Origin of the sequence: Tateyamaria sp. Alg231-49, assembly GCF_900143535.1 — a bacterium.
GTDB lineage: Bacteria > Pseudomonadota > Alphaproteobacteria > Rhodobacterales > Rhodobacteraceae > Tateyamaria.
The window spans coordinates 1-455,826 of sequence record NZ_FRFA01000002.1 but is presented as its reverse complement, the minus strand read 5'-3'; the positions used below and the strand labels follow the sequence as shown (position 1 = coordinate 455,826).

At 57.5% G+C, this 455,826-nt stretch carries 436 protein-coding genes, 4 tRNA genes, 1 other RNA gene and 11 pseudogenes (1 of these 452 only partly in view); 197 read left to right on the top strand and 255 right to left on the bottom strand.

The genetic code is table 11. The features are described from left to right. From DHN60_RS05860 to DHN60_RS05845, 4 genes are all read right to left on the bottom strand, one after another. Window positions 1-408: the 5' portion of an AAA family ATPase gene (locus tag DHN60_RS05860; RefSeq protein ID WP_108836324.1), read on the bottom strand. It extends 2,202 nt beyond the left edge of the window; 408 of the gene's 2,610 nt are visible here — the first part of the coding sequence; its start codon is at window positions 406-408; its stop codon lies off the left edge, out of view. A 3-nt stretch (window positions 409-411) separates the two neighbouring features. Next, entirely contained in the window at window positions 412-1,539 is a 1,128-nt protein-coding gene (locus DHN60_RS05855; RefSeq protein ID WP_108836323.1) for a metallophosphoesterase, read from the bottom strand. Between the two features lie 225 nt (window positions 1,540-1,764). Next, window positions 1,765-2,136, bottom strand: a complete 372-nt coding sequence (locus DHN60_RS05850) for a cupin domain-containing protein (RefSeq protein ID WP_108836322.1) — start codon at window positions 2,134-2,136, stop codon at window positions 1,765-1,767. Between the two features lie 70 nt (window positions 2,137-2,206). Further along, entirely contained in the window at window positions 2,207-5,494 is a 3,288-nt protein-coding gene (locus tag DHN60_RS05845; RefSeq protein WP_108836321.1) for a hypothetical protein, read from the bottom strand. A gap of 390 nt (window positions 5,495-5,884) precedes the next feature. Here DHN60_RS05845 and DHN60_RS05840 point away from each other — a divergent pair. Next, a pseudogene (locus tag DHN60_RS05840) lies at window positions 5,885-6,157 on the top strand (integrase core domain-containing protein); the annotation flags it as partial. Window positions 6,158-6,248: 91 nt separating this feature from the next. Here DHN60_RS05840 and DHN60_RS05835 read toward each other — a convergent pair. Next, window positions 6,249-7,577 carry a hypothetical protein gene (locus tag DHN60_RS05835; RefSeq protein ID WP_159089128.1) on the bottom strand — a complete coding sequence of 443 codons (1,329 nt, stop codon included), beginning with the start codon at window positions 7,575-7,577 and terminating at the stop codon, window positions 6,249-6,251. Window positions 7,578-7,897: 320 nt separating this feature from the next. On the opposite strand from DHN60_RS05835, the pseudogene DHN60_RS05830 reads away from it, so the two are divergent. After that, a pseudogene (locus DHN60_RS05830) lies at window positions 7,898-8,290 on the top strand (transposase); the annotation flags it as partial. On the opposite strand, the pseudogene DHN60_RS05825 reads toward DHN60_RS05830, so the two are convergent. Next, a pseudogene (locus DHN60_RS05825) lies at window positions 8,255-8,554 on the bottom strand (transposase); the annotation flags it as partial. The pseudogenes DHN60_RS05830 and DHN60_RS05825 overlap by 36 nt on opposite strands. 332 nt (window positions 8,555-8,886) lie before the next feature. Between DHN60_RS05825 and DHN60_RS22590 the strand changes: the two are divergent. From DHN60_RS22590 to DHN60_RS05810, 3 genes are all read left to right on the top strand, one after another. Beyond that, window positions 8,887-9,270, top strand: coding sequence for a thermonuclease family protein (locus DHN60_RS22590; protein ID WP_234423535.1), 384 nt, complete (start codon window positions 8,887-8,889; stop codon window positions 9,268-9,270). A 356-nt stretch (window positions 9,271-9,626) separates the two neighbouring features. Then, window positions 9,627-10,379 (top strand): SHOCT domain-containing protein, encoded by a 753-nt coding sequence (locus tag DHN60_RS05815; protein WP_108836318.1) that lies wholly within the window; start codon window positions 9,627-9,629, stop codon window positions 10,377-10,379. Between the two features lie 384 nt (window positions 10,380-10,763). Then, window positions 10,764-10,961 carry a hypothetical protein gene (locus tag DHN60_RS05810; RefSeq protein WP_234423534.1) on the top strand — a complete coding sequence of 66 codons (198 nt, stop codon included), beginning with the start codon at window positions 10,764-10,766 and terminating at the stop codon, window positions 10,959-10,961. Between the two features lie 73 nt (window positions 10,962-11,034). Here the strand turns inward: DHN60_RS05810 and DHN60_RS05805 are convergent. Then, window positions 11,035-11,517 (bottom strand): annotated as a pseudogene (locus tag DHN60_RS05805) (IS630 family transposase); the annotation flags it as partial. A 78-nt stretch (window positions 11,518-11,595) separates the two neighbouring features. Here DHN60_RS05805 and DHN60_RS05800 point away from each other — a divergent pair. Continuing rightward, entirely contained in the window at window positions 11,596-11,991 is a 396-nt protein-coding gene (locus tag DHN60_RS05800; protein WP_108836317.1) for a hypothetical protein, read from the top strand. Between the two features lie 449 nt (window positions 11,992-12,440). Here DHN60_RS05800 and DHN60_RS05795 read toward each other — a convergent pair whose 3' ends face one another. Further along, the gene (locus DHN60_RS05795; protein WP_108836316.1) at window positions 12,441-12,740 is read right to left on the bottom strand and encodes a hypothetical protein; all 300 of its coding nucleotides are present in this window, start codon (window positions 12,738-12,740) and stop codon (window positions 12,441-12,443) included. 10 nt (window positions 12,741-12,750) lie between these two features. Further along, window positions 12,751-13,431, bottom strand: a complete 681-nt coding sequence (locus tag DHN60_RS05790; RefSeq protein WP_159089127.1) for a ParA family protein — start codon at window positions 13,429-13,431, stop codon at window positions 12,751-12,753. 736 nt (window positions 13,432-14,167) lie between these two features. Here DHN60_RS05790 and DHN60_RS05785 point away from each other — a divergent pair. From DHN60_RS05785 to DHN60_RS05750, 7 genes and pseudogenes are all read left to right on the top strand, one after another. Continuing rightward, window positions 14,168-17,719, top strand: coding sequence for a caspase family protein (locus DHN60_RS05785; RefSeq protein ID WP_159089126.1), 3,552 nt, complete (start codon window positions 14,168-14,170; stop codon window positions 17,717-17,719). A 387-nt stretch (window positions 17,720-18,106) separates the two neighbouring features. Then, the gene (locus tag DHN60_RS05775) at window positions 18,107-18,658 is read left to right on the top strand and encodes a hypothetical protein (RefSeq protein WP_108836312.1); all 552 of its coding nucleotides are present in this window, start codon (window positions 18,107-18,109) and stop codon (window positions 18,656-18,658) included. A gap of 105 nt (window positions 18,659-18,763) precedes the next feature. Next, window positions 18,764-19,230 (top strand): annotated as a pseudogene (locus DHN60_RS05770) (IS5 family transposase); the annotation flags it as partial. A 203-nt stretch (window positions 19,231-19,433) separates the two neighbouring features. Beyond that, the gene (locus tag DHN60_RS05765) at window positions 19,434-19,844 is read left to right on the top strand and encodes a hypothetical protein (RefSeq protein ID WP_108836311.1); all 411 of its coding nucleotides are present in this window, start codon (window positions 19,434-19,436) and stop codon (window positions 19,842-19,844) included. After that, on the top strand, window positions 19,841-20,494 hold the full coding sequence (locus DHN60_RS05760; protein WP_108836310.1) for a hypothetical protein: 654 nt from the start codon (window positions 19,841-19,843) through the stop codon (window positions 20,492-20,494). Before DHN60_RS05765 ends, DHN60_RS05760 begins: the two co-directional genes overlap by 4 nt. 78 nt (window positions 20,495-20,572) lie before the next feature. After that, on the top strand, window positions 20,573-21,523 hold the full coding sequence (locus tag DHN60_RS05755; protein ID WP_234423533.1) for an HIT domain-containing protein: 951 nt from the start codon (window positions 20,573-20,575) through the stop codon (window positions 21,521-21,523). Window positions 21,524-21,707: 184 nt separating this feature from the next. Further along, complete coding sequence (locus DHN60_RS05750) at window positions 21,708-22,235, top strand: lipocalin family protein (RefSeq protein ID WP_108836309.1); 528 nt, start codon at window positions 21,708-21,710, stop codon at window positions 22,233-22,235. 224 nt (window positions 22,236-22,459) lie between these two features. Here the strand turns inward: DHN60_RS05750 and DHN60_RS05745 are convergent, their stop codons facing one another. After that, window positions 22,460-24,556 (bottom strand): AAA family ATPase, encoded by a 2,097-nt coding sequence (locus DHN60_RS05745; RefSeq protein ID WP_108836308.1) that lies wholly within the window; start codon window positions 24,554-24,556, stop codon window positions 22,460-22,462. Window positions 24,557-25,013: 457 nt separating this feature from the next. Here DHN60_RS05745 and DHN60_RS05740 point away from each other — a divergent pair, with 457 nt between their 5' ends. The 4 genes from DHN60_RS05740 (at window position 25,014) to DHN60_RS05725 (ending at window position 27,202) form a co-directional block, all read left to right on the top strand. Beyond that, a complete protein-coding gene (locus DHN60_RS05740; RefSeq protein WP_199913634.1) occupies window positions 25,014-25,211 on the top strand; it encodes a hypothetical protein in 198 nt (65 codons plus the stop codon). 236 nt (window positions 25,212-25,447) lie between these two features. Further along, a complete protein-coding gene (locus DHN60_RS05735) occupies window positions 25,448-25,789 on the top strand; it encodes a hypothetical protein (protein WP_108836306.1) in 342 nt (113 codons plus the stop codon). Between the two features lie 145 nt (window positions 25,790-25,934). Next, complete coding sequence (locus DHN60_RS05730; RefSeq protein WP_108836305.1) at window positions 25,935-26,714, top strand: hypothetical protein; 780 nt, start codon at window positions 25,935-25,937, stop codon at window positions 26,712-26,714. Window positions 26,715-26,782: 68 nt separating this feature from the next. After that, window positions 26,783-27,202 carry an AAA family ATPase gene (locus DHN60_RS05725; RefSeq protein ID WP_108836304.1) on the top strand — a complete coding sequence of 140 codons (420 nt, stop codon included), beginning with the start codon at window positions 26,783-26,785 and terminating at the stop codon, window positions 27,200-27,202. Between the two features lie 538 nt (window positions 27,203-27,740). On the opposite strand, the pseudogene DHN60_RS05720 reads toward DHN60_RS05725, so the two are convergent. From DHN60_RS05720 to DHN60_RS05690, 7 genes and pseudogenes are all read right to left on the bottom strand, one after another. Then, window positions 27,741-28,058 (bottom strand): annotated as a pseudogene (locus tag DHN60_RS05720) (ATP-binding protein); the annotation flags it as partial. Between the two features lie 223 nt (window positions 28,059-28,281). After that, window positions 28,282-28,356: transfer RNA gene (locus DHN60_RS05715), tRNA-Phe, on the bottom strand. 107 nt (window positions 28,357-28,463) lie between these two features. After that, window positions 28,464-28,634: a DNA gyrase inhibitor YacG gene (locus DHN60_RS05710; RefSeq protein ID WP_108836302.1), complete on the bottom strand. Its 171-nt coding sequence runs from the start codon at window positions 28,632-28,634 to the stop codon at window positions 28,464-28,466. Next, a complete protein-coding gene (locus tag DHN60_RS05705; protein ID WP_108836301.1) occupies window positions 28,631-29,653 on the bottom strand; it encodes a ribonuclease E/G in 1,023 nt (340 codons plus the stop codon). Before DHN60_RS05705 ends, DHN60_RS05710 begins: the two co-directional genes overlap by 4 nt. Further along, on the bottom strand, window positions 29,650-30,219 hold the full coding sequence (locus DHN60_RS05700) for a nucleoside triphosphate pyrophosphatase (RefSeq protein ID WP_108836300.1): 570 nt from the start codon (window positions 30,217-30,219) through the stop codon (window positions 29,650-29,652). Before DHN60_RS05700 ends, DHN60_RS05705 begins: the two co-directional genes overlap by 4 nt. 9 nt (window positions 30,220-30,228) lie before the next feature. After that, on the bottom strand, window positions 30,229-30,447 hold the full coding sequence (gene infA / locus DHN60_RS05695) for a translation initiation factor IF-1 (RefSeq protein WP_005978431.1): 219 nt from the start codon (window positions 30,445-30,447) through the stop codon (window positions 30,229-30,231). 83 nt (window positions 30,448-30,530) lie between these two features. After that, window positions 30,531-31,421 (bottom strand): carbon-nitrogen hydrolase family protein, encoded by an 891-nt coding sequence (locus DHN60_RS05690; RefSeq protein WP_108836299.1) that lies wholly within the window; start codon window positions 31,419-31,421, stop codon window positions 30,531-30,533. A gap of 145 nt (window positions 31,422-31,566) precedes the next feature. Here DHN60_RS05690 and DHN60_RS05685 point away from each other — a divergent pair, with 145 nt between their 5' ends. Both DHN60_RS05685 and DHN60_RS05680 read left to right on the top strand, forming a co-directional pair. Beyond that, window positions 31,567-32,529 (top strand): LysR family transcriptional regulator, encoded by a 963-nt coding sequence (locus DHN60_RS05685; protein ID WP_108836298.1) that lies wholly within the window; start codon window positions 31,567-31,569, stop codon window positions 32,527-32,529. 42 nt (window positions 32,530-32,571) lie between these two features. Next, window positions 32,572-33,270: an NAD-dependent deacylase gene (locus DHN60_RS05680; RefSeq protein ID WP_108836297.1), complete on the top strand. Its 699-nt coding sequence runs from the start codon at window positions 32,572-32,574 to the stop codon at window positions 33,268-33,270. A gap of 37 nt (window positions 33,271-33,307) precedes the next feature. Here DHN60_RS05680 and DHN60_RS05675 read toward each other — a convergent pair whose 3' ends face one another. From DHN60_RS05675 to meaB, 4 genes are all read right to left on the bottom strand, one after another. Beyond that, window positions 33,308-33,790 (bottom strand): copper chaperone PCu(A)C, encoded by a 483-nt coding sequence (locus tag DHN60_RS05675; RefSeq protein WP_108836296.1) that lies wholly within the window; start codon window positions 33,788-33,790, stop codon window positions 33,308-33,310. Window positions 33,791-33,836: 46 nt separating this feature from the next. Continuing rightward, on the bottom strand, window positions 33,837-34,178 hold the full coding sequence (locus DHN60_RS05670) for a hypothetical protein (protein ID WP_108836295.1): 342 nt from the start codon (window positions 34,176-34,178) through the stop codon (window positions 33,837-33,839). Between the two features lie 118 nt (window positions 34,179-34,296). Continuing rightward, window positions 34,297-34,587 (bottom strand): 50S ribosomal protein L28, encoded by a 291-nt coding sequence (rpmB, locus tag DHN60_RS05665; protein ID WP_108836294.1) that lies wholly within the window; start codon window positions 34,585-34,587, stop codon window positions 34,297-34,299. A 152-nt stretch (window positions 34,588-34,739) separates the two neighbouring features. Next, window positions 34,740-35,714 carry a methylmalonyl Co-A mutase-associated GTPase MeaB gene (gene meaB, locus DHN60_RS05660; protein ID WP_108836293.1) on the bottom strand — a complete coding sequence of 325 codons (975 nt, stop codon included), beginning with the start codon at window positions 35,712-35,714 and terminating at the stop codon, window positions 34,740-34,742. Between the two features lie 89 nt (window positions 35,715-35,803). Here meaB and hrpB point away from each other — a divergent pair, with 89 nt between their 5' ends. Further along, a complete protein-coding gene (gene hrpB, locus DHN60_RS05655; RefSeq protein WP_108836292.1) occupies window positions 35,804-38,212 on the top strand; it encodes an ATP-dependent helicase HrpB in 2,409 nt (802 codons plus the stop codon). 217 nt (window positions 38,213-38,429) lie between these two features. Here hrpB and gndA read toward each other — a convergent pair whose 3' ends face one another. The 4 genes from gndA to DHN60_RS05635 form a co-directional block, all read right to left on the bottom strand. Next, window positions 38,430-39,827, bottom strand: coding sequence for an NADP-dependent phosphogluconate dehydrogenase (gndA, locus tag DHN60_RS05650; RefSeq protein WP_108836291.1), 1,398 nt, complete (start codon window positions 39,825-39,827; stop codon window positions 38,430-38,432). Window positions 39,828-39,884: 57 nt separating this feature from the next. Continuing rightward, the gene (locus tag DHN60_RS05645) at window positions 39,885-40,868 is read right to left on the bottom strand and encodes a 2-dehydropantoate 2-reductase (RefSeq protein WP_108836365.1); all 984 of its coding nucleotides are present in this window, start codon (window positions 40,866-40,868) and stop codon (window positions 39,885-39,887) included. Further along, window positions 40,865-41,770 carry an ornithine carbamoyltransferase gene (argF, locus tag DHN60_RS05640; protein WP_108836290.1) on the bottom strand — a complete coding sequence of 302 codons (906 nt, stop codon included), beginning with the start codon at window positions 41,768-41,770 and terminating at the stop codon, window positions 40,865-40,867. The genes DHN60_RS05645 and argF overlap by 4 nt, the downstream gene beginning before the upstream one ends. A 79-nt stretch (window positions 41,771-41,849) precedes the next feature. After that, window positions 41,850-43,022 carry an aspartate aminotransferase family protein gene (locus DHN60_RS05635; RefSeq protein WP_108836364.1) on the bottom strand — a complete coding sequence of 391 codons (1,173 nt, stop codon included), beginning with the start codon at window positions 43,020-43,022 and terminating at the stop codon, window positions 41,850-41,852. A 254-nt stretch (window positions 43,023-43,276) separates the two neighbouring features. On the opposite strand from DHN60_RS05635, the gene DHN60_RS05630 reads away from it, so the two are divergent. Beyond that, window positions 43,277-44,182 carry a DMT family transporter gene (locus DHN60_RS05630; RefSeq protein WP_108836289.1) on the top strand — a complete coding sequence of 302 codons (906 nt, stop codon included), beginning with the start codon at window positions 43,277-43,279 and terminating at the stop codon, window positions 44,180-44,182. A gap of 92 nt (window positions 44,183-44,274) precedes the next feature. Beyond that, window positions 44,275-44,850 carry a GcrA family cell cycle regulator gene (locus tag DHN60_RS05625; RefSeq protein ID WP_108836288.1) on the top strand — a complete coding sequence of 192 codons (576 nt, stop codon included), beginning with the start codon at window positions 44,275-44,277 and terminating at the stop codon, window positions 44,848-44,850. Between the two features lie 75 nt (window positions 44,851-44,925). Here DHN60_RS05625 and cueR read toward each other — a convergent pair whose 3' ends face one another. Then, on the bottom strand, window positions 44,926-45,321 hold the full coding sequence (gene cueR, locus DHN60_RS05620) for a Cu(I)-responsive transcriptional regulator (RefSeq protein ID WP_108836287.1): 396 nt from the start codon (window positions 45,319-45,321) through the stop codon (window positions 44,926-44,928). Continuing rightward, window positions 45,318-47,699 (bottom strand): heavy metal translocating P-type ATPase, encoded by a 2,382-nt coding sequence (locus DHN60_RS05615; protein WP_108836286.1) that lies wholly within the window; start codon window positions 47,697-47,699, stop codon window positions 45,318-45,320. The genes cueR and DHN60_RS05615 overlap by 4 nt, the downstream gene beginning before the upstream one ends. A gap of 149 nt (window positions 47,700-47,848) precedes the next feature. Between DHN60_RS05615 and DHN60_RS05610 the strand changes: the two genes are divergently transcribed. From DHN60_RS05610 to mdoH, 6 genes are all read left to right on the top strand, one after another. After that, window positions 47,849-49,498 carry a thiamine pyrophosphate-binding protein gene (locus DHN60_RS05610; protein WP_108836285.1) on the top strand — a complete coding sequence of 550 codons (1,650 nt, stop codon included), beginning with the start codon at window positions 47,849-47,851 and terminating at the stop codon, window positions 49,496-49,498. After that, window positions 49,485-50,687, top strand: coding sequence for a CaiB/BaiF CoA-transferase family protein (locus DHN60_RS05605; protein WP_108836284.1), 1,203 nt, complete (start codon window positions 49,485-49,487; stop codon window positions 50,685-50,687). Before DHN60_RS05610 ends, DHN60_RS05605 begins: the two co-directional genes overlap by 14 nt. 178 nt (window positions 50,688-50,865) lie before the next feature. Continuing rightward, a complete protein-coding gene (locus DHN60_RS05600; protein WP_108836283.1) occupies window positions 50,866-52,212 on the top strand; it encodes a tetratricopeptide repeat protein in 1,347 nt (448 codons plus the stop codon). Between the two features lie 46 nt (window positions 52,213-52,258). Beyond that, the gene (locus DHN60_RS05595; protein WP_108836282.1) at window positions 52,259-53,515 is read left to right on the top strand and encodes an OpgC family protein; all 1,257 of its coding nucleotides are present in this window, start codon (window positions 52,259-52,261) and stop codon (window positions 53,513-53,515) included. Further along, window positions 53,491-55,047: a glucan biosynthesis protein gene (locus DHN60_RS05590; protein WP_234423532.1), complete on the top strand. Its 1,557-nt coding sequence runs from the start codon at window positions 53,491-53,493 to the stop codon at window positions 55,045-55,047. Before DHN60_RS05595 ends, DHN60_RS05590 begins: the two co-directional genes overlap by 25 nt. Beyond that, window positions 55,044-56,882, top strand: coding sequence for a glucans biosynthesis glucosyltransferase MdoH (gene mdoH / locus DHN60_RS05585; RefSeq protein WP_234423531.1), 1,839 nt, complete (start codon window positions 55,044-55,046; stop codon window positions 56,880-56,882). The genes DHN60_RS05590 and mdoH overlap by 4 nt, the downstream gene beginning before the upstream one ends. Window positions 56,883-57,019: 137 nt before the next feature. Here mdoH and DHN60_RS05580 read toward each other — a convergent pair whose 3' ends face one another. The 4 genes from DHN60_RS05580 to DHN60_RS05565 all read right to left on the bottom strand — a co-directional run bounded on the left by DHN60_RS05580 (window position 57,020) and on the right by DHN60_RS05565 (window position 59,562). Further along, window positions 57,020-57,505: a rhodanese-like domain-containing protein gene (locus tag DHN60_RS05580; protein ID WP_108836280.1), complete on the bottom strand. Its 486-nt coding sequence runs from the start codon at window positions 57,503-57,505 to the stop codon at window positions 57,020-57,022. A gap of 10 nt (window positions 57,506-57,515) precedes the next feature. Further along, window positions 57,516-58,040 (bottom strand): YHS domain-containing (seleno)protein, encoded by a 525-nt coding sequence (locus tag DHN60_RS05575; RefSeq protein WP_108836362.1) that lies wholly within the window; start codon window positions 58,038-58,040, stop codon window positions 57,516-57,518. A gap of 155 nt (window positions 58,041-58,195) precedes the next feature. Further along, window positions 58,196-58,984: an SseB family protein gene (locus tag DHN60_RS05570; protein WP_108836279.1), complete on the bottom strand. Its 789-nt coding sequence runs from the start codon at window positions 58,982-58,984 to the stop codon at window positions 58,196-58,198. Beyond that, window positions 58,981-59,562 (bottom strand): uracil-DNA glycosylase family protein, encoded by a 582-nt coding sequence (locus tag DHN60_RS05565; RefSeq protein WP_108836278.1) that lies wholly within the window; start codon window positions 59,560-59,562, stop codon window positions 58,981-58,983. The genes DHN60_RS05570 and DHN60_RS05565 overlap by 4 nt, the downstream gene beginning before the upstream one ends. A 96-nt stretch (window positions 59,563-59,658) precedes the next feature. Here DHN60_RS05565 and DHN60_RS05560 point away from each other — a divergent pair, with 96 nt between their 5' ends. The 6 genes from DHN60_RS05560 to DHN60_RS05535 all read left to right on the top strand — a co-directional run bounded on the left by DHN60_RS05560 (window position 59,659) and on the right by DHN60_RS05535 (window position 65,936). Continuing rightward, window positions 59,659-60,003 (top strand): helix-turn-helix transcriptional regulator, encoded by a 345-nt coding sequence (locus DHN60_RS05560; RefSeq protein ID WP_108836277.1) that lies wholly within the window; start codon window positions 59,659-59,661, stop codon window positions 60,001-60,003. After that, window positions 59,996-61,027 carry a permease gene (locus DHN60_RS05555; RefSeq protein WP_108836276.1) on the top strand — a complete coding sequence of 344 codons (1,032 nt, stop codon included), beginning with the start codon at window positions 59,996-59,998 and terminating at the stop codon, window positions 61,025-61,027. The genes DHN60_RS05560 and DHN60_RS05555 overlap by 8 nt, the downstream gene beginning before the upstream one ends. Window positions 61,028-61,247: 220 nt before the next feature. Next, window positions 61,248-61,907 (top strand): ABC transporter ATP-binding protein, encoded by a 660-nt coding sequence (locus DHN60_RS05550; RefSeq protein ID WP_108836275.1) that lies wholly within the window; start codon window positions 61,248-61,250, stop codon window positions 61,905-61,907. Further along, entirely contained in the window at window positions 61,885-63,576 is a 1,692-nt protein-coding gene (locus DHN60_RS05545; protein ID WP_108836274.1) for a capsule biosynthesis protein, read from the top strand. The genes DHN60_RS05550 and DHN60_RS05545 overlap by 23 nt, the downstream gene beginning before the upstream one ends. Window position 63,577: 1 nt before the next feature. Beyond that, the gene (kdsA, locus tag DHN60_RS05540) at window positions 63,578-64,411 is read left to right on the top strand and encodes a 3-deoxy-8-phosphooctulonate synthase (protein ID WP_108836273.1); all 834 of its coding nucleotides are present in this window, start codon (window positions 63,578-63,580) and stop codon (window positions 64,409-64,411) included. Between the two features lie 28 nt (window positions 64,412-64,439). After that, window positions 64,440-65,936, top strand: a complete 1,497-nt coding sequence (locus DHN60_RS05535; protein ID WP_108836272.1) for a phosphomannomutase/phosphoglucomutase — start codon at window positions 64,440-64,442, stop codon at window positions 65,934-65,936. Window positions 65,937-65,976: 40 nt separating this feature from the next. Here DHN60_RS05535 and DHN60_RS05530 read toward each other — a convergent pair whose 3' ends face one another. Together DHN60_RS05530 and DHN60_RS05525 are read right to left on the bottom strand one after the other, a co-directional pair. Continuing rightward, a complete protein-coding gene (locus tag DHN60_RS05530; protein ID WP_108836271.1) occupies window positions 65,977-66,363 on the bottom strand; it encodes a nuclear transport factor 2 family protein in 387 nt (128 codons plus the stop codon). A gap of 32 nt (window positions 66,364-66,395) precedes the next feature. Beyond that, entirely contained in the window at window positions 66,396-68,336 is a 1,941-nt protein-coding gene (locus DHN60_RS05525) for an AsmA family protein (RefSeq protein WP_108836270.1), read from the bottom strand. A 103-nt stretch (window positions 68,337-68,439) separates the two neighbouring features. Between DHN60_RS05525 and rimO the strand changes: the two genes are divergently transcribed. The 5 genes from rimO to DHN60_RS05500 all read left to right on the top strand — a co-directional run bounded on the left by rimO (window position 68,440) and on the right by DHN60_RS05500 (window position 71,719). Continuing rightward, the gene (rimO, locus tag DHN60_RS05520; protein WP_108836269.1) at window positions 68,440-69,837 is read left to right on the top strand and encodes a 30S ribosomal protein S12 methylthiotransferase RimO; all 1,398 of its coding nucleotides are present in this window, start codon (window positions 68,440-68,442) and stop codon (window positions 69,835-69,837) included. An 86-nt stretch (window positions 69,838-69,923) separates the two neighbouring features. Then, window positions 69,924-70,163 (top strand): CDGSH iron-sulfur domain-containing protein, encoded by a 240-nt coding sequence (locus DHN60_RS05515; protein ID WP_108836268.1) that lies wholly within the window; start codon window positions 69,924-69,926, stop codon window positions 70,161-70,163. Between the two features lie 88 nt (window positions 70,164-70,251). After that, window positions 70,252-70,599 (top strand): hypothetical protein, encoded by a 348-nt coding sequence (locus tag DHN60_RS05510; protein WP_234423530.1) that lies wholly within the window; start codon window positions 70,252-70,254, stop codon window positions 70,597-70,599. A 59-nt stretch (window positions 70,600-70,658) separates the two neighbouring features. Next, entirely contained in the window at window positions 70,659-71,039 is a 381-nt protein-coding gene (locus tag DHN60_RS05505; RefSeq protein WP_108836267.1) for a thiol-disulfide oxidoreductase DCC family protein, read from the top strand. A gap of 47 nt (window positions 71,040-71,086) precedes the next feature. Next, on the top strand, window positions 71,087-71,719 hold the full coding sequence (locus DHN60_RS05500) for a hemolysin III family protein (protein WP_108836266.1): 633 nt from the start codon (window positions 71,087-71,089) through the stop codon (window positions 71,717-71,719). Here the strand turns inward: DHN60_RS05500 and DHN60_RS05495 are convergent. The 3 genes from DHN60_RS05495 to DHN60_RS05485 form a co-directional block, all read right to left on the bottom strand. After that, a complete protein-coding gene (locus tag DHN60_RS05495) occupies window positions 71,711-71,971 on the bottom strand; it encodes a DUF6455 family protein (RefSeq protein ID WP_108836360.1) in 261 nt (86 codons plus the stop codon). The genes DHN60_RS05500 and DHN60_RS05495 overlap by 9 nt on opposite strands. A gap of 75 nt (window positions 71,972-72,046) precedes the next feature. After that, entirely contained in the window at window positions 72,047-72,397 is a 351-nt protein-coding gene (locus DHN60_RS05490; RefSeq protein ID WP_108836265.1) for a YigZ family protein, read from the bottom strand. A 78-nt stretch (window positions 72,398-72,475) separates the two neighbouring features. Further along, window positions 72,476-73,198 (bottom strand): M48 family metallopeptidase, encoded by a 723-nt coding sequence (locus DHN60_RS05485; protein ID WP_108836264.1) that lies wholly within the window; start codon window positions 73,196-73,198, stop codon window positions 72,476-72,478. Between the two features lie 154 nt (window positions 73,199-73,352). Between DHN60_RS05485 and DHN60_RS05480 the strand changes: the two genes are divergently transcribed. The 14 genes from DHN60_RS05480 (at window position 73,353) to DHN60_RS05415 (ending at window position 84,404) form a co-directional block, all read left to right on the top strand. Further along, window positions 73,353-73,589: a hypothetical protein gene (locus tag DHN60_RS05480; RefSeq protein WP_108836263.1), complete on the top strand. Its 237-nt coding sequence runs from the start codon at window positions 73,353-73,355 to the stop codon at window positions 73,587-73,589. A gap of 61 nt (window positions 73,590-73,650) precedes the next feature. Then, window positions 73,651-74,511, top strand: a complete 861-nt coding sequence (locus DHN60_RS05475; RefSeq protein WP_108836262.1) for a branched-chain amino acid aminotransferase — start codon at window positions 73,651-73,653, stop codon at window positions 74,509-74,511. 76 nt (window positions 74,512-74,587) lie between these two features. Further along, window positions 74,588-75,043, top strand: a complete 456-nt coding sequence (locus DHN60_RS05470; protein WP_108836261.1) for a universal stress protein — start codon at window positions 74,588-74,590, stop codon at window positions 75,041-75,043. A 120-nt stretch (window positions 75,044-75,163) separates the two neighbouring features. Next, the gene (locus DHN60_RS05465; protein ID WP_108836260.1) at window positions 75,164-75,727 is read left to right on the top strand and encodes a NifU family protein; all 564 of its coding nucleotides are present in this window, start codon (window positions 75,164-75,166) and stop codon (window positions 75,725-75,727) included. Beyond that, a complete protein-coding gene (locus DHN60_RS05460; RefSeq protein WP_108836259.1) occupies window positions 75,717-76,148 on the top strand; it encodes a GFA family protein in 432 nt (143 codons plus the stop codon). Before DHN60_RS05465 ends, DHN60_RS05460 begins: the two co-directional genes overlap by 11 nt. Then, window positions 76,145-76,717: a tRNA (adenosine(37)-N6)-threonylcarbamoyltransferase complex dimerization subunit type 1 TsaB gene (gene tsaB / locus DHN60_RS05455; protein ID WP_108836258.1), complete on the top strand. Its 573-nt coding sequence runs from the start codon at window positions 76,145-76,147 to the stop codon at window positions 76,715-76,717. Before DHN60_RS05460 ends, tsaB begins: the two co-directional genes overlap by 4 nt. Further along, on the top strand, window positions 76,714-77,151 hold the full coding sequence (locus DHN60_RS05450; RefSeq protein ID WP_108836257.1) for a GNAT family N-acetyltransferase: 438 nt from the start codon (window positions 76,714-76,716) through the stop codon (window positions 77,149-77,151). Before tsaB ends, DHN60_RS05450 begins: the two co-directional genes overlap by 4 nt. Window positions 77,152-77,354: 203 nt before the next feature. After that, window positions 77,355-78,359, top strand: coding sequence for a BMP family protein (locus DHN60_RS05445; RefSeq protein WP_108836256.1), 1,005 nt, complete (start codon window positions 77,355-77,357; stop codon window positions 78,357-78,359). Window positions 78,360-78,432: 73 nt separating this feature from the next. Continuing rightward, a complete protein-coding gene (locus DHN60_RS05440) occupies window positions 78,433-79,977 on the top strand; it encodes an ABC transporter ATP-binding protein (RefSeq protein WP_199913633.1) in 1,545 nt (514 codons plus the stop codon). Continuing rightward, on the top strand, window positions 79,974-80,528 hold the full coding sequence (locus DHN60_RS05435) for a hypothetical protein (RefSeq protein WP_108836254.1): 555 nt from the start codon (window positions 79,974-79,976) through the stop codon (window positions 80,526-80,528). The genes DHN60_RS05440 and DHN60_RS05435 overlap by 4 nt, the downstream gene beginning before the upstream one ends. A gap of 1 nt (window position 80,529) precedes the next feature. Further along, complete coding sequence (locus tag DHN60_RS05430; protein ID WP_108836253.1) at window positions 80,530-81,645, top strand: ABC transporter permease; 1,116 nt, start codon at window positions 80,530-80,532, stop codon at window positions 81,643-81,645. A gap of 5 nt (window positions 81,646-81,650) precedes the next feature. After that, complete coding sequence (locus tag DHN60_RS05425) at window positions 81,651-82,625, top strand: ABC transporter permease (protein ID WP_108836252.1); 975 nt, start codon at window positions 81,651-81,653, stop codon at window positions 82,623-82,625. Window positions 82,626-82,737: 112 nt separating this feature from the next. Beyond that, complete coding sequence (locus DHN60_RS05420; protein ID WP_108836251.1) at window positions 82,738-83,652, top strand: sulfite exporter TauE/SafE family protein; 915 nt, start codon at window positions 82,738-82,740, stop codon at window positions 83,650-83,652. Then, the gene (locus DHN60_RS05415) at window positions 83,652-84,404 is read left to right on the top strand and encodes a TIGR02186 family protein (RefSeq protein WP_108836250.1); all 753 of its coding nucleotides are present in this window, start codon (window positions 83,652-83,654) and stop codon (window positions 84,402-84,404) included. Before DHN60_RS05420 ends, DHN60_RS05415 begins: the two co-directional genes overlap by 1 nt. A 71-nt stretch (window positions 84,405-84,475) precedes the next feature. On the opposite strand, the gene DHN60_RS05410 is transcribed toward DHN60_RS05415, so the two are convergent. From DHN60_RS05410 to DHN60_RS05390, 6 genes and pseudogenes are all read right to left on the bottom strand, one after another. After that, a complete protein-coding gene (locus DHN60_RS05410) occupies window positions 84,476-86,008 on the bottom strand; it encodes an ATP-dependent RecD-like DNA helicase (RefSeq protein ID WP_108836249.1) in 1,533 nt (510 codons plus the stop codon). 41 nt (window positions 86,009-86,049) lie between these two features. Next, a pseudogene (locus tag DHN60_RS05405) lies at window positions 86,050-86,686 on the bottom strand (acyl-homoserine-lactone synthase). A gap of 113 nt (window positions 86,687-86,799) precedes the next feature. Then, window positions 86,800-87,531: an autoinducer binding domain-containing protein gene (locus DHN60_RS05400; RefSeq protein ID WP_108836359.1), complete on the bottom strand. Its 732-nt coding sequence runs from the start codon at window positions 87,529-87,531 to the stop codon at window positions 86,800-86,802. Next, window positions 87,467-87,673 (bottom strand): hypothetical protein, encoded by a 207-nt coding sequence (locus DHN60_RS22230; RefSeq protein WP_159089124.1) that lies wholly within the window; start codon window positions 87,671-87,673, stop codon window positions 87,467-87,469. Before DHN60_RS22230 ends, DHN60_RS05400 begins: the two co-directional genes overlap by 65 nt. A gap of 214 nt (window positions 87,674-87,887) precedes the next feature. Then, on the bottom strand, window positions 87,888-89,180 hold the full coding sequence (ccrA, locus tag DHN60_RS05395; RefSeq protein ID WP_108836248.1) for a crotonyl-CoA carboxylase/reductase: 1,293 nt from the start codon (window positions 89,178-89,180) through the stop codon (window positions 87,888-87,890). Between the two features lie 110 nt (window positions 89,181-89,290). Beyond that, complete coding sequence (locus tag DHN60_RS05390) at window positions 89,291-90,679, bottom strand: 1-acyl-sn-glycerol-3-phosphate acyltransferase (RefSeq protein ID WP_108836247.1); 1,389 nt, start codon at window positions 90,677-90,679, stop codon at window positions 89,291-89,293. A gap of 76 nt (window positions 90,680-90,755) precedes the next feature. Here DHN60_RS05390 and DHN60_RS05385 point away from each other — a divergent pair, with 76 nt between their 5' ends. The 4 genes from DHN60_RS05385 (at window position 90,756) to deoD (ending at window position 94,496) form a co-directional block, all read left to right on the top strand. Beyond that, a complete protein-coding gene (locus DHN60_RS05385; RefSeq protein WP_108836246.1) occupies window positions 90,756-91,151 on the top strand; it encodes a hypothetical protein in 396 nt (131 codons plus the stop codon). A 65-nt stretch (window positions 91,152-91,216) separates the two neighbouring features. After that, the gene (locus tag DHN60_RS05380) at window positions 91,217-93,184 is read left to right on the top strand and encodes a protein meaA (RefSeq protein WP_108836358.1); all 1,968 of its coding nucleotides are present in this window, start codon (window positions 91,217-91,219) and stop codon (window positions 93,182-93,184) included. 194 nt (window positions 93,185-93,378) lie between these two features. Further along, complete coding sequence (locus DHN60_RS05375) at window positions 93,379-93,702, top strand: H-NS family nucleoid-associated regulatory protein (protein ID WP_108836245.1); 324 nt, start codon at window positions 93,379-93,381, stop codon at window positions 93,700-93,702. A gap of 89 nt (window positions 93,703-93,791) precedes the next feature. Then, the gene (gene deoD / locus DHN60_RS05370; protein ID WP_108836244.1) at window positions 93,792-94,496 is read left to right on the top strand and encodes a purine-nucleoside phosphorylase; all 705 of its coding nucleotides are present in this window, start codon (window positions 93,792-93,794) and stop codon (window positions 94,494-94,496) included. A gap of 238 nt (window positions 94,497-94,734) precedes the next feature. Here the strand turns inward: deoD and DHN60_RS05365 are convergent, their stop codons facing one another. The 15 genes from DHN60_RS05365 to DHN60_RS05295 form a co-directional block, all read right to left on the bottom strand. After that, window positions 94,735-95,577, bottom strand: a complete 843-nt coding sequence (locus tag DHN60_RS05365) for a DUF1989 domain-containing protein (RefSeq protein WP_108836243.1) — start codon at window positions 95,575-95,577, stop codon at window positions 94,735-94,737. A gap of 118 nt (window positions 95,578-95,695) precedes the next feature. Then, complete coding sequence (gene aqpZ / locus DHN60_RS05360) at window positions 95,696-96,409, bottom strand: aquaporin Z (RefSeq protein WP_199913632.1); 714 nt, start codon at window positions 96,407-96,409, stop codon at window positions 95,696-95,698. Between the two features lie 128 nt (window positions 96,410-96,537). Further along, entirely contained in the window at window positions 96,538-97,317 is a 780-nt protein-coding gene (locus tag DHN60_RS05355) for a succinate dehydrogenase iron-sulfur subunit (protein WP_108836241.1), read from the bottom strand. Between the two features lie 85 nt (window positions 97,318-97,402). Then, window positions 97,403-97,972, bottom strand: coding sequence for a hypothetical protein (locus DHN60_RS05350; protein WP_108836240.1), 570 nt, complete (start codon window positions 97,970-97,972; stop codon window positions 97,403-97,405). A gap of 77 nt (window positions 97,973-98,049) precedes the next feature. Then, complete coding sequence (locus tag DHN60_RS05345; RefSeq protein ID WP_108836239.1) at window positions 98,050-98,382, bottom strand: hypothetical protein; 333 nt, start codon at window positions 98,380-98,382, stop codon at window positions 98,050-98,052. Then, a complete protein-coding gene (locus tag DHN60_RS05340; protein WP_108836238.1) occupies window positions 98,379-99,212 on the bottom strand; it encodes a hypothetical protein in 834 nt (277 codons plus the stop codon). Before DHN60_RS05340 ends, DHN60_RS05345 begins: the two co-directional genes overlap by 4 nt. 6 nt (window positions 99,213-99,218) lie before the next feature. Continuing rightward, on the bottom strand, window positions 99,219-101,024 hold the full coding sequence (gene sdhA, locus DHN60_RS05335) for a succinate dehydrogenase flavoprotein subunit (RefSeq protein WP_108836237.1): 1,806 nt from the start codon (window positions 101,022-101,024) through the stop codon (window positions 99,219-99,221). A gap of 105 nt (window positions 101,025-101,129) precedes the next feature. Further along, on the bottom strand, window positions 101,130-101,501 hold the full coding sequence (gene sdhD / locus DHN60_RS05330; RefSeq protein WP_108836236.1) for a succinate dehydrogenase, hydrophobic membrane anchor protein: 372 nt from the start codon (window positions 101,499-101,501) through the stop codon (window positions 101,130-101,132). A 12-nt stretch (window positions 101,502-101,513) separates the two neighbouring features. Next, entirely contained in the window at window positions 101,514-101,897 is a 384-nt protein-coding gene (gene sdhC, locus DHN60_RS05325) for a succinate dehydrogenase, cytochrome b556 subunit (RefSeq protein WP_108836235.1), read from the bottom strand. 153 nt (window positions 101,898-102,050) lie between these two features. Continuing rightward, window positions 102,051-102,728: a DUF1194 domain-containing protein gene (locus tag DHN60_RS05320; protein ID WP_108836234.1), complete on the bottom strand. Its 678-nt coding sequence runs from the start codon at window positions 102,726-102,728 to the stop codon at window positions 102,051-102,053. A 57-nt stretch (window positions 102,729-102,785) separates the two neighbouring features. Beyond that, window positions 102,786-104,021, bottom strand: coding sequence for a Zn-dependent hydrolase (locus DHN60_RS05315; RefSeq protein WP_108836233.1), 1,236 nt, complete (start codon window positions 104,019-104,021; stop codon window positions 102,786-102,788). 102 nt (window positions 104,022-104,123) lie between these two features. Continuing rightward, a complete protein-coding gene (locus DHN60_RS05310) occupies window positions 104,124-105,155 on the bottom strand; it encodes a MaoC family dehydratase (RefSeq protein WP_108836232.1) in 1,032 nt (343 codons plus the stop codon). 2 nt (window positions 105,156-105,157) lie between these two features. Then, window positions 105,158-105,361, bottom strand: coding sequence for a DUF1737 domain-containing protein (locus DHN60_RS05305; protein WP_108836231.1), 204 nt, complete (start codon window positions 105,359-105,361; stop codon window positions 105,158-105,160). Between the two features lie 4 nt (window positions 105,362-105,365). After that, window positions 105,366-105,920, bottom strand: a complete 555-nt coding sequence (locus tag DHN60_RS05300) for an NnrU family protein (RefSeq protein ID WP_108836230.1) — start codon at window positions 105,918-105,920, stop codon at window positions 105,366-105,368. Between the two features lie 3 nt (window positions 105,921-105,923). Further along, window positions 105,924-106,778, bottom strand: coding sequence for a CoA ester lyase (locus DHN60_RS05295; RefSeq protein WP_108836229.1), 855 nt, complete (start codon window positions 106,776-106,778; stop codon window positions 105,924-105,926). 344 nt (window positions 106,779-107,122) lie between these two features. Here DHN60_RS05295 and DHN60_RS05290 point away from each other — a divergent pair, with 344 nt between their 5' ends. After that, window positions 107,123-107,455 (top strand): hypothetical protein, encoded by a 333-nt coding sequence (locus DHN60_RS05290; RefSeq protein ID WP_108836228.1) that lies wholly within the window; start codon window positions 107,123-107,125, stop codon window positions 107,453-107,455. A 116-nt stretch (window positions 107,456-107,571) separates the two neighbouring features. On the opposite strand, the gene DHN60_RS05285 is transcribed toward DHN60_RS05290, so the two are convergent. Further along, a complete protein-coding gene (locus DHN60_RS05285; protein WP_108836357.1) occupies window positions 107,572-108,327 on the bottom strand; it encodes a sulfite exporter TauE/SafE family protein in 756 nt (251 codons plus the stop codon). Between the two features lie 167 nt (window positions 108,328-108,494). Here DHN60_RS05285 and mdh point away from each other — a divergent pair, with 167 nt between their 5' ends. Beyond that, window positions 108,495-109,457 (top strand): malate dehydrogenase, encoded by a 963-nt coding sequence (gene mdh / locus DHN60_RS05280; protein WP_108836227.1) that lies wholly within the window; start codon window positions 108,495-108,497, stop codon window positions 109,455-109,457. A 70-nt stretch (window positions 109,458-109,527) separates the two neighbouring features. Here the strand turns inward: mdh and DHN60_RS05275 are convergent, their stop codons facing one another. From DHN60_RS05275 to DHN60_RS05265, 3 genes are all read right to left on the bottom strand, one after another. After that, window positions 109,528-110,295, bottom strand: coding sequence for a VPLPA-CTERM sorting domain-containing protein (locus DHN60_RS05275; RefSeq protein ID WP_108836226.1), 768 nt, complete (start codon window positions 110,293-110,295; stop codon window positions 109,528-109,530). Between the two features lie 471 nt (window positions 110,296-110,766). Further along, window positions 110,767-110,997, bottom strand: coding sequence for a hypothetical protein (locus tag DHN60_RS05270; protein WP_108836225.1), 231 nt, complete (start codon window positions 110,995-110,997; stop codon window positions 110,767-110,769). Then, window positions 110,998-111,666 (bottom strand): glycosyltransferase family 2 protein, encoded by a 669-nt coding sequence (locus DHN60_RS05265; RefSeq protein ID WP_108836224.1) that lies wholly within the window; start codon window positions 111,664-111,666, stop codon window positions 110,998-111,000. It lies immediately after the preceding gene. Window positions 111,667-111,985: 319 nt separating this feature from the next. Here DHN60_RS05265 and sucC point away from each other — a divergent pair, with 319 nt between their 5' ends. From sucC to DHN60_RS05220, 9 genes are all read left to right on the top strand, one after another. Continuing rightward, entirely contained in the window at window positions 111,986-113,179 is a 1,194-nt protein-coding gene (sucC, locus tag DHN60_RS05260) for an ADP-forming succinate--CoA ligase subunit beta (protein WP_108836223.1), read from the top strand. Window positions 113,180-113,353: 174 nt separating this feature from the next. Further along, on the top strand, window positions 113,354-113,884 hold the full coding sequence (locus DHN60_RS05255) for a succinyl-CoA synthetase subunit beta (protein ID WP_234423527.1): 531 nt from the start codon (window positions 113,354-113,356) through the stop codon (window positions 113,882-113,884). Window positions 113,885-113,893: 9 nt separating this feature from the next. Next, entirely contained in the window at window positions 113,894-114,778 is an 885-nt protein-coding gene (sucD, locus tag DHN60_RS05250; RefSeq protein ID WP_108836222.1) for a succinate--CoA ligase subunit alpha, read from the top strand. Between the two features lie 119 nt (window positions 114,779-114,897). Next, window positions 114,898-115,428: a DUF805 domain-containing protein gene (locus tag DHN60_RS05245; protein WP_108836221.1), complete on the top strand. Its 531-nt coding sequence runs from the start codon at window positions 114,898-114,900 to the stop codon at window positions 115,426-115,428. After that, window positions 115,425-118,388 (top strand): 2-oxoglutarate dehydrogenase E1 component, encoded by a 2,964-nt coding sequence (locus tag DHN60_RS05240; RefSeq protein WP_108836220.1) that lies wholly within the window; start codon window positions 115,425-115,427, stop codon window positions 118,386-118,388. Before DHN60_RS05245 ends, DHN60_RS05240 begins: the two co-directional genes overlap by 4 nt. Before the next feature lie 4 nt (window positions 118,389-118,392). Further along, complete coding sequence (gene odhB / locus DHN60_RS05235; RefSeq protein ID WP_108836219.1) at window positions 118,393-119,883, top strand: 2-oxoglutarate dehydrogenase complex dihydrolipoyllysine-residue succinyltransferase; 1,491 nt, start codon at window positions 118,393-118,395, stop codon at window positions 119,881-119,883. 206 nt (window positions 119,884-120,089) lie between these two features. Beyond that, entirely contained in the window at window positions 120,090-120,476 is a 387-nt protein-coding gene (locus DHN60_RS05230) for an MAPEG family protein (RefSeq protein WP_108836218.1), read from the top strand. A gap of 127 nt (window positions 120,477-120,603) precedes the next feature. Next, on the top strand, window positions 120,604-121,992 hold the full coding sequence (gene lpdA / locus DHN60_RS05225) for a dihydrolipoyl dehydrogenase (protein ID WP_108836217.1): 1,389 nt from the start codon (window positions 120,604-120,606) through the stop codon (window positions 121,990-121,992). Window positions 121,993-122,333: 341 nt separating this feature from the next. Continuing rightward, window positions 122,334-122,834 carry a fasciclin domain-containing protein gene (locus DHN60_RS05220; RefSeq protein WP_108836216.1) on the top strand — a complete coding sequence of 167 codons (501 nt, stop codon included), beginning with the start codon at window positions 122,334-122,336 and terminating at the stop codon, window positions 122,832-122,834. A gap of 65 nt (window positions 122,835-122,899) precedes the next feature. Here the strand turns inward: DHN60_RS05220 and DHN60_RS05215 are convergent, their stop codons facing one another. Genes DHN60_RS05215 through DHN60_RS05200 form a run of 4 tightly spaced genes read right to left on the bottom strand, consistent with a single transcriptional unit; the run spans window position 122,900 to window position 125,796 of the window. Continuing rightward, window positions 122,900-123,502 carry a pyridoxamine 5'-phosphate oxidase family protein gene (locus DHN60_RS05215; protein ID WP_108836215.1) on the bottom strand — a complete coding sequence of 201 codons (603 nt, stop codon included), beginning with the start codon at window positions 123,500-123,502 and terminating at the stop codon, window positions 122,900-122,902. Then, on the bottom strand, window positions 123,489-124,220 hold the full coding sequence (locus DHN60_RS05210) for a 1-acyl-sn-glycerol-3-phosphate acyltransferase (RefSeq protein ID WP_108836214.1): 732 nt from the start codon (window positions 124,218-124,220) through the stop codon (window positions 123,489-123,491). The genes DHN60_RS05215 and DHN60_RS05210 overlap by 14 nt, the downstream gene beginning before the upstream one ends. Then, window positions 124,217-125,122, bottom strand: coding sequence for an ABC transporter permease (locus DHN60_RS05205; RefSeq protein WP_159089123.1), 906 nt, complete (start codon window positions 125,120-125,122; stop codon window positions 124,217-124,219). The genes DHN60_RS05210 and DHN60_RS05205 overlap by 4 nt, the downstream gene beginning before the upstream one ends. Continuing rightward, window positions 125,119-125,796 carry a cell division ATP-binding protein FtsE gene (locus tag DHN60_RS05200; RefSeq protein WP_108836354.1) on the bottom strand — a complete coding sequence of 226 codons (678 nt, stop codon included), beginning with the start codon at window positions 125,794-125,796 and terminating at the stop codon, window positions 125,119-125,121. The genes DHN60_RS05205 and DHN60_RS05200 overlap by 4 nt, the downstream gene beginning before the upstream one ends. 145 nt (window positions 125,797-125,941) lie before the next feature. Between DHN60_RS05200 and DHN60_RS05195 the strand changes: the two genes are divergently transcribed. After that, complete coding sequence (locus DHN60_RS05195) at window positions 125,942-126,757, top strand: zinc-ribbon domain-containing protein (RefSeq protein WP_108836213.1); 816 nt, start codon at window positions 125,942-125,944, stop codon at window positions 126,755-126,757. Between the two features lie 64 nt (window positions 126,758-126,821). Here DHN60_RS05195 and DHN60_RS05190 read toward each other — a convergent pair whose 3' ends face one another. From DHN60_RS05190 to argH, 7 genes are all read right to left on the bottom strand, one after another. Continuing rightward, window positions 126,822-129,428: a TIGR02302 family protein gene (locus DHN60_RS05190; RefSeq protein ID WP_108836212.1), complete on the bottom strand. Its 2,607-nt coding sequence runs from the start codon at window positions 129,426-129,428 to the stop codon at window positions 126,822-126,824. A 94-nt stretch (window positions 129,429-129,522) separates the two neighbouring features. Next, a complete protein-coding gene (lysA, locus tag DHN60_RS05185; RefSeq protein WP_108836211.1) occupies window positions 129,523-130,788 on the bottom strand; it encodes a diaminopimelate decarboxylase in 1,266 nt (421 codons plus the stop codon). Window positions 130,789-130,824: 36 nt separating this feature from the next. Next, a complete protein-coding gene (locus DHN60_RS05180) occupies window positions 130,825-131,976 on the bottom strand; it encodes a sugar-transfer associated ATP-grasp domain-containing protein (protein WP_234423526.1) in 1,152 nt (383 codons plus the stop codon). Window positions 131,977-132,011: 35 nt separating this feature from the next. Then, window positions 132,012-133,193, bottom strand: a complete 1,182-nt coding sequence (locus tag DHN60_RS05175) for a sugar-transfer associated ATP-grasp domain-containing protein (RefSeq protein WP_108836210.1) — start codon at window positions 133,191-133,193, stop codon at window positions 132,012-132,014. A gap of 101 nt (window positions 133,194-133,294) precedes the next feature. Beyond that, window positions 133,295-133,612, bottom strand: coding sequence for a DUF2834 domain-containing protein (locus DHN60_RS05170; protein WP_108836209.1), 318 nt, complete (start codon window positions 133,610-133,612; stop codon window positions 133,295-133,297). Window positions 133,613-133,616: 4 nt separating this feature from the next. After that, a complete protein-coding gene (locus DHN60_RS22475; RefSeq protein ID WP_199913631.1) occupies window positions 133,617-133,793 on the bottom strand; it encodes a hypothetical protein in 177 nt (58 codons plus the stop codon). After that, the gene (gene argH, locus DHN60_RS05165) at window positions 133,790-135,181 is read right to left on the bottom strand and encodes an argininosuccinate lyase (RefSeq protein WP_108836208.1); all 1,392 of its coding nucleotides are present in this window, start codon (window positions 135,179-135,181) and stop codon (window positions 133,790-133,792) included. The genes DHN60_RS22475 and argH overlap by 4 nt, the downstream gene beginning before the upstream one ends. A 25-nt stretch (window positions 135,182-135,206) precedes the next feature. Here argH and DHN60_RS05160 point away from each other — a divergent pair, with 25 nt between their 5' ends. Further along, on the top strand, window positions 135,207-135,770 hold the full coding sequence (locus DHN60_RS05160; RefSeq protein WP_108836207.1) for a TlpA disulfide reductase family protein: 564 nt from the start codon (window positions 135,207-135,209) through the stop codon (window positions 135,768-135,770). A gap of 216 nt (window positions 135,771-135,986) precedes the next feature. Here the strand turns inward: DHN60_RS05160 and DHN60_RS05155 are convergent, their stop codons facing one another. Further along, complete coding sequence (locus DHN60_RS05155) at window positions 135,987-136,691, bottom strand: helix-turn-helix domain-containing protein (RefSeq protein WP_108836352.1); 705 nt, start codon at window positions 136,689-136,691, stop codon at window positions 135,987-135,989. 155 nt (window positions 136,692-136,846) lie between these two features. On the opposite strand from DHN60_RS05155, the gene DHN60_RS22225 reads away from it, so the two are divergent. Continuing rightward, entirely contained in the window at window positions 136,847-137,083 is a 237-nt protein-coding gene (locus DHN60_RS22225) for a hypothetical protein (protein ID WP_159089122.1), read from the top strand. Between the two features lie 149 nt (window positions 137,084-137,232). On the opposite strand, the gene DHN60_RS05150 is transcribed toward DHN60_RS22225, so the two are convergent. From DHN60_RS05150 to DHN60_RS05140, 3 genes are all read right to left on the bottom strand, one after another. Continuing rightward, window positions 137,233-138,294 carry a Hint domain-containing protein gene (locus DHN60_RS05150; RefSeq protein WP_108836206.1) on the bottom strand — a complete coding sequence of 354 codons (1,062 nt, stop codon included), beginning with the start codon at window positions 138,292-138,294 and terminating at the stop codon, window positions 137,233-137,235. Window positions 138,295-138,448: 154 nt separating this feature from the next. After that, complete coding sequence (locus DHN60_RS05145) at window positions 138,449-139,366, bottom strand: lipid A-modifier LpxR family protein (protein ID WP_108836205.1); 918 nt, start codon at window positions 139,364-139,366, stop codon at window positions 138,449-138,451. A gap of 156 nt (window positions 139,367-139,522) precedes the next feature. Further along, window positions 139,523-141,811 (bottom strand): adenosylcobalamin-dependent ribonucleoside-diphosphate reductase, encoded by a 2,289-nt coding sequence (locus DHN60_RS05140; protein ID WP_108836204.1) that lies wholly within the window; start codon window positions 141,809-141,811, stop codon window positions 139,523-139,525. A gap of 193 nt (window positions 141,812-142,004) precedes the next feature. Between DHN60_RS05140 and DHN60_RS05135 the strand changes: the two genes are divergently transcribed. Beyond that, a complete protein-coding gene (locus DHN60_RS05135) occupies window positions 142,005-142,436 on the top strand; it encodes a DUF1489 family protein (RefSeq protein ID WP_108836203.1) in 432 nt (143 codons plus the stop codon). Between the two features lie 134 nt (window positions 142,437-142,570). Here the strand turns inward: DHN60_RS05135 and DHN60_RS05130 are convergent, their stop codons facing one another. Next, a complete protein-coding gene (locus DHN60_RS05130) occupies window positions 142,571-143,284 on the bottom strand; it encodes a VPLPA-CTERM sorting domain-containing protein (RefSeq protein WP_159089121.1) in 714 nt (237 codons plus the stop codon). Window positions 143,285-143,760: 476 nt separating this feature from the next. On the opposite strand from DHN60_RS05130, the gene DHN60_RS05125 reads away from it, so the two are divergent. Next, window positions 143,761-144,762 (top strand): DUF4105 domain-containing protein, encoded by a 1,002-nt coding sequence (locus DHN60_RS05125; protein WP_108836201.1) that lies wholly within the window; start codon window positions 143,761-143,763, stop codon window positions 144,760-144,762. Between the two features lie 169 nt (window positions 144,763-144,931). Beyond that, complete coding sequence (locus DHN60_RS05120; RefSeq protein ID WP_108836200.1) at window positions 144,932-145,492, top strand: cysteine dioxygenase family protein; 561 nt, start codon at window positions 144,932-144,934, stop codon at window positions 145,490-145,492. Window positions 145,493-145,517: 25 nt separating this feature from the next. Here DHN60_RS05120 and hisG read toward each other — a convergent pair whose 3' ends face one another. From hisG to hisS, 3 genes are read right to left on the bottom strand one after another with little or no spacing between them, the layout of a single operon-like run. Beyond that, complete coding sequence (gene hisG / locus DHN60_RS05115; RefSeq protein WP_108836199.1) at window positions 145,518-146,204, bottom strand: ATP phosphoribosyltransferase; 687 nt, start codon at window positions 146,202-146,204, stop codon at window positions 145,518-145,520. Beyond that, window positions 146,201-147,271, bottom strand: a complete 1,071-nt coding sequence (locus DHN60_RS05110; RefSeq protein WP_108836198.1) for an ATP phosphoribosyltransferase regulatory subunit — start codon at window positions 147,269-147,271, stop codon at window positions 146,201-146,203. Before DHN60_RS05110 ends, hisG begins: the two co-directional genes overlap by 4 nt. Beyond that, complete coding sequence (gene hisS, locus DHN60_RS05105) at window positions 147,268-148,743, bottom strand: histidine--tRNA ligase (protein ID WP_108836197.1); 1,476 nt, start codon at window positions 148,741-148,743, stop codon at window positions 147,268-147,270. Before hisS ends, DHN60_RS05110 begins: the two co-directional genes overlap by 4 nt. A gap of 117 nt (window positions 148,744-148,860) precedes the next feature. Here hisS and DHN60_RS05100 point away from each other — a divergent pair, with 117 nt between their 5' ends. Then, window positions 148,861-149,055, top strand: coding sequence for a SlyX family protein (locus DHN60_RS05100; RefSeq protein ID WP_108836351.1), 195 nt, complete (start codon window positions 148,861-148,863; stop codon window positions 149,053-149,055). Between the two features lie 244 nt (window positions 149,056-149,299). Here the strand turns inward: DHN60_RS05100 and DHN60_RS05095 are convergent, their stop codons facing one another. Both DHN60_RS05095 and dnaE read right to left on the bottom strand, forming a co-directional pair. Further along, entirely contained in the window at window positions 149,300-150,226 is a 927-nt protein-coding gene (locus tag DHN60_RS05095) for a hypothetical protein (protein WP_108836196.1), read from the bottom strand. A 109-nt stretch (window positions 150,227-150,335) separates the two neighbouring features. Further along, the gene (dnaE, locus tag DHN60_RS05090; protein WP_108836195.1) at window positions 150,336-153,836 is read right to left on the bottom strand and encodes a DNA polymerase III subunit alpha; all 3,501 of its coding nucleotides are present in this window, start codon (window positions 153,834-153,836) and stop codon (window positions 150,336-150,338) included. Between the two features lie 212 nt (window positions 153,837-154,048). Here dnaE and xdhA point away from each other — a divergent pair, with 212 nt between their 5' ends. From xdhA to DHN60_RS05050, 8 genes are all read left to right on the top strand, one after another. Beyond that, window positions 154,049-155,425 (top strand): xanthine dehydrogenase small subunit, encoded by a 1,377-nt coding sequence (gene xdhA, locus DHN60_RS05085; protein WP_108836350.1) that lies wholly within the window; start codon window positions 154,049-154,051, stop codon window positions 155,423-155,425. Further along, a complete protein-coding gene (gene xdhB / locus DHN60_RS05080) occupies window positions 155,422-157,707 on the top strand; it encodes a xanthine dehydrogenase molybdopterin binding subunit (protein WP_108836194.1) in 2,286 nt (761 codons plus the stop codon). Before xdhA ends, xdhB begins: the two co-directional genes overlap by 4 nt. After that, window positions 157,700-158,623 (top strand): xanthine dehydrogenase accessory protein XdhC, encoded by a 924-nt coding sequence (gene xdhC / locus DHN60_RS05075; RefSeq protein ID WP_108836193.1) that lies wholly within the window; start codon window positions 157,700-157,702, stop codon window positions 158,621-158,623. The genes xdhB and xdhC overlap by 8 nt, the downstream gene beginning before the upstream one ends. Then, window positions 158,620-160,137, top strand: coding sequence for an ABC transporter ATP-binding protein (locus DHN60_RS05070; protein ID WP_108836192.1), 1,518 nt, complete (start codon window positions 158,620-158,622; stop codon window positions 160,135-160,137). The genes xdhC and DHN60_RS05070 overlap by 4 nt, the downstream gene beginning before the upstream one ends. A 57-nt stretch (window positions 160,138-160,194) precedes the next feature. After that, entirely contained in the window at window positions 160,195-161,277 is a 1,083-nt protein-coding gene (locus DHN60_RS05065; RefSeq protein WP_108836191.1) for an ABC transporter permease, read from the top strand. Further along, on the top strand, window positions 161,277-162,197 hold the full coding sequence (locus DHN60_RS05060; protein WP_108836190.1) for an ABC transporter permease: 921 nt from the start codon (window positions 161,277-161,279) through the stop codon (window positions 162,195-162,197). Before DHN60_RS05065 ends, DHN60_RS05060 begins: the two co-directional genes overlap by 1 nt. A 30-nt stretch (window positions 162,198-162,227) precedes the next feature. Then, on the top strand, window positions 162,228-163,310 hold the full coding sequence (locus DHN60_RS05055) for a BMP family ABC transporter substrate-binding protein (protein ID WP_108836189.1): 1,083 nt from the start codon (window positions 162,228-162,230) through the stop codon (window positions 163,308-163,310). 151 nt (window positions 163,311-163,461) lie between these two features. After that, window positions 163,462-164,532 carry a fatty acid desaturase gene (locus DHN60_RS05050; protein WP_108836188.1) on the top strand — a complete coding sequence of 357 codons (1,071 nt, stop codon included), beginning with the start codon at window positions 163,462-163,464 and terminating at the stop codon, window positions 164,530-164,532. Window positions 164,533-164,627: 95 nt separating this feature from the next. On the opposite strand, the gene DHN60_RS05045 is transcribed toward DHN60_RS05050, so the two are convergent. The 13 genes from DHN60_RS05045 to DHN60_RS04985 form a co-directional block, all read right to left on the bottom strand. Beyond that, on the bottom strand, window positions 164,628-165,752 hold the full coding sequence (locus DHN60_RS05045) for a Gfo/Idh/MocA family protein (RefSeq protein WP_108836187.1): 1,125 nt from the start codon (window positions 165,750-165,752) through the stop codon (window positions 164,628-164,630). A 1-nt stretch (window position 165,753) separates the two neighbouring features. Further along, complete coding sequence (locus DHN60_RS05040; protein WP_108836186.1) at window positions 165,754-166,809, bottom strand: sugar phosphate isomerase/epimerase; 1,056 nt, start codon at window positions 166,807-166,809, stop codon at window positions 165,754-165,756. A 28-nt stretch (window positions 166,810-166,837) separates the two neighbouring features. Further along, window positions 166,838-167,890, bottom strand: coding sequence for a LacI family DNA-binding transcriptional regulator (locus DHN60_RS05035; RefSeq protein ID WP_108836185.1), 1,053 nt, complete (start codon window positions 167,888-167,890; stop codon window positions 166,838-166,840). 21 nt (window positions 167,891-167,911) lie between these two features. Further along, window positions 167,912-169,537 carry a dihydroxyacetone kinase subunit DhaK gene (locus tag DHN60_RS05030; protein ID WP_108836184.1) on the bottom strand — a complete coding sequence of 542 codons (1,626 nt, stop codon included), beginning with the start codon at window positions 169,535-169,537 and terminating at the stop codon, window positions 167,912-167,914. A 14-nt stretch (window positions 169,538-169,551) separates the two neighbouring features. After that, entirely contained in the window at window positions 169,552-170,547 is a 996-nt protein-coding gene (locus tag DHN60_RS05025; protein ID WP_108836183.1) for an ABC transporter ATP-binding protein, read from the bottom strand. After that, window positions 170,540-171,637, bottom strand: a complete 1,098-nt coding sequence (locus DHN60_RS05020; RefSeq protein ID WP_108836182.1) for an ABC transporter ATP-binding protein — start codon at window positions 171,635-171,637, stop codon at window positions 170,540-170,542. The genes DHN60_RS05025 and DHN60_RS05020 overlap by 8 nt, the downstream gene beginning before the upstream one ends. Window positions 171,638-171,642: 5 nt before the next feature. Beyond that, the gene (locus DHN60_RS05015) at window positions 171,643-171,831 is read right to left on the bottom strand and encodes a hypothetical protein (protein WP_093973891.1); all 189 of its coding nucleotides are present in this window, start codon (window positions 171,829-171,831) and stop codon (window positions 171,643-171,645) included. Continuing rightward, window positions 171,828-172,766 carry a carbohydrate ABC transporter permease gene (locus tag DHN60_RS05010; RefSeq protein WP_108836181.1) on the bottom strand — a complete coding sequence of 313 codons (939 nt, stop codon included), beginning with the start codon at window positions 172,764-172,766 and terminating at the stop codon, window positions 171,828-171,830. The genes DHN60_RS05015 and DHN60_RS05010 overlap by 4 nt, the downstream gene beginning before the upstream one ends. Next, on the bottom strand, window positions 172,763-173,710 hold the full coding sequence (locus DHN60_RS05005) for a carbohydrate ABC transporter permease (RefSeq protein WP_108836180.1): 948 nt from the start codon (window positions 173,708-173,710) through the stop codon (window positions 172,763-172,765). The genes DHN60_RS05010 and DHN60_RS05005 overlap by 4 nt, the downstream gene beginning before the upstream one ends. A gap of 106 nt (window positions 173,711-173,816) precedes the next feature. Beyond that, entirely contained in the window at window positions 173,817-175,136 is a 1,320-nt protein-coding gene (locus tag DHN60_RS05000; protein WP_108836179.1) for an ABC transporter substrate-binding protein, read from the bottom strand. Window positions 175,137-175,558: 422 nt separating this feature from the next. Then, the gene (locus DHN60_RS04995) at window positions 175,559-176,290 is read right to left on the bottom strand and encodes a hypothetical protein (protein ID WP_234423525.1); all 732 of its coding nucleotides are present in this window, start codon (window positions 176,288-176,290) and stop codon (window positions 175,559-175,561) included. Between the two features lie 183 nt (window positions 176,291-176,473). Beyond that, entirely contained in the window at window positions 176,474-176,854 is a 381-nt protein-coding gene (locus tag DHN60_RS04990; protein WP_108836178.1) for a VOC family protein, read from the bottom strand. Between the two features lie 33 nt (window positions 176,855-176,887). After that, window positions 176,888-177,571, bottom strand: coding sequence for a TIGR02453 family protein (locus tag DHN60_RS04985; RefSeq protein ID WP_108836177.1), 684 nt, complete (start codon window positions 177,569-177,571; stop codon window positions 176,888-176,890). A gap of 224 nt (window positions 177,572-177,795) precedes the next feature. Between DHN60_RS04985 and DHN60_RS04980 the strand changes: the two genes are divergently transcribed. The 3 genes from DHN60_RS04980 to DHN60_RS04970 are packed head-to-tail and all read left to right on the top strand — an operon-like array spanning window position 177,796 to window position 180,550. Further along, on the top strand, window positions 177,796-178,722 hold the full coding sequence (locus tag DHN60_RS04980) for an aldo/keto reductase (RefSeq protein ID WP_108836176.1): 927 nt from the start codon (window positions 177,796-177,798) through the stop codon (window positions 178,720-178,722). Further along, on the top strand, window positions 178,719-179,783 hold the full coding sequence (locus DHN60_RS04975; protein WP_108836175.1) for an FAD-binding oxidoreductase: 1,065 nt from the start codon (window positions 178,719-178,721) through the stop codon (window positions 179,781-179,783). Before DHN60_RS04980 ends, DHN60_RS04975 begins: the two co-directional genes overlap by 4 nt. A gap of 2 nt (window positions 179,784-179,785) precedes the next feature. Continuing rightward, window positions 179,786-180,550 carry a GH25 family lysozyme gene (locus DHN60_RS04970; RefSeq protein ID WP_108836174.1) on the top strand — a complete coding sequence of 255 codons (765 nt, stop codon included), beginning with the start codon at window positions 179,786-179,788 and terminating at the stop codon, window positions 180,548-180,550. 67 nt (window positions 180,551-180,617) lie between these two features. Here the strand turns inward: DHN60_RS04970 and DHN60_RS04965 are convergent, their stop codons facing one another. The 4 genes from DHN60_RS04965 to DHN60_RS04950 all read right to left on the bottom strand — a co-directional run bounded on the left by DHN60_RS04965 (window position 180,618) and on the right by DHN60_RS04950 (window position 187,587). Continuing rightward, window positions 180,618-183,119 (bottom strand): FAD-dependent oxidoreductase, encoded by a 2,502-nt coding sequence (locus DHN60_RS04965; RefSeq protein ID WP_108836173.1) that lies wholly within the window; start codon window positions 183,117-183,119, stop codon window positions 180,618-180,620. Between the two features lie 197 nt (window positions 183,120-183,316). Further along, window positions 183,317-184,720 (bottom strand): FAD-binding oxidoreductase, encoded by a 1,404-nt coding sequence (locus DHN60_RS04960; RefSeq protein WP_108836172.1) that lies wholly within the window; start codon window positions 184,718-184,720, stop codon window positions 183,317-183,319. Window positions 184,721-184,747: 27 nt separating this feature from the next. Continuing rightward, on the bottom strand, window positions 184,748-186,529 hold the full coding sequence (ggt, locus tag DHN60_RS04955; protein ID WP_108836171.1) for a gamma-glutamyltransferase: 1,782 nt from the start codon (window positions 186,527-186,529) through the stop codon (window positions 184,748-184,750). 71 nt (window positions 186,530-186,600) lie between these two features. Further along, a complete protein-coding gene (locus tag DHN60_RS04950; protein ID WP_108836170.1) occupies window positions 186,601-187,587 on the bottom strand; it encodes a D-glycerate dehydrogenase in 987 nt (328 codons plus the stop codon). Window positions 187,588-187,724: 137 nt separating this feature from the next. Between DHN60_RS04950 and DHN60_RS04945 the strand changes: the two genes are divergently transcribed. After that, window positions 187,725-188,195 carry an SH3 domain-containing protein gene (locus tag DHN60_RS04945; protein WP_234423540.1) on the top strand — a complete coding sequence of 157 codons (471 nt, stop codon included), beginning with the start codon at window positions 187,725-187,727 and terminating at the stop codon, window positions 188,193-188,195. Here DHN60_RS04945 and DHN60_RS04940 read toward each other — a convergent pair. After that, complete coding sequence (locus DHN60_RS04940; protein WP_108836348.1) at window positions 188,192-188,581, bottom strand: Rid family hydrolase; 390 nt, start codon at window positions 188,579-188,581, stop codon at window positions 188,192-188,194. The two genes, DHN60_RS04945 and DHN60_RS04940, sit on opposite strands and share 4 nt — an antisense overlap. A 97-nt stretch (window positions 188,582-188,678) precedes the next feature. Here DHN60_RS04940 and DHN60_RS04935 point away from each other — a divergent pair, with 97 nt between their 5' ends. The 3 genes from DHN60_RS04935 (at window position 188,679) to DHN60_RS04925 (ending at window position 191,128) form a co-directional block, all read left to right on the top strand. Next, a complete protein-coding gene (locus tag DHN60_RS04935; protein WP_108836168.1) occupies window positions 188,679-189,671 on the top strand; it encodes an NADPH:quinone reductase in 993 nt (330 codons plus the stop codon). After that, window positions 189,668-190,990, top strand: coding sequence for a mechanosensitive ion channel family protein (locus tag DHN60_RS04930; RefSeq protein ID WP_108836167.1), 1,323 nt, complete (start codon window positions 189,668-189,670; stop codon window positions 190,988-190,990). The genes DHN60_RS04935 and DHN60_RS04930 overlap by 4 nt, the downstream gene beginning before the upstream one ends. Window positions 190,991-191,053: 63 nt before the next feature. Further along, window positions 191,054-191,128 (top strand) — tRNA-Gln (locus tag DHN60_RS04925). Window positions 191,129-191,672: 544 nt separating this feature from the next. Here the strand turns inward: DHN60_RS04925 and DHN60_RS22585 are convergent. The 3 genes from DHN60_RS22585 to DHN60_RS04910 are packed head-to-tail and all read right to left on the bottom strand — an operon-like array spanning window position 191,673 to window position 193,788. Further along, window positions 191,673-191,945, bottom strand: coding sequence for a DUF6525 family protein (locus tag DHN60_RS22585; protein WP_108836166.1), 273 nt, complete (start codon window positions 191,943-191,945; stop codon window positions 191,673-191,675). Further along, window positions 191,942-192,577, bottom strand: coding sequence for a DUF1826 domain-containing protein (locus tag DHN60_RS04915; protein ID WP_108836165.1), 636 nt, complete (start codon window positions 192,575-192,577; stop codon window positions 191,942-191,944). Before DHN60_RS04915 ends, DHN60_RS22585 begins: the two co-directional genes overlap by 4 nt. Beyond that, window positions 192,574-193,788: a GTP-binding protein gene (locus tag DHN60_RS04910; protein WP_108836164.1), complete on the bottom strand. Its 1,215-nt coding sequence runs from the start codon at window positions 193,786-193,788 to the stop codon at window positions 192,574-192,576. The genes DHN60_RS04915 and DHN60_RS04910 overlap by 4 nt, the downstream gene beginning before the upstream one ends. Window positions 193,789-193,893: 105 nt before the next feature. On the opposite strand from DHN60_RS04910, the gene DHN60_RS04905 reads away from it, so the two are divergent. After that, window positions 193,894-194,319: an Rrf2 family transcriptional regulator gene (locus DHN60_RS04905; protein WP_108836163.1), complete on the top strand. Its 426-nt coding sequence runs from the start codon at window positions 193,894-193,896 to the stop codon at window positions 194,317-194,319. 288 nt (window positions 194,320-194,607) lie between these two features. Here DHN60_RS04905 and DHN60_RS04900 read toward each other — a convergent pair whose 3' ends face one another. Continuing rightward, window positions 194,608-195,318, bottom strand: a complete 711-nt coding sequence (locus DHN60_RS04900; RefSeq protein WP_234423524.1) for an McrC family protein — start codon at window positions 195,316-195,318, stop codon at window positions 194,608-194,610. Between the two features lie 42 nt (window positions 195,319-195,360). Between DHN60_RS04900 and DHN60_RS04895 the strand changes: the two are divergent. From DHN60_RS04895 to DHN60_RS04870, 7 genes and pseudogenes are all read left to right on the top strand, one after another. Then, window positions 195,361-195,830 (top strand): annotated as a pseudogene (locus DHN60_RS04895) (IS30 family transposase); the annotation flags it as partial. A 192-nt stretch (window positions 195,831-196,022) separates the two neighbouring features. Further along, entirely contained in the window at window positions 196,023-197,126 is a 1,104-nt protein-coding gene (locus DHN60_RS04890; RefSeq protein WP_108836162.1) for a linear amide C-N hydrolase, read from the top strand. 476 nt (window positions 197,127-197,602) lie between these two features. After that, complete coding sequence (locus tag DHN60_RS04885) at window positions 197,603-197,923, top strand: hypothetical protein (protein ID WP_234423523.1); 321 nt, start codon at window positions 197,603-197,605, stop codon at window positions 197,921-197,923. Window positions 197,924-198,023: 100 nt separating this feature from the next. Next, window positions 198,024-198,590 (top strand): hypothetical protein, encoded by a 567-nt coding sequence (locus DHN60_RS04880; RefSeq protein WP_234423522.1) that lies wholly within the window; start codon window positions 198,024-198,026, stop codon window positions 198,588-198,590. Window positions 198,591-198,821: 231 nt separating this feature from the next. After that, on the top strand, window positions 198,822-198,989 hold the full coding sequence (locus tag DHN60_RS22220) for a hypothetical protein (protein ID WP_159089118.1): 168 nt from the start codon (window positions 198,822-198,824) through the stop codon (window positions 198,987-198,989). After that, window positions 198,986-199,276, top strand: coding sequence for a hypothetical protein (locus DHN60_RS04875; RefSeq protein ID WP_108836161.1), 291 nt, complete (start codon window positions 198,986-198,988; stop codon window positions 199,274-199,276). The genes DHN60_RS22220 and DHN60_RS04875 overlap by 4 nt, the downstream gene beginning before the upstream one ends. 93 nt (window positions 199,277-199,369) lie before the next feature. Then, a complete protein-coding gene (locus DHN60_RS04870; protein ID WP_108836160.1) occupies window positions 199,370-199,927 on the top strand; it encodes a hypothetical protein in 558 nt (185 codons plus the stop codon). Between the two features lie 721 nt (window positions 199,928-200,648). Here DHN60_RS04870 and DHN60_RS04865 read toward each other — a convergent pair. The 19 genes from DHN60_RS04865 to DHN60_RS04775 all read right to left on the bottom strand — a co-directional run bounded on the left by DHN60_RS04865 (window position 200,649) and on the right by DHN60_RS04775 (window position 223,011). Further along, complete coding sequence (locus DHN60_RS04865; RefSeq protein ID WP_108836159.1) at window positions 200,649-203,639, bottom strand: calcium-binding protein; 2,991 nt, start codon at window positions 203,637-203,639, stop codon at window positions 200,649-200,651. A gap of 131 nt (window positions 203,640-203,770) precedes the next feature. Beyond that, window positions 203,771-204,667 (bottom strand): sugar nucleotidyltransferase, encoded by an 897-nt coding sequence (locus DHN60_RS04860; protein ID WP_108836158.1) that lies wholly within the window; start codon window positions 204,665-204,667, stop codon window positions 203,771-203,773. Window positions 204,668-204,715: 48 nt separating this feature from the next. Next, entirely contained in the window at window positions 204,716-205,360 is a 645-nt protein-coding gene (locus DHN60_RS04855; RefSeq protein ID WP_108836157.1) for an exopolysaccharide biosynthesis polyprenyl glycosylphosphotransferase, read from the bottom strand. 26 nt (window positions 205,361-205,386) lie between these two features. Beyond that, a complete protein-coding gene (locus tag DHN60_RS04850) occupies window positions 205,387-207,444 on the bottom strand; it encodes a hypothetical protein (protein WP_108836156.1) in 2,058 nt (685 codons plus the stop codon). Window position 207,445: 1 nt separating this feature from the next. Then, a complete protein-coding gene (locus tag DHN60_RS04845) occupies window positions 207,446-208,288 on the bottom strand; it encodes a glycosyltransferase (RefSeq protein ID WP_108836155.1) in 843 nt (280 codons plus the stop codon). Beyond that, on the bottom strand, window positions 208,285-208,827 hold the full coding sequence (locus tag DHN60_RS04840; protein ID WP_108836154.1) for a glycosyltransferase: 543 nt from the start codon (window positions 208,825-208,827) through the stop codon (window positions 208,285-208,287). The genes DHN60_RS04845 and DHN60_RS04840 overlap by 4 nt, the downstream gene beginning before the upstream one ends. A 28-nt stretch (window positions 208,828-208,855) precedes the next feature. Next, window positions 208,856-209,323, bottom strand: coding sequence for a hypothetical protein (locus DHN60_RS04835; protein ID WP_108836153.1), 468 nt, complete (start codon window positions 209,321-209,323; stop codon window positions 208,856-208,858). An 85-nt stretch (window positions 209,324-209,408) separates the two neighbouring features. Continuing rightward, complete coding sequence (locus DHN60_RS04830) at window positions 209,409-210,665, bottom strand: glycosyltransferase family 4 protein (protein ID WP_234423520.1); 1,257 nt, start codon at window positions 210,663-210,665, stop codon at window positions 209,409-209,411. Then, window positions 210,662-211,603 (bottom strand): glycosyltransferase family 2 protein, encoded by a 942-nt coding sequence (locus DHN60_RS04825; RefSeq protein WP_234423519.1) that lies wholly within the window; start codon window positions 211,601-211,603, stop codon window positions 210,662-210,664. Before DHN60_RS04825 ends, DHN60_RS04830 begins: the two co-directional genes overlap by 4 nt. A gap of 23 nt (window positions 211,604-211,626) precedes the next feature. After that, window positions 211,627-212,937 carry a hypothetical protein gene (locus DHN60_RS04820; RefSeq protein WP_108836150.1) on the bottom strand — a complete coding sequence of 437 codons (1,311 nt, stop codon included), beginning with the start codon at window positions 212,935-212,937 and terminating at the stop codon, window positions 211,627-211,629. Between the two features lie 3 nt (window positions 212,938-212,940). Further along, window positions 212,941-213,918 carry an acyltransferase gene (locus DHN60_RS04815; RefSeq protein WP_108836149.1) on the bottom strand — a complete coding sequence of 326 codons (978 nt, stop codon included), beginning with the start codon at window positions 213,916-213,918 and terminating at the stop codon, window positions 212,941-212,943. Further along, window positions 213,915-215,174 (bottom strand): Coenzyme F420 hydrogenase/dehydrogenase, beta subunit C-terminal domain, encoded by a 1,260-nt coding sequence (locus DHN60_RS04810; protein ID WP_108836148.1) that lies wholly within the window; start codon window positions 215,172-215,174, stop codon window positions 213,915-213,917. The genes DHN60_RS04815 and DHN60_RS04810 overlap by 4 nt, the downstream gene beginning before the upstream one ends. Beyond that, window positions 215,171-216,409, bottom strand: coding sequence for an oligosaccharide flippase family protein (locus DHN60_RS04805; protein ID WP_159089117.1), 1,239 nt, complete (start codon window positions 216,407-216,409; stop codon window positions 215,171-215,173). Before DHN60_RS04805 ends, DHN60_RS04810 begins: the two co-directional genes overlap by 4 nt. Before the next feature lie 4 nt (window positions 216,410-216,413). Further along, complete coding sequence (locus DHN60_RS04800; protein ID WP_159089116.1) at window positions 216,414-217,661, bottom strand: polysaccharide pyruvyl transferase family protein; 1,248 nt, start codon at window positions 217,659-217,661, stop codon at window positions 216,414-216,416. A gap of 182 nt (window positions 217,662-217,843) precedes the next feature. Then, window positions 217,844-218,446 carry a response regulator transcription factor gene (locus tag DHN60_RS04795; protein ID WP_108836145.1) on the bottom strand — a complete coding sequence of 201 codons (603 nt, stop codon included), beginning with the start codon at window positions 218,444-218,446 and terminating at the stop codon, window positions 217,844-217,846. 296 nt (window positions 218,447-218,742) lie between these two features. Further along, on the bottom strand, window positions 218,743-219,156 hold the full coding sequence (locus tag DHN60_RS04790; RefSeq protein ID WP_108836144.1) for a c-type cytochrome: 414 nt from the start codon (window positions 219,154-219,156) through the stop codon (window positions 218,743-218,745). Between the two features lie 389 nt (window positions 219,157-219,545). Then, entirely contained in the window at window positions 219,546-220,307 is a 762-nt protein-coding gene (locus DHN60_RS04785; RefSeq protein WP_108836143.1) for a cyclic nucleotide-binding domain-containing protein, read from the bottom strand. A 200-nt stretch (window positions 220,308-220,507) separates the two neighbouring features. Further along, window positions 220,508-221,389 (bottom strand): GTP-binding protein, encoded by an 882-nt coding sequence (locus tag DHN60_RS04780; RefSeq protein ID WP_108836142.1) that lies wholly within the window; start codon window positions 221,387-221,389, stop codon window positions 220,508-220,510. Then, complete coding sequence (locus DHN60_RS04775) at window positions 221,386-223,011, bottom strand: amidohydrolase (RefSeq protein ID WP_108836141.1); 1,626 nt, start codon at window positions 223,009-223,011, stop codon at window positions 221,386-221,388. Before DHN60_RS04775 ends, DHN60_RS04780 begins: the two co-directional genes overlap by 4 nt. Window positions 223,012-223,167: 156 nt before the next feature. Here DHN60_RS04775 and DHN60_RS04770 point away from each other — a divergent pair, with 156 nt between their 5' ends. From DHN60_RS04770 to DHN60_RS04755, 4 genes are all read left to right on the top strand, one after another. Then, window positions 223,168-224,166 carry a TRAP transporter substrate-binding protein gene (locus DHN60_RS04770; protein WP_108836140.1) on the top strand — a complete coding sequence of 333 codons (999 nt, stop codon included), beginning with the start codon at window positions 223,168-223,170 and terminating at the stop codon, window positions 224,164-224,166. 72 nt (window positions 224,167-224,238) lie between these two features. Next, window positions 224,239-224,778: a TRAP transporter small permease gene (locus DHN60_RS04765; protein WP_108836139.1), complete on the top strand. Its 540-nt coding sequence runs from the start codon at window positions 224,239-224,241 to the stop codon at window positions 224,776-224,778. Further along, window positions 224,775-226,064 (top strand): TRAP transporter large permease, encoded by a 1,290-nt coding sequence (locus tag DHN60_RS04760; RefSeq protein WP_108836138.1) that lies wholly within the window; start codon window positions 224,775-224,777, stop codon window positions 226,062-226,064. The genes DHN60_RS04765 and DHN60_RS04760 overlap by 4 nt, the downstream gene beginning before the upstream one ends. Window positions 226,065-226,076: 12 nt before the next feature. After that, window positions 226,077-227,684 carry an amidohydrolase family protein gene (locus DHN60_RS04755; RefSeq protein ID WP_108836137.1) on the top strand — a complete coding sequence of 536 codons (1,608 nt, stop codon included), beginning with the start codon at window positions 226,077-226,079 and terminating at the stop codon, window positions 227,682-227,684. A 308-nt stretch (window positions 227,685-227,992) separates the two neighbouring features. Here the strand turns inward: DHN60_RS04755 and DHN60_RS04750 are convergent, their stop codons facing one another. Further along, complete coding sequence (locus tag DHN60_RS04750; protein ID WP_108836136.1) at window positions 227,993-228,703, bottom strand: GntR family transcriptional regulator; 711 nt, start codon at window positions 228,701-228,703, stop codon at window positions 227,993-227,995. 235 nt (window positions 228,704-228,938) lie between these two features. Between DHN60_RS04750 and DHN60_RS04745 the strand changes: the two genes are divergently transcribed. The 5 genes from DHN60_RS04745 to DHN60_RS04725 are packed head-to-tail and all read left to right on the top strand — an operon-like array spanning window position 228,939 to window position 233,650. Further along, window positions 228,939-229,919, top strand: a complete 981-nt coding sequence (locus DHN60_RS04745) for an ABC transporter ATP-binding protein (protein WP_108836135.1) — start codon at window positions 228,939-228,941, stop codon at window positions 229,917-229,919. Between the two features lie 51 nt (window positions 229,920-229,970). Beyond that, window positions 229,971-231,257 carry a PotD/PotF family extracellular solute-binding protein gene (locus DHN60_RS04740; RefSeq protein WP_108836134.1) on the top strand — a complete coding sequence of 429 codons (1,287 nt, stop codon included), beginning with the start codon at window positions 229,971-229,973 and terminating at the stop codon, window positions 231,255-231,257. 59 nt (window positions 231,258-231,316) lie between these two features. Beyond that, window positions 231,317-232,180, top strand: coding sequence for an ABC transporter permease (locus DHN60_RS04735; protein ID WP_108836133.1), 864 nt, complete (start codon window positions 231,317-231,319; stop codon window positions 232,178-232,180). Between the two features lies 1 nt (window position 232,181). Next, window positions 232,182-233,021, top strand: a complete 840-nt coding sequence (locus tag DHN60_RS04730; protein ID WP_108836132.1) for an ABC transporter permease — start codon at window positions 232,182-232,184, stop codon at window positions 233,019-233,021. Beyond that, the gene (locus DHN60_RS04725) at window positions 233,018-233,650 is read left to right on the top strand and encodes an aspartate/glutamate racemase family protein (RefSeq protein ID WP_108836131.1); all 633 of its coding nucleotides are present in this window, start codon (window positions 233,018-233,020) and stop codon (window positions 233,648-233,650) included. The genes DHN60_RS04730 and DHN60_RS04725 overlap by 4 nt, the downstream gene beginning before the upstream one ends. Before the next feature lie 116 nt (window positions 233,651-233,766). Here DHN60_RS04725 and DHN60_RS04720 read toward each other — a convergent pair whose 3' ends face one another. The 5 genes from DHN60_RS04720 to DHN60_RS04700 form a co-directional block, all read right to left on the bottom strand. Next, entirely contained in the window at window positions 233,767-234,645 is an 879-nt protein-coding gene (locus DHN60_RS04720; protein ID WP_108836130.1) for an NAD(P)-dependent oxidoreductase, read from the bottom strand. Continuing rightward, window positions 234,642-235,094, bottom strand: coding sequence for a heme-binding protein (locus tag DHN60_RS04715; RefSeq protein ID WP_108836129.1), 453 nt, complete (start codon window positions 235,092-235,094; stop codon window positions 234,642-234,644). Before DHN60_RS04715 ends, DHN60_RS04720 begins: the two co-directional genes overlap by 4 nt. Window positions 235,095-235,135: 41 nt before the next feature. Next, window positions 235,136-236,446 carry a TRAP transporter large permease gene (locus tag DHN60_RS04710; protein ID WP_108836128.1) on the bottom strand — a complete coding sequence of 437 codons (1,311 nt, stop codon included), beginning with the start codon at window positions 236,444-236,446 and terminating at the stop codon, window positions 235,136-235,138. Then, the gene (locus tag DHN60_RS04705) at window positions 236,443-236,937 is read right to left on the bottom strand and encodes a TRAP transporter small permease (protein ID WP_108836127.1); all 495 of its coding nucleotides are present in this window, start codon (window positions 236,935-236,937) and stop codon (window positions 236,443-236,445) included. Before DHN60_RS04705 ends, DHN60_RS04710 begins: the two co-directional genes overlap by 4 nt. A gap of 74 nt (window positions 236,938-237,011) precedes the next feature. Further along, the gene (locus tag DHN60_RS04700) at window positions 237,012-238,007 is read right to left on the bottom strand and encodes a TRAP transporter substrate-binding protein (protein WP_108836126.1); all 996 of its coding nucleotides are present in this window, start codon (window positions 238,005-238,007) and stop codon (window positions 237,012-237,014) included. 362 nt (window positions 238,008-238,369) lie between these two features. Here DHN60_RS04700 and DHN60_RS04695 point away from each other — a divergent pair, with 362 nt between their 5' ends. Next, on the top strand, window positions 238,370-239,077 hold the full coding sequence (locus tag DHN60_RS04695) for a DUF1868 domain-containing protein (protein WP_108836125.1): 708 nt from the start codon (window positions 238,370-238,372) through the stop codon (window positions 239,075-239,077). A gap of 412 nt (window positions 239,078-239,489) precedes the next feature. On the opposite strand, the gene DHN60_RS04690 is transcribed toward DHN60_RS04695, so the two are convergent. The 10 genes from DHN60_RS04690 to DHN60_RS04650 all read right to left on the bottom strand — a co-directional run bounded on the left by DHN60_RS04690 (window position 239,490) and on the right by DHN60_RS04650 (window position 249,239). Next, window positions 239,490-240,839 carry a sigma-54 dependent transcriptional regulator gene (locus DHN60_RS04690; RefSeq protein WP_108836124.1) on the bottom strand — a complete coding sequence of 450 codons (1,350 nt, stop codon included), beginning with the start codon at window positions 240,837-240,839 and terminating at the stop codon, window positions 239,490-239,492. Window positions 240,840-240,842: 3 nt separating this feature from the next. After that, the gene (locus DHN60_RS22820; protein WP_255415557.1) at window positions 240,843-240,968 is read right to left on the bottom strand and encodes a hypothetical protein; all 126 of its coding nucleotides are present in this window, start codon (window positions 240,966-240,968) and stop codon (window positions 240,843-240,845) included. Window positions 240,969-240,971: 3 nt separating this feature from the next. After that, on the bottom strand, window positions 240,972-242,246 hold the full coding sequence (locus DHN60_RS04685; RefSeq protein WP_108836123.1) for a c-type cytochrome: 1,275 nt from the start codon (window positions 242,244-242,246) through the stop codon (window positions 240,972-240,974). Further along, on the bottom strand, window positions 242,227-243,423 hold the full coding sequence (locus DHN60_RS04680; RefSeq protein WP_108836122.1) for a formate dehydrogenase subunit gamma: 1,197 nt from the start codon (window positions 243,421-243,423) through the stop codon (window positions 242,227-242,229). Before DHN60_RS04680 ends, DHN60_RS04685 begins: the two co-directional genes overlap by 20 nt. A 147-nt stretch (window positions 243,424-243,570) precedes the next feature. After that, window positions 243,571-244,179, bottom strand: a complete 609-nt coding sequence (fdh3B, locus tag DHN60_RS04675) for a formate dehydrogenase FDH3 subunit beta (RefSeq protein ID WP_108836121.1) — start codon at window positions 244,177-244,179, stop codon at window positions 243,571-243,573. Between the two features lie 12 nt (window positions 244,180-244,191). Continuing rightward, entirely contained in the window at window positions 244,192-247,089 is a 2,898-nt protein-coding gene (locus tag DHN60_RS04670) for a formate dehydrogenase subunit alpha (RefSeq protein WP_108836120.1), read from the bottom strand. Between the two features lie 144 nt (window positions 247,090-247,233). After that, window positions 247,234-247,422, bottom strand: a complete 189-nt coding sequence (locus DHN60_RS04665) for a twin-arginine translocation pathway signal protein (protein ID WP_108836344.1) — start codon at window positions 247,420-247,422, stop codon at window positions 247,234-247,236. Between the two features lie 55 nt (window positions 247,423-247,477). Continuing rightward, window positions 247,478-248,086, bottom strand: a complete 609-nt coding sequence (locus DHN60_RS04660) for a molecular chaperone (RefSeq protein ID WP_108836343.1) — start codon at window positions 248,084-248,086, stop codon at window positions 247,478-247,480. A 17-nt stretch (window positions 248,087-248,103) separates the two neighbouring features. Beyond that, the gene (locus DHN60_RS04655) at window positions 248,104-248,703 is read right to left on the bottom strand and encodes a DUF3306 domain-containing protein (protein WP_108836119.1); all 600 of its coding nucleotides are present in this window, start codon (window positions 248,701-248,703) and stop codon (window positions 248,104-248,106) included. Next, the gene (locus tag DHN60_RS04650; protein WP_108836118.1) at window positions 248,700-249,239 is read right to left on the bottom strand and encodes a DUF3305 domain-containing protein; all 540 of its coding nucleotides are present in this window, start codon (window positions 249,237-249,239) and stop codon (window positions 248,700-248,702) included. The genes DHN60_RS04655 and DHN60_RS04650 overlap by 4 nt, the downstream gene beginning before the upstream one ends. Before the next feature lie 361 nt (window positions 249,240-249,600). Here DHN60_RS04650 and DHN60_RS04640 point away from each other — a divergent pair, with 361 nt between their 5' ends. After that, window positions 249,601-251,547, top strand: coding sequence for a 4Fe-4S binding protein (locus tag DHN60_RS04640; protein WP_108836342.1), 1,947 nt, complete (start codon window positions 249,601-249,603; stop codon window positions 251,545-251,547). Here DHN60_RS04640 and DHN60_RS04635 read toward each other — a convergent pair. Further along, on the bottom strand, window positions 251,541-252,275 hold the full coding sequence (locus DHN60_RS04635) for a hypothetical protein (RefSeq protein ID WP_108836116.1): 735 nt from the start codon (window positions 252,273-252,275) through the stop codon (window positions 251,541-251,543). The two genes, DHN60_RS04640 and DHN60_RS04635, sit on opposite strands and share 7 nt — an antisense overlap. Before the next feature lie 56 nt (window positions 252,276-252,331). On the opposite strand from DHN60_RS04635, the gene DHN60_RS04630 reads away from it, so the two are divergent. From DHN60_RS04630 to DHN60_RS04615, 4 genes are read left to right on the top strand one after another with little or no spacing between them, the layout of a single operon-like run. Then, window positions 252,332-252,523: a DUF6494 family protein gene (locus tag DHN60_RS04630; protein ID WP_108836115.1), complete on the top strand. Its 192-nt coding sequence runs from the start codon at window positions 252,332-252,334 to the stop codon at window positions 252,521-252,523. 3 nt (window positions 252,524-252,526) lie between these two features. Further along, window positions 252,527-253,588, top strand: a complete 1,062-nt coding sequence (locus DHN60_RS04625; RefSeq protein ID WP_108836114.1) for an Mrp/NBP35 family ATP-binding protein — start codon at window positions 252,527-252,529, stop codon at window positions 253,586-253,588. Beyond that, window positions 253,585-254,292, top strand: a complete 708-nt coding sequence (locus DHN60_RS04620) for a biotin/lipoate--protein ligase family protein (protein ID WP_108836113.1) — start codon at window positions 253,585-253,587, stop codon at window positions 254,290-254,292. The genes DHN60_RS04625 and DHN60_RS04620 overlap by 4 nt, the downstream gene beginning before the upstream one ends. Then, on the top strand, window positions 254,292-254,771 hold the full coding sequence (locus DHN60_RS04615) for a DUF6505 family protein (protein ID WP_108836112.1): 480 nt from the start codon (window positions 254,292-254,294) through the stop codon (window positions 254,769-254,771). Before DHN60_RS04620 ends, DHN60_RS04615 begins: the two co-directional genes overlap by 1 nt. Before the next feature lie 14 nt (window positions 254,772-254,785). On the opposite strand, the gene DHN60_RS04610 is transcribed toward DHN60_RS04615, so the two are convergent. From DHN60_RS04610 to DHN60_RS04600, 3 genes are read right to left on the bottom strand one after another with little or no spacing between them, the layout of a single operon-like run. Then, entirely contained in the window at window positions 254,786-255,586 is an 801-nt protein-coding gene (locus tag DHN60_RS04610) for a substrate-binding domain-containing protein (protein WP_108836111.1), read from the bottom strand. Beyond that, window positions 255,583-256,299: an ATP-binding cassette domain-containing protein gene (locus DHN60_RS04605; protein ID WP_108836110.1), complete on the bottom strand. Its 717-nt coding sequence runs from the start codon at window positions 256,297-256,299 to the stop codon at window positions 255,583-255,585. Before DHN60_RS04605 ends, DHN60_RS04610 begins: the two co-directional genes overlap by 4 nt. After that, window positions 256,293-256,997 (bottom strand): ABC transporter permease, encoded by a 705-nt coding sequence (locus DHN60_RS04600; RefSeq protein WP_108836341.1) that lies wholly within the window; start codon window positions 256,995-256,997, stop codon window positions 256,293-256,295. The genes DHN60_RS04605 and DHN60_RS04600 overlap by 7 nt, the downstream gene beginning before the upstream one ends. Before the next feature lie 321 nt (window positions 256,998-257,318). On the opposite strand from DHN60_RS04600, the gene DHN60_RS04595 reads away from it, so the two are divergent. From DHN60_RS04595 to DHN60_RS04570, 6 genes and pseudogenes are all read left to right on the top strand, one after another. Then, entirely contained in the window at window positions 257,319-259,295 is a 1,977-nt protein-coding gene (locus DHN60_RS04595; RefSeq protein ID WP_108836109.1) for a HAMP domain-containing sensor histidine kinase, read from the top strand. Window positions 259,296-259,826: 531 nt separating this feature from the next. Next, on the top strand, window positions 259,827-261,560 hold the full coding sequence (locus tag DHN60_RS04590) for a type I secretion system permease/ATPase (RefSeq protein ID WP_234423518.1): 1,734 nt from the start codon (window positions 259,827-259,829) through the stop codon (window positions 261,558-261,560). After that, the gene (locus DHN60_RS04585; RefSeq protein WP_108836108.1) at window positions 261,557-262,870 is read left to right on the top strand and encodes an HlyD family type I secretion periplasmic adaptor subunit; all 1,314 of its coding nucleotides are present in this window, start codon (window positions 261,557-261,559) and stop codon (window positions 262,868-262,870) included. Before DHN60_RS04590 ends, DHN60_RS04585 begins: the two co-directional genes overlap by 4 nt. Before the next feature lie 526 nt (window positions 262,871-263,396). Then, window positions 263,397-264,959, top strand: a complete 1,563-nt coding sequence (locus tag DHN60_RS04580; protein WP_108836107.1) for an acetolactate synthase large subunit — start codon at window positions 263,397-263,399, stop codon at window positions 264,957-264,959. 36 nt (window positions 264,960-264,995) lie between these two features. Further along, the gene (locus DHN60_RS04575; protein WP_108836106.1) at window positions 264,996-265,637 is read left to right on the top strand and encodes an alpha/beta family hydrolase; all 642 of its coding nucleotides are present in this window, start codon (window positions 264,996-264,998) and stop codon (window positions 265,635-265,637) included. 319 nt (window positions 265,638-265,956) lie between these two features. After that, window positions 265,957-267,756, top strand: a pseudogene (locus DHN60_RS04570) (NAD(P)-binding domain-containing protein). Between the two features lie 328 nt (window positions 267,757-268,084). Here the strand turns inward: DHN60_RS04570 and DHN60_RS04565 are convergent. From DHN60_RS04565 to DHN60_RS04550, 4 genes are all read right to left on the bottom strand, one after another. Next, the gene (locus DHN60_RS04565; protein ID WP_108836105.1) at window positions 268,085-268,513 is read right to left on the bottom strand and encodes a universal stress protein; all 429 of its coding nucleotides are present in this window, start codon (window positions 268,511-268,513) and stop codon (window positions 268,085-268,087) included. A gap of 10 nt (window positions 268,514-268,523) precedes the next feature. Further along, window positions 268,524-271,145 carry a TRAP transporter permease gene (locus tag DHN60_RS04560; RefSeq protein WP_108836104.1) on the bottom strand — a complete coding sequence of 874 codons (2,622 nt, stop codon included), beginning with the start codon at window positions 271,143-271,145 and terminating at the stop codon, window positions 268,524-268,526. Between the two features lie 93 nt (window positions 271,146-271,238). Beyond that, window positions 271,239-272,207, bottom strand: a complete 969-nt coding sequence (locus DHN60_RS04555; RefSeq protein ID WP_108836103.1) for a TAXI family TRAP transporter solute-binding subunit — start codon at window positions 272,205-272,207, stop codon at window positions 271,239-271,241. Window positions 272,208-272,228: 21 nt separating this feature from the next. After that, window positions 272,229-273,107, bottom strand: coding sequence for a MurR/RpiR family transcriptional regulator (locus tag DHN60_RS04550; protein WP_108836102.1), 879 nt, complete (start codon window positions 273,105-273,107; stop codon window positions 272,229-272,231). A gap of 100 nt (window positions 273,108-273,207) precedes the next feature. On the opposite strand from DHN60_RS04550, the gene DHN60_RS04545 reads away from it, so the two are divergent. Together DHN60_RS04545 and DHN60_RS04540 are read left to right on the top strand one after the other, a co-directional pair. Beyond that, the gene (locus DHN60_RS04545; protein ID WP_108836101.1) at window positions 273,208-273,996 is read left to right on the top strand and encodes a 3-keto-5-aminohexanoate cleavage protein; all 789 of its coding nucleotides are present in this window, start codon (window positions 273,208-273,210) and stop codon (window positions 273,994-273,996) included. Beyond that, the gene (locus DHN60_RS04540) at window positions 273,993-275,315 is read left to right on the top strand and encodes an aspartate aminotransferase family protein (protein ID WP_108836100.1); all 1,323 of its coding nucleotides are present in this window, start codon (window positions 273,993-273,995) and stop codon (window positions 275,313-275,315) included. Before DHN60_RS04545 ends, DHN60_RS04540 begins: the two co-directional genes overlap by 4 nt. Before the next feature lie 304 nt (window positions 275,316-275,619). Here the strand turns inward: DHN60_RS04540 and DHN60_RS04535 are convergent, their stop codons facing one another. The 3 genes from DHN60_RS04535 to DHN60_RS04525 all read right to left on the bottom strand — a co-directional run bounded on the left by DHN60_RS04535 (window position 275,620) and on the right by DHN60_RS04525 (window position 278,010). Further along, window positions 275,620-276,042 (bottom strand): DUF126 domain-containing protein, encoded by a 423-nt coding sequence (locus tag DHN60_RS04535; protein WP_108836339.1) that lies wholly within the window; start codon window positions 276,040-276,042, stop codon window positions 275,620-275,622. Further along, on the bottom strand, window positions 276,042-277,274 hold the full coding sequence (locus tag DHN60_RS04530) for an aconitase X catalytic domain-containing protein (RefSeq protein ID WP_108836099.1): 1,233 nt from the start codon (window positions 277,272-277,274) through the stop codon (window positions 276,042-276,044). Before DHN60_RS04530 ends, DHN60_RS04535 begins: the two co-directional genes overlap by 1 nt. A 307-nt stretch (window positions 277,275-277,581) precedes the next feature. Next, window positions 277,582-278,010: a hypothetical protein gene (locus DHN60_RS04525; protein ID WP_159089115.1), complete on the bottom strand. Its 429-nt coding sequence runs from the start codon at window positions 278,008-278,010 to the stop codon at window positions 277,582-277,584. 427 nt (window positions 278,011-278,437) lie between these two features. Between DHN60_RS04525 and DHN60_RS04520 the strand changes: the two genes are divergently transcribed. Together DHN60_RS04520 and DHN60_RS04515 are read left to right on the top strand one after the other, a co-directional pair. Next, a complete protein-coding gene (locus DHN60_RS04520) occupies window positions 278,438-280,747 on the top strand; it encodes a cache domain-containing protein (protein ID WP_108836097.1) in 2,310 nt (769 codons plus the stop codon). After that, window positions 280,711-281,373 carry a response regulator transcription factor gene (locus tag DHN60_RS04515; protein ID WP_234423517.1) on the top strand — a complete coding sequence of 221 codons (663 nt, stop codon included), beginning with the start codon at window positions 280,711-280,713 and terminating at the stop codon, window positions 281,371-281,373. The genes DHN60_RS04520 and DHN60_RS04515 overlap by 37 nt, the downstream gene beginning before the upstream one ends. Before the next feature lie 371 nt (window positions 281,374-281,744). Here DHN60_RS04515 and DHN60_RS22215 read toward each other — a convergent pair whose 3' ends face one another. Beyond that, window positions 281,745-281,912, bottom strand: a complete 168-nt coding sequence (locus DHN60_RS22215) for a hypothetical protein (protein ID WP_159089114.1) — start codon at window positions 281,910-281,912, stop codon at window positions 281,745-281,747. A gap of 75 nt (window positions 281,913-281,987) precedes the next feature. On the opposite strand from DHN60_RS22215, the gene DHN60_RS22470 reads away from it, so the two are divergent. The 6 genes from DHN60_RS22470 to rpmE all read left to right on the top strand — a co-directional run bounded on the left by DHN60_RS22470 (window position 281,988) and on the right by rpmE (window position 284,856). After that, window positions 281,988-282,125: a hypothetical protein gene (locus DHN60_RS22470; protein ID WP_199913629.1), complete on the top strand. Its 138-nt coding sequence runs from the start codon at window positions 281,988-281,990 to the stop codon at window positions 282,123-282,125. Next, window positions 282,118-282,624, top strand: coding sequence for a ribosome maturation factor RimM (gene rimM, locus DHN60_RS04510; RefSeq protein ID WP_108836096.1), 507 nt, complete (start codon window positions 282,118-282,120; stop codon window positions 282,622-282,624). Before DHN60_RS22470 ends, rimM begins: the two co-directional genes overlap by 8 nt. Window positions 282,625-282,744: 120 nt before the next feature. Further along, window positions 282,745-283,536: a tRNA (guanosine(37)-N1)-methyltransferase TrmD gene (gene trmD / locus DHN60_RS04505; RefSeq protein ID WP_108836095.1), complete on the top strand. Its 792-nt coding sequence runs from the start codon at window positions 282,745-282,747 to the stop codon at window positions 283,534-283,536. A gap of 103 nt (window positions 283,537-283,639) precedes the next feature. Then, window positions 283,640-283,969 (top strand): hypothetical protein, encoded by a 330-nt coding sequence (locus DHN60_RS04500; RefSeq protein ID WP_108836094.1) that lies wholly within the window; start codon window positions 283,640-283,642, stop codon window positions 283,967-283,969. Between the two features lie 282 nt (window positions 283,970-284,251). Then, window positions 284,252-284,638 (top strand): 50S ribosomal protein L19, encoded by a 387-nt coding sequence (rplS, locus tag DHN60_RS04495; protein WP_108836093.1) that lies wholly within the window; start codon window positions 284,252-284,254, stop codon window positions 284,636-284,638. Next, window positions 284,635-284,856 (top strand): 50S ribosomal protein L31, encoded by a 222-nt coding sequence (rpmE, locus tag DHN60_RS04490; protein ID WP_108836092.1) that lies wholly within the window; start codon window positions 284,635-284,637, stop codon window positions 284,854-284,856. Before rplS ends, rpmE begins: the two co-directional genes overlap by 4 nt. Window positions 284,857-284,965: 109 nt before the next feature. Here the strand turns inward: rpmE and DHN60_RS04485 are convergent, their stop codons facing one another. The 4 genes from DHN60_RS04485 to edd all read right to left on the bottom strand — a co-directional run bounded on the left by DHN60_RS04485 (window position 284,966) and on the right by edd (window position 290,739). After that, the gene (locus tag DHN60_RS04485) at window positions 284,966-286,225 is read right to left on the bottom strand and encodes a TAXI family TRAP transporter solute-binding subunit (RefSeq protein ID WP_108836091.1); all 1,260 of its coding nucleotides are present in this window, start codon (window positions 286,223-286,225) and stop codon (window positions 284,966-284,968) included. Window positions 286,226-286,444: 219 nt separating this feature from the next. After that, window positions 286,445-287,578 (bottom strand): DUF2652 domain-containing protein, encoded by a 1,134-nt coding sequence (locus DHN60_RS04480; RefSeq protein WP_159089113.1) that lies wholly within the window; start codon window positions 287,576-287,578, stop codon window positions 286,445-286,447. A gap of 702 nt (window positions 287,579-288,280) precedes the next feature. Next, on the bottom strand, window positions 288,281-288,925 hold the full coding sequence (gene eda / locus DHN60_RS04470; protein ID WP_108836088.1) for a bifunctional 4-hydroxy-2-oxoglutarate aldolase/2-dehydro-3-deoxy-phosphogluconate aldolase: 645 nt from the start codon (window positions 288,923-288,925) through the stop codon (window positions 288,281-288,283). Between the two features lie 2 nt (window positions 288,926-288,927). Continuing rightward, window positions 288,928-290,739: a phosphogluconate dehydratase gene (gene edd / locus DHN60_RS04465; RefSeq protein WP_108836087.1), complete on the bottom strand. Its 1,812-nt coding sequence runs from the start codon at window positions 290,737-290,739 to the stop codon at window positions 288,928-288,930. Window positions 290,740-290,931: 192 nt separating this feature from the next. Here edd and DHN60_RS04460 point away from each other — a divergent pair, with 192 nt between their 5' ends. After that, window positions 290,932-291,741 (top strand): division plane positioning ATPase MipZ, encoded by an 810-nt coding sequence (locus DHN60_RS04460; RefSeq protein ID WP_108836086.1) that lies wholly within the window; start codon window positions 290,932-290,934, stop codon window positions 291,739-291,741. A 3-nt stretch (window positions 291,742-291,744) separates the two neighbouring features. Here DHN60_RS04460 and DHN60_RS04455 read toward each other — a convergent pair whose 3' ends face one another. Continuing rightward, window positions 291,745-292,578 (bottom strand): PHB depolymerase family esterase, encoded by an 834-nt coding sequence (locus tag DHN60_RS04455; protein ID WP_108836085.1) that lies wholly within the window; start codon window positions 292,576-292,578, stop codon window positions 291,745-291,747. A 66-nt stretch (window positions 292,579-292,644) separates the two neighbouring features. Continuing rightward, a complete protein-coding gene (locus DHN60_RS04450; protein ID WP_108836084.1) occupies window positions 292,645-293,085 on the bottom strand; it encodes a MarR family winged helix-turn-helix transcriptional regulator in 441 nt (146 codons plus the stop codon). Window positions 293,086-293,152: 67 nt separating this feature from the next. Here DHN60_RS04450 and hmgA point away from each other — a divergent pair, with 67 nt between their 5' ends. From hmgA to DHN60_RS22815, 3 genes are all read left to right on the top strand, one after another. Then, window positions 293,153-294,508 carry a homogentisate 1,2-dioxygenase gene (gene hmgA, locus DHN60_RS04445; protein WP_108836083.1) on the top strand — a complete coding sequence of 452 codons (1,356 nt, stop codon included), beginning with the start codon at window positions 293,153-293,155 and terminating at the stop codon, window positions 294,506-294,508. Window positions 294,509-294,681: 173 nt separating this feature from the next. Next, window positions 294,682-295,929 (top strand): fumarylacetoacetase, encoded by a 1,248-nt coding sequence (gene fahA, locus DHN60_RS04440; RefSeq protein WP_108836082.1) that lies wholly within the window; start codon window positions 294,682-294,684, stop codon window positions 295,927-295,929. A 93-nt stretch (window positions 295,930-296,022) separates the two neighbouring features. Then, window positions 296,023-296,148: a hypothetical protein gene (locus DHN60_RS22815; RefSeq protein WP_255415555.1), complete on the top strand. Its 126-nt coding sequence runs from the start codon at window positions 296,023-296,025 to the stop codon at window positions 296,146-296,148. 80 nt (window positions 296,149-296,228) lie between these two features. Here the strand turns inward: DHN60_RS22815 and DHN60_RS04435 are convergent, their stop codons facing one another. Further along, the gene (locus DHN60_RS04435; protein WP_108836081.1) at window positions 296,229-296,618 is read right to left on the bottom strand and encodes a RidA family protein; all 390 of its coding nucleotides are present in this window, start codon (window positions 296,616-296,618) and stop codon (window positions 296,229-296,231) included. A gap of 112 nt (window positions 296,619-296,730) precedes the next feature. Here DHN60_RS04435 and DHN60_RS04430 point away from each other — a divergent pair, with 112 nt between their 5' ends. The 8 genes from DHN60_RS04430 (at window position 296,731) to DHN60_RS04395 (ending at window position 304,873) form a co-directional block, all read left to right on the top strand. Beyond that, on the top strand, window positions 296,731-297,435 hold the full coding sequence (locus tag DHN60_RS04430) for a glutamine amidotransferase (RefSeq protein ID WP_108836080.1): 705 nt from the start codon (window positions 296,731-296,733) through the stop codon (window positions 297,433-297,435). After that, window positions 297,432-298,196 carry a creatininase family protein gene (locus tag DHN60_RS04425; protein WP_108836079.1) on the top strand — a complete coding sequence of 255 codons (765 nt, stop codon included), beginning with the start codon at window positions 297,432-297,434 and terminating at the stop codon, window positions 298,194-298,196. The genes DHN60_RS04430 and DHN60_RS04425 overlap by 4 nt, the downstream gene beginning before the upstream one ends. After that, a complete protein-coding gene (locus DHN60_RS04420) occupies window positions 298,193-299,371 on the top strand; it encodes an amidohydrolase family protein (RefSeq protein ID WP_108836078.1) in 1,179 nt (392 codons plus the stop codon). Before DHN60_RS04425 ends, DHN60_RS04420 begins: the two co-directional genes overlap by 4 nt. Next, entirely contained in the window at window positions 299,368-300,783 is a 1,416-nt protein-coding gene (locus tag DHN60_RS04415) for an FAD-binding oxidoreductase (protein ID WP_108836077.1), read from the top strand. Before DHN60_RS04420 ends, DHN60_RS04415 begins: the two co-directional genes overlap by 4 nt. Beyond that, on the top strand, window positions 300,783-301,655 hold the full coding sequence (locus tag DHN60_RS04410; RefSeq protein ID WP_108836076.1) for a TauD/TfdA family dioxygenase: 873 nt from the start codon (window positions 300,783-300,785) through the stop codon (window positions 301,653-301,655). Before DHN60_RS04415 ends, DHN60_RS04410 begins: the two co-directional genes overlap by 1 nt. Before the next feature lie 130 nt (window positions 301,656-301,785). Continuing rightward, on the top strand, window positions 301,786-303,441 hold the full coding sequence (locus tag DHN60_RS04405; RefSeq protein ID WP_108836075.1) for an ABC transporter substrate-binding protein: 1,656 nt from the start codon (window positions 301,786-301,788) through the stop codon (window positions 303,439-303,441). 86 nt (window positions 303,442-303,527) lie between these two features. Continuing rightward, window positions 303,528-304,016, top strand: a complete 489-nt coding sequence (locus DHN60_RS04400) for a DUF2165 domain-containing protein (RefSeq protein WP_159089112.1) — start codon at window positions 303,528-303,530, stop codon at window positions 304,014-304,016. Window positions 304,017-304,162: 146 nt separating this feature from the next. Then, window positions 304,163-304,873 (top strand): VPLPA-CTERM sorting domain-containing protein, encoded by a 711-nt coding sequence (locus tag DHN60_RS04395; RefSeq protein ID WP_159089111.1) that lies wholly within the window; start codon window positions 304,163-304,165, stop codon window positions 304,871-304,873. Between the two features lie 152 nt (window positions 304,874-305,025). On the opposite strand, the gene DHN60_RS04390 is transcribed toward DHN60_RS04395, so the two are convergent. The 16 genes from DHN60_RS04390 to DHN60_RS04315 all read right to left on the bottom strand — a co-directional run bounded on the left by DHN60_RS04390 (window position 305,026) and on the right by DHN60_RS04315 (window position 322,769). Further along, window positions 305,026-305,493 carry a 3-hydroxyacyl-CoA dehydrogenase family protein gene (locus DHN60_RS04390; RefSeq protein WP_108836072.1) on the bottom strand — a complete coding sequence of 156 codons (468 nt, stop codon included), beginning with the start codon at window positions 305,491-305,493 and terminating at the stop codon, window positions 305,026-305,028. Beyond that, window positions 305,490-306,383 (bottom strand): helix-turn-helix transcriptional regulator, encoded by an 894-nt coding sequence (locus tag DHN60_RS04385; RefSeq protein ID WP_108836071.1) that lies wholly within the window; start codon window positions 306,381-306,383, stop codon window positions 305,490-305,492. Before DHN60_RS04385 ends, DHN60_RS04390 begins: the two co-directional genes overlap by 4 nt. Window positions 306,384-306,442: 59 nt before the next feature. Beyond that, entirely contained in the window at window positions 306,443-306,841 is a 399-nt protein-coding gene (locus DHN60_RS04380) for a thioesterase family protein (protein ID WP_234423516.1), read from the bottom strand. A gap of 40 nt (window positions 306,842-306,881) precedes the next feature. Further along, entirely contained in the window at window positions 306,882-307,343 is a 462-nt protein-coding gene (locus DHN60_RS04375; RefSeq protein ID WP_108836069.1) for a flavodoxin domain-containing protein, read from the bottom strand. A 203-nt stretch (window positions 307,344-307,546) separates the two neighbouring features. After that, window positions 307,547-308,995 carry a benzoyl-CoA 2,3-epoxidase subunit BoxB gene (gene boxB, locus DHN60_RS04370; RefSeq protein ID WP_108836068.1) on the bottom strand — a complete coding sequence of 483 codons (1,449 nt, stop codon included), beginning with the start codon at window positions 308,993-308,995 and terminating at the stop codon, window positions 307,547-307,549. Between the two features lie 75 nt (window positions 308,996-309,070). Further along, entirely contained in the window at window positions 309,071-310,729 is a 1,659-nt protein-coding gene (gene boxC, locus DHN60_RS04365; protein WP_108836067.1) for a 2,3-epoxybenzoyl-CoA dihydrolase, read from the bottom strand. A 110-nt stretch (window positions 310,730-310,839) separates the two neighbouring features. Next, window positions 310,840-311,661, bottom strand: a complete 822-nt coding sequence (locus tag DHN60_RS04360; protein WP_108836066.1) for an alpha/beta fold hydrolase — start codon at window positions 311,659-311,661, stop codon at window positions 310,840-310,842. Further along, window positions 311,658-313,184 carry a benzoate-CoA ligase family protein gene (locus DHN60_RS04355; protein WP_108836065.1) on the bottom strand — a complete coding sequence of 509 codons (1,527 nt, stop codon included), beginning with the start codon at window positions 313,182-313,184 and terminating at the stop codon, window positions 311,658-311,660. Before DHN60_RS04355 ends, DHN60_RS04360 begins: the two co-directional genes overlap by 4 nt. A gap of 86 nt (window positions 313,185-313,270) precedes the next feature. Next, window positions 313,271-314,143, bottom strand: coding sequence for an amidohydrolase family protein (locus DHN60_RS04350; protein WP_108836064.1), 873 nt, complete (start codon window positions 314,141-314,143; stop codon window positions 313,271-313,273). Further along, window positions 314,140-315,915, bottom strand: coding sequence for a feruloyl-CoA synthase (locus tag DHN60_RS04345; protein WP_108836063.1), 1,776 nt, complete (start codon window positions 315,913-315,915; stop codon window positions 314,140-314,142). The genes DHN60_RS04350 and DHN60_RS04345 overlap by 4 nt, the downstream gene beginning before the upstream one ends. Further along, a complete protein-coding gene (locus DHN60_RS04340) occupies window positions 315,912-316,373 on the bottom strand; it encodes a MarR family winged helix-turn-helix transcriptional regulator (RefSeq protein WP_108836062.1) in 462 nt (153 codons plus the stop codon). Before DHN60_RS04340 ends, DHN60_RS04345 begins: the two co-directional genes overlap by 4 nt. Beyond that, on the bottom strand, window positions 316,373-317,137 hold the full coding sequence (locus DHN60_RS04335; RefSeq protein ID WP_108836061.1) for a crotonase/enoyl-CoA hydratase family protein: 765 nt from the start codon (window positions 317,135-317,137) through the stop codon (window positions 316,373-316,375). Before DHN60_RS04335 ends, DHN60_RS04340 begins: the two co-directional genes overlap by 1 nt. A gap of 72 nt (window positions 317,138-317,209) precedes the next feature. Further along, window positions 317,210-318,529: a TRAP transporter large permease gene (locus DHN60_RS04330; protein WP_108836337.1), complete on the bottom strand. Its 1,320-nt coding sequence runs from the start codon at window positions 318,527-318,529 to the stop codon at window positions 317,210-317,212. Between the two features lie 40 nt (window positions 318,530-318,569). Then, window positions 318,570-319,136 carry a TRAP transporter small permease gene (locus DHN60_RS04325; protein WP_108836060.1) on the bottom strand — a complete coding sequence of 189 codons (567 nt, stop codon included), beginning with the start codon at window positions 319,134-319,136 and terminating at the stop codon, window positions 318,570-318,572. 62 nt (window positions 319,137-319,198) lie between these two features. Further along, a complete protein-coding gene (locus DHN60_RS04320; protein ID WP_108836059.1) occupies window positions 319,199-320,236 on the bottom strand; it encodes a TRAP transporter substrate-binding protein in 1,038 nt (345 codons plus the stop codon). Window positions 320,237-320,354: 118 nt separating this feature from the next. Next, complete coding sequence (locus DHN60_RS04315) at window positions 320,355-322,769, bottom strand: FAD-dependent oxidoreductase (RefSeq protein WP_108836058.1); 2,415 nt, start codon at window positions 322,767-322,769, stop codon at window positions 320,355-320,357. Window positions 322,770-322,933: 164 nt separating this feature from the next. On the opposite strand from DHN60_RS04315, the gene DHN60_RS04310 reads away from it, so the two are divergent. Continuing rightward, the gene (locus DHN60_RS04310) at window positions 322,934-324,457 is read left to right on the top strand and encodes a trimethylamine methyltransferase family protein (RefSeq protein WP_108836057.1); all 1,524 of its coding nucleotides are present in this window, start codon (window positions 322,934-322,936) and stop codon (window positions 324,455-324,457) included. A gap of 47 nt (window positions 324,458-324,504) precedes the next feature. Here DHN60_RS04310 and DHN60_RS04305 read toward each other — a convergent pair whose 3' ends face one another. Next, entirely contained in the window at window positions 324,505-325,578 is a 1,074-nt protein-coding gene (locus DHN60_RS04305; protein WP_108836056.1) for an AI-2E family transporter, read from the bottom strand. A gap of 186 nt (window positions 325,579-325,764) precedes the next feature. On the opposite strand from DHN60_RS04305, the gene DHN60_RS04300 reads away from it, so the two are divergent. Continuing rightward, window positions 325,765-326,175, top strand: coding sequence for an ACT domain-containing protein (locus tag DHN60_RS04300; protein ID WP_108836055.1), 411 nt, complete (start codon window positions 325,765-325,767; stop codon window positions 326,173-326,175). 450 nt (window positions 326,176-326,625) lie between these two features. Here the strand turns inward: DHN60_RS04300 and DHN60_RS04295 are convergent. Both DHN60_RS04295 and hemE read right to left on the bottom strand, forming a co-directional pair. Further along, window positions 326,626-326,702: transfer RNA gene (locus tag DHN60_RS04295), tRNA-Met, on the bottom strand. 56 nt (window positions 326,703-326,758) lie between these two features. Then, the gene (hemE, locus tag DHN60_RS04290) at window positions 326,759-327,802 is read right to left on the bottom strand and encodes a uroporphyrinogen decarboxylase (RefSeq protein WP_108836054.1); all 1,044 of its coding nucleotides are present in this window, start codon (window positions 327,800-327,802) and stop codon (window positions 326,759-326,761) included. A 67-nt stretch (window positions 327,803-327,869) separates the two neighbouring features. On the opposite strand from hemE, the gene hemC reads away from it, so the two are divergent. Further along, the gene (gene hemC / locus DHN60_RS04285; RefSeq protein WP_108836053.1) at window positions 327,870-328,826 is read left to right on the top strand and encodes a hydroxymethylbilane synthase; all 957 of its coding nucleotides are present in this window, start codon (window positions 327,870-327,872) and stop codon (window positions 328,824-328,826) included. A gap of 80 nt (window positions 328,827-328,906) precedes the next feature. Continuing rightward, the gene (locus DHN60_RS04280) at window positions 328,907-330,538 is read left to right on the top strand and encodes a hypothetical protein (RefSeq protein WP_108836052.1); all 1,632 of its coding nucleotides are present in this window, start codon (window positions 328,907-328,909) and stop codon (window positions 330,536-330,538) included. A 7-nt stretch (window positions 330,539-330,545) separates the two neighbouring features. Here the strand turns inward: DHN60_RS04280 and hemF are convergent, their stop codons facing one another. From hemF to clpS, 4 genes are all read right to left on the bottom strand, one after another. Beyond that, window positions 330,546-331,439, bottom strand: coding sequence for an oxygen-dependent coproporphyrinogen oxidase (gene hemF, locus DHN60_RS04275; RefSeq protein ID WP_108836051.1), 894 nt, complete (start codon window positions 331,437-331,439; stop codon window positions 330,546-330,548). Window positions 331,440-331,508: 69 nt separating this feature from the next. Further along, window positions 331,509-332,312: an SDR family NAD(P)-dependent oxidoreductase gene (locus tag DHN60_RS04270; RefSeq protein WP_108836050.1), complete on the bottom strand. Its 804-nt coding sequence runs from the start codon at window positions 332,310-332,312 to the stop codon at window positions 331,509-331,511. Window positions 332,313-332,314: 2 nt separating this feature from the next. Next, on the bottom strand, window positions 332,315-333,298 hold the full coding sequence (locus DHN60_RS04265) for a class I SAM-dependent methyltransferase (RefSeq protein WP_108836049.1): 984 nt from the start codon (window positions 333,296-333,298) through the stop codon (window positions 332,315-332,317). Beyond that, the gene (gene clpS / locus DHN60_RS04260; RefSeq protein WP_108836048.1) at window positions 333,299-333,640 is read right to left on the bottom strand and encodes an ATP-dependent Clp protease adapter ClpS; all 342 of its coding nucleotides are present in this window, start codon (window positions 333,638-333,640) and stop codon (window positions 333,299-333,301) included. It abuts the gene before it with no gap. Between the two features lie 90 nt (window positions 333,641-333,730). Here clpS and DHN60_RS04255 point away from each other — a divergent pair, with 90 nt between their 5' ends. After that, on the top strand, window positions 333,731-334,459 hold the full coding sequence (locus DHN60_RS04255; RefSeq protein WP_234423515.1) for an HAD family hydrolase: 729 nt from the start codon (window positions 333,731-333,733) through the stop codon (window positions 334,457-334,459). Window positions 334,460-334,720: 261 nt separating this feature from the next. After that, window positions 334,721-336,088 (top strand): D-alanyl-D-alanine carboxypeptidase family protein, encoded by a 1,368-nt coding sequence (locus tag DHN60_RS04250; protein WP_306415974.1) that lies wholly within the window; start codon window positions 334,721-334,723, stop codon window positions 336,086-336,088. Window positions 336,089-336,101: 13 nt separating this feature from the next. Here the strand turns inward: DHN60_RS04250 and DHN60_RS04245 are convergent, their stop codons facing one another. Together DHN60_RS04245 and DHN60_RS04240 are read right to left on the bottom strand one after the other, a co-directional pair. Beyond that, entirely contained in the window at window positions 336,102-336,542 is a 441-nt protein-coding gene (locus DHN60_RS04245; protein ID WP_108836047.1) for a hypothetical protein, read from the bottom strand. 116 nt (window positions 336,543-336,658) lie between these two features. Further along, window positions 336,659-337,534, bottom strand: coding sequence for a LysR family transcriptional regulator (locus DHN60_RS04240; RefSeq protein ID WP_108836046.1), 876 nt, complete (start codon window positions 337,532-337,534; stop codon window positions 336,659-336,661). Window positions 337,535-337,602: 68 nt separating this feature from the next. Here DHN60_RS04240 and DHN60_RS22920 point away from each other — a divergent pair, with 68 nt between their 5' ends. Continuing rightward, complete coding sequence (locus tag DHN60_RS22920; protein WP_306415973.1) at window positions 337,603-338,004, top strand: DUF6552 family protein; 402 nt, start codon at window positions 337,603-337,605, stop codon at window positions 338,002-338,004. 41 nt (window positions 338,005-338,045) lie between these two features. Here the strand turns inward: DHN60_RS22920 and DHN60_RS04230 are convergent, their stop codons facing one another. From DHN60_RS04230 to DHN60_RS04210, 5 genes are all read right to left on the bottom strand, one after another. Then, the gene (locus DHN60_RS04230) at window positions 338,046-339,626 is read right to left on the bottom strand and encodes an ABC transporter ATP-binding protein (RefSeq protein ID WP_108836045.1); all 1,581 of its coding nucleotides are present in this window, start codon (window positions 339,624-339,626) and stop codon (window positions 338,046-338,048) included. Continuing rightward, window positions 339,623-340,732, bottom strand: coding sequence for an ABC transporter permease (locus DHN60_RS04225; RefSeq protein WP_234423538.1), 1,110 nt, complete (start codon window positions 340,730-340,732; stop codon window positions 339,623-339,625). The genes DHN60_RS04230 and DHN60_RS04225 overlap by 4 nt, the downstream gene beginning before the upstream one ends. A 59-nt stretch (window positions 340,733-340,791) precedes the next feature. Further along, window positions 340,792-341,883 carry a microcin C ABC transporter permease YejB gene (locus tag DHN60_RS04220; RefSeq protein ID WP_108836043.1) on the bottom strand — a complete coding sequence of 364 codons (1,092 nt, stop codon included), beginning with the start codon at window positions 341,881-341,883 and terminating at the stop codon, window positions 340,792-340,794. A gap of 4 nt (window positions 341,884-341,887) precedes the next feature. After that, the gene (locus tag DHN60_RS04215; protein ID WP_108836042.1) at window positions 341,888-343,834 is read right to left on the bottom strand and encodes an extracellular solute-binding protein; all 1,947 of its coding nucleotides are present in this window, start codon (window positions 343,832-343,834) and stop codon (window positions 341,888-341,890) included. 191 nt (window positions 343,835-344,025) lie between these two features. Then, window positions 344,026-344,532 carry a cytochrome c family protein gene (locus DHN60_RS04210; RefSeq protein ID WP_108836041.1) on the bottom strand — a complete coding sequence of 169 codons (507 nt, stop codon included), beginning with the start codon at window positions 344,530-344,532 and terminating at the stop codon, window positions 344,026-344,028. Between the two features lie 144 nt (window positions 344,533-344,676). Between DHN60_RS04210 and DHN60_RS04205 the strand changes: the two genes are divergently transcribed. Further along, window positions 344,677-345,507 (top strand): prephenate dehydratase, encoded by an 831-nt coding sequence (locus DHN60_RS04205; RefSeq protein ID WP_108836040.1) that lies wholly within the window; start codon window positions 344,677-344,679, stop codon window positions 345,505-345,507. A 68-nt stretch (window positions 345,508-345,575) separates the two neighbouring features. On the opposite strand, the gene DHN60_RS04200 is transcribed toward DHN60_RS04205, so the two are convergent. Continuing rightward, window positions 345,576-346,043 (bottom strand): SRPBCC family protein, encoded by a 468-nt coding sequence (locus DHN60_RS04200; protein WP_108836039.1) that lies wholly within the window; start codon window positions 346,041-346,043, stop codon window positions 345,576-345,578. Between the two features lie 38 nt (window positions 346,044-346,081). Continuing rightward, window positions 346,082-347,050, bottom strand: a complete 969-nt coding sequence (gene nudC / locus DHN60_RS04195; RefSeq protein WP_108836038.1) for an NAD(+) diphosphatase — start codon at window positions 347,048-347,050, stop codon at window positions 346,082-346,084. A gap of 160 nt (window positions 347,051-347,210) precedes the next feature. Here nudC and DHN60_RS04190 point away from each other — a divergent pair, with 160 nt between their 5' ends. Together DHN60_RS04190 and ffs are read left to right on the top strand one after the other, a co-directional pair. Next, complete coding sequence (locus tag DHN60_RS04190; RefSeq protein ID WP_108836037.1) at window positions 347,211-349,010, top strand: 5'-nucleotidase C-terminal domain-containing protein; 1,800 nt, start codon at window positions 347,211-347,213, stop codon at window positions 349,008-349,010. A 43-nt stretch (window positions 349,011-349,053) separates the two neighbouring features. Next, window positions 349,054-349,151, top strand: an RNA gene (ffs, locus tag DHN60_RS04185) — signal recognition particle sRNA small type. A gap of 127 nt (window positions 349,152-349,278) precedes the next feature. Here ffs and DHN60_RS04180 read toward each other — a convergent pair. Then, the gene (locus DHN60_RS04180; protein WP_108836036.1) at window positions 349,279-350,148 is read right to left on the bottom strand and encodes an alpha/beta fold hydrolase; all 870 of its coding nucleotides are present in this window, start codon (window positions 350,146-350,148) and stop codon (window positions 349,279-349,281) included. Between the two features lie 89 nt (window positions 350,149-350,237). Here DHN60_RS04180 and DHN60_RS04175 point away from each other — a divergent pair, with 89 nt between their 5' ends. The 4 genes from DHN60_RS04175 (at window position 350,238) to DHN60_RS04160 (ending at window position 353,336) form a co-directional block, all read left to right on the top strand. After that, window positions 350,238-350,786 (top strand): TetR/AcrR family transcriptional regulator, encoded by a 549-nt coding sequence (locus DHN60_RS04175; RefSeq protein ID WP_108836035.1) that lies wholly within the window; start codon window positions 350,238-350,240, stop codon window positions 350,784-350,786. Between the two features lie 75 nt (window positions 350,787-350,861). Further along, window positions 350,862-352,604 (top strand): DNA polymerase III subunit gamma/tau, encoded by a 1,743-nt coding sequence (locus DHN60_RS04170; protein ID WP_108836034.1) that lies wholly within the window; start codon window positions 350,862-350,864, stop codon window positions 352,602-352,604. 107 nt (window positions 352,605-352,711) lie between these two features. Beyond that, entirely contained in the window at window positions 352,712-352,972 is a 261-nt protein-coding gene (locus DHN60_RS04165) for a hypothetical protein (protein ID WP_234423514.1), read from the top strand. Window positions 352,973-352,991: 19 nt separating this feature from the next. Beyond that, window positions 352,992-353,336, top strand: a complete 345-nt coding sequence (locus tag DHN60_RS04160; protein ID WP_108836032.1) for a YbaB/EbfC family nucleoid-associated protein — start codon at window positions 352,992-352,994, stop codon at window positions 353,334-353,336. Here the strand turns inward: DHN60_RS04160 and DHN60_RS04155 are convergent. Then, a complete protein-coding gene (locus DHN60_RS04155; RefSeq protein WP_159089110.1) occupies window positions 353,333-353,947 on the bottom strand; it encodes a hypothetical protein in 615 nt (204 codons plus the stop codon). The two genes, DHN60_RS04160 and DHN60_RS04155, sit on opposite strands and share 4 nt — an antisense overlap. Window positions 353,948-354,097: 150 nt before the next feature. Here DHN60_RS04155 and recR point away from each other — a divergent pair, with 150 nt between their 5' ends. Next, window positions 354,098-354,691, top strand: coding sequence for a recombination mediator RecR (recR, locus tag DHN60_RS04150; protein ID WP_108836030.1), 594 nt, complete (start codon window positions 354,098-354,100; stop codon window positions 354,689-354,691). Between the two features lie 75 nt (window positions 354,692-354,766). Here recR and ltaE read toward each other — a convergent pair whose 3' ends face one another. Next, window positions 354,767-355,807: a low-specificity L-threonine aldolase gene (gene ltaE, locus DHN60_RS04145; protein WP_108836029.1), complete on the bottom strand. Its 1,041-nt coding sequence runs from the start codon at window positions 355,805-355,807 to the stop codon at window positions 354,767-354,769. An 81-nt stretch (window positions 355,808-355,888) separates the two neighbouring features. Further along, entirely contained in the window at window positions 355,889-356,650 is a 762-nt protein-coding gene (locus DHN60_RS04140) for a DUF1013 domain-containing protein (RefSeq protein ID WP_108836333.1), read from the bottom strand. A gap of 127 nt (window positions 356,651-356,777) precedes the next feature. On the opposite strand from DHN60_RS04140, the gene DHN60_RS04135 reads away from it, so the two are divergent. After that, window positions 356,778-357,407 carry a ribonuclease T2 gene (locus DHN60_RS04135; protein ID WP_108836332.1) on the top strand — a complete coding sequence of 210 codons (630 nt, stop codon included), beginning with the start codon at window positions 356,778-356,780 and terminating at the stop codon, window positions 357,405-357,407. A 258-nt stretch (window positions 357,408-357,665) separates the two neighbouring features. Here DHN60_RS04135 and DHN60_RS04130 read toward each other — a convergent pair whose 3' ends face one another. Then, on the bottom strand, window positions 357,666-358,655 hold the full coding sequence (locus DHN60_RS04130) for an NAD(P)H-quinone oxidoreductase (protein ID WP_108836028.1): 990 nt from the start codon (window positions 358,653-358,655) through the stop codon (window positions 357,666-357,668). 56 nt (window positions 358,656-358,711) lie between these two features. Here DHN60_RS04130 and DHN60_RS22810 point away from each other — a divergent pair, with 56 nt between their 5' ends. Next, window positions 358,712-358,834 (top strand): hypothetical protein, encoded by a 123-nt coding sequence (locus DHN60_RS22810; protein WP_255415554.1) that lies wholly within the window; start codon window positions 358,712-358,714, stop codon window positions 358,832-358,834. An 82-nt stretch (window positions 358,835-358,916) separates the two neighbouring features. After that, a complete protein-coding gene (locus DHN60_RS22210; RefSeq protein ID WP_159089109.1) occupies window positions 358,917-359,075 on the top strand; it encodes a hypothetical protein in 159 nt (52 codons plus the stop codon). Here the strand turns inward: DHN60_RS22210 and DHN60_RS04125 are convergent. Further along, complete coding sequence (locus DHN60_RS04125; protein ID WP_108836027.1) at window positions 359,061-359,756, bottom strand: COQ9 family protein; 696 nt, start codon at window positions 359,754-359,756, stop codon at window positions 359,061-359,063. The genes DHN60_RS22210 and DHN60_RS04125 overlap by 15 nt on opposite strands. A 106-nt stretch (window positions 359,757-359,862) precedes the next feature. Here DHN60_RS04125 and rpsU point away from each other — a divergent pair, with 106 nt between their 5' ends. The 4 genes from rpsU (at window position 359,863) to DHN60_RS04105 (ending at window position 363,607) form a co-directional block, all read left to right on the top strand. After that, complete coding sequence (rpsU, locus tag DHN60_RS04120; protein WP_007118112.1) at window positions 359,863-360,069, top strand: 30S ribosomal protein S21; 207 nt, start codon at window positions 359,863-359,865, stop codon at window positions 360,067-360,069. A 291-nt stretch (window positions 360,070-360,360) separates the two neighbouring features. Further along, entirely contained in the window at window positions 360,361-361,317 is a 957-nt protein-coding gene (locus tag DHN60_RS04115; protein WP_159089108.1) for a peptidoglycan-binding protein, read from the top strand. A gap of 54 nt (window positions 361,318-361,371) precedes the next feature. Then, window positions 361,372-362,244 (top strand): DUF3365 domain-containing protein, encoded by an 873-nt coding sequence (locus DHN60_RS04110; RefSeq protein ID WP_108836025.1) that lies wholly within the window; start codon window positions 361,372-361,374, stop codon window positions 362,242-362,244. Continuing rightward, the gene (locus tag DHN60_RS04105) at window positions 362,237-363,607 is read left to right on the top strand and encodes a serine/threonine-protein kinase (protein ID WP_108836024.1); all 1,371 of its coding nucleotides are present in this window, start codon (window positions 362,237-362,239) and stop codon (window positions 363,605-363,607) included. The genes DHN60_RS04110 and DHN60_RS04105 overlap by 8 nt, the downstream gene beginning before the upstream one ends. A 25-nt stretch (window positions 363,608-363,632) precedes the next feature. On the opposite strand, the gene mscL is transcribed toward DHN60_RS04105, so the two are convergent. After that, window positions 363,633-364,067 (bottom strand): large conductance mechanosensitive channel protein MscL, encoded by a 435-nt coding sequence (gene mscL, locus DHN60_RS04100; RefSeq protein ID WP_108836331.1) that lies wholly within the window; start codon window positions 364,065-364,067, stop codon window positions 363,633-363,635. A gap of 147 nt (window positions 364,068-364,214) precedes the next feature. Between mscL and DHN60_RS04095 the strand changes: the two genes are divergently transcribed. Continuing rightward, window positions 364,215-364,913 (top strand): glutathione S-transferase family protein, encoded by a 699-nt coding sequence (locus DHN60_RS04095; protein ID WP_108836023.1) that lies wholly within the window; start codon window positions 364,215-364,217, stop codon window positions 364,911-364,913. A 23-nt stretch (window positions 364,914-364,936) separates the two neighbouring features. Here DHN60_RS04095 and DHN60_RS04090 read toward each other — a convergent pair whose 3' ends face one another. Together DHN60_RS04090 and DHN60_RS04085 are read right to left on the bottom strand one after the other, a co-directional pair. Further along, window positions 364,937-366,544, bottom strand: coding sequence for a GMC family oxidoreductase (locus DHN60_RS04090; RefSeq protein ID WP_108836022.1), 1,608 nt, complete (start codon window positions 366,542-366,544; stop codon window positions 364,937-364,939). Window positions 366,545-366,597: 53 nt separating this feature from the next. Beyond that, a complete protein-coding gene (locus DHN60_RS04085; RefSeq protein ID WP_108836021.1) occupies window positions 366,598-367,044 on the bottom strand; it encodes a YtoQ family protein in 447 nt (148 codons plus the stop codon). A gap of 201 nt (window positions 367,045-367,245) precedes the next feature. Here DHN60_RS04085 and DHN60_RS04080 point away from each other — a divergent pair, with 201 nt between their 5' ends. Further along, complete coding sequence (locus DHN60_RS04080) at window positions 367,246-367,779, top strand: hypothetical protein (RefSeq protein ID WP_108836020.1); 534 nt, start codon at window positions 367,246-367,248, stop codon at window positions 367,777-367,779. Window positions 367,780-367,830: 51 nt separating this feature from the next. Here the strand turns inward: DHN60_RS04080 and DHN60_RS04075 are convergent, their stop codons facing one another. After that, window positions 367,831-368,460, bottom strand: a complete 630-nt coding sequence (locus tag DHN60_RS04075) for a class I SAM-dependent methyltransferase (protein ID WP_108836019.1) — start codon at window positions 368,458-368,460, stop codon at window positions 367,831-367,833. 85 nt (window positions 368,461-368,545) lie between these two features. Here DHN60_RS04075 and DHN60_RS04070 point away from each other — a divergent pair, with 85 nt between their 5' ends. Next, a complete protein-coding gene (locus tag DHN60_RS04070) occupies window positions 368,546-369,427 on the top strand; it encodes a LysR family transcriptional regulator (protein WP_108836018.1) in 882 nt (293 codons plus the stop codon). A 1-nt stretch (window position 369,428) separates the two neighbouring features. Here the strand turns inward: DHN60_RS04070 and pheT are convergent, their stop codons facing one another. The 4 genes from pheT to pheS form a co-directional block, all read right to left on the bottom strand. After that, entirely contained in the window at window positions 369,429-371,828 is a 2,400-nt protein-coding gene (gene pheT, locus DHN60_RS04065; RefSeq protein ID WP_108836330.1) for a phenylalanine--tRNA ligase subunit beta, read from the bottom strand. A 119-nt stretch (window positions 371,829-371,947) separates the two neighbouring features. Further along, window positions 371,948-372,763, bottom strand: a complete 816-nt coding sequence (locus DHN60_RS04060; protein WP_108836329.1) for a PHB depolymerase family esterase — start codon at window positions 372,761-372,763, stop codon at window positions 371,948-371,950. A gap of 58 nt (window positions 372,764-372,821) precedes the next feature. After that, window positions 372,822-373,106 (bottom strand): YrhK family protein, encoded by a 285-nt coding sequence (locus tag DHN60_RS04055; RefSeq protein WP_306415971.1) that lies wholly within the window; start codon window positions 373,104-373,106, stop codon window positions 372,822-372,824. A 401-nt stretch (window positions 373,107-373,507) separates the two neighbouring features. Then, a complete protein-coding gene (gene pheS / locus DHN60_RS04050; RefSeq protein WP_108836016.1) occupies window positions 373,508-374,581 on the bottom strand; it encodes a phenylalanine--tRNA ligase subunit alpha in 1,074 nt (357 codons plus the stop codon). 297 nt (window positions 374,582-374,878) lie between these two features. On the opposite strand from pheS, the gene DHN60_RS04045 reads away from it, so the two are divergent. Then, window positions 374,879-375,700: an OmpA family protein gene (locus DHN60_RS04045; protein ID WP_159089107.1), complete on the top strand. Its 822-nt coding sequence runs from the start codon at window positions 374,879-374,881 to the stop codon at window positions 375,698-375,700. A 77-nt stretch (window positions 375,701-375,777) separates the two neighbouring features. On the opposite strand, the gene rplT is transcribed toward DHN60_RS04045, so the two are convergent. The 4 genes from rplT to pyk form a co-directional block, all read right to left on the bottom strand. Further along, window positions 375,778-376,140: a 50S ribosomal protein L20 gene (gene rplT / locus DHN60_RS04040; RefSeq protein ID WP_108836014.1), complete on the bottom strand. Its 363-nt coding sequence runs from the start codon at window positions 376,138-376,140 to the stop codon at window positions 375,778-375,780. Window positions 376,141-376,155: 15 nt separating this feature from the next. After that, window positions 376,156-376,356, bottom strand: a complete 201-nt coding sequence (gene rpmI, locus DHN60_RS04035) for a 50S ribosomal protein L35 (RefSeq protein ID WP_027257795.1) — start codon at window positions 376,354-376,356, stop codon at window positions 376,156-376,158. 169 nt (window positions 376,357-376,525) lie between these two features. After that, the gene (locus tag DHN60_RS04030; protein WP_108836013.1) at window positions 376,526-376,750 is read right to left on the bottom strand and encodes a hypothetical protein; all 225 of its coding nucleotides are present in this window, start codon (window positions 376,748-376,750) and stop codon (window positions 376,526-376,528) included. Window positions 376,751-376,805: 55 nt separating this feature from the next. Continuing rightward, the gene (gene pyk / locus DHN60_RS04025; protein ID WP_108836012.1) at window positions 376,806-378,254 is read right to left on the bottom strand and encodes a pyruvate kinase; all 1,449 of its coding nucleotides are present in this window, start codon (window positions 378,252-378,254) and stop codon (window positions 376,806-376,808) included. Window positions 378,255-378,356: 102 nt separating this feature from the next. Between pyk and DHN60_RS04020 the strand changes: the two genes are divergently transcribed. Next, complete coding sequence (locus DHN60_RS04020) at window positions 378,357-379,094, top strand: N-formylglutamate amidohydrolase (protein WP_108836011.1); 738 nt, start codon at window positions 378,357-378,359, stop codon at window positions 379,092-379,094. A 79-nt stretch (window positions 379,095-379,173) separates the two neighbouring features. Beyond that, complete coding sequence (locus DHN60_RS04015; protein ID WP_108836010.1) at window positions 379,174-379,488, top strand: DUF1244 domain-containing protein; 315 nt, start codon at window positions 379,174-379,176, stop codon at window positions 379,486-379,488. Window positions 379,489-379,501: 13 nt separating this feature from the next. On the opposite strand, the gene DHN60_RS04010 is transcribed toward DHN60_RS04015, so the two are convergent. The 5 genes from DHN60_RS04010 to dgcN all read right to left on the bottom strand — a co-directional run bounded on the left by DHN60_RS04010 (window position 379,502) and on the right by dgcN (window position 383,689). After that, window positions 379,502-379,783 (bottom strand): NfeD family protein, encoded by a 282-nt coding sequence (locus DHN60_RS04010; protein WP_108836009.1) that lies wholly within the window; start codon window positions 379,781-379,783, stop codon window positions 379,502-379,504. Beyond that, window positions 379,780-380,676, bottom strand: coding sequence for an SPFH domain-containing protein (locus tag DHN60_RS04005; RefSeq protein WP_108836008.1), 897 nt, complete (start codon window positions 380,674-380,676; stop codon window positions 379,780-379,782). The genes DHN60_RS04010 and DHN60_RS04005 overlap by 4 nt, the downstream gene beginning before the upstream one ends. Before the next feature lie 126 nt (window positions 380,677-380,802). Then, window positions 380,803-381,660 carry a D-amino-acid transaminase gene (locus DHN60_RS04000; protein WP_108836328.1) on the bottom strand — a complete coding sequence of 286 codons (858 nt, stop codon included), beginning with the start codon at window positions 381,658-381,660 and terminating at the stop codon, window positions 380,803-380,805. Window positions 381,661-381,662: 2 nt separating this feature from the next. Further along, window positions 381,663-382,628 (bottom strand): N-acetyl-D-Glu racemase DgcA, encoded by a 966-nt coding sequence (dgcA, locus tag DHN60_RS03995; RefSeq protein WP_108836007.1) that lies wholly within the window; start codon window positions 382,626-382,628, stop codon window positions 381,663-381,665. Window positions 382,629-382,687: 59 nt separating this feature from the next. After that, a complete protein-coding gene (gene dgcN / locus DHN60_RS03990) occupies window positions 382,688-383,689 on the bottom strand; it encodes an N-acetyltransferase DgcN (RefSeq protein WP_108836006.1) in 1,002 nt (333 codons plus the stop codon). Window positions 383,690-383,735: 46 nt separating this feature from the next. Between dgcN and DHN60_RS22205 the strand changes: the two genes are divergently transcribed. Both DHN60_RS22205 and DHN60_RS03985 read left to right on the top strand, forming a co-directional pair. Next, complete coding sequence (locus DHN60_RS22205; protein WP_159089106.1) at window positions 383,736-383,888, top strand: hypothetical protein; 153 nt, start codon at window positions 383,736-383,738, stop codon at window positions 383,886-383,888. Window positions 383,889-383,942: 54 nt separating this feature from the next. Then, window positions 383,943-384,902: an L-malyl-CoA/beta-methylmalyl-CoA lyase gene (locus tag DHN60_RS03985; protein WP_108836005.1), complete on the top strand. Its 960-nt coding sequence runs from the start codon at window positions 383,943-383,945 to the stop codon at window positions 384,900-384,902. A 40-nt stretch (window positions 384,903-384,942) separates the two neighbouring features. Here the strand turns inward: DHN60_RS03985 and DHN60_RS03980 are convergent, their stop codons facing one another. Then, window positions 384,943-385,410, bottom strand: a complete 468-nt coding sequence (locus DHN60_RS03980) for a lytic transglycosylase domain-containing protein (RefSeq protein WP_108836004.1) — start codon at window positions 385,408-385,410, stop codon at window positions 384,943-384,945. Window positions 385,411-385,583: 173 nt separating this feature from the next. Here DHN60_RS03980 and DHN60_RS03975 point away from each other — a divergent pair, with 173 nt between their 5' ends. Beyond that, window positions 385,584-386,051 (top strand): DUF302 domain-containing protein, encoded by a 468-nt coding sequence (locus DHN60_RS03975; RefSeq protein ID WP_108836003.1) that lies wholly within the window; start codon window positions 385,584-385,586, stop codon window positions 386,049-386,051. Window positions 386,052-386,120: 69 nt separating this feature from the next. On the opposite strand, the gene DHN60_RS03970 is transcribed toward DHN60_RS03975, so the two are convergent. Further along, window positions 386,121-386,573 (bottom strand): Lrp/AsnC family transcriptional regulator, encoded by a 453-nt coding sequence (locus tag DHN60_RS03970; RefSeq protein WP_108836002.1) that lies wholly within the window; start codon window positions 386,571-386,573, stop codon window positions 386,121-386,123. A 72-nt stretch (window positions 386,574-386,645) separates the two neighbouring features. Between DHN60_RS03970 and DHN60_RS03965 the strand changes: the two genes are divergently transcribed. Next, window positions 386,646-387,239 (top strand): LysE family translocator, encoded by a 594-nt coding sequence (locus DHN60_RS03965; protein ID WP_108836001.1) that lies wholly within the window; start codon window positions 386,646-386,648, stop codon window positions 387,237-387,239. 63 nt (window positions 387,240-387,302) lie between these two features. After that, window positions 387,303-388,265, top strand: a complete 963-nt coding sequence (locus DHN60_RS03960; protein ID WP_108836000.1) for an acetyl-CoA carboxylase carboxyltransferase subunit alpha — start codon at window positions 387,303-387,305, stop codon at window positions 388,263-388,265. 59 nt (window positions 388,266-388,324) lie between these two features. Here the strand turns inward: DHN60_RS03960 and DHN60_RS03955 are convergent, their stop codons facing one another. Together DHN60_RS03955 and DHN60_RS03950 are read right to left on the bottom strand one after the other, a co-directional pair. Then, entirely contained in the window at window positions 388,325-388,975 is a 651-nt protein-coding gene (locus tag DHN60_RS03955; protein ID WP_108835999.1) for a GntR family transcriptional regulator, read from the bottom strand. Window positions 388,976-389,006: 31 nt separating this feature from the next. Then, complete coding sequence (locus DHN60_RS03950; protein WP_108835998.1) at window positions 389,007-389,699, bottom strand: M48 family metallopeptidase; 693 nt, start codon at window positions 389,697-389,699, stop codon at window positions 389,007-389,009. 130 nt (window positions 389,700-389,829) lie between these two features. Between DHN60_RS03950 and DHN60_RS03945 the strand changes: the two genes are divergently transcribed. Both DHN60_RS03945 and DHN60_RS03940 read left to right on the top strand, forming a co-directional pair. Further along, window positions 389,830-390,162, top strand: coding sequence for a TIGR02300 family protein (locus DHN60_RS03945; RefSeq protein WP_108835997.1), 333 nt, complete (start codon window positions 389,830-389,832; stop codon window positions 390,160-390,162). 93 nt (window positions 390,163-390,255) lie between these two features. Continuing rightward, a tRNA-Ala gene (locus tag DHN60_RS03940) sits at window positions 390,256-390,331 on the top strand. 361 nt (window positions 390,332-390,692) lie between these two features. On the opposite strand, the gene DHN60_RS03935 is transcribed toward DHN60_RS03940, so the two are convergent. From DHN60_RS03935 to DHN60_RS03915, 5 genes are all read right to left on the bottom strand, one after another. Then, window positions 390,693-391,712 carry a hypothetical protein gene (locus DHN60_RS03935; RefSeq protein WP_159089105.1) on the bottom strand — a complete coding sequence of 340 codons (1,020 nt, stop codon included), beginning with the start codon at window positions 391,710-391,712 and terminating at the stop codon, window positions 390,693-390,695. A gap of 234 nt (window positions 391,713-391,946) precedes the next feature. Continuing rightward, a complete protein-coding gene (locus DHN60_RS03930) occupies window positions 391,947-395,903 on the bottom strand; it encodes a GAF domain-containing protein (protein WP_159089104.1) in 3,957 nt (1,318 codons plus the stop codon). A 223-nt stretch (window positions 395,904-396,126) separates the two neighbouring features. Continuing rightward, the gene (locus tag DHN60_RS03925; protein WP_108835994.1) at window positions 396,127-397,437 is read right to left on the bottom strand and encodes an ABC transporter permease; all 1,311 of its coding nucleotides are present in this window, start codon (window positions 397,435-397,437) and stop codon (window positions 396,127-396,129) included. Then, the gene (locus DHN60_RS03920; RefSeq protein WP_108835993.1) at window positions 397,434-398,240 is read right to left on the bottom strand and encodes a taurine ABC transporter ATP-binding protein; all 807 of its coding nucleotides are present in this window, start codon (window positions 398,238-398,240) and stop codon (window positions 397,434-397,436) included. The genes DHN60_RS03925 and DHN60_RS03920 overlap by 4 nt, the downstream gene beginning before the upstream one ends. A 99-nt stretch (window positions 398,241-398,339) precedes the next feature. Continuing rightward, entirely contained in the window at window positions 398,340-399,323 is a 984-nt protein-coding gene (locus DHN60_RS03915; RefSeq protein ID WP_108835992.1) for an ABC transporter substrate-binding protein, read from the bottom strand. Window positions 399,324-399,720: 397 nt separating this feature from the next. Between DHN60_RS03915 and DHN60_RS03910 the strand changes: the two genes are divergently transcribed. Both DHN60_RS03910 and DHN60_RS03905 read left to right on the top strand, forming a co-directional pair. Next, on the top strand, window positions 399,721-401,115 hold the full coding sequence (locus DHN60_RS03910) for an aspartate aminotransferase family protein (protein WP_108835991.1): 1,395 nt from the start codon (window positions 399,721-399,723) through the stop codon (window positions 401,113-401,115). Between the two features lie 154 nt (window positions 401,116-401,269). Beyond that, window positions 401,270-402,226: a hypothetical protein gene (locus DHN60_RS03905; RefSeq protein ID WP_108835990.1), complete on the top strand. Its 957-nt coding sequence runs from the start codon at window positions 401,270-401,272 to the stop codon at window positions 402,224-402,226. Between the two features lie 312 nt (window positions 402,227-402,538). Here DHN60_RS03905 and DHN60_RS22805 read toward each other — a convergent pair whose 3' ends face one another. After that, the gene (locus DHN60_RS22805; RefSeq protein ID WP_255415553.1) at window positions 402,539-402,670 is read right to left on the bottom strand and encodes a hypothetical protein; all 132 of its coding nucleotides are present in this window, start codon (window positions 402,668-402,670) and stop codon (window positions 402,539-402,541) included. A gap of 278 nt (window positions 402,671-402,948) precedes the next feature. Between DHN60_RS22805 and DHN60_RS03900 the strand changes: the two genes are divergently transcribed. From DHN60_RS03900 to DHN60_RS03870, 6 genes are all read left to right on the top strand, one after another. Beyond that, the gene (locus DHN60_RS03900) at window positions 402,949-404,406 is read left to right on the top strand and encodes a PLP-dependent aminotransferase family protein (protein WP_108835989.1); all 1,458 of its coding nucleotides are present in this window, start codon (window positions 402,949-402,951) and stop codon (window positions 404,404-404,406) included. Between the two features lie 117 nt (window positions 404,407-404,523). Next, complete coding sequence (gene xsc / locus DHN60_RS03895; RefSeq protein WP_108835988.1) at window positions 404,524-406,302, top strand: sulfoacetaldehyde acetyltransferase; 1,779 nt, start codon at window positions 404,524-404,526, stop codon at window positions 406,300-406,302. Window positions 406,303-406,339: 37 nt separating this feature from the next. Next, window positions 406,340-407,353, top strand: coding sequence for a phosphate acetyltransferase (gene pta / locus DHN60_RS03890; protein ID WP_108835987.1), 1,014 nt, complete (start codon window positions 406,340-406,342; stop codon window positions 407,351-407,353). Next, window positions 407,350-410,166 (top strand): molybdopterin oxidoreductase family protein, encoded by a 2,817-nt coding sequence (locus DHN60_RS03885; RefSeq protein WP_108835986.1) that lies wholly within the window; start codon window positions 407,350-407,352, stop codon window positions 410,164-410,166. The genes pta and DHN60_RS03885 overlap by 4 nt, the downstream gene beginning before the upstream one ends. 220 nt (window positions 410,167-410,386) lie before the next feature. Beyond that, window positions 410,387-411,145 (top strand): 4Fe-4S dicluster domain-containing protein, encoded by a 759-nt coding sequence (locus DHN60_RS03875; RefSeq protein ID WP_108835984.1) that lies wholly within the window; start codon window positions 410,387-410,389, stop codon window positions 411,143-411,145. Next, window positions 411,145-412,017: a DmsC/YnfH family molybdoenzyme membrane anchor subunit gene (locus tag DHN60_RS03870; protein WP_108835983.1), complete on the top strand. Its 873-nt coding sequence runs from the start codon at window positions 411,145-411,147 to the stop codon at window positions 412,015-412,017. The genes DHN60_RS03875 and DHN60_RS03870 overlap by 1 nt, the downstream gene beginning before the upstream one ends. 30 nt (window positions 412,018-412,047) lie before the next feature. Here DHN60_RS03870 and dapA read toward each other — a convergent pair whose 3' ends face one another. Then, entirely contained in the window at window positions 412,048-412,920 is an 873-nt protein-coding gene (dapA, locus tag DHN60_RS03865; RefSeq protein WP_108835982.1) for a 4-hydroxy-tetrahydrodipicolinate synthase, read from the bottom strand. Window positions 412,921-413,035: 115 nt separating this feature from the next. On the opposite strand from dapA, the gene DHN60_RS03860 reads away from it, so the two are divergent. After that, on the top strand, window positions 413,036-415,030 hold the full coding sequence (locus tag DHN60_RS03860) for a lytic transglycosylase domain-containing protein (RefSeq protein WP_234423513.1): 1,995 nt from the start codon (window positions 413,036-413,038) through the stop codon (window positions 415,028-415,030). Here DHN60_RS03860 and DHN60_RS03855 read toward each other — a convergent pair. After that, window positions 414,995-415,864 (bottom strand): DMT family transporter, encoded by an 870-nt coding sequence (locus DHN60_RS03855; protein WP_108835980.1) that lies wholly within the window; start codon window positions 415,862-415,864, stop codon window positions 414,995-414,997. The two genes, DHN60_RS03860 and DHN60_RS03855, sit on opposite strands and share 36 nt — an antisense overlap. Beyond that, window positions 415,861-416,529: a tRNA (5-methylaminomethyl-2-thiouridine)(34)-methyltransferase MnmD gene (mnmD, locus tag DHN60_RS03850; protein WP_108835979.1), complete on the bottom strand. Its 669-nt coding sequence runs from the start codon at window positions 416,527-416,529 to the stop codon at window positions 415,861-415,863. Before mnmD ends, DHN60_RS03855 begins: the two co-directional genes overlap by 4 nt. Before the next feature lie 59 nt (window positions 416,530-416,588). Here mnmD and DHN60_RS03845 point away from each other — a divergent pair, with 59 nt between their 5' ends. Next, window positions 416,589-417,626 carry an FAD-binding oxidoreductase gene (locus DHN60_RS03845; protein WP_108835978.1) on the top strand — a complete coding sequence of 346 codons (1,038 nt, stop codon included), beginning with the start codon at window positions 416,589-416,591 and terminating at the stop codon, window positions 417,624-417,626. On the opposite strand, the gene DHN60_RS03840 is transcribed toward DHN60_RS03845, so the two are convergent. The 4 genes from DHN60_RS03840 to DHN60_RS03825 form a co-directional block, all read right to left on the bottom strand. Next, entirely contained in the window at window positions 417,623-418,414 is a 792-nt protein-coding gene (locus tag DHN60_RS03840; protein WP_108835977.1) for an acyl dehydratase, read from the bottom strand. The two genes, DHN60_RS03845 and DHN60_RS03840, sit on opposite strands and share 4 nt — an antisense overlap. Before the next feature lie 67 nt (window positions 418,415-418,481). Continuing rightward, window positions 418,482-419,024, bottom strand: coding sequence for an NADPH-dependent FMN reductase (locus DHN60_RS03835; RefSeq protein ID WP_108835976.1), 543 nt, complete (start codon window positions 419,022-419,024; stop codon window positions 418,482-418,484). A gap of 104 nt (window positions 419,025-419,128) precedes the next feature. Continuing rightward, complete coding sequence (locus tag DHN60_RS03830) at window positions 419,129-419,788, bottom strand: OmpA family protein (protein ID WP_108835975.1); 660 nt, start codon at window positions 419,786-419,788, stop codon at window positions 419,129-419,131. A gap of 159 nt (window positions 419,789-419,947) precedes the next feature. Further along, window positions 419,948-420,808 (bottom strand): bifunctional helix-turn-helix domain-containing protein/methylated-DNA--[protein]-cysteine S-methyltransferase, encoded by an 861-nt coding sequence (locus DHN60_RS03825; RefSeq protein WP_108835974.1) that lies wholly within the window; start codon window positions 420,806-420,808, stop codon window positions 419,948-419,950. Window positions 420,809-421,258: 450 nt separating this feature from the next. Here DHN60_RS03825 and DHN60_RS03820 point away from each other — a divergent pair, with 450 nt between their 5' ends. From DHN60_RS03820 to DHN60_RS03805, 4 genes are all read left to right on the top strand, one after another. Next, window positions 421,259-422,686, top strand: a complete 1,428-nt coding sequence (locus DHN60_RS03820) for a DUF1214 domain-containing protein (protein WP_108835973.1) — start codon at window positions 421,259-421,261, stop codon at window positions 422,684-422,686. 170 nt (window positions 422,687-422,856) lie between these two features. Further along, window positions 422,857-423,501: an endonuclease III gene (nth, locus tag DHN60_RS03815; RefSeq protein WP_108835972.1), complete on the top strand. Its 645-nt coding sequence runs from the start codon at window positions 422,857-422,859 to the stop codon at window positions 423,499-423,501. Beyond that, on the top strand, window positions 423,498-424,487 hold the full coding sequence (locus tag DHN60_RS03810; protein WP_108835971.1) for an adenosine kinase: 990 nt from the start codon (window positions 423,498-423,500) through the stop codon (window positions 424,485-424,487). Before nth ends, DHN60_RS03810 begins: the two co-directional genes overlap by 4 nt. Continuing rightward, entirely contained in the window at window positions 424,488-425,096 is a 609-nt protein-coding gene (locus DHN60_RS03805) for a GNAT family N-acetyltransferase (RefSeq protein WP_108835970.1), read from the top strand. On the opposite strand, the gene DHN60_RS03800 is transcribed toward DHN60_RS03805, so the two are convergent. From DHN60_RS03800 to DHN60_RS03790, 3 genes are all read right to left on the bottom strand, one after another. Next, on the bottom strand, window positions 425,093-425,575 hold the full coding sequence (locus DHN60_RS03800) for a hypothetical protein (RefSeq protein ID WP_159089103.1): 483 nt from the start codon (window positions 425,573-425,575) through the stop codon (window positions 425,093-425,095). The genes DHN60_RS03805 and DHN60_RS03800 overlap by 4 nt on opposite strands. A gap of 102 nt (window positions 425,576-425,677) precedes the next feature. Beyond that, on the bottom strand, window positions 425,678-426,160 hold the full coding sequence (locus DHN60_RS03795; RefSeq protein ID WP_108835968.1) for an RNA pyrophosphohydrolase: 483 nt from the start codon (window positions 426,158-426,160) through the stop codon (window positions 425,678-425,680). Next, a complete protein-coding gene (locus tag DHN60_RS03790; RefSeq protein WP_108835967.1) occupies window positions 426,157-426,621 on the bottom strand; it encodes a GNAT family N-acetyltransferase in 465 nt (154 codons plus the stop codon). The genes DHN60_RS03795 and DHN60_RS03790 overlap by 4 nt, the downstream gene beginning before the upstream one ends. Window positions 426,622-426,706: 85 nt before the next feature. Between DHN60_RS03790 and DHN60_RS03785 the strand changes: the two genes are divergently transcribed. Continuing rightward, window positions 426,707-428,734 (top strand): NADPH-dependent 2,4-dienoyl-CoA reductase, encoded by a 2,028-nt coding sequence (locus DHN60_RS03785; protein ID WP_108835966.1) that lies wholly within the window; start codon window positions 426,707-426,709, stop codon window positions 428,732-428,734. 62 nt (window positions 428,735-428,796) lie between these two features. Here DHN60_RS03785 and DHN60_RS03780 read toward each other — a convergent pair whose 3' ends face one another. Continuing rightward, window positions 428,797-429,237, bottom strand: a complete 441-nt coding sequence (locus DHN60_RS03780; protein WP_108835965.1) for a DUF4399 domain-containing protein — start codon at window positions 429,235-429,237, stop codon at window positions 428,797-428,799. Window positions 429,238-429,320: 83 nt separating this feature from the next. Here DHN60_RS03780 and DHN60_RS03775 point away from each other — a divergent pair, with 83 nt between their 5' ends. From DHN60_RS03775 to DHN60_RS03765, 3 genes are all read left to right on the top strand, one after another. After that, window positions 429,321-429,812, top strand: coding sequence for an RNA polymerase sigma factor (locus DHN60_RS03775; RefSeq protein WP_234423512.1), 492 nt, complete (start codon window positions 429,321-429,323; stop codon window positions 429,810-429,812). Next, the gene (locus DHN60_RS03770) at window positions 429,809-430,591 is read left to right on the top strand and encodes an anti-sigma factor (protein ID WP_108835963.1); all 783 of its coding nucleotides are present in this window, start codon (window positions 429,809-429,811) and stop codon (window positions 430,589-430,591) included. Before DHN60_RS03775 ends, DHN60_RS03770 begins: the two co-directional genes overlap by 4 nt. Window positions 430,592-430,721: 130 nt before the next feature. Next, window positions 430,722-431,627, top strand: coding sequence for a LysR family transcriptional regulator (locus tag DHN60_RS03765; RefSeq protein WP_108835962.1), 906 nt, complete (start codon window positions 430,722-430,724; stop codon window positions 431,625-431,627). 251 nt (window positions 431,628-431,878) lie between these two features. Here DHN60_RS03765 and DHN60_RS03760 read toward each other — a convergent pair whose 3' ends face one another. From DHN60_RS03760 to DHN60_RS22580, 17 genes and pseudogenes are all read right to left on the bottom strand, one after another. Further along, window positions 431,879-432,100: a hypothetical protein gene (locus DHN60_RS03760; protein WP_108835961.1), complete on the bottom strand. Its 222-nt coding sequence runs from the start codon at window positions 432,098-432,100 to the stop codon at window positions 431,879-431,881. Window positions 432,101-432,195: 95 nt separating this feature from the next. After that, window positions 432,196-432,459 carry a hypothetical protein gene (locus DHN60_RS03755; protein ID WP_108835960.1) on the bottom strand — a complete coding sequence of 88 codons (264 nt, stop codon included), beginning with the start codon at window positions 432,457-432,459 and terminating at the stop codon, window positions 432,196-432,198. A 13-nt stretch (window positions 432,460-432,472) separates the two neighbouring features. Continuing rightward, window positions 432,473-433,756: a hypothetical protein gene (locus tag DHN60_RS03750; RefSeq protein ID WP_108835959.1), complete on the bottom strand. Its 1,284-nt coding sequence runs from the start codon at window positions 433,754-433,756 to the stop codon at window positions 432,473-432,475. A gap of 271 nt (window positions 433,757-434,027) precedes the next feature. Beyond that, on the bottom strand, window positions 434,028-434,330 hold the full coding sequence (locus DHN60_RS03745; RefSeq protein ID WP_108835958.1) for a DUF4387 family protein: 303 nt from the start codon (window positions 434,328-434,330) through the stop codon (window positions 434,028-434,030). Continuing rightward, the gene (locus DHN60_RS03740; RefSeq protein ID WP_108835957.1) at window positions 434,323-435,675 is read right to left on the bottom strand and encodes an acyclic terpene utilization AtuA family protein; all 1,353 of its coding nucleotides are present in this window, start codon (window positions 435,673-435,675) and stop codon (window positions 434,323-434,325) included. Before DHN60_RS03740 ends, DHN60_RS03745 begins: the two co-directional genes overlap by 8 nt. A 3-nt stretch (window positions 435,676-435,678) precedes the next feature. Then, window positions 435,679-437,184: a tripartite tricarboxylate transporter permease gene (locus DHN60_RS03735; protein ID WP_108835956.1), complete on the bottom strand. Its 1,506-nt coding sequence runs from the start codon at window positions 437,182-437,184 to the stop codon at window positions 435,679-435,681. Window positions 437,185-437,187: 3 nt separating this feature from the next. After that, window positions 437,188-437,634 carry a tripartite tricarboxylate transporter TctB family protein gene (locus DHN60_RS03730; RefSeq protein ID WP_108835955.1) on the bottom strand — a complete coding sequence of 149 codons (447 nt, stop codon included), beginning with the start codon at window positions 437,632-437,634 and terminating at the stop codon, window positions 437,188-437,190. Window positions 437,635-437,645: 11 nt separating this feature from the next. Beyond that, window positions 437,646-438,599: a tripartite tricarboxylate transporter substrate binding protein gene (locus DHN60_RS03725; protein WP_234423511.1), complete on the bottom strand. Its 954-nt coding sequence runs from the start codon at window positions 438,597-438,599 to the stop codon at window positions 437,646-437,648. Window positions 438,600-438,692: 93 nt separating this feature from the next. Further along, a complete protein-coding gene (locus DHN60_RS03720) occupies window positions 438,693-439,466 on the bottom strand; it encodes a citryl-CoA lyase (RefSeq protein WP_108835953.1) in 774 nt (257 codons plus the stop codon). Next, window positions 439,463-440,647, bottom strand: coding sequence for a CaiB/BaiF CoA-transferase family protein (locus tag DHN60_RS03715; protein ID WP_108835952.1), 1,185 nt, complete (start codon window positions 440,645-440,647; stop codon window positions 439,463-439,465). Before DHN60_RS03715 ends, DHN60_RS03720 begins: the two co-directional genes overlap by 4 nt. 146 nt (window positions 440,648-440,793) lie before the next feature. Beyond that, on the bottom strand, window positions 440,794-441,210 hold the full coding sequence (locus tag DHN60_RS03710; RefSeq protein ID WP_108835951.1) for a VOC family protein: 417 nt from the start codon (window positions 441,208-441,210) through the stop codon (window positions 440,794-440,796). 139 nt (window positions 441,211-441,349) lie between these two features. After that, window positions 441,350-441,829: a hypothetical protein gene (locus DHN60_RS03705; protein WP_108835950.1), complete on the bottom strand. Its 480-nt coding sequence runs from the start codon at window positions 441,827-441,829 to the stop codon at window positions 441,350-441,352. Window positions 441,830-441,922: 93 nt separating this feature from the next. Continuing rightward, window positions 441,923-443,809: an acyl-CoA synthetase gene (locus tag DHN60_RS03700; RefSeq protein WP_108836327.1), complete on the bottom strand. Its 1,887-nt coding sequence runs from the start codon at window positions 443,807-443,809 to the stop codon at window positions 441,923-441,925. A 153-nt stretch (window positions 443,810-443,962) separates the two neighbouring features. Then, the gene (locus DHN60_RS03695; RefSeq protein ID WP_108835949.1) at window positions 443,963-445,774 is read right to left on the bottom strand and encodes an ABC transporter transmembrane domain-containing protein; all 1,812 of its coding nucleotides are present in this window, start codon (window positions 445,772-445,774) and stop codon (window positions 443,963-443,965) included. 421 nt (window positions 445,775-446,195) lie between these two features. After that, on the bottom strand, window positions 446,196-446,909 hold the full coding sequence (locus DHN60_RS03690) for a sulfite exporter TauE/SafE family protein (protein WP_108835948.1): 714 nt from the start codon (window positions 446,907-446,909) through the stop codon (window positions 446,196-446,198). Between the two features lie 512 nt (window positions 446,910-447,421). Next, window positions 447,422-447,949 (bottom strand): HdeD family acid-resistance protein, encoded by a 528-nt coding sequence (locus DHN60_RS03685; protein ID WP_108835947.1) that lies wholly within the window; start codon window positions 447,947-447,949, stop codon window positions 447,422-447,424. Window positions 447,950-448,089: 140 nt separating this feature from the next. Continuing rightward, window positions 448,090-448,287 (bottom strand): annotated as a pseudogene (locus tag DHN60_RS22580) (integrase); the annotation flags it as partial. 353 nt (window positions 448,288-448,640) lie between these two features. Here DHN60_RS22580 and DHN60_RS03675 point away from each other — a divergent pair. Next, window positions 448,641-450,233 (top strand): trypsin-like peptidase domain-containing protein, encoded by a 1,593-nt coding sequence (locus DHN60_RS03675; RefSeq protein ID WP_108835946.1) that lies wholly within the window; start codon window positions 448,641-448,643, stop codon window positions 450,231-450,233. 8 nt (window positions 450,234-450,241) lie between these two features. On the opposite strand, the gene DHN60_RS03670 is transcribed toward DHN60_RS03675, so the two are convergent. From DHN60_RS03670 to DHN60_RS03655, 4 genes are all read right to left on the bottom strand, one after another. Then, the gene (locus DHN60_RS03670) at window positions 450,242-451,876 is read right to left on the bottom strand and encodes a hypothetical protein (protein WP_108835945.1); all 1,635 of its coding nucleotides are present in this window, start codon (window positions 451,874-451,876) and stop codon (window positions 450,242-450,244) included. Window positions 451,877-452,269: 393 nt separating this feature from the next. Next, window positions 452,270-452,569 (bottom strand): chaperone modulator CbpM, encoded by a 300-nt coding sequence (locus DHN60_RS03665; protein ID WP_108835944.1) that lies wholly within the window; start codon window positions 452,567-452,569, stop codon window positions 452,270-452,272. A gap of 4 nt (window positions 452,570-452,573) precedes the next feature. Further along, on the bottom strand, window positions 452,574-453,485 hold the full coding sequence (locus DHN60_RS03660) for a DnaJ C-terminal domain-containing protein (protein ID WP_108835943.1): 912 nt from the start codon (window positions 453,483-453,485) through the stop codon (window positions 452,574-452,576). Between the two features lie 73 nt (window positions 453,486-453,558). After that, window positions 453,559-453,990: an Hsp20/alpha crystallin family protein gene (locus DHN60_RS03655; RefSeq protein WP_108835942.1), complete on the bottom strand. Its 432-nt coding sequence runs from the start codon at window positions 453,988-453,990 to the stop codon at window positions 453,559-453,561. A 212-nt stretch (window positions 453,991-454,202) separates the two neighbouring features. Between DHN60_RS03655 and DHN60_RS03650 the strand changes: the two genes are divergently transcribed. Both DHN60_RS03650 and DHN60_RS03645 read left to right on the top strand, forming a co-directional pair. Beyond that, window positions 454,203-454,994, top strand: a complete 792-nt coding sequence (locus DHN60_RS03650; protein ID WP_108836326.1) for a formate/nitrite transporter family protein — start codon at window positions 454,203-454,205, stop codon at window positions 454,992-454,994. 445 nt (window positions 454,995-455,439) lie between these two features. Continuing rightward, window positions 455,440-455,826: pseudogene (locus DHN60_RS03645) on the top strand (transposase); the annotation flags it as partial.

Here is a 455,826-nt window from a genome sequence, read left to right as displayed (position 1 = left end):
AACCCAAAGCAAGGCAGCCGGGCCTCCCTCTTTTGGCGCAGCGACCATATTGGCCAGAGTATCTTCCGCCTGCTCGCCTTGCGCGATCAAGACCCCGTCTTTCTTAAGGCTCGCTTGCTTGCGCTTGCCAGAAGAACTCCACCGTTTGAACAGTTCCCAAGAGGCACCATCGAGATCGAAACGGATCGTCACCTCCGGATCTCCACCGACTCTGGGGGTGAGCCCCTTTATCCGCTGGTTTTGCGACCGATGGCTTTCAAAAAAACCGGCTTGTAACGCATCGAAGAACGTCGATTTTCCGCTTTCATTGGGAGCCGAAAGCACGTTTAGCCCGGGGCCGATTTTGTCGATGGTCACCGGTTCCACGAACCGGCGCACATTGCGTAAAGATATGGACGTAATCATCATAACTCAGCCCTCCCGAACCAGAGACCACAGTCGGTTCAGCGCCGCCTGCGCGAGGCGGGCATCTTGCTCCGACACTCCATGACCTTCTGCTTCAACTTGTAATTCCTCAGCGGCAACCCGGAGCGCGCCCCCAGTTGCGATAAGGTCCAGATCATCGGCCTGGTACTCGGTGGCAAGTTTACTATCGAGAAATACAAATCTCCCGAAATCTGGTGCTACCTTAGAAGCCGCATCCTCAAGCGCTGCACGCTCTTCCATATGCAGGTAGCCTTCGGCTTCGATCCGCAATAATTGGTCTCGGCGCTGTTCCGTTTCAGGATCAAGCAATTCTTGGAAAGCACTCACTACGTCCATGTTGGGTGACAGATTCAATTGTTTGGCGCTCCAATAGAACCGTCCAGTTTCCTGTCGTTTGATTGATGGCACAGCCCCTGGGCCTGCAATCGTCACTAAGTGGCATGAGCCGCGCCCGTCATGTCGGTACGAGTCTCTTTCCGGTGTTCCGGAAAACTGAGTTCGTGGGTTCACATCGACCATACCGTGCCAGTCACCCAACGCCAGGTAATCCAGCTGTGCACTCTCAGCTCGGTTCGGTGGGATCAAAGTAGATGCGTCGTAGTTATCGCCAAAATCAGTTATTCCGCCATGTGCGAGTCCAATGCGCAATGCATTCTCGGGCGTCGCGGCGTCGGTCATCCAGGCAGTCAGATCAAAGCCAGGAAACTGCCGGGGCCATGGGGAAGGCAGCAACCAGACGCCCTCTGCGATTTCGACTGGTTCGGACTCACGAAGGACATGAACATTCGGCCCCGTCTCTTCCTCAAATAGCCGCCATAGCTCTTCCGCGGCTAGAGAGTCGTGGTTGCCAGGAATGATCCACCAATGCACATCACTATCCGCCGACATCTTTGTCGCCGCCTGGCGGCGCACACCGGCGCTCGGCCCAGTTGTGTCGAATGTATCGCCAGCGACCAGAATATGTTGCGCGCCATGGTCTCGAGCCGATTGTACCAAGCGCGACAATACTTCATGGCGGGCCTCAATCAACCGACCTCGCAATTCCTCTGGCATCGTTCCAAAGCCACTTCCCAAATGCAAATCTGACGTATGAACAAATTTAAAATCGACCATCACATTAACCTCTTCGCATCGAATAGACGTCGCCCGATCCTAAGAACCGCACTTACTTGACACCTAGGTAGCATAGGTGACCCGATCTGCTTTCCAGGATCGGCCAAAAACGTTTGAAAACGGGCCATCGTAAATTAGGCTGATCCGCCGATGAGCCGCATTCCTTGGGGCCGGCAGAGTGCTCATTGGAGTGCCGGCGAACGCGATCATACTAGGCTGCGGCCCTCAGAACCCATCAGACTTGTGCCCGAAGAAAACCTTCGTCACCTCTTCACCGATGTCCCAAACAACACGGCTGCCATCGCGCACAAAGAGACTATCTCCAGGAGCCAACTCCTGAGTATGGCCGTTGGCCTTGTTGGTCAGCCGACACCGTCCAGACAGGACGGTCATCAACTCATCGCCCTGCTCGGTACATTCAAAAATGCCCTTGGTGCAACGCCAGATGCCCGTGCGCGTGGTATGGCCTGGCCCGCCGGCATCCATGCGCCCCGATGCCTGCGGAGATCCTTCTCTGATCTGATAATCGCTTGCGGGATTGTCAAAGGGCCAGTGCTCGAGAGGTCCGACATCACCCCCCGGGGCATATTTGAACATTCAATTTTCTCCCGAAGGCTGACCGTCTGAGGTGGTTCTTCTGGGCAACGATGGCGGTTTCTTGCGGTTCCTACAAGCTGAGAACACGGAACTCCGAGATATTCACAAACTGCTCCAACTTCTCTCGCACCTGATAAACTGGCGCAAAGACCAAAGCCTGTTTCTTGCGGGACCGTCGTCCTTTTTCGACCGCCGGCCAAAACTCAACCAATAGAGGGGGGCTCTTACCGTCAAGTTCCCCATATAGAATATCTCTATATGGCTCTTTTGACAGTAGCTTCGCGCGTTTTAGGTCGTTCTGGGCGGCTTGTTTCGAACGCCAGATCTCCGGCAAATGCTTGGCGCAATCGGTTGGCGACAGGAATAACAGCCCGTGTTTTGCAATGGCCTTGTCAACATTGCTGCCTCCCTTCTTGAAGTCCCGCCATTCAACGATCCTATCAACCGTTACATTTGCGACCACGGGTGACATCAAGAAGACCTCTTTGCGTTCCGAATTGTGGATTAGTCTGACACGATCCATCGCCTGTTCGATCTCAGCTTCACGTATCTGTTGCAGAACGCGGTCGCCCCAAGGATCACGATGAGCGAACACATCCATTTCGTGGCTGCCGTTTCTCATCCTAATACCGCGGCGTTGTTTAACATAGTCGCCGGACTGGAACTCTTCTCTCGCTGCTGAGGCATAGGCTCTGGCGATCCGTTCTACATCCAAATACCCAGGCTGCTCCCGCCCGATGACGATGGCCTGGTCAAACTGCTCCCATCGGTTCTGCCCTCTCAGTTTACCAAAATGGCCCGCCCGTCCAAGTCGGTCAAAATCCAAGGAAGCAATCACATCCTTGGTGCCAAAGACCGCCGCTTCCGGGTGGCGCGCAATCACCCCGTTGACGTATCCACGTAAGGTATCGTTCTCGTCTCTAATCTTTGCCGTCAGGGTCTGCTTTTCCTGTGCGGCCAAGCTCAACCGGCGTTTTGAAAAATTACATCCAACGACCTGCGTGACCTTTGCGTTTCGCGCGACCGGGTAGTGACGGGTTTCCAGATCCGAGCCCAATAGGAGACGTGACATATCTGCATTTGCTGTCCCATCCAAATAAAGAAAGGGACGGTGGGCGACATTCTTCAGGTCGCGCAAGCGGACAGCAGAAAAACCAGCCTGATGCTGCGCAGGACGCGATTGGTCCAGATGCACGAACACAGCGCTGGAGGTGGCTAAATTGTTCTCCATATCAACCAACAGGCATTCGCAGAGCGTCTGAAGGCGTCTGGCATGACTGGCTTTACAGCTTTTGAGACGACTGCCGATGATGCCAAGCTGGGTCTCATTGATGACGTCATCTTTACATGAGAACAACGGCTTCAGAGCCCGGTTTGTATTGCCGGTTTTCAGCTCTTCGAGATGCTTGATGGCGGCTCTCAAAAGCTCAGACGTGACGCCCATTTCTCTCAGCCGATCCATTTGAATTCCCGGAGCATCTCCAGCCATGGCCAGCAAGGCTGACTTCACGGGAAAGATCGCCTGATCTTGCAACAAAAGCGCATCCCCAATCTCGACGACTCGTTGCTTCCAATTTTTTGCAGGCGACATAAGAGTTGCGGTCAGCTCAACGAGCGATACATGGACTTCCTCCACCCCAAAATCGCGGGGGCGCTCATCAAACACGGTGAGATCCGGTAAGGCTTCCGCTGGCAAAGGAAGATGACCGTATTCATGCGGGGCAAAGATCACTAACCCCGTTTTGGCCTTCAGATGCAATTTGATCTCAGCTTCCTGACGCAGATAGCCGCAATCCGTTCGAAACGGGCACTTCTTGCACAATGTGGATCGGATCGAGAAACCAAGATCAGATAACTTCCTCGCCGTTGGATAGACCCTACACATCTTGACGGTGTCGTTGTCGGCCTCTGGATCGCGTCGATTACGCCCCTTTAAGGCAATTGTCGGCGGAGCCGATGCGGTTGCATTTTTCTGATAGTCGTCGAAGGCCTCAATTACCTTTTCGTGATCCGGCAAAAGCATCAATGACACCAAGCCTTCGGTGCGATGTAGAAAGCCAGGCTGCCCATTGCGTCCAACCAAGGCGGAGGTTTTGCCGATCCCTTGGGCTCCAGAAAGCAAAACACGCGGTGGGCCATCATTTTCTTGCCAAGACATGCCTTGGCTTTGCTTGCAAAGAAATGCCAAAGCTTCGTTTCCCCAGCTTTCGATTGTTTCGGCATGCATTGAGATGGCTTGGTCCCGAGGGATCGAACTATGCGGGTAAAAAGGACCTGGTCCCTCAGCACCTGAAGCCTCAACTATTGGGCGCGCAAGGCCATCCCGAAACCCGTTTCTTAAGGCTTCCTGGTATCTGTCGTGTCCAGTTTGGCTGGCCGCCTTCAGAAGCCTTTCGTGAGCTTCCCATTCATTGATTTCGCCAGCACTGACAAAGCCACCGATGAGAAGCGCTTCATTGTAGATCGTGGTATTCCCGTGTCCTCCCCTGCCAAGCTTTGCACAGGATTTCGAAAGCTGAACTTCCCCACGCTTCGAAGTGATGGTCTTCGCCGAAGAAGGATAGGCTTTCAAAGGCAAGGGTTTGGAAGGATTTCCTTGCTTTGTCTTCCTTTTGCGTCCCTTGGCTTCTTCAGGGAAAGCAATCGAACTCGTGTTCAGGCTTTCTTTGTCTTTCCTTATGATCCCTATCCTGGGAAGGCCTTCCAAAGGATCGAGAACCCCGTCGAAAACTGGGGTTGCAATATAGTTGGGTTGGGCGATCCGAGCGAGGCTTGTGTCGCTGCCGGCCAGTTTGAACAGGTGTTGCCTTTCATGAGCGAATAGCGGGCGATCAGCGAGGCAATAGAAATGAAACTTAGCAAAGAGCTCTTTGCCCGCTGTTCCCGCGCTGGAGGAGGCCTGCCAAACGACTGAGACATTCTTCAAAGGTGGCAACCGTCGACATGCCTCGTCCCATGTCCATTCGGCCAGGGCCTGCGGATCTCGCCAGCTCAAATGATCTGGTCGCTCAACTTCATCGATATCGAAGTTTAGCCAGCCACAGCCAAGATCTTCGAGAGTTGGAGCCTCACCATGCCTTGGATTTGCAAGGCGCCGGATTTTGTTTTTCAGACGAAACTCGTCTTTAACGGTTCCGGCCACCACCACCTTGCAGGCTGAATTGGATAGCTTAATGATTAAGGAATGCAGGTCTTCAAAACAGGAAACCTGGCGTTCTTGATGAACAAAAGTCTTCGCGCGGCTTGAGCTATCTACGCCTTCTTTGTGAAATCTTTTGGTTTGAATGAGACCTGTGCCTGCTTCTAATATTGTGAACTTGGCGGTCCGGTTTTCCTCGAAATGTGTATTCTTTTTCAATTTGACTGCTCTTCGCCTTAAGGGGCGGAAAACGATCAAAATGAAGGTGCGTTAGAGCATCTTGTTCTCTTGTCACTGCACGTACTCCGGCCCCTAAGGCTCTTGTTGTTGGCCGGCAGAATTACCGGCAAATGCAAGTTAGAAGAGGATGGTTTCGTGGAGATTTAGGTGAGCCAAGCTGCACAGCTCTGGAGAGATAAAATGACCAAAATCAGCCGTTCCCAGCGTGTTTCTTCGCTGACAGAGATGCGGGAAAAACCGCTCGATGCTGGTACAGTGACATCGCCCCCTTTCGCGCCGAACCGATCACTAGATGAGCGCGGTCGTGGGGCATAACTTCTTCAAAGCGGTCGACGTTCGCTTATGCAGCAAGCTGAGCACCTCAGCTATCATCCGCAAACCCAAGGTAAGATCGAGCGTTGGCATCAAACATTGAAGAACCGGATCTTTCTGGAAAACTACTTCCTGCCCGGCGACCTCGAAGCCCAGATCGAAGCCTTCGTCGATCACTACAATCATCAGCGCTATCACGAGAGCATTAACAACGTCACACCCGCCGACGTCTACTTCGGGCGTGACAAAGCCATTCTAAAACAGAGGGAAAGGATCAAACGAAAGACGCTCGAAGCGCGCCGCTTGCAACACAGAAAACGCGCCGCATAATCAAACCAACCAGATGAGCCAAACTCTCTCTTAGTTTAGGTCGCCATTGGTTCCAAAAACTCTGACGACGGACAGTGTTTGGGTCCAATGCTTACACTATTAGTTCTGTAATTCCTGCAATGAGGCCCGCTTGCATACTGCGTTTTACGGCGGTCTTGCGCGCCTCTTCACTCATGGCATCGCCGTTCAGAAGCACTCGCACATTTCTGGCCAGCGACACAATTCCCGCAAAGGCAACTGTGTCCAGAATTTCCGGTTCTGCGCCYGAAGTCAGYTTTTCAGTCGCGCTGTCGAAATCGTGAGATAGCTGTTCGTTGGAAATTTCAGTCGACGCAAAACCATGYTTCTCGGCGACCTCTGATGTGACCATCGCGGGCGTATCTTCGTACTTCTCAAAATGTGCTTCGACATAGGCCCCATACGACGTGGCCTTAAGTTGGAATTCTCTAATTTCGCCTGTTTCTGTATTGATGATTTGAACGTCTGCTCCGGGATGGTTGGTCGCTTCAAACAATTCCACGCGGAACTCGTCGCCATCGCTGTTTTCCGCTCTTGCGAATTGTAATTCGTGCGCGATGCCTTTTACGTTGTTTTTGAAGCCCTGTAGCTGAGCGGGTGAGAACGCCTGAACGTGTTCGGCAATCTCTTCGTTGGTCATTTCAGACAGTTCATTGGATGAACGCCGAATGGCGTCTAGCATGTCTTGTTCCGCCAGAGTGAACTCGTGCGGACCGTCGGACAACAGATTGAAAATTAGTGCCGAGCCAACACCAACTATCAGCGGTTCAGTTGACGTTGATGTATGTTTGGCGAAGCCACGCACAAAGCTCAGTTCGGTGAAAGCATTTCTAWACCAACGGCGCTGCATGATTGGCCATTCTTGTGAGACCAGCAGCACTTCGGACGCTTTCTCAACAAGCGGSGCAAGCGCGTCTTCGTTCAGGGCCGCAGCCTCTTTTGCGCTGAGTGCCAGCTCTCCCCTTTCTGCCTGCCGCAACCCTAAAGCCAACGCACTACACGCATCGACAAGTTGCTTTTCTGACTGAGACAATTCGTCGATGTGGCGCGTTTGGCCCAAAAGGTACTTGTTGGCGAGTGGTTTGACTGCAAACGGCGCAGCGACTGCTCCTGCAACGGCAGCGCCACCCACAACCAATGTTCCCATTGCCACCGTGCCACCAATCCACGCCAAAGCGCTTGAGACGAACGCTGCCCCACTCAGGCTGCCAATTGCTGTCCCGGTTGAAGCTGTTCCAACAAGTGCAGCAACCGAGAAAAGCGAGGCGGGCACGGCAGCGCCAGCAAGCTTACCAGCGGCAACGGAAACGCCCTTTTTCGTCCAGCCACTCTCGTTGACGACACAATCTGACAGGTGTTCACAGGCATCAGCCGCGCGTCCAAACCAATTGGTGTCATCCAAGGGCTTCTGGGAATCCAAGTATTCCTCGAATTGCACTTTCGACCAGTAAGGAGCCTTTAGAGCTTTGTCGGCAAGCCATTGAAAACGATTGTTCAACGCCACTTATGGATCTTTCTCTGGGGTGTAGTCTTATAGTTGGGAGGGCGCCTGTCTGATTGCAAGCCAATGAATAGAATTCTACGATTCTGGTATGAGCGCTGACACTCGATAATGTGCTCACTACTTTCACCCCACATTTCCCAAGTAATTGAGTGATTTGGCTTCGCGGGCTTGGCTTTTCGTGATATATTTCAGTGCGTTATCTGGGTTTGGAGGCTGCAATGTTAGATCACCCTTTGGGTGCGGGTTCTGAGGGCGGTTTTCGGCTGGGTTTTGACGCTCGCGTGCGGTTGGAATTTCACGGTTCCAAGATCAGTTCCGATGGCGGTTTGCTCTTGTTTCGTGAGTTGGACGAGACCTTGGGCCTGCATGATATGGCAGGGTGTTTGTTGCAGGATACGCGGACTGGCAAGAACGGGGTTCATAACTTTGTCGGTCTGCTGCGCCAGTCCACCTTTGGGCGGCTTGCCGGATACCCGGATGTCAACGACGCTGACAGGCTATCGCGTGATCCAGTGATGCGCCAGATCGTCGGGGGCCGTGCTGTTGATGGCCAAGCTGCCTCGACCAGCCAAATGGCGCATGACGGGATCAAGGGCGAGACAGTCAGCATCGTTAACGTCTTCGTAGCCCGCCAGCCGTCCATAGACCGATTGTCGAAAAAGCCCGTCAATCCTGTGAACGGTGTTCTTGCCACGGCGGTTGTCATTGAGCGCACCCGACGCAAGATCAGACAGCCCGAGCACATCATCCAACTCGCGCATCACCAGAAGACCGCCGTCAGAACTGATCTTGGTACCATGAAATTCCAGCCGCACCCGGGAGTCAAAACCAAGCCGCCCATCACCCGTTTCGCCTGCACCCTCTGGGTGATCCATAATCCGCCACCTTCAGCCCGATTAACACGCTGAAATATAACACGTTACTGGCAATCAGAGGTGCGAAAACGTCAAGTTACTTGGGAAATGCGGGCTAAGATGGCTCTTTTTGAAAGTATGTAATGTTTAGGTTCCTATCCCGTGTTCTGTTCCGGTCCTCAAAGAAAAGTCGTCCAGCGCCCCCGAGCGAGATTGAAAATCCGCACAGGGTTCATTCGCGCCAAACAAAAATCCAACCAACGGTCGCGGTTAAATCCCAACAACCGAAACGGTTTGACGCAGCGAGTGCGAAACCACAGGTGCAGCATCGCGTTCTGCATGGAGCCGCCTATGTGACCGATGGCGACACAATCGTGATCAAGAAAACGCAAATAAGGTTGTTTGGCGTCGATGCACCGGAACTAGATCACCCGTACGGACAAAAGGCCAAGTGGGCTATGGTGAAACTCTGCAAAGGCCAAACTATCCGCGCGGAGGTCACCGAACAAGATGATCACGGGCGTACGGTCGCGCGCTGCTATCTCCCGGATGGCCGAGACCTATCCGCTGAGATGGTGAAGTTAGGGTTGGCAATTGACTGGCCCAAATTCTCGGGCGGAATCTATCGCGACTTCGAAACGCCCGACGCGAGAAAGAAGCTTTGGCTCGCGGCAGCAAGACAGAAGGGCCACATGCACGTATGGGAAAGATTTCAAGCTACCCAAGCTAAACGGTGATTTCGGCTGATTGCGGACCATGGTGCCTTGCGCGGCGAATGCCCGTTGAGAAGTCCATTTCTGTGTTCTTTGGGCTATAGCCGCTGCCATGCTTAAACATAGAAATGGAGAAGTTGACACCGGTTGCTTGCTCTGTGAAATGGCAGATCAGGTTAATCCGTCTTAATAGCTGCCGCGGCGGACTTTGATAGGAAGGTCACAGCACACATGTTCAGTGAGGCGATCCGCGTCTTTGGGTAACGTCCGTTCTCGGTTGTTCGCGGCCATCAATACGCTACACAGTAGTCGCTAGAGATTTCAAATGTGATGACGAGGAAATTAGTTTTGGGCCGAGGCTTGGCTCCGAGGAGGGTAATTTGGAAGTAATAATTTTCGTTGTAATCGCCGTAGTCGTAATTGTGATTGTGATTATTTTTGTCATTTCTCAGGAGCAGAAGATCAATTCTTTGCGCACGGAATTGGAGAATGAGTTTCCGGAAGCGAAGATTCATGTCAGTCACAATGACAGCTCATTCCTTGTGGTCGATTTCAGGAAAGAGAAAATGGTTGTGGGCCTTCAAAAGGCTCGCGGCACGATCTTAGCCCAAGAACAACCTTACCGCTCGGAAATTCCTTTCTCAGGAATTGTCAAAGCTGAAGTTTTGAAAGACGACACACAGGTGGCTTCAACCAATAGGGGAAGCCAAGCATTAGGCGCTGCTGTTGGCGCTGTAGCCTTTGGCGGCGTTGGTGCGATTATCGGGGGCCTCTCTGGCTCTTCAACGTCCTCAAGTGCTACCAAAAGGCTATCCATTCAAATCACGGTAGACGACCCACAAGAGCCACTCCACGAAGTCACGTTCTACGAAACTGAACGCAAGGAGGGGGGAAAACGCGGTGAGATGTTTTTTGACCAAGGCGCTCAGCAGGTTGCAGAATTCGCCGCCCATATTGAGGCTGCCGTCCGGAAGGCGGACGGCGCGAAGCCGAATTCGGCATTCCCACCGACGGCCTCAAAAGGTAATACATCAGTCACAGAACAGATTGGCGAACTGTGGAGCTTGAAGGAAGCAGGAGCGCTTACGCAGGAAGAGTTTGAAACCCAGAAAGCAAAGCTGATCAATGGATGAGACTTTGACGAAATCGGCGCTAAGATATTCAGGCGAATTTAAGCTTGCTTTAGACCCGAAGCGGTCATCTGACGGTTTCGCTCGGTTGACCGGAGCCAGCCCGAAGCGAACGTTGCGTTGACATTAAAATAAACTCATGCAAGGCCTTTGTTCGTCTACTTTATCAAGTTCGCTGTCCGGCAGTCTTTTAAATTTCTATTGAGCAAGTCGTGGAGAACTGGACTAGCGATCCATCCATAACTCAAACAAATCGCTACTGCGTTGCAATAACTACAGCCAGTGCCTGCTCGTTTTGAGAACGGCATTTCATTGAAAACTTGACGTAAAGCTGGGTCGGCTGTCTATTTGCAACATGACTTTCAATTCCAAGTTGTGGATACATAAATGACTGAAAAATTGCCCGAATATCTGGCTCAAGGTGAAGCTGCCCGTTTGTTCCCGGTTCTCTCAACCACGTCAAAGGAAGGTCGTACAACGTCCATTGAGCTGGCTTGCATGGTTCAGATTGAAGAGCTGGGAAGCGCGTTGCTGCAATCAATTGGCCAGAAGCGCGGAAAAAGGGCGGAAAAAGGGCGGAAATAAAATGTTCAGTGGATTAACTGATTTTTGTTGCTGGGAAATGGCTGAAGTGGTGCAAGAAACTAGTCACCTGAATCTAAAGTTCGCCGCATAAGGTTTGCTGAGTTCGTTGGCAGAACCGTTTGACGGATGCGAGGATTTCGTCTGCGGATTTGACCCACTTGTACGGCGTTGGGTTCTCGTTGTGGGCCTCGATGAATGCCACAATGTCGGCCTCCAACTCTAGGGTTGATCGGTGCACGCCACGCTGTAGCTGCTTGCGGGTCAATTCGGCGAACCAGCGTTCCACCTGGTTGATCCATGACGCTGACGTCGGCGTGAAGTGGACATGCCAATGCGGGCGGCGCGCCAGCCAAGCCTTGACCCTCGGCGTCTTGTGGGTGGCATAATTGTCCATGACGATATGTACGTCGGGGCCTGCGGGCACGTGCCGGTCGATCTTTTTGAGAAAGTCCAGAAACTCGGTCGCGCGGTGGCGTTTGTAGCACTTGCCGATGACGGCACCGGTGGCGATATCCAGCGCGGCGAAAAGCGATGTGGTACCGTGGCGGATGTACGTTCACCCTTCGGCATCCCTATTTAGATCAGCTTGCCCCTTGCATCTGCTTTCACACTTTCCTGTGCAAGGGAGACCGACATGCCAGCGAGACATGGTTTCAGACTATACAAAGACATCGTTCTAAGTGAGCACAACCAGCCTGTTTGGAGCGCCATTGGAAAGATCGATAGAGACCGATTTCTTCTTCTTGGACAAATCGAAATATACTCGGAGGTTGAAGGCGCTCTGTGGCTAGAAATCAGTCGAATGGGCAGGGAGATCGGCAAAAGCAACCGCGGAAAACTGGATGTCCTCAAGCACAGAAAGAGGGACACTGATCCCCATTTGTTTGGCTATCTGAAAATTCTTGAGGAAACCTATGCCGCTGCGGCTTGGATGTGCCGAGATGACGAGAATGCCAGGTATCTGCATCTGACCCTCCTGGAAAAAAAGCCGCCCGTTCTAGAGGCGGCGCTTTCAAAAACTTCAATGTGAGCCACAACACTGGCTCTAATTGCCGGCGTTCAGAACTGGGCCCTTTTACCTATCTGATGAAGCAAAAAATGCATGATGTCCTCCCGATCACGCGTGAGGGATCACGTGATAGACTTCGCCAATCACGAGAGTTACGTGGATGATGACCGCCACGATGTGCAGCTGACGATAGGCTTCTTTGATGAAATGGAACATGTGGTCGCCTCCGTTTTTTAGTGGAATATTTCTAACTCACCATCCAAACCATGTCAATATATAAGTCATTGTTATAAATAATAAATTTAAAATTCTTGCCGAGGTATGGGCGCTCAAAATCACCTTCAAATTCTCTTCAAAAAATAAGAGGCAGCTCCCAAAAAGAAGAGGGCGTCGCGGAAAAATAAGAGAACAAGAAATCGGCCCGGCTCCCCACATTATGAGGCAGGGAGCCTTCTTATTTTTGAATGGCGTTACAGTTTGAATGTTTGTCCGTGCTGTTCCAAATATGCGATTAGAGACAGCTCGACGGCTCTCACAACCGCTTGCTCTTTGTCTTCGCGGATCGCATTCCATGTTGAGTAAAGGTCCGGGTTCACACTGACAGAGAGTTTTTGGGTGCGCGCGGCAGCCCTGCGTTTGCTTGGGCTCATCTCTGGTTGGGCCACCAAGCTTGATTTACTGGTTGAACCGCGGGGAAAGCCCAAGTCACCTTGCTCGACTTTGTTAGCATCGCCGACCCCGGGCATGAGATTTTGCTTTTTGTTTTCCATTTTTCTGTACTTAAGCTGCTTTGAGAATTTCAGAGAGCGCGGCCGAGATTTCCTGCGCAAGGGCGGCAACGTTCGCATGCGCTGATTGCGGGGAGGATCCTTGGAACTGTTTTGGTAAATCCAGATAGTCGCCGCCGAAGCTCACCATCGCTTGAAAGATCGGTCTGTTTGCAAGTTGAGTTGCAAAAACGGGCGCGTTTGCTTGCCGCAGGATCGACTTGATTTCTCCGGTGATCCTGTATTCGACCGCCCCAGGTTCTGTATGCGTCAATAAAACACGAGCTGCGATATCGCGTTTCAGCACCAAGCTCTTTTGGCGCACCTGTTTGAGAACTTGCACGGCTGCCAGTGCATCCAGACGGGATACTTTTGTTGGGACAATCACGAGATCGCTAACGAGAACTGCGTCAATCAAGGACGCATCATCAGATCCCTCAACATCGACCAGAACGTAGTCGAACTTTGCCGCGGCGGCGAGAGCAGCCTCCGTCAAGCTTCGCTGTTCTACCTGATGGACGGCAAGATTGTCAGGCAGCTTTTTGGCGCTGGCCCATTGCGATAGCCAGAGCTTAGGATCAGTGTCCAAAATGCAGGCTGACATCCCACACCTGGCGGCTTCGAGAGCTGTCAAAATGCAACTGGTGGACTTCCCACACCCGCCTTTTGGTGAACAAAATGAAAGAGTTGGCAATCGTATTCTCCTCTTGGAATTGCTTCCAAAAGGTTACCAATTCTAGATTTCGGAAAGATTTAAGACGAATTGTTTTGGATTTCTTGGGATTGGAACTCCAGAGTCTGTGGCCTTCTTGCAATCCCGAGGAATGATTGACTGACAACGAGTTACTTCGTGTTTTCAGTTTCAGCCTATGATTGTAGGCTTCTCAAGAAGACCAAGAAGACCAAGAAGACCAGAGAGCCCCTCCCAATTGATCCTAGGATATCCCCATTTTTCGTGGCTTAGCGCTGTCGCGCTATGCTTTTTCGCACTGAATGCGCATGCACAGACGACCAGTTGGAGCCTAAGCGGAAATGAGGCTTCGGTGTGCTCTGCTTCCAATGCACGTAGTTGCATTAGCTTGTCTTGTGCATCGGGAAATAACCTCATCTTATCTGCCGAAGGCATCGGCATCCGCCGTGGAATGGGACAAATCTCGGTAGACGGAAACCTTGTCGGCAGTGGCGAATTTGTCGAAGATGGCCCTAAGGCATCAATCCTTGTAGACCGAAGGTCGGCCGTGCTTGGAGATATACGACGCGGGTCTGGTCTTAAGGTAAAGCTCGGCGCAAGAGCTCTTTCAGTATCTCTAAAAGGTTCATCCGCTGCGATAAAAAGACTGCTTGCATACTGCGAGAGCCAAGCTGCTCAAGATGCAGGATGGGCCGCGTTGCATGATCGAAGAAAGGATGAGAGTTCGTTTGAAATCGAAATGGATTTTCTTGATCGCGAGGAATTCAAACGCTTTCGCGCCGATATCCCGGGACACGATCTTGTGCCGCCCTATGACAGTTCACTCCTTCGCGATTTGACGCACAAACAGTGTGAGAAGCTCTGTGTCTGGACACCAGGATGCAAGGGGTACACTTGGAACGAAAAGGCTGGAAAAGCTTGCTTTTTGAAGTCAAAAGCGGGGCGCATGGTCTCACACGGGCATACGGTGTCCGCGCACTTTTTTGGTGACACCAAGATGCTCCCTTTACCAGCAACAAGGGGACCACTTCCAAGCATTCAAAACGGAGCCGGATGGCAGCCAGAAGATACGAGTGTCACTTACGTCAGGCGCATTCGGGATTTGTCCAAGGACTTTGCCAGATCATGCGATTTGGAACGGGAGGATCTTCGAAAACTAACCGAGGCATTGAGCGCGCGTATAGCGCCAAATGCGCTAACTGCGGGATCTCCGATCCCCATTTTATGGCAAGGCAACACCCTTAAGGAGCGAATTGCAGTATGGGTCGTAGTCAGTTCTGATGAGCCGTTCCGGACGCAAGGGCCAGGGGCCATGGTTCTGGGGCCAGCGGCAATAGGTCCTTTCGGTATGGAGTATGAAGCCAGTAAGACACGGGCTTTTGTGCCGCTTTGGTCGAGGGGTACTGGCGAAAACGGAGAGATAAGGCTGATCCCTCTTCAGGCAGGAAAACTAGATGTGAAGCTTTCGCTGGTTGCCTACCTTAGGGCCTGCGAAGAAGAAGCCGTTTTAGGATACAGTGATCATGTCCTAGAAATCGGGCCGAAACCCGCGGAGCTTGTCATTGGGAATCCTAACAGCAGGGCAGATCTGACACATTTCGAAGATGTGCAGGACCTTGATCGCAAGGTTATAGCGGGCCCAACACGGGTTCGTGTTGAAGCGCTTTCAAATGTAAGTGAGATAATCGAGCGCGCCGGAGAGAACGCGCGTCTTTCTCCAACACGTAGGTTCATGTCTGTTGAGCACGACGGGTTCATAGAAATCATAGATTTGGTCGACGGAGCAACAGTGGAGAAGCTCGACATTCATGAGACTACACTGCGCTGGGGCCACGGTGACAGTGTTGTATTTGGCTCAAGCGCCCCGTGGGGCAAAATCGACTTAGTCTATCCGTTCGCCAGCCGCAAAGCGTTTAGCCGCGAACTGACGGGGCCAGCTTGTTGTTTTGCAAATGAGGACTCCACACACATCTCTTTCGATGCACAAAATGGCCTCGCCTCGATCCGGGGGCGTTTTGGCCATGCCATTGGCATTGCGCATGCTGTCACGCTCTCCAACGGCGGCGCAGAAACGGGGCATTTGTCGTTAGATTACTGGACGCCCCCCATGCACGCAACGTTCCTGCGAAGCGTTGGATTGGTTGCGCCTACTTCGGTGAACCTGGGTTACAACATTGTGGATGCAAACGGGGAAGACCTTCAAGCCATTGTTGAAGCAGGTCAGCCGGTGCCACGCGTCTTCAGCGCAGACTCCTTAGAAACACTTGTCTCAACCCCCAAGCCCAGTCTTTCAGAATTGAGCGCGAGTTTTGAGCGACTTGGAATTACGTTCGCACCTTCTTCCTCGGGAACACATCTTGTAGAACCGGAAACTATTCTTCTCGGTTCCGAAGCACTGGGAGAACAGAGTCCTGAACAGCGCACTCGTCTAGTTCAAACCCTGAAATCTATTTCTGAGCGAACTAATCTTCGCTTTGAACTTCTTGAAGAACCTCGTTCGAATTGGCTGGCCTCAAACTGCTTTGATTATCTTGGGGGCAGAGCGCGGGATGGGCGGACCGGACCCTTTGAAAGTGATATCACAAATCAAGTTCAGTTTGCTCCAAGTGGACATCTGGCAGTTCCAGAAAGGCCGCATCAACTTGACACCGTCGAGTTTGGAGAGACTTCTCTGCTTGTTGGTAGAGTTCATTGCGCTTCCGGAGCTACTGGGGGTAGTAGGCGGGGACAAGCCTACCTGTTTATGCTTAATTTGAAGTCTGGAAGTCAGCCTCAGTATTTGGATGACGCTGCGGTGATTGGGATCGGCTTTATGGGGGCTGCCTACAGCTCAAGTTTTGTAGAACACATTTTTGAGTTACACCTGTCAAAGAAACTTCTCCTAGTCTTTGCGCCCGGTAATGGAAGCGTACTTGTTATTGAGCCAAAGACAGGAGAGCTTGTTCGAGAATTCTCTGCGATGCCGTCAGGAGATCTAATGGTTGACGTGCAACTGACTGAGGATGAGCAGCATATTGTTCAGATAAACGGCGACGGGAGTTTTGCGATATTCAATATCGGTTCGGGAAACGAAGTGCTTGCGGGACGAATTGTGGAAGATGAAATAGCCGTTTGGGACAAAAACTACTTTTTTGACGCAACCGCAGAGGCCGCGAGTCTTATCGACTTACGGTTTCCTGGCCTTGACGAACAGTTTGGTTTGGATCGGTTTGCAGCGCTTTTGCATAGGGCAGGCTTGGCTGAAACTCGTTTGAGCGGGCAAGGCGGTGCATCAATCGAAATCAATATTCCCCCCAAGCTTGAAGCGGCTATTGAAAGCGACGGCGCTTCGATCCGCGCAACGCTAAGAATTGACAAATCCAGATCAACCTCAAGCGTCGAAATGTATCAGGACGGCGTTCTGACAGATCAGTTTGAAGTGTCGAATGAGACCAGGCAATTGCAGATCGAAACCACCCGCTTGCCAGGAGCGCAATATGTTTCATTTGTCGCAGTCGCCGAGGATGGGCTTGCGAGTAAACCTGTGGTCAAGGACCTAGGCTTTCCGGTTCGCTACGGTGAGCGCAGAGCTTTGGCCGTTGCAGTGGACAGATATATGGATCCTGAACTGACCGATCTAAACTACGCGAAGGCGGATGCTGATCGGATTCTACAAAGCCTCGAAGGTATAAATGCTCAGGCGTTGCGGTTTGAGCGGACTGATTTCGTTGGCGGGCGACGTGCGACGCCATCAAGCGTTCTGGACGCGATCAGCGCTACCTTGGACGGCGTTGGGCCCGATGGGCACGTCACATTTTTCTTTGCTGGACATGGTTTGCAGGGGCACGATGGAGAGTATTACTTGGCTTTGAGCCAGACCGATGTGGAAAACCTTGCGGATACGGCGGTCAATTTCAGAGATATCGCAAATTTGTTAAGCGAAACACCTGCGCGCGTCACCGTACTGATCGATGCCTGCCATTCAGGGGACGCGGGTTCCGGGATGTTTGCCACAAACGACGGCGCTCTTGCTGGTCTCGGAGAACTGCCAGCTAACGTGACAATTCTAGCGGCGGCTAAGGGTCGTCAGTTTTCGCTTGAGTCTATGGAAGTAAACGGCGGACATTTCTCGGTCGCTGTTGAAAGGGTCTTGGGCTCGGATCGCGAACAATACGACTTAAACGCAAACGGGCGGATCGAAGCTTCTGAGCTGGCAAATGGCGTTAAGTCAATTGTGGAGCTACAAACCGGGGGCCAACAGGTTCCATGGATGACCAAAGGAAGAGTTGTGGGGGACTATGCGCTTTTTTGAACTATCACTCGCGTCCGCTTTGATATCTGTACTTCCAACATTAGTTTCCGCTTCTTGCTACGTCTGTGACGAACTTATAGAGGTCGACTCTCTGATGGCCGATTGTGTCGTCAAGCGATACGAGGACATTGCTAACGAGATCGCGTCTAAGCCTAACGGCAGAGCCGCAGTTAACTTTGATCAGTGCTCTGATGTTTCCACCGAGGGTTCTTCAAAAAGGGGCGCAATTGCTGAGTTTCCTTCGCTGTCCGATTATACGGATCACAGCCTTTCCAAACGGGTTTATCTGATAGATGCAGAAGGTCTCGACTGCCTTAAACACCTTATTGAGACGCATGATAGCCCCTACGATCCAACGGTCACATTTGACCTTTACGAGTCCTGCTAATGTCTCAACTTGAAAAAGGTCCGAAAATCTTTGGAATGTCGATCACATTTCTCGAAGGTTTAGCCGCGATCTTGACTATTGCAGGGTCGATGGGCGTGTTTCTCGCGGTTTGGCAGTACATGCAGGATGCGCGATCCCTCAGGGTTGAAAGAACTTTGGATTACATCGAAAGATGGGAAGAAGGCTCTGCCCGAGTTTCGTTTGAAAAGCTGTCAGATGCCCTTGCTCAGGAATTTTCTCTTATACCAGCTGAAGAAAAAGCAAAGGCAGAAGAAGATGACGAGTTTCGCGCAAGGCTTCTCGCCAAGGCGACAAACCGCATTTTGAGGGAGCAGCAAAATGAAGAAGCCTTTCATCAGGTGGTCTATTTTTTTAACAGTCTTGGATTGTGCCTTGAGGGTAAGATCTGTGACGCAAACACATCCAAAATATTCTTTAAAGGAACTGTAAATCAGTTCATGGAATACTTTGATGATCCGCTCGAAGAAATACTAGCGTCAGAAGTGGGATATGGATCGGGGCTAAAGTTGCTGGCCACGAAACTCGAGTGACCAAATGTTTGCTGCAAATAGACGACCAATGCACAGCCTTAGGGTCAGGACCCATTGATTTTCGCATGGCGGCATGATTCACGGTTCAAAAAACAAGCGGTGAACATGTCTGATCTAATTTGGCTGACGGATGCGCAGATGGCGCGTCTTGAGCCCTTCTTTCCAAAGTCCCACGGCAAGCCACGCGTTGATGATAGACGTGTATTGAGCGGGATTATCTTCATCAATCGCAATGGCTTACGGTGGCGTGATGCGCCCAAGGAATACGGTCCGCACAAGACGCTTTATAACCGTTGGAAGCGCTGGAGCGATAAGGGCATCTTCGCAAAGATGATGATGGGACTGGCAGCCGATCACCGTGAGCAGAAGACTGTGATGATTGATGCGACCTATCTTAAAGCACATCGTACGGCGTCCAGTTTGGGCGTCAAAAAGGGGGGCGTGGTCGTCTGATTGGTCGCACCAAGGGCGGCATGAATACGAAGCTGCACGCCATCTGCGACAGCCTCGGCCGACCGCTGAATCTGTTCGTCACCGCCGGACAAGTCAGTGACTACATTGGCGCCCGGGCGAACCTAGTCGAACTCCGCACATCGTATAGCAGACAGCAAATGACCTTGGCCATTTTCCGACATGGTTGATGGTCAGAATTTGGGTAAGAAACCTGAACACTTGAGTTCGGAGCTCCAATCCGCTTGCTCCTTGCAACCCTCCGCACACCTCTATCTTGCGCACGCTAAAGCAAGTCGTGCTGCTATCAGTTTGGAGGGTGAAAATGGCCAAGAACAAAACCAAAAAACAGACCAAAATGGTGGGGATGCGCGTATCCGATGATTTCTTTGCATTGCTGAACAAAGGGGCGAACTCGGAAGGCATCTCGCCAACGTCGTATGCGCGCTTAACCTTAGCGAGGGCCCTAGGTTTTGAAGGTGCGATGCCTGAAACCAAACCGCGTAAGTCACAACGAAAGAAACCGATTTCTAAAGACATCCAGTCAGCAATCGAGGTTTTGGGCCTGTTGATCGATGTCCGGATGAGCCTGTCATACGTGTCGCGCAAACTAGCCGAGACCCACACATTTAATCCGCTTCGTGCTGACCAGGTTGTCAAACACGGCGAACGGATCGACGCGATCCGACGAGACGTTGATGCTATCCGCGCGCAGATTTTGGGGGAGCGATCATGATCATCAAATCAACGCGCATTCCAACTGCGCATAGCTCCAGGATCGCCGCTTATCTTGCAAACTCTGCGGACAACGAATGTGCAACATGGATCCGTGGGTGCCCCGAAGATCTTAAGCTATTGGGTGAAATCTCCCGAATTTCTGGCAAACAATACTCCGTTCGGCATTTTGTGATTTCGCCAAACGAACAGATGACACAGCAGGATTTCGCATTGGTGTTTGTTGAAATTTGTTTTGAATACAAGGTCTCAATCACATCTGGCAACCGAGCTTCAATCGTAGAGCACGTGAGGCCCCGAAGGTCTGGAATCGGAAACGAAACGCATTGGCATGTCACGTTCCCTGAGCTCGACCTAGAGACTGGCAAAATCCTGAGCAGCCGATTTTTCAAAATTCGGAACGAGAAGCTTGCTCGCTTGTGTGAGCTGACGCTTGGCCATCCGGTTGTACCAGGGCAGTTCAGCAAGCAGGTTCACAGGGCTCTGACAAAGGAGAGGCCAAGCTTGGATCTGGCTCCATTTGAAACGGCATTGAGGGAAGCCGCGTTCGCGGCCGGACAAGATGAGAACAGGTGGCTGGACTATCGTCCGCGTCTTCTAAGCCAGTCAAAACCACCGATGAACTGGACGCTCAACAACCAGGTCGTCTAACCTGCCGAAATGTCAGGTTTTCCAACTCCATCAAAAGCATATATGCGGCTCAAGGAGTTTCTTGAGCACCATATGCGGATGTCACATATCTACCAGCCGGTGATGATCCGCAGGATTCTCAAAGGTGGAGGATCAGCCTCGCTTGAAGAGATCGCCGCAGCGCTCATGGTTTATGACCGCTCGCAGCTTGAATATTACATGATCCGCACCAAAAACATGGTGGGGCGCGTTCTCACAAAAAACGGCATCGTGCAGCCAATAAAGTCCAGCAGGGAAATCCAAGCTTACCAACTTGCAGAGAATGCGGGCCTCCATGATGTGGAGATCCAAGAACTCATCAGGATCTGCGATCAGAAAATCGATGCCTTCATAGGCAAGCGCGGTAACAAGATATGGTCTCATAGATCCAAGTCATCAGGCTACATACCCGGCACCCTTCGATACGAAGTTCTGAAGCGCGCCCATTTTCGTTGCGAACTCTGCGGGATATCGGCTGACCAAAAGGCACTGGAAGTCGACCATATCCTGCCCCGCAACAAAGGTGGCAGTGATGAGGCCCTAAATCTTCAGGCGCTTTGCTATTCCTGCAATGCGATGAAACGGGACCGAGATGACACTGATTTTCGAGGCATGGCCAAGAGCTACACCCACAGATGCGATGGATGCGCCTTTTGCGAGATCCCGGGCGAACGAGTTGTTGCCCAAAATGAGCTAGCTTACGCTATTCGCGATGGCTTTCCAGTAACTGAGCATCATACTTTGATAATTACAAAGCGGCATGTGCCAGACTATTTCGATCTCCATCAGCCCGAGTTGAACGCGGTGCAGCAACTCCTCCAAACAGAACGCCAAACAGTCCGAGGGCTGGATCGGTCCGTCGAAGGTTTTAATGTGGGCATCAATGCGGGCGAAGTGTCTGGACAGACCATTTTCCATTGCCACATACACCTGATCCCTCGCAGGGCCGGCGATATAGAGACCCCCCGCGGCGGGGTCAGGGGTGTCATTCCAGAGAAGCGAATTTACTGATAAGGCGTTGGCTAATATCCCGTCTGAGCGACACGTTGCGTCTCGCAAGTCCTATTGGGTAGCTAGGCAAGCAGGCGCCCAAGCATTTTTGATCCTTTCAAGCCTTCCTGATAGATGGCCAGAGATTCAATCGACCCGTTCTGACGGACATGTATAGTGTCCGGCCCTGTAATCGGAGACCCTCGTGAAAAACCTCGCCGCTCTCCTTTTGTGTTCAACCCTCGCCGCTTGTTCAGGCTCATACCGCGATACCACGGTCCCGATAGATGTGGTGAGCAAACTTGACGTGCAGAACTACAGCGGAGTTTGGTTTGAGTACGCGCGCTTCCCGGTTTTCTTCCAGCGCGGGTGCACAGACACAACGGCTGAGTATCAGATTATCGCCGAGGGTACGGTATCAGTTTATAACCGCTGTCTTGTCGAAAATGGCACGAGGGTTAAGGACATCACCGGCCAGGCCACAATAGAAGGCGTCGGTAAGCTTAAGGTCAGCTTCCCGCAGGTTCCCTTTGTCAAATCGCCATATTGGGTTTTGTGGGTGGATGATAAGTACGAGGTTGCCGTTGTTGGGACACCCAATGGAAGTGCAGGCTGGATCCTGTCTCGCAGCACGGAACCCAGCCAAAAGCATATCGATACAGCGCGATCTGTCTTGTCCAAAGCCGGATATGATGTTTCACGGCTAGAGGTCACGCCGCACGCTTCGAAGTGACGTGGGCACCAAGCAAAGGCCCATCAGTTCCGGGGCGGGACCTTTAGTAAACCTTGGTCCTGAAACGCCCCGGCCAAGCCTACCGCGTTCCAGCAGCACCCCGTCCGCCCAGCAGCCACCGCAAAAAACAAACACGCGAAACCTCTGTCAAAACAGCCATATAGGATCATCTATATGGGAAATTTGACGGTAAGAGCCGGATGCACTCGGGACCAACCTTAGGATCAGTGAAGCCAGCGCATATTTTGGACAGCATTCTCCGAAATCGAATGGCGCTCTTTGCCTTTTGCGGATTTCAAATCACGCGACAGCTGCTCAAGCTCGGATCGGTTCAATTGCCGCCTTTCGACAAGCGCCTGGGCCACGCCCTCAACTAAGTACTTACTTTCGCCGATGATCTTTTCTGCCAGCCGGTTTGCGGTATGCAGCCTCTTCTGAACACGAGCCGCCAGATCGCGGTCTTGAAGCCAGTCTTGCAGATTATCCATGTTTACTGGGCGCCAGATCAAATCGTCGTTGGACAACCCGAATTGTGTTTCGGCTTGGATTGCCAACAGAGTGGCTTGAGCAAGATCGCTTTGCTCGCCAGCACCGGCGCCCGAAGAAACGCTACCAAGGCATGAACATTCCGCCACGCGCCCAGCCATCAAAACAGCAAGTCGATTGTCCAAGCTTCGCGTTTCATGACCGAATTGATCGAGCTCAAGGTTAACGTGCCCGCCCTGTGACGACACCTGAGCAAATGTGGGCAATCCCACGTGAAGGGCCTGTGCTACTACAATGTGACCAGCTTCATGGATTGCCATCCTGTACAGGTTCTTGGCAGGCAGTGGCTTGGCAAATTGATCAAGAGCAGACTTGAGATGCTGGATTGCAAACAAGCGCCCATCTTGGCGCGCAATAGAGCGTGCTTGCCGCACCAGGGCAGCCGCATCCGCGCCGGAATGCCCAAGCATTTCAATTGCGATTTCGCGAAGGTCAACCTTACTGATCTTGAAGCCTGCATGCGCAGACAAGATCTCCACCAGAGCTTCTCGATCCGGAAGGAGCAGGTAAATTTTCTGGTCGAAACGTCCGGAGCGCAGCAGCGCAGCGTCCAGCTTTTCACGATAGTTGGTCGTGCCGATGACCATGACCCCGTCTGTCTTTTCAGCACCTGCAAGTTGCTCGAGCAGCCCGTTCAAAGCGGCGCGGTTGTAGTTTTCGTTGTTGCCCGAGTTGGTTGCACGATCCGCAAAGCTGTCGATTTCATCAATCAGCAAAACCGACGGCGCATTGCGCTTCGCTTCTTCGAAATCATCCCGCATAGCTGCAAGAAAGTTGCCCAGATGCCCTTCAGCCTGCCAACTGGCATAGCTGGCACAAACAAAATGTGCGCCGGTTGCCTCCGCAAATTTCTGCGCGGCAAAGGTCTTTCCGACACCCGGGGGGCCATCGAGCAGAATGTTGTTTGGGATCTCCGCCCAACTTAGTTGACCCTCTGAGTATGCTTGGATGTCAGCTACAAGGCGCATCAATTGCGCCTGTGCTGACCCCAGACCTTTGACGTCGTTGAGAGCTTTGGGATTGGCTTTCGTATGCACAGTCAGCGTATTCAGCTGACGGACAAATGCTGGAAGCTTGGGCGTGCGAAGTACCAACATCATTTCGCTCAGGGTGATCGACGCCAAAGCAGCGTCGGATGGCATCTCATAAAGCGCCCGCGTCAACAGAGTCGGGTTTTGGCGACCCTTCATCATAGCAAACAGCATCAACACCATGTTGCGCGACCACGGGGTCAGCGAAACGGTGTTGGTAGATTTCTGATGCATAGCGCCTGGCAACACCTCGACACTTGGTACAACAATAACCATTGGCGCCGCTTCCTTTGCGGCCAGAGCCAGAGCCTCGTTGAAATCTGATGCTCTCTTCGCCGGCGTCGTCTTGCGCCAGCGGGATTTATAGCAAACCACATTTGGACGCAGTTCGTCTGGGTTTGTTTTGCTAATCGCAGGGATCAAACCGTCGACAAATGCGTTCTCCACTGCCTCCACCCAGTCACCGTCACCGGTTTCAACAACCGTAAATGAAAATGGGCGGCGCAACTGATCGGCGATCTGATCGCGGCTGCCTTGCCAGGTCGCACAAACACGGATCAGTGCGGCCACGGCGCAATAGTCCTTGGCGTACTGCTTTGGCGGTGGCTCGTCAGCCGTTGCGTCCTCGTCGAATGCGCCCCACTCGGATTTACGGTTGGCTGTCTTGATCAGGCTCTCAAAGCCTGGTGTGAACCAGCCATTCAAACGTGGGTACACATATGATGTATAGGCTTGGGGCTGCATCGAAGTGCCCTTTCAATTCTCGAATTCTGGAAACTGCGCAGCCGAAAGGCCGCGCATACGCGATGGAAGTCAGCTGCGTATGAGTTTCTCTTGCAGCGGCACGAAGCGCTGAGATTTCGAGTTGTTTGAAAGCACCGTATTTTCCTCTGGGCATTCATCAATATGAATAGTGCCCCAAAATAGCAACCCGCAAGTAAGCAGCGAGGCAATTTGGATAGCGCTACAGCTGGCTCAAATTCCTAAGGAAGAAGGATATTGCCAGGCTTCTTCTTGCAGAGTGCGAGACGCTGCATGCACGCCGCCCCTTCGCTTTCTTTTATTTAGATCTCCATAGTGGCATCCCCGAACACAGCGGGTCTCTGTGCCGTCGCCAAGACCTCATTGTCGCTTGCTCGTTATGTCTTCGATAAAAATCCAAGATAACGAATATAGGGGGGACGATTTGAGGATGGTGGTTGTGGACGCGATTGCGAAGATCCCGCGCGCGTGTTTTGTCCAAAAGAAGCCGATCAAGCAGATATGTCGTGAACCGCATCGTTCGATTCCGATTGATCCGCGCTTCGAAAGCATGCATGCCGAAGCCCATCTGGGCATCCTCCAGGTTCGGAATGCGTTGCATAAAGGCAACTATATCGTTCAATGTGTAGCTGGCTAAGAATTTCTTCACTGAATTTTGAAGGATAGGCTGCTCTCGATCACCCCTGGGGACACCAAGGATAGGATGAGGCTGTTCTTGTTGAGCAAGAATAAGCTCGCCCTCTATCCTTATTTCACAAGGATTGTCCCGCCCTCTATCCTTGTAAAATACCATTATTTATCAGATAATTACATACGTTGACACTCTCCCCGACTTGCCTACCTGATGACTTCATCGGCAACAAAGGAGGGTACATGACCGACGACAAGCTATGCCAGGTATTGGAGCATCTGCTTTCGGGCACTCAAGTAAGCGTGGCTGAAAACGTAGTCGACGCAGCCAAAGAGCATTTGCAGCGAAAACATCGCATTTCGCATCCGGAAGGTGATTTTGACAGCGGTGGCCGTTTTTACCTCGCGGTTGAAGAGCGCAGAGGGTGCTGTGAATGGATTCGAGAACCGTCACGCGCACACCCTTACTCTGAAATGTTGCATGGTCGCAGCCTGCGTCATGTAGCCGAGCTCTTCGAAGCCGACGAGCTTGAAGTGCGCCGGTTGGCAAAACGAATCGAGAGCGAATTCAAGGCCACGTCTTAACAACGGGGCGCAGCCGCCACGATCCATCAGCGAAATTAGAGACCTGAACAGGTGATGAGCACACGTTCATCGCAGGCCCTCGCTTTGCCCGTTGAAATCATGGCTGCGCCACTTCGCAACCCATCACCTAAGGGAAAAGGATATCATGACCAACAAACCTGAGAACATGGAAGTTTTCGCCATAGGCGCATTGCAAGAGTTCTTGGCACTCTCGCCAAAGAAACCTGACCTTTTGTACCCTCTTAAACACATCGCCACCTCGAACTTTGGAGAGTTTTGGCGCAACCGCGACACAATTCCAGCGCATGACGTCATCTCTCGCGGCTTGGAGCGCTTAATGCACTGTATCTGCGCTGATTTTCCTATGCTAACGCACGACTTTTGGTTGCGCGTGTTGGACGCAACAAGTCAAAGGACAGAGCTACTTCTGGAAGAAGTCCTGTTTGTCTGGCCCGACTCCCAAGAGTGCTGTTCGTTGGACGACGAGAATAGCCCCACTGATCTGACTCCTATCCAACAGATTGCCATTGCAATGGTTGCTGAACACTTTTGGAGCATGCCACTGAACGACCGAAGCTTGCGCAATTCAGTAGCAACAGTATCCAGACGACCTGAGTTCGCATCATTCTCCGACGATCCGGAACCATACGAATTTTGGTCGGTTTCGGATTTCAAATGGCAACGTATTGGAGATATTGCCTCGATGAGGCTCACCCATAAACTATATGCCGATATGGATTTTGAAGCCGTACTTACCATTGCGCGTGCGAAAAAAGGCTTTTCCGCAAGAGGGTTAAACGCCCTGAAAGAATATTGTGGTCCCGCGGTGACAGCATATCAAAGAAGAGCAACCGACGACGCAATTCGTGCAGGCGCTATAGTCTTTTTTGCCAACCTCGAAGAACAGACTTCGACGGATGAATAGGCAGGTGCGGCGGCGGGTAACCGCTGCCGCACTGTCCAAAAACGAAAATCTTGAAAGGGGAGAAATGAATGCTTTACCTCCTGCGCGGCCCGTCTGGGTCTGGGAAAACCACTTTGGCCAATACCCTGTTATTGGCAGGAGTTGTCGACCACGTCTTCGAAGCCGATCAGTTCATGATTGATGAAGACGGAACCTACAAATACGACCGCAGCCGACTGCAATATTGCCACGACCAATGTGAGCGCGCGACACGAGAAGCGCTCGCACAAGGCAAAAACGTTGCGGTCGCCAACACGATGACAAAATGTTGGGAAGTAGCAAAGTACTACGAAATGTCTGACGACGTGACCATCATCACGCTGGAAGGACAATTCCCAAATGTTCATGATGTTCCAAGCGATATTGTTGAGATGCAACGGAAACGGTTGGAGAGGTGGAGCATCAAAGATCGCGCCCAAAACAAAGGAAAGAAGATGGTCAAGGTGTAAGACTTCAGGCTTGATCTGGAGATTCTACACATGTCGGGCGAGAGTAGCGATTTGGAAGCGGCTGGTATAGCAGAAGCTTTTGATCTTTTCTTACCGCGGCATGGCTTTGCCGTGCGCCGGTCGGGCAGTGAACGAACTGGGCTTTTTGCCTCCTAGAAAGACCGGTGCCGAACCGCTTTTCCAAATGCTCTTTCCGTGATTTGAACGCGGTTCCAGCCGGAACACCGGTAACCTCCCGTTCGGCGAGTGGACGCAAACATTAGGCGCAGAGCGCCTGACCGGAGCTCTGCTCGAGAAATAGCCGAAAGTTGGTGACGGCCCAGAGGGGCGGCATATCATGGCGGTGTTCAGAACGCCGTCAATTCTTGGAGAGAAAGGGATAAGCGCAGTTAGTTCAAGCGTTTTTACTCACTGGGGTCGAATTCAGGATGTAACAGTGTATGGCTTCGGCAAAACTCATGAAATAGTTACCGTCAGCTGTGCCAACCGCCGAGAATTTGATCAGAGTTGTCAAGAAGCAAGAACCATTCGCCAGAGTTCAAGGCCAAAGTGCTGCTTGAGACGCTGAAGCGCGAGTACACCAATACGGCGATCCACCTAGACAATCGTGTACTCGCCCGACGATGATCCATTGTTGGAACCGGTGGCTGTCATCGCCTGTTTCTAGGATGTGATGTCGGTGTGTGGGCCGGTCGATCAAAGCCGTTGTCATCTTTGCGTTGTCGTAGACCTGGGCCCATTTTGAGAAGCAGAGGTTTGTGGTTATGAATGCGCTGGCGCGCTCATGAAGATTGCTGAGCAGATGAAATTGAGGCGTACCTAAGCAGGCACCGAACGGCAGATAGCTGAGCTCATTCTGCGAACGATGGCTCGTGTCCGAAGGCGCGTTTATTAGTCGAGCGTGATTTGCCACATCCCACTCGAATTGGGAGAGGTATCCCAGGTAGCCTCGAAATTAAGGCGTCTGAAATATGTGTTAAAGTGGTACTAAATGGTACAGACGTGGTACGGCCACGCCAACGCACATAAAGCTGCCAGCGCAACTTCGTTATAAAGTCTATTTATTTCATTATGTTAAGTGGTGCCCGGGGGCGGAATCGAACCACCGACACGAGGATTTTCAATCCACTGCTCTACCCCTGAGCTACCCGGGCACGGGATGAAGGCGCTGACCTTCTGGGTGGAGGCGTGATAGGACGTCGGCCAAACACTGTCCATAGAAAAACCGACAAAAAATGCACCTCCTTAGAACATTGGGAGGTCAGTGTGTTGTATGGCCCTCATCGGTCTCGACATCCTGATCTTCTTCTCGCTCAGACGGGATGGCATAACCACCACTCATCCAGCGTGCCAGATCTATGTCCGAGCAGCGGCGCGAGCAAAAAGGGCGAAAGGCGGCAACGGTCTCGCGTTGGCAGATTGGGCAACTCATGCCAGCACTTCACTCAGTGGCAATCGCGCGCGTTTGCGCTGCAATTCGTAGTGGCCGAGCGGTGTCCACCCGGCCAGAACCGTATCCACGTCATCCGTGCGAAAGGCCGCCCGTAGCGCACCCTCAAAACTCCGCCGTTCTTTCTTGGGCATCGGCGCCAGATCAAGCACAACCTGACCGCCAAGACCGCGCACACGCAAGGCTGCTGGCAGAGCGCGCGCGCACGCCATGTTCGCCTTCAGTCCGGCCGCAAAGGAGCCGTCAGCGCCCGTATTCACATCTACAGCAACCAGCGCGCGGGTCGGTTCGATGAACATCGACGCCTGTGCCCCCAACGTCACCTGATCGCCGCGTGCAGAATCTATGGCGTCCAGAACGCCGTGATCTTCAAAACAGTCCGCATCCGTCACCACATCTGCCGGATCCACCCAATCGCGCCATGCCAGAACGTGCGGGCCATCACCCTGCGCCAAAACTTCCGGCCCGGCGCTTGCATCCTCCAAAACGGACTCGGCCACCCCGCGCATTGCGGCAATGTCCTCGGCCACCTCATCCGCTTCGGCCCCTGCCGCGGCAGAGCGCAGGATCAGACCCATCTCGCTGCCTTCCATGCCTTCATGCGCCAGAACGAGCAGTTCATCACGGACATCGTCGTCCCGGATGCTGCGCGATAGGTTCAGCCCCGGCGCATCCGGTGTCACAATTGCATAGCGGCTTTTGAACAATAGCTTGTGGGAGACCGGAATGGCCTTGCCCGGTTCGGCGTAGCCTGTGACCTGCACTTGTAAAACTTCACCCGCGCCGATTCCCTTGACCCCGCGCAGATACGCCTGCCCGTCCGGTGTCTTGAGGAACAGCCCGCCCTGCCCAGCCACAGGCCGGTCCGTCACAGCGGAATAGACCGTACCGGGGCGTGGGCGATCCCCCTCGATGAGCAGATCGATCAATCGGCCATCTTCCATCAAAGCAGAGGCCTCGCGCCCCCCAACGTGATCCAGAAAAATCTGACGACCCTTCATGTCCAAACCCTCAATCCAGCGGCCTGGAGTACCCCGGCCGTTTCGGCCAGAGGCAGACCGACAATGCCTGTAAACGAACCCGATATCCACGGGATCAACGCGCCCGCAGGCCCTTGAATGCCATAGCCCCCTGCTTTGCCGCGCCAATCCTCGCTGGCGATGTAGGCGGCCATCTCAGAAGCGGACAGAGCCTTCATCCGCACCGTGCTGACCACGTCCTTTTCCCAGATGCGCGCTCCTTTGCGCACAGCGATGGCGGTGATCACCCGGTGGCGGCGGCCCGACAACGCGGTCAAGAACTCACGTGCCTCATCCGCATCGGCGGGTTTGCCCAAGATACGCCGCCCCAGTGCAACCGTGGTATCGGCGCACAACACAACGTCCTCATCATCAGCCTCAACAGCGGCGACCTTCTCGCGGGCCATGCGCGCACAGTAAGGGCGAGGCAACTCGCCCTTGATCGGGTCTTCGTCGATGTCGGGGGCGCGGATGGCGTCAGGCACAAGGCCCAATTGCCCGAGAAGCTCAAGCCGTCTCGGGCTGCCAGATCCCAGCACAAATGCCATGGATCGAGCTTACTTGAACCGGTAGTTGATGCGACCTTTGGTCAGGTCATAGGGGGTCATTTCGACCTGCACTTTGTCGCCTGCCAGAACGCGGATACGGTTCTTGCGCATTTTTCCTGCCGTGTGTGCGATGATCTCATGGCCATTTTCAAGCTCGACCCGAAACGTCGCATTTGGCAGGAGTTCCTTAACGACACCGGGAAATTCGAGCGTATCTTCCTTGGCCATGGTCTCTCCTTTGTTACCTCAGGCCCGCGCGCAGGCGGACGCGCCACTAAATGCGCCCGCTGGTGCCATAATTCAAGGGGTAATCAAGCCAGCCGCGTGACTGTGACCGGATCGGCACGGCCCTGTTGCAACGTCCAGTGGCGGCGGTTGAGTACGACACCGTCAGCGCGCACCGCTGCAATCACGTCCAGATCAACTTCACCATAGACCCAACCGGGTACGTTGAGTTCCCCAAGCGCGATAACACCTGTTTCGGGAAAGCCGCGATCTGGCGGGCCAAATATACCGCCCGCGCCTGTGCTGATGTCCACAGCCGGTGACCACGCCGCCGCGCCCACTACGGATGACATCACGGTAACGCATTGATTTTCAAGGGCACGGGCCTGTGCGCCAATGCGTACTCGGGAATAACCGCTCATCGCCTCGGTGACAGACGGGACCAGAAGAATATCTGCCTCAGCCAAGGCCCGCCCCAAAAGGGGAAACTCACTGTCGTAACAAATCAGAATGCCGATTTTGCCGAGGCTCGTCTCAAACAACTGCAACGGCCCACCGGGGACAACATCCCACTCCTCAGCCTCAAAACGGGTCATGATCTGCTTGTCCTGCACGCCCACGGCCCCACTGGGCGCAAACAGGCGCGCTCGGTTGACTGGACGTGTAACCCCTTCGGGCAGCGCATCAGTGGCCGGACCCGACCCGGCAAGGATATGCACGCCATAGGCGCTGGCCAAATGCGCATGCAACGCATCCGCGTCCGCCAAACGATCAGACACAGCAAACAGCGAGGCCTCCAGATCGCCCGCGACGTCCAGCCCTGCCAGCGTCGCAAGCTCCATCGCAGCGTATTCGGGAAAGACCAGCAGGTCAGCACCGGCATCGACGGCCTCACTGACCCACGCTGTCAACTTGTCCTCGTAGGCCGCCCAGTCGGGCAGGACATCCAGCGGATAAGAGGCGGTGGCAATCTTCATGGCCCCATGATGCCCAGCGCGACCCGTGCTGGCAAGTGCATGCTATCATCGCAAAATTGAAATATGTGGTAGCAGTCACTGTATTTTTCATTGACCGAAAGCCCCGTAGTTTCAATAAACGCGAAACTGCGGTAAGGATCGGGATATGTTGAGCAAAGGTGTGACACTGCGCGGCCTCGAAGTTTTTGAGGCACTGGCCGCTACCGGTTCTGTGGCTCAGGCGGCTAATGCCACCGGCCTCAGCCAACCTGCCGTCAGTCAGCAGTTACGCAATCTCGAAACCGCACTGGCCACCGACCTTATTGATCACGCCAAGCGACCCATGCGGCTGACCCCGGCAGGCCACAGCTTTCTTGCCCGCGCCGAAGCTGCGCTGTCCCAACTGCGTCTGGCGCAATCAGAACTGACGGTGATGGACCTCGCCCACCTCTCGGCGCTGTCCATCGGAGTGATCGACGATTTTGAGAATGATCTGACGCCCCGGCTGGTCACCATCCTTGCCGACAGCCTGACTCGGTGCAAATTCACGCTGGCCACTGCGCCCAGCCACGAAATCCTGCAAGCGATCACCGATAAACGCCTGCATATGGCGATTTCGGCCAGTGACGGCGTGATGCGGGACGGAGTGATCGAATACCCGTTAGCACGTGATCCGTTTATCCTCGTTGCACCCAAAGGGGCCGCACAACACGGCGACCTGCTGGGCAGCCTGACTTCCCTGCCTTTTCTGCGTTACGAGCGTGATCAGTTGATCTCCCGGCAGATCGAAGCACATCTGGCGCGCCAAAAGCTGGATTTGCAGGACCGGTTCGAGATTGGCAGTCATCTGGCCCTGATGGCCATGGTGGCGCGCGGCATTGGCTGGGCGGTGACAACGCCACTGGGTTTCATGCGGGCCGGGCGGTTTCATGACAACGTCGAAGCCTTCGCCCTGCCTATTGCGCCTTTCTCACGCACGATTTCTCTGTTTGCCAGCGCAGATTGGGCCGGCGACGTGCCAACAGATGTGGCAAACACGATGCGCCGCCTGATCCAGACACATATGATCGACCCAGCTCTGTCGCACCTCCCATGGCTCGCCGGAGAGCTGCGGCTGATTGAGGCATGAGGCAGTTTCGTACTGCGCAGCACTAACAAAAGTGAGGCCACAATGACCCACCCCTCAATCGTGATTCTGACTGGCGCAGGCATCTCCGCCGAAAGCGGCCTCGGCACCTTTCGCGACGAAGGCGGGTTATGGGCCCAACACCGAATCGAAGATGTTGCAACTCCCGAAGGATTCGCACGCAACCCGACACTGGTCGTCGACTTTTACAACGCCCGCCGCGCGCAGGCACACGAGGCCGTCCCCAATGCCGGTCACGCAGCGCTCGCGCGCCTTCAGGCCGAACACAAGGGCGAGGTGCTGCTGGTCACCCAAAACGTGGATTCTTTGCATGAAAAGGCAGGCGGCAGCGACGTTGTACACATGCATGGTGAACTGGCTTCCGCCCTATGCAGCAATTGCGGGCACCGCTGGACGGCCCCGCTGCATATGGAAGTTGGCGAGGCCTGCCCAACCTGCGCCCAACCCACAGCGCGCCCCGACATCGTCTGGTTCGGCGAAATCCCCTATCATATGGAGCGGATCGAGGCCGCGCTGGCACAGGCAGACATCTTTGCGGCGATCGGCACCTCCGGCAACGTCTATCCCGCGGCCGGATTTGTGCAGATGGCAAGGTATGTGGGCGCGCGCACAGTCGAGATGAACCTCGACCCATCCCAAACCGTGGACTTGTTTGAAGACACGCGGCCCGGCAAGGCCTCTGAAACGGTGCCGCAATGGGTAGACGACGTCCTGAACGGCTAGGGCTAAGGCGGAGGTGTCCTCCGCCCGCCCTCGCTGATCAGTTCGACTTGTTATCGTGCCCGCCATGTGCTCCAGCACCCGGCGCGCGTTCATTGTCGACAGGTATGCTCACCTCAACCTCGCCCGCAGTCTCGAAAACCAGCGTCACACTGATGTCGGCACCTTGTTCCAGTGGGCCCGTCAGGCCCATGAGCATGACGTGTTCGCCGCCGCGCTTAAGCTGGATCATCTCGCCCGCTGCCACGGGAAACCCGTCTTCGACCTCCATCATTTGCATGATGCCGTCGCCCGTCTCTTTGTGGGTATGAAGCTCAACCCGCTTGGCCGCATCCGTGCGCACTGCGATCAGACGGTCATCCTGCTGGGACATGTTGTGCAGTGTCATAAAAGCAGCGCCTGACTTGGCTGCCGGGCTGGCCGCGCGGGCATAGGGATCCATCACCATGATGCTGTCGGCAAAGGCAGGAAGGGCAAACAGGGTCGCCGTGGCAAAGGCCAAAGCGCGTGTACGATAGGACATGTGTGTCCCCTTTTTTGATCTGAGTTGTCGTTTTGAAGGGCTTGGCTCAGATCAGAATCGGAGGCGCCCGCGCCATACCATGAAATGATGCACTGACGATCCGTGCAGGTTCCTGCGCGGGGACGGCATGATGGGCGTAAACAGGGGCGGACCCAACCAAGGACCCACCCGGCTCCAACACGTCGAGCGCATGCAAGGCACAATCCGGACAATGATGGGGCACGGACACAGGCGCACCGTCGGCCCCGATATAGACCACAACCGATTGCGCGCCGACGCACAGCACCATGTGATCGACGGCCCTGTCAGATCCACGCGCCGCGCCTGTTGTGTGACTTGTCATCACAAACACCGCGCACAGCAACAGAGATAAAAGGGATCGCATCATGGAGCCGGTGTATCGGACCGGGGGGACGCACTCAACTGCGCGAAACCGCCCACTAGCGCGACAAAAAACCCCGCCTGCGGTAGCAGACGGGGCAATGTCTTCAGGACAAGTCCGGCGCTTATGCGTCGGCGGCTCGGGCCTTCATGATCTCTTTTTTTACTTTCAGCATGCCAGGGGACAGCTCGGCGTCTTTGGCTTTGGCCATGAAACCGTCCAGACCACCGCGGTGGTCTACTGTGCGCAGGGCAGCTGCTGAAATGCGCATCTTGATGCCGCGGCCCAGTGTTTCGGACTGCAGGGTCACATCGTTCAGGTTCGGCAAGAACCGACGACGCGTTTTGTTGTTGGCGTGGCTGACATTGTTGCCAGTCATCGGGCCTTTTCCGGTCAATTCGCATACACGCGACATGGGCGTACCTCGTGATTTGTTGCGAGGGTCAGGCGCTCGCACATATAAAAAGGGTGCCGCTGGCAGCACCCGGGAATCTGGTGTTGGGTGATTAGGCGCGGTTGGCGTCCGCGTCAACCCCTCCGGCGGGGTCGAAACAGGCAATCGCAACGTTATCGGCGCAAATGCGTCTGAACCAGTTCAAGAGCAGCGGCAACGGGGGTCAAATCACCCTGCGCCACATGTGCGGCCAAATCGTCCATACCGGCGCGCACCCTTGGGTCGTCCAGCTGTGAAAGTAGCGCCTGACGGACCTCTTCCTCAAACCAATAGCGGGCTTGAGCTGCACGTGTTGCGTCGAAAAAGCCCTCGCGCCGCCGCCAGTCGACAAGGGTCTGCATATCCGCCCAGGCCGCTTCCAACCCTTCTTCCGCAAGTGCCGAGACCATCATCGCGCGGGGGTACCCCTCAGGATCCTGCGGCCGCTTGCGCAGCAGACGCAATGCCCCGGCGTAGTCCGCACAAGTGCGCGTGGCGGCCGGTTTCAAATCCCCGTCCGCTTTGTTGATCAGGATCATGTCAGCCATCTCCATGATGCCGCGCTTGACCCCCTGCAACTCGTCTCCGCCCGCAGGGGCCAGCAGCAACAGGAACAGGTCCGCCATCTGCGCCACAACCGTTTCTGACTGACCAACCCCAACGGTTTCGATCAGCACCACGTCAAACCCCGCCCCTTCGCACAAGGCCACCGCCTCGCGAGTGCGGCGCGCCACGCCACCCAGATGGGTGCGACTGGGAGAAGGACGAATAAACGCACCCGGCTCACGGCTCAAACGATCCATGCGGGTTTTGTCCCCAAGGATCGACCCACCTGAGCGAGCCGAGCTGGGATCAACGGCCAGCACAGCAACGCGCAAACCCTGCCCAATCAGCATCATGCCAAAGGCCTCGATAAAGGTGGACTTGCCCACCCCCGGCGTGCCCGATAACCCAATGCGCAGGGCCTGCCGGTCGCGGGGCAAGGCGGCGATGACCTCGGCCCCCTGCGCCTGATGATCGACGCGCGCACTTTCCACCAGAGTGATGCCACGGGCCAGCGCCCGACGCTCGCCGCGCGCAATTCTGTCTGCCAGATCCGTGGTGTCCATCGCCCGTCCCCTTTCCGCTTCGTTGTGGGAAAGGCACAGGCAAATGTCCAGTGTTGGCGCGAGGGTGCGCTTCAGCCATAAGGCGGCCCATGACCGCCACACTCCCCATCGACGCAATACTGCCCGATCTGATCAACACTCTGCGTGATGCGGGGCGCGCCGTGCTGCAAGCCCCTCCCGGGGCTGGCAAGACCACACGCGTCCCACTTGCGATGCTTGAAGCAGGACTGACAGACGGCAAAATCCTGATGCTGGAACCCCGCCGCCTCGCAGCGCGGGCTGCCGCTGACAGGATGGCCATGACATTGGGGCAAAAAACTGGCCAGACCGTCGGCTACCGCATCCGGGGCGACAGCACCGTTGGCCCGAACACGCGGATCGAAGTCGTCACCGAAGGCATCCTGACCCGCATGTTGCAAGACGCCCCAGACCTGCCGGGGATCGGCGCCGTCATCTTTGATGAATTCCACGAACGCTCGCTTAACGCCGATCTCGGTCTCGCGCTCTGCCTTGAGGTGGCTGACGCCCTGCGCGACGACCTGATCCTACTGGCAATGTCCGCCACACTGGACGCCGCCCCCGTGGCCGAGGTGATGCAGGCCCCCATCCTCACCAGCGAAGGCAAAAGTTTCGAAGTCGCGCCCCACTGGCTGCCCAAACCGATCCCCAAAGACAAAAGGTTCGAAGCTGCGATGGCCGACCTGATCCTGCACGCTCTTTCAGAGGCCGAGGGGTCTCTGCTTGCCTTCCTTCCGGGCGAGGGCGAAATCCGGCGCGCCCTGTCTCTGATCGAACCGCACCTGCCAACAGGCACGACGGCCCACCCTCTGTTCGGAGCAATGGATTTCAAAGCCCAACGCGCCGCCATCACGCCATCGAAACAGCGCAAGGTCGTCCTCGCCACCTCCATCGCCGAAACCTCACTGACAATCCCGGGCATCCGCATCGTGGTCGACGGGGGGCGGTCCCGGCGTGCCCAATTCGATGCCGCCTCCGGTATGTCACGACTGGTGACCGAACGGGTCACGCGCGCCGAAGCGACACAGCGGATGGGGCGCGCAGGCCGGGTCGCACCTGGCACGGCCTACAAATTGTGGACCAAAGGCGAAGACGGGGCTTTGGCCGCCTTCCCGCCCCCAGAAATCGCCAGCGGAGATCTCGCAGGCTTTACCCTCGAACTTAGCCTCTGGGGCAGTGGAGAGAGCTTGCGCTTTGTTACCCCGCCGCACGAAGGGCGCTTGAAAGAAGCGCAAAGCCTGCTTCAGATGCTCGGCGCTCTGGACGAAAATCTGAGGATTACAGATCACGGTCGCGCCCTTGCGCGCCAGCCACTACATCCGCGTCTCGCGCACATGCTGGTCACGGCTGGCAAACAGGCCGCCCCCCTTGCCGCTCTGCTGGCCGAACGCGACCCCCTGCGCAACCGGGGCACAGACCTCGCCCTGCGCATGCGGGCCCTCAATGATCCAAACGCATTTGCGGACGCGCATCGCGGCTCGCTGGCGCGCATCCGGGACGAGGCCAAGCGGTTAAGACGCAGCGCGCCAGACAGGCTTCCACTGGATCTGGGCGACATGGCCGCCCTCGCCTACCCCGACCGCATCGGGCTGCGCCGCACAGGCGACGCCCCGCGCTTTGTTTTGTCAGGTGGCAAGGGCGCGATCCTGCCACCGGGTGACGCACTGTCCGGGCATCGCCTTATCGTGGCCACGGACCTTGACGGCGATCCCCGCGAGGCGCGGATCAGACAGGCGGTGGCGTTCAGCGACAGCGCCCTCGAGGCCCTCTTTGGCGATCAGATCAAATGGCAGAACATCTGCCAGTGGTCCAAACGCAGCCGCAGCGTTCAGTCACGCCAGCAACGTGTTTTTGGTGCGCTTGTGCTTGAGGACAAGCACTGGCCGGACGCCTCGGATCAAGACGTGGCGCGGGCCATGCTGGACGGGATTGCTGACTTGGGATTGAACCCCTCCCGCGCCGCCCGACGACTAATAGCGCGCGCCGCTCTCATGGGGCAGGACTTCCCCGACCTGAGCGAGACCCACCTCATGACCACGCTCGAAGACTGGCTCCTGCCCCACCTGACCGGTGTACGCTCTCAGGCAGACTGGAAGGCCTTCGATATCCTGCCAGCCCTGCAATCGCTGCTGGGCTGGGACAATATGCAAACCCTCGACCGCACCGTTCCGGGCCACTTTGAAACGCCGCTGGGGCGCAAAATTGCAATTGATTATGACGAGGCCACACCCGGCATCTCCGTGCGGCTACAAGAGATGTTCGGCGTGACCCGGCACCCGATGGTCGGCCAAACCCCGCTGCAAGTCACCCTGCTCTCGCCCGCCCAGCGTCCCGTGCAAGTCACCTCCGACCTGCCCCGCTTCTGGGCGACAAGCTACGAAGATGTACGCAAAGACATGCGCGGGCAGTACCCCAAACACCCATGGCCAGAAGACCCAACCCAGGCCGACCCGACCTTACGTGCTAAGCCGCGCAAATAAGGCAGAAGACACTTCTGACTTACGTGGCGGCCTCTGCCCTTCTCTGATTTTCAAAAATCCCAGGGGAGTCCGAAGGACGGGGGCAGAGCCCCCTGAAGCATGGCGTCGCGCAGCGCGCGTCCGCCGCATCACTGCAAGGTGGGTTAACGTCCCCAAATCCGTGCATCATCGGTGCACAGCCGTTTTCGCCCAGCAAACTTTAAAAACAAAGGGTGAGTCACCCCCATGACCCGTGATGGTCGCCATCTCTGTCCACTCTCTTAAATCCATGATTACCAAAGTAGTCGCGCAATCCCTGAATCATATCCGCCGTCCCGCGCGCACGAGACATGCTGTCATGCCATGACAAGGCCGCAGACAAGGCGGGTACAGGCTGACCGGCAAGGGTCGCTGAGGCAACGACCCGGCGCAGGCCAGGCACCGTGCTTTCCAAACGTGCAGCCATGGCTGAAGCAAGGATCATCTGACCAAATGGAAGTTCGCCTCGGAACGCATCTGCAAACTCGTCCAGCAGTGCAGAGCGAATGATGCAGCCCGCCCGCCAGATCTCGGCAATCCGGGCCATTCCCAACGACCACTCAAATGCTTCCGAAGCTGTTGATAGAACCGCGAAACCCTGTGCATGGGCCAGAATGCGGCCGGCCAGCATAGCACTGGCCAGATCATCCTCACTCGGCGTTGCCGGTGCACTGGCCCCCGACTCCAGCACATCCTGCGCGGCCACCCGCACCTCTTTTTGCGAGGACCAACCACGCGCCCCGACCGCAGCTTCAATAGCCGACGCGGATTGCCCCAGTTTGAGCGCTTCAATCACGGTCCAACGACCCGTTCCCTTTTGCCCGGCGGAATCAAGGATCACATCGATCACCGGCTTGCCTGTCTCGGCATCAACAGCTTGCAGAACCGAGTGCGAAATCTCGACAAGGTATGAGGCCAGCGGGCCATCCGCCCAGCGCCCGAACATAGCACCAATATCTGCAGGGGCCATACCAGCCATATCACGCTGAATGCCGTAAACCTCTGCAATCATTTGCATATCAGCGTATTCAATTCCGTTGTGCACGGTCTTTACGAAGTGACCAGCCCCGTCAGGACCAACATGCGCCACGCAAGGATCACCCTCGAACCGGGCCGCAATAGCTTCGGCCATGGGGCGAAACTGAGCCCATGCATGATCCGACCCACCCACCATCATCGAGGGGCCATGACGCGCGCCTTCCGCACCGCCCGACACGCCCATGCCGACGAAATGCACACCCGTGCCTTCCAGCCGTTTCGTGCGCGCGCGGGTGTCGTTGAAATCCGCGTTGCCTCCGTCAATAATCGTGTCGCCATCGCTCAGCAGCGGGGTCACTTCCTTGATCATGGCATCCATCGGCGCACCAGATGGGATCATAAAAAGGATCGTGCGCGGCGCTTTGATAGCATTGATAAAATCCATCAGGTCTTCGTAGCCACGCACTGCGCCTGTCAGCCCTTCGGCTTCGTTGAGAAAGGGGCCGATCCAATCGGCCTCACGGTTGGAGACGGCAACCTCAAAGCCTTTCTCGGCAAGATTAAGCGCCAATGCGCTCCCCATAGTGCCCAGTCCGTAAACGCCTATGTCTGCTGCCATAATGGGCCCCCATATTCCTTTTCGACGACCATAGAGAGCAGGGTCTGACGCGCAAGCCTAGGCACGAATATCGCTGGCAGTGAGCCCCGGCGGGCCTGCATCGGCGTCTTCTGCCGCGCGAACCAAGGCGCGCATCCTCGCATTCAAGGGGGCCTGCCGCCCATGGCGCTCGGCAAGATCCAGTATCGCCCCCTGAAGCGCATCAATCTCGGTCTTTCGCCCCTGTTTGAGGTCATCCCACATTGACGAACGCGCATGTGCGTCAATCGTCAGCATGCTTGCAGCAACCACACGAAACAACGGTGTAGGGAGGCGCAGTACATGCGGAATGATATGTGGTGGTGCGGCAGTGGTTTTGGCGGGCGTGATCCCGGCAACCCTCAGTATGCGCAGGGCCTCCGTCATCTGATCGGCCAGCACACGCCGCCACGCGCGATCCTGCAACTGCTCAAGCAACGGCATATCAGCCAGCGCATTGACCGCATTACCGAGGTTAATCAGCAATTTGCCCCACTGGATGGACTCAATGTTATCAACCGCTTGCCAGATCAGGTGGGCGCAGGACAGGTCAGGCATCGGACCCGCCTCAACCAGAATATCGCCCGATGTCGCGCGGTGGTACTGGCCCAGGCCGCGCGACACCACGTTGAACGGCACCATCGCAGCGCGCACATCGGCACGCGGCAAAACTGCGCGCAACCGCGCGGCATTGTCGACACCATTTTGAAGGCTGATCACCTGAGCATCAGGCGCATGGGTCGCAATCAGGCGCCCCATCGCTTCGGTGTCCCCGGACTTGACACAGACCAGCAACAAATCGGCGCCCGCCAGAGCAGTTTCAGGATCGTCAGACCCAGTAATACCGCCCACCTCTAGGCTGAGCCCGTCAAAGTCCGTGAGCCTAAGCCCATCTTGGGTGACCGCGTTGATCACCCCCGCGCGCCCTAGAAATCGGACGTCAAATCCTGCATCACGCAACAGCCCCCCGACAAAGCAGCCGATACTGCCTGCCCCGGCGACCGCTATGCGGGGTATGTTCAAACGCCCAGACACCAACGCATGATTGCCTTTTGCGCATGCAGGCGGTTTTCGGCCTCGTCAAAGATGACTGAATGCGGACCATCCATGACTTCGGACGTAGCCTCGTCGTCGCGATGGGCGGGCAGGCAGTGCATGAACAGACTGTCGGGCTTGGATTTGGCCATGAGGTCGGCATTAACCTGATAGCCGCGCAACTGGTTGTGTCGCCTTTCACGCGCGGATTGCGGATCGTGCATCGACACCCATGTGTCCGTCACAACAAGGTCCGCATTTGCGACCGCCTCATCCGGATTTCTCACGGTGGTATACAGGCCATCTAGACTGCGTTCTGGGTCAAGTGGCTCAGGTCCGGTGAACACAAGATCGAATTCGAACTGTTTCGCCGCATGGGCAAAGCTCGCAAACACGTTGTTCCCGTCGCCAGACCAAACGACTTTTTTTCCTTTGATGGGTCCGCGGTGTTCCTCGAACGTCATCACGTCCGCCATGATCTGGCAGGGGTGAGTGCGGTTGGTCAGCCCATTGATGACTGGAACCGTCGCGTGCTCTGCCATCTCAAGTAGCGTAGCCTCTTCGAACGTGCGGATCATGATCAGGTCGACATAGCGGGACAGGACACGCGCCGTGTCAGCGATCGTCTCACCGTGGCCAAGCTGCATATCACTGCCGGACAACACCATTGTCTGCCCACCCATCTGGCGTACGCCGACATCAAAGGACACGCGGGTTCGCGTCGATGGCTTTTCAAAGATCAGAGCGACCATGTGCCCGGCAAGGGGCTGGTCGTCATCGAGTTGCCCCTTTGGGCGACCTGCGCGTGCCTTTTTCATGGATTGCGCGTCGTCAATGATGGTCCGCAAGTCTGTGGGTGCGGTGGTGTGAATGTCTAAAAAATGGGTCATAGCATTGGTCTCTTGAATGGAGAGCACCGAGGGCAATCTGCCCCCGGGCCTCCGAGGATGGTTGGATACGAAAGAGCGACTACGCCGCGAGGGAGGCAGCCGCCTTGTCGAGGCGATCAACGGCCTCGCCAATCTCTTCGTCCGTGATGTTCAGCGGTGGGAGAAGACGGATTGTGTTGTCCGCTGCCGGCACAGTCAGGACTTGCTGGTCATAACCGGCCTGCACAATGTCCGTATTTGTGGCCTTGCATTTGATGCCGATCATTAGGCCCTGCCCACGTACGCTTTCGAACATGTCAGGATGGGCTGCGACCAAGCCTTCGAGCTTTTGGCGCAATGCGCCCGCCTTGCGATTCACATCGTCCAGAAATTCGGGCGTGTTGACAGCATCCATCACCGCGTTGCCAACAGCACAGCCCAACGGGTTGCCACCATATGTGGACCCATGGGTTCCTGCGGTCATGCCGCTCGCCGCATTTTCCGTGGACAGCACAGCACCCAGAGGGAAGCCCCCACCGATGCCCTTGGCCACCATCATGATGTCAGGTTCAATGCCCGCCCATTCGTGTGCAAACAATTTACCGGTCCGGCCCACACCGCACTGCACCTCGTCAAGGATCAAAAGGATCCCATGTTCGTCACACAGATCGCGCAAACCCTTCAGGCATTGATCTGGCACAGGTATGATACCACCCTCACCCTGCACAGGTTCGATCATGATCGCAGCCGTGTGATGCGTGATTGCCGGGGCGATGGCTTCGTGATCTGCAAACGGCAGATGAACAAAACCAGGCAAGAGCGGGCCGAAGCCCTTGGTCATTTTCTCAGAACCCGCTGCAGCGATCCCAGCAGATGAGCGGCCATGGAAACTGCCCGAGAATGTGATGATCTCGGTGCGTTCCGGATGTCCTTTTTCGTACCAGTATTTGCGCGCCATTTTTACAGCCAACTCACAGGATTCAGTGCCCGAGTTCGTAAAGAACACGGTGTCGGCAAAGGTCGCGTCGACCAGTTTATCCGCCAACGCTTTTTGCTGTGGAATCTCATAGAGGTTCGAAGTGTGCCAGACGGACCCCGCCTGCGCGGTCAGCGCCTCTGTCAATGCAGGGTTAGCATGACCAAGCACGTTCACAGCGATCCCCGCCCCCAGATCAAGAAAACGTCGCCCGTCCGCCTCGATCAGCCAGGAGCCTTCGCCTTTTACAAAGCTAAAGGGGGCACGATTATAGGTTGGCAAAACGGAAGCGATCATGGGGATCATCCTATCTGGGTGGCCTTGTGGCATGACTGCGTTGGTGCATGAGCCACGGGGCAGGGTCAACAAAATTGAGAGTGAAGTGGTGTTGCAAGTAAGTGCAACGGGATCAAGCGCAGGGTTAACTGCGTTATGCGTTTCGTCGGAGGAAGGCGCGTTTTTTGATCATGCACGTGAACTAGCGCAAGCTTTGGTTTTGCGCCAGCCCTTTTCGCTTGCATCAGGTGAAGGATCGGGCGCAAGGGCCCTGCATGTATACCGCAAAACCCCATAACCCTGCTCTGGCAGCGATACTGATTGCGGTGGCCTGTGCCTTCATTGCGGCCACAACTCTGATCGCCAAGACACTGGCAAGCACGCAGTTTGGAACACCTCTGCATCCGTTTCAGGTCGTGTTCGGGCGGTTTCTTTTTGCGTTTTTGAGCTTTGCCACGGTTGCAGCCATCCTGCGCCCCACCCTGCAACGCCCGCATCTGGGGCTGCATGTGACCCGCACTTTGGGCGGTTGGGCTGGCTTGACGCTCATGTTTGCAAGCGTGGCCCACATTCCACTGGCGGATGCGACTGCGATTTCATTTCTCAATCCCGTCTTTGGTATGATCTTTGCCATTCCCTTGTTGGGCGAACGGGTTGGGAAATGGCGGTGGAGTGCCGCCCTGATTGCATTGGTTGGCGCGGTGATCCTATTGCGCCCCACCCCAGACAGTTTCCAACCCGGCGCTTTGTATGCGCTGGCGGCAGCCGTCATTCTGGGGTTTGAGTTAAACATCATCAAAAAACTCACCGGGCGCGAAAACCCGTTTTCTATTCTGGTGGTGAACAATGCCATAGGTGTTGGGATCGCGAGCCTTGCGGTTGTTTGGGTCTGGATTTGGCCCACGCCTATGCAATGGGCGCTGATGGCGGGCCTTGGATGTGCGATGGCTGTGGCGCAGACCTGCTTTGTAAATGCGATGGCACGCGCGGACGCGAGCTTTGTCGCGCCTCTGACATACGGCACGCTGATTTTTGCCGCCGCATATGATGTTCTGTTTTACGATGTGATCCCGGATGGGGTCACGATACTGGGGGCCAGCATCATTGTTGCGGGTGCACTGTTGCTGGCATGGCGCGAAGCAGTGCGAACACAGCCCAAACATGGCCAAGCTCCCTTGTAACTTTGGCGCACAGCATTAGAATAGAGCGCTGATACGAAATTTTGGGGCGGCCCCTGTAGAGGGGGTCGCTTTTTAGCTAAGAAAGCCTGCCGATGTCCTGGACTGATGAACGCGTTGAAGTTCTCAAGAAGATGTGGGGCGAGGGCCAGTCGGCCAGCCAGATCGCCAAGGAGTTGGGCGGCGTGACCCGCAACGCCGTGATCGGCAAGGTCCACCGGCTGGGCCTGTCCAACCGTGCTGGAAGTGGTGCGACACCTGCCAAAACCGAAGCCAAGGCCAAGCCCGCCGCGCCCAAGGCCGAGGCCAAGCCAAAGCAACCCCAACCCAAGACCGAGCCCGCGATCAAACCTGTCCCCGCCGGCGAAGCGCGGCCAAACCTGCCGGCCCGCAAACAGATCATTCCCGCAGGCCAGCCCCTGCCGCCGCAACCTTCTGCCAATGAGATCAGCCCCGAGGCCCTGGCCAAGGTCAATGAAGTCGAAAAGAAATCCAAGAAGATCAGCTTGATGGAGTTGACCGAGCGGACCTGCAAATGGCCCGTCGGTGACCCGGCCACAGACAACTTCTGGTTCTGCGGTCTACCTGTCCAACAAGGCAAACCCTATTGCGAGGCACACGTGGGCGTGGCGTTCCAGCCCATGTCTTCACGCCGGGACCGCCGCCGCTGATCCAAAGGCGGCTGAGCCACGCCATGCGTTTTGGGGTTTCGCCCAAAGCGCAGGCGCGACTACCCCACAATAATTTCAGCTAAATGAAGTTGCCGACAGGCTGTTCAGGATTGGGCAGTCTGGTCGGCCGTCTCCGTCACAGGTTCTGACCAGTTCGCCGAGCGTGTCGCGCATCTCTGTCAGATCAGAGATCTTTTTCTCGATTTCATTGAGATGTTTGAGCGCAATGCGTCGCACATCTGCGCTCGCCCGATCCCGGTCTTCCCAAAGCGCGAGCAGTGAGCGGCAGTGATCTATCGAAAACCCCAGCGCACGGGCACGCGCCAGAAAGTTCAACTGGTGCAGGCTGGTGTCAGTAAAAGTCCGGTACCCGTTGGTACTGCGCATCGGCTGGATCAACCCGATCTCTTCATAATAACGGATAGTTTTGGCAGGAAGACCGGTGGCTTTTGAGGCTTGCGAGATGTTCATGTCTGACCTTTCTTGCGCAGCCGCAACGCATTGGTGACCACAAAAACCGATGAAAGCGCCATGGCAAGTGCCGCCAGTGCGGGTGACAGTTGCGGCCCCCCAAACGGGACCAATACCCCTGCGGCCACTGGGATCAGCAGCGCATTGTACCCAAAGGCCCAACCAAGGTTCTGGCGGATGTTGCGCAGCGTTGCTGCGCTGATACTGAGCGCCCGAAGAACGGCGGCGGGCTCTGGCGACATCATCACAACGTCCGCCGCTTCGATTGCGGCCTCATTTGCGCCGTTCACCGCCAGACCAACATCTGCTGCCGCCAATGCAGGCGCGTCGTTGATGCCATCACCGACAAAGGCCACGGCACCATGGGTTGAACGCAACGCCTCAAGGGCTGCGACTTTTCCATCCGGGCGGACGCCGGCCACCACATGATCAATCCCGATGCTGCGTGCGACGTGATCAGCGGTTGCTTTGGCATCGCCCGAGATCATGGCGACAGCGCGCCCCGTGTCTTTGATCCGCGCAATCGTGTCAGCGGCCCCGGGGCGCACCTGATCGCTGACAGCGATAGCACCGACATGATTGCCATCAATTGCCACGTGGATTGCAGTCGCGCCCGTTGCGGACCAAGTTTTAGCCTTGGCCAGCCATGCATCACTGGTCGCGATCCCAGCATTTTCCAGCATGGCTGCGTTACCAATCACGACTTGTTTGCCGTCCACACGTGCCTGCGCCCCGTTACCCAATGTGGCTTCGAACCCGCTTACATCCCCTGCGACGTCTGGCACTGCGGCCACGATTGCCCGACCAATCGGGTGTTCAGAGTGTTGTTCAACCGCCGCCGCGGCGCGCAGCATTGTATCAGGGTTTTCCGACGCCATGTCCGTCACAGCAGGTTGTCCAAGCGTCAGCGTGCCGGTTTTGTCAAAGGCGATCACTTGTGCATCCTGCAAGCGTTGCAGCGCCGCACCCTTGTGAAAGAGGACACCCAATTCTGCTGCCCGCCCGGTGCCCACCATGATCGACATCGGAGTGGCCAATCCCATCGCGCAGGGACAGGCGATAATGAGCACCGACACCCCTGCCACCACCGCCGGGCCAAGTCCGACAAGCGCCCACCAGATGCAGAATGCGAGCAGTGCGATAACCATGACAATCGGCACGAACCATGCCGTGACGCGGTTGACCAAAGCTTCGACCGGCAGTCGCGCGGCTTGGGCCGCCTCGGTCAGCGCGGTGATGCGGGCCAGAACCGTGTCGCGCCCCACATGAGTGGCGCGGTAGGTCAGCGTGCCGTTGGTCGCAATCGTGCCCGCGCTGACGGGATCGCCGATGCGTTTGAGCACGGGGATCGGCTCTCCGGTCAGCATCGCCTCATCGATATGCGTCTCGCCCGAAACCACACTGCCGTCGACAGCGATCCGCCCGCCCGGACGTGCGCGCAACACGTCGCCTATCTGCACATCATCCACGGGAATATCCTTAAAGGACCCATCCCGCTCAACCTCGGCTGTATCCGGGCGCAAGCCCAAAAGGCGGCGCACGGCGTCGCCTGTGTGTCCCTTAGCGCGCGCCTCAAGCCAACGGCCCATCAGGATCAGGGTTACGATCACCGCTGCTGCCTCAAAGTATATGCCCGCAGGGGGCAAAACGCCGGGGGCAAGCACGGCGAGGGCAGAAAACAGGAACGCTGAACCGGCCCCAAGCGCGACAAGCGCATCCATATCCGGGCGCGCCTTGAGTAAACCGGGTACACCCCGTTTAAAAAAGCCAGCACCCGGCCCCAACAGCACAAGCCCCGTCAGCGCAAGTTGCACCAAGTGGCTTGTGGTGGTTCCGATGTTGGCCGCAATCCAGTGGTGCACCGCCGGGATCGCATGCCCCCCCATTTCCATGACAAAGACGGGCAGAGTCAGTGCCGCCGCCACAAGAAACCGCCGCAACAGAGCGGCTGCGGGATCGTCAGGGGCGGTATCGGGCGCCCTCTCCTTGGCCGGATAGCCAGCGGCAGCCAGTGCCGCGCGCAGTTCATGCCCATCCCCCAAAACCTCAGCGTGGAGTTCATGGGTCGGCAGTCGCGCCTCTGCCCGCAGGACTCCGGGCTGGGCAAGTGCCGCGGTCTCAATCCGCGCCACGCAAGAGGCGCACGACATGTTTTCGATCTCAAGCCGCATCTGCGTTACTTCGGCTGGATAGCCTGCGTCATCCAGCGCCCGCATCGCCGCATCGGGGCTCACCCCGCTGATCCGTGCAGAGTGATCTGCCAGATTGACCCGCACCGCTTGGGCACCCGGCACGGCTTGCAATGCGGCTTCTGCCCGCCCGACGCAGGACGCGCAATTGAGGCCAGATATGCCAAAGGAGAGAGTGGAGTGTGTCATATAAGGTCATATAAGGGTTCCCGTGACTGGAAGGTCAAGAGGCATACCCCTTAAGCACTGAAACATCTGACAACGCAGGTGTGAGTTGAACGTGTCGAACGCCCGTGACAGTTAGGCGCGAGCCCGCGATCAGACGTGAAAGAGCGAAGATGACCGATATACCCCCTTCTCCACCCCGCGCCGCTGACGTCCTGGCGGCGCGCCTTTATGATGCGGGGTGTCGCCATGCCTTTGGGATGCCGGGGGGTGAAGTTCTGACGCTGGTGGATGCGCTGGAGCGTGCCGGGATTTCGTTCATTCTGTGCAAACATGAAAACGCTGCTGCCTTTATGGCAGAGGGCGCGTGGCACCGCACAGGGGCACCGGGCATACTGGTCGCGACGGTAGGACCGGGCGCACTGAACGGTGTGAATGCGGTCGCCAACGCCCATCAGGACCGCGTGCCCCTTATCGTGTTGGCAGGTTGCGTGGATGAGGATGAGGCACAAACCTACACCCATCAGGTGCTTGACCAGACGCAGGTATTCCGCCCCATCACCAAAGCGACGTTCACGCTCAACACCGGAGCTGCGCATGTGATCGCGGACAAGGCTGTGGCCATTGCAACCGAAGGACGGCCTGGCCCAGTGCACATCGATGTGCCCATTACTGTCGCCGTCACGCCTGTCACCCCGGAGATCCCTGCGCATCGCGCTGTGGCCTCGCCCGTGGTACCTGCTCCCGCTCAACTCGAGGAGATGCGCGCGCATCTGGCCCGCGCAGAACGCCCCATTCTGATCGTAGGCGTAGATGCGCTGACCCAAGGGTTCGATACCCGGCGCGCAGACATCTCAGAGGCATTGCGCAGCTTTGTTGAGACCTTCAACGTACCCGTCATCACCACGTACAAAGCAAAAGGGTTACTTCCCGAAGATCACCCGCTTGCTCTAGGTGGTGCAGGACTGTCTCCAAAGGCGGACGCCGTTCTGCTGCCTCTTGTGCAACGCGCGGATCTGATTATCGGCCTTGGCTATGACCCGATCGAGATGCGCACAGGATGGCGAGATTTCTACTTTCCCGGCATCCAGACCATGATCGACATCACGGCAGAGCCGAACCACCATTACATGCATCAAGCGAGCCTGAATGTCGTGGCGGACTGTGGCGCGACGCTGGCCGCGATGCGCGACGGCGTGACGCCAAACGCCACATGGGCAGGCGGAGAAGTGGACAAAGCGCGTGTCGATTTGGCCACCGCATTCCCATGTGACGACGCATGGGGGCCCGCCGCTGTGATCGATACCTGCCGCACCGCCCTGCCCCGCGACACGCTGGCCACTGCCGACAGCGGCGCGCACCGTATTTTGTTGAGCCAGATGTGGCAGTGTTTCGAACCACGCGGCATCATGCAGTCGTCCGCGCTTTGCACGATGGGCTGCGCCATACCCTTGGCGATGGGCGCCCAAGTGGTTGAACCTGATCGTTGTGTGGTCAGTTTTTCCGGGGATGCCGGGTTCCTGATGGTTGCGGGAGAGTTGTCAACGGCCGCAGAGTTGGGCCTGAACACAATCTTTGTGGTTTTTGTTGATGCTTCACTGGCTCTTATCGAGTTGAAACAACGCCAGAGGCAGTTGAGCAATAAAGGTGTTGAATTTGCAAAACACGACTTTGCCGCCATGGGCCGCGCCTTTGGCGGAGCTGGCCTCACCGTGAGTTCACGCGCCGAGTTACAGAACGCATTGCAAACCGCCCAATCCAGCGACACCTTTAGTGTGATCGCCTGCGTGATCGACCGGGGGGCTTACGATGGACGCATCTAAACCCGGCGCATTGGATGGCGTATTCGTCCTTGATCTGTCCCGCATCCTTGCAGGCCCGACTGCCACCCAACTGCTGGGAGATTTGGGCGCGACAGTGATCAAGGTCGAAAACCCAAAAACCGGCGGAGACGACACCCGTGGGTGGGGGCCGAATTATGCCAAGGGCACCGATGGCAAGCCTACAGACCTGTCGGCCTACTTCATGGCGGCCAACCGGAACAAACAGTCCATTGCCGTCGATATCTCTACCCCCGAAGGGCAGGACATCATACGCCAACTGGCCGCACGCGCGGACATTGTGATCGAGAATTACAAACCGGACGGACTGGTCAAATACGGGCTGGATCACGCTACCTTGCGCGCGGCGCATCCGGGGCTTGTCTACTGCTCGATCTCGGGCTTTGGACAGCACGGGCCAAACCGGGACCAGCCGGGATACGATTTGATGGCGCAAGGCTATGGCGGGATCATGTCACTGACCGGCGAACCGGAGGGAGCGCCCATGAAAGTCGGCGTCGGCATAGCGGATGTGATGTGCGGGATGTACGCGACAATCGGCATTCTCGCGGCCCTGCGCCACCGCGATCACACAGGCGAAGGCCAGCACATCGACCTGTCCCTTGTCGATGCGCAAATGGCCTGGTTGATTAATGAAGGATGCAACTACCTCACGTCCGGCCAAGTGCCCGAACGCCGCGGCAATGCGCACCCCAACATTGTGCCTTACGATGCGTTTGAGGCCAGTGATGGACACGTCCTGATCGCTGTCGGCAACGATGCGCAATTTGCTCGGTTTTGCGATGCACTCGGCGTGCCGGAACTGGCACAGGATGCGCGTTTTGTGACCAATCTTGGCCGTATTGAGAACCGCGAAAGCCTGATCCCAACTTTGCGCCCGATCCTTTCGAAGATGGCGAAGGCCGATATCCTGCAGATGTTACAAGCGGTCAAAGTCCCCTGCGGCCCGATCCATGATGTGGCCGAGGCGTTAGCATCGGAGCAGGCGCAAGCACGCGGAACGGTTGTCGAAGTCGAACGCGACGATGTCGCTGACGGCCACGTCCGTCTTTTGGCGAATCCACTAAAGTTTTCTGCGACGCCTGTGCGTTATGACCGGGCCCCGCCCCGGTTTGGTCAAGACACCCAAGCCGTTCTCGCCACTCTGAAATCTGCGAAAAAGCAAGATTGAGGCACTGCCCCCAAGCGCTTTGGCTGAAAACCGCCGTTTCTGACCTTACACGCTGAAATTTTGCTCACGGAATCCCTGCTCGACCTTCACGTGTGCGTGTGAGCAGCGCGCAATGGGTCCCAAAAAGAGCCAGATGGTTTAGAGCGTTAGACAGCACGAGATAAAGGGTTTTCCTTCTATGATGTACGACATTTGCCAATCCCCCGTCAGTTTGGACGATCCTGCATTGCTTGAGGAATGGAACGCTCTGATCCGCGCGTTCATGGCACATGGTACAGCAACCCCAACACATCTGGGCGCTGTGCTCAGCGGGGCTCCGAACTTTGCGATGGGACACGCGGCCAAGGGGCTGTTCTCTCTGATGATGGGTCGGCGCGAGTTGAACGCAGTGGCGCGCGAGGCTGGGCAGGCGGCCGTGGCGGCATTGGCCGCATCCGGCGGCAGCACCCGCGAACGCCTGTGGGTCCGCGCCCTTGGAGAATGGTTGGACGGACGACCGTCCGGTGCAATTGCTGCAATGGAGCGGATACTGGTTGATCACCCCACTGACACCCTATCCGCCAAAGTCAGTCATGCCATCCGCTTTATCCTTGGCGATGGCGTGGGTATGCGGACATCCATCGAGAACGTGCTGGATGCGCATAAAGGTCACGATCTGGAAGGATACGTGCTTGGCTGCCACGCTTTCACTCTTGAAGAAACGGGCGAGTATGACGCCGCCGAAGGCGCTGGCCTCAAGGGGCTGGGGCTGGCCGGTGACGACGCGTGGGGTCTGCACGCCGTGGCCCACGTCTATGACATGACAGCGCGCCCCGACCACGGCATTGCGCTGATCGAAAACAACTGTTCGGCCTGGGATCACTGTAACAACTTCCGCTACCACGTATGGTGGCACAAAGCGCTGCTGCATTTGGACCGGGGTGAGACAGACATCGTGCTGGCGATCTACGACGATCAGGTGCGAAGCGAAAAGACGGATGACTACCGCGACATGGCCAACGCCACATCGTTACTGATGCGTCTGGAATTGGAAGGTGTCCATGTCGGCGCTCGCTGGGACGAGTTGGCCGATCTGGCCCAAAACCGCACAGACGATGGCTGTCTCGTTTTCGCCGATCTGCATTACATGCTGGCCCTAGGTGCCGCCGGGCGCAGTACCGCCCAAGCCTCTATGACCAACCGGTTTGCCCGCGACGCGGTGCGCAGTGGTGAGATGCCCGCGCGAGTTGCCAACCCGGGTCAGGCTGCTCTTGCAGGTTTAAATGCCTTTTCCGAAGGGCGGTACGAACAAGCCTTCCAAAGCCTCGCTGCGGCGCGTCCCGGCATGCAAACCATCGGGGGCAGCCACGCCCAGCGCGATGTGTTTGAACGGATGACGATCGACGCAGGTCTGCGTGCAGGACTGGTTGATGCCACTGAAACACTTATCGAAGACCGCATCGCACGCCGCGCAGGCGCGATGGACAGGTTCTCCAGCACTCGCCTTGCCAGCATCCACAATGCACGGCGTATCCCGGCTCAATAATCCGGTGGGTCAAGACAACCTGAGTAAAGAAGACTAAAGAACGGCCATGACGTTTGCCGACCCAACACATACCCAAGCAGCGCCCGCCGCTGCCGCCCCCGCCAATGCGGTTCGGGTGCGTGATATCCGTCTGGATTTTTTCCGCGGGATCGCGATGTTCATCATCCTGTTTGCCCACACGCCGGGCAACTTCATCACGTCGTGGATCCCGGCACGGTTCGGCTTTTCTGACGCCACCGAGATCTTTGTGTTCTGTTCGGGCATGGCTTCGGCGATTGCCTTCGGGGCCACGTTTGATCGGGCCGGATGGGTCTTGGGAACGGCGCGCGTCCTCTATCGCATCTGGCAGGTCTACTGGGCGCATATCGGCCTGTTCTTCGCTACCGCCGCGATGCTCGCTTTTCTCACCGACCTTGAGATCACGACGCGCAACTATTGGGGCCAGTTGAACCTGTGGATGCTGTTTGTCGAAGGTGAGCACTGGGACAATCCGAACATCTTGTTCAGCTTTATGACCCTGCAATGGGTGCCTAATCTGTTCGACATCCTGCCGATGTACATGGTGATCCTCGCCATGATGCCGATCGTCATTGTGCTTGGACGCACCCATTTTGCGCTGCTGGCCATTGCCAGTCTCACCCTGTGGTTTTTTGGCCAACGCGCTTTCATGGAAAGCCTTGGCCTGCCCTACCTCAACTTCACGGCTGAGCCTTGGGTGGGGGATGATGACTGGCAACGGCGCTGGTTCCTCAATCCATTTGGCTGGCAACTGGTATTCTTCACCGGCTTTGCGTTCATGCGTGGGTGGATACCCAAGCCACCTGTAACGCCTGTACTGATCGCGATTGCCGCATTCGTTGTGTTGGCGAACATTCCCTTGTCCAACATTGGCGTTCGCGAGTTCGGCTTTGACTGGGCCCGTGAGTGGCGGATCGACAACCGTCAATGGATTTCCAAGACGGATTTTGGCCTGCTGCGCTATGTCCAGTTCCTTGCGCTGGCTTACGTTTGCTGGGTGATTGCAGGGGACAAAGGCAACCGCATTCGGGCCGGCGCAGGGGCGTTTGGGCGGGCATGGAACGTGGTGCTTCAGATCATTCTCAAGGTCGGGCAGCAGTCTTTGGCCGTCTTTGTCGTGTCGATTTTTGTCGCCCGGTTCAACGGCTTTGCGATGGACATTCTGGGACGTGAGACAGCAACAGTTTTGGCTGTGAATGCCTTCGGCTGCGGCTGCCTGATCCTGACCGCCTACCTGGCTGGTTGGTTCAAAACGACACCATGGAAACCGAAAGAGGTCCGCTGATGCTACGCCGTGAATTTTTGGCAAGCCTTGCGGCACTCGCCGCAGCACCGCGCGCGTCTTGGGCCGAGGATACAATTGAACCCGGTCTACAGCTTGGGGACACGAAACCATTCGCACCAAGTGATGTGGCCGAGATGGCACGCGAGATGGCTTCGCGAGACTATCAGCCTCGCCCGTTGATCCCGGCGGAGTGGCGCAACCTGACCTATGATCAGTATCGCAAGATCTGGTTCGACAGTCGCAACGCGCTGTGGGAAGGGTCCGACGCGCCCCAACGGGTCGATGTCTTCCCGCCCGGTCTCTACTTTCCTCAAGCTATCCGCACCTACGTGGTTCAGGGGGATCAGGCCCGCCCAATGGTCTTTGACATGGGCGTTTTCGACACAACTGACAAATTCCCGGATGTGCCGATCGACGAAACGTTGGGCTATTCCGGCCTGCGGCTGCGGGCCGAATTACGCCAACCGGGCATCTACGAGGAATACGCAGTCTTTCAGGGCGCAAGCTATTTCCGGGGCATCGGTACGGGCGACATCTATGGTCTCTCGGCCCGCGGTCTTGCCCTGAAGACCGGCGACCCGATGGGCGAGGAATTCCCCGACTTCACTCATTTCTGGCTCGAAGAACCCGCTTCCGGCTCGGCCAAGATCGTGCTTCATGCCCTGCTCGACAGCCCGTCGTGCACAGGGGCCTATCGGTTTGAAATCATGCCTGGCCAGCCCCTGACCATGATGGTAGAGGCCGAAATTTTCGCGCGCAATACGCTGACCCATGTCGGCATCGCGCCCCTGACGTCTATGTTCCTCTTTGACGACATGGACCGTCAGCGCTTTGACGACTTTCGCCCCGCAGTTCACGACAATGACGGATTGATGATCCACAACGGCGGAGGCGAGGTGATCTGGCGTCCGCTCGCCAATCCCACGACCCTGCAGATCAGTGCCTTTGGGGACAACAATCCGCGCGGTTTTGGCCTGATGCAGCGCGCGCGTGACTTCGAAGATTTCAATGACCTCGAAGCCCTTTACCACCGCCGCCCCGGCCTCTGGGTCACTCCGGGCGAAGGCTGGGGGCGCGGCAATGTCCAGTTGGTCGAAATACCAGCGGACCGCGAAATCTACGACAACATTGTCGCCTACTGGCGCCCCTCGGCGGATATCGAACCGGGCACGTCGCACAAGATCACCTATCGCCTCGATTGGGGCAGCGACCCGGCGCCCAAGGCGGCCATGCCTTTGCGCGTACTCAACACAGCCGCCGGTGGGCGACCTGAGGGTGGACGCATCTTTGCCATCGACTTTGAAGCGGGCGATCACGTGCCAGACGATCTGGGTCAGATTGAACGGCTGGTGCGCAGTTCCGCGGGCGAAGTGACCGAAGGGATCATTCAGCGCAACCCCGCCACAGGCGGCCCGCGCCTTGCCTTCACATTTACGCCGGGCGAGGCGACGTGGGCCGAATTCCGCGCCCAACTGCGCCTTGATGGCCAGGCCCTGAGCGAAGTGTGGCTTTATCGTTGGACACAGTCGTGAGCCAACACGTGCATATGCCGGCGCGCGCGCCGCTGGCTATGCCGGCGCAGAGTTTTTCTGCGGCCCCTGACATGGCCGTCACGGCTCCCGTACAACAGGCGCCGTTCTGGCGCATCGCCGTGTTCGCTCCGGCGCTGATTACGACCGCACTGATGGTCTGGGGCCTTTACGGCGTGTTTGAAAACAGCGGAATGAGCTGGTTGGAATATGTCCTTCTCACCCTGATCGGGTTGACCTTTGTCTGGGTGACTCTGGCGGTGTCTACGGTCACGGTTGGTCTGGTCGGCAGGCTTGATCCAGAGCGGCAAGCCGCACATGCAACCGGCATGGACGTTGCTCTTTTGGTGCCTGTGTACAACGAACGCCCCTCTGATGTCTTTGGCAACGCTGCTGCTATGTTGACGGATCTGGCGCGACAAAATGGCGGGCACCGCTACAGCCTGTTCGTACTTTCAGACACAAGGGATGACGCATTGGCGGCGCAAGAGTTGCATGCCTTTGAAACACTGGCGGATAGCGCGCCCTTTCCTGTCCATTATCGCCGCCGCCCCCAAAACACTGACCGCAAAGTCGGCAACTTGCTGGATTGGATCACAGGTTGGGGAGCTGCCTATGAAGCGATGGTAGTGCTGGATGCCGACAGTCTGATGACCGGGCGGGCGATTGACCGGCTGGCTTGCGAAATGGCCGCTGACCCACAAACCGGTCTGATCCAAAGTTGCCCGCAACTGATTGGCGCCGATACTCTGTTTGCTCGAATGCAGCAGTTTTCAAACGTCGCCTACGGCTGGCTGCTGGCCGAAGGGCTGGCGCATTGGGCGCGGACCGAGGGCAACTATTGGGGCCATAACGCGATCATCCGCACCCGCGCCTTTGCTGCGGCTGCGGGCCTGCCGCATCTGCGCAGCGTGACAGGGCGCACGGATCTGATCCTGTCCCACGATTTTGTAGAAGCGTCGCTGTTGCGGCGTGCCGGGTGGCGTGTGCGGTTTCTGCCGCGCATCTCAGGCAGCTACGAAGAGACGCCCGGTACCTTGATCGACTATGTGGTCCGCGACAACCGATGGTGCCGGGGCAACCTGCAACACCTGCGCCTGCTGGCGACACGGGGCCTTCACCCGATCAGCCGGTTTCACTTGTTTCAGGGCGCGGCCGCCTACCTCATGTCGCCAGCTTGGTTCGTTTTGCTGGTCTTCTGGGCGCTATTGGGTCGGGATTCCAACACCAACCTGATCACCTATTTCAACGAGACCAATCCGCTGTTCCCGAACTGGCCTCCCGCCATGACGCATATCGACAGTGCCGTCTTTCTGGTGGTGATGTACGCAATGCTTTTGGCGCCCAAAGTGGCCTGCGCGACATTGATCCTGACACACAACAAAGCGGTCAAGTTGTTTGGCGGCAGGGGCGTATTCCTGCGCGCTGTCGGGATCGAACTGGCCTTGTCCGTGGCGTATGCTCCCATCATGATGGTGCAGCAAACGCGCGCAGTTTTGCGCAGCGTGTTTGGTCGCGGCAACGGATGGCAGCCGCAAAAGCGGGACGCTGGCGCCTATCCCTTGGGCAAGATGATCCAGTTTCACTGGATTGAAAGCGTGATGGGCGCATTGTTATTGACAGGACTGTTGTCTGGGTTGGTTTCTTTGTGGTTGCTGCCGATTATGATCAGCCTGCTGCTCGCCGTGCCCCTGTCGGCCCTCAGCGCGACCACGGCGCCGGCGCTGCGTTTGGACAACCCGCTGACGCTACGCGAACCAACAATTGTGGCCCGGGCGCGCGTGGCACGTGCCGGATTACGTGCACGTATCGAAGCACCTGACATCGCCGCAGAATAATTTGGGTATGTGCTGTGGCGCTGTTGCCGACCGCCCGTTTTGAATTGGGCGGAAATTCCGATCATTGATTGGATCCATCAGATGCGGAGCAAATCAAGATTGGCGTGCGCGCGTGGGCGCGCTCCGTTTGGCAAGTGCTAGGTCGGGGACCACGCGACCACGGGCAAACCACGCTTTAGCCAACCGGGTCCTGCGCCAGAGCCAAGCATGCCTTCGGGCACATCGATGATGTTTGTGAACCCCGCAGAGGTCAGCCGTGCCGTTAGTCCACGGGACCGCACGCCTCGCGCACAGATCAACGCCACGGGCACATCCTGCCGACCCGCGGTATGCGCAAGGAGCGCGTCAGTAAAGTCTTCACGGCGCATGTCCAGCGCAACGGCGCCTTCTCCCACTCCGGTGCGCTGCCATTCGTCAGGGCGACGGATGTCGACCAGCAAAACAGTGCCGGACAACGCGGCCTTGTGTGCATCCTCAACGCGCAAATTGCCGTCGGCTTCGGCATCGGCCGAAATGTTAAACCAGCGCGATACAAAGACCGCGCCGCCCAAAACAAGGGCCCCTGCTCCAAAGCCAAAGGCCCGACGCGTTATATGCGCCGGGCCTTTGATATCTGATTTCATCTTACTCACGTTAGCCCTGCGGTGCAGCGCTCGAGAATTTCGGGATCGTGTTTTCGGAGGCGGGATTTGCGTCCAGCGATACCCAGTTGTCTTCGGACAGATCAAGGTTGCGCGGAATGTCTTCTTCCCAGAAACCAACAACAGCTGTGTTGATGTTCAGGAACAGTTTGCCGTCCACGATGCGCCAAAGGTTCGGGTTGCCGGGCACTTTGCCGCCTTTGGCCACGCCGTAGGCGCAGTGGCCGTCATACTGAGGAGCGTACTTGGCTGGATTGGCCACAAACGCATCCCGGTTTGCCTCAGTAGAAAACGCAAATGTCGCGCCATTGTAGTCTGCCGTGATGGACGATTTGCCCGGCACGCCAGCAGGCTGGGACTGACCAACCGGCGATTGTTCCAGACCAAAATAGGCCACAACGTCATATCCCGACACCGCATAGCCGGTCTCGTCCAGATACTGGGGACCCGCAAAAGCGCTTGTGGCAAAGGTCAGTGCGCTGGCGGCACCAACAACGGCAAGGGTGAAACGGTTCATCATTTTTCAAGTATCCTTTTTGCACAATGGCATCTGGTCATGTTCGGGGCAACAGGTCGCGTTATCTGCCCTGCTGGTGCTACAACTATAAAGGATCGGCGTTGCCCTTATCAGACCGTCTCGCGCGGATGTGACTGTCTGAAACCCGGGCGTGATCAGCGTAACTTGGGCGGATGGTCCGGATCGGATCCGGGTGCGATGGCTTCGGGGCTCCGCACCGGCGCAGGTTGGGGCAGATCAAAGCGCAATCCGACCCGTGCAAGCCGCTCAGTGATCGGCTCATTGGCGTCAAAAAAAGCAACATCCATCGCGCCTGCCTCGATCCCCGAAAAAGTCAGCGCCTCAGACGCGGCCCGTGCCAAAGCAGGCTCCGCACCCGGTGCGGCCCCGACAAAGGCCAGCAGATGGCCACGCGCGCCAGATGTATCGGTGCTGCTCACAAGATAGGCGAGTTGCGCCAATCCCGTGGCAGTTGCCAGCTTGGTATCAAGTGCAGAGATCAGCACATCCGGCAGACCAGTCGGAGGGGCAACTTCAGCCAACTGCGCCTCAACTTCGTCCGGGCTATGGCCCAGAGTTTGCGCCAGCCACTTCACCCCGTCCGCATCGAGCAGAAAGGACGAGGGCGCCACCCCCATGTTCAGCCCCAGCCCAAGGTTCTGTTCGGCAAGCAGCCCCGCGATGACCCGCCCCGACAGTGCCACATAGGGCACCTCAACCCCGACAAATGCACTCATCCTTTCTGGTCGGTCAAAAACCAAAACGATAGAGCCGGAGCCCGGATCAAAGACTTGAGGGGTGACCGCATCGCCCTCTGCCTCGTTCTCCAGCAGCAAAAACAATTCTGCATCGCCGAGGCGTTCGAAAAAGCGCAGGCGCAATGCGTCATCGTTTGGGGCGGCGGACATTGCCTTATGCGCGATATCAAGAGGGGTCTCAGTCATGCCAGAACGTCTTTCACTCGGGCGCGCAGTGCGGGTAGCACTTCAGCCTCAAACCACGGGTTCTTCTTCAGCCACCCGGTATTGCGCCAGGACGGGTGAGGCAAGGGGAAGCTTTGCGGGGCGTATTTGCGCCAGTCAGCAACCGTCTGTGTCACTCCTGCTTTCGCGCCCAAATGCCAGCTTTGGGCATACCCCCCGATGAGCAGAACAAGCGGAACCTCACCAACATGGGCCATCACCTGATGCCGCCATGTTTGAGCGCAAACTTTGGGCGGCGGCAGGTCTGACCCCTTGGCGTTGTAGCCGGGAAAGCAGAAGGCCATCGGTACAATCGCCAGCTTGTCGCGGTCATAGAATGTCTCTGAATCCATCCCCAGCCAATCGCGCAACCGATCGCCGGAGGGGTCGGTAAAGGGACGCCCGCTTTCGTGAACCCGTGCTCCGGGGGCCTGACCGGCCACGAGGATGCGCACGCCGGGGCGAAACCACACAACTGGGCGGGGCCGGTGTTGTGTTTGCGTTGCGGCAAAGCGATCCGCACAGATCGTACAAGCGCCAAGATCAGCTTCGATACTCATACTAAACATCTAAACACTCCAGAGGCTTAGGCAAACATTTCGATATTTGTCGAAATAATACTTGCAGACCTCCTTCATTTCGACAATTCTAGAAATATGAAAATGGAATCGCCCCACCCGCTCGATCTCACCCGCGCCGCCAGTGCATTTGCAGCACTTGGGTCCGAACAACGCTTGTCCGTTCTGCGTACGCTTGTACGCGCAGGCCCCGAAGGTCTGAGCATCGGCGACCTTGGAGAGCGGACCGGTGTAACGGGTTCGACCCTTACACATCATATGAAAATTTTGTCGACCGCGGGCCTTGTAAAGCAATCGCGTCAGGGCCGTTCGATCATCTGCGCAGCCGTCGCATTTGACGAAGTGCAAAGCCTCTCGGCTTTTCTGCTGACTGAGTGCTGCGCCGACAGCGTGGATTTCCAAAAGGACGCAAACAATGGCTGATACAACCACCCCAATTCCGCGCACCAACTGGCTGGCACGCATTGACCGCGTCTGGCTGGCCATTGGCGTCATCGTCCTGCTCGTCGCACTTCTTGACACTGCACAAGTTGACGATGTCCTGATTTTCGCGGCCAAGGCACTGGCGGGCACGATGCCTTTCATCGCCTTTGCCGTACTGGCCATCGCCTATCTCAAAGCGACAGGGGCCGAAAACCTGCTGGCCAAAGCCTTTGAAGGCAACCCCGCGCGCATGATTGTAATGGCCGCTCTGCTGGGCGGCCTTTCTCCGTTCTGTTCATGCGAGGTCATTCCGTTCATCGCAGCCCTTCTTGCCGTGGGTGCGCCGCTGGGGGCTGTTATGGCGTTCTGGCTGGCCTCCCCTTTGATGGACCCGGCCATGTTTGCGATTACTACAGGTGCAATCAGTATGGAATTTGCGCTGGCCAAAACCGTGGCAGCCATCGCGTTGGGCATGTTCGGCGGCTTTGGCACATTGCTTCTGTCCGGCACGCCTGTGTTCACCAACCCATTGCGGGAAAAACCTGCGGTGGGTGGATGCTGCGGAGTAAAAGCCCCGTTTTCAGCCAAGCCAGTATGGAAGTTCTGGCGAGACAGCGACCGGGTCGCCATCTTCCGCAGTGCTGGACTTGAGAACGCCACCTTCCTGCTGAAATGGCTGACACTGGCCTATGTGATCGAAGGATTGATGGTCTTTTACATGCCTGCCGATCTTATTGCCAACGTGCTTGGCGGGACTGGCATCGGCACCATCATGCTGGGCGCTTTGGTGGGAATGCCAGCCTACCTCAATGGGTATGCGGCGGCCCCCCTGATTGGCGATCTGCTGGATCAAGGCATGGCAAATGGTGCGGCGATGTCGTTCATGATTGCAGGTGGCGTCAGTTCGATTCCGGCGGCAATTGCGGTCTGGGCGCTGGTGAAACCGCGCGTGTTTGCGGCCTATCTTGGCTTTGCCCTTACGGGGTCAATTCTCGCCGGTATGGCCTGGCAGGTGATGGCCTGATCAAAGGTCCCCTACCCACGGCGAAACTCCGCCAAGACTGCTAAAAATCGATTGTTCCACGCGGCGCAACAGTGCAGCGTGGAACCTGTACATTTAACGTGAACTTAGACATAATGCGGTCAACGTTGAGGATTAGGCCGTAAACACACCTCTGTTAAGGAGGGACCGCGCCGACCACGTCAACCTTGACGGCACCACCAGCACACCGCGGAGCAACGGGATGCTTGAGTTTGAAAATGTTTCCAAGTCCTTTTGGACTGGCACACAGCACAAGGTGATCCTTGACCGTGTGTCTTTTCGCGTTGAACTGGGGCATTCGCTTGGCGTGCTGGCCCCAAACGGCACGGGCAAAACGACTTTGATCAACATGATGGCGGGGCTGGAAAAACCGGATGAGGGCGAAATTCGGCGCGGCTGCAACATCTCGTTCCCTCTCGGCTTCATGGGCGGGGTGATCTCCAAGATTTCGGCCCACGAAAACTGTCGCTATATTGCGCGTCTTTACGGGCTTGACCCCGACTATGTCGAAAGCTTTTGCCGCTGGCTGTGCAATCTTGGTGAATATTTCGACCAACCCATCGGCACCTATTCCTCGGGCATGCGCGCGCGGTTTTCGTTTTCCCTTATGCTGGCACTGGATTTCGATATTTATCTGATCGACGAAGGAATGCCGTCAAGCACCGACGTCGAATTCAACCGAAAAGCAGGCGAGGTGCTGCAGGAACGGCTGCGCACCACAACAATAATAATCGTGTCACATCAGGCGCAAACCCTTGAAAAGTTCGCGCGATCGGCTGCCGTCCTTCTAGACGGCCAGCTGCACATGTTTGACACGCTGGAAGAGGCGAAACGGCTTTATGACTACGAAACCCAAAGCTAGAAAGTTCCGTATCAAACGTGCCGCTCCATCGGCGGAGCAGGCTGATGCTGGCAGCATTCAACCACAACCCGTCAAGGCGGTGCAGCGGGATGCTCCTGTACCCAAAAGTAGTGCAAAGCCCGCAGCCCCCCAATCCACAGCCGCAAGCGGGGCATCTTCACCCGAACAGGTGGACAGCGGAAATACCATTGATGCCATCCGTCAGGAAGGTCTGACGGGCCGCCAGTTGCGCATGGCGCGCCGCGTCGCGCAAAAGCACAAGCTGCCAGCCACCTCCGATTTCGACGCAGTGCGCCTACTGCGTGCCAAGGGCATCGATCCGTTTCAGCGCTCAAACATGCTGGAACTGGTCGTGCCGCAGGCCGGTGCCGAACCACATGAGGGTGGCGCCCCGGATGCGTTTGCCAGCCAGCCCGCATCCGAAGGGGGCGCGGGTGCTGCCAAAGGCCGTGTGCAACTGCCTCAGACAGTGCCAGTCAAAAAACAGCAACTGCCTTCAACCGAGGTCAGCCCCGCAGACCGTCGTGCGCAGGAAATGTTCAACATCCAGCGCGACATCGCCCGCAGACGGCGTCGCAAGACTGGCCTTTTGCTGGTTCGGCTGGCCTTTTTCGTGATGCTGCCTACCTTTTTGGCAGGATACTATTTTTACGCCATCGCCACGCCGATGTACGCCACCAAATCCGAGTTTCTGATCATCCAGAATGAAGGTTCGGGCGGCGGTGGTCCGTTGGGCGGTCTGTTACCCACTCAGTTTGCGACCAATTCCGACAGCATCGCGGTACAAGGCTTTTTGCAGTCCAAAGACGCGATGCTGCGCCTTGATCAGGATGTTGGGTTCAAGTCCCACTTCACCCAAGATTGGATTGATCCAATCCAGCGCCTCAGCGCAGACCCAACAAACGAAGAGGCCTATAAGGTCTACAAGAAAAATGTAAAAATCGGCTACGACCCGACCGAAGGCATGATCCGCATGGAAGTGGCCGCGGCAGATCCGCAAGTATCCGCGGATTTTTCCCGCCAGTTGATCGAGTACTCGGAACAACGGGTCAACAACCTGTCTCAGCAAAAGCGTGAAGATCAAATGCGCGATGCCCGCGAGGGGTTTGACCGCGCCGAGATCGATCGTCGCGCCGCCCAAGAGGCTCTTGTGCGCCTGCAGATTGAGGGTTCAACACTGGACCCGGAAGGCGTGATCGCCTCGCTTCGCGCCCAGATTTCGCAACTCGAAACGCAAGTCATCGAGAAAGAGATCGAACTGGCGAGCTTGCTCAACAATTCACGTCCAAACCAAAGCCGGGTGGATGGAGCCCGAGGAACTCTGGAGATCCTCAAAACACAGCTGAACCTGCTGAACAGCAAAATGACAGATGTGTCGCGGGGTGAGAATTCTCTTGCTGAACTGGCCGCGCGCATCCAGATCGCCCAAGCCGATCTCGCCGCGCGCGACATGATGATGCAATCGGCGCTGCAAACGATGGAACAGGCCCGGGTCGAGGCATCGCGTCAGGTACGCTACCTGACGGTTGCGGTTGAACCAATCGCGAGCGAAGAACCGTCCTATCCACGCGCATTTGAGAACACGATCTTGGCTTTTCTGGTCTTTGCAGGCATCTATCTGATGATCTCGCTCACCGCGTCGATCCTCAGAGAACAAGTGACCAGCTAACATGAAACACGTCCAAGTCGCCGACCTGACCATCGGCAATGACCGCCCCCTGACGATAATCGCGGGCCCTTGCCAGATCGAAAGCCTCGATCAGGGCCACGAGATTGCGGGAAAGATGCAAGAGGCCTGTAAAGCCGCCGGTGCGCAATATGTGTTCAAGGCAAGCTACGACAAAGCCAACCGCACGTCCTTGTCCGGGCAACGCGGCATGGGGGTTGATGCCGGTTTGGCGGCCTTGCAATCGATCAAAGACACGTTCGGTGTGCCGGTCCTGACGGATGTACACAACGAAGCGCAATGCGCGGTCGCCGCCGAGGTGGCAGACATCATACAGATCCCCGCCTTTCTATGCCGCCAGACTGACATGCTATTGGCTGCAGGCAATACCGGGGCTGCCGTCAATATCAAGAAGGGCCAATTTCTGGCCCCTTGGGAAATGCCCAACATCATCACCAAGGTTGAAAGCACCGGCAACGACCGCATTCTGCTGACCGAACGCGGCACCTCGTTTGGGTACAACACGCTGGTGGCCGACATGCGCAGCCTGCCGCAAATGGCGCAAACGGGATACCCGGTGGTGATGGACGCCACCCATTCGGTACAGCAACCCGGTGGGCAAGGTGGTTCAAGTGGTGGACAGCGGGAATTTGCCCCCGTCATGGCCCGCGCCGCGGTCGCTCTTGGCGTGGCTTGTGTGTTCATAGAAACCCATCCTGATCCCGACAACGCACCCTCGGATGGGCCGAACATGGTATATCTGGATCAGATGCCCCGCCTTGTCGAAAGCCTGATGCAGTTCGACGCGTTGGCCAAGGCCGATCCTCTTTCGATTTAATCCCGTTTCCAACGCAGAGTATGTTTCGATGAACAAACCCGCACCGATTGTCACGCCTAACACGTGGGAATTCCTACGCGACCCGATGATCGCGCCAACGGGTTTTCGCGAGTATGATGCGCGCTGGAAATACCCGGACGAGATCAACCTGCCCGGCATCACGGCCCTTGGATTGGGGCTTGGCACACAGATGCACCGTCGCGGGATAAAGCCTGAAATCGCGGTGGCCAACGATTATCGTGACTATTCGCTGTCGATCAAAAACGCGCTGATGCTGGGGCTGATGCAGGCTGGGATTCAGGTCAAGGACATCGGTCCAGCTGTGTCCCCGATGGCCTATTTCAGCCAATTTCACCTAAATGTACCCGCCGTCGCAATGGTGACAGCCAGCCACAATCCCAACGGCTGGACGGGTGTCAAGATGGGCTTTGAACGCCCCCTTACTCACGGCCCGAACGAGATGAGCGAGTTGCGGGAGATCGTTCTGAACGGTCGGGGCGAACCGCGTCCACGCGGAGGCTACGAATTCGTCGACGGGGTACGGGAAGCCTATCTGCAAGACCTGGTGGGTGATTTCAAAATGACCCGAGCGCTCAAGGTCGTTTGCGCGACCGGCAATGGCACAGCGGCCGCTTTTGCCCCTGAGTTGTTCCGCCGGCTTGGAGTCGAAGTGGTAGAGAGCCACAACACCCTCGACTACACTTTCCCTCACTACAATCCCAATCCTGAGGCCATGGAGATGCTGCATGACATGGCCGCCAGCGTGAAAGCATCAGGTGCGGATTTCGCGCTTGGCTTTGATGGAGACGGTGACCGCTGCGGCGTTGTGGATGACGAAGGCGAAGAAATCTTTGCCGACAAGGTTGGCGTCATCATGGCCCGCGATCTGGCCAAGATTTATCCCAATGCGACCTTCGTTGCAGATGTAAAATCCACCGGCCTGTTCGCCTCGGATCCAGAACTGATCAAACATGGTGTGACGGCGGACTACTGGAAAACCGGGCACAGCCATATGAAACGTAGGGTCAAGGAGCTGGGCGCGCTGGCGGGGTTTGAAAAGTCAGGCCACTATTTTCTCGCTGAGCCCATCGGGCGTGGTTATGACTGCGGAATGCGGGTGGCTGTCGAAATCTGTAAGTTGATGGACAGGAACCCGGATATGAAAATGTCCGACCTGCGCCGTGCCCTGCCCAAGACCTATGCCACCCCGACGATGTCGCCCTATGCAGCGGATACTGAGAAATACGACATCCTTGAACGGATCGTTGCGAAGCTGGTTGATCGGCACGAGAACGGTGGATCCATCGGCGGTCGCCTGATCAAAGAGGTCGTGACGGTGAACGGCGCCCGTGTGATCCTGGACAATGGCGGTTGGGGATTGGTCCGTGCCTCGTCCAACACACCGAACCTTGTCGTGGTATGTGAAAGCCCAGAGTCCGAGGCGGAACTGCGCGCAATATTTAAAGACATCGATGACGTGATCCGCACAGAACCGGGCGTCGGCGATTACGACCAGACATTTTAAGCACAGCGGGCGCAGGATGCGGGCGCACTAGCCTGATCTTTCAGAACAGTCCGTTGTCGTTCTTGGACTCTCCCGCGATCACTTGCAGCACATCCCAGTGTTCAACCACCTTGCCGTTCTGATCAAAGCGAAAGATATCCATACCCGCGTAGTCATCACTGCCTGGCCAGGTTTGGTGGCAGTGCAAAACGACCAGGTCGCCTTCAGCGATAGAGCGGATAAACCGCACCTCTTTGCCCGGATAGCCCGCCGCCATTTCCTCGAAATAGGAAATGAAGGCCTCCTTGCCGTCCCCGACATGCGGATTGTGTTGGATATAGACATCGCCCACATAGGCCTCGATCGCGGCCCGTGGTTCGCACTGGTTGAACATCAGGTCGTAAAACGCAATCGCGTTTGCCTTGTTGGCTTCAGGTGTGGATGGCATCTGGATCTCCGAAAAATTGCGTGTTGGGCGGCTTAATCAAACAGCTTGAGTATCCCTTTCTTCAATTCATCTTCCAGCTTATCTTTGGCCGCCTCTTCAAGGTCCTGACCTTCATCCGTCACATTGAGTTCCTCAGCGACCTTGCTACGCACCGCATCCTCGGCCTGCTGCTCAAGCCGTTCCTTTTCGGCGGTGAGGTTTAGGTCAAGGGCGGCCTCCAGATCCGGGCGAATGCTGATATCGGACCAAGGTCCAACCATGCGGACGGGGATCGCGATTCCGTTCCCGTCGTTGGCCCGGAGCGCCACTGGCGTGAATGTATAATCAATCGTTTGCGCCCCCAGTCCGACCTGTCCTGCACCCCGCGCCTCGTAGTTGCTGAGACGCAAGAGAAGATCATCGTTGCGCATCACGCCTCCGTCGATGGTCCATGTCGCCGCAAGACTGTCAAACACCGTGGTCCCAGCCCCAGTCGCGCCCGATCGCATCAAACGGTCCAGATCAATGCCAATAATCGTGCCCTGCCCAAACTGGATAGACCCATTGCCCGACAACGACTTCATAATGGCGTCCACAGTTTGGCCAGACCCCAGAAAGGACATCTCTGCATCCGCCGCGCCGGTCAGCCGCTCAATTTGGGCCGCGTCCCGCAATACAGCCTGCATGTCGATCCCACTGGCCAACAGCTTGCCCCCAACAGACAGGCCCGACCGGTTGTTCATCACAAACTCGCCCGTAAGCTTGCCCGCGTAGGCGGCCACTTCGCGCAACTCAAACACCATGCGGCTGTTGTCATTGCGCGCAAGCGCTCGGGTTTGGCCCAGTTTGAACTGGCCAAGGTCAATCGAGTCAGCGCTCAACGCAATTTGTCCGTTAAAACTCGCCAATCCACTGGCATCCAAAACGTCAGTGGGCCAGCCAGAGCCCGCGGGGGCTGCAGATCCGCCACTTGATGCGCCGCCTGCCTCTGTGGCCACACTCAGATCAAGCGCCCCTGTGCTCAGTTGCGCGTTAACCTCCGGGGTTCCGTTCAGCAAGATATCAGCCGCCCCTGCAACTGCGTTGGCCCCCAAGTCCGCAATAACATCGCGCAAAGATAAACGCCGGTCCGATGTCAGGGTCAGGTCCGCGCGCAGGTCAACGGACTGTCCCAAACCTGCGGGTAGTCCGGGTGCCGGCAGGCCAAGAGCAGTTAAGAAGTCATCCGTGTTTGGCATGTCCAGCGTCAGATGCCCGGCGACGTCACCCGCTGTGCTGCCCCGCCCAACGAGCGCGAGTGATCCGCCCCCGGCCGCAACAGTGGCAGAAATAGATTGAACCTGCCCAGTGATGAAGCCCGCAAACCCGCCAATTGTCGCCCGCACGTCCACATCTGCCCCTGCCGGGCTGAGCGTGGCCGCAAGTTCGGCCGCACCCAGCCGTTCGGGCCAAGTCAGCGTAAGATCAACGTTTGCGAAGGACACAAGGTCAGACCCTTCGGCGTCATAAATCAACGTCGCATCGCTGACGGACAGGTTCTCGATCCACACCGCTTGCGGGGTGCGCGTGTCCGGTGCGACTTCGGTTTCGATCTGTGCGGCCCCACTTGCGTCTGTAAAAACCCAGCTCGCTCGGCCATCTGCGCGGCTTTCCAGTCTTATGGTTGGGCGCGTGGCTTCGATATTGGTGATCCGGATTTCACGATTTAGCAGGGCCATCACATCCACACCGATGGCTGCGTTTTCTGCCGTCAGCATCGGTCCCTGTTCGGACCAATCGGCATTGTCGACCTCAAGCCCACCGACGCTGACCCCCAGAACTGGCCACAAGGTCATAGACACATCGCCCGTGATGCGAACATCCCGCCCCGTGGCGTTGCGCATCTGATCCGCCGCCAGCCGCGCGATGCGATCGGCGGGTAAGAAAAGCAGGGAAACCCCAGCCACAAGGACAAGCACAACGAAGAACCCGATGAGCCGCGCGATCCATTTCATAGGCCTGCTCCGTTCTTGTGACGTGGTTGAATTCAGCCTAACGCAGGGCCGCTACTCACCCCAACCCTTTTCGCCGCAGATGTGATCGCATAAGAGGCAGGGTATGAGCACAAATCCGCCAGACCTCCGCCCTGATCTCGCACCAAAGGTGCGGCTTGATGATACTTCGCCAAAGGCGCGGATGGACCCTAACCGCCGCCCTGGCCAGCCGACCATTGGCATGGTGTCGCTTGGCTGTCCCAAGGCGCTGGTGGACAGCGAACGGATTTTGACCCGGCTGCGTGCTGAAGGATACGGCATTTCGCCCGACTATTCAGGAGCGGACGCGGTGATCGTCAACACGTGCGGGTTCCTTGACAGTGCAAAGGCCGAAAGCCTTGAAGCCATCGGTGAGGCGCTGAATGAAAACGGGCGCGTGATCGTGACCGGGTGCCTTGGTGCAGAACCCGAATACATCACAGGCACGCATCCCAAAGTGCTGGCTGTGACCGGACCGCACCAATACGAACAGGTTTTGGATGCAGTGCACTCTGCCGTGCCGCCAGACCCGGACCCGTTCATTGATCTTCTGCCCGCACGCGGCGTTAGCTTGACCCCACGGCATTTCAGCTATCTCAAGATTTCCGAAGGCTGCAATCACAAGTGCAAATTCTGCATCATCCCAGACATGCGGGGCCGCCTTGCCTCGCGCCCAGCCCATGCAGTGCTGCGCGAGGCCGAAAAGCTGGTTGAGGCAGGCGTGCGCGAGCTTTTGGTGATCTCTCAGGACACGTCAGCCTATGGCGTCGATATCAAACACGCCGAAGCCAAAGGGCATCGTGCCCACATCACCGATCTGGCCCGCGATCTGGGCAGTTTGGGCGCGTGGGTGCGTCTGCATTACGTATATCCCTACCCGCATGTGCGCCAATTGATCCCGCTGATGGCGGATGGGTTGGTGCTTCCTTATCTCGATATTCCGTTTCAACACGCCCACCCTGATGTTCTGCGCCGCATGGCCCGTCCTGCCGCCGCTGCAAAAACGCTGGACGAGATTGCAGCCTGGCGTGACGCCTGTCCCGATCTCACGCTGCGCTCGACATTTATCGTCGGCTATCCCGGCGAGACAGAGGCCGAATTTCAGACTCTGCTCGATTGGATGGACGAAGCTCAATTGGACCGCGTGGGCTGTTTTCAATACGAAAACGTGGAGGGCGCGCGATCCAACGCACTGCCCGATCATGTACCGGCAGAGGTCAAACAAGAGCGCTGGGACCGATTCATGGAGAAGGCGCAGGCCATTTCAGAAGCGAAGCTGGCGGCCAAGGTCGGTCAAACGATTCAGGTCATTGTGGATGAAATCGACGATGAGGCCGCGACCTGCCGCACCAAGGCGGATGCGCCCGAGATTGATGGCAATCTGTTCATCGATGAAGGCTTTGAGGCACTGAAGCCCGGTGACATCGTCTCGGTCGAAGTAGACGAAGCGGGCGAATACGATCTTTGGGGGCGATTGGTCTGACCTTTTGACCTTGCATAACGATTGAAGTCGAAATGTTCAGGCTGCCTCCTATGTGAGCGGTATTGCTCAACGAAAGGTCTGATCCAATGACGACACCCAAAATCGCCCAAAAAGCGCCGTACCCCGTCGAAGTAGAGGCCGGAAAGTCCTATTTCTGGTGCGCGTGTGGCCAGTCCGCCAATCAGCCGTTTTGCGACGGATCGCATAAAGATACTGGGATCAGTCCGCAGAAATACACCGCCGAAGAAAGCAAGAAGGTGTTCTTTTGCGGCTGCAAGGCGAGCGAAAACAAACCACTATGCGACGGATCGCATTCCAAACTGTGACCGCGTCTGAGGGCTGAATTGGGCACATCCTTGCAATTTTTTATAAATGTTCTATATTTGTTCTCATTCCTGAGAGCGGAGAACATCCATGTCTTATCACGCACGCCAACCCAGCCTGTTTGACCCCGCTCAGGGGGCTCTGCCGATAGAGGCACCGATGCCCGCGAGTGAAAAACAGATCGCATATGCGCGCACGCTTGCGGCGCGGACCGGGCAAGCAATTCCGTCCTCCCTGTTACGCAACAAGACCGGTTTGTCGGCGTGGATTGATCGCGCCAAGCGCGCGCCTGCGTCCCGGTTTTCTGCATATCCAAGCGCCAAGCAAGTCCAGTTTGCCGAACGCATTGCGCGGTTGAAGCGACGCGACATCCCCCCGGAATGCTTCCGGGACAAGCTGATGATGTCGCGCTGGATTGACGGGAACAAACCGCGTTGAGTCTTGCCCTGCGGCGCATTGCCCCTGTCGGACGAGAATAGCAGCCCTACTTTTCGTCTATGACAGACAACACGCGCGTTCTTTACAATGCCGACTGCCCGGTGTGCAGTTTTGAGATCAACCATTATTCCGCCTATTCTGAACGGACTGGCCTGCCTATCCGGTTTGAGGATCTCAACCGGGATGCGCTGGACGAATGGGGCCTGTCACCTGATGAAGCAGCGCGTCGGCTGTATGTCATGAAGGACGCCCAAATGTATTCCGGCATTCCGGCGTTCATTGTGCTGTGGCAAGACATGCCCCGTTATAACTGGTTGGCACGCCTGATTTCTCTGCCCGGCCTGAACAAGCTGGCATGCGTGACATATGACCTTGTTTTGGCCCCCGTGATATATCGCTGGCATCTAAGGCGCGTTGGCGCAACGTCAACACAATCGTGACGCTTCGCACTGTGGACTGAGGGCGCAACAGCGGTCAGTTTAGCGGTATGTCTTATCCATATTCCTTGCGCGAAACCCTTGCCGACGCTTCTGTCCACGCCCTAAGCCTGATCGCGACCTTAATCGCGGGCATCGTCCTCGTGGTATATGTCGCCCAAACACAGACCACGACGCAGATTGCTGCCACCAGCATGTATGCGGGGTTTTTGCTGTTTTCGTTCGTCGCCTCTGCGCTCTATCACCTTCTGCCCTGGGAACGAACGCGACCCATGTTCAGGCGGATTGACCACGCAGCGATCTATTTCAAAATCGCGGGCACTTATACACCCTTGGTCGTCCTGATCGGGTCGGCCTTTGCCTACGTGGTTCTGGCTGGGGTTTGGCTCGTCGCGCTGGCGGGCGCTGTGGCCAAGCTTAGCTTTTGGGCAGCGGACGGTCGTGGATCATTGCCGGTCTATCTGGGCATGGGCTGGGCAAGTGTCCTGCTGATCTGGCCGATGGCTCAGACCTTGCCCACTGCAACCGTTGCACTGATCGTCGGGGGTGGGTTGCTGTATTCGCTCGGAACTCTGGTCTACCGCTATCCGCAAATGCGCTATCAGAACGCCGTGTGGCACGGGTTCGTACTGGCTGCCTCCACCTGTTTCTTTGCGGCGGTGTCTGTGGGTGTTTCAGCCTGAGTTACGGGCCAGATCATCAAAGCGGTGACCGTTGCGGCAATAGTGGGGCGCGGCGGACACAGCACCGACTTGCTCGGACAACCATTTTTCACAAGCTGCAGTTTGCGTGCACCCAGTACAACTCAGCACAAGATTGGAAATATCCGAGGGGCTGAGATCACCGCGCAAAGCAATTTCCTGCAGATCAAGCCCACGTGCAGTGGCCATGTCGTCTACCAGTTGGGCGTGACGTTTCAGATGGGTCGGAGACATCGGGAGGGGTCCTTCCTGCTGGCTATCGTTGCTTGAAACGATGCCTCGCAAGGCCTTCATCGTCCTTGATTCAGATCAACGCGCATCCAGATAGGCGCGTACGCAGGTCTGCACATGGCGAAACCTGTCCCCTCCAAGATGTTTTCCGCCATACCAGCGCGTCACCACAACGAGGTGGTCCCGCAGCCCCTCGCGTTCCAGCATTCGCAGAATCACCATCCCCGCACCCGCTTCGCCATCATCGCCCTTGATGGGGCCGCCGTCGCTTAAATCAGCGCCCCACGTGTTGTGGGTCGCCTTGGCATAGCTGCGATCGCGCTTCAGCGATTTCAGGGCAGCGTCGATCATTGATCGGTCGGTCACGGGACATCCCGAAACCGCATATTTGGAGCCTTTATCGGTCAGGATATGTCCGAGTTGTTTCATGATCAAAAGAGATACCGGGTGGCGCGAAAAGGAAACCGCGTCTGTTTGCAAATGTTTTCCAGTTGGGAAAACAATCCCTTACAAGCCAGCTGCTGTTCTCCTGACAATCTGGATTCTTTGGGCATTGGGCGGGTGGGTGCCAAGAAACCTGTCACCGGGATCAGGAATTCGAGTAAAAAAGCCCGCCCCCCGAACCGGATCGTAACCTGCGCGGGCCGTGATGACGGTGCCAAGCTGATCGGCCTCCAACTCAAAATCCTTTGAATATGATCGTGCGCCGACCTGCGCCCCAAGCTGCTGGGCGGCCTCAACAGACCCGAGATCACCCCCTATAACGGACGCAATTCCACCCAAGAGGATAGCGCCTGCTGCTGCGTTTTGTTGCTGGCGTGCAATATGCCCCCGAATGTGGTGCGCCGCTTCGTGCCCCATTACAAACGCGATCTCGTCTGCATTCCGCGCGTCATTGAGCAGTGCAATTGTGAAAATCAACAGAGGCCGCTTGTTTTCATCCAGTGTCTGAAATGCATTGGCAGGCTGGTTAGGGCGATCATCAATCAAAATACGAAAATCGCAATTCACCCCGGTGGTGCGCGACCGGCATTCTCGTTCTGCAATCGGTTCAACGCGATTCACAACGCTTGCGAATGCACGTCCGGTTTGTGAACTGGTGCGCAATTCGTCGGGCACATCCTGCGCCGATTGCGCAGGGCCAGTTGAGGACGGCCCAGAAACAACCACTGGCTCGCCACAGGCGGATGCAAATGCCAGCAGTGCAAGGGCTGCGATCAAACGGATCATTGCGCACGTTCCTTTCCTTGGACACGGGACATCCGTATTGGCCCGTTGGATCATCGTCGTACCATGGAAATATGCGGGTTACAGCCCCGGTCAAGCGTTCCAAATGTTACATGCGACTCTTTGCAAATCAGAAGGCATGTTTTAGCCTCGTGCCATGTTTACCATCGAACACGAATTTGACGCGACGGTCATCACACTGGTGGATGAGGGCGCGCGCCCCCTGCAAGAGGATGTGATCGTCAACAATTTTGCTGAATGTATCACGGTTGAACAGTTTGATGCCCGTACAGACAGCGTGGTGCGCATCACACTGTCCCCTGAACAAGTGCGCGATCTGGCTGCGGCCCTTGATCTGCCAGAAGGTGTATATCAACTGCGCCCGGCAGACTGAAAGGTCTGGAACTGTGACCTGTTTCTGCTAGCCTCGCGCGCAGCACTGGAAAGGTTTACTCATGACTATCGGCACACATATCCGCACCTACTTCAACGGCGAATGGCACGACGAGGATGTCGCGATCATGCGCGCCGCTGATCATGGAAGCTGGGTCGGCACCACTGTGTTTGACGGGGCGCGATACTTTAACGGGCGGTCCCCGGATCTGGCGGCGCACTGCGCCCGCGTGAACCGCTCTGCCGAAGCGTTAATGATCACACCGACGATGGAATCGGCCGACATCGTGGCTGCCGTGCAAGAGGGATTGCAGGCCTATGGCCCTGACGAAGCTGTCTATATCCGTCCGATGTACTGGGCGCTGGATGGTGACGTGTCCGGCATCGTGCCCAAGGAAAACTCGACCGGCTTTGCCATCTGCCTTGAGGCTGTACCTATGGCAGATCAAAACGCGTCAACCACGCTTGGGCGGACCAAGTTCCGCCGCCCTGTATTGGAAGACAACGTGGTGAACGCAAAGGCTGGCTGCCTTTATCCAAACAATGCGCGCATGCTGGCGGATGTGCGCAGGCGCGGTTTTGGCAACGCACTGGTTGGCGATGCCATGGGCAACGTCGCTGAAAGTGCGACCGCCAATGTGTTCATGGTCAAGGACGGCGCAGTCTTTACCCCTATCCCGAACGGCACATTTCTGGCTGGGATTACCCGGGCGCGCCACATGGACAACATGCGCAAAGACGGGATGGAAGTGCACGAGACCGTTCTTGGATTTGCCGATTTTGAAGACGCTGACGAGGTTTTTCTGTCCGGCAACATGATGAAAGTGACCCCAGTCACCGCCTTTGAGGACAGCCAATATCAGGTCGGGCCCGTGACACGCCGGGTGCGCGAAATGTATTGGGATTGGGCGGCCTCTACCTGAGGGGGTACGAAGTTTCCATTGCCTCTGATCGACTCTGGCGGCATGCTTGCGTTCGCAATGGAACAGGGATCCCGTCATGCGCAAATTTCTCGTGGTGCTGGATGATAGCCAAGAGTGCCTGAATGCCATGCGCTTTGCCGCCATGCGTGCGGCCAACACAGGCGGCGGTGTTGCCATCCTGTCTGTTATCCCCCCGGATGAGTTCAATCACTGGATCGGTGTCGGTGCAGTGATGCGCGAGGAAGCGCGCGAACGCATCCAAGCGCATTTCGAAGTTTTCGCCAAATGGATGCGCGACAAACAGGACATAGATCCAGAACTTGTGATCCGCGAAGGACAACCTGTTGACGAGATCATGGCCCAGGTGCGCGAAGACCCCGAAATCGGCGTTCTGGTTCTGGGTGCAGGCACAGACAAGAAGGGTCCCGGCCCGCTCGTGACGCAGTTGACCCGCAATGCAGGCAACCTGCCTATTCCGATCACAATCGTGCCCGGCGACCTGAGCAAGGAAAAGCTCGAACTCATCACGTGACCTTGCTAGCCGGGTCAACCGGCCTGTTGGCACGCAAGTGCAGCAGTTTAGAATTGTTCCAAACCTTGACTTGACCCGCGCGCAAGCGCATATCCGACAATATCCATCAGGAGATGCGCCATGTTCATTCAAACCGAATCCACGCCCAACCCAGCCACGCTGAAATTCCTGCCAGGCCAGACCGTACTCGAAGTTGGTACAGCCGACTTTCCAAGCGCGGATGCCTCAGAAAAATCACCGCTTGCGCGGCGTGTTTTTTCGGTCGATGGGGTTACTGGCGTTTTCTTTGGCACCGATTTTGTCACCGTGACCAAGGCGGACAGTGTGGACTGGGACCACATCAAACCCGCCCTTTTGGGTGCGATCATGGAACACTTTCAGTCCGGACAACCTGTCATGGACGACGGCCACGCCCCAGCCTCCGGTCATGCCGAACATGATGGCGAAGACGGCGTAGTTGTGGGCCAGATCAAAGAACTGCTCGACAGCCGCGTACGACCCGCTGTGGCTCAAGATGGCGGCGACATTACGTTCCACGGCTTTGACCGGGGCGTTGTTTACCTGCACATGCAAGGCGCCTGCGCGGGCTGCCCGTCCTCGACCCTGACGTTGAAAATGGGCATCGAAAACCTGCTGCGCCATTACATTCCCGAAGTCACAGAAGTGCGCCCCGTTGCCGTCTGAGACTTTGCCGGAATACACAGCTCGCTGTTATTGCGGCGCATCCGAACTTACGATCCAAGGGCCACCGGAAACGGTGGCCTATTGTCATTGCAGCGATTGCAGACGTTGGACAGGCGCGCCGGTTGCCGCATTCGCAGCCTTTTCGGAAGGTGATCTGATTGCGCAGATGCCCCGCGCCTATTCGCCCAAAGGCAACGTGCGACGCTGGGCTTGCGAAACCTGTGGATCGCCTCTCGGCGCGGCCTTCGACTATCTGCCAGACCAAATCTACGTTCCACTAGGGATCATCGACCAAGCGGACACGCTGGCACCCGTTCTTCACAGCCATCATGCGGAACGCCTGTCATGGCTGCATATTGCAGACGACTTGCCACGGTCGGATGGCACCGCACGCGCCGACCTGAAAGCGTCCAGCACATGAGCAGCCAACTCATCTTGGGCCTGGACACGTCAGGGCCGCATTGCGCCGCCGCTCTGATCGACGGCGATACAATTCTGCGCGCGCATGGAGAGGACATGGCGCGCGGGCAGGCAGAACGCCTTATGGACCTGTTAGAAGAAGTTCTGGCAGCCGAAGGCAAGAGTTGGTCAGATTTGAGTGCGCTGGCTGTCGGCACTGGCCCCGGCAATTTCACCGGCATTCGCATTGGCGTTTCTGCGGCACGCGGTCTGGCGTTGGGATTAAAAATCCCAGCCTATGGCGTGACCGGATTTGAGGCCCGCGCGCACGTTTCCCCGACGAGCGCACGGATTGCGATCCCTGCCCCGCGCGACATGGTCTACGTAAGCGACGATCAGGGAACGCGCATCATTCCTGCGGCAGACGTCACCGATGCCGCGCCGAATCCAACACCCGCTGATCTCGCGACAGGCGCTGCTTTGCATGCTGCGCATTTGTGGCCGGCAACGCCCGAGCCACCCGCCCCGTTCTACGTCCGCGCCCCGGACGCGGCCCCGGCAAGGGATGCACCGCCCCGCATTCTCACATGACCCCCGAAGCGCTGGCAAAGCTACATGACGCCGCATTTTCCATAGACCGAGCGTGGTCGGCAGATGAGTTTCGCGCACTGCTCGACAGCCCATACTGCCACCTGAGCACCGCGCAAAACGGATTTGCACTTTGGCGCGCCATTGCGGGCGAAGCCGAGTTGCTGACCATCGCCACTCACCCGGATCATCAGCGGCAAGGGATCGGGGCAGAGCTTATGCAACATTGGATGCGCACAGCCCAAGACAGAACAGGAACCGCCTTTCTCGAAGTCGCTGCAGATAACGCGCCCGCCACCCGGCTATATGCACAGTTCGGCTTTGAGGTCGTGGCGCGCAGGGCTGGATATTACAAACGGGACGATCACAAGGTGGATGCGCTGATCATGCGCGCACCCCTGCCCTTCACTGTTTCCCAAAAATCCCCGGGGGACTGACCCGTGTGGGTCCGTGGGGGCAGACAGCCCCCCGCCCAAGCGTTCAGCATAGCGCAAGGTCACGTTCAAATGCGCAAGGCCAAGGGTTAAAAAGCGGTTGACCCCATCCCGCCCCTGCGGCCTAATCCCGTATGATCACTGCGATCCCGGGCGGGCCTCACCTTTGGCACCGCCCCAAACATAAACTCGGGAGACCTGACACCATGACCCTCATGCAGAAATTCCTCGGCGCAAGTGCTGCTCTTGCCCTGTCGGCCGGTGCTGCACTGGCCGAGCCTGCCTTGATCTTTGATCTTGGCGGCAAATTCGACAAATCATTCAACGAAGCTGCTTTTAACGGCGCCAAACGCTGGGCGGACGAAACTGGCGGTAAGTTCCTTGAGATCGAACTGCAGTCCGAAGCACAGCGCGAACAGGCCCTGCGCCGTTTCGCAGAATCCGGCGCAAACCCGGTGATCACCACAGGTTTCGCATTTGCCGATCCAGTCAGCGTTGTGGCCCCGGATTATCCGGACACCAAATTCGTCAACATCGACGGCTGGATGCCTGAAGTGCCTGCAAACGTACAGTTGATCGGCTTTCAAGAACACCAGGGTTCTTACCTTGTGGGCATGATGGCTGCGATGGCTTCTGAGTCCGGCACAGTTGGCTTTATTGGCGGCATGGACATCCCCCTGATCCGCCACTTTGGCTGCGGCTTTGCCCAAGGCGTAAAAGCCATCAACCCAGATGCAACAGTCATCGCCAATATGACCGGCACGACACCAGCGGCTTGGAATGATCCCGTGAAAGGCTCCGAGTTGACCAAAGCGCAAATCAGTCAGGGTGCTGACGTGATCTATGCTGCGGCTGGCGGTACCGGCGTGGGCGTTTTGCAAACGGCGGCCGACGAAGACATCCTGTCGATCGGCGTGGACAGCAACCAGAACTACCTGCACTCTGGCAAGGTTCTGACCTCGATGCTGAAGCGCGTTGACGTCGCTGTCTATGACTCGATGAAAGCGGGCGAAGGCATGGAAACTGGTGGGTTCACAACCCTCGGTCTCGCCGAAGAAGGTGTGGGCGTTGCTCTGGACGAGCATAATGACGCACTGGTGACAGATGAGATGGAAGCCGCGGTCGCAGAAGCCCGTGAAAAGATCATCTCGGGCGATCTAGAAGTTGTTGCGTATTACACCAACGACAGCTGCCCAGTTCTGGACTTCTGATCCGAACCCAAGACCCTATGGGCCGCGCCGCACAAGCTTTGTGGCGCGGCCTTTTTGACCAGCCGGGAAATGCATGACTATGACCGCCCCCGCCAACGCTCCGGCCATTGAACTCAAAGGCATTTCCAAGGCCTTTGGCCCGGTGCAAGCCAACAAAGACATCTCGATCCGCGTGATGCCCGGCACGATTCACGGGATCATCGGAGAAAACGGGGCTGGCAAGTCGACACTTATGTCGATCCTTTACGGGTTTTACAAAGCAGACGCTGGCGAGATTTTAATCTCTGGGCAAAAGACCGAAATTCCGGACAGTCAGGCCGCCATCGCCGCTGGGATCGGCATGGTGTTTCAGCATTTCAAACTGGTCGAGAACTTTACCGTTCTGGAAAATATCATTCTGGGGGCCGAAGATGGGGGGCTTCTGAAACCCTCGTTGTCCAAGGCCCGCAAGACACTGCTTCAGCTAGAACAGGAATATGACCTCAAGGTGGACCCGGATGCCGTGATCGAAGAGATCGGTGTGGGCATGCAGCAGCGCGTTGAAATCCTCAAGGCGTTGTATCGGCAGGCAAACATCCTGATTCTGGACGAGCCAACCGGCGTGTTGACCCCCTCAGAGGCCGACCAGTTGTTCCGCATCCTTGGTCGCCTCAAGGATGAAGGCAAGACGATCATCCTGATCACCCACAAACTGCGCGAGATCATGGACATCACCGACACGGTCAGCGTGATGCGGCGTGGAGAGATGACGGCGACGGTGAAGACGTCTGAAACTTCACCAGAGCAACTGGCCGAGTTGATGGTGGGGCGCAAGGTGCTGTTGCGGGTCGACAAGGTCCCCGCAACGCCGGGCGATGTCGTGTTGGATGTCAAAGACTTGCGCGTTGTGGACGACCAAAAGGTCGAACGCTTGCGCGGCATCGATCTGCAAGTGCGGGCGGGTGAAATCCTTGGCATTGCCGGGGTCGCAGGGAACGGTCAATCCGAACTGCTTGAAGTGCTTGGCGGTTATGCCGACGGCACCGGCACCATCACATTGAACGGCCAGCCCATCGAACTGACCGGGGCTCAATCTGACGGGCGATCACGCCGTGCACGCGGTATCGCGCATGTGCCCGAAGACCGTCAGCGCGAAGGCCTGATCATGGATTTCACAGCGTGGGAAAACACGGCCTTTGGGTATCACCGCGATGCGGCCTATCAATCCGGAATGCTGAGCAACAACGCAGCGATCAAGGCTGAGACGCAAGCCAAAATGGATCGTTTTGACGTGCGCCCACCCCATCCGCATCTGGCAGCCAAAAACTTTTCCGGTGGGAACCAGCAAAAAATCGTTCTGGCGCGCGAGATCGAACGCAACCCCGATCTACTCTTGATCGGCCAGCCCACGCGCGGCGTCGATATCGGGGCAATCGAGTTCATTCACCAGCAAATCGTTGCCTTGCGCGATCAGGGCAAGGCGATCCTGCTGGTCTCGGTCGAACTGGAAGAAATTCTGAGCCTGGCCGACCGCGTGGCCGTAATGTTTGACGGACGCATCATGGGAGAACGGATGCCCGGCCAAACGGACGAAAAAGAACTGGGCCTATTGATGGCTGGCGTAAGTGGGGACGCATGATGAAGCGATCCTTTTTCAAACTCGCTTCGGCTTTTGTGTGTGCGGCAACCGCACTGAGCGCGCAGACCGAAATTGACCGCTTTGATATCGCGGTCCGGGCGGAAGATGAGGCCACGCAAACCACTCTGGTCACGCTGGCCACAACATTTGCGCTGCTCGCGCCCCGCACATCAGGAGCACGCAAGGCGTCTCGGCTAGAGTTCCATTCGGGCACGGGTCTGGTGGAAGGAGCAGCGGCCACCGACAAGCTGCGCGCAGCAATGCCCGCAGCACTGGCGCAGTCGGTTGCGCAGTTGGACTCAATCGGCACCCCCTGTGATGTGTCACGCCACCGCTTTGATGACACTGATGTGTTGGTCGTTGTGCATGACAGTGCGGGCGGTCAGCCTCAGGATGCCCACCGATGTTTCGTCGCTGGCCTATGGACCTATCACGCGGGCAGCGGCGAAAGCCTGACTGTGGGCGATTGGCGCCCGCCTTATGCGCGCATTCTGAGTTCTGTTGCCGGAGGCCGACCGGCCTTTTCCGGCTTTGTAGTTGAGGAAAACTGACATGGATGTGATGCCCAAATGGGCCGAGGTGATCCTTGTCCCGCTAATCTCGCTCTTGCTGGCGGCGATCCTGTCAGCCCTTGTGATCCTCGCCATCGGAGAAGACCCGGTCGCCGCCGTCAAGCTGATGGTTTCAGGCGCGCTGGGGTCTACCTATGGCTGGGGCTACACGCTCTATTACGCAACAAACTTTATGTTCACCGGCTTGGCCGTTGCTGTGGCCTTTCACGCGGGGCTGTTCAACATCGGGGGCGAGGGGCAGGCAATGCTCGGCGGCCTTGGCGTTGCCCTTGTCTGCCTGTTTATCCCGTGGCCCCACTGGACCATCGCAGTGCTTGCGGCGATCATCGGATCGGCCCTGTTCGGCGCACTTTGGGCGGCAATTCCGGCCTATCTGCAGGCCAAGCGGGGCAGTCATATCGTCATCACGACGATCATGTTCAATTTTATCGCAGCTGCTGTGCTCAACTATATGCTGGTTAATATCCTGCGCCCGGCGGGAAGTATGGACCCGGCCACTGCCCGCTTCCCCGAGGCCGTACACCTGCCGTCGCTACATGATCTGCTGGCGCCTTTTGGCATCGCCTTTTCCAAGGCGGCCCCTGCAAATGTATCCCTTGTTGTGGCGATGATTGCCTGTGTGCTCGTGTGGCTTTTGATCTGGCGCACGCCGCTTGGCCTGGAAATCCGATCCTACGGCAAATCCCAACGCGCCGCGCGTTATGCTGGCATCGGCTCTGTGCGGATCACCATGATCGCTATGCTGATCTCGGGCGCACTGGCGGGGATGATGGCGATCAACAACGTGATGGGCGAGGCAGAGCGTCTGGTCCTGAACGCGGTTGAAGGGGCCGGGTTTATCGGCATCGCCGTCGCGCTGATGGGGCGCAGCCACCCCGTGGGCGTCTTCCTTGCCGCGATCTTGTTCGGGTTTCTTTATCAGGGCGGTGCGGAGCTTGCCCTGTGGACGTCGATCCCGCGCGAGTTGATCGTGGTCATTCAGGCCCTTGTGATCCTGTTCACCGGTGCGCTCGACAATATGGTGCGGATGCCGCTTGAACGGATATTTCTGGCACTGCGGCGCACGTCCAAATCCAAATCGACACCGGCGGAGTAGACCACATGAACTTCTTTGCTCTCTTTGATTTGTCGGTTCTGGACACCACGGTACGACTGGCCACACCACTTCTGTTGGCATGTCTGGCGGGGCTGTTTTCTGAGCGCGGCGGCATTTTTGACATCGGGCTCGAGGGCAAGATGCTGGCTGCCGCCTTCTTTTCCGCCGCATTGGCGGCAATCACCGGGTCAGTCTGGATCGGGCTGCTGGCCGGCATTGGGGCGTCTCTGGTGCTTTCAGCAGTACACGGCCTTGCTTCGATCACCTTTCGAGGCAACCAGCTAATCTCAGGTGTCGCGATCAATTTCCTCGCCGCTGGCCTAACCGTTCTCATTGCGCAAAGCTGGTTTCAGCAAGGCGGGCGCACTCCGTCCCTGATCGGCGGAGGACGGTTCGAACCAATCACCCTGCCCTTTGCCGATGCCCTCAGCACGGTGCCCGTTTTCGGGCCGATCTATGCGGAATTGATCTCGGGCCACTCGATCCTTGTCTATGTGGCGCTGCTCTGTGTGCCGGGCACGTGGTACATCCTGTTTCGCACCCGCTTTGGCTTGCGCCTGCGGGCGGTGGGAGAAAACCCGGCAGCGGTCGATACGGCGGGTGTCTCCGTGGTTGGCTTGCGTTTTGCCGCCGTGGGCATCTGCGGGATCCTGTGCGGCCTTGCAGGAGCGTACCTTGCCACAGGTCTGCAAGCTGGATTTGTGAAGGACATGACTGCAGGTCGCGGGTTCATCGCACTGGCGGCTCTGATCTTTGCCAAGTGGCGCCCGTGGCACGCGCTGTGGGCCACATTACTGTTTGGATACCTGCAGGCCATCGCCTTGCGCCCAGACATTATCGAAGGCGCGCTTGGGTTCAAAGTACAGGTCCAGTTGCTGGACGCGCTCCCCTACATCCTGACGGTGGTCATTCTGGCTGGATTCGTTGGCAAGGCAATCCCACCACGAGCCGGCGGCGAACCCTACGTAAAGGAACGTTGACGGTTCCGGACCTCTGTGAGTTTAAGTCCAGATTGCTTGTTCTTGCCTAGCCAGTTTGCTGCAGAGCGGCATGATGCCTTGATTTACCTCTGAGAGTGGGCCTAAGAAAGGTATGCAAATCTACCTGCCTATCGCCGAGGTGTCGGTCAATGCCTACCTGCTGCTGGGTTTGGGCGGTCTGGTAGGCATTCTTTCAGGTATGTTTGGCGTGGGCGGTGGGTTTTTGATGACGCCGCTGTTGTTCTTTATCGGCATCCCGCCTGCTGTGGCTGTGGCCACCGAGGCCAATCAGATTGTCGCTTCGTCCTTCTCTGGCGTTCTGGCCCACCTAAAAAGAAAGACGGTGGACCTCAGGATGGGCTGCGTCCTCCTGGTGGGGGGGCTCATCGGGGCCGCCCTGGGCGTTGTTGTGTTCAACTACCTCAAGGCGCTGGGGCAGGTCGATCTGCTGGTCAAGCTTTGCTACGTGCTGTTTTTGGGCGTGATCGGTGGGCTGATGTTCATCGAGTCCCTCAATGCGATCCGCAATACCAAGAAGGGCAAAGTCCCCACCCGAAAGAAACATAACTGGATCCACAAGCTTCCCTTTAAAATGCGGTTCCGCGTTTCGGGCCTTTATATCTCTGTCATTCCGCCAGTGCTGGTTGGTCTGTGCGTTGGCGTTCTCGCCGCCATTATGGGGGTCGGAGGCGGGTTCATCATGGTACCTGCCATGATCTATCTGCTGGGCATGCCCACCAAAGTTGTGGTTGGCACCTCCCTGTTCCAGATCATCTTTGTGACCGCCTTTACCACTATGTTGCACGCAACGACGAACTTTACCGTCGATGTGGTTCTGGCCGTTCTGCTGTTGGTCGGGGGCGTGATTGGCGCCCAGATCGGCACCCGCATCGGGGTAAAGATGAAGGCCGAACAATTGCGCATCCTGCTGGCCATTATGGTCCTGGCCGTCTGCGGCAAACTGGCTTTTGATCTGCTTGTAATGCCGTCCGAGCTTTTCTCGGTCGGTGCGGTAGGAGGGCATTAATGCGCTGGCTTGCCCTGTTCCTTTTTGTGGCCCTGCCCGCTTGGGGTGAGAGCGTTGTGCTTGGCCTCAGCCAGAATGAAATTGCAATCACAACCAGTTTCGACGGCTCTGAGATTCTTGTCTTTGGAGCCGTGAAACGCGAAGTCCCGGTGCCAGATGGGCCAGAGTTGGAAGTGATCATCACTGTTGCGGGTCCGTCGGTCCCGGTGATGGTGCGTCGCAAGGACAAGCGGGTGGGCATCTGGGTGAACACAGATGCCGTCGAAGTTGACAGAGCGCCAAGCTTTTATGCTGTCGCCACCAGTGGTCTGTTGCGCGATGTGCTGCGCGACACCGAAGATTTGCGCTACCAAATCTCGGTGCCCCGCGCGATCCGGTCCGTGGGCGCGCCCATGTCGATCACGGATGCTCCTGCCTTCACAGAGGCCCTGATCCGCATCAGGTCAGAGGCAAGCCTGTATCAGCTGCGGGAAAACCAAGTCGCAGTGGATGAGCAGACGCTGTTTCGCGCCCGCATCGAACTGCCTGCCGCTTTGACCGAAGGGGCCTACGCCACCCGCATCTTCCTGACCCGGGATGGGCAAGTGGTGTCAAGTTACGAGACCAGCATTGATGTGCGTAAAGTCGGACTTGAACGCTGGCTGTTTAGCCTCAGCCGCCAACAGCCAATCATATACGGGCTGATGTCACTGGCGATTGCCATCTTTGCAGGATGGGGCGCGTCGGCGGCCTTTTCTCTGCTGCGCAACTGATTTCGCTTTTTCTGCGTGCGTGAAGGTCCCCCTTCTCCGCACCCCACCGTGTTGACCAAGAGCAGGCAGAGTTACAGGTCCGGCTCGGGCGCATCCAACGTGAGCGGAGCGACCGGGGCGCTGCGCAAATCATCCACCGTGAGCGGGCCCGTGGGTTTGGAAAGGCGGTTGCGCACCACCCATATCAATCTTTCTTGGGCACGCGTGATGGCCACGTAGGCAAGGCGTTTCCACAAGGGTTGACCAGCCTCTGAACGCCCCATCCGCGCCGCGCCGTATAGGTCAGGGGCAAAGACCTGTACCGTGTCCCACTGGCTGCCTTGCGCTTTGTGTATGGTCACCGCCGCCCCGTGCAGGAATGTCGCGCCCATACGTGCGGCAAACGGGATAAACGGTTCTTCTTCATCCGGTTTCTCGATCTTCACGATCGAAGCAGCAGAGACTTGCGGGTCTTCAGCCCCCATCACGTGCAAGCGGGAAAAGCCCGGTTTGCGGCCCTCCCCCAGAAAGATCACCTGCGCACCTTTGATCAGGCCCCGCGCCTCAAGATCAAGCCGCTTCTTACGGTGTTTCAGTGGCAGTTCCAGCCCGTCGCAGATCAGTGGCTCACCTTCCAGCAATGCATCATCTGGTGCGCCGTGCACCGTGCGAAAGGCATTGATCAGACGGATGCGCGTGGCGTTACGCCAAACCAACACCGGGCTGCGGGCCATCAAATCCACCTCAACCCGCTCACCCCATATAACGCGATCATCTTTGGCTGCGGCCTGTTCGACCATCTTTTCGAACGCATAGAAGTCAACTTGCGGGTCCGCGAGCGCATGGGCGAGATCTAGGATCGGGTTGCCCTCTGCCTGCCGGTGAATGCGGTTGAGGTGCAAGACACGAGGCGCGGGCAGTTTTTCGAACACCATCGTGCCCGATTGGTTGACCGGGGCCAGCTGAGCGGGGTCGCCAAACAACAAAAGGTTAGGAAAGATTTCTTTAAGGTCCTCGAACTGCTTGTCATCCAGCATCGAGGATTCATCAACAAAGCCAATATCGAGGGGCTCTTCGCGCCGTTTCCAACCTGTGATGAAGTCAGACCCGCGCAGGCCGGCAGCAGCCAGTGCACCAGGGATGGATTTGTTGGTCTGGTAAAAACCAAAGGCGCGGTCGAGGGCGAGTTCCGTGAGACCTTCAACCTCGGGCCGTTCGCCGTTGCCTGCCAGCCATTCGGCGATCCGTTCGTATTCGGGATCATAGACAGGAGTGTAAAGAATGCGGTGGATCGTGGTTGCAGGTACGCCACGAAAACGCAGAACGCTGGCCGCCTTGTTCGTCGGCGCCAGAATGGCGAGGGTCCGTTTGTCGCGCTTCTTGCGAGATTCATAATCGCCCGAAACGATTTCGACACCGGCCGCTTCGAGCGCCTTGTAGAGTTCCGCCAGCAATAGCGTTTTGCCCGAACCTGCCTTGCCGGTGATCGCCATCACAGAGGTGGCGTTCGATTTGGGTGGCATCAACAGCGCATCATCCAGATCGATTCCGGCACTGCGCAGCATGTCGGTCACAGCGTCAAAGGCGCCAGCCTGGTCATCTGAAAGGGCAAGAGAAACGTTCATGGCGCGACCCTACAGAGAGGCCGCACCATGAGCCAGCGCGATCAGGCGCTGCGCGCGAACTTGATAGCAGTCTGCGTCCCAAAGGCGCGATCAAACCACTGGCGCGACCGCTCGAGTGGGACCCCTGCCCGCTCGGCCACCTTGTTAGCCGCGCCAGGATCAAAATGCCAAAGTCCCACACTGATCTGTTCGCGCCCCTCGCCCGCGCTGCCCAGCACCTCGGGCGACGACCCGATCATGCGATAGCATGCGCACCATACGGGCGTCAAAGACACCAACGAAATGCTCCACACCAAAATTCTGCATGATTTCCCCGCCACCCAGCATCAAGGCCGCCGCCACATGTCCTCCGGCCCCGCTTGTCAGGCAAAACCGCGTGCATTCCCAGATGAGCGGGCTTTTGATCGGGCCAGAAATGAGATCGCTAAAGTGTTCATTCACCATTGTACGTCCCGTGGTGGGCAAGAACCGCATGGAACCGCCATGGCTACCATCAGGTTCTTCCCAAATCACATAGAGCGGGTTCAAATCATCATACTCGTCCCGCTCATACCCTTCTGGGTCAACACTCACATCCCATCCAAGTCGGGTTTTGAACTGGTCCGCTCGGTCGCGAAACATGGTGCGGGCAAGTTTGGGAAAATCATTCAAATCGGAGGCATAGACGTAACGCAGCATTTGGGTACTCCTTGTCAGACCGGGGAAGGCATGACCGAAGCATTACCCAAGCGTGCGTTAACGTTTGCTCATCTGGGCGCGCGACAAGAGGCGGTGCCGCGCAACGGGGATATTCAAACCACAATCAACCCGAGACTCATCGCACGGGCGACGGCGTGAGTGGTGTTTAATGCACCCAGTTTGAACCGGGCTCTTTCTATGTAGACGCGCAGCGTGTGTTCCGAGATCGACAGGGTGTCTGCGACTTGTGCACGGCTGTAACCCATTGCCAACAGCGTCATCGCATCAATTTCGCGCGGGCTGAGGTCGCGTGATTGTTCTGGGGTGCGGTCGGGTTCGAATTCCAGTGCTTTTTGGTTGAAGTAGTGAGCAATCAGGATCAAATCGCGCCGTTGTGCATCTGTCCAATTTGCCCACGCATCGTCATCGCATGAATGGTTGACGGTAAAGAGCGCAAACTGACCATTGGGGCCGCGGATGGGTACGGAAAACCCTTGATTGCCGACGCCATGCGATATGGCATCAGCCTGAAACGCGCGCGCTGCTTTGCTGGACCAATCAAGGCGTTTCCAATCAACAGGGTGAAACCGCTGAAAACACCCAATGATGACCGGATCAATCCGCAAGTAGTTAAGTTCAAGGTAGCGATGGCGCCATGTGTCTGAATAGGTGCCGCATCCATATTGTTCGCCGGCCGAGTCGACCCAATGATAGATGACGTGATCAATTTTATAGTGTTCACATAGTGCTTCGGTGGCCGTTTGAAGGCCTTCAAGGCCATCAGCTTTTTCGAGCTCCTCCAAAATGAGTTCCACCGGCTTCGTCGCCGTCCTGGCGCTGAGCATTTTTAACATCCTTCATCGCGGCGATCTCGGCCATCGCAACAATTGCGGAGTCGTCCAACTGTTCAGCCAGTATCGGCATGTTGTTGGCCCAGGCAAAAGTCTTCAGGTCCGTCAGAACGTCCAGTATCCAGTCACTTCTCATCTACAGACTCGCTTTTTAGTGGTTAATGAAAGATTACCACAACCATAGCATGTGTTAATTCCATTAAAAATTCGCGCATTTTCACTCCCCAGAAATAGTGAGGGGTGAAAATATAACCCTTTGAAGTGCATGGCCGCTCCTGAAAACGGAAGACGCCCGCGAAACCCAGGGGTGATTCGCGGGCGTTCTATTTCGCCTTAAACGTGCGTGCAATCTATGGACGAACCTCAAGAACATCGTCGAGGGTGCGCAAACCCGTTTTCGGGGCCTGCACCAGAACGCTCATGTTTCCGGGTTTATGCTCGTTGCGCAGCATCTTCATGTGCGCCTCAGGCAGTTCTTCCCAGCTGAAGACTTCGGACATGCAAGGATCTAGGCGACGCTCAACCATCAGGTTGTTGGCCGCGCTGGCCTGTTGCAGGTGGGCAAAGTGGCTGCCTTGCAGGCGCTTTTGATGCATCCACATATAACGCACGTCGAATGTGCAGTTGAACCCGGTGGTGCCCGCGCAGATCACGACCATACCGCCCTGTTTGCACACGAATGTTGAGACAGGGAATGTGGCCTCGCCGGGATGTTCGAACACCATGTCGACGTTCTTGCCTTTTCCGGTGATGTCCCAGATGGCTTTCCCAAATTTACGCGCCTCTTTGAACCACTCGGCATACTCAGGTGTATTCACCGTGGGCAGTTGACCCCAGCAGTTAAAGTCTTTGCGGTTCAGGACTCCTTTGGCCCCAAGGTCCATCACAAAGTCCCGCTTGGATTCGTCACTGATCACGCCGATCGCGTTTGCGCCCGCGGTATTGATCAGTTGGATCGCGTAAGAGCCAAGGCCGCCCGACGCCCCCCAGACCAGTACGTTTTGGCCTGGCTTGAGGTCGTGGGGTTCATGACCAAAGAGCATCCGATATGCTGTCGCCAATGTAAGGGTATAGCAGGCGCTTTCTTCCCATGTCAGATGTTTGGGGCGCGGCATGAGTTGTTGGCTTTGCACGCGGGCAAACTGGCCAAACGACCCGTCCGGCGTCTCGTACCCCCAGATCCGTTGTGTTGGCGAATACATCGGGTCGCCCCCGTTGCAGTGCTCGTCATCACCGTCGTCTTGATTGCAGTGCACGACGACTTCATCGCCGACTTTCCAACGTTTGACACGGTCACCTACGGCCCAGACGATGCCTGACGCGTCTGATCCCGCAATGTGGTAAGGTTGCCCATGGCCGTCAAAAGGGCTGATGGGCTGACCCAAGGCGGCCCAGACTCCATTGTAGTTCACGCCCGCTGCCATCACCAAAACCAGCACGTCATTGCTATCGAGGGTGGGAACATCCACGACCTCTTGCAGCATCGCGGTGTCTGGTTCGCCATGACGTTCACGGCGGATCGCCCAAGCGTACATTTGTTTAGGGACGTATCCCATGGGTGGGATTTCTCCCATCTCATACAGGTCTTTTTCAGGTGCGTCGTAGGGCGCGCTGCTAGTTTCAGTCACAAGGTCCAGTGCCATGTCAGCCTCCAATAAACCAATTGATGCCGCAGTGCAGAATCGCAGCGTCTGATGGTTGAATATGACCTAGCACGCAACAATGCAACAACTTGAACTACTTTTTTGTAACTTTATGACTTTGCGCCCGCAGCATCGATTGATGGATTGGTATCTGGATATAGGTCTTCGATGGAATTGGCATAAAAGCGGAACAGATCATGTTCCGCTGGCACGATTGCCCAAACATTTCCTTGCTTATCCAGCATCCCGCGCCGCTCCATATCGTCCAGCGCGCCTTTAACCCGGTCACAGAATGCGCCCGCTTCAATGGGCGGACGGGTGCCAAGATCCTTGGGCATGCCATGCTTAGCCCGGTGGATCAGGTCCGCCTCAGTGATTGGTGTGCCCTCTTGCAGAAAAATCCGGGCCAGCAGGGGAACAAATGGAACAGGCATCACGTCTCGAATACGATCACCCAAAGTAGTGGCCAGATCGTTCAGATCGCGCTCTGCCCCAAGTGCTGCCAGTGACACCGGTGGCCCAAAGACGACCGCGGCAGTTCCGAATTTACGGTACCGCCTCGTGATCCACTGCCAAAGCAGCCGCAAAATCTCGAGCATTACGACCCTCATGCTGACCCCAAAGCGCCTGTCCCCGCGTTTGTCGGCGGCAATCAGCACCCTGTCTTCCAATACACGGTCATAGTTGATGGCGACGGGCACAAAGACGACATCGCGTTTATCCGGGTCAAATCCGTCAACCACATAGGATAAAAGACCCATCTTGAGTGGCATCAGTTTGCCATTCACGCTTAGCCCGCCTTCGGGAAAGATCGCTTGGGTCACGCCGCCTTCGGTTGCCATCTGCACGTATCGAGCCAAAACCTTGCGATAGAGTTGGCCGCGCGATTTACGCCGGATGAAGTATGCCCCCATGGATTTGATCAAACGGCTAAGCGGCCAGACCCGCGCCCATTCCCCTACCGCATAGCTAAGTGCTGAGGCGCGTGCGGCCAGATACGTCACCAGCACGTAATCCATGTTGCTGCGGTGATTCATCACAAAGACGACCGTTGCGTTTGGGTCCGCGCTTTGAATCTGTTGATCGTTATTGAGACCCGTGCGCACATCGTACAGCGCTGTCGCCAGCCAACGAGACACCCGCGCCCCAAAGCTGAAATAAGTAAAAGCGGAAAAGCTGGGCACAATCTCGCGGGCGTAGCGCCGGGCCTGTTCAAAGGCTACGTTCTCGGGCACCCGGTTCTCATGTGCGTGGGTGACGATCGCTTGGGTCACTTCGGGGTCGTAAATAATGCGCTGAATCATGTCGTAGCGACGCGCCAGCTTGAACGGTTCTATTGGCCGCGTTAGCCTTTTATTCAACCGCTTGACTGCGCGTTCGAGACGCCGGCGAAAAAACCAACGGACAGACGGAAACAGGAAATGCGAGGCGAACGTCACCATGGCAAACAGCACCATCAGCACAAAGAGCCACAGCGGAAGTTCAATTGTTGTCGTCATTGCGCGGCACATTCGCAAACGCGTGGGCCGGGGTAAATGAGAAACTTGGCGCATCCGCCCATCAAGGGCCTCTCAGATGTATGAAGGTGACTCATTTCTCACCCTGACGGTTTGGGGACAGGTGGGACTGGTCTTTGTGTCGATCGCCTTTGCCCTCGCCTCTTTGGGGATCACACGCGTCATGACGGTGTTGCGTCCACTTCTGCTGCGCCCACCAATCTGGTTCGTGTTATTCATCTGCTTTGTCTGGGCCTCGCCTCAGGGGTATTATGCCTACTACCGTCTTGTCTTTGATGGCTTGCCTGCTCAATCCGTAATCGGCGCCCCCCCACGCCCCGAGGAACTTATCGCGTTGCTGACCTTTCGCGGTCCTGCAACCCTGTCTGCCCATAGTGTTGGTGTGCTCGGCTGGGCCATGCTGGTTGTCGCCCTTTTGCCGCGACGCAAAAAATGCCGCGACGCAGCGAATTGACAACGCCAGAATATTTCCCTTAAACCCCAAAAAACGTAATTTTATTGCTGACCCGATTCACGGAGATCGCCATGACCCAAAAAGATCGCCCCTGGCTCATCCGGACCTATGCAGGCCATTCAACCGCTGCGGCGTCAAACGCGCTTTATCGGTCAAATCTGGCCAAGGGTCAGACAGGGCTCTCTGTCGCCTTCGATCTGCCGACGCAAACTGGCTATGACAGCGATCACGTGCTGGCGCGCGGAGAAGTGGGCAAAGTTGGCGTCCCGGTGTCCCATCTCGGCGATATGCGTACACTGTTCTCGGATATCCCTTTGGAAAAGATGAACACGTCGATGACGATCAACGCCACAGCCCCGTGGTTGCTGGCGTTGTACATCGCTGTTGCCGAAGAACAGGGCGCGGATGTGTCGGCCCTGCAAGGCACCGTTCAGAACGACTTGATCAAGGAATACCTTAGCCGTGGCACCTACATCTGCCCACCTGCGCCAAGCCTCAAGATGATCGCCGACGTGGCCGAGTATTGTTATACCAATGTGCCTAAGTGGAACCCGATGAACGTGTGTTCTTACCACCTGCAAGAGGCTGGCGCGACACCCGAACAAGAGCTTGCATTTGCGCTGGCGACAGCAACCGCAGTGCTTGACGCATTGAAACCCCGCATTACGCCTGAAGACTTTCCCGCCGTCGTGGGCCGCATTTCATTCTTTGTGAATGCTGGGATCCGGTTCGTCACTGAAATGTGCAAAATGCGGGCTTTTGTGGATTTGTGGGACGAGATTTGCGAGACGCGCTATGGCGTGACTGATCCGAAATACCGCCGTTTCCGCTATGGGGTACAGGTCAATTCGCTGGGATTGACCGAACAGCAGCCCGAAAACAACGTCTACCGTATTCTCATTGAAATGCTGGCCGTGACGTTGTCGAAAAAGGCGCGCGCGCGAGCTGTGCAATTGCCCGCATGGAACGAAGCGCTTGGCCTGCCTCGCCCGTGGGATCAGCAATGGTCTATGCGCATGCAGCAGATCATGGCTTTTGAAACGGACCTTCTGGAATTTGACGATTTATTTGACGGCAATCCTGCGGTGGATTCAAAGGTCGAAGCCCTTAAAGAAGGTGCGCGCCAGGAATTGGCACAACTGGATGCCATGGGTGGCGCGATTGCAGCCATTGATTACATGAAGGCGCAATTGGTCGGATCGAACGCGGAACGATTGGGTCGAATTGAGCGCGGGGAAACCGTTGTTGTTGGCGTGAACAAGTATCAGGCTGGCGAACCATCTCCGCTTATGACCGGCGATGGCGGGATCATGGTTGTGGACCCTGCTGTTGAGCAGGAACAGATTGACCGGCTTGAGGCATGGCGGCAGGAACGAGACAGCGTTGCCGTCACGCAAGCGCTTGCCGATTTGCGCCAAGCGGCGGCGAACGGCGAGAACGCCATGCCCGCCTCAATCGCCTGTGCGCGCGTTGGTGTGACCACTGGCGAATGGGCCGCACAGATGCGCGCTGTTCATGGTGAGTATCGTGGCCCTACGGGCGTGTCTGCATCGCCGTCTAACATGACAGAAGGACTCGATGAATTGCGCGCTGACGTCGATATGGTCAGCGATCGGTTGGGGCGAAGGCTAAAGTTTCTCGTTGGAAAACCTGGCCTTGACGGGCACTCGAACGGCGCAGAACAGATCGCCGTGCGGGCCCGGGATTGCGGTATGGACATCGCATATGAAGGAATCCGCCTGACCCCAGAGGAAATTGTGGCGGCCGCCCGCACAGACGAAGCGCATGTGGTCGGTTTGTCGATCTTGTCGGGCAGTCACATCCCGCTGGTTGAGGATTTGATGCAGCGCATGCGGGCAGAAGGGCTCGACCATGTACCTGTAATCGTCGGAGGCATAATTCCAGATGACGACGCCGCACGGTTGCGCGCTTTGGGCGTGGCACGCGTCTATACGCCCAAGGACTTTGAGCTGAATACTATCATGGCCGATATCGTGACTCTGGCGGACCCGCGTTCGGTGGCTGCTGAATAGCCGTTTTGTCCCAATTCAACACGTGACGCTGCATATTTTTGCAATCAACGCAAAGCTTTTCCACCGGTGGTCGAACAAATCACGGCAAACGAGCAATCGCCCGCCGCTGACACAAATTGGATCATCCGGCCCATTGAATTTCCGAAAAAAATCGCAAATACGAAGTGATATTGAAAATTTTTCGGAGAAGAAGCATGGCCGTAAAACTCGAAAAAATGAACCGTAGCGAGTTGGAAGCACTGCGCAACGATGTCGACAAAGCCATTGTTGATTTGCGCAAGAAAGAGAAACAGGACGCGCTTTCTGCTGCCCAGAAAGCGGCCGCTGAATTCGGCTTCTCCCTTGAAGAATTGACAGGCAAACGCGCCGGAAAAGGTGCAGGCAAAGGCTCAAAGGCCGAAGCCAAATATCTCAATCCAGAAAACCCGACGCAAACCTGGACTGGCAAAGGGCGCCAGCCCAATTGGTTCAAAGCTGCCGTGTCTGGCGGCAAAAGCGCTGACGATCTGCTGATCTGAACAGATGTTTGGCGATGCGAGGTCCCCCTCGTATCGCCGATATGTTTTGCGCTAGTCTTTGGGCGAGTCATCTTTGGATTGGAAAACCCATGACAGTGCATATCGGCGCGAAGCCAGACCAGATTGCCCCAACCGTTTTGATGCCGGGCGACCCATATCGCGCCCGATGGGCAGCGGAGACGTTTCTGGACGGTGCAGAGTTGGTCAATGAAGTCCGGGGCATGCTGGGCTTTACCGGGACGTGGAAGGGCAATCGCGTCACCATTCAGGGTTCGGGTATGGGCATGCCATCCCTGTCGATCTACGCCAACGAATTGATCACCGACTACAACGCGCAGACTCTGATACGGATCGGGTCTTGTGGGGGCATGCAATCCCATGTCGGCATCCGCGATGTGATTATCGCAATGACAGCCAGCACAATTACGTCCCCGTCCTCCGGCATTTTTCGCGAACTGAATTATGCCCCCTGTGCCGACTACGGATTGCTGAGTGCAGCCGTTAAGGCAGCAGAAACCAAAGGGTCCACAACCCATGTCGGTGGGATCTATTCCTCTGATGTGTTTTACGCAGAACGCCCCGATCTTGACGAACAAATGGTGCGCCATGGCATTCTGGGGGTCGAGATGGAGGCGGCGGAACTCTACACTCTCGCTGCGCGTCATGGCCGGCGCGCCTTGGCTGTGCTGACTGTGAGCGACCATCTGCAGACCGGTGAGGCATTGCCTAGCGAGGATCGTGAAAAGAGCTTTGGTGACATGGTGGAGATTGCGCTGGAAGCGGCGTTTTCCTGACCTGGTACTCCTGAAAAATACGCCAATTCACCCAGCTAAGCCTAATTTTGGCTTGCCACACCCCGTACTTAGGGCGTGCAGCTATGGCCACACGGCCCGGTAGGGTTCTACTAATTTTGACCGCCACATGCCGTCAGGATGTGCGCGAAACGCAATAAGGCCCTGTTAATGCAGCGGTTGCGCGCCGAGCCGGTTTCCGGGGCCTTTGGCAGAGTGTTTCAGATAGACCTCTGCTTCCTCAACGCCCGTGGCTTCGGTCATAGCCATTTGGCAACGGACCAGACCAGCCATCAAGCGCACCCGGGGCCGGGGCAAACACTTCAATCTTGAGCGGATGGCACGGCGCGACGTCTGACGTGTGCTCGGATCCGCAATCGCCCCCGGGGCAGGCGCTAAGAGCACCCAACACATCAATCTCTGCGAAAAAGTCTATGTGATCGCCGGGGCGCACCGGGCTGGCCTTCATGAAATACTGGCCTGTGTCGCGTGTGAAACCCGTGCACATAAAGACATTCATGACGTCGTGCACATGCGGTTCTGCTTCGGCCAGCGTCATCCCAGTGTGGTCAGCTAGCGCACGCGTCAGGTTTGAGTGGCAGCAATGGTGGTAGTGCCCGCCTTGCAGCAGATTGCCAGTGTAGGGGTCGCAACGCGTGCCGATCACGTCGTGCACCGAACCGCCGTATTGATCGATCCCGTACCAGCCAAGCGTGTCATGAATGATCGTGGCCATGGGACGCAGAGCGGGGAACGTGGACCACATCCGCTCACCTGTTGTGATGTGGGTGCCATGCAAGGCACGGGTTTTGCCGGAATAAAACCGCTCGGAAAGATCATTTGCGTTCCACAGATTCAGATCACCTACCTGAGGTCCCTCGACCGAGGAGATGCGAAAGATGTGACCCGCCGGCACTTCAAAGCAGGCAGCCTCGCGTGGTTGCGCGATGACCTCATCCACTTTGGTCATGGTTTCGCGCGCCTTACCGTAGAGCGCCATGTCCGGCGCAGGCAGCGTGTCGGGCGGATAGCAGATCACGGGCGCAATTGCGCGGCGGGCGTCGGCGTCTGTCGGTTGGGTCATGAACTCTCTTTCGCTACCTGGCGCTGATCATACGGAACCGGGCGGCGAATGCCATTGATGTCGCAACGAAAAAGGCCGCCCATGACGGGCGGCCTTTTCCAGTTAGTTGTTCCGCAGATCAGGCGTCGTCGGGATCGAGCAAGCCTGATTTGAAAAGAATACCCGCGGCAACGCCGCCAATGATGGGCGCCACAATGAACAGCCACAGCTGCGCGATCGCAGTGCCGCCGACAAACAGGGCAGGCCCAATGGAGCGTGCCGGGTTCACCGAAACGCCGGTGACGCTGATGCCCACAAGGTGGATCACAACAAGCGCGAGACCAATTACGAGGCCAGCCATTGCAGCAGGTGCGTTAGAGCCTGTGGCCCCAAGGATCACGACCACAAAGAGAAAGGTTGCTACCACCTCAAAGATGAATGCGGCCGCCATGGAGTATTCGTTGAAGACCCCTGGCCCCCATCCGTTTTGCCCCAGCCCATTGGTTGCAACCGAGTAATCTGCCTGCCCGCTTGCGATGATCATAAGGACCAAAGCACCGGCAATACCACCTGCGACCTGCGCGATGATGTAGGGGATCGCGTCGCCTACGCTCATCCGACCGGATGCGACAACGCCCAATGTAACAGCAGGGTTGATATGGCAACCCGAGACCGGACCGATGCCGTACGCCATGCCGATCAGCGCAAGGCCAAAGGCAAAGCTGATGCCCGCGAACCCGATTGCGTCCCCCGCGATGACGGCTGCACCGCAGCCAAGCAAGACAAGTGTGAATGTGCCGATAAACTCGGCGAGTGGTTTTTTCATTGTATTTTCCTTCCGCAATTGTCGCATCCGCAACTTCGCAAGAAGATGCATAGCCTTCAATAAGGCGTCATGGGGAAAAAAATTGCGCAAGTCTCAAAAGAAAAACGCCCCACGCGGTAGCGCAGGGCGTTTTCGGGATTGGTAATTGGGTGCGATCAGACTGTGCGTTCGACCATCATTTTCTTGATATTCGCGATGGCCTCAGCAGGGTTCAGACCCTTCGGGCATGTCTTGGCGCAGTTCATGATCGTGTGGCAGCGGTAGAGTTTGAACGGGTCTTCGAGGTCATCCAGACGCTCGCCCGTTGCTTCATCCCGGCTGTCGATGATCCAGCGGTATGCGTGCAACAGTGCGGCTGGCCCAAGGTAGCGGTCGCCGTTCCACCAGTAGCTGGGGCAAGACGTTGAGCAGGATGCGCACATCACGCATTCATACAAACCATCCAGCTTTTTGCGGTCCTCGATGGACTGCCTCCACTCTTTTGCCGGGCGGTTCGTCTTGGTCTCCAGCCACGGCATGATGGATGCGTGCTGGGCGTAGAAGTGCGTCAGGTCCGGAATCAAATCCTTGACCACGGGCATGTGCGGCAGAGGGTAGATTTTGACGTCGCCCTTGATCTCGTCCATGCCATAGATGCACGCCAACGTGTTGATCCCGTCGATGTTCATCGCGCAGGACCCACAAATCCCTTCGCGGCAGGAGCGGCGGAAGGTCAGCGTTGGGTCAATCTCGTTCTTGATCTTGATCAGCGCGTCCAAAATCATCGGCCCGCAGGTGTCCATGTCGACAAAGTAGTTGTCTACTTGCGGGTTTTTGCCGTCATCCGGGTTCCAGCGGTAGATGCTGAATTTGCGAACGTTTGTCGCGCCTTCGGGTTTGGGCCAGGTTTTCCCTGTCTGCATGCGGGAATTTTTCGGCAGCGTCAGCTGAACCATTTATTGATCCTTTCGATAGGCAAGATCGGCGCACTAGAGTTGTTGTATGCAACTGTATCCAACCGGGGATACGGAGTGCAATTGGTCAAGGTGCCACACACAGCCGTGTGCCACCGCTCATCACTCCGTTCCGGCGGCTACATCCCGTGTAGATCGCAGCGTTCGGGTTCACTGGAGGAGCGGCCGCGTTCACGCACTTAGCATATTCCTGGTTGGAATATTTGACCCCCTGGCTCAGACCAATCAAACCGCCAATGGTCGCTGCTGTGTAGGGTTCACCAATCGCCGCGATAATGCCTGCAGTCAGAACAGTCCCGACAACGACTTGCCCGTTGCGCGTTTGTCTACACTTTTGTGCTGCGTCCACCCCTCCGGTTTCTGCCAAAGCTCCCTGAGAAACTTCGCCCAGTCTGGCACCGTATTGGACGGCGTAGGCATCCTTGAGGCAGTCGTTGATACGTGCGGCCCCATCGACCGTTCCGTCCGGGCTTGGCAGAACATGCGGCAGACCCGGCGCATCCGACAGGTAATAGTTGCCCGGAGCGCGTGTTTGCTCAGCGCATTTTTGTGCAGCGGACCGCGGAATATCGGCCGCAGCAAACGTGGTTGAAAGTGCCAGCGCGGCCAATACGGCCAAAAGTGTTTTCAAACGCATGAGGGAAAGGTGTCCTTTAATCAGTGGTCTTGGGCAGCGCCCTGATCAGAATCGTCCCATTCATAATGTCGTTCCTTTTACGCTGTGCCAAGGACATTTGCCCCTGCCTGCACAACACAAGTCTGAGTTTCGGGCCGTTCCAGCACCGTGCGCACAAGAGTCGCCGTTTCCTCGGTCACCCCAATCACCGCATCCCGAGCGAACGCGCCTATTTCGTTTGCCGAGGCGTTATCGATCACACAGTCGGTAAATGGCGTGATCAGTTCCTTGGGCACGGCAGGGAAGCGGGTCACGACGGCTTCGGACACCGCCAGTTTGGCGCTGCGCCGAGCTGCGTCATCGACGGCGCGCGTCGCCTCTTCGCATGCGGTGAGTGTGATCAGGGCGGTCAGGGCCAATGCGCGCATCATGATGGCAAGGTTACCTCAGCTTTTGCAGTGTCGAGCAAACCAGAAAGCCGTTTTGCGTCCCGAGGGAAAATGTTGGCAAGACGCTCCATGAACACAAGGTCGCGCGCGGCTGTCCATAGAACAAGTTGGTATTCGAGATCACTGGCCATTTGCGCGGCCCTTTGCCCGGTATCGAGGTCAGCGGCCTCTGTCTTTTTGCCCTGAAAGGACGACCCGCCCCCATAGCGTTGCACCGCCCCAAGGTCGAGGTCGCGCCCCGGCAGTTCCAGCCGATCAAGTGCGGCGCGCCGGTAGTCTTCGTCACCCATCCAGTCGTCATAGCAGACGGAGACAACATCCGCGTCCTGCGTCCGGCCCAGCATTTCGTCATATGTCCGCATGGCCTGCATCATTACCCGCATTCGTTCCAGCGGGCCGTAGCCCGCATTGCCCTGTATTTTACGCAGCAGCGATGCCGCCCAGTGCAGAAAGCTGCGATATATGATGACGCTGGTTTCCGGTGCATTAAAGAGTGGAATGCTTGCCGGCGAAGGCATGCGATCTTCATAGCTGACCAAGGTGAACGGAGCCTCACCGGCTGCGCGCACCTTGTCTTTTGCCCGGTCACACTGAATCTCGACACCGTCTTTATACACTGCGACACCACTGGCCGTTTTGAGGGGATCGCGGTTCGGCTTGCAATTATTCAGGAACAGCCCCGCCGCTTCGGGCGCGTTGCGCATCATCCAGTCGATGATTGCGTGGTTGCCTGACCGCCGCATCCCGTAGACGCGCAACACACGGCCGGGGGCCAATGTGTGCGGGTCCGGGGAGGTCTGGCCTTGGGTCATAAAGGCTTAATAGACCCGCGCCTTTGGCGCGATTTTCTTCAGATCGATGCCGCCGTCATTGTGGCTGGTGAGCGGGTTTAGGTGCACCCCACGGAAGCCAAGAGACGCCTCGTTGCCCTTGAACCAGACAAGCGAGTGCTTGCGCCAGTTCTCGTCATCGCGGTCTGGATAGTCTTCGTGCGCGTGCGCACCCCGGCTTTCCTTGCGCGCCGCAGCAGCTGTGATCGTTGCCACCGCGTTTGGCATAAGGTTCGTCAGTTCCAGCGTCTCCATCAGATCCGAGTTCCAGACCAGCGAGGTGTCTGTGACCTTGAGGTCAGCCTGCTTGCCTGCGACGTCCTTCATCTTGGCCTCGCCTGCGGCAAGTGTCTCATCCGTGCGGAAAACAGCAGCGTCGTCCTGCATGGTTTTCTGCATCTCAAGGCGCAGTTCAGCCGTTGGCACATGGCCTTTGGCATAGCGCAAACCGTCAAAGCGCGAGAACGCAGCCTCGACCGAGCGCTGGTTTGGTGTTGGGACAGGCGCGTCTGCATCCACAACCTCTTTGGCGCGGATCGCGGCCGCGCGGCCAAACACCACAAGGTCGATCAGCGAGTTCGAACCCAGACGGTTCGCGCCGTGAACGGACGCACAGCCCGCCTCACCTACAGCCATCAGACCGGGCGAAATGTTGTCAGGCTTGTCCTTGGTTGGTGCCAGCACTTCGCCCCAGTAGTTCGTCGGAATGCCGCCCATGTTGTAGTGCACGGTGGGCAGAACCGGGATCGGTTCTTTGGTGAGGTCTACACCTGCGAAGATGCGGGCGGATTCCGAGATACCCGGCAGGCGCAGGTCCAGCGTTTCTTTGGGCAGATGGTTGAGGTGCAGGTGGATGTGATCCCCCTGATCTCCCACGCCGCGCCCTTCGCGGATTTCCATCGTCATGCATCGGCTCACCACATCGCGGCTGGCCAGATCTTTGTAGGTCGGCGCATAGCGCTCCATGAACCGCTCGCCTTCGGAGTTGGTAAGGTAGCCGCCCTCGCCCCGTGCCCCTTCGGTGATGAGGCACCCGGCACCGTAGATGCCGGTCGGGTGGAACTGCACGAATTCCATGTCTTGCAGGGGCAAACCGGCGCGTGCCGTCATGCCACCGCCGTCGCCCGTGCAGGTGTGGGCAGAAGTAGCTGAGAAGTAAGCGCGGCCATAGCCACCGGTGGCCAATACGACCATTTTGGCGGCGAACAGGTGCATGGTGCCGTCGTCCAGCTTCCAGCACAGCACACCCTGACACACGCCGTCTTCGGACATGATCAGGTCGATGGCGAAGTATTCGATGTAGAATTCGGCATTGTTCTTGAGGCTTTGTCCATAAAGCGTGTGCAGGATCGCGTGGCCAGTCCGGTCAGCGGCAGCACAGGTGCGTTGTACCGGGGGGCCTTCACCAAATTCAGTGGTGTGGCCGCCAAAGGGGCGCTGATAGATTTTGCCCTCTTCGGTCCGCGAAAACGGCACGCCGTAATGCTCCAGCTCGTAAACCGCCTTGGGGGCTTCGCGCGCCAGATATTCCATCGCGTCCGTGTCGCCGAGCCAGTCAGATCCTTTGACCGTGTCGTACATGTGCCACTGCCAGTTGTCTGGGCCCATGTTGGACAGCGACGCAGCGATCCCACCTTGGGCCGCGACAGTGTGCGAGCGGGTCGGGAACACTTTGGTCACGCAGGCGGTACGCAGTCCCTGTTCGGCCATGCCCAGCGTTGCGCGAAGTCCGGCACCACCGGCACCCACGACCACGACGTCATATTCATGCGTCTCGTAATCATATGCAGCCATTTGTCAGGCCTCCTGTTTCATGCTTGGCGCCGGGCGCCATTGTCATCTTTGCGCGGGGAACCGCGCCGGTGTTTAAATTCATCGCGCGAAACGCGCGTTGGCAACTCAAAGTGCGATGCGCGCGATTGCGAACAACCCGGCAGCAATGATCGTGTAGGAAAACGCCGTCGTAGCGATCAGCGTCAGCTTTCCTGCAGTGCCATGCACGTAGTCTTCGATTGCGGCATGCGTCTCGCGCATCAGGTGCACAACGATCACGATCAGTGACAGGCCCATCAGAATCGCCGGTATTGGGCGGCTGAAATAGGCAAGCACTTCTTCGTGGGTGCCTCCAAGTGCTCCCCCGAAAAGCATCACGAGGATGGGGACCAGCGGAACCAGAAGGATCGAGCTAACCATCATCTGCCAGTGGTGATGCGTTCCTTCACGACCGGATCCCAGCCCTGACGCACGTTTGCGATCTGTCAAATAGCGCATATCAACCCCTCCTCAGGTGACGACCAGAACAAAGATTGTGAGAAGGGTTGCGAGGATAAACATCCCCTTGGCCATGTCCTCAGACACTTCCACGCGGACCAAGTATCCAAAGTCCCACAGCACGTGACGCAGCCGTCCAAGCATGTGGTAAAAGATGCCCCATGTCGCCGCCGTCAGGATCAGAGTGCCCAGCACACTGCGCAAAAAGCCATCGACCACTGCAAAGGCCGCCTCGGATGAGGCTGCGGCCAAAAGCCAGGCCACCACCAGCACAGACGCGAGCAGACAACCGATGCCCGTAATCCGCACCATGATTGAGGAAATAGACGTCCACTGTGGACGGTAAATCTGAAGATGCGGCGAGAGCGGGCGATTGCCCCGATTGACGTCGGCCATAATGCGTCCTTTTTGTTCCCTGCCCTATTGATACTCTATTCTACGCCGGTGTCACGTACCCCACGCGGGTCCATGGCGCGGTTAATTGGCGCACAATTGCGGTTTTCTCTAATTCGTGATCACAGGGCAAAAGGCTGTGATCACGAAAACGCCCTATTGCGCGACATCCGTCACCTGCCGCGTCGTTTCGCGCTGCAATTTGCGTTTGATTTGTTCCGGGTAGTCCGCGAATCCGTTTGCTGTCACGACGAAGGCCCCGGGGCCAGTGATCAAATTTTCAAAGAAGTAGGCGGTCAGATCTGCATCGTCGGTTTCAATAGCGATCGCGTTCACGGTGACATCATCGGCGCTCAGCAAGGCGCGCTGGGTCGCAGGTTCGATCCCCTCGTTCGATTCCCCGTCACCCGAAACGTCGATCACGCGGCGCGTGCAATGCGCCACCGGCGCAAGCGCTGCTCGCGACACTTCCAGTGCTTCGCCAATGGCCGTTGAAAAGTTGCGCCAGATGCGCGGGTCGGCTTCGATCTGATCGGCGAGGGCCAGTACGTCCGCATAGGTGCGCATCGCAGTCCATGGGATTGTCTGGCGCTGGCGCGAAGACCCTGTCCACTGGATCAGCGCGATCTGCGCTTGCTGATCCACGAGCGCGTCAGCGACGATCCCATCGCGTAAAGCGGCGGCCAAACCGTCCATCTGGATCCGGTATTCCTGTTTGTCCACCGACCCCGACACATCCACTGCCAATAGCAGCGCAAGGTCGCAGGCGCGCGACTGCGTCGTCGCGGCGAACGTCACTAAAATTGCCAGAGCGGGGGCGCACAACCGGTTCATGGGGCGACCCTAGCAGAGCGGCCCAGACTCGCATCTGAATTGTTGGTGTTCGATCCGTCAGTACGCCAGGTCGTAGAGCGCAGCGGCCAGCACTTTGATCCCGGCCACGCAATCGCTGAGCTCTGAAAATTCTTCGGGCGTATGACTGCGCCCCTCAAAGCTGCGCACAAACAGCATGGCAACAGGACAAATCTGTGCCATTTGCTGCGCATCGTGGCCCGCCCCGCTGGCCATATGCATCACTGGGACCTCCGTTTTTGCGGCCGCCCTGTCGAGCGCCGCCAGAAGTGCCGGGTCGCTTTGGCAAGCCGGGTGATCCAGCAAAATGGTGCTGTCAAATGTCAATCCGCGCCGCGCAGCCACCTCTTGGATCATTTCCAGATGGGCGTCGTACATTGCCTGCGCGGCCTTTGGGTCGGGATGGCGTGCATCGATGGAAAAGGTGACCGAGCGTGGAATGATGGCGCGGCCACCGGGATTGGGCACGCAATGTCCTATGGTGGTGACAGCCGGACGGCCCAGAGCCTCTGCATGGCCGATCACGCCGCTTGCGATTTCCGCAAAGCCAGCCATCGGATCGTTGCGAATGTCCATCGGAAATGCACCAGCGTGGTTCGAGGTGCCATAAAGCGTGACCTCGGTTTGCCGAATGTGGGTGATGGCATCCACGATAGCCACGGGCAGGTCCGCGTCCTCAAGGATAGGTCCCTGTTCGATGTGTAATTCAATGAACGCCGTTATATCTTCGCGCACCGTCTCGCGGATGCGTGTGGGATCAAATCCGGCCTCGGTCATGGCCGCGCCGATGCTTACTCCGTTGGCGTCACACACTGCATCGCAATCCTCGGGCGCTGCTTGCCCGACCAGAGCCCGGGACCCCCAGAACCCTGCGGTGGGGAACCGGCTGCCTTCTTCTTCGCATAGCGAGACAACCTCTAGCGTACGACGAGGCGGGCCGAATTGTTCATACAGCGCACTGACCGCGACCATACCTGCGATGATCCCAAGTGCGCCATCGTACCGCCCGCCGGGACACTGGCTGTCAATGTGGGACCCCGTCACGATCGAGGGGCCAGCTTCGCGCCCTTGGGCCACTGCCCACAGGTTTCCGCCAGTGTCGTAGTTTACGTTTAGGCCCGCATCCCTCCCCCACTGAGCCACCAAAGAGTTGGCAGCCACCCAGTCTGGTGAAAACGCGGTGCGCCATACGCCGGTATCGGAATGCCGCCCGATCTCTCCTAGTTGCAGGATCATATCCTCGACCCGTTGTGCGTCGATCTGGGGATGTGTCATGTGCGGCCTCCGTTCATGCGGTTGCCGCTGAGATGATACCGATTACCAGGCGCGCGCAATCGCTTCTGCGCAATCAATGCTGTGGTCGGGCGCGAAACGTGCTTAGGTTGGCATCAGCGCCCAATAATCAAGATTAAGAAGGACATCGGGCAAGTATTTGCCGTCCTCTCCGCGCAAGGCAAACGGCGCACCGCCCTTGGTCGCAACCAGCCGCAACCGGATTGCGCCCACGCCGGGGGCAGAGGTTTCGGCGGTGTCCAACACCTCGCTCCAGGCCCAGATGGTGTCGCCAGCCAGGCAGGGGTTTGCGTGCGCGCCAGCATTTAGTCCGACCACCATCTGCGCGTTCGCCAGACCGTTAAAAGACAAGGCGCGCGCCATTGAGATAACGTGCCCGCCATAGATCAGACGCGTGCCATCAGGCCGTGCTGACGTGTCAAAATGCACTTTGGCGGTGTTTTGCCAGAGGCGGGTGGCCATCATATGCTCGGCCTCTTCCACCGTGACACCGTCAACATGATCAATCTGTTCGCCGACCTTGTAGTCACTCAAGCGATGTGGCTCTCCTGACAATGCAGTGTCGTAGCCATCAAAGGTCAGGCCCGAAGGTACAACAAGCGTCTGAGGCGCGACCACTTTGGCAAGGTCAGGCACTACCGTTTCTGGGGCCGGGGCGTCGATATCGCGTTTGCGCACCATGACCCAGCGCACATAGTCCAGAACGGGTGCCCCATGCTGATTGCGCCCCGTTGTCCGGACCCACACAACCCCGGTTTTGCCGTTTGAGTTCTGCTTGACCCCGATCACTTCTGAGGCCGAAGTCAGCGTGTCGCCTGGCCAGACCGGAGCCAGCCACCGCCCCTCGGCGTAACCAAGATTGGCCACGGCGTTCAGCGACACGTCCGGCACAGTTTTGCCGAACACAGTGTGAAAGGCGATCATGTCGTCCAGCGGCGATGCCGTCAGACCGCAGCTTTGGGCGAAGGTGTCAGACGAATAGAGCGCGTGCCGCGCCGGATAGAGCGCATGATAGAGCGCACGTTCGCCCGCCCCCACGGTCCGGGGCACCGCATGGGTCAACACATCGCCGACACTATAGTCCTCAAAAAACCGCCCCTGATTGGTCTTGCCCATAGTTACTGCTCTCCGAGTTTTACGTTGGGGGTGTATGTTCCCTCAACCTCTTTGGTCACAGCCTGTCCGCAGCGCATCACTCCGGCTGCGTGATCCCATGTCTGAGTTGGGCTGCCGTGCAGCGCCCAGCCCTTATTCAGCGCTTCAGTCACCTTGTGGCAAAAGGCCGATGTGTCCTCTTCGGACAAAAAACGATATAGTTTCATGTGTTTAACTCGGAAACGGCCAGACACCCAGCCAGTTGTGGATCATCCCGATCACGCCCAGCAGGATCACCGACCCGGCAAGGAACATACCGTCCTTCGCGTAGGTGCCTGCGGGGCCGGGCTGCCAATCAGGTTCTTCGGAATTGATGATACGCGCTGTCAGAATGGCCCAAATCAGCAGGCCGCCGAACAGTAGGATCGACGCCAGATCACCATTCACCAAGAGGTGTGCGATGGCCCAGATCGAAAAGCCTGTCAGCATCGGATGGCGCATGCCAGAGATTAGCTTGCCTCGTTTGGGGGCCGGGCTGAGCATATAGATCGCAATGATCATCAGCGTATTGTTGATGTGAACCATGAAGCCGGGCGGGAACCAGACCGCGATAAAATCGGTGCCGCGGTAGCCGATCACCATCAGCACGATGCCCACCGCGATGGTCGCCGCAACGACGCCTTTTCCCGGATCGCCTAACGCCGCGCGCCGTTCTGGCGCGACACGTTTGAACAGGTGCGCGGCCCACCACAGACCCACACCCAAAACCAGAATGATCCAGTACATCGCTTATCCTTTCATCATCGCCGCTATCGCGTCCGCTTTGGCCAGCGTTTCACGTGCGGTTACGATGTGCAGATTTTCGACGATACGTCCATCGACGACGGCGACTCCTTGCCCAGAGGCCTCTGCCGCCTCGAACGCCTCGATCTGGCGACGGGCGAGATCGATGTCTGCCTCGGAGGGGGAAAAGGCCGCATTTGCGATGTCGATTTGTGCCGGATGGATCAGTGTTTTGCCGTCAAAGCCCATGTCGCGGCCCTGCTGACATTCCGCGTCCAGCCCTGCCTCATCCTTGAATGCATTATAAACGCCGTCGATGATTGCGAGGCCGTGCGCTTTGGCTGCCAGCAGGCACAGCCCAAGCCCCGATTGCAGCCCGAGACGATCGGCACGGGGGCGGGATTGCAGTTCTTTGGCCAGATCATTGGTGCCCATGACCATGCCTTGCAGATGCGGATGGGTGGCGATTTGGCCCGCGTTGAGCATCCCAAGTGCGGTTTCCATCATCGCCCAAAGCGGTGTGTCACCTGTGATAGCTGCCAGCGCGTCGAGATCGGTCGGGGCCGACACTTTGGGCATCAGGATTGCGTCGGCGTCCATGTTCAGCGCTGCTTTGGCGTCATCGGCGCCCCAAGGGGTATCAAGGCCGTTGATGCGGACGATTTTCATGCGCGCGCCGTAACCGCCTGTGGCGAGTGCCTCAGCGAGAGTTTCCCGCGCAGCTTCTTTTTCCTCAATGGAAACAGCATCTTCCAGGTCAAATATGATCGCATCCACGGGCAAACCCCGCGCCTTGTCCAGAGCGCGCGGCTTGGATCCGGGGATATAAAGAACAGAACGTAGCGGGCGTGCGATGGCCATGGGCGCCTCCGGATGAGTCATAATATTGCGCGGACAGGTGCATTTTATTTCCGGATAGTTCAAGACCCCCGCACGCAAATGCGTGAAATTCCGTAACGAACCGGGCTCAATTCAAATTGAGCAGACCGACGCACGGCGCGTTAACCATTAATTCAGAGCCTGAGCGCACCTTGTTTCGTATTCCGACTTCTCCGGGAGCGCCGTTTCAGCTGGGCCGCTGAACACTTTTGCGGAAATAGAGAGTGCGGGATGCGAAATGAACCGGGGCCGCCCGGTCATCACCGGACGATCCGGTTGGGCCAGATGACCAGAGGTGACGCCTTCCATTGCGAAAGGCTGAACAAATGAAACGGAACAAAACTCTGATAACGCTGGGCGCGCTTGTCATGGCTGCCACGTTCAATCTGGTAACAACCGGAATGGCTGCCGCTCAGCAAAACCGCAATTGCGGCCCGCGCGAGTTGGTGGTGAACCGATTGGCCGAAGGGTTTGGCGAAACCCGTCAATCCATGGGGTTGGGCGCTAATGATGCGGTGGTCGAGGTTTTTGCCTCCGAAGAATCCGGCACGTGGACGATTACGGTCACGTCGCCAAATGGCGTAACCTGTCTGGTTGCCAGCGGTCAGGCATTTGAAGAACTGGCCGAGGCCCTGCCTGCCAAAGGCAACGACGCCTGAACAGATAAAACGGTCAGCAAAAATTGCGAGGCGCGCCAATTGGTGCGCCTTTTTCGTGTCTTGATCAGGTTGTTTCGAGCTCAGTTCATCCGTTGGCAGCGGTCAAAATCCTTTTGTCAGGTCAGCCCATCCCAGATCAGCTTGGTCCCTGTCATGATCAGCAACACATATGTCAGCATAAAGAACGCCCGCTCAGGCATCAGGTGATGCGCCTTGACCCCAAGCCAGGTTCCCAACAGCGCAAACGGCGCAAGCGCCAGATTGGCCGTGAAAGTTTGCACCGTGAACATGCCCAGAAAGGCGTATGGCACAAATTTAAAAACATTGATGGCTGTGAAAATCAGTACTGTATTGGCTTGGTAGGCTGTTTTGCCAAGCTTGAGAGACAACAAATACACAGCCGCTGGAGGCCCGCCTGCGTGGCTGACAAAGCTGGTGAACCCGGCCACAGCCCCCGTCGCACCGCCAATCCAGTTCGGCAGTGCGCGCTCGGCCAGTTTGATCCAGCCTTGGGCGCGGCCAACCTGCCAAATCACAAATGCGATCGAGATCACCCCGATAAGAACCCGGAATACATCCCCGTCCGCACGGGCAAACAGCCACGCACCGATGGCCACACCGGGCAGCGCCCCAAGGATCATGCGGCGCGATATGGCCCAGTCCCACTTGCCCCAATAGGGGCGCAGGGCAGCCACATCCATCAGCATCAAAAGCGGCAAGGTCACGCCCAGCGCCAGCCCCGGCTCTAGGATCAGCGCCAGAATCGATGTCGCGGCAAAGGCCGCTCCCGATCCAAACCCACCCTTGGAAATACCCGCAAAGACGACTGCAGGCGCGGCGATCGCAAAAAACCAGATGTCTAGCTGCAACATGTCCTGACCGATCGAAAAAATCCGCGTTAACACTCCTTTAGCGCAAGCCTTCATATGCTGCCAGCGATCACGAATGTTCGCGCTGCAATGCAGCGCACTTGCGCGGCGCGCCCATGCGCGCTAGCACACGCCGCAAATAAACCCCAACGATCCGGAGAATTTCAACCATGGCCAGACCCAAAATTGCGCTGATCGGCGCAGGGCAAATCGGCGGCACCCTCGCTCACCTCGCAGCCATCAAAGAACTGGGCGACGTCGTTTTGTTCGACATCGCCGAAGGCACGCCTGAAGGCAAAGCGCTTGATATCGCCGAGTCCGGCCCATCCGAAGGGTTTGACGCTCAGATGAGTGGAACGCAGTCCTATGCTGACATGGCAGGCGCAGACGTCTGCATCGTCACTGCCGGCGTCCCACGCAAGCCAGGCATGAGCCGCGATGACCTGTTGGGCATTAACCTCAAAGTCATGAAGTCCGTCGGCGAAGGCATCCGCGATCACGCCCCCAACGCTTTTGTCATCTGCATCACCAACCCTCTGGATGCGATGGTCTGGGCCCTGCGCGAATTCTCGGGCCTGCCCCATGAAAAAGTATGCGGTATGGCTGGCGTGCTCGACAGCGCCCGTTTCCGCCACTTCCTCGCCGAAGAGTTCGGTGTGTCCATGCGTGACGTCACCGCGTTCGTTCTGGGCGGACATGGCGACACGATGGTGCCGCTGACGCGCTATTCGACAGTTGCAGGTATCCCGCTGCCCGATCTGGTCAAGATGGGCTGGACCACGCAGGAGAAATTGGACGCCATCGTCCAGCGCACCCGTGATGGCGGCGCTGAAATCGTTGGCCTGCTGAAAACCGGTTCTGCCTTTTACGCCCCCGCCACCTCAGCGATCGAGATGGCCGAAGCCTATCTGAAAGACCAGAAACGCGTGTTGCCCTGTGCCGCCTATGTGGACGGCGCTCTTGGCCTCAAAGGCATGTATGTGGGCGTGCCCACCGTGATTGGTGCCGCCGGCGTTGAAAAGGTGATCGACATCCAGATGACCAAGGACGAACAGGCAATGTTCGACAGCTCTGTCGCGGCCGTCAAAGGCCTGGTAGATGCGTGCAAAGGCATTGACGACAGTCTAAGCTGAGATTGACTGCAGAACAGAAAAAAGGCCCCAGAGCGATCTGGGGCCTTTTGCATTCGATATGTTCTTTGGCTCAGGCGGCCTTGCGCTTGCGCCGGGCCATAAATCCAAGGCCACCAACCCCAACAAGCATTAAGGGCAGTGCCGCCGGGACCGGGACCGGGTTCGTCCGTGTCGTCGGGTCTTCTTCTACCGTCATCGTGCTCAGATAAATCTCAGGATTTGCATTATCCGTGGATGTGAACCAGAACATTGAAGAAGATGCCAACCCATCCAGGTTCACGATTCCAGAACTCATCGAATACTCATCGGCTGCATCGAAGGTGCTGCCTGTAGTGCTGATGAAGAGAGAACCGTTCCCCAAGCCATGACCGCCGTTACGCACAAACAAATCTGTAATGCTAACGTTTTTGCCAAAAGTCAGCTTCAGGATTTCTGGAGCAACGAGGTTGTCGTCACCAGGCCTATACGTACCACTCCCGACTTCATCGTAACCGGACGAACACTGGCTTTGCCCAATAAAACCACTTTCTGTTGCGCTTGCATCAAATCCCGTTGAGCAAACACCCAAACCCGCATTGCCACCATCTAGAAACGGAGTAATTAGAATCGAGGTGTCCGTAATACTCGTATTGGTGGCGCTTGCACTCAGAGTGATTCCATCACGGGTACTGGAGCCAAGCCCTGCGACGCTGTATACTTGATCAAAAGTACCCTCGAAAGACTTTGCACTTTTGAACGCATCCGCGTCAGTTTGAAAATTCCAAGTTGCGGCAGATGCGGAGTTGGCCGCGCCAATGACTGTCAAAGCGGCGGCGGCGGAGAGAAAAAATTTTCTCATGTCTTTTTCCTTTTACTAAATACGAGTCCAACGCGAAGTTCGTTTAACCCTTTACAACGCCAAGGAACGACCCTTCGCGAATTCATCGGCTAAGATGATTCCAATTCTGACACATTTAAAAGCTATTTGAGCCATATTCCCCTATCGGTCGAATGGAATCACGTAAGAGTAGAATCAAATTCTACCTCAAGCCGAACCGAAGGCACCTGCATACTTAAATGAGCAATTCTCCATGCCTTTATGCAAAACGATCTGAATTGATTCGCGCCCAAAAACGGGCGTTTCGTTTTAAGACTGTCCCCCTAAAATCCTGCTTAAGGCTGGATGGCTTGATCGTCAGTCCGGCATTTGTGGGCTCCCCTTCATGGTTACCCATTACGTCATGGTTACCCACTACATTGCGGCCATCCCAACAATCTTCCTGCTGTACCGTAAATGGGGCAAACTGTGCACCTTTGAAGCCGAACAGGCTTAAAGTTCGCCCAAAACGTCCCGGATCCACGGGTTGCGAATTAACAGATCCGAATTGAACGCTGCAGCCGTCAGATCTGGTGCATCAGCGGACAGAACTGAAAACAGATCAAAGGGCACATGGCGCAACAGTTCAAAAGCTTCAAGCTGCGCCCGCCGGTCTGGTGTGAGTGCGAAAAGTGTCTCGTGCGCAGCCTCCGCCTGCTCGAGAGACGCACTGCGCGCGCTCATTCAATCCATCTGCGCCGCCCGGTGAGCTTGAAGGATCACCTTCTGGACGTCCTTAGGGTTGCGGCGATAACGCCAAACTTTGATCAGCCAGTGAAGCGGCGTCAGCCCATCAAAGTGCAACAGTTGCGCGGACGTTGACACATGTCGCGCCGGACCCCGCCATTTGTCGCCGCGCCACTCGGATGCATTGTGGACACCCAATCGCAACGGGTCTGACGTGCGCACACCGCCCTTGCCAGCGCCATGCGAGTACTGCCAACGTTTAATCATGGCGGCGAAAGGCCCGTAAACTGATTTCCGATCTTCTTCTGACAAATCGGCTGTGGCGCGAAATGCCCCTTCGAACAGGGTGCCTTGTTTGCCATCTTCCGGGAAATGCCGCTCAAGAACAGTCAGGTTTACTTCGGTATTGGCATCCTCCACCTGCACCGGCTCGTCAGACAGCGAGCTGCCCTGCCAGATGAATTCATCCGCGTCGATGTGAAACAGCCAGTCGCTGTCTGCTGCGTCCTTGGCCACATTCGCATTGTTGGTTTGGCGGCGCATTTGCGAAGCAGGCCGCCCGCGCTTGCCGCGTCTTTCTGCCCAATAGGCATCGGCGCAGACCAAAACCCGGCTTCCAAGACTGGCGCGCAGTGCATCGGCCCCTGTGTCCTGTGGATCATCCAGTTAAACCTGAACCGCCTGTGCCCCTGTGGCGATGCGCCAGTGCATGTTGCACATAACGAGCGTAGCAGGCTCGTTTGCAGCCATCACCACAGCCCGGCTTGGTCCGTTCCGAAGGTGTATCGGGTGGCCAACCACTGATGCCTATTGATTCCCTTTCGCGCTGCGTCCAGTCATTTGTGATCACACTTTTTTCGGCAGTGATCACAAAATTCGATTTTCTGCACAAAAACGGCGCACCGGGTCCATTTACAGTTTACGCGGCATTTAGTCCTGTTGGTATAGGGCCAACGCAGATGCATCAATACGGGACCTCAAGCTCATGAACATCCACGAATATCAGGCCAAAGCCCTTTTGCGCAGCTATGGCGCCCCCGTTTCGGACGGGCGCGTCGTATTGCGTGCGGAAGACGCCAAGACAGCGGCTGGTGAAATGGACGGCCCTCTTTGGGTGGTCAAAGCCCAAATCCACGCAGGCGGACGCGGCAAAGGCACATTCAAAGAAGCGGATGCCGGCGAGAAAGGCGGCGTGCGCCTGACCAAGTCGGCCACCGAGGCTGCCGAAGAAGCCAAGAAGATGCTGGGCCGCACACTGGTCACACACCAGACCGGGCCTGTCGGCAAACAAGTGAACCGTATCTACATCGAAGACGGATCGGGGATTGAGACTGAACTTTACCTTGCCCTGCTGGTCGACCGCCAGACGTCCCGCGTTTCCTTTGTCTGCTCGACCGAGGGCGGCATGGACATCGAGGAAGTCGCCGCAAGCACCCCCGAAAAGATCCTGAGCTTTAGCGTTGATCCGGCCACTGGCTATCAAGCTTTCCACGGCCGCCGCATCGCCTTTGCCCTTGGGCTGGAAGGCAAACAGGTCAAACAATGCGTCGGCCTGATGAGCCTGCTTTACAAAGCCTTCATGGAAAAAGACATGGAGATGCTTGAGATCAACCCTCTGATCGTCACCGATGGCGGCGATCTCAAAGTGCTGGACGCCAAGATCAGCTTTGACGGCAACGCGATCTACCGCCACGCCGACATCAACGAGTTGCGCGACGAGACGGAAGAAGACCCCAAAGAACTCGCCGCCTCGAAATACGACCTCAACTACATCGCGCTCGACGGTGAAATCGGTTGTATGGTGAACGGCGCGGGCCTTGCCATGGCCACGATGGACATCATCAAGCTTTACGGCGCCGAGCCTGCCAACTTCCTCGACGTGGGCGGTGGTGCGACCAAGGAAAAGGTCACCGAGGCGTTCAAAATCATCACCTCCGACCCGCAGGTCAAAGGCATTCTGGTCAACATCTTTGGCGGCATCATGCGCTGCGATGTGATCGCCGAAGGCGTGGTTGCCGCCGTGAAAGAGGTTGGTTTGAAAGTGCCGCTGGTCGTACGCCTTGAAGGCACCAACGTGCAGCAGGGCAAAGACATCATCAACAACTCAGACGTTGACGTGATTGCCGCTGACGACCTCAAAGACGGCGCGCAGAAGATCGTGAAAGCCGTCAAGGGGTAAGGCGATGCGCAATGCGTGCCTCGTATCTGGGCTTTTCGTCCCGTCGGCGTGCCAGAGGACAACGAGTGCGAACCCTGTTGTCCAAAGCCTGTCGTCGGGATCGCTCCAGATGGGGCGCGTCTCAAATGCCAACGAGGCAGGCGGCGCGCGTTTCCAGGCGGTGAGATTGTGACCATGCGACAGGCATCTTCCCGGCGCAGTATCAAACTTGGTCTCGCAGCCATGGCACTGGGTGCGCCCGCACTTGCGCAGGAAAACGCGATCCTTGCTGCGCAGGCTTTCACACAGAACTGTTTTTCACCCTATCTGACCGCCACCAAGGCGCGGGATGTTCTAAGTGTCGCTGGTGCACGCCATGACTTTTATGACCTTGAACCGTTTTCCAATGCAGCACCCTCGCCCGCCTTTGGCTTGCGCCCAGCCACGCGCGGCACCGACCGGCGCTGTGAAGTCAGCTTTGATGGGGATCACGCTGAACTCGCCATCGAAATGGCACAGAACGGGTTGCAAGCGGAAGGCATCCTTAAGGACGCCCCCACCCCCGAAACGCACACGCCGATCGCAGGCACCGAAATGCTTGCGGCCCGCTACCTTAATCCCAAACGCATCGCCGTGGTCCATGTAGGAACCCGCCAAGGACCCAACGGCATAGAAACATTCATGAATGTGGAGCGGCTTACCCCCGCTGCAAGCCAACTCAACTAAGGAAATCCAATGGCCGTACTTATTGACGAAAACACCAAAGTGATCTGCCAAGGCCTGACCGGCTCGCAAGGCACCTTTCACACAGAACAGGCCATCGCCTATGGCACCAAGATGGTTGGCGGCGTGACACCGGGCAAAGGTGGGATGACCCACCTCGACCTGCCCGTGTTCAATTCGGTCCACGAAGCGATGGATGTGACAGAGGCGAATGCATCAGTGATCTACGTGCCGCCGCCCTTCGCGGCAGACTCGATCCTTGAAGCCATCGATGCCGAGATGCCGCTGATCGTGTGCATCACCGAAGGCATCCCCGTGCTCGACATGATGCGTGTTCAGCGCGCGCTTGAAGGGTCAAAGTCGCGCCTGATCGGGCCAAACTGCCCCGGCGTGATCACGCCAGACGCCTGCAAAATCGGCATTATGCCCGGCCACATCCACAAGCGTGGGTCCTGTGGTGTTGTGTCCCGCTCGGGCACGTTGACCTATGAGGCGGTCAAGCAGACCACGGATCTGGGGCTGGGTCAGTCATCGGCCGTGGGCATTGGCGGTGACCCGATCAAAGGGACCGAGCATATCGACGTGCTTGAAATGTTCCTCGCTGATCCAGAGACGGAAAGCATCATCATGATCGGTGAGATTGGCGGCTCTGCCGAAGAAGACGCCGCCCAGTTCCTTGCAGATGAGAAAAAGGCAGGACGCTGGAAGCCGACAGCCGGTTTCATCGCTGGCCGCACAGCGCCTCCGGGCCGTCGTATGGGTCATGCGGGCGCGATCGTTGCCGGCGGCAAAGGCGGTGCCGAGGACAAGATCGAAGCCATGCGCGCCGCAGGGATCGTGGTGGCGGACAGCCCTGCGACGCTGGGTGAGGCGGTACAGGAAGCGATCAACGGCTAAATGCTGCACGGGCGATCATATGCGCCAACGGCATCCGCCGGTTGCGATTGGGGGAGTATCCCCTGCGTCGCGTCGAACGCGCGATTGGGCCTGCACAGCATTGATAGAAGCAATTGGCAATGGATGAGATGGGACCGGTAAGCGCCTTAGAGATGTCCTTCCGGAAGTCGTTCGACTTTTCCGGCCGCGCTTCGCGGTCGGAATTCTGGTGGACTTGGGGGCTGCTATACCCGGCGGCGGTGCTCATCATGCTCTGGCGTGGGCTGCCGACCTCAGGGCCCAATGCCGACATCCTTGCAACGGTGATCACAATCGCGATTGCACTGCCGATGATCGCCGTCGGCACCCGGCGTCTGGTTGATGCAGGCGTTTGGCGCTGGCTGTTCGTTCTCGTCTTTCTGTTCGGTGTGATCGCACAGTTTCTTTACCGCATTCCGGTGCCTGCCGAGGGCGAGTTGCAAAACCTGTCGGTCCAGTTTGACGACAAAACCGTGCCCGCGTCAGAACTGGGACGCTATTCTTCCCTTCGGGTTCTTTTTGACATCATGCCTTGGATCGGCCGTCCACTGGCCATCCTGTGTTTACTTCTCGCCTTACTCCCTACTCGCCGCCCCACGCCAAACCCCAATCTTTCGGAGGTACTCCAATGACTGACCAGTCTCCCAACGACCAGTTCCATGCCTCGTCCTTCATGCAAGGACACAACGCGGAATACCTCGAACAGATGTATGCGCGTTACGCCAATGATCCGGGCGCTGTTGATGAAGCTTGGCAGGCGTTCTTTAAGGCGATGGGCGATGACGAGGTCAGCGTCAAACGCGAGGCCGAAGGCCCGAGTTGGGCACGCACTGACTGGCCCCCGATGCCGGGCGATGATCTGACCCAAGCCCTGACAGGGGAGTGGGCGGCACCTGCAGAGGTCAAAGGGGCAGGCGACAAGATCAAGGCCAAGGCGGCTGAAAAAGGTGTCGAGGTTTCCAACGATCAGATCAAGCGCGCGGTTCTCGACAGTATCCGCGCCCTGATGATCATCCGCGCCTATCGTATCCGGGGCCATCTGGTCGCCGACCTCGACCCGTTGGGCATGCGCGATCAGACGCCTCATCCTGAGTTGGACCCAAAGTCCTATGGCTTTACCGAGGCCGACATGGACCGCCCAATCTTTATCGACAAGGTTTTGGGTCTGGATGTCGCCACGATGCGCGAGATCATTGCCATCGTGAAGCGCACCTATTGCGGCACGTTTGCGCTGCAATACATGCACATTTCGAACCCAGAAGAGGCGGGCTGGCTCAAGGAGCGCATCGAGGGGCTGGGTAAGGAAATCCAGTTCACCCGCGAAGGGCGCAAGGCGATCCTGAACAAGATGGTCGAGGCCGAAGGGTTCGAAAAGTTCCTGCATGTCAAATACATGGGCACCAAACGTTTTGGTCTGGATGGGGGCGAAAGCCTGATCCCGGCGATGGAGCAGATCATCAAGCGCGGCGGCAGCCTTGGCGTGCGTGACATTGTGATCGGCATGCCCCACCGGGGTCGTTTGTCGGTTTTGGCCAATGTGATGGCCAAGCCCTACAAGGCGATTTTCAACGAATTTCAGGGCGGGTCTTTCAAGCCCGAGGATGTCGATGGATCGGGCGATGTGAAGTACCACCTCGGCGCGTCTTCAGATCGCGAATTTGACGGCAATTCTGTGCACCTGTCCCTGACCGCGAACCCGTCGCATCTGGAGGCGGTGAACCCGGTTGTTCTGGGCAAAGTCCGCGCCAAGCAAGATCAGAACAACGATCCAGAACGTACCAGCGTTATGCCCATCCTGCTGCACGGCGATGCGGCGTTCGCAGGTCAGGGTGTTGTGGCTGAATGTTTCGCCCTGTCGGGCCTGCGGGGTCACCGCGCGGGCGGCACGATGCATATCGTCGTGAACAACCAAATCGGTTTTACCACGGCACCGCACTTTTCCCGGTCTTCGCCCTACCCCACGGACAATGCGCTGGTCGTTGAGGCCCCGATTTTCCACGTGAACGGCGATGATCCGGAGGCTGTGGTGCACGCCGCCAAGGTCGCCACAGAGTTCCGTCAGAAGTTCCACAAGGACGTTGTTATCGACATCTTCTGCTACCGCCGTTTTGGTCACAACGAGGGCGACGAACCCATGTTCACCAATCCGGTGATGTACAAGAAGATCAAGAAGCATAAGACAACGCTGACCTTGTACACCGAGCGTCTGGTCAAGGATGGTCTGATCCCCGAGGGCGAGATCGAAGACATGAAGGCCGCGTTCCAGGCCCGCATGAACGACGAGTTCGAGGCCGGCAAAGAATACCGCCCCAACAAGGCCGACTGGCTGGATGGCAAGTGGTCACATCTCGATAAGATGGAAGAGCAGCAATACCAGCGTGGCAAGACATCTATCCCGCCAGAAACCTTTGCCGAGGTCGGCCGAGCGCTGAGCACCGTGCCGGAGGGCATTCCCCTGCACAAAACGGTTGAGCGGCTGCTCGACACCAAAGCCAAGATGTTTGAAAGCGGTGAAGGCATTGATTGGGCCACCGGTGAGGCGTTGGCCTTCGGATCGCTTCTGACCGAAGGCTATCCGGTCCGTCTGGCCGGGCAGGATTCGACCCGTGGCACGTTCTCACAGCGCCATTCGGGGCTGGTGAACCAAGAGACCGAAGAGCGTTACTATCCCCTCAACAACGTCCGCACGGGTCAGGCACAGTATGAGGTCATCGACTCGATGCTCTCGGAATACGCGGTTCTTGGGTTTGAGTATGGCTATTCCCTTGCAGAACCCAACGCGCTGACCTTGTGGGAGGCGCAGTTTGGTGATTTCGCCAACGGCGCGCAGATCATGTTTGACCAGTTCATCTCATCCGGTGAAAGCAAGTGGTTGCGCATGTCCGGTCTGGTCGTCCTGCTGCCTCATGGGTTTGAGGGACAGGGCCCCGAACACTCCTCGGCCCGACTTGAACGGTTCCTACAGATGTGCGGACAGGACAACTGGATCGTCGCCAACTGCACGACCCCTGCGAACTATTTCCACATCCTGCGCCGTCAGATCCACCGGGATTTCCGCAAACCGCTAATCCTGATGACGCCCAAATCCTTGCTCCGCCACAAGATGGCCGTGTCTAAGACCGAGGAATTTACCACCGGTTCGTCCTTCCACCGTTTGATGTGGGACGACGCCCAGCATGGCAATTCGGACACCCAATTGGTGCCGGATGCCAAGATCAAGCGCGTGGTGATGTGTTCGGGCAAGGTCTACTACGATCTGCTTGAAGAGCGTGATGCCCGCGGGATTGACGATGTCTATCTCCTGCGGTTCGAACAGTTCTATCCCTTCCCGGCGCAGTCGGCGGTTGCGGAACTGGAACGGTTCAAACAGGCCGAGATGGTCTGGTGTCAGGAAGAGCCCAAGAACCAGGGCGCCTGGACGTTCATCGAACCTAACCTCGAATGGGTGCTGGGCCGGATCAAGGCCAAGCACACCCGCCCCGTTTATGTGGGCCGCGCCACCTCTGCCAGCCCCGCGACGGGTCTGGCCAGCAATCATAAAGCCCAACAAGCCGCGCTCGTGAACGACGCGCTGACCATCAAAGGGAAGTAAGACCATGACAACCGAAGTCCGCGTGCCCACCTTGGGCGAAAGCGTCACCGAAGCCACTGTTGCCACGTGGTTCAAGAAACCCGGCGAGGCGATTGCCGTTGACGAGATGCTGTGTGAGCTGGAAACCGACAAGGTGACGGTCGAAGTGCCCTCGCCCGTTGCAGGCACGCTTGGCGAAATCATCGCCGCCGAAGGAGAAACCGTGGGCGTCGATGCGCTGCTGGCCACAATAGCCGAAGGCGACGCGGCAGCTGCCCCCGCCGCCGCCGCCGAAAGCGCCCCAGCGCCCGCATCCGGTGGTGACAGTGTCGACGTGATGGTGCCCACCTTGGGCGAGTCCGTGACAGAGGCCACAGTCAGCACATGGTTCAAAGCGGTCGGCGACAGCGTCGCGCAAGATGAAATGCTATGCGAGCTGGAAACCGACAAGGTGAGCGTCGAGGTCCCAAGCCCCGCCGCAGGTGTTCTCGCTGAAATCGTTGCCCCCGAAGGCGCGACCGTGGATGCAAGCGCCAAACTGGCCGTCATCTCATCCTCCGGTGCCGTAGCCGCAGCCCCCGCTGCTGCTGCTGCCCCAGCGCCTGCCGCATCCAGCAAGGATGTCGAAAACGCGCCCGCCGCCAAAAAAGCAATGGCCGAGGCCGGGATCAGCCCGGATACCGTCACAGGCACAGGCCGCGATGGCCGCGTGATGAAAGACGACGTCGCCAAAGCCGTCGCCGCCGCGAGTGCAGCTCCACCGGCGGCCGCTGCCCCTGTCAGCGCTCCGCGTGCCCCTGTGGCGGCAAATGACGAAGCGCGCGAAGAGCGGGTCAAGATGACCCGTTTGCGCCAGACCATCGCGCGCCGCCTCAAGGACAGCCAGAACACGGCCGCCATGCTCACCACCTACAACGAGGTCGACATGACCGAGGTGATGGCCCTGCGCAGCGAGTACAAAGACCTGTTTTTGAAGAAACACGGGGTCAAGCTGGGCTTTATGTCCTTCTTTACCAAGGCGTGCTGCCACGCGCTGAAAGAAGTGCCTGAGGTCAACGCAGAGATCGATGGCACCGACATCGTCTACAAAAACTTCGTGCACATGGGTGTGGCCGCAGGCACGCCGACGGGCCTTGTGGTGCCGGTGATCCGCGATGCGGACGCGATGAGCTTTGCCGATATCGAAAAGGCGATTGCCGAAAAGGGCGCGCGTGCCCGTGATGGCAAGCTGTCCATGGCCGAAATGCAGGGCGGCACGTTCACGCTGTCCAATGGCGGTGTCTATGGCTCACTGATGAGTTCGCCGATTTTGAACCCACCACAGTCCGGTATCCTTGGCATGCACAAGATTCAGGACCGGCCCATGGCGATTGGTGGTCAGGTTGTGATCCGCCCGATGATGTATCTGGCGCTGTCCTATGACCACCGGATCGTCGACGGCAAAGGAGCGGTCACGTTCCTTGTGCGAGTGAAAGAAGCGCTAGAAGACCCACGCCGGTTGTTGATGGATTTGTAAGGGGGCCATGTGGCTTTGTCATATCTAGGTTTTTCACGGTTTGCGCCACCTGTTGCTCGGCCAGGTGGCGCAGTCGAAACCTCTGGCGGACGCGCTGCAATCTCGGGCTGTTTTAAAATATCTGCCTTTTAACCCCGCTGAGGCAAAGTAAGAGTGTTAGATTTCTAAAAGAAACTGATCTTTGAGACGAATACGGAGCAATCAAAATGACCCCCGAACTCACCTATCTCACCTATGCCGTGATCCTGCTGATCGCCCATGCACTCATCCAGGCCACGTTCTCTGATCTGTCCAAAGGTCTCGGCTGGGCGCTTGGCCCGCAGGACGAACACCGCGACCAGCCCCCTGTCGCCGCACGCATTCAGCGCGCCCTGAAAAACTACCTCGAAACGCTGCCCGCGTTCATCGCTTTGGCTCTGATGCTGGCCGTCACCGAACTTGGAACCGAAACAACCGCTCTTGGCGCCGCTTTGTGGTTCTGGGCGCGCGTCGCCTACATCCCGGCCTATGCCTCTGGCCTGCCTCTGGTCCGCTCTATTGCGTGGTTTGTATCGCTTGCAGGCCTTGCCCTGATGATTGTCCCATTGCTCTGATGACGCAGACACCCCACATCCACAGCGGCGCGCCCGTCCGCTTCTCTGATTAGAAAAAATCCCGGGGGGCGGTGCGCAGCACCGGGGGGCTGGCCCCCTCTGACCCCGGCAAAAAAGGACCTGACCCATGGCATCTTACGACGTAATCATCATCGGCTCCGGCCCCGGCGGCTATGTCTGCGCGATCCGTTGCGCACAGCGGGGTCTGAAAACCGCTATCGTCGAAGGACGCGAAACGCTGGGCGGCACCTGCCTTAATGTCGGGTGCATCCCAAGCAAGGCGCTGCTGCATGCCTCGCACATGCTGCATGAGGCCGAGCACAACTTTGCCGCCATGGGCCTGAAGGGCAAAAGCCCCTCGGTCGATTGGAAGCAGATGCTGACCTACAAAGAAGACACCATTGGCCAGAATACCAAGGGCGTCGAATTCCTCATGAAAAAGAACAAGGTGGACTGGCTCAAAGGCTGGGGCAGCATCCCCGCGCCCGGTCAGGTCAAGGTTGGCGATGAGGTCCACGAGGCCAAGTCAATCATCGTCGCATCTGGGTCCGAACCCTCTAGCCTGCCCGGTGTCGAGGTGGACGAAAAGGTTGTTGTGACCTCTACCGGCGCATTGGAATTGGGCAAAGTCCCCAAGAAGATGGTGGTGATTGGCGCAGGGGTTATCGGGCTGGAATTGGGCTCGGTCTATTCCCGCCTTGGCGCCGAAGTGCAGGTGATCGAATTCCTCGATGCCATCACCCCCGGCATGGACGCCGAAGTGCAGCGCCAGTTCCAAAGGTTGCTGACCAAGCAGGGGCTGAGCTTTACAATGGGTGCCGCCGTACAATCCGTGGCCGCAACCAAGACAAAGGCCAAAGTCACCTACAAGCTGCGCAAGGATGACAGCGAACACACCGTGGATGCTGACATCGTGCTGGTCGCCACCGGGCGCAAACCCTACACCGACGGTCTTGGCCTTGGCGCCTTGGGCATCGAAATGACCAAGCGCGGCCAGATCGCCGTGGACGCCCATTGGCAGACCAATGTGCCGGGCATCTACGCCATCGGCGACGTCATCGAAGGCCCCATGCTGGCCCACAAGGCCGAAGACGAGGGCATGGCCGTCGCCGACACGGTTGCGGGCAAGCATGGCCACGTGAACTACGGTGTGATCCCGGGCGTGATCTATACGCATCCCGAGGTCGCCAATGTGGGCCACACGGAACAAGACCTGAAAGAGGCGGGCACAGCCTACAAGGTGGGCAAGTTCAGCTTTATGGGCAATGGCCGTGCCAAGGCGAATTTTGCCGGCGACGGGTTTGTCAAAATCCTGGCAGACGCTGAGACAGACCGGATTCTGGGTGCCCACATCATTGGCCCCGCCGCGGGTGACCTGATCCACGAGGTTTGCGTGGCGATGGAGTTTGGGGCCTCCGCTGAGGATCTGGCCCTGACCTGCCATGCGCACCCGACATATTCAGAAGCCGTGCGCGAAGCGGCATTGGCCTGTGGTTTAGGCCCGATCCACAGCTAGTCCGTGGAGCGCCGCTACGCGGAAGGTGAAATGCCTCGGACCTTCGGGGCAACTTTAGAAACGCTGTGCGCTATACATCCGTATGGCGCACATGCTCCGTGGAGAGCTTGCCAATCCCCCCTCAAAAAACCCAGCAATTCGAGCTGTTGGAACAGCTCAGTTTGCGTGGATGGCGACTCACCGCCGATTGCAGCCCGTGAGGGAAGAAAATTTCTGCCGATGACCGGTTGTCGTGGGTGCTCGGCGAGGCGACTTGTATCTTTTTTCGCCAAAAACCCTTTGTCTTGTGACCTGTAGCCCTAGGTAAAGGTCCGCATGGAAATATTGAAAGGACACGACCGATGAAACGTCGCACTTCTATAAAACTTCTTGGGGGCGCTGCCGCCCTTCTGGCTTTGACCGCTTGCGCACAGCCGCAGGGCGACGACATCGTCGATATTGCGGCAGGCAATCCCGATTTCTCGACTCTTGTAGCAGCCGTTCAAGCGGCTGGCCTCGTTGACACTTTGAAAAGCGACGGCCCGTTCACAGTCTTCGCGCCAACCAACGCAGCCTTTGCCGCTCTGCCAGCCGGCACACTGGACAGCCTGCTGCTGCCCGAGAACAAAGACACTCTGACCAGCATTCTGACGTATCACGTTGTGCCCGGTCAGGTCACAGCCGGCGATGTGCTGGGCACACGCCAAAACGTTGCCACAGTCAACGGTGCGACAGTGGACGTTAACGGTCAGGCTGGCAAACTCGGCACAGGCGTGAAAGTCAATGATGCCAACGTTACAGCCGCTGACATCTTTGCAACTAACGGCGTGATCCACGTAATCGACAAGGTTCTGCTGCCTTAAGCTTAGAAAAGAGTGCGGAGCGTTGGGTCAACGCTCCGCACTTCCCAGCTCGTCAGCATTGACGGCTACCACATGGTCCGGGCCGCGCGTTCGGGCCATTCGGCGTCATAGGATTGACCACCCTCTTCGCCCCCGGACACTTCCGCCAGTATTTCACCCGGCGTCGGCAAAGCCTCGGCATCATTGCGTGACCAAAGACCCGCCCGCATCACAGCGCGCGCGCATTGGGTATAGACCTCGCCCACAGTCACCACGATCACCGTTGCTGGCTGACGTCCCTTGTGTTCGAACCGGGCGCGCAAATTGGCGTCCGCCGTCAGGCGCGCCTGCCCGTTCACCCGCACCACTGTGTTGGACCCGGGCACCATGAACATCAGCGACACCCGTCCGTCCTCGACGATATTACGCAGTGAATCCAGCCGTTGATTGCCGCGCCAGTCTGGCATCGCCAGCGTGCGTGCATCGAGCGCCGTCACCACAGCGCCATCGTCCCCGCGCGGGCTGCCATCCGTGCCGCCAGAACCGACTGTTGTCAGCACGACGAACCGGGAACGTTCGATCCACTTGGCGTAAAGAGGGGTCAGGTGATCGGCGACCTTGCGCAAAGACGCAGCGCCAGGAGTGCCATAAAGCGCCTCGAGCCCCTCGACCGTGTCAATGAACTCCATCCGGATCAAACCCTCCCTCAACCATCAGTTCGTTTGACCGCGTCTCAACCTCATCTTCAAGCCGGGCCAGAAATGCATCTTTTCCCAACCCCGTTTCGATCACGGGCAGGAACTCAACGACGGCAAGGCCCGGCTTGCGCCACATCCCCTTGCGCGGCCAGAACACACCGACATTGGTGGCCACAGGAACACAAGGTTGGTCGAGTTGTTCATAAAGAACGTGGGTGCCCACCTTGTAAGGTACCTTGGCCCCCGGTGCGACGCGGGTACCTTGGGAATAGATGATCAGTTGACCCGGATCAGAGCGCCCGGCTTGCACGTCCGCCACCATCTTGGCAATCGCGGCCCCCCGCTTGCCCCGCTCAACTGGTACGCAGTCGAGCATCTTGGCATAGAAGCCAATGATTGGCGTCCACAGGATATCGCGTTTCATGATGAACTTTGCTTTGGGCAGGGCCGTAAAAATCATCATGATGTCGAGGAAAGACTGGTGTTTGGCGGCAATCAACACTTCGCCCTGTGGCACCTCGCCTCTCACCTCATGCCGGATGCCAACCATCCAGCCCATGGTCCAGAACACCCACCGGCTATAGGTCTTGCAGCACAGCCGCGCACCTTCCTTGTTGACCAGCGCGTAAGGGAAAAACACGAGGCCGATAACCAGCATCATGACGTACATCTGCGCGATGAAAAGGTAAGAGCGGATCGTTTGCATCATGACAATTCCTTGAGCGCACGGTCTGCCGCCACCGCCGTCGCTGCCAGTGCAACAAGGGCACAGACCAGCGGCAGGGCCAGAGGGACCAGCCAGCCCACCCCTTCAAACCCTATGCCCGTGAGAAAGCTGGGGGCGTCACTGCCTGCTGGCAGAACCCAGACTGCGGCGATGCCCAGCGCGACGCCAACCGTCGATCCAACCAACGCACGCCACGTAAAACGCCGCACAAAGGCCTGAGCGATGTAACTGTCCGTGGCCCCTACAAGGCGCAACACCGCGACGACCTGCGCATTGGCGGCAAGAGCTGCATTGGCGGCAAGCGTGACCATCGAAGCCACCGCTGCAAGGATAAGCCCCGCCGCAAGCCAGCCCAGAAACCGCAACCGCTGTGCGGCCGCCACCAACGGTGCGCGCCAGCGCCCGTGATCGTCCAGCACCGCGCCCGGCACCTCGGCAGCCAGTCGCAAGCGCAGACCAGTGGCGTCAAAACTCTGCCCTGTTGTAAAAATTTCAATAAGGCGCGGGACGGGCAGCGTGTCGAGCGGCAGGTCAGAGCCGAACCACGGCGCCAATAGTGCTTGTTGTTCGGCATCCGTCAATGCCCGCGCGCTGGCAACGCCCGGTGTCGTTTCCAGCACGTTCAGGGCCGCAGCAGTCTGCTCTGCTCGTTGATCTTGCGGCGCGACGATGCGGATCGTGGCCGTACCTGCCAGTTCATCCCCCCAACGTTGCGCAAGCCGTCCACTGGCCAGCGACAGCGCCAACGCAAACACCGCCAGAAAGGCCATGGCGCCTGAGGCAAACAGGGTCAGTTGTGCGGTGAACCCTGAGGGCGGAACAACGCGGGCCGCATATTGATCCCCGGCAATCAGGCCCCGCAAAGTGGCAAGGTTGAACTTCACAGATCTGCCCCCGCCAGTTGCACCCGCCGGTTCGAAATGCGCAGCACCCGTGCTTGCACCTGCGCCTTGGCGGCCCGGATCAGGCCGAGATCGTGGGTTGCGATCAGCACAGTTTTGCCCATGCGATTAAGCTCGACCAGCAGGGTCAGCAAACGTTGGGACATTTCCCAGTCAATGTTTCCGGTTGGCTCGTCTGCCAGCACGATGTCAGGCGACATGATCACCGCGCGTGCAAGAGCGACGCGCTGGCGTTCCCCGCCGGACAGTTCCGGTGGAAAGGCGTCGGCGCGGTTGGTCAGGCCGACCCAGTTCATCAGTTCAGGCAAGTCGCTGCCGGCCGCTCCGTTATGACGTCCCGACACCGTAAGCGGCAGGGCCACGTTGTCTGTGACAGACAAATGGTCGAGAAACTGCACATTTTGGTGCACGACCCCAATCCTGCGCCGCAACTGCGCGATGTCATCACGCTCGAGCGAACGCACATCGGTCTGAAACAGCCGGATATAGCCCGCCGAAGGCAAAAGCGCCCCGTAGCACAGCTTGAGCAACGTGGTTTTGCCCGCCCCGGAGGGCCCGGTCAAAAAGTGAAACGATCCGGGCGCGAGTTTGACGGATATATCGGACAACAACTCGCCCCCGCCATAACTATACGCCACATTTTCAAGCTCTATCACGCGTGCCCCCGCCCCAACTCGCCTGTTGTGCCTCAGCATCATGCGGGATTCAATTGAATAGCAGACAGGACGAGTTGCAAATATTACTTTTCTGACAAGGCCACACAACATATGGTGGAGAAAATAATAGAGAGCAGAGGCATAAATGCGGCTAGTTTGTCCTAATTGCGATGCGCAATATGAGGTCGTGGATGATGTTATCCCTGAAGAAGGCCGTGACGTGCAATGTTCCAATTGCGGGCAGACATGGTTTCAGGATCACCCCGATCAGATGCACGAAGAGGTGGAAGAGCCCCTTACGCCCGAAGCAACCGAAGATCTCTCCGATGTCGATGATGAACCGGTAGAAGGCGAAGAACGCGTTGCAGCCCCGCCAATGCCGGAACGCCGTGAATTGGATACCTCTGTTGCCGATATCCTGCGTCAGGAGGCCGAGCACGAGGCACAGGCCCGCGCCGGCGAAGCTCTTGAAAGCCAACCGGAATTGGGTTTGCAGGACGCCGAGAGTGACAAACGCGGTCGCGAAACACAGGCGCGCATGGCCAAAATGCGTGGTGAAGAGCCACCTGAGGCTGCGGTGAGCGAGGCAGCCGCGACAGCGGCGGCCCTAGGGTCCCGTCGTGATCTGTTGCCAGATATCGAAGAGATCAATTCAACTCTGCGTTCGTCCAGCGACCGTCAGGCAGGTGGGGCTGGCGCGTCGAGTGATGCCGAATCTGCGCCTGTCGGCCCTCCGGCCAAGTCAGGGTTCCGCCGTGGCTTTACGCTGATGATCCTGCTGGCCGTGATCCTTGGGGCCATTTACGTGATGGCACCGCAAATCGCGGACGCGGTACCGCAGGCGAACCCGTATCTAAGCGATTATGTCGCGCTGGTGGATACCGGGCGTACGTGGCTGGATGAGCAGGTCACAATGGGGCTGACGTGGCTGGATGATGTTGCGTCAGCGCAGGAAGAATAAGGCCGCTCGAGACGCTTTCGCCACAGGTCTGCACCGATGGCCTGTGGTTGGAGCCGCTTAGAGCTTAGAACCGATCAAGCAGTCTTTGCAGGTAGTCCAGTTCCACGTCTGGGCGTTGTCCTTCGCCCGAACGCCGCCGGATTTCATCCAGCAGATCGCGGGCACGGCGATAGACGTCTTCGCCCTGCAACAGCCCCTCTTCGGTACCAACAGAGCCGTTGGAGCCCGGTTCGCGCCCCAAGGGATCGCGGGCATCGGCGCGGCGGTCTGCATCCGATATCCCTTGCCCCTGTTGGCCGTTCTGGGCCTCTTGTTGCATCGCTTCGCCCAGCGCGCGCATGCCTTCGCGCAGCGCTTCCATGGCTTGGGATTGGTTATCGATGGCACCCGCAAAGTCGTCCTGACGCAGCGCCTCTTCGGCCCCGTCCATGGCGCGCCCGGCGCGATCTAGCGCATCACGCGCCGCATCGCCTTCGGGTGTACCGGCACCCGGCAGGCTGCCCTGCTGTCGGCGCAGTTCATCACGCAGCGCTTGTTGGCGATCAGCGAGCGAGCCTTCTTGTCCTTCGCCGGCATTTTGGTCACTGCCATCGCCACCGCCTTCGTCCGTGCTTTGTTCGCCCTGACCATCGCCGCCTTGGCTGTGCTGTTGTCCCTGACCTTGCCCACCGTCGCGGCCCTCATTGCCTTGGCTTTCACCGGCTTGGGCGTTCGGGTTGAACTGTTCTTGCAGATCGCGGAAGGCTTGATCAGACAGACCCTGCTGTTCGCGCAGCGTCTCGGCCAGACCTTCCATAGCCTCTTCACCCGGAGACTGGCCGCCCTGCCCTTCACCTTGGGTGACGCGCATGTTTTCCAGCATTTCCTGCAGTTCCTGCAGCGCCTGTTCTGCTTCGGCCATGCGGCCCTGTTCCATCAGTTCCTGAATGCGGTCCATCATCCGTTGCAGATCATCCTGGTTCATCTGCATCTGGTTCTGACTGTTTTGTTGGCCGCCGTTTTCCTCATTGGCCTCGTTGTCCAGTTCCGCCTGACGCGACAGCTGGCGCATGTAGTCATCCGTGGCGCGGCGCAATTCGCGCATCAATTCTTCGATTTCAGCTTGGCTTGCGCCTTCGCGCATCGCTTGGTTCAGCCGTTCCTTGGCCTGCCGGAGCCGTTCGAGGGCGCTGGACAGGTCCCCTTCTTCGATCCCAAGGGCAAGGTCCCACATGTCGCGCGCGATTTCGGTCTGCTGTTCATCTGTCAGCCCGTAGCGCGCGAGCGTTTCCAACCGCGTGATCACGCGGCGCAGGCGCAATTCGTCTACTTGCTTGCGAAACACCTCGTCCGGGCGATGTGCGACAGCCCGCATGATCTGCGCGATCCGGGGCGCGTTTTCCCTGGACCACAAAAGGTCGCGGCGTTGTTCGATGATCGCAGCCGCCAACGGGTCAAAAAAGCGACGGCCCGGCAGGATCATCTGGCGGGGTGCGGTTTCGGCCTGTTGCTCGGCAGCATCAAGCGCACTTAGCGTGACGGTCACCGGCAAGTTGGCAAAAGGATGTTCGGAGAAATCCTCGACAAGGCTTTCTTCGAACTGGGTACGGTCGCCAGTGATGGGCATCGGCAGGGCCACGGTCAATTCGGGGCGTGGGTCTGGATCAATGGCAAGCCCATGAAGGCGGTCAACGGATGGCAGATCGATGGCAATGCGCGCCTCGCCCGCCTCAACGCCGTAGTCATCAGAGGCCTGATAAGGCAATGACATCTCGCCCATCGCATCAGATTCAGGATCATTCAGGATGGCGATGCTGGGCGCCCGATCTGGAACGATAGCAACGTTCCACGTGCGTCCGCCGGGGCCCGAAATCGTGATATCGCCAGATTGGCGCACAGTGAAATCCTGCTCAGCAGCCGAGGCCGGGGGCAGTTCTCCGATGCGCCCCGAAACGGTTTCGGCCACCGTCAGCGCGCCCACTTCGCCGTATAGACGCAAGGTGATCAGACTTCCCGCAGGCAGGTCCAACGCGCCTTCGGGGATATCGTTCAGGTAGATGGTAGGCCAGTTGGTGTAACGCGGGCTTTCAGCCCAACCTTCCCAAACGGGACCAGAGGCAAGGGCGTCGCCAGCGCCGGGTGTCATGTTGGTCACAGAACCCACGCGCCAGATCGACCCAAAGATCAGCGCAACTGCAAAGACGAGCACCGCCACATAGCGCAGCGCATAAGGGTCGCGCCGTGCAATGCGCAAATCGGCCGGCACGGCAGTGGCCGTGGCGGCACGTTCGGCCATCCGCGCCTGATGCGCGCGCCAGACAGCACTGGACGCGGAATCGTCATCGCCGATAGCTTGGGTGTCCATCAACGCCTGGATCGGGCGGCCCGGCAGTGTTTCGTCAAGGCGCACGAGTGCCGCCTCGCGGGTTGGTATGCGGAACCGGGAGATCGCGTAAATCAACGCACCAAGGGCTGCGAGGGCCGAGACGACGGCTATTCCCCAGACAACTTCGACCACGACGCTGTCTTGCAGGCCAAGCATCAGAGCGGCAAGAACCAGCAGCACCACAGTGGCGAGCGGCCATGTGGCGCGCCAAAAGCTTTCGGCAAACATGCCCGCGCGCGTCCAGAACAGTGGCCAGCGCAAGGCACTCAGCCCGCGGCGCACGTCATTTCTGGAAAAGCTCGACATATCTCGCGTCCCTTGCCTGTGGTGTCGCGCATCACTGCACACACATCCTTACATAGGCTTTGACGCACTCAAAGCCACATGACTCTGTGCACAGCTACAGCCACTCTGGGATGCTATCGCGATTTATCATTTCGTCAAAGGTCGGGCGACGGCGGATCACCGCGTATTGATCACCTTTCACCAAAACCTCCGGAATCAGGGGTCTGGTGTTGTATTCGCTGCTCATAACTGCGCCATATGCACCTGTCGAGCGGAAGGCGACGAGGTCTTTTGCGGCCAAAGGCGGCATCATCCGCTGTTTCGCAAACGTGTCTCCAGATTCGCAAACCGGCCCGACGATGTCATACGGCACCTGTTCGACGCCCGGTGCGGGTTCGATCACGGGTACGATGTCGTGGTGTGCTTCGTACATGGCGGGGCGGATCAGGTCATTCATCGCGCCGTCAAGGATTAGGAAATCCCGTCCCTCGCCGGATTTGACGTAGATGACCTCGCTGACCATGCAACCCGAATTGCCTGCAATCAGGCGACCTGGTTCAATCTCGATTTCGCAGCCGAGGTGCCCGACCGTGCGTTTGATCAAATCGCCGTAGTCTTTCGGCAGCGGGGGCGCCTCGTTGCTGCGTGCGTAAGGAATGCCAAGTCCGCCACCAAGATCGAGGCGGCGGATGGTGTGCCCGTCGGCGCGGAGCGTTTCGGTCAGTTCGGCCACTTTTTGATAGGCCAGTTCGAACGGGGCCAGATCGGTCAGTTGCGAGCCGATATGAACGTCGATCCCGATCACTTCGAGGTTCGCCATTGCAGCTGCCATGGCATAGACTTCGCGGGCCCGCGCGATGGGAATGCCAAACTTGTTTTCCGATTTCCCAGTGGCGATTTTGGCGTGAGTTTTTGCGTCCACATCGGGGTTCACGCGGATGGTGATGGGTGCGATGACGCCGACTTCACCTGCGACGCGGTTCAGCACTTCCATCTCCGGCTCGGATTCCACGTTGAACTGGCGGATGCCGCCCGTCAGGGCCATGTGGATTTCGTCGGCTGTCTTGCCCACGCCTGAGAACACGATCTTGTCGCCCGGCACGCCTGCGGCCTTGGCGCGCAGGTATTCCCCGCCAGACACCACGTCCATGCCCGCGCCCGCTTGGGCCAGCGTTTTGAGGATCGCCTGATTGCTGGCGGCCTTCATGGCATAGCAGACCAGATGATCCATGCCGTTCAGCGCCTCATCCAGCACCTCAAAGTGGCGCAACAAAGTGGCCGTCGAATAGACATAGAATGGGGTTCCAACCTCTGCCGCAATCTGGGCGAGAGGGACGTCTTCGGCGTGCAATGCGCCATCGCGGTAGAGAAAATGATCCATCCATCGGCCAATAGCGACCGAAGCAAGGTTGTTCAATCAGCTCGTTTTGGATTTGGCCGCTTGGCGCGCGCGGAATGTTGCAACCCGCCCCTGCAACATGTCCTCCGATCTCTTGGTGGCGGCTTCCAACCGGGGCAGGAACCGGTCGTTGCGGATGCCTTCTCCCGCCGCCAATTGCCACAGAACATGAAAGGGATTGTCGTTGCATTCGATTATGATGGGCCCGTCCTGGCCCACAGCGATATCCCATCCAACAATTCCAAATTCGGGAAACAGTCCATGCGCTCGGCAAGCGACATCCATTACTTTGTCCCAATGCGGAATTTGGTAACCCTCGAATGCCAAGCCCGACACCGGATGGTGATCCAGCCATTGAGCAGCCGGCCCTGACCCAATATTGCACTGGCGCACGCGGCCTGTATCATCATCGATCAGTGCAACCATGCTGCCTGACTGCCAGAAGTTATCCGACATTGCCGTGGGAGAGGGAACTTTCCAGACAGTGTAGAGCGGCGAAATGCCATTTTCGTCTCGTACCGTGACAACGCGCAATGTCCCAACGGAGGCGCCGGTCATGGCGGACATGGCCTCATGCTGCTTGACCGCCGATTGCAGGATGAAACCTTCCGGATAGTCGGTAATGATCTCGTGTGAGAACGCGGCCACATCGACGCACCGCCCATTGCCCAATCGCAGAACGTCACCATCCTGTCCCTCGATCAGAGCCGATCCAACGCTGGCGGCCCCTTCGCATGGTTTTGCAAACAGCGGATAGGTGGCGGAGCCGCGCAAGAACGCCTCGACCTCAGCCGGCGTGCGCAAGGTTGCGATATTGCCGAACTGGCGTTCGGTATGCACCACCGCCTGCGTGTAAGTTGTGGTCAGGCCAAGTTGCGTCAAAAGAGAGGTATACATAACCTTGTCACGCAGAAAGGCACGCGTACCGGTCAATTTCATGGGAGACGCCGCGACGTTCAGTTCATAGCTTCCGATTTTGCCAACAAAGGCCTGCTTTTGAGCCTTGGACAAGTTCGGATCATATGCACCAGTCGAGAAATATTCGTGGCTGGCCAGCTTACCCGGCCCCCACCGCAGCGCGGTCATCTCGCGCATTTGCTTGAAAGGTCCAACGCCGAACCTTTTGGCCACGGCAACGATGGTTTCCGCCGCAGCGGGGCGCGGATCCATAGGGGCACCCAACAGTGCCTTGTTTGAGGCTGCAATCATTTTTTCGCCTTCAGTGCACACTGGATTTTGGCGACCTGTTTGGTCTGTCGGTCAGCGACAGCCTGCCAAGTGGGGGCGAGGTCGGGGTTCTGAATGCCACGCTGAGTGGCGCGCTGATACATCATATGAGAAGGATTATCATTGCATTCCAAGATTTTGGGTCCCTCGTCCGTCACTGCAATGTCAAATCCACAAATTCCGAATTCCGGGAACACGGCGTGGGCATCGGTGGCCAGACGCAGTGTTTCCTCCCAGAAGGGGAGCGTCTGTCCCACAACCGGAGCGCCAGAAACTGGGTGGTCAGACAGCGTTTCTGCCTCAAGGCCCGCACCGCGCACCAAAGACAACAAAGTGCCTGTGCCGAGATCGATATGTGACAGAAGAATGCCGTCTTGCCATGTGTTGTCCGAAATCGCGCCAGCCGCCGGCATTTTCCACACGGCATAGGCCGGTTTGGGTCCGGAGCCGTCATTGGCCGTGACCACGCGGACGCACCCGATGGCCGGACCTGCGATATGTGCCATCGCGCTGTGTGGCGAAAGAGCGGATTGCAACATGAACCCACCCGGATATTGCGCGGCCACATGCTCCGCAAATGTATCCACATTATGGGTCGTGCCATCAAACAGGCGCAACATGTCATCATTGCGTGCTTCGATCCGCACAGCGCCGGTTGAAAGAGAGCCAAAATGGGGTTTGCCAAAGATCGGGTAGCGCGCATCCTTGAGCAGGAAGTCGGCTAGGTCAGTTGCGTTACGCGCTATGGTGAGGTGACCTGCCGACATATGCGTGCTGAAAATCGCCTGAGTTGTGCTGGCAGGTATCCCAAGTTGGGTCAAAAGTTGCGTATACAGCAGCTTGTTGCCCACAAAGGCGCGCGTTGGCACGGCCACGGGCGGGTTCATGGTGGTGTTCAGAGCGTTTATGCCCGCCTGTCCAAGGAAGGCGCGCTTGTCTTCACTGCTTTTGGACGGGTCGAACAGGCGCAGAGAGTAATACTCCGGCCCGCTCAGTTTCTGCGCGCCCCGGCTCATCGAAAAGATGTCCCGCATCTGGCGCAGCGGGCTGATCCCGTGTGCCTTGGCCACCTGAGCGATCAATGGCGCTTCTGCTTTTTTCGCCTTGCCCGGCGCGTCCAGTAGAGCGCCGTTTGGTGCTTGAATACCTGTATCTGTCATCACGTTGCCCCGCGTTTTGATCCGAAACTTTGCTTTGGGCTGAAGATGGCAGGCGAAAATGGCAACAATTGGGCGCCATTGTTTCCAAATTGGAGAAAGTTCTACGTGACGGGGCGCGAGCGCAGGAAAAGATAGAGCGGCAAGCCGCAGCTAACCCCGATGCAAAAGGTGGCCGGGATCGCGATGAGCGCAAGCCAATTGCGGCGCACTGCAACCTCTGAAATGATGAAGACTGTCAAGGCTACAGCTGCGATCGTCAGGTCCCATACCAGCCCGCTGGCGGCGTCATTCACGTGCCATGCATCAACCATCGCCATGATGTCATAGCCGTTTTCGTTGAACCAACGCAGGAAGTAATACATCGGATGGACCGCCCCCCAGATCGCGAGGGCAAGGTAGATCATACGGATCGGGGCCATCAGATCAGAAGATGCCCACACCGACGGAAAGTGGGCCGCGCGACACGCCAATCGAACCACCGACATGCCCGCCCGAACCGATAGCGATTCCGACGTCGGTATAGACCGGCTGCTCGGGCTCGCCGTCCACACCACATGCGGTAAGAGCAAGCGTTGCAATCAGGCAAAAGGCACGTTTCATGACAATATCTCCTTCCAGCGGGCGACCTGTGCACGCACTTGGACCGGCGCCGTCCCCCCATAAGATGTACGCGATGCAACGGAATTTTCCACGCCCAAAACGTCAAAGACGTCGTTTGTGATGTCGGCATGGGCGGTTTTCATCTGCTCCAGAGTAAGGTCTGGCAGGTCGCAACCTTCGGCTTCGGCCAGTGCCACAAGGCTGCCAGTAATGTGATGCGCGTCGCGAAACGGCAGGCCCAAAACGCGCACAAGCCAGTCGGCAAGATCGGTGGCCGTCGAAAACCCGGACCCGGCGGCGGCCGCCAATGACGCGCGGTTCGCCGTCATATCCCGCACCATTCCATCCATCGCCGCAAGCGCCAGCATCCAGTTGTCTGCCGCGTCAAAGACCTGTTCTTTGTCTTCCTGCATGTCCTTGGAATAGGTCAGCGGCAACCCCTTCATGACCATCATCAATCCGGTGTTGGCGCCAAAGATGCGGCCCACCTTGGCACGGATCAACTCGGCGGCGTCCGGGTTCTTTTTCTGCGGCATAATGGAAGATCCGGTGGAAAACCGATCCGACAGCGTGACAAAACGGAACTGAGCGGAAGACCAGATCACAAGTTCTTCGGCAAAGCGGGACAGGTGCATCGCGCAGATGCTGGCAAGCCCGAGGAACTCAAGGGCAAAGTCACGATCACTGACCGCGTCTAGGGAATTGGCAGCAGGGCGGTCAAAGCCAAGTTCCTGAGCTGTCATGTACCGATCGATGGGAAAGGACGTGCCCGCCAGTGCCGCCGCCCCAAGGGGCGATTCATTCATCCGCGCCCGGGCATCCCGTACGCGGGACAGATCGCGGCCAAACATTTCGACATAGGCCATCATGTGATGGCCCCATGTTACCGGCTGTGCGGTTTGCAGATGCGTAAAGCCGGGCATGACCCAATCCGCGCCCGCCTCGGCCTGTTCCAGAAGGGCGTTGATCAATGACAAAAGCGCACCTTCCGCTGCGTCCAATTGATCGCGCACCCAGAGTTTGAAATCTGTTGCCACCTGATCATTTCGCGAACGGCCCGTGTGCAAACGCCCCGCAGGTTCGCCAATCACCTCTTTCAGTCGCGCCTCCACATTCATGTGGATGTCTTCCAAAGCGGTCGAAAATTCAAACGTGCCACCTTCGATCTCTGACAAGACCGTGAGCAGGCCTTCACGTATGGCCTCCACATCCTTATTGCTCAGTATGCTTGTGGCGCCCAACATGGCGGCATGGGCACGCGAGCCTGCAATATCCTGGGATGCCATACGCTGGTCAAACCCGATCGAGGCATTAATTGCTTCCATGATCGCATCGGGCCCGGCGGCAAAGCGTCCGCCCCACATGGTGTTTGCAGATTTATCGGTCATGACGTGGCCTATGAGAGGTAAGAAGATGAAACGACTGGTTGCTGCCGCCCTCTACATGGCCCTGAGCTTGGGCGCAATTCCCGCACATGCCGACACGTCCGCCGCCGCCGCCTTGCGCGATGGGGATATGCGCAAGTTAATCTTTCACGGCACCCCCGAGGCTGTGTCCAAGGTCGCCTTTGATCTGGCCGATGATGCAGGGCAGATCACGCTGGAAGAGTTTCAGGGGAAATACATACTGGTGAACTTCTGGGCGACGTGGTGTGCGCCGTGCCGGCACGAGATGCCAATGCTGTCTGAGTTGCAGACCGAGTTTGGCGGTGATGACTTTGAAGTCGTGACCATCGCCACCGGGCGCAACTCACCTGCCGGGATCGTCAAATTCTTTAAAGACACGGGCATCGACAACCTGCCCCGCCATCAGGATCCCAAACAAAAACTGGCGGCACAAATGGGTGTCTTCGGGCTTCCCATCACAGTGCTGATTGATCGCGAGGGGCGCGAAATTGCCCGGCTGCGCGGGGATGCGGACTGGTCATCTGACAGCGCCAAGGCGATCATCGCGGAACTGATCGGTGCTGGCAGCTAAAGCCGCGCCTCCCTAACAAAGAACCGTTCTTCATGTTGGAGAACGGACCAAAAAATTTGAATAAGCTGCCGTCGCTTAGGCTCTGGTCTCATAAAACATCCAGAAGCGGTCGTTCTACATATTGCAAGCGAACGACGACTGTGCGGGGCGAAGCGGACCCTTGCTTTTCCTAGTTGAAGATCCACCGCACATCACTTCAAAGCGGCGAGTCTGGACTTATCGGGGCACGGTAAGAATACCATCAACGTGCGAGTGCGAACTGAGTTGGAGCCAGCGACTTACTGTTTTTGTCAATCGACTGTCACCGCTCATGAAAAACCGACCATCCACGCACTCACGCTCCAAATTCAACCTGCCGAGGTAAATCCCTGTAAGAATTGGAACTTCCGTCTCAACAAACAGATCAACGTCGAAACCCGGATCATGGACACAAACCTCCACCGGTTCACCGGGTTTAGTGATCATCCAGAACGTTGACAACGGAGGCTTGGCGTCTGGGAAATTGAACCGAAGGACATTTCTGCGTTTGGGCAACTTGTCGACAATAATTTTGCGGCGGAGATTCCACATCAATACATCTGCATCTCGCTCTTCGAGCGCAATTTCCGCCTCTATGTGACGCTGAGCCCACCGCGCCATTGACTGAAGGATAGGGTCAAGCTCCACGGCCTTTTCTGTTCGGATGTAGTCAATCGTGCCCGTTGCCGGGTCCTCAAATCTTTCGAGCAATCCGTTTTCCTGCATTTCTTTCAGGCGTTTCGTCAGAAGCGTTGGCGATATTCCGGGTAGCCCTCTGCGAATCTCGTTGAACCTTGTCGACCCCTCCCAAAGCTCACCAAGAATTTGGATCGTCCAACGCGGCATCAGAACTTCGCTTGCCTTGGACGTCGGGCAATAAAGGCCAAAGGGTTTTGATGTCATTGTATCCTCCACTCCCAAAACTAAACCGTCCGAAAACTTCGATCCAGTACACAAACTGTACCGGACCTGCTCCATTCCTGACACTAGCGGGGAGTGTACGGAACCGGCGAAGCTGACGTCAGAAGCTGCAAGCAGCCGTCGCAAAGGAGATCGACATGACAATTGCCAACGAACATTTAGGCGTCACAAAATTCCAGCCATTCACCCGCTTCATCATCGCGGTCAAAAGGATTGTGCGACACTTGATCGACAAACGACATGAACACCTAACCAAAACCGCTATTCAACGAATTCCTGAAAAGTTCAGAGTTGACTTGGGTCTGAACGATGGTGGTTCGAGCGAGGCAGGATCAAGCATACGTCGCGTGAAGCCTCTCCGTACAGTAAACTAAACTGCGTCGATGCGACGGTAGGGGTCGTAGCAAGACTTCTTGGTGGGCACTAATCTTCGATTTTGAGATCTGGGGGGCTTTGGCTTTGCTGTTTTATTAAAAGCCGCTTTGTCGCAACGCATCAGCCTTTGGCTTCATAGGTCCAGGGCCTAGGCCGCATGGCGCAGGATTGCGGCTTCGCTGGTGCTGAGATTGCGGCGGGCGTAGGTGCCATAGACGTGTGGGTCAAATTCAAGGTCCGGCAAGCGCCCAAGCAGGCGCGTGCGATCGTCCTGATCCAGCGTGGAAAGCGCCGTATTGGCCGGGTGGAAGCTTTCTGTTTCGATCCCGTTGGCCCGTAGCACTTCATGGCGGGGCAACAACAGATGCACATAGGTCACCTCGGACACAGTCAGATCGACGCTGATCGTGGTGCCGTTGATCAAATCCTTGGCCGCGACCAGCACCTCATCTGTGTTGAACAAATCGCGCGCGACCGCGCCTTCGACCAACATCCGATGCTCGGGCGAGACCAACAATTCCTGATCCGGACGCTCCACCCCAAGGGCGCCGGTTGCAATCCGAACCGGGCGCAGACGCGGCATGGCAAATAGACGCGCGCCCGTCATGCGACGGCTGCCGATCCACTGCACGTCTTGCGGGCCGTTGTCTTTGGTCGATACCCGATCACCCTCGCGCAAATCCTCGATCAGGCGGGGCCCATCAGGTGTGTCGATCCATGTGCCCGGCGTAAAGCAGATCACACCACCGGCCCCGGCCCCCATTCCATCACCCGGAGACGTGTTCAGGGTGTGATGCACAACCCAAAGGTCTGTTTCGCGCGGGGGGATGTCATCGACAAACATGAGCAAGGGCGGCTTGTGCGGGCCGATGTCAATCAGGGTCACGGTATAGCTTTTGCCGCCATCCGTGACGACAAAGCTGTTATCCGAGATCAACGGGTCATCGGTGTGCTCCGCGCTTAGCGGCGCATCTTCCAGAGCGGCCCCCACAAGACGGCGCACCATCCGCGCTGCCCGCTTGCGCAGCGCTTCATTTCCTTCCGCCCTGTCCAGACGCAACACGTCATGGGGTCCGTCAACGCGCACGGCGTCTCCGCGCCATGCCCAAGCTGCACCCACCGAAAGGGACGGCAGTGGTGCGGCATCAAGACCATCTACTTCTGTTTGCGACCAGGAAATGACGAACGTGCCTCGAAAGCCCGTATTCATACCTGTACTGCCTGCTCTGTTATTTTTATTTTCTTGCCACCAAAGAATCGGCTTTTCAGAGGAATGTCAAAATTCGTGACGGATTCCAGCGGCTTGGGCTGCGAAATTTAGCCAAGTTTCCAAAAGGTGTGGCAAAAGTGTTATAGGTTGCGTCCTAAAACCTCAGCTTTGCCCGCAGTGATCCCACGAACTGGCCGCCGTCCTGACCTTCGAATTCTTCGCCCAGATAGGTCACGCCAAAAAACGTGCTCAGCCCAGTTTCGCTGCGCCAGTGCACACCAGCCCGCAGCCGTTCGCGTGTCTTATCGAGGCTGACAGGATCGTTGTCGGGCAGAAATTCACTGTCCAGAACATGCGCGATATCCGCGCCAAGAACGTAGCTGAACCCAGTCCATTCCGTCTCTATGGCGCGGTAACGTTGCCCCGTAACGTTGTCGCGCACCAAGAGCGCGCCGCGACCAAAGTCGCCAAATGTCAGGTCAAGCCCCACCCGCGCAAGTGTCTCGTTGCCGGCGCGCGCTTCGACAAAGGGGCGCAGCGTCGTGTCTGCGCCAAGGGAAAAGTTATGCCCGACTTCGACCACTGCCGTGGGGTTCACTGCATTCCCAATCTGAGCATCGCGCACCGCATCAGACGGCCGGGGCATACTTAGAAAGTCATGCACCGCATCCTGAAAGCTATCCAGCCCGGTCTGCGGGCCGACAAACACCAGATCGCCGCCCATCGCATATTCTGTCATCCCGCGCTGGAAATGGGTGTGGAGCCCGACCGAAAGCGCGCCTGCATAGCGCCGGTCACTGTCGGACACGTCGCGCAGATCTTCTGGTGTGATGATCTCGGCGCCCAGTCGCAATTCAAGGAGCTGCCCAAAACCTCCGGGCGCCGTTCCGGCCCATGCCGGACCCCAGATGCGCGAGGATTGAAACCCGCCAGTACGCCAGCGGTCACGCCGGCCGTCGATCACGTCATTGTTGAGCAAAATGCCATAGCCCAAACGCTTGCGCTCTTGCGCGTCGACCGCTGGGGCCACAAAGGCAGACGCTATCAGCGCCGCCGTAATCCATCGAAACATAAAGCCGTCCTGAACCTATGCGCTCCCCCAAGCCCCTCCTTAATACCTAGGCGTGTACTCGCCGCCAAGTACTTACGTGTATTAGTCAGCCTAAATACACGCTGTGCGTGATTTTTTAACCTCAGTCGAAATCAGAAAGCGGGGGAAAACCCGATCTTACCCGCATTTCGAAAATCCGCAGGAGGCGCAGGTCATGCACCCTTCGACCATGCGCAGCTCGTAAGACCCGCAGGACGAACACGCTTTGCCGCGCGGTGTGCCCAGTTGAGCCATGTCGGCTTTGGGATCAGCCTTTAGCCCCATCCCCTCGCCTTCGATAAATCCGATGGCGACCATGTGCTGTTCGATCACACCCCCGATAGCCGCAAGAATTGAAGGAATGTACTTGCCCCCCATCCACGCACCGCCGCGCGGATCAAATACGGCTTTGAGTTCCTCGACCACAAACGACACATCGCCCCCCCGCCGGAACACGGCAGAGATCATCCGGGTCAGCGCGACCGTCCATGCAAAATGCTCCATGTTCTTGGAGTTGATGAACACTTCGAACGGGCGGCGATGCCCACCAATGACGATATCGTTGATGGTGATATACAGCGCGTGCTCACTGTCGGGCCACTTGACCTTGTACGTGTTCCCTTCGAGTTCGGCAGGCCGGTCGAGGGGTTCGGACATATAGATCACGTCGCCATGGGGTTGCATCGGCTCTTCGTCGCTCGTGGTGATCACCTCCCGATCGACAGGTTTCTCCTCGGCCACCGTCAACACAGACCCTGTCACGGCGTTGGGCCGATAGGTTGTGCATCCTTTGCACCCTGTATCCCATGCTTGCATGTAGACATCTTTGAATGCGTCAAAGCTGATGTCTTCGGGGCAATTGATGGTCTTCGAAATGCTCGAATCCACCCACTTTTGCGCTGCCGCCTGCATTTTCACGTGATCGGCCGGCGCCAGCGTTTGGGCGTTGACGAAGTAATCGGGCAACTCCACGTCACCCTTCAACTCGCGCCACATCTGCACGGCGTAGTCCACAACCTCTTCTTCTGTGCGGCTTCCGTCTTTTTGCAGCACCTTGCGGGTGTAGGCATAGGCAAACACAGGCTCGATCCCGGAACTGACATTCCCGGCATAAAGCGAAATAGTGCCCGTCGGTGCGATGGACGTGAGCAACGCGTTGCGGATGCCATGTTTGGCCACGGCTGCGCGCACGTCGTCGTCCATGGCCTGCATCGTCCCAGAGGCAAGGTAGCCATCCACGTCAAACAGTGGAAACGCGCCCTTCTCCTTTGCCAACTGCACAGAGCCCAGGTACGCGGCGCGGGCGATCGCTTTCAACCAGCTTTCGGTCTGACGCGCCGCCTCGTCGGATCCATAACGCAAGCCCACCATCAGCAGCGCATCCGCCAGCCCGGTAACCCCAAGACCGATCCGGCGCTTGGCTGCGGCCTCGCGGGCCTGGGCCTCTAGCGGGAATTTCGATGCATCCACCACGTTGTCCATCATCCGCACGGCAGTGCCGACCAATTCGGTCAGTTGACCCTCGTCCAAGGCAGCCGCATCCCCGAACGGATCAGACACCAGCCGGGCAAGGTTGATCGAGCCGAGCAAGCACGCACCATATGGCGGCAGGGGTTGCTCACCGCACGGGTTGGTGGCGGCAATCGTTTCGCAGTAGTTCAGATTGTTGGCCGCATTGATCCGATCAATAAAGATCACGCCGGGTTCAGCGTAATCATAGGTCGCCTGCATGATCCCGTTCCACAGATCACGCGCCTGCACGGTGCGATAAACGTGGCCGTCGAATTTCAGATCCCATGGGCCATCAGCTTTCACCGCCTCCATGAAGTCATCCGTCACCAGCACCGACACGTTGAACATCCGCAGTCGCGCGGCATCGGATTTGGCGGTGATGAAATCCTCGATATCAGGATGATCGCATCGCATCGTGGCCATCATCGCGCCGCGACGCGAACCTGCGGACATGATCGTGCGGCACATCGCGTCCCAAACATCCATAAAAGACAATGGACCCGAGGCATCCGCCGCCACGCCCTTTACCCCTGCCCCTTTGGGCCGGATGGTCGAGAAATCATAGCCGATCCCGCCGCCCTGCTGCATGGTCAGTGCTGCCTCTTTCAGCATCTCGAAAATACCGCCCATGCTGTCGGGGATCGTGCCCATGACAAAGCAGTTGAACAAGGTGACCGAGCGCGCTGTGCCCGCACCCGCGGTAATGCGACCAGCGGGCAGGAATTTGAAATCTTCGAGGGCGGTGTAGAACGTGTCTTCCCACGCTTTCGGGTTGTCTTCGACGCTTGCCAGATCGCATGCGATCCGGCGCCAGCTGTCCTCAACCGTTTCGTCAATGGGCGTGCCGTCGGCCTCCTTGAAGCGATACTTCATGTCCCAGATCTGTTCGGCAATTGGCGCGGCAAAGCGTGTCATTGTGGCATCCCCTAACGAGCCGCCGATTCTGTCGGCAGCAGTGCAGACAAAGACAGTACCACAGCGGCCGCAATCCACAACAAATAGTTACCCTTGACCTTTCGAACACCAAATCTAGTGGCGCGACACCCACAACACCTTGCAGTGTACATTCCCCGTGCTACAATATTTTGTGTGGGATAGGGGCGAGTCTGTGGATAACTATATCAACCTGATCAAGCTGAGCGTGGGCACCGAGACCGTCGAAGACCTTGCTGCGTGGCAAGCGACCAAACGTGCCCAAGCGCCAGACGGTCTGCCCCGCCACGTCACCCGCATGTGGCCCAAGCGCGAGGGTGAAATCCTGAACGGAGGGTCGATATTCTGGGTGATCAAAGGCGTGCTGACTTGCCGCCAGCGCATTCTGCGGCTGGACGAGTATATCGGACAAGACGGCATCCGGCGCTGCGCCATCGTATCCGACCCCGAACTGGTGCGGGTCCAAAGCGCCCTGAAACGCCCATTCCAAGGCTGGCGCTACCTGAAACCCCAAGACGCGCCGCCAGACCTGCCCAAGGGCCGCGCCAGCGAAGAACCGTTGCCGGTGGAACTAAATCGCGCACTTGCGGAGATTGGGGTTTTGTGAGGCGTCATCGCCAGCCTGGCGGTCGAGCGTCTCACATAATCTGATTGCGGCTGCCCACCTCAAATTCGATCAAACAGCACGCTGCGATGGCGGAGTTGTTTGAACCGATTGGCGACGGACAAAGAGGGTCCATTTTACGGCCTTCGGCGCCGACTTAGGAAGGCAAACCCACCAAACGCTACCATCAGCAATGGCAATGTCGCCGGGACAGGCACCGGTGAAATGGAGGTCCCTGTTTCACGTGCGAAATTTGTCGCCACGGTATGGTTGTCGGACTCAAAGTTTCGCCCAGACAGCCTTACGGCGTCAAACGGTTGGTCCGAAAACATGTTCAGAAACACAAACGGTTCATGACGGACCTGATTGGCAAATCTATCATTCGGGTTCCCGTAGTAGTCCGCAGTGTTTGAAGTGTTGGCGTCCAGAAAATCCAGAACATCGTCTGTGTTGAAGACAAATATTCTTGCCCCATTTTTGATCAGTTCGACGCTGTTTCCGACGCTGCCAGCCGACCACCACAGACCAAAATAGCGTGCAGAAGTCTTTAGGGACAATGTGGACCCCGGATTTGACAACGAAAACAGATATTGGCTGTTATGCGCACCGCCATAGCGGTTCGCTGGTTTTACGCGGCCGGAGCTGTATGTTCCCAACTCTGACTCGAAATTGCTGAATTGGCCTGTTGGCAAACTGTCAAACGTTTCGGTGAGGAGCCCCGTCGCGCCAATCGATGCCTGATCGGCCTCCATTACGCCAGCTTTGCCAATCGTCACTGAAACGCTCGCTGACTGTGCGGCGGCAGGTACGCACAGCAGCAAAGCTGCGGCATACATTTTCAAATAGTTCATAACATTTTCCACGTTGGGCAACTCTTTCAAACACACAACTTGCATATGAGATGAACCAGTCTCAGCCATCCGCACTCCGCCGCCGCACCACTGAAGTACCCCCTGAGCAGGCACCGTTCAAACGAGCAAACGGGTACTTTTTTGTCTCTTTGGTCTAGTCCTGATCGACAGTCGGATAGGCGGCAGGTGAAGGGTCATTTCGCCAAACGCAATCTGCGGAAAGCTTTCAGAACTGGGGTTATCTCAACCCCCAAACCGCTCGGCCTGATCCTCCCAAGAGGCGAGCAGTTGCCCATGGCTAGTGAGCCACGCGCAACTGAGATGAAGATTTCGAAAAACAGTGCGCAAGGATTTCCGGTAAAGCGTGTACCGGCCACCGGTTCCATAAAGTTTGCAGCCGATGTACCAGCCGCTGAATATGAATTAACAATATGTCCGGGCCGGTCAGATCAGGCTACCTATCAGGGTCAAACACAATGATACGCCGAATTCTGAGGTCTCTCTTCGTAACGCTGATTGCATTGGCTGTCGCAGGCTTCACGGCTTGGGGCGCTGCTGCACTTAGTTTTCGCGCCCCAGGCAGTGATCTGGTGCAAATGTTGTTCAGTGCGTCTTTCGCGGGACTTGGTGCTGTCACCCTGTATTTTTGGCTAAGACACAGGCGCGTTAAACGGTTGTTGCCGCTCGTCATTGCCTCTGTCGCACTGTTGGTGTGGTGGTCTACTTTGCAGCCGCCATCTGATGGAAATTGGTCGCCCGATGTGGCCCGGCAGGTAACAGGGGAAATTGACGGAGACATCCTGACACTAAACGGCGTGCGCAATTTCGAATGGCAGGGTGACGGTAGTTTTGTCGAGAACTGGGAAACGCGAACCTACAACCTGAATGAACTGAAAAGCACGGATCTGTTTTTGTCTTATTGGGCAGGCCCTGAGATGGCACATTTCATACTGAGTTTTGGCTTTGCAGACGGCCAGTACCTGGCTTGGTCAATTGAAGTCAGGCGTCAGGTCGATGGTGGGTTTTCACCTGTCGCTGATGCCTTCAAGGAAAACCCAATCGTAATTATGGCAGCAACCGAGACAGATATCGTTGGTCTGCGCACGAACATCCGCAAGGAAGATGTCCAACTGTTCCGGCTGAATTCTGACCCAGCCGCAGCCAGAGAGTTACTGGAAGAGTATGTTCTTGATTCAAACGCCCTTGCCGCAGCCCCGCATTGGTACAATTCGATCACAACCAACTGTACAACCGTCGTCCTGAAGATGATGCGCGCAATTGGGAACGCACCTCCCTTTGACTGGCGCATCATCGTAAATGGATACCTGCCAGAATACGGGTATGAACTCGGCTCTCTGAACACTGAATACTCTATCGAGGAATTGAGAGAGCTTGGAAGTATCTCATCCAAGGGGCAGGCATTTGGCATTAGGCCCGGTTATTCAGAGGCGATACGACAGGGCGTACCTGCTCACTAAAGCAAACCTGAGCCAGTTTAGAACTAAGCGTCCCAAACGAAAGCCTGATCCTCCAAAGCGATCCACTGGCCGTCCGCGAGGAGGCAAAGACCCATGGCGCTCTCATTCCATTTTGGCTTTTTCTCGTGTCCACGGTACACTGAATGGGCATTGTAGAAGGAAATTGAGCATGACTGGGTATTCAGTTGAGGAATATGTCAGCGACATCCGCGCAATCGTCGCGGAAGAAAGCGAGACAAAGGCAATAACTGATCGGATTAAGCCACTCGCACTTAAACTCGCCTCCGATCCAAGCTGGTTCGAAGACAAGTATCGCTACACCGATCCAGATCAGGGCGTCGGGCTCCATCTGTTGAACGAAGAAGAGAACCACGACCTCGCCGTTTTTGCCATTGCCTGGGCCCCCGGGCGTGGTGTCGATGCGCACAATCACAAAACTTGGGCTGTCGTTTCAGGGATCGAAGGGCAGGAGCACGAGACAAATTACAATCGGCGTGACGATGGTTCCAAACCGGGATTCGCAGATCTCGTCGCGACAAAGGAAGAAACCCTTTATCCAGGGACCGCAGTGTGTTGCTTGCCCGACGATATCCACAGCGTCAGGAACAACGGCGACAAAGTCGCGGTATCGCTGCACACTTATGGCCGCCATTTGAACCACACAGGACGATCGACGTTTGACGTGGATGCTAAAACCGAAACGCCTTTGATCCTTAAAATCGAGGAATAAGGGCGGCGCACAAGCTGCCGCTTGGTTAGGTCAATCGATCCAAAAGAGTGCGCATATTGGCGCGTTCACCGTCATTCACGTCCGCCACCCGGGACCGCCACAGCGTAGCCTGAGACGCAAGGATCAGTCCGTCTTGCAAGATCTTCAGGTGGTTGGCCCGCAGGGTTTCTCCGCTGCTCGTTATATCGGCGATTGCCTCTGCGGTTTCGTTGGCCACAGTGCCTTCGGTCGCGCCCTGACTGTCCACCAACTGGTAATCCGCCACGCCCACCTCGCGCAGGAATTCGCGCACAAGCCTATGATATTTCGTCGCAATGCGCAGTCGGAACCCGTGGCGTTCACGAAACATTGCAGCTACAGCGTCCAGATCATCCGTCAGGTCCACATCCACCCAACCTTGCGGCACGGCCAGCACAAGATCAGCATGCCCGAACCCCATTTCGGCAATCGGTTCGACTTGTTGTTCCCAGAGCGGCAGCTTTTCGTGGATCAGGTCTGTGCCAGTCACACCCAGATGAATCCGCCCGGCGGCCAATTCACGGGGGATTTCGCCCGCAGACAACAGAACAAGTGCGACACCATCGATGCCCGCCACTTCGCCTGCATATTCGCGATCAGACCCAGTGCGCGCCAAATGCACCTCGCGACGCGCAAACCAGTCAAAGGTCTTCTCCATCAACCGCCCCTTGGAGGGCACGCCAAGCTTGATCATGCCACCTCCTCCAGCAGTGCCATCAGATCCGGGCGCAGCACTGCACCGACCGCTGGGATCGCGGCTCCTGCCCCGAGGCGTTGGGTCAGGGCGTCATAGCGCCCTCCGGTCGCGACGGCTGGCAGGTCGGGGCGCGATTCCGCGTAAAAACCAAAAACAAAGCCGTCGTAGTACTCCATCGAAGTGCGCCCATAACTGGCCTCGAATTCCAGGCTGTCTACGTCCACACCCCGTTTGGCAAGGGCTTCGGCGCGCGCAGCCACACGGGCCACTGCATCCTTGATCGCAGGCAAGTCGACCGACAGGTCATTCAGTTGCGACAGCGCATAGGGCAACGTTTCACGCACGGCCAGAAGCGCATCCAGCCCCTCCATCTCTGCATTGCTGATGGGCGGTTCGTTCGTATCCTCGATCAGCGCGGCGATGCGCGTATCTATCTCGTCCTGCGTGCGCAATCCGGTAAGAGGCGCGTCTGTGTTGACCTCGCCCGCCAACAGGACGCGTCGGCTGTCCGGCACCGAAGTGCGGCCCCCAAAGCGATCCAGCAACGCGCGAAACCGGCGGGGACGCCAGATGTGACGTCGCAGGGCAGCTTTGCGTCTTTGCGTTGTGTTCAACCCATCGACAGCGGCCATCAGAATGCCAATATCGCCAGTAGCGGCGCGCAGAGCCAGCGGCGCAACAGCCTGGGAAATCAGGGAAAAAACTTCGGCGTCTGCCGCTGCGGGGTCGCTACGCTCAAACACCTCATAGCCGACTTGCATGTATTCGCTGGCGCGGTCCGGGTCGGTTTCTTGGCGGCGAAACACCTCGCCTGCATAGGTATAGCGCGCAGGTTCTGCGCCGTGCGCCATATGCATTTGCACCACTGGCACGGTGAAATCCGGGCGCAACATCTGCTCGCCGCGCATCGCGTCGCTGGTTACGTATGCGCGGCCCCGAATATCCTCGCCATAGAGGTCCAGCAACAGGTCAGCAGGTTGGAGTACAGGTGGGTCCACCACCTGAGCGCCCGCTTGCGCGAACTGGTCACGCAAAGCTTGGGCACGGGCCCGCAGATCGCTCATACCCCAAGGATCTCGCGCACTTTGGCCAGCATCTGGCCCCGGGGCACTTCGAACTGGCTGGGGTTTTCGACCCATTCCTCATGGGTGGCGGTTTCGGCGATCTTGGCCCCAAGGATCAGGTCCTTGATCTGCACCACACCGCGCTCTTTTTCGTCCCCGCCTTCGATGATGGCGATGGGCGAATTGCGCTTGTCCGCGTATTTCAGCTGGTTGCCGAAATTCTTGGGATTGCCAAGGTAGACTTCGGCCCGGATGCCTGCGCCGCGCAGCTCCGCGACCATGGCCTGATAGTCGGCCATGCGGTCGCGGTCCATGACGGTGATAACCACGGGGCCGTGGGCTTCGGTTCCGATGCGACCCGTTGCGCGCAGGGCAGTCAACAGGCGATCCACTCCGATGGAGATACCGGTGGCAGGCACTTCCTGCCCCGTGAACCGCTTGACCAGATCATCATAACGCCCGCCGCCTGCGACGGAGCCGAACTGGACCGTCTGGCCCTTTTCGTTCTGGACGTCGAAGGTGAGTTCCGCCTCGTAGACAGGGCCGGTGTAATACCCAAGCCCGCGCACGATTGAGGGGTCGATAACGATGCGATCGGGACCGTAGCCTGCCGCGTCAAGCAGGGTGGCGATGTTTTCAAGCTCAGCAACGCCTGCTGCGCCGATGTCGGAACCGGCAACCAGTTCGCGCAACCGCACAACCGTCGCCGCCCCGGTCTCTCGTTTGGCGTCCATGAACCCCATAACGACGTCCGCTGCCGCATCGGCCAGTCCTGCACCTTTTGTGAAGTCCCCGCTGTCGTCCTTGCGCCCTTCGCCCAGCAGCGCGCGCACTCCGTTCGGCCCAAGGCGGTCCAGCTTGTCGATGGCACGCAAAACGACGCCGCGTTCCACTGCCTTGTCGTCACCAGACAGGCCCGCAACTTCCATCACGCCGTTCAATACCTTGCGGTTGTTCACCCGGATCACATAATCGCCGCGCGCAATACCAACGGCTTCAAGCGTGTCGGCAAGCATAGCGCAAATTTCGGCATCCGCGGCCATGGACGCCGTGCCCACTGTATCCGCATCACACTGATAGAACTGGCGAAACCGCCCGGGGCCCGGCTTTTCATTGCGCCAGACCGGCCCCATCGTATAGCGGCGGTAGGGGCTCGGCAGGTCATTGCGGTGTTGTGCGTACACGCGGGCCAGCGGGGCGGTCATGTCATAGCGCAGGGCCAGCCAGTCGCCGTCCTCTTCCTGCCAGGCAAACACGCCCTCATTGGGCCGGTCCACATCCGGTAGAAACTTGCCCAGCGCCTCAACGGTCTCAACCGCACTGCTTTCCAGCGCATCAAACCCGTAGCGATGATAGACCTCGGCGATCTTGGCCAACATGGCCGAACGTTCGGTCACGTCGCCGCCAAAATAGTCGGTAAAGCCCTTGGGCGTCTGAGCCTTGGGGCGCGGGGTTTTCTTGGGCTTGGCCATGGTGCCACTCCGGGTTGGGTTTGGGCGCGTCACTAGACCATGGTCTCAGGCGGGGCAAGGTCGCCGCGGGTTGCACGCCGACCTCTTTTGCCCCACATGCACCTTATGGACAGCCGCATCGACACTTTGGAAGAGCAGATTGCGCACCTCACCCGCACGGTTGAGGACCTTAGCGATATCGTTGCACGTCAGGAACGCGAGCTGGCACAGGTGACGCGACGTGCACAGATGCTGATGGCGCGCGAAGCCGAGCGCGAGGCACAAGGCGGCGGCGGTGTCGTGGTCGGGGACGAACGGCCACCGCATTACTGAGGTTTCAGCCGTGAGCCTGACGGAGATCAGCCCTTCGGGGAGGATTTTTTGTAATCAGAGAATTTGGACCTGTTCATCCGATGTTAAGGTTAATGCCCTTTGGTTGAGAGGCGCTGGGAGCAGGGATGCGAACCGGCGTAATCGGAGACGGTCCTTGGTCTTTCGGGATCAAGGGCTGGACCCGGTCCTTCTCTGATTAAGAAAAATCCCCCCCGGAGGGTCGGTTGGCCAACGCGCTCACACGTCAGGGCGTTTTAACGGCAGTCGCCAGCAGCGCCCCATCGTGCAACAGCATGTCCGCCCAGCGTGCATTTTCGCCAAAGTGCTCGTAGACGCTGATAAAGGCAGTAGACCCCGCCACCCTTGAGATGCGTGCGCCACAAGGTTTGTTGGGGCCCACATTGCACAGCTTGGCTTTCACTTTTTCGTAGGCGCGATCCGTTGTGGAATAGGGGTATTCTTCGGCTGGCAGGCCGTAGCGCAGTTGTTCGTGAAAAGCAGGGGTTCCGAAAACCGCCAAAGAAGCCGTGAACTGGCGCGCGCAGGAATCGCTGAAGCCGGTGACGTAGAACGACCGCGGTTTAGAGCTAGTGGGCGCGCTGTCATAAAGGACGTATCCCGACCTGCGTGGTTCAGAACGTTCCACCAGTTTGCCCAAGTCGCGCTTTGCCACATCGCAAACGCGCGCCACTTCACCAAAGGGCAAATTGGCACCCAGTCCTGCCTCGCGCAGCGCTAGCCCTGCGGAGGTGTTCTGCCGTGTCACGCGCCGGTCTTTTGCAGGATCGGCAGCATTTGCGCCGGGCGTCTGATTTGGAACGACGGCACTCTCATCAAGAAGGGCCACGGAGGTTGCTTGGTCTTCTATGGTCGTGCTGCGCAACCAGCTGAGCAGGCCTTTGCGACCAGACGCTGGTTCAGCTGATTGAGGTTGGGCAACCGCGACGTCTGCCGAAGCACCATCAGACCCGCCAGTGTCATCGGGTGTTGTCACAGCGTCTGCGACTGCATCGGGTTCGGGAGCTTTGCGAAAAAGCCCCGACAGGACGCTCTCTTCACGGTCCAATTCAGCCTGGGTCGGCAAGGCCGTGGCCGCGGCGATGTCCGGATTAAAGGTATCATCGGTCACACGCTCGATATCGGCAAGTGGATCACCACATGCACCAAGCATCAGTAAACATGGAACAATCAGCCGTGCGGCTCGCATGAAACGATCTCTCCCCCGCGCACAGACCTAACGCGGGACCGCGCTTTCGTCCAGTCGGGCGGGGGAATCGCGCCTAGACGTCCTGTACCTCGACCACGCCGGACAGCGATTTGATCGCGCCCTTGATCTGTGGCGTGACGGGGAATTCGGCACCCAGATCCATCTCGACCTCACCCGGCAAACTATCATCCATCAGGCAGACCGTGATGGGACCGCGCCCAGCCCCTTTGGCCGCGCGTGCGGCCCCGTCCAGCACATCTGCCACCGACGACAGGGCAGCAGGTGCGTCAACAAAGATTCGCAAGCCAAGACTGCCCACATCCGCCACAACCGTATCGATAGGAGCAACCGACCGCCCCAGCAATTTCAGCTGATCCGCCTCCATCGTCGCCTCGACCGTCACGATCACCTTTTCGCCTGCCACCAGATAATCCTGCGCTTTCTCAAGGCTGTCAGAGAACAGGGTGACTTCGTAAGCCCCGGTCGTGTCCGACATTTGGCAGAAGGCGAACCGGTTGCCGCGCGCTGATTTGCGCACCTGTAATCCGGCCACAACCCCGGCCAGTTTGGCATTCAGCGGCGCACGCTCAGCCTTGGCTGTGACTTCATCCAGTGTGACAACGCCCTTGCGTTTCAGCGCGCCCATGTAGTCATCGAGCGGATGACCAGAGAGGTAAAAACCGACGGCTTTGAACTCTTCACCCAGCCGTTCAGCAGGCAGCCAATCGTCTACCGGCATCAGGCGCGGTTCGGGCAGGTCATCCCCCGCTTCGCCGAACAGCGAGACCTGGTTTGAGTTCTTCTGATCATGGACGGCCGCGGAGTAGGCAGACAGCGCATCAAGCGCGTCGAACACACGCCGCCGGTTGGGGTCAAGCTGATCAAAAGCGCCAGCGCGTGCCAGCATTTCCAGCGGGCGCTTGCCCACCCGTTTCAAATCCACGCGGCGCGCCATGTCAAAAAGCGTGGCAAACGGTTTGTCCCCGCGCCCATCAACGACCAGCCGCATTGCCTCGACCCCGACGTTCTTGAGCGCGCCCAAACCGTAGACCAGCGCCTGATCCACCACCTTGAACGTCGCATCGCTGCGGTTCACGCAAGGCGGCACCCAAGGCAGATCCAGTGCCTTGCGCACTTCCTCGAAATACACCGCCAATTTGTCGGTCAAGTGGATATCGCAGTTCATCACCCCGGCCATGAATTCGACCGGGTGGTTCGCCTTGAGCCACGCGGTTTGATAGCTGACCACCGCATAAGCCGCCGCGTGAGATTTGTTGAAACCGTAGTTGGCGAACTTATCCAGAAGGTTCCAGACCTCGATCGCCTTGGCCTCATCCACGCCGTTTTCAGCGGCGCCTTTCAAGAACTTGGGCCGTTCGGCGTCCATCGCTTCCTGAATCTTTTTACCCATAGCGCGGCGCAGCAAGTCGGCCCCACCAAGGGAGTATCCGGCCATTTCCTGCGCGATCTGCATCACCTGTTCCTGGTAGACGATGATGCCTTGGGTCTCGTCCAGAATGTGATCGATCGTCGGATGCAGCAGATCCCGTTCGGACAGCTTGTTCTTGACCTCACAGAACTTCGGAATGTTCTCCATCGGGCCGGGCCGATACAGGGCAACAAGGGCGATGATGTCCTCAATACAGTCCGGTTTCATGCGCTTCAGCGCATCCATCATTCCCGAACTTTCCACTTGGAACACGGCGACCGTCTTGGCCGAGGCATAAAGCTTGTAGGACGCCTCGTCATCCAATGGGATGCCACCGATGTCGTTCTCCATTCCGTGCGCTGGCGTATAGAGTTCCGTGCCATCGGCGGCCACTTGGAGGGGGCGACCCGAAGCGAGGATCTGTTCAACCGCATTCTGGATTACGGTGAGCGTCTTGAGCCCCAGAAAGTCAAACTTGACGAGGCCAGCCTGTTCCACCCATTTCATGTTGAACTGGGTCGCAGGCATGTCTGAGCGCGGATCTTGATACAGAGGAACAAGCGCGTCGAGCGGACGGTCCCCGATCACAACCCCGGCAGCGTGGGTCGAGGCATTGCGCAGCAGCCCTTCGACCTGCTGACCGTATTCTAGCAGTCGAGCCACCACTTCTTCGTTGCGGGCTTCTTCGCGCAGGCGCGGCTCATCCGCCAGCGCTTTTTCAATGCTGACGGGTTTGACCCCTTCGACGGGTATCAGCTTGGACAGGCGGTCCACCTGCCCGTAGGGCATCTGCAGAACGCGCCCAATGTCGCGCACGGCTGCCTTGGACAGCAGCGCGCCAAAGGTGATGATCTGCCCCACTTTGTCGCGGCCGTATTTCTCTTGGACGTAGCGAATGACTTCCTCGCGCCGGTCCATGCAAAAGTCGATGTCGAAGTCCGGCATACTGACCCGCTCCGGGTTCAGAAACCGTTCGAACAGCAGGGCGTATCGCAGGGGGTCAAGGTCGGTCACCGTCAGCGCATAGGCAACCAATGATCCCGCACCAGACCCGCGTCCGGGGCCCACTGGAATGTTGTGGTCTTTGGCCCATTTGATGAAATCGGCAACGATCAGGAAGTAGCCGGGAAACCCCATGCCTTCGATGATATCCAGCTCAAAATCGAGACGCTTTTGGTACTCTTCGACGCTTGCGGCATGCGGGATGACCTTCAAACGTTCCACAAGCCCCGCATTGGCCTGCTTACGCAACTCTTCGACCTCGTCATCCGCGAACTTAGGCAGGATCGGGTCACGCCTGTAGGCCATGAACGCACAGCGGCGCGCGATTTCGACGGTGTTTTCGATCGCCTCTGGCAGGTCCGCAAAAAGAGTGACCATCTCAGCTTGCGATTTGAAGTAGTGTTGGGGGGTCAACCGACGACGCGGTTCCTGTTGATCCACATAGGCGCCATCAGCGATGCAGATAAGAGCATCGTGGCTTTCATACATGTCTGCCTTGGGGAAATAGACGTCATTGGTCGCAACCAATGGGATGTCGCGGGCATATGCCATCTCGACCAGTCCGCGTTCCGTCAAGACTTCGGCCTCAGGTGCGCCGCCTTCACCGGGATGGCGCTGCAATTCCACATAAATCCGGTCTCCAAAGGCCGTGCTCAGATCGTCAATCAGAGCCTCAGCCGCTGGGCGCTGACCGCTCTGCAGCAGCATACCCACAGGCCCCTCAGGCCCACCAGTCAGGCAGATCACATCGCTGGCGTGCCCAGCAAGTTCGTCCATTGTGACATAGGGCAGTTCGGACCCTTCGCGCAGATAGAGGCACGAATTCAGCTTCATCAGGTGTTCATAGCCCGCCTCGGACTGTGCCAGCAGAACAACAGGCGCGGGCGGACGGGGCCGTTCACCGGGGCGAGGTGTGACATATTGCAGATCAACCTGGCATCCGATGATCGGTTGAACGCCTGCACCGGCCATGCCAACGGAAAATTCCAGAGCCGCAAACATATTGTTGGTGTCTGTCAGCGCGATGGCGGGCATGCCTGCGGCACGCACGGTATCAGGCAGCTTTTTGAGGCGCATGGCCCCTTCCAGCAGCGAGTATTCGGAATGGGTGCGCAGGTGAATGAATCGGGGGCTGTCAGTCATGAATCGCAGACTAGGGCCAGCACGCCCCTATATCCAGTAGTGCTGCAAAGTTATGCACACCAAATCGGCCCATGCCTCACGAAACGCAAACACTCTTGCCAAGTGGCACGCACACCGCCATCCTCAACCACAATTCGCCCGCGCCCTGCCTCTACGCCGCATCGAGGCTGCGCAAACAACTGGGCTCCTGCGTACCGCGGCAGGTCGACAGCATGCATACGACATTTCTTCTCAACGGAAGGCGCGTCACTGCAGATACCTCACCCACAACTACCTTGTTGGACTGGCTACGCGAAGATCAGCGCCTGACAGGTACGAAAGAGGGATGTAATGAGGGCGATTGCGGCGCCTGTTCGGTGATCGTGACGGATGAGGACGGGGCAAAGGCGTTAAACGCCTGCATACTGTTCATGCCCCAACTAGAGGGCAAAGCCATCCGCACCGTCGAAGGGATCGCCGCCCCAGACGGCACTTTGCACCCGGTGCAGCAGGCCATGATCAAACATCACGGCAGCCAGTGCGGGTTCTGCACACCAGGTTTTATCACCACGATGGCCTGCGCCCACCTGAACGGCGCCACTGATTACGACACCCAGCTTGCGGGCAATTTGTGTCGCTGCACAGGCTATGCGCCCATCATCCGCGCCGCCGAAGACGCCTCGGGGGCCCCTATCCCTGAGCATATGCACGACGCCACACTTCTTCAGGCTGAAAAAGCCACAGGGGAGGCGACGAAGGCAGAATCTCCAACCACGCCTGCCTCCCTCGCAACATGGATGGATGAAAACCCTGATGGCACATTGATTGCCGGGGCCACAGATGTGGGTCTTTGGGTGACCAAGGGTTTTCGCGAACTGGGGCCCGTTGCCTTTCTGAACCGGATTCCAGCGTTGTCCGGGGTCACCGTCACAGACGAAGAAATTCGCATCGGCGCCGCAACAACTATGAGCGAACTGCACAGCGCGATCATGCCCCACCACCCAAGCTTGGCCGAGTTGATTCGCCGCTATGGCTCTGTGCAGGTGCGCAATGCCGCGACCATCGGCGGCAACATCGCGAACGGTTCGCCCATCGGCGATGGCTCTCCTGCGCTGATCGCTTTGGGGGCCATTCTGCATCTGCGCAGTGTGAACGGGCTGCGCAGCTTGCCGCTTGAAGATTTCTTTGTCGAGTATGGCAAACAGGACCGCGCCAAGAACGAGTTCGTCGAGTCGATCACCATTCCACGTCAGGGCGATCACTTGCGGTGCTACAAGCTGTCAAAACGTTTTGACCAGGACATATCGGCGGTCTGCGGGTGTTTCTGGATCAAAACCGTAGACGACGTTGTACTTGCTGCGCGTCTCGCCTTTGGCGGCATGGCAGGCACGCCCAAACGCAGCCCACATGCTGAGGCGGCTTTGATCGGACGAAAGTGGAGCGAGACGGGCGTGGCCAAAGCCATGACCGCCTTGGCACATGATTTTACCCCACTCTCGGACATGCGTGCCTCTGCCAGTTACCGGATGGAAGCGGCACAAAACATGCTCCTGCGCGCATGGCTCGAAGATCAGGGACAGGTCGCGAACGTGCTTGAGGTCGGCCCATGAGCGTCGCCAAACCCCTGCCCCATGACGCCGCCCACCTGCATGTGACAGGTGCTGCACGCTATGTAGATGATATCCCGACGCCCGCCGGCACCTTGCACCTTGCCTTTGGGATGAGCACCGCAGCCTGCGGCACTCTGAACAACATGGACCTCGATGCCGTTCGTGCAGCGCCCGGTGTTGTCGCAGTGTTGACAGCACCCGATTTGCCCTTTGACAACGACGTCTCTCCGTCGGCTCACGACGAGCCGCTGCTGGCGACGGACGCTGTGCACTACGTGGGCCAGCCTGTGTTTCTGGTGATCGCCGAAACACATTTGCAGGCCCGTTTCGCCGCCCGTCTAGGCAAGATCGACATCACCGAAACAAAGCCCGTTTTCACCATTGAGGATGCATTGGCCGCCAATGCGCGGTTCGAGGACGGCCCGCGCATTTATGCGCAAGGAGACGCGGCAAGCGCTCTGGACGCCGCCGAAAACACCCTCAGCGGGTCTTTGGATATTGGGGGTCAGGAACACTTTTACCTCGAAGGGCAGGCTGCCCTTGTGCAGCCGGGTGAAAATGGGGACATGCATGTGATCTCTTCCACCCAGCACCCAACCGAAATCCAGCACAAGGTGGCCGAGGCCATCGGCCAGCCGATGCATGCGGTTCGGGTCGAAACCCGGCGGATGGGTGGTGGATTTGGCGGTAAGGAAAGTCAGGGCAACGCGCTGGCCGTCGCCTGCGCCGTCGCTGTGCGTCTGACGGGCCAACCCTGCAAAATGCGATACGACCGGGATGACGATATGATCATCACTGGCAAGCGGCATGATTTCCGCATCGACTACGACATCGGTTTCGATGAAGAAGGCCACATAACGGCGTTGGACGTGCGCCAGTACACCCGGTGTGGCTGGGCGCTGGACCTGTCCTTGCCCGTGGCAGACCGCGCAATGCTACATGCCGACAATGGCTATTGGCTGCCCAACATTCGGATCGAAAGCCACCGTTTGCGCACCAACACCCAAAGTGCGACCGCCTTTCGCGGCTTTGGCGGGCCGCAAGGCATGTTGGGGATGGAGCGGATCGTGGATCATGTGGCAGCCGAACTGGGGCTTGACCCCTTGGTGGTCCGCCAAAGAAACTTCTATGCCTCCTCTGGTCAAGAAATCCAGACAACGCCCTATGGACAGCCGGTTGAGGATTTCATCCTTGATGATCTGGTCGCGCAATTGGCCAAGACGTCTGACTATGATGCCCGCCGGGCCGCCGTCGCAGAGTGGAACGCCGCCAACCCGGTGCTGAAAAAAGGGATCGCGCTGACCCCGGTCAAGTTCGGGATCAGCTTTACCCTGACCCACCTCAATCAGGCGGGTGCGTTGGTACATGTCTATTCCGACGGATCGATCCATCTGAACCATGGCGGCACCGAAATGGGACAGGGCCTGTTCCAAAAGATCGCCCAGGTGGCCGCCAGCCGGTTTGGCGTTGCATTGGATGCGATCAAGATCACCGCCACTGACACCGCCAAAGTGCCCAACACATCAGCGACAGCGGCATCGTCTGGCAGTGATCTGAACGGCATGGCCGTCAAGGCCGCCTGCGACACCTTGCGTGACCGTATGGCCGAGCACTTGGCCCAACTGCATCAGTGCCACCCCGATGCCGTGGTCTTTGCCGAAGGCAGGGTTCAAGCGGGCGAGGCAGATTACAGTTTTGCCGAGGTCGCCGCGATGGCGCATCAGGCGCGCATCAGTCTGTCAGCCACAGGATTTTATAAAACCCCGGACATCCAATGGGACCGGATCAAAGGCCATGGCCGCCCGTTTTTCTACTTTGCCTACGGGGCAGCAGTAACCGAAGTGGTTGTGGACACTCTGACCGGCGAAAACCGCATTCTGCGCGCAGATGTCCTGCATGATGCAGGTGCGTCCCTTAACCCGGCACTCGATATCGGGCAGGTTGAGGGCGGATACGTTCAGGGGGCCGGGTGGTTGACGACCGAAGAACTGGTTTGGGACGACGCGGGCAGGCTGCGCACCCATGCGCCCTCCACATACAAAATCCCTGCCTGTGGCGACCGCCCTGACATTTTCAACGTCTCCCTGTGGGACGGAGAGAACCGCGCTGATACCATCTACAAATCCAAAGCGGTGGGGGAGCCGCCCCTGATGCTGGGCATCTCGGCCCTTCTGGCGCTGAGCGATGCGGTGTCCGCCTGTGGCCCCAACTATCCCGACCTGCACGCTCCCGCGACCGCCGAAAGCGTACTCGCCTCTGTCCACAAGGCTCAGGATGCTTGACCGCGACGCCCTGATCGCGGCCTGTGTGGCTCATGGGACTGTGGTGCGCGTCGTCGTCGCTGCTGTTCACGGATCAACCCCGCGCGAAGTCGGGGCATCCATGTGCGTCTGGGCCAATGGCCAGTCCGGCACCATCGGAGGCGGCGCGCTGGAATATGAACTGGCGCAGGCCGCCCGTGGGCTGACCAGTGATACTTCAAGCCGCCATGCCCTTGGTCCCGATCTGGGACAATGCTGTGGCGGCGCGGTCGAGGTGATCAGCGAAGTGTTTGATCTGGAACGCGCCCGGGCCTTGCCCGAAGACGTGATCGCCCGTGGGCCAGAACCAATGCCCATGTCCGTCAAACGGGTTCTGAAAATCGCGCGCAATCAGGGGCAGATGCCAAACGCCCAACGCATCGATGGGTGGTTGATCGAGGGGGTGCGCCCGCCGGACCAACCTCTTTGGATTTGGGGCGCGGGCCATGTCGGGCGCGCCCTTGTTGATGTTTTGCACCCTGTGCCCGGGATCACTCTGACGTGGGTTGATACCGCGGCGGATCGCTTTCCGAGTACGGTGCCGTCTGGTGTCACCGCGGTGCCTGCGCAAGACCCTTTGCTTTTGGTGCCTCATGCAGCGACTGACGCCGATCATTTGATCCTGACCTATTCCCATGACCTTGATCTGGGCCTGTGCCATGCACTGCTACAACGCGATTTCGCCTCTGTCGGGTTGATCGGATCAGCCACCAAGTGGGCCCGCTTTCGCAAACGGCTGTCTGCATTGGGCCATACGTCTGAGCAAATTGCGCGCATTACCTGCCCAATCGGCGATCCTGCTTTGGGCAAACAGCCACATATGATTGCGATTGGGGTTGCCCATCAGCTACTGATGAGGCGCAAACAGTCCCAATACCGGGCGGAGGTGCGCGCATGACAACACCCCTTTTGTCACTTTCAGGCCTGACCAAAGCCTACCCGGGGGTCGTTGCAAACGACACCGTATCCTTTGAAATCGGTGTTGGCGAAATCCACGCCCTTTTGGGGGAAAATGGTGCCGGGAAGTCGACTCTGGTCAAGATGATCTACGGGCTGGTCAAGCCCGACAGCGGATTGATGAAGATGCACGGCGATGACTTTGCCCCCGTCGACCCTCGGGCCGCGCGCGCGGCGGGCGTTGGCATGGTGTTCCAGCATTTCTCGCTTTTTGACGCGCTCAGCGTCGCCGAAAACATCGCCTTAGGCATGGAGGCTCCGCCACCCATGGCCACGTTGGCCAGCCGCATCAGTGAAGTGTCCGAGAACTATGGCTTGCCCCTGTCGCCGGATCGCACAGTGGGTGATTTGTCCGCAGGTGAACGCCAGCGCGTTGAAATCATTCGCTGTTTGCTGCAAGATCCTAAGTTGCTGATTATGGACGAACCGACCAGCGTGCTGACACCGCAAGAGGTGGACATCCTGTTCGAGACCCTGCGCAAGCTAAAGGCAGAAGGCACTGCGATCCTTTACATCTCGCACAAACTCGAAGAAATCCGCGCACTGTGCGATGCGGCCACGATACTGCGGGGCGGCAAAAATGTTGGCACCTGTGTGCCACGTGACACCTCGGCTCGCGAAATGGCCGAGCTGATGGTGGGCAGTACACTGGCCACACCCAAAGGGGCGGCCCATGCGACCGGGGATGTGATGCTGTCCGTCACGGGATTGTCCGCGGCGTCTCCGTCCGCTTTTGGGATGGCGCTGAAAGATATCTCGTTTGAGGTGCAGGCCGGTGAGGTGCTGGGCATTGGTGGTGTGGCCGGGAACGGTCAGGACGAATTGTTGGGCGTTCTGTCTGGTGAATTGCCGTGTATCCCCGGGATGGTCCAATTTCAGGGGCGCGATCTGTCTGGCATAGGCCCCGAAGAACGGCGTGGGCTTGGTGTGCTGGCCGCGCCGGAAGAGCGTTTGGGCCACGCCGCAGCCCCGGATATGTCGCTGACAGAAAACGCCATGCTCACGGGTATGGCGCGTGAGAAACTGTCGAAGGGCGGAATGCTCAACTGGGCACGTGCACGCGATTTTGCCGAACGGATCATCGCCGACTTTGATGTACGGACCCCGGGACCGCACAATGCGGCTCGGTCCCTGTCGGGGGGCAACTTGCAGAAGTTCGTGATTGGGCGCGAGGTGTTGCAACGCCCCGAAGTGCTGGTGGTGAACCAACCCACGTGGGGCGTGGATGCCGCAGCCGCCGCATCCATCCGGCAAGCTTTGCTTGATTTGGCGGCGGGTGGCACTGCCCTTGTAATCATTTCCCAGGATCTGGATGAGTTGATGGAAATTTCGGACCGTTTTGCGGCTCTGAACGAAGGGCGACTGAGTGCGCCAGTGCCAACAGCCGGTCTGGATGTGGAGCAGATCGGACTGATGCTGGGTGGCGCGCATGGAATGGAGGTGGCGCATGTGTGATCATTCAGGAGCCTCTGGGCGGAGTGTATCTGGCAAGATGAAGCGAGGGATGCACACGTGATCCGGCTTGAGAAACGGCCACAGCCGTCCGCGACGATGTCATGGGCCACGCCGCTCTTGGCCGTTGTGGCGACGATGATCTTTGGAGGAGCCTTGTTCGCAGCACTCGGCAAGGACCCGATCGAGGCCATTCTGACTATTTTCTGGGAACCACTCTTTGGCGAGTTCTCTTTTTTCTACCGCCCACAATTGCTGATCAAAGGAGCGCCTCTGGTGCTGATCGCCATTGGTCTTGCACTGGGGTTCAAAGCAGGAATCTGGAACATCGGGGCTGAGGGCCAATACATCGTCGGAGCCATTTGCGGCGCTGGCGCGGGTCTGGCGTTTTACCCGACAGAGAGCATTTTCATCTTCCCGCTGATGATTCTGGCCGGTGCGTTGGGCGGTTGCCTATGGGCGCTGATCCCCGGCTTTCTCAAGGTGCGATTTGGGACCAATGAAATCTTAGTCAGCCTGATGCTTGTCTACGTGGCCGAGCAGCTCTTGGCCTCCATGTCGTTGGGATTGTTGAAAAACCCCGAAGGGTTCGGCTTTCCGGGATCACGGAACCTGCAGCAATACCCATCCGCGCATAATGCAGAGATAATCACGAACACTGGAATGCACTGGGGGGTCGTCGCCGCCCTGATTGCAGTGATTTTTTCTTACGTCTTACTCACACGTCACCGTCTTGGGTTCGCCATCCGTGTGACCGGCGAAGCGCCACGCGCCGCCAAGTTTGGCGGTGTGAACCCTGCGCGACTGATCCTGTTTTGCCTCGGCATGTCGGGCCTGCTCGCGGGCCTTGCGGGCATGTTTGAAGTGGCGGGGCCCTCAGGGCAGATCAGCATTGATTTCAATGTGGGCTATGGGTTCACGGCAATCATCGTGGCCTTCCTCGGGCGGCTCAACCCGTTAGGGATTGTGGCGGCGGGTTTGCTCATGGCGCTGACCTATATCGGTGGGGATATTGCGCAGTCACAGTTGGGCCTCCCGGCTGCTGCCATTCAAGTGTTTCAGGGCATGCTTCTGTTTTTCCTGCTCGCTTTGGATGTTTTGACCAATTACCGCGTGCGGTTCGGAACAGGAGAAGTGGCATAATGGACCTTTCAGCCATCAACCCAATTCTTCTCATCGCGGCCATGATCGCGGCGTCCACCCCTATCCTGCTTGCCGCCATCGGCGAACTTGTTGTCGAACGTGCGGGTGTGCTGAACCTCGGGGTTGAGGGGATGATGATCACGGGCGCGGTGTGCGGATTTATCATCACCGTCAACACAGGTTCACCAACGGTCGGCTTTATCGCCGCAGCTGTGGGAGGCGCGGTGCTCAGCCTACTCTTTGCCTTCCTCACCCAAGTGGCGCTGGCCAATCAGGTTGCTTCCGGGCTTGCGCTCACCCTTTTCGGGCTGGGTCTGTCGGCCCTCATGGGCCAGTCCTATGTGGGGATCAAACCGCCCCGGACCGAGGCGACACCGCTTGGGCCTTTGGCAGATATCCCGGTGATCGGCCCAATCGTCTTTGGCCACGACATGATCGTCTACCTCGGCCTTGCCATCGTTGCTGCCACATGGGCGACGCTGAAATTCACCCGCGTCGGTCTGGTCTTGCGCGCAGTGGGCGAAAACCACGACGCCGCGCACGCGCTTGGTTACAAGGTCAAACGCATCCGCACCGCGGCAATCTTTTTCGGTGGAGCCTGCGCAGGACTTGGCGGGGCCTATATCTCGCTCATCCGCGTGCCTCAGTGGACCGAAGGGATGACAGCGGGCGTGGGGTGGATCGCACTCGCACTGGTGGTATTCGCCTCGTGGAAACCGTGGCGGGTTTTGCTCGGTGCCTATCTTTTTGGCGGAATCACTCAGTTGCAGCTAAACCTTCAAGGCGCGGGCGTTGCCATTCCGGTCGAGTATTTGGCAATGTCCCCTTACATCGTGACGATCATCGTATTGGTGATTCTATCCAGCGACAAATCACGCGCGCCCGGGTCACTGGGCCGTACATTCCACGCCTCGGGATAAGAGGCGCATAAACTAGGGGGTAATCCACTCATGAAATTCACCACACTGATGGCCAGTGCGGCACTTGCGCTTGGCTTTGCCGGCGGCGCCATCGCTGACGGTCACGAAAAGACCAAAGTCGGTTTCGTCTACGTTGGCCCAATCGGCGACGGCGGCTGGACCTACGAGCACGACAAGGGCCGTCTCGCGGTCGAAGCGGAATTCGGCGATGCCGTTGAAACCGTCTATGTCGAGAACGTGGCCGAAGGCCCTGACTCAGAGCGTGTAATGACGCAGATGGCGTTGGACGGGGCGGACCTGATCTTTACCACATCCTTTGGCTACATGGACCCGACCAACAACGTTGCGGCCAAGTTCCCGGATGTTAAATTCGAGCACGCCACAGGCTACAAACGCCTGCATCCAAACGTGTCGACCTACTCGGCCCGCTTTTATGAAGGGCGCGCCATTCAGGGCCACATCGCCGGCAACATGACCGAAAGCAACATCATCGGTTACATCGGCTCCTTCCCGATCCCCGAAGTAATCCGGGGCATCAACTCGGCCTATATCCACGCATCGCGCGTGAACCCTGATGTCGAATTCAAAGTGATCTGGGTCTACACATGGTTCGACCCGGCCAAAGAAGCAGACGCTGCTAAGGTTCTGATCGAACAGGGCGCAGACGTTGTTCTGCAACACACAGACTCAACCGCACCTCAGGCCGCAGCCCAAGAAGCGGGCAACGTGGTCACCTTTGGCCAGGCTTCCGACATGGGCCAGTATGCGCCATTCCCACGCGTCTCCTCGATCATCGATGACTGGGCGCCTTACTACATCGCCCGCACCAAAGCTGTGATGGACGGCACATGGGAACAAAAGGACACATGGGACGGCATCGGCCCAGGCATGGTTGGCATCGGCGAAATCAGCGACCGCGTCCCAGCGGACGTCAAAGCCGAAGCACTGGCAATGAAGGCCGCGCTGGGTGACGGATCCTATCACGCCTTCACCGGCCCGCTGAACAAGCAAGATGGCACTCCTTGGCTCGCCGAAGGCGAGACAGCGGATGACGGCACATTGGCTGGCATGAACTTTTATGTCGAAGGCATCGAAGGCGAAATTCCGCAGTAAGCGGCATCGCTGATGAACAAACAAAAGGCCCCGTCGTGTGCGGGGCCTTTTTTGTTGCGCGCGTGTAGCTGAAAAAAATCTGAAATGGACGGATTTTGCGGCTGCTCCCAGTCCTTGTTGACTGACAAACATGCGCACCCTATCGTCTTGAATGCCTAAGGATTACTCACTTGTTGGCGCTGAGGCGCATCGAGCTGTTGAAGCCAAGATAGCAAATCCAAATTGGTTCCGGCCAAGCATTGAACCTGCCGAAATCCGAAAGCTGATGAAAAAGTCTGATGCGATCGCGCTGCGCGATACGTTTATTTGGCTGGGTTTGATGTGCGTTTTTTCCGGGATAGCCCTGTTACTTTGGCCCACGTGGTGGTGCGCACCGTTTTGGTTGGCCTACGGGGTGCTTTACGGGTCAGCGGCAGATTCACGGTGGCATGAATGCGGTCATAAAACAGCATTCGAGACGCCATGGATGAATGAGGTTGTCTATCAGATTGCCAGCTTCATGATCATGCGCAATCCAGAGATCTGGCGGGCGAGCCATGTCCGGCATCACACAGACACAATCGTTGTGGGCCGCGATCCAGAGATTGTCGTCATGCGGCCACCGGATTTGGTTCGGATTGCTTTGATGTTTATTGGGGTGCGCGACGTCTATTTGGCAATGGGTCGGATGCTTTTACACGCCAACGGGCGCATTCACCCCGAAGAGGCCACATATGTCCGCGACAAAGATCACGGCCGTGTAATTCGAACTGCGCGGATTTGGTTGCTGATCTATCTGTGTACCTTTGCCATCTCGATTTGGCAGTGGTCTGTTCTTCCATTGATGCTGATCGGGTTACCGCGGCTTTACGGGGCTTGGCACCATGTTCTGACTGGGCTGCTCCAGCACCTCGGCCTCGCCGAAAACGTCACGGACCATCGCCTAAACACGCGCACTGTGATGATGAACCCGATTAGCCGCTTCATTTACTTAAACATGAACTATCACGTGGAACATCACATGTTCACGATGGTTCCGTACTACAATCTGCCCAAATTGCGTAGGTTGATTGAGCAGGACCTTCCTGCTGCCGACCCCTCAATTTACGCGGCATTTCGCAGATTGCTGCCCGTTCTGTGGCGCCAACTTAAGAATGAGGATGCCGTGATTGTTCCTTCATTACCCGATGGAGCGGCCCCCTATCGACCAGAAGTAGACAAGCTACTCCCGAACGCTGTCTGACAAGAGCTTTGGGCCGCAGAACGGCGAGGTGGCGCAAAGTCTGCTTTTGGAGACAAAGCAGGCTTCTTCCAAGCTCATCGTGTATGTGCGTGCCGTTACAACGACACCCACGCCGCATTGCGTGCAGAAGACCGCACACAAGCGTCGATGAACTGCACTCCGCGTAACCCATCCTGAATGGTTGGATACATCACATCCGCCGCCACCGGTGTGCCCGATCGATGCGCCTCAATCGCATCTGCCGCCTCGGAATAGATATTGGCAAAGCCTTCCAGATACCCCTCGGGGTGACCGGGTGGTATTCGGCTCATCCGGGCTGCGGCATCGCCGGCCCCTGCCCCATTTCGGGTGATCTTGCGCGTGGGCTCTCCGAACGGCGTGTGCCACAGGTAATTCGGATCTTCTTGCGCCCATTCAAGGCCGCCTTTGTCCCCATACACCCGGACGCGCAAAGCGTTCTCGTTGCCTGGCGCGACTTGTGAACACCAAAGCATCCCCTTTGCTCCGCCTTTGAACCGCAGCATCACATGGCCGTTGTCATCTACCTGACGGCCCAGAACAAACGCATCCAGATCAGCAGCAAGACTCTCGACCTCTAAGCCAGTGATGAAGCACGCCAGATTGTGAGCATGGGTCCCGATATCCCCTGTCGATCCGCCCGCGCCCGAGCGCGCCGGGTCGGTGCGCCATTCGGCCTGCTTGAAGGTCTCGTCCTGCGTCAGCCAGTCCTGCGGATATTCGACCTGCACGACGCGAATGGTACCAATCTCACCTGCATCAACCATGGCCTTGGCCTGCCGCACCATCGGGTAGCCCGTATAGTTGTGGGTCAGCACAAACAACGCATCCGAGCTTTCCGCCGCCTTCACCAGTTTCTTGGCGTCCGCCAAAGTCGACGTCAGCGGCTTGTCGCAAATCACATGAATGCCGCGCTTCAGAAACTCGCGCGCTGCCGCAAAATGCACGTGGTTCGGGGTCACGATGGACACGGCCTCGATTCCATCCTTGAGCCGGGCCTCGCGGATCGCCATCGCTTTGAAATCGTCATAGATGCGCGGCAGGCCCAGCGCCTCACCTGAGGCCTGTGCCTTTTCCGGGGTCGAGGACAGAGCACCGGCAACCAGTTCAAACCGATCATCTATGCGGGACGCAATGCGATGCACGCCCCCGATAAAGGCGTCATTTCCGCCGCCCACCATACCTAGTTTGATCCGTGCCATCTTAAGTAATCCCCAGCATTTTACGGTTCGCCGCTTCGTCCGTTCCGCCATCGGCAAAATCATCAAAGGCGCGTTCGGTAACGCGAATGATGTGATCGGACACAAACTGCGCACCCTCGCGGGCACCGTCTTCGGGATGCTTTAGGCAGCACTCCCATTCCACAACGGCCCAGCCATCGAAATCATTGGCCGCCATCTTGGAAAAGATCGCCGCAAAATCAACCTGCCCGTCGCCCAGCGACCGGAAGCGTCCAGCGCGGTCCACCCACGGCTGATAGCCCGAATAGACGCCCTGCCGACCCGTCGGATTGAACTCCGCATCCTTGACGTGGAACATCTTGATCCGGTCTTTGTAGATGTCGATGTTGTCGAGATAATCCAGACATTGCAGCACGTAGTGACTGGGATCATAGAGCATGTTGCAGCGCGCGTGATTGTCGACCCGCTCCAGAAACATCTCGAACGTCACACCGTCGTGCAGGTCCTCACCGGGGTGAATTTCATAGCAAATGTTAACGTCATTGTCCTCGGCATGATCCAGAATTGGACGCCAGCGTGCTGCCAGTTCGTCAAAGGCCGTCTCAACCAGCCCCGCTGGACGTTGCGGCCACGGATAGACATACGGCCACGCCAGCGCGCCGGAAAAAGAAACGTGGTTCTTGATCTCCATATTGGCCGAGGCACTGATCGCCTTCATCACCTGATCGACTGCCCATGCCTGACGGGCTTTTGGGTTCCCATGCACGGACGGATCGGCAAAGCCATCAAAGGCGGCATCATAGGCCGGGTGCACCGCAACCAACTGTCCCTGAAGATGCGTTGACAGCTCGGTGACTTCGATCCCGTTTGCTGCCGCCTGCCCCTTGAACTCATCGCAGTATGTCTTGCTCTCTGCCGCTTTGGCCAAATCAAACAAGCGCGCGTCCCAACTGGGCACCTGAACACCCTTATAACCGCAATCAGCCGCCCATTTCGTGATCGAATCCCACGAGTTGAATGGTGCCTCATCGCCTGCAAATTGCGCCAGAAACAGAGCTGGTCCTTGTATCGTTTTCATGAGTGTTCCTCCCAAATCATACGCCCATCTAGGGGCCCATATTTTCCTTAAGATAGACGTCGATCCGAATGCGTTCCTGCGCAAGGTTTATTGGCATCCGATCACTGTTGGCTCGCATTATGCGCACGGCGGAGCGCACCAGATGGCCTGCATCCTGACTTATGACCGCATCAAAATGACCAGACGCCAAGGCCCCGCGCGACAGGTCCGTCAACTCGTGTGCGACCACGATGGGGCGGTGCGTTTGATCATGTGTCGCAAAAAACCGCAGCAAGCCATCGTTACCCGCAGCTGATGAGTAGATTCCGATGATATCCGAATTTTCCGCAAAGGCATCTGGCAGCAAGCGCTGAATAAGGTCCGGATCGTCACGCCCCTCAAGCGAAGCCAAAACATCCAGATGGGGAAAATCCTCTGCCATGACCTCGTCAAAACCAAGGCGACGTTCCAGATGATCCCGCGCCAGCATGGATCCGGTCAGCACCAGGATTTTACCGTTCCTTTGACCAACAAACCGGCCCAGCAATTGCGCGGCGGTGCGCCCTGCGGCGATGTTGTCCACACCCACATAATTGTCCCTCTCTGAACTTGGCAAATCAGAGACAAGCGAGACAACCGTGACGCCATGTGCCTTAAGGTGCGCCACAGAATCCCGCACCGATGGCGTTTCCGGGCCAAAAATGGCGACGCCATTCACTTGGGTCGGATCAATCGCATCTACCGCACTGGCCAACGCCATAGGGTCAAACGCGGCCACGCGAACAAAGGTTAATTTGGTCCGGTCCTGCCGCAGCCCGCGACCAAGCAACTCGATTTGCGTTTCCAGCAGTGAAATGAATTCGTTCTGCGTCGCAGGCAAGATGAAGGTGAAATGATAGACCCGCCCCCGCGCAAGATTAGCGGCCGCCGTGTCGCGCACATATCCCAGTTCAGCAATCGCCGCGTTCACCTTGCGCACCGTCACCTCACGCACCCCGGGGCGCGCGTTCAGAACCCGGTCCACGGTCGCAAGGCTGACCTCAGCGACACGGGCTATGTCGTTGATCGTGGGATTGGAAAGGGTGTCGTCGGGATGCTTCACTTTCGTCCTTTGTGTGTATTTTCACATTGCCTTTGCCAGCCCTTCGAACAGGCGCGCCACAGCTTCGGCGCCGGGGTCGTTGTGACCCAGCAGGTTCTCTTCGGGCACATAAGACGCACGGCCTGCCTTGGCCTGCCCCATCGACGCGGTTTCATCCGCGCCCGCCCGGGCAGCAGCGGCCGCTACAGAAATCCCTTCTGGCAACGCGGCCAGAGCAGGCGCGAGCGCGTCAATCATCGTGCGATCCCCCTGCGCAGCACCACCGACCTGGCTGATCCGATCCAGCCCGGCCTTCAGCGCCTTGGGGGTCGGCTTGCCACTGGCACAGGCATCGCCGGTCGCGCCAAAGAAAATGGCAAGGATCACGCCAGAAGACCCACCCATCGTCTGGCTTAACTCATTGCCGATTGCCCGGAACAGTTGCGTGAGGTCAGCCAATGGCATCCGATCTAACGCCCCCTTCAGCGCACGGGCGGCTGTGGCCAGCGTGCTGCCTGTATCCCCATCACCCGATTTCGCATCGAGCGTATTCAAATCGTTTTCCGCAGCAATCAGCAAATCACAACACTGCGCTATGATGGCAGCGGTTTTGTCATTGGCGGACGGAATGGGCTGGATCGGGCTCAACCCGTCTGGCAAGGGCTGTACCTTGACCGGCGCGATATCCTTCATGCCCGGCCACGCAGCCAGATCGACGGGCGCGGACAACGGCGCAAGGTTTGTATCGTCCACAGGCAGGACAGAGACCGAAAACCCATGCATATCCAGCGATGTCATCAACGGAGCGGGGCCAATGATATGTTTGATATTGCCCGCCTTGGGCGAGGTTGCCAGGCAATGGGCAAGGATCGACATCTCTAGCGGCGAGGTCGAGCCAAGGTTGTTCAGAATGGCCACATGTTCGCCGGTTTCGATTTTGGCGCTGAGCTTGTCCAGAACCATGTCCATTGCGGAATGCGCACCTTCCAGTGTGACCTGCTCCACTCCGGCCTCGCCGTGAATGCCAAGGCCCAGTTCAGCCTTGCCGACAGGAATGCGATTTTCCTTGGCCGATCCGGGCACGGTGCATGTATCCAGCGACATCCCGATCGAGGACATAGCCGCAATGGTGCGATCTGCTGTTGCCTTGATCGCTGCCAGATCAGCGCCGTTTTCAGCCATATCGCCCACGATCTTGTGGACAAACAACGTGCCCGCCACCCCGCGCGGTTGCGGCAGATGTGGCAAGGCGATGTCGTCGTCCACAATGACCATCTCGACCTGAAGCCCGAAGGCGCGCGCGCGCTCAGCCGCCAGACCAAAATTCAGACGGTCCCCGGTGTAATTCTTGACGATCAGCAAACAGCCCGCCTTGCCGGTCACCGCCAGAATGCCCGCTAGGACTGCATCAACAGACGGAGATGCAAAAACCTCGCCGCACACCGCAGCGGTCAACATACCGCGCCCGACAAATCCCGCATGGGCAGGCTCGTGCCCTGACCCGCCACCGGAAATCAGCGCGACCTTGGATTTGTCCCAATCTGCACGGCAGACCACCTTGATATGCGGATACCCATCCAGCCGGGTCAGCGCGCCACCGGAGGTTTCCAGCAAGCCGTCCACAGCGTCCGTAACAAGCGTGTCCTTGGCATTGATAAACTGGCTCATGTCACTGTCCTTCCTTACGAAATGCGTGCGCCTTCGGCGTCAAAACACAACGGGTTCTTTGGCGCGATCTTGATATGTGCACCCGGGGTATAGGTCGTGTGGGGGTCGGCAATGGTGGTGATGGCGTGGCCTTTAAGGACCAGATGCAACCGCGCCTGATCGCCCAGATGCTCAACCCGCTGCACTTCGGCCTCTTGCCCTTCGCCTTGATGGATGTGTTCGGGGCGCATCCCGATCTGCGTTACACCCGCAGGCATCCCGCCAAAGACATCCGCCGGCACAATGTTGATGCGGGGCAGCCCAAGACGCGAGGCGACATAAAGGCTGTTGGGATTTTCATAGATCTCGCGTGGTGTGCCGTATTGCACAAGCCGCCCTTCGTTCAGAACACCCACATGTGTCGCCATGGTCATCGCTTCGATCTGGTCGTGGGTGACATAAAGCAGGGTAGCGCCAAGGTTCGCCTGAATGCGCTTCAACTCGACCCGCAGATCGGTGCGCAGCTTAGCATCGAGCGAACTCAGCGGCTCGTCCATCAGGTAAATCGACGGCTCGCGCACCAAGGCGCGCCCGATGGAGACGCGCTGCATCTCGCCCCCCGACAGGGCCGTGGCCTTGTTGTCGAGTTTGTGGGAAATTTGCAGAACGCTGGCCACTTCGGCCACTTTGCGTTCGATCTCGTCCACCGGTGTGTTCAGGATCGGCGATTTTAGCGGAAACGCCAGATTGTCCCGTACACTCAGATGCGGATAGAGCGAGTATTGCTGGAACACCATCGCCACGTCGCGTTGCGCCGGTGTCTCGGCACCAACATTGCGTCCACCAATCCAGACCTCGCCCGCATCAGCCTTTTCCAGCCCCGAAATCAGACGCAAGGTTGTCGTTTTACCCGCGCCCGTCGGCCCCAACAGCACAACAAATGCACCGTCTGGGATGGTCATCGACACGTCTGCTATACCGACATCGGTGCCAAAGGATTTAGACAAACCTTTCAGAATAACCTCAGCCATTGGTCAGCACCTCGTTGTTGAGGTCAGAGCGCAGGGCGTGACCACTACCATCATCAAAGAGTGTGATGGTTTTCGGGTTAAACCCAAGTCCGACCTTTTCGCCCACCTTGGCCACCTGCGCGCTGTCGATGCGTGCCTTCAATTCCCCATTGGGAGTGTCCAAGGTTATGATCTGAGTGGTCCCAAGGTATTCAGAAGCCAAAACCTCACCACGATAGGCACCGCTGTCCGACAGCGTCACATGTTCGGGGCGCACCCCAAACACCAGCTTGCCCGACGCGCCCTGACGCGTGCGTGGCACGTGCATCACTTCACCACCCAGCGTCACGCTCTCGGCCCCTTCTCCGACGTTGCCGTCAAAGTGCAGAAAGTTCATGGAGGGCGAACCGATGAAGTCGGCCACAAACATCGTCGCAGGCTTGTCATAAATTTCCTGCGGAGTGCCGAATTGCTCGACCACCGCGTTGTTCATCACCACGATCTTGTCGCCCATCTGCATCGCCTCAAGCTGATCATGGGTGACGTAGACGGTGGTGGCGTTCATGCGATCATGCAGGGCGCGCAATTCCTCGGACATATGCTCGCGGAATTCGGCATCGAGCGCACCCAAAGGCTCATCCATCATGAAGGCCTTGGGATCACGCACAATGGCACGGCCCAGCGCAACACGCTGCCTGTCCCCACCGGACAGCCCGCCCACAGGGCGGTTCAAAATATCCTGAATGCCAAGGATCCCGGCAACTTCTTCAACCTTCGCCTTAACGTCCTTGCGGGCCATGCCCTGCGACACCAACGGATAACTGAGGTTCCGGCGCACGTTCATATGCGGATAAAGCGCAAACATCTGGAAAACAAACGCGATGTCACGCTTTGATGGCGGCAACTGGCTGATCTCTTCGCCATCGAGATAAATTTCGCCCGACGTGGGCAATTCCAGCCCGGCAATCATGCGCAAGGTGGTGGTCTTGCCGCAGCCCGAAGGACCGAGCAGCATGAAGAACTCGCCGTCCTCGATTGTGAAGGAGCTCTCCTTCACCGCGTTGAAGTCGCCAAAATCCTTGCGGATGTTCTTGATCTGGATCTGAGCCAAGTCGGCTACTCCTTGAAGTGGGAGACAATGATGAACATCACGGTGCCCACCAGTGTGACGATGAAGGAATAGGTGTAGAGCCACAGCACAAATGGCTGCATCAACATGAACACCCCAAGCCCGATGAGAATTGTGGCCAGCATCTCCCACGGGCCACGGCGCAGGCGCATCAATCCGTTCAGAAAATTGCTCATTTGCGCACCGCCCCAAATGTGATCCCGCGCAACAGATGCTTGCGCAACAGGATGGTGAAAATCATGACCGGCAGCAGGAAGATGGTGGCACCCGCTGCAACCGCAGGCCAGTCCAGTCCGCCAACACCGATGATTGTCGGGATGAACGGAGGCGCTGTCTGGGCCGTGCCAGATGTCAGCAGCACCGCGAAGGCATATTCGTTCCAGGCAAAGATCAGACAGAAGATAGCCGTGGAGGCGATGCCCGTCGCCGCCTGTGGCAACACCACTTTGTAAAACGCCTGAAAGCGGGTGTAGCCATCGATAAGTGCCGCCTCTTCATACTCCAACGGAATCTCGTCGATGAACCCTTTAAGCAGCCATACGGCAAGGCTGATGTTTACGCCCGTGTACAGCAAGATCATGCCCAGATGCGTGTCGCTGAGACCCAGCTGCCGGTACATCAGGAAAATCGGGATCGCGACCGCAATGGGTGGCATCATCCGCGTACTGAGGATGAAGAAGAGTAAGTCATCCGCTAGCGGTATCTTGAACCTCGAAAACGCATAAGCCGCTAATGTGCCGAGGAAAATACTGAGGAAGGTCGAGCCGAAACCGATGATCACAGAGTTCAGGAACCGCTCTCCGAACTTGGACGGGCCCGCGATGACCATGTCGTATTCACGCACGATTTCATCATACCAGGTCTGCGGCGGGTTCGCCGCAAGGAATTCGTCCGTTTGTCGGGTGCGGGTCGTGAACAGGTTCACGTAGCCCTCAAGCGTGGGTTCAAACAGAACTTTCGGTGGATAGCTGATCGCATCTGCGGGCGACTTGAACCCGGTCAGCATGATCCACGCCAGCGGCACCATAGTGATGAGCGCATAGACGATGACCAACGTGCCCGCGAACCATTTGGAGCGTTTGGACGGCTCTGTGACGGAGAAACTGCTCATCTTTCTTTCACCTTGTTCAACGCTTTGACGTAGATCGAGGCGAGCCCGAATACGGTTACAAAGAGGATGATGGCATAGGCCGAGGCATAGCCGGTGCGCCATTTCTCAAACGCCTCTCGCTTGAGGTTGATTGAGGTCAGTTCTGTGGTGGATCCCGGGCCACCGCCCGTCAACTGCACAACAAGGTCGAACATCTTGAAGTTTTCGATCCCCCGGAACAGGACCGCCAGCATCAGGAACGGCAGGACCATCGGGATGGTGATTGTAAAGAACTGGCGCAGCTTGCTGGCGCGATCAACCTCGGCGGCCTCGTAAATATAGTCAGGGATCGACCGCAACCCGGCCAGACAGATGAGCATCACAAAGGGCGTCCACATCCACGTGTCCACAATAACGATGGACCACGGCGCCAACTGTACTGACCCAAGCATCTCGAAACTCGATGGGTCCTTACCGGACAGGAAGGCCACAACATAGTTAAACAGACCGATCTGAGGCTGATACAGGAACTTCCAAAAGTTACCGACAACGGCTGGGGACAGCATCATTGGCAGCACGATGATCGTGGTCCAAAGGTCGTTACCTTTGAATTTCTTGTTGATCAGGTAGGCCAGCGTAAAGCCGATGAGCACCTGAAAGAAGATCGTCCAAAAAAGGAAATGCGCGGTGGCCTGCATGTTCAGCCAGATGTCGCTATCGGTCAGGATCCGCTCGTAGTTGCGCAGGCCTACGTAGTCGACCTCGCGGTTCGGACGGTTGGCTCGAAAGTTGGTAAAGCTAAGGTTTATCGTCCAGATCAACGGAAAGATGTTGATCGCCAGCAGCAAAAAGATCGTGGGGCCAACGAAAATCCATGCAATGGCACGGTCGCTCAGTCCTTTGATCTTGCGCGCAACACCGACCGGGGTCGCTTGGGCCGCGCGGGTGGCAGGGGTATCAGTCATGCGGGATGATCCAAACGTGAGGGTGCAGGGAAGGCTTGCCCCGAACAGATGTTCGGGACAGCCCGTCTTGGGTGATCACCCGCGCAAACGGGTGATCAGGGAGGCGTCAGAGTTTGCCTTCGTCCTCGAAGACTTCGGTCCAATCCTCGACCAGTTTGTCCAGCGCTTCTTGCGCTGTGCCCTGATCGGCGACGATGTAGTCATGCAGACGTTTTTGCATGGCCAGCAACAGTTCGGCATAGGCCGGCTCCTGCCAGAAGTCCTGCACCGAGCCCATTGCTTCGAGGAAGTCACCAGCAAAAGGTGCGCTGTCCTTGAAGCCGGGGTCGTTCAGGACCGAGTTGTGCGCCGAATAGCCGCCCAGCTCCCACCATTTCGCCTGAACGTCGGGGTTGGCGAACCACTTGATGTACTCAAGTGCTGCATCCTGCTTGTCGGAATAGGCCACAACAGAGATGCCCTGACCGCCCAGCGTCGAACCCGCGTTGTTCTGTGGTGGGTTCACAAAGAAGTCGATCTTGTCGCCGCCCGTGTTCGGGTCTGCATAGAGGCCCGGGAAGAAGGCAAACCAGTTCATCGCCATAGCGACCTGACCGGATTTGAACGCATCAAGGCTCTCGCCCATGTAGCTGTTCGTATAACCCGGAGGCGTCGCAGTTTCGTAGAACTCTTTATAGAATTCAAGGGCTTCGACTGCTTCAGGAGAGTTCACAGCGCCGTCCATGTCATAGGAACCAGGCGTGTTCTCGTACTTGAAACCCCAAGGATACAGCGCGGACGTCACACCCATTGTGATGCCTTCAGACCCGCGCTCGGTGAAGATCGCAGCGCCATAAACGGTTTGGCCATCAATCTCACGGCCTTGGAAGAACTGTGCGATTTGCAGCATTTCTTTTTGGCTTTGTGGCTCGCGCAGATCCTCACCGGTGGCCTCTTTGTAAGCGGCCTGAATGTCTTCGCGACCAAACCAGTCCTTGCGATAGAACCAGCCATTCGCATCACCCATCGCTGGCAGCGCATAGTAGTTCGGCGTGCCTTTGGGCCACGTCGAATAGGCATAGACAGTAGCGTCCGCAAAGTCGGACATCGAAATGCTTTCGGCCTCAAAGAAGTCGTTGAGTTTGACGTAGTGGCCATTCTCGGCACCGCCGCCGATCCACTGGCTATCGCCAATCAGCAGGTCACACAATTTGCCGCCCGAGTTCAGTTCGTTCAGCATCCTGTCGGCAAAATTGGGCCATGGAATGAACTCAAAGCTCATCGTGTGACCTGATTGCGATTCAAATTCCTTGCTCAGTTCGACAAGCGCGTTGGCCGGGTCCCACGCCGCCCAGCACAATGTCAGATCTTCGGCCTGTGCTGTGCTTGCAAATGACGCCGCTGCAATGCTGAGGGCGCTGGCTGAGGCCAGTTTCAAATGTTTCATAGGTTCTCCTCCCAGAGTGAAATCGTCGACCTTCTATTTGGGTCGGCGAATCGTCCATTGGACACCTATGACGCTATTTGAGGTACGCACCTCACGTCCACACATTTTTTGAGGTGCGCACCTCACTTGACTCAAAAACTTTAACAGGCCACTGATTTAAAATAACTTTTAGTGAAAAAATCTTTGAGGTGAACCAGCGCCCAAGCCATCCAAGGCTTCGCTCGAGCAAACAAACCCACCCAAAAAACAACCCAGATCAGGAAGAAAAACAAACCAGCATTTAGCACCAAACACTCCGCAACCCCGCCGTAAAATCACCCCCCACAAAGGGGGTGATCATGCGTGTTTCGCCGCATGGGCTTGCGTTGATAAACCCGACTATCCGCGTCTTTGAGGCAGACATTTGCGTCGCGCAGGCCCGTTCAGCCTGGGAAAATCCGCGCCATTTGCGCATCAAAATAAACCCATGTCATCGTAGCCTTGTTACCCGCAAAGCCGTGATAATGAGATTGCCCTGTATCATTGGGCAGGCCCGCCCAAATCTTGGCGAGGTTGTTCATAAAGGTTTGGCGGTCCAGATCTCCGGCCAAAAACTGGTGCAGCCCCGCTTCATAGAGAAGAAGGTTGGCCAGTTGGTCCTGCACCTGCGGGCTAAACCGGACTTCATGATTCAGACCCATCCGGCGCACCAGACGGCGCAAAGTGGGCGGGATGAACTGGTAGCGACCTATCGCGTGGGGTTGTCCGGGGGTGTCATCAATCCACGCGTAAATCTGCGCAATGGTCAGGGTCGTCGGTGGGCCACTGGGCAGAATATCTGCACCATATTGCACCGCGTCATACCCTTTGGCTCCGGCCTCTGCCTGCGCAATCAGTGCGCGCAACTGCCCCACAGGCCCCAAATCATGAAACGGCATCGCGCCGAGGCCAGACGTCACGCGGATAGACACAGGCATCGGGCGAAACAGGCTGTTCCCGTTTTTGCCCGCAAACAGGCTGGGCGAATGGGACGCGCTGGCCCTAGCCTGAACAAATAGCGGAGCCCGTTCCGTCAGAAGACTGCCCCGCGCCGCCATCGGCAGCGCCTCTGCCGAGGCAAAAGCCGCCTGCAAACAAAGGCCAACGCAGGCCAAAAGGCCCCACATCCGCTCCATACCAACCTCATTCTGAAATCATCGCGTTTGGGCAAAGTGGAACATGGACGTTGAAAACAGGTTGCCATGCCATCAGCCCGAGTCAAAAAGTCATTCAAATGTTATGTATCGACATATTTGGCCACGCCCGCATTTGAGCATGCAGATCCACAGCCTTCGAAAGAAGGCCTCATACTATCAAAATCATGGCGAATGGCAGACCGCTTCAATATTGTGTCCGTCCGGATCAAGCACAAAGGTTCCGCAATAGTCTGCATGGTAATGCAAGCGCAGCGCAGGCGGCCCATTGTCCGTCCCTCCTGCATCAAGCGCTGCGGCGTGAAACGCATCCACCGCCGCGCGGCTGTCGGCCCGTAACGCGATGTGCATCATGCCCGTCGTCGCCCGCTCTTCAGCCAGCCAGAACCATGGGCGGTCATCCCCGTACCCTGTCACCTTCACACCACCAGAGTGTTCAAGTGGTACGTCAAACACCCGCCGCACACCCAAAGGCGCAAACGCAGAATCGTAAAAGGCGGTAGAGCGGTCAAAATCCAGAACGCCAAATGTGATGTGATCAATCATGGCTGGCCTCCTCGCGACTCTGTGCTCGGCCCCTCACAGGTGCGCATCGAACATCTCCCACACTGGTATTAGTCCTTTTGCATTGGTCAGGGTCGCCTTCATTACACCTGTCTTGCGCCAATCTCTTGGTATCGGCGAACTGACGGTCAGGCCTTTGCGCTTGAGCAACTCTGCGTGCGGGTGATCCTTGTTATATGGCTTGGGCACGTTCTTCAAAGGCTCAGGGCCCCAATCCCCCAGTTCAGCGCCCAGCGTATCGCGAGCATCATCCAACGCGGATTGCAGCCCGTCCCCCCAACTGTCCACAAACGCGCGGTAGCGGGCCAAAGCCTCACCCTTCAACCCGACCACCCCCATGCCCAGAACAAAGTACTCGCGGCTCAATCCCCAAAACCACACTGGCGCCAACGGATCCTTGTCGGCAGGCTGCCACATCATGTGCAGGTGCGTGTTCAGCGGCGTCTTGTCCTTGGAAAAGCGGACATCTCGATAGATGCGAAACACTTTCGAACTGTGGGGCTTGCCAGTCAGGCGCGCAATATCTTCGGCCATCAGATCGGCAAAGAACCCGGCAGGGCCAGCGATAGCTTCCTTGTAGTGTTCTTTTCGCGGATTGAACCAGTCTTTGGAGTTGTTGGCCTCCAACTGCGTGAAGAAGGCAAGCGCCTCTTCTACTATTTTCTCGAACCCGTCCGCCATTTCGACACCGCCTTCCATGCTCCGGGAGCGAGGGTAACACAGACCAAAACCGAGACCAGTTTGCCATTTACGCTTTGGTAACACACGACATCGTACGCCCGGTCAACCATACCCCGGTGCACGACGTGGTGCACACATTGTGCGACCCCCAAAGCCCTTGGTTAACTGGCTTTGGCAATGATTCGCGCCGCACACCCATTAACCGTTGCACGCGCGGTCCCAGTCATGGCACCAATTGGGGTATGATTACCTCCCTCAATGGCACCCCGCTCTCACGCCTCACTTTTGGTACAATGCAATTTGGCGGCAATGCTGACGCCGCAGACAGCCGGGCCATGTTTGACGCCGCGCGCACTGCCGGTATCACCCATTTTGACACCGCTTATGTCTACAACGGCGGCGCCTCCGAAACCCTGCTCGGCGAAATGATCAAAGAAGAGCGCGAAAGCCTGATCATAGCTACAAAGGCCGCTTATGATGGCGGGTCGAGCCGTGAAAACATCCTCACTGGTTTTGACATCTCCCAACAACGGCTTGGGCTCGACGTGGTCGACATTCTCTACCTGCACCGCTTTGACGACGACACGCCATTGCAGGAAACGTTCGACGCGCTCGCAACCCTCAAACACGCTGGCAAAATTCGCCACATCGCGGTCTCAAACTTTGCCGCATGGCAAGTGGTCAAGGCCCAGCGCGTTGCCCTAGGGTTCGACGTGATGATCGAAATGGTTCAGCCCATGCACAGCCTCGTCAAACGGCAGGCCGAAGTCGAAATCTTCCCAATGTGCGTCGATCAAGGGCTTGAAATTGTGCCTTATTCCCCGCTTGGCGGCGGTTTGCTCACCGGCAAATACGCAGGCGGCGGCACCGGGCGACTAACCGAAGATCACCGGTACGCGGCGCGCTACAATGTCGACTGGATGCACCAAGCAGCCGTTAAACTCGCCGCCCTTGCAGGCGATATGGGCGCAAGCCCGGCGACGTTGGCTGTGGCATGGGCCATGGCGCATCCTGCCCGGCCCCGCCCCATCATTTCAGCCCGCTCATCTGAGCAACTGGCTCCATCGCTGGCGGCCCTCGACTTCGACATGACACCCGAACTCTATGAACAAATCTCCGGCTTCAGTGTCACACCGCCCCCCGCCACGGACCGGATCGAAGAGGCATGAGCGACGTCATCGTGATCGGCGGGGGCATTGCAGGTGTCTCTGCCGCAGCACGGTTGTCAGCCCATGCAAAGGTTACTCTGATCGAGGGCGAAGACGCGCTTGGCTACCACGCTTCGGGTCGTTCGGCGGCCCTGTTTGAAGAAAACTACGGCCTGCCGTCCGTCATTACGCTGAACCATGCCAGTGCGGCCTTCCATCAACCTTATCTCAGCCCCCGCGGTTTTCTGCTGGTCGGTCGCGCAGGCGAGGACGAGGCGTTCGAGAAAGATGCAAAAACTCTTAAATGCCCCGAAATATCAGTCAATGAGGCGCGCAACCACGTTCCCATCCTGAACGAAACAGTAACCCGCGCAGCCTATCACGCGGACGCCTTCGACATCGACACCGACCGTATGATTCAGGATTTCGCAAAGACAGTGCGCGCAAATGGCGGGCAGGTTCTGACCGGGAGCGCGGTCAGCGCGATCAGTTTTGACCAAACGTGGTCCGTGCGTTGCGGCAACGAAACATTAACCGCAGATCTGCTGGTCAACGCCGCCGGTGCATGGGCCGATCAAGTGGCTGTTATGGCTGGGATAAACCCAGTCGGGATCACCCCACATCGCCGATCAATGGCGCGCATCCCGGCCCCCGGCGGGCACGATGTGTCCCGCTGGCCGATCTTCTTTGGCGTGGGAGAGACGTGGTACGCCAAACCCGACGCAGGCGCATTGCTGGTCTCTCCGGCGGATGAAGACCCGGTCGAGCCACATGATGCATGGGCAGACGACATGGTTCTGGCCGAGGGACTTGATCGCTATGCAAACCACGTCACCGAACCGGTCACACGGCTGACTTCGTCCTGGGCAGGTTTGCGGAGCTTTGCGCCGGATCGCACGCTGGTTCTTGGGCAAGATCCTGAAAATGAAAGTTTTATATGGTGCGCAGGTCAAGGCGGGTATGGCTTCCAAACGGCTCCCGCTGCCAGCCAACTGCTGGCCGATCTCACGCTTGGGCACGCACCCGAGATCGACAGCGCAACCATCCAATCCCTTTCTCCCGCCCGCTTTCACAAGGATTAAACATGGCACTCCGCATCCTCGCCGTCCTGCTTCTCCTCCTGTCCGCCTGCGGGCCCAGCCCTGAACAGTTCAACGGCCGCATGGAAATCGGGGACACCGCCCCGGTTGTCTTCTCTGGCCGCCAACCCAAAAGGTTCCCGGTACGCGGCATGGATGCCGCACGCTTCCAGACTTCCGTCGATTGGGAACGCGCCAAGGCCGTCGGAATCGAGTTCGCCTTTCTGAAAGCGACTGAGGGTGGAGATCTCAAGGACATAAAGTTTGACGATCATTGGCGCAGCGCCGGGCGGGCCGGGATCGTGCGCGGGGCCTATCATTTCTACTATTTCTGCACGACGCCAGAAGTGCAGGCAAAGTTCTTTATCGACATAGTCCCACGCACACGCGGCACCTTACCCCCCGTTCTGGATATGGAATGGAACCCGTTTTCCCCAACCTGCCAGCGCCGCCCAGACGGCGCGACCGTCCGCAATGAAATGCAGCGCTGGATAGACATCGTGTCTGCACACTTTGGGCAGAAACCGATTATTTACACCACGCCACGCTTTTACCGGGAAAACGGATTAAGTGCTTTCAAAGGCGTCGAATTCTGGTTGCGCACCACCGCCAAATCCCCGGCCGAAGCCTATCCGGGACAGTCGTGGCGCTTTTGGCAATACACGGCCACCGGCACCCTGCCCAATACACCCGGATTGGTGGACATCAATGTCTTCAATGGCAGCGCTGAGTCTTGGCAGTCCTGGTTGGACCAGCGCACAATTCGCTAAGGAAACACGTCGCCCGGGTCGGCGGGCGGGCGCCTTTGCGCAAGCAAACAGCGTCGCCCCGCCGGACTTATCCGTCGATGCGGATCGCGGCGTTATCCGGATCATATGGGCTGTCCTGCACGATCTCCGCATCCCACAACTGATCAAACATCTTGACCTGCAGCTTCGTGCCGGGCACCGCCAACTCAGGAGAGACATATCCCATGCCAATGGACTTTCCAAAGGCCACCGAATAGCCGCCCGAGGTAAGACGGCCCACGCGGGTCTCTCCATGGTAAAGCGCCTCGCGCCCCCACGGATCCGCGTCATCCGGCCCATCAATCAGCAACGTCACGCATTTGGAACGTACACCAATCGCTTCCATCGCAGCCTTGCCGTGAAAATCCTTACTGAGGTCCACAAAGCGCGGCAAATCCGCCTCCAGCGGTGTTGCATCCCGACCCAACTCAGTGCCGAATGCGCGATAAGATTTCTCCTGACGCAACCAGTTTTGCGCCCGCGCACCCACCAGCTTCATGCCATGAGATTCGCCCGCAGCAACCAGTTGATCCCAAAGGTAATTCTGCATCTCGATGGGGTGGTGTAACTCCCATCCCAATTCGCCGGTATAGGCCACACGGATCGCATTCACCGGACACATCCCCAACTCAATCTGCCGGGCTGACAACCAAGGGAAACGTTTGTTCGACAGCGCAGTCGCCGGATCAGCATCCTTGATCAGTGCGCCCAAAACATCCCGGGATTTCGGTCCGGCGATGGCAAACACACCCCATTGCGACGTCACATCATGGCACGACATCCAGCCAAATTCCGGGATTTTATCCTCGATCGCCTTGAGCAGGTAATCACTGTCATACGCCTGCCAAGCCCCCGCACTGACAAGGTAATACTCATCTTCGGCATTGCGCACGATGGTATATTCTGTGCGCGTCGTGCCGGCCTCTGTCAGCGCATAGGTCAGGTTGATGCGTCCCACTTTGGGCAAACGGTTGCAGGTGAACCAATCCAGAAACGCCGTCGCGCCGGGCCCGCGCAACACATGCTTGGTAAAGGCCGTCGCATCGATCAGGCCAACACCTTCGCGCACGGCTTTTGCTTCGTCATGGGCGTATTGCCACCAGCCGCCCCTCCGGAACGACCGGGCATCATGGTCAAAATTCTCAGGCGCATCCAGAGGCCCGTAGTAGTTGGGCCGCTCCCATCCGTTCACAAACCCAAACTGCGCGCCCTTGGCCGCTTGGCGGTCATAGGCAGGCGAGGTGCGCAAAGGCCTGCAGGCTGGCCGCTCCTCGTCCGGGTGATGCAGGATATAAACGTGCTCATAGCACTCTTCGTTCTTGCGCGCCGCAAACTCGGTCGTCATCCATTTGCCATAACGTTTGGGGTCAAGCGAAGCCATGTCAATCTCGGCCTCTCCCTCCACCATCATCTGCGCCAGATAATAGCCAGTGCCGCCTGCGGCGGTGATGCCAAACGAGAATCCTTCAGCCAGCCACATGTTGCGCAAACCCGGCGCAGGCCCGACCAGCGGGTTGCCATCTGGCGTGTAGCAAATCGGTCCGTTGAAATCGTCTTTAAGGCCGCTCTCCTCACAGGACGGGACCCGGTGGATCATCGCCATGTACTGGTCCTCGATCCGCTCCAGATCGAGCTGGAACAGATCGGCGCGGAAACTGTCGGGTACGCCATGCTCAAAGCGCGCAGGCGCTCCTTTTTCATAGACCCCAAGGATCCAACCACCTCGTTCTTCACGCACATAGGATTGCGCGTCAGCATCGCGGATCACCGGGTGTTCGGCATTGCCTACTTCACGGAACTCCACCAACGCAGGATCCTGTTCCATAACGATAAACTGATGCTCAACCGGGATCGCAGGCATCTTGATGCCCAGCATCTTGGCTGTGCGTTGGGCATGGTTGCCGCTCGCTGTCACAACATGTTCGGCGGTTATAACGATCTGCTCGTCAGAGGGGATCAGATTGCCGCCCTTTTCGACCATCTTGGTCGCTGTGACCTCCCAAGCCTCGCCAGTCCAATGGAAGGCATCTGCCTGCCACTTGCGCTCGATCATGACACCACGTTGGCGGGCTCCTTTGGCCATGGCCATAGTGACGTCGGCAGGGTTAATGTAACCATCCGTCTGGTGGTACAGCGCCCCTTTCAAGTCGTCAGTGTTGATCAACGGCCATTTCGCCTTGATCTGATCGGGGGTCATGAACTGGTAAGGAACTCCGCAGGTCTCCGCGGTGGAGGCATAGAGCATGTACTCATCCATCCGCTCCTGTGTCTGCGCCATGCGCAGGTTGCCCACAACGGCAAAGCCCGCATTCAGGCCGGTCTCTTCTTCCAGTGTTTTATAGAACCGAATGGAATAGTCGTGGATGTGCGTCGTCGCAAAGGACATGTTGAAATAGGGGAGCAAACCGGCTGCGTGCCACGTGGACCCAGACGTCAACTCATCCCGCTCCAGCAACATCACATCGTCCCAACCCGCGCGGGCCAGATGATATGCAATCGAAGTGCCAACGGCGCCGCCACCGACAACCAATGCTTTGACCTGCGTTTTCATGTGCCGACTCCTCGCAAAGACCTGAACACCCTTCTAGAAAACAAGGAGGCTCTCGCGCGCCAACAAGCCGACCGGTAACAGCGAAAAAACGACGCCCACCCGCACCGCCCTTCTCTGATTTTAATAAATCCCGGGGAGTCCGAAGGACGGGGCAGAGCCCCTAAAACATGGCGTCGCCCGCATGGGCGCCCACAGAATCAGCGCTTGAAGATTTTTCCTGGGTTCATAATGCCCAGCGGGTCAAACGCGTCCTTAATGGCCGCCATGAATTCGACAGCAGCCCCAAGCTCCTTGACCAGGTAAGGCATCTTGCCCTGCCCAATACCATGCTCGCCTGTGCAGGTGCCCTCCATCGCGATGGCCTCATCGGCGAGGTAAGCGGTGAATTCTTCGGCACGGGCCACTTCATCCGCGTCTGAAAGATCAATCAGAACAAGCGAATGAAAGTTTCCATCTCCGACATGGCCGACGATTGGGGCCAACAAGCCCAACGCCGCCGCTTTGGCCTGCGCCCCTGTCACGGCCTCTGCAAGGCGCGAAATAGGCACGCAGACATCCGTTGAAATCCCGTGCGCGCCGGGGCGCAACTGCAAGGTCGCCCAATACAGATCATGGCGCGCCTTCCACAACTTGTTGCGCTCTTCGGCTGTGCCCGTGGTCGCAAAGTCAAATCCACCCGCATCTTCGGCGATTGCCCCAAACATCTCGGCCTGTTCCACCACCGCATTGTCCGAGCCATGGAACTCCAACAGCAGCAACGGCGTCTCAGGTAAATCGAGGCCCGCATATGCGTTGGCTGCACGCACGTTCAACTCATCCATCAACTCGATACGGGCCACCGGTATGCCGTATTGGATCGTTGTCATCACCGCCTGACAGGCCGCATCAATAGAGGGAAACGACATACGCGCCGCACGGATAGCCTCTGGGATTCCCTGCAGCTTCAGCGTCACCTCGGTGATCAACCCAAGCGTGCCCTCAGAGCCGACCAATAGCCGGGTCAGATCATAGCCCGCAGATGTTTTCTTGGCCCGTTGCGCCGTGCGGATCACGCGCCCGTCGGCCATCACGGCCTCAAGCGCGATCACGTTGTCCTTCATCGTTCCGTAGCGCACAGCGTTCGTCCCGGATGCACGCGTCGACGCCATCCCCCCAAGCGACGCATTCGCTCCGGGATCAATCGGAAAAAACAGCCCCCGGTCGCGCAGATACGTATTGAGCTGTTCGCGGGTCACACCCGGTTGCACCACACAGTCCAGATCGTCCGCATTGACGGATAGGATCTTGTCCATGGTGCTGAGGTCCACACAGATCCCACCCGCCGGGGCGTTCACGTGCCCTTCAAGCGACGTTCCCGTGCCATAGCCTATCACAGGCACATGATGTATCGCGCAGACCTTGATGATGTCCGACACTTCCTTGGTTGAGGTCGGAAAGACCACGGCATCAGGGGCCTGCGGTTTGATGTAGGTGGTTGTGTGCGCATGCTGGTCCCGCATCGCTTGGCCAGTGTGAAACCGATCCCCGAACTGCTGTTTGAGAATACCAAGCGCAGTGGCAATCCCCTCTTCGTTTCGTGGCAGTTCAACGGCTTGTGCCATGCGTGTCTCCTCCAGTCGTGGCCCGGGTCATTCCCCGAGCGCAATTCCTTCGCGGCGTGGGTCGGCACCGCCCTGCAATCCATCACCGATCGCAATTGCATGCAAACCCGAGTTCAACCCGCGCACATTCACCTCATACCCCATCGCCTCAAGGGCGGGAACAAGGTCTGTCGCCGCAGTCTCTTCCTCAACATCAAAGGTTCCAAACCGGTTCACGGCATGGGGCATCGAGACCGCCTGCTGCACGTCCATACCCCAGTCCAAATACCCGATGATGGCCTGCGCTGTATAGCCGATGATCCGACTCCCCCCGGGGCTGCCAATGGCCAGCACCGGCGCGCCGTCCTTCATCACGATTGTCGGCGCCATGGATGAGCGCGGCCGCTTGCCTGGCGCAATGGCATTGGCAATCGGCACGCCGTCGTTATGAGTGGCAAAGCTGAAATCGGTGAGCTCATTGTTGAGCAGAAAACCGTGTACCATTAGCCGCGAGCCAAAGGCATTTTCAATAGTGGTGGTCATTGAGGCCACATTCCCAAAGCTGTCCACAATCGAGATATGCGAGGTCGAGGGTAGCTCTATGCTTTGATCATCCGCCCAGTTTAGGCTGTGATCAAACGCAGGCGTGCCCGGCGCAATCTCTTCCAACGCCTCAGCCCCGCCCAGCAATGCGCCACGCTGCGCCAGATAGGCAGGGTCGACCAGACCAGCGGTCGGCATCGGGACAAAGTCGCTGTCCGCCATGTACCTCCCCCGGTCCGCAAAAGCGAGGCGCGAGGCATCACCGATCAACCGCCAGCTGTCGGGGTTTTCAGCCCCCAATGCGGCCAGATCATAGGCGTCAAGCATCCCCAGTATCTGCCCAATCGTCAGCGCCCCGGATGAAGGTGGGCCCATGCCACAGACATCATGCGCGCGGTATGTCGCGCAGACCGGCGCGCGCTCTTTGACTTGATAGATGGCAAGATCAAGTTCAGACAAAACCCCTGGGTTGGCGGAAAATTCCTGCACCGTCTCCGTGATATCCTGCGCGATCTGCCCGGTATAGAACGCATCAGTCCCGCCAACGGCCAGTGCCCCAAGGGTCGCGGCATAGTCCGGATTTTGCAGCGTGGTACCGATAGCCAAGGGCACGCCATCGGGCAAAAAATAGTCCGCCGTAGCCGGGAAAACAGCAAGCCGTTCTGCGTCCCGCTCGATCAAACCGGCAAGACGCGGAGAGACCTCGAACCCGGTGCTTGCCAACTCAATGCCAGGTTCAAACAACGTCGCCCAAGGCTGATTGCCCCAGCGGGCATGTACCTCGGCCAGCAGCGCTGGCGTGCCCGGCGTGCCCACGGACCGACCGCCCACAACTGCGTCAAAGAAGCCCATGCGGCTGCCGTCTTCATTCAGGAATAACGTTGGTGTCACCGCCAGAGGGGCCGTTTCGCGGCCATCAAGTGTCGTCAAAGATTGTGTCGCGGCGTCGTACCAAACCAAGAACGCGCCACCACCCAAACCAGAGGATTGCGGCTCAACCAAGCCCAGAACCGTCTGGACAGCCACCAAGGCATCCGCCGCCGTGCCACCCGCAGCCAGCACATCAACACCGGCCTGCACCGCCAGCGGATTGGCGGCTGCAACCATATAACCCTCTGCCTCAACCGGAACACCGTCCGCTTTCGCAGCCAGCGCGTCTGCGACAGCCTGAGAGGTGACAACCGCGTCCCCACCCGTCCCGCTTTCGGGCTGAACCGCATCGGCGGCTTGCTGGGCCATGGCCGCACTGGCAAACATCGAAAACGCGACCGTCAAACAAAAACGCATGTCTCTCTCCTCTGGGCTCACAAGATTTTTCTCAAAAAACTTGAACGGAAAACGCGTCGTTTCCCGCCACGCTACAGCATAGATGGCACCACTTGATCCGGTGGCCGGTGCCCATCGTTGAAGGTCTTGATATTGATGATGACTTTTTCACCCATCTCGACGCGGCTTTCGCGGGTGGCCGAGCCCATGTGAGGCAAGAGCACGACGTTTTGCAATTCTCTCAGACGCGGATTTACCTCGCGCCCGTGCTCGTACACGTCCAGCCCCGCTCCTGCGATCTCACCTGCCCGCAACATGCGGGTCAGTGCGTTTTCGTCGATGACTTCACCGCGCGACGTATTCACGATCACTGCATCCGGCTTCATCAGCTTGAGACGGCGCGCATTCATCAGATGAAAAGTCGACGGGGTATGCGGGCAATTCACGCTGATCACATCCATGCGCGCGATCATCTGATCCAAACTTTCCCACCAAGTGGCCTGCAACTCGTCCTCGACCTCAGGGCGCAGGCGGCGCCGATTGTGATAATGGACCTGCATGCCAAAGGCCGCCGCACGTTTTGCGACTGCGCGCCCGATGCGCCCCATACCTAGGATGCCAAGACGCCGCCCGGCGATCCGTCCGCCAAGAAAAGCGGTGGGAGACCATCCATCCCAACGGCCAGCTTGCATCGCCGCCAACCCTTCAGGCAGGCGCCGGGTCACGGCCAGGATCAACCCCATCGTCATGTCAGCCGTGTCTTCAGTCAGAACGCCCGGGGTGTTGGACACCAGAATGCCGCGTTGGCGGGCCGTAGAAACGTCAATGTTGTCGACACCAGCCCCGTAATTCGCAATCAATTTCAATCGGTCACCGGACTGCCCGATCATGGCCGCATCCACGGTATCTGTGATTGTGGGCACCAGCACATCGGCTGATTTCATCGCCTCGACGATCTCGTTCCGGGTCATTGCAGTGTCATCTTCGCGCAGGCGCACATCAAACAATTCGCTCAACCGTGTCTCAACCTCGGCAGGCAACCGTCGCGTAACGACAACACTCAAGCGATCCTTTGGCATATGTGCTCTCCCCGGTCTTGGCGGTTGATCCATTTCATATCATGGTGGCGGAAGTGAGCACGAGGCACAAGAACCTCGGCCATTTCAAGAGGCGAGAGATGCGTATTCCTTACTCCATAACAGCCGCGCTGCGTGCGATGCTGTGTTTGTGTGTTCTGGCAGGTCACGCCATGGCCAAGGATGTGGGCCCGGTCACAAACTTGCCCATGCCGCGATATGTCTCGCTCAAGGCAGCGGAAGGGAATGTGCGACGCGGCCCATCGCTGTCCCACCGGATCGACTGGGTCTATACCCGTCGCGATATGCCCTTGCAGGTCACTGCAGAACACGGCCACTGGCGTCGTGTCGAAGACCGGGATGGTCTGGGCGGGTGGATACATTATTCGCTTCTGTCGGGAACCCGTACGGTTCTGGTCGAACAGGACATGCTTACCATTCGAACACGCCCCGAGGCCGAAGCCCCCGTGGCCGCCGCGCTGGAGGTTGGTGTGATCGCTCGCCTCGGGAAATGCGACCCTGAATGGTGCCGCGTCACCGCTGCCGGTTACAAGGGTTGGGCGCCCAAGGCCCGCCTGTGGGGTGTGGCGATGGACGAACTACGCGACTAATCCAGCGCCGCGACGACTCTGATTTCGACAACTGCCCCGACCCTGCGCAACCCGGCCACCTCAACGGCCGTCCACGCCGGATACGGATCGTGCAAATGCGCACGTCGCGCCGCATCAAAGACATCGAAATGATCGCGCAACCCAATGTGATAGCTGGTCATTTCCACAACAGAATCCAGCGTCAGGTCTGCTTCTGCGAGAACTGCGGCAATCTTTGTGAAACAGGCTTCAAACTGGGCGACATCCCCCTGCGGCATTGTCCCGTCGGCGCTGGCCCCGGTGACACCTGTCAGGAACACGAAGCCGTCTGCCGCGATACCCGGCGACATGCACGCCATTTCGCAAGCAGCGCGCAGCGCAGGCGGGATCAAAGCACGTTTAGGCATACTAAAATGTCCTGTTTGGGTGGTCGGGTCGGGGCTGGCCATTTCGGCCCGCTCGGTTACTCTTGACGCTAAACACAATTCATACTGGAAACACCTGATGCAAGCCATATCCTACACGGCCTTCGGAACTGCCGCTGACGTTCTGGAATTAAGTGAGATTCCAACTCCAACGCCAAAACCAGGCGAAGTACTTGTCCGGCTTGCCTTTTCCGGGGTGAACCCCTCTGACGTCAAAGCACGCTCCGGTGCGCGCCCCGGCGTGACCAAGCCGCCTTTTCCGCGCATCATCCCTCACAGTGACGGATCAGGTGTGATCGAAGCGGTTGGCGATGGTGTGCCAGAAGAGAGCGTTGGGGCCCGCGTCTGGATCTGGAACGGCCAATGGCAACGTCCCTTCGGCACTGCGGCGACGCACATCTGCCTGCCTGCATCTCAGGCCGTTAGACTGCCCGACGCAGTATCGCAGGAAACCGGAGCGATCCTGGGCATACCCGGGCTGACGGCCAGCCACGCAGTGTTCGGTGGCGGCGAAGTGGCCGGCAAAACGGTTTTGGTGCAAGGTGGCGCAGGCACTGTCGGCCTTTTGGCGGTCCAACTGGCCAAGTGGGGTGGCGCGCGCGTGATCGCAACAGCACGGGGCGATGGGATAACAGCCGCAAGTAAAGCGGGCGCGGACGTGGTTCTAGACTACTCTGGCGACGATCTGGCCCAAGCGATATTGACAGAAAACAACGGCGCTTTTGTTGATCGGATTGTAGAAGTCGAGTTCGGGCTAAACGCCGCGGTCGATGCCGAGGTCATCACCCCAAATGGCACCATCGCCGCATATGGGTCAGCCAAAGAAATGACCCCAACGCTCGCCTTCGGGCCAATGTTGTTCAAGGCCGCAACCATTGACATCCTGCTGATTTATCTGCTGCCAAAGACGTTGCGCGATCAGGCCATTCAGCATCTGCACAATGCACTCGAACAGGGCGCTTTGACGTGCCCTGTTGCGGAAACCTTTGCGTTGGCTGACTGCGCCGCGGCTCACGTCGCCGTCGAAGCAGGCAATCGCTCAGGCGCAATCCTGTTGGACACGCAGGCATGATCCGCGCGCTGATCCTTTTGCTCTGTCTGAGCGTTGGCCCGGCTTTTGCGCAAACCACGCCCCAACCCCAAGGCACGATCGCAGTCGAAGACAGCGCATCCCAAGACGCGGCCATTGCCATGCGTATCCGCGGCATCCTTAACGAACTGGACGGCTACCAGGGAATTACGGTCACCGTCTCTTCCGGCATTGTAACCCTGCGCGGCACCACCATCGACACACCACAAGCCGCCCGCCTGAACGATATCGTGTCAAGGATCGCAGGCGTTGTCGCTATCGAAAACGAAGTCGCCGAAACAACGGATCTGGTGGCACGGCTCAACCCAGCGGTTGATCGATTTCGAACGCGCCTCTCACAAGGCGTTGCGCTCTTGCCGCTGGCCGCAGTCGCGCTGTTCGCATTTGCGATTGTCTTTATTGCGGGTATCTTGCTCGCCCGGATGCGTCGTCCATTGGATCGTATCGCGCCGAACGCCTTCATCGCGAATATCTACCGCCAGATCCTGCGCATGGTATTTTTTGTGAGCGGACTGGTCATCGCTCTGGATATCCTTGGGGCGACCGCCCTTCTTGGAACAATCCTTGGGGCGGCTGGGATCGTCGGCCTCGCCATCGGTTTTGCGGTACGTGACACGGTGGAAAACTTTATCGCCTCGATCATGCTCTCGATACGCCAACCTTTTCGCCCAAACGATATCGTGGAAATCGAAGGAGATGTGGGCAAGGTCATTCGCCTGACCAGTCGGGCCACCATTTTGCTCAGCTTTGACGGAAATCACATCCGGATTCCCAATGCCACGGTGTTCAAAAGCCGGATTGTGAACTACTCAACAAACGAGGAGCGCCGGTACGATTTTCAGATTGGCGTGGCCTCGGACGGAGATCTGGAGCAGGTCCGCGACTTGGCAGAACAGGTGGTTGCAGACCTTCCCTTTTCTCTAAAGGATCCAGCACCCATGACTTGGATCGACCGGATTGGGGACGGTGCAATTATTCTTGTGGTCACAGGCTGGATTGATCAGCGCAAGACATCGCTTGCCCGCGCTAAGGGCGAGGCCATCCGGATGGTTAAATCGGCGATTGAAGCTGAAGGAATCGAGGTCCCGGACACCACGTATCGCATTCAATTGCTAGGAGGAGGAGAAGAGAACGCGCCTCCACCCGCCATGCGAAAAGCCCAACTTGTTCCAAAACAACAGCCCATCGCAGCCGAAGACGTCGAAGATACTTCGCAGGCCTCCCTCGACCGCCTAGTCGAGGCTGAACGAAACGATCCCGAAACCCCCGACCTATTGACGGATGACGGACTAACCGAATGACAAGGTTTTTGCGGTAAAAGGGCTTGCGCGCTGTTCAATGGCAGACTAATTAGCGCGTCACGTTGGGATGTAGCCAAGTGGTAAGGCAACTGTTTTTGGTACAGTGTACCGTAGGTTCGAATCCTACCATCCCAGCCACACACTCCCTAATTGCAAATTTAGCATAAGCGTGCAAATCCAGCGCGTTTCATGCAAATGCGTGTCAAGAATTTTTTTAACAAAGCAACCGGCACAGGTTTCAAGCCCTGTGCCATTTGGCAGAGACCTGACACACCCGAGCTCTTGGCTAACAAATATTGCATTTGGCAGCTCTATCTACAGCGAAGTTCTTGGCAGACACGCCGTTCATCGCCGCTATCCGAGAGAGGAAAGAAGGTATGGTTTCTCTGTTTTTCGGTGTTGGTCGCAGCTGTAGAGGTTTTAACATTTTGGCAAGCGATGAAGTTTGAGGGGATGCCTGCGTATTATCCTCCAGGACCGCTTCGCAGTCCACCAAAAGGGCGGGCCACTTCCGTTTGGTCAGTATAGCGGACACTCGTGCCAAATGCCGCGAATGACTGCACTGAGCCCCTAGTTACCGATACTGTACATTGTAAGAATGACAGCAATCCACAACTAGCTGACATTGACTGCAAAATTGGCAGCACAGGAAAGCCGAAAGAAATTCGACGTTTTACTTCCTTCAGGTGATGGAGTTGATTTTGCAAACAGTAGATTGCCGATCACGGGCCAATGTCCGGGCTTCGGCATGGGTAAGTGTTCGCAGTGCTTCTTCAGCTGACAGCCCTTTGGCCCGCGATTTTGACCAAATGTTATGAACGGAGGCTGGCGACCATGGCAAGGCCGCCTGTGCGACCCACTGACGAACGGGTGCAGGCAATTCGTCAAAGGCATCCATAGGGTCACCGGAACGCCTTTTGCGACGCAGGCTGCTCTGTCCGAGATTGCGATTCATATTTCGTCTTCCGGATCTGCGACAGGATCGAGCACGAGGACGAACCGGGTCTGGCCGGTTCCTTCGATTGGTGGTGAACGATGGAGCAAGCCGGATGGCGGATCGGCGGGCCAGAGGGTTCCGCGCAATAGACAGGGTGCGCCGGTCTTTACTGTGAAGACACGTGTTGGTTCCGCACCGTCGACTGAGACGCCGTATTGCGTTCCTGTGCCGCGATAGGTGCAAATCAGGCGCGCCGAGATAGAATCGATGTGAAACCTGCGGCAGGCATTTGACTTCACGACATCCAGACGAAGTCGCAGATATCTGGCCAGCAAAAGATTGGAAAACACCTCAGCCAGTCCTGTAATGTCACTCTGTAGCCAGTCACGCTCTGAACCTGTGGGCATTCCGGCAATGTCAAAGAGATGTTGCACCGTGTCCGCCACCTCATGAGGCTGTAAAATGACCCGTCCTCGCGGCAGAATGTCCGGTGGAAGTTTATCCAACCAGGATTGAACATACTGTGGCGTTTGCTTGCGCCAGATAGCCGCGGCGCATCCGGGTTTGAGAAATACATCGAGCGCGGTGGGTTCATCCGCGATGCCCACGCCGATGGCCGCATTTTGGACCTCCGTTCGTATTAGGTTCATGCGGCGTCCTCGACGCGGCGCCAGCCAGGGAATGGGTCAGGCATATCGAGAGGCAAGGCATCAGGTCCGGCCGCCAAAACAGTTGGAACAAGGCAGGCGTCCAGTTTGGACTTCAAGGCAGCCCAGTCAATGTCTGCTCCAATGAACACTAGCTCTTGACGACGGTCACCCCACGGCTCCAGCCAATGCTGTTGCATGTACTCGCGTGAAGATGCGTGATCGGGCCAGCGTTCCTGCGGGACAGAAGCCCACCAGGTACCAATCGGTTTGACACTGGACAATGCACCGGCAAGTGAAAACTCGGCAACCCACTCAGGCCGTGTAGCAATCCAGAAATGCCCCTTTGCGCGGATCACTCCGGACATTTCACCGTTAAGGACTGCCAGAATTTCTTCAGGAATGAAGGGCTGGCGTGCTCGATAGACGTAGGACGCGACACCATATTCTTCAGTCTCGGGCACGTGATCCGCAAAACCGTAAAGCTCTTTGGCCCACATCGGATGCTCATGCGCCTTTTCGAAATCGAAAAGGCCGGTATCGAGGATTTTCTCGGCCGCGACTTCGGAATGATTGGTTTCTATGATTTCGGCATCTGCGTTCAGGCTGCGGATTATTTTGCGGGCCGCATCAACCTGTCCCTCCGTCGCATCGGCCACCTTGTTCAGGATCACCACATCGGCAAATTCCATCTGGTCGGTCAGCAGATGTACAAGCGTGCGCTCATCCTCGTCCCCCATGACCTCGCCTCTGTCACGCAGAAAATCGTGGCTCGAGAAGTCTCTGAGCAGGTTCACAGCGTCCACCACAGTCACCATGGTATCCAGCCGGGACACATCAGACAGGCTTTCGCCCAATTCGTCCCGGAAATCGAAAGTAGCAGCAACCGGCAATGGTTCGGAAATTCCCGTGCTCTCGATTAGCAGATAGTCAAACCGTCGCTCCGCCGCCAACCGGCGCACCTCATCGAGAAGATCGTCCCGCAACGTGCAACAGATGCAGCCGTTGGACATCTCGACCAGCGTCTCATCTGTGCGGCTGAGTTCTGTGTCAGCACGAACAAGGTCTGCGTCGATGTTCACCTCGGACATGTCATTGACGATGACAGCCACGCGCCGCCCCTCACGATTGTTGAGAACACGGTTAAGCAAGGTTGTTTTGCCCGCGCCCAGAAATCCGGACAGGACCGTGACGGGAAGCCGAGTATCTGACATATGTGCTCTCCAGAGGATATAATAACGATCACGCAACTTACGCAGTTGCTAGACAAATGCAACTGCCATTGTTACGTGTATTGGCGTTTTGGAGGAACTCTGCGCATGAAGCGGAACAGTCGCTTATCTCTCGCTTTGCATACGCTCAGCCACATGGCGGGTGATCCTGACCGCGTGAGAACATCAGCGGATATTGCCGGTCACGCCGGAACGAATCCCGTGGTCGTGCGTCGTGTGCTTGGGAAACTCCGGGAAGCGGGTCTTTTATCGTCTGAAAAGGGACATGCTGGTGGGTGGCGGCTCGCCAAACCAGCCCGCGGAATCACGCTTGCAGATGTCTATCTGGCTTTGGATGAGCGGCTCGTGTCGGGAAGCGACAGCGCCCCTGCACCGTCTCTTTGCAGCGTCGAAACGGGCCTTCAAACGCGCGTTGCAGAAGTCCTCGAAGACATTGAAGAAAGTCTTGTGCAGAGGTTGCGCGAAACCTCAATCACAGATGTTCATCCAAGGTCAACCATATTAACATTCTGAAATATAACACATTACTGGCAATCAGAGATGCGGAAACGTCTATTTACTTGGGAACCGCAGGGTTAGGCAGAACACAATCACAATTGCTTTGTTGTCTGATTATCAACACGAGCCGCGACCCCCTACTTTCGGATGCGCCACCATCAAAACGGGCAACTGCCGCCCCTACAGCCTCGCGGTCTTGAGGGTTATCGATCATAGCTCTTATGGCGCCAGCAGAGTAGCCGAGACTACTGGCTCGGTTCACGACAGCTCCGCCCGCCTTAGCAGGGTGCGCTACAGAAATAATTAGAGAACTTTTGCAAGCGCATCAGAAAAGCGCTTCAAACCACGTCGACCTGAGATTCCACAAACGCCTAGCTCGAATGCGCGGATTTGTACGCCGTCCGCAACGACCCTTCCAAATCCTACTGCATGCCCAACCTCATCACTTGAGGATAGAGTCGCTTTCACTGACCTTGGATACACCAGAGCAACCTCGGAAATTCCAGTTGCGCGTGCGAAAGCAAGAGACTCATAAATGTCTGCATTCGAGATCGACTGGGAAGAACGATCCACATGTCCCTTGTATTTGGCGTCTACGATTAACCGGCGGACTCCTGTCGTACCGGTTATTGTGACGATAGCATCAGGAAAAACGTTTAGAGCTCTGATTACACCATCTTGTGTTCTGGTTCCTAGCTTGTTTGACGATTGGAGTTGGACGTTACTGGGTGAAAAGGCATTGCGTAAAGATAATGAAATAAGTTGCTCCCAAACTTGCCATGTTTGCATAACATAGCCTGGAGCAAGTGCGTTTTTCGGATCATAAGCGCCTCCCAAACCTCGCAAAATATCTAGAGAAAGATCAAATGTTGGCTGCCAAGCTTTAGAGCGGCTTGGTAAGCTTCGATCCTGAAGACGCAGCGGCCTTGGCTGATAGGGTAGATGTTGTGCAATGCTCACCTGAATATCTTCGAGAGCCCTTGCCACACCCTTCACACAGCTTGCTACAGTCACCACATATCTGGTCAATGTAATCGACCACGTCCTCAGGTGTGTCGGGCCGTGCCGGGTCACTGGGAGGGCGATTTAATCGTTGGTTCAAACAACAGCTACATTGCCACGTTGGTCGAGCGTCATTCCCGATTTGTGATGCTGGCGAAGGTCGAAAACAAGGACACCCAAAGCGTCATTACAGCTCTCATCAAGCAAGCGCGCAAGCTGCCGAAGGATCGGTATCGGTCGCTGACCTGGGACCGTGGATCTGAGATGGCCGGCACCGCAAGTTCACTATGGCCACAAAGATCGACGTCTATTTTTGCGACCCACAGTCGCCTTGGCAAAGAGGTAGCAACGAAAACACCAATCGATTGCTACGCCAATATTTCCCCAAAGGCACCGACATATCGGGCTTTAGCCAAGCGAAACTCAGCGCCGTCGCCCGCCAGCTTAACGAGAGACCCCGAAAGACCTTGCAATACCAAACACCTGCTGAGAAGTTTGACGCATGTGATGCGGCGACCCGTTGAAACCACAGGACTTTCCGGACGATCACACTTTATGTGTTTTCCCACCCAAATGGCCAAAAGAATTGTCATTCACGATCATCGCAGCAAATGATGGCTTTGAACCCGACTCCGGCATGTAAGCTGACATTGTGATCCACTTCAGCGTCGCTACCGTAACTACAACAGTGCTAATACAAAAAAGGAAGTAGTCCGATGAAACAAGTTAGTGTTCTGAAACTGACGAAGCTTGTTAGTTCGGCGCTGTTGGTAGTGGCTATAACCACTCAATCCGCTTTGGCATGCACAGGAATCGTTCTTCAGTCGACAGACGGCACAACAGTGCCTGCGCGGACCATGGAGTTTGGTTTTGACATTCAGTCAAATGTTTTAGCGGTTCCAGCCGGGACATCGATTGAAACACTCGGCTTAAATCCTGATGAGACGGGCTTCGCGTACGAGGCAAAATACGGCTTTTTAGGTGCTAACGGATTGGACATGCCAATTGTATTCGATGGCGTGAACACAGAAGGCCTATATTTTGGCGCATTCTATTTTGCCGGTGACGCGGTCTTCTCTGAACTGACCGATGCAAATCGCGACCGGGCGGTTTCTTCTGAAGAAATGGGAAACTGGATTCTCGGTCAGTTCTCTACAGTCTCTGAAGTAAGGGCTGCACTTCCATCGATTGACGTCGTGGGTACCTACGTTGCCGAAATTGACGGATTTGCGCCGTTTCATTATGCAGTGACCGACTCTACGGGCGCCTCGATTGTGATCGAGTACACCGAGAGTGGTCTTACGGTTTATGACAACACGGTGAATGCCGTCACAAATAACCCATCTTACGATTGGCACTTGACCAACCTCAGAAACTACGTGGGCCTTCAAAGTGAAAACCGCGGTTCGATGAGTGTTGGCTCAGAAAACATCGCGCCATTCGGACAAGGCAGCGGCCTATTGGGCTTACCGGGTGACCATTCCTCACCGGCTCGATTTGTCCGCGCTGTTGCTTTCGCGAACACATCTCTCCCGTCTGATGATGTTGACGCCGCAATCTTCAAAGCTTTCCACATACTGAATGTTTTTGACATTCCAAAGGGGTCTATTCGCGAGTCGGTTGGCGATGGCATCCACACTGACTACACACTGTGGACATCAGCGGCTGACACAGCCAACGCGCGGTACTTTTATAAAACGTATTTGACCCAAAGCGTTGAGAGCATTGACGTTAGAAAAGCCGTGTCGTCGATAAAGGAGCCTACAACACTTATCATGGAAAGCGGTTTCAAGGTCCGCGACAGAACGGGTGAGTTTTAATGTAGGTGACTGGTAAATTTCTTTTTATGATTGCCCTACTGGTGGACACGGTTCTGCCAACGGCATCTGGGGCAAATGCGCCAGCATCGAAATGCGAGCCCTGTAACTGACGGTCAAATTTTGGTCGCAACCGGTACTCACTATCTCATGAGATCGAAGACTTAGGCAAAATATTACCCCCTGTAACGACTGCTCCGGGCTCGAAGCCGCCATTCGCCGCATCGCCGACCAATGACCGCTCTGCGGACTAAGCGGTCGTTCTACACGGTTCTTCAGTTGCTTAATCATCTAGTGACCACTAAATTGCCCCGGTCGCCATTGTGCGGCCGGGGCAGAACCTTCTGAAAAACTCCTGAGACAACCACTCACGGATACTCAACAGGTGGAAGAAAGTTCTTTCAAGCCGCCATTATTGTCAATATGATAATTTTGGAGGCTCGTCTCGATCTGATGAATATCTTTAGAAGGTTACTATTTTGAGCAAAAAGAAGTTGAACTTGAAGCTTTCGGCACTTTTGGAACTGCGCAGCATGCTGCGGGTTATGGAAGATGAGGTCGGACTGAGCAGTCTTACGCAAGTAGAAATGGATGTGTTTCTTGCGGCGCACGCTTTGTCAGAAGTGCAAGGAGACATGATCGCATCAGAAGAAATCCGAAACCATACCTTAACCTTGGGGATCCCGCAGGCGTCATATCATAGGGCATTGCGGTCGTTGATATCCTTGGGTTTGCTCGAAAAAGCAGATGGATACAAGTCGAGGCACTACGTGGTCCGCAACGATTTTGCTAATAGCTAACGGGTCCCTCTGACGTCTTCGGTTGTCAACAAGCCCTTGGATGGAGTGGCGATGTCAATTTCCTCGATATTTCCGACCTCACATTAAATGTGTGCCCTCTGTGAGCTTTGTGATCATCATCCTCGCCTACGTCTTGTGTCACGGATTAATAGCGATGGTGGTAACACCTTTGCAAAGTTTGATCCTGCCTGAAATCACGGTATTCGCGAGCCTTGTTTATCTACCGCACGGAGTCAGGGTTCTTGCGACATGGGCGTATGGCTGGAAAGCTGTCCTTGCACTGGCGGTCGGCGCGAGTATGTCCGCCTGGCTTTTCAGCCCGTCCGAAGACTTGCGCCTCCTTGAATCTGCTTTAGTTCAAAGCATCCTTGTAGGCTCAGCTTCGGCGTTTATCGCTTTTGAGATTGCGCGTCTTGCTGGTTTTGACTTGTATTTTGGCGGATCAAGAAAACTGCATTGGAAGGGTATGATCGCCGTTGGAGCTTTGTCTTCGGTTATCAATTCGCTCGGCCAAACGATAGTGTATTCAGGGCTTATTGATCTTGAGAAAGTCATCTGGGTTTGGGCGATCTATGCCGCTGGAGACTTGATTGGTTTGGTCGCGTGTATGTTCGCATTGTTGTTCATATTTCGATGGAGCCGGGTATTCGGTGCCCTGAGACGCTGAAGGAAGAAGAGGCGAGAAATGGCCGTATTATGCTTCCATGCTGCTGAAAACTAAGAAATCCCTCTGTGTTCGATTAGACGGCTTTGGGCTCAGAACCGCCGTTCAACGCGTTCTGCTGCAACGGCTGCTTTGGGCTCGCCCAGTAAGTCTCCAACACTCCAACCCGGTGAAATCAGTGCAGGAACCGAAAATCCGGACGAGTTTTACTTGGGCGGTGGCCTGAGCGGAAGAATGACTGATGATGCCCCCGAATTGGATGCCGCAGCGCCACATCCGATTACGCAGAAAATGAAGGATGCCTCCCGCGACGCCGCGGGCGCAAAGAAAACAAAACTGACGTCCGTGAACGACAAGAACCGTCCAATTGGTCCGCCTAAGAATATGGGAAAATTCACATGAGCTTTATTGATCCAGACAGATTCAAATTCGGAACTGAGTTAAGGAATTCTCACTTTGAATTCAGTCGCGCGAAACCATTGAGAACGGCGTTCAGCAGATGCCTCGAAGATCAGTTCCGCAGTCAACTGATTGACGGCGTAGAGGCACGCGGTCTGGTGGTTACCGGTAGCTCGAGAGTCGGAAAATCCAGGGAACTGAAGAAGCTGATTGGTACATTCAATGCGAGCAAGACGCAGATGCCTGACGGCAGGCCGGCGAAAATTGTCAGTTGCGTTCTGTCCGGCTGAGTAAGCTTCAAAGACCTTGGGGTCAAAACACTTACAGCGCTCGGATATGAGGTCCAAAGGGCTCGTACGCAAGAATACATCTGGGAGCGAGTATTGGACCAAGCGCAGGGTCAGGGCGTCGTGGGCATCCACTACGATGAATGCCAGCATGTATTTTCTGCGGGCGCGAAATCGAATGCGGTCTTTCTAGACAGCTTTAAGTCAATGATGAAAGAGCCCCGCTGGCCCTTGATGTTGATCCTTTCCGGCGTGCCCACATTGTCCGATTACGTGGGCTCCTATCAACAACTCGACGCGCTCATGGACCCCGTTCATTTCGACGAGATCAACCTCAAGTATGATGAAGATGAAATTGTCAAATTGTTGTTCACCTACGCGGAGAAAGCGGAGATCGATATTGCACAACTGGTTACTAAGAACTTTCTGAGCAGGCTCGACTACGCATGCGTTCATCGCTGGGGCCTTGTCATCGAGCTGTTCATTGACACCCTCACTAAAGCAAAACTGGAGGGCAAAGGCGAACTCGAGCTGGAAGACTTCGCTGAACAATTTGCACTACGAACGGGCACTACAAAGGAGTATTCTCCTTTCTCGGAACCAGACTACGTCGAGGCATTTGACACCGCGAGAATGCTTAAACTGAGCGAATAGCCCACCGTATCTGACTCAACACTTTCCTGTTCTCAGCAGCCCGCATTTCATGCGGGCTTTTTCTTCGGCCAGTGTTTGCACGCTTATGCTTCCGGCCTTGCACGGTTATGGTGTCCAGCGAAAATGGGCTCAAATTAAGTCATTGTTTTTATTTACTATTTGGCGACAGTCCGCGCGAGAAATCAGTGATTCGCGCACGCTTATGATCAATTTGCAATTATTAGCTAGCGAGAGATTGCCCGGTATCGTGGCGCGTTTTTTTGACGCTAGGCCTGTGGAATTACAGACAAAAGCGGGAACCCAAACGGGAATCCAACCAATTTCGGACCCCAGTCTCAGTTTGCCATTCCGGCGTTACAAGTTTGAGGAAAGGGGAGGCTTGGCTTACAGCTTCGCGAACTGCTCGCGCTGGTTTGACCATGCAGCAGGCAGGCCCGACTTGATGATCGTGCCGGACGACAGGCCATCTGGTTGCTCACCTTTTTTGGCCGAAACTCCGTACCGCGCCAATGTCTGTGCACCCAGCAGGAACTGAAGCGAAAGATATTTGGCCGTCAGGCGACCAAATATCTTCTTCCAGCGGTTAAAACACTGCGCGTGATCGCGTGCGTCGATGAACCCAACCGACTATGCGGTTGGGAACCATAGGACATCGGCTAAAATTGCCTCAACATTTAGAAGCGGCAATCTGACCCTTGGTTTTTTCAATTGCAAAAAGCACTCACAAAAAGACCAAGTCAATTGCTTCGGCTTGTTCTGATGTCAGACCACAAAAAAGAATGGAGTCGGTTTCCCCATAGTCAAGACGAAGTCCCCGGTCGTCTTCAAGCCAGCTGGTTTCCCCCTCAGATATTCCACCCAGCCAAACTGCATCCTCCAGTATATCGAATTTTCTGACTTCGTCTTGGCCATCGTTGAACCGGAACTCAAAAACATCCGCACCTGCGTCGCCGTATAGGCTGTCATTTCCGGCGCCGCCGTTCAGAATGTCAGCCCCTTCTCCTCCGCTCAAAACGTCAGCCCCATCGCCGCCAAAAATGACATCATTTCCATCGTTTCCGAACAGCCTGTCTGATCCGGCATCGCCGCGCAGGATGTCGTCTCCGAGCATTCCGTTGATATGATCATCGCCTTCTGCTCCGGATAAGGTGTCGTTGCCGATATTACCGGTGATCCGGTTGTCACCCGTACTGCCTACCCCGGTGAAACCTCCATCGCCGAAAAAGACCAGTTCCTCGACATTCTCAGAGAGTGCGAAGTCCGCAGAGGCATGGACCACATCGTAACCCTCACCGGCGTATTCGATAACGGTGTCAAAAGCGTCTGAGACCTTGTAGGTGTCGTCACCCGCACCACCATAGGCGATATCCGCACCGGCGTTCCCGGACAGCAAATCACGCCCTGCCCCACCGTACATCACATCATCACCCTCGCCAGGGCACAATACATCGTCTCCATCACCGCCGAAGACCACATCGTCGCCCAGACCGCCGTGCAGCTTGTCGTTGCCTGCGCCTCCGTACAACTCGTCCACGCCATCGTTGCCATGCAGCTTGTCATGCCCTTCGCCGCCAAAAATAATGTCGTTGCCAGCCCCGCCCATTAGATTGTCGTTACCCGCCTGCCCGTCGATAAGGTTATCGTTTTTGTTACCTACGATCATGTTACGCAACTCGTTTCCGGTGCCGGTGCTCGCCGAGGAGTTCTTATCCAGCCACAGGTTTTCGAGACCAGAGCCTAAGGTGAAATCCACCTTGGACTTAACTGTATCCGTTCCGCTGCCGCCCTCTTCGGACACCACGTCCGCAACGTTATCCACGAAGTATATGTCATTCCCGGTTCCACCAAACATCTGATCAGCACCTGCGCCGCCGTCCAAAACGTCGTTGTCCTCTTCGCCGTAGATTACGTCGTTGCCGTCCTGTGCACGGATGAAGTCGTTTCCTGCACCGCCATAAATGTCATCATCACCAAGACCCGAAAAGATCTTGTCTCGTCCGCCATAGCCAAGAATGACATCGTTAAGGCCGTCTGACCCATCGATCTGCGTACCATCTGCATCAGTAAACCCGACCATGTGGTCGGCATCGATGCCACCTTGAACCGGAGATGTGTCAATTCTCAAAACCGCAGTATCAGTGACACCGCTGCTGTTGCTGATGGAATAGGTAAGCTCCGCAGAAACGTCACGTGGCAGTTGCCCAGGCGTGACCGCCACACGACCGTCTCCGAGATATGTGACGATCTCTCCATTTTGAAGAGTGAGGGTGCCAAGAGCAGCGACTTCGACCCCGTTCAGGTGGGTCAGAACCAATGTATCACCATCAGTCACCTTGTCGTTGGCGAGCAAATCAATAATGGTCTGTTCCCCCTTCGCGGCCAGTTGCACTATGTCATCTTCCGCGATTGCAACCGTTACTTCCGGCGCTCGGATCAGAACCGTAGAGGATGTGTCGATGCCCAAAAAGGGATCGACACCGCGGGTATCCATTGCGCCGTCATTGCTGGATACTTTTGGTGCCTCGGCAAGCAGCTCCATCTGAAGGTTACCGTCGGCCTCGGTCACGATCTTGTAGAAACCGCCAGCGTTCCCTGTGCTACCGTCGAGATCATGGTCGGTGTTGTTAGCGCCGACATAAACATTGCCGTCCGCATCGACGATGGTCGCACCGAAGGCACCGGATGGAATGCCGGATTTGACCTCACCATTCACTATCGTTCCGGCGATCGTCTGTGTTGTGACAATCGGCTCGCCACCCAGACTGACCTCGGAGATGTCGATGGCGACCAAAGTTCCCGGCAGCCCAGTCGATCCGCCATGCGCAACGCCAAAGAACGTCTGCGTCGCCGCATGGTAGGCAAGATCGGCGAGCCCCGCCGTGGACATCCCAATCGGTGCCAAGTCGATAGTACGACTGGCCAAAGTGCCATCAAGGTTCGCTTCTGAAAGGTCATAGACTACGGCCCGGCTCAAGCCGCCGTTGAATGTCCAGAGGTTGCCTTGATCGTCGACATCGCCAATGTATGACCCCATGATGCCGGGCGAGACCGCAAAAGTCGCCCCAGTCGCATCCATGGCAATCACGTCATTTCGGGAAATCGTGTTGCCGACAGCATCAACACCATTCGACCGTGCAATGCCGTAGATCAGGTCATGCTCGGCAGAGTAGCCGATCGCATTTACGTTAACTGCATCCGGTGTTTCTGCCTCAGTATAGCTGTTGGTTTCGAGATCGAATTTTACCAATTGTCCATTCAGCACCTGATAGATGAAGTTCTGACCAGGCGCGAATGCGCTGACCGTCACTTCCTCACCCAGAAAAGTCATTTGGCTCAAATACGAAGGAATGACGCCAGAGGTATCGATTGCACTGTCCGCCCCCGCGTTGACGTCAGTGATTTTGAACTCAAGCTGTGAAACCTCTCCTGTTCCCAGGAATTCAAATGTGTAAGTTTCGAATACACCGCCTTCGTGATAGAAATTCCCAATGGCTTTGCCGTTGTAGAACACTTCGACAGTCACATTCTGCACATCCGCCGCAAGGTTCGCCGCAAGATTGAAATCCAATTCGTACGTCACGTCCTGCACGGTCTCGACCGTTGTCGACAGCACTGGCGTGCCATCCACCTCAACTTCGCCTACCCAGTGTTCTGAAACGGCGTATTGATCGAAGGTAAGCTTGTCGCCCGTTTCCTGAAGCAAGTTGTCCATTTTCTGTTGATCCTATTTATCCTGCGATCCAGTCTGGTCGCTAACTGTTCATTTCCGCGGCGCAGAAGGTGCACCACCACTTGTTTCTCGATCCCGTGGGACAATGCTGGCGCGTACCAGCGCACTGAGTTTCACATCCGCAGAGCCTCAGGTACGCGTGCATCTTTGCGAACCAGTGCGCCCAGCATTGCTCCATAGGAAGTCTTGCCCAGCTGATGCAGGGCGTTCTCGACGGTAGCCCCCGCGCTCCATCCATGGCAGAAGGCAGCCCCATCTGGTGAACCGAATAATTCGCCAGACCGCTGAAAACGCTGAACGGCCTGCCCCGCTTCAAGCAGCGCATCATGGGTACCAGCGTCAAACCACTCGATCCCGGCGCCGAGCCTTTGAACACTCAAAGCCCCTTCTTCCAGGTAGCTTTGGAGCAGTGTGACGATTTCAAATTCACCACGTTCAGAAGGCTTCACAGCGCGTGCACGAGACGGCGCATCCGCATCAAGGAAATAAAGACCTGTGATGGCGGAATTGGATGGAGGCTTGCTCGGCTTTTCGACAATACCCGTGACACGATCACCTGCAAAAGCGGCTACGCCATAGCGTTCTGGGTCACTTACCTCGCAGGTAAAAATGGTTCCGCCGGAAAGTGCCGCATTCGCGGCAACCAGATGTGGAGACATGCCATCCCCCAGAAACAAGTTATCGCCAAGCGCCAGCGCAGAAGGCGCACCATCAAGAAAGCCTTCAGCCAGCAAATAGGCTTGCGCGATACCGTCCGCTGTCGGCTGCACGATCCATTCCAGTAGAATTCCCCATTGGCTCCCATCGCCCAGCAGCCGTTGGAAAAGCTGTTGATCTTCTGGTGTGGTGATGATGGCGATTTCGCGGATCCCGGCCTGCATCAGCACGGTGAGGGGATAGTAAATCATCGGCTTGTCATAGATTGGCAAGAGCGGCTTGCTGACGCTATTTGTCAGCGGTCTGAGGCGTGTACCTTTGCCACCGGCCAGAATTATTCCTTTGCGTTGCATGGCGACGCTCTCCTTCGATAAAATTTCAGGTGCGATGGGCGGCCTGGGTCAGTAGGCGCCTCTGCCGCTCAGAACGGCGCGGAAAGTCATCAACAGGATCATTGCGTCAGTCTGAAAGGACACTCGGCGCACATAGTGCAGATCCAGCGAGATCATCTCTTCAAATCCGATGTCGGCGCGACCGGATATCTGCCATAGACCGGTGATACCGGGCAGAACGGTGTGACGGAGATGGGCGTGATCGGGATAATCCTCAACCTCGGACACGAGGGCCGGACGAGGGCCAACAAGTGACATATCTCCCCAAAGCACGTTGAAGATTTGTGGCAGTTCATCAAGCGACAAGCGCCTCAGCACGCGACCAACGGGAGTGACACGAGGGTCACGCTTTACTTTCAGGCAGATGCCGTTCCGGTCGCTGAGCTTTTCGACTTCTGCGCGTCGCGTATCAGCGTCCTGATACATGGAGCGGAACTTGAACATCTTGAAGGTCTTACCATTCAGGCCGACGCGCCGTTGCACGAAGAATACCGGGCCGCGCGACGTGCAGGAGACAGCAACTGCGATCGCAAGAAATACCGGCCAGATCGCCATCAGACCCAATAGGGAAAGTGTGAAATCCATGATGCGTTTAGATCGCCCACCGGACCGTATAGTCCCGAGGCGGACGGTCTCAATTAATGTTGTGGTCATAGTTACTGCTCCAAACTGTTTAAAACTCAGGTTCTGACTGCCAACCAAGGGTCTCTAGCCAATGCGTTGCGCAAGACTGCGACGCTGCCGTTGCGCGGCAGGCTGTCCAGTCGGTCGATTTGAGAAATGATGTTCACCTGCTCATCAGAAGGTTTGATGGCAAGCACCGCGACTTCCGAATTGGATAGGATGAACTGGGCCGAAAGACGGTCCTGAAGGCTACCCGCAGAGACGACCACGACGTCAAAGTCACCAGAAACTCGCTCGAGAGCCGCCCGGACCATTGGGGCTGAAACAGCCCGGTCTTTCAGGGTATGGTCATTGCCCGCACCAATTTCGAAAAGGTGATCCGCGCCATCGACATCACGAGGTTTGACGGCTGTCCCCGAGAGCAGATCGCTCCAACCTGCATCGGCCATTTCGGCATCCTGCCCTTCGATGTCGGCTTCGATGAAAAGCGTTTTCATACGCGCCCGAGCAAAGCTCTGAGCCAGCGCATGAGCAATTTCAGTCGTATCGCCGGCGTTGGCACGGGTGATCGCGATGACCGGTGGTTTACCGACCAACCTTGGCTTTCTGAGGTTCTGCAATTGCAGCTCATTGCGCAGTAGATCGGATGCATGGGGGTCTGTTTCGTCGGCAGCAGAAACTTGTCGGACCGGCAACCGGTGCTCGAATGGCTCAAGCGTTTCGGCAAATCTGACACGACGTTCGCGGAGTGCCATCGCCAACGTCATCGCCAATGCAAGGAAGGCACCCGCCATGCCGCCGCCAGCAACCATCATTTTGCGGGTGTCTTCCGCGGGATCGACCGGCGTCGACGGTGGAGACATTACAACCGCGTAGCCCGGCAATGCCCGACCAAACTCAAGGCGGATGACTTCAAGCGCCCGACGGGTTTCTTCCAAAAGCCCTTCGGCCTCACCAATTTCGTTTTCGATATGGTCCAGTTCGATGCGACGGCGATTGAGATCGCGCGCTTCTTTCCGTGCGAAGTCGAGTTGGCTTTTGACTTTAATGTATAGTGCTTGAATTTCGGCAGTCGTGGTGTCGTCCCCGCCCGCGGTGACATCGGTTAGGGCCCCGGTCTGGCCAAGGACGCGGATCTGCTCGCGGCGATCGGACATTGCCTTTTCGATCACAGCTATCTCTTCGACCTTGGCGAATTCTTTTTGCTTAAAACGCATGTTGGAATGATTTTCGTAACCGGCGCGTAATCCGGCCAGTTCACTCATCAGTTTGGCACGTTCAAAGCTCAGATCGGCCATGGCGCGATCCAGAAGTGTCGCCCGCATGATCTCCTGATTTGATGTATCAGCAGAGGCCGGCGCGCTGTTCGTCTCAAGCGTCGCCAGCGTTGCTGCAACCTCGGATTTACGACCCGCGAGCGCATCAATTTGAGCGATTTTTTCTATATGCGCCTTGGCCAGTGCGTTCAGGCCAAACTCTCCGCCAACCTCAAGCTGATCTGATCTCAGATTTGACAGTCTGGCGGCCAGTTGAGTTTCCCGTGAGCGCAGTTCGGACAAGCGCACCGAGGTCCGCGCCTCTTCCGCTTCTGTTTTCAATGCCAGATAGGAATCGATCAAAGCGGCCAGTTTCTGGCTCGCAAATGCGGCTTCCTTGCTTTTTGTTTTAAGCACGATCAGGCTGTCGGAACGTTTTATTTCGATGGAACCCGCAAGGTCTTTGGCCTTTAAGCCGTCGGCAAGGTCAGGCCGCTGAACTGCGATCTGCTCCACAGCGCGTTCCATGACCTGATGCGACGCAACATAGGTGGTTTCAGCCTTCACAAAGCTGTCGAAAGTTTTGAGAACCGAATCCTCACCCGTCGCATAAAGGATATTGGATTCCTGAGGATAGACGCGCAGGATCGCTTGAGATTCATATAGTTGGACACCCGAAAAATATCCCACCGCTGCAAATGCCGGCGCCAATAGAATTGCCCCCGCCACTGCTGTGCGCCAACGCCCGCGCATGGCGCGTGTCAAAGCTGCAATGGGATTGGGTTGAGGCGTATCTTGAGGGACTGGGACATAGGTGTCCTGCGAATCCTCTGCCGGGATTGATGCTGCGACATTCATTTCAGGACGCCACCCTCGTGGTCAGATCACGACCCCAATGGCCCGATTTTCCAGACGGCCGAAGGGCCAACACGAACCGAGCTGCAGTGTTGACTGATAAGTAAACAAGTATCGAAAATGCGCCGGTCGGCTGACGCAGGGCGCGTCCAATGACAGCCTTCACGCTGGAGCCTTCCGATTTACGCAGCCCCATGGCCTGAACTTCGCGCGCCCCGCGTAAACTACGACATCTGACTTTGAACAGGCTCGAAAGGCTCAGTGGAGCACGCGCAACGAAACGGCATTCTTTGACAAATGCCGTTTCCTCGATGGAAAAACTGCGCCGGATGTATTCATCGTCTGCGGTGATTTCCGGCAGCGGGAAAACCGTTTTTGCGGCCTCTGCCGACAATGCAAAAAGGCCACCAAACTTCCCTCGATCAAAGTAGGGGTTTGTGCGCCAACCTTTATAATATGCCCGCACCAAATGAGACGCTTCGCTTGCGCGCACATCCATCTGCCCGCAAGAAGCCAGCGCAGTGCCCTCAAGGATCGGAACGATGAGTGACGTCAGAGACTCTGCAGTCACATCCAGATCCGCGTCGAGACAAATGACGGGTTTATCCGGGTCCGCCTCTTTGTATCCCAGGTTCAGCGCGTTGCACTTCCCAGCCTTGCCGGTTTCGATGACAACCGCCTGTGGCATAATTGATCGCGCCTTGGCCGCTGTTGCGTCAGTACAGGCATTCGCAATGACGACGATCCGAAAATCAGCAAGCGACATGCCCCGCGACATATGCAGAAGCGTTCTTTCGATCACAGCGACTTCGTTGAATGCGGGAATGAGTATGGTCGCCAAAGTCATGCTATTTCCCTCCCGTTGGAAAATGCACCTGCACGCAAGGGCGCCTCGTCCTTCCACACGAAATCCTGGATGGCGCGGAGCAGAGGATCGAGTTCGCCCGAAACGTCAGCAGATTGAGCGCGCGGCACTTCGAAGTTGCGCGCGCGCGCAAGGTCTAGCGCGTGATGCAGCGACTCGCCGTCCTCCACGATTGTGACATTCGATAGACGCGCCATTTCCTTGGCGGTATCGAGCTGGTGGTCATTTCGGTGTTCCCCGAATTTGCCCAACCGGGGCATAAGAATGACGGACAAACCCAGCTCTGTGGCAGACAGAATTGTTCCCATGCCCGCGTGAGCTACTACTAGGCTTGCAGAATTCATGTGATCCCGAAATTCGGGTTGGCTGAGGTACGCAACGGTTTGGAAGTTTTGAAAACGACTGGTGGTCGCACCTGCTTGCGCGACGATCCTGATGTCCTTGTTGCGCGCCGCCCAACTGTCCATGCCGCGCAGCAACCGATCAAACGGCAATTGTGTGCCGATGGTTGTAAAAATCATGTCGTTACCCTCGGCTTGAATCGACGTTTCAGATAACTGCGCCGCGGTACTCGGCACCGGTCAATGCGGCCACACTGGGCCACTGCGACAGCACACGGTCAGCGACGCCCAACGACAGGCGGGCTGAAATCGACAAATCACGCGCATTGGCAATCGAATCGATGAACATCGTGCGGGCGCCAGTCAGCCGCGCCAGCCGGATCGCAAGAAACCCGCCCGCCGCGCCTGTGGAAACGACAACGTCTGGACGCAGCCAGAAAACGATCCACGCGATACGAACAATGCAGTACAAAAGCCGAAGCGGTGTGTCCTTGTTGGCGTCAGGATAGACATGAAGGCGCGACGCACCGACGCCCTCGACTGCTGTTGCGTCGGTGGTTGCAAAGTGCACTTCCGCCCCAGAAAATGCCGGAGCAAGACGTTGCATTTGCACCCAGTGCCCGCCCCCCGAAGAAACAGCGAGTACGACAGGGCGTGTTTTTTTTTGTCCAAGCATTGCGGTTATCCTACTGACTGTTCTTCATGACAACCATTGGATAACCCAGATCAACCCATTGATGTTACTGCGTAAAAGAAGAACTTCAGCACACTATAGGAGTAGCGGAACTAACCTTTCGGGTAGGAGTCGGAACCGAAGGGCACTCAAGAATATCTTTGTAGAGAGAAATCAACCCATCTGCTTTCGCAGACCAAAGCCCCTCGTCCAAGACCTTGGCCCGCGCGCCTTCGCCAAGCCGTGTTCTAAGCGCAGGTGACTGCGCAAACTGGCGCAGTGCTGCGCTGATATCCTGTGCAAATTGGACCGGCTCTGTGACCGGAATACGAACGCCAGACGATGCATCAATGATACTTGCAGGACCGCCACGGTCAGCGGCGATGACGGGTAGGCCATGGCGCATGGCCTCGTACAATACTCCGCCGGCAGGTTCGCGAAAAGATGGGAAGCAGAACACATCATGCGACGAGTAGAGTTGCTCGACCTCTTCGCGACTAATCTTACCTCTGAATGTGACCCGATCTGCAACGCCCAACCGTTTTGCTTCTGCACGACAGATTTCGATTTCTTCCCCCGAGCCTGCGCTGGTGAGGGTCACGCCCTGTAGGTCTTTGAGGCCCGCCATTGCCCGGACCGTATCCCGCAAGCCCTTGGTCCGAACACCACGCCCGACGTGCAGCACCCGGAGCTGATCTTTCTGTCCTGTCCGGGGTCTTGCCTGCTCGACATCATCGACCCCAAGCTCAAGCACGGGTTCGAACCGGCGCAACGGTATGTCTGCCAGGATATCCTCGACATAGGGTGCAACGCCAAGGATGCAGGCGGCGCGTGAATAAGATTTGCGTAACAACGGATCATAGCGGAACCGATATTGGTCAAGCGCCCGAAGACGCGTGAACAAAGGCGCATTTGCGGCCTCATCGCGAAACGTCTCCGGAGTATCCATAGCACCACCCAACGGGCCTATTATGTAAGGAACCTCAAAATGACGAAGCGGTGATGGATAACGCGCAGCCTGAGGCATCAGTTGGTGCGCAATGTCGAAATCTTCGCCAGCAAGCACTGCGGATTTCATCCACTTGCGTACATGGGTGGAAAACACCGGCCACGCGGGTTTCAGCATCGCATTCAACCGCTCATTTCGACGTGCCCAAGATGGCTCCGGCCATGTCACGACGCGGGCATTTGGCAGCTGTCCAGCCAGATCAGGTCTGCCCGCACGCTGGAATGCCAAAACGGTCACATTTGCAATCCGAGAGAGCGCCTCGACCCATTTGAACGCGACAAATGCCTCACCTACATCCGTAGCGTCGACATTGGGTGCAATGATCAGAACTTTCACGAGTGTTTCGCCTTTCGGGTCGCGCCGCCAGGCCAGGCTTTGTGAAAACTAGCAGATACCTTACAAAAATGGCGCGCCCGCGCGGCAGCTCCGGGACGGTTCAACAGGCGAGACAGCGACCAGAAAGCGGCTCTTGAAATGTTGTGGGATGTCAGGATGAGATAACACAGGACACCTGCGAGCGGACCACCATGTTTGAGATGAAGGCGGGTTGTGCCCTCCGTCATCAGAACATCCCGTTTGTGATTTAGTTTACTGGCTGAGCCATTGCCGAAATGCGTTATCGCGGGTATCGGCGCGAACAAGATCTGCCAACCTGCGCTGGCAAACCGTCGGCACCAATCCGTTTCCTCACCATAGAAAAAGAAGGCCTCGTCCAGAAGGCCGACCTGCGCCATTGCGGCGGAACGCACAAACATCGCCGCGCCAGAAATGACATCGACCTGTCGTTCCGAAGACCGGTCCCATCCCGTCATCCGGTAAGCATCGAAGCGCCGGAACCGAGTCAACCCGAGGGTCTGCATTGCCAGAAACCACAAGGAAGGAAAGGCACTACAAGAGGGCTGCACAGTGCCGTCCGTGTTCAAAACCTTAGGCCCCATAACGCCGCATAGCGGGTTTTCGTCCAGCCACGTGACTGCATCCTGCAGCACCGACCCGTGCACTAACGTGTCAGTATTCAGCAACAGAACATAGCGACCACGCGCAAGTCGCAGCGCCAAATTGTTCCCTCCCGCAAACCCCAGATTGGATTTGCTTTTCATCAACTTAACTTCCCGGAATTCACTGATGACCATATCGCATGAGCCGTCGGTCGATGCATTATCAACGACAAGCACCTCTGCTTTGAGGTTTCCCAAACCAGCGTGCACGGAACGCAGACAATCGCGCAGCAGATCCTGCGTGTTCCAATTGACGATGACGATCGAAAGATCCATGGGATTTCCTTTACTCAATAAAATCAGAACAGGCGCGCGGCAGGCCTGAATGGCAGTTTAAAGCTGGCCTGCGTCATCCGACCCTTTTTGGGGTCGGGCTTTGCGTCCAAAAGCCAAGCTCCCGCTCCAATCAAAAATAGAAACAGCACAAAAAGCGCATTCCACAAATGAACCGTGGCCGCGGCTACGGTGATGCCGAACAGAGTGAACGCCCAAGCGTGACGGGCGCGCCGCCATTCTGGTGGTAGGTTCTTGCGCTGTCCAACCGTCCAGACCAGACCAAGCAGCAAGGCCAAAAGCAAAAAGAGAGCAGGCAAACCATATCTCACAGCCGTAACCAGCCAGAAGTTGTCCATGCTGTCTGACATCCACACAGGCCGCACCCAGTCGCCAAGCCCAATTCCAAATATCGGGTACCGCGCAACTTCGGCGCTACCAAATTCGAAAATCAGGATGCGGTTGTAGGCGGATTCTCGTGAAAAGGTGAAATTATTCACAAAGACATGCAACGGCGATTTCGTCGAAAAGAGGTCAATCGCAACGTATGCCAATGCAAACAAGCTAAAGAGAGCGGCCCACCTGCCCTGCACGTCGCCAAGCACGCGTTGCCAGGCACATACGAACCCTTGCATCATCAGCACAAGGTAAGGCCCGCCCGACGCCGACATAAAAGTGGCGAGCACCACACCGACGACTTTTGCCATCCCTGAGAAATTCATCAGTTGACGTTTGGCTATCACAAAATAAGCCAGCGAAAAGGATGATGCCGAGAACACACCGTATAGGATCGGGTGATCGAATGGTCCAAACGTACGCTCGATCCCCATGCGTGGCTCAATATAGGGCGCCATGGGTCCACCTACGGCTCCGGAAATGCCATCGTGCAAGATGTGAATAGCGGTCAACGCTTCGGGTACTGTAAACACGAGTGTGGCGAGGACCAATCCGACATAGGCCCGCGCCATGGCCGCGAAATCCTCATATGACTGGATGTACAGGCGGCCCAAGAGGTAGGCACCTGCAAATTCAACGATATAGATGCCGCCAGATTCGATGCCCTGTGCCACGCCACCCCAGTTTATCAATGCCAAGAGGGCCCATCCGCAGTGCGCTAAAACAAGAAAATCGAAAACATGCGCCCGCCCGCGCCGACCGGACACAAGATCCAAAAGCATTGGCAGGATCATGACAAGCAAAACAACACGATAGGCAGAGAGCCTCAACCCGCCAAGGTTCACCGACACGGCGGTCGGCAACATCATCGCGATGAAAAAGAGCGCAACCGGGACAGGTACGCCGAAGACTGTTTTTGATGCTGTGCCGGTCTGGGTCATTTTTTACAACACCGCGCGGCGCGCGCTCAGGCTCGGCCGTTCAACAAGGTGCCAACTCAGGTACGCCAATGGAATGGTGCACAGAACGGTCACTACGGCCAGCACAACTGGTGTGACCCCGGGGGACAAATGAACAATCGCCTGAGACACCGGCCAACCGTAGATATACAGCCCGTAAGACGTATCGCCCCGTAGTGTCACGATCGGCGCGCGCATGATGAGTGTCAGCATGATCAAAGCGACAGGAGCAACGGCGAGTTGCCATGGCAACAGAGCCGTAAGACCCAAGCAGACAATGACAACACGGGGCGTCAGCTGGATATGCTCACGAAAGAGATAGGCTGCCATACCGAAAGCGAAGGCCGCAAAGAGTGGGGCAAAGACACCAAGGCGTCCGGGGATGAGATCGTGAAGTAGTGCCCCTGAGACCGCGACAGCCAGCAGGACGGCAACCGCCCACCTGTTGTACGCGCAGCCCGCCCAAACAAAGCAAGCACATACGCAATATGCCGCGACCTCATAGAACAGACTCCAGAGCGGGCCATTTACCACTTCGGGGAAAGGGTTGCCGGCGAAGGCTCCGGGCAGGCGATGTTCGATCGACACCAGAGAGAGCGCCCGGAGATACCAAATCACCATTTCGGAAAACCGCGGCACAGCACCGCTTGCCAACGCAATAGCAAGCGTAACGAGCAAGGCAACACTCAGGCCGGGCAGGATTCTGCGCGCCCGCGCTGTCCAGAAACGTGTCTTCCCACTGCGTGTTGCACTGCCCGTAATCAGCATGCCGGACATAAAGAAAAAGAGCCCAACCGCCCAACCGCCAAGCGACCTCCCCGTCAGCCCTTCTAGCGGTTCAGGCGTGCCAGGCCCCAAGGCAAGCGGCCAAGCATGGCTGATGATAACCGAAACAGCCAGAACGACCCGCAGCACATCAAGATTGCTGGAGCACTGGGACCGCAATGCCTGCCCGAGCGTCATTGGCTACGCCTCGCGACGTCAACCGGCCGCCAGAGTCTTTCGCGGAAAACACGTTTCCAAGTCCCGAGGACCGATTGCACTTTTTGCCTGAACGACAGCTTGAGCCACAGCCCAAAAATCTGCTGACCGCGATCCACAGGGGCTACCATCCCAAGCACCCGCATAGCTACACGACGCCCCCAAACGGCCCCATGCGTGGCACTCAGATTGGGCTGAGCCCGCGCAATGACATCCCGCGATTGGGCATCGGCCACCAGCACACCCGCGGCGATGGCCGCTTCGACGAATGCCACCCCGCGTGCGGTGCGTGCCACGATCAGCGAGCGTCCGGCATCCATATCGCCGTCTGGCGGTGCATGCCACGGGTCACCCACAGAGATATCCGCGAAAGCGCCAGTGTGATCAGCACAAACCCGGCAGCGCCAGCGGCGACTTGATTGCAGGATTTTGCCCCACCCTTCGGCATAGGTGATGCCTTGGCTGATCGAACGGACGCCCGCGCTGTCCTCCCATTCTGCCTGCATGAGCCCTGGCCAGCCCTTGCCGCGGTAACGCAAGTCCGTCAGGCGCGCGTTTGTTGGCACACCCAGACGATCCAGAAGGTTTTGAGTTGCCGAAAGGTTTGGCGCCCCGGCACAGAAGATCGCTATCGTAAGCGGGATTTTCCTTCCCAATTGGGGGTCGGTTTGCATGGCCTTACTGACCGATGCGACATCACAAGGTTTGCCGACAAAGGCAATTTGCTCATTGCCTTGTCTAATCTCACCAATGGCTTCGGCAGGGCTTGCCTGTGCGTAGCGAGACCCTGCTCCGCGCATCAGGCCATCCATATCTCGGCTGATGACCGCTTCATTCAGGCGAGGGTCCTGCGGTTTGGCAGCCACATGAGCGACGCCGGATGCGATACCGCTCATAAGCGCGAATTGCGACAAGGCCGTAACCGCACCACCGGATGATCCGCGGTGCCGAATCTCGGCATCGCTAGCCCACCCTTCCCATGTTGCAAGCACTGGCCCCCACGCCTGATCAATTTCGTCTTGCAGGGAAAGGCTGTTCCAGTCCGTGCCGCCACCTGCACAATAGTTTGCGGCCGCAACTGCCGCGCGCTGGCCTTCTGCGGATGCATCAACCACTGGACGGCGTCCATGTTCAGCGTCGTCCACCATCTTGATAAATTCAGGAAAGGCACCGGCGCAGCCACCACAACCGGTGCACAGATTGCATGCGACAATTTTCGAAATCGGGTCCGTGGTCATACCAAGGCCTCCTGCAGGTCAAGTCTTTGAGTATGAGTTTTAGCTAATTGTATTGCGCGCAGCGTGGCCCCCGCCTCGCCCAGCGCCGCGGCTGCTGCAATCGCCGTTAGAGGCCCGCCAAGAAACGCAAAGACACCTGCCGGCAAAAGAGCAAACGCCCGAAAAAGATTTGCCCTAGCCGGATCGCCTGTGCGTCCGCTCGCGATGGCAAGTTGCGAATAGGGCGTTCGAAGAATTCGGAACCCCGCCGCACATCCAAGCGCCAGCGCCAACACGCCGCTTGGCTTGAACTCAGCCCCATAAATGACCCCGATGACAGATGGCGCCAACGCCGCGAAACCTGCGATCATTGCGCAAGCCAACATCAGATGAAAGCTTGCAATGGGTTGCCAAACCTCGGCCAAGCAGTTGTCACGAAATGCTTGACGTAGGCGCGGTAGCACAAGGGAGGCTACGGCCCGTCCAACGATCTGCGCAGGAATGAGCGCCAGCTGGAGCGCGACACCGTAAAATGCAAGTGTTGCCCAATCATAAGCGCCTGCCACGATCAACCGATCAGCGTAAAAGGTAAAAAACAACAGGATTGCGTTCAGCAATAAGGGCGCGCCAAAACGCCATGAGCGCACCATCGTATCTGCATCAAAACACAGTCGGTACTGGCGGTGCGCAACAAAGTGCGACAGCACCGTATAGGCCACCGAATGCGTGACCAGAACCAAGGACATGGCGCGGTGATCATTTGTCAGCCATGCGGCAGGCAAGACGCACACAGTCATGGCGAACGTTGCTCCCGCTTCGACCATCGCCATCTTGGCATACCTGCGCTGTCGTTCAGCCCGCCGATAATCCAGATGTACGAAACCGCGCACGAGCGGCACAAGCGCCAGCAGCGCATAGCTCGCCGTGTTGGGTCCATCCGCAAAACTGCCCGCCAAAACCGGCGCGATTGCGACAATCAGCAGGCTGGTCAAAACGCCGCGTACAATCAAGACACCCTGCAGCCTTGACTGAAGTGTCGCTGAATTCCCGTCGGGCGCTTGCACAAGCAGCCGGTCGACGCCCAGATCGCTTGCCATTTCAACCAGCCGGACGGTCAACGCGAGCATCATCACCTTGCCCAATTCGTCGGGTCCCAGAGTCCAGGCGAAGGCAATAGACCGTCCAAGTGCTGCTGCTTCCGCGAAAACAGGCGTCGCCCACGCAAGCGCGCGACCAGAAGACCTAAGCCTAACCATCAGATTAAATCCCGCACTGCCGTGCGATATCATCCATTTCTCCAGCGGCGCGTGCGCGAATGCCGTCCAACCGGGACCTTAGCCCTGCCCGGTCCATTTCCCGCGCCGAGAATGATGCAACAGCGCGGTCAGCAAGCGCGCGCGCATCCAGTTTGCGCAGGTCAGCCACATCCTTGCCGATGTCACACTCATCAAAAACGCCCTGAGCCTTGTCCGTGTAGCCCAAGCCAAGTGTAGGGACGCCCGATGAAAAAGCCCCAATCGTTGCATGCATACGCGCGCCAGCAAACCAATCAAGCCGGGCAAGTATCCACTTCAGCTCCATTGCACTTGGTTGACCTTCGACGATGCGAACACGGTTCTCGGCAAGCGAACCTAGGCGCCGCACCAAAGCTCGAGCGGCGGCCACGTCGCTTTCTGGCTCGGCTTCGTTCTTGTGAACATGTGGCACCAACACCAACCGTAGTTTGGGGTCAGCCGTCAAAAGCCCCCGCGCAACGGCCTCGATCTGTGCATCATGTGTGTCTGCAAGACCGAAGGTTTGGCGTGAAGCGGAAGCATCGTTATACAGCAATCCGGACACATTTAGTCCCGCGAGCGGGAACGCCCGGTTTGCGGCCAACCATGACATGAGGTTGGCGTCCAAGTTTGCAGGCCGGGCCTGCGGCAAGGCAACTGCAACATCGACCGCAAGGCGATGGCGTTGCGGATCGAAATCGCGGCCCAACTTTTCCGCAAGAAACGCATAACTCTGTGCATCCCGCACCCAAACAGCAGCTGCCCTGCGCAGTATATCTACGGCCTCCGTCGCTGCAGCGTTGTCTTTGAAGGGGCCAAGCTTCTGCGGCAAAAGGATCAGCGGCACGCCTGCATCCAGCGCCATGCGCTTTGTCAGTGCCATCGCTTCGAAACGTTTGCGCCCGTATATGTCTGTAAAACTGTCGCCGCCAGAAATATCCAGTACGGCTTTGGACCGCTTGATTACGCGTGCAGGGGCACCAATCCCACCGCCGATGCGCGCCATCGCACGCGCCGTACGCAAACTGTCACCGCGCCAGAAACGGCGGTTGTGCGTCAATCCGACAAGGTCAACAGTTGTGTACCCCCAGTCGGCCTGACGCTGACCGCGACCATGATCGGCGACAGTAATACGTTCAGCGCCGCGCCCGACCAACCCCGACACGACAGAGTGGCATAGCGCGCTGACCCCCTGGTTTCCCGTATCCGGTGCCGCATTCAGCAAAGTAAACATGTGAACTCTCCAATTAACGTTCACACACATACTTGAGAGAGAAGAGACTTGTCCGCTGCGCAACAGGGCAAGCGAAAGGCCAGTCGGCTAGTGTCTCCTATCCTTTTGGCTAGGTCGCAGGCGCGCAAGCCGCAGAAATCCGCCAGATCACACCAACGGCCGAGAGGCGCGGGGTTCGAGGATTAAAGCAGATTTCTGTCGCGAGCGATCATCGCGGCATGGGTTCGATTCTTTGCGCCCAGCTTCCGGCTTAACGTTTTGGCATGCAGCTTCACCGTCGCTTCTTGCAGGTTATGATCCCTTGCAATTTCCTTGTTCGATTGCCCCCGGCAAATGCCGTGCAGCACTTCAAGTTCACGGTTCGTAAAAAGATCGCCGGATGCGTCGTCCTTCTTTTGCATGAAATTGAACGGAGCATAGATTTCACCAGCCACCATGAATCGCGCCGCACTTATCATCGACTTGGCACCCAGTGTTTTAGGAACGAACCCGGCAGCACCTAGCGAAAACGCTTCTTCTGCAAGCGCTTTGGTTGTCGTGCCGGATAAGATTGCCACCGGATTGCCTTCGTTGGCTGCAATCATTTTCTGCAAGCCTTCAAGGCCATTCATTCCCGGCATGTTATAATCCAGCATCACCAGATCAAACGCACCCTGCTCTTTGACAACTTTAATGGCTTCCGTGAGCGTTCCAACCGTTACGACTTCACAATCGCCCTCTGCAATCAAGAATGCACCGATGGCTTCGCGCACGAGGTCGTGGTCATCTGCTATCAGTATTCGCATGTCACAAAACTCGCATAACACTACTCGTTGACGAAACATAAACTGTTTATCAGCAACTTCAAACAGGGCGTTCTTACTATGCTTACTTCTTAGGCGCTTAACATCGAATTTCCGAGCAACTCAATATTTTTCGAAGCGGGAGCAAACAGGATTCACTTAGCAGGCCTATTCCCGATCGATTTCGGACCGCAGTCCCTGTTTACGATTCCGGCAGTATGGGTTTGCGACGGAGAGGTTCTGGGCGCCGCGAACGAAGCGCACTGCTGTAACCAGAACGCTGCGTTCTGATACACCCTTTAAGGCACATAGCGCGTCGGTGCGGGGTCTTGTAAAGTTTCAAGAAAGTTCACGATTTCCATCAACTTGCTGGGCACCAGAATATCCACACCGTTTCCGGTATCGAATTCGACCATCTCATTGTCCAAAAAACTCTCAAAGACTGGCATATCTTCGCGCGGAAGTGTGTTTTGGGAATAGCCATCTATGATCGACATGACCTCCAGCATCGGCCAAACACCGCCACGACGCGCAGAAATCTTGGTCAAATCCGCCGGAGGTGTGCCCAGCCCCTTCGCATCAGTTCCGTCGCCGTGCCCAGTGACACCATGGCAGGAAACGCAATTCTCCAAGAACAGGGTTTCGCCTGCACTATCGGCTTCCAACGAAGAGCCCAGAACAATGAGGGGGATAAGAAACACGAGATGCTTCACGTTTGGCCTTCTTCCACGACGTTACTAAAACCTAGTGCGACGTTAAAAGAATACGTTGATCCTGATCAACTGCGGCTGTTTCCTAACTTTGATTTCTAATCTGTTTGCCGCGCGTTTTTCTTATTTTTCGATGCAAGTTCTGCGCAGGATGCAGACTTAGCCCCCACAGTTTGGGCGCTTGGAACTTGGATCATGTCGATCCGACATTCTCAATCAGATTGGTCTGTGCGAAGCCTAGACTGACAGTCGTGTCTCGATGAGGTTTCGAGCACCTGTTGAGTCTTCTGAATTTCTTGTAACTTGAGCTCGAAGCAGGCACTCCCCGCGCTCTGTGTCCAAAATTGCGGGGCTGACCAAGCAAACACTTACTCATCGGATATCTTTGAATGCTAAGGGCGTTCGCCTGTTGTCACTACAGAGTTTAGGGCAACAATTTTTCGCCGCATGTCGACCGCAATCCCAGCCTGCAATGCATTCGCAATATTCGGTCTATCCTGCATTAACCGTTCAATCTTTTCCGCCTCAATCCGCCACACGCGCGCAGGTTCCGTTACAATGACAGTCGCGCTGGCATTGCCATCACCCAAAAGAGACATCTCACCAATGTAGTGGCCTTCTTGAACAGATGCGACCTCCTGATCATCGACGATGATCGATGCAGTTCCTTTTGAAAGGTATACCAAAAACTCGGGCCGTTCGTTTTGTCGTGTCAAAACCGAACCTGTAGGCAGATATTCCCATCGCCCCATGTCGAAAAAGTCTCGACATCGCCCTGCCGACAATCCCTTTAGACGTGTCAAAACAAACTGGGCTTCCTCTTGAGTGAACTGTGCGCTTCGGTTCTTTCGCCACAGAAGGTAAAGCTGCACGACGTTGACAAGAAGCAGCAAGCCCTCCCAAAAAACGCCTACCGGATTGCGCAGCCAAATCAGATCATACGCAATTCCCGCAAGTGCCGAAGCAATCACCAGCAATCGCAGCGCCGAGATATCTCGCATCATCATTGATACTACGAGAAGGATATACGAAAGGTGCCCAACCAAGCCGCCTGTCGAAAATGCGGCATCTATCCAATAATCCAAAGCCAATTCTACTTCTAAAGGGCAACCGAAACCTGATTGTACGGCGGTCGAAACTCGCGTTGCCATCATGTCTAGAGGTTGGCCCCAGGCATTTCAAGAAACGACAGTTTCGGGCTCAAAGCTCTCGATCAAAAAAATGATGAATGTCTGCTGTGCCCATACAGTGGAGCAGGAGGTTCGAGCGTTTTTGCATTCAGACGCCGCGAACACTCGAAAAATAAGGCGCCCCAATGGGCGCCCAAAGAAACCGCATGGTTAAAAGTCGCGGGTTACACCCTTGAACTCCACCACTCTTCAACGGATTGAAGCCTCAGGGTGTTTTCAAGGCCGATCGCAATGACACCGAGCGTCGAGGCATCTGACCGTCTGGTGAAGTTCCTGACGGTTCCGACCACATGCACCTCAAAAAAACCGCCTGCCGTATTTGGTACGATTGCTTTCAGTCGCAATATCTCCGGCGGTATGCGGGCAATGAGTGAGCGCAGTTCCAGTTCGGTAAAAGGCGCGGAAATGTTCGAAGACCACGTCACATAGCGCGGATGCGCGGCCTGAGAGGAAGCCGCCAATTCTCGCGGCAGTTCAGGTTCAAACAGAATGCGCGACAGTGCACCAATGTCGTCTGCGTTGAGCCAATTGGTGACGCCAATATCCTTGAGCGTTCTGGCCAATTCAGTATCAAGCTGGTCCGTCTTGCTGACTGCGATCATGTCGGCACATTGGACCTGCGCGGACAGTTGAGGGGCAATCCTGGAATCCGCCATGTGCTGAGCAAAGTTCAGGCCATCAATCACGGTCAGAATGCCGCTGTATCGCAGATCCTTTTCCGCCAACGCCACACTCGCGATTTTTGACGGGTCCGCGATGCCACTGGCTTCGATCAACAGGTGATCGGGCTTAACCTGCCGCTCGAGGATATCGCCCACTGCGTAAAAAAGATCTCCGGAGAGAGTGCAGCAGACGCAACCGTTGGTCAGTTCGATCGTATCCTCACTGACCGACTGCAAAAGTGCCGCATCGATGCTGATCGCACCAAAATCGTTTACCAGAATAGTCAGGCGCAGCCCGTGATCACCCGCCAAAAGCCGGTTGATAAGGGTGGTCTTGCCCGCTCCAAGGTATCCACCGATGACGGAAAGCGGGAGCGGTTTCATACCAGGTTTATCTGCCCACCGAACACAGTCCCCAATACGGGAACATCTTTGAGATGTGTTTTATCAACAGCGAACGGGTCATCACCGACGATGGCAAAATCCGCCCTTTTGCCCGGTGAAATACTGCCAATCTCGCCGTCCAGTTTCAGCGTTCGTGCAGCACCAAGTGTGATCAGTTCCAAAGCCTCTGCCACGGTGATGCACTCGCCCTCTCCCAATACCACGCCACTCATCGTCAATCGATTAACGGCACACCACGCCGTGAACAGCGGCCCCAACGGCGTGACCGGTGCATCCGAATGAATTGCGCAGCATACGCCCTCCGCAAGCGCCGTACGCACCGCGTCCATGCGGCGCGCCCGGTCCGCCCCAATGGTAAATGCCGCATGCTGATCGCCGAAATACCAGAGGTGATTTGCAAAGATATTGCACGCCACCCCCATTTCAGCCGCACGCCGAAAAAGCGCTTGATCCATCATCTGGCAATGCTGCAGCACATGGCGGGCACTGGGCCATGGGGATTGCCGCGCCGCGGCTTCGAGCGCGTCCAGACAAACTTCTGCTGCCTCATCGCCATTCACATGGATGTGCATTTGAACGCCGCGGGCATGCAACTCTGCAGCGATCGCAAAAATCTCGTCAGGTGCGGCGTTCCATAAACCATTCGGCTGGCCGCCAACGTAACCCGGCCAACGCACGCGGGCGGTCCACCCCTGTATCGACCCATCGGTCATTACCTTTACCGCGCCCAAACGCAGTTTGTCGGTCGATTTTCCCCTCAGGTCCAACGCCCTGTCTGCGATCTGCGTTGGGGTTCCATTGGCCGCAATCGCCGGGACCAATCGTAGAGGATACTCATCTCGCCCGGTCACAGTCAGCATTTGGTCAAGATCTTCGTCTTCCATCATGGAGAGCAGGTCTGTTATCGTCGTGACCCCGGCCCGCACGGCGGTTTTTGCATAACTTTCCAAAGCCGCCTCGCTTTGAGAGAGAGACCGGAAATCAATGTTTATCCGGCGTAAAACCGGAAACATTGCGGCCATCTCCTGCAACTCACCAGTCGGTGCACCGTCTTCTCCCTTGATCACACCTTCGGCTTGGGTGTCTGCGTCATACCCGGCCAGCTCCAAAGCGGCGGAGTTCACGCACATAAGGTGGAAGTTGGAAAACAACACTGCCACAGGTCGATCCGGTGAAACCTTGTCGAGATGTTTACGGCTCAGGCGTTCGGAGGAAAAAAAGATCGGGTCAAACCCCCAGCCAAACACAGGGGCCCCCTCAGGCGCATGATCCGCCACCGCTTTCAGACGTTTGACCATTTCGTCGGTCGAGGAAACACCCGGCCAAAAGGTCCCTTCCGGATCAGTCCGGTCATGATAGCCGACATATGTATGTTCCCAGATAGAGCCCGCCATGAGATGTGCGTGACCCTCGACAAAGCCAGGTAGCAGAACCGCATCTGACAGACTTTCGTCGACAGTGAAGTTTCCCCACTGCTCCGCGCAAGTGGCATCTCCCACAGCCAGTATGCGCCCATCCCGGATTGCGACATGCGTTGCCTCTGGCACCGCGCGATCCATGGTCAGAATTTTGCGCGCTTTGATCACATGTATGTCAGTCATAGTCCCTCACCTTCGTCAGTTACACTGGCTTGAAACCGTTTCTGGGTCCATGGCCGTCTGCATCAAAAGCCTTGACGCAACACGTTGTTGCATGCTCGGCTCAAGTTGGCATGCGCCGCAACAATCCAAAAAATGCATCCTAATAGGGGGTCCTCAATGATCAGAAGAACTGTTTTGAAAACCACGGCTGGCATGATGCTGGCGGGCGTTATGGCATTGCCTGCAGCAGCCGCGGATTTGACTATGAACGTGGGCTTTGGCGCACCGGAAGAGTCGCTCTATGGTCGTTTTGGCAAGATTTTTGAAGCGAAGGCCGAGGAGTACACCAACGGCTCCATCGACGTAAAACTGCGCTGCTGCAATCAGATCAGCTCTGAGGACGAAGCATTTAAGGCCATGCAATTGGGCACAGTCGATGGGTTTTTCATCACAGCCAATAATGTTTCTCCACATTGGCCGCTGATGGACGTCACCGTTCTGCCCTACATTTTCCAGAACAAAGAGCATCTGGCCAAAGTGCTTGATGGTGAAGTCGGGCAGATGATGAAGGACAAATTGCAGACTGACACAAGTGTGCACATGCTGGCCTTTGGCCCCGCACTCTACCGCGACTTCTACAACTCCGTTCGCCCGGTCAATACGATGGCGGACATGGACGGCCTGAAGATCCGCGTTCCCAAGAACGAAGTCATGATCGCCACCTTTGAAGCCTTTGGCGCAAACCCGGTACCGCTGGCCTGGTCAGAAACGCCCACGGCCCTGCAAACCGGCACAGTAGATGGCGGTGACAACGGCACCTCCTTTATTCGCGACATGAAGTTTTACGAGTTCGAACCGCATCTGGTCATTCTCGAGCACTTTGTTGCCTTTGCGCCGCTTTTTGCATCGGACAACTTTATGAAAAAGCTGAACGATGAGCAGCGCGAACAGATCATACGTGCGGCCAACGACGCGGGCGCCGAATTTGCGCAGCAAGTTGCGTCCGAAACTGAAGAAGTCCGCACCTGGCTGGCCACCGAAGGCGGCATGGCACGGACGGACCCAGACAAGACCGACTTTGTCGAAGCAGCCAAGGGTGTTCAGGCGAAGTTTGCCGAAGAGCGCGGAGCCGAGTTCGTCGAGTTGGTCAAAATGATCCAGGCCGCAGCCGAATAAAGCAGGCATTTCAAGGGGGGGCGGATCGCCCCCCTTTTACCGTGCCTGCTCAAGGCCAAAGGAGCCCACACAATGCAAGCCCTAAGATGGCTCGAACGGCACATCGAAGAGTTGATCTGTTGTACTTGCCTCGTGATCATAGCGGTGGCCGTATTCGCGCAGGTCGTCGCACGCTACATCTTTGAAGTGGCATTGCACTGGACGGAAGAAACCGCCTCAATGGCGATGGTCTGGGCGGTATACACCGGCGCCTCACTGTGCGTTCGTGAGCGTTTCCACATCCGTATCATGGTGGCTGTTCAGTCACTGCCCGAGCGCTTTGGCAAAGTCGTCATCGTGATCGCTGATATTTTGTGGGCCTTGTTCTGCGTCTTCATGTTGAAGGTCAGCTACGACTACCTCTACATTTTCTGGCGTTTCCCAGAAACCTCACCAAGCCTCGGCATCAACCAGTTCTACCCGCAAACAATCCTGGTGATTGGTTATGCTTTGATGCTGCTGCGACTGGCTCAAACCTACGTGGCCTGGTGGCATGACGGGATGCATGGTCTGCCAGGCATGCTGCACGAAAACGGCGACGACGGCGTGCCAGAGGACGAAGCACACATATGAGTCCTCTTGCAATCATCGCCATCTGTTTTGTCGTGCTCACCATCATGGGCATCCCGTTGTTCGTCGCAGTCGGACTCACGACGGCGGTGGCGATCTACATCATCGACATTCCCTACACCCTGCTGGCGCAGACGGGCTACGGGTCTCTCACTCCATTTCCACTGCTCACCATTCCGCTCTTCGTTCTGGCAGGAAGATTGATGGAAGTGGGCGGCATGGCCACGCGCATGATCGGAATCGCGACAAACCTCGTCGGGGCCTATCGCGGGTCCATGGGGCTGGTCACAGTCTTTGCCTGTATGCTCTTCGCAGCCCTTTCAGGCTCAGGTCCAGCAACGACCGCCGCCATCGGCTCCGTCACTGTGCCCGCGATGAAACGCGAAGGCTATGACGTGCCATTCGCCGCTTCAATAACCGCCAGCGCGGGCGCATTGGGCAGTCTCATCCCCCCTTCGAACCTACTGATCATCTACGGGCTGGTCTCAGAGACCTCGATCCCCCGCCTGTTTCTTGCAGGGATTTTGCCGGGATTCATGGTGACTGTCCTCCTGATGATCACCACCTACATCATCGCGAGACGGCGTGGTTACGGCGGAGATGGCGACCCGTTCTCATGGGGGCCGTTCCTGAGGGCCGCATGGGAGGGGAAATGGTCCATCGGCGCACCAGTCATCATTCTAGGCGGTATCTACGGCGGAGCATTCACCCCGACAGAGGCGGCAGGCGTGGCGGTGTTCTACTCTCTCTTCGTCGGCCTATTTATTTACCGCGAACTGACGCTGAAAAAGATCATCGACGCGCTGCGGTTCACGGCACTGCTAACCGGGATTCTCATCCTGCTGACGCCGACGCTGGCCTTTGGACAACTGACTGCGTTTTATGATGTGCCCAGCGCGGTGCAAGAAGGCATCACGGCGCTCACTACCAACAAGTACCTTGTTTTGCTGCTGATTGGGATTTTCTACATCTTCATCGGTACCTTTATGGAAAGCCTTGCGCAGATCGTTCTTTTCACAGCAGTCTTCCTGCCTCTCGCGCTTTCTTTGGGTGTTGACCCGGTGATGTTCGGTATCTTCACGGTGATCACCTGCGAGATTGGGTTTCTAACGCCACCCTTGGGTGCCAACCTGACCGTTGCGGCGCGGATTTCGGGCATCTCCATCGAGCGTATATCGGTTGCCGTGCTGCCCTTTATCGCGGCCTACATTGTGGGGATGCTGATCCTGATTGCGTTCCCGGACATCGCGACAATCTTGCCCAATTGGCTCTACGGGCCTGCACTTTAGGGAGGCAAAGGCATGTTCGATCTTATTCTCAAGGGTGGTGAAGTGTTCGACGGCACCGGGGCTCAGGGGTTTGTTGGTGACGTTGCAGTCAAGGGCGGCCGCATTGCTGAGATCGCGCCTGAGGGTGAGATCAACCATGCAAACGCGGCGGAGGTTATAGAGGTCGGAGGGCTCAGCGTCTCTCCCGGGTTCGTGGACATGCACACCCATTCGGATTTCACCCTGATCGCCGATGGTCGCGCCGAAAGTCAGGTGCATCAAGGCGTAACGACAGAGGTGATCGGGCAATGCGGCATCTCCTGCGCACCGGTCGTCAGCTATGACCAGATCAAGCGCGTCGCGCCCTGGCACACGAATGATGCCAAACACAAAAACTGGCACGGTTTTGGCGAATACCTCGACGTGCTGAACGAAACGGATTTAGGTGTGAACGTCATGGCCTTTGTTGGTCACGGCACGATCCACCGCGCAATCCTCGGCGGTGACCTGCGCGCAGGTGAGGCCGATGAGGTCGCTCAGATGGCCCGGCTGGTCGATCAATGCATGGATGAGGGCGCAGGCGGGTTTTCCTCGGGGCTCGAGTATTTCCCCGGCATCCTCGCGGCACCCGAGCATCTTGTGCCCATGTGTGAAGTGGCAGCCAAACGCGGGCGGCTCTATGCCACCCACGTACGCAACCGCGACACACATTACGACCTCGGTTTCGGCGAAGCCATCGCCACGGCGCGGCAATCAGGTGCAAAACTGCAGATCAGCCATATCCAACCCAAGTTCGGCGCGCCCGATTACGCCATGGAACACACACTCGAGATGATCGACCTTGCGCGCCGCTATGACTGCGACATCGCTTTTGATGTCATCCCGCACGATTGGAACCACACTCTGATGGCCGCCATTCTGCCCTCGTGGGCACAAGCGGGGGGCATCGACGAGGTGATGAAACGGCTTGCCGATCCAGAGGCGCGCGAGAAGATCAAGGCAAACCCACAGCCCATGTGGCTGATCGTGAAGGCCGAGAAATGGTCTGACATAATTTTGCTGAACGCCACCGAGAACAAAGACATCGTTGGCATGGATTTCGCCGAGATAGGGCGTATGCGGAACTGCCACCCTTATGATGCAGTGCTTGATATCCTTCTTGAGGAAGGTGAGAACATGATGGCGTGCATGTGGTCATCCAAGTCTTTCCGAAATTCCGACGTGGACCTGTGCCTTGAACAGGACGAATGCGCGGTGATCTCGGACACTGTGGCGATCGCCAATGACGGCATCTTGAAGGACCATATCGGCTCATTGTCAGGCTATGGATGGGCGGCGCGGTTCTTACAATATTACGTGCGAGACAGGCGGGTTCTGACGCTGGCGCAAGCCATCGCCAAAATCAGCTCGATCCCCGCTGACCGACTTGGGATCAAAGAACGCGGCCGCTTAAGACCCGGCTATCACGCGGATATCTGCGTGTTCGACAAGTCAGTGATTGCGAACAATGCTACGGCGAAACATCCAAGACGCTACGCGTCAGGCATCGCGCACGTGCTGGTGAACGGAAAGCTCTCGATGCGAAACGGCGAGCGCACATCGATAAATGCGGGCCAAGTTCTGAGGGAATTCAAGAACTAGCCAGCGGACGGTGTTTGCCCAGAGTGGAATTTGGATGGCGACATCCTGCCCGCCACAAGAACGGCAGTTTTTGGCAATGGGCGGCGGAGTTCAATACCGCAACTCATACGCATTATGATCGCGGGTGAGTGGCTCGTTTAGACACAAAAGCCGAACACTGAGGCCTGCAGTAATGACCGAGCTGAGGGACAAAGCCACCATCGCCTGCTTTTACAATAACGTCCACTTACCGAGTGTCTCGCAACTTGGTTTTGAGGATAGATCGTTGCGCCTTCTGGTGTACTGGATTTGAATACCACAAAGTCACTTCAGGGCTTGGCATCCCCCAAAAGCATGGCCCGCAAGTCCTGCTCGACTGCCGGTAATTCCTTCAGATTAAGCGCAGAATGCAGGTCGACGAGATGGCTTTGCATCAGTTCTTCTGAAAGTGCGCCATTGTTGTCCCCGATGGCATTGATCAAGGCGTGGTGCGCTTGGCTCTCGCACAAAGCACTTTCGCGCCGCCAATAAAGCGCGATGATCAGCGATGAACGCGCGATCAGGACATTAATAATGTCCGCAATGGTCTGCTGTTTCGCCATCCGAGCTATTTCCAAATGGAACTTCCCAGACAGGTACAATGCACGGCCACTTTCACCGGCGTCCATTGCGGCGTGTTCTTGGGTGATGTGATCTTTAAGCAGCGCAATATCGGCCGGTGTGGCATGCAACGCAGCAGCCCTTGCAGTGCGCGGCTCCAGCAATTCGCGGACCTCAAAGACCTCCTGGGCCTTGGCCAGACTGGGCTGCGCGACAAACGCTCCACGGTTGCGTTTGATTTCGACAATCTGTTGATGCGCAAGCGATTGCAGAGCTGTGCGCACGATTGTCCGCGAGACCCCATAAATATCAGACAACTCATCCTCGCCCAACTTGGTGCCGGGGGCCAAACGGTGTTCGTGAATGGCCCGTGACAATGCTTGGGCAATAGTATTTGCAGTGGCGTTGGCGGCAACGGATTTCGCGGTGGTCAGGGTCATGACGGTCTCCTGAAAGACGGGATGCCAGAGCAAGATTCGAGACACAACCCATTTAGAATATCCAACAATGCATCCGCATATTGCATACAATATTGTGCGCAATCCTTCATCGTAGGGACTAATGCGCGCTCAAAAAACAGGCTTTCGCTCTAAAATACTGCCCGCCAAGTCCCAAAATCATTGTGTCATCCGCATCCAAAAGCACTGCTGGCCCCAACTTTAAGCCGGGGGCAATGTGAGCAATCAAGACTTAGAATTGGTGTCGGTGACCAAGCGCTATGGTGCGACAGTTGCTGTGGATGCGATCAACTACTGTTTCAAATCAGATAGTTACACCTGTCTTTTGGGTCCGTCCGGCTGTGGGAAATCCTCCACCCTGCGCATGATCGCAGGCCACGAAAGCGTCAGCGACGGGTCGATCGTGCTGGATGGTCGCGATGTTTCGCACTTGCCGCCCGCACAACGTGGCACGGCGATGATGTTTCAGAACTATGCTTTGTTTCCGCATCTGAGTGTTCTCGATAACGTGGCCTTCAGCCTCAAAATGAAGGGCGTGGACACGGCCAAACGGCACGCCGAAGCGCGCGAAATGCTGGAGCTGGTGGACCTGACAGACCTTGCAGCCCGCTTGCCCGATCAACTTTCTGGCGGGCAACAACAGCGCGTCGCCCTCGCGCGCGCGCTGATCACCCGCCCGCAGGTTTTACTGCTCGACGAACCCCTCTCTGCCCTTGATCCATTCTTGCGCATTCGCATGCGCGGCGAGCTGCGTAAGCTGCAAAAGGAACTCGGGATCAGCTTTATCCACGTGACACACGGCCAAGACGAAGCGTTGGCGTTGGCAGACGACATTATCGTGATGAACAACGCGGTGATTGAACAGGCAGGGCCCGCACGCGACGTCTTTAACGCGCCACAGACCCAGTTCGTCGCGCAGTTCATGGGCGGGCATAACGTCGTGGCCCTGCCAGACGGACATTTTGCAATCCGCACGGATGCGGTTTCGATCAGCGCGCCGACAGATGGCGCAGTCGAGGGCAATGTGACCGCCATCGAATATCAGGGCACCCATGTATCGCTGTCCGCAATGATCACAGGCGACCAAGAAATCCTCGCCCTGATCCCGGACTCCACCTTTTTCGCGAACCCACACACACCCGGCGACCGCATCGGTCTGCACTGGGACTCTAAAGATCAACACAAACTGACCGCATGAACTGCGGCGCTTCTACCTAAACCCAAGACTCGTCTAACAAGGAGAAACACCATGACTAAATTCACCAGCCGAAATGGCCTCAGCCGCCGCACTTTGCTCAAAGGTGCTGCCTCAACCGCCATTGCCGCAGGTTCTACGACACTGGGCGCACCGATGGTGTGGGCGCAAAACATCAAAGACGTGACCTTGCGCCAATTCGGAACTGGCGTGTCTAACCTCAATGATGTGGCCGACAAGGTGAAAGAAGACCTAGGCTTTACACTGGAGATGACCGCTCTTGATACCGACAGCGTTACTCAACGCGCCGCCACACAGCCCAACAGTTTTGATATTGCCGATATCGAGTATTTCATCTGCAAAAAGGTTTGGGCCGCCGGCAACTTGCAGGCAATGGATACCTCCAAGATCGACAACTACGATAAGATCGCCGGCACGTTCCGCAGTGGTCTTTTGACACCTGAAAGCACAATTGCTCAGGGTACGGCACCGCATACGGTTGGCTTTACCTCGGGCGCCAATGGCACGGATTTCGTTCAGGAAGAATCCGGGTGGATGACCCTGATACCGACGATCTACAATGCCGACACTTTGGGCATCCGCCCTGACCTGATCGGGCGTCCGATCAGCAACTGGTCCGAACTGTTGAACCCAGAATTCAAGGGCAAAGCTTCTATCCTGGATATTTCGTCGATCGGGATCATGGACATGGCGATGGTTGTGGAATCCATGGGTGAATACACTTACCCAGACAAAGGCAACATGACCAAAGAAGAGATCGACCTGACCATCGGCATCTTCACCGAGGCCAAGAAGAACGGCCAGTTCCGCGCGTTCTGGAAGTCCTTCGACGAAAGCGTCAACCTGATGGCGTCCGGCGAAGTTGTGATCCAGTCTATGTGGTCGCCCGCCATCACAGCGGTGAAATCCCAAGGCATTCCATGCGTCTACCAGCCACTGGAAGAAGGCTATCGGTCTTGGGGCGGCGGCTTGGGTATTTCGGCTGCTCTGTCTGGCATCGAACTGGATGCGGCGTACGAATACATCAACTGGTACCTCTCTGGCTGGGTCGGCGGCTATTTGATGCGTCAGGGTTATTATTCTGCCGTCCCCGAAACCTCCAAAGCGTTCATGTCCGAAGACGAATGGGGCTTCTGGTACGAAGGCAAGGCCGCCACAGGCGATATCCTGTCCCCCACAGGCGACAAGCTGGCCGGTGCTGGCGAAGTCCGCGATGGCGGTGCGTTCCTCGAGCGCATGGGATCAGTCGTGTGTTGGAACTCTGTCATGGATGAGAACCAATATATGGTCCGCAAGTGGAACGAGTTTATCGCCGCTTAAGGCTTATACCGGGTGCGCCGCGATGTGGCGCACCCCCCCCAAAATCATAAGAATTCCCAATGAAAAAACTGCGCGGCAATCCAGTTATATCCAGCCTGTTGATGGTGTCGCCGCTGGCCACCGTTTTGCTGATCTTTCTGGTGCTTCCGATTGCGCTGATCGTGATCGTCAGCTTTTGGCGCGCGACTGAATTTTCGATTATTCCGGCCTTTGAGTTTGACAATTATGCCTTTCTGTTCGGATCACCCGTCACCTACACGGTGTTCTTCAACACGTTCAAATACGCATTGATCACATGGGCCTGTACGTTGGTCATCGGGTTCACCGTTGCCTATTACCTCGCTTTCCACATCCGAACCCTCACTTGGCAGATCGCGTTGTTCTTGCTGTGCACAATCCCTTTTTGGACCAGCAACATCATCCGTATGATCTCGTGGATCCCTTTCCTAGGGCGTAACGGGATCGCAAATTCGACGCTGAAGTCCTGGGGTGTGATTGATGAGCCGATTGAGTGGCTGTTGTTTTCGGACTTTGCCGTAATCCTTGCATTCGTGCATCTTTACACCCTGTTCATGGTCGTCCCGATCTTCAACACGATGATGCGGATCGACAAATCCCTGATTGAGGCCGCCCGTGATGCAGGTGCCAATGGAGCGCAAATCTTGTGGAACGTGATCATCCCATTGACCAAACCGGGGATAATGATCGGCACGATCTTTGTGGTCACACTGGTCATGGGCGATTTCATCACCGTGCGGTTCATGTCCGGTAGCCAATCGGCCAATGTCGGGCGTCTCATCTCAAACGACATCGCTTTACTGCAATATCCCAGCGCCTCGGCCACGGCGATCGTTCTGCTGCTGACAGTGCTGATCACAATCGCCATCCTGCTGCGCTTTGTCGACATCAGAAAGGAGCTTTAGGATGGAACCCCGCCCGCGGTCTTTCTACATCCTCAGCTGCTTTTTCGCACTGTTCATCCTGTTCCTTTATGGGCCGACCATCACCATCGGCATCCTGTCGTTCCAAGGTGAAGGCGGTGGGCTGACATTCCCTATGCGCGGGGTGTCGCTCTATTGGTTTTATGACCTGTTTGAACAACAAGCTGTGGGCGATATTTGGGGCAGTTTCCGGCGCAGCTTTGTTCTTGGGTTAATGGTCATGGTGGTTACCGTCGTGGTGTCCGTCATGGGCGGGCTGGCGTTTCGGCGCAAGTTTCCTGGATCAAGCATTTTATTCTACCTTATCATCACGTCACTGGTGATCCCATCGATCCTGATTTCACTGGGTGTAGGGCTGCTGTTTTCGCAATCAGGGTTGAACGTGCATTGGTCTACCTCGGGGTTCGGATCGCAACTGACGTGGACACTGCCTTTTGGTCTTTTGATCATGTTCGCTGTCTTCAACCGTTTCGACAAAAGCTACGAAGAAGCCGCCCGTGATCTGGGCGCTACACCTTGGCAAACCCTGCGCCATGTGGTGCTGCCGATCATCGCGCCGTCGCTCATTGGTGTCGCATTGTTCGGCTTTACCCTCAGCTATGACGAGTTTGCCCGCACGCTTTTAACCTCGGGCAGCTACAATACGCTCCCGCTCGAGATTTATGGGATGACAACAAATGTAACCTCTCCCGTCCTCTATGCATTGGGCACACTTACCACTGTTTTCTCGCTCATGATCATCGGTGTCTTTTTGTGTGTCGCGTTGATCGCCAATCGCCGCCGCGCGCGACAGGGGTCGGACGCCGGAAAGGGTGAGATATGATCGTCATTATCAATCCCAACTCGACCGCATCGATGACGGAAGCGATGGTTGAAACCGCTCTGAATGCAGCACCCGGCACGACCGTTGTCGGATGGACATCCACTAAGGGGCCGCCGGCCATTCAAGGTGAGCAAGACGGGAATGCAGCAATCCCTCCCCTTTTGGAACTGGTAAAAAAGGCGGATGAGGCGGGCGCCAAGGCAGTTATCATCGGCTGCTTTGATGACACCGGACTAGACGCAGCACGTGATCTCGCATCCTGTCCTGTCATCGGCATTGGTCAAGCGGCCTACCACGCGGCGTCGCTTTTCGGGAAGCGGTTTTCCGTTGTCACAACGTTGGACGTTTCAGTTCCTGTTCTTGTGGCGAACATCAGCAGCTACGGCCTGGCACAGAACCTGGGACGCGTCAGGGCAAGCGGTGTGCCGGTCCTCGCGCTCGAATACGATCGCGAAAATGCCACACGACAGGTACAAGAAGAAATCCGAATGGCATTTCGCGAAGATGATATCGACAGCGTTGTCTTGGGGTGCGCGGGAATGGTGCACATGGTCGACAACTGCGAAGACATACCGGGCAAGTTGATCGATGGCGTTCATGCCGCCATCAAATTGGCCGAGATGTTTTGATGCGGCCTTGCTGAAGGCGCGACTTCATAAAACGATGGTTGCGCGAGGGTACCAAACTTTCTGATCGCCATATGAAAAAGGCAGGCTCAGCCAGACTTACAGGCCCCTCTGACCGATCACCGTCCGAGCTTAAGGAACACGTCAAAAATCTCAGGGACAGTTCCGTCTCCTAAACCCGCGTCCACTGCCGCTTGAAGGTTAGAAGATGTCGCCTCTGCAATCGGTGCGACTGTTCCCATATCTTCGACCATTTTTACAAAGTAGCCGACGTCCTTATTTGCATTCGCAATCGAAAAACCCAGATCACTCACACCATCCACAGCGTAGTTTTTGCAAAATTGCATGAACGGAGAATTGGATGGCCCGGCGGACATGATGTCAAAGAGCTGCTGGCGATCAACGCCCGCACGCTGTGCAACGGCGAATGCCTGGCTCATCGCGCATACGGTTGTCATACCCATGAAGTTGTTGATTAACTTGGTCGTATGTCCTGCCCCAAGCGCGCCGACATAGAAAACGTTTTCGCCTTGAACATCGAGAACAGGTTTCACCTTTTTGAAAGTGTCTTGGTCACCAGCAGCCATGATATTCAGAAGACCGTCCTTGGCATGGGCAGGTGTGCGGCCAAGCGGGGCGTCGATCATCCCGGCGCCTTTCGCGGCCAAATCGGCACCTATCTTTTGGGTAGAGGCCGGGATCGAGGTTCCATAGTCGATCACCACTGCGCCTTGTTTGATGCCGGCTAAAATTCCCTGCTCGCCATAGATCAGGCTTTCGACAACTTCAGAGGTTGTCACGCACAGCATCACAATGTCGCTCGCCTCGGCGAGTTCTTTGGGCGAATTGACCTCTTTCGCTCCGCGTCCAACGACCTTGGCAACCGCGTCTTTGTTTCGCCCCATCACGACAAGCTCGAAGCCATTGTTTTGCAGGCATTCCGCCATATTGCCACCCATCAGGCCAAGGCCAATGAATCCCACTACTGGTTTAGTCATATCTTGTTCCTAGAAATCTGGTCTGCATTTGTTTTGTCGGCGAACGCTTGAATGCCTGCTTCGGCAACTTCGAGATCTTGTGCCGGTGTTCCCGAGCTCACGCCGATGCCTCCGACAACCTGCCCGTCCGATACCACCGGCAGGCCACCGCCAATCGCCACCATCCGGCCACCCAAGGCTGAGAATATCCCATGCACGGGCATGCCTGGTTGACTGGCTTCCGCCAAGTTATGGGTCCCCTTTCGGATACCGGCCGCGGTGTAGCTCTTGTCGATCGCGATGTTGATGCTTGGTGTCTTGCCCCCGTCCATACGCTCGAACGCGATCAAATTGCCGCTTTCGTCCGTAATTGCGATGCACATGGGGACATCGATCTCATTGGCTTTGGCCCGTGCGCCCGCAAGCAACACTTGCGCGTCCACGATGCTAAGACGTTTTATGGTCAACATGGTAACTCCGTCTTGGTTCTGGCGAGCTTCTGACTCGCGATTTAGTTAAACGTCTTCGGCATCAACAATCTGGGAAGCCATAGAGCGATTTCGGGGAACAGGATCACGAGCAACAGGATCATCAACATCGGCAGCAAAATGATCACAACGTCTCGCATGACCTGTACGACGTTCAGCCCGCCAATAGAGGCAGAGATCAGCAAGCACAGCCCATAAGGAGGGGTCACAAGCCCAAAGGCGAGCGAGATGATCCCAATGATTGCAAAAACGGTCGGGTGGATGTCAGCGGCCTGGGCCACGGGCAACAGGACCGTGCCCAAGATGATGATCGTCGGGATCGCATCAATGAACAGTCCAAAGAACAGGAACAACGCTGCAATAATGAGTGCCGTGCCAAATGCGCCTAAATGCAGCTCGACGATAAGACCAACAATCAGCGCAGGGACTTTGTAGAACGCGAGGAGCCAGCCAAACGCTGACGCCGTTCCAATTGCAAACAATGAAATCGACGCAAACCGACCTGTGTCGTAAAAGATGTGCCCCAAGTCTTTAACGTTCACAGTGCGGTAAACGAACATGCCAAGGAACAAAGAATATCCAGCTGCGATGATTGCGCTTTCAGTTGGGGTGACAATTCCGCCAACGATACCACCCACCACCAACACCGGCGTGAGCAATGCAAGAAACGCGCTTCGAAACGCATGCCAGATATCGCATAGCGAAGGCGTGCCTATTGTCGGGTAGCCATACACCTTTGCATAGCCGTAGACTGTCGCCATCAAGGTAAGACCGATCATGATGCCGGGCGTGGCCCCTGCAAGGAATAGCGCACCGACCGAGGTTTGCATGACTCCGCCCCAGACAATCATCAGAATTGACGGTGGGATGATGACCCCCATGACGGAAGAACACGCGGTCAGCGCAACGGCAAACCTTGCATCGTAACCTTCCTTCACCATCGCAGGGATAAGGATCTTTCCGCAGCCCGCAGCGTCAGCCGTCGATGACCCCGAGATGCCAGCAAATAACATCGAGACCGCAACGTTTACATGGCCCAATCCGCCGGGCATCCAACCTGTTAAGACACGCGACAGATCAATGAGCTTGTCAGTGATCTTGCCTGAGTTCATCAAGTTGGCCGCAAGTAAAAAGAACGGAACCGCCAGCAGAATGAAAGAGCCGTAGGATTGGAACATCCGATCCAACAAAATGAACGGGGTCAGCCGAATGTCCATCACCACGATAGGGATCGTCGCAAGGCCAAGGGCAAAAGCCACGGGTATGCGCAAAATGACGAGCGCGATGAAGCCACCAACAAGAATGGTACAGGCTAAACCAGTTGAAATGATCATGATGTTTCTTTCGGCCCATGGCGGTATGCCGCAAAGGCTTGGAACAATCGAAATCCCGCAAACAGGGTCCAAACAGCACCCGCAATTGGAACCGAAATGTGGGTTATCAACATATTCGCACGCATCATGGGAGAGTTTTGGATACTGCCAAACTTGGCGTACTCAATCCCATAAACCGCAAACAGAATTGCAAAGCCGGTGACCATCACCAAGACAAACCCATCTTGCAGAAGTTTGGAAAACGGTCGTTTAGCGTCTGGCATCACCCGCACATCAAAATGCGTGCCTTCCCAAACTGCGATCGTGGACCCGATCATGACGGCCCAGACAAAGATGAAGGTCGCCAGTTCTTCGGTCCAAAGATAGACCGGTATGATCCCTGTGTATCGGGCCAAGACCTGCATCCCCACCGGGATGGCCAGCACTGCAATCAGAACCCCCAAGAGCAGGCGCAGGACGTTGCAGAAGTTCTCAAGAATGCGTTCTACCATGACAAGAGCCTATTCAGCATGAGTGTCCATCGGCACGGGGTCGCACCGATGGGCTGTTCCTGGATATTCTCCGCTTATTTTGAACGGATCGCTTCCAAAAGATCGGATGCACCAAGTTCGGCTGCGTAGGCGTCTTGAACTGGAATAACCATCTCAAGCAATTTTTCGCGACCTGCGAACTCCTGCACTTGGACCTGACCGGCATCGATCATTTCCTGCATCTTTTCGCCATCTTGGCTGCTCTCAAGCGCGCGACCAAAAGCACCGGCCTCTTTGCCTGCCGCAAGAATGGCAGTCTGCAAGTCCGCTGGTAGTTTGCTGAACGTCTTTTCCGCCATCACAATTGGACGCACAGTGATTGCGTGCTTTGTCAAAGTGATATGTGGGGCAACTTCGTAGAACTTGAGGTTCTGGATGGACGCCGCTTCGTTTTCAAAGCCCGCGATAACGCCAGTTTGGATCGCGTTATAGACTTCGTTATAGGCAATCGCAGAAGGCGCTGCTTGAAGTGCATTGAAAATCTGCGCTTGGATTGGCGCACCCATCACACGCATCTTGTGGCCGGTCAGTTCTTCGATATTTCCAATTGGCTCTGCTGATGCCAAGTTGCGAACGCCGCCGCCTGCATATCCAATGACCCGGATACTCGCCTTTTCAAGCAGTTCAGCTTCGAGTGGGGACATGACGCCGCTTGCCAATGCTGTATCCCAATGCTCCAGATCGCGGAACAGGAACGGCATATCCATCAACGGGATCGATGGTGCAAAGACGGCCATGTTAGACGGAGCCATGATCGCATAATCGATCGCAACGCCTTGCTGCAGGAATGTGACGAAGTCGCTTTCATCACCCAATTCTCCGTTCAGGCTAAGCTCGAACGAGACTTCGCCGTCGTATCCAGCACCAACAAGCTCTTCCAGCTTACGAAGTGTCTTGGTGTAGGCGTGCTCTTCATCAAACAAGCTAGCACCGCGCAAATCAACGGATTGCGCCGAAGCTGAAAGTGAAGAAAGGGCCGTGATCGTAATAGCAGTCGCGCTCAAACGCGCGAAGTTTTTCAAGTTTAACATGTTTTCCTCCCAGAAAGTGTAACTCGCGGATCTATCTGTCAGACTAGTATACTAGTATGTTTTTTTGACTGTCAACGCAGAGGTCACTTTTTGTCTCAGATGCACGCCCTAACGCCTTGCAGGCCGAAGAAATCGTGCCGACGAATGTCTTCGTAGCTTAGCCCCGGACCAGTAAGCCGCCGCGCGCAAACACACTGAATGCAAAGGACTAAACTGCAATCGAAGCGCATGTTGGTGGCCCGCATCCCAGTGCATTCAAACAGCGATCCAAGACTTAAAGTCATTGAACGCCAGTGTTCTGGTCTCAGTCACTCACCTGCTGTAAATTCCATCAACGAGATTGCGTTAGCAGGGGGCCAACCATGTCGATCAGCATCGAAATCGCCCAGTTTTTGGCGAGCAACCAAACCACCCCTCCGCCAAGCCTCGGCCAGCGATATGACGCCAAACAATTCCTGCCAGAAGCGGGCAATACTGTTGTTTGTCATCTTGATTTCGACAACCCGACACATCGTGCTGTACTGAAGGCACGTCGTCGAATGCTGGCTTTACCGGATGCAGATCGGTTGCTCTTCACACCAATGAACAGTCTTCACATGACCGTATTTGAAGGTGTGATCGAGTCACGTCGAACACAGAATTCATGGCCAGCAGATTTCGATTGCGCGACGGCTTCGGTCGAAAGTGCTACGAAATCAATCCTTGCCCGCCTAACTGAGTTTTCACCACCACCCGGTTTTGCCGTGCGCGTAGCTGGATTGCGGCCGACTGGATTAATCCTCGAAGGGGCAACCGAAAAAGACGAAATCAATCTGCGCGCTTTGCGCGAGGCGCTCACGACGCCTTTCGGATACCGTCACGATGACCACGACAGCTACCAATACCACATGACGTTCGCCTATCCGGTTGGGTGGCTTCCCGATTCCGCCCAATCTCATTGGGAGGCCGAACTCTCATCAATACTCGCCGACCTCGCCAACGCCTCACCCGTTATCCCGCTCACGGCACCAGCCTTCTGTCAGTTCGCAAATATGAACCGGTTCGACGAGCTGCTCATTCTTGCCGATTAAGAAGTTTGGCTTCTGCGGCGCTTTTTCTGGGTCCTTAGTTATGGGTGTGCAGATGCCATATTGTCCGCAGTCAAAGCGCACCTTCGATAGATTTGATGAGCCGTTTCCTTTGGGTTCGAACTGGCCCTTCGCTACATACAGCTCAGGAGGCGGTTTTGGGAAATTCTGGCATCCCTGCCACCACGCCATATAGGTCAGGCCCGGCATTGCCTCCTGGTCCCTTGTTCAAAGCGACGGAGCCTCAGAGACCAGATCCGGCGATTTGAAACGGAAAAGCCAACATTGCGGCGCATGCGATCCTAGCGCGCCAGACGGCCGCAACTTCCTGCCAGATGAGCAAAAGCTCTTCATCTCTTTGACAAATGGTAGAGAGAGCTACGACCTCACCGCAACAACCATCCAGTCTCAGCCGCTACTCCGACCAGACCGCCAGTTTACGGTCGATGGTCTTCCGCGACACGCCCAGCCGACGTGCAGCTTCGGCGCGGTTGCCGTCACAGCGGTCCAGCATGCGTAGGATGTGGCGTTGGGTCACCAGATCAAGGTTCTCAATGGCTTGCGCGCCCGTCACACTGCCATCGCCCGAAAACGCATCCGGAAATGCGCCCAGGATCACCGACCTCTCGATCAAATTACGCAGTTCGCGTACATTGCCGGGCCAGTCGTATCGGCGCAGTTTCAGCAACGTCTCGGCATCCAGTTCAAGCGAAGGCATTCCAAGGCTTTCCGAAAAATGTGCCATAAAATGTGCAGCCAGTTCAACGATATCCTCCATGCGGTCGCGCAGATGGGGCATGTCGATCTTGACCACGTGAATGCGGTGATAAAGGTCTTCGCGGAACCGGCCCGCAGCCACGGCCGCTTCGATGTCGTCGTTGGTGGCGAACAGAAACCGCAGGTTCAACGGGATCTCACGCTCGGCCCCTACGGGGCGCACTTTTTTCTCCTCTAACACGCGCAGCAGGGCCGCCTGAACCGTTTCAGGCATCTGCGCGACCTCGTCCAGAAACAGTGTCCCGCCATCGGCCAGCAGCAGCAAACCGGGTTTCAGATGGTCCTCTCCTTCGACCGAACCAAAGAGTTCTTGGGCAAAGCGGTCAGGTTGCAGCGTTGCGCAGTTGATCGGCACAAAGGGGGCCTCGGCCCGGTTGGATGCATCATGCAAATGACGGGCGGCCAGTTCCTTACCCGTGCCGCTGGCCCCGGTGAACAGCACCGGCGTCGGCAAAGGGGCAAGACGGTTAAGCATAGTGCGTACCGTTTCCATCGGATCGGAGTTGCCCAGCAATTTGCCCCGCTGCGCGCCAGTCGACAGTTCACGGCGCAGCAGTGTGTTGTCCCGTTGCAGGTATTTGCGGTCCAGTGTCCGGGCCACAGCGCTCAGAATCTGGTTGGCGCGGAAGGGTTTGAGAACAAAATCACTGACCCCCGCTCGCAAGGCGGCAATGGCGGTTTCCAAATCCGCATAAGCGGTGATCATGATCACATCAGCAAAGAACCCTTTGCGCTGCTGCTCGTTCAGCCAATCAAGGCCAGTGCCACCGGGCATCAGGTTGTCGATAATCACCAAATCATATTGCGCCTCGTCCAGCGCCTTGGACGCTTGCGCAGGCGATCCGACAGCATGCACCCGCTTGACCCGCGCCTCAAACGTCTTGGTCAGAAAGTGGCGCATGCCCACTTCATCATCGATCACCAATATCGAAGCGCCGGCAAGCGATGTGCCGTACATGTCGGGCGTGGCCCGGGCCGTCTCGTTCATCGCCTAGTCCAGCCTGACCGCGTCACCCGAGTTGCGGGCTTCAACCGAGAAACCCATCTCTTGCAGCACGAAATACGATCCAATCGAAATCACAATTATCGCGGCAAAGCCCATTAACATGGCTCTCATGGTTCACTCCTTATTGGTGGCCGTGCGCAGAAATGCGATCAGGTCGGCCCGGTCTTGGGGTTGCGCGATCACCTGCATCGGCATCTTTGAGCCTGGAATATAGTGATCGGGGCCCTCGTCAAACAGGGCGTCGATGGTCGTTTCGTCCCAGACAATCGTCGACCCGTCCAGAATGGGTGAAAATCGATAGTCCGGCAATGTCCCTGCCCTGCGGCCAAATATCCCGTGCAGGGTCGGCCCGGCCTTGCGCGAAGGCCCCGCGTCAAGGCTGTGACAGATGGAGCATTTGCGCATGAACTGCCTTTCTCCATTGCTCATTGTGGCGGCGTCCCGCAGAAAACTGCGCCCTTCGCCACCCGCCGGATCATATGTGTCAAGCAGTGCCACAGGCCAAGCATAGATCACATCGTCGATGCCACCGGCATGGATAATTGTGCCGTCCTGCGAAAAGGCCAGCGCCCAGACCGGCCCCGCCCGCATGGCACGAAAATCGCGGCTGATCCGCCAGCTGTTTGTATCCACCATCATGATGTGGCCTTCGCCGTCCCCAATGGCCAGCTGACCCGTAGCTGCGTGATGCGTCAAGGCGAGGATCGGACGCCGATCAAGCGTGAAGTCGGCAATCTGCGCGCCGGTGTCGGCGTCCACCACCCTTGTGCCGCCGTCTACCGCGCCATAAGCCACCCAGCCGTCCCCGACATGTAACCTGTTGATCCCGAACCCATGCCGAACCACCGGACGCGGTGTATCCATAGTTTGCACGTCATAGCGCAGCAGATCACCTTTGGACGTAGCAGCAAACAGGGCCTTACCATCAGGTGTGTACGCCACTGCGTTCACCCCTGCTCCGGCATAAGGCAGGGTCACGGCCTGTCCCTGTGCCATGGGCCACAGGACAATATCTCCATCCCACGACCCGCTCGCAATGAACGTTCCATCAGGTGAGGCCGCCAATGAGGTGACCTTGCCCTTGTGCTGGCCAATCTTGCGCGGGGTGTCGCCCCAATGCCAAACAGCAAAGTCATCACCGCCTGAGATCAACGTCCCATCTGTGCCCTGCGCGATCGCAGTCACGGCCGCATCATGGCCTTCCAGCCAGCGGGGTTCGGGCCCATCCCAAACGCCGACAGAGTTGTCAAAACTGGCTGAGGCCAGTGTGCCATCCTCTGTCACAACCAGCCCCATAACGGGCCCACCATGGCCCTTATAGGTGTTGAAGTCCTGCGCCGCAGCGGGCAGCGCCAGACACAACATCAGACTACTCAGCAGGTGTCGCATCTTTGGGCGCAACCTTGCCTTTTGCCTCCAACTCTTCGAGCCAGAGCGAATGGTGTTGACGAGCCCAGGCCTCGTCCACCTCGCCCGATCCCATCGCGTCATAGGCACCTTCCATGCCAATCGACCCGATATAAATGTGGGCAATGATGATCGCCATCAGGACAAAAGCGACGATGGCGTGCCACGCTTGGGCGTATTGCATTTCTTCATGTGGGGCGAGACCAATGGGCAACGGCCCGTAGATGGGGAGCGTTTCAATGCCCACACTACGCATCAGATCAAAGGTCTTCATGAACATCGGCAGCTCGAAAGGAAAGAGTAGCGACACGCCAGAGAGCGAGATAGAACTCCCCAATAGAATGACGCTCCAGAAGATAATCTTTTGCCCGCCGTTGAACTTTTTAGCCGGCGGGTGTTTCGAGCCGATGATACCGCCCGCCTGAGCAAACCAAGTGATGTCTGTGCGGTTCGGAATGTTGTGCCAGACCCAAAGGAAGAACACCGCAATCAACGCCACAATGAAGGCCCACGCCACGTTGTTGTGGATGAACTTTGAGGCCAAAAGCAGCGTCGCATTGAACTCTTTGGAGATGTAGGGCGCGATGAACATGCGCCCGAACAAGGTCAAAAGGCCGGTGATCCCAAGCAGGATAAACGATCCGGCCAGCAGCCAGTGCGAGGCCCGCTCAAATGTTTTGAACCGGGTTACAGTGCGCCCAGTCTTTTCGTAATCCAGTTTGACCCGCCCGCGCAGGACAAAGAACACGAGCAGAAGCGCAATGGTGCCCAAAAGCAGATAGCCGCCGTATTTGGCCAGCGGCCCTTGGCGAAACTGTAACCACGACATGCCGCCATCCTGGATCAGGACAGAGGCGACTTCGCCCCCTGACGACACGGTGATGTCGGCCGATCCAAAACGCAACGCGCGCCACAGCTCGGGGTCAGAAGCACCGCCAAGCGTGCCCAATTGAGAGGCCATGCCGGCCGCACTGTCCGGGTCGCCTGTATTTTCACGGCGATAGGATTGGTCAACCTGTTCTCCCCGCTGTCGGGCCATGATGTCTTCGAGCGTTGTGGCACCGCCAGTGGCGGACCGGTCGGGTGCTGTTGCAGTGTCCTGTGCCATGGCCGGGAGGGCCAGAAACAGCGCTGTTATCACACTCAGAAGAATTCGCATGATTGTCCTCGATTAGATGCAGAGACCGCTTTCTTTGAAAGAAAGCCGGTCGGAAACTGTCAAAGGTCCCGGGAACAGATTTCAAAACCTGTTCCCGGTGTTCAAAGGCGCAATATGGTATCGCGCCTTTGGCTTTGCTTTTGCGGATCAGCCGCCTTGGTTGCCGTAGGCAGAACCCCAGCCCCAAGCGCCCGAGCCAAAGCCACGGGCCACGACGCGTTCGCGGTAGATGCCTGACACAACGTCGCCATCCCCCGCCAGCAACGCCTTGGTCGAACACATCTCGGCGCAGATGGGCAGCTTGCCCTCGGCGATCCGGTTGCGCCCGTACTTGGCGAATTCGGCGGTCGAGTGGGTTTCCTCCGGACCACCGGCGCAGAATGTACACTTGTCCATTTTGCCCCGGCTGCCAAAGTTGCCTGCTTGTGGGAATTGCGGCGCACCAAACGGGCACGCGTAAAAGCAATAACCGCAACCAATGCAGAGGTCTTTGGAGTGGAGAACCACCCCTTCCTCGTTTTGGTAAAAGCAGTCTACCGGGCAAACGGCCATACAAGGCGCGTCCGAACAGTGCATGCATGCCACAGAGATCGACCGTTCACCGGGGTCACCATCGTTGATGGTCACCACGCGGCGGCGGTTGATGCCCCATGGCACCTCATGCTCGTTTTTGCATGCGGTCACACAGGCGTTGCATTCAATGCAGCGCTCGGCGTCGCACAGGAACTTGGCGCGAGCCTGTCCTCCTAATGCCATGTCGTATCCTCCTTACGCTGTCCAGATTTTGCAAAGAGTGGCTTTCGTCTCTTGCATCTGGGTTACTGAATCATAGCCATAGGTTTGGGCCGTGTTGGTGGATTCACCAAGCACATAGGGGTCCGCCCCGTCGGGGTATTTGGACCTCTGGTCTTCGCCCTGGAAGTGCCCACCAAAGTGGAACGGCATAAAGGCTACGCCCGCGCCGACCCTGTTGGTGACCATTGCCATAACCTTGACCTTGCCGCCTTCGGGCCCTTCGACCCAGACCTGCTGACCATCACGCACACCAAGGTTATTGGCGTCCCGCGTGTTGATCTCGACGAACATGTCCTGCTGCAGCTCGGCCAGCCACGGGTTCGACCGTGTCTCGTCGCCGCCGCCCTCGTATTCGACCAGACGGCCGGACGTGAGGATGATCGGATAGTCCTTCGAAAAGTCCTGCTTTTGGATCGACGCATACAGCGTCGGCAGGCGGTAGGCATGACGGTCCTCGTAGGTGGGGTAATCCTCCACAAGGTCTCTGCGGTTTGTGTACAGAGGCTCGCGGTGGATAGGCACCGGATCAGGGAACGTCCACACGACGGTACGGGCCTTGGCATTGCCAAAGGGCGCACAGCCATGTGCAATGGCGACCCGCTGAATACCGCCCGACAGGTCGGTCTTCCAGTTGGTCTTGGCACCTGCAACGGCATCAATGGCAGCGCGTTCATCCGCTGTCAGATCACCGTCCCAACCCAGATCCATCAACATCTGCATCGTGAATTCGGGATATCCATCCTGAATTTCCGATCCAACGCTATAGACCCCTTCGGCCAAAAGGTTTTCGCCATCCCGCTCGACACCAAAGCGCGCACGGAAGGTCAAACCACCCTCAGCAACAGGCTTGGACATGTCGTAAAGGTTCGGCGTGCCCGGGTGGTTCATCTCGGGCGTGCCCCAGCTGGGCCATGGCAGACCGTAGTAATCGCCATCTGCGGGGCCACCAATGGCCTGCAAAGTGGTGCGATCAAACGTGTGCTGGTTCTCCATGTGCTTCTTGATCCGCTCAGGCGACTGACCAGTATAACCGACCGTCCACATGCCGCGATTGATCTCGCGCAGCGTGTCCTCAGGCTCGGGCGTCAGGCCATCTTCTTCCAGCTTGATGTTGCGGAAGAGACGCTCGTGGAACCCGAACTTTTGGGCGAGCAGAGCAATGATCTCTTCGTCCCGCTTGGATTCGAACAACGGATCAATGACCTGTTCGCGCCACTGGATGGACCGGTTCGACGCGGTGACAGAGCCACGCGTTTCGAACTGGGTACACGCAGGCAACAGATACACACCATCGGTGCGATCATGCAGCACGGCAGAGACTGTGGGGAACGGGTCGATGACGACCAGCATGTCCAGCTCTTCCATGGCCTTCTTCATCTCGACCATACGGGTCTGAGAGTTCGGCGCGTGGCCCCAGAACACCATGGCCCGGACTTTGTTCGGGTTGTCCATGTTGTCGGGATCTTCAAGGACACCGTCGATCCAGCGCGAGACGGGAATACCCGACAGGTTCTGAAGTGACTTTTCCTTGCCGTCGACACCGGTGGTGGTGGCAAACTGTCCACCCAGCCAATCGGCGTCTTCACCCCAAACGCGACCCCAGTGGGCCCAAGCGCCTGCGCTCAGACCATAGTAGCCTGGCAGTGTGTGGGACAAAACACCAAGGTCCGTGGCACCTTGCACGTTGTCGTGGCCGCGGAAGATATTGGTGCCGCCGCCTGCGGTGCCCATATTGCCAAGGGCCAGTTGCAGGATGCAGTAGGCACGGGTGTTGTTGTTGCCGTTGGTGTGCTGCGTACCACCCATACACCAGATCACGGTGCCGGGGCGGTTGTTGGCCAGTGTCCGGGCCACGCGACGCAGTTGCGAACCGGGCGCGCCGGTCACACGTTCGACTTCTTCAGGGGTCCACTTGGCGACCTCTTCCTTGATCTGGTCCATACCCCAGACACGGGTGCGGATGAACTCTTTGTCTTCCCAGCCGTTTTCAAAGATGTGGTACAGGATACCCCAAACCAAAGCCACGTCCGATCCGGGACGGAAACGAACGTACTCGTCCGCATGGGCGGCCGTGCGGGTAAAGCGCGGGTCACACACGATGACGGGGGCGTTGTTCTGTTCTTTGGCACGGAGCAAGTGGAGCAAGGACACAGGGTGCGCCTCGGCCGGGTTGCCGCCGATGATAAAGATCGACTTGGAATTGTGGATGTCGTTGTACGAGTTCGTCATCGCACCATAGCCCCAGGTGTTTGCAACACCGGCAACTGTGGTTGAGTGACAAATCCGGGCCTGGTGATCCACGTTGTTGGTGCCCCAGTAGGCAGCAAACTTGCGGAACAGATAGGCCTGTTCGTTGTTGTGCTTGGCCGAACCCAGCCAATAAACGCTGTCCGGGCCGCTTTCTTCCCGGATTTTCATCATGCCGCCGCCGATCTCGTCGATGGCCTGCTCCCATGAAACGCGCTTCCATTCCCCGTTTTCTTTTTTCATCGGGTACTTCAGACGACGCTCGCCGTGGGCGTGCTCGCGAACAGCGGCACCTTTGGCACAGTGGGCACCCAAGTTGAACGGGCTATCCCAGCCGGGTTCCTGCCCCGTCCAGACGCCGTTCTGCACTTCGGCAATGACCGTACAGCCGACCGAGCAGTGCGTGCACACTGACTTTTTAAGATCTACCTGCCCCGCGACAGCCGTCGCAGCGCTGGCCTGTGTGACGGTTCCGCCTGTGGCAGCAATCGCTGACAGACCCCCAATCACCAGTCCCGATCCGCGCAAAAACGCGCGGCGGTCCACCGAGGCACCTGCGGCCTCAGACAGGATACTTGTCCGCTGGGAGCGTCTCGCAACCCCGTTGGTCTTTTTCCTAAGCATTTCTCTCTCCCTTGCTTGCTCCCCCTTGGCGGGTTCGCTTGCTTGGCTTTATTCGGCTTCCAGCAGTCGGGCGTCACGCAACCAGTCGCTGTTCACCTGCCATGTCCGGGCTTATTCCCGGGCGCGGCCCTCCCTATTGGCTCGTTAGAACCGAGCGCTGTCAAAATACGCACGCGTGTGCGCGGTATCCTGCATTTTTTCCAGGCTCAGATCCGGCTCAGCCGCCTCTGCCCCTGTGGTCCCGGCTACTACCGCCGCCGCCGCTATGGGCGCCGTGGTCGTGGCCAGCTTCAGAAAGTCGCGGCGCGATGCACCCTCTTCTTTCTTGCTCATGCGAAAAGTCTCCTTTCGCTGTTTGAGGACGGTTGCCCGCCCCATTTGACGCGGATCACTCCGCCCCGCTCATCCGAAAGGCTTCCGCCTCTACAGACATGAAAATTTTACCGACCGTGCCCACGGGGCTGTAAAAGACCGAATTTTTGGCCTCTTCCAGATCGGTAAAGAAATGTGAGGCCCAAGGGGCCACATGGGTATTAAAGAACTGCTTTTGCGTGGTGATATCCGCCGGCTTGTCAAAGCGGCCCACAATCATCGCGCCCATCATTTCCATCAGGCTGGCAATGCTATCTTCGGGTTCAAACACGGTTTCGGATCGCTGCATGCCCTTGGCTGTCATCGCCTGACGCAGGGCGGCCAGCGGTTTTTCGTTCAGGAAACCGGTCAGGTAGTAGCTGGCGAAAGGCAACAATTCGCCCCGACCCAAACCAATGAACAGCTTGTTGAACTCGGATTCAGCGGCCTTGGGCTTGGTCACCTTTGCCAGCTTCGCCAGCGTGCCGATGGCCTGACCCAATTCGGTATCATCGCCAGACAGACCGGCAGTCTGGGTCAACAACATCTCTTCTGGCGGATTGGCCAAAAGGGCGCCGAGAAAGTTGTAAAGGTCCGCACGGGCGCGATCCATATCGCTGATCGTGGTATCGGGGGCGGCTGTCATATTGGTCTCATCCATCCTCAGGCAGTGTCAAAAGCAAACCGCATCCGGCGCTGGGGCATGGCCACTGGCGCGGGTTCGGGTTCTGGCAAAGAGTCAGGGGCGGCCGCCACGATCATAGGGGCCTCCTCCTCTTCGTCGGTCAGGGTTGGGGCTTGTGTCTTTTCGTCTTCATCCTCGGACGTCTCGTCCGTGATCTCTTCGTCTTCTTCTTCGTCATCGACAAAGGCGGTTAGCATACCTTTGCCTACCTGATACACGGTCTGCATATTCTCGATGACCATGGCCGCATCCGTGAAATCCTCGCCGTAATCCACCAACCCGTCGAGGTTTGCGAATATCGGGTTCAGCCGCCAAAGCCTGCGCAAAGCACGGGTCTTCAAACGCTGCGGCACCGCGGAATTCAAAAACTCGCGCACCTGATCAGGACTTTCCAACGCCTCAGGCTCCAGCAGGTCCAGCTCTGCCAAAATCTCTTCGTCCGACCGTTCGGCCAGCTTCGCGTCCTCTACCTCGGCCACACGCGCATGATCCAAAGCGTCTTCAACCTGCGCCTCAGCCTCAACATCAGCCCGGCGGCGAGACCAGAAATCGCGGGGTTTTTCATGTGCGCCGCTCAATGGATCCGCCTCCGCTGACGGGCGGGCGAGGCATAGATGTCGGCCACCGACTGAATACGCGGATCGCCAATGCCATCCTGCGTCAGATCAATGCGCTTCTTGTCGCGCTTGCGCTTGATGAACACCTCGTCCTGATGAAACGCGGTGACAAAATCCTGCACCCACGCCATCAGCCCTTCGGGCATTGGAACCTTCTCCACGATCTCTTCGCCGCTGTCGGTATAGTCCTGCGCTTCATAGGGCGAGGCCGTGACCAAGAGCACGTCAAGCGGTTCGGCGCCCTCATCCTCGCTTTCGCGCATCACCACATAGATCGATGGCACCTCGGCCGAGAGGCCATGCAGGTAGGCTTCGGTTTCGGCGCCGTGCAGATCAAGGGACAAGGTGGCGGCGTGGTACTCAATCGCTTCGCCTTCGCGGCGCAGTTCTTGCCAGTGGGCAATGCCCGCACCGGGCAGCACCGCAACCGCTTTCCAGCTGTAGGAGGCCCAGCGTGTCACGCCAGGAAGGCGCCGTAATACGACGCCCAAAGTCATGGACCGATGCTGGTCTGGGTTTCGGATCACCCTACGTCCTCCCGTTAATCTTATTAAACTGCCGGATTTTTCATCAGAGAAGAGCTTTCTGTCTCCCGAAGCGCCCCGAGGGCATGTTTTTGCAATTTGGCCAGCCTGTCCAAGGTCGTGACCCACCAAAGGACGAAATGTCTAACTCGACTGATTAAGTCGGGAATGCCGCCGCATACGAATTCGCGAATCACTACAGCCTTCTGGCATTGAATCGCTGCGTGCCATGCGACGAATTCGGTTTGTGAAGTCACGCGAATCATGTCTAGGCTGGCGACAACAGGCAGGCAAAAACGGGGCAAAAAATGCCCTTGCCGAGGGGGAGAATTACGTGGTCAAATCATTGATAACATGCGATTGTTTGGGCACTCAAACCATCGATGCAACGGCCTTGTCCGAGGCCACCGGCCTAGACGTCCGCCCCCCCTGTTCTGCCCTGTGCACCACGCAACTTGAACGCGCCCAAGCCGCCCTAGAGGGGGGTGACGCGGTTTTTTGTTGCACCCAGGAGGCCCGCGTTTTCGAAGAGCTGGCAGAGGGTCTTGATCGCCCTGCCCCCCATACGCTCGACCTGCGCGACCGCGCCGGTTGGAGCGCGGATGACACCCCAAAACTGCCCAAAATGTCCGCACTGATTGCCGAGGCGATGCTGCCAGAAGCCCAAGAAAAGACCGTTGATGTGATCAGCGAGGGGCTCTGCCTGATCCTTGGCCCCGCTGATGTGGCTCTGGCGGCCGCGGACCAGCTCAAGGATCATCTGGGCGTTACCGTATTGATCGACGAGCCCAGCGAAGTGCCTGACACCCGCGCCTTTGACGTTGTGCTGGGCAAATTGCGCCGCGCATCGGGTTCTTTTGCGGCCTTTGAGGTTGTCATTGACGCATTGCAACAAGTGGACCCGGGCGGGCGCGGTGCTTTTTCTTTGACCGATCCTCGCGATGGCGCCATTTCGCAATGCGACATTATTCTGGACTTGCGCGGGCAAACGCCCTTGTTCCCCGCACCGGAAAAGCGGGATGGATACTTGCGCGCCGATCCCACGCATGCGCTGGGCGTTGCCGCCGCCGTGATGGCCGCCTCGCACATGACGGGCACCTTCGAAAAAACGCTCTACGTCCAAACAGCCCCCCTGCTCTGTGCGCACAGCCGGGCCGAGCAAACCGGGTGCACCAATTGCCTTGATCTATGCCCCACCGGAGCGATCACATCGGCTGGCGACCACGTGGCAATTGACCCTATGATCTGCGCTGGCTGCGGCGCCTGTTCTGCCGCCTGCCCGTCCGGTGCAATCACCTATGATGCGCCACCAGTCGATCACACGATGCAGCGGGTTCAGACGCTGGCCAAGGCCTATCTCGCCGCTGGCGGCCACGCACCGCGCCTGCTTGTGCACGACGCCCATGGGGCCGAGATGATCCGTTTGTCGGCCCGCCATGGACGCGGACTGCCCGCCGATGTGATCCCGATGGAGATGTCGGCCATCGGAGCCTTCGGTCATGCCGAGGCGGTCGCGGGCCTTGCCGCGGGGTTTGCCACAGTCACGCTGTTGCCCGGCCCTAACGCTGATCTGCCAGCGTTGGAAACACAGATTGCCTTGGCAAACGCAATTGCTGGCGCAGGCAAGGGCACGCTGCTGGACACGACAGACCCCGATGCAATGAGCGCCGCGCTCTATGACCAAACAGCCCCCGCCCCCATCGAACAACCGGTCCGTCCAATGGGCACACGCCGCCAGATCACGCGTCAGGCCGCGAGGGCCCTGCACCCTGACACCGATCAGGTGCCGCTGCCCGACGGCGCGCCCTATGGTGCGGTTCTGGTCGATACTGACGCCTGCACGCTCTGCCTTAGCTGCGTGTCGCTCTGCCCGTCCGGCGCGCTTGGCGACAACTCCGACAAACCGCAGCTCAGGTTTCAGGAAGACGCATGCCTGCAATGCGGCCTTTGCGCCAATATCTGCCCCGAAGACGCTATCACCTACGAACCGCGCCTCGACCTGACAGACGCGGCCCTGTCTCAGGAAGTCTTAAACGAAGAAGAGCCCTTTCCCTGCATCGAGTGCGGGTCCCTCTTTGGCTCAAAATCCGCAATCGACAGGATCACTGACAAGCTCAAGGATCACGCAATGTTTGCAGGCGACAAATTGCGGATGATCCAGATGTGCGACAACTGTCGGGTGACGGCCCAATTCCATTCGACCGACAACCCGTTTCAGGGCGGCGAAAAGCCCCGCGTGCGCACCACCGAAGACTATCTGTCAAAACGGCGCGATCACTGATGTTCGAGCGGTTTACCCAAATCGGCAGGTTCGACGATGGCCACATAGGCCAGAATGGCGTCGAGGTCGTCCAGCGTCATAACAATGGGCGAAATCGGCGACGGGCGATCCAACGGGAAAGGCTCGGTTACGCCCTCAATCTGGGTAAACGCCTCGTGCGGGTTCAACACGAAAAAGGCAGCAAAGCGTGCCTCCCAATCCTCAAAACCCCGCATCACTGCAAAGCTGGGGGTCGAGCCGATGCCAAAGATGCCTCTGCCCCGCTCGGTCACGTGACAGCGGCTGCATTTGACATACGACACCTCTTTTCCAGCAATCGCTTCGCGCGATATTTCAACCGCGACGGTGGCGGCGGTCTCTTCTGGCGGCGGTGCAAAAACCGGCGTACCGTCAGGGGCGAACGACAGAATTGTGCGCGTCCCGATCTCAGATACCAGCCACTCGGCAAAACGGTCCGCACCTTTGGTGTCGCGCCGCTGATCCAGATGCCACACCGCATCAAGGCCGGAAAACAGGGGTCTACCCTCGGCACCCAGAACAATATCAGCCGCATCGACGCTGCCCACAATATCGACCTTAACCTGCGTTTTCAGGGAAAATCGCGGCTTGATGTGCTGAACCAGCCCGCTTTCGATCAGCGCCGGCGGCGCGTAAAGCGAGACTTGTCGGTCATCTGCCCTTGCAAGGCCGGGCAACAACATCACTATCAAAACAACAAGGATGCGCATGAGGCCAGATTAGGCACCCCACCCGCATTCCGTCAACGACAAGGAGAGCAAAACCCATGAGCGACGACTTCAACATGTCCATGCGCAAATTCCTGAAACAGGTCGGCGTGACCTCGCAGCAGGCGATCGAAGAGGCGGTGCGCACGGGCGGCGCCAGTGGCAAAAGCTACGCGGTCAAGGCTGTGATCACCATCGAAGAGCTGGGGATGACCCACGAGGTCTCCGGCACAATTTCCGGGCAGGACTGACGCGTGAGCACAAGCAGGGAACAAGTACTCGACGTTCTCAAGGGCCTCGAGGCACCGGGCGGCGACATCGTGTCCAGCGGTGTGATGCGGGCGTTGAATGTGGCGGACGGCGCTGTGCGCTTTGTGATGGAAATCAACCCGGCAGACGCCGCGATCTATGAAGACATCAAAAGCAAGGCCGAGGCCGCTTTGGGCGCGATGGAGGGCATCAATCAGGTGTCCATCGTGCTGACCGGCCACACCGAAAAGGCCCCCCCACCTGACCTGCGCCCGTCCAAAGCGGCAGAGCCGAAAGGCCCGCAGAAAATCCCCGGTATCGACCGCATTCTGGCGATTGCATCGGGCAAGGGCGGCGTGGGCAAATCGACCGTGTCCGCCAATATCGCCTGCGCGCTTGCGCAACAGGGGCGGCGCGTTGGTCTTTTGGACGCTGATGTTTACGGCCCGTCGCAGCCACGCATGCTCGGCGTGTCCGGGCGCCCCGCTTCACCCGATGGCAAGACGATCCTGCCGATGCGCAACCATGGCGTGACGATGATGTCTATCGGCCTGATGACGAACGAGGATCAGGCGGTGGTCTGGCGTGGCCCCATGCTGATGGGCGCGTTGCAACAGATGATGACGCAGGTCCAATGGGGTGCACTCGATGTGCTGATCGTGGATCTGCCGCCGGGCACCGGCGACGTGCAGATGACGCTGGCACAAAAAGCCCCGGTGGATGGTGCGATCATAGTATCCACACCGCAGGATGTGGCCATGATTGACGCCCGCAAAGGCATCGACATGTTCAACCAGTTAAATGTGCCCATCGTCGGCATGATCGAGAATATGAGCACGCATATCTGTTCAAACTGCGGCCATGAAGAGCATGTGTTTGGCCACGGCGGCGTCGCGGCAGAAGCCGCAAAACTGGACATCCCTCTTTTGGCCGAGGTGCCGCTGGATCTGCAAATCCGCCTTGCCTCTGACGGGGGCGCACCGATCACTGTCAGTCAGCCAGACGGACCACAAGCCAAGGCGTTTCAGGACGTCGCGGCGGCCCTCATTGCAAAGGGTGTCGCATGAGTGACGCACCAGAGGTCACCTTTCCACCACTGATGTGGGGCGAAGCCGCACCCGACCACGCTTTTGACCATGCGGTGATGAAGGCGACGCTGGGGTGTGACGCCGGTCTTATCGCTTACAAATTGCGGGCCGATGCGCTGGAAGCAGCCTTGGTTTTCGCACCCGAGGTGCCATTGCAGACGGCCATGGCCATGCTGCCTCTGTGCGGTGTGGGTCTGCAAAACGCGTTGGGCGCGTTGGCTCCGCCCGAAGTTGCCGTGCATCTCGACTGGTACGGCGGCATTCGCGTGAACGGCGCGCGCTGCGGCGCATTTCGAGCGATGGCGTCAGACACTGATCCAAAGGCCGTACCTGATTGGCTGGTGGTGGGCTTTACTCTGCCGCTTGTCCCCCCCTTTGAAGACACCGGCCTGACCCCGGATGAAACCGCGCTGTTTGCCGAGGGGTGCGCCGATGTCTCACCGCCTCACCTGCTCGAGGCTTGGGCGCGCCATACCTTGAATTGGCTGAACCGATGGGAAACAGACGGCAGCGCCAGTCTGCATTCCGAGTGGCGCGGCATTGCGCATGGCATTGGCGAAGAGGCGACTAACCAGTCTCTGACCGGCACATTTCTTGGCATCGACGAAGAGTTTGGCATGCTCTTGCGTGACGCAGACTCAACCCATCTGATCCCTCTCACCACCGTCCTGGAGACCACGTGATGAAACTCGCCCGCGCGATCCACTTTGACGAAAGCGACATGAACGTCTTTGCCAGCCCGGCCCGCACCGGCGAATGGTGCATTTCCGGCGGCTTTGAGTTCTCCGACTGGGGCGAAGGCGATCTGACCGGCAAAGCGCGACAAGCCTTTGCAAACGGGTGGCTTGGTCTGGAAACCGGCGGGCGCGTGACATTCGTTGCTGTGACACAGCTGGAACAGCCCGAGTTGGAAACGCTAACCGCGCTTTTGGCCCAACACTTCGTTACCTATTACGGGGCACCTTCGGTTGAGGCGGCCACGCCTGTGGCGTCCGAAGAGTTGGCCCACATGGTCGAGCTTTGCGAAGATCATGGCCCCAACACTCTGCTGACCGTCGCCCGAGAGTTGACAGAGTCGGGGGTCCGCGAAGCGTTCCGCTCGATCCAGCCGCAGGATGCGGGGCTGGATCAGTTCGCCATTCATGGTGATATGGATCACTGACTATCGGACACGGCTTATTTCGCGTTGAACACAAAAAGTGTTTCGCCATCAATCATATAGCCATCGATCAAAGCAGCAGCGCGCGGTGACGTGAGCCACCCTTCCAGCTTGTTCACCAGTTCGGCTTTGACGTGCGGATGCCGGGCGGGATCTACAGGCAAAAAGGCATATTGGTTGAACAACACCGGGTCGCCTGCAAACAACAGCGCCAGATCACCCTTATTTCCGAAATTCAGCCAACTGGCCCGGTCCGATATGATGTAGGCGTCAAGGCCCGACGCGGTGTTCAGTGCAGCGCCCATTCCTGAGCCAACCGCGCGATACCACGGCCCAAAACTGTCCGGGTCAAGACCCGCGCCAGTCCACAAACTCACTTCTTTCTTATGAGTCCCGCTGTCGTCGCCACGGCTGACAAAACTGGCCTCTCCCGCCGCTATGGCAGACAGCGCATCCGTGACCTCAGCCGCGCCCTGAATGCGCGCAGGGTCCGCAGCAGGGCCTATCAGGACAAAGTCATTGTACATGATCTCGCGTCGGTGCGTGCCGTATCCGTCAGCAACAAACGCCTCTTCAGACGCCCGGGAATGGACAAGGATCGCATCGACATCCCCCGCCTGACCAAGCTTGAGCGCCTGCCCCGTGCCAACCACCAACAACTGCACCTCCAAACCCAAGTCATCCTTGATTTCGGGCAACAGAACTTCGGCCAGACCGGAGTTGTGAAAGGACGTTGTGACCGCCATGCGCAGCGCATCGGCATGGGCGATGCCAGTTGCAAAAATGGCAAGAATGGCCAATCCCAGTGTCTGTTTCATTCGACAATGTCTCCATTGATAAATGCCCGCGCCTCGGGCGTCGTTGCGGTGTCAAAGAATGCAGATGCGGGTGCGGTTTCGTGCACTTTGCCGCCCAACATGAACACAACCAGATCGCCGATGCGCCGGGCCTGACCCATGTCATGCGTCGACAGGATCAGGCGCGTTCCATCCGCCTTGGCTTGCTGCAGAATGCCCTCAATCTCGCGCGTGGCCCGCCCGTCAAGCGAGGCGGTTGGTTCGTCCAGAAACACCAATGCGGGGTTTGTGATCAAGGCCCGGGCGATGGCCAGCTTTTGTTGTTCACCACCTGACAAAACCCCTGCCCGATGGCCCAGCAATTGCGAAAGGCCAACCCGCTCTGCCCACTCCCGCGCCGCCGTGCGCGCCTCCGCTTTGGCCACACGCCGCAAACGCAACGGGTAGGTCAGGTTTTCTTCGACCGTACGACGCAAGACGATGGGTCGCTGAAAGACAAAGGCCTGATGGTGCCGCGCCTGATCCGTCGCACAAGCCCAATTGATACGCCCGCCGGTCAGCCGCGCAGTACCGTGCATCAACCGCAAAAGCGTGGTCTTGCCCGCCCCGTTCGGCCCAATCACCACGCACAACCCCTCACCGTCAAGCCGCAGATCAACCGGCCCGACAAGGCGCTTGCCACGACGCGAGGTCTCGGCGCCCTCAAGGGTCAAGGGAAACAGTTCGGTCACCATCGGCTGTCCCGTTCCGTTTGGCCCACCCAGTGGATCGCCAGATTTACGCTCAGTGCCAAAGCGATCAGGACAAATCCCAAAGCAAGCGCGAGCGCAAACTGACCCTTGCCGGTTTCCAGTGCGATGGCGGTGGTCAAAACGCGGGTCGCGTGGTCGATGTTGCCGCCCACGATCATGATGGCTCCAACCTCGCCGGTCCCACGGCCAAACCCAGCCAAGGCGGCCGTCAACAGCGCACGCCGTGCATCCCACAAAAGCGTGCGGATTTTTTGAAACTGCGAAACGTTAAGTGAAATGAGCAGGTCGTGATATTCCGCCCAGAGGTCGCGCAATGACTGGTGCGCGATTGAGGCGATGAGAGGCACAATGATGATCACCTGCGCCACGATCATTGCGGTTGGGGTGAACAGCAACCCAAGCGCGCCCAATGGTCCTGAACGGGACAGAAAAATATAGACGATCAATCCCACGACCACGGGCGGCAACCCCATAAGCGCGTTCAAAATGGCAATCACGGTGCGTCGCCAACGAAACCGGCGGACCGCCAGAAGTGCAGATAACGGGAGGGCGATCAGGCAGGCGATAACCAACGCGGTCAGGGTGACGCGAAGCGAGCGGAGCGCGATCTCTGCCAACTCTGCATCGAATGTGACGACCAGCCAAAAGGCTTGGTACAACCCTTCCCATAGATCGACGATGGCCGATCCTCCCTGCACTTTTCGACGCCAAATTTGACCGTTTTTGCGGGGTGTTACCAGCCCTGTTTGCGGGTTTCCCCAGCTTGTCCCAAGGGGCGCCATAAGCGCGCAGGCAGCGGGCCCTTTTGTCCAAAGGCTGCAAAATTCACGGCGGGCATTTGCGTTGGCGAGCGGGGCATCACCGCCATGATCCATACCAGATCGAAAAAGAGCGGCGCGGCTATGCCTAGAGCACCAAGCCCACCGCACGACCCCGGCCCTGTTTATCTGACCTTTCTGCGCAGCTTTGCGGAAACCAGCCCGCTTTGATAGCGTGATCTCATGAACTCTGTCCGCTTTCGCCTGATGATCCTTGCTCTGGCACCCATGGTGCTGCTGATGCCGCTGATGCTTTTTCTGGGCATGACGCGTTGGACTGCGGATTACGATCAGGTGCTGATTGCCAATGTAGAAAGCGATTTACGGATTGCCGAACAGTATCTGTCCCGCCTGATGGTTGGGACAGGCGAAGAGTTGCAGGCCGTGGCCGGGTCTGTGGAGTTCGCGCAAGCCTCACCAGAAGATTTCGACGCCTTCTTTGATGCCAAGCGTGGCGAACTTGGCTTGGATTTTCTCTACTACTTATCGATGCAAGACGTGGGCGATGTTCAAGCCAGTTGGCCTGTGATCGACATGGCCGCAACTGGCACCAGCCGAACCGAGATCGACATTTTTTCGGGCCCGGACCTCGAGGCGATATCGCCCGAACTTGCCGCCCGCGCGCGCCTGTCGCTGATCGAAACCGAGGCCGCTGTCCCGACTGACCGCACGGTCGAGGATCGCGGCATGGTGATCCATTCGGCCACGCCCGTGGCTTTACCAGACAGGGCCGGAGTGTTGGTGGGCGGCGTCTTGCTGAACCGCAATCTGGCGTTCATCGATACGATCAACGCGCTGGTTTATCTCGAAGAAGAAACAGGCGCGCTGCGTCAGGGCACGGCCACCTTGTTTCTGGACGATGTGCGCGTGTCGACCAATGTGCGCATGTTCGAAGATGTGCGTGCCCTTGGCACCCGCGTCTCGGCCGCGGTACGGGGCGAGGTGCTCGGCAACGGACGGACGTGGCTGGACCGGGCGTTTGTGGTGAATGACTGGTACATTTCAGGGTATCTGCCGCTCACCGATAGCTTTGGCACCTATGTTGGTATGCTATACGTCGGCTTTCTCGAAGAACCGTTTACCGCCGCCAAGCGCAATGCGTTCCTGTGGATCCTTGGTGCCTTTGCAGCTGTCCTCTTGCTGTCTGCGCCGCTGTTCCTACGGCTGGCCAAAGGCATTTTTGCCCCGCTTGAGCGGATGACACACACCATGTCACTGGTCCAAGGCGGTAACCTGTCTGCGAGGATCGACCTCGGTGAAGCGAACGACGAGGTGGGACAGGTGGCGGGCCACCTTGATGACCTTCTGGATCAGGTGCAACAGCGCGACCGCGAACTGCGCACGCTTAATCAGGACCTCAACGACCGGGTGGACAAGCGCACGGCCGAACTCAAACGCACCAATGAAAAGCTCGAAGAAACGTTTCGCCAATTGGTGATGAGCGAAAAACTTGCTTCGATCGGCGAGATTACGGCGGGCGTCGCACACGAAATCAACAACCCGGTTGCCGTCATTCAGGGCAATGTGGACGTGATCCGCGAAAGTCTTGGCGAGGGCAGCGCCGCGATCCAGACGGAACTGGGCCTCGTTGACCGTCAAGTGTCGCGGATTCAGACCATTGTTGGCAAGTTGCTGCAATTTGCCCGCCCCGGCGAGTTTGCCGACCTAGAACAGGCGGTGCCTGTGGCCCCAGTGGTCAAGGATTGTCTGGTGCTGGTCAACCATGTGTTGTCGCAGGGCAATATTGAGGTAAAGACGCAAACGGACACGACCCTGCAGGTGCGCATCGATCCCGGCGAATTGCAGCAGGTTCTGATCAATCTGATCATGAACGCGGTGCAGGCAATGGGCGGGCATGGGACCCTGACGTTGCGGGTAGAACCATCAGATCGCGACAGCATCGCGGGTGTCGCGGTGTCGGTTCAAGACACCGGGCCGGGCATTGATCCCGCGCTGATCGATCAGGTTTTTGCCCCGTTCTACAGCACCAAACAGGCCGAAGGGACTGGCCTTGGCTTGTCCATCTCGCAGACGCTGATCCAAAGGGCGGGCGGTTTGATCCGGGCACGCAACATGCCCGAAGGCGGCGCGTGTTTCGAAATCTGGCTACCGGTCCACGTGCCGGAACAGACCAAGGCAATCCCTGTGGCCGCCACCTAAAACGACGGCCTCAGCCCAGACCAAACAATCGAAAATTCGCCAAAGAAATGTTTCGAGGATTTCGAGGGGGTCAGATTCTGTAAACCTGTTGTCAGATAAAGGCCGCTGGAACAGGCGCGCCCTTTGGCTAAAACACTATTAAAATTAGGTAAATTCCTTGCACACCATCGCCATCACGTCGTTTGTTTCTACAAGTTTCCAATTCTTGACAGAACGCATGAGCGACGGGATTTTTCGACCAAAGCGTCTTTGGGTATGGACTGCGGGGAAACCCCACTTCCTGTCGCCGCTTTGCACCTGCTCGCAGCGAACACGCCGGGCGGACCATCAACGATGGTTTTTGCTCTGCGCACCAATAGATCCGCTAGCCTTGCCCAAGACGCGTGGTTTGGGATGGAAAATGCCGATGATGCCCTTACTTCACCACAGACAGTGTGTAACATTGGGCAACTGTGCCTGAGAAATACAATTAGCGATTTGGGGAGTACTGCCCGCTGTGATGGAAATTGAACCAAAGATCGGTATTTCACAGTGACGATTGAAACACCAATTGGCCTGCCCGAGTTGCGGGCTGCGCGCGCCCAAGGCTTGTGGCTTTTGTGGTCCGTTTTTCTGTTCAGCGTTTTTGTGAACATTCTGACGCTGACCGGTCCCTTGTTCATGTTGCAAGTCTATGACCGGGTGCTGGGATCACGATCCGAAGAAACGCTGGTCGCGTTGTTTATTCTCGTTGCGGCGCTTTATGCTTTGATGGGCTGTCTGGATTATGCGCGCGGTCGGGTTCTGGCGCGCTTCGGCGCTCGTTTTCAATCCAGTCTGGATGACCGGGTGTTTGATGCTGTGCTTCAGCGTGCCCTCTTACCCAAAGAACGTGGCGCGCCAGCAAGCGGTTTGCGCGATCTCGAGTCAGTTCAAACCCTCTTCACTTCACCTGTCATGCTGGCGTTGTTTGACGTGCCGTGGACGCCTTTCTTCATTGCTGCAATTTTCATTTTTCATCCTGTGCTGGGGTGGTTGGCCGTTTTTGGTGGGGCGTTGCTCATCGTCATCACCTTGCTGAACGCCCTTCTGACGCGGAACAAGACGCTGGACGCCCAAATAGCATCAGGTCAGGCCAACGCCTTTGCCGAACAGGTGCGACGCTCGGCCGAGGTTGTGCGCTCACAGGGGATGGGAACAGCGGTTTCTGCGCGCTGGCATTTGATGCGTGACAAGGCGCTAAGCGACACGATCAAATCAAGCGACTGGACAGGTCTGTTCACAGCGATGACCAAAACATTCCGGCTGTTTTTGCAATCGGCGATGCTGGGCGTCGGCGCTTATCTGGTGTTGCAAAGCGAAATGACGGCCGGGGCGATGATTGCGGGCTCAATTCTGTTGGGCCGCGCGCTGGCGCCGATCGAACAATCCATCGGTCAGTGGCCGATGGTCCAACGCGCACGCGCGGCATGGGCTGCATTGGCGGAGTTGCTGAAAACCACACCGCCCGAAGTGCAAACTCATGCCCTGCCCACACCGGCGCCTAACGTAATGTTCACTGGCGTTACTGTGATGTCGCAAGGTGCAAAGGCCCCGACCCTATCGGCCATAAACTTTTATCTGTCCGAGGGCGAAGTCCTGGGTGTCATCGGCAAAAGTGGATCAGGTAAATCTACGCTGGCAAAATCCATTATGGGCCTGACCCGTGTGGTGGCAGGCGAGGTCCGGTTTGGCGGGGCAACCGTAGATCAATACGGTGCCGATGCCTTGGGGGCCTACATCGGTTACCTGCCCCAGAATGTGGTCCTGTTTAACGGCACAATTGCCGAAAACATTGCACGCATGAGCACCGCTCCCGATGACGCAAAGATCGTCGAGGCCGCGAAACGGGCCAATGCCCACGAAATGATATTGTCTCTGCCGGATGGATACAAAACGGTTGTCCTAAGCGAAGATAGCCAGTTGTCAGGCGGTCAGAAACAACGGATCGCGCTGGCGCGGGCGTTCTACGGCGATCCTGTTTTGTTGGTGCTGGATGAACCGAACTCGGCACTCGACCATGAAGGGTCCGTCGCGCTCAACATTGCAGTGCGAGAGTTCAAGGCGAGCAACCGATCTGTCATTATTCTGACCCATCGTCCAACTGCCATCACCGAATGTGACCGATTGCTGGTCATCGAAGACGGACGCATCAAGGCCGATGGACCGCGCGACGAAGTGTTGAAATCGACGGTGAGCAACGTGCGTGACATTCAGCGCACGCTCACAAAGGTATCGCAGTCATGAGCGCCGAGAAAAAAGACGAACGTAAGTGGAAGGCCACTGGACCTCTCTTGGTCGGCGCAGGCGCCCTGATCGTCCTTGTGGGTGTTCTTGGCTATTGGAGTGTAAACGCTCGCATTGCGGGCGCCGTGATCGCATCGGGAATGATCCAAGTCGAATCCAACCGGCAGGTCCTGCAACATCCTCAGGGGGGGGTGGTCGGCGAACTCTTGGTCAAGGATGGCGACTTCGTCGCATCCGGCGACGTGGTGCTGCGCTTTGATGACAGACAGTTACGCTCAGAGCTGGCTATTCTCGAAGGGCAACTCTTTGAGTTGTTGGCACGTAAGGCGCGGTTGCAAGCAGAGCGCGACGGGCTGAATGCGTTGCCCGCCCCAGATGGACTTTTGGCAGAAGCAGTCACAGACCCTGCGGTGCAAGGTCTGATTGACGGACAGCAACGCCTGTTTGAGGCGCGCGCAGACACGTTGCGCCAAAGCGAAGAACAGATTGCCGAGCAAATTGCACAGGCCGAAAACCAGATCGATGGGGCCAGCGCGCAGCTTGCAGCACTTGCGACGCAACGGGGGTTGATCGAAACCGAGTTGGTCGACGCCCAAAGCTTGTTTGAAAAAGGTCTGACGCCTGCCGCGCGCGTTTCGGCATTGCAGCGCGAGCAGGCGCGCCTGCTGGGTGAAATCGGCAGCCTGACCGCCAATGTTGCGCAACTGCGTGGCCAGATCGCAGCTCTGAATATTGAGCGGATCGCTCTGACAACGCGGCTGCGCGAAGAGGCTATCTCGACCTTGCGCGACTTACAGTTTCAGGAAATCGAATTGGTGCAACGCCGCCTGAGCACGCTCGAAACACTGTCCCGCACCGAACTGCGCGCACCTGTCGGCGGCGTGATTTACGACTCCCGGGTCTTTGCATTGCAATCCGTGGTCTCACCCGCAGAACCGATCATGTTTATCATCCCGCAGGATCAACCGATGATTGTCTCCGCTCGGATTGACCCGATCCATGTGGATCAGGTGCATGTCGGGCAAGAGGCGTCACTGCGCTTTGCCGCCTTTGATCAGCGCATGACGCCCGAAGTGTTTGGCCGTGTCACCAAACTATCCGCCGACGTGTTTACCGACCAAGCGTCTGGTGTGTCCTATTATCAGGTTGAGCTTATTCCTTCTGAGGGCGAGATGGAAAAACTGGGTGGCCAGACTCTCCTGCCCGGCATGCCGGTCGAGGCGTTCATAAAAACCGCAGAACGCTCACCGCTCAACTATCTCGCCAAACCTTTGACCGACTACTTTGCCCGGGCCTTCCGCGAAAGCTAGGAACCTGGCAAGGATCGTGTTTTTGGCGCAGAACGCGATGGCAAAAAACGCATGTAGGCGACGATTTCAAAACGAATGAAGGTCGCACTCTCACGTGCCATTGCCAATACTCGGATCAGTCCAATCAAACAGTGCGTGATGGCCCGTCGCATCCTTGCAAGGCTCTTCGACCTCGCAGAGTTTTGCAAACTGCCCCCCCCTCGAAAGGTCAGTTTGAATAGCCGCAGTGACGACATAAGATGCGTCATTACGGAATGCGCATATGAACGTCCGCAAAGACCGCGTTTTCAATCCAACTGCTTTGGGCTCTGAGCGGTATGTTGGCGCCCTCAGCAACACTTCCTTGTTCGCTCGAAGCAGTGCTCTGACACCAAACTTAAACAAACGAGACAACCCCAAAGTCAGGCCATAGTCAGGCCAAGACACCCTTCCAAACACTCCGCCCGACAGATTAGGTGTGTGTGTGAAACAGTTTTCGTGCGAGCATTCGCAGCAATTGACTGCACTCACTGAGGTTAGGGGAAACATGATGAACGGCGCCCAATCGCTCGTAAAAACGCTTTTGAACAATGGCGTGGACACAGTCTTTGCAAATCCCGGCACCTCAGAAATGCATTTCGTGGCCGCCTTGGATCAGCACACCGACATGAATTGCGTTCTTTGCCTGTTCGAAGGTGGCACAACAGGCGCGGCAGACGGGTATTTTCGGATGAAACGGGATGTTGCAGGCACGCTCCTGCATCTCGCGCCGGGTTTTGGCAATGCATTCGCCAATCTGCACAACGCCCGCAAGGCAGGATCCGGAATCGTTAATGTCGTCGGGGATCACGCAACACATCACCAGCGATATGAAAGCCCCTTGAAGGGAGACATACTTGGTATCAGCCATGCCGTCAGCCACTGGACACGGGTGTCGTCCAGTGCCGCTGATGTCGCTTTGGATGGATCCGCCGCGGTTCAGGCGGCCCGCTCGCAAAACGGCCAGATTTCAACACTTGTCCTGCCAGCCGATACCGCATGGAACCCGGCCAGCGCCGCCGCAGAACGGTTGGGCGCCCAAGAAATCCTTCACCGGCCATCACCCGAGGATATCGAGGCCGCAGCGGTGCGACTGACGACGCCACATGCCGCGCTGATGATCGGCGGGTCAGCCCTGTTCGGGCCACTGCGTGAACTGGCCGGAAAAATTGCGTCCGCGACGGGGTGTCGCCTGTTGGCCGACACTCTGATACCGCGCATTTCCAAAGGTGCAGGGACAACTCGGTTGGACCAACTGGTGTATCCCGTAACGCCCAAAATCGCTCAGCTTAAAGATACGTCTTCGATTACCCTGCTTGGAACAGACCGGCCCGTCGCCTTCTTTGCCTATCCCGGAAAACCGAGCGTTCCCGAACCTTCGCATTGTCCGGTTATGGATCTATGCGCGCCAACAGATGACATTGAATGGACGATCCAATCGCTGGCCGATGCGGTCGGAGTAACCAACAAAACCGAAACACAAGCCGTTCCGCTTGATCTTCCTGCAATTCCCAGCGGTCAACTGAGCCTCGAAAAAGTTGGTTTGACGCTCGCTGCGCTGATCCCAGAAAACGCCATTGTCTGCAATGAATCCGTGACCTCAGGATTTCATGTCATACCGCCAACAGCCACCGCGCGCCCGCACGATCTGCTTGCAGGTACAGGCGGAGCAATCGGGCTGTGTCTACCTTGTGCCACGGGTGCCGCAATCGCTTGCCCGGACCGAAAGGTGATTGCCCTGACCGGGGATGGATCCGCTATGTATACGCTGCAATCCCTATGGACCATGGCACGCGAAAATCTGGACATCACCGTGATCGTGTTTGCAAATCGTGGTTATCAAATTCTGCGCGATGAACTCACGAACGTGGGGGTCGAGAGTTTTGGACAGAATGCTCAGGCCATGTTTGACGTCGAAAATCCAATGCTGGACTGGGTGTCTTTGGCCAAAGGTCACGGCGTACCAGGCACGCGCGCAGAGGATGCCGACGGTTTTGCAACAGCACTTTCCACCGCACTGTCCAGCAGCGGACCATCTCTGATCGAAGTTGTGTGCCCCCTGCCTGCATGAATATGCCAACGCAAAACCAATGGAACCAAGGTGACAATGGCAATCGACTTTCTGGAGCTTGGCCCCAATACCTCAAAAGCTACCGTGCTTCTGGCACACGGCGCGGGTGCCCCGATGGATTCCCCAGCAATGACAGCCATTTCCCAAGCGCTTGCCGCGCAAGACCTCAGGGTTGTTCGCTTTGAGTTTGCTTACATGGCAAACCGCCGGACGGATGGCACCAAGAGGCCCCCTCCCCGCGCAGACAAGTTGAACCACGAGTACTTGGCAGCAGTCGACGCGCTTCAGATCGACGGGCCTATGATCATCGGTGGCAAGTCGATGGGCGGCCGTGTCGCAAGTATGATTGCGGACGAACTGTTCAACGCCGATCGCATCGCGGGATTGCTCTGTGTGGGTTACCCGTTCCACCCTATTGGCAAACCGGAAAAGCTGCGCACTGAGCATCTGATGGGGCTGCAAACACCAACTCTGATCTGTCAGGGAACGCGCGACCCGTTTGGTTCTACAGATGAAGTCGCCGCATATGATCTGTCCTCGGCAATCCAGATGAGTTGGTTTGAAGACGGCGATCACGATCTGAAACCACGCAAACGCGTTTCAGGTTTTACCCACGCGGACCACTTAAAATCGATGGCAGCAACGGTTGCGGTGTGGGCCGATAGGATCGGCAGTTAAGTCGCCTGTGGCACGCAAAAACAGTTGTTCCCTCGTGCCAATACAGTGACGTTTGGTGCGCCAGTCACACCCCTGAGCAATGGACAGATCTACCAGAGTCTGCAGGCTTGCCAGCCTTTGTCGTGCCCTCCTGCCAGCTCCGCGTCAATTTAGCTTAGCAGTGCCTTCAGTTTTTAAACGCCAAACGCGACATGCACAGTCTTCCGCTCATAGCCAAAAAACTTCGGAGCAGCAATGTTTGAAGGGTATGGTCGTCCGGACACCGGCAGAATCTCTGCGCAATTTTCAGTGTCATTGCAGCGATTAATGGGAGGACACAATGTTAGACACCACGGTTTTAGATCAAACTCAGGCGTTCCTGGACAGCTTTGGCGACGCGCTCGCCAAGGGAGATATTTTACGCGCCTGCGACATGTTCGAGGATGATTGTTATTGGCGTGATTTGGTGAGTTTCACGTGGAATATCAAGACGGTCAAGGGAAAAGACCAGGTCGGCGATATGCTATCCCAACAACTGGCCACCACAAAGCCTCGCGATTGGAAAATCGCAGAGGGAGAGGCGCCAGCGGAGGACGGCGGCGTGACCACTGCATGGATCACATTCGAAACCGAAGTTGGCCGGGGATACGGATTGGTCCGCCTCAAGGGCGACAAAATCTGGACGCTTCTGACCACGCTGGTCGAACTGAAAGGGCATGAGGAACCAGCCGGCGAACTCCGGGCATTGGGGGCCAAGCACGGCGCTGGAAAAAACCGGACCACATGGGCCGAAGAACGCGCACGAGAAGAAGCTGAGCTTGGCTATGATACGCAACCGTATTGCGTCATTATCGGTGGCGGTCAGGGCGGCATCGCGATGGGCGCACGCCTGCGTCAGCTGGGCGTGCCAACGATCATCGTCGAACGGAACGAACGGCCCGGCGACAGTTGGCGCAACCGGTACAAGTCCCTGTGCCTGCACGATCCCGTCTGGTACGATCATTTGCCCTATCTAAAATTCCCGGACAACTGGCCCGTCTTTTCCCCCAAGGACAAGATCGGCGACTGGCTTGAGATGTACACCAAGGTCATGGAGCTCAACTACTGGACCAAGACCTCAGCCAAGTCCGCGACATTCGACGAAGCCTCGGGTGAATGGACCATTGTGGTCGACCGGGACGGCAAAGATGTCGTTCTAAAGCCCAAGCAACTTGTGATGGCGACAGGCATGTCAGGCAAGAAACGGATGCCAGAGTTCCCCGGCATGGACACCTTCAAAGGCGTCCAACAACATTCATCTGAACATGACGGTCCCGATCAGTGGACAGGCAAGAAGGTTGTCGTTGTTGGGTCAAACAATTCGGCCCATGACATTTGCGCAGCGCTTTGGGAGGCGGATGCAGATGTGACCATGGTGCAGCGGTCATCAACCCATATCGTGCGCTCCGATACCTTGATGGAATTCGGTTTGGGCGATCTCTATTCCGAACGCGCCGTTAAGGCGGGCGTGACAACCGAGAAAGCTGACCTGATCTTTGCGTCCCTACCCTATCGGATCCTGCACGAATTCCAGATCCCCGCCTATGCGGCGATGAAAGAGCAGGACAAGGATTTCTACGACGGGCTCGAAAAGGCCGGGTTCTGGCTCGACTGGGGCGATGACGACAGTGGTCTGTTCATGAAGTACCTGCGGCGTGGATCAGGCTACTACATTGATATCGGAGCAAGTCAGCTGATCATCGACGGCGAAATCAAACTCAAACGCGGTCAGGTCGTGGAACTTGATGAAACGGGCGTTGTCCTTGATGACGGCACCCATCTGGACGCGGACCTTGTGGTTTATGCGACAGGGTACAATTCGATGAATGGCTGGGTTGCTGACCTGATGGGGCAGGACATGGCTGACCAACTTGGTAAGTGCTGGGGCCTCGGTTCCGACACCACCAAAGACCCCGGTCCATGGGAAGGTGAACAACGCAATATGTGGAAGCCGACGCAGGTGCCAAACCTGTGGATGCATGGCGGCAACTTGCACCAGTAACGGCACTATTCGCAATTTCTAGCCTTGCAGATAAAGGCAAGGATGGAAGGTATCCCCACCCCGGTTTACGGGTTGCAAGAGGTTCATCATCTCGCCTAACCCGCGATCTTGCGAGCAGAACCGGTCCTTCGGCCTTTTATGGACGATGGGCCGGTTTGTCTTGCACATCGGGTACACGGCCAGCTGTACGCGATGTGCGCTCTGACCACTCCGGCCTTTCCTGCCACGCCCGCCACCAAAAGATCGCGCAGGCATAGGCTGCCGTAAGCCGAATGTGACTGTTGCTGCAACCTGAGCGAACAGCGGCGACAAACGGCCCCGCGGCAGTCATTCACTTCTTTGACGGTCTAAGCGGTCACATCACGCAGGGCGTCGCACTGAAAACAGTGCCAGGTCGCAAACGAACGGCGCATCAACGATGCTGCATTCATTGGCGAACAACAAACACCGACTGCGATGCATGACGCGCGACACGCGCAGCGTTGGGCCCGATAAGGTAATCCTTCAAAGTTGGACTATGCGCACCAACGACAATGCAATCGACAGCAAGCTTTTCAGCAGAGTGAATGATCTGATCGTAGATTGTACCGCGCGCAACATGAAGAACGGCTGAAACATCGTCGGGGATGTGGCTTTGGGCCCAGTTTTCGAGCCCCCTTTTCGCCGCTGCCTCCACCGTCTCGTTGTGATCAGGCGCCAGCGACGCACCAACAATGGCCATCCCTTGGTCAGGGACAACGTTCACGACGTGCAATGTCGCAGCCTCATGGCGTGCCAGTCCAACAGCGGCTTCAGCGCTGGCCAGCGTTCCTTCGGGGTCATTGATGTCGACTGCCAGTAGGAGTTTTTTGAACATGTTTTGAGCCCTAGAATGCTGGTTGAGTAGCGCGACGGCGCTGGATGAGCACGATGCCAAACAGAAGGAACAGCGCCGGTATGAAGAAAAGCTCCTTGGGCATACGATCATTTTCGACTTCAATCTTGGCGATCACGACCGGATCATCGAGGTAATAGTCGAACTCCTGACCGCTGATGGGCTGGATCGTTTCACTGCCACCAAACGGTTCATCGATGCGCAACTGGCCATCTTCTTCCATAACCAACAGCCCCTCGGCATCCAGCGTCCCCGCCCCGGCAGAGGGCAGCACGATGGTGACAGGCCTGACCTTGGCCGTGTCAAAATCCGGGCCTTCCACGGTGATGCGGATATCCTGTCCCTCAGGCGTTTGCTCCATCAATTCCATGACAGCAGGGCCCGTGGCTGTGGTGTATTTCTCGCTTACCTGATCAAGGAAGAAATCCGGTCGGAACAGCATGAACGCGATAAACAACAGCACAACGGTTTCCCACACTTTGCTCTTGGCTATGAAATAGCCTTGGGTCGCGGCGGCAAAGAGCAGCATCGCGATCAATGATATGAAGAAGACAAGCACCGCCTTGGCCAGTCCGACATCGATCAACAGCAGATCCGTGTTGAAGATGAACAGGAACGGAAGAAGCGCCGTTCTGATGTCATAAGCAAAGCCTTGGACACCGGTCTTGATCGGATCACCCCGCGATATGGCAGCAGCCGCATAGGCCGCAAGGCCCACAGGCGGCGTATCATCCGCCAGAATCCCAAAGTAGAAGACAAACAGATGGACCGCGATCAGCGGAAAGATGTACCCGGCCTGCGCGCCTACAGACAGGATCACAGGGGCCATCAGCGACGATACAACGATGTAGTTGGCCGTGGTGGGCAAACCCATGCCAAGGATCAAGGACATGATCGCAACAAGGATCAGCAGGATCCAGATATTGCCGCCCGCAATGACTTCTACCACTTGGCCGATCACCTGATGCGCGCCGGTCAGACTGATTGTACCGACGATGATACCAGCCGCACCCGTGGCGACACCAATCCCGATCATGTTGCGCGCGCCAAGGATCAGCCCCTCGATGAAATCGCGCCAGCCTTGGACGGTCGCACCGCCAAAACCCTCATCCCGAAAGAACGCCTTGAGCGGGCGGTGGGTGAGCGCGACGATGATCATGAATATGGTCGCCCAGAACGCCGATAAAGACGGCGAGAGCCTCTCAAGGCTGTCCGTGCGCACCATCAGGTTCCAAACAAGGATAAAGATCGGCAATGCGAAATACGCGCCCCCCAAAAGGGTCGGGGTCAAACGCGGCGCCTCAAGCGGACCGTCAGGATCGTCCATCGCCACATCAGGGTAACGCGCAGCAAAGTAGACAAGCACAAGGTACAGCACCGCGACAATGGCGAGGCCACCATAGACGCTTTCGGCCATGAACCCGTCCAGCAAGCTACGGATCAAAATCATGGCGTAGGTGCAAATGCCAAGGAAAAGAAAGCCAGAAAGGAACAGGATCAAAATCAGCACAGGGCCAATGTGACGACCGGCTTTCTTGAGGCCCTGCATCTGCATTTTCAGCGCTTCGAGGTGCACAATGTAAAGCAGCGCGATGTAGCTGATGACGGCTGGCAAAAAGGCGTGTTTGACCACGTCGATGTAGGGGATGTTGACATATTCGACCATCAGGAACGCAGCAGCACCCATAACAGGCGGGGTCAGCTGACCATTGGTCGAGGACGCCACCTCAACCGCGCCCGCTTTCTCTGCAGGGAAGCCGATACGCTTCATCAGCGGGATCGTGAAGGTCCCTGTCGTTACAGTGTTGGAAATAGAACTGCCCGAAATCATCCCCGTCAACATTGAGGACAAAACAGACGCTTTCGCCGGGCCACCTCTGAGCGCGCCCAGCATTGCAATGGCAACCTTGATGAACCAAGACCCGCCCCCTGCACGATCAAGTAGCGCGCCAAAAAGCACAAAGAGGAAGATCATCGATGTAGACACCCCAAGGGCGACGCCGAACACACCTTCGGTCTGCATCCAGTAATGGCCCAGCGCTTTGGACAGAGACGCGCCACCATAATTGGTGATGTTTCGAGCCCATTCGGAGTAGCCGCCGAAGAAGGCAAAGGCGACAAACGCGCCCGCGATAATGACAAGTGGAAGCCCAAGCGAGCGATAGACTGCGGTGAACAGCACAAACATCCCGATACAGGACATGGTGATGTCTGATGTGCTCCACAGACCCGGACGGTCGGCGATCTCAAATCGGAAGACGACGAGATACAAGCACGACGCAACGCCCAAGATAACAAGCGCCCAGTCGTAGGCCGGAATGCGATCTTTGGGTGAAGATTTGAATAGCGGGAAGGCGAGAGTCGCCAGCATGATGGCGAAGGCAAGGTGCACAAATCGGGCCTGCGCCACGATGTTGGCAAAGATGTTCATGCCCGTCGCTTGGGCTATGACACCGGGCACCTTGGAGGCGATGTACAGCTGGAACAGGGACCAGACGATGCAGGTGCCAATGATCAACTTGGCCTGCCATGCAGCGGATGGGTTGCGGGCGCCGGTATCGGCCTCTGCCACCAGGTCGTCGGCCGAGCGCGCGTCAGTATCTTGTGCCATCATGTCCCCTTGTCTCTTTGCGAGACGTGTTGTCATCGTTACTTTGGAGTGGGCCGCCCGGAACTCCGGACGGCCCGTTTTCAAAATAAAACGAGGTTAGTCGATCAAACCAAGTTCTTTGTAGGCTTTTGCAGCACCATCATGCAGTGGGGCGGACAGGCCATCTGCGACCATCTGCGATGGCTCGAGGTTTGCGAAAGCAGGGTGCAAACCGCGGAAGTCATCAATGTTCTCCATCACGGATTTCGCAACGATATAGACGGTTTCCTCAGGAACGCTTGCGGACGTCACAAAAGTTGCGCCAACGCCAAAAGTCGTGGTGTCGCCATCAGTGCCTTTGTACATGCCGCCCGGAATGGTCGCTACGCGGTAGAAGGGGTTGTCTGCGACCAGCTTGTCGATCGCCTCACCAGTCACGGACACCAGTTTGGCATCACACGTTGTTGTGGCTTCTTTGATCGCAGCCGCTGGGTGACCGATCGTGTAAATCATGGCGTCAATGTTGCCATCGCACAGTTGCTTGGCCATTTCCGAACCCTTGTACTCGGTCGCAAGCGCCAGATCGTCCATGCCGATGCCATATGCATCCATGACAACTTCCATTGTGGCGCGCTGGCCAGATCCGGGGTTGCCCACGTTCACACGCTTGCCGGCCAGATCTTCAAAGCCCGAGATGCCGCTGTCGCCACGAACGATCAACGTAAAGGGCTCTGGGTGCACCGACATCACAGCACGAATGTCTGGGAATGCGGCATCGCCTTCGAATTTGGAGGTGCCGTTATAGGCGTGGTGCTGCCAGTCAGACTGCGCAACGCCAAACTCAAGCTCACCCGCTTTGATAGTGTTGATGTTATAGACCGAACCACCCGTGGACTCGACTGCGCAGCGAATGCCGTGCTCTTTGCGGGACTTGTTCACAAGACGGCAGATCGCGCCGCCCGTTGGATAGTAAACGCCCGTGACACCGCCGGTGCCGATGGAAATGAATTCCTGTGCGACTGTCATCGACGCCGCTGTCATGACCCCGATCACTGTCGCGGTGCCTAGTTTGAGATGTTTCAACATGTGTTACTCCTGATTGACTAATCACCCGGCCCAATACTCGCCGAGCTGCTGGTTTTTTGCTTCGACCCTTTGGATCGCAGCGGTGGCATCTGCCCCAGACGCGGCAACGATCATGGCGATCAGAGTTTCGATCAGCACGAGCGTGACTACGTATGAAGAGAAGAACTGTGGGCTTTCGGTGGGAACAACGAAGCCGTGTGTGGCATGGGTCAACGCCGGACATTTTAACGCATCCGTCACAAGGACGACGTCAGCACCAGAACTGCGTGCAAGGCTGGCTGCTGCGACGACCCGCTTTGAATAGGGGCTCATTGTCACGATGAACACAACGTCGCCATCACCCAAGGTCGCCAGCTGTGATCCCACTGACGCACCCATTCGGCCCGCAAGGGACCAATTCGGAGCAAAAAACTGGGCGAGATAGGCCATGTATTCCGAGATTCCAGTCGACGCGAGCGCGCCCAGCAAAACCACGCGATCCGCCTGACGCATCAGCGTTGCCGCCTGCTCCAGCTTGCGATGATCCGCGCGCTCCAGAAAATGCTCAATGTTCCGGATACACGCGTCGCCCTGGCGCGACAGCATTGACTCGTTTGTCGGCGACCCAGACCGCAACAACTCTGCTTTTTCAGAAAGCGAAATCACCTTTTCCCCAACCGAGAGACGAGAGACGTCCTTCATCTCTTCAAAGCTTGCGTAGCCCAAAGCGCGGGACAGCCGGGAAAACGTTGAAGGTGACACGTGGCTGTCTGTCGAGATCGCCCTTAACGGTCGGCTGGCAACGTCCAGCGGGTTCGCCAAGACATAGTCAGCCGCCTTGCGGAGCTGGTCAGACAGCCCTGCGTAACGCTCTGCGACGCGGTCTTCGAGTGTGTTGCTGGGAATCGGCAGACCCTCCATTTCGCAAGAGACTTGCAAGCGTTTCACTAGTTGTCAATTGATGAAATGTATGTTTCAGATGGGAAACTAGGTTGCTTCTGATTGAAACACAGAGAACGTCATGGCTCTTGAAAGACACCCACCGCCCCTCATCATGGTGGCACCGACCGGGGCCAGAAAGGGCAAGGGCGACCACCCTCGACTGCCGCTTTCAATTCAAGAAATTCGTGATGAAACAGTGGCTTGCGCGTCTGCGGGCGCGGATGCGCTTCATCTGCATGTCAGGGATCAGACGGGCCGCCATTCTCTCGATCCCGGACGCTACAAAGAAGCGATTGCCGAGGTCCACGACGCGCTGCCAGACTTTCCAATTCAGATCACAACCGAAAGCGCTGGCGTCTTTGACGTCGAACAGCAGCTGACCTGTTTGCGTGATCTACGCCCCAAGGCCGCAAGCATCTCGATCCGGGAGGTCGCGCGCGATGCCGCACTGGCCGCGCGTATCTATGGCACCTGCTCAGACAACGGAACTTCCGTTCAACACATTCTTTATGATCTGGACGACTGGACCCAGCTCTTGGCTTGGCAAGAAAACGGCGTGGTCAAAGCAGACCAAGCCGACGTCATTTTCGTCCTCGGGCGCTACGCGCCTCCCACAGCGGCAAAGCCCAGTGATCTGGACAGCCTCACCCACCTCTTCCAGCAGCTCCCCGGGCGCGTCATGATCTGCGCCTTTGGAGCATCAGAACACGACGTACTCTGTGCAGCGTCTGCGTACGGGGCAGATCTGCGCGTCGGATTTGAAAACAATATCTATACCGAAGACGGAGAACGCGCTGAAAGCAACGCAACAAATGTTGCCGCCCTCAAAGCAGCTTTAGTTTTTCGAACACAAGGACTGCTCCAATGACATCTCATGTGTTTCCACGAAACTCAAAGGCCCCGCCCCCAAAAGTGTCTCATGGCAAAGGCGTGCATCTTTATGACAGTGAGGGTCGCGCCTATCTGAATTTCGGCGATGCGGCGGTGTCCTGTCTGGGTCATGGGGATGCCCATGTGGCCAACGCCATCAAAGAACAGGTGGATCGCGTGGCCTTCGCGCATACAGGTTTTTTCACCTCAGATCCCGCAGAAAACCTGGCCGACAAACTGATTTCGCTGGCGCCCGGTGATCTGGATCGGGTGTATTTCGTGTCCGGCGGGTCCGAAGCCATGGAAACCGCGCTGAAACTCGCGCGGCAATACTACCTTGAGATTGGTCAGCCAAAGCGCAAGCGGATCGTGGCGCGGCGACAAAGCTATCACGGCAACACATTGGGTGCGCTTGCCACAGGCGGCAATGAATGGCGGCGTGCGCAATTCGCGCCCATCCTGATCGACGTGACCCATGTTTCCCCCTGCTACGCCTATCGCGACCAAGAAGAGGGCGAGACGAATGACGCCTATGTTGACCGCCTGATCGAAGAGCTGGATGCCGAATTTCAGGCGCTCGGCCCGGATACGGTGATGGCCTTTGTGGCCGAGCCCGTGGTCGGCGCAACGCTTGGAGCCGTGCCGCCCGTCGGCGAATACTTCGCGCGGGTGCGCGCACTGTGCGACCGCTATGGCATTCTGTTGATCCTAGACGAAGTGATGTGCGGCATGGGGCGCACAGGCACCCTTTTTGCCTGCGAGCAACACGGCATAGCGCCAGACATCTGCGCCATCGCAAAAGGGCTTGGCGGCGGATACCAACCGATCGGAGCGACGTTGTGCACCAAAGAAATCCACGATGCCATTCTGGCGGGCTCGGGTTTCTTCCAACACGGGCATACCTATCTGGGCCACCCGGTTGCCTGCGCCGCAGGCCTTGCTGTCCTCGAGCGCCTGATTGATGACGATGTGCTATCCCGCGTCACACCATCAGGGCAGTTTTTCCGACAATCTCTGCGGGACCGTTTGGGCCAGCATCCGCATGTCGGCGACATCCGGGGTGTCGGTCTGTTCTGCGGCGTCGAACTGGTCTCGAACCGAGAATCAAAAGAGCCCTTCGCCCCAACCGACAAGGTGCACGCCAAGATCAAGTCCGCCGCGTTTTCCGAGGGACTGATTTGCTATCCTATGGGAGGAACGATTGACGGAAGAAACGGCGATCACGTCCTTTTGGCCCCACCGTTTGTTGCAAGCCATGCAGAACTCAGTTCCGCAGTTGAGCGTTTGGCCACAGCGATCGACTCTGTCGTCGGCTGATTGCTGGCCCTTTGCCCTTTGGGCCTTGCCACCTAGCGACCGCTTCAGCGGGCGCACAACGATTTTACGGTGGGATTTAACGGTGGGGACGCAATTAAACCGCCATATGCTGCGTTTCTTGAAAGATGTCTGTCGGATCACCGCCGAACCGCAAGGTTTTCGAAACGCGTGACACGGCCAGCAAAAGTGCTGATCAGGCTCGGCGCTTTCGCTTGCATATGTTCAAGCCAAAAAGCGACAAACCGCGCCCAACACCTTGTTCACAAAAGACCAAACTGCCGCCTTTGGGGTGTAAGCGTGACGCTCATGCCAACGCCTTGTTCATCACGGTAACGATCCCGGCGGCGGGATCGACTTGGACGTCATCCCCCGTCTCAATAAGCTGGGTGACATCTCCATCGGCGAAGCGGTCACACATTGCCATATCCGCAAGCGCCGCGCCTTGCGCGAGGATCGTGTTTGCCGAGTTAAACAGGATCGCCTTTGGCGCGATATTGCGCGCGGCCATTTCATGCAGCATCCAGGCCGTCGCAACCCCGCCCTTTGCGGTGTTCAAGACCAGAATAACATCGCGATAGCTTTGCCCCACCAACTTGTGTTGCGGCCTCGAAAAAACGCCTTTGATCCGGTCCAGATCATATCGTGCGGAAAAGTTGTCATCCGCAACCAAGGCTTTGCCGCGCACCGTTGGGCCGATACCAACATGGCATTTCAACTCTAATGGCATCAGACGATCCATCCTTTTTCAGCCGAGGCCACGCAGTCCTCCATGCTCGCAAGCGCGGGTTGATACCCGTACCCTCCAAGAATGTTTACGATTTTCGCAGAATTGCTGAGGAGACGTTTCCAGCCATTCGCCTCTCCGATCTCGCGGGCGTATTGCTGGTAGAAACACGTGCCCGTCAAAACTTTGCCACCAAAACCCTCAATCGCATCAATGAACCCCATACGCTTGGCATCGACATAGACTTGCGCCGGTGTGCAAACGATCAAGTCTGTCGTTTCTGACCTATGACGTCCTTTGCACAGTGCCGCGACCTGACCCATTTCGACCAGACTGAGTTGTGGTGCCGCGAACACGACGACATCCACCACTTCACCCTTTGCGCCGAAGGGTCGATACAGGTCGGCGATGTCTTCTTTCGACACGATTTCTGGCTCCAACCCCTCGCCTTTGACATCGGCCAGCGTGCTACATTCAGGCGTAATGCCAGCCACATGGAACAGCGGCGTCGATCCATAGCTCGCCATGGCTGCCCCCATGTGCTTGATTTCATCCGAGGTCGGCGGCTTTTCGATCCCTTCGATCACCGGCACTTCCCAATAGCTGCCAGACTTTCGCCCAATCGTGGCACCCAGCACACCCCAGTCCATCAGGTCCTTGGGCTGCGTCTGGACCACAAATCGCTTTGTTGCGCGGCGATGTTCGTCCAGATGCAAACCATATCGCGGCGTGCGCCCCGTCAATCCCGCAGCAAGGGCCGACGGCCCACCTTCAAAGTTTGAGCGGGCCCCGCACACCGAGTTCGAATAGATGACCACGCCAGTGTCGCCATAAGCCACATGATCCCCCCGAACGGGCGGCATGATGGTCTGATAATTGATACAGGTATCGGTCATCATGATCCCCATACTTGTACATGCCGCGATGAAGCGCCGTTCAAGATTGGCCATCTCTTCTGTCTGTCCAAGTGGGTCGTAATACGTCAAATCTACCCCACGCGGATCAGTGATCATGGGAATGGCGACCTTGGCACCATTCTGCGCGATCCCTTCTACGAAAGAGACACCTGCATCCCCAAGGCTTTCCGGATCAGCCATCATATGGGCTTGGCTGACCTCAACCATATCCTCGGCATCAAACATTCTGCCAACTTGCGTTTGATGATCAATTGCCCACTGACACGCCGGTCCAAACTCACCGGCCTGCATGGCCTTTTCTTTGTCTGAAAGCTTCATACTATCTCCCGAGGTGGGTTTCCCAAAAGGCTATCGCTTGGCCCTTCGTCGAACAAGCCTGCACTATGAACGCCTGCCGTCGAAACGCCGGTGTCTCCAGAGTCCGCAAAACCAAGTGTGATTGCGGGCTGCCCCGATGATGCTAGCCGAAAAACCGAAGCCTGTTGATGCAGAAAACGGATCGTCACCAACTATGGAAATGAACGCTTCATTCCGCGATGCCGTCACCGGCACAAATGCGGCAAGATATTCAGACACCACGCAGTGCCCAAGCAGTATCCCGGCAAAGTCTTCTCTCCTCACAGCGTCAGCTTGGCCCCCGACGCTGGATCCAACCATATCTTTTATCACCGTCGAGGTACTGCATCAGACCACGTGGCACATACTCTTCACCGCTTGAGTACCACGTGTCCATGTCGCCCAAGCCAGCATCGTAGCCGCGCTCAAAAGTGCGGTCCCCCTGCTTTGAAACAGCAAAAGCCACAAAAGAGGCAGCCGCCGAGTCATCACCCAGCATTTGGCCGATCGCGGCCAGCACGTATGCAGAGCCGTTGACGTCTTCGTTCTCGTCTTTTGCGTAGCGGCACGCCTGTTCCGCAAACCCAATGGCATAGCCAAGAGCGAAAGGCTCGTGCAAAAAAAGATGGGTAATCATACGATTGGTACTGCCCGACACGTCACTAAGCTGACCCATGGCAACCCGGGCAATTAAATGCGGATCGTGCAATACAGTCATTGCTTGTTCCAAATTAGGGGGTTTTCACTTTTATTCTATCCGAGCCCTATTACGCGGGCATTTATAATTGAACTGCCAATTGCATTTTAATGAAATTAAGTCCCGGGCTTTTCACACAACCGTCCTGCACGGCCCGGGACCGCGCAGGTGCACAAAATGTACAGGTTTACATATTACCACCAAACAAACGCGCGAATTCTGATTGCAGGACGTTTAGCAACCAGAAAACACACGCCTTCGCACTCACATGCGGATGATACGACTTAAAGAGGTCGGGTAATATTGGTATGTTCACCTAGGTAGAATTGCCTATAGTCAAACAGAGCACTGTTAAAAATCCAATTGAAGTGTCACAAGCAACTTACGGCTTTTCCAGTTAGTTTCGCCAAGAACGGCGTGGTGCAAGGATGTATGGGAGCGATTTCATATGAAGACCTCGTTAGGGTTGGTACTCGCATTTTGCCTTGCCGGCCTTCAATTCGTGGCGATCATTATCATCATGTGGTCGTCCTATGTGACGTCCGAGCGTGTTTTGCTGGACCACGCGCGAAACCTGTTACGAGATAGTGGCATCAATACAATTGCGCACTCAAAAGGGTTTCTAAATCCGGCGCAAGATGCAGCGGAATTGGCCGCACGAATCGCTGAAAATAAAATTGTCGCCAGCGACAACAGGCAGCTCCTTGAACAGTTATTATTTCAGCAATTGCTGACGGCCCCGCATTTGGCCGGTTTGTTTTATGGCGACGAACGCGGCAATTTCGTTTATGTCAAACGCAGCGACGTGACCGCGCCGTTCCGCTCAAAAATCATTTCTTACGAGGGCGGCAACCGCAACACAGAACTGATCTGGCGCGACCGAGACTACGTTGCAGTCGCTCAGCTTCCCGACCCAAAAGATACCTACGATCCCAGAAAGCGGCCTTGGTACACGCAAGCCCAACAGCAGCGAAGCACGATTTGGACCGACCCCTATATTTTCTTCAGCTCTCAGAATCCGGGGATTACAATCGCAGCTCCAGTGACCGCCAGCGATGGCAAAATACAGGGCGTGGTTGGCGTTGATATTGAGATTAGCGAGTTGTCAGAATTTCTTGCCCAGTTGAAAATTGGTGAAAACGGGACAGCCCTTATCGTCAACCAGAACGGAGACGTTATCGCGCACCCGAACCCCGCCCTGCTCAAGACCGTCGACACAGACGGATCGTTCCGTTTTGCCGGCATCGAGGAAATTGAAGACGGCATTGCGCAAACAGCCTTTGGAGGTCTGGCAAAATTGGACCCTGTCTTGGTTGAGACAGAAACATATGCAGAGTTCAGCTATGATGGCGCAGATTTCGTCTCAACAATCATGCCAACGATAAGTGCCGAGTTGCCCTGGACGATTGCGGTCTATGCACCAAAATCGGACTTTGTCGGCGCGATTGTTCAAAACCGGACAAAAAACATCTGGATCGCGGCGTTGGTGTCGGTCCTGACAGGCGCCGTCGGCTTGTTGCTGGCCAACTATATCAATCGTCCCGTACGTGCCTTTGCGGTGCGTGCCGCCCTCATTTCGCAGGGTGAAGTCGATCCTTCCGAGCCAATGCCAAGAACTTACAAAGAGCTTGAGCGAGCAAACTCCGCACTGACCGAAGAAATCATGCAACGCAAAACAGCAGAGCGTGAATACGGACAAACCTTTGAACTGTCATCTCGGGGGATGGTGCAGATTTCGTCCGAAACCGGGCGGTTCATTCGGGTCAATGCCAAGTTCGCCAGCATCACAGGATACGAGCCGGAAGAGCTGCTGCAAATGAAAGCGGTCGACTTTCTGGCGTCAGACGATCCGGCGGCCTTCAACCGGATATTGAGCGAGATGCTCGACAGCGGCGATGCCAGCGTTGTCCGAAAATGTCTACGCAAGGATGGCCAGACCGTTTGGCTCAGAGTGAACGCGATCTTGATCCGCGACAACGACGGTAAACCGTTGCATTTCGTGGCGACGATCAATGACATCACCAAGAGCTTGAATTCCCAAAAGCAGATTGAAAAGCTCAACCGGGACTTGTCGCATCTCGCACGCGGCGAACTGCTTGGCCAAATGGCGGCCGGGCTCGCACACGAACTCAATCAACCCCTGACCGCCATTACCCAGAACGCAGACGCCGCTCTTTTGACCGCGACAGAAAACGCGGGGCAAGACAGCGAACTGCAACAGATACTCGAAGAGTTGGATCAACAGGCCCACCGCGCAGCTGATATTATCAAGGCTCTGCGGAATTTCGCCAAAAAGGGGGAGGAATGGAAAACACCATTCGACCTTGACGCCCTGATCGGCCAGACTTTGCATCTGGTTAAGGCAGAGGCGACTGAACATGGCGTACGCATTGAATTCAACCCCGGAGATCTGCCCGAAGTGACAGGCATCCGCACCCAAATCGCGCAAGTGATTGTTAATCTGCTGCGCAACGCGATTGAAGCGATCGCAGGCACGGACGACGGCGATAACTCGATCCAGATAACATCAAGCGCCGACAAGGATTTCGTGACCGTTTCTGTCGAAGACAGCGGGCCTGGTGTAGATCCGGGCCTTGATCTGTTTTCACAATTTGAAACCACAAAAGCAGACGGAATGGGGCTTGGCCTGTCCATCTGCCGTTCCATCATCGAAACTGGCGGCGGACGAATGTGGCATGAACCCGGTCAGGCTGGGGGCGCGTGCTTCTGCTTTACCGTGCCGGTGGCCCAAAAGTGACTGGCAAAGGGGATACCATTTTTGTTGTCGATGACGACGAAGACATTCGCTCGTCGCTGAGCAGGTCCCTGAAAAAACGGGGTTTCTCAGTGGAAACCTTCGAATCCGCCCGGGCCTTTCTGGATGAATTCGAAGCGGGCCGGTCGGGGTGTATCGTTCTTGACTACGGCATGGAGGGAATGAATGGGCTCGAGCTGCAAAAAAAGCTTGTGACCGAAGGCTGCGCGCCTCCCATCATTTTCATCACAGGCCATGGGGGCATTCCCGAATCCGTTGAGGCGATGAAGGCCGGCGCAATCGACTTTCTGGAAAAGCCATTTCGCACAGAGGTTCTGGTCGACCGAATCAATCAGGCGCTGAGGATCAATGCCCTCGGCAATGAGTCTCGGGACAAAGCGCTGCGGGCAAGGATGATGCTGGACACGCTGACCACCCGTGAACGGGAAATTGTGGATATGGTCGTGTCAAACCCCTCAAACACCACCAGCAAAGAAATCGCGCGCGCGCTCGACATCAGCCCGCGTACAGTTGACCACCATCGCGCCCGGATTCTGGAAAAAATGCAGGCCAGCTCGATGGTTGAAATCATCGATCTGGCCATCGCCTCGCAACGGTTAAACACTTAGGCCACCGCTCAAAGCTCCTTGAGGGTACGGACGAGGCATAGGCAAATCTACCTAGGCAACTGCGCCGATTTGTAGCTTTGGGCCATAATGATAGTTTCAGGGCACGGAAACATTACTGATCCGCGGACGCTCTGGGGGCCAAAGTTTAGGCTGCTGAAATGGTACGAGTTAACCGGTGGTTATGCCGGGCCCCAGTGGACCATCGTGAGATGCTCTGCTGGCTGCATGCTGGTGTGTAAAGTGAGCGACCGGCACATCAGATGCAGATCAATATTGGTTTAAGCATATTTAGGGCGTGGCGGGAGTCTATCCCCAACTAATTACCGCCACGCCTTCATTTAATGCCTGCATCCCTAAGAAAATGAACTTCTTCACAATCCAAACGCACCCGTAACGCCATATCTCTGGGAATACGTCACAGATATCGGGCCCATAATAACCTTGCTCGTCATGTCTGTCGGATACTTTGCACTTTGAAGCAGCAAAAGAGCGGCATGGGCCTTGGCGCCGTCACAACGCAGGGCACGCGTTTCAGTCATTCAAAACCCCCTCTGGACAAAGCCACCCCCGCAGGGGCAAATGCATAACGTCCCACCACCCAAACAAAGACCCCCATGTTTTCGCTAATTCGCACGCCCATTCTGATCCTCTTCGCCTTCACGGCAGGCTTGCTGTTCGAACGCAGTCAGGCGGGCGAAGCGTGCACGCAAGCCGGTGGGCAAATGCGGGACGGAGTGTGCTGGAATGAGTGACGAGATGATCTGCGTGGGCGCGATCAGCGGCTCCTACGGGATCGTAGGCGAGACGCGCGTGAAATCCTTCTGCGCTGATCCCTATGACATCGAAAACTACAACCCGCTGACGACACAAGACGGCACGCGCAGCTTTACCCTCGCCCTGATCAGGCCCATGAAAAACGGCTTTGTCGCGCGGATCGCCGAGGTTGAGACCAAAGAGCAGGCCGACGCACTGAAAGGCACGCAACTGTTTGCGCGTCGCGACCAGTTACCGACCCTGCCGACTGACGAATTTTACTACTCCGATCTCACCGGGCTCGCCGTGTATGACACCGGCGGCGCAGAACTGGGTCGGGTCAAGTCCGTGCAAAACCATGGCGCAGGTGACCTGCTCGAAGTGCAACTGCCCGGACAAAGCGCGACAGTACTTGTCCCCTTCACGCAGGCCGTTGTGCCAACTGTGGATCTGGATGCAGGGCGCATTGTTGCCGACCCACCCGAGGGCCTGTTCTAGACGTCAGTGCACCGGCTGACCTCATGCACAGACCCGACACAAAGCCCTAAAAACAGGTCCCGCTTGAACTCTCACGCACAAACCGCGCATACCCCTTGCGTGCAACTGAGCGACGGTCCCATGACATCACCCACCAAATCCCACGGACGCAAAGCCATCCGCCCGACACTCCAACCGTCTTCACTGATGGACGAAGCGCCGGACCTCGTCGGTATCTGGCAAGCGCGGGTTGTGACACTGTTCCCTGACACGTTCCCCGGCGTGCTGGGCGCCTCGCTTACGGGCAAAGCACTGCAAGACGGCAAATGGCAGCTTCATACCCACGACCTGCGGACCCACGGGGTGGGCAAACACCGCAACGTCGATGACACGCCTGCGGGCGGCGGAGCAGGCATGGTGCTGCGCGCGGATGTTGTGAGCAAAGCACTGGCCGAGGCCCAAGGGCATGCGCGCGGGCGCTGGCCCATCCTCTATATGTCTCCGCGCGGGCGGCCCTTTGATCAGGCCATGGCGCGCGATCTGGCGCGCTGCGACGGGGTTACGATGCTGTGCGGCCGCTTCGAAGGGGTGGATGAACGGGTGTTGGAACATTGGGGTGTAACCGAAGTGTCGCTGGGCGATTTCGTGATGACAGGCGGAGAGATCGCAGCACAAGCGATGCTTGATGCGACCGTGCGGCTGCTACCGGGTGTGCTCGGGAATGCGGAAAGTGCGGTCGAGGAAAGCCATTCCACAGGCCTGCTTGAGCACCCCCAATACACCAAACCCAGCACATGGGAGGGCAGAGACATCCCAGAGATTTTGATGTCCGGCAATCACGGAAAAATCGCGGCCTGGCGGCAAGAGATGTCCGAAAAACTGACGCAAGAACGGCGTCCGGACCTTTGGCAGAAAAATCGCGATCGGCAATAATCCGCTCAAAAACCCACCGCTGTATGAATAATTTATCACAAACGACTAAGTTTCGCCCTATTCCTACGCCACCGTGGGTAGAAACCAGCAACGGGGTACTCGCGTGGGAAAACTATTTGGCGACTTGGGCACACAGCCTTCCGCACACACTGCGCAACTGAAACACAAGCGGTTCTCGCGATTTACCGAGGCCGTGGACGGGCTAAGCGCTGCACGGGATGCGGACAAAAAGTTTACGCGCTTTGCCGGGCAAAAAACCTGCCAAGCAGCTCCCCCACCTCAACGTGAAAGCTCCCCAGCGCTCCAACAGCCAATCCTCACCGCCGATCACCTGAACTCAGAGGCCCAGATCCCGGTTTCGATCCTAGAGCGCGCATTGCCACAACGTTTTGCAGACATGCATGATGACCGCAATGATGGTTTGTTGGCCTGAGCACGGCCACAATGTTGCTGTGAAACGGCAACGTTTACACCCTTGATTGCCACTCTGGCTGCCCCTATACGTCGCCCATTCCGACTCGGGGTTTGCCCGACCGGACCCGTTTTGCTGTGGAACCTTCTTCGGTCCGACAAATCAGTATGGCGGGAATGACATGAACGAATGATGACCTGACCTCTGGCGGGCGCGAACGCGGACCCGGTGAAGACCAAAGAGCTCTCAGATCGCACACAAACGCCGTGGCACGAACCACGCGCACATATAGGAGTTACGTCAATGGACGTGATCGCACAGATCGAGGCGGAGCAAATTGCCGCCCTGGGGAAAGACATCCCAGATTTCAAAGCCGGAGACACTATCCGCGTCGGCTTTAAAGTGACCGAGGGTACGCGCACCCGGGTTCAGAACTACGAAGGCGTCTGCATCGCACGCAACAACGGCCACGGCATCGCCGGCTCGTTCACCGTGCGCAAGATCTCCTTTGGCGAGGGCGTGGAACGTGTGTTCCCCCTCTACTCGACAAACATCGACAGCATCACCGTGGTTCGCCGCGGTCGCGTGCGTCGCGCCAAGCTTTACTACCTGCGTTCGCGCCGCGGTAAATCCGCCCGTATCGCAGAAGTGTCCAACTACAAACCCAAGTCCGAAGGAGCCAAGGCATGAAGGCCGATACGCATCCCGACTACCACATGATCAACGTCAAAATGACCGACGGTACGATTGTGGAAATGAAATCCACATGGGGCAAAGAAGGCGACCAACTGTCGCTCGACATCGACCCCTCCGTGCACCCCGCATGGACAGGCGGCACATCCCGCCTGATGGACACCGGCGGCCGTGTGTCCAAGTTCAAGAACAAGTACGCAGGTCTGGGCTTCTAAAGCCACTTGCCACGCAAGACCAAAAGGCCGCTCCAGATGGGGCGGCCTTTTTCGTGGCGGGAACCATTTCACGTGATGGCGGCGCCACCTACACGAAAAGTACAGTCAGTTACGCGGTCCGGCGACGCTCAATCTCGGTGCGAATGAGATCAATGTGCAATCGCGCATCATAAGCTTTTTGGCGGTAGGCCAGAGGCAGCTTCAAACTAGCCAAAGTCTCTGCAACTTCGTCCAGTTTCTTGGCGATGACGTCCACTTCATCAATGTCAGACGCATTGTGCATCTCAACTTCCAATGCAGATATCCGCTGGTAATGGCGCCACACCCGACGATTTTGAAACCACACATATCCCGACGGAACGACACGCAATAACGGGGCAAGGAACAACAAAGGCAAAAGAAGCAGCAAAACTCTGCCAAACTGGGCAGCAATCCAAAACGGAAAAAAGTCATGCAGCACGTTCGTGCCGGACGTGATCATGTGCCATGCCACGTCATTCATCGCGGCGGGGGGCGAATTCGTATTGGGGAATTCCTTGGCCTCCTGCAAAACGGTGCGATCCGCGTGCAGCTTGTTGGCAGCGTGCACCAATCGGTCAATGACGGCCGGGTGCAGATCGCTCGGGGCGATCATCGAAGCCGTCAGTGTCAGAATCTTCACATCCTGTGCAGGGACGGGCGGGTCCAATGTCGCCGCCCCGGCGGGCACCACGGCCGAATGGGCGCTGTTGAAATTAAAGGAAATCGCGTCCACCAACGCCAACTGGACCAGCTCCAACTCAGGGTCTAGCAATGCTTCTTTTAGGTATGGGGCATCAAGGGGCGCCACAAACAATGCCGCATCCGCCTGTCCTGCGCGCAATGCCGCGATCGAGTCAGAGCCGCCTTTTTCGACCAACTCAATCCCGGAATTTTGCATTCCAGCGGCCTTGATCAACGTAATCGCTGCGGCGCGCGTTCCTGACCCAACCTGCCCCGCCGCCAGTTTCAAGCCCTGCCATTCGCCCGGATAGCGGCTCACATTTGCCGAGACATGGCGAAAAATGACCAAAGGCTCCGGAAAAATCGCACCCAGCGATTGCAGGTCATGCCCGCCTGGCAGATCAAGCCCGCCCTGCACAAAGGCAACGTCGACATCACCATCAACCAACCTCTGGATATTCTCAATCGATCCGGCTGTCTCGACCAACTCCACCCTTATGTCATCACGCGCCAGTTTGGACTGATATCTGAGGCCGACCTGCCAATATCCCCCACCCTTTGACCCGGCGGCCAATCGGATGCTTTCGGGCGGCGTCAGGCTGTTGATTGAAATAATAACGAGCAGAACAATTAAAACCGGAACGACAAGAGCCAGAACGATGCGCATGGTTTTTTCTTCGCCCTTCGAAAATTCAATAACAACAATGACTTCTAAATCAGAGATTTGTCAATTTCAGATCGCAAACTGCGTGGTTAACGAACGGCACCACCAAAGTGGTGCCCTTGGGCCTTGTTCAGGTTCTGAAGTCGAGGGGTAAGCGCGGCGCAGGTCCGGTTTGAACCCAGAACCCAGCACAGTCAAAAAGGCGATGGGCGCTGCCCGTTCTCAGGCGGCCGCCACAGCGCCACCCAAATGTGAGAACTTTTCTCCCAGAGCTTTCATCTTGGCAATCCGGTTCTCTTTGTCCGGGGCGATAATCCCCTTCAGCTTTTTCTTTACCATTCCAGACATCAGCTTACCCATCAGTTTGGGTGACGTCGGTGTAGCAAAGCGGATCTTGACCATTGTGCCGTCACCGACTTGAACAAGTTCAGTCGTCTCCAACATGGTCAATCCCATAGGCAGGTTGTACTTCCCGGTTGCGTAGTCGCCGGGGTTCCAGTCCACAATCTGGAACGGGAAAATGTCTTCTCCGTGATAGCAGTGATACAATGTATCTGGTTCTATCTTGCCCTTATTGGTGTTGAAAAGTTCAACCTTGTTTGCTCCAAGCCATTCTGCGCGCAACTCTGGACGGGTGCATATTGTAAACGCCACGTCTGGCGAAACGGGCAACGGAATGATCCATTCCTCCAACAGAAGGTCGTCAGTTTTTTCGACAAACGTGCGTTCTGAACTACGGCGGCGCTCCCATGCGGCGCGCATATCGCGAACGACATACTCTACCTTGCCGATATGCTCGATCTCTTCTGTATAAAACTCAGAGTCGTCGAAATAGTCGCCCAATTCCATCGCTCTCAACGCATCACACGATATCAAAGTATACGCGCTCAGGCCGGTGCGTTCCTTGACGCTGTTTTTCAACAGGCGAAAAGCAGTGATGACATCCTGTCCCGCCAGTTCTTCGCGGTCGCCAGTTTTTTGAACAACGCAGTCTCCGAAGTGGACAACGATTTTCAACTCAAGCCCTTCAACAGTTGAACAGGCGTCACAGGGACATGAGGTGTTGATCAACATCTTCTCTTTGCTACGTGCAAACACGCAATAAAGCTGCTCCGCAAAATCGAGGATGAATTGCTGCGTCATCACTTCGCTTTGGACCGCGTAAGCAAAAACAGCGTCACCTTGCAAACCGGATATGGTCAGCGGCGATCTGATCGCGGGCAACAAGTTGCCAAACAAAGACTCAAGAATTCCCTTGGCATGTTCAATCGCTGTCTCAGACATGAATTTCGTGTAGCCAGATATATCTGCAATTACGAAGTACGCGGTTTTGACACCATTCTCGGCCTTGCTCATTTCTCTTCCCTTCTGTGCCATCGCCGGCAGTTTGCGCGTGGTTTATCAAAATCGACATTACCAATTGAGCGCGCTGCCCGGCATGTTGTGGTAGTTTGCAATTCCGATCAAGTGTGCCGGCCACTTCGGCCGAGTCAGTGATCTTTTTGTTTACAGCCATATTGGCCATCCACAGCCAAGCCGACATTCGTGTCCCGCCATCAATGCAGGGCAGTATCCGACGAGCAGACCTTAGTCCGGTGACGCAGCGATCCATTGCCAAAGCGCGGAGTGGCGATGCCACGCGACTGACCGGGCGGTTGATGGATCAAGGATATCGCAAAGCTTGCCTGTCGCACCACAGCCCAACAAATCGCCAGACTGCGGGGCGGTCCGGCCCTTCTCGGCGGACTTGGCAACGCCCAATCAGCTATCGGGCAATGACGGACCGGCGCGCTAGGCTTGTCTCCGATCCCGGTGCTCAGTTTCGGCGGAAACCGGGGGCGATTTCGTGCGGCATCAAGGCCCGTCAGATGAACGTACCAAAGCTCAAATCAAAGCCTCTGGGCAACCAATATATGTTCCAAAGATCCAGACAGCAGCATGTATTTGCCACCGTCCAAAAGTTAACAAAGGCCTAAACCGCCTCTGTAACCCTTTGATATTCCTAACCGAGGTTTCTGTCCCAGCGTGGGACACCCATTCCGGGGCCCATCCAGAAAATCACCGCGGCAGCGCCGCCGCCTCGCGGGCCAAGGCCTCGATTCCAGCCCAGTCACCGGCCTGAACCAGATCCTTGGGCGCCACCCAGGACCCCCCCGCACAGACCACATTTGGCAAGCTCAGATAACTGTTCGCATTGCCCATGCTCACCCCTCCAGTGGGGCAGAACGAAATCTGAGGCAACGGCGCCCCAATCGCCTTCAAAGCGGGCGCGCCCCCCGACGCCTCCGCCGGGAAAAACTTGAGCATGTCATAGCCCCGCTCAAGCAGCGCCATCGCCTCCGACGCCGTCGCCGCCCCCGGCAACAAGGGCAATCCTTCGGCCTCACAGGCCGCAATCAAAGCGTCCGTGGCACCGGGCGAGACCCCGAACTGCGCCCCCGCCTCCTTGGCCGCATAGACATCATCCGGCGTAACCAGCGTGCCCGCACCAACGACGCCACCCTCAACCTCAGCCATGGCCGCGATCACGTCCAAAGCGGCAGGCGTCCTCAAAGTCACCTCAAGCGCGGGCAACCCACCGGCGACCAACGCCTCCGCCAAGGGGCGCGCATGGGCGACATCCTCAACCACAAGAACCGGCACAATCGGGGCAAGGTTACAGATTTCCCAAGCGCGGGCGGAAGCGGCTTTGGCAGTAATCATATTCAAAAATCTCCAAAAACAGTCGCGCCAGTATTGGCAGAGCCGACGTTGGAACGGAAGGCCGTGAACATGTCACGCCCCACACCCCAGTGTGAATCCGTCAGATCAGCCGTCGCATGGGGGCGGTCCAACACGCCCTCAGTCAGCACCTCCAAAACGCCAGCAACCGCATCCACGCGGACAATATCGCCATCCTGCAACTGGCCGATCGGACCGCCATCAAGCGCTTCTGGACACACATGGATAGCTGATGGAATCTTGCCCGACGCTCCCGACATCCGTCCATCCGTGACCAAAGCCACCTTTTGACCACGCCCCTGCATGATCCCCAACGCAGGGGTCAGGCTGTGCAATTCCGGCATACCGTTGGCCTTTGGACCCTGAAAGCGGACGACGATGACGACATCGCCCTCAAACTCGCCCGCCTTGAAGGCCGCTTTGACTTCGTCCTGATCGTGGAACACGCGGCAGGGCGCCTCGACCACGCGGTGTTCAGGGGCCACAGCGGAAATCTTCATCACGCCTGTGCCGAGGGTTCCAACGAGACGGCTGAGGCCGCCAGTTTCCTGAAACGGCTCGGACGCGGGGCGCAGGATGCCTGTGTTCAGGCTCTCGCCACTACCCGGGGTCCACGTCAACTCTCCACTCTCCAGCTTGGGTTCGTGGGTATAGTTCTCAAGCCCTTCACCAGCGACAGTCTTGGTGTCGTCGTGCAAAAGGCCCGCATTCAACAGCTCACCAATCATAAAGCCCAAACCACCCGCGGCATGAAATTGGTTCACATCTGCCAGACCGTTTGGATAAACCCGCGCGATAAGCGGCGTGATTTCAGACAAATCGCAGAAGTCTTCCCAATCAAGGATGATCCCACCAGCCCGCGCCATGGCTATCAGGTGGATCAGCAGGTTCGTCGACCCTCCGGTCGCGTTCAGCCCGACAATCCCGTTCACAAACGCCTTTTCGTCCAGCACATCGCACACCGGGGTGTAGTGATTGCCAAGGGCCGACAACGACAGCGCGCGCTTGGCCCCCTCAATCGTCAAGGCATCGCGCAGATCCGTATTGGGGTTTACGAAGGACGAACCCGGCAGATGAAGCCCCATGAATTCCATCAGCATCTGGTTGGTATTGGCAGTGCCATAGAACGTGCAGGTGCCTGGACCATGATACGCGGCCATTTCGGCCTTCAAAAGCTCCTCGCGCGTCGCCTCACCTGCGGCAAAGCGTTGGCGTACCTTGGCCTTTTCGTCATTGGGCAAGCCGCTGGTCATTGGCCCGGCAGGCAGGAAGACTGCGGGCATATGCCCAAAGGATTGCGCTGCGATGATCAGGCCGGGCACAATCTTGTCACAGACGCCCAGATAAACGGCGGCATCAAACGTGTTGTGGCTAAGAGCCACACCAGCCGCCATGGCAATCACATCGCGCGAAAACAGGCTGAGCTCCATGCCCGCCTCGCCTTGGGTCACACCGTCGCACATGGCAGGCACGCCGCCCGCAACCTGCGCTGTCCCGCCAGAGGCGCGCACCGCATCGCGGATCAGCGTGGGATAACGCTCAAACGGCTGGTGGGCGGACAACATGTCATTGTAGGCGGTCACGATCCCAAGGTTCCCGCTGCTGGCCTCTGCCAGACGGCCCTGATCGTCGCCAGCGGCGGCAAAGGCGTGGGCCTGCCCGCTGCAGGACAGGTGCGCGCGCGCAGGCCCGTCCGATTTTGCCTTGGCCATCCGGTCGAGATAACGGCGACGGGTGGGGGCGCTGCGGTCAATCACGCGCTCAGTCACGCGGGTCATTACGGGGTGAAGGGGCATAGTGCTCTCCTGTGTCGGAATTCGGTTTGGCGCGTCTATAACACACACTTCCTGATAGCGCTAACAAAGAGGTGATTGAGTCTGCTGTGCCACGCTGACGCAGGAAAAGGGCGCACGCCGCTTTTCAACGCGCAACCCACAACATATAGTAGTGCAAAATCCGGCAAGCGGACACGGGGCAAGAGGGCAGAAATGGCGCATATCATCGTCGTGGGCAACGAAAAGGGCGGAGCAGGCAAATCCACCGTCTCCATGCATGTCGCAACGGCCCTTGCCAGATTGGGACACAAGGTCAACGCGCTTGACCTTGACCTGCGGCAACGCACCTTTGGGCGCTACGTGGAAAACCGCAAAGCGTTCCTTGCCTCTTCAGGACTCGACCTGCCGTCACCCGACGCACACGAATTGCCCGAAATTGATGCCGCGGCGCTCAAACCCGGCGAGAACATCTATGATCACCGGCTCAGCGCAGCGGTCGCAACACTGGAATCTGACAGCGATTTCATTCTGATCGACTGCCCAGGCTCGCACACACGCCTGTCTCAGGTCGCACACTCGCTTGCCGATACGCTGATCACACCGCTGAATGACAGCTTTGTCGATTTTGACCTGCTGGCACGGATCGATGCGTCAGGCGACAAAATCCTTGGGCCGTCGGTCTATTCCGAAATGGTCTGGAACGCCCGGCAATTGCGGGCGCAAGCGGGGCTTAAGCCGATCGACTGGGTCGTGGTGCGCAACCGCATGGGTGCCCAGCGCATGGTCAACAAGGAAAAGATGGAGCGTGCGCTCAAAATGCTGTCCAAGCGCGTCGGCTTTCGCATCGCGCCGGGGTTCTCCGAGCGGGTGATTTTCCGCGAGTTGTTCCCGCGCGGACTGACGTTGCTGGACCTCAAGGAAATCGGCGTCAAGCAACTCAACATCTCGAATGTGGCCGCGCGGCAAGAGTTGCGCGAGTTGCTCAAGACCCTCAATCTGCCTGGGGTCGAGGTGAATATCTAAGGCTCAGCCTGTCTGAGCCTCGAACCAATCGAGCATCCGACCGGACCACCCCTGCGGGGCACCGTGTCCGCCCTGGTGCAGCATCAGTTCAATCTTGCCAGCCTTGCAGTCGGTCCAATGACGGAACCAGAACGCGCCCTCATAACTGTTGCGCTCAGGTTGGCGCGCATCACATCCGTTGGTCTCTCTCAATACCTTGAGCGATGCCCAGACATCCCCCTGCACCACCTGACCATTTCGGAACGAACGGCCCTCCAAAGGAACGGTGCGGTCGTTCCAGCCGTGGGTGTGAAACAGCTTGACGGGGGCAGAGCATACTTCGGGCAAGTCGTTCCAAAATGCGCCCGCAAGCGGCGCATAAGCGGTGGCAAAACTAGGATCATGGCAGGCAATGTCCCAAACCATGGACCCGCCGCGTGAAAAGCCTGCCAGCATAACCGGCTCTTCGGTCAATCCTGTTTGCCGACGCACATCCGCCAAAACAGCGCGTAGAAACACAGCATCATCCCGTTCAAAAGACGACCCATTCGCACGCACCGACCAATTGCGCACAAAGCGCGAGTTGGGGTGATAGCCTTCTGGCGCAACGAAGACATAGCCGCGCGCGGCAGCCCCGCGCGCCAAACCGGATTTCAACAGTCCCGAGGCCCGTGCCCCTGCGCCGTGCAGATGGATGACAATGCCTTTGGCCACCTCCGCCCTGGGAATCGCCATGTGATAGGTCCCGCCTTCAACATCGCACGGGGTCTGGGCATCTCCACACCCTGAATACTGGGCGGAAAGGGTTGTAGCGGCCAGGCTGAACGCAGCGATCAGCGCAAAGAAACGTGGGCGCATTCAGTTTCCTCTCAGGACAAACTCTCGCGCGCACCCTGTGCTACGATCTGCGTGCAGACAAATCACTTACCCGCGACGCGCGGCCAGTGCGATCAGTTGCGTTCGCAGCCGGTTTGCATCCTCTTCAGACAAACCTTCAACAAGGGCAGTGTCATAATCACGTGCCGTGCTGCGCAGGTCAGAATAAACCTTTTGGCCCATCTTGGTCAGATCCAGATGCTCAACCCTTCGGTCTGCTTCGTCACGCGTACGCACCAGATACCTCCGCTCGGCCAGACGCTGAACGGCACGGCTGATCTTGGTCTTGTGCATTTGCGCCCGCGCGCCAATGTCGCTGGCTGTCATCCGCCCGTAAATCCCAAGGTGAAACAACACGCGCCATTCGTTGCGCAGCATCCCATAGCGATCCTTATAGACGTTCTGGAACTCAAGGCTTGCGGCTTCCGCCGCCTGATTGAGCAAGTAAGGAAGAAACATCCGCACATCAAAATCAGGATCGTCACGCATATCTCGCCCCTTGTTAGTTACAAATACAACTATTACCTCTGAGCTTCATCTGCAAGGGAGCGCACCCATGAACCGTCAAACCGATCCGCATGGCATGATTCAGGCCCCATCCGGCGCTGGCATCACGACCGGCTACATGCCCGGCTTTGGCAATGATTTCGAGACAGAGGCCCTGCCCGGCGCCCTGCCCGAGGGCATGAACTCTCCGCAGAAATGCAACTACGGCCTTTATGGCGAACAGCTAAGTGGCACGGCCTTCACCCATGAACGCCCTGAGCGGACGTGGTGTTACCGCATCCGCCCATCTGTCAAACACTCGGGCCGATATGAACGGATCACCCTGCCCCATTGGGCATCCGCGCCGCACGTGATCGAGGATGTAACCAGCCTTGGGCAATATCGCTGGGATCCGGTTCCCCACTCGGACGAGGCGCTTACATGGCTGACTGGCATGCGCACGATGACGACAGCGGGGGATGTGAACACCCAAGTGGGCATGGCCAGCCACATCTATCTTGTCACCCAGTCGATGAAAGACGCCTACTTCTTTTCTGCAGACAGCGAACTGCTCGTGGTCCCTCAGGAAGGACGGCTGAGGTTCTGCACGGAACTGGGCATCATCGACGTCGCACCACAGGAAATCGCGATCTTGCCGCGCGGCCTCGTCTACCGCGTCGAGGTGCTTGAAGGGCCGTGCCGCGGCTTTGTTTGCGAAAACTATGGGCAGAAATTCGTGCTGCCCGGGCGTGGGCCCATTGGCGCCAACTGCATGGCCAACCCAAGGGACTTCAAGGCCCCGGTGGCCGCTTTTGAGGATCGCGAAACACCTTCGACCCTGACCATCAAATGGTGCGGCCAGTTCCACGAAACCCAAATCGGGCACTCACCTCTGGACGTGGTAGCATGGCACGGCAACTATGCCCCCCTCAAATACGATCTGAAAACCTACTGTCCAGTGGGCGCGATCCTGTTTGACCACCCGGACCCCTCGATCTTTACCGTGCTCACTGCGCCCTCGGGTCAACCGGGCACTGCTAACATCGATTTTGTCCTGTTCCGCGAACGCTGGATGGTGGCCGAAGATACGTTCCGCCCGCCATGGTATCACAAGAACATCATGTCCGAACTGATGGGCAACATTTACGGGCAGTATGACGCAAAACCCAAAGGCTTCGTGCCGGGTGGGATGTCACTTCACAACATGATGCTGCCACACGGCCCAGACAAAAATGCGTTTGAGGGCGCGAGCAATGCGACCCTTGAAGCGGAGAAATTAGACAATACAATGTCGTTCATGTTCGAAACCCGGTTTCCCCAACACCTGACGCGCTTTGCGGCCCAAGAGGCCCCGCTGCAGGATGACTACATTGATTGCTGGTCGGACATCGAAAAGAAATTCGACGGCACTCCGGGTCGGAAATAAGATGCCCGATTACCTCGCTGACCTCCTGTCGTGGACGGTCTTTTTCATCCTGTTTTTTGTCGTGCTGCGTTGGTTCCAGAACAAGCGCAAGAATAAAGACGACGATGACACGCAATGATGCACACCACGTGACCAGCGGCGCTTGCTGGTAGTAAGACAAGTGAAAGGCCTTTATGCCCCTCAAACGTTCATGGATCAGCAGCGCCAATACCGCTGACACCGATTTCCCGCTCAACAATCTGCCCTATGGCGTGTTTTCCACGCCAGCCCTTGATGCCCGCTGCGGTGTGGCCATCGGGGATATGATCTTTGACATGCAGGCGGCCGAGGAACAGGGGGTGATCGACCTTACGGACGAGCCACTGTTTGACGTACCGTTCTGGAACGAGTTGATGGAACAGGGCCCAGCCGTCTGGACCGCCCTGCGCAACCGGCTAACCGACCTTCTGGCCGAAGGCGCGCGCGACCGCGCAATGGTCGAACCGCTGATGGTGCCTATGGGCGAGGCCACGCTGCACATGCCCCTCGTCGTGTCCGAATACACGGACTTTTATGCAGGTCGTCATCACGCCACCAATGTGGGCACGATGTTTCGGGGGCCTGAAAATGCGCTGCCGCCGAACTGGTTGCACATGCCCATCGGATACAACGGACGGGCCTCATCTGTTGTTGTGTCAGGCACCGATATCCGCCGACCCTGGGGGCAACTCAAATCACCGGATCACGACGTGCCTGCCTACCTTCCCTCTCGCCGCTTTGATCTCGAGCTTGAAATGGGCGCCATCGTTGGAACGTCTTCCAGTGGCCCGCTCACAGTCGATCAGGCGGATGCTGCGATCTTTGGATACGTGCTGCTGAACGATTGGTCAGCGCGCGACATTCAGGCGTGGGAATACCAGCCCTTGGGTCCGTTTCAGGCCAAGGCGACGGCCACCTCGATCAGCCCTTGGATCGTGACCAAAGCAGCCCTTGATCCGTTCCGCACCTCAACGCCACAGCGCGAGGTCCCATTGCTCGATCACCTCAAGGACACCGGCCCAATGCTCTACGACATCGACCTGAGCGTGACGCTTGCCCCGGCAGACAAACCTGCCACCATGATCGCGCAGACCAACTATAAAGAGATGTACTATTCCTCCGCCCAGCAACTGGCGCACCACGCCACGTCAGCCTGCCCGATGAACGCAGGTGACCTCTTAGGCTCCGGCACAATCTCAGGCCCCACCAAATCCGAACGAGGCAGTCTTCTAGAGCTCAGCTGGGGTGGCAAGGAACCCCTGTCGCTCGACTCCGGAGACACCCGCACCTTCCTAGAGGACGGTGACACGCTCACGCTCGCAGGGCACGCAAACGGAGACGGCTATAAAATCGGATTTGGCACCTGCACAGGGACAATCCTTCCCGCACTCAAAGCAACCTGAACCAACCCCGCTTCTCTGATTAAAAAAATCCCGGGGGAGTCCTGAAAGGACGGGGGCTGGCCCCCATCCGACGCCGCCCCATATTCCTCATCCATGAGCAATATACATGGCCCAACCGGCAGCGACCTGTCCTTTCGCCCCGGCTTTTCACTGATCGGTTTGGCTCTGGTCGGCGCAGCCCTGATGTATCTGCGGTTGCGGACTGGTCCCGGCGCATAGGAGGCAATCGGGATCGCCACGCTTTTCTTCGGGGACACCTATGGCTGAACGATCTGGGAGTTGTCGCGCAGCGATTACAGCTAGGGCGCTGCGGCCCACACTTCGACCTCAACAACAAACTCGGGCCGGGTAAAGCCCGACACGATCACAAGTGTGGAACTTGGCAAAACCGGCGCGTCGACCAAAAACGCATCCCGCGCCGCCATGTACCTGGGCATGTGGGCGCGGTCTGTGACGTACGCACTCACATGACATACATCACTTGCACCCATCCCCGCTTCGGCCAGAATGGCGGTGATGTTGGCAAAACATATCTCTGCCTGCGCCTGTGCCCCTTCGGGCACCGTGCCGTCCTGCGCCAATCCCAACTGTCCGGATGTGCGCACAATACGCGCACCCACAGGCAGTTCGACCCCGTGCGAATAGCGGGCAAAAGGCGGGGCGATGGCGGCAGGGGTCAGGCTTTTCATCTCTCAACACTTGCGCACGCAGTAAAAATTTGAAACCCTTCCCCGACATCTCTGGCACAGATTTAATATCTCAAGGGCCGCTGACATCCACTTTCCACTGAAAGGGAAAGACATGGAAAAGCGACTGCTATGCGTGCGCCACGGCGATGGTCCCATGGACGACCGGATTACGACGTGGTGCGCGGTGAACAACGTCCGTCTCGATGCGCGCCGCCCATGGCGAGGCGACACCTTGGGCGACGTTACGGACGATTTGGCCGGGGTCGTCATCTATGGTGGCATCTACAACGCCTATGACACAGACCTGCACCCGTTCCTGAACGAAGAATACCGCATGATCGACGCTGCAATGAAGGCGAATGTACCCCTTCTGGGTCTGTGCCAAGGTGCGCAAATGATCGCCCATCACATGGGGGCCTGGGCCGGGGCACCCGAACACGGCAACCATGAATTTGGCTGGTATGAAATCACACCAACAGAAGCCGGGCGCGATCTGTTCCCAGAACCCTTGCACTTTACCCAAGCGCATTTTCACACCTTCGACCTTCCCGACGGCGCAACGCATCTGGCCCGCAGCGCGTTGTTCGAAAACCAGGCCTTTGCGGTCGGCGACACCGTGGTCGGGCTTCAGTTCCATCCCGAACAGACCATGGCCGGTTTTCAACGCTGGCAAGACCGGGCCGAGGGCTGGGGGCGTTACAAAGAACCCGGAGTACAGTCACGCGAACAGTCCACAGCTCTGATGCTCGAACATGACGCAGCACAAGGGGCGTGGATGACGGGCTTTCTCAACTCTTTCTTTGGACGTGCAACATGATCCCGCTCTGGTCAGATCTCTCACGCGGCACGATCGATGCAAGCGGCGCCATCGCAATCCTGCCACTCGGCGCAACGGAACAGCACGGCCCCCACCTGCCCTTCTGCGTCGACACCACCCTGACCGAGGCCGTACTGGCACGGACAAAGACCACGGCAAACGCGCTCCAACTGCCCACGCTCAGCATCACCAAATCCGACGAACACATCGCACACGCGGGCACCCTCACACTTAGTGCAGAAACCCTGCTGGCCGTCCTGCGCGACATCACCGCCTCGGTCGCACGCGCTGGCGTCAAGCGGCTGATCTACTTCAACGGACACGGCGGAAACACCGCACTGCTCGAAGTCGCGGTGCGCGCAGCCCGCATTGATCACGGCCTGATCGCAGCGCACGCAAGTTGGTTCGCCTTTGCCGATCTTAGCGGCTTTGATCCCTCCGCCATGACCCATGATCTGCACGCAGGCGACACAGAAACCAGTGCCATGCTGGCGGCCCGGCCTAACCTTGTGAACATGGACCTTGCGCAAGATTTCCAAACAAAGATGCAAGATTGGGAGGCCGCAGGTCACCTTACCGGCCTCACCGGTCAACCCGCGCGCCCCGGCTGGACCATCGACGATCTGAACGCAGAAGGCGCACTTGGAAACGCCGCCGCCGCAACGGTCGAAAAAGGGGAAATCCTGCTCAACTCGGCAGCACAGGGGTTTGGGCGCTGGCTAGAAGACTTCGCAGGTTTTGAAATGGGTGCGCGCAAATGACAGACGTGTTGGTGCCCACTGCGTTCATCGCTGATCCCTCCTCCTTTGGCGGTGAGCCGGCAGGGGATTGCAGGCGCGGTGTGCCCTTTATCAAGGATGGACGGCTGCTTGGCCTTGCCCCGCCGACAGGCGGAGATGTGTGCACGCTCATCCCCTATTTGACCGAGGCCCACTGCCATCTCGACAAATGCCACACCATCCAGCGCATCGGGCAAGTTGGCGGGGACCTCGCCCATGCGATCACTCAACAACGCGCAGACAAGAACAACTGGGACGAAGACGACCTGCGCGCCCGCGCAATGCAGGGGCTGAATGAGGCGCACTCCAACGGGTGCCGCGCCATCCGCAGCCATGTCGATTGGGGCGACACAGCCGCACCGCCGCTCAGCTGGTCCGTGCTGCTGGAATGTGCAGAAGACTATCCGGACCTGCAACTCGCCGCACTCTGCGGCATCGGGCAATGGGCGGACCACGAATTTGCCGAGAAAGTAAGTGATCTGCTGGCCCTCACGGGCGGCGTGGCGGGCGCGTTTGTGCTTGGGCATGACACGACGCAGGCGGGTCTGGACAACATCTTTGCCGCTGCCACGCGGCATGGGCTGATGCTGGATTTTCACGTGGACGAGGGGCTTGGGGATTTCAACGGGCTTGAAGCTATAGCGGACACCGCCCTTGCCACCGGATTCGAGGGCCCGATCCTCTGTGGACACGCGGTCAGCCTGATGGACCGCACCCCAGACGATTTCACGCGCATCGCCGACAAATGCGCACGCGCGGGCATTACAATATGCGCGCTCCCCATCACCAACCTCTACCTGCAAGGACGCACAGACGGCACGCCGGACAGGCGCGGGATCACACGGTTGCACGAGTTGCGCGACGCCGGGGTCAAAGTCGTCGTGGCTTCGGACAACGTGGCCGACGCCTTTTGCCCGCTGGGCGCCCATGACCCACGCGCAGCGCTTGCGCTGGCCTGCGTTACGGCGCATCTCGACCCGCCATTGGGCGACTGGCTAACTGCAATCACCACCGATGCCGCAGCCGCCCTTGGGCGCAAACCCATAAAAGTCGAAGGCGCACATTTATCCGACCTGCTCACCTGCGACGCCGCGCACACCGCCACGCTCATTTCTGGGCGCACCGCCCTGCATCCCGCAACGGAAACGCTGACATGACCTCCATATCCGGCAAGACCAACATCGACTGGGCGGCCTTTGCAGACCAACTCGCCCCTGTCGAAGTCATAACGGAACCCGTTCTGATCAAGAAACGCAGCCGCGACTTCTTCTGGTACTCCCCGATTCTGAATGCCGAGTTGAAACGCTGTTTTGGTGATCTGGTGGCGAGGCCCAAAACAGCCGAAGAGATGGCGCATACCCTTGCCGTGGCCTTCGCTCATGATGCGCCAATAGTCCTGCGCGGGGGGGGCACCGGGAACTATGGGCAGTCCGTGCCAATGGACGGCGGCCTGATCATCGACACGACAGCGATGAACAAAGTGCTGGAGGTGGGTGAGGGCTATGTGAAGGCACAAGCCGGAGCGATGATGGCTGACATCAACACCGCCCTTGAGGCGTCAGGTCAGGAAATGGCCATGTTCCCCTCTACCAAAGACATCGCCACCGTCGGTGGGTTCGTGGCGGGCGGCAGCGCCGGGATCGGCTCCATCGCAAACGGCGCGCTGCGCGATCCGGGCAACATCGTCTCTCTGACCGCGATGAGCGTTGAAGAAACGCCAAAAGCCCACGTGTTCGAAGGCGCGGACGCCCTGCACATCCACCACGCATGGGGGCTGAACGGGGTGATCACAGACGTCACCCTGCGCACGGTGGCCAAACGGGATTGGGTCGGATGCATCGCCACTTTCGACACGTACGAGGCCGCCTACGCCGCCGGCCTCGCCCTTGCCGAGGCCACCGACATTGCCCGCAAACTTCTGACCACGGTCGACGCCCGAATCTGCGCCTACTTCCCCAAACTCGAAGGACGCATCCGGCCTGAAAAGCACTTGCTCGTGTCGATGATCCCGATCGAGGATCGCGATGCTTTTGGTACGCTGATCACAGCATCGGGCGGGCTTGTGGACCTAATGCTCACCGATAGCGAACGAGAGGCCGCAGGCCTGCCGCATGTCTACGACTTCAGCTACAACCACACGACGCTGCAAGTGCTCAAGGCAGACCGTTCAGCCACCTATCAACAAATTGGCTGCCCCATCCCACCTGATCCGAATGCCATCGCAGCCCTGCGTCCCAAAATTGGCGATGACGTCTGGATGCACCACGAATTTGCGCGCGTCGGGGGCGAGATCGTGACCTTCGATCTGCCCATCATCTGGTTCACCACACCTGAACGGCTCGCCGAGATCAACGCAACTTATGAGGCGAACGGCTTTGCGGTCTACGACGCCCACACGTGGAACGTCGAAGGCGGCGGGCTCAAGGCAGATTACAACCACTTGGCATGGAAAAAGCGGATGGACCCCAAGGGGCTGCTCAACGCGGCCAAGTCGCGATTTTGGGCAGATGTGGCACATCTCGACGCGGACGCGATCCAATCTCTCACTCAGACGGAGACCGAGACCTGATGAAAACAACACCACTGACAGCAACATTCGGGGTCGAAGTGCACGACGTCGAACTCGCCGAACTCGACACGCAGAGCTTTGCCGCCGTGCGCGACGCCTTCGAAACCCACTCGGCCCTGTTGTTTCGAAACCAAACCATCGACGATGCGGCGCATATGCGGCTTGCCCGAATGTTTGGACCCATCGAAGACCGCGATACCGAAACCCTCGAAGTGGGCGAGGATTTCAAAGTATCCCGCGTGAGCAATGTGTGCGAGGACGGGTCCGTCACAGCCGAAATGGACCTGCACACGCTCAACCTCAAAGCCAACATGCTTTGGCACGCCGATAGTACCTTTCTGCCCATACCTGCTCTGGTCAACATCCTTATCGGACGGGTCGTGACGCAAACGGGCGGGGCCACGGAACTGGCCTCGACCCGCGCCGGATGGGCGGACATGCCAGACAGCCTCAAGGACCGTATCCGGGATCGGGCCGCCTGGCACCGGCTATCCCATAGCCGGGCGCGGATCAGCCCTGAACTCGCCGCGTTGCCGATGTTTCACAAATGGCCCGACCAGCTTTGGAACGCCGTCTGGCGCAATCCGGTCAACGGGGCCGAGGCGCTGTACATCGCCAGCCATGCCTTTGCGATCGAAGGGATGGAAGCCGATGAGGGCACCAAACTGATCGACGATCTGATCGCCTGGGTAACCCAAGATCAGTATGTCTATAGCCACCAATGGCAGGTCGGAGACGTCCTAATTTGGGACCAAAGGGCGGTTTTGCACCGTGGGAGGGCGTGGAATTACAAAGAACCCCGAGTTTTATCGAGTATTTGTGTATCCGCGACAGCGACGGATGGGGTTGACGCCATGCGTCCTATCGTTTGAACTATTTGCGATCCCCCGGAAAGTGGGGTGTCGGAGTATAGCAGGTAAACTGCAACACCAACGGCTGGGGCACTCACCTTGGCTCATAAGGCGCGAACATGATTTCACGCCGCCAACAGAGAGGAAGAAAATGACATTTTTGACACGTACCGGCAAACCGTTGCCGCAATCCGTTGTGGATTCGGCCGGTAAAGTCGGCACTGATCCGGTCAACCGTCGCGAGTTTCTGGCACTGGCCAGCGCGTTCGGCGCCACGACTGCAACCGCCTATGCCATGCTTGGCATGGCCACGCCTGCACAAGCCGCAGCGCACCAGATGGGCGGCACCGTCCGCTGCCAGATGGAAGTCCGTGGCCTCAAAGACCCTCGTACCTACGACTGGTCGCAAATCGCGAACTTCTCACGCGGCTGGCAGGAATACCTCGTCCACTACGAAAACGACGGCACATTCTCCGGCAAACTGCTCGAAAGCTGGGAAATCAACGATGACGCGACAGAATACACTCTGAACGTCCGTAAAGGCGTCAAGTGGAACAACGGTGACGACTTCACAGCCGAAGACGTTGCACGCAATATCACAGGCTGGTGTGACAAGGCCGTTGAAGGCAACTCGATGGCGGGCCGCTTTGCGACGCTGATCGATCCGAACACCGACAAGGCCATCGAAGGCGGCATCGAAGTCGTCGATTCCCATACGGTAAAGCTGAACTTGCCAGCCTCCGATGTGTCACTGATCCCCGGCATGGCGGACTACCCAGCGGCCATCGTGCACCCCGACACTTCGCTCGACAGCATCGACAGCCCAATCGGCACAGGCCCCTACCTGCCTGAAATGCTCGAAGTGGGCGTAAAGGCCGTTCTGGTCCGCAACCCCGACCACACATGGTGGAACGAAGGCAACGGCGCCTATCTCGACCGGCTTGAGTACATCGACTACGGCACGGACCCATCGGCATTTGTGGCCGCAGCCGAAGCCGAAGAGATCGACATGACGTACTCGATCGAAGGCGAATTCATCGACATCTTCGACACACTCGATGGCTGGGTGAACAACGAAATCGTGACTGCTGCGACCATCGTTATCCGCCCCAACCAGTTGGCAGAAGTCGATGGCAAAAAGCCCTACGCGGATGCCCGCGTACGTCAGGCGATCAACATGGCCGTGGACAACTCGGTTCTGCTTGAACTCGGCTATGCCGGGCGCGGCGTACCGGCCGAAAACCACCACGTTGGTCCGATGCACCCCGAATATGCCGAGCTGCCAGCTCTTAAGGTCGACCCCGAAGGCGCGCGCGCGCTGATGGAAGAAGCCGGCATGATGGACTTCGAGCACGAGCTGTTCTCGATCGACGATGCATGGCGCAAGGACACCACCGACGCGGTGGCAGCCCAGCTGCGGGATGCAGGCTTCAACGTCAAACGGACAATCCTGCCCGGTTCGACCTTCTGGAACGACTGGACCAAGTATTCGTTCAGCTCGACCAACTGGAACCACCGTCCACTTGGCGTGCAGATCTGGGCGCTTGCCTACCGCACTGGCGAGGCATGGAACGAATTTGGGTACTCCAACCCTGAATTCGACGCCGTTCTGGAAAAAGCACTGGCAACAGCGGATATCGAGGCACGCCGTGCCCTGATGGCCGAAGGTCAGGCGATCCTGCAAGCCGATGCTGTAACCATCCAGCCTTACTGGCGGTCGCTGTACAACCACACCAAAGAAGGTCTGGTTGGCGGCAACCACCACATCTCGTTCGAAATTCGCCCCGAGCAAATCGCCTGGACCTGATCCAGACGACTGCGCGAACATGATCGGGGCCGCCTCTCTAGGGCGGCCCCTTTTTTATGGAAGGCGCACAATCAAAGGCAAATGCCATGGAAACCACAATTCTGGCCGCACAGGCCCTTGCCACATCCCTGATCGCCGCGTGGCTGACGCTTGGGGTGCGCGACAACATTCTGCACCCTTCGGTGAACGAAACCTACACTGCCGAAGTGATGGAAATGACGCGTCTCAAGGCCGAATACCCCGATGCCTACGCCCCTCTTGCGCACCGCGCCATCTCCGATCGACGCCTGCAACAACTGGCATTCCGTCTGGTCGTCGGCGTCGAACTGCTGGCAGCCGTCGTGCTCTGGATCGGGACTGTGGCGCTGCTCATGGGCATTGCAGGTACCGGCAGTGCCGAAACAGGACGCAGCATCGCGATTGTCGGAGCCATGCTCTTCACCGGCGTCTGGGCCGGATTCCTGATCGTGGGCAATCACTTTTGCTACTGGTTCTGTCACGAAGGGGCACAGAACACGCACTACCAGATGACGCTCTGGGGATTGGGCACGCTGATCATCCTGATGCAGGGCTAGACTGGCGCAACAACGCCTAGGCCCAAGACCCATTCGTCCCAACTGAACTTCAGGCCACCAAGCCGCGCTCACCGATGCTACCGCAAGCTGTAAACGTAACATCTATCTTGATTTTTCCTGACAGTTTGCAAAAATAATGCGGTATTTTGGGAGACTTAACTGTGAAGAAGTTTTTTACAGCCGCCGTTGCGGCAGTGATGATGGTCGCGGCGACAGGCGCGAGCGCGGCGACAGGCGCGAGCGCGGCGACGAAGACATTTAAGGCAACGGTCAGTGATGTAACTGGCCCTGATGAATTGCTGGAAGATCTATTTGGGACATCAACAGGCCGGACTCTGACGCTTCTTGTGACCTTTGACACCGATGTTTCCAGCGGTGCGACCTTAGTAAGCGGCGGCCGCCGTTTCGACTACGACGTTCTACGTAGCGGGTACGATGCTTTTTCACTCATCGCCCCAGAGAAAACACTTGATGCCGTGGCGAGCGATGGAGACGTTCGCACGCAGGATGGCATTGCAGATAGATCCTTGGACGTTAGCGATAAATTTATCCTCCGCAGCAGTGCGTTTTCCCCTGACCCGGCAATTTATCAAATTTTGGTTATCGCGTCTGATCTAGACGAAAGTAAATGGTCTCGCACTGACCCTATCTCAGCCAGTTTGTTGAATTCACTTTCAGTCCAGAGTTTTCAGCTTATCAAATCCGTGACGGTTAACGGCTCGTTCCAGGATCAAGACGTACGATCCAACAGTGTCACATGGGCCGAGGTTCCCGCTGTCCCACTCCCCGCTGGCCTACCGCTTCTTCTGGCTGGCCTCGGAGCCTTGGGCATAGCGAGCCGACGCCGCCGTAGCTAATACGCCCTGACAATTGACGAAGCGCCCTGCACCTGCGGGGCGTTTTGCTTTCGGGTGGTGGTGATTAATGGGTAGAGCCCAAGGGACGACGGCCGGGACGCCTTTGACACCGCAAGGTGGCAAACAACGTCCGCACGCCGCCTCAGATCAAATCAAATCAAATCAAACTTGTCGGACGGAAAATGCAGCAACGTAACAGCACCTTCCGCGTCCGAGCGCAGCATTGGCCCAACAAGAGAATGCAGGCGGGTCACCAGATCAGACCCTTCCAACTCCTGCCGCGCGCGTTTGGCAAAATGCGCCTCTTCAAGGATTAAATCCTCGATCAGCGGATCGATCACCGCACCACCACCGCCGGGATAACGGTAATACCCCCAACCACCCTTTTTGCCCAACCGACCTTCTGTGACCATGCGGGCAAGAATGGGGGAAGGCGTCGAACCGGACCGACCCGACAAAACCACATCCAACCCAACCAGATCCTGCGCCTCGCAAGGCCCAAGGCCATAGCCCCAATCGACAAGTGCTGCATCCAACTCCCAAGGGTTCGTGTGATCCATCAGCATCTGCTCACACGCTTGCCAGAACGCATCCTGTAGCGGAGCGACAGAGCCGTTCATGACTGCCCGATACGGTCCAGAAACTGGTTGGTTGCAATGGTCGCAAGCAACTCGTTCACCGACGTCTGCACCGGCTTGTTGCTTGTATCCACCTGAGCGTGCGCACGCTCATACAAAGGCGCGCGGATGGTCAGGAATGTCTTGAGCTGATCCATCGCTTCGGGGTTGCCTTCCATCGGGCGTAAATCGCCCTGTGCACGCACGCGGGCCATATGTTCAGCAGGGCTCGTGCGGACCCACACGGTGTGAAAGCGTTCCAGCACCTGCTCGTACGTGGCCGTTTGCGCCACGATCCCACCCGCAACGGCAAGGATCAACTTGTCATGGCTCTCAACCACACGCGCCAGCGCCTGCGCCTCCATGGCGCGGTAACGGTCCTGGCCATAAAGCGCCATCACCTCGCCCAGCGGCATGCCGGCATCCGCCTCGATCTCGTCCGTCAGTTCGATAAAGGGAATTTTCAACTTGCCCGCCGCCATGCGTCCCAGCGTTGATTTTCCGGCCCCACGCAATCCAACAAGGCATATGCGCTGTGCGCGCAATGTCTGCGGGTTTTCGGGCGCCAGCAACGCACGCACACGGCCCTGCACCGGCACAGGCGCTTGCTCATAAAGCCGCGCCACGCGGGCTACATCCTCGTCAAACGGGGTGGTTTCCGACAGCAAATCTTCGATCTGAACGTTCAGCGCCGTGGCCACCCTGTGCAGCAGCAAAACCGAAATGTTCCCCTCGCCCGCCTCAAGCTGCGCCAGATAACGCGGTGACACCCCAGAGCGTTCGGACAATTCGCGCCGAGGCAGCCCCAGTTGCACCCGCGCCGCCCGTACCCGGTCAGCCAGACGGCTGATCAGAGGGACAGAAACACAAGGGATAGGTTTGGGGGATGCCATATGCGAATTTCCGGTAATTTCAGTTAGTTCTAGCCCAGCCGAGGGCCGCTTCAAGAGATTTAAGAACTGCGCAGCAATGGTGCGATGATTTCGCGCAGATCTTTTGGGGCTGGCTGGCTTTTGAACTGATCGGCGATAATGAAAACGCAGGTGAACGTGCCTTCGAAACACACGTCGCCCGCCTGTCGGCCCAGCATTGAAAAAGTGATCGACGAGGTTCCCAAACGACTGGGCCACACCTCGCACATCAATCGGTGGCGGGGCGTGACCGGAGCGCGAAAATCCATACTGAGATGCACAAACGGCGTGCCAATATTGCGATCCAGTTCCAACTGGTACCAGCCGTCACCACCTGTGTGGGCCTCCCACCACGCGTTGATGGCATCCAGCGCAAACCAAGGCAGCCGCCCGGTATAGGCAATGCCCGCCGGGTCGCAATCACCCCATGCAACGCGCACTTCGTGAACGAACGGGTCTTGCGTTTCAGTGTCCGGAACCTCAGGCAGCTTTTGCAGCCTCCAGATGCTCCATGATCCCGTTGACCCAAGGCAGGGCGACGTCCTCGGGCATGTCAAAACCAGACGCATCATGCAGCCCCCGTTCGCCCACCATCTCGGCCTTGGCGTCCAGCAACATCTGGGACAGCTTGAGCGATCCGTGATTGAACGTTTCCGAAAACACCTGATCGCCCAGACCGAATATGGCAAAGCGCACGCCGCTCAGGTCCGGTTTCTGAGCCTGCATCGCCTCTTCGAACGGCAACGCGGTCGACGGCAGATCACCGTTCCCATACGTAGAGGTCACAAAGATATAAAACGTCTCCTTGGCCAGCGTCGCGGGGTCTACATCGGCAAGGCTGAGAATACGGCAGTCATAGTCCGCCCCCAGTTCCGCCTCCATGTCCTCACACAGCATCTCTGAATTGCCGGTCTCAGACCCGTAATACAGTCCAATCTTCATCACGTTTCCCTTCGTTCAGTGCCGCGTAACTGGGGCCGCGCCCTGTCGGTACTGGCGACACATCGCATCCTGCTCGTCCCGCGTTAACATCATGTAGAGCGCCAGGCACATTCCAGTACACCCATCACACTCCAAAGCGCAATAAGCGCGGGACTGTTGCGAGCTTTTCAAAGTCGAACGGTTAATCTGCATCGCGCTTCCTCTCAGGCCATGTGCAGTTTGACGTATTCGAAATCACCCGGTTTGTTGTCGATACCAACGCGGGGCGGGGCGATCCAACTGGCGTACTTTCCGGGTTCAAAACAGGGCTTCATCAGCGACTGAATGAAATCGCCATCCGCCTTCGTCGGTAGCCATTCCGCCTCGCGCGCAGCCCAGTCTTCGGCGCTGATAAACGTGCCCTCTGGCGTGATGGGCTGGTTGGCAAACACCCCGATCTTGCGATGGAACCCCTCGTGGGGCAGCTTCAGTTCAAACTCGATCCCGGTGCGCTGGATCTGCTTGTTCCAGCGGCGCAAACCACCCGAGGCGTCACGCACATAGTCATCGCGCAGACGCATGTTGATCGCGGTCAGGGCGGGCACATCCTCGGTGACGATCTGACCATTTTGGATGCTGGCCACCTTGTAAGTGTCTCCTTGCAACATGTGATCATCCTCGATCCGCTGCTCCAGATAACGCCCCTTGATACCAGCGTTAAAGGCATTGGCCGCATTGGTGCTGACCTCTTGTCCGAACAGATCAAGAGACAGGGTATAGTGCAGGTTCAGCTTTTTCTGGATCGTGGGCAGATCGATAACACCCAGCGCGCGGATCTTGTCGATATCATAGGGATCATCAATGCCATTGGCCTGCATCGCCTCGATGGTGGCCTGAATTGTGCGGCCAACGCCGGTTTCACCCACAAACATGTGGTGCGCCTCTTCGGTCAGCATGAAACGGCAGGTGCGCGACAGCGGGTCAAAGCCCGACTGCGCCAGGGACTCAAGCTGCATCTTGCCATCCCGGTCGGTGAAGTATGTGAACATGAAGAAGGACAGCCAATCGGGTGTCTCCTCATTAAAGGCACCCAACATACGCGGGGCTTCTTCGCTGCCGGACGAGCGGACCAGCATATCATCCGCCTCTTCGCGCCCGTCCTTGCCAAAGTACTTTTGCAGCAAATAGACCATCGCCCACAGGTGACGCCCTTCTTCAACGTTCACCTGAAACAGGTTGCGCATATCGTAAAGCGACGGCGCGGTCAGGCCGAGGAACTTTTGCTGTTCCACAGATCCCGGCTCTGTATCGCCTTGGATCACGATCAAACGCTTGAGCATATTACGATACTCACCGGGCACTTCTTGCCAAGCGAGTTCGCCCTTGTGCTCACCCATCGGAATGCGGCGATCTTCGACGGCCGGCGCCAACAGAACACCCCAGCGGTATTCGGGCATCTTCACATAATCGAACTTGGCCCAGCCTTTAGGGTCCACACTTACAGCCGTGCGCAGATAGACCATGCTTTCCTGAAAGTTCTGGGGGATCAGGTGGTTCCACCAGTTGATATAACCGGGGTGCCATTTTTCCAGCGCTTTCAGCACCTTGCGATCCTGTGACAGACCCACATTGTTGGGGATCTGTGAATCATAGCTGACGTTAACCAAGTCCATCTTTTGTCTCCTCTCTGGGTGGGGCGCAAAATGAGGTCATTCTGCGATCCAGATTTTCTTTGAAAATCCGGTCCCTCACACACGTTTCATGTCAAAATTTCCGCGCACGCCAGTGCCATAGCGTTGCAAGGCACCGTCTTCGCCAACCGCGTTGGGGCGGTTAAATATCCAGTTCTGCCAGGCCGTCAGACGACCAAAAATGCGGGTCTCCATCGTCTCCGGACCAGCAAAGCGCAGGTTCGCCTCCATCCCCGTCATCGCATCGGGGCTGAAACTTGCACGCTCTTCCATAAAGATGCGGATTTCATCTTCCCAATCGATGTCATCCAAAATCACGGTGACCAGACCCAGGTCATCCGCCTCCTCTGCCTCCAGCGGCTCACCTATTTGGCCCTGAACATCGTCCAGACCATCAACGCCATAAAACCTTGTCTGCAAACGGGTCAGGTCATTGCCCATCGGAAAGGCGCCGAAATTGCCCGCGCTCAGCGTGACCGTCGCAATGGGGCGATTGTCACCTTCAAAGGCGTCTTCCATCATGTAACTGCGATCCACGGCCCACAGCAGTTCGGCCAGGACGCCCGCGAAACAACTGCCATGCTCAACCAGCGCAACCATCGACCGCGAAGTCACATCGACCCGCTTCAACACCCGCTTCCAATAGGCCAGCACCTCATTGGAAAGCCAGTGACCCCGGTCGCCCAATAAAACCGCCTCGTGGGCCAGCACCTGTTCAGGATCGCCTTGGGTGCGGAACACAAGCAAACCCAGTTCAACCTCGTTCAAGCGCAAATGCAGGATCGCATCATCCAATTCGCGCGCCAAGCGCAGCATATAGGCCCGATCGCCCTCAGCCTGAAACGCAGCCATGTCCGTCGGTGCGGGCGCATCCGGTCCGCTCAACGTTATCGTCGCGGATCGCCCGGCCCGGTCTACTGCCACATCGACAAGGGAATAGGCCACCGACCCATCCGCACCAATGGATTTGTCCAGCGGTCCAAGGTGGATGCCCTGCGCCACGTCCGGCTTGGCCGAGGAGGATGCAAATTCCTGCGCACGGGTGACGACAACCTCGTCAAACTTCGAATTCGGGATCGCCTCGTCCACCAGCCGCCACTTCACCGCACGTTTGCCCTTCACCCCCTCTTCGGTCGAGCAAAACACATCCGCCAGATCGCGGCGCACACAGCGCTTGTCCGTCACACGGGTCAACCCGCCGGTGCCCGGCAAAACGGCCAGCAAAGGAACCTCGGGCAAGGAAACGGACGACGATGAATCGTCGGTCAGCATGATGTGGTTGCACGCCAGAGCTAATTCATAACCCCCACCCGCACAGGCCCCTTTGACAGCGGCGATATACTTCTGGCCACTGTCAGCCTCTGCAGCCTCAAAGGTGTTGCGCGTTTCATTGGTAAACTTGCAAAAGTTGACCTTGTGGGCATGGGCCGCGCCACCCAGCATGCGGATGTTTGCACCCGCACAAAACACCTTGTCCTTAGCCGATTGCATGACAACAACTTTGACCTCCGGATGCTCAAACCGCATCCGCTGCACAACGTCAGCCAGCTCAATATCCACGCCCAGATCGTAAGAGTTCAGCTTGAGCTGATAGCCATCAAACAACCCACCATCCTCGTCCACATCCATGAACAGATTGGCCACAGGGCCATCATATTCGACGCGCCAATGACGGTACTTCGAAGGATCGGTCTGAAAATCGACGATATTTGACATGGGTTGGGGCGGCTCTTTGTTCGGCTAATGTGGCACTATCGTACAACGCACCATACCCAAAGTGCACTCCACCAGCGCAACTGAGTGACTTTTATGCACTTTCTTGCATTTTACGTGAACTCAGGTATCTCAACGTCGGATGTCTCAAAGGCCTGCAACCGCGCACAGAATGCGGCAATCTCCGCAGTGACCTCTTCTTGGCGCTCTTTATGCGGTGCGTGCCCACATCCCTCCAGAATCAGCGTTTCGACCGGAGCATAGGCGCGTTCTTCCACTTCATGCACCTGCGCAAGCGTTCCATAAGGGTCCGCCGCGCCCTGAATAACCAAAGACGGGACGCGCCAATGATCAATCGCGTCCGCCACATTCCAATCGACAAAGCCCGGGTCCATCCACGCATCATGCCACCCATAAAACGCGATATCAGGGTGGTCGTGATGGCGGGTCAGTTTTTCCTTGAGGTCCCCGCCGGCATAGGCACCGCCCGCCGCCCTAATGGCCGCCAAGCCCTCGGGCTCTGTAAAGAAATGCGGCGCCATAAGGATCAGACCGCGCACGCGCATATCAGACACCGACCCCGCATATATTCCTGCAATCGTAGCTCCATCAGAATGGCCCAGCAGCAGGCAAGCCCGCACGCCCGCCGCATCCAGAACGGGGCGTAACACCTCAGTTGCCTCCAGCGTCATGTAATCCAGCGGGCGCGGCAGATTCACAGGGGTTGAACGACCATACCCCGCACGCGAAAACGCCAGCACACCCTTCCCTGTACGCTCAGCCAGTTGGGCCGGCCAATCGCGCCACAGCCCAAGGGACCCCAATCCTTCATGCAACAGAACCAGCGTTGGCGCTTCTGCCGGGGATGGACCCCAAGTTGCATACTCAAGCCTATGTTGACCAACCGCGAACGTCCCCGAACCCCAATCCATCATGCGTCCTCCCGCAACTTGAAACGCTGAATTTTCCCAGTCGCTGTCTTGGGCAAGCTCTCTACACATTCAATCCAACGCGGATACTTCCACTTGCCAATCCGTTCCTTCACGTGATCCTTCAACACCTCTTCAAGGTTGTCAGGGCGGTCGCCTTTCATGACGACAAAGGCTTTGGGCTTGTCCAAATCCTCCTCATCCCGTGCGGCGACAACTGCGCATTCCAAAACTGTGGGATGGCTGGCAATTGCTTGTTCAACCTCGAACGGACTGACCCAGATGCCCGACACTTTGAACATGTCATCGGTGCGTCCGCAGTAAACGTACCGCCCATCTTCGCGGCGTTCATACTTGTCGCCAGTTCTTGTCCATACCCCTTCGAATGTTGCGCGTGTCTTTTCCCGCTTATTCCAATACCCCGCCGCCGCAGATGCGCCGTTCACAAGCAGCTCGCCCACTTCCCCAAAACCAACATCAGCACCCGTTTCGTCAACCAAGCGCATGTCGTACCCCGGCACCGGAATACCAGAGGTGCCATAGACCACATCGCCCGGTGCGTTGCTGAGAAAAATGTGGAGCATCTCAGTCGAACCCACCCCGTCCATAATGTCGACACCCGTCAGCGCCAACCATTTCGCGCCAACCGATTCAGGCAGTGCCTCACCCGCTGAAATACAGACACGCAGCGGCGCTTTCGGCACGCCTTCACTTTCCATATGCGCAACCATGGCCGCATAAAGCGTTGGCACCCCACAGAAAATGGTGGGTTGTTCTGTCCCAATAATGTCCACCACCCCTGCCGGTGTAGGCCGCCCGCCAAAGATCACGGTGGTCGCCCCAACGGACATGGGGAACGTCATAGAGTTGCCCAGACCGTATGCAAAAAAGAACTTAGCGGCTGAGAATACGACGTCGTCTTCACGCACCCCCAGCACCTGCGCCCCATAAGTGTCAGCAGTTGCGCGCATTGCTGAATGGACGTGGTGCACACCCTTTGGTTGCCCGGTTGATCCAGACGAATAAAGCCAAAATGCGGTCTCATCTTCGCTCGCATCAAACGCAACCAAAGAGGATTGCCCCAAGGACATAAAATTTCCATACATTACCGTATTTTCAGGTGCGTTTCCTATCACAACAACGCTGCGCAAATACGGGTTTTCGGTCAGCACAGGCGCGACAACCTCATACAGCGCCTCAGACACAACCAGCATTGTCGCACGGCTGTCGCGCAGGATAGAATCGTATACCGGCGTTGCCAAAAGCGTGTTCAACGGCACCGGGATCACACCCGCTTTGATCGCCCCCCAAAACAGGATGGGAAATTCGATCTGGTCCAGCACAAGCATCGCCATGCGCTCTTCGCGCGCGATACCATTGGCCAAGATCGCAGCAGCCGCCCGACCAGATGCCTCTGCCAGTTCACCATAGGTCAGCGTGCGCCCGGTCTCTGCCTCACGAAAGGCCACCTTGTCGGCCCGCCCCTCATCCACATGGCGGTCCACGAAATAGCTGGCTGCGTTGCTCATGCGGCCCCTCCCCAAGGCGCTTGAATATTGCGCTATTCTGCGCCCTGCGTCACCTCGCCGCAACGCCGATGCAGAAGATGCGCATTTTACTGCAACCCCAGCAAGCGCGCCGCGTTGTTTTTCAAGATATCCGGGCGCACCGCATCTTTGATGTCGATTTGATCAAAGTCATTCAGCCACCTTTCCGGCGCGATCATCGGCCAATCGGACCCGAACAGTACCTTTTTCTTGAGGATCGAATTGCAATAACGCACCAGAATGTCCGGAAAGTACTTCGGCGACCATCCCGACAGATCAATGTAAACGTTGGGCTTGTGTTGCGCGACGGCCAGCGCCTCTTCCTGCCAAGGGAAACTGGGATGGGCCAGGATGATTTTGAGATCAGGAAAGTCCACCGCCACATCATCCATGTACATCGGGTTGGAATATTTCAACCGCATCCCATTACCACCCGGCATGCCTGATCCAACACCAGTCTGCCCCGTATGGAACAAAGCGATCCCGCCCTCAGCCTCTATCGCCTCATAAAGCGCATATGCGATCCGGTCGTTGGGATAGAACCCTTGCATCGTTGGGTGAAACTTGAACCCTTTGATCCCAAAGTCGCGGATCAACCGACGCGCCTCACGTACCCCCATTTTGCCCTTCCACGGATCAATACTGGCGAAAGGGATCAACACATCACTGTTTTCCGCAGCAATTTCAGCAACTTCTTCATTGGCATAGCGACGATAACCGGTCTCACGCTCTGCATCGACCGGGAAAATCACGGCCGCGACGTTCTGTTCACGGTAGTGCGCTGCCGTCTCTGGCACGGTCGGCGGGTGCTTCCACGGCGCGCGAAAATACTCCGCCATCGTCGATTGCAAATGGTCATAGCCATCGTCGGAATGGCACCCGCACGGTTCTTCAGCGTGCGTGTGAATGTCGATCGCCCGCACGTTCTCCAAGTCAATCATGTCAGAATACTCGCTGCGTCATTGTCGTCATAAAGGCGCTCCACAAGGTTCGCGCGCCGCTCAAGCAGCCGGGCAAAGTTGATGTTGCCTTTGGCTGTAATCTCCCCCGCTCCAATGTCGGGCGGGTCTGCCAGAACAAGGGCACGCACGACCCGACGGGCAGAGCCAACAGTGACAGAAGAGATATCATGCATACGCTCTCGTATGTCCCTCGATGCGTCACTTAGCAATGCACCACCATCCGCCTGTCCACCCCGTGCCTCCGGCCCCGGGACAATCAAAATCCCAATCTCATCGCGACCGTGCCCACAGACCACCACATCCTGCGCAAACGGCCCCAGACATGCGATCATCTCCAACCGGATTTTCGCTGCCTGAACCCATGTCCCAGTGCTCAGCTTAAAGTCTTCGGACATGCGTCCGTCAAACTGCAACCCGCGGTTCATGTCTTCAGGATCGACAAAGCGCATGGCATCACCTGTTTTGAAAAACCCCTCTTCATCAAAGGCTTTCGTCGTTTGTTGCGAATTGTCGCTGTACCGTTCAAAGATGTTCGGCCCTTTGACCCGCACCTCCATCCGGCCAGTTCCATCGTCGATCAACTTGGTGACGACGCCGGGCAATGGAACGCCCACAATGCCTGCGCCTTGGGCAGGTTCATGCTGCAACAGCGTGGCGGGCGCCGTTTCTGTCAGCCCCCAACTGGACGTGATCAAAGGCATGCGCCCCGCAGTGTCTAGCGCCATACGCTCTAGTTTGGCCCAAACATCCTGCGGCAGTGAAGCACCCGCATAAAAGATCATGTCGAGAGATTTAAAGTATGTTTTGCGCAAGGCATCATCTGCCTCCAACACCTTAGTGAGTTGCGCAAAACCTACAGGCACATTGAACGAAATCGTTCCCGGAACATGGCCCAGATTTTCGACAGTGCGTGGAAACAGTGCGGGCAATGGCTTGCCGTCATCTATGTACAACGACCCACCATTGCTAAGCACAAGGTTGAAATTGTGAGACCCGCCAAAGACATGGTTCCACGGCAGCCAATCCACCAATACAGGCGGGCGGGCCTGCACAAACGGCAGTGAATCGCGGATCTGCGCCTGATTGGTCGTCAGCATGCCGTGCGTCGTTTCAACCGCCTTGGGGTCCGATGTCGATCCAGAGGTCAGCAAAAGCTTGGCAAGCGTGCCCGGGCCGACGGCCTTGTGGGCTTGCGCCACATCTTCCTTGCCTTGCTTCAACAGCTCGAACGGAATGGCCCCACTGCTCCCCACGTTCGAACACACAGCAGGGCAGCCAAGCAGTTTCAATGCGGCAGCGTATGCTTCACCGTCAGCCGCATAGACCAACGCGGGTTTGACCAGGTCGGCGACGTATTTCAATCGCCCGTGGGCGGCCGGGATCAGGCTGTATTGCTCTGCAACAGGCACCGTAACCAACCCGACATACTGGGTCGCAAGAGACAGCAACGCGTGATCAATCGAATTGCCCGACAGGATCAGAATGGGGCCGTCTATACCCCGCCCCAACAACCCAGCGGCCAACGCATGAACCTGTTCACGCGCCTCGCTGTAACTAAGCGTGCGCCATCCGGCCCCGGACCGTTCCGCCAGAAATAACGCGTCAGGGGTCGCATTCGCCCAGCGATCCAGCCACACGCCGGTTGAACGATCCACGGGCCCCAGATCATAGCCAGAATATAGCAAAATACTGCCATCAGCACGGTCTTCACGGCGCACCGCATGGGGGCGCAGGCCCAGATGTTCAGTCATGTTCGTTGCTCCATCTGTGCCAGCGCTTTGCGTACAATGGCCGCCTCGTCCGCAGAAAGCCCGCTCAACAGCCGGTAATCATGGGCCTGCACCGCCTTTTGAGCGCGCGCATAAAGCCGCCGCCCCGCCAGCGTGCATCGCAACGCATAGGCGCGCCGATCCCCCGGCGCAGGCGCGCGGGTCACCCATCCCGCTTCTTCCAGCTGATCCACGTAAACCACCACATTTGCCCGCTCGACCGCCAGCGCTTGCGCCAGTTGGCTTGGCCGCAAACCTGGGTTTTCTACAATCAACGCCAGCGCAGAATATGTCAGCATGCGCAGACCAAAAGGCTCCAACGTGCGACCAAGATCAGCCTGCACCGCATTGAACGCCCGTTTCATCTGGTACCCGACAAATGCGCGCAGCGGGGCGTCAGACACTGCATCAGGCGTTGGGTGTGGAACAGGGCGCACCATCAGCGGAACTGCGGAGCGCGTTTCTCCAAGAAGGCCGCGAGCCCCTCAACAGCATCCGGGCTGGTCTGCGCAAGAGCCGCGCAAAGGCTCTCAACAAACAGCCCATCACTGCGCGCCATATCATGGATACGTGCGATGCCTTGGATCATCATGTAATTGCTCAGCGGCGCATTCCCGGCGATCTGCGCGGCAATCTCCATGGCGCGGGGCAGCGCTTCACCCGCACCCACAGCATAGTGCGCAAGGCCCATGCTCACCGCATCATCAGTGCCGTATTTGCGCCCGGTCAGCATCATCTCGGTCATCCGGTCCGCGCCAAGAATGCGGCCGACGCGCACAGTCGCCCCCCCACCGACAAAGATGCCGCGCCGCCCTTCGGGCAGTTGAAAGATGCAATCGGGTTCAGCCACGCGCACATGGGTCGAGGTGGCCAGTTCCAAGCCGCCCCCAATCACCGCACCCGTCAGCGCGGACACCACAGGCAGGCCACTGCCCTGCACGCGGTCCATCACGTCGTGCCATCCGCGCGAATGGTGCAGCGTCCCTTCAGCGTCGCGGGCAACGTGTTCGCTCAGGTCCAAACCTGCACAGAAATGTCCGCCCGCTCCGTGCAGCACGGCGACCCGCACACCGTCCTTCGGCGCGCGAAAGAATGCGTCGATTTCGGCCAACAGCCCGTCCGACATGGCATTGCGCTTGTCGGGCCGGTTCATGGTCAGGACCGCAATCGCGCCATCCACTTCGATGTTTAAACTATCACCCATGCCCACGCCTTTAATTATGCAACATAACTATCAACGCCGATTCGGGAGGCCCGCGCAAGCGCGCCGGATCCCTCAGGCCGGGATCAGGAACAAGGTTATGGCTGGGAACGCCACCAACAAAACCACCCGCACGATGTCCGATCCAACAAAGAACATGACGGCCTTATAGGTCTCGGTCATCGGGGTTTCGCGGTCCATCGCATTGATGATGAACAGGTTCATGCCCACGGGCGGCGTAATAAGGCCGACCTCTACGACGATCAGCACAAGAATGCCAAACCAGATCGCCACATGCTCCGGCGACATCCCGAACTCGAGCGCCGAAATGACCGGGAAAAAGATCGGAACCGTCAGCAGGATCATCGAAAGGCTGTCCATGACGCAGCCAAAGATCAGGTAGAACAGCAAGATCACAGACAGCACGAAAAACGGACTGAACTCCTGTCCCAGAACGAGGTCCGCAAGGAATTGCGGCGCGCCCGACAACGCGAGGAAGTTGTTATAAAGAGCGGCCCCCAGCACAATGAAAAAGATCATAGCCGTGGTCTTGGCCGTCCCGATCAGCGCCTCGCCCAATACCCGCCAACTCAGGTTTCCACCCACCAGAGCCACCAATCCCGTCCCTGCAGCACCAATCGCGGCCCCCTCGGTCGGCGTAAACCAACCGGCATAAATGCCCCCAACAACGACGCTGAAAATCACCAGAACAGGCCAGGTTTCGGCCAGCGCCTTCCACCGTTCAGCCATAGGCACAGCAGGCCGCGTGCCTGCCGATCCGGGGTACAGGCGCACATAGATCGAAATGGTGATCACGTACCCAAGGGCCGCCAGAATACCGGGAATGAACGCGGCCAAGAACAGTTTGGCGATGTTCTGTTCCGTGATGATCGCATAGATCACAAGGATCACCGAAGGCGGGATGAGAATGCCCAGCGTGCCGCCCGCTGCAAGGGTGGCGGTCGAAAAACCACCCGAATACCCGTACCTTTTCAGCTCTGGCAGCGCCACGCGGCTCATCGTGGCAGCGGTGGCAAGGGACGACCCACAGATCGCTCCAAACCCCGCGCAGGCACCAACAGACGCCATCGCAACACCGCCCCGCCGATGGCCCAGAAAACTCTCTGCCGCCTTGAACAAGGCCGATGACATCCCCGACAGCGTCGCAAACTGCCCCATAAGCAGGAACATCGGAATGATGGTCAGCGAGTAGTTGGAAAACGTCGTGTAGGTCTCGGATTTCAGCTTGGCGAGGATCGGGGTCGGATTGCCGTTCATCGCAAAAATCCAGCCCAACAATCCGCACAAAAACATCGCCAGACCAATGGGCGCACGCAGGAAAATCAGGCCCAACAGAATAGGAAAGGACCAGAACCCCAGTTCCAAACGGCTCAGGCCCACAAACTGGACGATATCGCGAATCCACTCCATCGCCCTACCCCTCCGGCAGGATTGCGTGGCCAGTCGCGGCCTCCGCAATCCGCGCCCATGCGCAATAAAGGGCGGTCAGACTGGCAATCGCAGCGGCGCCAACGCTGGCCGCATAAGCCCACCAAACCGGAAACTGCAAAAACAGGGTCGTCTCGCCATTGCCGAGATAGCGCAACATACCCTCGTAAAGGCGCAGTGAAATAAAGATGATGACGGCCGTCAAAACGACCTCCCAAAAGGCGCGCAACCACCCAAGGACGCGGCGCGGCAAGGCCGAGGTGAACACATCCACCGTCGCGTGCTGGCCGTAAAACTGACAGACGGGAAAGAAGGCAAAAATGGCAAAGGCAACACCCGCTTCGGTCAGCTCATAGCTGCCATTGATCTCATCAATGCCACTGTTGATCAGCGCCTGACCCAGACCCGGAAACCAGCCATCTGCCCACGTGTGCCCCAGCTTGGACAGCTCCCGCCCCACAATGGACAGCGTGGTCAGAATGATCAGACCAACCAGCACAAGCCCGCCAATGATGGCCGATGCGCGGGCCAGCCATTTCACCAAACGGTGCATAAACGCCTCATTTTAAGAAGAAAAATGGGGTCGCAATGCGACACTGCGACCCCGGTTGTGCCTTAGCCCTCATAGGCATCCATCAAGGCGCGGGCTTCGTCGATCAGGGCCTGACCGTCGATGCCCTTGCTTTCCATATCGGCAACCCATTCTTCAAAAATGGGCTGCGACACCTCTTTCCATGCGTCCAGATCACTGCCCGACACGGTCACGATGTTGTTGCCGTTGTCTACGGCCAGCGCGCGCGCAGGGCCATCGGAATCGGCCTGTGTGCCACCGGCAAAGATGCTGAACTCAAGGCCCGAATTGTCATCGATGACCTTTTGCAGATCAGCAGGCAGACCCTCATAGCGGTCCTTGTTCATCGCCAGCACAAAGGTCAGCGTATAAAGAGCGTTGCCCTCAAACTCGGTGTGGTTGTTAACCAGCTCCGGAACTTTCAGCGCCGCCGTCACTTCCCACGGGATCGTTGTGCCGTCGATGACACCCTTGCTCAGACCCTCAGGCACGGCTGGCACAGGCATCCCAACAGGTGTCGCGCCCATCTTTTCCAGCAGAATGTTCACGGTGCGCGAACCACCGCGAATTTTCATGCCTTCCATGTCAGCAGGCGTGTTCACTTCCTTGTTCACGTGCAACATGCCAGGGCCGTGGACCCATGTGCCAAGGATATGGACGTCCTTGAATTCGGTGTCCTTCATGTGCTTTTCGAACATCTGCCAATAGGCCGACGACATCGCGCGTGCATCGGTCATCATAAAGGGCAATTCGAACACTTCGGTGCTGGGATAGCGGCCAGGCGTATAGCCAACGACAGTCCAGACAATGTCCGCAACACCGTCAATCGCCTGGTCCATCAGTTCAGGCGGGCGGCCACCCAACTGCATCGATGGGAAACGGTCAATCTTGATCCGGCCATCGCTGGCGGCCTCAACGTTGTCAGCCCAAACATCCAAAATCAGCTTGGGCACGTTGGCCTGCGCGGGCAAGAACTGGTGCAGCGACAGCGTAACTTCCTGAGCCTGCGCGGCCCCTCCAGCCCCAATAGCAAAGGCAGCAGCCCCGACCAAATTCAGGAACGACTTGCGTGTAAGTGTCATGTGGTTTCCTCCCTAGGTGCGGTCAGGCATTACGCGCCTGACTCGTTCATCTCAGAAGAATTGTTATGCAACGAGGGCTGAACTGTCACCCGCCTTTGTAACTTTCACCGCGCAGGAACTATCCCCGCGGTAGGCGCGTTTCAGGATCATAGGGGCCGGGGGTGATCACTTCGGCGTCCACCAGCTGCCCCAATATATCGATCTGAGTGCGTGTTCCGGGGGTGGCAAGGTCAGGGCGCACAAAAGCATAGGCGATGTTCATTCCCAAACGATGGCCCCAATCGCCAGACGTCACAGTGCCAACCACCTCACCACCTTGCATGAGGGACGCGCCAGGATGGGCAGGTGCAGTGTCGATATCAACTTTGAGGCTGACCAGTTTCGCGCCCACCCCCTTGGCCTGACGCGCCTCAAGCGCTGCTTTCCCGACAAAATCCTTGTCCATTTTCACAAACCGATCCAGCGCCGTCTCAAACGGGTCAAATTCGGTAATCAGGTCGGATTTCCAATGCAGATACCCCTTTTCCATGCGCATTGATTCCACCGCACGCGCCCCAAACAGACGCAACCCGTGGGCCTCTCCAGCACCGCGCAAGGCATGGTAGGCCGAATAAAGATTCGCATTGGGCACGTGGATTTCATAAGCTAGTTCGCCCGAAAAGCTGACAGACATCACCACGGCGGGTGCAATCCCGATGTAGGCACGGCGCACCGACAGCCACGGAAAGGCGCTCGCCGACCAATCAGCCCGGCTCACCGCGCTCAGCACATCGCGGGCCTTGGGGCCTGCAAGCACAAGGATCGTGTAGTCGTTGGTCAGCGAACGCAGCGACACGTCAAAACCATCCGCATGGGCACTCAGCCAGTCCATGTCATGCCACTCAGATGCCGCCGCAGACCCATACCAGACAGGACCGTCCGGGATATTGGCCACAGTGGCTTCGGCCTTCACACAACCATGATCATTCAGCAAATAACCCAAGCCCACGCGGCCGGCCTTCTTCGTCACGCGCCCACAGATCACGTGATCAAGGAACGCGTGGGCATCCGGCCCCGCAATCTCGATCCGGTTGAACCCGTTCACCTCGGCCAGACCAACGGCGTTCTGAACGGCCGCAACCTCACCGGCGACAACCTCAAACGCTTCGTCAAAATGGAACCCATGGGTGACCTCAAAGTCAGGGGTGGGTTTGAAATATTCCGCCCGCTCCCAGCCATTGATCACAGTAAACTCGGCGCCCTCAGCAGCCAGCACAGGGGTCAAAGCGGTCGTTTTCGCAAACCGTCCCGCAGGGCGGTGTTCATTGGGAAAATGAAACCGAAACTCGTTCTGATAGTCTTCAATGGCCTTGAGCGCCGTCAGTTCAACAGTGGCGTGCCCGGTGAACCGACGCGGATCAATAACCCACGTGTCATAGCACGCCTCGCCATGCACAATCTGCTGGGCCAGCAACCAGCCGTGGCCGCCGCCCTCGCCCAGACCCGCGCGCAACCCTATGATACAAAACGCATTTCGCTTACCCGGGATCGGCCCAACCAGAGGTGCCCCATCGATCGTGTAGGTGATCGGCCCGTTCACCACGTTCTTGATGCCCACTTCCATCAGCGCAGGCATCCGCTCAAACGCGCCTTCCAGAACGTCTGTGATGCGGTCCAGATCATCCGGGCACAGATCGTTCGAGAAATCCGGCGAAATCCCGTCCATGCCCCACGTTTTGCAGTCCTGCTCATAAAACCCAAGCAGCAAACCGTTCTTTTCCTGCCGACAGTAATAGTCGCTGATCGGACAGCGCAGCAGCGGCATCCGATGGCCCGCCTCGACAATGCCGGGGATCTCGTCTGTTACAAAGTATTGGTGCTCCATCGAGGTCACAGGATGCTCCACCCCCATCATCGCACCAACCTCGTTCACACGGTAGCCACAGGCATTGACCACGACTTCGCAGGCGATATCGCCTTTGTTGGTGTGCACAATCCAACTGTCGTGCTTCAGTTGGGTCAGCCCAGTCACGTCAGTCTGACGGTACACCTCGGCCCCAGCCTTGCGCGCGCGGCGTGCCAAGGCCTGACATAAGGACGCCGGATCAATGTCGCCATCATTCCCGTCCCACAATCCACCCAGCAGGTTGTCCGTCGAAATCAGCGGATGGCGGCGCGCGCACTCGGCCGCATCCAGCACTTCAAATTCTACGCCCATGCCACGCGCCATTGAGGCAAAATGGCGGTACCCGTCCATCTGCGCTTCGGTATTGGCCAGCCGAATGCCGCCATCCCCGTGATTGTACTGCACCGGATAATCCGGATCGTCGCGCAACTCTTGATACAGATTGATGGAATGGGTCTTAAGGCCGACCATCGTCTGGTTCATCCCGAAATTCGTGACCTGAGCCGCCGAATGCCACGTTGTCCCGCTGGTCAACTCGTCCCGCTCGACCAACACAACGTCTGTCCAACCCTCTTGGGTCAGGTGATACAGGGTCGAACAACCGGCAATGCCGCCGCCGATGACAACGGCGCGTGTCTGGGTTTTCATAGGGGCATCCTCCGGGCTGACTTGGATTGCGGTATCAAGGATATCTGACCTCACTCGGTCAATCAGGCTTTTCTATCTTTGCCGTTCTGAAAACATGCATTCAGAAACACTGAAATAAACATACGGGGCTTGTGCGGTGCACCCGCCATGGGCCCCATTGCACCATGTCTGATACCCGCCCCAAACGCGCAGGACGCAAGGCCCGAACCGCCGCCCGCGCCGCTGGCCCACCGTCCAACCCGGCCCCGCCGGGACAACAGGGCGGAACATACAAACCGCTGAATAGCCAAGAAGTCCAAGACATCTACGACACAGCCCTCCGCCTGCTGTCCGACCTTGGGATGGGCGAAGTGCCCGACCGATTGCGCCAAAGCCTCGAGGCCGCAGGTGCGAGCTCAACAGCCTCGGGGCGCGTCACATTCCCCCGCAGCCTCGTCGAAGACGCCATCGCAACCGCACCCAAAACCTTCCCCCTGCACGCCCGCGACCCTGCGCGCAGTATCGAGGTTGGCGGAAATGCAGTCCACTTCGGCACCGGCGGCGCGGCGGTACAAACGCTCGACCGCCGAACCCGCCAGTACCGCGCCTCAACCCTCGCCGATCTGCACGACTTTACGCGGCTACAGGACAGCCTGACCAATGTCAGCTGGTTCACGCGCTGCTGCATCGCCACCGATCTGCCGGATGAATGGACGCTGGACGTCAACACCGCCTACGCCCTTCTGCGGAACACAACGAAACCCGTTGCAACCGCCTTCACACTCGCGGAGCACGTCGCCCCCATCGTCGCCATGTTTGATATGGCGGCTGGGGGCGACGGCGCGTTTGCGCACCGCCCCTTTGTCAAAGCGCATATCAGCCCGGTGATTTCACCGATGCGGTTCGGCGCGGATGCGGTCGACACAACCTACGCCTGCCTTGAACACAACATTCCCGTCTCATGCATCACAGCAGCGCAGGCCGGGGCCACTGCTCCGGCAACACTCGCCGGGTTCCTTGCCCAATCGCTCGCCGAAACACTGGCCAGCCTCGTCATGGTCCACGCGATCAAGCCCGGTCACCCCATGGTCTTTTCCAACTGGCCCCTCGTGATTGACCTGCGCACCGGTGCCTTTTCGGGCGGCGGTGGCGAGATTGCGGTGATGAACGCAGCCTCGGCGCAGATCATCAACTGGCTGGGCCTCGTGTCAGGCGTGGCTGCGTCCATGACCGATGCGAAGGCGCTGGATGCGCAATACGGCGCAGAAAAGGGGCTGACGTCACTGGCGGCAGCCCTCGCCGGTGGCAACCTAATCTACGAAAGCTCAGGTATGACCTCGGCGCTTCTTGGCGCCAGTTTCGAGGGGTTCGTGCTGGATGATGAAATGCACGGCCACACCTACCGCATCCTACGCGGGGTCGAGGTCAGCGAAAGCACTCTGGATTATGACGGCATCTGTGCGGCTGTGCTGGGCGAAGGACATTTTCTGGGTGGTGCTGCCACCATCGCTGCGATGGAACGGGACTACGTGTACCCCCAACTCGCCGATCGCGAAACACCACGTGCATGGGCAGAAGCAGGCGCACTGACGGCATGGGACCGTGCGAGCAAGAGGGTGGACGAGATACTGGCCGCTCAGGCGCCGGACTACATAGACCCGGCCACAGATGCGAAGATCCGCGCAACGTTTGACATCCAAGATCCCTGAAATGAGCGGCGGCGCACTACGGCTCAATTCTTCAGTCGGCGGCGCGCTCAGGTTTCCGTTGCCGTCGCTTGGTCCTCAGCATCGACCTTTTCGGCCAGTAGAACGGCCAGAAACCTCGTCTCTTTGAAACTGCCTAGAATAATGGCCAAAACGGATGTCATCGGCACCGCCAGAATGGCTCCGGGTATGCCCCACAGCGCGGTCCAGACCGACAGAGCGACAAGCACGACTATTGGGCTAAGGTTCACTTGCCGTCCGACAAGGCGTGGTTCCAAAACGTTGCCAACGATAACCTGTGCCAGAACCAGAAATCCAGTGAGCGACAGTGTCACATATAACGATCCGAACTGAGCCACAGACAATGCCACCGGAAAGAAAACACCGAAATATGAGCCGATGTAAGGGATGTAGTTCAGCAGCCCGATCAGGACGGCCCAAAACAACGCAAAATCCGTTCCATGCGCCCAAAGCACCACGAATGAGAACGCCGCGAGCACCAGATTGATCAGGGTTTTCACTGCGAGATAGTCACTGATCCGGCTGTTGATCGCTTTGATAAACTCCAGAACTTTTTCCGACTGTTCCTCAGTGTCAAAAGCCGCCTTGATTTTGGAATCAAACGCGTCGCGCTCGCTCATAAGAAAAGCCGCGTAAATCACGACAAGAAATACCGTTGCCCCGACACTGGAAAAGCCGCCCAAAGCCCCAAGAAACACGGCACGCAAGTCGAAGGCATCGATTGTGACGGTACGCAATTCTTCCCAAATCTCTTGGCGATCAAGCTCAAACCGCGTCGCGATGCCTTCCAGTATGGTGTCGATATTTGCCTCATAGACCGTCGCCTGAGACGCGATTTCCCGGATCGTTGCAGCGGTCAGAAAGGCCAGCGCCAGGACAATAATGGCAAACACAGATAAAAGCGAAAACCGCAGAACCGGAGCAGGCAAAACACGCAACAGCGGTTGTCGATGCAATAGATTTGACGCCGACACCATCACGTAAACGGTGATCAGCGCCATCACCAATGGCAGAATAATCGGGCGCCCGATATAAAGCAGCCACCCAACGGCGAGCATGACAAAAAGCGCAAGCGCCAGATTGAGCAATCGGAAGTCTTTCATATGCTCACGTTTCTCCCCGATCTAAGCACTGCGTCTGGTTGAAAAAGTCACTAACACCGGCTTGGCAAAACCGCATAACAAAATCCACCCATCGCTGAACTTGCCGGGCGGTCCGTCTTGGATCTCGGCTGCTATTTGGAGTTTTCCGAATTTGACTTTCAGCCCGCTTACCCATTGGATTGTCCCATGACCGTCAAAGATACACATCTTATGATCGCTGGCATGACCCCGGTTCTGACGGAGGGCACGTGGGTTTACTGCTGCGAAACGGACTTGGCAAAGGCAGCAGGTCTTGTGTCCAAAGCTTTTGCGGTCATGCGAGAAGCCGAAGGGGTGACGTTGATCCTGCCCCAAGCGGTTGCCGCAGAGCAGGGCTATGACACGACCCTCACGATGCGACTGATCACGTTGAACGTGTTTTCCGATCTCGAAGGCGTCGGGCTGACGGCGGCTGTGGCGGGCGCACTCACAGAGGTCGACATATCTTGCAACGTTGTCGCCGCGTATCACCACGACCACATTTTCGTCCCGCAGGCAGACGCAGAACGGGCGATAAAGGCTTTGGTGTCGGCCCAGGCCAAAGCGGCCAAAGTGTAAACAGATCCTTACCTCGCCTCTGTAACCCATTGATTTATAGCACCCGACCGCCTGTCCCAGCGTGGGACACGCCGGGTGAGACCAGTACATTTGTTCGATCTGAAGGACTGGTGGCGTGGGGGAGACTTGAACTCCCGACGCAGAGTGGCCGCGACAGCGGACGCGCGTACGTCGGGCCAACCGCCAGGCCGGACGTCGACAAGTAAAACTCTGGTTGGAATGTGGTGGCGTGGGGGAGACTTGAACTCCCGAAGCAGAGTGGCCGCGACAGCGGACGCGCGTACGTCGGGCCAACCGCTAGGCCGGACGTCGACAAGTAAATCTCTGGTTGGAATGTGGTGGCGCGGGGGAAACTTGAACTCCCGAAGCAGAGTGGCCGCGACAGCGGACGCGCGTACGTCGGGCCAACCGCTAGACCGGACGTCGACAAGTAAGTCTCTGGTTGGGATGTGGTGGCGTGGGGGAGACTTGAACTCCCGACCTCTCGATTATGAGTCGAGCGCTCTAACCAGCTGAGCTACCGCGCCATGGAGGCGTCACCTATGCCAGCCCCTCCGACTCGTCAAGACCGAAAACCAGTGGTTCAGCCCGCGCGCACCGTCTCAATCATCAGCCTCACATTTTCGGGGTCCGCATCGGGTGTAATTCCGTGGCCAAGATTGAAGATATGCGGGCCGTTCGACAGGGCCTTCACGATTGCCCGCGTCTCATCCACCAGCGCCTGTCCTCCCGTCACCATGTGGGACGAAGCCAGATTTCCTTGCACACAGCCATCGACCTGAACCTTGGCTGCCGCCCACTCCGCCGAAACGGAATTGTCCAGCGCAACACAGTCGACACCGGTTTTGCTATGGAACCCGATATACCCGTCTCCAGCCTCACGTGGGAAACCGATGATCGGAATGTCCGGATGGCGCGCTTTGATGGCGGCTGTGATCTCAGCGCAGGGGGCAACCGCATATTTCTGAAACGCCTCACCCTTGAGCGATCCCGCCCAGCTGTCGAAAATCTTGACGACCTCCGCACCGGCATCGATTTGGGCGGAAAGGTATTCAATTGTCGCCGCCGTAATCCGGGCCAGCAAAGCTTCGAACAACGCAACATTGCCTTGCATCAAAGCATGTGCGGGTCCCTGATCAGGCGTACCCTGCCCCGCAATCATATAGGTGGCGACGGTCCACGGAGCCCCTGCAAATCCAATCAGTGTCGTCTCTTCGGGCAGTTCCTTGCGCAGGATTCGCACGGTCTCATAGATCGGGTTCAACGTGTCGTGGATGGCACTCACCGGTTTCAGCACATCGAAATCTGACTGAGCGGTTATGGTGGAAAGCCGCGGCCCCTCGCCAGTCACAAACCACAAATCAGCGCCCAGCGCTTGCGGCACCAAAAGGATGTCGGCAAACAGAATCGCCGCGTCAAACCCATAACGCCGGATGGGTTGAAGGGTGACCTCGGCGGCCAGCTCAGGATTGTAACACAACGACAGAAAGTCCCCAGCCTGCGCACGCGTCGCCTTGTACTCGGGCAGATATCGACCGGCCTGACGCATCATCCAGATGGGCGGGGTCGGCAATGTCTCACCTGCAAGCGCCCTCAGTATGGTCTTGGTTTGAACCGCATCTTTCATCGCGCACTGCCTTTGACTCGTCGTTTCCAGTTGTCAGGATAAGTTGACACACCTAAAAGATAAACCCATGACAATGCGACTTCCAAACACAACTGCGCCACTGAAAATCGGCACGCGCGGCTCTCCTCTGGCGATGGCCCAAGCGTATGAAACCCGCCGGCGGTTGGCTGCGGCTTTTGACCTCCCTTTTGAGGCGTTCGAGATCATCGTGATCAAGGTCATGGGCGATGACCGCGCTATGGTGGCCGCTGACCGCCCGCTAAAGGAAATCGGCAACAAGGGGCTCTTCACCCGAGAGATTGAAGAGGACTTGCTGGCAGGTAAAATTGATGTCGCCGTGCACTCGATGAAGGACATGCCAACCGTACAGCCCGCCGGTCTGATCCTTGATACATACCTGCCGCGCGAGGACGTGCGCGATGCATTTGTCTCGCCAAGTGCCAAGCACATCACAGACCTGAGCGAAGGTGCTACAGTCGGCACATCCTCTCTGCGCCGCCGTGCGCAATTGCTCAACAAACGGCCCGACCTAAATGTGGTGGAGTTTCGCGGGAACGTACAAACCCGGCTGAAAAAGCTGCAAGACGGAGTTGCGGCCTGCACGTTCCTCGCCTGTGCCGGTCTCAACCGGCTTGAGATGACTGATGTGCCCGCCACTCCGGTTGATCCAACCGACATGCTGCCCGCCATTGCCCAAGGTGCGATCGGGATCGAACGGCGCACGGATGACAGCAATACCGCAGATATGCTGGCAGCTATTCATCACACAGAAACCGGTCAACGTCTCGCCGCCGAGCGGCAGTTTTTGTTCACGCTTGATGGATCCTGCGAGACCCCAATTGCCGGTCTGGCGACACTCAACGGCTCGACACTGAAACTGACCGGCGAAGTACTGCGCCCGGATGGGTCAGACGCGATGTCTGATACAGTGTCCGGCGACATCGCGGATGGACCCGACATGGGTACGGCGCTTGCGCAAACATTGCTGAAACGCGCCGGCCCTAGCTTTTTCGACTGGCACTGAGCCATCAATCTTTCCTTGCGCAGAATCGGCACAAACCCTGTAAGATGTGTGCATTATTTTGACAAAAAGGATAGCTGACCATGACAGACTATTTTGATCTGGGCACATATTCGCGCCCCGCAAGTTCCATCCCCGATGCGCAAATGTGGTTTGATCGGGGCCTTATCTGGCTGTTCGGCTACAACCACGAAGAAGCGATTGTATGCTTTGATCACGCGTTGGCAGCTGACCCGGATTGTACGCTTGCCTACTGGGGCATCGCCTATGCAATCGGGCCGAATTATAACAAACCTTGGGAGGTTTTTTCGCCCGAAGAAAAGGCCCCCGCCCTTGCCCGTGCACACGAGGCTTTAAGCACAGGCATTGCATCATCAACCGCAACTCCGCCTGAAAAAGCACTGCTTGAAGCGCTCGCCCTACGCTACCCGGACGATCCTGCCATCGAAGACTACCAGCCCTTCAATGACGGGTTCGCCGCCGCGATGAAGCCTGTCTACGACGCCTTTCCCGACGATCTGGACGTGACCTTTGTCTATGCCGAGGCGCTGATGAACCGCACGCCATGGAAGCTATGGGACTTCTGGAAAGGCATACCAAACCCCGAGGCATCAACCGTCGAGGCACAGGCCGTTTTGGAACGCGCCTTCGAGCGCCCGGATGCGTGGGATCACCCCGGCTTGCTGCACATGTACATCCACCTGATGGAGATGTCGCCGCACCCTGAGTTGGCGCTACGGCATGGAGACCGCCTGAACGGACTGGTACCTGATGCCGGGCATCTGGTGCACATGGCCACGCATATCGACGTGCTGTGCGGGGACTATCAGAACGTACTGTCGCGCAATCTGGCCGCAGCGGAAGTTGATGAGAAGTATAAAGCCCATGCGGGGGCTGCAAATTTCTACGCGCTTTATCGCATCCACAACCTGCACTTTGCGCTCTATGGGGCGATGTTTTTGGGCCAGAAGGCCGCGGCCATCGACACCGCCCACCGTTTGCGTGCCGAGGTGCCGGACGAAGTTGTCCGCGTCTACCCCGACCTGTTTGAAACCTTCGTCGCAGCCGAACCGCACGTCTATGTGCGCTTTGGGATGTGGTCAGACATCCTTGATCTGGACCTGCCCGAGGACAAAGAACTCTACACGACGACAAATGCGCTGATCCTCTACGCGCGCGCCGTCGCACTGGCCAATCTGGGCCGCCACGAAGAAGCTGAGACCGCTGGCGCCGCCTTCGATGCCGCCTATGCAGCCGTGCCAGAGGACCGTTACCTGTTCCAGAACGCCGCGCGCGATGTGCTAGGTGTGGCCGAACAGATGATGCGCGGCGAAATAGCGTTCAAAGCCGGGCGCAAGGCCGAAGGGCTAGACCATCTGCGTGCAGCCGTCGCATGCGACGACAACCTGCTTTACGAAGAACCATGGTCATGGCCGCAGCCGACGCGCCACGCGTTGGGCGCACTTCTGATGGAGGCGGGAGAGCACGAAGAGGCCGAGGCCGTTTACCGTGCGGATCTTGGACTGGATGGCAAACTACCACGCCCAAGCCAACATCCCCGCAACGTCTGGGCCTTGCATGGGTTGCACGAATGTCTGCAGAGGCGCGGTGAGACGGTGGAGATCACGCATATCAAGGGGCTCTTGGATCAGGCGACAGCGCGCGCAGATATCGCGATCCGCGCAAGCTGTCTGTGTCGCGCAAAGGCGGCTTAGACCCCGGTCAAACCCACTTTGCCAAAGGCGGCAGGCTCATCAACACGGCGTTGGCGTCGTGGCCTGTCTCCAGACCAAACTTGGTGCCCCGGTCGTAGACAAGGTTGTATTCTGCATAAAGACCGCGATGCACCAGCTGCGCATCCTTGTCCGCGTCGTCCCAAGGCTGCACCCGACGCTTTTCGACCAGCGGCAGGTACGCAGGCAAAAACGCGCGGCCAATGTCCTGCGTCAGGGCAAAATCGGCCTCCCAGTCTCCGGTGCAGAGGTCGTCCATAAAAATCCCACCAACACCGCGGGCGCGGCCACGATGCGGGACATAAAAATACTCGTCCGCCCATTCTTTGAGCTTGGGGTACAGATCCGCACCATGCGGGTCGAGGTGCACCCGCTGCTGGTCATGGAAACGACCCGTATCCTCATCATACTCGATGCAAGGATTCAAATCAGACCCGCCGCCGAACCACCACGCATGGGGCGTCCAGAACATGCGCGTGTTCATATGCACCGCAGGCACATGCGGGTTCTGCATATGCGCAACGAGGCTGATGCCCGAGGCCCAAAAGCGCGGATCGTCTTTCATGCCCGGAATGCCCTTGCGCGCGGCCATGGCGTTCTGTGCGCGCTCGCCCAAGGTGCCATAAACGGTCGAAATGTTGACGCCGACCTTCTCAAACACACGCCCGCCCCGCATCACGCTCATCAAACCACCGCCAGCATCTGACCCGTCATCAGATGTGCGCTTGGTCTCACTCACATCAAACGCGCCAGGGGCTGCGTCTGACATCGGACCAGTGTCGTGGCTTGCCTCTAAACCCTCAAAAGCCGCAACAATATCGTCGCGCAATTGGCGGAACCAAGCAGCGGCGCGGGTTTTCTGGGTGTCGAACTGTTCGGTCATGGGCGCCGTCCTGTAAAGTTGACACTTTTCTAGCCCAAGGGCCGCTCGGGGGCCAAGAGCAAAAGCACCTTAGTGCGCAGGCGACTCGACTGCATCCAGCAGGCTGCGTCCGCCATCCACTGTCATGACATCCCCGGTAACAAAGCCTGATCCGTCCGACGCAAGGAACTGCACGGCATCTACCAACTCAGTCGGACTGGCGATCCGATGGAGCGGCGTGCGTTGCTCGATCTCTTCGCGCCAATCCGGATTTCTGCTGATCGAGGATTTAAGCGACGCAGACATGACCGACCCAAACGCCACGGCATTTACGCGAATGCCCGACGGCGCCAACGCCAAGGCCATGGAACGTGTCATCTGTTCCAGCCCCGCCGAAGCAATGGAATATCCCAGCAACTCAGGTCGCGTCTGGTGCGCAGCGATTGAGCTGAGGTTGATAATCGAGCCTCTGCCACCATCCCCTTCACGCCCCTCGTTCTGTTTGATCATCCGACGGGCGACTTGCTGGGTCAGCCGCAGTGCGGTCATGACATTCTGCTGAAACAGATCGTCCACAGACATGTCTTCGGGGTTGAGCGCATCGGTTTCCATGACCTGACGCGAGGCATTCACAAGAATGTCGATCTCATCAAAGGCATCAATGGTTGCCGAAATCAGGTTGGCGATGGTCAGCCGTTGCCGCAGATCGCCTGCGAAATAACGAATGCTGGCATCGTCCGCTACATCACCCAACTCATCCGCAAGGCGCTTTTCATCCATATCCGCGCACATCACGTTTGCTCCGCGATCTGCAAAATGTCGGGCAATGGCCAGACCAATGCCGTTTGCGGCACCGGTCACAATCGCGGTCTTGCCGCTGATGGAAAATGACATGGTTATCCCCGTTTTCGCTTGGGCCGTTCGGCCCGCACCAGTTTGAACCGCGCATCGCCTTCCAAATCAACCACTTTGACAAAGGCGTCTGTCAGCGCTTCTTCGTAAGGCAGGTGGCGGTTGGCGACCATCCACAGCGCCCCGTGCGGCTTCAGAATGCGGGCGGCAGTCGCGATAAATGCACGGCCCAATGACGGATCAGCGGCGCGGCCAGTGTGAAAGGGCGCGTTCATGACGACCGCATCGACCAGTTCGGGCGGCGTCCATGTTGTGGCATCCGCCCAGTGGAACACTGCGCGCGGGTCCGTGACATTGTGGCGCGCGCATTGCAACGCCATGTCATGGGCTTCGACCAGATGCACCGCTTTGACGTCGCGGGTCAGAACGTGCGCCGACAAGTACCCCCACCCAGCTCCCAGATCAGCAACCGTGCCGACCATGACCTCGGGCAGTGCTTGCACCAACAACTCCGACGCAGGATCCACGCCGTCTGCAGAGAACACGCCCGGCGCAGTCCAAAAGCCTCCCGGTTGCAACTCCGGCCCCTTGGCCCATTCCGAAAAGTCGGCGCCACCATCTGCCCAGTAAATCTTGCCATGCGCCTTTGAGATCGGCGCACTGACATCCCCCCGCGCGCGCATCGCCTTCAGCATCGAATCCGCGCCGTCGGTCTTTTGCCCGTCTACAATCACCAGACCGTCTGTGCGCGCCATGGCTCCGGCGATCAACGCCTGCGCTTCGACTCGTGCACGGGTCAGGCATACCACGCTTGTGGCAAAGCGCGTGTCAGCAGGAAGTTCGGGGGCCACTTCATAGCCCCGCGCGGCAAACCCTGCACACACCGTCGCCATCGGCGACACAACAAGTACTCGTTCACGCGGCAAAGCGGACAGGTCTGCTCCGTTGGCGGGGTGCAAAACAGCAATCGGTCCATCGCTCGGCAGCGTCACCGCATCGAGCGCCAAAGGCAGGCGATCAGAAATCACCTACTCTTCTTTCTCCATGGTGCATTGTAGCGGATGCTGATGACGGCGGGCATAGTCCATGACCTGCGCCACTTTCGTCTCGGCAATCTCGTGGCTGAACACGCCGACAACGGCGAGGCCCTTTTTGTGCACGGTCAGCATGATCTCAAAGGCTTGTGCGTGATTGAGGCCAAAGAACCGTTCCAGCACATGGACCACAAATTCCATCGGCGTATAGTCATCATTGAGCAGCAGCACCTTATACAGCGGCGGGCGCTTGGTCTTGGGCTTGACGTCAGTGATGACGGACGTATCGCCGTCTTCGTCCTGCGGACCTGCCATCATATGCACGTCTGGCTGCATGCGCGCCCTCATCAAACCTAGAATCCAGTGGTGGTGTTGTGAGTGGTCTATATAACGTAAGATGCGCGTTAGAAAAGAGGGGCCTTGGATATGTCTGACATGAATAGGCACAGCAAGGCCCGGTCGTCGCCCGTCAAATGCATCGGATTTGATGCTGATGATACCCTTTGGCACAACGAACGCTTCTTCAAACTGACGCAAGAGCGGTTTGCCGATTTGCTTGCCCCGCACACTGATACGCCTGATCTGGACGCGGTTTTGATGGCGGCAGAGCGGCGCAACCTCGGGCACTATGGATTTGGGATCAAAGGGTTCGTTCTGTCGATGATCGAAACGGCCCTAGAAGTCACAGACAACCGTGTCCCGGGCCACGTGATCGCTGACCTGATCGCGACGGGACAGGACATGTTGCAACACCCCATCGATCTGTTGCCGTACGCAGCCGAGGCCGTACAGGCCGCCAAATCCTACGGACCTGTCTTGCTGATCACCAAAGGCGACTTGCTGCATCAGGAGCAAAAAGTGGCTCAATCGGGCCTTGGAGACATGTTTGACGGTGTGGAAATCGTCTCTGACAAACATCCGCAGGTCTACACCCGCATCTTTGACCGCTTTGGTGGGGCACAGACGGGCATGATGATCGGCAACTCCATGAAATCTGACGTTAGGCCAATGATTGATGCGGGTGGGTATGGCGTTTTTGTACCCCATGATCTGGCATGGGCGCTTGAGGCCGCAGAGGCCCCCGTGGGCCATCCGCGCTTCGGTGAATTGCCAGACCTTGGCGCCCTGCCCGATTTTCTGAGCGCCCTGAGATAGCGCCACATTCTTGCCACAATTGCCGGTATTGGGGTGCAAATGCGCGACACCCCCAGATGTTGCGATGTTGCAGTGCATAAAAATCAACGGGTTATCGGTATCAACACTTTATCGAGAATCTGACCTGTGCTAGAATTGCTTCAATCAAAATAAGGCCAGTCGAATAATCGGCGGCCAGAGGCAGACATAGGCAGGTTCATCGTGAAGGTTCGGCACACAACGCCGGCCCGTTTAGGGCTTTTCGTATTCTTGGCAGTCTGGATGTTGGTCATTGCACCAATATCAGCAATGGCCGCTCCATATGCAGCGATGGTAATCGATGCGCGCACAGGCGAGGTTTTGCATTCACGCAACGCCGACACCCGACTGCACCCAGCATCGCTGACCAAGATGATGACGCTCTACATAGCGTTCCAAGCGGTCGAGGCGGGCGAAATCTCGATGGACACCGTGGTGACCATTTCCAAGAACGCAGCTGCTGAACCCCCATCCAAACTTGGATTGCGCTCCGGGCAAAAGATCAAGCTGCGCTTTCTGGTACGTGCAGCCGCGGTCAAATCCGCAAATGACGCCGCCACCGCGATTGGCGAAGCCATCTCAGGTTCCGAGGCCGCCTTTGCCCGCCGGATGACGCGCACCGCCAAATCGCTGGGCATGACACGCACGACATTCAAGAACGCCCACGGTCTGACAGAAAGCGGGCATTTGTCCACCGCGCGCGACATGACGACCATGGGGCGGCACATGATCTACGACTTCCCACAATATTATAACCTGTTCTCGCGCATTTCGACCCATGCAGGGATGCGCGAAGTTGCCAACACCAACCGCCGCTTTCTTGGCGCCTACAAAGGCGCAGACGGGATCAAAACCGGCTACACCCGCGCCGCCGGGTTCAACCTCGTTTCATCCGCAGAGCGCGGACAAGAACGGATCATTGCAACGGTTTTCGGAGGCACATCTACAGCAAATCGCAACGCCAAAGTTGCTGAACTGCTCGACCTCGGCTTTCGCCGTGCGCCCAGCCGCGCGCCCCTGCGCCGCCCGAACAAGCCAGCATTTGTGCCTGGCGACGACGCCGTCGTGGTGGCGGGCAACGATTCTGGGGGCCAAGCCGCAGGCAAAATCATCCGCCTGAGCGGAGCCGTAAAAACTTCGTTGCGTCCAAAGTCCCGGCCCGGATCAGACGCGCCGGTCCTGATGGCGTCGGCATCTTTGAAAGCAAGCGTGCTGCCCGGAGATATCAAAGCCGCACTTGAAGAGGCACAGACAACAACCGCAACCGCACCAAAGGCTACGGCACCTACAGTCAAGCGACCCAGCGCACGTCCAACGGACGTGGTTCTTGCCAGCACCGAACCCGAGGTGGTCACACGTGTATCAACCTCCGGTGGGCGACACTGGGGTGTGAACATCGGGCGCTATCCCAGCCGCTACAAGGCCGAAAAGGTCCTGCTGAAAACTGCATTGGCTGAAATGTCGACGCTGGATGGATCGCTTCGCAAAGTCGTGCGGCGGCCAGCCGGGTTTGACGCCAACTTCATGGGTATGACGCGCGAAGGGGCTGATCTTGCCTGCCGTCGTCTGCAAGCGCGCAACGTGACCTGCTTTATGATCGGGCCGTCCTAGGCCGCCCGACGCCCTACCAATTCACAAGCGTGAAGTTCACCATCACGCCTTTGTCTTTCTTCTCGAATTCACGCGGGTCTGCCCAGACCTTGATGGAAAACTTACCCTTCACGTCGTGTTTTGGGTCGAGAACAAGTTCTGTGATGGGAATGGTCAGGGACGGCACCCCCGATCCCGGCGGTTTCGGCACCCATTTCTTGTCGATCTTCGGAATGGTCGCTTCGCCATCCACTTTCTTGTTCTTCTTGGCCAACTCTTTCTTCAACTGTTCGGCAAAGAATTTGACGACCGTCTTGTCGATCGATTTGATCTCTTTTTTGCACTTTTCGTTAATCGCTTTTTCGATCTTGGCCTTGTCATCGATTGGCTTGACGGCCTTGCCGACTTTCTTGGCTACTTTTTTGCACGCCCCTTCCATCTTTTTCTTGGCGGCGGCCGGAATTAGATCTGGCATGATGGAACTCCTTTCAACGTATCGGATAAATTGGAATTCTGCATAATACTGCCACTATAGCACGAAAGGCCGCGACTGTCTCACGTGCGACGTCTCCAATCAAAACAGAACATCGTTCAGGATCGCGCCGCTTTCCTGATCCAACTCACAAACGCCTTGAGCGGTGGGCGCTGCACACCTGGGCGGGTCACCAGATGGTACCCGACCCCGGCCGCCGCATCTTCATGCAAGACGCACAGGCGGTTTGACTGGATATCTGCCTCAACAAAGTGACGAACGGTCACCGCGACGCCCTGCCCGTCCCGAGCACCGTCCAAAAGCAAGTTGCCCGGCACTTGGGTCAAACTGCCCCGCATCGCTCGCCCGACGCCACGCGCATCCAACCAACGGGTGCTTTCGGTTGTGCCAACCTCTTCGAGCCACGGCAGCGCACTCAGGTTCGCCGGGTCAGACGTGTCCACCCCCTCGATCAACGCCGGGGCCGCCACGACGACCATCGCAGTTTCCAGCAGCAGTTCAGCCTGCAGGCCAGGCCAGTCACCATCCCCATATCGGATCGAAACATCGACGCCGCCAGGCGCTAATTTGACCAATTCGGGTGTGGGATCCAGCACGATGGACAGCCCCGGATGTGCCGCACGGAACTCGGGCAGGCGTGGCATCAACCAGGCGGCGGCAAAGCTGGGCGTGGGCGAGACATGCAATGGACGCGACGCCTCGGCACCACTGACCAGCGCGATGGCACGCGCGATCTGTTCGAACCCTTCGGCGCAGCCATGGGCCAGAATTTCGCCGTCCGCCGTTAGTTTTAGCGCACGGCCCGACCGGTCCAGCAGGCTGACGCCCAGATGGTTTTCGAGGGCGCGCAACTGCTGGCTGACGGCAGCATGGCTGACGGACAATGCCGCCCCCGCCGCCACCACGCTGCCTGTCTCAACAAAGGCCGCAAAGGCGCGCAAGGCCGCCAAAGGAGGAAGTTCTCGCCATTTCATATGTTATCTCAACTTACATAATAGAATTCTCTTTGACTCGCACAGATGTACGCGATGATCAATATTGAATGCATCAAACAACACAAACCCAAGAGGTGACCCATGTTAAACATCTACGCTCAGTCTTTCATGACCGCCACAGGCCACAAGCCCCACTGCACGCCAGTTACTCATGTCGGGAAACGCAAATGGTGGCAGGCGACCCGGACCACCTGTGTCGATCTGAACCGGCTATGATTGCCGCCAAGCGTACCGTCGGATCGACCGACGTGATCAAGTGGGGTGCGTCCATTGCCCAGATCTTCGGCTACGGAGCAACGGCAATGGGCGCGCACCCCGCGAACCTCTACTTCTTTGCTTTTGGGCTGGTGGGGTGGTTCATCGTCGGTCTGCATTGGAACGATCGTGCGATCATGCTGATCCATGTGGTGGCCGCAGCCGCCATGCTGATCGGCCTCATAAACAGTTAACACATTGTTAATAAAGGGAAGTTGACAGCTGTCAACTTCCCTTAATGCGTCGCCTGCAACAGAGTCCGGGTATATTCGGACTGAGGACGCTCAAACAGATCATCCGCACTGCCCTGTTCGACCACATCGCCCTGCTTCATCACCAGCACCTTGTGGCTCATGGCACGCACCACCTTGAGGTCGTGACTGATGAACAAAAAAGCCAACCCGTATTTCTGCTGAAGCCCACGCAGCAATTCCACAATCTGCACCTGCACCGTCATATCAAGGGCCGAGGTCGGCTCATCGAGAACCACCAGTTTGGGGCGCAACACCATCGCGCGCGCAATTGCGATCCGCTGGCGCTGACCGCCGGAAAACTCATGCGGGTAGCGGTCCATTGTCGCCGGATCAAGGCCGACTTCGGACATCACTTCAGCAACAACTTCGCGCTGTCCGCGCCCCCCTTCCACGCCGTGGATGGTAAGGCCCTCGGCGATGATCTGCTCTGCCGTCATGCGGGGCGAGAGCGAGCCGTAGGGGTCTTGAAACACGATCTGCATATCTTTGCGCAAGGCGCGTAGTTCGCGCACTTTCCAGCCGCGAATGTCCTGCCCCATATAGACAATCCCACCTTCGGACGAGATCAGGCGCATGATCGCCAGTGCCAATGTGGTCTTGCCAGAACCAGACTCTCCGACAATGCCAACGGTTTCACCGGCATGGACCTGTAGCGTGGCATCGTTGACCGCCTTCACGTGGCCAACCGTGCGACGCAGCAGCCCGGCGGTGATCGGGAACCACACTTTCAGGTTTTGTGTTTCAGCAATCATCGGCGCATCGGCAGGCACCGGCGCGGGCTGGCCCGTGGGTTCGGCCGACAACAGCTTTTGGGTGTAGGGATGTTGCGGGTTTGCAAAAATCTCTGCTGTCGGGCCAGTTTCCACAATCTCGCCTTGCTGCATGACACAGACGCGATCCGCGATCCGGCGCACGATTCCAAGATCATGGGTGATGAACAACAGCCCCATGTTCTCGGTCTTTTTCAGTTCAGCCAGCAGATCAAGGATTTGCGCCTGAATGGTCACGTCGAGCGCCGTTGTAGGTTCATCAGCGATCAGCACATCCGGTTGGTTGGCAAGCGCCATGGCAATCATCACCCGCTGCCGCTGCCCACCGGACAATTGGTGGGGATAGGCGCCAAGACGGCTTTCGGCGTCGCGAATGCCAACCTTGTCCATCAGTTCGAGGATACGGGCCCGCGCGTTCTCTCCCACTAACCCCTGGTGCAAGGCCAGGCTCTCGCCCAATTGCTTTTCGATGGTGTGCAGCGGGTTAAGCGAGGTCATCGGCTCTTGGAAAATGAAGGAGATGTCGTTGCCCCGCACTTTGCGCAGCAGGTTCTCGCTGGCCCCGATCATCTCTTGCCCGTCATAGGTGACAGAGCCTGACACCTCTGCGCTGTCGCCCAACAGAGACACGGTAGAGAGGGCAGAGACGGACTTGCCCGAGCCGGATTCGCCCACGAGCGCGACGGTCTCGCCCCTGTCGACAGAGAACGAGACATGGCGCACGGCTTTTGTCAGATGACCATCCTGACGGAAACCCACCGACAGATCTGTTACATTCAGGAGTGCAGTCACGAGAACGTCTTTCTGGGATCGAACGCATCGCGGATGCCTTCAAAGATGAAAATCAGTAGGCTGAGCATGATCGCGAATACTGTAAACGCGGTGAACGCGAGCCATGGCGCTTGCAGGTTCTGTTTGGCTTGCAGCGTCAGTTCGCCCAGCGAGGGCGCGGAGGACGGCAGGCCAAAGCCGAGGAAATCGAGCACTGCCAGTGACGAAATCGTGCCGGTAATGATGAACGGCAGCATCGTTAGCGTCGCAACCATCGCGTTGGGCAACATATGGCGGAACATGATGGTGAGATTGCTGACACCCAATGCCCGGGCCGCTCGGACGTATTCAAGGTTGCGAGCGCGCAGGAATTCGGCGCGCACCACACCGACAAGGCCGGTCCAGCCGAAGAGGACGAGTAGGAACACCAATAGCCAGAAACTTCGCCCTAGAATCGCGAACATGATGATGATCACATAAAGGCTGGGCGTGGATGACCAAATCTCGATAATACGCTGGAAAATCAGGTCTGTACGGCCGCCGAAATAGCCCTGAACCGCGCCCGCGATCACCCCGATCACAGCCGATGCACCCGTGACCAGAAGCGTGAACAACACCGACAATCGGAAGCCGTGTATGACCCGCGCCATCACGTCGCGTTTCGTCCCGTCTGTCCCAAGCAGGTTCTCACGATTAGGCGGCAGCGGCGCTGCTCCGGGGCGATCCACAGCCGTGTCGAAACTGTAAGGGATCAGCGGCCAGATGGTCCAACCCTTGCTGATTGCCTCGCCGTTCACTTCACCGTCTTGCGCGTCTTCGATCACGCCTTCGGGGTCGTCGAAACACGCGTCCAAACCGCCAGAGACGATCAGGCATTCAACTTCCGGGTCGCGGTAACTTGCCTCGGTCTGAAAGTCGCCGCCAAAGTCAGTTTCAGCATAGAAGTTCCAAATCGGAGTGTAGAACGCACCATCGTAGCGCACGAGGATCGGTTTGTCGTAGGCGATGAATTCGGCGCAGAGCGACAGGCCGAACAGGATCGAAAAGACCCATAGTGACCAGTAAGCGCGGCGGTTTTTCTTGAAGTTACGCCAGCGCCGTTGGTTAAGCGGGGACAATTCGAACAGACTGCGCTTGCGCGGCGGGACAACAATCGACGCGTCCAGTTCTGCGTATTTGGCAGCCATCAACCTTCCCTCCGCTCAAAGTCGATGCGGGGGTCAACGAGGACATACATCAAGTCAGAAATGATGCCGACGAGCAGGCCCATGAGGCCAAAAATATATAGCGTCCCGAACACAATTGGATAATCACGCGCCACCGCTGCCTCGAACCCAAGGCGGCCCAGACCGTCGAGGGAAAAGATCGTTTCAATGATCAACGACCCACCAAAGAACACCCCGATGAACACGGCCGGAAAGCCTGCAATCACGATCAGCATCGCGTTGCGGAAAACGTGACCATAAAGCACGCGTTTTTCCGACAATCCCTTGGCGCGGGCGGTCATGACGTACAGCTTTTTGATTTCGTCCAGAAAGCTGTTCTTGGTCAGCAAGGTCAGCGTGGCGAACGCCCCGATTGTCCCGGCGAGAACCGGCAAAGTGATGTGCCAGAAGTAGTCTGCAATCTTGGCGAAGGTGCCAAGGTCGTCCCAATTGTCAGAGGTAAGCCCCCTCAGCGGGAAAATCTGCCAGTAACTGCCCCCTGCGAAAAGCACGAGCAGCAGGATCGCAAAAAGAAACCCCGGGATGGCGTAGGCGGCGATAATGGCGCCGGAGGTCCATGTGTCAAAGGGCGTCCCATCGCGCACCGCCTTGGCAATGCCCAGCGGGATCGACACAAGATAGGCAATGACCGTAGACCACAGCCCCAACGTGATCGACACGGGAAGCTTTTCGATCACGAGGTCAATGACCCCGATACTTCGGAAGTAGCTTTCGCCAAAGTCAAAGCGGGCATAGTTCCACACCATATTCAGGAACCGCTGAACTGGGGGTTTGTCGAACCCAAATTCCTTTTCCAATTCGGCAATGAACTCGGGCGGCAGACCACGCGCGCCCACATAGGTGCTGTCAGAGGCGGTGTTCAGCTCATCCGCGCCCGCATCGTTGTTGCCCCCGGCAAAGCCGCCAAAGACGTCCCCGCCCCCTTGGGCGCGGGCGATGGCCTGTTCGACCGGGCCACCCGGCACAAACTGGGTAAGAGTGAAGTTGACCAGCAGGATGCCCAGCAAGGTCGGGATGACCAGCAGCAGCCTGCGCAGGATATAGGGGCCCATGCGATTACCTTAGCGCGCCAGAAGCTTTCAGAGCGGCAGCTTTTTCTTCGTTGTACCACCAGAAATCCAGTTGCCCGAGCGCGTAAGGCGGGATCGTTTCAGGGTATTCATACATATCGTAGTGCGCGACCCAATGCGTGGGCTTGTACCAGACGGGGATCATGATGAACTCGTAACGCAATGCACGATCGAGCGCCGTCAACGAGGCCTCTTCCGCCTCGCGCGTTTCCGCGTTCAGGGACGCTTCGATGATCGCGTCCACCATTGGGCTGGCAAGTCCGGCGGGGTTGAACAGCGAAAACTCTGCCGCCTCAGATCCGTAGCGTTGCATCAGACCTGTGCCGGTGCCGAGGAAGGGCGCGTAGGCGTCATAGACCAGATCATAGTCCCGATCGCGTTCGCGCGACGTGTATTGGGACGAGTCGACCTTTTCAAAAGTGATGTCGATGCCAAGCTTTTGTACGTTAGACACGAAGTTTTCCATCGCACCCGACAGCGTGTCGGCAGAGGACGAGTTGAACAGGTAGTTGAGTTCAAGCACCTTCCCATCCTTGCGGCGTATGCCGTCATCGCCGACCAGCCACCCGGCGTCATCCAGCAGTGCCATCGCCTTGCGTGCATTGCGCCGGTCAAACAGCCGCTCCTCGTTCGAGGTGTGGGGCATGCGGGCCTCTGTGGTCAGCATGTCGGCGGGAACGACATCGCCCAGTGTTTCCAAGAACGCGAGCTCTGCACCTTCTGGCAGGCCTGTCGCCATCAGCGGCGTATCTTGAGTAAACGATGCCCGCTGTTGGAACAGCCCATACTGCAACGATGCATTGGTCCACTCAAAGTTATACGCAAGCGAGATCGCCTCGCGCACACGCTTGTCCTTGAGTACTTCGGAGCCGAGGTTGAACACAATCCCGGATGGGGTTGGGGGTGAACCATCGGGCAGCTCAGTCTTTACGATGGCGCCGCTGCGCACCTTGGGCGCGTCATAGCCGGTTGCCCATTTCTTGCTGTCGTTTTCGGTACGGTAGGTGAATTCACCCGCCAAAAACGCCTGAAACGCTGCCTCGGCATCCCCGAAATACTCAATCCGGATGCTGTCAAAGTTGTTGCGCCCCACGTTGAACGGCAGGTCCGCGGCCCAGTAGTCAGGGTTGCGTTTGTAGACAATCCGGCGGTTCACATCGACGGTATTAACGACATACGGGCCGGAACCCGGCGATATCTCCAGACGGCTTTCATCAAGACGGGCGCCGGTTTCTTCGTACCATTTTTTAGACCACGCGGGTACGAAGCCGACCTGATCAATCAGGCTGCGACGCGAGATGCCTTCGGTGAAGTAGAATTTGATCGTGTGATCATCGAGCACTTCGACTTTGGGAATGCGTTTGCGGACGGCATCGGCATAAGATTTCAGCCCCTCGTCCAGCAACAGATTATGGCTGAACGCAATGTCATGGGCCGTGACAGGTGAGCCGTCGGAAAACCGCGCCTCGGGGCGCATGTAGAAGGTGACCCAGTTCTTGCCTTCGTCATATTCAAGCCGCTCTGCCAGCAGACCGTAGTATTCGCCGTAAACATCTGCGGGTGCCGAAGTCCCGTTGACCCCTTCGCCGAGCAGGCTTTCGTAGATTGAGGAGGACAGCGCGCCGGCACGGCCCTTGCGGGTATAGGGGTGCATGGAATCAAACGTGCCCACAGTGCCAAGCGAGATTTCACCGCCCTTGGGTGCATCCGGGTTCACATAGTCAAAATGCGGAAAGTCCTCGGGGTACTTCAAGTCGCCGTAAAAGGAATAGCCATGGCTGCTTACGATCGTCTCATGCCCGTCCGCGCGCACAAAGCTGGCCAGCGCAAAAGTAATGATCAGCCCCAAAATCCCCAAACCCCACCGGGTGTTTCTTGCATGAACTGTTTTCGTTCGTGCCTGTGCTTGGTGTTGGTCTTGGATTTTACGCATTGCTGATCCTCCGTCTGGTGGCATTCTGGGCCGTCTTGTTCTGTGACATAAGCTAATGACGCCCGCTGCCAATATGCAACTTGAGAATATGTGATCTGGCGCGCTTGAGCGTGAGAGAGGCCTAACTGGGCACAAAAAAAGCCGCCCGCGCTATGCGAACGGCTGTTTTACGGCCAACAAGGCAATTTTATTTAGCCATCCAGGCTGTCGAGATACGCGATCACGTCCGCGCGGTCTTGAACTTTGGGCAGGCCGTTGAAGCCCATAGATGTGCCGGGGGCATATTTCTTGGGGTTTTCAAGGAAACCGTTAAGGGCTTCGGCAGTCCAAACATCGACGACAGCCTCAAGCGAACCGGAATATGATCCGTACCCGCTGGCAGAATCTACGTCGCGGCCAACAACGCCATAAAGATATGGTCCAGTGCCGTTCGCGCCCTCTTCCACTTTGTGGCACGCGCTACACTTGCGGAAGACTTTCGCACCGTTGCCGATGTCAGCAGAGGCAAGAATTGTTTCAAAAGGCACTTCTTCGACGACTTCGGCCGTTTCATCGGCGCCCGTGTCGATCACATAGGATTGCTCACCATGTCCGCCTGCGTGATAAAGTTCCTCAGCAGCCCATTTACCCAACAGTAAAATAAGCAGAGCACCACATAGGCTTGCTGCAATCTTGGTGAAGGTCATCGTGTCGAACATTTGGAATCGTGTCCCCGTGTCGCCTATTGTTGTCCGCGGGTATCTACGGCTTCCCCTTGCAACTGGCAAGGTGTAGTAAGCGCGACCAATCGCCCTGCCCGTTGTTGTGCGCGATGTGGGGCCGTGCACGAAGGACGAACAAAGATGGCAGATCGGATCGCGTTTCAGGGGGAATTGGGCGCCTACAGCCACGAGGCCGTGGTCAAAGCGCGCCCTGATGCCATAGCCGTGCCGTGCACCACGTTTGAGGACGTGTTCGCAACGGTACGCGACGGGCGCGCGGACATGGCCATGTTGCCAGTCGAAAACACCACCTACGGACGCGTTGCAGACATTCACCGGCTGTTGCCCGAAAGTGGTATGCATATCGTGGATGAGGCATTTATTCGTGTGCGCATCGCCCTGATGGCGGTGCCGGGACAGACGCTAGCAGACATAAAACACGTCCGCGCACATCTGGTTCTGATCCCACAGGCCCGCGCCTTTCTTGATGCCCACGGAATCACGTCGGAGGCCGCCGCCGACAGTGCTGGTGCCGCCGCCGCCATTGCGCAAGCTGGCGAGATGGGCGTGGGCGCTCTTGCCTCAGCCGTTGCGGCCGATATCCACGGTCTGGAAATTCTGGCGCGCGACATAGAGGATCAGGGGCACAACACCACCCGCTTCCTCCTGATGTCGCCAAAGGCAGATATGTCCCGGCGGGGCGAGACGATCATCACCACCTTCGTCTTTGAAGTACGCAACATTCCAGCCGCGCTTTACAAAGCTATGGGCGGGTTTGCGACAAACGGGGTGAACATGACCAAGCTGGAAAGCTACATGGTCGGTGGCGCATTCACAGCGACGCAGTTCTACGCAGATGTCGAAGGGCATCCAGAAGATCCGCCCGTTGCGCGTGCGCTGGAAGAGTTGTCGTTCTTTACCAACCGCCTCGATATCCTCGGGGTTTATCCGGCAGCGGCCAAGCGGGACTGACAACCCGGGTCGTCGGGCGGGCGCATTTGGCCTGTTTGGGCCAAACAGTCCTGCACGCGACCCACCTATCAGGATGTGCTCTGTAGCCGCTCGCCGAGGTTTTTAGCGTAGTCCGCCACGCGGTCTTTGAACTTCTTGGTCAGGTTCGACTTGGCAAGCTTTAGCGACTGGATCAGCAGGCGCGCAGACAAGTTTAGCGGCTTCATTTCCAGTGCCACCGCCAAGCGCGTCTTGTTGCGCGACAGGGCCAACAGGTCGACCGTGAATGTGGCGTCTAATCCACTAGATTTAGCAGCAAACAGCATCTGATTTGTTGGATCGAACTGTGTCAATTCCAGATCAAAGTCGCGCTTGCGTCCGCGTGTGGTGTATTTCACCTTCCAGCGCATACCAACGCCCACTTGGGCAGACGGATCAACCCGCTGCAACTCCGCACCCCGGCGCATGGCCTGACGCTCAAACATTTCAAAATCGCACAGGGCTTCAAACACCTGGTCGATTGGGGCTGAAACGTCCTCTTGAGCTGAGAATTTCATAGATGGGCCTGCCTGATCACTGTGCCTCCAGTGTCGGACTAATCCAAAGTGTCCGCAAGCCAGTTTTCAATCAAAAAGTGTGCGATGGCCCCTTTGCGCGCTGGCAGGACAGTGGGGTGCTCTCCGGCGAAAATAGTCATCATTTCTTCGCGGCTGACCCACATCGCCGCCTCGATCTCTTCCGGGTCGATCGTAATCTCTTCGGAAGTGGCGTGGCCATGGCATCCAAACATCAAAGAGGCGGGAAACGGCCATGGCTGGCTGGAAAGATAGTCCACATGCCCCACGCGCACACCGGATTCCTCAAACACTTCGCGGCGCACGGCAGCCTCGAGCGTCTCGCCCGGCTCCACAAAGCCGGCAAGCAGTGAAAACATCCCCTCTGGCCACCCCGGAGAGCGGCCCATAAGCACCGAATTTCCATGTGTGATCAGCATAATCACCACCGGGTCGGTGCGTGGAAAGTGATGGGCGTTGCAGGCAGGGCATGTTCGCTGCCATCCGCCCATCGTCACGTCAGAAGGTTCCCCACATTTTGCACAAAAACGGTGACTTGCGTGCCAGCCAAAGACGGCCTTGGCTGTTGCCGCCAATTCTGCGTCACGCGGGTTCAGCCATGTCATCACACGCCTGAGTTCCAGAAACACTTCATCAGCGCTGAATTCGGGATGATGCTGTTCGCTGGGGTCGAGAAATCCACCCAGTTGGCTGGCATCAAGGTCTTCGGGCTCCCATCCGGACAGACTATGCGCAAAGCGGGGTGCCCCGTCTTCGCGCCCCAACAGGATGGGCGTCGGATCAGCAGACGCCAAGACTGGATGGTCCATCGGCAAACGCACCAGTTTGGCCGGGCGGGACTGATCAATCAATGGTTTGCCTCGCCACAACAGGATCGTGCGCGCAGCCGGGTCAGTGGCTGCTGCGGCCAAAGCCGTCGCGTCTCCGCGCACTTCGCCAGCACGGTCCAGTGCCGACCCTCCAAAAGTGACTGTTTCGGCGTGACGCATGCCTTAATGCCTCCATTTTCAGCATCTCAAATCTGCGTGCAGGCTTGGCACGGGCATCGAGCGGGTGCAATGCCGGCATACAATCCACACCCAGGCACGGATTGCGCCATACCTGTGTGTCCGGGGTTGCATTCGCTCAACCTATGGGGGGATTTGAGGTATGAACTCGCCTTATGCCTTGGCTGATTTGCGTATACTTGCAACCAGCGATGTCCACATGCACCTGACCAGATGGGACGCATTGCACCAGCGCAATGAGAAGGGGCGCGGGTTTGATGTTTTGGCAAGTACGATTCAAAGGGCGCGGGCAACAGCCAAGGGGGCTTGCATCCTTTTTGACAACGGAGATGCTTTGCAGGGCACACCTGTCGGCGCAGATTGCGCGGCACAACCAAGCCAGGAACGCCATCCTTGGCCCGACCTTCTCAATGCGCTGGACTATGACGCCGTAGGCCTTGGAAACCACGATTTTGATTTCGGTGTGCCGTTTCTGGAACGGATCGTCAGATACACAAATGCACCCACGCTTTGCGCAAGCTTTTCGCATGGCGCCGTAGCCGGAGTCGCGCCGACCGTAATGCTGACGCGCACCATCACGTGCTCGGACGGGCAAGCGCGCACCATCAAGATCGGCGTGACATCCGTGTTGCCGCCGGAAACGGCGATCTGGAACCAACGATTCTTGGCAGGATTGATCGAATTTGATGACGGTGTCCCAGCGGCTCGACGCGCTGTGGCTGCCCTGCAAGAGGGTGGGGCCGACATTGTTGTGATGCTGTGCCACAGTGGCATTGGCACCCGCGAGTCGACGGATGGTGAAAATTTTGGCGCCTCTCTCGCCCATGAAGTCGAGGGCGTTGACGCCCTCGTTCTGGGCCACACGCACCAGCTGTTCCCGGGCGTCGACGGGCAAACGGATTTGAATGGGATTCCAGCTGTGATGCCCGGCTTTGCGGCTGAAGCACTTGGCCAGATCGACCTGTCATTGGGCTGGACCGAAACTGGCTGGCATGTCGCGAGCCATGACGTGAAGCTGCTGACGCCTTGCGAAGATGACGTTCCGCCCCCGGACATAGCCACTCTGATTGCGCCAGCAATCGAGCGAACTCAAACCATATTGGATCGGACACTGGCACACACCAATTCCGGGCTGCACAGCTATTTCGGGATGTTAATGTCTGGACCGTCTGACGCGTTGATTGCCCGAACCATGGTGGATGTCATCAAAGAGCAGGTCGCGGGCTCGGATCTGGCTGATCTGCCGCTGCTTGCCTCGGTTGCGCCCATAACGATGGGCGGCGTCGCGGGGCCCCGCAACTATGTGCATATCCCCGCCGGGCCTGTACAGGCGCGCCATGTCTCAATGCTGAACCCGTTTTCGAATGCCATCTGGGCGCTCGTTCTGACAGGTGCCGAACTGGTACGATGGGTTGAGCGGGCCGCCGTTTTTTTCGCCCCGACTGCGAGCGGAACAGGTCGATTGGTGGACCCCGACGTACCCTCTTTCAACTTTGACATGCTCCACGGCCTAAACGCCGAAATCGACCCCTTTCGCCCCGCAATGTTTGACACCTCGGGACAAATCATGAGCCCAAACGCACGGCGGGTGCGGCGGCTTAGCTACCGCGATGCTCCTGTGGATGAGGACGCAAAATTCCTTGTCGCTACGACCAGCTTTCGGGCTGCGGGTGGCGGGAATTTTCCCGGCATTACCCAAGACACTCAAGTTGTCCGGACAAACTATGATCTATGCGACGCAGTTCACCGCATGGTGGCGCGCGGGGCTATGCCGCCTGACCATTGCCCAACCGTTTGGCGTTTTGCGTCTGAGCATCCGAGACGCGTGTTCATCGAAACTTCACCCCATGCCGAAGCACATCTTGACGAGATCGCTGCGTTTGAGCCGCAGTTGATCGGCGAGAACGAGGCCGGTTTTCTTGAGGTGAGTGTGTTGATCTGATCAGACGCTTGCGCCCGTGAGACGTCAGGACTATATCACTCGTCGAGAGGTTGGCGCGGGCAGGCGCCTCGCCAACCCGGTCAGATCCGGAAGGAAGCAGCCGTAACGAGCCCCGCTTGGGTCGTTGTCAATCTCTCACCTCAGCGTGTCTTGCTACGCAAGACGCGCGTAGGCCCGGCAGCGGTTCGAAAGAACCGCGAGAGGGCCACGGCACTTCGGGACAGGACTCGCGCCTGAGACAGTGCTGGCGCCGAACAGGTCGCTCCCCCTACCCATCCAGAAACAGCGGCCACAGCGCCCGATTGCGTCGCGAAAACGCGCTCAGATGTCCGACGCTGTCCAGCCCGTGCTTTTTCGGATCAATCAGTACAACCTCTGCCTTGCCGGCATAGTTCTCAGCCAGACGATCCACACAGTGTGATGGGATCAAATCATCGTCGGTGAACGCGTGCAGGCGCACCTTGGCGTCACTCCCCCAGTTTGGCGCTGGCAGCCTTGGGCCAATGTCGCCAGCATTAAACCCGCGTGCGGTACACCACTTGCGCCACTGCCAGAACACGTCACTGGGCAAGTCTTCTCCGAACCCCAACCGTTTGCCCGGCAGGTATCCACAAATTGCGGTCGCCAAAGGCCCGATGGTGAACCAGAAATTCATCGCCAAGGCACGATATGGCCAGGGGTGATCGCTGTAGTGCACCATCCCAGAGGCGACCCCGATGACGCGTTCAATGGTCTCTGTTTCGGGTTGGTTGGGCAGCAACATCGCACCCAGAGAATGCCCCACGATCCAGAGGGGCGCATTGGGCATGGCCCGCGACATCGCGCGGCGTGCGGCCACCTGATCGCGAATCCCCCAATCGGACATGTCAGCCGTTGAGGCCCGCAAAGGCCCCGACCACGACCGCCCGACATCCCGGTAGTCATAGGTCAGGCAGGCGATCCCCCGCTCGGCCGCGAGCCAGCGGGCAAAGTGAGTGTAGAACGTTTGAAACACGCCCGTGGCACTGTTCAGCACAACCGCAGCGACCGGATCAGTGTCGGGTCGATAAAACCGTCCAACCAGTTCTGCCCCGTCATCCGTCTTGAAGGTAAGAGAGGTTTCGGACACCGGGTAGAGGGTTGAGCTTTGATCAAACATCACGCGCCTCCGGGCAATGGACAGGACTAGACCAATCGGTCTATTTCGGACACTGGACCAATTGGTCTAGTCCTGTCAAGATAGCGATAATGACCGATACCGCACGCCCGACAAAAGACCGCCTGATCCTTGCCGCTGCCACGCTGTTCCGCACGCGGGGCTATCACGGTGTTGGTCTTGCGGATTTGCTTGCTGAGGCGAAGGCCCCCAAAGGGTCGCTTTACCACCACTTTCCCAACGGGAAATCCGACCTTGCCATTGCTGCTGCAACATGGGCGTCTGATGAGATGCTGCGGCTGATCGCTGCCAGTTTTGACGGCGCCGACACGTTCAAGGCCGGGGCGACGACCCTATGCTACAAACTGGCAAAGCTGTTTGACAAAACCGGATGGGACACGTGCCCGATCGCTGCCACCCTGTTTGAGGGACCGGACAACACCGAGATGCGCGCCCATGCCGCCCATATATATGACGGGTGGATCGCTGAGGTGTTGGACCACGCCGAGCGGCTGGGGCTGTCAGAAACGGAGGCCAAGTCAAAGGCGGAACACCTATTTGTCTTGATTCAGGGCGGTTGGATGCTGGCAAGGGCACGGCGCAATTCAGATGTATTGCGGACGCTTGCCGAGCAACTGTAGCGGTGGACGTCACCCGGCGCGCCCCGTAGTCTTGGCAGGTCACAACGAATCCAAGTCCGAGGCCCCTGAACACCGATGACAGACGCACAGCCCAAATATCAGGTCCTTGCCCGCAAATACCGCCCCGAAACCTTTGCCGATCTGGTCGGACAGGACGCCATGGTGCGGACGCTCAAGAACGCGTTCGATGCTGACCGTATTGCGCAGGCTTTTGTGATGACTGGCATTCGTGGCACGGGCAAGACGACCACGGCCCGCATCATCGCCAAGGGCATGAACTGTGTCGGGCCGGACGGAAACGGCGGCCCCACAACTGAGCCATGCGGGGCGTGCGAACCTTGCCGCGCGATCATGGAAGGGCGGCACGTGGACGTTTTGGAAATGGACGCCGCCTCGAACACCTCGGTCAACGACATCCGCGAAATCATCGACTCGGTGCACTACCGCGCGGCGTCCGCCCGTTACAAGATTTACATCATCGACGAAGTGCACATGCTATCGACCAGCGCCTTTAACGCGCTGCTCAAGACGCTTGAGGAACCGCCCGAGCACGTCAAATTTATCTTTGCGACAACCGAGATCCGCAAAGTGCCCGTGACGGTTCTGTCGCGTTGTCAGCGGTTTGATCTGCGCCGGATCGAGCCCGAAGTGATGATTGCGCTTTTGCGCAAGATCGCAGGCGGTGAAGAGGCGCAAATTACAGATGACGCGCTTGCGCTGATCACCCGCGCAGCCGAAGGGTCAGCGCGTGATGCCACGTCGCTGCTTGATCAGGCCATCAGCCATGGTGCCGGTGAAACGACAGCGGATCAAGTCCGCGCTATGCTGGGGCTGGCGGACCGTGGCCGCGTGCTTGATCTGTTTGACATGGTGCTCAAGGGCGATGCGAATGGTGCGCTGACCGAGTTGGGCGCGCAATATGCCGACGGGGCCGACCCGATGGCGGTGCTGCGCGATCTGGCCGAGATCACCCATTGGGTGTCTGTGGTCAAGATCACGCCGGAAGCTGCCGAAGATCCCACGATCTCACCAGATGAACGCAGTCGTGGTTTGGCCATGGCCGAAACGCTGCCGATGCGGGTTTTATCGCGGTTGTGGCAGATGCTGCTTAAGGCGCTGGACGAAGTTGGAATGGCCCCGAATGCGATGATGGCCGCCGAAATGGCGATCATTCGTCTGACACATGTGGCGGACCTGCCCAGCCCGGACGAGTTGGTGCGCAAGTTGCAAAACGCGACACCCCCTGCCCCGGCAGCACAGCCCGGTCCCGGCGGAACGCCTTCGGGCGCGCAGGCCGTGGTACAGGCGCAAACCAGGATGGCGGCCAATCCGAACGCGGCGGGCCAGACCACCGCCCTTGCGCAAGACACCGCTGCCGCCCTCGCCCGGTTTCCGACGTTCGAACACGTTCTGGAAATGATCCGCGCCAATCGCGACGTCAAACTGCTGGTCGAGGTCGAGACCGGTCTGCGCCTTGCGGCTTACCAACCCGGCAGGATCGAATTTGTCCCCACCGACAACGCGCCGAGGGACCTTGCGCAACGGCTTGGGCAACGTTTGCAGTTGTGGACTGGCAACCGCTGGGCCGTTTCGGTCGTGAACGAGGGTGGTGCTCCGACGGTGGCCGAAGTGCGCGATGCCGCCGATCTGGCGTTGAAAGAAGCGGCCAACGCACACCCGCTGGTGCAGGCTGTAATGGCGAGCTTTCCCAAGGCCAGCATTACATCCATCCGGACCGCACAAGAGATTGCCAATGCCGCCGAAGCCGAGGCGCTGCCAGAAGTGGACGACGAATGGGACCCTTTCGAAGAGGATTGATCCTGGCGCTATGGCCGCTGCCCGCATGGGCCGGGGTTTGTGACAAGGTTCGCCCTTTCTGGACTCCTGGCGCGCAGGCGACTGGCTGGGATGAACTCATTGGGTTGATGGGAACACCCCCATCGCTCATTCTTTTGGTCCTGTCCGCATTGGCGGTGCGCTTTCGTCACCAGTGGGGGGCACTGGTCGTGGTCTTGCTGTGGACCGGGTGGGTGTCGCTTGTCGCGCTGGTCGGGTTGGACGGCGAAACGCAAGCTTTGGCCATCGCCGAGGGCTGTATCGGCTCGCCCGTCTTGTTCATCGCGGTTGTGGCTGCGATATGTGGTGGCATGATCCTTTATACTGCGCCGCGCGAAACGCGGCTCTGAACTCAACGGAGACCTCAAAATGCTCAAAGGCCTAGGCGGGCTCGGCGATATGGCCGGGATGATGAAAAAAGCCCAAGAAATGCAGACCAAGATGGCGCAGATGCAGGACGATCTGCACGGGATCACTGTCACGGGTGAAAGCGGTGCAGGCCTTGTGAAGGCGACAGCCACCGCCAAGGGCGAGTTGACGAGCCTCGACATCGACCCATCGATCTTTAACGGCGATGACAAGGAAGTGGTCGAAGACCTAATCCTTGCCGCGATCAAAGACGCCCAAGCCAAAGCCGGTGAACGGGCGCAAGAAGAAATGGGCAAACTGACCGAAGGCATGGGCCTGCCCGCCGGGATGAAACTGCCGTTTTAAGAGTCGCGCAGTTTTTGCGTACGATCCTTGGCCATGGCGGTGGCCAAAGGAATTGAGGCGTCATTGCCGTCGGGGTTTTCAGAGCCAATGCGGCGGTGATAGAACTGCCAAAAGGTGAACAAAATCACCAAGAACACGGCATAAAGCGTGAAGATAATGATGAGGCGGGCCATGCCTTCTTCAAAGGTTAGACCGCTTCCGGCGCCGCCGTTTTTGCGTGCACCACCCGTCTCAACACCCGTTGCCTCGCCGGTACCACTGGCGCCGTGCGCGCCTTTGGAACACTCTGCTTCGACCGCTTCGTTGAGGCGACTGGTGTCCGCGCGCAAGTCGGGATCAACCTTGAGGCCGCGGCCATCCGCAAGAGCATCCGCCGCCGCGAGCACGCGCCGCGCTGCACGCAGATCCCCGCGCCTGATGTCACCCGACATCGACGTCAGCATCGCGTCCGGCGGCATGTGGTCAAGAGCACACCGCAAGGTCGAACGCACATATGCACCAACCTCACCCCCGCGATCCAGTTGTTCGATGATAGTGTTGTTAACAATGCGAAACGAATGAGGATACGCGCAAGCGATCGCCGCACCGGACATCACAGTCCAGACGGTCAACGTGCAATGCAGGAGCAAAATTTGCCGCATATCCCCTCAACACAAAGGTCAGTTTGTCGGCACATTGCATCGAACCTGTTGAGATTAAATGAATCAGGACCAAGCAATCTGCGCTTTCTGTCCTGAACAATCGGCAATAGAGTCCTGCCCATGAGCAGTACCAAGGACATAGACGCCCTGATCGAAATGATGGCCAAGCTGCCCGGGCTTGGTCCGCGTTCGGCCCGGCGCGCGGTTCTGCACCTGATCCGAAAACGCGCGCTGTTGCTGACACCGCTTGCTGACGTGATGCAGATCGTCGCCGCAACCGCGCGCGAATGCATGAACTGCGGCAATGTTGGCACCACGGACGTGTGCGATATCTGCACCTCTGAAAAGCGCGCCACAGGCGAGCTATGTGTGGTTGAAGACGTCGCTGACTTGTGGGCGATGGAACGCTCGGGCGTCTTCAAGGGCCGCTATCATGTGCTGGGCGGCACCTTGTCTGCGCTGGATGCAGTCGGCCCGGACGAGTTGCGTATTCCCCGCCTAATGGACCGTGTCGAGACAGAGGGCATCTCCGAAGTGATCTTGGCGCTCAATGCCACAATCGACGGACAAACCACGGCCCACTACATCGCTGACCAGCTTGATGGGCGGGTGCGTCTGACCTCTCTGGCGCAAGGTGTGCCGATTGGCGGCGAGTTGGACTATCTGGACGATGGGACGATCACGGCGGCGATGCGCGCGCGCAAAGATTTGTAGTGCGTGAAACACACGTGAACGCCACCAACACACGCATGTTTGGCCTCAAATCGTCGCCTGTTAAAAGCGGAAAAATCAGCCGACGTAGGTTTCAAATCCCGAAATCGCAGCCTGCAACCCCGCGTCGGTGATATCCTTGTGCAGCACCAGCCGGGTCGTGCCTGTCGCTCCGCTCAGACGCACACCATTGATCGCCATATGTTGTTGCAAGCCAGGCGTCACACCGCCTTTTGGCGTAAAAAAGACCATGTTGGTCGCTTGGCTCACGTCGCCATAGGCGGACAATGCCTGCCCCAGACGTTCCGCCCGCATCCGGTCTTCGGCAAGGCGTTCAACGTTGTTCGAAAGCGCGTGCAGGCCAGCAGCTGCCAGAACTCCGGCCTGTCGTGTTCCGCCGCCAAGCATCTTGCGCCAGCGACGTGCACGGTCGATCAGATCACGCGGACCTACGAGGACCGAGCCGACTGGCGCGCCAAGCCCTTTGGAGAGGCAGATCGAAACGGTGTCGAAGATCCCCGCCAGATCCGTCTCAGTGCAGCCCAGCGCCTCGACAGCATTGAAAAACCGGGCTCCGTCCAGATGGACGGACAACCCGGCATCTCGAGCAGCCTCTGCCGCAGCCTGACAACGCTCAAGAGGGACGGCCATACCATTGTGGGTGTTTTCAAGCGTCAGTAGCCGCGAGATGGCATGATGCGAGTCGTCTTCTTTGACGGCCGCCCGGACGATGTCCGGTTCCAATGCTCCGTCCTGCGCGACCGGCTGCGGGTCCAGAGCAATCCCGCCTAACACGGACGCACCCGCCGCCTCATATTTCCAGATGTGATAATCGCGCCCTGTAATAATCTCTTCGCCCCGCGCGCAGTGACCGAGCAGACCGACAAGATTGCTTTGGGTTCCCGAGGTCAGAAACAGCCCCGCCTCTTTGCCCAGCCGTTCGGCGAGAGTTGCTTCGAGCCGATTGACTGTCGCGTCCTCTCCGTAGACGTCATCGCCCACCTCAGCGTCCGCCATAACGGCGCGCATAGCGGCATCCGGGGCCGTGACTGTATCGCTGCGCAGATCGCAGATGATCGGAACAGTCGGGGCCTCTTTCAGAGCGGCATATTGGTTCATCGGGCAACCCTTTTGATGAAACGAAAACGGACGCGCCTAACTTAGGCGCGCCCGTTCAAATGATAAAGCGTGGGTTTGCGATCAGGGCTGTTCGTCTTCGTCCGGCCCATCCCCTTTGGGCAGGTTGAACAGGCTGTCTGCATCCACAAGGGTGGATTTATCCTCATCGTCCTCGTCCGAATCCACGTCCATGGAGAGCGAGAATGTCTCAAGCCCCTCGATGGCGGTTGGGATCTTGGGCTCGGCTTCCATGCCCAGAGACTGTTCTGTGCTGACCAGCTTGCGGCGCTCATCATCAGACATCACAGGGCTGTCGGCGGCCTTCTTCGCGGCGGCTTTTTGTACGGCGGCGTCCAGTTCAGATTGCTTGGTCAGGCCAAGGGCAACCGGGTCTACGGGTTGAATATTTGAGATGTTCCAATGGCTGCGGTCACGAATCGATTGGATCGTCGGCTTGGTTGTGCCCACCAGTTTGGAGATCTGACCGTCGGTCAGTTCGGGGTGGAATTTCACCAGCCAATAAATCGCGGCAGGGCGGTCCTGACGCTTGGACAGTGGGGTATAGCGAGGGCCACGGCGCTTTTCCTCGCCGGCAGCGGCGGCATAGAATTTCAGAGCCAGCTTGTGGAGCGGGTTCTTTTCGCCAGCGTCGATTTCTTCTTGCGTCAGCTGGTTGTTGGTAATGGGGTCAAACCCTTTGACGCCCGCAGCGACATCGCCATCAGCGATGCCCTGAACTTCCAACTCGTGCATCTCAACAAAGTCAGCGATCTGTTTGAAGCTGAGGGTTGTGTTGTCCACCAGCCAGACGGCGGTGGCGCGTGCCATGATCGGTTTTGCCATTTCTAGTGCTCCTTCGCGCATATCTTTCCCGTCGCCTGAAATAGGCGGCCTTGCTTGGCAAGGCGGGTTTCCGTTGTGGGGGAACTTGGACGCCGTATAAGTGGCAGCGCGGAAAAAGGAAAGCCCAATGCGTATTCTGTTGATCTGGCTGTGTATGGCCCTGCCCGTGATTGCCGACGGGGAAAAGGCGGGAACGTTCGACTACTACGTCCTCAGCCTTAGCTGGTCGCCGAACTGGTGCGCCTATGAAGGGGACGCGCGCGGATCAGATCAATGTGACGCACGCCACGATCACGGGTGGATCATGCACGGGCTTTGGCCGCAGTTCCATCGCGGGTATCCGTCCTATTGCCCGACCTCTGAACGCGCGCCATCGCGGGGGATGACGGCGGAAATGGCAGACATCATGGGCACGTCCGGACTGGCCTGGCATCAATGGAAAAAGCATGGCGTGTGCTCGGGCCTGTCCGCGCGCGACTACTACGCTGTATCGCGCGAGGCTTATGGCCGTGTCGTGCGTCCTGAGGTGTTTCGTAATCTTGACCGCGAAGTCAAACTGCCCGCCTCCGTTGTGGAAGAGGCGTTCCTGAAGGCCAATCCCGACATGGAACCAGACGGGATCACGATCACTTGTCGGCAAGGGTTTATTCAGGAGGCCAGAATTTGTCTCTCTCGAGACCTGAAACCGGTGCCGTGTGGTCAGGATGTGGTGCGTGACTGCAAAGCGCGGGATGCGCGGTTTACACCGATGCGCTAGAACGCCTTGCGAAGCGCCTTTTGCTGATGCCGGAGCCTCCGGCGGTGGTATTTTCAGTCAGAAGAAACGAATTGTTAAGGTTAACTATGTTTGGTCGGCCCACGGTACAGGCTGTGGAGCCGATGGCCGTGTCAGGAGAAGCTATTGCTTTCTTCCTTGTGTCCACGGTGCTCACAGGATGAGTGGCGTGGACGCTTTCGCTTCTTTTGACCGAAAATACCACGGGGGTGAGGCCGACAGGCCGAGGGGGCTGGCCCCCTACCCGCCCGCCACTTCCAGTACGATCTTGCCGATGTGGCCGGAGCTTTCCATGCGCGCATGGGCTGCGGAGGCCTGTTCCATAGGGAATTCGGAATCCATCACCGGGCCGATGCGCCCTGCCGCCAAAAGAGGCCAGACCGCTTCGCGCAAATCCTGAGCAATCCGGGCTTTGGCCAGATCGCTTTGTGGACGCAGGGTGCTGCCCGTCATGGTGAGGCGACGCGTCATAAGCTGGACCATGTTCAGCTCGACCTTGGGGCCTTGCAGAAAGGCAATCTGGACGAGGCGACCGTCGTCGGCCAAAGCGTTCAGGTTCCGTTGTATGTATGGACCACCAACCATGTCGAGGATCAGGTCCGCACCCCCTTGCGCCTTCATAACCTCGACAAAGTCTGCATCCTTGTAATTAATCGCAACTTCGGCCCCCAAATCCCGGCAAGCTGCGCATTTTTCCTCTGACCCGGCGGTGACGAAGACCCGCGCTCCAAAATGGTTGGCAAGTTGGATCGCCGTCGTTCCAATGCCACTCGACCCGCCGTGAATCAGAAAACGCTCTCCTGCTTGCAGGCCCCCACGGGTGAACACATTGGACCAGACCGTGAAATAGGTCTCTGGCAGGCAGGCGGCTTCTTTCAGGCCCATTCCGTCAGGCACGGGCAAGCAATGGGCGGCCGGCGTTGCCACGTATTCCGCATAACCACCTCCGGGCAGCAACGCGCAAACCGGATCTCCCACGGACCACCCGCTGACCCCCGAGCCAGTCGCCACAATCGTGCCGCTGGCTTCGAGGCCGGGCAAGTCGCTCGCTGTTGGGGGCGGGTTATACAGCCCGGCGCGTTGCAACGCATCGGGGCGATTCACACCAGCCCAGGCGACTTTGATCACGACTTGACCGTGTTCCGGCACAGGCATTGGCCGCGCGGCCACTTGCAAAACTTCTGGCCCACCGTGGGCGCTGATTTCCACTGCTCGCATCTGTTCGGCCATCTGATCCGCTCCTTTTTGCTCAACGTACCCCTATTCAGATCGGGAAAGGAACCCAATTGCTGATTGCAGCGCTGATCCTAAACATCGCCGTCCTCGCGCCAGTGATCCGGCCGCTTAGCACCGGGTCGCTTGGTATGGATGCGGCCATTGACCCAGACACCGAAGCTTGGTGCATATAGACCTGCGTCTAAGGAGTGATTGCGCTGGCCAGCGCTGCACTAACCGCCCTAGTACAGCGTTGGGCACACGTGGGCTGTTCCAATGCCGATGGCCCTATTTGGCGTACAGATAAGCGGAACACTGGCCAGTGCCTGCGTGGTCGGCCTGTTAAATCCAATGGTGACGATAAACGACCTTGTCATTGTGGTACAGATCATGGCCGTGCTTGTCGCGCTGCACGTCAGATCACTTGCCCCGTGATCCCCACATGCCGGGCAAGTCCGAGTTGGGCGTCCTCGATGGCGCCTTGATTTGACCCAACAGCCAGTTGGGGCCTGCAAGCAGACTGCTCAACGCTTTGTTGTCGCGCACTTGGGCCTTAATCTTTTCGATCTGCATCACGTCTTCGATACGGCGATCAAGGAAAGCCCACGTCGCCTTATTATCGGCGCTGTCATCACCCAGCCAATACAGTACAGTTGCACTGTAAACGCCCGCGAGTGTTGCGCGTTTTGTGTACCAGTTCACATCATCTGACGTATCGCCCAGCGTATCCCAGATTTTGTCCGCCGTGCCCCAGATGGCCTTGGCCCCATCAGCGGCATGCATTGGCAGGGCAAAGAGCGTGGTGCCGCGTCGCACAGCCTCTTTGTCGCTGACAGCCTCAATGCGGAACCGAACCCCGGCCGCAATCTTTTCACTAAACCGCTGCGGCAGTTCGTCTGACTTCAGACGCGCCACCATCTCGGCATCCCCGCGCGCATGATAAGCGAGCGCCAGATCGATTGCGCCGCGTGGGCACACCGCCCGCGCCATCGCCCATTCTACACCAGCATCCGTTGCCGCGGCCTTGAACGTCGTCTCTGACCAGCCGTCAAAAGGGACATGCATCAATGCGGCATCCAAAAGCGCATCTTTGGTGGTCTCGTAAGGCGTTGTCATGGTAATCTCCTGCTTAACGGGTACTAGACAAACTAGGGCACACTTGCTATGTGCCCACTTCCTGCAAATCCTTGCAACTCGAAACTAGAAAGGTGGTGACAACCACATGCAGGTTAGTGTTCGCGACAACAATGTCGATCAGGCTCTCCGGGCTCTGAAGAAAAAGCTCCAGCGCGAAGGCGTTTTCCGTGAAATGAAGCTCAAGCAACATTTCGAGAAACCGTCCGAGAAAAAAGCGCGCGAAAAAGCTGAAGCGATCCGCCGTGCCCGCAAGCTGGCACGCAAAAAAGCGCAACGCGAAGGTATGATGTAAGTCAGACCAACAGCGACGCTGAAAGAACTTCAAAAACCCCGGAGCCGCGCGGCTGCCGGGGTTTTTCATTGGCCGGGGCATTGCGCGCCCTTGCCTGACGCCCCGGCCTTTTGCGACACCCAACTTTGATGCAGGACGGTCACATGTTCATTATTTGCCGCACCATGAACGTAATTCCGCCACCTCAGACGAAGAAATTCGGATGTTAAGGTGTTTGTGTCATAGAAGCGTCAGAAGCAGCCTGCGGTCCTTTAGATATGGTGTGACGCCGCGATGCGCGAGGAGGGAAAAATGCTGGCACGTGTGATCTTGTTGATTTGCGGGTTTTGCCTTTGGGGGCTGAGCGCCGTGGCGCAAAGCGATCGTGTGGTGGCCCTTGTGGTTGCCGGTGACGACGGCATGAACCGGGCCGACGCGTTTCAGGCGCAACTGCAAACCATGGGGGCGGAAACCTTGCGCGCCCAATCCGCAAACAGCACGCAATTGCGCTCTCTGCTCAAGCGGTTTGCCCGCGAGGCCGCCGATTCCCGCGCCACACTGGTCTACATCGATCTCCCCATCGTGACATTCGAAGGGCGCGCCTTTGTGCTGCCAACGGGGTCTGACCTGACAAAGGCCACCGATTTGTTCACCCGGTCCATTCCATTGCAGGCCTTTGCGCGATCCTCTGCGCAGGCCGCGCAGGGCGGTTCGGTTGTGGCAACTGTCGCGGCAATTCGGGATGGGCTGCCAGCCGATCTGTCGCTTGCGACCGCGGCACCTCAGCCCGCCGCGGGATCAAGCCCGATCCTTTTGGCGACACCGGATGCCTTTGGGCCAGTGCTGGACGTTTTGGCCACTGCGGCAACGCTGGACACGGTTGAACTTGGCGCGCTTTTAAATGCGATGGATCGCGTTGATGGTACGACGTTATCGGATGTACAACCGCGCCCCGTTTTTCTCAAACAACCTGCCGTAACCGAGGGCAACGCGGAGGTCGCAGCGGTAACGCCAGTTCTGACAGAAGACGCAAGCCCATCGGACGGCACCCAATCCCGCGAAGAACTCGAAGCGCTGGAACAGTCCCTGTCACGATCAGCCAAGCGGTCCGTCCAGCAAAATTTGCGCACGCGTGGCCATTATCGCGGGTTGGTTGACGGTAGGTTCGGCCCACAAACCCGCGCCGCCATCAGCGCTTATCAGGACAGCCGCTCTGAAGAACCAACCGGCATTCTTACACGCCGCCAACTGCTCGACCTGAGCACCTGACCATATCCGGCGGCACACCGACCGCAACACTGCACATGTTAAGGACACCGACCCATGGGCCTGCGTTTTAAATACAACCTTGTACTGCTTCTTGCCTGTCTTCTGGGCCTCGCGGGGGCTGCGGGCATTTCCTATACAATCGTCCAGCGTTTCGCGATCGAAGAGATCAAGCATTCCATCAACATCGTGCATGCCAACGCCAACGCCGTGCGCTTCCACACAGTCCAGAGTGTCACGCCCCTCTTGTCCGAAGACAATGACATCCTGTTCCTGCCCGAGACTGTGGCCTCGTTCGCGGCGCAGTCCGTGTTTGCCCACATGCAAAAGGACTTCCCCGAGTACAGCTACAAGGAAGCTGCACTGAACCCGACCAATCCAGCAGATCTGGCCAACCCGCTCGAAGCGTCGATGATCGAGGACTTTCGCGCCGATGCGTCGCTCACCGAAATCTCCACCGTGGTCGAGAACGAAAACGGCAGCTTTCTGACCATGGCCTACCCGATCACCATCACCCAGGAAGGCTGTCTTCGCTGCCACTCCACCCCGGAGGCGGCGCCGCCCGCCATGGTCGACCTTTATGGGTCTGACAACGGCTTTGGCTGGGAACTGGGCGAAACCGTAGGCGCACAGATCATCTCGGCCCCGATGTCGCTGGTCCAACAGCGGACGTGGGAAACCGGTGTGGTCCTGATCGCGGGGCTGTCGACTGTGTTCCTGTTTGTGTTTGCCATGACCAACCTGATGCTGGGCCGGATTGTCCTGAAACCCGTACGGCAGATGTCGCAAGTTGCCGAACAGGTCAGCATGGGCGACTTTTCGGTGCCTGAATACCAAAAGCCGGGCAACGACGAGATCAGCTCGCTCACCACATCCTTCAACCGGATGCGCCGCAGCCTCGAACAAGCGATGCGAATGATCGATGACTGAAGTTACGATACTCGCCCCGAATGGCGGCCGCCGGTTCATCGGCAAGTACATGGTCGAAAGTGTCCTTGGTGAAGGGGCCATGGGCGTGGTCTATGCTGGCGTCGATCCCGACATTCAGCGCCCAGTCGCGATCAAGACGATCCACGGCCACCTTTTGGGCACCTCCGCCGGAGACGATCTGCTGGAACGGTTCAGCCGCGAGGCGCGCGCGGCGGGCCGTGTTCTGCACGCCAATCTCGTAACGATCTTCGATTTCTTGCTGGAGGATGGCGTGCCCTACCTCGTGATGGAACGGGTGCGTTCGGTCACGCTCAAGGATCATTGCAAGGCATCCTCGTTGCTGTCGCTGGACGACATCCACAGCATTCTGAAACAAATGCTGGCAGGTTTGACGGCGATCCATGCCGCAGGAATCGTGCACCGCGACATGAAACCCGCCAACGTGATGCTGGCGGAGGATGACACCGTCAAGTTGACCGATTTCGGGATCGCGCAACTGACCTCGATGGAGGCCACGAATGCCGGCATGATCGGTACTCCGTCATACATGTCGCCCGAACAGATGATGGGCCACCCCGTCGACGCCCGTGCGGACATCTATGCAACCGGCGTGATGCTGTATGAATTGCTGACCGGGCGCAAACCCTATCCGGGCGGCGGTATGGAGGCGATGTTCAACGCTGTGCAGAACGAAACGCCGGTGCCGCCAAGTACCTTGGTTCCCGAGCTGCCGCCTACACTGGACAAAGTCGTGATGAAAGCGATGCAGATCGACGCCGACAAGCGGTTCTCAGATGCCGCCCAGATGCGCGCAGCGATCGACGCCGCCTTGTCCGGCGCGGACCCGACCACCATGATCAGAGTGATGCCACAGGTCCCTACTTCGGGCAGTGAGGCAACATCCGGCACAATGCTGACTCAACTGAGCGGACAGACATTGCGCGAGGTCGAACAGCACCTGACGTCCAGCATGGGGCCGATGGGAAAGATCATCGCACGGCGCGTGGCCGGCAGTGCCCGCAATGCCGAGGAAATGATCGATGCCGTATTGCAGGACATTCCGACCCAAGCCGAAAAAGACGCGTTGCGCCTCAAAATTCAATCGGCCCTCAAGACGGGTGGATCGGTGTCGTCTGCCGAGTCTGTTTCATCTGCCGTATCCAGCACCCTGCCACCGGAGAGAGTCGCGGCCCTCGTCAAATTGCTGACGCCCCATCTGGGGCCCATCGCGCCGGTGCTTGCAAAACGACATGCAAAGACGGCAGCAACCCTGGCCGCGCTGGCCGATCAGTTGGCCGAACAAATCGGCGACCCTGACGAACGGCGCAGCTTTCTGAACGCCGCGGCCCCCATCGTGCGATGAAATAGCCGCGGCGTAGAGGCTTTTGTTAGCCTTGCTTGGCCAGCGAGTCGCGGATTTCCTTTAGGATATCCAGCTCGCTGGGACCTGCAGGTGCCGCTTCTGCAGCTTCTTCTTCCTTGGCGGCGGCATCTTTGATCTTGTTCACGTTGCGCACCAGCATGAAGACCACAAATGCGATGATCAAAAAGTTGATGATCGCCATGATGAACGACCCATAAGCGAACACAGCCGCCCCTGCTTCGCGCGCCGCCTCAAGCGAGGTACCCGCCGCGACATCGCCTGCCAGCACGACATACATGTTGGTAAAGTCGATACCACCCATGAACAAACCGATGAACGGATTGATCAGATCTGCGACCAGTGACGCGACAATCGCCGTGAACGCCGCCCCGATGATGATACCCACAGCCATGTCCATGACATTGCCCTTGGCGATAAAGTCTTTGAATTCATTCAGCATTTTTTGTTCCTTATTCATACTGTCCCACCACGAATTTGCTTATCCGTGCGCTGATGAACACTGGATAGCACACAGGCGGACACCACAAAGGGTACTTTGGCGCTACTTTTCCCCTATGTGAGAAAGGTACAATCAGGAGACACCTCAATGGCTGACCTCAGCGCTTTTCCGATCACCCAAAAATGGACACCGCAGAACCCAGATGTTTTGCAACTCTTTTCCTTTCCCACACCGAACGGGGTAAAAGCCTCGATCGCCCTGGAGGAAATGGAAATACCTTACGAGGCCCACTTGGTTACGCTGTCGGATGCGGATGTCAAAAGCCCAGAATTTCTGTCTCTGAACCCAAACAACAAAATCCCAGCGATCATTGACCCAAATGGGCCCGATGGGACGCCGATTGGCCTGTTTGAATCTGGTGCGATCCTGATCTATCTGGCGGAAAAGTCCGGCAAACTGATGGGCCAGACGGCCTCAGAGAAGGCGAAGACCATCCAATGGCTCATGTTCCAGATGGGCGGGTTGGGTCCAATGCTGGGTCAGATGGGCTTTTTCGTCAAATTCGCAGGCAGCCAGTGGGAGGATAAACGCCCACAACAACGCTATGTGGCCGAGGCCAAGCGCCTGCTCGCCGTTCTGGAAAAGCAGCTAGACGGACAAGACTGGGTAACCGGGCAGTACTCCATTGCCGACATTGCAATCGCCCCTTGGCTCAATGCGCTCAACTTTTACGAATCCAGAGACATGGTTGGCTGGGACGATCACAAGAACCTTGTCGCCTATCTGGACCGGTTCATGGCGCGCCCAGCAGTGGAAAAAGCGAAAAACATCCCGCCGCGCCCCTGATAGATCGCGTGGTGCAACCTTGATCAGGCTGCGCCACGCATCCCGGCCGAAATCTTCTCGGCCATCATGATGGTCGGCGCGTTGGTGTTCCCACCCAAAAGGCGGGGCATCAGTGACGCATCCACCACACGCAAACCTTCTACGCCATGTACACGACCCGCAGGGTCGGTGACCGCCATATCATCATGCCCCATCCGACATGTTCCGACAGGGTGGTAAATGGTGTCAGCGCGCGCCCGGATATCAGCCTCCAAAGCCGCATCACTGCCATCATGCGCATATAGCTTTTTGCCTCGCCAGGGATCGAGCGGCGGCGCGTCCAGTATACGCTCCATACTGCGCGCGCCTTTCATCAGGAGGTCCAGATCGCGTGAGTCATCCAGATAATTCGGATCAATGCGCGGTGGGCGCGTCGGATCAGAAGACTGCAACCCCACCTGCCCGCGACTGAAGGGACGCAAAACGCAAACATGGCAGGAATAGCCAAAGCGCAGGTGAATCTTGCGCATGTGCTGATCCACGATCCCCACCACGAAGTGCAGTTGCAGATCCGGACGGGTAACGCTCGGGTCGGATTTCAGGAATGCGCCACCTTCGGCAAAGGGGGACGCAAATAGGCCAGACCCATCCTTGCGCCAGCGCAAACCGGCTCGGGCCAGATCCATGAGGCCCTTGGGGCCAAGTCCAACAACGTCATCGCGCTTGGAATGATAGCTGATGGTGTAGTCGAGGTGATCCTGCAGGTTTTGTCCTACACCCGGCAATTCGTGGACGACCTCGATGCCATGGGCCGCAAGCTCGTCGCGCGGCCCAATCCCCGACAGCAGCAACAGTTGAGGCGAGCCAAAGGCCCCGCCCGACAGAATGACTTCGCGCTCTGCCTCCACCAGCTTGATCTTTCCGCCATGTCGCATGCGCACGCCAACAGCGCGCCCGTCTTGCATTTCGACCTTTTGCACAACCGCACGGGTCAGAACCGTAAGATTGGATCGCGCCATCACCGAAGTCATCAAATAGGCCGCCGCCGCCGAACAGCGTTCGCCCTTGGCCGTTCCGGAATGGGCCTGTGTCACCTGATAAAGGCCAATGCCTTCCTGTTCCGGCCCATTGAAATCCTCGCGCAAGGGCACCTGTACCTGTTCGCCAGCTTCGACAAACGCATGGCTGATCGCGCGCGGTTCAGACTGGTCTGAGACCTGCAGCGGTCCTTCTGTTCCGTGAAGATCATCCGCGCCCCGCACGTTGCCTTCGGATATCTTGAAATAGGGAAGAACCGAGTCCCAGTCCCAGCCCGTCGCGCCCAAGTCCGCCCATTCGTCATAATCGCGCGCATGCCCGCGCACATAGAGCATGGCATTGATTGCACTGGACCCGCCAAGACCTTTTCCACGCGGCTGAAACCCACGCCGCCCGTTCAGACCGGATTGAGGTTCGGTGTGAAAGGCCCAGTTGTTGATCTTGGGTCGCCCGGAAATCATGCCCGCAACAAGCGCAGGGGCGCGCACAAACAGGCCGCGACCGTCGCCGCCTGCTTCGATCAGGCATACGGAAACATTGGCGTCTTCGCTGAGCCGCGCGGCCATCACGCACCCGGCAGAACCGCCGCCGACAATGACGTAGTCATACTTCATGCTGTCCCCCCGAAATGGTCTTTAACATGAAAAACCGGAGACCAGACCGGTACCTACTTTGGAAGCGCGCTTGTCAAAACATAGCGCAAGATATCGACAACCTGCGCAGGTTCCTGAGCAACGGCAAGGGCTGCGGCGTCTACCTCTTTCAAAGCATGGGCATGGTCAGGTCCATGCAAAATGATCAGCGACTTGCCCAATGCAGCGGCATAGCCCGCATCAAAGGCCGCATTCCATTGCTTGTACTTCTCACCAAAACGCACAACGACCACATCGGCATCCGCGATCCCCTTGCGGGTGCGAATGGCATTCACCATCGCGCCCTTGTGGTCATGCCAGTACTTGTTGGGTTCCTCACCCAGAATGGCCACACCACAATCATCGCTCGCCGCATGATCCGTGACAGGCGCGTTGAACGTCACATCCAGCCCTTGCGCCCCATCGATGATCTGTTCGCGCCAGTCTGTGTGGATTTCCCCTGAAAGATATACGTTCAACATCCGCTCGTTCCCTTCGTTTGCAGTCAATTACCTGAATGTACCAGACGCCATGCATATCAAACCATAGCCCTCACACGTCCAGTTGCTTTTTTAATGTGACGGCTTAATCATGCTGGGGCGTATTTGAACGTATGTCCCGTAATGGGAGACCGTGCAGCAAAGGCCTGATGTGATCCAGATTGGTGCCATAGGAAGAGCCAAATGATAAAAGTACACCCAACTGGCAGGGCCTTTGCCCAGCTGCTTTCTGTGCTTCTTCTGTTTGGCGCAACCGCTGCTTCCGCCCAAGGTTTGGAAGACCGGGCCAAAGACGTTTGTCGTGCCGAAATGACCGAGGAACGTGCCGCCAGCAACCTGCGGGACATGAAAGTGCGCTGGCGAAACCAGATCCCCTTTGTGTATGGCGCCGCGGATTTTGACGATATCAAGAACGTCAAATTCTTTTGCCAGATCAACAAAAACACAGTGGGCATGGTCCGCTATCTTGTCAGGGCCCCACGCGCGGCAAGTGGCAGGGCCTGGGTCGCGGCCAGACCGCAGGGTTCCCAAACAGAAGAATTAGAACTTGATGCTGCCGCAACCACGCCTCCACCTGCTGACGTACCTGACCCCAAATTCATAACCGTGCCGCAAAGTGATGGGCAGGATGGGTTGGACACGGACTCAACCGCAACCACGCCGTCGAATAAAGATTCGACTGGTGCGCACTTTATCCGCGTGCCGGAATCTGACTAAGGTCAGCAGGCAAGCCATCCACCCTGCCCGGCATCGTTCGGATCGAAATCTTCAGACCCGTTTGGCAACGACGAAATGGTTGGGCGGACGCACCGGGTAATTTCCAGTCTCAACGATGTCAAAACCGGCCCGCGCGATGTCTGCTTCTAGGTTTGCGATCGTTTCAAATCGGACAAACGGCGCTTTGCCCATCCATTGCATTAGCGGAATGGCGCGCTTCATCAGCCCAAATTTGAAGCCCAAAGACCCCTCACCCAGACACGGACTCTTTGAGATAAACAGGCCGTCCGGGGCCAACAGATCATGGATGCGAGCGTAGGCGCGGGGCGCATCCTCAACGAGATGAAACAGATTGAATCCCATCACAACGTCAAATGACCCGTCCTTGAAGGATGGATCGAACACGTCGGTGCAGACGAATTCCACGTTCGGTTTGCCGTCGCGCGCTTTGGCCTGCTCAATCATACCTTCCGCGAAATCCGTGGCGACGATGCTGTGGGCATGCTCTGCCAGACGCAGGGCGGTGCCTCCGGTCCCGCATCCCAGTTCAAGCACCCGGGCGCCCTTTGGCATGTGTGCCTGCACGCGGTCCAGCGTTGCCTCATAGGCATCCATGTTGGAAATGGGCGACGCCGCATACTTTTTGGCGATCTTGCTCCAGAAGTCTCGATTGGGTTTCATGGGTCATCTCCTTTCCAAGCGCATATAAATCTGTCGCCTTGCCAGCGGAATTGCCAATTTTTGCAAATTAAGTATACGTATTTGCATGGATAAGGGATTTGACTGGAACCGCATGCGTGCCTTTCTTGCGACCGCAGAGGCGGGATCGCTGTCTGCCGCAGCACGTCAGCTGGGGCAAACCCAACCGACGCTTGGCCGACAAGTTACTGCGTTGGAAGAAGAACTCGGGATTGCTCTGTTTGAGCGGACCGCACGCAGCATGACGCTCACTGATGCAGGGCGCGACCTGCTTGTGGCAGCGCAAGCGATGGGCAGTGCGGCAGATCGGATCACGCTGCTGGCCCAGGGGCGCGCGCACGCCTTGGATGGCACAATCCGCATCACCGCCAGCGACATGATGAGCGCTTATGTTCTGCCCGAGACCTTGCTGAAGTTGCGCGATCTTGCGCCGCGTCTGCGGGTGGATGTGATCGCCTCAAATGACATCCGCGATATTCTCAAACGCGAGGCTGACATCGCCATCCGCCACGTGCGTCCGGAACAACCCGATCTGATCGCGCGCCGGATCGGGGATGCAACAGCCTGCCTTTATGCCTCCAAAGGGTATCTGGAGGCGCGCGGTGTGCCCGAGGATATCCCGGCGCTTGTCGATCATGATTTCATCAGCATGGGCGATGATGCACGCTATCTCGAAGAGATGCAGCGGCGGGGCATTCCAATCACCAAAGCCAACCTGTGCGCAGGCTCAACCAGTGGCATCACGATCTGGGAACTGGTGCGCAAAGGGTTCGGAATCTTCCCGATGGCCCGTGATATCGCGCAGCGCTTTGACGATGTGGTCCCGGTCCTTGCGGAGGACACCAACTTGTCTTTCCCGGTCTGGCTGGTGACGCATCGAGATTTGCACACCAGCCGCCGCATCCGGCTGGTGTTTGACCTACTGGCCGAGATGCTATCTCGAAAATAGGTTAGCCGCGCAGGGTGCCGCCTGTAGCCTTGGTCACCTTTTCGACCACCTTCTGGCCGACGGCCTCGATATCCGCATCCTTCAGCGTGGCATCCTTGGGCTGCAATCGCACGGTGATGGCCAAGGATTTCTTGTCCTCACCCAATGCGCCGCCGATGAATTCGTCAAAGACGCGCACGTCCGCGATCAACGCCTTGTCCGCACCAAGAGCCGCGTTGACCAAGGTCAGCGCCTCGACGTCAGCATCCACCACAAATGCAAAGTCACGCTCGACCGCTTGCAAATCGCTGATCTCAAGCGCACCACGATTGGCACCAGCTTTGCGCGGCATCGGCACTTCGGCCGGCCACAGAGTAAAGGCCATCGCAGGCCCCTTGATGTCCATCGCCTCGATCACCCGCGGGTGCAATTCGCCGTAAACGCCCAGTACTTTCTTGGGGCCAAGGCAGATCATGCCGTGCCGCCCCGGGTGCCACCATTCGGATGCCCCACGCATGATCTGCACACGAGCAGGCGCGCCCATGGCAGACAAAACAGCTTCGGCATCAGCCTTCACGTCATAAAGATCAACCGCACGCGACGCGCCATGCACGTCCTTGGGACCCGTCCGACCAACCAGCAGGCCAGAGACCAGCAAATGCTGCTCTCCCGGCTCTCCGCCGTGAAAGGCCGGGCCCACTTCGAATAAGGCCACATCCATATTCCCGCGTGCCTGATTGCGCGCAGCGGCCTGCAACAACCCCGGCAACAAGGCGGGGCGCATATGGCTCATGTCCGACGAGATCGGGTTTTCCAGCATCGTGGCGTCGTCGCCACCACCAAACAGTGCGGCAGAGCGTTGATCGATAAAGCTGTAAGTCACGCATTCGTTGTAGCCCAGCGCCGCAGTCGTGCGCCGCGCGATCTGTTCGCGCCGCTGCATCGGGGTCATCACAGGCTTGGGCACACCCTCGCCTATCCGAGGCAAGGGACGCCCCTGAAGCTTGGTGAGTGAGGCAACACGCGCCACCTCTTCGACCAGATCGGCCTCTCCCATCACATCAGGACGCCAGCTGGGAACTTGCGCCATGTCGCCTTCAAGCCGGAAGCCAAGGGCAGTCAGTGTCTGGCGCTGTTCGGACTCGGGAATGTCCATGCCAACAAGGCTTTGCACGCGCGCGGCATTCAGACGGTAGGCGCGGGACGTATCCGGCACATCGCCTGCCTGCACACGGCTCGAAACTTCGCCGCCCGCGTTTTCGGCAATCATCTCACAGGCCAGATCAAGGCCAATGGGCGTGAACGCCGGGTCGATACCGCGTTCAAAGCGATAGCGGGCGTCCGAATTAATCTTGAGCGCGCGGCCCGTATAGGCGGTGCGGACTGGATCAAAGTATGCCGCCTCGACAAACACGTTCACCGTCTCTTCGGTGCAGCCGGTGCGCAGTCCCCCCATGACGCCGCCAATGCTTTCAACACCGCTCGCATCCGAAATCAGGGTCATGTCGGGACCGAATGTGTACTCTTTGTCGTCCAGCCCCATCAGCGTCTCACCGCCAGCGGCGCGGTGCACGCGCAACGCTCCGCCTTCGATCTTGTCCGCGTCAAAGACGTGCAAGGGACGATTGAGGTCAAAGGTGAAATAGTTGGTCACATCCACAAGGAAGGAGATTGGTCGCAGACCAATCGCGCGCAGGCGGTCCTGCAACCAGACGGGGCTGGGGCCATTTTTTACGCCGCGAATGTGACGGCCAAAGAACACAGGGCACTGGCCCAATGTGTCGTCATCGATTGTGACGGCAACAGGCGACGGGTACGCGCCCTCAACACTGGGGTCGCGCATGGGTTTCAAAGTGCCGAGGCCGCGCGCGGCCAGATCACGTGCAATCCCGCGCACGCCAAGTGCGTCGGGGCGGTTGGGGGTGATTGCAATTTCGATCACCGGGTCAACCTTGGCCGGGTCATTGGCGGCAAGCCAGTCTACGAACCGATCGCCCACCTCGCCCGAAGGCAGTTCGATGATGCCATCATGCTCTTCTGACAGCTCCATCTCGCGTTCAGAGGCCATCATGCCAAAGCTTTCGATGCCACGGATCTTACCAACGCCGATGGTTGTGTCGATGCCCGGCACATAGACGCCGGGCTTGGCGATCACGACAGTGATGCCTTCGCGCGCGTTGGGCGCACCACAAATGATCTGCTTGGTGCCCTCGTCCGTGGCCACCTGACACACGCGCAGGCGGTCCGCATCGGGATGCTTTTCCGCGCTGATCACATGGCCGATGGTAAAGTCAGCCAGTTTCGCCCCACGATCCTCAACGCCTTCGACCTCAAGACCGAGGTCCGTCAGCGCATAAGTGATCTCGTCCACTGTTGCAGTGGTATCGAGGTGTTGTTTCAGCCAGGAAAGCGTGAATTTCATGTCGTTTCGCCCTTGGGTCTGCGGTGGCCCTGCAATGGCAAAGATCGCGCCAAGGTGCAAGCGTGGCGCAGGACACCTGTGCCGTACCGAAACAATAGGGGCACGTTATGTACCCGCCGTCACGGATAGGTGGGTGGGCGGCCCAGCAGTTCATCCAGTTGCCGCCCAATCCAGCCATGCGGGATAAAGTGACCGCCGGGATGGGTATCCAGCGCGACCTGCGCATCGCCTGCGCAATCAGACCATGAGGTGCGGGTGAGGGTCAGGAATTCGACAACCGACCAGTCCTCGGGCGTGCTGGCCGTATCGGAACAGCCCAAAGCGTCGCGCCACAGTTTAACCGGATAAGTCGTGTCGCCCCCCGGTCCATAAGGGAAGTCGAGCACATTATCTTTCAACCCATGCACATGGCGCGCCTCTTTGGGGGCCTCTGCGCAGTCTTCGTCCAACCGTAACGTTCCGGAAATGCCCAGCAGCGCACGGATGTTCATCGCCTCGCCCCGATCACAGGCCACCCGCCACGCCATGATGGAGCCATAGGAGTAGCCGGAGACAAAAATGTTGTCCGGATCGACCGGGTAGCGGTTGATGACATCCTTTAGTACGTCGGCCGCAAATTGCACGTCCTCGGTTTCTGGCGACCACATGTTCCACGTCTTGCGCAAACCGTTAGGCGCGATCAGCAACACACCACGCAGACGGGTCGCACCCGAGATCCGCTGATGTTGCACTGGCAGCGCCCCGGTGCGTTGCCAGCCGTGAAAGTGAATAAGAACGGGCAGCGGGCTTGTGCCGTCCCAGCCATCCGGCTCTTTCACGTGATAGGACCGGTCGCCAATGGCACACGGCACGTCCAGCTGGCACCGGGAAGAGGCCGCATGGCCAAACGTGGGCGACACAACGCACAGCATCAAAAGACAGAACAGATATCTCATGACGCGCACGCTACGCCCGAGCGCGGCCATGTCACGTCACATCTTTGTGGGCGGTGTGCTATGTGCCGCCCTCACCTTTGGCCAGAGCATCAACATCGCCGTGCGCAGCCAGTTGCAACTCGCGGATCAGGCGCACAGTGGGTTTGCACGCAAAGAGGATGGAGCCCACCAGAAACAGCCATGTGCCCGGGGTCAGCCACTCTTCGGAAAAGAACATGATCGAGCCGATGATAAAGCAAAGTGCGGCGCCAAAGTCGATCAGCGTGTGCACGATCTCAAAGACAGCATAGCGGCGTTTCCACGCTTCGCTTCGATTGGAATGGGGCGGTTCAAAGATCATCATGTTTGTCCACGTTGCGAGATTTAGTTGCGTCAAGCCAGCGGTTGATCAGCATGATCGGAGCCAGCACAATTGTCCAACCCATAGCGTTCAAAATCGTGAACGTCAGTTTCAAATGACGCGGCATGCCGGAGCGCCACAGGAAAATGTGAGCAATGATGGGAGGGGCGACCAAGGTGAGGACGAGGCACACGCGCTTGACTGACTGCGTGGCGACCCTGCCCGATCAGGCAATTACACCTGGCCCTAGAAGTCCGACCACCCGGTGTATTGCGCCAATACGTCGGCGAGAATGTCCGCGAGTACGGGAAACTACCGAGCAGACGTGCCTATGCACCAACTGCGCTAAGTGATCGAGGAAGTCGTGAAGTTGGGACCGAAACTCCAGATCCATCCGGGTCGCTCTAGCGGCTCAACCCGCCATGCAGCGTTGGAACGTCCAGAGCTGCGAACCCATAGTGGCGCAGCCAGCGCAGATCGCTGTCAAAGAACGCGCGCAGATCAGGGATGCCGTATTTCAGCATCGCAATCCGGTCGATGCCCATGCCAAAGGCAAAACCCTGCCATTCTTCGGGATCGATACCGCCGGCCTGCAAGACCTTTGGGTGCACCATGCCGGAGCCCAGAATTTCGAGCCAATCATCGCCCTCGCCGACTTTCAGCGTACCACCTTCCCATGAACACCGGATATCGACTTCGGCCGACGGCTCGGTGAATGGGAAGTGCGACGCGCGGAAGCGCAGATCGACCCCGTCGACTTCGAAATAGGATTTCACGAACTCTTCGAGCACCCATTTGAGGTTCGCCATGGAAATGTCGCGGTCGATGGCCAGACCTTCGACCTGATGGAACATGGGCGTGTGGGTCTGGTCATAGTCGGCGCGATATACGCCACCGGGACAGATGATACGGGTTGGCGCACCGGATTTCTCCATCGACCGGATCTGAACGGGCGACGTGTGTGTGCGCAGCACGTGCGGCGGGCGATTGTCGCCGTCCGCGCGGTGCATATAGAACGTGTCCATCTCGGCCCGTGCGGGGTGGTGGCCGGGGATGTTGAGGGCGTCAAAGTTGTACCAGTCGGTGTCAATGCGCGGCCCTTCGGCAACCGAGAAGCCCATTTCGGCAAAGATCGCGGTGACCTCTTCGCTGACCTGACTGATTGGGTGAATGGTACCAACACGGCGATGACGTGTGGGCAGCGTGACGTCGAGCCATTCACTGCGCAACCGCTCATCCAAAGCAGCATCAGCCAGCCCAGCCTTCTTGGCGCTGAGCGCGCTGTTGATCTCGTCCTTGAGCGCATTCAGCGCCGGGCCCGCCACCTGGCGTTCCTCTGGCGTCATGCGGCCAAGCTCTCGCATTTTCAGAGCCACCTCACCCTTCTTGCCGACTGCGGCAAGACGGATCGCCTCCAAAGCGGCTTCATCGCCCGCTTGCGCGATCTGAGTGAGGTATTTCGCTTTGAGATCATCCATGGTTTCGGCTCCGCTCCCGCTTGCGAGGCGGAGTAGTCTTTCGGCCACTACAGTGCAAGTCATGACCGCTATTCAAGCCACAGAACACGCAATATGGGAATTGCGCAACAAACAGGCCCGAAAAGCAAAACACCGAATATAGAGACTATTGAGAAAACACCCGCGATATGCTTGGGTCCACCGCAATTATTAGATGATCGCGTCCGCTGTGCTGCCACATGTGCGGGTGACATACGGGCTAAGCCTGTCACAGCGAAGATCTTAGTCAATACATTGATCTGGCTTGGGGGACGGGCAGTGGCAAAGTTAACGATGAATACACCCGGCAGTAGCACGCCACGGGAAGCGGTGTTTGTACCGCCAAAGCAGCAAGGAATATCGAAATGGATACTGGCCGCAGGCGCGGCAGTGTTTCTTGCAATGTTCACAGGGCTGGTGGTGACCACCACCCTGTTGCTCTCGCAACAAAACCAGACAGTCGTTGAGGTTGCCGAAACCGCCACAGCGCTCGAAGAGCCATCGCTGCCGGACCTGACAAATGCGGTCACCCGTCAGGAAATGAGCCTGTTGAAATCCGAAACGGAGGAGGCGATCCCCGCGATCGCCGCGCCGGTTCTGCCCCAGTCAGCCGAAGTCGAACCAGAGGCACCTGCGCCAATCGCGGTCGCTGCGGCGACACGGACGCCGCTGCGATTGGGGGTCGCCCATCGCTACCGCGTGCCCAGTTGCGTCGATTACCTTGATACGTTGGTCAAGATTACAACGGTCAACTTTCCTTTGGGCAGTGACATCCCGGTTGCCGCCGACATGATCCGCGCACGCAACATCGCAACAGCGGTCAAGACCTGCGACGAGGTCAAGGTGGTCGTTGAAGGGCATTCGGACCGTCGCGGCACCGCGCAACTGAACATGGATCTCAGCTGGTTCCGCGCTCAGTCAGTGATCGACCAGTTGCAGCGTGAAGGTTACGATATTTCGGCCCTGCAGCCCCGCGGATTTGGCGCAACACGGCCTGTCAACTTTGCAGGCACCATTTCGGGTGAAGCGGAAAACCGCAGGGTCCAGTTCACGCTTGCACCGCGTAGCGCACCGACGACGGTCAGTCTCAGCGGCAACTGAACCACAGCGGTTGTGGCAGACAAGAAAAAGGCCCCGCCGATTAGATCGACGGGGCCCTAAATTTGTTTCGACAGCGCTTAGGCCAGTTGCGCTTTGGCCTGATCCACGATCGCAGCAAACGCGTCGGGCTCATTTACTGCCAGATCGGCCAGAACCTTACGGTCAACTTCGATACCAGCCAGCGACAGACCGTTGATGAAACGGCTGTATGTCAGCGCTTCGTCATGGGCGCGCACAGCGGCGTTGATCCGCTGGATCCACAGCGCGCGGAAGTTGCGCTTGCGGTTATGGCGGTCACGTGTTGCGTATTGGTTCGCCTTGTCGACGGCCTGGCGCGCGACCTTGAAGGTGCTCTTGCGACGGCCGTAGTAGCCTTTCGCAGCCTTGATGACCTTCTTGTGACGGGCGTGGGCGATTGTTCCACCTTTGGTACGGGACATATCAGATACCTCCTATCAGCGGTCGTAGGGCATAAAGCCCTTGACGATTTTAGCGTCGGGAGCCGACAGGGTCGTGGTGCCACGGGCGTCACGGATGAATTTGCGGGTGCGTTTGATCATGCCGTGGCGTTTGCCGGCCTGACCTCCCATGACCTTACCGGTCGCGGTCACTTTAAAGCGCTTCTTAGCGCTCGACTTGGTCTTCATCTTGGGCATTTCCGTCTCCATAGTTCGAGTTCGGTAAACGTGCGACTCGGCATGCCACTTGGGCCGGACGCACAGGAACGAACCCGCCAGATAAGGCGGTGCTGCACCAAGTGCAAGCCATTTCTGAATTGAAAGACGCAAAGAGCCATCAGGCCTTTAACGATCTGTTGGCCGCGCGTCAGGAAATGAAGGGTGCAATCACCCGGACGAACACATCCGGGATCTCAGGCAGCGTATATCCGCCGGGTTGGGTTTGGATTGCCAGCAGGATCAGACCCCCGGCAATCAGAATGGTGATGGCAGATGCACGCGGCGCGCGCCCGTCGGCGACGGCCGACAAAATCGACGGGATTGAAAACGCTGCAATCAGAATGCCTAGCACCAAATACATATCCGGCGTCATGACTTCACCTCACCTGTACATGTTTACATGCTTACATGCTTACATGCGGCAAGATTTACTCCGGATCGGTCGCGAAAATCAAACGTTCATCGCATGGGGCGACGCGCAAGATGTTGGTGGTGCCGGTGACATTGAAAGGCACCCCAGCAGTCACAACAATTTGGTCTTCAACCGTGCCAAACCCACCTTCCAACGCTGCTTTGGCCGCGCTGACGACAGCGCCCTTAAAGCGTTCCATGGCGGGCGTGATGACACAGTTACATCCCCAGCTTAAGGCCAGACGACGGGCTGTTCCATGCAAAGGGGTCAGTGCGATGATCGGCACGCGCGGGCGTTCCCGCGACACCAGCAAGGCTGTGGTACCGCTTTGAGTGAAACAGCAGATCGCCTTGATGTTGGTTGTTTCCGCAATCTCTCGGGCGGCCGCAACAATACCGTCAGCAATCGATCCACGATTGGCCTGACGGCTGGCCTCGATGATTTGGGTGTAGGTGGGATCTAATTCGACTTCAGCCGCAACTCGGTCCATCGTCGTAACAGCTTCGATCGGATAGCTGCCCGCAGCACTTTCCGCACTCAGCATGACAGCATCTGCGCCTTCATAGATGGCTGTAGCCACGTCAGACACTTCGGCACGGGTGGGCATTGGGCTTTCGATCATGCTTTCCAGCATCTGGGTGGCGACAATCACGGGTTTGCCAGCATAGCGGCACTTGCGCACCAGACGCTTCTGGATCGGCGGCACGGCTTGAACAGGAAGTTCCACGCCCAGATCGCCTCGGGCGACCATGATGCCGTCGCTTGCCGCCAGAATGGCGTCAAAACGTTCCACGGCATTGGGTTTTTCAATTTTGGATAGGATGGCGGCGCGGCCTTTGACCAACGCGCGGGCCTCTTCCACGTCAGCGGGACGCTGAACAAAGCTCAATGCCATCCAGTCCACGCCCAGCTTGGCGGTAAATTCCAGATCAGCACGGTCCTTTTCGGACAACGCGGCAAGGGGCAGTTCCACATCCGGCACGTTCACGCCCTTGCGGTTGGAAATCACGCCGCCTGCGATCACGACGCAATCGGCAAAATCTGGGCCGCAGTCTTCCACTTGAAGACGGATCTTGCCGTCATTGACCAGCAACGTCTTGCCCGGCTCAAGTGCTGCAAAAATCTCTGGGTGAGGGAGGCAAACGCGGGCGTTGTCTCCGTCTGCGGTGTCGAGATCCAGACGGAACTTGGCGCCGTCTTCCAGCATTTCGCCATCTTCATTGGCAAACACACCCACCCGCAGTTTGGGGCCCTGAAGGTCTGCCAAAATAGCGATGGACGACCCTGTGTCCACTTCGACCTGCCGGATGATTGCATGTTTCTTTGCAATCTCGTCATGGCTGCCATGGGACATATTCAGGCGAAAAACGTCCGCGCCCGCTTCGTGCAGTGCCCGGATCGTCTCGTAATCTTCCGATGCAGGGCCCAAAGTGGCCACGATTTTTACGTTGCGCATGCGTTTCATCGACCAAAGCCCTTTTGTGGTACCGCTAACAGAGGCGCTTATTGCTCAATTCACTTTCCGAAGCAACTGGCCTACATGTGCCACCGATATGGTGACACCTCTATGACATATTCCCCGTTTTCCATCCATGGTCCAGACCGACAGGGCCCTTGGGTGATCACATGCGACCACGCAACAAACACAGTGCCTGATTTTATCGCAGGCGGAACATTGGGCCTGCCAGACGCCGATATGGGCCGTCATATCGCATATGACATCGGAGCAATGGGCACGGCGCTGGCTTTGGGAGAAGCATTGAATGCACCCGTCATCTGCTCAAACTATTCGCGGCTGGTGATCGACCCCAACCGCGGCGCAGACGACCCGACGTTGATCCCCCAGCTTTACGATGGGACCATCATCGACGGGAACAGAAGGGTCGACGCGCAAGAGCGCGCGCGACGAATCGAAGCGCTGTACCAGCCCTATCATGACGCCATTGCAAGGCTGGCACATGGGCGCGATATCGCCTTCCTCTCCATCCACAGCTTCACGCCTCAATTGGTCGGACGTGCACCAAGGCCTTGGGAAATCGGCGTGCTCTCTGCTGAAGACAGGCGGATTGCCAACCCGCTGATCGGGAACCTGAGCAACCACCTGACAAGCCCGGTTGGAGACAACGCGCCCTATGCAGGGTTCTTTCCGGGTGATGCGCTCAGCCAGCATGCCCACGGACCGGGTCGGCCCAATGTGATACTGGAAATCCGCCAGGATCTCATCGAGAGCCCCACCGGCCAGCAACGTTGGGCCAGCACCCTCGCACCACACCTTGAAGCGGCCCACAAAAAGGCCAATCTTTAGACAAACGTTCTTCTGACGGAAAATACCGCGGGATCTGGGGTATCGCACCGGTCCAACGCCCAAACCAAGGAAAACCACCATGGACGCACAAACCCAACTCGAACTCGAAGCTGCAGCATTCCGCCGCCTGCGCCAACACCTGATGCAAGACCGCACGGACGTGCAAAACATCGACATGATGAACCTCACCGGGTTCTGCCGGAACTGTCTTAGTCGCTGGTACCAAGAGGCTGCCGCCGAAAAGGGCATCGAGATGAGCAAGGACGAAGGGCGTGAGGCGTTCTACGGCATGACCATGGATGAGTGGAAAGCTAACTATCAGACGGATGCGTCAGACGCGAAAAAGGCGGCCTTCGAGACCGCCTTTGAACAAAACGTTGAGAAAAAAGGTTAGGCTGAAGACCGCGTCATTCGTTAATGTCGCGGTCCCATTTTTTGACCTGTCCCCGGCGCACGCCGATCACAGAGCGCAGAACCAGCGCCGCAACCACCGAGGCTGATGCAAAGATCAGGAACAGGACAGGCGGCGTTGCGATCCAACCGAGCAGGCCAAAGGCCAACCCTACGCCGACGACCACTGCACCGACCGCCATGCCCAGAAAGACAAAGGCCGGTACAAAGACCTCGATGATGCTCAGCACTAGCGCAGCGACGATCCAGACCCACCAAAGGCTCCAAAGCTCGCTCATTTGCGTACCTTCCCGGTCAGCATGCCAAACGCTTCCCCGAAGGCATCCATCGCGCTAGAGGGCAGAACGATTGTCTGCTGCCCTTCACCGCGCGCGATTTCGGTAACTGCTTCGACCTGTTTCAACGCCACTTGAAATTGCGCGGATTCGATACCGTGGGTGTTGATGGCTTCGGCCACCACCTGCGTTGCATAGGCCTCAGCATCGGCCGTCACCCGGCGGGCCTTGGCGGCTTGCTCAGCAGCATAAAGCTCGGCATCGGCGTTCAACTCGGTGGCCCTTTTGTGGCCTTCAGCCTCGGTGACCGATGCACGGCGCGCACGTTCCGCGTTTAACTGCTGCAACATTGCCTCACGAGTCGCCGCATCAAGGTTCACGTCCAGAATCTCGGCGCGCGTTACCTCAATACCCCAATCATCCACCGCCTCTTCGACCAGTATCTTGATCTGGCTGATCAGTTGCGTGCGGTTGGACTGCACTTCATCCAGCTCCATCTTGCCGATTTCTGAGCGTACAATGCCTGCAATTGTCGTCTGTACCGCACCATCCACATCGCGGATGCGGTATACGGTACGCTCCGGTTCGGTCACGCGATAAAACACGCTGGTTTCGACCTGTACGAGGGCATTGTCGGACGTGATGGCATCCTGACTTTCGTTGGGCAACTGGCGTTCAAGCACAGACACCTTGTGGCGGACGACATCCATGAACGGGACAATAAAATTGATCCCCGGCCCAAGCACCGCGCGCAGACGACCAAAACGCTCGACCACATATTTCTCGCTTTGCGGTACAATCCGCACGCCCAGAAAAAGGCACAGCAGCAAGAACAGCGCGGCCAGAATTGGGATCAGGTTTTCGTTTAGCAGGCTTAAGATCAAATCTTCATTCACATAACCATCCCTCAAAGTTAATCGTATTTACATACTGTAACTGGACACGAATCAACTGAATTTCAAGGCTAAGCGAATTTGAAATGACGCGTGTTGCCCCCGATATGGGTACGGCGAGGGCCCTAGTTACACAGCTGCTTTGCGGCTTTCGTCCAGATAAATTTCGCGCAGGCGCGGCGCGACATGGCCCGGGGTTCCATCCCCAAGCGCTACGCCGTCAATCTCAACCACCGGCATCACAAAAGTCGACGCTGAGGTGATAAATGCCTCGTCGGCTTCACGTGCTTCCTCGATGGTAAAGTTGCGTTCCTCGACCTCCATCTGCGCCTCTTGGGCAAAGCGGAGCACGGCTGTCCGGGTGATCCCTTTGAGGATATCGGGCGACGCTTCACGGGTAATGATCTTGTTGCCCTTCACGATGTAGGCGTTGTTCGATGTACCTTCGGTCACGAACCCGTCCTGCACCATCCATGCATCGTCCACGCCCGCCTTCTTGGCCATCATTTTCCCCATCGAAGGATAGAGCAATTGCACCGTCTTGATATCGCGACGACCCCAGCGGATGTCTTCGATGCTGATGACCTTCATGCCCTTCTTGGCGGCAGGGTTGTCAGCAAGGCCGGGCTTGTTCTGGGTAAACAAAACGATTGTTTGCGGCGTTTCAGGGTCGGGAAAGGCAAAGTCGCGATCGCTTGGCGCGCCGCGCGTGATCTGAAGGTAAATCATCCCTTCCTCAATGCCGTTCAAGCGGACGAGTTCGCGATGCACCTCCAACAGGTCTTCTTTCGAAATCGGGTTGGCCATGTCCAACTCATCAAGCGAGCGCTGCAACCGCACTGCATGACCGTCAAAATCAATCAGCTTGCCATCCAGAACGGACGTTACCTCATAGACCCCGTCGGCCATCAGGAAACCACGGTCAAAGATCGACACCTTCGCCTCAGTTTCAGGCAGGTAGTCTCCGTTTACGTAAACAGTGCGCATCTTTATCCCCATAGCTCTGCGCGAGGCGGATGCACCCCGGCGTCATCAAAAATCAACGGTGTATCACGGTCTTCGGCCAACAAGAGCGGCCCGTCAAGGTCCACCACCGCCGCACCCTGCGCCACCAACGTTGCAGGTGCCATGGCAAGGGACGACCCGACCATGCAGCCGACCATCACGCCGTACCCATCTGCCAATGCGGCATCGCGCAGGGCCAGCGCCTCGGTCAGGCCACCCGTCTTGTCGAGCTTGATGTTCACCACGTCATACTTGCCCTTCAAACCGGGCAGGCTGTCGCGGTCATGGCAGGATTCATCCGCGCAGACTGGCACGGGTCGTTCCATCCCAATCAGCGCGTCATCTTCCCCGGCGGGCAATGGCTGCTCTACCAGTTCCACGCCCAACCGAACCAGATGTGGGGCCAGATCGGCATAGACTTCCGCCGACCACCCCTCATTGGCATCCACAATGATGCGGGCCTTGGGCGCACCGGCACGCACCGCCTCAAGGCGGGGCATGTCATCTGGCGTTCCCAGCTTGATCTTGAGCAGTGGGCGATGCGCATTCTGCGCCGCCTGTGCCTGCATGGCCTCAGGCGAAGCAAGGGACAGCGTATAAGTAGTAATTTCCGGGCCCGGTGCGGCCAGCCCGGCCAGTTCCCACACCCGTTTTCCCAACCGTTTTGCTTCCAGATCCCACAACGCACAATCCACTGCGTTGCGCGCCGCACCAGCAGGTAACAAATCATAAAGCGCCTGACGCGTGAGCCCATCAGGCAACGCTTCGATCTGCGCGGTCACGGACTCCAGCGTCTCACCATAGCGCGCATAGGGCACACACTCACCCCAGCCACGCGCGTCCCCATCGGTGATGACCGCGCTCAGTACCTTTGCCTCGGTGCGCGACCCGCGCGAGATCGTGAAAACTTGCGCCAGCTGAAACACATCGTGGCTTACATCAATGCGCATGATTCACCTTCATCTCGCGGGACAAACTCTTCTCAAAAAGCCGGTCAGACGACCAGCCTTCACAGATCAACAAGCGCATCGACCAACTTGCCCGCCCCAAAACGATAAGGGTCGGTTGCCGGCAGGTTCATGCGATCTTCGATCTCCTGCAAACAGGCCTTGGCTGCCGCCTCATCCAGCGCCTTGGTGTTCACCGACACGCCGGTAACCTGACAGGCCGGGTTGGCCAGTCGGGCCAAAGGCAAGGCCGTGTCGCGCAATGTTTCAAGCGTCGGCAAACCGAAGTGGGGCAGACCGCGCATGTGGGTACGCGTCGGTTCATGACACAGAACCAGCGCATCAGGCTGGCCACCATGAATCAGCGCCATCGTGACACCGGAATAGGACACGTGAAACAGGCTGCCCTGCCCCTCGATATGGTCCCAGTGATCCGCATCATTGTCCGGGGTCAAATATTCCACTGCACCAGCCATGAAATCGGCGATGACCGCATCCAGTGGCACGCCCTTGCCTGTGATCAGAATGCCGGTCTGACCAGTGGCGCGAAAATCTGACTTCATGCCCCGCTTCTGCATTTCTGCGTCCATCGACATGGCTGTGTACATCTTGCCGCAGGAACAATCAGTACCGATGGCCAGCACACGCTTGCCCGACCGCTTGACCCCATTGGCAATGGGATAGGCGACAGTGGGCACGCGCACATCATGGAGCGTGCCGCCATTCACCTTGGCCGCAGACTGCAGCTCGTTTTCGTCGCGCAAAAGGTTATGCAAACCCGCAGCAAGGTCATACCCCATCTGCAGGGCCGTCACCAAAACCACCTTCCATGCGTCCGAGATGGTACCACCCCGGTTGGCCACGCCAATGACCAGAGTTTTGGCACCAGCTGCCAAACCTTCTTCTAAGGTCATATCTGCCAAACCCATATCCGCTCCACATCCGGGCAGACGGAACTGGCCAACGGCATTTTCCGGACGCCAGTCCGTGATGCCCTGGGCCACTTTAGCGGCAAGCTGATCCGGGGCGTCGCCCAGAAACAAAAGGTAAGGTGTCTGAATCATCTCATGGTCTTTCTATGCAGAAGTCTTGGCGCAAAATGGCCTATTTATGAGCCGCGTACATCGCAAAATCGTCACTCCGGAGGTCAAACAGGACGTATTGGTGCGCCGATCCGCTCTAAAACGGGCATTCCGTGCCATTTCGCAGCGCAAAGGCACATATGCTGCACCTGCACAATGCGGGTTGTGGACCGTCGCGTAATTTAATAACTGACAAGGCAGAAACAACGCAACATTCTTGCCGAAAGGGCGCGCTATGTCATTCAGTCTCCAACCAACACCGCCTGCCCGCCCCAACCGCTGCCAGCTGTTCGGACCGGGCTCGCGCCCGGCGATCTTTGAAAAGATGGCAGCGTCAGCGGCCGATGTGATCAACCTCGACCTCGAAGATTCGGTTGCGCCATCAGACAAAGACAGCGCGCGCGCCAATATCATTCAGGCGACGCACGACATCGACTGGGGCACAAAAACGCTATCGGTGCGCATCAACGGGCTCGACACCCCTTACTGGTACCGCGACGTTGTCGACCTGCTGGAACAGGCAAGCGACCGCCTTGACCAGATCATGATTCCGAAAGTGGGCAATGCGTCTGACATCTATGCTGTCGACGCACTCGCCACTTCGATCGAGGCCGCCAAGGGACGCAAAAAACCTATCCAGTTCGAGGTGATCATCGAATCCGCCGCCGGCGTCTCCCATGTCGAAGAGATCGCCGCCGCTTCACCCCGTATGGCCGCCATGTCGCTTGGGGCGGCAGACTTTGCGGCCTCCATGGGCATGCAGACGACCGGCATCGGGGGCACGCAGGAAAACTATTACATGTTGCACGAGGGCCAGAAACATTGGTCTGACCCATGGCACTGGGCACAGGCAGCGATTGTTGCTGCCTGCCGCACACACGGAGTACTTCCAGTCGACGGACCGTTCGGTGACTTTTCCGACGATGACGGTTTCCGCGCTCAGGCCCGCCGGTCAGCCACCCTTGGCATGGTCGGCAAATGGGCGATCCACCCCAAACAGGTGGCCATCGCGAACGAAGTCTTTACCCCCTCAGACGAAGCCGTCGCCGAGGCCCGCGAAATCCTCGCTGCAATGGATGAAGCAAAGGCCAAAGGCGAAGGCGCAACGGTTTACAAAGGACGGCTTGTCGACATCGCCTCAATCAAACAGGCCGAAGTGATCGTGAAGCAATCAGAAATGATCGCAAAAGCCTAAAGCACCAGCCAGGAGGTGGGGTGCCTTTGGCACGCCACCCCTAGTCCGGCCAAACCCTCTGCCCATCTACACCCGTTTCGGCGACCAGTCCACGACGTTTGGCCTCAAAATAATAGCCACGCGCATACCACATGACGGCTGTGTCCATGTCCCCATCGGACACCAACCACGCGCCGCGCAAATAGCGTGTCGCGTAACGCAAGTTGGTCTCGGCATCCAAGAGGTCATTGGGTACGCCACTAAACCCCATGCTGCGAGCCGTGGCGGGCAGAATTTGCATCAATCCATAATAGGGCCCGTTACGCGCGCTGGGACGGTGCGTGCTTTCGCGAATAACAACCTTCTGGACGAGAGCGACGGGAACGTCGTTCTCGGCTGCAGCCGCCTCGATCAGCATACGCAGTTCCGGTGTTTCGTTCGGGTACAACTCAACAGCTTTGATCGGCTCTGGCTGCGGCGAAGAACAGGCCGCCAAGGCAAGGACAAAGGCAAGAACAAGAAATCGCATTGGCAAGGGCCTCGCGGTGGTTTCGGGTGGCATCCACGTACACCGGACGCATGGACGCGACCAGTCACAGATGTGTTGGCTGGCCAACACCGGCGAACCTGTGCGCACACAGACGTGATTGGGCAAGGCCACGTGCGCCGTGCATTGGTTGCCCAAACTGTAGGAGCCAACCCATGCGCCACCTCTTTGCAGCATTCCTTTTGATCCTAACGGCCTCACTCGCCCACGCTGAAATGACGGCGCGGGACGGCTGGTCTGTAACCCGCACGACCAAGCCGTTCGGGCAACTGGTCGATGACGTCAAATCCGCCGCCAAAGCCAACAAGATGGGTGTCGTTACCCAAGCCGGTCCAACCGGGGCCGCGAAAAAGCGGGGGATCACTATCCCCGGCAATCGGGTGATCGGGCTGTTCAACAACGTCTACGCCGTCAACATACTGAACCTATCGACTGCGGCCATGATCGAAGCGCCTATTCGGATGTACGTCACTGAAAACGAGGACGGCACAGCGACGCTCAGCTACAAACTGCCATCCACGGTCTTTGCACCTTACGCAGATGATGCAGGGCCCGAACTGACAAAACTGGCAAGCGAGCTCGACACGATCTTCGCCGCTATCAGCACAGAAGCGGCGAACTGATCCCACTTCTTTTGGCTAGAAATACCGTGCACGCGAGGGGTTGGTGCCTCGTTCCCGCTCGCTCCGATATCAGGCGCGCTCGTCCTTGGGCGATCCCAGCACCACATAGGACGTGATAGAATTCACATCTGGCAACGCCCCCAGCATCTCGGTGTGAAACAGCTTGTAGCTGGCAATGTCGGCACATTCGACGCGCAGCAAGTATTCGATGGTGCCGGTGATGTTATGGCACTCACGCACTTCCGGCGCGCGCGCAATAGCACGCTCAAACGCTTCCTGGCTGGCCTTGGAATGAGCGCTTAGGCCAACCCCAATGTAGGCGACAAATCCGCCGCCCAGTTTGGAGCGATCAAGTATGGCGCGGTATCCGGTGATGACCCCACGCCGCTCAAGATCCTGCACACGGCGCAGACAGGCCGAAGGCGACAGACCCACGCGATCCGCGAGTGCAATATTGCTCAACCGACCATCGCGACTCAGTTCTTGCACAATTCGTTCGGATATTTGGTCGATATTAGTCATTAATTGCACAGGCTAGACAAATTTCGGCGTTTTTGCAATTTCATATCGCTCGTTTATGTCCATTTATTGCCCATGACATTTGATCTCGTTCCAGCGCTTGCCGCCTTTGCCTTTGTCAGCTCGATCACCCCGGGCCCGAACAACCTGATGCTTATGGCGTCGGGGGCCAATTTCGGATTCCGGCGCACCGTGCCGCACATGCTCGGCATCGGAATCGGGTTTTCTCTGATGCTTTTGCTGGTCGGAGCCGGGTTGGTGCAGATCTTTGACGCCTATCCGATCAGCCACCAGATTCTGAAAATTGGCTCGGCTGTATACCTGCTCTATCTGGCGTGGAAAATCGCGAACGCCGCCCCTGTGCGCAAAGGCGAGGACACCGGCACTCCGATGACGTTCCTTCAGGCTGCGGCCTTCCAGTGGGTGAACCCAAAGGCTTGGAGCATGGCTCTGACGGCTGTCTCCGTCTACACGCCAGACACCACATTCGCGGCCATCGCGTTGGTGGCACTGGTATTCGGCGCAATCAATCTGCCGGCTGTCAGCACATGGACGATCGTGGGTCAACAAATGGCCCGGTTCTTGACCAACCCGGTACGGCTGCGCACCTTCAACTGGACCATGGCGGCTCTACTGGTCGCCTCGCTCTACCCCGTGCTCTTTCCCTGAACATTGCAAATGGTTCCGCACCCGGCCATATAACGCCAAAGACCGCAGCAGGAGTGTGCGCGCGTGACGCAATATCTGGAATTCGAAAAGCCACTGGCAGAGATTGAAGGCAAGGCAGAAGAACTGCGAGCCTTGGGTCGGCAAAACGAGGACATGGATGTCGCAGACGAGGCAGCGGCGCTGGATGGCAAAGCCGCAGCACTGCTCGAGGATCTTTACAAGAACCTCTCACCGTGGCGCAAATGTCAGGTCGCCCGCCATCCTGATCGCCCCCACTGCGTCGACTACATCAACGCGCTTTTCACCGAATACACACCGCTGGCCGGGGACCGCAATTTTGCGGATGACCATTCGGTCATGGGGGGGCTGGCCCGGTTCGACGACCGGCCCGTCGTCGTTCTTGGCCATGAGAAAGGCAACGACACCAAATCCCGGATCGCGCGGAATTTCGGCATGGCCCGGCCCGAAGGGTATCGCAAGGCGATCCGGCTGATGGACTTAGCGGACCGCTTTGGTCTGCCGCTGATCACGCTGGTGGATACGCCCGGTGCTTACCCCGGCAAAGGGGCAGAGGAACGCGGTCAATCCGAGGCCATCGCACGCTCAACCGAAAAATGCCTGCAAATCGGTGTTCCCATCGCCTCCGTGATCATAGGCGAAGGTGGATCAGGTGGCGCTGTCGCCTTTGCCACGGCCAACAAGATCGCGATGCTCGAAAACTCCGTCTATTCGGTGATCAGCCCGGAAGGGTGCGCCTCGATTCTGTGGAAGGACTCCGAGAAAATGCGCGAAGCCGCCGAAGCGCTGCGCCTGACCGCACAAGACCTCAAGCAACTGGGCGTCATTGACCGCATCATCCCAGAAGCCTTGGGAGGCGCACATCGCTTTGCAGACGAAACCATGGCCGCTGTGGGCAAGACGCTGAAAGCGATGCTGGGCGATATGGACAAGATGGACTCCAAAGCGCTGATCACGCAACGGCGTGAAAAGTTCCTAAACTTGGGGCAGTCCGGCCTCGCAGCATAACGCAAGCCAGTCAGAAGATCCGATCAACGCCTTGTCCAAGGTCGTGCCGGTCAGGTCGATCAGGTCGCCAACATGCGCAAGCCCTGGGTGACATCGGACCGCACCGCAATGCGCAGGCTTGGCTCGTCCCCTGCACGCAGAGCAGCAATGATATGGCGGTGATATTGCGGCGGCTCGGTGCGCCGCAAACGGCCATATAGGGCGCGCATCGTCGGCCCCATCTGCAACCAAACCGTTTCGGCCATGGCCAGCATGGCAGGGGCCTGTGCCCGCAGATAGAGTGTGCGGTGGAATTCAAGGTTTGTGCGGATATAGCTGACCGCATCCCGATGCGCGACGGCCTCGGCCACGGCCCCGTTGATGGTTTGCAGCCGTTCTATCAAGGCCAAATGCGCACGCGGAAGGGCGCGGGTCGCAAGCTCCACTTCGATCAGGGCGCGCAGGGCAGCCAATTCTTCTATGCGCTCATTGGAGAGTTCAGGTGTCGATACCCGCCCTGACTGAGACAGGGTCAGCGCGCCTTCAGCCACCAAACGACGCACCGCCTCGCGCGCTGGGGTCATAGACACATCAAACTGCTTGCCGATCCCGCGCAATGTCAGGGCCGTCCCCGGCAGGATATCACCATGCATAATCCGCGTTCGCAAACGGCGATAGACCTGATCATGGGCGGCGGTCGAGGCTTCTTTTGCGGGTATAACAGGTTGCATGTGGATTTGTGATCACATGCCGCTCGCGCGGTCAATCACCAAAACGGAAGCGATGCAGATCATTGCCCTCGCGGCGCAACCAGGCACGGGCTGGGGCGTAGGGGCCGTAAATGCGCTCCACCTCGGCCCAAAACGCGGGTGAGTGGTTCATTTGCGCCAGATGAGCGACCTCGTGGGCGGCCACATAATCCAGCACTGCAGGCGGGGCCATGATCAGACGCCAAGAATACATCAAACGCCCCGCGCTCGAACACGACCCCCATCGGGACCGTGTGTCGCGTATGGAAATGCCAGAATAGGATCGGCCCAAACGAGCGGCATAATGATCACTCGCCCCTGCCAGACGATCGCGTGCACGGGTTTTCAGGTAGCCAAGAACGCGGGCGGGCACTCTCTCTTCTGCGCCCGGCACATAGAGCACACCATCCTCGAACAAAACGCGCCGGCCTGTGCCCGTGGCGATTTCGCACAGCGCGCCTTCCACAGGTATGCGAGCACCCAAAACAGCCACCACGTGGCCCATAGACGCTTGCAGATGCTTGCGAATCCATGCCTGTTTTGTCTCAGCAAAAGCCAGCGCTTCGCGTTCGCTGGCGCGTGTTGGGAGGGTCAGAGTGACCCGCCCGTCGATCTGGTTGATGCGCAAGGTCATGCGGCGCGCACGGGCCGAGCGGCGCAAGGTCAGCGCGATATCCGGATCCCCTTGCAGGACACGCGTCGACATCCCATTTCCCCTATCTGGCCATAAGGCTTTGACTCCGTGCTGGCCTTATGGCACTTGCCCAGAATCGCTTCAATAAGAGATGGCCCAAACGCACCCGCGCCCGAGGCCTTCAGACACACAAGGATACCCGATGCCAAAGGAAGAATGGGGCACCAAACGCCTCTGCCCAACCACGGGCAAACGGTTTTACGACATGAACCGTTCGCCCATCGTCAGCCCCTATACTGGTGATGTGGTGGAGCTGGACAGCTCTAAAACTCGCATGATCGCAGCAGACGCCGAAGATGCCGTCACAGCCAAGGCCAAGGCCGCCACAGCCTCCGAGGACGAGGATCAGGTGGTTGATGATGATGACGTCGACGTGGATCTGGATGATGATCTGCTGGATGACGACGACGCGGACGAAGATACTGTTCCGCTCGAAGAGATCGCTGACGTCGCAACCAACGACGACGACAGCTAAAGACACGAGCCGGACGGGGTCGATTAGTACTTGATCCCGTCTCTCAAAGCGCCTAATCAGCGGCGCACGGCTGGCAACAGCCGCCCAAGGAATGGGGCATTAGCTCAGCTGGGAGAGCGCCTGCATGGCATGCAGGAGGTCAGCGGTTCGATCCCGCTATGCTCCACCATTCCTCTACCAATCCACGCATGACCAGTGGTCCCGATGACCACCGTGGGCGCTGACTTACGGGCAACGGCTCACGCCGTCACCCTGAGTGCAGCGGTTCGATCCCGCTATGCTCCACCATTCCTCTACCAATCCACGCATGACCAGTGGTCCCGATGACCACCGTGGGCGCTGACTTACGGGCAACGGCTCACGCCGTCACCCTGAGTGCAGCGGTTCGATCCCGCTATGCTCCACCATTCCCCTGCCAATCCACGCATGACCAGTGGTCCCGATGACCACCGTGGACGCTGACTTACGGGCAACGGCTCACGCCGTTGCTTTGTCGGTGCGATTTGCGCGTCTACTGGCGGTACGTTGGCTTAGCCCATACAGACCGGGCACCCCTGATGCGGCTTCACACCCAAAATGTCGGCCAAAACGTTTTTCAACGCATTGAGAGCCATCAGTGGCGACAGGATCGGCACGCGCGGCGGGCTCAGGGAATAGGTTTGGTTAAAGGTCTGCACGTTCAGGCTGGCGATCCGCGCTCCTGCCTCCACGGCAGGAAGTGGGGGCAACATGTCTAGCTTGGGCTGTAGCCCCAGTGCCATCGGCGGGATCGGAGGCATCGGCAACCTGCTCATGTAGTTCAGCATCGCCTGCACTTTGCCCACACCCGTTGTGGTCATCGCGCCTTCGCCAAAGGCCGCCTGAATGGCGGCCAGATCAGTAAGTCGCGCCAATTCGGACAACAGCTTGCTCGCGTCAATCGGCAAGGGTGGGATGCGTGCAAGCTGCGCCAGCATCGCCATCGCCGCACCGCCAAATTTGCTCGAGCTGATGGGCGGCATGGACAGAGACGTCGGAATTGTCTCGAGTGGGGCAAGGCTGGCCAAGGTCATGGCCATGGATTGCATCGGAATGGGAAGTGCAAAGCGCGGGATCGGACCCATACCGCGCACGGCACTCATGGTCGCGTTCATTTTGCCCGGGTGGGGCGGCAACCCCTCGGCCTGAGCAAAGGTGCTATCAAGGCCTGACAGATCCATCGGGCAAAGGCCCTGGGCGCGCATGGACAATGTCATGCGGGCCGCCATGACCATGTTGAGCATGGGTTTCTTGGGCATGTAGGCCGCTTGACTGAGGACGGGTTGCACATTCTGGGCCAGTTCTGAAACCAGCTGCTGTAGCTCGGCCATCAGTGCCGCAATATCCGTCAGCGGCAGAAAGGCGGCCAAAGAGGACAGCGACGCCATCCTCCCCATCAACGCCGGTGGTTTGGGTGGCACCCACGACTGACCAACCATGGGGGCCATCACAGCGGCCATTTTCATATCAATCCGAGGCGCGGGAGCGGAATCAGGCATCGGCAGACCCAGCGCAGCAATCATTTTTGGCATCTGCGGCGGCACCGGCCGAACAGCCAGGCTGGCTTTGGGGGCAGTCAGAGCCCCAAGAGGCGCCACGCGGGGAGGGCAAAAACAGGTCATGTAGGCTCCGTAAATGCGGAAGTCGGGTCATTCGTCAATATAGCAGGTTGCCAAAACACCTACGCGTCAAAGCACCCTAGCAGATAACAAGTTATACAGGAATTTTATTCATTGCACGGGGCCGGGCACAAGTGGGATTGAGGCTCAGCTTTCAGTAAGGACCCGAAACACCTCGACCGGCGCGTGAATTCCCTTGAGGGTCAAATCTCCCACCGGTTCGGCATCAAAATCATCCTCCACCGCAGTATAGGCGCGCGGGCTCAAAAATATCTCACCATCCTTGGCCTGATCACACAAGCGCGCCGCAAGGTTCACGGCCGTCCCACTGGCCGTGTAATCAAAACGACCGGCCGAACCGACCATACCCACCGTGGCATAACCCAGCGATATCCCAACGCCAAATCCCAAGCGGTGTCCATGACGGCGCCACTTCTTGGACAGCTCGGCCATGCGTTCGCGCATCGCAAGACCAAGGCGCAAGGCATCCCCCGCCGGGTCGTCACAGGGCAGCGGATCATTGAATAACACCATGATCCCGTCGCCCGCGCGGGTATCAACGCCGGCCCCGTGCGCCGCAATCAGCGCACCCATCTCTTCGTGGTAGGATTGGAGAACCTCGATGGTTTCCTCGGGCTCGGCAGTCTCACAAAAGGCGGTAAAACCGCGGATGTCACAGAACAGAACGCCCAGCAGAGCGCGATGGCTCTTGAGCAGATTGTCCGAGCCCTGTGACACCACCGTGTCTGCGACTGCAGCGGGCAGGAACCGCTTGAGACGGCCCATCCGTTCAATCTCGCCGACCTGCTCTTCGACCCGCTCACCCAGTTCGGCATTTAGCCGCTCTAGTGCCTTGAATTGGCGGACGTTCTCGATGGCGATTACGGCTTGAGCGGCGAAAGTTTCGGCAAGCTTGATCTCAGACGCTGCAAACGCACGGACTTCGCGACGGCTCATTGCAATGGCACCGATCGCAACCCCATCTCGCAACAATGGAACAACCAGCCGCGTACGGATTCCTTCGTTCTCAACCATTTGAACGGCTTCTTCTTCACGGCTTTTGTAGCGCTCAGTTTCTGCGAAGTCCAAAATATGCTGCACCAGTGTCGAGCGGATCGCCTCCGTCGCCGACATCGCGGCCTCAAGGGGCCATGACCGACCGATACTAAATTCGGTGCGAGAATGTCCCCAATGAGCGGCCAAGTACATCGATGTGCGCTCGGCATTTATCAAAAATAAAACAGACTGATCCGCCTGGCACAGGATCACCGACTTTTCCAGGATGATATCAAAAACCTGCGCCTCGTCTTCTTGGCTTTGACTGATCACTCTTAGGATTTCGCTGGTCGCCGCCTCTCGCTCCAGCCGCTCTTGCACTTCTCGGAATTGGCGCACGTTCTCAATGGCGATCACGGCCTGGGCGGCAAAGGTTTCGACCAGAGCAATTTCAAATTCGTTGAATGATTTGACTTCGCGGCGACTGAGCGCGATGGCACCAATCGCTTGTTTGTCTTTCATCAACGGAACGATGAGCCATGAACGAATCCCTTCGATGTCGACCACATGCGTAATGATCGGATCTTCTTGAAGGTAATGGTCCGACTGACTCAAGTCCTTGATGTTCGTGGAGCATCCGGTGCTTATGACCTGTGGAATTGGGCGCCCACTGTCCAGTGGAGCGGACCCACCAACTTGAAATGCGGTCTCCTCGAACCCCCAATAGGCGGCAACTCCAAAGTGCGTCCGCTCAGCGTTGGCAAGCTGCAATGAGGCTTGGTTGGCACTGCAAAGTTCCGCTGCCTTCTTGAGGATGGTGTCAAACACGGGCCGTTCGTCATCACGAGATTGGCTAATGATCGATAGAACCTCGGATGTTGCAGCCTCCCGCTTCAACCGCTCCTGCACTTCGCGGAACTGGCCGACATTCTCGATGGCAATGACGGCCTGTGCGGCAAAAGTCTCGACCAGTGCGATTTCGTCTTCGGTGTAGGGGCGCACCTCCTTGCGGAAGAGGATCAAAACGCCAATTCCACCGGTGGGCGTCAGAAGCGGTACCAGCAGATTGGTGCGAATGCCCGTGTCCTGCACCACCGACTGAAAGATCGACACGCCACTACGATATTGTTCGGTGTCTGACATGTCCCGCACATGGACGGGTTTTCCGCTCAGGATTGCCTTGGCTCCCACGGATGTCTCGGGGTCCATCGGCACGTGGCCGCTATCGTACATCTCTTGCGTTGCCGGCGCGATGCCGTAGGAAGCGGGCATGGTCTGGTAGGTGTCCCCCTTCGTGCCGAGGGCAAGCGCTGCGGCATCTGCATTGCACAACTCCGCAGCCTTTCTCAGCATCAGGTCGAACACCGGGGTTTCATCGTCACGCGACTCGGAAATGACCTTGAGGATTTCGCTGGTGGCGCGTTCGCGTTCAAGCTGCGTTTGCACCTTGCGGAACTGGCGCACGTTTTCAATGGCGATGACGGCCTGAGCAGCGAAGGTCTCGACCAAAAGCAGGTCTTCTGGGGCGAAATGCCCAACCTCTCTTCGGAGAAGAACCAGATTGCCAAGAGATTTGCCGCCCGAAACGAGTGGTACGAAAACACGTGACCGGATGCCGTCCTCATCGACCAGTTTTATCGCGTCCGGATGCCGTGATTTGTAGAAATCCGTCTCGCGCACATCAGGTTCTTCGACAATCCGACGCGTCTTGATGCTTTGGTAAGGCGCAAATTCCTGCCCGACGTCAAAGACGTTACCGACCTGCATCATGCTCGTTGCATCACCCGTGGCAGCGGCCACCTTCCACTGCGAATGGTCTTCATTGATCAAGACCAGAAAAGTCATTGGCGCGTTACACAAGCGTGCAGCATTTTCCACGATCGTCTTGAAAACTGGCGTATCGTCGTCGCGGCTCTGACTGATCACCTGCAATATTTCGGAAGATGCGCGTTCACGTTCCAGCCGTTCCTGCACTTCACGGAACTGGCGCACGTTTTCGATGGCAATCACGGCTTGGGCGGCAAAGGTTTCGACCAGAGCAATCTCATCTTCGGAGAACGGCTTGACCTCGCGGCGCCACAATCCAATGGCACCAATACTCTGCTGCTCCCAGATCAGAGGAACAAACAGAACAGTGCGGATACCTTCCAATTGCGTTGTTCTGATACGATGCTTGTCATCCGCACCGTAAAGGTTTGGCGAGGCAAGATCGTCGACATGGACGATGCGCTGTTCGACGATGGCGCGCGCGGCGGCAAAACGTTCTGGATCCAGGGCAGGAGGATTTTTCTCGAGCGCCTCCACAAATTCGGGTTTCGCGCCTCTTGATGCCCGAAGCCCGTATGTTTTTCGCTCATCATCGACCATGACCAGCCCAGCGATCGGTGCGTGACAAAGATGCGAAGCGTTGCTGAGTATCGCATCAAAGACGGGACCCTCGTCATCCCTACTCTGGCTGATGACCTCGAGGATTTCCGAAGATGCGCGCTCACGCTCCAGCCGGGTCTGGACCTCGCGGAACTGACGCACGTTTCCAATGGCGATGACAGCCTGAGTGGCAAAACTTTTGATCAGTGAGATCTCACTTTCACTGAACAAACCGGCGGTTTTCCGGTGCAGATTGATCGCACCGATCGGCCCGGTTGCATCCATGAGCGGCACACTGAGGGTGGAACGTTGTCCCATTTCCTCCACCATGATCTTGAATGACGGAATGCCCGCTTTGTAGCTGTCGGTCTCCGCCAGATCAGCAATGTGAACCACGCTTCCCTCACAAATGGCGCGGGCAGAAACATGTACCGCCGGGTCCATGTCCATGGGTGGGGTATTGGCGCGTACAATCCGGTCGGCGCTGGCATCATTCTCCGTGTCGTCGGTGTGTTGCAGCGCTGCCAGCTTCAGATGCTTGTCATTTGGGCGCCCCAGAAGCAGGCCTGCCGTACTCGCTCCGCATAGCCGGTTGGCCGCCCGCAAAAGCGTATCAAAAACGGGGCGCTCGTCGTCGCGACTGTTTTTAATGACGTCCAGAATTTCCCGCAAGGCATCCAGATGAACCTGAGCGTCTGCGGAGCCGTCTCGTGCTTGTGTGTCGTCCTGCCTGTCCGTCACCGCGTTATCCAAATTCCTTATCGAATTCCGTTAGGTTAGAGCGACGGGGCCAACTTTTCCAGCCACATGAGCATGCAATAGGCGGCAGCCAGAGCCCGGCCACATTGGCGAATTCGCGGTCGCGCAAGCAGGCCAATCATCCTCCCTGCATGATGGCCATCACGAGAAATGCAAAACGGCGCCCGAAGGCGCCGCTTTCCTGTGCTTTCTCAAAGGGTCTAGATCAGGACTTGCCTTTCCATGGGATCAGCCAGTTTTCCAAAGCCCGCATGCCAACTTCAATGGCAAAGCCAATCACACCGATGATGATAATCCCGACGATGATGATGTCGGTCAGCTGGAACTTGGACGCCGTCACGATCATCTTGCCAAGGCCCACGTTCGCCGCGACGAGTTCCGCCGCAACAACCGTGCCCCAACACACACCCATAGCAACGCGGGCACCGGTAAAGATGTCCGGGAGGGAGTTTGGAACGATGACCTTGGACAGGATTTGCCATTTGGATGCGCCAAGCGAATAGGCGGCATGGACCTTGGAAATGGCCACCCCCGACACCCCGGATCGTGCCGCAATGATCATAATCCACAACGCGGCAAGGAAGAGCAGGACAACCTTGCCGATCTCACCAATCCCGAACCAGATGATGATCAGCGGGATCAGCGCCAATGGCGGAACGGGGCGCATGAATTCGACAATCGGGTCAAACCACCCGCGCGCCCAGCCCGTCAGGCCCATGGCATAGCCAATCGGCACACCAACTACAGCACCGATCAGAAAGCCAAGGAGAACGCGTTTTAGTGAATACCAAGTGTGCTCCAGCAACGTATAGCCCTGATAGCCCTCTTTATTGAGCCAGATAAATCGCTGAAACACGACCTCTGGAGCTGGCAGGTACAAGCGCGCCATACGCAGACCAACCGCCGGCTCAAAAGTGGGAGTGCCCTTGTCAGTCAAACCAACCTTTCCCTCAGGTATGCTGATCTTTTCCCCGGCAGCAATCGGTTGCCCGTTGATCGCGACAACGGTCGAACCATCTTTCTTGGACACCTCGTCGTTGGACCAGACGTTGATCACCTTGAAGGAATAGCGCGCCACCGTCAGAGTGTCGTTCTTGGCAAACCCTTCGCCAGGTTCGACCTCTGCCGCTTCAGGTTCCCGGCCCGGATTACCTTCGGCATCAAGGGTCTGCTGAATATCCTCACGGTAGACGCGAACAGACACGGTGGCATCGTCCGTCGTGCCGTCTTCAAGTTCCGCGGTGTAGGTAAAGGTCATATCGCCCGAGAACGGTCCGGGAAACTTGGGCAGTGGAATGGCCGAGTTCGTGAAGGCCACCCACAGCCAGAATACCGTAATCACGGAGATAACAGAGGCGACCCGGTTCGCCGTAATCGCGCTTTCGTCGCCAAAGGTGACGGTCTTTAGTTTGTTAAAACCCTTTTTCTCAAAGGCGCTTTTGAAAATGATACGCGCCAGAAAGAACGATCCAAAGAATGCGCCCACATAGAGCGCAAGAACAAGTACCCCGGTCATGCGCTTTCCTCCGTGCGACCCATAATTTCTTCTTCCATGTTCCAGATCATTTCGAGGATCTCTTCACGCGTCGGCCCGTATTTGGGATCCTTTTTGACTTCGCGCAGATCGTTGCCAACGCCCATGTCGGCAAAGGGCAAACGATATTCTTTGTGCACCCGGCCGGGGCGCGGCGCCATCACGAGCAACCTCTCGCCCAGCAATAACGCCTCTTCGACCGAGTGGGTGATCAGGATGATTGTCTTGCCGGTCTCTTTCCACAGATCCAGAACAAGGCTTTGCATCTTTTCGCGGGTCAGCGCGTCCAGCGCGCCCAGCGGTTCATCCATCAGAATCACGTCCGGGTCATTGGCCAGACAGCGGGCCAGTGCGACACGCTGCTGCATACCGCCAGACAGCTCGTAAACGGCCTTTTCCTTAAAATCCTGCAAACCAACAACGTCGAGAAGGTGTTCAACGTTCTCTTTGCTTTCGGCACGGCTCATGCCCTTCATGTCGGGGCCAAAGCTCACGTTGTCACGCACGCTCATCCACTCAAACAGAGCGCCCTGCTGGAACACCATCCCGCGTTCGGGGCCGGGGCCAATCTTTTCTTCGTCGTTCAGTACGATCTGACCCTCAGTTGGGGCCAGAAAACCTGCCACGATATTCAGCAGTGTCGTCTTACCGCAGCCCGAAGGCCCCAGCACGCTCATCAGTTCGCCGGATTTGATATCCAGAGACACATTTTTCAACGCCTGAACGTGCCCGCCATTTGGCAGGTCGAACCGCATCGAAACATCATTGATCAAAAGCCCACTCACGGGTGTTCCCCTCTTGCCAGGTTGCTTTGCTGTGCGTGTCGCTGCGGCGCACTTTAAAGGAAAACGGGCGCCCGATGGGCGCCCGTTCAAAGTCTTGGGTTATTGGCTCAGTGGCCCGATGTTGACGTTGTCGTCATACGAAGCTTTTGCCGCGTCGATCGACCCGGATGCAACGAAGACGTCCGCAACACCTTTCATGTGCGCAACCGCAGCACCTTCGAGCCATGCTTCAGACAGCTGCTCTTCGACGGTTGGGAAAACGAAACCCGCCAGTGTGGCCTTGGCGTCATCTTCGGACATACCAGCGTCTTTAGCGATCACAGGCAGCATCTTGGCGTGGTTGGCTTCATCCGCCCACATCGCGTTGGCTGCGGCCGTCACAGCAAGGAATGCCGCAACTTCGTCGGAGTTTTCCGCGACGTAGCCGGTGGGTGCGGATGTGACGTCAAAGGTCAGGATGCCCAGTTCAGTCTTTTCCGCGCCTGTCAGCAGAACGTTGCCGCTGCCCAGCATACGACGCAGGGCGCCGCCCCAGCCGCAAGCCATGTCAACAGAACCCTGGCTCAGGGCTGCTTCGCCTTCGGCAGGGGCCATGTCGACCACTTCAAGGCCGCCAACGTCGATGCCGAAGTGGTCCATCTGACGCAGGAAACCGTAGTGAGCAGCAGTACCCAGTGGCACGGCGACTTTCTTGCCGGCCATTTCACCAGCGCTCGAACCGTCGATTTCAAGATCGGCGCGCACAACGCAGTTGTCATTGTCAGCATAGGACACGGCCACGTCTACGACCTGAAGGTCCTGACCGGCAGATGTTGCAACAACGAAGGGTGGCACACCCTGAGAGACGGACATCTGAACGTCGCCAGACGCCATCGCCGCGGACATTGCTGTCCCTGTGTCAAAGCTGACCCAGTTGACTTTGGTGCCCATGGCTTCTTCGTACATGCCAGTCTCTTTGGCGAACTGGAACGGCATTGGCCACTCCAGGAAGTACCCGACTGTGATTTCAGCCGTCGCGCTTTGTGCACCGGCCAGCATTGCAGTGGCTGCAACAGCACCCATCAGCTTGGATTTGAAGGTCATATGTTAAACTCCCGTGTTTCATGCAGCCTTGTGGCAGCATGTTGGATTAGGTTTCGGGCGGTATCTCCGCCTCTGGTGGCACGCAAAAACTTACGGCGCTGGCCTGATCCGAGCCGATAATGCTCGGAGGATCAATGTTTATTCAAAGAATCTGTTACAATGCGGATGCTTTGATCTGCACCCTTGATATTTCGAAAATCATAGCATCTGCCTGAAAATAAGGCGAATTGCACCGCCCTGCTTCAAAACAGGCACCTCTGCGGCGCACAACTGGCTTTATTTACGCCCCCAAACTGGCCCTATTGCTATGACTAGATTCTCAGCGATTATCTCCACACGCTCGGCCGATCTGCCTTTTAAACACAGGCCCCGCGTCTCATCGAAAGGTTTTGAGCCAATGGACGGAACGTTCAACGAAAACGACATCAGCCGTGTGGTCGAAGCTGACCGCGCTAATGTGTGGCACCACCTGATTCAGCACCAGCCCTTCTTTAACGGCGCGGACCCCAAGATCATTGTCGAGGGTAAAGGAATCAAAGTCTGGGACCAAAAAGGAATCGAACACATCGACGCCGTGTCTGGTGGGGTGTGGACGGTGAACGTGGGCTACGGCCGCGAAACCATTGGCGACGCAGTGCGCGATGCCATTGTAAAAATGAACTTCTTCGGCGGCACCGTGGGCTCGGTCCCCGGCGCCCTCTTTGCCGAAAAGCTGCTGACCAAGATGCCCGGCCTTGATCGGGTCTACTATTGCAACTCTGGATCCGAGGCGAACGAGAAAGCCTTCAAAATGGTCCGCCAGATCGCGCACAAGCGTTACGGCGGCAAAAAGCACAAGATCCTCTACCGCGACCGCGATTACCACGGCACCACCATCGCGTGCCTGTCGGCGGGTGGTCAGGACGAACGCAACGCACAGTACGGGCCCTACACCCCCGGCTTCGTGCGCGTCCCTCACTGCCTTGAGTACCGCAAACACGAACAGGACGGCGCACCAGAACAGAACTACGGCGAATGGGCCGCCAACCAGATCGAAGAAGTCATCCTGCGCGAAGGCCCCGACACCGTCGGCGCACTCTGCCTTGAGCCAGTAACAGCAGGCGGCGGCGTGATTGAAGCGCCAGATGGCTACTGGCCCCGCGTGCAAGAGATCTGCAAGAAGTACGACATCCTGCTGCATATCGACGAGGTTGTATGTGGCGTCGGCCGGACAGGCGAGTGGTTTGGTTACCAGCACTACGGGATCAAACCTGACTTCGTGACAATGGCCAAAGGGGTTGCATCTGGTTACGCCGCCATCGCCTGCATGGTCACCACGAACGAAGTCTTTGACATGTTCAAAGACGACACCTCGGACCACCTCAACTACTTCCGCGACATCTCGACGTTCGGGGGCTGCACAGCTGGCCCCGCAGCGGCCATCGAAAACATGCGGATCATCGAGGACGAAGACCTGCTGGGCAAAACTGTCGCCATGGGCGACTACATGCTCGACCAGTTGAGCGCGCTCAAAGACAAGCACAAAGTGATTGGCGACGTGCGCGGCAAGGGCCTGTTCCTGGGTGCAGAACTGGTTGCGGACCGTGATAGCCGCGAGCCTGCGGACGAAAAGATGGTTCAAGCGGTGGTCGGCCACTGCATGAAGCAGGCAGTGATCATCGGTGCAACCAACCGGTCGCTTCCGGGGCGCAACAACACTCTGTGCTTCTCGCCTGCACTGATCGCAACGAAAGACAACATCGATCACATCGTAGGGGCCGTAGATACGGCACTGACGGACGTGTTCGGGTAAAACTGCGGCCGTCAGAGAACGCAGTAACACTCTGCGTTCTCTGACGGATTATGATGTAGTTTTATCACTTCCGAACATCTTTCCCCATCCGCGCCCTAGCATCTGTTGAGAAAAACCGGAGTCTCCAATTCTAATAATGAGGAGGCCCACGAAAATGCGACTGATACCGACCCTGGGATCTTTGCTTCTAATTTCGGCGACAGGTGCCGCAGCGGATGGCTTTACCTCGCTCAATGCAAAGGTGAGGTTCAACACCGGTGAAGTAGACCGCAACGGAACGGTCGCGTCCTTCGACAACGACGTTCAAACGTCTGCCCACGGTGTCTATGAACTTGGTGAATGGACCATCTTCGGGGGGCTCGAAACACAGCGCTCCGCTTTTACCGCCAATGGCGGCGACCCAGATGACAAATACAAAAATGTGTATTTTGACCTAGGCGGAGAACGCAGTTTTGGCGCATTCAGTTTTGGCGGGCAACTCGCCCACATCAGCTTTGAAAACGATTTTCTCGGCGTGAATGCATCCGTCGACGTTGTCTCTGCCTATGGACAGTACGAAGTGAACGGACTGGTGGCCGGTGCTGGTCTTTTGTACAGCAACACAAGCGATGCAGGCGTGGCAGATGTTGATGAAACGGGCGTTCTGGCCTTCATCTCAAACGATTTTGGCAACGGCCTGACGCTTGGAGCGCAAGCCACCGTACAAAGCGATTTCGAACTTTTGGAACTCTACGCAGACTACATATTCAAAAAGGGCGACGTCAGCTTTTCGCTGATCAATACCGACACCGGTCCATCCACAGTTCAGTTTTTCTCAATTGATGGCCGCTATAAAATCTACAAGCAGTTTAACCTGATCGGGGGGATCCTTAACTCTGACGACCCAACTGGGGACAGCACGACTGAACTTTCCACGGGCGTCGAGTATGTCTTTGGCGACGGCGCCGCCGCTCGGCTCGAGTACGTGGAATATGGTGCGTTCAATGGTTTTTCAGGGAACGGAATCAGCTTTGGTCTGACGTATGAAATCGGCAAAAAGCGCAAGTCGGGGTATCAACCCATTGGCAAAACATTTGCGGACAAAAACTCAGCAGTCTTCTTTACATTCTAGGCAACGCCTTCATCAGGCTATTTTAACGAACACTTGCCACCTCCGGCGGGGGCCTTTCTGTGTGTTGTTGTTAACCTAGAGCACCGTCTTCACTCAAATGTCTGTTCGCGTTGACGCTCGAATTGGATTTGGGTTGCCTCCCGAACCACAATTCATCGGGCGCGAAAACCGACGGGTTTACCTGTGTTTGGCCAGTATCGTAGCGCTGGCAAGCAAGGCATTAGACACCCGGCCCATCGGCGCCTAGTAACCCGAGCCTAGTTTGCAAAACCATTTCAGCATGGCGGTACCGACGCGCAGAGTCGCGCGTGTTTAGTGGTGATCCAGACCGGTCCACGTATCCGTCAGATTTTCGTCAAGCCGTTGGATCAACATATCTTCCTGATGGCGTTCCAGTTTGAACGTCATATCCATCTTGGGACTGGCGCGGGATAAGCAAGGCATTATGTGGTCCTGCCTTGTCAGTGCTGGCCTCTGGATGACTTGCACCGCAGACAAGGATAAAAAGCGCTGATGTGACCGAACGGTTCACAGATTGCGCGCACTCTGTGCATTTAATTTCGGCACAGGTCACTTGCCATATCCACCATTTTTGATACACAGGACTCCATTAATTCACGAAATGAATCTCCGCAGCGCACTCAGACCAGTGCGCCAATCGTGATATTCAGACAAAATTAATACCAGATTGAAATTCGCGTAAGGCCAGTTTATACTTCTATATGGCTCTTCCCATCGAAACCTTCTTTCTGTCGGCCAACCATCAAGGCACGCTACAAAGCCAAGTGCAGCAAATGATTGCGCACGGCATCCTGTCTGGCCGTTTCGGTTGTGGGGAAAAGCTGCCCTCGACTCGTAAACTGGCCACGCATCTGGGAATCAGCAGGATCACCGTAACCTTGGCCTACACCGAACTTGTGGCCTCCGATTATCTGACCGCACGAGGCCGTTCGGGCTATTATGTATCCGACAACGCGCCTGTCCCGCCGGTCTATCAGCCTCAGCCCCAAGGATCGGAATCAGTCGATTGGGGCCGTGCGATCGGGCAGCGGTTCTCTGGTGGCCAAACCCTCAGCAAGCCCAAGAACTGGGCGCAGTTTCGATACCCTTTCATCTACGGACAAACTGATCCGCAACTCTTTGACCACGCCAACTGGCGTCAATGCGCGCTGCAAGCGCTGGGGCAGCGTGACTTTTCTGCGCTGACTGAAGACTATTTTGACCGCGACGACCCGCAGCTGATCGAGTTCATTCAACGCAATAGCCTGCCCCGGCGCGGCATTGCAGCAAACGCGGACCAGATCCTGATCACCATGGGTGCGCAGAACGCGCTATGGCTCACCGCGCAAGTGCTCCTGACACAGCGACGCACGGCGGCTTTCGAGGATCCGTGCTATCCGGCATTGCGCGAAATTCTGACACAATCCCGGTGCCATATGGCCCCTGTTCGTGTCGATCACAAAGGATTGCCGCCCGATGCGATCCCGCCCCAGACGGATGCAATTTTTACAACACCCAGCCACCAATGCCCCACCACAACGACGATGCCGATGGAGCGCAGGCAGGCCCTTTTGGATCGCGCCCGCGACCTTGATGCGCTGATCATCGAGGACGACTATGAGTTTGAGATGTCCTTTCTCGCGCCTCCCTCGCCCGCCCTTAAATCCATGGATGCGGACGGGCGGGTGATCTATGTGGGCAGCTTCTCAAAATCGCTGTTTCCGGGATTGCGTCTTGGTTTTCTTGTGGGGTCCGAACCATTCATTCGCGAAGCCCGCGCCCTGCGCGCCAGCGTGCTCCGTCACCCGCCCGGACACATCCAGCGCACAGCCGCCTATTTCCTGTCGATGGGGCACTATGATGCCCAAATTCGACGCATGGGCGCGGCATTGCACGCCCGTCGCCTCGCGATGCAGGCCGCAATTGATGCGCACGGGCTTGAGGTTGCAGGCGTGGGTGGCTTTGGTGGCTCTTCTTTCTGGATGCGCGCGCCCGTGCACACGGATACTCGCCAACTGGCCACGCGCCTACAGGAAGATAGCGTTCTGATCGAACCCGGCCACGCCTTCTTTTCCGGAGAGGACACGCCGCGCAATTTTTACAGGCTCGGGTACTCTTCCATCCCGCCCGCTCGGATCACCGAAGGGATTGCCCGCATAGCGAACGTGGTCGCCGCGTAGTCTGGACCTAAACGGCGATTTCAACTGGCCCTAACCCCGCCACACGTCGCCGACTACCTTGGTGGCAACTTACACGGGGCGATTCGACGCCCCCTTTTCATTTGGGAGAGCGCCGCCATGAAAATGACCACCGAAGAAGCCTTTGTTAAAACGCTGCAAATGCATGGGATCGATAACGCATTCGGGATCATCGGATCGGCGATGATGCCGATTTCCGACATCTTCCCGGACGCAGGGATCAAATTCTGGGACTGCGCCCATGAAACATCCGGCGGCATGATGGCGGACGGGTTTACCCGCGCCACCGGCAAGATGTGCATGATGATTGCGCAAAACGGCCCCGGCATCACAAACTTTGTGACAGCCGTAAAAACAGCCTACTGGAACCACACGCCTCTGCTGCTGGTCACACCGCAGGCGGCGAACAAGACCATCGGTCAGGGCGGTTTCCAAGAGATGGAGCAGATGCACCTGTTCGCAGATTGCGTCGCCTACCAAGAAGAAGTGCGCGACCCCACTCGCATCGCGGAAACTCTGAACCGTGTGATCATGCAAGCCAAGCGTGCTTCGGCCCCAGCCCAGATCAACGTGCCGCGCGATTTCTGGACTCAGGTCATTGACGTGGACCTTCCTGTCATCGTCGACTTTGAATTGCCCCAAGGCGGCGACACCGCGGTTGCAGACGCTGCCAAGATGCTCAGCGAAGCCAAATTCCCCGTCATCCTGAACGGCGCCGGTGCTGTTTTGTCCAAGGGTGGCATCGAGGCCTCCCGCATTCTGGCCGAGAAACTCGATGCACCTGTCTGCGTCGGTTACCAGCACAACGACGCCTTCCCCGGCAACCACCCGCTGTTTGCAGGCCCCTTGGGCTACAACGGTTCCAAGGCTGGAATGCAGTTGATCAATCAGGCTGACGTCGTGCTGTGCCTTGGCACCCGCCTCAACCCGTTCTCGACTTTGCCCGGTTACGGCATGGATTACTGGCCCACAGACGCCAAGATCATTCAGGTTGACCTGAACCCAGACCGCATCGGTCTGACCAAGAAGGTCACCGTTGGAATCGTGGGTGACGCGGCCAAAGTGGCAAAGGGCATCACCGCCCAACTGGCCGACGATGCGGGCGACACAAACCGCGCCGAGCGTAAGAACACCATCGCCACCACCAAATCCGCATGGGCGCAGGAACTGACCTCGATGACCGAGGAACAGGACGATCCCGGAACCGATTGGAACCAGCGTGCCCGCGCGGCCAAGCCTGACTGGATGGCCCCCCGCATGGCATGGCGCGCGATTCAGGCGGCCCTGCCCGTCGAGGCGATCATTTCGTCGGACATCGGTAACAACTGCGCCATCGGCAACGCCTATCCTTCGTTCAACGAGAGCCGCAAGTATCTGGCCCCCGGCCTGTTTGGCCCTTGTGGCTACGGCCTGCCGTCCATTGTCGGCGCAAAAATTGGTCAGCCTGATGTGCCGGTTGTCGGCTTTGCCGGTGACGGCGCCTTTGGCATCTCGGTCAACGAACTCACGGCTATCGGACGCGGCGACTGGCCTGCCATCACGCAGATCGTCTTCCGCAACTACCAGTGGGGTGCGGAAAAGCGGAACTCGACCCTGTGGTTCGACGACAACTTTGTCGGCACCGAACTGGATGAGGAAGTGTCATACGCCGGTATCGCAAATGCTTGCGGCCTCAAGGGTGTAGTCTGCCGCACGCAGGATGAACTGACCCAAGCGCTTGCGACAGCCATCAAGGACCAGATGGAAAATGGCGTCACCACCCTGATCGAAGCGATGATCAACCAGGAACTTGGTGATCCCTTCCGCCGCGATGCGATGAAGAAACCAGTGCAAGTCGCAGGCATCAGCAAAGATGACATGCGCACGCAGGTCGTTTGATCTTCGTGGCAATCATAAAACCAACAGGCTGGGCCGCATGAGCGTGCTGGAAACCCTCCAGCGTCGCGCGGCGGCCCAGCCCGCGCATATCGTCCTAAGCGAGGGGTTCGACCCGCGCATTGTTTCGGCTGCGGTCCGTGCAGTCGATGCAGGCCTTGGGCAAGTCACTCTGGTCGGGGACACAGCAACCGTCACGGAACAACTCGCCGCCATCGGCGCCGCGCCTTCCGAGGCGTTGCACATCGCCGATCCGGCGACATCCCCCCTCACGACGGCTGTGGCTGATACGTATCTCGAACTGCGCAAGCACAAGGGCGTCACGCCTGAGACAGCTCAAAAGCAAGCACGCGACCCGATGGTCTTTGCCGCCATGCTGGTGCGTTTGGGCCATGCGGACGGAACCGTCGGCGGGGCCGTTGCCACCACGTCCGACACTGTACGTGCCGCACTGCAAGTGATCGGCAAGGCCAAGGACGCAGCCCTTGTTTCCAGTTTTTTCCTTATGGTTCTGCCGGAGGGGCACGCATCTGGGTGCGATGCCATGATTTTCTCTGACAGCGGGTTGGTCATCGACCCAAACAGCGAAGAACTGGCCGCCATAGCGGCTCAGTCCGCCGGATCGTTCGCCGCCCTGCTCGGCGCCACACCAAAGGTCGCGATGTTGTCCTTTTCAACGCAAGGCAGCGCGCGTCACCCAGCCGTAACCAAGGTGGCTGACGCCGCTAAGTTGCTACGTGAGCAACATCCCGACATAGCGTCAGACGGCGAACTCCAATTCGACGCCGCCTTTGACCCTGACGTGGGCGCCAGCAAGGCCAAGGGCTCGGATGTCGCGGGCCACGCCAACGTTATGATTTTTCCCAACCTCGACGCAGGCAACATCGGCTACAAAATCGCGCAACGCGTTGGCGGCTGTGCGGCAATCGGCCCGATCCTGCAAGGACTTGCCAAGCCTGCCAATGACCTGTCACGTGGGTGTACGGCGGATGACGTGGTACACATGATCGCCGTCACAGCACTGCAAGCCGCAGCCCTCAAGGAGCGCACATGAACCAGCCCAAACTTGATCTGTCGCCAAAAGTGTCTGACGAGGTGCGCAAAACCACCTGTTACATGTGCGCCTGCCGCTGTGGCATTAACGTGCACCTCAAATCTGGCAAAGTCGCCTATATCGAGGGCAACCGCGATCATCCCGTGAATAAGGGTGTGTTGTGCGCGAAAGGGTCTGCAGGCATCATGCAGGTCAACGCACCTTCGCGCCTCAAGGCACCCCTCAAACGGGTCGGGCCACGCGGCTCTGGCGCGTTTGAAGAGATCAGCTGGGACGAGGCATTGCAAATCGCCGCCGACTGGTTGGAGCCCATTCGTAAGGACAACCCGGAAAAGCTGGCCTTTTTCACAGGGCGCGACCAATCCCAGTCCTTTACCAGCCTTTGGGCTCAAAGCTTTGGCACCCCGAACTACGCCGCGCACGGTGGATTCTGCTCGGTCAACATGGCAGCGGCTGGCATCTACACCATGGGCGGCGCGTTCTGGGAATTCGGCCAACCCGATTGGGACCACACCAAACTGTTCATGCTGTTTGGTGTCGCCGAAGATCATGATTCGAACCCGATCAAGATGGGCATTGGCAAGATCAAGGCGCGCGGCGCTCGTGTTGTCGGCGTGAACCCAATCCGCACCGGCTACAACGCTGTGGCTGATGATTGGGTCGGGATCACACCCGGCACCGACGGGCTGTTCATCCTGTCTCTCGTGCATTGCCTGATGAAGGCGGGCAAGATCGACTTGAACTATCTGGCGCAATTCACCAACGCCCCCTGTTTGGTAAATGGCGATGAAAAGTCTTCGGATTTTGGTTTGCTGCTGCGCGATGACGACGGCAAGGAACTGGTGATCGACCGCGCCACAGGCAAACTGGCGCCCTTCGATCAAAAAGGGGTCAAACCCGATCTCGCCGCCACACACCGGCATGCTGGCATAAGCCACCGCACTGTTATGCAGCACATGGCAGAACGCTATCTCACAGACGAATACGCCCCTGAGACCGTGGCCGAAAAGGTTGGAATTTCTGCCAAACGCATCCGCACGCTTGCAGGTGAAATCGCCCGCGTCGCCTTTGACGAAGCGTTTGAACTCGATCAGGAGTGGACCGACTTCCGCGGTGAAACGCACAAAACCATGCAAGGTCGTCCGGTCTCTTTCCATGCGATGCGCGGAATCTCGGCCCACGCCAATGGGTTCCAGACGTGTCGCGCTCTGCACGTGCTTCAAATCATACTAGGTAGCGTCGAAGTGCCGGGCGGCTTCCGCTTCAAACCGCCCTACCCCAAACCGGCCACCGCACACCCAAAGCCGCACTGCAAAGTCACGCCCGACAGCCCGCTTGATGGCCCTCACCTTGGTTTCACCCATGGCCCCGACGATCTGGCGCTGAAAGAAGACGGAACGCCCGCCCGCATCGATAAGGCATTCAGCTGGGAAAACCCGATGTCGTCCCATGGCCTGATGCATATGGTGATCTCGAACGCCTACGCGGGTGATCCTTACAAGATCGACACGCTGTTCATGTACATGGCCAACATGTCGTGGAACTCGTCCATGAACACCGGCGGCGTCATGAAGATGCTGACGGACAAGACTGAGGATGGCGAATACGTCATCCCACGCATCATCTATTCGGATGCGTATAGTTCAGAAATGGTTGCCTATGCCGACCTGATCCTGCCCGACACGACGTACCTGGAACGGCACGATTGTATCTCGCTGCTCGATCGCCCCATTTGCGAGGCGGACGCTGCAGCCGACGCCATCCGCTGGCCGGTGATCGAACCAGACCGTGACGTGCGCGGGTTCCAGTCTGTTCTGTGCGAATTGGGTGCCAAGCTGGGTCTGCCCGCCTTTACGAACGACGACGGCAGCCAGAAATACGCTGATTACGCCGACTATATCGTCAACCATGAACGCAAACCCGGCATAGGCCCGCTCGCAGGTTGGCGCATGGGCGAAAAGGGCCTGACCAACGGGCGTGGTGGTGTGAACGAAGGCCAGCTTGACAGCTACATCAAGAATGGCGGCTTCTTTGTCGAACACATCCCAGAGGGCGCGAACTACTATAAGCCATGGAACGTCGACTATCAGGACTGGGCCGTCGGCATGGGCCTGTTTGATAGCCCGCAACCCTACCTGTTCTCGCTCTATGTCGAACCGATGCGCCGCTTCCAACTGGCCGCCGAAGGGCACGGAGACCGACAGCCCCCCGATCATCTGCGCGACCGTATCAAACACGCGATGGATCCACTGCCAATGTGGTACGACCCCGCCCCGGACAACAAGAGCGAGGAATACCCAATCACCGCGCTGACCCAGCGTCCGATGGCTATGTATCACTCTTGGGGCAGCCAAAATGCGTGGTTGCGCCAGTTGCACGGACACAATCCGCTCTATCTGCCGACCAAGCTTATGCGTGAAAATGATCTGGTCGACGGGGATTGGGCGCGGGTCACTTCTCCGCACGGTGAAATAACAGTGCCGGTGTTGGAAATGGCTGCGCTCAATGAAAACACGGTGTGGACCTGGAACGCGATCGGCAAACGAAAAGGCGCGTGGGCGCTTGATGAAAACGCGCCCGAAGCCACCAAAGGCTTCCTTCTCAACCACCTGATCCACGAATTGCTGCCGCCCAAAGGGGACGGGCTGCGGTGGGCCAACTCTGACCCGATCACAGGACAGGCGGCGTGGTTCGACCTGAAGGTGCGGATTGAAAAAGCCGATCCGCAATCCGAATCCCAACCCAGTCTGCCGCCAATCGAGTCGCCCGTGGGCAATGACCCCGGCGATCTTGTCTGGAAGGTCGGCAAATGACACCAATCCAACGCACACTGCTTGCCATCGCGGCTTTTGTGACGCTCGCCTTAGGCTCTTTCATCTACTTCATCGCCAATTGGGACAGCAGCAAAGCAGCACCGATCGGCGGCCTTACGGCGCAACCGACTCAACATGCGTCCCACTTCTCTGATTCAAAAAATCCCGGGGTCTGGGGCAGCGCCCCAGTCCTGTCCTCACCACACGCGGGGCGCATGACATGACAACACTTCCCACCTCCACCCAGAAGAAACTCGGGCTCGTCATCGACCTAGACACTTGCGTCGGCTGCCACGCCTGCGTGATCTCGTGCAAAGGCTGGAACACTGAAAACTATGGCGCGGCTCTGTCCGATACGGATGCCTACGGGGCCAACCCATCCGGCACTTTCCTCAACCGCGTGCACAGCTACGAAGTTCAGCCTGCGCAAGGCGAGGCGCAGTTGATCCACTTCCCCAAGTCTTGTCTTCATTGCGAAGACGCGCCTTGCGTCACGGTCTGTCCCACAGGGGCCAGCTACAAGCGGGTCGAAGATGGGATCGTTTTGGTCAATGAAAGCGACTGCATCGGTTGCGGCCTATGCGCTTGGGCCTGCCCTTACGGTGCACGTGAAATGGACGCCGTTGAAAAGGTGATGAAGAAATGCACGCTTTGCGTGGACCGCATCTATAACGAAAACCTGCCCGAGGAAGACCGTGAACCCGCTTGTGTGCGAACGTGTCCTTCTGGTGCACGCCACTTTGGCGACTTTGCCGACCCGGACAGTAACGTATCCAAGCTGTCAGCTGAGCGCGGCGGCATGAACCTGATGCCCGAGCAAGGGACCAAACCTGTGAACAAATACCTGCCACCTCGGCCTAAAGACACATTGGCAGTCCCAGAGGGCGATATCGATATTTTGGCCCCTTACCTCGAACCCGTCGCGCAAGAGGCCAAGGGCTTCCTCGGCTGGCTCGACAAAACGCTGGAGAAAATCTGATGCATCCGGCGCCTTCCGTCATATTCTTTACCGTGTTTTCAGGGGTCGGCTTTGGTTTGCTGACGTTCCTCGGCCTCGGTTATCCGGGCGTCACAGGCTTCACAGCCTTCGCGTTCTTCTTCATCGCTTATCTGGCGGCAGTGGGCGGTCTGATCTCGTCGACCTTCCACCTCGGCCATCCTGAGCGCGCACTGAAGGCGTTTACGCAATGGCGTTCATCGTGGCTTAGCCGCGAAGGATGGTGCGCGGTTATCGCGCTCCTCACCATGGCACTTTACGGTGCGGGCCTTGTATTCTTTGACCAACGTTGGGAGCTCTTGGGGCTGATCGGCGCGGCCTTTTCAGTGCTGACCGTGTTCACCACGTCGATGATCTACACACAGCTTAAAACCATCCCGCGCTGGAATTCCCCCCTGACACCGGTGATGTTCCTCAGCTACTCGCTCGCCGCCGGAGCTTTGCTGTCCGGGCAAGAACCATGGGCAATTATCCTGCTGCTGATTGCCAGTGCGACCCAGATTTCCCTTTGGATGCAGGGTGATGGCGCCTTTGCACGCTCTGGCACGACGTTGGCCACGGCAACCGGACTCGGACCGCGCGGCGACGTGCGCGCATTCGAACCGCCTCACACAGGCACGAACTACCTGCTCAAGGAGTTTGCATTCACGGTGGGGCGTAAACACAGCCAGAAAGTACGGATTATCTCCATCGTGTTGATGGCCGGGATACCGATCCTGTTCCTGCTTCCGCCGTTTTCGCATTTTCTGGCCGCGCTCGCCGTGGCAAGCCACGTGGCAGGTGCATTGGCATCAAGATGGCTGTTCTTTGCAGAAGCCGAACATGTGGTCGGGCTCTATTACGGGAAACGGTAGGGTAAGGCGGACCAGTGGTCCGCCTTGTTTTTAGAGCAAACCGGCGTGGGCCAGCCCTGCATCGACCAGCGCCTTGGTCTCATCCGTCAAGGTGGTCAATGGCAAACGCACTTCGTCTGAACACAGACCCAAGCGTGACATGGCGTATTTGACGCCACACAGACCGGGCTCAGTGAACACCGCCTTGTGCAGTGGCATCACCTTGTCCTGTATCTCCAGCGCAGTCGCGTAGTCACCGGCAAGGCAGGCCTCTTGCATCCGGCTCAGCAAATTCGGGGCCACGTTGCCTGTGACCGTGATACAGCCCGTCCCGCCTTGGGCGTTGAACCCGTGGGCAGTCGCATCCTCACCAGACAACTGGATGAAATCGGGGCCGCACGACATCCGCTGGTCACAGACCCGCGCCAGATCACCTGTCGCATCCTTTACACCCACGATATTGGGTAGCTTGGCCAACTGACCCATCGTGGCCGGGCTCATGTCAATCACAGAGCGTGGCGGAATGTTGTAGATAACAATCGGCAGGTCAGCACACTCATGCAATGCCGTATAGTGCGCAATCAATCCGCGCTGAGTAGGCTTGTTGTAGTATGGGGTCACGACCAAAGCCGCATCCGCCCCAACCTTTTTGGCGAACTGGACAAAGCGGATCGCTTCGGCGGTGTTGTTTGACCCCGCTCCGGCAACCACCGGAATCCGGCCCGCAACAGTTTGCACAACTGTTTCAATCACGGTTTCATGCTCTTCATGGCTTAACGTCGGGCTTTCGCCTGTGGTGCCAACGGGGGCCAACCCGTGGCTGCCCTGTTCGATATGCCACTCGACCAGCTTCTTGAGCGTCTCCAGATCCAAAGCGCCGTTACGAAACGGCGTGACGAGGGCAGGTATAGAACCTTTCAGCATGTCGACGCTCCTTTATTGTCGTTTGGCCGGCAAATGGCCCGGGATTAAATTCAGCCAATCCCGGAAAGTTCTGTTGAAACGTGACCAACCAAGGATAAGCTTACAGCCTCTAGCCATGCAGTTAAGGAAATTGCAAGAGATGAGCCGGATTGCAGGCACCCTGATCGCGCTTTTCCTAAGTGTTGCGGTCGCATCAGCTGAACGCCCACGCCCTCTGGGCTGGGCGATGGATGCGATGCGGAACGGAAATTGGGACGTCGCAGCGACGCTAGCCGCTCGTGACGGGCCGGTGGCCGCAGACGTGATCGAATGGCACAGGTTGCGCGCAGGGCGCGGAACATACGCTGAGGTCGAAGCCTTTCTTGCCCGCCGTCCTGACTGGCCGGGCATGCCGGCACTGCGCCGCCGCGCCGAACCCGCCGTAGCTGCTGCCGGGGCAGACGCAGTGCGCGCGTTTTATAGCGTGTCACCCCCCCAAAGCCCCCAAGGCATTCTTGATTACGCCGAAGCGCAAACTCAAGCCGGCAATTCGGGCGAGGCAGAGGCCAGTGTCGTTCTCGCCTGGCGCACCTTGTCGATGTCGGACAGCGTCCATGCGCGCTATCTGGCACGTTACGGCGATTTGTTGGCGCCACACCACAGTGCACGCGCCGCAGCGATGGTTTGGGACGGCCTGCGTGGCCCAGCCGAGCGCATGTACAATCTGATCCCCGAAGGAGAGGTCGCTTTGGCCCGCGCACGTTTCGCGCTTCAGGCCCGCTCGGGTGCCGTCGATGCGTTGATCGAGGCCGTGCCAAAGGCCCTCCAAAGTGATCCCGGCCTGACCCATGACCGTTTCGAATGGCGCGTTCGCAAGGGGCGGTGGGCGGATGCCAAGGCGCTGCTTCTGGAAAGCTCGGCCTCAGCCGAAACACTTGGCCGCCCCGAAAAATGGTCGAACCGTCGCCGTGCCCTTGCGCGCGACGAGATGCGGGACGGAGACGCGACCCTCGCCTATCAACTCGCATCACAGCACTTTCTGACCGAAGGATCGCACTTTGCTGATCTGGAATGGCTGTCTGGCTACATCGCCTTGCGCAAACTGAACGACCCGGAACTGGCCTTGGGCCATTTTCAGGCGCACAGCGATGCAACGAAATCACCAATTTCACAGGGCCGTGCCGGGTACTGGCTCGGGCGCGCTCATGAAGCGATGGGGAACGCCGATTCCGCCCTGTCTTCCTACGCAGACGGCGCCCTTTACCAAACGTCCTTTTACGGATTGCTCGCCGCCGAACGGGGCAAGCTGCCACAAGATCCGTATCTCGACGGGTCCGAAGCCTTCCCCGATTGGCGTAGCTCGGAGCTTGCGGCGCGCGATCTGTTTGAGGCAGGGCTGCTGCTGCAAGCCTCGGGCGAGATTACCCTGGCAGAGAGGTTCTGGACCCACCTTGCCGAAGACCTCGGTCGCGAACAGGCCGGACAGTTGGGTCAAGCGGCCATTGATGTGGGGCAGCCCCATATCGCTGTGATGATCGGCAAACGTGTGGCACGGACGGGACGCACCCTGCACGCGCCCTATTACCCCCTTCACCCACTGGCCGAGGCCGATCTGCCTATGGCCGCAGAAATGAATCTCGCGATCGCCCGGCGTGAAAGCGAATTTGACCCGGTCGTACAATCGGGGGTCGGCGCGCGCGGTCTCATGCAGATCATGCCCGCCACAGGACGCGAGGTCGCCGCGTCTCTGGGGCGCAGCGATGGACACTCCACGGACAGACTGACTTCAGATCCTGTTTACAACGCCGAACTTGGGGCCGCGTTCCTGTCGCAACTGGCCGCCCGTTTCGATGGCAACGTGATACTGATGTCCGCCGCTTACAATGCAGGGCCAAGCCGACCGATCAACTGGATCGAACGATTTGGCGACCCACGCATCGGAACCGAAGAATTCGACATGATCGACTGGATCGAACACATCCCATTTCGCGAAACGCGCAACTACGTGATGCGCGTCACCGAAAGCCTGCCGATCTACCGCGCACGGCTGGGTAAGGACGCGCTGCCGGTTCCCTTTAGCAAAGAGATCACCGGTTCAACTTTGCTTTCGTTCGCGCCAAAGGGTGAATAGGCCCGCGCCCACAACGATCAGCGCACCGATTAAGACGTTGATCTGCAACGCCTCACCGAACACCGTGATGCCTACGCCCGCGGCAAATACCATTTGGAAATAGGCGAATGGCTGCACCGCACTCGCTTCGGCCACTTCGTAACAGCGGATCAGCAACCAGTGGCCAAGCGAACCAGTGATACAAAGTGCCCCCATCCAAATCCAGTCAGTGCTCGTCATCGGCTCCCAAAACCACAGTCCTACGGCTGTCATACCCACAGCGCCCACCGTCCCCGTCCAGAAAAAGCTGGTGGCCGTCGTATCATCCCGGGCGACATAGCGGGTCAGCAGCCCGTAGGTGGCAAACATTATGGCCGCGACCAGAGGGATAATGGCCGCCGGATTGAACACGCCAAGGCCCGGTTTGATAATAAAGAGAACCCCAACAAAGCCGACCCCGATTGCCGCCCAACGCCTCCAGCCGACGCGTTCCCCAAGGATCGGGCCAGACAAAGCGGCCACCAAGAGCGGATAGGCGGCAAACACCGCGTGGCTCTCGACCAGCCCTAGAATGGTGAACCCTGTCACCATCACACAAATCTCTGCCGCCAGCAGCGCACCACGCGTCATCTGGATCACGGGCCGCTTGGTGCGGGCCGCCGCCACGATCCCCCCTGCCTTCCGGCTGGCTATGGTGATGACAAAGGCCGCAAAGAACCAATAGCGGATCATCACGACCATGTAGACGTTGTATTCCCCGGCCAAATGGCGCGAAATTCCGTCTTGCCCGGCAAAGACGATAGAGGTCGCGATCATGAAGGCGATGCCAAGGCGGGTGTTGTTGCCTGCGCTCATCTTAACACCGCGCGGGTCATGTGCCGCTTGCGACCAAAGCCGGGCGCGCGGGTCACATCAAAGCCCGCCGCCTCCAACCCCCGGCGGACGAACCCGGCTGCGGTATAGGTCGCCGCTGTGCCTTGTGGGCGGGTATGCCGGGCCACGTCTGCCATCAAATCAGGCCCCCACATCTCGGGGTTCTTGGCCGGGGAAAAGCCGTCCAGAAACCACGCATCTGCCTGCCCCTGCCAGCCGGGTAACGTCTCGCGGACATCGCCTCCAATCACCTCCAAGGTGGCATTTTCGAACGTCGCACGGCCATCCGCGCCCAGAGAGTCGACCAAAGCCAGAGCCAATGGGGCAAGATCAGGAAAGGCCGCATGAGCCGCAGCCATATCCGCAGGCGCCATCGGGTAGGCTTCAAAACTGGTGAAGTGGAAAGCGCCCGGCACCCCAGCAGCCCGCCACGCAGCCCATGTGGTCAAAAAGTTCAGACCCGTGCCGAACCCAAGCTCTGCGATGGCAAACCCGTCAACAAAGCGCGCAGGCAGATCGTTCCCGTCGACAAACACATGGCGTGTCTCTGCCAACCCGTTGTCCAGACTGAAATACGGATCGTCAAAGCGCACGGAAACAGGGACGCCACCGTCGCGCCATTCCAGTTCTGCCTGCTGGTCCTGCATTATAAGTCCTTGTAAGGAGGGCATTCAAAGCAGCGTGACATTGGCGGAAGGATCAGGCCTTGGCAACGGACAAGATCACAGTGCACGGGGCTGGGGTTTTTGGGCTCTCCATCGCGTGGGTTTTGACGCAGCGCGGGGCAAAGGTGCAGGTGATCGACCCGTATGGTATTGGGGCTGGGGCCAGCGGTGGCATCGTCGGGGCGCTTGCCCCGCACGTGCCAGAAAACTGGAACCCCAAAAAGCAATTCCAACTGGAAAGTCTTTTAATGGCGGCCGCCTTTTGGCAACAGGTCGAAGAGGCCGGAGGCCTGTCCGCGGGATACGCCCGCTCTGGCCGCGTGCAGCCCATCGCAGACGTAGCAGCCCTCGCATTGGCCAGTGCGCGCGAGGACACCGCCAAGACGTTGTGGGGAGAGGCCGCGCACTGGCAGGTGCGTCCAATTGAGAACCAGGAATGGTGCGCACCCAGCGCAACTGGTCTTGAAATTCACGACACGCTCAGCGGGCGCATTCACCCGAAACAAGCCTGTGCAGCCCTCGCCGCCGCCCTGCAAGAACGGGGTGTCGAGGTGGTAGAAGATGGACCTGAAACACCCCTTACCGTGCACGCGACTGGGGTCGCAGGACTTGAGGCGCTCAATGCCAACCATTCGCGACTGGTTGGTGCAGGGATCAAAGGGCAGGCCGCTCTGCTGGGCTTTGCCCGCCCAGACGCCCCCCAACTTTTTGCCGACACGCTGCACATCATCCCGCACGCGGATGGCACCACAGCCATCGGTTCCACGACCGAGCGGGACTATGGCGATCCTGCCAGAACGGACGCACAGCTTGACGACATCATTGCGCGGGCGCGGGCCGCCGTCCCTGCCTTGGCTGATGCCCCCGTGCTGGCCCGCTGGGCAGGGCTACGCCCCCGCAGCCGAAGCCGCGCGCCGATGTTGGGGGCATGGCCCGACCGCCCCGGGCATTTCATCGCCAACGGCGGGTTCAAGATAGGGTTTGGAATGGCCCCGAAAGTTGCACATGTGATGGCTGACCTGATCCTTGAAGGGCGAAATACGATACCGCAGGGGTTCGAAGTCGCCGCCTCGCTTTAGGCGCTGGCCGTCATACACAACCGACCATCAGGCCCCCGCACCCAAAATTCACGCCCCTTGCGACACAGAGTTGCAGTCTCGTGATGCATCAAAGGTGCCGTGGCTCGGAACGAAAAAGCACCCAGCGGTCCCAGGTCGCGCTCGGCCATCAGCATCAAATGTTGCGCCAACAAAGGCCCATGAACAACCAACCCGTCGTAACCCTCAACCTCGCGCGCATAGGGCTGATCATAGTGAATGCGGTGGCCATTGAACGTCAGCGCCGAATAGCGAAAGAGCAGGGTCGCATCGAAATGCACCGTCTCTGCCGCCTCTTCATCTACCTCGGCATCCCGGACAATCGGGCGCGGCGCATTTGGGTCCGGGTCTTTGCGATAGACGAGGTCCTGCCATTCGGTCAGGCAAAGCGTATCGGCCTGCCACACCTCATGGCGCAAGGTGACAAAGGCCAGCGGGCCGGTGCGCCCCTCCTTGCGGTTGGCGGCTTCACACACCGACACGCGGCGCGCCTCTGCCCCAAGGCGCAATGGTGCATCGAACTTCAACCGTCCCCCCGCCCACATCCGTCGCGGCAGGCCCATATCCGGAATCACCCCACCAACCTTGGGATGGCCATCCCGCCCAAACTGAGAGCTGGGCAAAGGTGTCCAGAAATAGAGTTGGTGAAAAAACGGTGGCAGAGCATCGCCAGCTACAAGTGTGGGCGCATGCCCCAAAGCCACCTGCATCGCCTGCGCACGCGCAGGGTCCATCACATCGCTTTGCGTCAGAGTATTATCCGGCTGCATCTTTCGATCATGGGCAATGGTGCGGGCAAGGAACAGTCAAATCTTGAACCGGGCCAAAGCAAAAGGATTAACGCACGATCTCTGCTTTGAGGTTCTCCATCAAGGCGGTCAGGTCCTTGATGTACATCTCTCCGGTCAACTGCCCGGCTTCGTCAAACTGGTTGCTTGCGGCGGCCAGATGAATCTCTGGCCCGGGCAACAGGCGAGGACGAAAGGGCACCATATAGGTGCGCAAGATCAGTTGGGCGCGCTCACCACCGGCCCGGCCGGCCGCCGAGGACATCACTGCAACCGGCTTGCCTGCCCAAGGACCGCCTTTGGTCCGGCTGACCCAATCCAGCGCATTCTTCAATACACCTGACGGACCTTTGTTATACTCGGGCGTGGACATTATCACCGCATCGGCCGTCGCAATCTGCTCCGACAATGTGACAGCGGCTTGGGGTATGCCTTCCGCCTCTTCCAGATCACCGTCATAGAGGGGCATCCGCAAATCCGCCTCAACATAGGTGCACGGACCAAACAAGCGTGCGGCCTCGCGGAGCAACTTTCGATTGGTCGCGTCTGCACGCAGTGAGCCGGATATGCCCAGCAGGGTCGGGGTGCTCATATTCTCTCTCCTATGCTTGCTCAAAAAGATGACCCGGCCACTTCGCAAAGCAAGAGGCCCGGTTCGGTTTACCGGGCCTCTCTAACTCACATCCGGATGAACGCTTAAGCGTTGGGCAGGATCACAATCTCGACCCGGCGGTTCTGTGCTTTCCCTTCGGGGGTAAAGTTCGACGCGATGGGCTGGCTTTCGCCACGCCCAAAAGTGCGCACGCGGTTGAACGGCACGCCCTGGTTCAGCAGGACATCTGCGACCGCATTTGCGCGCCGTTCGCTGAGTTGCTGGTTTGATGCCGCGTCGCCGTCAGAATCCGTATGACCCACAATCTGGATGGTGGATTGTGGATAGCGATCGAGGCTCTGACTGAGGGCATACATATCGTCATTCAGTCCCGGACGGACGGTAAAGCTTCCAGAGTCAAACAAGATCGCTTCGGGGAAAGACACGATAAGTCGGTCGCCTGTGTTGGTGATCGTCACGCCGCTGTCCAGATCACGGCGCAACTCTGCCTCTTGCTGATCAAGGTCATAGCCAATGGCACCGCCAACGAGACCGCCAACAACAGCGCCTGCAAGCGCGGTATCGGTGCCTCCGGCGATAGCGCCGATCACCGCGCCAGACGCTGCGCCAATGGCGGCCCCTGTGTTGCGCTTTTCGTTGATCGGCTCTCCGTTTGGGCCAACGGTTCCAAGAGCTGCGGGGTCGGTACACGCGCCCAGCGCAACAACGGCGCTCAGGGCGATGGAAAGGTGAATTCTGTTCATGGTTTTATCCTACTGCCTTCGAAGCGGGCCCCGTTCGGGCGGGGCACCTTATGATGGGCACAAGATAAGCATGGGGCGTTCCCACAAATAGGGGGAATTTCAAATAAGCGGCATCTCGCGCACCTATTTTTCGTGCAAATGCGCACACGAATAGGCCGATTACGCCTCTACGCGCGCAGATTCATAGGCGAGCAGCGCACGCTTGACCGGCAGGCCCCAATGGTAGCCACCAAGACCACCGGATTTGCGCAACGCCCGATGACAAGGGATCAACCAACTCACTGGATTTCGCCCAACCGCAGTGCCTACAGCACGAACAGCCCGCGGATTGCCAATGCTGTCTGCAATCTCGGAATAGGTGGTCACGTGCCCAGATGGGATTTGCAGCAACGCCTCCCATACCTTGATCTGAAACGGAGCCCCAATCAGGTACAAAGGCGCTTGCTTTAGTTCGGCATCTTCGGCCCCAAAAGCACCCAGAACCCAAGGGCGCAGACGCATCGGGTCTTCGACAAAATCGGCATGCGGCCAACGGCGCACAAGGTCATGCATGGCCCAATCTTCGCCCATCTCGGCGGCGAACCCGAGGCCACAAATCCCTTTGTCCGTGCCCATGACCAGCGCCAAACCAAAGGGGCTGTCAAACCACCCCCAATAGATGGTCAGGCCCGCGCCGCCCTTGGCAAACTCACCCGGGCTCATTGCCTCCCACCGTAAGAACAGATCGTGCAACCGCCCCGACCCGCTCAGACCCGCCTCATGTGCGGCCTCAAGCGTTGTAAAGCGTTCGGCCAACAGCGCCTTTGCATGACCGAGTGTCAGATACTGTTGATAACGCTTAGGCGAGACGCCCACCCAGCGGGAAAAGATGCGCTGAAAATGCGCGGGGCTCATGCCCATTTCACCCGCCAGTGCATCAAGGCTCAAACGATCATCCGCACCATCGATCAAGTCGATCGCACGGCGCATGACGTTGAAGTGGTAGCCAGTGTCGGCGTCGGAGATGTGTGTCTGTTCCATGGAGCGAAGATAGGCGAAGGTGATATCACACGCGACCCGTTTCCTGCTGTAATAGTCCGGGACGCAGATGACATGTGCATTGCGCCAGACCCGACCCTTTTCGGTCTTGAGAGGAATTTCGAACCTTCGGCGAGCCGGATCACGCAACGGTCGGTGGCCATTGCAGGGGCGCGCGAAACGAGGTGTTACGGCCATAAAAATAGGGGTTTGGGGCGTCACAACCTGTACACAACACATGCACAGCCTGTGCACCGCTCTGTTCACTTTTCGGCGAAATTACGTGGTTAACACAGCGGGCGGTTGTGTTTGTTCAGAAAGGTTGAAGAGCGGCTTTGCGGGACGGAGCAGTCTTTCATCGCGCGACCGATCAAGTGCAAATAATCAGATTCTGTTTATAGTCTTGGCAAGCGCAATTCAGAATCAGAAATTTGTTCCAGAAGGAGTTTCGTTATGGGCTGGAGGAAGAGTTTAGGTGCCATCAAGGCATTGGTTTTGGGGGTGATCGTCGCGACTGCCGGTCAGGCAGAGGATTTTGACCCATCGAACGCGAGCACTGCGGACCGCATGACCTATCATCGCGCAGTTGATGCTGCTGTCTGGGCCATGCCTTTGATGAACTTCAAATTCTACATCGATGCTCTCGCTCGGGCCGGTGTCGGACCGAATGACATTGGTTACAATTCGAAGGTTCAAGATTGGCGCTTCCAAACCGCTACGCCGAACAATACGACGCCCTATATTCATGCGTATTGGAACATCAAAGACGGGCCAGTTGTGTTCGAAATGCCTGCATCAATCGAAGGGATTGGCATCTTTGGTACCGTAATGGATGCATGGCAGCGCCCACTTGACGATGTGGGCTCAAAAGGGCGCGACAGAGGCCTTGGGGCAAAATACCTGTTGGTGCCGCCAAATTATGATGGTCCGCTGCTCAGGAATGCCTTGGTCTATGAGCAGGAAACCAACTTCGGCTTTGCTGTGCTCCGGCCGATTATCGCCGGAGGTCCGACCGAAGAAAACCTTGCGAGGGCCACTGCATTGACTAAACAAATCAAGGTGTATCCGCTGTCAGAGGCTGGAGAGGAGGCCGCAACAAAATATGTTGATGTCTACGGCGTGCCGCTGGAAATGACGCCTAAGATGGATGGTGAAATCTATGGTCACATCCACGAGATGATAGGCGAAGAAGTGGTGTTGGATCGCGATCTTGCCATGATGGGTGCGCTTGCACGTATCGGAATCAAGCGTAACGACCCTTTTGAACCCGATGCAAAATTGCAGGCTATTTATGATGTAGCTGGTCCTGAAGCACTCGAATACATGATTGACCAGTACCACCGTGTGCTCAATCCATTTGTGTTCGAAGGGAAGAAGTGGTCAGCGCTTGTTCCCGATGGATCGCGAGAAACAGAATGGAGCTATGAATACCCTTCATACTACGACTATGTGGCGCGCGGCGCGCTTTATTACGCGATCATAACAAGTGTTAAGAATTACGGGACTGCAACCTATTACCTCGATTTGGCCGAGACTCCAGATGGAGAGTGGCTCGATGGCAACCGCAACTACAAAATCACCGTACCTGCCAATGTTCCCGTTCGCGATTTCTGGTCGATCACGACATACGATCTGGAAACGGCCTCATACCTTCGAGACATTGAGCCAAGCACTATCGATTCTAACATGGCGAGTGTCGTTAAGAACGACGACGGGTCCGTTGATATTTTCTTCGGGCCAAAGGCACCGGAAGGAAAAGAAAGCAACTGGCTTCCAACCAATCCAGAACGTCGTTTTTTCCTTCTCGCGCGGTTTTATGGTCCGGAACCTAGTTTGCTTGACAGTAGTTTTGAACTGAATGACATGGAACGAACGGATTGAACGATTTTAGTGTCCGCTTCGGGCTTTTTGACCTCTGCTGCGTTCTACACATGTCTGCTTCGGCTCAGAGGCTGAGTTCGCCGCGCTGACGGGAAGTGCGAACCTAACAGGTCTAACCGCCCCGCAACCGAACCTTGCCCAAGCGGGTAAAAGTGCCCATACCTCGCACCATGGCCAAGCAACTCGACTACCACACGATCCGCGAAATCTTTACCCGGTTCCAGACCTCTGATCCCGAACCCAAGGGCGAGCTGGTGCATGTGAACGTCTACACCCTTGTCGTGGCGGTCGCCCTATCCGCTCAAGCCACAGATGCAGGCGTGAACAAGGCCACCCGCGCCCTGTTCCAAATCGCTGATACGCCGCAAAAAATGCTCGACCTCGGCCTTGAGGGGGTGACAGAGCATATCAAGACCATCGGCCTCTTCCGGCAAAAGGCAAAGAACGTGATCAAGCTGAGCCAGATCCTTGTGGACGATTACGGCGGTGTGGTTCCCAATTCCCGTGCCGCCTTGCAATCCCTGCCGGGAGTAGGCCGAAAGACAGCCAATGTGGTTCTGAACATGTGGTGGCATCACCCGGCCCAAGCCGTCGACACCCACATCTTCCGCCTTGGCAACCGCACCGGCATCGCGCCGGGTAAGACTGTAGACGCGGTCGAGCGTGCCATTGAAGACAATATCCCGGCCGACTTCCAGCTGCACGCGCATCACTGGATGATCCTGCACGGACGCTATACATGCGTGGCGCGCAAGCCCAAATGCGGGGCCTGCCTGATCCGCGATCTCTGCCCTTTTGAGGAAAAAACCGAATGACCAAATACACCCTGGCCGGTATCGGCAACGCTGTTGTCGATGTGATTGCCCACGCCGACGATTCCTTTCTGGACCTTATGGGGATCGAGAAAGGGATCATGCAGTTGATCGAACGCGAGCGTGGTGAAGTCTTGTACGGGGCAATGAATGACCGGTTGCAGACACCGGGTGGCGCTGTTGCCAACACGATTGCAGGCGTCGGCGCGCTCGGATTGCCCACGGCCTTTATCGGACGCGTGCATGACGATGCCTTGGGTCAGTTTTACGCAAAGTCTATGCAGGACAGCGGAACTGATTTCGTGAATGCGCCTGTTCCCGGCGGCGAACTGCCCACATCGCGTTCCATGATTTTTGTCTCGCCGGATGGTGAGCGTTCGATGAACACCTATCTGGGCATTTCGACCGAGCTTGGCCCCGAGGACGTTCCGGACGAAGTGGCCTCCCAATCTGAACTCATGTTTCTGGAAGGCTACCTCTTTGACAAGGACAAGGGCAAAGAGGCGTTCCGCCAAGCCTCCCGCCTGACCCGTGCAGCGGGTGGCAAATCCGGAATCGCCATTTCTGATCCGTTCTGCGTGGACCGGCACCGCGCCGACTTCCTCGACATGATTGGCAACGAGTTGGACTACGTCATCGGAAACGAACACGAGATCATGTCGCTGTTCGAAACGGACGATCTTGAGGCGGCAATGGCCAAAACCAAAGACATGATCGACCTTATGGTCTGCACACGATCAGGCGACGGTGTGACCATCATGGGACGGGGCGAACGACACGACATTCCGGTTGAAACGGTCACCCCTGTCGATGCAACAGGCGCAGGCGATCAGTTCGCCGCCGGGTTCATCTACGGCATCGCAACGGGGCGCGATCTGGCAACTTGTGGCCGCATGGGCAACCTGTGCGCCGCAGAAGTCATCAGTCATATCGGCCCACGTCCACAGATGGACATGAAACAACAATTCGCCGCGGCCGGATTGGAATAAATGCTGACGGACGGTTTTCACGACATCCCATCGGGCAAGGTGGCGATGGTAGTCACATATCTGGAAATGCGCACGCCGCACTTGCGCGGTGCTCAACTCCCAGACGGGCTTACCTTCGAAGAAATGAGCCCAAATGTTGCATCCTATCGCAAACTCTATCGACGCGTGGGTGATGATTGGCTGTGGTATGGGCGCAACCTGCTTCCGGATGCAGACCTCGTTACTATCCTCGACGATCCGGGCACTCGGTATTTCACCTTCATGAAGGACGGAGTGCCAGAAGCGCTGCTGGAACTGGATTTCCGCCAAGAGGGGGAATGCGAACTGGCCTATTTCGGCCTGACTTCCAACCTGATTGGCACAGGCGCCGGAGCGTACTTGATGGACCGCGCGGTCGAACATGCCTTTGCCGCGCCGATCACCCGTTTGCATGTGCACACCTGCACCATCGACAGCCAGCAAGCGTTGCCGTTTTATCGCCGGTCAGGTTTCACACCGATCATGCAAAAAATCGAAGTGGCCGAAGACCCGCGCATTTATCATGGCTACGACCGGGCGCTCGCCCCACATGTGCCCATTATCGAGCCCAAGGGCGACCCCAAAGCTTAGCGAGGGATCGAAGGTTGGCACTGCCGTCCGGCCAGACAATCTCTGACCTGTTTGACCTGCTCTTCGCTCGGATCCCCAAACAAGAAGCCGTTACACGCACCCACAACAAGCACATAGCTGTGTGAGGTCTTGCGTAAGAAGGCAAGGCTACGGCCCGGCGTCGGCGATGGGCACCACGGGCCAGCACATCCGATCTCAAGTACGACATCTGTCGAAAAGGGCTGCGCGACACCACGCACGTTCAGGGCATCGCCCTCAAAGGTCGCCGGGATCAGTGTTGTCTGAGGCACGTTGGCCTGATTGTTCCAGTCGACCTGCGGGACAAGCGCGGGATCAAAGCTGAGGTTGCCCAAAACCGGGACATAGCTTTCCTCGGCTGCGGCAGCTTCCAGATAAGCATCGCTTACTCCAAACGGCATACAAGACAGAGCAAAAGCAGGCAAAGGCAGTACGCCTAAAATAAGAACCAGAAACCGCATTCATAACCTCCCTTTGTCCCGGAGCCGGACTAGGCCCGCGCTTCCATGATCAGAAGTGCGGTCATGAGCCATGCTATGCAATACCACCGAGCACGTCAGCCCTCAGAGATGATCAGCAAAGACCTCAAGCACAGTAACATAGACGTCACGTTTGAACGGCACGATGGCGTCGGGTAGCTCGGCGGGCGGCATCCAACGCCACGCAGAAAACTCCGGGTGATCCGTTTCGATGTTCACCTGTGTGTCCGCACCGGCAAAGCGCAACAAGAACCACTTCTGCTCTTGCCCGCGATATCTACCCTTCCAAAGTTTTGGGATCAGGTCGTGGGGCAGTTCATAAGGAATATAACCGTCCGATTCAGCGACCACCTCGACCAGATCGGGCGTGATCCCTGTTTCTTCTTCCAACTCGCGCAAGGCGGCCGCGCGTGCGTCTTCGCCCTTGTCGATGCCCCCTTGGGGCATCTGCCAGGCATCTTTGTAGCGATCATTGCGCTGGCCAACCCAGACGTGACCGTCCCCGTTGATCACCATCACGCCAACATTGCGGCGATAGGGCAGTTTGGCGATCTCTTCGGGGGTCATGTCAGCACCTTTTCCATCTCTGCGCGGGCCAACGTCTGGTCGGCACGCATCACCGTTTCACGACGCGTAACATGAAAGCCGCGCGCGGCGAAAGCGGGCTCTGCCATCAGGCTGGCATGGGTCCAAAGGCGAGGGTGCTTGCGCGCCCGGGCTGTCTCCTCAAGCGCCACAAGCAGGGCCGAAAACACCCCTTGCCCTTGCGCCTCAGAACGGACGAAGGCGAGGTCGATGTACCCACCAGTCGCCAGCGTCACAAAACCCACGGGCGACGCGCCAACAACTGCCACCCAAACCTTCTGCGCTTCAAGCTTGCGAATCCATGCAGGCCCTTCGGACGGAGCGGCCAGCCATGCTTTTCGCTGCGCCTCGGAGTAAAGGCTCGCTTCTGAGTGGATTGCGTTCCACATCACATGGCCAAGCACTTTTTCCTCACCACTGTATATCTGCCTGATTTCAACCATCTCACACCCTCATGACGCCGCGTTGCACGTGACATTGCGCGTATCTTACAAGAGACCAAGACCTAACTCGTTTGGGAGGACGAAAATGAACCAGTATCCCCACCTGCTCGCCCCGCTCGACCTTGGCTTTACCACGCTGAAAAACCGCGTGTTGATGGGGTCGATGCACACCGGCCTTGAAGAAACCAAGGACTGGAACCGCGTGGCCGAATTTTATGCCGAACGCGCGCGCGGCGAGGTTGGGTTGATGGTCACGGGCGGCATCGGCCCCAACCTTGAAGGGTCCGTACTGCCCGGTGCGGCGATGATGACAACGGACGCAGACATCGAAAACCACTCTTTGGTCACGCAACGGGTACATGACGCAGGCGGCAAGATTGCGATGCAGATCCTGCATGCGGGCCGCTACGCCTATGGACCAAAATGTGTAGCCCCCTCAGCTGTGAAATCCCCGATCTCTCCCTTCCCACCGGCAGAACTTGACGAAGAAGGCATCGAAAAGCAGATCAGCGACATCGTGGCGACGGCTGTGCGCGCCAAGCAGGCGGGCTATGACGGGGTCGAGATCATGGGCTCCGAGGGATATTTCCTAAACCAGTTCCTTGTGACCCACACAAACAAGCGCACGGACCGCTGGGGCGGATCATATGAGAACCGGATGCGCCTGCCCGTCGAGGTGGTGCGCCGCGCCCGCGAAGCGGTCGGTTCAGATTTCATCATCGTTTACCGTCTGTCCATGATCGATCTGGTGCCGAACGGGTCGACCTTTGATGAGGTTGTCCAACTGGCCAAGGCTGTTGAGGCAGCAGGCGCGACGATCATTAACACCGGCATCGGATGGCACGAGGCCCGCATTCCAACAATCGCCACGTCCGTCCCACGTGCGGCCTTTGCATGGGTCACGAAAAAGCTGATGGGTCAGGTCAGCATCCCCGTGATCACCTCAAACCGCATCAACACACCTGACGTGGCCGAAGACGTGCTGGCCACGGGCTGTGCCGACATGGTGTCAATGGCCCGCCCAATGCTTGCCGATGCTCATTTCGTGGCCAAAGCGATGAACGGAAAAGCGGACCAGATCGCACCCTGCATTGCCTGCAATCAGGCATGCCTTGATCACACTTTTTCAGGTAAGTTGAGTTCGTGTCTTGTGAACCCGCGTGCCTGCGCAGAAACGGAGCTGGTGGTCACGCCAGCACAAGTCACCAAGTCCATTGCCATCGTTGGCGCGGGCCCTGCGGGCCTGTCAGCCGCCATGGCTGCCGCAGAACGTGGGCACAGCGTCACTCTCATTGACCGCTCAGATGAGATCGGCGGACAATTGAACATGGCCAAACAGGTGCCGGGCAAAGAAGAGTTCTGGGGTCTCGTCGACTGGTACCGCACCATGGTCGCAGAATTGGGCATCAAGGTGCTTCTCAACACCGAAGCTACACCGGACATGCTGAGCACCTTTGATGAGGTAATCATCGCCACAGGTGTCTTGCCACGCGACCCGGGCATCCCCGGCCAAGACAGCGCGAACGTGCACTCCTATATCGACGTGCTCAAAAAACGCAGCCAACCGGGAAAGCGCGTAGCTGTGATAGGTGCGGGCGGTATTGGGTTCGATGTCTCCGAATTCCTTGTGCACGAAGGCGACAGCCCGACCGAGAACCTGCCCGAGTGGATGGTTGAATGGGGGGTCAGTGATCCTGCCGTGAACCGTGGCGGCCTCGCCCCAGAGGGACCAAAGCCCGACGCACCCGCGCGGGCGGTCACGTTGCTGCAGCGCAAGGCAGAAAAGCACGGGCGGCGATTGGGCAAAACAACAGGTTGGATTCACCGCGCCGCACTCAACATGAAAGATGTGCAGTTCGTGGGCGGAGTGAACTATGAAAAGATCGACGAAGCAGGGCTGCACGTATCGTTTGGTGAGGCGCGCGAAAACCCAACCCTGATCGAGGCAGATGATATCATCCTCTGCGCAGGCCAAGTGCCAGATCGGACCCTTGCGGATGCCTTGGAAGCCGCAGGCATTTCTCATCACATTATTGGCGGCGCGGATGTTGCCGCTGAACTGGACGCAAAACGCGCAATCGATCAGGGTACGCGTTTGGCAGCGACCTTGTAGGCGACCGCCAGACAACTGTGGTTGGCAATGTGATACCCTATCAGAAGGGCATCACACCTGTATCATTCCACGGTTATAGTGATCACTTCGCTCGCCACAGGCGGCGAGTGCGGAATGTGGTTCAGGTCCCCAAGAACAAGCTGCATCGTGTGGGTGCCTGCGGGCAAATCTAATGTTGTTTGTGTTTGCCCACCGCCGAAGTGGATATGATTGTCATCGGCGGGCAGACCGTATTCCAACTCTTCCGCGCCTTCTTCACCCTCTCCAATCGGCGGACGGTTCAGCAACAGGTGGTGGTGGCCGGTGTTTTCTTTCTCAGTACCGGCAGGTGCGACGCCCATGCCTGCAAGACCGAAAACGACAGTCACGGGAGATGAAACCGTATCGCCATCCTCAAGGCCAATGAAATAGACCGTGGCATTTTCGGGTGCCAGCGTACCTTGCGCCCAAAGAGATGTCGACATGAGCAATCCCGCGCCGAGTGCTATCACTAAAGGTTTCATTGCTTTCCTCCTCCGCTTAATGATGTTGCTTAGAGTGTAGCGCGTTAAGGACTGAATTCATCTCCACTCATGCTCAACAAACCGTGCGTGATGGCATGGGCGCGATCTATCCGCGTCTGTGGCGCTATTCTGTTGCGCTGACCGGTCGGCGCGATTGGGGTGATGATCTGGCCCAGACAACCTGCTTGCGCGCGCTGGATAAGGCCGACCAATTCGAAGTAGGGACTCATCTGGACCGCTGGATGTTCCGTATGTGCCAACGCGTGTGGTTGAACGAGCTGCGCTCGCGCAAGGTGCGCACGGGCGGCGGCCTTATGCCGGTCGAGGAAATCGACCTTGCTGACAATTCTCCGGGCACCGAAGTGAATATTCTGGCGCGTCAGGTGTTATCCCATGTGAATGCCCTCCCCGAGGCCCAGCGGCAGTCCGTCCTGCTCGTCTATGTGGAGGGGTTCAGCTACAAGGAAGCGGCAGAGATAATGGAGATCCCCGTGGGTACCGTGATGAGCCGGCTGGCCGGCGCACGCAAAAAGCTGAACACCATCATGGCCGACCCTGAGGGAGGCCAGCAATGAGCACGCCCCGCGCCTTTAGTGACGAGGATCTGACCGCCTTTTTGGACGGCGAGGCGGATGATGCGCTGATGGCTGATATCTCCGCAGCGCTTGAAACAGATTCGGACCTTGCAGATCGGATGGCGGGTCTGGAAATACCAATGGATGCTATTGCAGGGGTCTTCGATCAGATGCTTGCCGATGCTCCGGCGATGCCAGTTTTACCAACACCGGAGGTCGCAAAACCGGAACCGGCCAACACCAATGCTCCCCTCAAGTGGGCGTGGGGTCTGGGAACCTTTGGCACCGGGATCGCCGCCGGGCTGGCCGTTGCGTTGTTCACGGGCTTTGGCGCTCCAGAACCTGCGCCGCGCGGCTGGGTCAGTTTCGTGGCCAGCTACCAGACGCTTTACACGACCGCCACGCTGACAGAGGTGAACCCGACTGCAGCAGAGGCTGCGCTGCAACTGGCGTCCGTGTCCGAGGGGATTGGCATTGATCTGGCCGCACTGCCAGAGGCCGAAGGATTGACGTTTAAACGGGCCCAGCTTTTGGGCTTCAACGGCAAGCCGCTTGTGCAGATTTCCTACCTTCGCGATGACGGCACACCCGTGGCTCTGTGCATCATCCCCGCGGGGCCGGATGCGAAAGGTGTCAGCATGGGGGCCGCCGAGGGCCTTGATGTCGCGCGCTGGAACACGCCCGGTTTCGGCTTCCTGCTGATCGGCGGGCAAGACGGCGAACCACTCGCTCAAGAGGCTGAAACCTTCCAGGAATGGGCGCAGGATATCGCCACCTGAGCGAACGTCGTCGTTTCCATGCCCGGAACGATTCCTGCAATTACCCCGATATTATCCCATCCCCGCCCTGATTGTGCCGTGATTGGCCACGATACCCGATCCTCGAAGAACTGAGAAGAAAGGGCCGGGCATGGACCGCCTTACCGAGATGGAAGCCTTCGCCATGGTCGTAGACCAAGGCGGGTTTACGGATGCTGCCAAGAAGATGGGGATTTCTAAATCCGCTGTCTCAAAACATGTTTCATCTCTGGAAGCCCGTTTAGGTGCCCGTCTTTTGAATCGCACGACACGGCGCGTGTCGCCGACTGAGATTGGGCTGGCCTATTACGACCGCGCCCGCCGGGTACTGAATGATGCAGGCGAAGCGGATTCGCTGGTGACGTCCATGCAATCGGCACCGTCTGGTCTGCTGCGTATCTCGGTTGCGACAGATTTTGGGGTCAATCACTTGTCCCCGCGACTGTCCGAATTCCTCGCGGACTTTCCGGACATCACGGTCAACATGGTCCTGAACAACCGCTATGTGGAACTGATTTCAGAAGGGTTCGACATGGCCGTGCGGATCGGTGAGCTGGAAGACAGCACCTTGCGTGCACGCAAGTTAACTGAGACGACCAAACGCATGATCGCGAGCCCCAAATATTTCGAACAATATGGCCGCCCCGAAAAGATCGACGATCTGAACGAGCACAAGCTGCTCCATTATTCCAACCAGTCCTCCGGCAACATGTGGAAACTGACCGCGCCATCAGGCGAAAAACGTCAGGTGCGCACGGCAGGCTGGTTATCTGTAAATGACGGGCAATCCCTTCTGAATGCCGCCGTTTCTGGCCTTGGCATCGCGTACCTGCCCAGCTTTCTTTATGCGGAGGCCCTCGAAAAGGGTCTGATCGAAGATGCGATCCCGGACCTGCCGCTTGAGACCCAAGGTATCTATGCTGTTTACCCTCCAGGCCGCTTTACGCAGCCGAAGGTGCGCGCGTTCATCGACTTTTTGGTGCACGCATTTGCGGACAAAGGCCCCGCAGACTGGTAACGATTTATTCCCTGGCCGATCGTTCGGTTTTTGCCTCGGTGTGAGAACACCGGGGCATTTTTTTGACGTGTCCCACGCTGGGACACGTTTGCACACCAGTAATTTCAATGGGTTACAGAGGCACGGTAACAATCCGTTAAGGTTTGCGAAAAACACAAATGTAACGCCAAGGGCGGCCGGACAGGGACAGACCGCACCCACGTTGCACTGTGCGCGCAGTCAGAACCGGCGACCAAGGCACAAAGTGCGCTCTAGCAGCCACGCTCAGCCGCAAGGGCTTCGATCGCTTCTTTCTCGGACGCGGGCGTGTCTGGGTTCAAACCAATGCGGGTGGCATATCCACACCATGGTCCGGGATTCTCCGGCTCGAACAGGGGAACAGGCTCGGGCTCGAACTCGGGTTCTTCTGGAACCGGAGGCGCGAGACACCCCGTCAGCCCGACAAGCGACAACATCACGCAAAAATACCGCATTTTTCTCCCTCACACATACACGCCAACAGCTTCACAAGCTGGGCGCGAATTGCAAGAAGAACTTTCGCCTGAACACCCGCGAGCGAAGAGACTGCTTAGCTCTCAGGCACGGGCGGTGTACCTTCCACAAGATCGACAGGAACGCCATTCAGATCTTTGGGAAACACTTCGCCCCCCGCAACATCTTCGGGCGGCAATACCTTTTTTACGGTAACGCGAATCCCGACCTCATCGGTCGGGACCCCGTCGATCCAGCGCCGTGCAACTTCGACCGAGATGACACCTTGGCGTGACATCCACGCGCTGCGCACGTCGTCAAGCGCCTCTGTCGCAGTCTTGACCTGTTCTGGATCTGACACTTTTACCTCCTGCTTAGTAGTCTTGACCGTAGTCATATTCGCCCGAATGACCACCACAGGAACAGCCACCGCCGCCACCGCCGCCGTGCTCTTCCGCTTCCATCATCTCAAGCAACTGGCGCAGAAACCTCAGATCATCAAACGGTCTGGGGTCCGGGCGCGGGCGGGGCGGATTAAAGATCGGAATGCGCCGGCGGATCAGCAGATCACAAATCTCTGGATAGCGCTGGCAAATGTTGAACACCGGTCTGGTCGGGATTGGCCGGGAGGGGCAGAAAATCGGCAGGAACGAAAAGTTCAGTGCAGACGCGACGGGTTTGATTGGGTTGGCCAGCGCGTTTTCCGCTGACGCTGGAGATGGGTTCCGTTCCCCTCCAAAGTGCAGGCCAATTGCGCGGTTTGTTCGCTCGTTCAACCAGATACTGCCAGAGTCACCCCCCAAGCTGATTTCAACATCCACGGCAGGCCATGGCGGGCGCGGAACGATGCGGATCTGGTTTGTGAATGCCACAACACCTGGATCGCCATAGTCAATCGAAACACTCATGCTGACCCCATCCACGATACCCTTGGTCAGACCCGTAGTGCGGCCGGATTTTTCGACCTCCATACCCAGTGTCGCGTCGTCCGTGCCGGTGACAGTTCCGATGTTCATGATGTCACGGCTGTGCGCGCGCGCGTTGTTGAGCGTCGCAACAGCGGCGTCCATGGACGAGTCGAGCCGCATCCGCGTGAGGGTTGCAACCGCCTCTGTTCCGCCATCGACCCGGCCCGGTTGAAGAATGTCTTCGCCCACAGCCGCAGCCGAACCGCCAGCCAGAACGTGCCAGTTCGACAGGATCATCGGTCGACAGCTCGACCGGTCAAAGACGATTGCGCCCAGCGTGCCTGCCGTAACCCTTGGGTTGCCACAGCTGATCCCGCCGACAAGTGGGTTGAAAGCGGTGGTGCGCTCAATACCGACCCCCACTTCGCCCATCAGGTCCTCAAGAGCGACACGGTCGGTGCTGACATCCGCTGGCGCGTAATCGCCTTCGATCACGTCGACCGGAAACCCACCTTGCTTTGTGAGCGACTTGCCGGTTGTGTTGAAAACTTCGCTGGAGGACAGGTCAGCGACGGGCTTTTTGCGCGCGACATGAACACGAAGTGCCACGTCGTCCGTCATGACTTTGTCTTTGATCTTAAAGCCTACATCCACAGCCGTGACCCCGGGGCGGCGCATCCATTCACGACGCACTTCGTTCAGTTTTTCGATCGCGCTGTCGACGGTCTTTTTGTTGGGTGTTTTTGGCATCTTAGTCTCCTCCTCAAAATGAATTTGCAGGACGCAGGGCGGCCAAAAGAGAAAAGTATTGTGCAAAATATGTTGGCATCCAGAATTGACGCCCAGCGTTCTAATTCTGAGATAATAGCATAAAAAGGCGTCATTGCGCAACTCAAGCTAGAAAAATGCGCCCAATACGGGAACCGCTCGCGCCAGTCGGGCCAACTTGTTTGAAAGACGCACACAATGTTACAACCGGCGTCTGCGACGGCCTGTGATCACGCCCTAGACAGGGCGTATGTCACGCAATCTGCATCTCGGCGACCAGCGCCGCCCATCCTGCACCATGCATATCTCGGTCTGAAATTGTGCCCTGAACCGACGGTCGGGGTACGGAAATCTTTACGACGTTCAGGCTTTGGATATCGAACCGTTTCAGGAGTTGTTCGGGTGTATCGAACCGTTCGGCAACGGCCTTGGTCGTCAGGCCGTTCTTGATACGCTCAAACGCCTCAGCCGAGCCGCAGAAAATGTCCACCGTCACCCAAAATGGCCCGGCATTCTTGGACCGCACCTTTTCGGCCAGATCGCGCACTTCAGGCATCGAGTACCTCAAGTGTGAAGGCGTCCATTGGATCATCCAGCCACATCACGTGGTTCAGGCAGAATTCATAGACGGGTCCGCGGTCGATCTCGGCCGGGGAGAAGGGAAAGGCGAATGTCGGTACTTCCTCTTCTCGTGTCAGCGGGTGGTGCAAAAGGTAGGGGTTCAAAAGTTTGCCAATCTCGTTGGCCAGTTCCGGCGTTTTTGCGGTCACCAGACCAAGCGCCCCGATCTCGACAGGATCAGCCACGCGGGTTTCTAAATCGCCCAGCACCGAGTTTTGCCCAATCAGCCTGATTTCGATGGTGAAATCATCCGCCGTGGCACTGGTGCGTTGCAGCGCCTTGTCGGTGCATTTGGCGATGATGTCCTTGGCCCATGTTGCCGCATTGGTCACGTAGTGTGGGTCGCGCACCACGGCGAGCACCACTGTTTGATACCCCGCCACGCGCGCGCCTTCGAGTTTGACGTTATAGCCGGTCGCCTTGCGCCAGACTGATCCTGTGACCCGCACGCGGGTGTCATCGAGCGCGTCATAGCGCGCTTCGGTCACGTCCAGCGTGCCGCCCGGTTCGTGCAACAAATACGGGTCCGCATTTTCATAGAGCATGTGGGCGGAGACTGTATGCGGGGTCGCACGCGCATCATCGGCCAATGGGGTAAGCGTAAACGCCGCGCCCTCCCAATCGATCTGGATCACGCCGGATTGCGGATTGGTGGCGCACAATGCGCCGCATTCCCCGATTTTGGCTGCGTGCCATGCCGGTCCGGGATCAATGCCTTTGGCAATCGGAAGGGCAGCGATGATCGCCGTGTCGGTCGTGCGCCCCGCAATCACGATGTCCGCCCCAGTGTCTAGCGCGCAGGTGATTTGTTCTACTCCGGCGAGCGCCACGATGTTGGTGCAGCTTTCCAGCATGGGCGCGTCAATGTCGGGTGCGGGCGTGAGCGGCGTGATCCGGTTTGCGCCAAGTGCATCAACGACACGGTTCGCGGGTTGGTCGGATTTCAGAACCGCAATCTTGGCCGTTTCGCCGCGTTCGGCCAGTATTTCTTGGGTGATTTCGACCAGCCAGTCCACCGCACGTCCTGCCCCGCAGGTGCCTGCTGTCCCAATCACCAGCGGGCAGCGCGCGCGGCGTGCGGCGTCCATCAGCCCGGCCCATTCCAGCTTGGTCGAGGAGCGCGCGTATTTGGACACGCCCCGCCCCAGATAGGACGGCCCGCTGTCCGTTGACCCCCCATCGATGGCGATCAGGTCCGGTTTGTTGGCGATCCCGCGTTCCAGTGCGTCGTGGTCATAGCCAAGCCCAAGCGCACCGGAAGGGATGAGCACCCGCACCATCGCTTAGTCGATTACCCGGTCAGGGCGCTTGAGGATCGGACGCAGGAACATTGGCGCGACAAACCCCACAATCGCCGCGACCCAGAGGCCAATGGCAATCGGAGACGACCACAGATAGCTGACATCGCCGTCCGACAGGATCATCGCGCGCCGCAGCGCGTCCTCCATGTGCTTGCCCAGCAGGATGCCAAGGATAATGGGCACCGTTGGTATCCCGATCTTGCGAAAGAGGTACCCCATCACGCCAAAGCCGGTCATCAGCAGCAGGTCAAAGTAGCTGCCTGTCAGCGAGAAGATCCCGACAAAGCTGATCATCATCACCCCCGGCAACAGCAGCGAGGGCGGCACGGCGAGGATGTACACGAACAGTTTCACCATCGGCACGTTCATCACCAGCAGCACGAAGTTGGCGATCAGAAGCGAGGCGATCAGACCCCAGACAACTTCAGGCCGGTCGGTAAACAGGGTCGGTCCCGGGGTGATGTTCAATGTCATCAAAAGCGCCAAGAGCACCGCCGTGGTGCCCGAGCCGGGAACACCCAAGGTCAGCATCGGGACCAAAGCCCCGCCAGCCGCCGCATTGTTCCCGGCCTCAGGGGCCGCGATCCCGCGTGCAACGCCAGTGCCAAAGCCACCTTTTTTGCCAGCAATGGATTTCTCGGACATGTATGCCAAGAAAGAACCCAGCGACGCCCCTGCCCCCGGCAGAACGCCCGCGACGAAGCCCACCAAACTGGCCCGCAGCATGGTAAAGAAGGACTGTCCAATTTCGCGAAACGGGATCGTCACTTTCTCAAGCTTGATCCCAAGCGAGGAATCCTTGCCCTGCTTTTCGATGTAGATCAGCACCTCGGAGACAGCGAAAAGCCCGACAAGCGGAACAAGAAAATCGACGCCGTCCATCAGGTGCAGGTTACCGCCGGTAAATCGGGGCATACCCGTCTGGTTGTCCAGCCCGATGGTCGCAATCGCGAGCCCCAACGCCGCCGCAAAGGCCGCCTTGGCCTGGTTCTTGGACGACAGGCCACCCAGTGTACAAAAGGCCAGCAGATAGAGCGCGAAATACTCGGCTGGACCAAACTGATAGGCCACCCGGCTGAGCAGCGGGGCGAGCAGCATCAACCCGATGGTGGCCAGAAGTGCGCCAACGAAAGAGGCCACGCCAGAGATCACCAGCGCATCGCCTGGGCGCCCGTTCTTGGCCATCGGATAGCCATCAAGGGTTGTCATCAGGGCCGGTTCGTCGCCCGGAATGTTCAAAAGGATCGAGCTGATCCGCCCGCCATACATCGCCCCGTAATAGACCGAGGTCAGCAGAACGAGCGCCGAGGTCGCATCCAGCCCCAGCGAAAAGGTCAGCGGAATAAGGATCGCCACACCGTTCGAGGGACCAAGCCCCGGCAACGCGCCGATGATTGTGCCCAAAAAACAGCCGATAACAGCAAGCATCAGGGTCCATGGGCTGAGCGCCACCGAGAAACCCAGCGCAAGGTTGGAAAGAATGTCCATGGCCTAACCCCCCCAGCCTTTGGGAATGGCTTGCAATGTCTCTAGGCCCAGCGCATAGCGGAAAAGCAGGTACAGGCCGATAGCCAGTCCAATGCCCACCATCACGTTAAACGTCAGGCGTGGGGTGATCAGGTAACTGAGAATCCCAGCCGCCAGAGTGGTTGGGATCAGAAAGCCCAACGGTTTCAGCGCGTAGGCGTAGGCCACCATGACAACCACTGAAATAAAGATTTTGAGGATGGCAACCGGCGCGGGCCATTCGGCCTCGTCCTCCGGTTTGAAAATCATCACGATCCCACAAAGGACCGCGACCGCACCTAACCCAATGGGAAAGGACTTTGACCCCATCGGGTCAGACAAAAAGCTGGTCTGAAGCTGAAGGGCGCTCGCGATATACGCGAGCGCCGCCAGAATCACGACCAGTCCGAAGACTCGGTCAGATCGAAGCATGTGTCAGCGCCTTACTGAATGACGCCGATTTCACGGCTCAGTTCTTCGGTATCAGCGATTACGCCGTCCACCCAGCTTTGGAAGTCGCCGCCGACTTTGGTGAATGGCGCCAGACCATTCGCAGCCATGGCTTCTTTCCACTCGGCGCTTTCAGCAACTGCGGCCAGCTTTTGGCCCCACTCGTTGAACCGGTCGTCCGAGATGCCCTTGGGCACATAAAGACCACGCCAGTTCACAGCGACCGTTTTATAGCCCTGTTCGACAGCCGTTGGGACGTCTTCAAAGCCCGGAACCCGCTCTTCGGTCAGAACGGCAAGCGCTTTGACTTCGCCGGACTTCAGGAAGCCTACGATTTCCGACATGTCACCGGTCATACCCGTGGTGAAGCCACCAATGGTCTGGGTGATCGCATCCGCGCCACCGTCCACACCGATATACTTGATCGAACGGATGTCAGAGATACCCGCCTCTTTGGCCAGCATCAGCACTTTGAGATGGTCAAAACCACCCGCTGCTGAACCGCCCGCAAAGGATACGTCGTCGCCAGCTTTGATGGCATTCATCAGGTCATCAAGGCTGTTCAGTGGGCTGTCAGCCGCCACCACGATCACGCCGGGATCGGCACCAATTGCGCCAACAAAACGCACCTGATCTGCGGTTGCTCCGCCATATGCATTCTGAGCAAGGCGTGTCGCTGTCGCTTGCGATGCAGCCACGATCAGATCGCCATCGTCATTGCGTTCGTTCACGACGCTTGCAAAGGCCAGACCACCGCCGCCGCCGGCCATGTTGGTCACCTGAACAGGTTTATCGACCTGGCCAATATCATACAGGATTTTGCCGATCTGGCGGCAGGTAAAGTCCCAGCCTCCGCCGGGGTTCGCAGGCGCAATGCATTCAGCGGCTTGGACCGCGCCAGCAGACAAAAGAAACGCGGTCGCAAGACCGGTCAAACGGGTTTTCATAGATATCCTCCCAATAGTCATTGTGCCCCCGGTTTCCGGGTGGCCTTTTTTGACTCGTCGAGAACACCAAATATACGGCTGCCTGTCCAGTGTTTAGCGCGTGTTCGGCTTTTCGTAGGTCCAGCGGTAGCTGGGCGGCGTCGGTCCCTTGTTTCGTCCGCCCTGCTGTTTCTGCTCCCATGCATGGGCGAGAATGCCGACCGAGCGGGACAGGCAGAACAGCCCCCGCGCAAGGGGCGCGTCGAACCCAAGTTCGGCGAAAACGACCGCCGTTGCGCCGTCGATATTCATCGGCACGGGCTTGCCTGCGCGTTCTGTCAGATGGGTCTCAACCGCCATGCTTATCTGGCCAAAGTGACCCTCGACCACCCCGTCTGACGCCGCATCTTGCACCAAGGCCATGAGCCGTGGCGCGCGCGGATCGACCGGTTTGTGAAAGCGATGCCCAAAGCCGGGAATGTATTTCCCATGTTCTTTGCGCCAGCCTGCGACCTCGCGTTCCAGATCACCGCTTTTGGCAATTCTGTGGTACAGTTCGACCGCCTGCTCGCCTGCGCCGCCATGCACATCGTCCAGCATGTTGACCGCGCTGGACATCGCCTGATTGAGCGATGCGCCGCACGTCACCGCCATCCGTGCTGTCGCAATCGAAGGCGCTTGTGGCCCGTGATCGACCGCGGCGACCAAAGCCGCCTCCAAAAGCTGGGCCTGTCCGTCGCTTGGCACATCGCCGCGCAACATGAGCCAGATCATCTGTGCAAAGCTTGTGTTTCCGATCAGGTCCGCGATGGGGCGTCCGCGAATGTCTATCCGCCCCGGTTCCATGTCGATGATCGAGGTGCGCCACCAGTCTGCCACGTCACTCATATTGTGCCCGCCTTTCGCAACTCGTTGATCTCGTTCGCATCCAGTCCGAGTTCCCCAAGAACCGCGTCGGTGTCTTGCCCCAGTTCGGGTGGCCCCGTGTCGACCGAAAGGGGTGCTCCGTCGATCCGCATGCCTGTTCGAAACACTTCGGCCTGACGCCCCCCTTGCAGTTCGAAATTCGCAATTTGACCCGCTGCGCGCGCTTGTTCCAACGCTTTGGGCAGGGACAGCACCCGTCCTGCTGGCACGCCGAGCGCGTTTAACTCGTCTTCCCAGACTTCTGCCGGGCGTGTGCCGAGCTTTGCTTGGATGGCTGCGTTTAGCGCTGTTCTGTTTGCCTTGCGATCCGCACGGGTTTCAAAGCGGGGATCGTCCAAGAGCGCCTCGAGACCCAGATGGCGGGCCAGCTTTTCCCATTGGTCCTGCTTGTTGGCCGCGATGTTGATGGGCCCGTTCGCGGTTTCGTAGGCGGCGGAGGGTGCAGAGGTCAGATTTTCATTTCCTGCTGGCACTGCCTCGACCCCGGCGACCAGATAGTTCGACACCGCCCAGCCCATCGTCGCCATCAGCGCATCACGCATCGAAATATCGATGACGCCGCCCGGTTCTGGCGCGTTCAGGGCTGCTGAGATCGCAAGTGCCGCCGTCAAGCCGCCGACCGTGTCTGCCACGGGCCACCCGGCCCGCAGCGGGTTCGCCTCGGGTGTTCCGGTGATCGCCATCGCCCCCGAGATGCCCTGCACGATCTGGTCATAGGCCGGACGTCCTGCCAGCGCATCGTCCTGTCCAAAGCCCGAGATCGCGCAATAGATCAGGCGCGGGTTTTCGCCGCGCAGCACGTCTGGCCCGAGCCCGAGCCCGGCCATTACACCGGGGCGGAAATTCTCTACCAGCACATCCGCCTTTCGCACCAGTTGCTTGAGCAGCGCCTTGCCGGAATCGTGTTTGAGGTTCAGCGTGACCGACTTTTTGCCCGGATTGGGGGCCAGAAACGAAATGCCCATGTTTCGCGCGCTCAGGTCTTCGTCTTGGCCCAGTTGCCGCGCGAGGTCCCCGCTGCCCGGCATTTCGATCTTGATCACCTCGGCGCCCAGATGCGCCAGTTGGTGACAGGCAAAGGGGCCAGCCAGCACGTTGGTCAGATCGAGAATGTATTTCCCAGCGAGTGGTTTGGCGCTCATGTCTGCTTCCGTCCAGTTGCACCAAAACCTAACCGCAAGCCAAACGAGTGTCGAACGTTCACACAATCCCCCATGTCACAGGGGGGTCACTCGTCAAAAGACGGATGGCCATCGCCCATGCACGGCAAAAGCCAAACCCTATCCTGCTATCCGTCGCGCCCCGGTTCGGTTGGGTCGCTCGAATACAGGGCGATCTTGTTGCCTTGGGGATCGCGCAGGTAGCTGACATAGAAATGCGCGCCGTAGTCGGCGCGAAAACCGGGCTGCCCTTCGTCACTGCCGCCCGCTGCCAGTGCGGCGGCGTGCAGGTCGCGCACCTGACGTTGGTTACGTGCTTCGAATGCGACCATCGCGCCATTCCCGGCGGAGGCTGGACGTCCATCGAATGTCGGTTTGACGTAGAAATCCGGGAAGACTGGCTTTTTGCCCTGCTCGACAGGCAGGGCAAAGCTGAGGCCTTCTGGCCCTTCTTCCAGCCCATAGTCGAGGGCGGGCAGGAATGCTGTGTAGAACTGTTTCGCAGCGGCCATGTCATCGGCCCCAACTGTGACGTAGGAAATCATTCCGCTGCGTTCCTCTTTCTGGTGGTTTGGGCGTCTCAGGTGCGATGCCGGGTTTTGTAGGTCAACGCCTGCCCCTGCTCAACCACCGATCCTGAAACACTGAACTGCGTGCGCGTCGGTTGAGGTAAAACCGGTGCCTTTACCCGACCGCTGCCTTGTGCGCGGCAAAGGTCTGGGCCAGCTGGCTGGCCTGCTGCAACCCTTGCGCCGTTTCATGCAATTCACCGGCCCCGTCAAAGAGCAACAACGTCACATGAGAGACACGGTGTTTGCGCGCAAACGCAGCACCATCGGGCGTTGTGATATCGGCCACCAGATAAGTGACCCCGCAGTCATCAAAGTCACGCAGCGCAGCACGCGTCTGTTTCTGCAAAGCGGTGCAGGTGGGACATTGGGGGTCGTGGATTTGCACGATCGCGATGTCGCCTTGACCCACGCGGGTCAAATCGTGCTCTGCCGCGTAGGCGCGGAAAGACCCCACCGCCCAAAGGCCAACGCCCCCTGCCCCGGCGGCCGCCAGAACCCCACCACCTGCCAGCTTCAGCATGCTGCGCCGGGTCGGTTCGGGTGGTGGGTTTGCGGTTTTGGATTTGCGGAGTTTTGCGCGGGATTTGGGCATCGTGTGGCGTATCCTTTTGATGCCGCCACACTAGTTCAGAAACCGATCACGCGACCCTCACGTTCGCGTCATGGAGCGAGATTTCTCAGCCGCTTACGCCGCGTTTGCAACTTCCCATGGCCGCACGAAGTCGCCCAGCACGGTCTGCACCGATGATTGTGTTGCGCCGTTGAGTTCCACCTGCGCCACAAGCCCACGTTTCTTGTCATCAATGACAGAGGTTACGCGCGCCTCAAGCTCTGCTTTTTGCAGGGCTTCGTTGTAGGTACGGGTGATGGCGTCGCGACGCAGGTCGGGTTTGAAGACCTTGCCCACAGCCGTTTTGGGCAACTCATTCATAATGGTCATATGCTTGGGGTGGGCCGCACGCTCGTGCACGGTCTTGGCGCAAAACGCCATCAACTCGTCCGGCGTGACAGAGACCCCGGCCATCAGTTCAACATAGGCGCAAGGCACTTCGCCAGCGTGAATGTCGGGCTGGCCGATGGCACCTGCAAAGGCGACGGCCTCGTGGCCAAGCAGTGCTTCTTCGATTTCGGCGGGGTCGATGTTGTGGCCACCACGGATGATCAGGTCCTTGGCGCGACCCGTGATCCAAAGATAGCCGTCGGAGTCGATACGCCCCAGATCGCCGGTGCGCAGGAAATCGGTGTTGTAAAAGAGGTCTTTGTTCTTATCCACCTCGGTATAGGTGTGCCCCGAATAGACGCCGGGGTTGGACACACAAATCTCGCCGATCTCGTCGATGCCTGCCTCGATCGGACCTTCGGGCGTCCCTTTGTAGATTTTGACGCCAGTGTAAGGGACCGGGATGCCAACCGAGCCGATCTTTTTCTCGCCGTCGAGCGGGTTGAGCGAGACGACGCAGGTCGCTTCGGTCATGCCGTAACCCTCGACCAACGTCACGCCTGTGGCCTTTTCAAACCGTTTGAACAGTTCTTGTGGCAACGGGGCTGAACCAGAGAAGGCCGTTTTGATCGACGAGATGTCGGCGTCGATAGGCCGCTGCATCTTGGCCGAGATCGCAGTGGGCACGGTGATGATAAACGTCACCTTCCAGCGTTCGATCAGCTTCCAGAAGTTGTCAAACACGCCATCGCCGCGATAGCCCTGCGGCGTTGGGAACACCACATGCGCGCCGGAGGCCACCGCGCCCATCAGGATCGGGTGGCATGCAAAGACGTGGAACAACGGCAGCGGGCACATCACCACGTCCTGTTCGGTGAAGAGCAGGCGATTGGCGAGCCATCCGTTGTAGATCAGGCCGGAATACTTGTGTTGCGCGACCTTGGGCATACCCGTGGTCCCGCCAGTGTGGAAATAGCAGGCGACACGATCTTCCTGCACATCCTCAAATTTGAGGGTCTTGGGCTGCTGGTCCACTTCGGCGTTGAAGGATTTGTAAGAGACCCCCGGTGCCTTTTCCATTTTGGGGCGGATCAGCGGGATAATCAGAGATTTCAGGCCAGAGACGTGCGCAAGCAGATCAACCTCAAGCACGGTTTTAACATTGGGTGCCAAAGCGACAGCCTTGGCGGTTTTTTCGGCCACATCCGTTTTCGGGAAAGCGCGCAAAGTGATGACGACTTTGGCGTTCGTTTCGCGCAGGATCGCGCCGATCTGTTCGGCATCCAGCAGCGGGTTGATCGGGTTCACAATACCGGCCGTGGCCCCGCCCATTAGCGCAATCACGGTTTCCGTGGCATTGGGCAGAATATAGGCAACAACGTCCGTCGGGCCGACCCCAAGATCGCGCAGCATGTTGGCACATTGGGTTGTGCGATCCTTGACCTGCGACCACGTCAGCGTGTCTGCCTTGGATTTTGGATCCGAGAATATCTGGTAGCTGATCGCCTTGTGGGCCGGGAATTTCTCTGCCGTGTTGCTGAGCATGCCATAGAGCGTGGTGGCAAAGTCGCGGTCTTCCCACGGCATTTCATTCTCGATAGCGTCGCGATCCGCGATCCCGGCAAAAGTCATGTGCATCCTCCCTGACGCGCCTTCTTCAGTTCCGGGCGCATGTTTTTTCACTGGCCAAGATGCGGTGGTTGATCGTGATCTGCAAGGATTACAAGGCCGTCAGGGCCGCAAAGACGCGGCGTCAGTTGTCATGACCCAAGGTCACAAACAGCTTTATTCGGCTGCGATCCCATCGGTGAATTGCAGGCGGGCAAGGCGGGCGTAAAGTCCGCCTTCGTCGACCAGTGCGTCGTGGGGGCCTTGAGCCACGATGCGACCCTGATCCAGAACGATGATGCGGTCTGCTTTTTTGACGGTCGCCAGACGGTGTGCCACGATCAGAGTCGTCCGCCCTTTGGCCAGTTTGTCCACTGCATCCTGCACCGCCCGTTCGCTTTCTGCATCCAGCGCACTTGTTGCCTCGTCCAGCAGCAGAACCGGGGCGTCGCGCAAAATGGCCCGCGCGATGGCGATGCGCTGTTTCTGTCCGCCCGACAGCATCACACCACGTTCACCCAGCGGGCTGTCATAGCCCTGAGGCAAGGCCGAGACAAAGTCATGCGCGGCAGCGGCTTTGGCGGCGGCCTCGACCTCTTGTCGTGAGGCACCCGGACGGCCAAAGGCGATGTTTTCCGCCGCAGATGCCGCGAAAATCATTGGGTCCTGCGGCACCAGCGCGATGTTCTGGCGGAATGTCTCGCGTTCGAGCGTTGCCACGTCGACCCCGTCCAGCCGGACGTGCCCCGACTGCGGATCATAAAACCGCAAGAGCATCTGAATGACGGTGGTTTTCCCTGCACCCGATGGGCCCACAAAGGCAACGGTTTCGCCGGGCTGAATGTCAAAGCTTGTACCATCAAGTGCTGCGATCTTGGGCCGTGCGGGATAGGCAAAGTGCACGTCTTCGAATGTGATCTGCCCCCGAATGGGTTGCGCCAGCTCAGCAGGAGTGTCGATGTCGCGCACCTCGTCACGGGTTTGCAACAACTCCACCAACCGTTCCGTGGCCCCGGCGGCACGCTGCAACTCTCCGATGATTTCGGACAAGGCCGCAACGGACCCCGCCACCATCACCGCATAGATGACAAACTGGATCAGTGCACCCTGCGACATGAGGCCCGCGCGCACGTCATTTGCCCCGATCCAGAGCACGCCAACGATGCCCGAAAAGGTCAGGAAAATCACGATCACAGTCATCAGCGCGCGCGTTGTGATGCGGCGTTTGGCAGAGCCATAGCTGGCCTCGGTCACGTCCGAGAACATGGCGCGACTGGCCGCCTCATGGGTAAACGCCTGCACGGTTTGCACCGCGCTTAGTTGTTCCGAGGCCCGGCCCGAGGACGCCGCAATCCAGTCCTGGTTTTCGCGGCTAAGCACACGCAGTTTCCGCCCCAGCACAAGGATCGGGACAACCACCGCAGGCACGATCAGCAGCACAAGCCCGGTCAGCTTGGCCGAGGTCAGCAGCATCAATGCAAGGCCACCGATAAAGATCAGAAGATTGCGAAGAGCAATTGAAACCGAGGAACCAATCACACTGAGGATCAGCGTTGTGTCGGTTGTAATGCGGGACAGGACTTCGCCCGTCATGATGTTTTCGTAAAAACTCGGCGACATGCCGATCACCCGGTCAAACACCGCCTTGCGGATGTCGGCCACCACCCGTTCACCCAGCCGCGTCACCAGCGCATAGCGTACACCTGTGCCAACCGCGAGCAAGCCCGCGATGCCGATTGCAGCCATGAAGTAGAGGTCGAGGATGTGGGGATCTTCGGACCCGAAATTGTCGACCACACGGCGTACGGCCAACGGCAAAGTCAGCGAGACAATCGCAGTCGTCACCAGTGCCAGAAAAGCCGCGATCAATAGCGGCCAATAGGGCAGCACAAAGGGGGCGAGTTCCCGCAAAGCTCCGATCTTCTTGGACTTCTCACGCTCTTCATTGCCCGAAGGGGGGGGCGTTTGAGGGGTCGTGGTGTCACTCATGCGGACCTCGGAGTTGCGTATTGGGGTGCAGATGGCCGAATTGGCTGCATAAGGTCAAGTGGACAGGCCACCGCAGGGGACTAAAGTGGAGGTGTTTTAAAAGATTGGAGCGGGCGACGAGACTCGAACCTGCGTCAATCGCTTGGACGGATTGTGTTTCGTTTTTTGACAGTCCTTAAGTCAGCGACTTTCGCCAAACGTGTTCAAAGGTGCCCGACCCTAAACGGCTCAGTTCGACCGGGCACCTGGGTTTTTAAGGAGTGATCCCGGCTTTTTGTGTGCGTCCAATTGCGGTCAGTGATGTGCGGACAATGCTCGCAAAGTGTCGAAACCTTTGCCTCGTTTGGCGCGAGCGGTTCTACAAAAAGTCAGAATATGCTGATCAAGGCCACGAACAATCCTGAGGCTCAAGTTGCGGGTCTCAGATTGCTCGGAAAATGAGACCGATGGCCATCCCAACGAGCATGAGGATTAGGGCAAGACGAAATGCATCTTGCGAGAGCCGTTTACGAACCCTTTCGCCCAATGAGAGGCCTACAAATGCGCAAACCGTGCCCAAAACGGATAGGATTGCGGCGTCTAAAGTAAATAAACCCAATTTGCCCAAGCCAAAGGCCATGATCACACTTGAGAGAGTGAAAGAGCAGTTGATCGCCTGCAAAAACAGATTTCGGTCAAGATGAAGCGACATGAGAAAGGGCATTGACGGCATGACTTGCGACCCGGTCACACCGTTTGTGACACCTGTCAAAAAACCGCTCACCGGCCCCAAACGGCGCTCCCATGTCGCGGACAGCCTGAAATCCGGTTTGGCGTAAGCAAATGCACACCAAAGCAGCAACACAGACCCCAGTATCCCACCTGCCATGAGGCCGTCTATTGTGGTCAGGAGCCATAGTCCTACCATCAAGCCGGGGAGTGTTGTTAACAGCATTGGCCAGAAGCGAGCGAGCGTTTCTTTGAAGCGCCCGGCTTGACGCATGACGATCAAATTGGTCGAGAGCGACGGGATAATCAGGAGCGGAAGGGCTTCCTTTAAACCGACCGTCAGGGTGAGAAATGGCAGACACACTGTTGAGAACCCAAGACCGGTGACGCCCTTGGCCGTGGCTGCAAACAAATAGGTCGCGAAAATGGCCGCAACTTGCCACCCGGTGTAGTCTAGATTGAAATCCAGTTTCGGCTCCTCACTTTAGCGATCCAAGCAATTGTGCCCAACGGGTCAAGCGCCATCTTTTTGAGTGCATCAGTCGCGGCCTTGGCTCCTTCCGCTGCGATTCCCGCTGCCGCCATCAGGCCGGTCTGCCGCCGCAGAACCATAAGATGGCGGTGCGGGATCAAAAGATCACGCCCGTACCAAAGGGCGCCAATCAAAATTGGCCGCGATGCCGATTGCAAAGAACCAAGTCGAAAGCGACTTCTCGGTCGGGTTTTCAGTGGTCATACCGCCGCACGGTTCATGCTGTTCCCTTGAAGTTCCATTGCGCGTTGGAGCCGATTTCACAAACCGAGCACGTGAGACCATCGTTGAGTCACTGATGCGATGCTTGGCGGTGAGGGCTTTGGGCGTTTGACCCAGAGAGCATTCCAAATACTAGGCCCGCAATTTGGCTTGCGGGCCTAGTGGGGATAATCGGCAAGCCGACTTTAGGCGTCAGCGGCCGCATCTCCATCGCTGCTGAAGGCCATCGCAAGCGCCGAGACGCCATCAGACAAAAGCTGTACACCCAGAAGTATTCCGAGCGCCGATACAGCCGATACTGGCCAATTCATGAAGATGATTATGCCGATGGCCAATGACGCAATGCCCGACACAAGAACGAGCCAGAAGAAGCGGCGATCTTCCAACGCGAATGACAAGATCACTTTGGAAATGCCGCCTGCAAGGCAAAGAATAGCAATCATAGTGGTAAGTGCCATCATTCCCTGTAACGGATGCCCAAGTATCGTGATACCAAGGTAGACAGCCAATGCGCCAAGCAAAATTGTCCATATTTTTGAACCCGCACCTTCGACACGGAATCCGGCAAACACTTGCAACACACCAAACAAAATGAACAGCCACGCGACCATAACCGTAGCTATGCCGCTGGCGAAAACTGGGTTCATCAGCGCTATCACCCCACCAACAATTGACAGTAGCGCCATCAGTATCCACAAGAATTTATTGCCCATTTTAGCATCCTCCTATTTTGGTTACTCGATGAGGCACGAAGGGTGCGGCGAAGGCAACTTTTTGCGTCCTTGGGTCCACCTAAATTCGAAATCTGTGTTGTATCGGCACTGCGCGCCGTTGCCACTTTGGGCTCTCCGACAACGAGATTGGCAACCTTCAAGCAGACAAGATCACAGCCGCGCAGCCTGCTGTTGATCGCAAGTTTGAACAAAGCCAGATCCCGAAGATTGGCAGCGAGTTCGAGCCGGGCGCGGATGGCCCAGACCTGCTTTGGCAGCAAAGGGCGCTTCTGACCAACCGGCTGTTCCTTGTCCCAGGTTTTGTGCTTTGGTTTCACAGCGGGGAGTTAAATTTTGGACAGAAGTTTTCCTCAATCCGTCCCTCCCACTCCTGGCGTCAACACTGTGTTGACTGGGTAAACCTACGCCACGAAACGCCTTTGGCGGGATGGCGGTCGAAATTGTTAAAAGAAAGAATTTTGGCAAGTCCAGGTTTCTCCATTGCCAGCAGTCCTGAGCGATAAGAAGTGACCCTGCATTATCTGGGGCACTGCATTGCTCCACTCCGCCATCAAATTTCTGTATGGTTTTTTGCGTCCGCCTTCGACGGCCAGAAACCAAAATTTTGTGGACCATAGCCGGGACGCTCGGTATCATGAACTGCACTCTATCAGAGATTTAGAGACCGAACATGGACCGGTCGTACGCACAATCGGAAAGCTCAAAAACGGCGCCGGATGAGAATGTGGCGCGAGCTTTTCTGGAAGGTTTAACCGGCCCATCCAAGGGAAAAACATACTGGCTTTCCAGCGATGTTTTGTCGACCTTAGTCGGCTCTGACAGAGTTTTGCGTATCAACGCAGGCACAACGCAAGCAGATGATCTGGACCTGGTGGCTGTCCTGAAGTGGGATCGTGATACCTATTCGATCGAGGGGGTTGGCGGCAAATCTGTTTGGGTAAACGGGCACCGAATAGACGCAGTTCACCTGATGCATGGCGACATGATCGAATTCGATGCGCATGGACCGATGGCGCGTTTTCGTTTGTGTGAGCAGTCATTTCCCAAAAGATGGCCCATCGACGAAATTGTCAGCGATGCCTGGACCTACGCACGGAGCAGCAGGCGTCCGTTGCCTCGCCGCATATCTTTCGCTGTGGGCGAGAGCTTGCGGCGAGCTGCTGTGCAAACGACTTACTATTTCCGGCTTTCGGTCATCATTGTCCTATGCGTGATCACTGTATTTGGGATTTATCTTTACCGAAGCGACCAGCAGATACAGCAGGCCTTGGAACGTGACGCGCACCGGATCGAGGCTGTTACCATCATGCTTGCGCAGACCCGTGACAATGCACTGTCTGAGGATGACCTGGTTGCGCTACAGCAAAGGCTTGAGAGTCGCCTGGAGAGAAACACGAGCCGGCTTGGAGTTCTTGAAGAACGCTCAGACGCAGCCGCGCGCGTTATCGCAGAGTCAGTTCCTTCCGTTGCATTCGTTCAAGGCGCCTTTGGTCTGAGGCATATTGAAAGCGGTGAGATGTTGAAGCAGGTGCTGAGTGCAGACGGACAAGTGCTCAGAACACCATTTGGCCAGCCCAGGCTCGACCCTTTTGGTAACGGAAATCCTGGCGAGTTTCAGTTCACCGGCACAGGCTTTCTTTTGATGAACGGTCAGCACATCGTGACCAACAGACACGTTGCCTTACCTTGGACAAGCAAGGAACAGGCTCAAGCGTTTGAGGCGTCCGGTCTTGTGCCTGAGATGCTCAGGTTGGTCGTTTATTTCCCGGGGATCACAGGTCCAATCGAGGCAGAACTGGTTGGTCATAGCGAAACAGCGGATCTTGCGGTTTTGTCAATTGCACCGTCCCACATAGAAGGGCGTGGGCTTTCCCTGTCAGACAGTCCGACCCGCGTTGGAGAGGAAATTTACCTTTTGGGCTACCCAACCGGATTAAAAGCGCTTCTTGCCCAAGCTGGAAATGACTTTATCAGCTCCATCCGCACAGAGGGCGAAGTCGATTTTTGGATTGTCGCAAGCCAACTGTCCAAGCAGAACCTTATCAATCCACTTGCGAGCCAAGGGATCGTTGCCCAGGTGAGTATGGGTGCAGTCACTTACGATGCTGAGACCACCGTAGGCGGCAGCGGCGGCCCGGCATTGAACCGGCATGGCCATGTGGTGGCCGTAAACGCGGCCATCCTGCCAGACTTCGGTGGATCAAACATAGGGGTGCCGGTCGCGCATCTGGACCAGCTCTTAAACGATGCCACCAACAAATAGAACGAAGCCTATTCCTTGGTGCGCAAGCGCGACTGCTGGACAACGAAGATGGTGATCAGCGGCAATGCTACCGTGAGGCTCCCCACTGTGATCAGCAGTTGTCCCAACTGGCTGTAATCTGCGATCGACAGAACCTCTCCGGTTGCCGGATCAACAGAGGATCGGGTGATGACAAAGACCTCGTTGAGGTATTTCGAGCCAAGACTGCTGGCGGATAACGCCATATTGGTAAAAGAGGCCATGACGGCGAAAAAAGTAGCTTTCAGGTGCGGCGGTGCGTTTCGCGCGATCCAAGCCAGCATCGGCACCATAGCGACCTGGCCAAGAGGCGACTCGATGGCTGTATCGAGAATTGCAATGAACCTTGCGTCCACGACCCCCCCTGTGTGCGCAGAAGTCCATTCGTGCACCCCGTAATAGAGCGCGAGGTTGGGGAGCGATAAAACCCCCGCAGCGAGCGTCAGAACAACCACGACATAAGCAATGGACTTGCGGGCCATCAACGGCCGAAGAACGATCAACCCGATCAGGGCGAGAAGCGATGTGATAAAGGCCAAGATGGCGAGGAACTGTTCGTCAAAACCCAACTCATCAATCTCGAACCAAGTAAGCCCTGGACCGGGCAAAGGCACAGCCCGAAAAACGAAGATAATGATGGCTGTCCCAATCAGTACATTTGCCTTTGCAGTTGGCAATTCCTTCATCAGTTGGGCAATGAGATAGGCGATGATGATGAACGACACCGAAAAAATCGCTTCCTGCGCGTAGTCAAAGGAGCTGGTGCCGAGCAGGATGCTGAAAATAACAAAGGCCAAACCACCACCTAAGATCGGCCAACTGACTTCCGTTTCGACCTCTGGGCCTTGCAGTGTCTGCCCACGTGACCTTTGTCGCCGCTGGATCACCGCGTGCAGGACCGTACCGCTCAATGACAGGACGGGAATGATAAGCGCGGTTAGATATACGTTTCCGTAAAGTCCCAGACGCGCTGCGTCGCTGATATCTTCGGCGCCAGAAAACACCCAGATGTTAACAGCAGCCACACTTGCAAACCCCGAAATAATAGCAATGCGCCCGAGAGTTTGCATCGTGGTATGCAGCGCGCGTGCGTCTTCTTCGCTGTACGGTCGGCCTTTCTCATCTTTCTGTGGCACCGCCTCGACTGTCATAGCGTCGGCGACCACGTCTTGGATGGCGTATCCGGACGGCGCCAACATCAAGGCAACCACGTACCAGGTCGCAAGTGGCATTATGTCGTCCATCTGCCCAGGCGCCGAGACCAGCGCATACATTATGAGCAAGGATCCCGTAATCAATGATGCCCCAAGCAGGATCAGCAGAGCCTTCCACCGCCAGAACAGGTCGACCACATGTCCCATCGGCATCTTCAGTATCCACGGCAACCCAGCCCAGAAGGCCAATCCGGCAACAAAGGAAGCAGAAAGGTCCAGATATTCCTTGAGAAAGAAGGCGCCAACGACTGATGTCAGGCCGGAAACGCCAGCAGCGAAATACACCATCAATGGCGGCAGGTAAGACCAGCGCATCTGTTTGGCCAGATCCAAGAAGGTGACCTGCCACCAAACGGTCAGCCAACTGTGTTCGTTCTCTGAATTGCCGTTCTCAGTAGGGATGGCTGTCATATTCCTTGGTCATGATAGAACCTGCAGCAAAGAGTAGGAAACTGCTTAAACCTTGCTCTGCGATTGGGGAAGCACCGGTAAAAACGAGCAAGAGAGGAGCCGCAAACACGGAGAGCGAAACACCTATCAAAACAGTTGTCGATATGCCCATGTAAAGCAGGGTTTTCCTTGATACGTTTTGCAAGCACGTCAGCCCAGCGAACGGGGTGTCGGGCAATGTGCTGCGGTTGCAATTCCAAAGTGTCTGCCAGATTGTTCCAAGTTCATCACTTTGAAGCAGGCGGTGGTGCCTCCGATAGCGGTGCGTCACAGCATCTGTGATGCTGCACCAGTCTGACCCGCTTGCGTACACCGTACCTGCGGAAGCTTCTGAACTCCGGCACATGCTAATCCCTAAACCGCTTCCGCTTTCATGAGTTCGCGCAACAATTCCTCGCGTTCCTCCAACAGATCTAGCACCATCGCAATACCTGGGGTGTTCAATCCCAGATCGCGTTGCAATCGACGTGCTTTCTTTGCCCTCACGATGTTGACGCCGTAAAAGTTCCATTCCTCAAAGGAGTTGCCTCTGGGATCAAGCACACCGTGCTCGACAAGCTCGATCACCCAAGCTTCATTCACATTGCAAAAGCGGCAAAGTTCGACCGATGTCAGGCAGTCGAGTAATTCGCTGTTAGCGCGTGCTTTTTTCATTTCCCTATCCTCCCATTGCGCGGCGTGGGTTAAATGCCGTCTCCTGCGCCATCGCTTCATAAAGTTCGGCCTCTTTTTTCGAGACGACTGGCGGGTTCACGATGAGCAGTTTGGCGTAAAGATCACCTGGGGGCGAAGATGGCAGCCCCTTTCCTTTGAGCCGGAGTTTCTGGCCATTGCGCGCGTTTTTAGGGATCTTCAGATCGACCTTTCCGTCTGGCGTTGGCAATACAATTTTGTGCCCCAGCGCGGCTTCCCAAGGTGTAACCGGCAGCTCCAGGTACAAGTCTCTGCCTTCGGGGCGATAGACCGGATGCGGCTCGAAATGGACTTCCAGATAGAGGTCTCCGATCGCATCAGACGCCTTGATACCTTCACCGCGCAGGCGGATGTTCTGCCCTTCTAAAATGCCCTTCGGAATCCGAACTTCGATGTCACGCTCTGTGATGACGACTTCGCCGTTCTGCGTGATGTGCGGCACTTGCAGTGTCAGCTTGCGGGTAGCTCCGGTGTATGCCGCGTCCAGCGGCACATTTATGCGCGCATGTTGATCCGAAAACCTCCTGTTATTCCCAGCATCTGACGTGTGGCGGCGGGCTCCCTGAAAGTTGCGCAGGATTTCTTCGAAATCACGCATGTCTCCAGCCCCCGGATGCGAGAACCCAAAGCCTCCCTCCCAATTGGGCGACGAAGAGAAGTCGGGCTGCGGTTCCGGCGCGTCATAGGCTGCACGCTTTTCTGGGTCCTTCAGCACATCATATGCTTCATTGACCTTTTTGAACGTTGCTTCGGCCTCTGGACCTTTCGCGACATCAGGATGGTACTTGCGCGCCAGCTTGCGAAACGCACGTTTGATCTCATCGTTGCTTGCCGTGCGCGATACTCCCAGAGTGTCGTAGTGGGTCGCTTGTGCCATCAGCTACCTTCTTTTGATATTGTGCCTTACTGGCCGGGATGCTCGCAGCGCGAGCCCACGGCCACGAGTTGGGTCAAGGTTTTGAGATCGCGATCTTTTGCGACTTGTTCTTGTCTTCAAGAACAAGTCTCGGGACAGTCACTTCGAGGACACCGTCCTTCATGGATGCCTGGGCTTTCCCCCCATCAGCATCTTCAGGCAATTGGAAACTTCTGCTGAAGGCGCCGTATTGCCGTTCGCTGAAATACCAAGTGTCGCCCTTCTGTTCGCTTTCGGTTTTCTTTTCGCCTCTGATGACCAGCGATCCGTTGTGAACCGAAAGGTCTACGTCGCTTTCCGATACGCCCGGAAGCTCCATGCTAATGGTATAAACGTCATCATTACTCGATGCGGCACTTGCTGGCTTCAGCCAATCCGCGACCCGATGCCCCAAGGTTCGCAGTGGTTCAAACAAGGGGTCGTAAAGCGAAGGCCAGCGGCCATATTCTGCGTTCTTCTCAACCATTAAATCCTCCTATTTTCATGACATGACTCGAACCGATGCTGTGCTGGTGTTGCTTCTCCCAAAAGTCTGCACGCAACATCTTTTGGTCCCACTCAGGGTATCGGCTTTGTCAACTATAGGCGATTTTCAACGCAACGAATTGACCCTGATCAAAGCTGGACAAGGCCGAATTCCGGTAAGCTGGCAGGCAAGGCCAATTGCAGGGTGATAGATTGAAAAACACATCGTTTCTGGACGCCCATACTCCGGCACATATAGCGGAACTGATTGAAGTCGCAGGTGTCAACAAAGCGAAACTGCCCGCAGCGCAGATGCTGGTACTTGCTGGCCTTGCAGGAGTTTTTATCGGTTTCGGAGCAGCCGCATACACCATGGTCATGACAGGAGTGGACCCGAGCTATGGCCCCGCAAGACTATTGGGCGGTATTGTCTTCGCTCTCGGCTTGATACTGGTTGTTGTCGGAGGCGCGGAGCTTTTTACGGGCAATGCTCTGATGGTCATGGCCGCTGTCGACAAACGCATCTCTGTCAGGCGTTTGGTTCGCAATTGGGTGGTCGTTTATCTCGGGAACCTGATGGGGGCGATGGCGTTGGCTTTGTGTTTTGGTCTGTCGGGAATATTGGACCAACCGATGGGCGAGACCGCAGTCAGGATTGCCGACGCAAAGGGCGCTCTTTCATTATCCGAGGCGTTCGTGAGAGGCATTCTGTGCAATGCATTGGTGTGCCTTGCAATTTGGCTTGCATGCGCTGCGCGCACTGCTGCAGGGAAAATCCTCGCCATTCTTTGGCCAATTTCAGCATTCGTTCTGATGGGGCTAGAGCACTCAGTTGCGAATATGTACTTCTTCCCGCAGGCTTGGGCTGCGGGCGGAACACTTCCGATGAGCGCTGCTCTTTTCAATATATTTTGGGTCACAATCGGTAACGTGGTCGGTGGCGGTCTGGGCGTCGCACTGGCCTACCGCTTTGCATATCTCGGCACTAATGCGGATTTGAGTTAATCGACCCCAGCGGTTTGTTGATTCCAAAAATCGATCCGACGGAAAGTTGTGGGCTGTGGTTAGAGAATTTGCGGCGGAGAGCGGGGAATAATCGAATACCGCGCATCAAACGGGTTTGCAGTGAAAAGACTGTTTGGGATCACCATTGCAGATAAATCAGACGGTCGGGTGGATATTGGCGGGATACCATGATTTCACGACGACGTCTTCTTTGCACCGGTACTGCTGCGCTCGCATTGTCGACGTCGACATCTCCAGGCCTCCGACATCCAAGAACCCAACTATGTACCGGCCCGTTCCAGTCTCCGTGCGAGGGGTTTCAGCACGCTAAACCCCACGATGGCCACACATAAATTGACTGTCTGACGTCAGCGCTTATGGGTCCAAATAGGGCAAATTGCTAAGAGAGTGTTCTTGGCTCATCGTAACCACCGAGGAGTGGAAGATGAGACAGACCAATGGAACACGCAAAAGCTCAGGCGAGAAGATCGTCAAAGACATCAAACGAGCGACCCGCAAGCATTACTCGTCCGAAGAGAAGATCAGGATCGTCCTGGACGGTCTGAGGGGCGAGGACAGCATAGCTGAGCTGTGTCGTCGTGAGGGTATCTCTCAAGGCATCTATTACAAATGGTCCAAGGACTTCATGGAAGCGGGCAAGAAGCGGCTGGCAGGCGACACAGCCCGCGCTGCGAACACTGACGAGGTTAAGGATCTCCGCCGTGAAGCCCGCGATCTGAAGGAAGTGGTTGCTGAGCAAACGCTGGAACTCCGCTTGCTCAAAAAAAGCATGCTGGGAGATGGGGGCGACCACGAATGAGGTATGCTGCAT

Bases quoted from the DNA above. Each gene is read 5' to 3' on its own strand.
- DHN60_RS05855 (WP_108836323.1), bottom strand. From the start codon at position 1,539: ATGGTCGATTTTAAATTTGTTCATACGTCAGATTTGCATTTGGGAAGT.
- DHN60_RS05850 (WP_108836322.1), bottom strand. From the start codon at position 2,136: ATGTTCAAATATGCCCCGGGGGGTGATGTCGGACCTCTCGAGCACTGG.
- DHN60_RS05810 (WP_234423534.1), top strand. From the start codon at position 10,764: ATGACTGAAAAATTGCCCGAATATCTGGCTCAAGGTGAAGCTGCCCGT.
- DHN60_RS05800 (WP_108836317.1), top strand. From the start codon at position 11,596: ATGCCAGCGAGACATGGTTTCAGACTATACAAAGACATCGTTCTAAGT.
- DHN60_RS05795 (WP_108836316.1), bottom strand. From the start codon at position 12,740: ATGGAAAACAAAAAGCAAAATCTCATGCCCGGGGTCGGCGATGCTAAC.
- DHN60_RS05785 (WP_159089126.1), top strand. From the start codon at position 14,168: ATGGATTTTCTTGATCGCGAGGAATTCAAACGCTTTCGCGCCGATATC.
- DHN60_RS05775 (WP_108836312.1), top strand. From the start codon at position 18,107: ATGTCTCAACTTGAAAAAGGTCCGAAAATCTTTGGAATGTCGATCACA.
- DHN60_RS05765 (WP_108836311.1), top strand. From the start codon at position 19,434: ATGGCCAAGAACAAAACCAAAAAACAGACCAAAATGGTGGGGATGCGC.
- DHN60_RS05760 (WP_108836310.1), top strand. From the start codon at position 19,841: ATGATCATCAAATCAACGCGCATTCCAACTGCGCATAGCTCCAGGATC.
- DHN60_RS05755 (WP_234423533.1), top strand. From the start codon at position 20,573: ATGTCACATATCTACCAGCCGGTGATGATCCGCAGGATTCTCAAAGGT.
- DHN60_RS05745 (WP_108836308.1), bottom strand. From the start codon at position 24,556: ATGCAGCCCCAAGCCTATACATCATATGTGTACCCACGTTTGAATGGC.
- DHN60_RS05735 (WP_108836306.1), top strand. From the start codon at position 25,448: ATGACCGACGACAAGCTATGCCAGGTATTGGAGCATCTGCTTTCGGGC.
- DHN60_RS05730 (WP_108836305.1), top strand. From the start codon at position 25,935: ATGACCAACAAACCTGAGAACATGGAAGTTTTCGCCATAGGCGCATTG.
- DHN60_RS05725 (WP_108836304.1), top strand. From the start codon at position 26,783: ATGCTTTACCTCCTGCGCGGCCCGTCTGGGTCTGGGAAAACCACTTTG.
- DHN60_RS05710 (WP_108836302.1), bottom strand. From the start codon at position 28,634: ATGAGTTGCCCAATCTGCCAACGCGAGACCGTTGCCGCCTTTCGCCCT.
- DHN60_RS05705 (WP_108836301.1), bottom strand. From the start codon at position 29,653: ATGAAGGGTCGTCAGATTTTTCTGGATCACGTTGGGGGGCGCGAGGCC.
- DHN60_RS05700 (WP_108836300.1), bottom strand. From the start codon at position 30,219: ATGGCATTTGTGCTGGGATCTGGCAGCCCGAGACGGCTTGAGCTTCTC.
- infA (WP_005978431.1), bottom strand. From the start codon at position 30,447: ATGGCCAAGGAAGATACGCTCGAATTTCCCGGTGTCGTTAAGGAACTC.
- DHN60_RS05690 (WP_108836299.1), bottom strand. From the start codon at position 31,421: ATGAAGATTGCCACCGCCTCTTATCCGCTGGATGTCCTGCCCGACTGG.
- DHN60_RS05685 (WP_108836298.1), top strand. From the start codon at position 31,567: ATGTTGAGCAAAGGTGTGACACTGCGCGGCCTCGAAGTTTTTGAGGCA.
- DHN60_RS05680 (WP_108836297.1), top strand. From the start codon at position 32,572: ATGACCCACCCCTCAATCGTGATTCTGACTGGCGCAGGCATCTCCGCC.
- DHN60_RS05675 (WP_108836296.1), bottom strand. From the start codon at position 33,790: ATGTCCTATCGTACACGCGCTTTGGCCTTTGCCACGGCGACCCTGTTT.
- DHN60_RS05670 (WP_108836295.1), bottom strand. From the start codon at position 34,178: ATGATGCGATCCCTTTTATCTCTGTTGCTGTGCGCGGTGTTTGTGATG.
- rpmB (WP_108836294.1), bottom strand. From the start codon at position 34,587: ATGTCGCGTGTATGCGAATTGACCGGAAAAGGCCCGATGACTGGCAAC.
- meaB (WP_108836293.1), bottom strand. From the start codon at position 35,714: ATGGACACCACGGATCTGGCAGACAGAATTGCGCGCGGCGAGCGTCGG.
- hrpB (WP_108836292.1), top strand. From the start codon at position 35,804: ATGACCGCCACACTCCCCATCGACGCAATACTGCCCGATCTGATCAAC.
- gndA (WP_108836291.1), bottom strand. From the start codon at position 39,827: ATGGCAGCAGACATAGGCGTTTACGGACTGGGCACTATGGGGAGCGCA.
- argF (WP_108836290.1), bottom strand. From the start codon at position 41,770: ATGACCCATTTTTTAGACATTCACACCACCGCACCCACAGACTTGCGG.
- DHN60_RS05635 (WP_108836364.1), bottom strand. From the start codon at position 43,022: ATGATCGCTTCCGTTTTGCCAACCTATAATCGTGCCCCCTTTAGCTTT.
- DHN60_RS05630 (WP_108836289.1), top strand. From the start codon at position 43,277: ATGTATACCGCAAAACCCCATAACCCTGCTCTGGCAGCGATACTGATT.
- DHN60_RS05625 (WP_108836288.1), top strand. From the start codon at position 44,275: ATGTCCTGGACTGATGAACGCGTTGAAGTTCTCAAGAAGATGTGGGGC.
- cueR (WP_108836287.1), bottom strand. From the start codon at position 45,321: ATGAACATCTCGCAAGCCTCAAAAGCCACCGGTCTTCCTGCCAAAACT.
- DHN60_RS05615 (WP_108836286.1), bottom strand. From the start codon at position 47,699: ATGACACACTCCACTCTCTCCTTTGGCATATCTGGCCTCAATTGCGCG.
- DHN60_RS05610 (WP_108836285.1), top strand. From the start codon at position 47,849: ATGACCGATATACCCCCTTCTCCACCCCGCGCCGCTGACGTCCTGGCG.
- DHN60_RS05605 (WP_108836284.1), top strand. From the start codon at position 49,485: ATGGACGCATCTAAACCCGGCGCATTGGATGGCGTATTCGTCCTTGAT.
- DHN60_RS05600 (WP_108836283.1), top strand. From the start codon at position 50,866: ATGATGTACGACATTTGCCAATCCCCCGTCAGTTTGGACGATCCTGCA.
- DHN60_RS05595 (WP_108836282.1), top strand. From the start codon at position 52,259: ATGACGTTTGCCGACCCAACACATACCCAAGCAGCGCCCGCCGCTGCC.
- DHN60_RS05590 (WP_234423532.1), top strand. From the start codon at position 53,491: ATGGAAACCGAAAGAGGTCCGCTGATGCTACGCCGTGAATTTTTGGCA.
- DHN60_RS05580 (WP_108836280.1), bottom strand. From the start codon at position 57,505: ATGAAATCAGATATCAAAGGCCCGGCGCATATAACGCGTCGGGCCTTT.
- DHN60_RS05575 (WP_108836362.1), bottom strand. From the start codon at position 58,040: ATGAACCGTTTCACCCTTGCCGTTGTTGGTGCCGCCAGCGCACTGACC.
- DHN60_RS05570 (WP_108836279.1), bottom strand. From the start codon at position 58,984: ATGACTGAGACCCCTCTTGATATCGCGCATAAGGCAATGTCCGCCGCC.
- DHN60_RS05565 (WP_108836278.1), bottom strand. From the start codon at position 59,562: ATGAGTATCGAAGCTGATCTTGGCGCTTGTACGATCTGTGCGGATCGC.
- DHN60_RS05560 (WP_108836277.1), top strand. From the start codon at position 59,659: ATGAAAATGGAATCGCCCCACCCGCTCGATCTCACCCGCGCCGCCAGT.
- DHN60_RS05555 (WP_108836276.1), top strand. From the start codon at position 59,996: ATGGCTGATACAACCACCCCAATTCCGCGCACCAACTGGCTGGCACGC.
- DHN60_RS05550 (WP_108836275.1), top strand. From the start codon at position 61,248: ATGCTTGAGTTTGAAAATGTTTCCAAGTCCTTTTGGACTGGCACACAG.
- DHN60_RS05545 (WP_108836274.1), top strand. From the start codon at position 61,885: ATGACTACGAAACCCAAAGCTAGAAAGTTCCGTATCAAACGTGCCGCT.
- kdsA (WP_108836273.1), top strand. From the start codon at position 63,578: ATGAAACACGTCCAAGTCGCCGACCTGACCATCGGCAATGACCGCCCC.
- DHN60_RS05535 (WP_108836272.1), top strand. From the start codon at position 64,440: ATGAACAAACCCGCACCGATTGTCACGCCTAACACGTGGGAATTCCTA.
- DHN60_RS05530 (WP_108836271.1), bottom strand. From the start codon at position 66,363: ATGCCATCCACACCTGAAGCCAACAAGGCAAACGCGATTGCGTTTTAC.
- DHN60_RS05525 (WP_108836270.1), bottom strand. From the start codon at position 68,336: ATGAAATGGATCGCGCGGCTCATCGGGTTCTTCGTTGTGCTTGTCCTT.
- rimO (WP_108836269.1), top strand. From the start codon at position 68,440: ATGAGCACAAATCCGCCAGACCTCCGCCCTGATCTCGCACCAAAGGTG.
- DHN60_RS05515 (WP_108836268.1), top strand. From the start codon at position 69,924: ATGACGACACCCAAAATCGCCCAAAAAGCGCCGTACCCCGTCGAAGTA.
- DHN60_RS05510 (WP_234423530.1), top strand. From the start codon at position 70,252: ATGTCTTATCACGCACGCCAACCCAGCCTGTTTGACCCCGCTCAGGGG.
- DHN60_RS05505 (WP_108836267.1), top strand. From the start codon at position 70,659: ATGACAGACAACACGCGCGTTCTTTACAATGCCGACTGCCCGGTGTGC.
- DHN60_RS05500 (WP_108836266.1), top strand. From the start codon at position 71,087: ATGTCTTATCCATATTCCTTGCGCGAAACCCTTGCCGACGCTTCTGTC.
- DHN60_RS05495 (WP_108836360.1), bottom strand. From the start codon at position 71,971: ATGTCTCCGACCCATCTGAAACGTCACGCCCAACTGGTAGACGACATG.
- DHN60_RS05490 (WP_108836265.1), bottom strand. From the start codon at position 72,397: ATGAAACAACTCGGACATATCCTGACCGATAAAGGCTCCAAATATGCG.
- DHN60_RS05485 (WP_108836264.1), bottom strand. From the start codon at position 73,198: ATGATCCGTTTGATCGCAGCCCTTGCACTGCTGGCATTTGCATCCGCC.
- DHN60_RS05480 (WP_108836263.1), top strand. From the start codon at position 73,353: ATGTTTACCATCGAACACGAATTTGACGCGACGGTCATCACACTGGTG.
- DHN60_RS05475 (WP_108836262.1), top strand. From the start codon at position 73,651: ATGACTATCGGCACACATATCCGCACCTACTTCAACGGCGAATGGCAC.
- DHN60_RS05470 (WP_108836261.1), top strand. From the start codon at position 74,588: ATGCGCAAATTTCTCGTGGTGCTGGATGATAGCCAAGAGTGCCTGAAT.
- DHN60_RS05465 (WP_108836260.1), top strand. From the start codon at position 75,164: ATGTTCATTCAAACCGAATCCACGCCCAACCCAGCCACGCTGAAATTC.
- tsaB (WP_108836258.1), top strand. From the start codon at position 76,145: ATGAGCAGCCAACTCATCTTGGGCCTGGACACGTCAGGGCCGCATTGC.
- DHN60_RS05450 (WP_108836257.1), top strand. From the start codon at position 76,714: ATGACCCCCGAAGCGCTGGCAAAGCTACATGACGCCGCATTTTCCATA.
- DHN60_RS05445 (WP_108836256.1), top strand. From the start codon at position 77,355: ATGACCCTCATGCAGAAATTCCTCGGCGCAAGTGCTGCTCTTGCCCTG.
- DHN60_RS05440 (WP_199913633.1), top strand. From the start codon at position 78,433: ATGACTATGACCGCCCCCGCCAACGCTCCGGCCATTGAACTCAAAGGC.
- DHN60_RS05435 (WP_108836254.1), top strand. From the start codon at position 79,974: ATGATGAAGCGATCCTTTTTCAAACTCGCTTCGGCTTTTGTGTGTGCG.
- DHN60_RS05430 (WP_108836253.1), top strand. From the start codon at position 80,530: ATGGATGTGATGCCCAAATGGGCCGAGGTGATCCTTGTCCCGCTAATC.
- DHN60_RS05425 (WP_108836252.1), top strand. From the start codon at position 81,651: ATGAACTTCTTTGCTCTCTTTGATTTGTCGGTTCTGGACACCACGGTA.
- DHN60_RS05420 (WP_108836251.1), top strand. From the start codon at position 82,738: ATGCAAATCTACCTGCCTATCGCCGAGGTGTCGGTCAATGCCTACCTG.
- DHN60_RS05415 (WP_108836250.1), top strand. From the start codon at position 83,652: ATGCGCTGGCTTGCCCTGTTCCTTTTTGTGGCCCTGCCCGCTTGGGGT.
- DHN60_RS05410 (WP_108836249.1), bottom strand. From the start codon at position 86,008: ATGAACGTTTCTCTTGCCCTTTCAGATGACCAGGCTGGCGCCTTTGAC.
- DHN60_RS05400 (WP_108836359.1), bottom strand. From the start codon at position 87,531: ATGCTCAGCGCCAGGACGGCGACGAAGCCGGTGGAACTCATTTTGGAG.
- DHN60_RS22230 (WP_159089124.1), bottom strand. From the start codon at position 87,673: ATGAGAAGTGACTGGATACTGGACGTTCTGACGGACCTGAAGACTTTT.
- ccrA (WP_108836248.1), bottom strand. From the start codon at position 89,180: ATGGCACTGGACCTTGTGACTGAAACTAGCAGCGCGCCCTACGACGCA.
- DHN60_RS05390 (WP_108836247.1), bottom strand. From the start codon at position 90,679: ATGACGACAACAATTGAACTTCCGCTGTGGCTCTTTGTGCTGATGGTG.
- DHN60_RS05385 (WP_108836246.1), top strand. From the start codon at position 90,756: ATGTATGAAGGTGACTCATTTCTCACCCTGACGGTTTGGGGACAGGTG.
- DHN60_RS05375 (WP_108836245.1), top strand. From the start codon at position 93,379: ATGGCCGTAAAACTCGAAAAAATGAACCGTAGCGAGTTGGAAGCACTG.
- deoD (WP_108836244.1), top strand. From the start codon at position 93,792: ATGACAGTGCATATCGGCGCGAAGCCAGACCAGATTGCCCCAACCGTT.
- DHN60_RS05365 (WP_108836243.1), bottom strand. From the start codon at position 95,577: ATGACCCAACCGACAGACGCCGACGCCCGCCGCGCAATTGCGCCCGTG.
- aqpZ (WP_199913632.1), bottom strand. From the start codon at position 96,409: ATGCGACAATTGCGGAAGGAAAATACAATGAAAAAACCACTCGCCGAG.
- DHN60_RS05355 (WP_108836241.1), bottom strand. From the start codon at position 97,317: ATGGTTCAGCTGACGCTGCCGAAAAATTCCCGCATGCAGACAGGGAAA.
- DHN60_RS05350 (WP_108836240.1), bottom strand. From the start codon at position 97,972: ATGCGTTTGAAAACACTTTTGGCCGTATTGGCCGCGCTGGCACTTTCA.
- DHN60_RS05345 (WP_108836239.1), bottom strand. From the start codon at position 98,382: ATGATGCGCGCATTGGCCCTGACCGCCCTGATCACACTCACCGCATGC.
- DHN60_RS05340 (WP_108836238.1), bottom strand. From the start codon at position 99,212: ATGACCCAAGGCCAGACCTCCCCGGACCCGCACACATTGGCCCCCGGC.
- sdhA (WP_108836237.1), bottom strand. From the start codon at position 101,024: ATGGCTGCATATGATTACGAGACGCATGAATATGACGTCGTGGTCGTG.
- sdhD (WP_108836236.1), bottom strand. From the start codon at position 101,501: ATGCGCTATTTGACAGATCGCAAACGTGCGTCAGGGCTGGGATCCGGT.
- sdhC (WP_108836235.1), bottom strand. From the start codon at position 101,897: ATGGCCGACGTCAATCGGGGCAATCGCCCGCTCTCGCCGCATCTTCAG.
- DHN60_RS05320 (WP_108836234.1), bottom strand. From the start codon at position 102,728: ATGAACCGGTTGTGCGCCCCCGCTCTGGCAATTTTAGTGACGTTCGCC.
- DHN60_RS05315 (WP_108836233.1), bottom strand. From the start codon at position 104,021: ATGACACATCCCCAGATCGACGCACAACGGGTCGAGGATATGATCCTG.
- DHN60_RS05310 (WP_108836232.1), bottom strand. From the start codon at position 105,155: ATGGGCAAGACCAATCAGGGGCGGTTTTTTGAGGACTATAGTGTCGGC.
- DHN60_RS05305 (WP_108836231.1), bottom strand. From the start codon at position 105,361: ATGAAACTATATCGTTTTTTGTCCGAAGAGGACACATCGGCCTTTTGC.
- DHN60_RS05300 (WP_108836230.1), bottom strand. From the start codon at position 105,920: ATGTACTGGATCATTCTGGTTTTGGGTGTGGGTCTGTGGTGGGCCGCG.
- DHN60_RS05295 (WP_108836229.1), bottom strand. From the start codon at position 106,778: ATGGCCATCGCACGCCCGCTACGTTCTGTTCTTTATATCCCCGGATCC.
- DHN60_RS05290 (WP_108836228.1), top strand. From the start codon at position 107,123: ATGAAACGGAACAAAACTCTGATAACGCTGGGCGCGCTTGTCATGGCT.
- DHN60_RS05285 (WP_108836357.1), bottom strand. From the start codon at position 108,327: ATGTTGCAGCTAGACATCTGGTTTTTTGCGATCGCCGCGCCTGCAGTC.
- mdh (WP_108836227.1), top strand. From the start codon at position 108,495: ATGGCCAGACCCAAAATTGCGCTGATCGGCGCAGGGCAAATCGGCGGC.
- DHN60_RS05275 (WP_108836226.1), bottom strand. From the start codon at position 110,295: ATGAGAAAATTTTTTCTCTCCGCCGCCGCCGCTTTGACAGTCATTGGC.
- DHN60_RS05270 (WP_108836225.1), bottom strand. From the start codon at position 110,997: ATGAGCGCGCGCAGTGCGTCTCTCGAGCAGGCGGAGGCTGCGCACGAG.
- sucC (WP_108836223.1), top strand. From the start codon at position 111,986: ATGAACATCCACGAATATCAGGCCAAAGCCCTTTTGCGCAGCTATGGC.
- DHN60_RS05255 (WP_234423527.1), top strand. From the start codon at position 113,354: ATGCGACAGGCATCTTCCCGGCGCAGTATCAAACTTGGTCTCGCAGCC.
- sucD (WP_108836222.1), top strand. From the start codon at position 113,894: ATGGCCGTACTTATTGACGAAAACACCAAAGTGATCTGCCAAGGCCTG.
- DHN60_RS05245 (WP_108836221.1), top strand. From the start codon at position 114,898: ATGGATGAGATGGGACCGGTAAGCGCCTTAGAGATGTCCTTCCGGAAG.
- DHN60_RS05240 (WP_108836220.1), top strand. From the start codon at position 115,425: ATGACTGACCAGTCTCCCAACGACCAGTTCCATGCCTCGTCCTTCATG.
- odhB (WP_108836219.1), top strand. From the start codon at position 118,393: ATGACAACCGAAGTCCGCGTGCCCACCTTGGGCGAAAGCGTCACCGAA.
- DHN60_RS05230 (WP_108836218.1), top strand. From the start codon at position 120,090: ATGACCCCCGAACTCACCTATCTCACCTATGCCGTGATCCTGCTGATC.
- lpdA (WP_108836217.1), top strand. From the start codon at position 120,604: ATGGCATCTTACGACGTAATCATCATCGGCTCCGGCCCCGGCGGCTAT.
- DHN60_RS05220 (WP_108836216.1), top strand. From the start codon at position 122,334: ATGAAACGTCGCACTTCTATAAAACTTCTTGGGGGCGCTGCCGCCCTT.
- DHN60_RS05215 (WP_108836215.1), bottom strand. From the start codon at position 123,502: ATGGAGTTCATTGACACGGTCGAGGGGCTCGAGGCGCTTTATGGCACT.
- DHN60_RS05210 (WP_108836214.1), bottom strand. From the start codon at position 124,220: ATGATGCAAACGATCCGCTCTTACCTTTTCATCGCGCAGATGTACGTC.
- DHN60_RS05195 (WP_108836213.1), top strand. From the start codon at position 125,942: ATGCGGCTAGTTTGTCCTAATTGCGATGCGCAATATGAGGTCGTGGAT.
- DHN60_RS05190 (WP_108836212.1), bottom strand. From the start codon at position 129,428: ATGTCGAGCTTTTCCAGAAATGACGTGCGCCGCGGGCTGAGTGCCTTG.
- lysA (WP_108836211.1), bottom strand. From the start codon at position 130,788: ATGGATCATTTTCTCTACCGCGATGGCGCATTGCACGCCGAAGACGTC.
- DHN60_RS05180 (WP_234423526.1), bottom strand. From the start codon at position 131,976: ATGGATCCGCGCCCCGCTGCGGCGGAAACCATCGTTGCCGTGGCCAAA.
- DHN60_RS05175 (WP_108836210.1), bottom strand. From the start codon at position 133,193: ATGACAGATACAGGTATTCAAGCACCAAACGGCGCTCTACTGGACGCG.
- DHN60_RS05170 (WP_108836209.1), bottom strand. From the start codon at position 133,612: ATGGCCCCGATCCGTATGATCTACCTTGCCCTCGCGATCTGGGGGGCG.
- DHN60_RS22475 (WP_199913631.1), bottom strand. From the start codon at position 133,793: ATGAAACGTGCCTTTTGCCTGATTGCAACGCTTGCTCTTACCGCATGT.
- argH (WP_108836208.1), bottom strand. From the start codon at position 135,181: ATGACCGATAAATCTGCAAACACCATGTGGGGCGGACGCTTTGCCGCC.
- DHN60_RS05160 (WP_108836207.1), top strand. From the start codon at position 135,207: ATGAAACGACTGGTTGCTGCCGCCCTCTACATGGCCCTGAGCTTGGGC.
- DHN60_RS05155 (WP_108836352.1), bottom strand. From the start codon at position 136,691: ATGACATCAAAACCCTTTGGCCTTTATTGCCCGACGTCCAAGGCAAGC.
- DHN60_RS22225 (WP_159089122.1), top strand. From the start codon at position 136,847: ATGACAATTGCCAACGAACATTTAGGCGTCACAAAATTCCAGCCATTC.
- DHN60_RS05150 (WP_108836206.1), bottom strand. From the start codon at position 138,294: ATGAATACGGGCTTTCGAGGCACGTTCGTCATTTCCTGGTCGCAAACA.
- DHN60_RS05145 (WP_108836205.1), bottom strand. From the start codon at position 139,366: ATGTTTCGATGGATTACGGCGGCGCTGATAGCGTCTGCCTTTGTGGCC.
- DHN60_RS05140 (WP_108836204.1), bottom strand. From the start codon at position 141,811: ATGACACGCTTTGCCGCGCCAATTGCCGAACAGATCTGGGACATGAAG.
- DHN60_RS05130 (WP_159089121.1), bottom strand. From the start codon at position 143,284: ATGAACTATTTGAAAATGTATGCCGCAGCTTTGCTGCTGTGCGTACCT.
- DHN60_RS05125 (WP_108836201.1), top strand. From the start codon at position 143,761: ATGATACGCCGAATTCTGAGGTCTCTCTTCGTAACGCTGATTGCATTG.
- DHN60_RS05120 (WP_108836200.1), top strand. From the start codon at position 144,932: ATGACTGGGTATTCAGTTGAGGAATATGTCAGCGACATCCGCGCAATC.
- hisG (WP_108836199.1), bottom strand. From the start codon at position 146,204: ATGATCAAGCTTGGCGTGCCCTCCAAGGGGCGGTTGATGGAGAAGACC.
- DHN60_RS05110 (WP_108836198.1), bottom strand. From the start codon at position 147,271: ATGAGCGATCTGCGGGCCCGTGCCCAAGCTTTGCGTGACCAGTTCGCG.
- hisS (WP_108836197.1), bottom strand. From the start codon at position 148,743: ATGGCCAAGCCCAAGAAAACCCCGCGCCCCAAGGCTCAGACGCCCAAG.
- DHN60_RS05095 (WP_108836196.1), bottom strand. From the start codon at position 150,226: ATGCTTGGTGCATGTGGTGATCCACTTGCCGATATCGAGCGTGTGACC.
- dnaE (WP_108836195.1), bottom strand. From the start codon at position 153,836: ATGACTGACAGCCCCCGATTCATTCACCTGCGCACCCATTCCGAATAC.
- xdhA (WP_108836350.1), top strand. From the start codon at position 154,049: ATGCATACGACATTTCTTCTCAACGGAAGGCGCGTCACTGCAGATACC.
- xdhB (WP_108836194.1), top strand. From the start codon at position 155,422: ATGAGCGTCGCCAAACCCCTGCCCCATGACGCCGCCCACCTGCATGTG.
- xdhC (WP_108836193.1), top strand. From the start codon at position 157,700: ATGCTTGACCGCGACGCCCTGATCGCGGCCTGTGTGGCTCATGGGACT.
- DHN60_RS05070 (WP_108836192.1), top strand. From the start codon at position 158,620: ATGACAACACCCCTTTTGTCACTTTCAGGCCTGACCAAAGCCTACCCG.
- DHN60_RS05060 (WP_108836190.1), top strand. From the start codon at position 161,277: ATGGACCTTTCAGCCATCAACCCAATTCTTCTCATCGCGGCCATGATC.
- DHN60_RS05055 (WP_108836189.1), top strand. From the start codon at position 162,228: ATGAAATTCACCACACTGATGGCCAGTGCGGCACTTGCGCTTGGCTTT.
- DHN60_RS05050 (WP_108836188.1), top strand. From the start codon at position 163,462: ATGCCTAAGGATTACTCACTTGTTGGCGCTGAGGCGCATCGAGCTGTT.
- DHN60_RS05045 (WP_108836187.1), bottom strand. From the start codon at position 165,752: ATGGCACGGATCAAACTAGGTATGGTGGGCGGCGGAAATGACGCCTTT.
- DHN60_RS05040 (WP_108836186.1), bottom strand. From the start codon at position 166,809: ATGAAAACGATACAAGGACCAGCTCTGTTTCTGGCGCAATTTGCAGGC.
- DHN60_RS05030 (WP_108836184.1), bottom strand. From the start codon at position 169,537: ATGAGCCAGTTTATCAATGCCAAGGACACGCTTGTTACGGACGCTGTG.
- DHN60_RS05025 (WP_108836183.1), bottom strand. From the start codon at position 170,547: ATGGCTGAGGTTATTCTGAAAGGTTTGTCTAAATCCTTTGGCACCGAT.
- DHN60_RS05015 (WP_093973891.1), bottom strand. From the start codon at position 171,831: ATGAGCAATTTTCTGAACGGATTGATGCGCCTGCGCCGTGGCCCGTGG.
- DHN60_RS05010 (WP_108836181.1), bottom strand. From the start codon at position 172,766: ATGAGCAGTTTCTCCGTCACAGAGCCGTCCAAACGCTCCAAATGGTTC.
- DHN60_RS05005 (WP_108836180.1), bottom strand. From the start codon at position 173,710: ATGACTGATACCCCTGCCACCCGCGCGGCCCAAGCGACCCCGGTCGGT.
- DHN60_RS05000 (WP_108836179.1), bottom strand. From the start codon at position 175,136: ATGAAACATTTGAAACTGGCCTCAGCCAGCGCCCTCAGCATTGCAGCG.
- DHN60_RS04995 (WP_234423525.1), bottom strand. From the start codon at position 176,290: ATGGAGCGGATGTGGGGCCTTTTGGCCTGCGTTGGCCTTTGTTTGCAG.
- DHN60_RS04990 (WP_108836178.1), bottom strand. From the start codon at position 176,854: ATGATTGATCACATCACATTTGGCGTTCTGGATTTTGACCGCTCTACC.
- DHN60_RS04985 (WP_108836177.1), bottom strand. From the start codon at position 177,571: ATGGAAGGCGGTGTCGAAATGGCGGACGGGTTCGAGAAAATAGTAGAA.
- DHN60_RS04980 (WP_108836176.1), top strand. From the start codon at position 177,796: ATGATTACCTCCCTCAATGGCACCCCGCTCTCACGCCTCACTTTTGGT.
- DHN60_RS04975 (WP_108836175.1), top strand. From the start codon at position 178,719: ATGAGCGACGTCATCGTGATCGGCGGGGGCATTGCAGGTGTCTCTGCC.
- DHN60_RS04970 (WP_108836174.1), top strand. From the start codon at position 179,786: ATGGCACTCCGCATCCTCGCCGTCCTGCTTCTCCTCCTGTCCGCCTGC.
- DHN60_RS04965 (WP_108836173.1), bottom strand. From the start codon at position 183,119: ATGAAAACGCAGGTCAAAGCATTGGTTGTCGGTGGCGGCGCCGTTGGC.
- DHN60_RS04960 (WP_108836172.1), bottom strand. From the start codon at position 184,720: ATGGCACAAGCCGTTGAACTGCCACGAAACGAAGAGGGGATTGCCACT.
- ggt (WP_108836171.1), bottom strand. From the start codon at position 186,529: ATGCGTTTTTGTTTGACGGTCGCGTTTTCGATGTTTGCCAGTGCGGCC.
- DHN60_RS04950 (WP_108836170.1), bottom strand. From the start codon at position 187,587: ATGCCAAAGGATCGCTTGAGTGTTGTCGTTACGCGACGGTTGCCTGCC.
- DHN60_RS04945 (WP_234423540.1), top strand. From the start codon at position 187,725: ATGCTGTGTTTGTGTGTTCTGGCAGGTCACGCCATGGCCAAGGATGTG.
- DHN60_RS04940 (WP_108836348.1), bottom strand. From the start codon at position 188,581: ATGCCTAAACGTGCTTTGATCCCGCCTGCGCTGCGCGCTGCTTGCGAA.
- DHN60_RS04935 (WP_108836168.1), top strand. From the start codon at position 188,679: ATGCAAGCCATATCCTACACGGCCTTCGGAACTGCCGCTGACGTTCTG.
- DHN60_RS04930 (WP_108836167.1), top strand. From the start codon at position 189,668: ATGATCCGCGCGCTGATCCTTTTGCTCTGTCTGAGCGTTGGCCCGGCT.
- DHN60_RS22585 (WP_108836166.1), bottom strand. From the start codon at position 191,945: ATGAATCGCAATCTCGGACAGAGCAGCCTGCGTCGCAAAAGGCGTTCC.
- DHN60_RS04915 (WP_108836165.1), bottom strand. From the start codon at position 192,577: ATGAACCTAATACGAACGGAGGTCCAAAATGCGGCCATCGGCGTGGGC.
- DHN60_RS04910 (WP_108836164.1), bottom strand. From the start codon at position 193,788: ATGTCAGATACTCGGCTTCCCGTCACGGTCCTGTCCGGATTTCTGGGC.
- DHN60_RS04905 (WP_108836163.1), top strand. From the start codon at position 193,894: ATGAAGCGGAACAGTCGCTTATCTCTCGCTTTGCATACGCTCAGCCAC.
- DHN60_RS04890 (WP_108836162.1), top strand. From the start codon at position 196,023: ATGAAACAAGTTAGTGTTCTGAAACTGACGAAGCTTGTTAGTTCGGCG.
- DHN60_RS22220 (WP_159089118.1), top strand. From the start codon at position 198,822: ATGACTGATGATGCCCCCGAATTGGATGCCGCAGCGCCACATCCGATT.
- DHN60_RS04875 (WP_108836161.1), top strand. From the start codon at position 198,986: ATGAGCTTTATTGATCCAGACAGATTCAAATTCGGAACTGAGTTAAGG.
- DHN60_RS04865 (WP_108836159.1), bottom strand. From the start codon at position 203,639: ATGGACAACTTGCTTCAGGAAACGGGCGACAAGCTTACCTTCGATCAA.
- DHN60_RS04860 (WP_108836158.1), bottom strand. From the start codon at position 204,667: ATGCAACGCAAAGGAATAATTCTGGCCGGTGGCAAAGGTACACGCCTC.
- DHN60_RS04855 (WP_108836157.1), bottom strand. From the start codon at position 205,360: ATGACCACAACATTAATTGAGACCGTCCGCCTCGGGACTATACGGTCC.
- DHN60_RS04850 (WP_108836156.1), bottom strand. From the start codon at position 207,444: ATGAATGTCGCAGCATCAATCCCGGCAGAGGATTCGCAGGACACCTAT.
- DHN60_RS04845 (WP_108836155.1), bottom strand. From the start codon at position 208,288: ATGACTTTGGCGACCATACTCATTCCCGCATTCAACGAAGTCGCTGTG.
- DHN60_RS04840 (WP_108836154.1), bottom strand. From the start codon at position 208,827: ATGATTTTTACAACCATCGGCACACAATTGCCGTTTGATCGGTTGCTG.
- DHN60_RS04835 (WP_108836153.1), bottom strand. From the start codon at position 209,323: ATGCTTGGACAAAAAAAAACACGCCCTGTCGTACTCGCTGTTTCTTCG.
- DHN60_RS04825 (WP_234423519.1), bottom strand. From the start codon at position 211,603: ATGGATCTTTCGATCGTCATCGTCAATTGGAACACGCAGGATCTGCTG.
- DHN60_RS04820 (WP_108836150.1), bottom strand. From the start codon at position 212,937: ATGACCCAGACCGGCACAGCATCAAAAACAGTCTTCGGCGTACCTGTC.
- DHN60_RS04815 (WP_108836149.1), bottom strand. From the start codon at position 213,918: ATGACGCTCGGGCAGGCATTGCGGTCCCAGTGCTCCAGCAATCTTGAT.
- DHN60_RS04810 (WP_108836148.1), bottom strand. From the start codon at position 215,174: ATGACCACGGACCCGATTTCGAAAATTGTCGCATGCAATCTGTGCACC.
- DHN60_RS04805 (WP_159089117.1), bottom strand. From the start codon at position 216,409: ATGGTTAGGCTTAGGTCTTCTGGTCGCGCGCTTGCGTGGGCGACGCCT.
- DHN60_RS04800 (WP_159089116.1), bottom strand. From the start codon at position 217,661: ATGTTTACTTTGCTGAATGCGGCACCGGATACGGGAAACCAGGGGGTC.
- DHN60_RS04795 (WP_108836145.1), bottom strand. From the start codon at position 218,446: ATGCGAATACTGATAGCAGATGACCACGACCTCGTGCGCGAAGCCATC.
- DHN60_RS04785 (WP_108836143.1), bottom strand. From the start codon at position 220,307: ATGATGGCAACGCGAGTTTCGACCGCCGTACAATCAGGTTTCGGTTGC.
- DHN60_RS04780 (WP_108836142.1), bottom strand. From the start codon at position 221,389: ATGAAACCGCTCCCGCTTTCCGTCATCGGTGGATACCTTGGAGCGGGC.
- DHN60_RS04775 (WP_108836141.1), bottom strand. From the start codon at position 223,011: ATGACTGACATACATGTGATCAAAGCGCGCAAAATTCTGACCATGGAT.
- DHN60_RS04770 (WP_108836140.1), top strand. From the start codon at position 223,168: ATGATCAGAAGAACTGTTTTGAAAACCACGGCTGGCATGATGCTGGCG.
- DHN60_RS04765 (WP_108836139.1), top strand. From the start codon at position 224,239: ATGCAAGCCCTAAGATGGCTCGAACGGCACATCGAAGAGTTGATCTGT.
- DHN60_RS04760 (WP_108836138.1), top strand. From the start codon at position 224,775: ATGAGTCCTCTTGCAATCATCGCCATCTGTTTTGTCGTGCTCACCATC.
- DHN60_RS04755 (WP_108836137.1), top strand. From the start codon at position 226,077: ATGTTCGATCTTATTCTCAAGGGTGGTGAAGTGTTCGACGGCACCGGG.
- DHN60_RS04750 (WP_108836136.1), bottom strand. From the start codon at position 228,703: ATGACCCTGACCACCGCGAAATCCGTTGCCGCCAACGCCACTGCAAAT.
- DHN60_RS04740 (WP_108836134.1), top strand. From the start codon at position 229,971: ATGACTAAATTCACCAGCCGAAATGGCCTCAGCCGCCGCACTTTGCTC.
- DHN60_RS04735 (WP_108836133.1), top strand. From the start codon at position 231,317: ATGAAAAAACTGCGCGGCAATCCAGTTATATCCAGCCTGTTGATGGTG.
- DHN60_RS04730 (WP_108836132.1), top strand. From the start codon at position 232,182: ATGGAACCCCGCCCGCGGTCTTTCTACATCCTCAGCTGCTTTTTCGCA.
- DHN60_RS04725 (WP_108836131.1), top strand. From the start codon at position 233,018: ATGATCGTCATTATCAATCCCAACTCGACCGCATCGATGACGGAAGCG.
- DHN60_RS04720 (WP_108836130.1), bottom strand. From the start codon at position 234,645: ATGACTAAACCAGTAGTGGGATTCATTGGCCTTGGCCTGATGGGTGGC.
- DHN60_RS04715 (WP_108836129.1), bottom strand. From the start codon at position 235,094: ATGTTGACCATAAAACGTCTTAGCATCGTGGACGCGCAAGTGTTGCTT.
- DHN60_RS04710 (WP_108836128.1), bottom strand. From the start codon at position 236,446: ATGATCATTTCAACTGGTTTAGCCTGTACCATTCTTGTTGGTGGCTTC.
- DHN60_RS04705 (WP_108836127.1), bottom strand. From the start codon at position 236,937: ATGGTAGAACGCATTCTTGAGAACTTCTGCAACGTCCTGCGCCTGCTC.
- DHN60_RS04700 (WP_108836126.1), bottom strand. From the start codon at position 238,007: ATGTTAAACTTGAAAAACTTCGCGCGTTTGAGCGCGACTGCTATTACG.
- DHN60_RS04695 (WP_108836125.1), top strand. From the start codon at position 238,370: ATGTCGATCAGCATCGAAATCGCCCAGTTTTTGGCGAGCAACCAAACC.
- DHN60_RS04690 (WP_108836124.1), bottom strand. From the start codon at position 240,839: ATGAACGAGACGGCCCGGGCCACGCCCGACATGTACGGCACATCGCTT.
- DHN60_RS22820 (WP_255415557.1), bottom strand. From the start codon at position 240,968: ATGAGAGCCATGTTAATGGGCTTTGCCGCGATAATTGTGATTTCGATT.
- DHN60_RS04685 (WP_108836123.1), bottom strand. From the start codon at position 242,246: ATGCGACACCTGCTGAGTAGTCTGATGTTGTGTCTGGCGCTGCCCGCT.
- DHN60_RS04680 (WP_108836122.1), bottom strand. From the start codon at position 243,423: ATGCGAATTCTTCTGAGTGTGATAACAGCGCTGTTTCTGGCCCTCCCG.
- fdh3B (WP_108836121.1), bottom strand. From the start codon at position 244,179: ATGGCATTAGGAGGACAGGCTCGCGCCAAGTTCCTGTGCGACGCCGAG.
- DHN60_RS04670 (WP_108836120.1), bottom strand. From the start codon at position 247,089: ATGCTTAGGAAAAAGACCAACGGGGTTGCGAGACGCTCCCAGCGGACA.
- DHN60_RS04665 (WP_108836344.1), bottom strand. From the start codon at position 247,422: ATGAGCAAGAAAGAAGAGGGTGCATCGCGCCGCGACTTTCTGAAGCTG.
- DHN60_RS04660 (WP_108836343.1), bottom strand. From the start codon at position 248,086: ATGACAGCCGCCCCCGATACCACGATCAGCGATATGGATCGCGCCCGT.
- DHN60_RS04650 (WP_108836118.1), bottom strand. From the start codon at position 249,239: ATGACTTTGGGCGTCGTATTACGGCGCCTTCCTGGCGTGACACGCTGG.
- DHN60_RS04635 (WP_108836116.1), bottom strand. From the start codon at position 252,275: ATGCGCATCCTTGTTGTTTTGATAGTGATGTTGTTGCCCGGCCTTGCA.
- DHN60_RS04630 (WP_108836115.1), top strand. From the start codon at position 252,332: ATGAGCGACGACTTCAACATGTCCATGCGCAAATTCCTGAAACAGGTC.
- DHN60_RS04620 (WP_108836113.1), top strand. From the start codon at position 253,585: ATGAGTGACGCACCAGAGGTCACCTTTCCACCACTGATGTGGGGCGAA.
- DHN60_RS04615 (WP_108836112.1), top strand. From the start codon at position 254,292: ATGAAACTCGCCCGCGCGATCCACTTTGACGAAAGCGACATGAACGTC.
- DHN60_RS04610 (WP_108836111.1), bottom strand. From the start codon at position 255,586: ATGAAACAGACACTGGGATTGGCCATTCTTGCCATTTTTGCAACTGGC.
- DHN60_RS04605 (WP_108836110.1), bottom strand. From the start codon at position 256,299: ATGGTGACCGAACTGTTTCCCTTGACCCTTGAGGGCGCCGAGACCTCG.
- DHN60_RS04595 (WP_108836109.1), top strand. From the start codon at position 257,319: ATGAACTCTGTCCGCTTTCGCCTGATGATCCTTGCTCTGGCACCCATG.
- DHN60_RS04585 (WP_108836108.1), top strand. From the start codon at position 261,557: ATGAGCGCCGAGAAAAAAGACGAACGTAAGTGGAAGGCCACTGGACCT.
- DHN60_RS04580 (WP_108836107.1), top strand. From the start codon at position 263,397: ATGATGAACGGCGCCCAATCGCTCGTAAAAACGCTTTTGAACAATGGC.
- DHN60_RS04575 (WP_108836106.1), top strand. From the start codon at position 264,996: ATGGCAATCGACTTTCTGGAGCTTGGCCCCAATACCTCAAAAGCTACC.
- DHN60_RS04565 (WP_108836105.1), bottom strand. From the start codon at position 268,513: ATGTTCAAAAAACTCCTACTGGCAGTCGACATCAATGACCCCGAAGGA.
- DHN60_RS04560 (WP_108836104.1), bottom strand. From the start codon at position 271,145: ATGATGGCACAAGATACTGACGCGCGCTCGGCCGACGACCTGGTGGCA.
- DHN60_RS04555 (WP_108836103.1), bottom strand. From the start codon at position 272,207: ATGTTGAAACATCTCAAACTAGGCACCGCGACAGTGATCGGGGTCATG.
- DHN60_RS04550 (WP_108836102.1), bottom strand. From the start codon at position 273,107: ATGGAGGGTCTGCCGATTCCCAGCAACACACTCGAAGACCGCGTCGCA.
- DHN60_RS04545 (WP_108836101.1), top strand. From the start codon at position 273,208: ATGGCTCTTGAAAGACACCCACCGCCCCTCATCATGGTGGCACCGACC.
- DHN60_RS04540 (WP_108836100.1), top strand. From the start codon at position 273,993: ATGACATCTCATGTGTTTCCACGAAACTCAAAGGCCCCGCCCCCAAAA.
- DHN60_RS04535 (WP_108836339.1), bottom strand. From the start codon at position 276,042: ATGCCATTAGAGTTGAAATGCCATGTTGGTATCGGCCCAACGGTGCGC.
- DHN60_RS04530 (WP_108836099.1), bottom strand. From the start codon at position 277,274: ATGAAGCTTTCAGACAAAGAAAAGGCCATGCAGGCCGGTGAGTTTGGA.
- DHN60_RS04525 (WP_159089115.1), bottom strand. From the start codon at position 278,010: ATGACTGTATTGCACGATCCGCATTTAATTGCCCGGGTTGCCATGGGT.
- DHN60_RS04520 (WP_108836097.1), top strand. From the start codon at position 278,438: ATGAAGACCTCGTTAGGGTTGGTACTCGCATTTTGCCTTGCCGGCCTT.
- DHN60_RS22215 (WP_159089114.1), bottom strand. From the start codon at position 281,912: ATGACTGAAACGCGTGCCCTGCGTTGTGACGGCGCCAAGGCCCATGCC.
- DHN60_RS22470 (WP_199913629.1), top strand. From the start codon at position 281,988: ATGTTTTCGCTAATTCGCACGCCCATTCTGATCCTCTTCGCCTTCACG.
- rimM (WP_108836096.1), top strand. From the start codon at position 282,118: ATGAGTGACGAGATGATCTGCGTGGGCGCGATCAGCGGCTCCTACGGG.
- trmD (WP_108836095.1), top strand. From the start codon at position 282,745: ATGACATCACCCACCAAATCCCACGGACGCAAAGCCATCCGCCCGACA.
- rplS (WP_108836093.1), top strand. From the start codon at position 284,252: ATGGACGTGATCGCACAGATCGAGGCGGAGCAAATTGCCGCCCTGGGG.
- rpmE (WP_108836092.1), top strand. From the start codon at position 284,635: ATGAAGGCCGATACGCATCCCGACTACCACATGATCAACGTCAAAATG.
- DHN60_RS04485 (WP_108836091.1), bottom strand. From the start codon at position 286,225: ATGCGCATCGTTCTGGCTCTTGTCGTTCCGGTTTTAATTGTTCTGCTC.
- DHN60_RS04480 (WP_159089113.1), bottom strand. From the start codon at position 287,578: ATGAGCAAGGCCGAGAATGGTGTCAAAACCGCGTACTTCGTAATTGCA.
- eda (WP_108836088.1), bottom strand. From the start codon at position 288,925: ATGATTACTGCCAAAGCCGCTTCCGCCCGCGCTTGGGAAATCTGTAAC.
- edd (WP_108836087.1), bottom strand. From the start codon at position 290,739: ATGCCCCTTCACCCCGTAATGACCCGCGTGACTGAGCGCGTGATTGAC.
- DHN60_RS04460 (WP_108836086.1), top strand. From the start codon at position 290,932: ATGGCGCATATCATCGTCGTGGGCAACGAAAAGGGCGGAGCAGGCAAA.
- DHN60_RS04455 (WP_108836085.1), bottom strand. From the start codon at position 292,578: ATGCGCCCACGTTTCTTTGCGCTGATCGCTGCGTTCAGCCTGGCCGCT.
- DHN60_RS04450 (WP_108836084.1), bottom strand. From the start codon at position 293,085: ATGCGTGACGATCCTGATTTTGATGTGCGGATGTTTCTTCCTTACTTG.
- hmgA (WP_108836083.1), top strand. From the start codon at position 293,153: ATGAACCGTCAAACCGATCCGCATGGCATGATTCAGGCCCCATCCGGC.
- fahA (WP_108836082.1), top strand. From the start codon at position 294,682: ATGCCCCTCAAACGTTCATGGATCAGCAGCGCCAATACCGCTGACACC.
- DHN60_RS22815 (WP_255415555.1), top strand. From the start codon at position 296,023: ATGAGCAATATACATGGCCCAACCGGCAGCGACCTGTCCTTTCGCCCC.
- DHN60_RS04435 (WP_108836081.1), bottom strand. From the start codon at position 296,618: ATGAAAAGCCTGACCCCTGCCGCCATCGCCCCGCCTTTTGCCCGCTAT.
- DHN60_RS04430 (WP_108836080.1), top strand. From the start codon at position 296,731: ATGGAAAAGCGACTGCTATGCGTGCGCCACGGCGATGGTCCCATGGAC.
- DHN60_RS04425 (WP_108836079.1), top strand. From the start codon at position 297,432: ATGATCCCGCTCTGGTCAGATCTCTCACGCGGCACGATCGATGCAAGC.
- DHN60_RS04420 (WP_108836078.1), top strand. From the start codon at position 298,193: ATGACAGACGTGTTGGTGCCCACTGCGTTCATCGCTGATCCCTCCTCC.
- DHN60_RS04415 (WP_108836077.1), top strand. From the start codon at position 299,368: ATGACCTCCATATCCGGCAAGACCAACATCGACTGGGCGGCCTTTGCA.
- DHN60_RS04410 (WP_108836076.1), top strand. From the start codon at position 300,783: ATGAAAACAACACCACTGACAGCAACATTCGGGGTCGAAGTGCACGAC.
- DHN60_RS04405 (WP_108836075.1), top strand. From the start codon at position 301,786: ATGACATTTTTGACACGTACCGGCAAACCGTTGCCGCAATCCGTTGTG.
- DHN60_RS04400 (WP_159089112.1), top strand. From the start codon at position 303,528: ATGGAAACCACAATTCTGGCCGCACAGGCCCTTGCCACATCCCTGATC.
- DHN60_RS04390 (WP_108836072.1), bottom strand. From the start codon at position 305,493: ATGAACGGCTCTGTCGCTCCGCTACAGGATGCGTTCTGGCAAGCGTGT.
- DHN60_RS04385 (WP_108836071.1), bottom strand. From the start codon at position 306,383: ATGGCATCCCCCAAACCTATCCCTTGTGTTTCTGTCCCTCTGATCAGC.
- DHN60_RS04375 (WP_108836069.1), bottom strand. From the start codon at position 307,343: ATGAAGATTGGACTGTATTACGGGTCTGAGACCGGCAATTCAGAGATG.
- boxB (WP_108836068.1), bottom strand. From the start codon at position 308,995: ATGGACTTGGTTAACGTCAGCTATGATTCACAGATCCCCAACAATGTG.
- boxC (WP_108836067.1), bottom strand. From the start codon at position 310,729: ATGTCAAATATCGTCGATTTTCAGACCGATCCTTCGAAGTACCGTCAT.
- DHN60_RS04360 (WP_108836066.1), bottom strand. From the start codon at position 311,661: ATGATGGATTGGGGTTCGGGGACGTTCGCGGTTGGTCAACATAGGCTT.
- DHN60_RS04355 (WP_108836065.1), bottom strand. From the start codon at position 313,184: ATGAGCAACGCAGCCAGCTATTTCGTGGACCGCCATGTGGATGAGGGG.
- DHN60_RS04350 (WP_108836064.1), bottom strand. From the start codon at position 314,143: ATGATTGACTTGGAGAACGTGCGGGCGATCGACATTCACACGCACGCT.
- DHN60_RS04345 (WP_108836063.1), bottom strand. From the start codon at position 315,915: ATGACTGAACATCTGGGCCTGCGCCCCCATGCGGTGCGCCGTGAAGAC.
- DHN60_RS04340 (WP_108836062.1), bottom strand. From the start codon at position 316,373: ATGGTGCGCCCTGTTCCACACCCAACGCCTGATGCAGTGTCTGACGCC.
- DHN60_RS04335 (WP_108836061.1), bottom strand. From the start codon at position 317,137: ATGGGTGATAGTTTAAACATCGAAGTGGATGGCGCGATTGCGGTCCTG.
- DHN60_RS04325 (WP_108836060.1), bottom strand. From the start codon at position 319,136: ATGCACCGTTTGGTGAAATGGCTGGCCCGCGCATCGGCCATCATTGGC.
- DHN60_RS04320 (WP_108836059.1), bottom strand. From the start codon at position 320,236: ATGACACTTACACGCAAGTCGTTCCTGAATTTGGTCGGGGCTGCTGCC.
- DHN60_RS04315 (WP_108836058.1), bottom strand. From the start codon at position 322,769: ATGAAAACCCAGACACGCGCCGTTGTCATCGGCGGCGGCATTGCCGGT.
- DHN60_RS04310 (WP_108836057.1), top strand. From the start codon at position 322,934: ATGTCTGATACCCGCCCCAAACGCGCAGGACGCAAGGCCCGAACCGCC.
- DHN60_RS04305 (WP_108836056.1), bottom strand. From the start codon at position 325,578: ATGAAAGACTTCCGATTGCTCAATCTGGCGCTTGCGCTTTTTGTCATG.
- DHN60_RS04300 (WP_108836055.1), top strand. From the start codon at position 325,765: ATGACCGTCAAAGATACACATCTTATGATCGCTGGCATGACCCCGGTT.
- hemE (WP_108836054.1), bottom strand. From the start codon at position 327,802: ATGAAAGATGCGGTTCAAACCAAGACCATACTGAGGGCGCTTGCAGGT.
- hemC (WP_108836053.1), top strand. From the start codon at position 327,870: ATGACAATGCGACTTCCAAACACAACTGCGCCACTGAAAATCGGCACG.
- DHN60_RS04280 (WP_108836052.1), top strand. From the start codon at position 328,907: ATGACAGACTATTTTGATCTGGGCACATATTCGCGCCCCGCAAGTTCC.
- hemF (WP_108836051.1), bottom strand. From the start codon at position 331,439: ATGACCGAACAGTTCGACACCCAGAAAACCCGCGCCGCTGCTTGGTTC.
- DHN60_RS04270 (WP_108836050.1), bottom strand. From the start codon at position 332,312: ATGTCATTTTCCATCAGCGGCAAGACCGCGATTGTGACCGGTGCCGCA.
- clpS (WP_108836048.1), bottom strand. From the start codon at position 333,640: ATGCAGCCAGACGTGCATATGATGGCAGGTCCGCAGGACGAAGACGGC.
- DHN60_RS04255 (WP_234423515.1), top strand. From the start codon at position 333,731: ATGTCTGACATGAATAGGCACAGCAAGGCCCGGTCGTCGCCCGTCAAA.
- DHN60_RS04250 (WP_306415974.1), top strand. From the start codon at position 334,721: ATGTTGGTCATTGCACCAATATCAGCAATGGCCGCTCCATATGCAGCG.
- DHN60_RS04245 (WP_108836047.1), bottom strand. From the start codon at position 336,542: ATGCCAGATCTAATTCCGGCCGCCGCCAAGAAAAAGATGGAAGGGGCG.
- DHN60_RS04240 (WP_108836046.1), bottom strand. From the start codon at position 337,534: ATGAAATGGCGAGAACTTCCTCCTTTGGCGGCCTTGCGCGCCTTTGCG.
- DHN60_RS22920 (WP_306415973.1), top strand. From the start codon at position 337,603: ATGCATCAAACAACACAAACCCAAGAGGTGACCCATGTTAAACATCTA.
- DHN60_RS04220 (WP_108836043.1), bottom strand. From the start codon at position 341,883: ATGGGCCCCTATATCCTGCGCAGGCTGCTGCTGGTCATCCCGACCTTG.
- DHN60_RS04215 (WP_108836042.1), bottom strand. From the start codon at position 343,834: ATGCGTAAAATCCAAGACCAACACCAAGCACAGGCACGAACGAAAACA.
- DHN60_RS04210 (WP_108836041.1), bottom strand. From the start codon at position 344,532: ATGTTCGACACGATGACCTTCACCAAGATTGCAGCAAGCCTATGTGGT.
- DHN60_RS04205 (WP_108836040.1), top strand. From the start codon at position 344,677: ATGGCAGATCGGATCGCGTTTCAGGGGGAATTGGGCGCCTACAGCCAC.
- DHN60_RS04200 (WP_108836039.1), bottom strand. From the start codon at position 346,043: ATGAAATTCTCAGCTCAAGAGGACGTTTCAGCCCCAATCGACCAGGTG.
- nudC (WP_108836038.1), bottom strand. From the start codon at position 347,050: ATGCGTCACGCCGAAACAGTCACTTTTGGAGGGTCGGCACTGGACCGT.
- DHN60_RS04190 (WP_108836037.1), top strand. From the start codon at position 347,211: ATGAACTCGCCTTATGCCTTGGCTGATTTGCGTATACTTGCAACCAGC.
- DHN60_RS04180 (WP_108836036.1), bottom strand. From the start codon at position 350,148: ATGTTTGATCAAAGCTCAACCCTCTACCCGGTGTCCGAAACCTCTCTT.
- DHN60_RS04175 (WP_108836035.1), top strand. From the start codon at position 350,238: ATGACCGATACCGCACGCCCGACAAAAGACCGCCTGATCCTTGCCGCT.
- DHN60_RS04170 (WP_108836034.1), top strand. From the start codon at position 350,862: ATGACAGACGCACAGCCCAAATATCAGGTCCTTGCCCGCAAATACCGC.
- DHN60_RS04165 (WP_234423514.1), top strand. From the start codon at position 352,712: ATGGGAACACCCCCATCGCTCATTCTTTTGGTCCTGTCCGCATTGGCG.
- DHN60_RS04160 (WP_108836032.1), top strand. From the start codon at position 352,992: ATGCTCAAAGGCCTAGGCGGGCTCGGCGATATGGCCGGGATGATGAAA.
- recR (WP_108836030.1), top strand. From the start codon at position 354,098: ATGAGCAGTACCAAGGACATAGACGCCCTGATCGAAATGATGGCCAAG.
- ltaE (WP_108836029.1), bottom strand. From the start codon at position 355,807: ATGAACCAATATGCCGCTCTGAAAGAGGCCCCGACTGTTCCGATCATC.
- DHN60_RS04140 (WP_108836333.1), bottom strand. From the start codon at position 356,650: ATGGCAAAACCGATCATGGCACGCGCCACCGCCGTCTGGCTGGTGGAC.
- DHN60_RS04135 (WP_108836332.1), top strand. From the start codon at position 356,778: ATGCGTATTCTGTTGATCTGGCTGTGTATGGCCCTGCCCGTGATTGCC.
- DHN60_RS04130 (WP_108836028.1), bottom strand. From the start codon at position 358,655: ATGGCCGAACAGATGCGAGCAGTGGAAATCAGCGCCCACGGTGGGCCA.
- DHN60_RS22210 (WP_159089109.1), top strand. From the start codon at position 358,917: ATGCCGATGGCCCTATTTGGCGTACAGATAAGCGGAACACTGGCCAGT.
- DHN60_RS04125 (WP_108836027.1), bottom strand. From the start codon at position 359,756: ATGACAACGCCTTACGAGACCACCAAAGATGCGCTTTTGGATGCCGCA.
- rpsU (WP_007118112.1), top strand. From the start codon at position 359,863: ATGCAGGTTAGTGTTCGCGACAACAATGTCGATCAGGCTCTCCGGGCT.
- DHN60_RS04115 (WP_159089108.1), top strand. From the start codon at position 360,361: ATGCTGGCACGTGTGATCTTGTTGATTTGCGGGTTTTGCCTTTGGGGG.
- DHN60_RS04110 (WP_108836025.1), top strand. From the start codon at position 361,372: ATGGGCCTGCGTTTTAAATACAACCTTGTACTGCTTCTTGCCTGTCTT.
- DHN60_RS04105 (WP_108836024.1), top strand. From the start codon at position 362,237: ATGACTGAAGTTACGATACTCGCCCCGAATGGCGGCCGCCGGTTCATC.
- mscL (WP_108836331.1), bottom strand. From the start codon at position 364,067: ATGCTGAATGAATTCAAAGACTTTATCGCCAAGGGCAATGTCATGGAC.
- DHN60_RS04095 (WP_108836023.1), top strand. From the start codon at position 364,215: ATGGCTGACCTCAGCGCTTTTCCGATCACCCAAAAATGGACACCGCAG.
- DHN60_RS04090 (WP_108836022.1), bottom strand. From the start codon at position 366,544: ATGAAGTATGACTACGTCATTGTCGGCGGCGGTTCTGCCGGGTGCGTG.
- DHN60_RS04085 (WP_108836021.1), bottom strand. From the start codon at position 367,044: ATGTTGAACGTATATCTTTCAGGGGAAATCCACACAGACTGGCGCGAA.
- DHN60_RS04080 (WP_108836020.1), top strand. From the start codon at position 367,246: ATGATAAAAGTACACCCAACTGGCAGGGCCTTTGCCCAGCTGCTTTCT.
- DHN60_RS04075 (WP_108836019.1), bottom strand. From the start codon at position 368,460: ATGAAACCCAATCGAGACTTCTGGAGCAAGATCGCCAAAAAGTATGCG.
- DHN60_RS04070 (WP_108836018.1), top strand. From the start codon at position 368,546: ATGGATAAGGGATTTGACTGGAACCGCATGCGTGCCTTTCTTGCGACC.
- pheT (WP_108836330.1), bottom strand. From the start codon at position 371,828: ATGAAATTCACGCTTTCCTGGCTGAAACAACACCTCGATACCACTGCA.
- DHN60_RS04060 (WP_108836329.1), bottom strand. From the start codon at position 372,763: ATGAGATATCTGTTCTGTCTTTTGATGCTGTGCGTTGTGTCGCCCACG.
- DHN60_RS04055 (WP_306415971.1), bottom strand. From the start codon at position 373,106: ATGATGATCTTTGAACCGCCCCATTCCAATCGAAGCGAAGCGTGGAAA.
- pheS (WP_108836016.1), bottom strand. From the start codon at position 374,581: ATGGATGATCTCAAAGCGAAATACCTCACTCAGATCGCGCAAGCGGGC.
- rplT (WP_108836014.1), bottom strand. From the start codon at position 376,140: ATGTCCCGTACCAAAGGTGGAACAATCGCCCACGCCCGTCACAAGAAG.
- rpmI (WP_027257795.1), bottom strand. From the start codon at position 376,356: ATGCCCAAGATGAAGACCAAGTCGAGCGCTAAGAAGCGCTTTAAAGTG.
- DHN60_RS04030 (WP_108836013.1), bottom strand. From the start codon at position 376,750: ATGACGCCGGATATGTATTTGGTGCTAGGCATTCTGATTGCAGCGTTT.
- pyk (WP_108836012.1), bottom strand. From the start codon at position 378,254: ATGAAACGCATGCGCAACGTAAAAATCGTGGCCACTTTGGGCCCTGCA.
- DHN60_RS04020 (WP_108836011.1), top strand. From the start codon at position 378,357: ATGACATATTCCCCGTTTTCCATCCATGGTCCAGACCGACAGGGCCCT.
- DHN60_RS04015 (WP_108836010.1), top strand. From the start codon at position 379,174: ATGGACGCACAAACCCAACTCGAACTCGAAGCTGCAGCATTCCGCCGC.
- DHN60_RS04010 (WP_108836009.1), bottom strand. From the start codon at position 379,783: ATGAGCGAGCTTTGGAGCCTTTGGTGGGTCTGGATCGTCGCTGCGCTA.
- DHN60_RS04000 (WP_108836328.1), bottom strand. From the start codon at position 381,660: ATGCGCACTGTTTACGTAAACGGAGACTACCTGCCTGAAACTGAGGCG.
- dgcA (WP_108836007.1), bottom strand. From the start codon at position 382,628: ATGCGCATTGATGTAAGCCACGATGTGTTTCAGCTGGCGCAAGTTTTC.
- dgcN (WP_108836006.1), bottom strand. From the start codon at position 383,689: ATGATTCAGACACCTTACCTTTTGTTTCTGGGCGACGCCCCGGATCAG.
- DHN60_RS22205 (WP_159089106.1), top strand. From the start codon at position 383,736: ATGAGCCGCGTACATCGCAAAATCGTCACTCCGGAGGTCAAACAGGAC.
- DHN60_RS03985 (WP_108836005.1), top strand. From the start codon at position 383,943: ATGTCATTCAGTCTCCAACCAACACCGCCTGCCCGCCCCAACCGCTGC.
- DHN60_RS03980 (WP_108836004.1), bottom strand. From the start codon at position 385,410: ATGCGATTTCTTGTTCTTGCCTTTGTCCTTGCCTTGGCGGCCTGTTCT.
- DHN60_RS03975 (WP_108836003.1), top strand. From the start codon at position 385,584: ATGCGCCACCTCTTTGCAGCATTCCTTTTGATCCTAACGGCCTCACTC.
- DHN60_RS03970 (WP_108836002.1), bottom strand. From the start codon at position 386,573: ATGACTAATATCGACCAAATATCCGAACGAATTGTGCAAGAACTGAGT.
- DHN60_RS03965 (WP_108836001.1), top strand. From the start codon at position 386,646: ATGACATTTGATCTCGTTCCAGCGCTTGCCGCCTTTGCCTTTGTCAGC.
- DHN60_RS03955 (WP_108835999.1), bottom strand. From the start codon at position 388,975: ATGCAACCTGTTATACCCGCAAAAGAAGCCTCGACCGCCGCCCATGAT.
- DHN60_RS03950 (WP_108835998.1), bottom strand. From the start codon at position 389,699: ATGTCGACGCGTGTCCTGCAAGGGGATCCGGATATCGCGCTGACCTTG.
- DHN60_RS03945 (WP_108835997.1), top strand. From the start codon at position 389,830: ATGCCAAAGGAAGAATGGGGCACCAAACGCCTCTGCCCAACCACGGGC.
- DHN60_RS03935 (WP_159089105.1), bottom strand. From the start codon at position 391,712: ATGCCAAAAATGATTGCTGCGCTGGGTCTGCCGATGCCTGATTCCGCT.
- DHN60_RS03925 (WP_108835994.1), bottom strand. From the start codon at position 397,437: ATGACCGGGGTACTTGTTCTTGCGCTCTATGTGGGCGCATTCTTTGGA.
- DHN60_RS03915 (WP_108835992.1), bottom strand. From the start codon at position 399,323: ATGACCTTCAAATCCAAGCTGATGGGTGCTGTTGCAGCCACTGCAATG.
- DHN60_RS03910 (WP_108835991.1), top strand. From the start codon at position 399,721: ATGGACGGAACGTTCAACGAAAACGACATCAGCCGTGTGGTCGAAGCT.
- DHN60_RS03905 (WP_108835990.1), top strand. From the start codon at position 401,270: ATGCGACTGATACCGACCCTGGGATCTTTGCTTCTAATTTCGGCGACA.
- DHN60_RS22805 (WP_255415553.1), bottom strand. From the start codon at position 402,670: ATGCCTTGCTTATCCCGCGCCAGTCCCAAGATGGATATGACGTTCAAA.
- DHN60_RS03900 (WP_108835989.1), top strand. From the start codon at position 402,949: ATGGCTCTTCCCATCGAAACCTTCTTTCTGTCGGCCAACCATCAAGGC.
- xsc (WP_108835988.1), top strand. From the start codon at position 404,524: ATGAAAATGACCACCGAAGAAGCCTTTGTTAAAACGCTGCAAATGCAT.
- pta (WP_108835987.1), top strand. From the start codon at position 406,340: ATGAGCGTGCTGGAAACCCTCCAGCGTCGCGCGGCGGCCCAGCCCGCG.
- DHN60_RS03885 (WP_108835986.1), top strand. From the start codon at position 407,350: ATGAACCAGCCCAAACTTGATCTGTCGCCAAAAGTGTCTGACGAGGTG.
- DHN60_RS03875 (WP_108835984.1), top strand. From the start codon at position 410,387: ATGACAACACTTCCCACCTCCACCCAGAAGAAACTCGGGCTCGTCATC.
- DHN60_RS03870 (WP_108835983.1), top strand. From the start codon at position 411,145: ATGCATCCGGCGCCTTCCGTCATATTCTTTACCGTGTTTTCAGGGGTC.
- dapA (WP_108835982.1), bottom strand. From the start codon at position 412,920: ATGCTGAAAGGTTCTATACCTGCCCTCGTCACGCCGTTTCGTAACGGC.
- DHN60_RS03860 (WP_234423513.1), top strand. From the start codon at position 413,036: ATGCAGTTAAGGAAATTGCAAGAGATGAGCCGGATTGCAGGCACCCTG.
- DHN60_RS03855 (WP_108835980.1), bottom strand. From the start codon at position 415,864: ATGAGCGCAGGCAACAACACCCGCCTTGGCATCGCCTTCATGATCGCG.
- mnmD (WP_108835979.1), bottom strand. From the start codon at position 416,529: ATGCAGGACCAGCAGGCAGAACTGGAATGGCGCGACGGTGGCGTCCCT.
- DHN60_RS03840 (WP_108835977.1), bottom strand. From the start codon at position 418,414: ATGCAGCCGGATAATACTCTGACGCAAAGCGATGTGATGGACCCTGCG.
- DHN60_RS03835 (WP_108835976.1), bottom strand. From the start codon at position 419,024: ATGAGCACCCCGACCCTGCTGGGCATATCCGGCTCACTGCGTGCAGAC.
- DHN60_RS03830 (WP_108835975.1), bottom strand. From the start codon at position 419,788: ATGAACAGAATTCACCTTTCCATCGCCCTGAGCGCCGTTGTTGCGCTG.
- DHN60_RS03825 (WP_108835974.1), bottom strand. From the start codon at position 420,808: ATGGAACAGACACACATCTCCGACGCCGACACTGGCTACCACTTCAAC.
- DHN60_RS03820 (WP_108835973.1), top strand. From the start codon at position 421,259: ATGGGCTGGAGGAAGAGTTTAGGTGCCATCAAGGCATTGGTTTTGGGG.
- nth (WP_108835972.1), top strand. From the start codon at position 422,857: ATGGCCAAGCAACTCGACTACCACACGATCCGCGAAATCTTTACCCGG.
- DHN60_RS03810 (WP_108835971.1), top strand. From the start codon at position 423,498: ATGACCAAATACACCCTGGCCGGTATCGGCAACGCTGTTGTCGATGTG.
- DHN60_RS03805 (WP_108835970.1), top strand. From the start codon at position 424,488: ATGCTGACGGACGGTTTTCACGACATCCCATCGGGCAAGGTGGCGATG.
- DHN60_RS03800 (WP_159089103.1), bottom strand. From the start codon at position 425,575: ATGCGGTTTCTGGTTCTTATTTTAGGCGTACTGCCTTTGCCTGCTTTT.
- DHN60_RS03795 (WP_108835968.1), bottom strand. From the start codon at position 426,160: ATGACCCCCGAAGAGATCGCCAAACTGCCCTATCGCCGCAATGTTGGC.
- DHN60_RS03790 (WP_108835967.1), bottom strand. From the start codon at position 426,621: ATGGTTGAAATCAGGCAGATATACAGTGGTGAGGAAAAAGTGCTTGGC.
- DHN60_RS03785 (WP_108835966.1), top strand. From the start codon at position 426,707: ATGAACCAGTATCCCCACCTGCTCGCCCCGCTCGACCTTGGCTTTACC.
- DHN60_RS03780 (WP_108835965.1), bottom strand. From the start codon at position 429,237: ATGAAACCTTTAGTGATAGCACTCGGCGCGGGATTGCTCATGTCGACA.
- DHN60_RS03770 (WP_108835963.1), top strand. From the start codon at position 429,809: ATGAGCACGCCCCGCGCCTTTAGTGACGAGGATCTGACCGCCTTTTTG.
- DHN60_RS03765 (WP_108835962.1), top strand. From the start codon at position 430,722: ATGGACCGCCTTACCGAGATGGAAGCCTTCGCCATGGTCGTAGACCAA.
- DHN60_RS03760 (WP_108835961.1), bottom strand. From the start codon at position 432,100: ATGCGGTATTTTTGCGTGATGTTGTCGCTTGTCGGGCTGACGGGGTGT.
- DHN60_RS03750 (WP_108835959.1), bottom strand. From the start codon at position 433,756: ATGCCAAAAACACCCAACAAAAAGACCGTCGACAGCGCGATCGAAAAA.
- DHN60_RS03745 (WP_108835958.1), bottom strand. From the start codon at position 434,330: ATGCCTGAAGTGCGCGATCTGGCCGAAAAGGTGCGGTCCAAGAATGCC.
- DHN60_RS03740 (WP_108835957.1), bottom strand. From the start codon at position 435,675: ATGGTGCGGGTGCTCATCCCTTCCGGTGCGCTTGGGCTTGGCTATGAC.
- DHN60_RS03735 (WP_108835956.1), bottom strand. From the start codon at position 437,184: ATGGACATTCTTTCCAACCTTGCGCTGGGTTTCTCGGTGGCGCTCAGC.
- DHN60_RS03730 (WP_108835955.1), bottom strand. From the start codon at position 437,634: ATGCTTCGATCTGACCGAGTCTTCGGACTGGTCGTGATTCTGGCGGCG.
- DHN60_RS03725 (WP_234423511.1), bottom strand. From the start codon at position 438,599: ATGAAAACCCGTTTGACCGGTCTTGCGACCGCGTTTCTTTTGTCTGCT.
- DHN60_RS03720 (WP_108835953.1), bottom strand. From the start codon at position 439,466: ATGAGTGACGTGGCAGACTGGTGGCGCACCTCGATCATCGACATGGAA.
- DHN60_RS03715 (WP_108835952.1), bottom strand. From the start codon at position 440,647: ATGAGCGCCAAACCACTCGCTGGGAAATACATTCTCGATCTGACCAAC.
- DHN60_RS03710 (WP_108835951.1), bottom strand. From the start codon at position 441,210: ATGATTTCCTACGTCACAGTTGGGGCCGATGACATGGCCGCTGCGAAA.
- DHN60_RS03705 (WP_108835950.1), bottom strand. From the start codon at position 441,829: ATGCCCAAATCCCGCGCAAAACTCCGCAAATCCAAAACCGCAAACCCA.
- DHN60_RS03700 (WP_108836327.1), bottom strand. From the start codon at position 443,809: ATGACTTTTGCCGGGATCGCGGATCGCGACGCTATCGAGAATGAAATG.
- DHN60_RS03695 (WP_108835949.1), bottom strand. From the start codon at position 445,774: ATGAGTGACACCACGACCCCTCAAACGCCCCCCCCTTCGGGCAATGAA.
- DHN60_RS03685 (WP_108835947.1), bottom strand. From the start codon at position 447,949: ATGGGCAATAAATTCTTGTGGATACTGATGGCGCTACTGTCAATTGTT.
- DHN60_RS03675 (WP_108835946.1), top strand. From the start codon at position 448,641: ATGGACCGGTCGTACGCACAATCGGAAAGCTCAAAAACGGCGCCGGAT.
- DHN60_RS03670 (WP_108835945.1), bottom strand. From the start codon at position 451,876: ATGACAGCCATCCCTACTGAGAACGGCAATTCAGAGAACGAACACAGT.
- DHN60_RS03665 (WP_108835944.1), bottom strand. From the start codon at position 452,569: ATGAAAAAAGCACGCGCTAACAGCGAATTACTCGACTGCCTGACATCG.
- DHN60_RS03660 (WP_108835943.1), bottom strand. From the start codon at position 453,485: ATGGCACAAGCGACCCACTACGACACTCTGGGAGTATCGCGCACGGCA.
- DHN60_RS03655 (WP_108835942.1), bottom strand. From the start codon at position 453,990: ATGGTTGAGAAGAACGCAGAATATGGCCGCTGGCCTTCGCTTTACGAC.